The organism is Pseudomonas sp. S2_E02, from assembly GCF_054668355.1.
In genome coordinates, this window is the sequence record NZ_CP162761.1 from 2,953,028 (window position 1) to 3,414,400 (window position 461,373).

Annotated in this window: 390 protein-coding genes, 2 tRNA genes, 1 other RNA gene, 9 pseudogenes and 1 riboswitch (2 of these 403 only partly in view); of the genes and pseudogenes, 181 read left to right on the plus strand and 221 right to left on the minus strand. The window is 59.2% G+C overall.

The window, feature by feature from the left end; all coding sequences use genetic code 11:
* The 8 genes and pseudogenes from AB4O01_RS13260 to AB4O01_RS13295 form a co-directional block, all read left to right on the plus strand.
* Positions 1 to 393, plus strand: the 3' portion of a protein-coding gene (locus AB4O01_RS13260; protein ID WP_093430467.1) for an RNA polymerase sigma factor. It extends 126 nt beyond the left edge of the window; only the last 393 of its 519 coding nucleotides appear in the window; its start codon lies beyond the left edge, outside the window; its stop codon occupies positions 391 to 393.
* 125 nt (positions 394 to 518) lie between these two features.
* Complete coding sequence (locus AB4O01_RS13265; protein WP_460092007.1) at positions 519 to 1,484, plus strand: FecR family protein; 966 nt, start codon at positions 519 to 521, stop codon at positions 1,482 to 1,484.
* 122 nt (positions 1,485 to 1,606) lie between these two features.
* A complete protein-coding gene (locus AB4O01_RS13270; protein ID WP_460092009.1) occupies positions 1,607 to 4,192 on the plus strand; it encodes a TonB-dependent receptor in 2,586 nt (861 codons plus the stop codon).
* A 110-nt stretch (positions 4,193 to 4,302) separates the two neighbouring features.
* Positions 4,303 to 4,899 (plus strand): biliverdin-producing heme oxygenase, encoded by a 597-nt coding sequence (locus AB4O01_RS13275; RefSeq protein ID WP_460092012.1) that lies wholly within the window; start codon positions 4,303 to 4,305, stop codon positions 4,897 to 4,899.
* A gap of 167 nt (positions 4,900 to 5,066) precedes the next feature.
* Positions 5,067 to 5,477: a YbaN family protein gene (locus AB4O01_RS13280; RefSeq protein ID WP_064119128.1), complete on the plus strand. Its 411-nt coding sequence runs from the start codon at positions 5,067 to 5,069 to the stop codon at positions 5,475 to 5,477.
* Positions 5,478 to 5,940: 463 nt separating this feature from the next.
* Positions 5,941 to 6,900: pseudogene (locus tag AB4O01_RS13285) on the plus strand (methyl-accepting chemotaxis protein); the annotation flags it as partial.
* Between the two features lie 378 nt (positions 6,901 to 7,278).
* Positions 7,279 to 7,806 (plus strand): annotated as a pseudogene (locus AB4O01_RS13290) (methyl-accepting chemotaxis protein); the annotation flags it as partial.
* Between the two features lie 110 nt (positions 7,807 to 7,916).
* Entirely contained in the window at positions 7,917 to 9,266 is a 1,350-nt protein-coding gene (locus AB4O01_RS13295; RefSeq protein WP_460092014.1) for a CoA transferase, read from the plus strand.
* 468 nt (positions 9,267 to 9,734) lie between these two features.
* Here the strand turns inward: AB4O01_RS13295 and AB4O01_RS13300 are convergent, their stop codons facing one another.
* Positions 9,735 to 10,598, minus strand: coding sequence for a DNA-3-methyladenine glycosylase family protein (locus AB4O01_RS13300; RefSeq protein ID WP_460092017.1), 864 nt, complete (start codon positions 10,596 to 10,598; stop codon positions 9,735 to 9,737).
* Positions 10,595 to 12,022, minus strand: a complete 1,428-nt coding sequence (arcD, locus tag AB4O01_RS13305) for an arginine-ornithine antiporter (RefSeq protein ID WP_093430474.1) — start codon at positions 12,020 to 12,022, stop codon at positions 10,595 to 10,597. Before arcD (AB4O01_RS13305) ends, AB4O01_RS13300 begins: the two co-directional genes overlap by 4 nt.
* Positions 12,023 to 12,462: 440 nt before the next feature.
* Between arcD (AB4O01_RS13305) and arcD (AB4O01_RS13310) the strand changes: the two genes are divergently transcribed.
* From arcD (AB4O01_RS13310) to AB4O01_RS13365, 12 genes are all read left to right on the plus strand, one after another.
* On the plus strand, positions 12,463 to 13,890 hold the full coding sequence (arcD, locus tag AB4O01_RS13310) for an arginine-ornithine antiporter (protein ID WP_460092019.1): 1,428 nt from the start codon (positions 12,463 to 12,465) through the stop codon (positions 13,888 to 13,890).
* 33 nt (positions 13,891 to 13,923) lie between these two features.
* A complete protein-coding gene (arcA, locus tag AB4O01_RS13315) occupies positions 13,924 to 15,180 on the plus strand; it encodes an arginine deiminase (RefSeq protein WP_116255073.1) in 1,257 nt (418 codons plus the stop codon).
* A gap of 69 nt (positions 15,181 to 15,249) precedes the next feature.
* A complete protein-coding gene (locus AB4O01_RS13320; RefSeq protein ID WP_008086805.1) occupies positions 15,250 to 16,260 on the plus strand; it encodes an ornithine carbamoyltransferase in 1,011 nt (336 codons plus the stop codon).
* A gap of 68 nt (positions 16,261 to 16,328) precedes the next feature.
* Entirely contained in the window at positions 16,329 to 17,258 is a 930-nt protein-coding gene (gene arcC, locus AB4O01_RS13325; RefSeq protein WP_034153407.1) for a carbamate kinase, read from the plus strand.
* 62 nt (positions 17,259 to 17,320) lie between these two features.
* Complete coding sequence (locus tag AB4O01_RS13330) at positions 17,321 to 17,683, plus strand: DUF5064 family protein (RefSeq protein ID WP_093430478.1); 363 nt, start codon at positions 17,321 to 17,323, stop codon at positions 17,681 to 17,683.
* A 443-nt stretch (positions 17,684 to 18,126) separates the two neighbouring features.
* The gene (locus AB4O01_RS13335; RefSeq protein ID WP_099757004.1) at positions 18,127 to 19,635 is read left to right on the plus strand and encodes a sigma-54-dependent transcriptional regulator; all 1,509 of its coding nucleotides are present in this window, start codon (positions 18,127 to 18,129) and stop codon (positions 19,633 to 19,635) included.
* Positions 19,636 to 20,068: 433 nt separating this feature from the next.
* The gene (gene gcvH / locus AB4O01_RS13340) at positions 20,069 to 20,452 is read left to right on the plus strand and encodes a glycine cleavage system protein GcvH (RefSeq protein WP_016983835.1); all 384 of its coding nucleotides are present in this window, start codon (positions 20,069 to 20,071) and stop codon (positions 20,450 to 20,452) included.
* An 11-nt stretch (positions 20,453 to 20,463) separates the two neighbouring features.
* Positions 20,464 to 23,316: an aminomethyl-transferring glycine dehydrogenase gene (gene gcvP, locus AB4O01_RS13345; protein WP_460092022.1), complete on the plus strand. Its 2,853-nt coding sequence runs from the start codon at positions 20,464 to 20,466 to the stop codon at positions 23,314 to 23,316.
* 203 nt (positions 23,317 to 23,519) lie between these two features.
* Positions 23,520 to 24,896, plus strand: coding sequence for an L-serine ammonia-lyase (locus AB4O01_RS13350; RefSeq protein WP_093430482.1), 1,377 nt, complete (start codon positions 23,520 to 23,522; stop codon positions 24,894 to 24,896).
* Between the two features lie 185 nt (positions 24,897 to 25,081).
* Positions 25,082 to 26,206 (plus strand): glycine cleavage system aminomethyltransferase GcvT, encoded by a 1,125-nt coding sequence (gene gcvT / locus AB4O01_RS13355; protein ID WP_093430483.1) that lies wholly within the window; start codon positions 25,082 to 25,084, stop codon positions 26,204 to 26,206.
* A 403-nt stretch (positions 26,207 to 26,609) separates the two neighbouring features.
* Complete coding sequence (locus AB4O01_RS13360) at positions 26,610 to 26,822, plus strand: cold-shock protein (protein ID WP_003227496.1); 213 nt, start codon at positions 26,610 to 26,612, stop codon at positions 26,820 to 26,822.
* Positions 26,823 to 26,919: 97 nt separating this feature from the next.
* The gene (locus AB4O01_RS13365) at positions 26,920 to 27,408 is read left to right on the plus strand and encodes an RDD family protein (RefSeq protein WP_460092025.1); all 489 of its coding nucleotides are present in this window, start codon (positions 26,920 to 26,922) and stop codon (positions 27,406 to 27,408) included.
* A gap of 135 nt (positions 27,409 to 27,543) precedes the next feature.
* On the opposite strand, the gene nadA is transcribed toward AB4O01_RS13365, so the two are convergent.
* From nadA to AB4O01_RS13460, 19 genes are all read right to left on the minus strand, one after another.
* Positions 27,544 to 28,602, minus strand: a complete 1,059-nt coding sequence (gene nadA, locus AB4O01_RS13370; RefSeq protein ID WP_460092027.1) for a quinolinate synthase NadA — start codon at positions 28,600 to 28,602, stop codon at positions 27,544 to 27,546.
* Between the two features lie 271 nt (positions 28,603 to 28,873).
* Positions 28,874 to 28,949: transfer RNA gene (locus AB4O01_RS13375), tRNA-Lys, on the minus strand.
* A 62-nt stretch (positions 28,950 to 29,011) separates the two neighbouring features.
* The gene (gene queC / locus AB4O01_RS13380; RefSeq protein ID WP_099757008.1) at positions 29,012 to 29,704 is read right to left on the minus strand and encodes a 7-cyano-7-deazaguanine synthase QueC; all 693 of its coding nucleotides are present in this window, start codon (positions 29,702 to 29,704) and stop codon (positions 29,012 to 29,014) included.
* Position 29,705: 1 nt separating this feature from the next.
* On the minus strand, positions 29,706 to 30,353 hold the full coding sequence (gene queE / locus AB4O01_RS13385) for a 7-carboxy-7-deazaguanine synthase QueE (RefSeq protein WP_460092029.1): 648 nt from the start codon (positions 30,351 to 30,353) through the stop codon (positions 29,706 to 29,708).
* A gap of 166 nt (positions 30,354 to 30,519) precedes the next feature.
* Positions 30,520 to 31,353 carry a tol-pal system protein YbgF gene (ybgF, locus tag AB4O01_RS13390; RefSeq protein ID WP_007912724.1) on the minus strand — a complete coding sequence of 278 codons (834 nt, stop codon included), beginning with the start codon at positions 31,351 to 31,353 and terminating at the stop codon, positions 30,520 to 30,522.
* Between the two features lie 6 nt (positions 31,354 to 31,359).
* Positions 31,360 to 31,857, minus strand: coding sequence for a peptidoglycan-associated lipoprotein Pal (gene pal / locus AB4O01_RS13395; protein WP_003178634.1), 498 nt, complete (start codon positions 31,855 to 31,857; stop codon positions 31,360 to 31,362).
* A 52-nt stretch (positions 31,858 to 31,909) separates the two neighbouring features.
* Positions 31,910 to 33,154, minus strand: coding sequence for a Tol-Pal system beta propeller repeat protein TolB (gene tolB, locus AB4O01_RS13400; protein ID WP_042705025.1), 1,245 nt, complete (start codon positions 33,152 to 33,154; stop codon positions 31,910 to 31,912).
* 53 nt (positions 33,155 to 33,207) lie between these two features.
* Positions 33,208 to 34,290: a cell envelope integrity protein TolA gene (gene tolA / locus AB4O01_RS13405; protein ID WP_093430487.1), complete on the minus strand. Its 1,083-nt coding sequence runs from the start codon at positions 34,288 to 34,290 to the stop codon at positions 33,208 to 33,210.
* Positions 34,290 to 34,742, minus strand: a complete 453-nt coding sequence (gene tolR / locus AB4O01_RS13410; RefSeq protein ID WP_161806672.1) for a protein TolR — start codon at positions 34,740 to 34,742, stop codon at positions 34,290 to 34,292. The genes tolA and tolR overlap by 1 nt, the downstream gene beginning before the upstream one ends.
* A 23-nt stretch (positions 34,743 to 34,765) precedes the next feature.
* Positions 34,766 to 35,461 (minus strand): protein TolQ, encoded by a 696-nt coding sequence (gene tolQ, locus AB4O01_RS13415; RefSeq protein WP_008080223.1) that lies wholly within the window; start codon positions 35,459 to 35,461, stop codon positions 34,766 to 34,768.
* A complete protein-coding gene (gene ybgC, locus AB4O01_RS13420) occupies positions 35,451 to 35,918 on the minus strand; it encodes a tol-pal system-associated acyl-CoA thioesterase (RefSeq protein ID WP_460092032.1) in 468 nt (155 codons plus the stop codon). Before ybgC ends, tolQ begins: the two co-directional genes overlap by 11 nt.
* 127 nt (positions 35,919 to 36,045) lie before the next feature.
* Positions 36,046 to 37,107, minus strand: a complete 1,062-nt coding sequence (gene ruvB, locus AB4O01_RS13425) for a Holliday junction branch migration DNA helicase RuvB (protein ID WP_007912736.1) — start codon at positions 37,105 to 37,107, stop codon at positions 36,046 to 36,048.
* Positions 37,108 to 37,716 (minus strand): Holliday junction branch migration protein RuvA, encoded by a 609-nt coding sequence (gene ruvA / locus AB4O01_RS13430; protein ID WP_034153418.1) that lies wholly within the window; start codon positions 37,714 to 37,716, stop codon positions 37,108 to 37,110.
* 114 nt (positions 37,717 to 37,830) lie between these two features.
* Positions 37,831 to 38,358, minus strand: coding sequence for a crossover junction endodeoxyribonuclease RuvC (gene ruvC / locus AB4O01_RS13435; RefSeq protein WP_007962095.1), 528 nt, complete (start codon positions 38,356 to 38,358; stop codon positions 37,831 to 37,833).
* A gap of 158 nt (positions 38,359 to 38,516) precedes the next feature.
* Positions 38,517 to 39,263 (minus strand): YebC/PmpR family DNA-binding transcriptional regulator, encoded by a 747-nt coding sequence (locus tag AB4O01_RS13440; RefSeq protein ID WP_460092034.1) that lies wholly within the window; start codon positions 39,261 to 39,263, stop codon positions 38,517 to 38,519.
* Positions 39,264 to 39,393: 130 nt separating this feature from the next.
* Complete coding sequence (gene aspS / locus AB4O01_RS13445; protein WP_093430490.1) at positions 39,394 to 41,169, minus strand: aspartate--tRNA ligase; 1,776 nt, start codon at positions 41,167 to 41,169, stop codon at positions 39,394 to 39,396.
* 100 nt (positions 41,170 to 41,269) lie between these two features.
* Positions 41,270 to 41,491 carry an FmdB family zinc ribbon protein gene (locus AB4O01_RS13450; RefSeq protein WP_093430491.1) on the minus strand — a complete coding sequence of 74 codons (222 nt, stop codon included), beginning with the start codon at positions 41,489 to 41,491 and terminating at the stop codon, positions 41,270 to 41,272.
* Between the two features lie 131 nt (positions 41,492 to 41,622).
* The gene (locus AB4O01_RS13455) at positions 41,623 to 41,961 is read right to left on the minus strand and encodes a ribbon-helix-helix domain-containing protein (protein WP_186623888.1); all 339 of its coding nucleotides are present in this window, start codon (positions 41,959 to 41,961) and stop codon (positions 41,623 to 41,625) included.
* A gap of 184 nt (positions 41,962 to 42,145) precedes the next feature.
* On the minus strand, positions 42,146 to 42,616 hold the full coding sequence (locus AB4O01_RS13460; protein ID WP_038366640.1) for a Dps family protein: 471 nt from the start codon (positions 42,614 to 42,616) through the stop codon (positions 42,146 to 42,148).
* A 312-nt stretch (positions 42,617 to 42,928) separates the two neighbouring features.
* Here AB4O01_RS13460 and AB4O01_RS13465 point away from each other — a divergent pair, with 312 nt between their 5' ends.
* The gene (locus tag AB4O01_RS13465; RefSeq protein WP_007912746.1) at positions 42,929 to 43,531 is read left to right on the plus strand and encodes a cold-shock protein; all 603 of its coding nucleotides are present in this window, start codon (positions 42,929 to 42,931) and stop codon (positions 43,529 to 43,531) included.
* A gap of 83 nt (positions 43,532 to 43,614) precedes the next feature.
* Here the strand turns inward: AB4O01_RS13465 and AB4O01_RS13470 are convergent, their stop codons facing one another.
* Complete coding sequence (locus AB4O01_RS13470; RefSeq protein WP_093430493.1) at positions 43,615 to 43,821, minus strand: SlyX family protein; 207 nt, start codon at positions 43,819 to 43,821, stop codon at positions 43,615 to 43,617.
* A gap of 3 nt (positions 43,822 to 43,824) precedes the next feature.
* Positions 43,825 to 44,250: an HIT domain-containing protein gene (locus AB4O01_RS13475; protein WP_460092265.1), complete on the minus strand. Its 426-nt coding sequence runs from the start codon at positions 44,248 to 44,250 to the stop codon at positions 43,825 to 43,827.
* Positions 44,251 to 45,141: 891 nt separating this feature from the next.
* On the opposite strand from AB4O01_RS13475, the gene AB4O01_RS13480 reads away from it, so the two are divergent.
* The gene (locus AB4O01_RS13480; RefSeq protein WP_460092035.1) at positions 45,142 to 46,506 is read left to right on the plus strand and encodes an OprD family porin; all 1,365 of its coding nucleotides are present in this window, start codon (positions 45,142 to 45,144) and stop codon (positions 46,504 to 46,506) included.
* A gap of 117 nt (positions 46,507 to 46,623) precedes the next feature.
* Here the strand turns inward: AB4O01_RS13480 and AB4O01_RS13485 are convergent, their stop codons facing one another.
* The gene (locus AB4O01_RS13485) at positions 46,624 to 47,466 is read right to left on the minus strand and encodes a mechanosensitive ion channel family protein (protein WP_034153426.1); all 843 of its coding nucleotides are present in this window, start codon (positions 47,464 to 47,466) and stop codon (positions 46,624 to 46,626) included.
* A gap of 181 nt (positions 47,467 to 47,647) precedes the next feature.
* Complete coding sequence (locus AB4O01_RS13490) at positions 47,648 to 48,133, minus strand: YajQ family cyclic di-GMP-binding protein (RefSeq protein ID WP_007912755.1); 486 nt, start codon at positions 48,131 to 48,133, stop codon at positions 47,648 to 47,650.
* 140 nt (positions 48,134 to 48,273) lie between these two features.
* Between AB4O01_RS13490 and AB4O01_RS13495 the strand changes: the two genes are divergently transcribed.
* From AB4O01_RS13495 to AB4O01_RS13505, 3 genes are read left to right on the plus strand one after another with little or no spacing between them, the layout of a single operon-like run.
* The gene (locus AB4O01_RS13495; RefSeq protein WP_460092036.1) at positions 48,274 to 49,191 is read left to right on the plus strand and encodes a putative 2-dehydropantoate 2-reductase; all 918 of its coding nucleotides are present in this window, start codon (positions 48,274 to 48,276) and stop codon (positions 49,189 to 49,191) included.
* Positions 49,192 to 49,236: 45 nt separating this feature from the next.
* The gene (locus AB4O01_RS13500; protein ID WP_460092038.1) at positions 49,237 to 51,273 is read left to right on the plus strand and encodes a sensor histidine kinase; all 2,037 of its coding nucleotides are present in this window, start codon (positions 49,237 to 49,239) and stop codon (positions 51,271 to 51,273) included.
* 3 nt (positions 51,274 to 51,276) lie between these two features.
* Entirely contained in the window at positions 51,277 to 51,861 is a 585-nt protein-coding gene (locus tag AB4O01_RS13505) for a cob(I)yrinic acid a,c-diamide adenosyltransferase (protein WP_460092040.1), read from the plus strand.
* A 113-nt stretch (positions 51,862 to 51,974) separates the two neighbouring features.
* Here the strand turns inward: AB4O01_RS13505 and AB4O01_RS13510 are convergent, their stop codons facing one another.
* From AB4O01_RS13510 to secA, 4 genes are all read right to left on the minus strand, one after another.
* Complete coding sequence (locus AB4O01_RS13510; RefSeq protein WP_460092041.1) at positions 51,975 to 52,922, minus strand: Nudix family hydrolase; 948 nt, start codon at positions 52,920 to 52,922, stop codon at positions 51,975 to 51,977.
* Positions 52,919 to 53,551 carry a glutathione S-transferase family protein gene (locus tag AB4O01_RS13515; RefSeq protein WP_414926969.1) on the minus strand — a complete coding sequence of 211 codons (633 nt, stop codon included), beginning with the start codon at positions 53,549 to 53,551 and terminating at the stop codon, positions 52,919 to 52,921. Before AB4O01_RS13515 ends, AB4O01_RS13510 begins: the two co-directional genes overlap by 4 nt.
* A gap of 179 nt (positions 53,552 to 53,730) precedes the next feature.
* Positions 53,731 to 54,948: a bifunctional glutamate N-acetyltransferase/amino-acid acetyltransferase ArgJ gene (gene argJ, locus AB4O01_RS13520; RefSeq protein ID WP_116255080.1), complete on the minus strand. Its 1,218-nt coding sequence runs from the start codon at positions 54,946 to 54,948 to the stop codon at positions 53,731 to 53,733.
* 122 nt (positions 54,949 to 55,070) lie between these two features.
* Positions 55,071 to 57,806: a preprotein translocase subunit SecA gene (gene secA / locus AB4O01_RS13525; RefSeq protein ID WP_093430502.1), complete on the minus strand. Its 2,736-nt coding sequence runs from the start codon at positions 57,804 to 57,806 to the stop codon at positions 55,071 to 55,073.
* A gap of 308 nt (positions 57,807 to 58,114) precedes the next feature.
* On the opposite strand from secA, the gene AB4O01_RS13530 reads away from it, so the two are divergent.
* On the plus strand, positions 58,115 to 58,570 hold the full coding sequence (locus AB4O01_RS13530; RefSeq protein WP_038366691.1) for a DUF721 domain-containing protein: 456 nt from the start codon (positions 58,115 to 58,117) through the stop codon (positions 58,568 to 58,570).
* 8 nt (positions 58,571 to 58,578) lie between these two features.
* Here the strand turns inward: AB4O01_RS13530 and AB4O01_RS13535 are convergent.
* Together AB4O01_RS13535 and AB4O01_RS13540 are read right to left on the minus strand one after the other, a co-directional pair.
* Positions 58,579 to 58,677 (minus strand): annotated as a pseudogene (locus AB4O01_RS13535) (metal ABC transporter ATP-binding protein); the annotation flags it as partial.
* A complete protein-coding gene (locus tag AB4O01_RS13540) occupies positions 58,674 to 60,152 on the minus strand; it encodes a helicase HerA-like domain-containing protein (protein WP_460092043.1) in 1,479 nt (492 codons plus the stop codon). The pseudogene AB4O01_RS13535 and the gene AB4O01_RS13540, both read right to left, overlap by 4 nt.
* Positions 60,153 to 60,485: 333 nt before the next feature.
* On the opposite strand from AB4O01_RS13540, the pseudogene AB4O01_RS13545 reads away from it, so the two are divergent.
* The 5 genes and pseudogenes from AB4O01_RS13545 to AB4O01_RS13565 all read left to right on the plus strand — a co-directional run.
* A pseudogene (locus tag AB4O01_RS13545) lies at positions 60,486 to 61,325 on the plus strand (HAMP domain-containing protein); the annotation flags it as partial.
* Positions 61,326 to 61,466: 141 nt separating this feature from the next.
* A complete protein-coding gene (locus tag AB4O01_RS13550; protein ID WP_371043227.1) occupies positions 61,467 to 62,231 on the plus strand; it encodes a methyl-accepting chemotaxis protein in 765 nt (254 codons plus the stop codon).
* A 266-nt stretch (positions 62,232 to 62,497) separates the two neighbouring features.
* Complete coding sequence (locus tag AB4O01_RS13555; RefSeq protein WP_460092045.1) at positions 62,498 to 63,610, plus strand: glycosyltransferase family 4 protein; 1,113 nt, start codon at positions 62,498 to 62,500, stop codon at positions 63,608 to 63,610.
* Positions 63,603 to 64,379 (plus strand): DUF2334 domain-containing protein, encoded by a 777-nt coding sequence (locus tag AB4O01_RS13560; protein ID WP_460092047.1) that lies wholly within the window; start codon positions 63,603 to 63,605, stop codon positions 64,377 to 64,379. The genes AB4O01_RS13555 and AB4O01_RS13560 overlap by 8 nt, the downstream gene beginning before the upstream one ends.
* Positions 64,376 to 65,371, plus strand: a complete 996-nt coding sequence (locus AB4O01_RS13565; protein WP_099757019.1) for a lysylphosphatidylglycerol synthase transmembrane domain-containing protein — start codon at positions 64,376 to 64,378, stop codon at positions 65,369 to 65,371. Before AB4O01_RS13560 ends, AB4O01_RS13565 begins: the two co-directional genes overlap by 4 nt.
* Positions 65,372 to 65,419: 48 nt before the next feature.
* Here AB4O01_RS13565 and AB4O01_RS13570 read toward each other — a convergent pair whose 3' ends face one another.
* Positions 65,420 to 65,596 (minus strand): hypothetical protein, encoded by a 177-nt coding sequence (locus tag AB4O01_RS13570; RefSeq protein ID WP_427119002.1) that lies wholly within the window; start codon positions 65,594 to 65,596, stop codon positions 65,420 to 65,422.
* Between the two features lie 84 nt (positions 65,597 to 65,680).
* Positions 65,681 to 66,529, minus strand: a complete 849-nt coding sequence (gene purU, locus AB4O01_RS13575; RefSeq protein WP_007912774.1) for a formyltetrahydrofolate deformylase — start codon at positions 66,527 to 66,529, stop codon at positions 65,681 to 65,683.
* Positions 66,530 to 66,865: 336 nt separating this feature from the next.
* On the opposite strand from purU, the gene mvaT reads away from it, so the two are divergent.
* Positions 66,866 to 67,243, plus strand: a complete 378-nt coding sequence (gene mvaT, locus AB4O01_RS13580) for a histone-like nucleoid-structuring protein MvaT (protein WP_007912775.1) — start codon at positions 66,866 to 66,868, stop codon at positions 67,241 to 67,243.
* A gap of 97 nt (positions 67,244 to 67,340) precedes the next feature.
* Here mvaT and sbcB read toward each other — a convergent pair whose 3' ends face one another.
* Positions 67,341 to 68,771, minus strand: coding sequence for an exodeoxyribonuclease I (gene sbcB / locus AB4O01_RS13585; RefSeq protein ID WP_093430507.1), 1,431 nt, complete (start codon positions 68,769 to 68,771; stop codon positions 67,341 to 67,343).
* A 181-nt stretch (positions 68,772 to 68,952) separates the two neighbouring features.
* Here sbcB and AB4O01_RS13590 point away from each other — a divergent pair, with 181 nt between their 5' ends.
* From AB4O01_RS13590 to AB4O01_RS13615, 6 genes are read left to right on the plus strand one after another with little or no spacing between them, the layout of a single operon-like run.
* Complete coding sequence (locus tag AB4O01_RS13590; protein ID WP_460092050.1) at positions 68,953 to 69,678, plus strand: RDD family protein; 726 nt, start codon at positions 68,953 to 68,955, stop codon at positions 69,676 to 69,678.
* The gene (locus AB4O01_RS13595) at positions 69,675 to 70,652 is read left to right on the plus strand and encodes a stage II sporulation protein M (protein ID WP_460092052.1); all 978 of its coding nucleotides are present in this window, start codon (positions 69,675 to 69,677) and stop codon (positions 70,650 to 70,652) included. Before AB4O01_RS13590 ends, AB4O01_RS13595 begins: the two co-directional genes overlap by 4 nt.
* Positions 70,639 to 72,186, plus strand: a complete 1,548-nt coding sequence (locus AB4O01_RS13600) for a DUF4129 domain-containing protein (RefSeq protein WP_460092053.1) — start codon at positions 70,639 to 70,641, stop codon at positions 72,184 to 72,186. Before AB4O01_RS13595 ends, AB4O01_RS13600 begins: the two co-directional genes overlap by 14 nt.
* The gene (locus AB4O01_RS13605; RefSeq protein ID WP_460092055.1) at positions 72,183 to 73,346 is read left to right on the plus strand and encodes a DUF4350 domain-containing protein; all 1,164 of its coding nucleotides are present in this window, start codon (positions 72,183 to 72,185) and stop codon (positions 73,344 to 73,346) included. The genes AB4O01_RS13600 and AB4O01_RS13605 overlap by 4 nt, the downstream gene beginning before the upstream one ends.
* On the plus strand, positions 73,343 to 74,344 hold the full coding sequence (locus AB4O01_RS13610) for an AAA family ATPase (protein ID WP_095048231.1): 1,002 nt from the start codon (positions 73,343 to 73,345) through the stop codon (positions 74,342 to 74,344). Before AB4O01_RS13605 ends, AB4O01_RS13610 begins: the two co-directional genes overlap by 4 nt.
* On the plus strand, positions 74,341 to 75,672 hold the full coding sequence (locus AB4O01_RS13615; RefSeq protein WP_460092058.1) for a DUF58 domain-containing protein: 1,332 nt from the start codon (positions 74,341 to 74,343) through the stop codon (positions 75,670 to 75,672). The genes AB4O01_RS13610 and AB4O01_RS13615 overlap by 4 nt, the downstream gene beginning before the upstream one ends.
* Here the strand turns inward: AB4O01_RS13615 and AB4O01_RS13620 are convergent, their stop codons facing one another.
* The 8 genes from AB4O01_RS13620 to AB4O01_RS13655 form a co-directional block, all read right to left on the minus strand.
* Positions 75,673 to 77,091 (minus strand): hypothetical protein, encoded by a 1,419-nt coding sequence (locus AB4O01_RS13620; RefSeq protein ID WP_460092060.1) that lies wholly within the window; start codon positions 77,089 to 77,091, stop codon positions 75,673 to 75,675.
* On the minus strand, positions 77,037 to 79,715 hold the full coding sequence (locus AB4O01_RS13625) for a hypothetical protein (RefSeq protein ID WP_460092061.1): 2,679 nt from the start codon (positions 79,713 to 79,715) through the stop codon (positions 77,037 to 77,039). The genes AB4O01_RS13620 and AB4O01_RS13625 overlap by 55 nt, the downstream gene beginning before the upstream one ends.
* Positions 79,708 to 83,814: a Tc toxin subunit A-related protein gene (locus AB4O01_RS13630; protein WP_460092062.1), complete on the minus strand. Its 4,107-nt coding sequence runs from the start codon at positions 83,812 to 83,814 to the stop codon at positions 79,708 to 79,710. The genes AB4O01_RS13625 and AB4O01_RS13630 overlap by 8 nt, the downstream gene beginning before the upstream one ends.
* On the minus strand, positions 83,811 to 87,557 hold the full coding sequence (locus AB4O01_RS13635; protein ID WP_460092063.1) for a Tc toxin subunit A: 3,747 nt from the start codon (positions 87,555 to 87,557) through the stop codon (positions 83,811 to 83,813). Before AB4O01_RS13635 ends, AB4O01_RS13630 begins: the two co-directional genes overlap by 4 nt.
* Positions 87,558 to 87,701: 144 nt before the next feature.
* Complete coding sequence (locus AB4O01_RS13640; protein ID WP_460092064.1) at positions 87,702 to 90,839, minus strand: hypothetical protein; 3,138 nt, start codon at positions 90,837 to 90,839, stop codon at positions 87,702 to 87,704.
* A gap of 245 nt (positions 90,840 to 91,084) precedes the next feature.
* Entirely contained in the window at positions 91,085 to 91,441 is a 357-nt protein-coding gene (locus tag AB4O01_RS13645; protein WP_093430706.1) for a PilZ domain-containing protein, read from the minus strand.
* Positions 91,442 to 91,669: 228 nt separating this feature from the next.
* Positions 91,670 to 92,056, minus strand: a complete 387-nt coding sequence (locus tag AB4O01_RS13650; protein ID WP_093430516.1) for a tetratricopeptide repeat protein — start codon at positions 92,054 to 92,056, stop codon at positions 91,670 to 91,672.
* An 84-nt stretch (positions 92,057 to 92,140) separates the two neighbouring features.
* Positions 92,141 to 92,476: a hypothetical protein gene (locus tag AB4O01_RS13655; RefSeq protein ID WP_460092065.1), complete on the minus strand. Its 336-nt coding sequence runs from the start codon at positions 92,474 to 92,476 to the stop codon at positions 92,141 to 92,143.
* Positions 92,477 to 92,710: 234 nt separating this feature from the next.
* Between AB4O01_RS13655 and pyk the strand changes: the two genes are divergently transcribed.
* Positions 92,711 to 94,162: a pyruvate kinase gene (gene pyk, locus AB4O01_RS13660; RefSeq protein WP_093430517.1), complete on the plus strand. Its 1,452-nt coding sequence runs from the start codon at positions 92,711 to 92,713 to the stop codon at positions 94,160 to 94,162.
* Between the two features lie 177 nt (positions 94,163 to 94,339).
* Here pyk and AB4O01_RS13665 read toward each other — a convergent pair whose 3' ends face one another.
* From AB4O01_RS13665 to AB4O01_RS13675, 3 genes are read right to left on the minus strand one after another with little or no spacing between them, the layout of a single operon-like run.
* Positions 94,340 to 95,089 (minus strand): enoyl-CoA hydratase-related protein, encoded by a 750-nt coding sequence (locus AB4O01_RS13665; protein ID WP_093430518.1) that lies wholly within the window; start codon positions 95,087 to 95,089, stop codon positions 94,340 to 94,342.
* Between the two features lie 29 nt (positions 95,090 to 95,118).
* Positions 95,119 to 96,054 carry an iron-sulfur-binding ferredoxin reductase gene (locus tag AB4O01_RS13670; RefSeq protein ID WP_460092066.1) on the minus strand — a complete coding sequence of 312 codons (936 nt, stop codon included), beginning with the start codon at positions 96,052 to 96,054 and terminating at the stop codon, positions 95,119 to 95,121.
* On the minus strand, positions 96,047 to 97,153 hold the full coding sequence (locus AB4O01_RS13675) for a GGDEF domain-containing protein (protein ID WP_320336430.1): 1,107 nt from the start codon (positions 97,151 to 97,153) through the stop codon (positions 96,047 to 96,049). The genes AB4O01_RS13670 and AB4O01_RS13675 overlap by 8 nt, the downstream gene beginning before the upstream one ends.
* A 623-nt stretch (positions 97,154 to 97,776) precedes the next feature.
* Between AB4O01_RS13675 and AB4O01_RS13680 the strand changes: the two genes are divergently transcribed.
* The 7 genes from AB4O01_RS13680 to AB4O01_RS13710 all read left to right on the plus strand — a co-directional run bounded on the left by AB4O01_RS13680 (position 97,777) and on the right by AB4O01_RS13710 (position 114,323).
* On the plus strand, positions 97,777 to 99,300 hold the full coding sequence (locus AB4O01_RS13680; RefSeq protein ID WP_007916251.1) for a fumarate hydratase: 1,524 nt from the start codon (positions 97,777 to 97,779) through the stop codon (positions 99,298 to 99,300).
* 202 nt (positions 99,301 to 99,502) lie between these two features.
* Positions 99,503 to 104,020 carry a SpvB/TcaC N-terminal domain-containing protein gene (locus AB4O01_RS13685; protein ID WP_460092068.1) on the plus strand — a complete coding sequence of 1,506 codons (4,518 nt, stop codon included), beginning with the start codon at positions 99,503 to 99,505 and terminating at the stop codon, positions 104,018 to 104,020.
* Positions 104,017 to 106,806 (plus strand): RHS repeat-associated core domain-containing protein, encoded by a 2,790-nt coding sequence (locus AB4O01_RS13690; protein WP_460092069.1) that lies wholly within the window; start codon positions 104,017 to 104,019, stop codon positions 106,804 to 106,806. The genes AB4O01_RS13685 and AB4O01_RS13690 overlap by 4 nt, the downstream gene beginning before the upstream one ends.
* Positions 106,807 to 106,810: 4 nt before the next feature.
* A complete protein-coding gene (locus tag AB4O01_RS13695) occupies positions 106,811 to 109,447 on the plus strand; it encodes an RHS repeat-associated core domain-containing protein (protein ID WP_460092071.1) in 2,637 nt (878 codons plus the stop codon).
* An 84-nt stretch (positions 109,448 to 109,531) separates the two neighbouring features.
* Entirely contained in the window at positions 109,532 to 111,292 is a 1,761-nt protein-coding gene (locus AB4O01_RS13700) for an ATP-binding protein (RefSeq protein WP_460092267.1), read from the plus strand.
* Positions 111,292 to 112,620 carry a sigma-54-dependent transcriptional regulator gene (locus tag AB4O01_RS13705; RefSeq protein ID WP_427118990.1) on the plus strand — a complete coding sequence of 443 codons (1,329 nt, stop codon included), beginning with the start codon at positions 111,292 to 111,294 and terminating at the stop codon, positions 112,618 to 112,620. The genes AB4O01_RS13700 and AB4O01_RS13705 overlap by 1 nt, the downstream gene beginning before the upstream one ends.
* A gap of 383 nt (positions 112,621 to 113,003) precedes the next feature.
* The gene (locus AB4O01_RS13710; RefSeq protein ID WP_093430526.1) at positions 113,004 to 114,323 is read left to right on the plus strand and encodes an MFS transporter; all 1,320 of its coding nucleotides are present in this window, start codon (positions 113,004 to 113,006) and stop codon (positions 114,321 to 114,323) included.
* Between the two features lie 150 nt (positions 114,324 to 114,473).
* Here the strand turns inward: AB4O01_RS13710 and AB4O01_RS13715 are convergent, their stop codons facing one another.
* Positions 114,474 to 115,229 carry a COG4705 family protein gene (locus tag AB4O01_RS13715; protein WP_093430527.1) on the minus strand — a complete coding sequence of 252 codons (756 nt, stop codon included), beginning with the start codon at positions 115,227 to 115,229 and terminating at the stop codon, positions 114,474 to 114,476.
* A 341-nt stretch (positions 115,230 to 115,570) separates the two neighbouring features.
* Here AB4O01_RS13715 and AB4O01_RS13720 point away from each other — a divergent pair, with 341 nt between their 5' ends.
* Positions 115,571 to 115,846: a hypothetical protein gene (locus tag AB4O01_RS13720; protein WP_034153461.1), complete on the plus strand. Its 276-nt coding sequence runs from the start codon at positions 115,571 to 115,573 to the stop codon at positions 115,844 to 115,846.
* Between the two features lie 242 nt (positions 115,847 to 116,088).
* Positions 116,089 to 116,718, plus strand: coding sequence for a flavin reductase family protein (locus tag AB4O01_RS13725; protein ID WP_007912610.1), 630 nt, complete (start codon positions 116,089 to 116,091; stop codon positions 116,716 to 116,718).
* A gap of 4 nt (positions 116,719 to 116,722) precedes the next feature.
* On the opposite strand, the gene AB4O01_RS13730 is transcribed toward AB4O01_RS13725, so the two are convergent.
* Positions 116,723 to 116,965, minus strand: coding sequence for a hypothetical protein (locus AB4O01_RS13730; RefSeq protein WP_116255098.1), 243 nt, complete (start codon positions 116,963 to 116,965; stop codon positions 116,723 to 116,725).
* Positions 116,966 to 117,008: 43 nt separating this feature from the next.
* Entirely contained in the window at positions 117,009 to 117,362 is a 354-nt protein-coding gene (locus AB4O01_RS13735; protein ID WP_093430529.1) for a putative quinol monooxygenase, read from the minus strand.
* A gap of 338 nt (positions 117,363 to 117,700) precedes the next feature.
* On the opposite strand from AB4O01_RS13735, the gene AB4O01_RS13740 reads away from it, so the two are divergent.
* Complete coding sequence (locus AB4O01_RS13740) at positions 117,701 to 118,630, plus strand: AraC family transcriptional regulator (protein ID WP_093430530.1); 930 nt, start codon at positions 117,701 to 117,703, stop codon at positions 118,628 to 118,630.
* A gap of 277 nt (positions 118,631 to 118,907) precedes the next feature.
* Here the strand turns inward: AB4O01_RS13740 and AB4O01_RS13745 are convergent, their stop codons facing one another.
* The 6 genes from AB4O01_RS13745 to AB4O01_RS13770 form a co-directional block, all read right to left on the minus strand.
* The gene (locus tag AB4O01_RS13745; protein ID WP_257356001.1) at positions 118,908 to 119,963 is read right to left on the minus strand and encodes an ABC transporter ATP-binding protein; all 1,056 of its coding nucleotides are present in this window, start codon (positions 119,961 to 119,963) and stop codon (positions 118,908 to 118,910) included.
* A gap of 13 nt (positions 119,964 to 119,976) precedes the next feature.
* A complete protein-coding gene (locus AB4O01_RS13750; RefSeq protein ID WP_460092076.1) occupies positions 119,977 to 120,825 on the minus strand; it encodes an ABC transporter permease in 849 nt (282 codons plus the stop codon).
* Positions 120,822 to 121,730, minus strand: a complete 909-nt coding sequence (locus tag AB4O01_RS13755) for an ABC transporter permease (RefSeq protein WP_186622821.1) — start codon at positions 121,728 to 121,730, stop codon at positions 120,822 to 120,824. Before AB4O01_RS13755 ends, AB4O01_RS13750 begins: the two co-directional genes overlap by 4 nt.
* Positions 121,731 to 121,897: 167 nt before the next feature.
* Positions 121,898 to 123,001, minus strand: a complete 1,104-nt coding sequence (locus AB4O01_RS13760; protein ID WP_093430534.1) for an ABC transporter substrate-binding protein — start codon at positions 122,999 to 123,001, stop codon at positions 121,898 to 121,900.
* Between the two features lie 217 nt (positions 123,002 to 123,218).
* Positions 123,219 to 124,667 (minus strand): aldehyde dehydrogenase family protein, encoded by a 1,449-nt coding sequence (locus AB4O01_RS13765; protein WP_427119045.1) that lies wholly within the window; start codon positions 124,665 to 124,667, stop codon positions 123,219 to 123,221.
* Entirely contained in the window at positions 124,667 to 126,304 is a 1,638-nt protein-coding gene (locus AB4O01_RS13770) for a 5-guanidino-2-oxopentanoate decarboxylase (protein ID WP_460092269.1), read from the minus strand. The genes AB4O01_RS13765 and AB4O01_RS13770 overlap by 1 nt, the downstream gene beginning before the upstream one ends.
* 137 nt (positions 126,305 to 126,441) lie before the next feature.
* Between AB4O01_RS13770 and AB4O01_RS13775 the strand changes: the two genes are divergently transcribed.
* The gene (locus AB4O01_RS13775; protein ID WP_116255101.1) at positions 126,442 to 127,323 is read left to right on the plus strand and encodes a LysR substrate-binding domain-containing protein; all 882 of its coding nucleotides are present in this window, start codon (positions 126,442 to 126,444) and stop codon (positions 127,321 to 127,323) included.
* A 197-nt stretch (positions 127,324 to 127,520) separates the two neighbouring features.
* On the opposite strand, the gene AB4O01_RS13780 is transcribed toward AB4O01_RS13775, so the two are convergent.
* A complete protein-coding gene (locus tag AB4O01_RS13780; protein ID WP_093430538.1) occupies positions 127,521 to 128,135 on the minus strand; it encodes an NAD(P)-dependent oxidoreductase in 615 nt (204 codons plus the stop codon).
* 45 nt (positions 128,136 to 128,180) lie between these two features.
* Positions 128,181 to 129,059: an MBL fold metallo-hydrolase gene (locus tag AB4O01_RS13785; RefSeq protein WP_220556922.1), complete on the minus strand. Its 879-nt coding sequence runs from the start codon at positions 129,057 to 129,059 to the stop codon at positions 128,181 to 128,183.
* 114 nt (positions 129,060 to 129,173) lie between these two features.
* Between AB4O01_RS13785 and AB4O01_RS13790 the strand changes: the two genes are divergently transcribed.
* Entirely contained in the window at positions 129,174 to 130,079 is a 906-nt protein-coding gene (locus AB4O01_RS13790) for a LysR family transcriptional regulator (protein WP_460092078.1), read from the plus strand.
* A gap of 117 nt (positions 130,080 to 130,196) precedes the next feature.
* Complete coding sequence (locus AB4O01_RS13795; protein WP_460092079.1) at positions 130,197 to 130,373, plus strand: hypothetical protein; 177 nt, start codon at positions 130,197 to 130,199, stop codon at positions 130,371 to 130,373.
* A 134-nt stretch (positions 130,374 to 130,507) separates the two neighbouring features.
* On the opposite strand, the gene AB4O01_RS13800 is transcribed toward AB4O01_RS13795, so the two are convergent.
* Positions 130,508 to 131,392, minus strand: a complete 885-nt coding sequence (locus AB4O01_RS13800) for a helix-turn-helix domain-containing protein (protein ID WP_093430541.1) — start codon at positions 131,390 to 131,392, stop codon at positions 130,508 to 130,510.
* A gap of 177 nt (positions 131,393 to 131,569) precedes the next feature.
* On the opposite strand from AB4O01_RS13800, the gene pobA reads away from it, so the two are divergent.
* Together pobA and AB4O01_RS13810 are read left to right on the plus strand one after the other, a co-directional pair.
* Entirely contained in the window at positions 131,570 to 132,763 is a 1,194-nt protein-coding gene (pobA, locus tag AB4O01_RS13805) for a 4-hydroxybenzoate 3-monooxygenase (protein ID WP_460092081.1), read from the plus strand.
* 79 nt (positions 132,764 to 132,842) lie between these two features.
* Positions 132,843 to 134,360 carry an MDR family MFS transporter gene (locus AB4O01_RS13810; RefSeq protein ID WP_320336417.1) on the plus strand — a complete coding sequence of 506 codons (1,518 nt, stop codon included), beginning with the start codon at positions 132,843 to 132,845 and terminating at the stop codon, positions 134,358 to 134,360.
* A gap of 144 nt (positions 134,361 to 134,504) precedes the next feature.
* Here AB4O01_RS13810 and AB4O01_RS13815 read toward each other — a convergent pair whose 3' ends face one another.
* From AB4O01_RS13815 to AB4O01_RS13830, 4 genes are all read right to left on the minus strand, one after another.
* Positions 134,505 to 135,353: a cache domain-containing protein gene (locus AB4O01_RS13815; RefSeq protein WP_099757038.1), complete on the minus strand. Its 849-nt coding sequence runs from the start codon at positions 135,351 to 135,353 to the stop codon at positions 134,505 to 134,507.
* 130 nt (positions 135,354 to 135,483) lie between these two features.
* Entirely contained in the window at positions 135,484 to 136,338 is an 855-nt protein-coding gene (locus AB4O01_RS13820; RefSeq protein WP_093430545.1) for an ATPase, read from the minus strand.
* Between the two features lie 116 nt (positions 136,339 to 136,454).
* Positions 136,455 to 137,447, minus strand: coding sequence for an NAD-dependent epimerase/dehydratase family protein (locus AB4O01_RS13825; RefSeq protein ID WP_093430546.1), 993 nt, complete (start codon positions 137,445 to 137,447; stop codon positions 136,455 to 136,457).
* 54 nt (positions 137,448 to 137,501) lie between these two features.
* Entirely contained in the window at positions 137,502 to 138,395 is an 894-nt protein-coding gene (locus tag AB4O01_RS13830) for a LysR family transcriptional regulator ArgP (protein WP_460092083.1), read from the minus strand.
* Positions 138,396 to 138,491: 96 nt separating this feature from the next.
* Here AB4O01_RS13830 and AB4O01_RS13835 point away from each other — a divergent pair, with 96 nt between their 5' ends.
* The 10 genes from AB4O01_RS13835 (at position 138,492) to AB4O01_RS13880 (ending at position 152,544) form a co-directional block, all read left to right on the plus strand.
* Entirely contained in the window at positions 138,492 to 138,893 is a 402-nt protein-coding gene (locus AB4O01_RS13835) for an ACT domain-containing protein (protein WP_186622841.1), read from the plus strand.
* Between the two features lie 5 nt (positions 138,894 to 138,898).
* A complete protein-coding gene (locus AB4O01_RS13840; protein WP_093430549.1) occupies positions 138,899 to 139,501 on the plus strand; it encodes a LysE/ArgO family amino acid transporter in 603 nt (200 codons plus the stop codon).
* Positions 139,502 to 139,677: 176 nt separating this feature from the next.
* Positions 139,678 to 140,274, plus strand: coding sequence for a superoxide dismutase (locus AB4O01_RS13845; RefSeq protein ID WP_007918933.1), 597 nt, complete (start codon positions 139,678 to 139,680; stop codon positions 140,272 to 140,274).
* A gap of 332 nt (positions 140,275 to 140,606) precedes the next feature.
* Positions 140,607 to 142,658, plus strand: a complete 2,052-nt coding sequence (locus AB4O01_RS13850) for a putative bifunctional diguanylate cyclase/phosphodiesterase (protein ID WP_093430550.1) — start codon at positions 140,607 to 140,609, stop codon at positions 142,656 to 142,658.
* A 211-nt stretch (positions 142,659 to 142,869) separates the two neighbouring features.
* The gene (locus AB4O01_RS13855; RefSeq protein WP_093430551.1) at positions 142,870 to 144,213 is read left to right on the plus strand and encodes an imelysin family protein; all 1,344 of its coding nucleotides are present in this window, start codon (positions 142,870 to 142,872) and stop codon (positions 144,211 to 144,213) included.
* A gap of 318 nt (positions 144,214 to 144,531) precedes the next feature.
* Complete coding sequence (locus AB4O01_RS13860) at positions 144,532 to 145,959, plus strand: di-heme oxidoreductase family protein (RefSeq protein ID WP_099757041.1); 1,428 nt, start codon at positions 144,532 to 144,534, stop codon at positions 145,957 to 145,959.
* 27 nt (positions 145,960 to 145,986) lie between these two features.
* A complete protein-coding gene (locus AB4O01_RS13865; RefSeq protein WP_099757042.1) occupies positions 145,987 to 147,051 on the plus strand; it encodes an imelysin family protein in 1,065 nt (354 codons plus the stop codon).
* A 14-nt stretch (positions 147,052 to 147,065) separates the two neighbouring features.
* On the plus strand, positions 147,066 to 148,166 hold the full coding sequence (locus tag AB4O01_RS13870; protein WP_460092085.1) for a DUF1513 domain-containing protein: 1,101 nt from the start codon (positions 147,066 to 147,068) through the stop codon (positions 148,164 to 148,166).
* Between the two features lie 180 nt (positions 148,167 to 148,346).
* Entirely contained in the window at positions 148,347 to 149,495 is a 1,149-nt protein-coding gene (locus tag AB4O01_RS13875) for an efflux RND transporter periplasmic adaptor subunit (RefSeq protein WP_099757043.1), read from the plus strand.
* 13 nt (positions 149,496 to 149,508) lie between these two features.
* Positions 149,509 to 152,544, plus strand: coding sequence for a multidrug efflux RND transporter permease subunit (locus tag AB4O01_RS13880; RefSeq protein ID WP_460092087.1), 3,036 nt, complete (start codon positions 149,509 to 149,511; stop codon positions 152,542 to 152,544).
* Between the two features lie 175 nt (positions 152,545 to 152,719).
* Here AB4O01_RS13880 and AB4O01_RS13885 read toward each other — a convergent pair whose 3' ends face one another.
* The 5 genes from AB4O01_RS13885 to colR form a co-directional block, all read right to left on the minus strand.
* The gene (locus AB4O01_RS13885; RefSeq protein ID WP_093430557.1) at positions 152,720 to 152,947 is read right to left on the minus strand and encodes a hypothetical protein; all 228 of its coding nucleotides are present in this window, start codon (positions 152,945 to 152,947) and stop codon (positions 152,720 to 152,722) included.
* A gap of 2 nt (positions 152,948 to 152,949) precedes the next feature.
* Positions 152,950 to 153,666, minus strand: coding sequence for a lipopolysaccharide kinase InaA family protein (locus AB4O01_RS13890; protein ID WP_093430558.1), 717 nt, complete (start codon positions 153,664 to 153,666; stop codon positions 152,950 to 152,952).
* A gap of 4 nt (positions 153,667 to 153,670) precedes the next feature.
* A complete protein-coding gene (locus AB4O01_RS13895) occupies positions 153,671 to 154,339 on the minus strand; it encodes a class I SAM-dependent methyltransferase (RefSeq protein ID WP_116255106.1) in 669 nt (222 codons plus the stop codon).
* A 161-nt stretch (positions 154,340 to 154,500) separates the two neighbouring features.
* Complete coding sequence (locus AB4O01_RS13900) at positions 154,501 to 155,775, minus strand: sensor histidine kinase (protein ID WP_460092090.1); 1,275 nt, start codon at positions 155,773 to 155,775, stop codon at positions 154,501 to 154,503.
* The gene (gene colR, locus AB4O01_RS13905; protein WP_041068401.1) at positions 155,765 to 156,448 is read right to left on the minus strand and encodes a two-component system response regulator ColR; all 684 of its coding nucleotides are present in this window, start codon (positions 156,446 to 156,448) and stop codon (positions 155,765 to 155,767) included. The genes AB4O01_RS13900 and colR overlap by 11 nt, the downstream gene beginning before the upstream one ends.
* A 202-nt stretch (positions 156,449 to 156,650) precedes the next feature.
* Between colR and AB4O01_RS13910 the strand changes: the two genes are divergently transcribed.
* Positions 156,651 to 158,600, plus strand: a complete 1,950-nt coding sequence (locus tag AB4O01_RS13910; protein WP_099757046.1) for an LTA synthase family protein — start codon at positions 156,651 to 156,653, stop codon at positions 158,598 to 158,600.
* Positions 158,601 to 158,654: 54 nt separating this feature from the next.
* On the plus strand, positions 158,655 to 159,398 hold the full coding sequence (locus tag AB4O01_RS13915) for a phosphatase PAP2 family protein (protein ID WP_093430562.1): 744 nt from the start codon (positions 158,655 to 158,657) through the stop codon (positions 159,396 to 159,398).
* A 28-nt stretch (positions 159,399 to 159,426) separates the two neighbouring features.
* Here the strand turns inward: AB4O01_RS13915 and AB4O01_RS13920 are convergent.
* From AB4O01_RS13920 to AB4O01_RS13940, 5 genes and pseudogenes are all read right to left on the minus strand, one after another.
* Positions 159,427 to 159,534: pseudogene (locus tag AB4O01_RS13920) on the minus strand (metal ABC transporter ATP-binding protein); the annotation flags it as partial.
* Positions 159,535 to 159,590: 56 nt separating this feature from the next.
* The gene (gene groL / locus AB4O01_RS13925) at positions 159,591 to 161,237 is read right to left on the minus strand and encodes a chaperonin GroEL (RefSeq protein WP_093430563.1); all 1,647 of its coding nucleotides are present in this window, start codon (positions 161,235 to 161,237) and stop codon (positions 159,591 to 159,593) included.
* Between the two features lie 50 nt (positions 161,238 to 161,287).
* Positions 161,288 to 161,581: a co-chaperone GroES gene (locus AB4O01_RS13930; protein ID WP_007916610.1), complete on the minus strand. Its 294-nt coding sequence runs from the start codon at positions 161,579 to 161,581 to the stop codon at positions 161,288 to 161,290.
* Between the two features lie 260 nt (positions 161,582 to 161,841).
* Positions 161,842 to 162,318, minus strand: a complete 477-nt coding sequence (locus tag AB4O01_RS13935) for an FxsA family protein (protein ID WP_093430564.1) — start codon at positions 162,316 to 162,318, stop codon at positions 161,842 to 161,844.
* Positions 162,319 to 162,383: 65 nt separating this feature from the next.
* Positions 162,384 to 163,115 carry a HugZ family pyridoxamine 5'-phosphate oxidase gene (locus AB4O01_RS13940; RefSeq protein ID WP_460092092.1) on the minus strand — a complete coding sequence of 244 codons (732 nt, stop codon included), beginning with the start codon at positions 163,113 to 163,115 and terminating at the stop codon, positions 162,384 to 162,386.
* A gap of 165 nt (positions 163,116 to 163,280) precedes the next feature.
* Between AB4O01_RS13940 and AB4O01_RS13945 the strand changes: the two genes are divergently transcribed.
* Positions 163,281 to 164,039: an SDR family oxidoreductase gene (locus AB4O01_RS13945; protein WP_064391936.1), complete on the plus strand. Its 759-nt coding sequence runs from the start codon at positions 163,281 to 163,283 to the stop codon at positions 164,037 to 164,039.
* Between the two features lie 165 nt (positions 164,040 to 164,204).
* On the opposite strand, the gene apbC is transcribed toward AB4O01_RS13945, so the two are convergent.
* Positions 164,205 to 165,299 carry an iron-sulfur cluster carrier protein ApbC gene (gene apbC / locus AB4O01_RS13950; protein WP_095123282.1) on the minus strand — a complete coding sequence of 365 codons (1,095 nt, stop codon included), beginning with the start codon at positions 165,297 to 165,299 and terminating at the stop codon, positions 164,205 to 164,207.
* Positions 165,300 to 165,524: 225 nt separating this feature from the next.
* On the opposite strand from apbC, the gene metG reads away from it, so the two are divergent.
* The 8 genes from metG (at position 165,525) to AB4O01_RS13990 (ending at position 172,550) form a co-directional block, all read left to right on the plus strand.
* On the plus strand, positions 165,525 to 167,576 hold the full coding sequence (gene metG, locus AB4O01_RS13955; protein WP_186622865.1) for a methionine--tRNA ligase: 2,052 nt from the start codon (positions 165,525 to 165,527) through the stop codon (positions 167,574 to 167,576).
* Between the two features lie 131 nt (positions 167,577 to 167,707).
* The gene (locus AB4O01_RS13960; protein ID WP_460092094.1) at positions 167,708 to 168,277 is read left to right on the plus strand and encodes an electron transport complex protein RnfA; all 570 of its coding nucleotides are present in this window, start codon (positions 167,708 to 167,710) and stop codon (positions 168,275 to 168,277) included.
* Positions 168,274 to 169,482, plus strand: coding sequence for an electron transport complex subunit RsxB (rsxB, locus tag AB4O01_RS13965; RefSeq protein WP_460092096.1), 1,209 nt, complete (start codon positions 168,274 to 168,276; stop codon positions 169,480 to 169,482). The genes AB4O01_RS13960 and rsxB overlap by 4 nt, the downstream gene beginning before the upstream one ends.
* Positions 169,469 to 170,452 (plus strand): RnfABCDGE type electron transport complex subunit D, encoded by a 984-nt coding sequence (locus AB4O01_RS13970; protein ID WP_427118981.1) that lies wholly within the window; start codon positions 169,469 to 169,471, stop codon positions 170,450 to 170,452. The genes rsxB and AB4O01_RS13970 overlap by 14 nt, the downstream gene beginning before the upstream one ends.
* Positions 170,449 to 171,054 carry an RnfABCDGE type electron transport complex subunit G gene (locus AB4O01_RS13975; RefSeq protein ID WP_460092099.1) on the plus strand — a complete coding sequence of 202 codons (606 nt, stop codon included), beginning with the start codon at positions 170,449 to 170,451 and terminating at the stop codon, positions 171,052 to 171,054. The genes AB4O01_RS13970 and AB4O01_RS13975 overlap by 4 nt, the downstream gene beginning before the upstream one ends.
* Complete coding sequence (locus tag AB4O01_RS13980; protein WP_460092101.1) at positions 171,051 to 171,632, plus strand: Rnf-Nqr domain containing protein; 582 nt, start codon at positions 171,051 to 171,053, stop codon at positions 171,630 to 171,632. The genes AB4O01_RS13975 and AB4O01_RS13980 overlap by 4 nt, the downstream gene beginning before the upstream one ends.
* Positions 171,629 to 172,267: an endonuclease III gene (gene nth, locus AB4O01_RS13985; protein ID WP_008079405.1), complete on the plus strand. Its 639-nt coding sequence runs from the start codon at positions 171,629 to 171,631 to the stop codon at positions 172,265 to 172,267. Before AB4O01_RS13980 ends, nth begins: the two co-directional genes overlap by 4 nt.
* A gap of 106 nt (positions 172,268 to 172,373) precedes the next feature.
* The gene (locus AB4O01_RS13990) at positions 172,374 to 172,550 is read left to right on the plus strand and encodes a PA3496 family putative envelope integrity protein (RefSeq protein WP_093430574.1); all 177 of its coding nucleotides are present in this window, start codon (positions 172,374 to 172,376) and stop codon (positions 172,548 to 172,550) included.
* An 89-nt stretch (positions 172,551 to 172,639) separates the two neighbouring features.
* Here the strand turns inward: AB4O01_RS13990 and AB4O01_RS13995 are convergent, their stop codons facing one another.
* Complete coding sequence (locus tag AB4O01_RS13995) at positions 172,640 to 173,266, minus strand: response regulator transcription factor (RefSeq protein ID WP_064119001.1); 627 nt, start codon at positions 173,264 to 173,266, stop codon at positions 172,640 to 172,642.
* 511 nt (positions 173,267 to 173,777) lie between these two features.
* On the opposite strand from AB4O01_RS13995, the gene AB4O01_RS14000 reads away from it, so the two are divergent.
* The gene (locus AB4O01_RS14000) at positions 173,778 to 174,494 is read left to right on the plus strand and encodes a hypothetical protein (protein ID WP_460092103.1); all 717 of its coding nucleotides are present in this window, start codon (positions 173,778 to 173,780) and stop codon (positions 174,492 to 174,494) included.
* Positions 174,495 to 174,627: 133 nt separating this feature from the next.
* On the opposite strand, the gene AB4O01_RS14005 is transcribed toward AB4O01_RS14000, so the two are convergent.
* Both AB4O01_RS14005 and AB4O01_RS14010 read right to left on the minus strand, forming a co-directional pair.
* Positions 174,628 to 175,845: an argininosuccinate synthase gene (locus tag AB4O01_RS14005; protein ID WP_007916658.1), complete on the minus strand. Its 1,218-nt coding sequence runs from the start codon at positions 175,843 to 175,845 to the stop codon at positions 174,628 to 174,630.
* Positions 175,846 to 175,974: 129 nt separating this feature from the next.
* Positions 175,975 to 176,883, minus strand: a complete 909-nt coding sequence (locus tag AB4O01_RS14010) for a flagellar protein MotY (protein WP_186622884.1) — start codon at positions 176,881 to 176,883, stop codon at positions 175,975 to 175,977.
* A gap of 160 nt (positions 176,884 to 177,043) precedes the next feature.
* On the opposite strand from AB4O01_RS14010, the gene pyrC reads away from it, so the two are divergent.
* Together pyrC and rnt are read left to right on the plus strand one after the other, a co-directional pair.
* Entirely contained in the window at positions 177,044 to 178,090 is a 1,047-nt protein-coding gene (gene pyrC, locus AB4O01_RS14015; protein WP_093430577.1) for a dihydroorotase, read from the plus strand.
* Positions 178,087 to 178,764: a ribonuclease T gene (gene rnt / locus AB4O01_RS14020; protein ID WP_007916667.1), complete on the plus strand. Its 678-nt coding sequence runs from the start codon at positions 178,087 to 178,089 to the stop codon at positions 178,762 to 178,764. The genes pyrC and rnt overlap by 4 nt, the downstream gene beginning before the upstream one ends.
* A gap of 62 nt (positions 178,765 to 178,826) precedes the next feature.
* Here rnt and AB4O01_RS14025 read toward each other — a convergent pair whose 3' ends face one another.
* The 3 genes from AB4O01_RS14025 to AB4O01_RS14035 all read right to left on the minus strand — a co-directional run bounded on the left by AB4O01_RS14025 (position 178,827) and on the right by AB4O01_RS14035 (position 180,531).
* Positions 178,827 to 179,240: a hypothetical protein gene (locus AB4O01_RS14025; RefSeq protein ID WP_093430578.1), complete on the minus strand. Its 414-nt coding sequence runs from the start codon at positions 179,238 to 179,240 to the stop codon at positions 178,827 to 178,829.
* Position 179,241: 1 nt separating this feature from the next.
* Complete coding sequence (locus tag AB4O01_RS14030; protein ID WP_093430579.1) at positions 179,242 to 179,712, minus strand: Panacea domain-containing protein; 471 nt, start codon at positions 179,710 to 179,712, stop codon at positions 179,242 to 179,244.
* 216 nt (positions 179,713 to 179,928) lie between these two features.
* On the minus strand, positions 179,929 to 180,531 hold the full coding sequence (locus tag AB4O01_RS14035; protein ID WP_003227723.1) for a peroxiredoxin: 603 nt from the start codon (positions 180,529 to 180,531) through the stop codon (positions 179,929 to 179,931).
* A gap of 314 nt (positions 180,532 to 180,845) precedes the next feature.
* Between AB4O01_RS14035 and AB4O01_RS14040 the strand changes: the two genes are divergently transcribed.
* A complete protein-coding gene (locus tag AB4O01_RS14040; protein WP_093430580.1) occupies positions 180,846 to 181,064 on the plus strand; it encodes a bacterioferritin-associated ferredoxin in 219 nt (72 codons plus the stop codon).
* Between the two features lie 201 nt (positions 181,065 to 181,265).
* On the plus strand, positions 181,266 to 181,739 hold the full coding sequence (gene bfr / locus AB4O01_RS14045; RefSeq protein WP_007916671.1) for a bacterioferritin: 474 nt from the start codon (positions 181,266 to 181,268) through the stop codon (positions 181,737 to 181,739).
* Between the two features lie 187 nt (positions 181,740 to 181,926).
* On the opposite strand, the gene grxD is transcribed toward bfr, so the two are convergent.
* The 3 genes from grxD to AB4O01_RS14060 form a co-directional block, all read right to left on the minus strand.
* Complete coding sequence (gene grxD / locus AB4O01_RS14050; protein WP_016773402.1) at positions 181,927 to 182,268, minus strand: Grx4 family monothiol glutaredoxin; 342 nt, start codon at positions 182,266 to 182,268, stop codon at positions 181,927 to 181,929.
* Positions 182,269 to 182,365: 97 nt separating this feature from the next.
* Positions 182,366 to 184,471 carry a molybdopterin oxidoreductase family protein gene (locus AB4O01_RS14055; RefSeq protein WP_460092108.1) on the minus strand — a complete coding sequence of 702 codons (2,106 nt, stop codon included), beginning with the start codon at positions 184,469 to 184,471 and terminating at the stop codon, positions 182,366 to 182,368.
* 134 nt (positions 184,472 to 184,605) lie between these two features.
* Positions 184,606 to 184,896, minus strand: a complete 291-nt coding sequence (locus AB4O01_RS14060) for a hypothetical protein (RefSeq protein ID WP_016986650.1) — start codon at positions 184,894 to 184,896, stop codon at positions 184,606 to 184,608.
* Between the two features lie 403 nt (positions 184,897 to 185,299).
* Here AB4O01_RS14060 and argF point away from each other — a divergent pair, with 403 nt between their 5' ends.
* Both argF and AB4O01_RS14070 read left to right on the plus strand, forming a co-directional pair.
* Positions 185,300 to 186,220, plus strand: coding sequence for an ornithine carbamoyltransferase (gene argF / locus AB4O01_RS14065; protein WP_093430582.1), 921 nt, complete (start codon positions 185,300 to 185,302; stop codon positions 186,218 to 186,220).
* Positions 186,217 to 187,326 (plus strand): ABC transporter ATP-binding protein, encoded by a 1,110-nt coding sequence (locus tag AB4O01_RS14070; RefSeq protein WP_099757053.1) that lies wholly within the window; start codon positions 186,217 to 186,219, stop codon positions 187,324 to 187,326. The genes argF and AB4O01_RS14070 overlap by 4 nt, the downstream gene beginning before the upstream one ends.
* Before the next feature lie 117 nt (positions 187,327 to 187,443).
* Here AB4O01_RS14070 and AB4O01_RS14075 read toward each other — a convergent pair whose 3' ends face one another.
* Complete coding sequence (locus AB4O01_RS14075) at positions 187,444 to 188,226, minus strand: PhzF family phenazine biosynthesis protein (RefSeq protein ID WP_460092110.1); 783 nt, start codon at positions 188,224 to 188,226, stop codon at positions 187,444 to 187,446.
* A 95-nt stretch (positions 188,227 to 188,321) separates the two neighbouring features.
* The gene (gene ybaK, locus AB4O01_RS14080) at positions 188,322 to 188,792 is read right to left on the minus strand and encodes a Cys-tRNA(Pro) deacylase (RefSeq protein ID WP_090285884.1); all 471 of its coding nucleotides are present in this window, start codon (positions 188,790 to 188,792) and stop codon (positions 188,322 to 188,324) included.
* A 361-nt stretch (positions 188,793 to 189,153) separates the two neighbouring features.
* On the opposite strand from ybaK, the gene AB4O01_RS14085 reads away from it, so the two are divergent.
* From AB4O01_RS14085 to AB4O01_RS14135, 11 genes are all read left to right on the plus strand, one after another.
* The gene (locus tag AB4O01_RS14085) at positions 189,154 to 190,005 is read left to right on the plus strand and encodes an MIP/aquaporin family protein (protein ID WP_460092111.1); all 852 of its coding nucleotides are present in this window, start codon (positions 189,154 to 189,156) and stop codon (positions 190,003 to 190,005) included.
* A gap of 77 nt (positions 190,006 to 190,082) precedes the next feature.
* Entirely contained in the window at positions 190,083 to 191,585 is a 1,503-nt protein-coding gene (gene glpK / locus AB4O01_RS14090) for a glycerol kinase GlpK (protein ID WP_093430586.1), read from the plus strand.
* A 95-nt stretch (positions 191,586 to 191,680) separates the two neighbouring features.
* Positions 191,681 to 192,436: a DeoR/GlpR family transcriptional regulator gene (locus AB4O01_RS14095; RefSeq protein WP_007916700.1), complete on the plus strand. Its 756-nt coding sequence runs from the start codon at positions 191,681 to 191,683 to the stop codon at positions 192,434 to 192,436.
* A 309-nt stretch (positions 192,437 to 192,745) separates the two neighbouring features.
* Positions 192,746 to 194,284 (plus strand): glycerol-3-phosphate dehydrogenase, encoded by a 1,539-nt coding sequence (gene glpD, locus AB4O01_RS14100; RefSeq protein WP_093430587.1) that lies wholly within the window; start codon positions 192,746 to 192,748, stop codon positions 194,282 to 194,284.
* A gap of 552 nt (positions 194,285 to 194,836) precedes the next feature.
* Entirely contained in the window at positions 194,837 to 195,763 is a 927-nt protein-coding gene (locus AB4O01_RS14105; RefSeq protein ID WP_093430588.1) for a glutamate/aspartate ABC transporter substrate-binding protein, read from the plus strand.
* 193 nt (positions 195,764 to 195,956) lie between these two features.
* Positions 195,957 to 196,703 (plus strand): amino acid ABC transporter permease, encoded by a 747-nt coding sequence (locus AB4O01_RS14110; protein WP_095048296.1) that lies wholly within the window; start codon positions 195,957 to 195,959, stop codon positions 196,701 to 196,703.
* Complete coding sequence (locus AB4O01_RS14115) at positions 196,703 to 197,374, plus strand: amino acid ABC transporter permease (protein WP_003227756.1); 672 nt, start codon at positions 196,703 to 196,705, stop codon at positions 197,372 to 197,374. Before AB4O01_RS14110 ends, AB4O01_RS14115 begins: the two co-directional genes overlap by 1 nt.
* Complete coding sequence (locus tag AB4O01_RS14120; RefSeq protein ID WP_007963947.1) at positions 197,371 to 198,105, plus strand: amino acid ABC transporter ATP-binding protein; 735 nt, start codon at positions 197,371 to 197,373, stop codon at positions 198,103 to 198,105. Before AB4O01_RS14115 ends, AB4O01_RS14120 begins: the two co-directional genes overlap by 4 nt.
* Before the next feature lie 170 nt (positions 198,106 to 198,275).
* Positions 198,276 to 200,177 carry a two-component sensor histidine kinase AauS gene (gene aauS, locus AB4O01_RS14125; RefSeq protein ID WP_460092114.1) on the plus strand — a complete coding sequence of 634 codons (1,902 nt, stop codon included), beginning with the start codon at positions 198,276 to 198,278 and terminating at the stop codon, positions 200,175 to 200,177.
* Positions 200,178 to 200,221: 44 nt separating this feature from the next.
* The gene (aauR, locus tag AB4O01_RS14130) at positions 200,222 to 201,502 is read left to right on the plus strand and encodes a two-component response regulator AauR (protein ID WP_238539501.1); all 1,281 of its coding nucleotides are present in this window, start codon (positions 200,222 to 200,224) and stop codon (positions 201,500 to 201,502) included.
* An 11-nt stretch (positions 201,503 to 201,513) separates the two neighbouring features.
* On the plus strand, positions 201,514 to 201,852 hold the full coding sequence (locus AB4O01_RS14135) for a GlpM family protein (protein ID WP_007916734.1): 339 nt from the start codon (positions 201,514 to 201,516) through the stop codon (positions 201,850 to 201,852).
* 215 nt (positions 201,853 to 202,067) lie between these two features.
* On the opposite strand, the gene AB4O01_RS14140 is transcribed toward AB4O01_RS14135, so the two are convergent.
* Positions 202,068 to 202,733 (minus strand): DsbA family oxidoreductase, encoded by a 666-nt coding sequence (locus AB4O01_RS14140; RefSeq protein WP_460092116.1) that lies wholly within the window; start codon positions 202,731 to 202,733, stop codon positions 202,068 to 202,070.
* Positions 202,734 to 202,901: 168 nt separating this feature from the next.
* Positions 202,902 to 203,936 (minus strand): alpha/beta fold hydrolase, encoded by a 1,035-nt coding sequence (locus AB4O01_RS14145; protein WP_093430592.1) that lies wholly within the window; start codon positions 203,934 to 203,936, stop codon positions 202,902 to 202,904.
* A 218-nt stretch (positions 203,937 to 204,154) separates the two neighbouring features.
* Between AB4O01_RS14145 and AB4O01_RS14150 the strand changes: the two genes are divergently transcribed.
* Together AB4O01_RS14150 and metR are read left to right on the plus strand one after the other, a co-directional pair.
* Positions 204,155 to 209,701, plus strand: a complete 5,547-nt coding sequence (locus AB4O01_RS14150; RefSeq protein ID WP_460092117.1) for a dermonecrotic toxin domain-containing protein — start codon at positions 204,155 to 204,157, stop codon at positions 209,699 to 209,701.
* Between the two features lie 149 nt (positions 209,702 to 209,850).
* Positions 209,851 to 210,768 (plus strand): transcriptional regulator MetR, encoded by a 918-nt coding sequence (gene metR / locus AB4O01_RS14155; protein WP_007916739.1) that lies wholly within the window; start codon positions 209,851 to 209,853, stop codon positions 210,766 to 210,768.
* A gap of 110 nt (positions 210,769 to 210,878) precedes the next feature.
* Here the strand turns inward: metR and AB4O01_RS14160 are convergent, their stop codons facing one another.
* The 4 genes from AB4O01_RS14160 to AB4O01_RS14175 all read right to left on the minus strand — a co-directional run bounded on the left by AB4O01_RS14160 (position 210,879) and on the right by AB4O01_RS14175 (position 213,904).
* A complete protein-coding gene (locus AB4O01_RS14160) occupies positions 210,879 to 211,376 on the minus strand; it encodes an N-acetyltransferase family protein (RefSeq protein ID WP_460092119.1) in 498 nt (165 codons plus the stop codon).
* Positions 211,377 to 211,378: 2 nt separating this feature from the next.
* Complete coding sequence (locus AB4O01_RS14165; protein WP_093430595.1) at positions 211,379 to 212,017, minus strand: LysE family translocator; 639 nt, start codon at positions 212,015 to 212,017, stop codon at positions 211,379 to 211,381.
* Between the two features lie 23 nt (positions 212,018 to 212,040).
* Positions 212,041 to 212,475 carry an NUDIX hydrolase gene (locus tag AB4O01_RS14170; RefSeq protein ID WP_186622910.1) on the minus strand — a complete coding sequence of 145 codons (435 nt, stop codon included), beginning with the start codon at positions 212,473 to 212,475 and terminating at the stop codon, positions 212,041 to 212,043.
* 67 nt (positions 212,476 to 212,542) lie between these two features.
* Positions 212,543 to 213,904 (minus strand): response regulator c-di-GMP phosphodiesterase, NosR family, encoded by a 1,362-nt coding sequence (locus AB4O01_RS14175; protein WP_095048305.1) that lies wholly within the window; start codon positions 213,902 to 213,904, stop codon positions 212,543 to 212,545.
* A gap of 252 nt (positions 213,905 to 214,156) precedes the next feature.
* Here AB4O01_RS14175 and AB4O01_RS14180 point away from each other — a divergent pair, with 252 nt between their 5' ends.
* The 5 genes from AB4O01_RS14180 to AB4O01_RS14200 are packed head-to-tail and all read left to right on the plus strand — an operon-like array spanning position 214,157 to position 222,491.
* Entirely contained in the window at positions 214,157 to 216,415 is a 2,259-nt protein-coding gene (locus AB4O01_RS14180) for an EAL domain-containing protein (RefSeq protein ID WP_460092122.1), read from the plus strand.
* Positions 216,412 to 218,286, plus strand: a complete 1,875-nt coding sequence (locus AB4O01_RS14185) for a putative bifunctional diguanylate cyclase/phosphodiesterase (RefSeq protein ID WP_460092125.1) — start codon at positions 216,412 to 216,414, stop codon at positions 218,284 to 218,286. The genes AB4O01_RS14180 and AB4O01_RS14185 overlap by 4 nt, the downstream gene beginning before the upstream one ends.
* 40 nt (positions 218,287 to 218,326) lie before the next feature.
* Positions 218,327 to 219,280: a cytochrome-c peroxidase gene (locus tag AB4O01_RS14190; RefSeq protein WP_460092127.1), complete on the plus strand. Its 954-nt coding sequence runs from the start codon at positions 218,327 to 218,329 to the stop codon at positions 219,278 to 219,280.
* Positions 219,277 to 221,091 carry a DAHL domain-containing protein gene (locus AB4O01_RS14195; protein ID WP_414927011.1) on the plus strand — a complete coding sequence of 605 codons (1,815 nt, stop codon included), beginning with the start codon at positions 219,277 to 219,279 and terminating at the stop codon, positions 221,089 to 221,091. Before AB4O01_RS14190 ends, AB4O01_RS14195 begins: the two co-directional genes overlap by 4 nt.
* On the plus strand, positions 221,088 to 222,491 hold the full coding sequence (locus AB4O01_RS14200; RefSeq protein WP_460092129.1) for an ATP-binding protein: 1,404 nt from the start codon (positions 221,088 to 221,090) through the stop codon (positions 222,489 to 222,491). Before AB4O01_RS14195 ends, AB4O01_RS14200 begins: the two co-directional genes overlap by 4 nt.
* A gap of 152 nt (positions 222,492 to 222,643) precedes the next feature.
* On the opposite strand, the pseudogene AB4O01_RS14205 reads toward AB4O01_RS14200, so the two are convergent.
* Positions 222,644 to 223,201 (minus strand): annotated as a pseudogene (locus AB4O01_RS14205) (APC family permease); the annotation flags it as partial.
* Positions 223,202 to 223,483: 282 nt separating this feature from the next.
* Positions 223,484 to 224,305 (minus strand): carbon-nitrogen hydrolase family protein, encoded by an 822-nt coding sequence (locus AB4O01_RS14210; protein ID WP_460092131.1) that lies wholly within the window; start codon positions 224,303 to 224,305, stop codon positions 223,484 to 223,486.
* A gap of 125 nt (positions 224,306 to 224,430) precedes the next feature.
* Between AB4O01_RS14210 and AB4O01_RS14215 the strand changes: the two genes are divergently transcribed.
* Complete coding sequence (locus AB4O01_RS14215; protein ID WP_460092132.1) at positions 224,431 to 225,243, plus strand: helix-turn-helix transcriptional regulator; 813 nt, start codon at positions 224,431 to 224,433, stop codon at positions 225,241 to 225,243.
* A 143-nt stretch (positions 225,244 to 225,386) separates the two neighbouring features.
* Complete coding sequence (locus AB4O01_RS14220) at positions 225,387 to 227,006, plus strand: FMN-binding glutamate synthase family protein (protein ID WP_460092134.1); 1,620 nt, start codon at positions 225,387 to 225,389, stop codon at positions 227,004 to 227,006.
* 63 nt (positions 227,007 to 227,069) lie between these two features.
* Here AB4O01_RS14220 and AB4O01_RS14225 read toward each other — a convergent pair whose 3' ends face one another.
* The 11 genes and pseudogenes from AB4O01_RS14225 to AB4O01_RS14275 all read right to left on the minus strand — a co-directional run bounded on the left by AB4O01_RS14225 (position 227,070) and on the right by AB4O01_RS14275 (position 238,666).
* The gene (locus AB4O01_RS14225) at positions 227,070 to 227,528 is read right to left on the minus strand and encodes a hypothetical protein (protein WP_460092136.1); all 459 of its coding nucleotides are present in this window, start codon (positions 227,526 to 227,528) and stop codon (positions 227,070 to 227,072) included.
* Positions 227,528 to 227,932, minus strand: a complete 405-nt coding sequence (locus AB4O01_RS14230; protein ID WP_460092137.1) for a hypothetical protein — start codon at positions 227,930 to 227,932, stop codon at positions 227,528 to 227,530. Before AB4O01_RS14230 ends, AB4O01_RS14225 begins: the two co-directional genes overlap by 1 nt.
* A gap of 28 nt (positions 227,933 to 227,960) precedes the next feature.
* Positions 227,961 to 228,488, minus strand: coding sequence for a glycosyltransferase family 39 protein (locus AB4O01_RS14235; RefSeq protein ID WP_460092138.1), 528 nt, complete (start codon positions 228,486 to 228,488; stop codon positions 227,961 to 227,963).
* Positions 228,489 to 228,528: 40 nt separating this feature from the next.
* Positions 228,529 to 229,470 (minus strand): lysylphosphatidylglycerol synthase transmembrane domain-containing protein, encoded by a 942-nt coding sequence (locus tag AB4O01_RS14240; RefSeq protein WP_460092140.1) that lies wholly within the window; start codon positions 229,468 to 229,470, stop codon positions 228,529 to 228,531.
* Complete coding sequence (locus AB4O01_RS14245) at positions 229,467 to 230,207, minus strand: SDR family oxidoreductase (protein WP_460092142.1); 741 nt, start codon at positions 230,205 to 230,207, stop codon at positions 229,467 to 229,469. The genes AB4O01_RS14240 and AB4O01_RS14245 overlap by 4 nt, the downstream gene beginning before the upstream one ends.
* Complete coding sequence (locus AB4O01_RS14250) at positions 230,204 to 231,520, minus strand: FAD-binding oxidoreductase (RefSeq protein ID WP_460092143.1); 1,317 nt, start codon at positions 231,518 to 231,520, stop codon at positions 230,204 to 230,206. The genes AB4O01_RS14245 and AB4O01_RS14250 overlap by 4 nt, the downstream gene beginning before the upstream one ends.
* Positions 231,517 to 232,986 (minus strand): UbiA family prenyltransferase, encoded by a 1,470-nt coding sequence (locus AB4O01_RS14255; RefSeq protein WP_460092144.1) that lies wholly within the window; start codon positions 232,984 to 232,986, stop codon positions 231,517 to 231,519. The genes AB4O01_RS14250 and AB4O01_RS14255 overlap by 4 nt, the downstream gene beginning before the upstream one ends.
* On the minus strand, positions 232,983 to 233,345 hold the full coding sequence (locus tag AB4O01_RS14260; protein ID WP_427118961.1) for a GtrA family protein: 363 nt from the start codon (positions 233,343 to 233,345) through the stop codon (positions 232,983 to 232,985). Before AB4O01_RS14260 ends, AB4O01_RS14255 begins: the two co-directional genes overlap by 4 nt.
* 113 nt (positions 233,346 to 233,458) lie before the next feature.
* A pseudogene (locus AB4O01_RS14265) lies at positions 233,459 to 233,656 on the minus strand (glucosyltransferase domain-containing protein); the annotation flags it as partial.
* Between the two features lie 68 nt (positions 233,657 to 233,724).
* Complete coding sequence (locus AB4O01_RS14270) at positions 233,725 to 235,146, minus strand: amino acid permease (protein WP_093430607.1); 1,422 nt, start codon at positions 235,144 to 235,146, stop codon at positions 233,725 to 233,727.
* 340 nt (positions 235,147 to 235,486) lie between these two features.
* A complete protein-coding gene (locus AB4O01_RS14275; protein WP_460092147.1) occupies positions 235,487 to 238,666 on the minus strand; it encodes a dermonecrotic toxin domain-containing protein in 3,180 nt (1,059 codons plus the stop codon).
* 238 nt (positions 238,667 to 238,904) lie between these two features.
* Between AB4O01_RS14275 and AB4O01_RS14280 the strand changes: the two genes are divergently transcribed.
* Together AB4O01_RS14280 and AB4O01_RS14285 are read left to right on the plus strand one after the other, a co-directional pair.
* Positions 238,905 to 242,048, plus strand: coding sequence for a transglycosylase domain-containing protein (locus tag AB4O01_RS14280; protein ID WP_460092148.1), 3,144 nt, complete (start codon positions 238,905 to 238,907; stop codon positions 242,046 to 242,048).
* 192 nt (positions 242,049 to 242,240) lie between these two features.
* Positions 242,241 to 247,355 (plus strand): dermonecrotic toxin domain-containing protein, encoded by a 5,115-nt coding sequence (locus AB4O01_RS14285; protein ID WP_460092150.1) that lies wholly within the window; start codon positions 242,241 to 242,243, stop codon positions 247,353 to 247,355.
* 142 nt (positions 247,356 to 247,497) lie between these two features.
* Here the strand turns inward: AB4O01_RS14285 and AB4O01_RS14290 are convergent, their stop codons facing one another.
* From AB4O01_RS14290 to AB4O01_RS14310, 5 genes are all read right to left on the minus strand, one after another.
* Entirely contained in the window at positions 247,498 to 248,001 is a 504-nt protein-coding gene (locus AB4O01_RS14290; RefSeq protein ID WP_186622944.1) for a CS1 type fimbrial major subunit, read from the minus strand.
* A gap of 33 nt (positions 248,002 to 248,034) precedes the next feature.
* A complete protein-coding gene (locus tag AB4O01_RS14295) occupies positions 248,035 to 248,778 on the minus strand; it encodes a pilus assembly protein (RefSeq protein WP_093430612.1) in 744 nt (247 codons plus the stop codon).
* 44 nt (positions 248,779 to 248,822) lie between these two features.
* A complete protein-coding gene (locus tag AB4O01_RS14300; protein ID WP_186622946.1) occupies positions 248,823 to 250,037 on the minus strand; it encodes a hypothetical protein in 1,215 nt (404 codons plus the stop codon).
* Positions 250,038 to 250,041: 4 nt separating this feature from the next.
* A complete protein-coding gene (locus AB4O01_RS14305; protein WP_460092153.1) occupies positions 250,042 to 252,564 on the minus strand; it encodes a CS1-pili formation C-terminal domain-containing protein in 2,523 nt (840 codons plus the stop codon).
* 123 nt (positions 252,565 to 252,687) lie between these two features.
* Entirely contained in the window at positions 252,688 to 253,167 is a 480-nt protein-coding gene (locus tag AB4O01_RS14310; protein WP_099757076.1) for a CS1 type fimbrial major subunit, read from the minus strand.
* 499 nt (positions 253,168 to 253,666) lie between these two features.
* Here AB4O01_RS14310 and AB4O01_RS14315 point away from each other — a divergent pair, with 499 nt between their 5' ends.
* Together AB4O01_RS14315 and AB4O01_RS14320 are read left to right on the plus strand one after the other, a co-directional pair.
* Positions 253,667 to 254,242, plus strand: a complete 576-nt coding sequence (locus AB4O01_RS14315; RefSeq protein WP_093430616.1) for a PadR family transcriptional regulator — start codon at positions 253,667 to 253,669, stop codon at positions 254,240 to 254,242.
* Positions 254,239 to 255,024, plus strand: coding sequence for a siderophore-interacting protein (locus AB4O01_RS14320; RefSeq protein ID WP_093430617.1), 786 nt, complete (start codon positions 254,239 to 254,241; stop codon positions 255,022 to 255,024). The genes AB4O01_RS14315 and AB4O01_RS14320 overlap by 4 nt, the downstream gene beginning before the upstream one ends.
* 102 nt (positions 255,025 to 255,126) lie before the next feature.
* On the opposite strand, the gene AB4O01_RS14325 is transcribed toward AB4O01_RS14320, so the two are convergent.
* Entirely contained in the window at positions 255,127 to 255,768 is a 642-nt protein-coding gene (locus tag AB4O01_RS14325; protein WP_460092156.1) for a Pr6Pr family membrane protein, read from the minus strand.
* 1 nt (position 255,769) lies between these two features.
* Complete coding sequence (locus AB4O01_RS14330; protein ID WP_007916799.1) at positions 255,770 to 256,000, minus strand: VF530 family protein; 231 nt, start codon at positions 255,998 to 256,000, stop codon at positions 255,770 to 255,772.
* A 300-nt stretch (positions 256,001 to 256,300) separates the two neighbouring features.
* On the opposite strand from AB4O01_RS14330, the gene AB4O01_RS14335 reads away from it, so the two are divergent.
* The 6 genes from AB4O01_RS14335 (at position 256,301) to lon (ending at position 270,507) form a co-directional block, all read left to right on the plus strand.
* Entirely contained in the window at positions 256,301 to 257,662 is a 1,362-nt protein-coding gene (locus AB4O01_RS14335; RefSeq protein ID WP_093430619.1) for a carbohydrate porin, read from the plus strand.
* A gap of 219 nt (positions 257,663 to 257,881) precedes the next feature.
* Positions 257,882 to 260,293 (plus strand): glucose/quinate/shikimate family membrane-bound PQQ-dependent dehydrogenase, encoded by a 2,412-nt coding sequence (locus tag AB4O01_RS14340; RefSeq protein WP_460092159.1) that lies wholly within the window; start codon positions 257,882 to 257,884, stop codon positions 260,291 to 260,293.
* Between the two features lie 520 nt (positions 260,294 to 260,813).
* Entirely contained in the window at positions 260,814 to 261,188 is a 375-nt protein-coding gene (locus AB4O01_RS14345) for a DUF6124 family protein (RefSeq protein ID WP_093430622.1), read from the plus strand.
* 243 nt (positions 261,189 to 261,431) lie between these two features.
* Positions 261,432 to 261,884 carry a hypothetical protein gene (locus AB4O01_RS14350; RefSeq protein ID WP_460092160.1) on the plus strand — a complete coding sequence of 151 codons (453 nt, stop codon included), beginning with the start codon at positions 261,432 to 261,434 and terminating at the stop codon, positions 261,882 to 261,884.
* Positions 261,885 to 262,091: 207 nt separating this feature from the next.
* Positions 262,092 to 267,818: a membrane-targeted effector domain-containing toxin gene (locus AB4O01_RS14355; protein ID WP_460092162.1), complete on the plus strand. Its 5,727-nt coding sequence runs from the start codon at positions 262,092 to 262,094 to the stop codon at positions 267,816 to 267,818.
* A gap of 271 nt (positions 267,819 to 268,089) precedes the next feature.
* Positions 268,090 to 270,507, plus strand: coding sequence for an endopeptidase La (gene lon / locus AB4O01_RS14360; protein WP_460092163.1), 2,418 nt, complete (start codon positions 268,090 to 268,092; stop codon positions 270,505 to 270,507).
* 68 nt (positions 270,508 to 270,575) lie between these two features.
* Here the strand turns inward: lon and AB4O01_RS14365 are convergent, their stop codons facing one another.
* Positions 270,576 to 271,721 (minus strand): integrase core domain-containing protein, encoded by a 1,146-nt coding sequence (locus AB4O01_RS14365; protein WP_116256756.1) that lies wholly within the window; start codon positions 271,719 to 271,721, stop codon positions 270,576 to 270,578.
* A 327-nt stretch (positions 271,722 to 272,048) separates the two neighbouring features.
* On the opposite strand from AB4O01_RS14365, the gene AB4O01_RS14370 reads away from it, so the two are divergent.
* The 5 genes from AB4O01_RS14370 to cmoB all read left to right on the plus strand — a co-directional run bounded on the left by AB4O01_RS14370 (position 272,049) and on the right by cmoB (position 275,568).
* Positions 272,049 to 272,441 carry a protease inhibitor I42 family protein gene (locus AB4O01_RS14370; RefSeq protein WP_093430626.1) on the plus strand — a complete coding sequence of 131 codons (393 nt, stop codon included), beginning with the start codon at positions 272,049 to 272,051 and terminating at the stop codon, positions 272,439 to 272,441.
* Between the two features lie 2 nt (positions 272,442 to 272,443).
* The gene (locus AB4O01_RS14375) at positions 272,444 to 273,094 is read left to right on the plus strand and encodes a lysoplasmalogenase (protein WP_460092165.1); all 651 of its coding nucleotides are present in this window, start codon (positions 272,444 to 272,446) and stop codon (positions 273,092 to 273,094) included.
* 127 nt (positions 273,095 to 273,221) lie between these two features.
* Positions 273,222 to 273,716 (plus strand): hypothetical protein, encoded by a 495-nt coding sequence (locus tag AB4O01_RS14380; protein WP_460092167.1) that lies wholly within the window; start codon positions 273,222 to 273,224, stop codon positions 273,714 to 273,716.
* A gap of 119 nt (positions 273,717 to 273,835) precedes the next feature.
* Positions 273,836 to 274,615: a carboxy-S-adenosyl-L-methionine synthase CmoA gene (gene cmoA / locus AB4O01_RS14385; protein WP_175559565.1), complete on the plus strand. Its 780-nt coding sequence runs from the start codon at positions 273,836 to 273,838 to the stop codon at positions 274,613 to 274,615.
* Positions 274,612 to 275,568 carry a tRNA 5-methoxyuridine(34)/uridine 5-oxyacetic acid(34) synthase CmoB gene (gene cmoB, locus AB4O01_RS14390; RefSeq protein WP_460092169.1) on the plus strand — a complete coding sequence of 319 codons (957 nt, stop codon included), beginning with the start codon at positions 274,612 to 274,614 and terminating at the stop codon, positions 275,566 to 275,568. The genes cmoA and cmoB overlap by 4 nt, the downstream gene beginning before the upstream one ends.
* Positions 275,569 to 276,145: 577 nt before the next feature.
* On the opposite strand, the gene tadA is transcribed toward cmoB, so the two are convergent.
* The 7 genes from tadA to treP form a co-directional block, all read right to left on the minus strand.
* Positions 276,146 to 276,646, minus strand: coding sequence for a tRNA adenosine(34) deaminase TadA (gene tadA, locus AB4O01_RS14395; protein ID WP_095048334.1), 501 nt, complete (start codon positions 276,644 to 276,646; stop codon positions 276,146 to 276,148).
* Positions 276,646 to 278,022 (minus strand): multicopper oxidase family protein, encoded by a 1,377-nt coding sequence (locus tag AB4O01_RS14400; RefSeq protein WP_460092172.1) that lies wholly within the window; start codon positions 278,020 to 278,022, stop codon positions 276,646 to 276,648. The genes tadA and AB4O01_RS14400 overlap by 1 nt, the downstream gene beginning before the upstream one ends.
* A 117-nt stretch (positions 278,023 to 278,139) precedes the next feature.
* On the minus strand, positions 278,140 to 278,430 hold the full coding sequence (locus AB4O01_RS14405; RefSeq protein ID WP_460092173.1) for a PTS transporter subunit EIIB: 291 nt from the start codon (positions 278,428 to 278,430) through the stop codon (positions 278,140 to 278,142).
* 2 nt (positions 278,431 to 278,432) lie between these two features.
* Complete coding sequence (gene ptsP, locus AB4O01_RS14410) at positions 278,433 to 280,961, minus strand: phosphoenolpyruvate--protein phosphotransferase (protein ID WP_460092175.1); 2,529 nt, start codon at positions 280,959 to 280,961, stop codon at positions 278,433 to 278,435.
* 62 nt (positions 280,962 to 281,023) lie between these two features.
* Positions 281,024 to 282,247 (minus strand): maltoporin, encoded by a 1,224-nt coding sequence (locus AB4O01_RS14415; protein ID WP_116255140.1) that lies wholly within the window; start codon positions 282,245 to 282,247, stop codon positions 281,024 to 281,026.
* Between the two features lie 105 nt (positions 282,248 to 282,352).
* A complete protein-coding gene (treC, locus tag AB4O01_RS14420; protein ID WP_460092177.1) occupies positions 282,353 to 284,002 on the minus strand; it encodes an alpha,alpha-phosphotrehalase in 1,650 nt (549 codons plus the stop codon).
* Between the two features lie 90 nt (positions 284,003 to 284,092).
* Positions 284,093 to 285,535 carry a PTS system trehalose-specific EIIBC component gene (gene treP, locus AB4O01_RS14425; protein ID WP_257356055.1) on the minus strand — a complete coding sequence of 481 codons (1,443 nt, stop codon included), beginning with the start codon at positions 285,533 to 285,535 and terminating at the stop codon, positions 284,093 to 284,095.
* 235 nt (positions 285,536 to 285,770) lie between these two features.
* Here treP and treR point away from each other — a divergent pair, with 235 nt between their 5' ends.
* Together treR and AB4O01_RS14435 are read left to right on the plus strand one after the other, a co-directional pair.
* The gene (gene treR, locus AB4O01_RS14430; RefSeq protein ID WP_034156275.1) at positions 285,771 to 286,475 is read left to right on the plus strand and encodes a trehalose operon repressor; all 705 of its coding nucleotides are present in this window, start codon (positions 285,771 to 285,773) and stop codon (positions 286,473 to 286,475) included.
* A gap of 101 nt (positions 286,476 to 286,576) precedes the next feature.
* Positions 286,577 to 289,663 carry a membrane-targeted effector domain-containing toxin gene (locus AB4O01_RS14435; RefSeq protein WP_460092179.1) on the plus strand — a complete coding sequence of 1,029 codons (3,087 nt, stop codon included), beginning with the start codon at positions 286,577 to 286,579 and terminating at the stop codon, positions 289,661 to 289,663.
* A 162-nt stretch (positions 289,664 to 289,825) separates the two neighbouring features.
* Here AB4O01_RS14435 and AB4O01_RS14440 read toward each other — a convergent pair whose 3' ends face one another.
* The gene (locus AB4O01_RS14440) at positions 289,826 to 290,149 is read right to left on the minus strand and encodes a hypothetical protein (protein WP_460092333.1); all 324 of its coding nucleotides are present in this window, start codon (positions 290,147 to 290,149) and stop codon (positions 289,826 to 289,828) included.
* On the opposite strand from AB4O01_RS14440, the gene AB4O01_RS14445 reads away from it, so the two are divergent.
* Both AB4O01_RS14445 and AB4O01_RS14450 read left to right on the plus strand, forming a co-directional pair.
* Entirely contained in the window at positions 290,048 to 291,880 is a 1,833-nt protein-coding gene (locus tag AB4O01_RS14445; protein ID WP_460092272.1) for a dermonecrotic toxin domain-containing protein, read from the plus strand. The genes AB4O01_RS14440 and AB4O01_RS14445 overlap by 102 nt on opposite strands.
* 44 nt (positions 291,881 to 291,924) lie before the next feature.
* Positions 291,925 to 293,058, plus strand: a complete 1,134-nt coding sequence (locus AB4O01_RS14450; RefSeq protein ID WP_460092181.1) for a membrane-targeted effector domain-containing toxin — start codon at positions 291,925 to 291,927, stop codon at positions 293,056 to 293,058.
* A 76-nt stretch (positions 293,059 to 293,134) separates the two neighbouring features.
* Here the strand turns inward: AB4O01_RS14450 and guaA are convergent, their stop codons facing one another.
* The 4 genes from guaA to AB4O01_RS14470 form a co-directional block, all read right to left on the minus strand.
* A complete protein-coding gene (guaA, locus tag AB4O01_RS14455) occupies positions 293,135 to 294,712 on the minus strand; it encodes a glutamine-hydrolyzing GMP synthase (RefSeq protein ID WP_093430638.1) in 1,578 nt (525 codons plus the stop codon).
* A 99-nt stretch (positions 294,713 to 294,811) separates the two neighbouring features.
* Positions 294,812 to 296,281 (minus strand): IMP dehydrogenase, encoded by a 1,470-nt coding sequence (gene guaB / locus AB4O01_RS14460; protein WP_034156270.1) that lies wholly within the window; start codon positions 296,279 to 296,281, stop codon positions 294,812 to 294,814.
* Positions 296,282 to 296,397: 116 nt separating this feature from the next.
* Positions 296,398 to 296,946 (minus strand): sugar ABC transporter ATPase, encoded by a 549-nt coding sequence (locus AB4O01_RS14465; protein ID WP_095048343.1) that lies wholly within the window; start codon positions 296,944 to 296,946, stop codon positions 296,398 to 296,400.
* Between the two features lie 151 nt (positions 296,947 to 297,097).
* Positions 297,098 to 297,865 carry a sulfite exporter TauE/SafE family protein gene (locus tag AB4O01_RS14470; protein WP_460092182.1) on the minus strand — a complete coding sequence of 256 codons (768 nt, stop codon included), beginning with the start codon at positions 297,863 to 297,865 and terminating at the stop codon, positions 297,098 to 297,100.
* Between the two features lie 100 nt (positions 297,866 to 297,965).
* On the opposite strand from AB4O01_RS14470, the gene AB4O01_RS14475 reads away from it, so the two are divergent.
* The 4 genes from AB4O01_RS14475 to leuA all read left to right on the plus strand — a co-directional run bounded on the left by AB4O01_RS14475 (position 297,966) and on the right by leuA (position 303,343).
* Positions 297,966 to 298,910, plus strand: a complete 945-nt coding sequence (locus AB4O01_RS14475; protein ID WP_460092184.1) for a LysR family transcriptional regulator — start codon at positions 297,966 to 297,968, stop codon at positions 298,908 to 298,910.
* Positions 298,911 to 298,995: 85 nt separating this feature from the next.
* Positions 298,996 to 300,375, plus strand: a complete 1,380-nt coding sequence (gene xseA, locus AB4O01_RS14480) for an exodeoxyribonuclease VII large subunit (RefSeq protein WP_460092185.1) — start codon at positions 298,996 to 298,998, stop codon at positions 300,373 to 300,375.
* 3 nt (positions 300,376 to 300,378) lie between these two features.
* Positions 300,379 to 301,200, plus strand: a complete 822-nt coding sequence (locus tag AB4O01_RS14485; protein ID WP_460092187.1) for a peptidoglycan DD-metalloendopeptidase family protein — start codon at positions 300,379 to 300,381, stop codon at positions 301,198 to 301,200.
* Positions 301,201 to 301,663: 463 nt separating this feature from the next.
* On the plus strand, positions 301,664 to 303,343 hold the full coding sequence (leuA, locus tag AB4O01_RS14490; RefSeq protein ID WP_007916856.1) for a 2-isopropylmalate synthase: 1,680 nt from the start codon (positions 301,664 to 301,666) through the stop codon (positions 303,341 to 303,343).
* A 177-nt stretch (positions 303,344 to 303,520) separates the two neighbouring features.
* Here leuA and AB4O01_RS14495 read toward each other — a convergent pair whose 3' ends face one another.
* The 21 genes from AB4O01_RS14495 to trmJ all read right to left on the minus strand — a co-directional run bounded on the left by AB4O01_RS14495 (position 303,521) and on the right by trmJ (position 322,355).
* Positions 303,521 to 304,312, minus strand: a complete 792-nt coding sequence (locus AB4O01_RS14495; protein WP_460092189.1) for an amidohydrolase — start codon at positions 304,310 to 304,312, stop codon at positions 303,521 to 303,523.
* Positions 304,300 to 305,448, minus strand: coding sequence for a pyridoxal phosphate-dependent aminotransferase (locus AB4O01_RS14500; RefSeq protein WP_460092191.1), 1,149 nt, complete (start codon positions 305,446 to 305,448; stop codon positions 304,300 to 304,302). Before AB4O01_RS14500 ends, AB4O01_RS14495 begins: the two co-directional genes overlap by 13 nt.
* Before the next feature lie 156 nt (positions 305,449 to 305,604).
* A complete protein-coding gene (gene der, locus AB4O01_RS14505; protein ID WP_093430647.1) occupies positions 305,605 to 307,074 on the minus strand; it encodes a ribosome biogenesis GTPase Der in 1,470 nt (489 codons plus the stop codon).
* Positions 307,075 to 307,210: 136 nt separating this feature from the next.
* The gene (gene bamB, locus AB4O01_RS14510; protein WP_034156262.1) at positions 307,211 to 308,362 is read right to left on the minus strand and encodes an outer membrane protein assembly factor BamB; all 1,152 of its coding nucleotides are present in this window, start codon (positions 308,360 to 308,362) and stop codon (positions 307,211 to 307,213) included.
* Entirely contained in the window at positions 308,355 to 308,996 is a 642-nt protein-coding gene (locus AB4O01_RS14515; RefSeq protein WP_093430648.1) for a YfgM family protein, read from the minus strand. Before AB4O01_RS14515 ends, bamB begins: the two co-directional genes overlap by 8 nt.
* A 41-nt stretch (positions 308,997 to 309,037) precedes the next feature.
* Positions 309,038 to 310,327 (minus strand): histidine--tRNA ligase, encoded by a 1,290-nt coding sequence (gene hisS / locus AB4O01_RS14520; RefSeq protein ID WP_016984369.1) that lies wholly within the window; start codon positions 310,325 to 310,327, stop codon positions 309,038 to 309,040.
* A gap of 37 nt (positions 310,328 to 310,364) precedes the next feature.
* A complete protein-coding gene (gene ispG, locus AB4O01_RS14525; protein WP_003227888.1) occupies positions 310,365 to 311,474 on the minus strand; it encodes a flavodoxin-dependent (E)-4-hydroxy-3-methylbut-2-enyl-diphosphate synthase in 1,110 nt (369 codons plus the stop codon).
* A gap of 3 nt (positions 311,475 to 311,477) precedes the next feature.
* Positions 311,478 to 312,503 (minus strand): RodZ domain-containing protein, encoded by a 1,026-nt coding sequence (locus tag AB4O01_RS14530; protein ID WP_093430649.1) that lies wholly within the window; start codon positions 312,501 to 312,503, stop codon positions 311,478 to 311,480.
* A complete protein-coding gene (pilW, locus tag AB4O01_RS14535; protein ID WP_093430650.1) occupies positions 312,503 to 313,261 on the minus strand; it encodes a type IV pilus biogenesis/stability protein PilW in 759 nt (252 codons plus the stop codon). Before pilW ends, AB4O01_RS14530 begins: the two co-directional genes overlap by 1 nt.
* Positions 313,262 to 313,273: 12 nt before the next feature.
* Entirely contained in the window at positions 313,274 to 314,422 is a 1,149-nt protein-coding gene (rlmN, locus tag AB4O01_RS14540; protein WP_016984373.1) for a dual-specificity RNA methyltransferase RlmN, read from the minus strand.
* A 28-nt stretch (positions 314,423 to 314,450) separates the two neighbouring features.
* The gene (gene ndk / locus AB4O01_RS14545) at positions 314,451 to 314,876 is read right to left on the minus strand and encodes a nucleoside-diphosphate kinase (RefSeq protein ID WP_007916882.1); all 426 of its coding nucleotides are present in this window, start codon (positions 314,874 to 314,876) and stop codon (positions 314,451 to 314,453) included.
* A gap of 88 nt (positions 314,877 to 314,964) precedes the next feature.
* The gene (gene iscX / locus AB4O01_RS14550; protein ID WP_008084655.1) at positions 314,965 to 315,165 is read right to left on the minus strand and encodes a Fe-S cluster assembly protein IscX; all 201 of its coding nucleotides are present in this window, start codon (positions 315,163 to 315,165) and stop codon (positions 314,965 to 314,967) included.
* A 14-nt stretch (positions 315,166 to 315,179) separates the two neighbouring features.
* The gene (fdx, locus tag AB4O01_RS14555; protein ID WP_007916885.1) at positions 315,180 to 315,521 is read right to left on the minus strand and encodes an ISC system 2Fe-2S type ferredoxin; all 342 of its coding nucleotides are present in this window, start codon (positions 315,519 to 315,521) and stop codon (positions 315,180 to 315,182) included.
* Positions 315,521 to 317,386, minus strand: a complete 1,866-nt coding sequence (gene hscA, locus AB4O01_RS14560) for a Fe-S protein assembly chaperone HscA (RefSeq protein ID WP_093430652.1) — start codon at positions 317,384 to 317,386, stop codon at positions 315,521 to 315,523. The genes fdx and hscA overlap by 1 nt, the downstream gene beginning before the upstream one ends.
* 51 nt (positions 317,387 to 317,437) lie before the next feature.
* Complete coding sequence (gene hscB / locus AB4O01_RS14565) at positions 317,438 to 317,959, minus strand: co-chaperone HscB (protein WP_460092193.1); 522 nt, start codon at positions 317,957 to 317,959, stop codon at positions 317,438 to 317,440.
* An 8-nt stretch (positions 317,960 to 317,967) separates the two neighbouring features.
* A complete protein-coding gene (gene iscA, locus AB4O01_RS14570) occupies positions 317,968 to 318,291 on the minus strand; it encodes an iron-sulfur cluster assembly protein IscA (protein ID WP_003227904.1) in 324 nt (107 codons plus the stop codon).
* Positions 318,292 to 318,325: 34 nt separating this feature from the next.
* Positions 318,326 to 318,712: a Fe-S cluster assembly scaffold IscU gene (gene iscU / locus AB4O01_RS14575; protein WP_007916892.1), complete on the minus strand. Its 387-nt coding sequence runs from the start codon at positions 318,710 to 318,712 to the stop codon at positions 318,326 to 318,328.
* Positions 318,713 to 318,813: 101 nt separating this feature from the next.
* Positions 318,814 to 320,028: an IscS subfamily cysteine desulfurase gene (locus AB4O01_RS14580; RefSeq protein WP_460092194.1), complete on the minus strand. Its 1,215-nt coding sequence runs from the start codon at positions 320,026 to 320,028 to the stop codon at positions 318,814 to 318,816.
* Between the two features lie 47 nt (positions 320,029 to 320,075).
* Positions 320,076 to 320,567: a Fe-S cluster assembly transcriptional regulator IscR gene (gene iscR, locus AB4O01_RS14585; RefSeq protein WP_038362955.1), complete on the minus strand. Its 492-nt coding sequence runs from the start codon at positions 320,565 to 320,567 to the stop codon at positions 320,076 to 320,078.
* A gap of 237 nt (positions 320,568 to 320,804) precedes the next feature.
* Entirely contained in the window at positions 320,805 to 321,581 is a 777-nt protein-coding gene (gene cysE / locus AB4O01_RS14590) for a serine O-acetyltransferase (protein WP_025109222.1), read from the minus strand.
* Between the two features lie 3 nt (positions 321,582 to 321,584).
* On the minus strand, positions 321,585 to 322,355 hold the full coding sequence (gene trmJ / locus AB4O01_RS14595; RefSeq protein WP_093430653.1) for a tRNA (cytosine(32)/uridine(32)-2'-O)-methyltransferase TrmJ: 771 nt from the start codon (positions 322,353 to 322,355) through the stop codon (positions 321,585 to 321,587).
* Positions 322,356 to 322,500: 145 nt separating this feature from the next.
* On the opposite strand from trmJ, the gene suhB reads away from it, so the two are divergent.
* Positions 322,501 to 323,319: a type III secretion system regulator SuhB gene (gene suhB, locus AB4O01_RS14600; protein ID WP_016773320.1), complete on the plus strand. Its 819-nt coding sequence runs from the start codon at positions 322,501 to 322,503 to the stop codon at positions 323,317 to 323,319.
* A 240-nt stretch (positions 323,320 to 323,559) separates the two neighbouring features.
* Here the strand turns inward: suhB and AB4O01_RS14605 are convergent, their stop codons facing one another.
* The 6 genes from AB4O01_RS14605 to queA form a co-directional block, all read right to left on the minus strand.
* A complete protein-coding gene (locus tag AB4O01_RS14605; RefSeq protein ID WP_460088948.1) occupies positions 323,560 to 324,108 on the minus strand; it encodes a glycine zipper 2TM domain-containing protein in 549 nt (182 codons plus the stop codon).
* A gap of 121 nt (positions 324,109 to 324,229) precedes the next feature.
* Positions 324,230 to 325,144: a protein translocase subunit SecF gene (gene secF / locus AB4O01_RS14610; protein WP_186624502.1), complete on the minus strand. Its 915-nt coding sequence runs from the start codon at positions 325,142 to 325,144 to the stop codon at positions 324,230 to 324,232.
* Between the two features lie 9 nt (positions 325,145 to 325,153).
* Complete coding sequence (secD, locus tag AB4O01_RS14615; RefSeq protein WP_099757103.1) at positions 325,154 to 327,022, minus strand: protein translocase subunit SecD; 1,869 nt, start codon at positions 327,020 to 327,022, stop codon at positions 325,154 to 325,156.
* A 64-nt stretch (positions 327,023 to 327,086) separates the two neighbouring features.
* Complete coding sequence (yajC, locus tag AB4O01_RS14620) at positions 327,087 to 327,425, minus strand: preprotein translocase subunit YajC (RefSeq protein WP_007916913.1); 339 nt, start codon at positions 327,423 to 327,425, stop codon at positions 327,087 to 327,089.
* A 43-nt stretch (positions 327,426 to 327,468) separates the two neighbouring features.
* Positions 327,469 to 328,584, minus strand: coding sequence for a tRNA guanosine(34) transglycosylase Tgt (gene tgt / locus AB4O01_RS14625; RefSeq protein WP_162130185.1), 1,116 nt, complete (start codon positions 328,582 to 328,584; stop codon positions 327,469 to 327,471).
* 14 nt (positions 328,585 to 328,598) lie between these two features.
* A complete protein-coding gene (gene queA / locus AB4O01_RS14630) occupies positions 328,599 to 329,663 on the minus strand; it encodes a tRNA preQ1(34) S-adenosylmethionine ribosyltransferase-isomerase QueA (protein WP_460088949.1) in 1,065 nt (354 codons plus the stop codon).
* A gap of 107 nt (positions 329,664 to 329,770) precedes the next feature.
* On the opposite strand from queA, the gene AB4O01_RS14635 reads away from it, so the two are divergent.
* Positions 329,771 to 329,855, plus strand: a tRNA-Leu gene (locus AB4O01_RS14635).
* A 135-nt stretch (positions 329,856 to 329,990) separates the two neighbouring features.
* On the plus strand, positions 329,991 to 330,320 hold the full coding sequence (locus tag AB4O01_RS14640) for a hypothetical protein (protein WP_150652694.1): 330 nt from the start codon (positions 329,991 to 329,993) through the stop codon (positions 330,318 to 330,320).
* Positions 330,321 to 330,332: 12 nt separating this feature from the next.
* Here the strand turns inward: AB4O01_RS14640 and AB4O01_RS14645 are convergent, their stop codons facing one another.
* Entirely contained in the window at positions 330,333 to 330,701 is a 369-nt protein-coding gene (locus AB4O01_RS14645; RefSeq protein WP_034156100.1) for a PH domain-containing protein, read from the minus strand.
* 45 nt (positions 330,702 to 330,746) lie between these two features.
* The gene (locus AB4O01_RS14650; protein WP_460088950.1) at positions 330,747 to 331,493 is read right to left on the minus strand and encodes a hypothetical protein; all 747 of its coding nucleotides are present in this window, start codon (positions 331,491 to 331,493) and stop codon (positions 330,747 to 330,749) included.
* Positions 331,494 to 331,617: 124 nt separating this feature from the next.
* On the opposite strand from AB4O01_RS14650, the gene AB4O01_RS14655 reads away from it, so the two are divergent.
* The 3 genes from AB4O01_RS14655 (at position 331,618) to AB4O01_RS14665 (ending at position 334,821) form a co-directional block, all read left to right on the plus strand.
* Positions 331,618 to 331,977 (plus strand): hypothetical protein, encoded by a 360-nt coding sequence (locus tag AB4O01_RS14655; protein WP_460088951.1) that lies wholly within the window; start codon positions 331,618 to 331,620, stop codon positions 331,975 to 331,977.
* 115 nt (positions 331,978 to 332,092) lie between these two features.
* Positions 332,093 to 332,830: a hypothetical protein gene (locus AB4O01_RS14660; RefSeq protein WP_460088952.1), complete on the plus strand. Its 738-nt coding sequence runs from the start codon at positions 332,093 to 332,095 to the stop codon at positions 332,828 to 332,830.
* Between the two features lie 71 nt (positions 332,831 to 332,901).
* Positions 332,902 to 334,821 carry an alkaline phosphatase D family protein gene (locus AB4O01_RS14665; RefSeq protein ID WP_460088953.1) on the plus strand — a complete coding sequence of 640 codons (1,920 nt, stop codon included), beginning with the start codon at positions 332,902 to 332,904 and terminating at the stop codon, positions 334,819 to 334,821.
* 415 nt (positions 334,822 to 335,236) lie between these two features.
* On the opposite strand, the gene AB4O01_RS14670 is transcribed toward AB4O01_RS14665, so the two are convergent.
* Positions 335,237 to 336,406, minus strand: a complete 1,170-nt coding sequence (locus AB4O01_RS14670; protein ID WP_460088954.1) for an acetylornithine/succinylornithine family transaminase — start codon at positions 336,404 to 336,406, stop codon at positions 335,237 to 335,239.
* A 102-nt stretch (positions 336,407 to 336,508) separates the two neighbouring features.
* On the opposite strand from AB4O01_RS14670, the gene AB4O01_RS14675 reads away from it, so the two are divergent.
* Both AB4O01_RS14675 and AB4O01_RS14680 read left to right on the plus strand, forming a co-directional pair.
* Positions 336,509 to 337,411 carry a LysR family transcriptional regulator gene (locus tag AB4O01_RS14675; protein ID WP_093430664.1) on the plus strand — a complete coding sequence of 301 codons (903 nt, stop codon included), beginning with the start codon at positions 336,509 to 336,511 and terminating at the stop codon, positions 337,409 to 337,411.
* Between the two features lie 38 nt (positions 337,412 to 337,449).
* The gene (locus tag AB4O01_RS14680) at positions 337,450 to 337,854 is read left to right on the plus strand and encodes a GNAT family N-acetyltransferase (protein ID WP_460088955.1); all 405 of its coding nucleotides are present in this window, start codon (positions 337,450 to 337,452) and stop codon (positions 337,852 to 337,854) included.
* Positions 337,855 to 337,864: 10 nt separating this feature from the next.
* Here the strand turns inward: AB4O01_RS14680 and msrA are convergent, their stop codons facing one another.
* The 3 genes from msrA to msrB are packed head-to-tail and all read right to left on the minus strand — an operon-like array spanning position 337,865 to position 340,949.
* Positions 337,865 to 338,563 carry a peptide-methionine (S)-S-oxide reductase MsrA gene (gene msrA / locus AB4O01_RS14685; RefSeq protein ID WP_414927042.1) on the minus strand — a complete coding sequence of 233 codons (699 nt, stop codon included), beginning with the start codon at positions 338,561 to 338,563 and terminating at the stop codon, positions 337,865 to 337,867.
* 15 nt (positions 338,564 to 338,578) lie between these two features.
* A complete protein-coding gene (locus AB4O01_RS14690; RefSeq protein ID WP_414927043.1) occupies positions 338,579 to 340,387 on the minus strand; it encodes a cytochrome c biogenesis protein DipZ in 1,809 nt (602 codons plus the stop codon).
* A 43-nt stretch (positions 340,388 to 340,430) separates the two neighbouring features.
* On the minus strand, positions 340,431 to 340,949 hold the full coding sequence (msrB, locus tag AB4O01_RS14695) for a peptide-methionine (R)-S-oxide reductase MsrB (RefSeq protein ID WP_186624478.1): 519 nt from the start codon (positions 340,947 to 340,949) through the stop codon (positions 340,431 to 340,433).
* Positions 340,950 to 341,100: 151 nt separating this feature from the next.
* Between msrB and AB4O01_RS14700 the strand changes: the two genes are divergently transcribed.
* The 3 genes from AB4O01_RS14700 (at position 341,101) to AB4O01_RS14710 (ending at position 344,145) form a co-directional block, all read left to right on the plus strand.
* Positions 341,101 to 341,811, plus strand: a complete 711-nt coding sequence (locus AB4O01_RS14700) for a response regulator transcription factor (RefSeq protein WP_093430669.1) — start codon at positions 341,101 to 341,103, stop codon at positions 341,809 to 341,811.
* Positions 341,808 to 343,325 carry a sensor histidine kinase gene (locus AB4O01_RS14705; RefSeq protein ID WP_320336356.1) on the plus strand — a complete coding sequence of 506 codons (1,518 nt, stop codon included), beginning with the start codon at positions 341,808 to 341,810 and terminating at the stop codon, positions 343,323 to 343,325. The genes AB4O01_RS14700 and AB4O01_RS14705 overlap by 4 nt, the downstream gene beginning before the upstream one ends.
* Positions 343,326 to 343,443: 118 nt before the next feature.
* Positions 343,444 to 344,145 (plus strand): hypothetical protein, encoded by a 702-nt coding sequence (locus tag AB4O01_RS14710; RefSeq protein ID WP_110721302.1) that lies wholly within the window; start codon positions 343,444 to 343,446, stop codon positions 344,143 to 344,145.
* A 299-nt stretch (positions 344,146 to 344,444) separates the two neighbouring features.
* Here AB4O01_RS14710 and AB4O01_RS14715 read toward each other — a convergent pair whose 3' ends face one another.
* The 8 genes from AB4O01_RS14715 to hmpA all read right to left on the minus strand — a co-directional run bounded on the left by AB4O01_RS14715 (position 344,445) and on the right by hmpA (position 352,948).
* Positions 344,445 to 344,936 carry a RidA family protein gene (locus AB4O01_RS14715; protein ID WP_123420133.1) on the minus strand — a complete coding sequence of 164 codons (492 nt, stop codon included), beginning with the start codon at positions 344,934 to 344,936 and terminating at the stop codon, positions 344,445 to 344,447.
* Positions 344,937 to 345,341: 405 nt separating this feature from the next.
* On the minus strand, positions 345,342 to 346,229 hold the full coding sequence (gene cyoE / locus AB4O01_RS14720; RefSeq protein ID WP_007916939.1) for a heme o synthase: 888 nt from the start codon (positions 346,227 to 346,229) through the stop codon (positions 345,342 to 345,344).
* A gap of 11 nt (positions 346,230 to 346,240) precedes the next feature.
* Complete coding sequence (gene cyoD, locus AB4O01_RS14725; RefSeq protein WP_007916940.1) at positions 346,241 to 346,576, minus strand: cytochrome o ubiquinol oxidase subunit IV; 336 nt, start codon at positions 346,574 to 346,576, stop codon at positions 346,241 to 346,243.
* Positions 346,576 to 347,199, minus strand: a complete 624-nt coding sequence (cyoC, locus tag AB4O01_RS14730) for a cytochrome o ubiquinol oxidase subunit III (RefSeq protein ID WP_034156084.1) — start codon at positions 347,197 to 347,199, stop codon at positions 346,576 to 346,578. The genes cyoD and cyoC overlap by 1 nt, the downstream gene beginning before the upstream one ends.
* Before the next feature lie 3 nt (positions 347,200 to 347,202).
* Entirely contained in the window at positions 347,203 to 349,233 is a 2,031-nt protein-coding gene (gene cyoB, locus AB4O01_RS14735) for a cytochrome o ubiquinol oxidase subunit I (protein ID WP_007916945.1), read from the minus strand.
* Positions 349,234 to 349,236: 3 nt separating this feature from the next.
* Positions 349,237 to 350,178 carry a ubiquinol oxidase subunit II gene (cyoA, locus tag AB4O01_RS14740; RefSeq protein WP_007916947.1) on the minus strand — a complete coding sequence of 314 codons (942 nt, stop codon included), beginning with the start codon at positions 350,176 to 350,178 and terminating at the stop codon, positions 349,237 to 349,239.
* 843 nt (positions 350,179 to 351,021) lie between these two features.
* Entirely contained in the window at positions 351,022 to 351,531 is a 510-nt protein-coding gene (locus AB4O01_RS14745) for a disulfide bond formation protein B (RefSeq protein WP_034156083.1), read from the minus strand.
* Positions 351,532 to 351,766: 235 nt separating this feature from the next.
* A complete protein-coding gene (hmpA, locus tag AB4O01_RS14750; RefSeq protein WP_099757129.1) occupies positions 351,767 to 352,948 on the minus strand; it encodes an NO-inducible flavohemoprotein in 1,182 nt (393 codons plus the stop codon).
* A 164-nt stretch (positions 352,949 to 353,112) separates the two neighbouring features.
* Between hmpA and norR the strand changes: the two genes are divergently transcribed.
* The 5 genes from norR to AB4O01_RS14775 all read left to right on the plus strand — a co-directional run bounded on the left by norR (position 353,113) and on the right by AB4O01_RS14775 (position 357,695).
* On the plus strand, positions 353,113 to 354,672 hold the full coding sequence (gene norR, locus AB4O01_RS14755) for a nitric oxide reductase transcriptional regulator NorR (RefSeq protein WP_460088956.1): 1,560 nt from the start codon (positions 353,113 to 353,115) through the stop codon (positions 354,670 to 354,672).
* Positions 354,673 to 354,998: 326 nt separating this feature from the next.
* The gene (locus AB4O01_RS14760) at positions 354,999 to 355,901 is read left to right on the plus strand and encodes a chemotaxis protein CheV (RefSeq protein ID WP_008084803.1); all 903 of its coding nucleotides are present in this window, start codon (positions 354,999 to 355,001) and stop codon (positions 355,899 to 355,901) included.
* Between the two features lie 27 nt (positions 355,902 to 355,928).
* Complete coding sequence (locus tag AB4O01_RS14765; protein WP_460088957.1) at positions 355,929 to 356,396, plus strand: GNAT family N-acetyltransferase; 468 nt, start codon at positions 355,929 to 355,931, stop codon at positions 356,394 to 356,396.
* A gap of 139 nt (positions 356,397 to 356,535) precedes the next feature.
* A complete protein-coding gene (locus AB4O01_RS14770; protein ID WP_414927047.1) occupies positions 356,536 to 356,862 on the plus strand; it encodes a hypothetical protein in 327 nt (108 codons plus the stop codon).
* Positions 356,863 to 356,945: 83 nt separating this feature from the next.
* Positions 356,946 to 357,695, plus strand: coding sequence for a YkgJ family cysteine cluster protein (locus AB4O01_RS14775; RefSeq protein WP_093430675.1), 750 nt, complete (start codon positions 356,946 to 356,948; stop codon positions 357,693 to 357,695).
* A 139-nt stretch (positions 357,696 to 357,834) separates the two neighbouring features.
* Here AB4O01_RS14775 and AB4O01_RS14780 read toward each other — a convergent pair whose 3' ends face one another.
* The 4 genes from AB4O01_RS14780 to AB4O01_RS14795 all read right to left on the minus strand — a co-directional run bounded on the left by AB4O01_RS14780 (position 357,835) and on the right by AB4O01_RS14795 (position 359,257).
* The gene (locus AB4O01_RS14780) at positions 357,835 to 357,990 is read right to left on the minus strand and encodes a hypothetical protein (protein ID WP_186625703.1); all 156 of its coding nucleotides are present in this window, start codon (positions 357,988 to 357,990) and stop codon (positions 357,835 to 357,837) included.
* A 19-nt stretch (positions 357,991 to 358,009) separates the two neighbouring features.
* Positions 358,010 to 358,249, minus strand: coding sequence for a hypothetical protein (locus AB4O01_RS14785; RefSeq protein WP_038362870.1), 240 nt, complete (start codon positions 358,247 to 358,249; stop codon positions 358,010 to 358,012).
* Between the two features lie 111 nt (positions 358,250 to 358,360).
* On the minus strand, positions 358,361 to 358,666 hold the full coding sequence (locus AB4O01_RS14790) for a type 1 fimbrial protein (protein WP_460088958.1): 306 nt from the start codon (positions 358,664 to 358,666) through the stop codon (positions 358,361 to 358,363).
* Positions 358,667 to 358,894: 228 nt separating this feature from the next.
* The gene (locus tag AB4O01_RS14795; protein ID WP_460088959.1) at positions 358,895 to 359,257 is read right to left on the minus strand and encodes a DUF6124 family protein; all 363 of its coding nucleotides are present in this window, start codon (positions 359,255 to 359,257) and stop codon (positions 358,895 to 358,897) included.
* 1,290 nt (positions 359,258 to 360,547) lie between these two features.
* On the opposite strand from AB4O01_RS14795, the gene AB4O01_RS14800 reads away from it, so the two are divergent.
* From AB4O01_RS14800 to AB4O01_RS14830, 7 genes are all read left to right on the plus strand, one after another.
* Positions 360,548 to 361,705: an efflux RND transporter periplasmic adaptor subunit gene (locus tag AB4O01_RS14800; RefSeq protein WP_460088960.1), complete on the plus strand. Its 1,158-nt coding sequence runs from the start codon at positions 360,548 to 360,550 to the stop codon at positions 361,703 to 361,705.
* A complete protein-coding gene (locus AB4O01_RS14805) occupies positions 361,702 to 364,803 on the plus strand; it encodes a multidrug efflux RND transporter permease subunit (RefSeq protein WP_460088961.1) in 3,102 nt (1,033 codons plus the stop codon). Before AB4O01_RS14800 ends, AB4O01_RS14805 begins: the two co-directional genes overlap by 4 nt.
* 8 nt (positions 364,804 to 364,811) lie before the next feature.
* On the plus strand, positions 364,812 to 365,489 hold the full coding sequence (locus AB4O01_RS14810) for a heavy metal response regulator transcription factor (RefSeq protein WP_007916978.1): 678 nt from the start codon (positions 364,812 to 364,814) through the stop codon (positions 365,487 to 365,489).
* Positions 365,479 to 366,843 (plus strand): heavy metal sensor histidine kinase, encoded by a 1,365-nt coding sequence (locus AB4O01_RS14815; RefSeq protein WP_093430680.1) that lies wholly within the window; start codon positions 365,479 to 365,481, stop codon positions 366,841 to 366,843. The genes AB4O01_RS14810 and AB4O01_RS14815 overlap by 11 nt, the downstream gene beginning before the upstream one ends.
* A gap of 281 nt (positions 366,844 to 367,124) precedes the next feature.
* Complete coding sequence (locus tag AB4O01_RS14820) at positions 367,125 to 367,346, plus strand: hypothetical protein (RefSeq protein WP_093430681.1); 222 nt, start codon at positions 367,125 to 367,127, stop codon at positions 367,344 to 367,346.
* Positions 367,347 to 367,542: 196 nt separating this feature from the next.
* Positions 367,543 to 368,859, plus strand: a complete 1,317-nt coding sequence (locus AB4O01_RS14825) for an OprD family porin (protein WP_460088962.1) — start codon at positions 367,543 to 367,545, stop codon at positions 368,857 to 368,859.
* Positions 368,860 to 369,079: 220 nt separating this feature from the next.
* The gene (locus tag AB4O01_RS14830) at positions 369,080 to 370,588 is read left to right on the plus strand and encodes a sensor domain-containing diguanylate cyclase (RefSeq protein ID WP_460088963.1); all 1,509 of its coding nucleotides are present in this window, start codon (positions 369,080 to 369,082) and stop codon (positions 370,586 to 370,588) included.
* Between the two features lie 176 nt (positions 370,589 to 370,764).
* On the opposite strand, the gene lpxC is transcribed toward AB4O01_RS14830, so the two are convergent.
* The 18 genes from lpxC to rsmI all read right to left on the minus strand — a co-directional run bounded on the left by lpxC (position 370,765) and on the right by rsmI (position 390,300).
* Entirely contained in the window at positions 370,765 to 371,676 is a 912-nt protein-coding gene (gene lpxC / locus AB4O01_RS14835; RefSeq protein WP_007916984.1) for a UDP-3-O-acyl-N-acetylglucosamine deacetylase, read from the minus strand.
* Between the two features lie 112 nt (positions 371,677 to 371,788).
* A complete protein-coding gene (gene ftsZ, locus AB4O01_RS14840) occupies positions 371,789 to 372,985 on the minus strand; it encodes a cell division protein FtsZ (RefSeq protein WP_007916986.1) in 1,197 nt (398 codons plus the stop codon).
* A gap of 67 nt (positions 372,986 to 373,052) precedes the next feature.
* Positions 373,053 to 374,312, minus strand: a complete 1,260-nt coding sequence (gene ftsA / locus AB4O01_RS14845; RefSeq protein WP_007916987.1) for a cell division protein FtsA — start codon at positions 374,310 to 374,312, stop codon at positions 373,053 to 373,055.
* A 15-nt stretch (positions 374,313 to 374,327) separates the two neighbouring features.
* On the minus strand, positions 374,328 to 375,194 hold the full coding sequence (locus AB4O01_RS14850; RefSeq protein WP_053123632.1) for a cell division protein FtsQ/DivIB: 867 nt from the start codon (positions 375,192 to 375,194) through the stop codon (positions 374,328 to 374,330).
* A 4-nt stretch (positions 375,195 to 375,198) separates the two neighbouring features.
* Positions 375,199 to 376,158 carry a D-alanine--D-alanine ligase gene (locus tag AB4O01_RS14855; RefSeq protein WP_093430684.1) on the minus strand — a complete coding sequence of 320 codons (960 nt, stop codon included), beginning with the start codon at positions 376,156 to 376,158 and terminating at the stop codon, positions 375,199 to 375,201.
* Positions 376,155 to 377,615 carry a UDP-N-acetylmuramate--L-alanine ligase gene (gene murC, locus AB4O01_RS14860; protein ID WP_016987574.1) on the minus strand — a complete coding sequence of 487 codons (1,461 nt, stop codon included), beginning with the start codon at positions 377,613 to 377,615 and terminating at the stop codon, positions 376,155 to 376,157. Before murC ends, AB4O01_RS14855 begins: the two co-directional genes overlap by 4 nt.
* A complete protein-coding gene (gene murG / locus AB4O01_RS14865; protein ID WP_460088964.1) occupies positions 377,608 to 378,678 on the minus strand; it encodes an undecaprenyldiphospho-muramoylpentapeptide beta-N-acetylglucosaminyltransferase in 1,071 nt (356 codons plus the stop codon). Before murG ends, murC begins: the two co-directional genes overlap by 8 nt.
* The gene (gene ftsW, locus AB4O01_RS14870; protein WP_007916996.1) at positions 378,668 to 379,885 is read right to left on the minus strand and encodes a putative lipid II flippase FtsW; all 1,218 of its coding nucleotides are present in this window, start codon (positions 379,883 to 379,885) and stop codon (positions 378,668 to 378,670) included. Before ftsW ends, murG begins: the two co-directional genes overlap by 11 nt.
* Positions 379,882 to 381,228 (minus strand): UDP-N-acetylmuramoyl-L-alanine--D-glutamate ligase, encoded by a 1,347-nt coding sequence (murD, locus tag AB4O01_RS14875; RefSeq protein WP_460088965.1) that lies wholly within the window; start codon positions 381,226 to 381,228, stop codon positions 379,882 to 379,884. Before murD ends, ftsW begins: the two co-directional genes overlap by 4 nt.
* A 5-nt stretch (positions 381,229 to 381,233) precedes the next feature.
* Positions 381,234 to 382,316, minus strand: a complete 1,083-nt coding sequence (gene mraY, locus AB4O01_RS14880) for a phospho-N-acetylmuramoyl-pentapeptide-transferase (protein ID WP_007917000.1) — start codon at positions 382,314 to 382,316, stop codon at positions 381,234 to 381,236.
* Entirely contained in the window at positions 382,316 to 383,683 is a 1,368-nt protein-coding gene (locus AB4O01_RS14885) for a UDP-N-acetylmuramoyl-tripeptide--D-alanyl-D-alanine ligase (RefSeq protein WP_460088966.1), read from the minus strand. Before AB4O01_RS14885 ends, mraY begins: the two co-directional genes overlap by 1 nt.
* Positions 383,676 to 385,139: a UDP-N-acetylmuramoyl-L-alanyl-D-glutamate--2,6-diaminopimelate ligase gene (locus AB4O01_RS14890; RefSeq protein ID WP_093430687.1), complete on the minus strand. Its 1,464-nt coding sequence runs from the start codon at positions 385,137 to 385,139 to the stop codon at positions 383,676 to 383,678. The genes AB4O01_RS14885 and AB4O01_RS14890 overlap by 8 nt, the downstream gene beginning before the upstream one ends.
* Positions 385,139 to 386,878, minus strand: coding sequence for a peptidoglycan D,D-transpeptidase FtsI family protein (locus tag AB4O01_RS14895; RefSeq protein WP_175559568.1), 1,740 nt, complete (start codon positions 386,876 to 386,878; stop codon positions 385,139 to 385,141). Before AB4O01_RS14895 ends, AB4O01_RS14890 begins: the two co-directional genes overlap by 1 nt.
* Positions 386,878 to 387,171 carry a cell division protein FtsL gene (ftsL, locus tag AB4O01_RS14900; RefSeq protein WP_007917008.1) on the minus strand — a complete coding sequence of 98 codons (294 nt, stop codon included), beginning with the start codon at positions 387,169 to 387,171 and terminating at the stop codon, positions 386,878 to 386,880. Before ftsL ends, AB4O01_RS14895 begins: the two co-directional genes overlap by 1 nt.
* The gene (gene rsmH / locus AB4O01_RS14905) at positions 387,168 to 388,115 is read right to left on the minus strand and encodes a 16S rRNA (cytosine(1402)-N(4))-methyltransferase RsmH (RefSeq protein ID WP_371748248.1); all 948 of its coding nucleotides are present in this window, start codon (positions 388,113 to 388,115) and stop codon (positions 387,168 to 387,170) included. Before rsmH ends, ftsL begins: the two co-directional genes overlap by 4 nt.
* A complete protein-coding gene (gene mraZ / locus AB4O01_RS14910; protein WP_007917012.1) occupies positions 388,112 to 388,567 on the minus strand; it encodes a division/cell wall cluster transcriptional repressor MraZ in 456 nt (151 codons plus the stop codon). Before mraZ ends, rsmH begins: the two co-directional genes overlap by 4 nt.
* A gap of 402 nt (positions 388,568 to 388,969) precedes the next feature.
* Positions 388,970 to 389,321, minus strand: an RNA gene (rnpB, locus tag AB4O01_RS14915) — RNase P RNA component class A.
* A gap of 73 nt (positions 389,322 to 389,394) precedes the next feature.
* A complete protein-coding gene (gene rsmI, locus AB4O01_RS14920) occupies positions 389,395 to 390,300 on the minus strand; it encodes a 16S rRNA (cytidine(1402)-2'-O)-methyltransferase (protein ID WP_093430688.1) in 906 nt (301 codons plus the stop codon).
* A gap of 177 nt (positions 390,301 to 390,477) precedes the next feature.
* Between rsmI and AB4O01_RS14925 the strand changes: the two genes are divergently transcribed.
* The 4 genes from AB4O01_RS14925 to AB4O01_RS14940 all read left to right on the plus strand — a co-directional run bounded on the left by AB4O01_RS14925 (position 390,478) and on the right by AB4O01_RS14940 (position 393,924).
* Complete coding sequence (locus tag AB4O01_RS14925; protein WP_257356095.1) at positions 390,478 to 392,289, plus strand: penicillin-binding protein activator; 1,812 nt, start codon at positions 390,478 to 390,480, stop codon at positions 392,287 to 392,289.
* Positions 392,289 to 392,651 (plus strand): YraN family protein, encoded by a 363-nt coding sequence (locus tag AB4O01_RS14930; protein WP_093430690.1) that lies wholly within the window; start codon positions 392,289 to 392,291, stop codon positions 392,649 to 392,651. The genes AB4O01_RS14925 and AB4O01_RS14930 overlap by 1 nt, the downstream gene beginning before the upstream one ends.
* A gap of 104 nt (positions 392,652 to 392,755) precedes the next feature.
* Positions 392,756 to 393,349 carry a phosphoheptose isomerase gene (locus tag AB4O01_RS14935; RefSeq protein WP_093430691.1) on the plus strand — a complete coding sequence of 198 codons (594 nt, stop codon included), beginning with the start codon at positions 392,756 to 392,758 and terminating at the stop codon, positions 393,347 to 393,349.
* Positions 393,346 to 393,924: a BON domain-containing protein gene (locus AB4O01_RS14940; RefSeq protein ID WP_007917023.1), complete on the plus strand. Its 579-nt coding sequence runs from the start codon at positions 393,346 to 393,348 to the stop codon at positions 393,922 to 393,924. Before AB4O01_RS14935 ends, AB4O01_RS14940 begins: the two co-directional genes overlap by 4 nt.
* Before the next feature lie 51 nt (positions 393,925 to 393,975).
* Here the strand turns inward: AB4O01_RS14940 and AB4O01_RS14945 are convergent, their stop codons facing one another.
* From AB4O01_RS14945 to rplM, 7 genes are all read right to left on the minus strand, one after another.
* Positions 393,976 to 394,389, minus strand: coding sequence for a ClpXP protease specificity-enhancing factor (locus AB4O01_RS14945; RefSeq protein ID WP_007917024.1), 414 nt, complete (start codon positions 394,387 to 394,389; stop codon positions 393,976 to 393,978).
* Between the two features lie 16 nt (positions 394,390 to 394,405).
* Positions 394,406 to 395,023 (minus strand): glutathione S-transferase N-terminal domain-containing protein, encoded by a 618-nt coding sequence (locus tag AB4O01_RS14950; protein WP_007917025.1) that lies wholly within the window; start codon positions 395,021 to 395,023, stop codon positions 394,406 to 394,408.
* Between the two features lie 146 nt (positions 395,024 to 395,169).
* Positions 395,170 to 395,952 (minus strand): cytochrome c1, encoded by a 783-nt coding sequence (locus tag AB4O01_RS14955; protein ID WP_460088967.1) that lies wholly within the window; start codon positions 395,950 to 395,952, stop codon positions 395,170 to 395,172.
* Positions 395,952 to 397,163 (minus strand): cytochrome b, encoded by a 1,212-nt coding sequence (locus AB4O01_RS14960; RefSeq protein WP_093430693.1) that lies wholly within the window; start codon positions 397,161 to 397,163, stop codon positions 395,952 to 395,954. The genes AB4O01_RS14955 and AB4O01_RS14960 overlap by 1 nt, the downstream gene beginning before the upstream one ends.
* Positions 397,163 to 397,756: a ubiquinol-cytochrome c reductase iron-sulfur subunit gene (gene petA / locus AB4O01_RS14965; protein ID WP_003228055.1), complete on the minus strand. Its 594-nt coding sequence runs from the start codon at positions 397,754 to 397,756 to the stop codon at positions 397,163 to 397,165. The genes AB4O01_RS14960 and petA overlap by 1 nt, the downstream gene beginning before the upstream one ends.
* Positions 397,757 to 398,025: 269 nt before the next feature.
* On the minus strand, positions 398,026 to 398,418 hold the full coding sequence (rpsI, locus tag AB4O01_RS14970; protein WP_008080273.1) for a 30S ribosomal protein S9: 393 nt from the start codon (positions 398,416 to 398,418) through the stop codon (positions 398,026 to 398,028).
* 14 nt (positions 398,419 to 398,432) lie between these two features.
* On the minus strand, positions 398,433 to 398,861 hold the full coding sequence (rplM, locus tag AB4O01_RS14975) for a 50S ribosomal protein L13 (RefSeq protein ID WP_007917032.1): 429 nt from the start codon (positions 398,859 to 398,861) through the stop codon (positions 398,433 to 398,435).
* A gap of 245 nt (positions 398,862 to 399,106) precedes the next feature.
* Here rplM and AB4O01_RS14980 point away from each other — a divergent pair, with 245 nt between their 5' ends.
* Positions 399,107 to 400,147, plus strand: coding sequence for an NADP(H)-dependent aldo-keto reductase (locus AB4O01_RS14980; RefSeq protein ID WP_093430694.1), 1,041 nt, complete (start codon positions 399,107 to 399,109; stop codon positions 400,145 to 400,147).
* A 106-nt stretch (positions 400,148 to 400,253) separates the two neighbouring features.
* On the opposite strand, the gene AB4O01_RS14985 is transcribed toward AB4O01_RS14980, so the two are convergent.
* Positions 400,254 to 401,390, minus strand: a complete 1,137-nt coding sequence (locus AB4O01_RS14985; RefSeq protein ID WP_095050645.1) for an acyl-CoA dehydrogenase family protein — start codon at positions 401,388 to 401,390, stop codon at positions 400,254 to 400,256.
* Between the two features lie 250 nt (positions 401,391 to 401,640).
* Between AB4O01_RS14985 and AB4O01_RS14990 the strand changes: the two genes are divergently transcribed.
* A complete protein-coding gene (locus tag AB4O01_RS14990) occupies positions 401,641 to 402,537 on the plus strand; it encodes a GlxA family transcriptional regulator (protein WP_175555647.1) in 897 nt (298 codons plus the stop codon).
* Between the two features lie 202 nt (positions 402,538 to 402,739).
* Here AB4O01_RS14990 and zapE read toward each other — a convergent pair whose 3' ends face one another.
* The 3 genes from zapE to AB4O01_RS15005 form a co-directional block, all read right to left on the minus strand.
* Entirely contained in the window at positions 402,740 to 403,834 is a 1,095-nt protein-coding gene (zapE, locus tag AB4O01_RS14995; RefSeq protein ID WP_093430696.1) for a cell division protein ZapE, read from the minus strand.
* A 90-nt stretch (positions 403,835 to 403,924) separates the two neighbouring features.
* Entirely contained in the window at positions 403,925 to 405,280 is a 1,356-nt protein-coding gene (locus AB4O01_RS15000) for a tryptophan--tRNA ligase (protein ID WP_116255171.1), read from the minus strand.
* Positions 405,281 to 405,304: 24 nt separating this feature from the next.
* On the minus strand, positions 405,305 to 405,934 hold the full coding sequence (locus AB4O01_RS15005) for an alpha/beta hydrolase (protein ID WP_093430712.1): 630 nt from the start codon (positions 405,932 to 405,934) through the stop codon (positions 405,305 to 405,307).
* 144 nt (positions 405,935 to 406,078) lie between these two features.
* Here AB4O01_RS15005 and AB4O01_RS15010 point away from each other — a divergent pair, with 144 nt between their 5' ends.
* The gene (locus AB4O01_RS15010) at positions 406,079 to 406,513 is read left to right on the plus strand and encodes a Z-ring associated ZapG family protein (RefSeq protein ID WP_007917055.1); all 435 of its coding nucleotides are present in this window, start codon (positions 406,079 to 406,081) and stop codon (positions 406,511 to 406,513) included.
* A 254-nt stretch (positions 406,514 to 406,767) separates the two neighbouring features.
* Here the strand turns inward: AB4O01_RS15010 and AB4O01_RS15015 are convergent, their stop codons facing one another.
* Both AB4O01_RS15015 and AB4O01_RS15020 read right to left on the minus strand, forming a co-directional pair.
* Positions 406,768 to 407,505 (minus strand): OmpA family protein, encoded by a 738-nt coding sequence (locus AB4O01_RS15015; RefSeq protein WP_099757148.1) that lies wholly within the window; start codon positions 407,503 to 407,505, stop codon positions 406,768 to 406,770.
* Positions 407,506 to 407,622: 117 nt separating this feature from the next.
* A complete protein-coding gene (locus tag AB4O01_RS15020) occupies positions 407,623 to 408,264 on the minus strand; it encodes an MBL fold metallo-hydrolase (protein ID WP_257356097.1) in 642 nt (213 codons plus the stop codon).
* A 201-nt stretch (positions 408,265 to 408,465) separates the two neighbouring features.
* Here AB4O01_RS15020 and AB4O01_RS15025 point away from each other — a divergent pair, with 201 nt between their 5' ends.
* A complete protein-coding gene (locus tag AB4O01_RS15025; protein ID WP_460088968.1) occupies positions 408,466 to 413,724 on the plus strand; it encodes a matrixin family metalloprotease in 5,259 nt (1,752 codons plus the stop codon).
* Between the two features lie 95 nt (positions 413,725 to 413,819).
* Here the strand turns inward: AB4O01_RS15025 and AB4O01_RS15030 are convergent, their stop codons facing one another.
* The 5 genes and pseudogenes from AB4O01_RS15030 to AB4O01_RS15050 all read right to left on the minus strand — a co-directional run bounded on the left by AB4O01_RS15030 (position 413,820) and on the right by AB4O01_RS15050 (position 423,361).
* Entirely contained in the window at positions 413,820 to 416,552 is a 2,733-nt protein-coding gene (locus AB4O01_RS15030) for a LuxR C-terminal-related transcriptional regulator (protein ID WP_460088969.1), read from the minus strand.
* Positions 416,553 to 416,727: 175 nt separating this feature from the next.
* Positions 416,728 to 418,092 carry a DUF1329 domain-containing protein gene (locus AB4O01_RS15035; protein WP_460088970.1) on the minus strand — a complete coding sequence of 455 codons (1,365 nt, stop codon included), beginning with the start codon at positions 418,090 to 418,092 and terminating at the stop codon, positions 416,728 to 416,730.
* Positions 418,093 to 418,119: 27 nt separating this feature from the next.
* Positions 418,120 to 420,010, minus strand: a pseudogene (locus tag AB4O01_RS15040) (DUF1302 domain-containing protein).
* A gap of 337 nt (positions 420,011 to 420,347) precedes the next feature.
* On the minus strand, positions 420,348 to 422,030 hold the full coding sequence (locus tag AB4O01_RS15045) for a fatty acid--CoA ligase (RefSeq protein WP_257356102.1): 1,683 nt from the start codon (positions 422,028 to 422,030) through the stop codon (positions 420,348 to 420,350).
* Positions 422,031 to 422,176: 146 nt separating this feature from the next.
* Positions 422,177 to 423,361: an MFS transporter gene (locus AB4O01_RS15050; RefSeq protein WP_460088971.1), complete on the minus strand. Its 1,185-nt coding sequence runs from the start codon at positions 423,359 to 423,361 to the stop codon at positions 422,177 to 422,179.
* 84 nt (positions 423,362 to 423,445) lie between these two features.
* On the opposite strand from AB4O01_RS15050, the gene AB4O01_RS15055 reads away from it, so the two are divergent.
* Positions 423,446 to 424,210 (plus strand): AraC family transcriptional regulator, encoded by a 765-nt coding sequence (locus AB4O01_RS15055; protein WP_460088972.1) that lies wholly within the window; start codon positions 423,446 to 423,448, stop codon positions 424,208 to 424,210.
* A 117-nt stretch (positions 424,211 to 424,327) separates the two neighbouring features.
* On the opposite strand, the gene AB4O01_RS15060 is transcribed toward AB4O01_RS15055, so the two are convergent.
* Positions 424,328 to 424,957, minus strand: coding sequence for a LysE family translocator (locus AB4O01_RS15060; protein WP_460088973.1), 630 nt, complete (start codon positions 424,955 to 424,957; stop codon positions 424,328 to 424,330).
* A 91-nt stretch (positions 424,958 to 425,048) separates the two neighbouring features.
* On the opposite strand from AB4O01_RS15060, the gene AB4O01_RS15065 reads away from it, so the two are divergent.
* The 3 genes from AB4O01_RS15065 (at position 425,049) to AB4O01_RS15075 (ending at position 427,881) form a co-directional block, all read left to right on the plus strand.
* Positions 425,049 to 426,014: a 2-hydroxyacid dehydrogenase gene (locus tag AB4O01_RS15065; RefSeq protein ID WP_257356104.1), complete on the plus strand. Its 966-nt coding sequence runs from the start codon at positions 425,049 to 425,051 to the stop codon at positions 426,012 to 426,014.
* Positions 426,015 to 426,046: 32 nt separating this feature from the next.
* Positions 426,047 to 427,045 carry a class I SAM-dependent methyltransferase gene (locus AB4O01_RS15070; RefSeq protein WP_186624772.1) on the plus strand — a complete coding sequence of 333 codons (999 nt, stop codon included), beginning with the start codon at positions 426,047 to 426,049 and terminating at the stop codon, positions 427,043 to 427,045.
* Between the two features lie 39 nt (positions 427,046 to 427,084).
* Positions 427,085 to 427,209, plus strand: a riboswitch (yybP-ykoY riboswitch).
* An 87-nt stretch (positions 427,210 to 427,296) separates the two neighbouring features.
* Complete coding sequence (locus AB4O01_RS15075; protein WP_077574495.1) at positions 427,297 to 427,881, plus strand: TMEM165/GDT1 family protein; 585 nt, start codon at positions 427,297 to 427,299, stop codon at positions 427,879 to 427,881.
* 124 nt (positions 427,882 to 428,005) lie between these two features.
* Here AB4O01_RS15075 and AB4O01_RS15080 read toward each other — a convergent pair whose 3' ends face one another.
* Positions 428,006 to 428,824: a M48 family metallopeptidase gene (locus tag AB4O01_RS15080; RefSeq protein WP_093441307.1), complete on the minus strand. Its 819-nt coding sequence runs from the start codon at positions 428,822 to 428,824 to the stop codon at positions 428,006 to 428,008.
* 1,441 nt (positions 428,825 to 430,265) lie between these two features.
* Between AB4O01_RS15080 and AB4O01_RS15085 the strand changes: the two are divergent.
* Together AB4O01_RS15085 and AB4O01_RS15090 are read left to right on the plus strand one after the other, a co-directional pair.
* Positions 430,266 to 430,325: pseudogene (locus AB4O01_RS15085) on the plus strand (hypothetical protein); the annotation flags it as partial.
* Positions 430,326 to 430,523: 198 nt separating this feature from the next.
* Positions 430,524 to 431,228 carry a methyl-accepting chemotaxis protein gene (locus tag AB4O01_RS15090; protein WP_460092273.1) on the plus strand — a complete coding sequence of 235 codons (705 nt, stop codon included), beginning with the start codon at positions 430,524 to 430,526 and terminating at the stop codon, positions 431,226 to 431,228.
* A gap of 204 nt (positions 431,229 to 431,432) precedes the next feature.
* Here the strand turns inward: AB4O01_RS15090 and AB4O01_RS15095 are convergent, their stop codons facing one another.
* The 3 genes from AB4O01_RS15095 to AB4O01_RS15105 are packed head-to-tail and all read right to left on the minus strand — an operon-like array spanning position 431,433 to position 432,545.
* Positions 431,433 to 432,056, minus strand: coding sequence for an SOS response-associated peptidase (locus tag AB4O01_RS15095; protein ID WP_093441316.1), 624 nt, complete (start codon positions 432,054 to 432,056; stop codon positions 431,433 to 431,435).
* 36 nt (positions 432,057 to 432,092) lie between these two features.
* A complete protein-coding gene (locus AB4O01_RS15100; RefSeq protein WP_007912819.1) occupies positions 432,093 to 432,353 on the minus strand; it encodes a putative signal transducing protein in 261 nt (86 codons plus the stop codon).
* 9 nt (positions 432,354 to 432,362) lie between these two features.
* The gene (locus tag AB4O01_RS15105; protein WP_460088974.1) at positions 432,363 to 432,545 is read right to left on the minus strand and encodes a CPXCG motif-containing cysteine-rich protein; all 183 of its coding nucleotides are present in this window, start codon (positions 432,543 to 432,545) and stop codon (positions 432,363 to 432,365) included.
* Positions 432,546 to 432,687: 142 nt separating this feature from the next.
* Here AB4O01_RS15105 and AB4O01_RS15110 point away from each other — a divergent pair, with 142 nt between their 5' ends.
* Positions 432,688 to 433,851 carry a 1-acyl-sn-glycerol-3-phosphate acyltransferase gene (locus tag AB4O01_RS15110; protein WP_311883201.1) on the plus strand — a complete coding sequence of 388 codons (1,164 nt, stop codon included), beginning with the start codon at positions 432,688 to 432,690 and terminating at the stop codon, positions 433,849 to 433,851.
* An 88-nt stretch (positions 433,852 to 433,939) separates the two neighbouring features.
* On the opposite strand, the gene AB4O01_RS15115 is transcribed toward AB4O01_RS15110, so the two are convergent.
* Positions 433,940 to 434,218: a hypothetical protein gene (locus tag AB4O01_RS15115; protein WP_093441332.1), complete on the minus strand. Its 279-nt coding sequence runs from the start codon at positions 434,216 to 434,218 to the stop codon at positions 433,940 to 433,942.
* Between the two features lie 193 nt (positions 434,219 to 434,411).
* On the opposite strand from AB4O01_RS15115, the gene AB4O01_RS15120 reads away from it, so the two are divergent.
* Positions 434,412 to 434,618 (plus strand): hypothetical protein, encoded by a 207-nt coding sequence (locus AB4O01_RS15120; protein WP_008083982.1) that lies wholly within the window; start codon positions 434,412 to 434,414, stop codon positions 434,616 to 434,618.
* A 292-nt stretch (positions 434,619 to 434,910) separates the two neighbouring features.
* Here the strand turns inward: AB4O01_RS15120 and AB4O01_RS15125 are convergent, their stop codons facing one another.
* Positions 434,911 to 435,495, minus strand: coding sequence for a YajG family lipoprotein (locus tag AB4O01_RS15125; RefSeq protein WP_007912832.1), 585 nt, complete (start codon positions 435,493 to 435,495; stop codon positions 434,911 to 434,913).
* A gap of 204 nt (positions 435,496 to 435,699) precedes the next feature.
* Here AB4O01_RS15125 and AB4O01_RS15130 point away from each other — a divergent pair, with 204 nt between their 5' ends.
* Both AB4O01_RS15130 and mqo read left to right on the plus strand, forming a co-directional pair.
* Positions 435,700 to 435,933 carry a hypothetical protein gene (locus AB4O01_RS15130; RefSeq protein ID WP_007912834.1) on the plus strand — a complete coding sequence of 78 codons (234 nt, stop codon included), beginning with the start codon at positions 435,700 to 435,702 and terminating at the stop codon, positions 435,931 to 435,933.
* Between the two features lie 710 nt (positions 435,934 to 436,643).
* A complete protein-coding gene (gene mqo / locus AB4O01_RS15135; protein ID WP_093441341.1) occupies positions 436,644 to 438,152 on the plus strand; it encodes a malate dehydrogenase (quinone) in 1,509 nt (502 codons plus the stop codon).
* A 67-nt stretch (positions 438,153 to 438,219) separates the two neighbouring features.
* On the opposite strand, the gene AB4O01_RS15140 is transcribed toward mqo, so the two are convergent.
* The 3 genes from AB4O01_RS15140 to AB4O01_RS15150 all read right to left on the minus strand — a co-directional run bounded on the left by AB4O01_RS15140 (position 438,220) and on the right by AB4O01_RS15150 (position 439,788).
* Complete coding sequence (locus tag AB4O01_RS15140; RefSeq protein ID WP_093441345.1) at positions 438,220 to 438,507, minus strand: PA4642 family protein; 288 nt, start codon at positions 438,505 to 438,507, stop codon at positions 438,220 to 438,222.
* A gap of 63 nt (positions 438,508 to 438,570) precedes the next feature.
* Complete coding sequence (locus tag AB4O01_RS15145; protein WP_099757162.1) at positions 438,571 to 439,050, minus strand: hypothetical protein; 480 nt, start codon at positions 439,048 to 439,050, stop codon at positions 438,571 to 438,573.
* A gap of 180 nt (positions 439,051 to 439,230) precedes the next feature.
* The gene (locus AB4O01_RS15150; protein ID WP_008086142.1) at positions 439,231 to 439,788 is read right to left on the minus strand and encodes a hypoxanthine-guanine phosphoribosyltransferase; all 558 of its coding nucleotides are present in this window, start codon (positions 439,786 to 439,788) and stop codon (positions 439,231 to 439,233) included.
* Positions 439,789 to 439,951: 163 nt separating this feature from the next.
* On the opposite strand from AB4O01_RS15150, the gene upp reads away from it, so the two are divergent.
* Positions 439,952 to 440,590 carry a uracil phosphoribosyltransferase gene (gene upp, locus AB4O01_RS15155; RefSeq protein ID WP_007912842.1) on the plus strand — a complete coding sequence of 213 codons (639 nt, stop codon included), beginning with the start codon at positions 439,952 to 439,954 and terminating at the stop codon, positions 440,588 to 440,590.
* Positions 440,591 to 440,592: 2 nt separating this feature from the next.
* Positions 440,593 to 441,867 carry a uracil-xanthine permease family protein gene (locus AB4O01_RS15160; protein ID WP_077574503.1) on the plus strand — a complete coding sequence of 425 codons (1,275 nt, stop codon included), beginning with the start codon at positions 440,593 to 440,595 and terminating at the stop codon, positions 441,865 to 441,867.
* 116 nt (positions 441,868 to 441,983) lie between these two features.
* Here AB4O01_RS15160 and hemH read toward each other — a convergent pair whose 3' ends face one another.
* Both hemH and AB4O01_RS15170 read right to left on the minus strand, forming a co-directional pair.
* The gene (hemH, locus tag AB4O01_RS15165; protein WP_093441360.1) at positions 441,984 to 443,009 is read right to left on the minus strand and encodes a ferrochelatase; all 1,026 of its coding nucleotides are present in this window, start codon (positions 443,007 to 443,009) and stop codon (positions 441,984 to 441,986) included.
* Positions 443,010 to 443,022: 13 nt separating this feature from the next.
* On the minus strand, positions 443,023 to 443,925 hold the full coding sequence (locus tag AB4O01_RS15170; protein WP_460088975.1) for a TIGR01777 family oxidoreductase: 903 nt from the start codon (positions 443,923 to 443,925) through the stop codon (positions 443,023 to 443,025).
* Between the two features lie 197 nt (positions 443,926 to 444,122).
* On the opposite strand from AB4O01_RS15170, the gene AB4O01_RS15175 reads away from it, so the two are divergent.
* From AB4O01_RS15175 to AB4O01_RS15230, 12 genes are all read left to right on the plus strand, one after another.
* Entirely contained in the window at positions 444,123 to 445,109 is a 987-nt protein-coding gene (locus AB4O01_RS15175; protein ID WP_099757164.1) for an NAD(P)/FAD-dependent oxidoreductase, read from the plus strand.
* Positions 445,106 to 445,321, plus strand: a complete 216-nt coding sequence (locus tag AB4O01_RS15180) for a TIGR02450 family Trp-rich protein (protein WP_093441373.1) — start codon at positions 445,106 to 445,108, stop codon at positions 445,319 to 445,321. Before AB4O01_RS15175 ends, AB4O01_RS15180 begins: the two co-directional genes overlap by 4 nt.
* A 219-nt stretch (positions 445,322 to 445,540) precedes the next feature.
* Positions 445,541 to 446,503, plus strand: coding sequence for a YbgA family protein (locus AB4O01_RS15185; protein ID WP_093441378.1), 963 nt, complete (start codon positions 445,541 to 445,543; stop codon positions 446,501 to 446,503).
* Positions 446,503 to 447,444, plus strand: a complete 942-nt coding sequence (locus tag AB4O01_RS15190; RefSeq protein ID WP_093441383.1) for a MerR family transcriptional regulator — start codon at positions 446,503 to 446,505, stop codon at positions 447,442 to 447,444. The genes AB4O01_RS15185 and AB4O01_RS15190 overlap by 1 nt, the downstream gene beginning before the upstream one ends.
* Positions 447,445 to 447,464: 20 nt before the next feature.
* Positions 447,465 to 448,910, plus strand: a complete 1,446-nt coding sequence (gene phrB / locus AB4O01_RS15195; protein WP_177412592.1) for a deoxyribodipyrimidine photo-lyase — start codon at positions 447,465 to 447,467, stop codon at positions 448,908 to 448,910.
* On the plus strand, positions 448,903 to 449,325 hold the full coding sequence (locus AB4O01_RS15200; RefSeq protein ID WP_186624688.1) for a nuclear transport factor 2 family protein: 423 nt from the start codon (positions 448,903 to 448,905) through the stop codon (positions 449,323 to 449,325). The genes phrB and AB4O01_RS15200 overlap by 8 nt, the downstream gene beginning before the upstream one ends.
* A complete protein-coding gene (locus tag AB4O01_RS15205) occupies positions 449,322 to 450,104 on the plus strand; it encodes an SDR family NAD(P)-dependent oxidoreductase (RefSeq protein WP_460088976.1) in 783 nt (260 codons plus the stop codon). The genes AB4O01_RS15200 and AB4O01_RS15205 overlap by 4 nt, the downstream gene beginning before the upstream one ends.
* Complete coding sequence (locus tag AB4O01_RS15210) at positions 450,101 to 451,348, plus strand: NAD(P)/FAD-dependent oxidoreductase (protein WP_257356108.1); 1,248 nt, start codon at positions 450,101 to 450,103, stop codon at positions 451,346 to 451,348. Before AB4O01_RS15205 ends, AB4O01_RS15210 begins: the two co-directional genes overlap by 4 nt.
* Positions 451,345 to 452,160, plus strand: coding sequence for a DUF1365 domain-containing protein (locus tag AB4O01_RS15215; RefSeq protein WP_460088977.1), 816 nt, complete (start codon positions 451,345 to 451,347; stop codon positions 452,158 to 452,160). The genes AB4O01_RS15210 and AB4O01_RS15215 overlap by 4 nt, the downstream gene beginning before the upstream one ends.
* Positions 452,147 to 453,412, plus strand: a complete 1,266-nt coding sequence (locus AB4O01_RS15220) for a cyclopropane-fatty-acyl-phospholipid synthase family protein (protein ID WP_320336329.1) — start codon at positions 452,147 to 452,149, stop codon at positions 453,410 to 453,412. Before AB4O01_RS15215 ends, AB4O01_RS15220 begins: the two co-directional genes overlap by 14 nt.
* Entirely contained in the window at positions 453,405 to 453,896 is a 492-nt protein-coding gene (locus tag AB4O01_RS15225; RefSeq protein WP_460088978.1) for a DUF2878 domain-containing protein, read from the plus strand. The genes AB4O01_RS15220 and AB4O01_RS15225 overlap by 8 nt, the downstream gene beginning before the upstream one ends.
* Before the next feature lie 53 nt (positions 453,897 to 453,949).
* Entirely contained in the window at positions 453,950 to 454,255 is a 306-nt protein-coding gene (locus AB4O01_RS15230; RefSeq protein WP_077574517.1) for a YkgJ family cysteine cluster protein, read from the plus strand.
* A 129-nt stretch (positions 454,256 to 454,384) separates the two neighbouring features.
* Here the strand turns inward: AB4O01_RS15230 and AB4O01_RS15235 are convergent, their stop codons facing one another.
* From AB4O01_RS15235 to hemA, 6 genes are all read right to left on the minus strand, one after another.
* Positions 454,385 to 454,903, minus strand: a complete 519-nt coding sequence (locus tag AB4O01_RS15235) for an acyloxyacyl hydrolase (RefSeq protein ID WP_093441419.1) — start codon at positions 454,901 to 454,903, stop codon at positions 454,385 to 454,387.
* Positions 454,904 to 455,015: 112 nt separating this feature from the next.
* Positions 455,016 to 455,807 (minus strand): glutamate racemase, encoded by a 792-nt coding sequence (gene murI, locus AB4O01_RS15240; protein WP_320336328.1) that lies wholly within the window; start codon positions 455,805 to 455,807, stop codon positions 455,016 to 455,018.
* Complete coding sequence (locus AB4O01_RS15245) at positions 455,800 to 456,555, minus strand: molybdopterin-synthase adenylyltransferase MoeB (protein ID WP_093441424.1); 756 nt, start codon at positions 456,553 to 456,555, stop codon at positions 455,800 to 455,802. The genes murI and AB4O01_RS15245 overlap by 8 nt, the downstream gene beginning before the upstream one ends.
* On the minus strand, positions 456,549 to 457,379 hold the full coding sequence (prmC, locus tag AB4O01_RS15250) for a peptide chain release factor N(5)-glutamine methyltransferase (protein ID WP_095050607.1): 831 nt from the start codon (positions 457,377 to 457,379) through the stop codon (positions 456,549 to 456,551). The genes AB4O01_RS15245 and prmC overlap by 7 nt, the downstream gene beginning before the upstream one ends.
* On the minus strand, positions 457,380 to 458,462 hold the full coding sequence (prfA, locus tag AB4O01_RS15255; RefSeq protein WP_077574521.1) for a peptide chain release factor 1: 1,083 nt from the start codon (positions 458,460 to 458,462) through the stop codon (positions 457,380 to 457,382). It lies immediately after the preceding gene.
* Complete coding sequence (hemA, locus tag AB4O01_RS15260) at positions 458,459 to 459,745, minus strand: glutamyl-tRNA reductase (protein WP_007951716.1); 1,287 nt, start codon at positions 459,743 to 459,745, stop codon at positions 458,459 to 458,461. The genes prfA and hemA overlap by 4 nt, the downstream gene beginning before the upstream one ends.
* 182 nt (positions 459,746 to 459,927) lie before the next feature.
* Between hemA and AB4O01_RS15265 the strand changes: the two genes are divergently transcribed.
* Positions 459,928 to 461,373, plus strand: partial view of a tetratricopeptide repeat protein gene (locus tag AB4O01_RS15265; protein ID WP_460088979.1) — the 5' portion only. 279 nt of this gene lie beyond the right edge of the window; only the first 1,446 of its 1,725 coding nucleotides appear in the window; the start codon lies at positions 459,928 to 459,930; its stop codon lies beyond the right edge, outside the window.

A 461,373-nucleotide genomic window follows, 5' to 3' on the forward strand; every position in this document is an offset into this window, starting at 1 on the left:
ACGCGGGCGTTGAGCGAGCGGGCCATCGATCACCTCGAACCTTTTGTCTTCCAGACCGCGCGCAATCTGGCGCTGGATCACTTGCGTGCGCGCAAGATCCATTCGCGAACCATGGTCGATGATGTGCCGCAGGATGTCGTGCACAGCGTCGCCGCCCCTGCCAGCAGCGCCGAAGACGCCGCCCACGCCGAACAGATGCTGGAGCGCCTGAACGTGAGCCTCAGTCAACTCAGCCCCCGCCAGCAACAGATTTTCATCCTCAGCCGTTTGCACGGAAACAGTTATCAGGAAATCGCCGATGAGCTGAATGTTTCCCTCAGCACCGTGCAAAAAGAACTGAAGCTGATCATGAGCATTTGTATCGGCGTCGCCGAGCGTCTGAATGGCGACTGAGGTCGTAGGCCTTTTCTGTAAGTGCCAGGATCGACTGCACGGATCATCGGGCTTTGTTACCCTTGCCCGACTTTTACGCTTCACTTAAAAAAACAGCCGTGCGCAGACACTGCCGAGGAAACACCGTGACTGACACCCACCGCTCGCCTTCGCCGGATTCGGTGCAGGACGCTGCCAACGCAATGGACCAGGCACTCGACTGGCTCATCGTGCTCGGCAGCCCGGACGAGGAGCAGACCCGGCAGTTTCATGCCTGGCTGGCGGCCGATCCGTTGAATGCCGAAGCGTTCGCCAAGGCCCAGGCGATCTGGGATGGCCCGCAAGTCGCCCAGTGCGCGCAAAGCCTGGCGGCCAAACCTGCGAAGGTCACTTTTCTCAAGCGTCTGCGTCCGCACTGGAAACCACTGGCCACTGCCGCCGTGCTGATCCTCGGTTTGTTCAGTTTCAGCAATTTGCCGATGCGCATTCAGGCCGATCATCTGACCGTGGTCGGCGAGCGCCAGCGTCTGCAACTGGAGGACGGCTCGAAAGTCCTGCTCAATACCAATTCAGCGTTTTCCAGCACCATCAACGATCAAAAACGTGTCGCGCGGCTATACCAGGGCGAAGCGTTTTTCGAGATTGCCAGTGGCCGCAGCCAACCCTTGGAAATCGACGCCGGTCCGGTTCGCGCCAGCGTGCGCGATACCGCATTTGCCGTGCGTTATCTCGATGGCGTGGCGCAGGTTAACGTGCAGCGCGGCGATGTCGATCTGCAGGCAACGCATAACGACGCTCGCGTACGTCTGACGGCGGGTGAAAGTATTCGTATCGGCCCCAACGGTTTCGACCGTCCGGCCAAACTCGACGCCAACACCGATCTGGCGTGGGTGCAGGGTCGCTTGGTGTTCGAGAACTGCCCGCTGAATCAGGTGCTGGCCGAATTGCGCCGCTACTATCCGGGCTGGATCATCAACACCAACGAGCAGTTGGCCGACGTCGCCGTAACCGGCAATTACCGACTCGACCAGCCGCTCGACGTGGTCCGTTCCCTCGCTCACATCACCTCGGCGCAACTGAAAGAATTCCCCGCCTTGGTCATCCTGAACTAAATGAGAATTATTTTTACTCGATAGCCAACGTCAGTACGTCTCGTTATAGCCAATGCAATTGATTCGCAACACGCGAAGCCAATCAGCCCCTATAAAGATTCGTGCGACACGGAGCGCTATCGATGTCCTCACGCCTTACCCGCCAGACCTCCTCCCCTTCCCGCGTGCTGTCGCTGCTGACCGCTGCCATCCTGATGGCCGGTTCTGCACCGCTGATGGCGGCTACCGAGCAACCGACGCGCAACATGGGCGATTACTCGTTCGCCATCGGTCAGCAGCCGCTGGTGTCGGCGCTCAATGCCTTCACCGCCGTGACCGGTTGGCAAGTCGGCTTGCCGGCAGAACTGGGTCAGGGCGTGTCGTCGCCGGGCGTGCGTGGCTCGCTGCCACCGGAAAAAGCCCTGGAGCGCCTGTTGGTGGGGACCAACCTGAGCTTCCGCAAAATCAGCAACAACAACGTCGTGCTGGAAAAGCGCAACGCCAGCGGCACGCTCAATCTCGATCAGGTGACCATCAGCGCCACCCGTCAGGAGCAGTCGGTCAACAGCGTGCCGGCCACTGTCACCGTGCAGACCCGTCAGGATCTGGACCGCAACAACGTCAACACCATCAAGGATCTGGTCCGCTACGAACCGGGTGTTTCCGTCGGCGGCGCCGGCACCCGCGGCGGCATCAGCGGCTATAACATTCGCGGCATCGACGGCGACCGCATCCTGACTCAGGTGGATGGCGTCGAAGTCCCGGATGGTTTTTTCAACGGCCCGTATGCCAAGACCCAGCGCAATTACGTTGACCCGGAAATCGTCAAGCGCGTGGAAATTCTCCGTGGCCCGGCCTCGGTGCTGTACGGCAGCAACGCCATCGGCGGCGCCGTCAGCTACTACACCCTTGATGCCGACGACATCATCAAGCCGGGCAAAGACGTCGGTGCGCGCCTGAAAACCGGTTACAGCTCCGCCGATGACAGCTGGCTGAAGTCCGCCACCGTCGCCGGCCGTGCCGACCAGTTCGACGGCTTGCTGCACTACAGCCAGCGCGACGGTCACGAAACCGATTCCTACGGCAGCAACAATGGCACTGGCCTTGAGCGCACCGCCGCCAACCCGGAAGACGTCAACGCCTACAACGTGCTGGCCAAGATCGGCTGGAACTACAACGAAGATTCGCGTCTGGGCCTGACCTACGAAAAGTACAAGGATGATCGCGACACCGATCAGAAGAGTGCTTACGGCGGCCCGTACTTCAACGGCGCCCCGACCATCCCCGACAGCGTGCTGCCCGGCGGCATGTACCAGTGGCGCACCGGCAACGACACCATCACCCGTGAGCGTTTCGGCATCGAGCACTCGTTCGCCCTCGACAGCCTGCTGGTCGACAACGTGAAGTGGAGCCTCAACCACCAGATCGCCAAGACCGACCAGAGCACCACCGAGTTCTACTACCCGATCACCCGTAAGGTGCTGCGTACTCGCGACACCATTTACGAAGAGAAACAATGGGTCTTCGATGCCCAACTGGACAAGGCGTTCGCCATTGGAAACACCGATCACGTACTGACTTACGGCACCACCCTCAAGCAACAGAAGGTCACCGGTTCGCGCAGCGGCGACGGCACTTGCCTGGCCGTCGGTCGCGGCTGCAGCGCCATCGGTGCAACCAGCACCGCTGACGTGTTGGCCAAAGCCACCGACTTCCCGGACCCGACCATCAACACCTACAGCGTGTTCGCTCAGGATCAGATCAGCTGGAACAACTGGACCTTCCTGCCGGGCCTGCGCTACGACTACACCCAGCTCAAGCCGCACATCACCCAGGAGTTCCTTAACACCGTGGCAGCGGATGGCCAAGGCACACTCAGCGACGAGAACAAAACCTGGCACAAAGTCTCGCCGAAATTCGGCCTGACCTACGCCCTGACCGAGAACTACACCTGGTACGGTCAGTACGCTGAAGGCTTCCGCACCCCGACCGCGAAAGCCCTGTACGGCCGCTTCGAAAACACTACCACCGGCTACAGCGTGGCGCCGAACCCGGACCTCGAACCGGAAAAAAGCAAAAGCTACGAAACCGGTCTGCGCGGCAACTTCGAACACGGCTCGTTCGACGTGGCGGTGTTCTATAACAAGTACCGCGACTTCATCAACGAAGACGCCGTGACCCCGGGCCGCAACGAGCTGACCTTCCAGTCGGCCAACATCAAACACGCCACCATCAAAGGTGCGGAAGTCAAAGGTCGTCTGAATCTGGATGCGTTCGGCGCACCGCAAGGCCTGTATACCCAAGGCTCGATTGCCTACGCCTACGGTCGCAACAACGACAACGGCGAGCCGCTCAACAGCGTCAACCCGCTGACCGGCGTGTTCGGTCTGGGTTACGACCAGGACAACTACGGCGGCCTGCTGAGCTGGACGGTGGTGAAGAAAAAGGATCGCGTCGACGACAGCAACTTCAAGTCGCCGGATGGCGTCAGCAGCCAGTTCAAAACCCCGGGCTTCGGCATTCTTGATCTGGCCGGGTATTACAAAGTCACCGACGACGTCACCGTCAGCGGCGGCATCTACAACCTGACCGACAAGAAATACTGGCTGTGGGATGACGTGCGCGGTTACGACAGCGTCGGCGAAGCTTCGGTGACACAGCCGGCCAACCTCGATCGACTGACCCAACCGGGCCGCAACTTCGCGATCAATCTGATCTGGGACATCTGATCCGGCGAACCTCACGGCGCGTGTTCAGGCACCGCGCCGTGAGTTTTTTTACGCTTGCACAGCGTCTTGTTCGTCTCGTTATCAAGCGCCTCTTTTATCAAGGACATGTCATGACCACTTCGGAAAAAGCCCTGCGTTCACAACGCTTGAACCAGATCACCCATGAGCCGCACAGCAAACTCGATGCACTGGTGAAGGCACACGCGCCGTTCGAGACCCGCGCCAATTTCGCCCGTTTTGTCGTCGCGCAGTACCTGTTCCAGTCGGAACTGGTCGATCTGTATAACGACGCCGAACTGACCGCCATCGTCCCGGATCTGCCGGCCCGTTGCCGCGCCGAAGCGGCCAAGGCTGACCTCGCCGATCTCGACACTGAAGTGCCGACACCGGTGGCGGGCGCGGTGAAAAACCCGAGCAAGGCTCGCGCACTGGGCTGGCTCTTTGTCTCCGAAGGTTCGAAGCTCGGTGCGGCGTTCCTGATCAAACGCGCCGTGGCGCTGGAGCTGAGCGAAACCTTTGGCGCCCGTCACCTCGGCGAGCCTGAAGGTGGCCGTGCGGAAGGCTGGAAAAGCTTTGTGCGTACCCTCGACTCGCTGCAGTTCACTGCCGAAGAAGAAGCCGAAGTCGAACAAGGCGCGATCGACGCGTTCAACCGCTTCACCGTGTTGCTGGAACAGGCTTACGCCACCGAAGCCGAAATGGCCTGATCCCCAAAACACCACAAAACCCTGTGGGAGCGAGCTTGCTCGCGAAGACGGCGGCACATTCAACACTGATGTGACTGACCTACCGCTTTCGCGAGCAAGCTCGCTCCCACATGGGAACAGCGCAAGTCTGTAGAATCCCCATCTCGCCTCACAGCAATCCCGAGCCCATGCCGCAACCCGCCTCCTCGAAACTCGCCCGCGTGCTGTTCGGCCTCTTGGCCTACGTCAGCCTCGGCATCGGCCTGATCGCCATCGTCGTGCCCGGCCTGCCGACCACCGAGTTCATCCTTCTCGCCGCCTGGGCCGCAACCCGCAGCTCGCCGCGCCTGAGTGCCTGGCTGGAAAACCACCGGCTGTTCGGGCCGATCCTCAGCAACTGGCGCAACGGCAAGATCATCGCGCGCAAGGCCAAGGTCAGCGCCACGGTAAGCATGTTGCTGTGCGCCACGTTGATGCTGGTGATGCTCGATCACGGCTGGCCGGTTTATCTGGCGATTGCCGGAATGAGCCTGGGCAATCTGTGGATCTGGTCGCGCCCGGAATCCATTCGGGTCTGCACTGACCCGTCTTCACACTGAAACATCCCTGTAATTAATCCCCTTTTCAGCACTTTCCCCTGCGCAAACGTTTAGCGCTGACCGTTCGTCGGCACGCGACTCATGCCCTCTGCTCCCGCGCCGATGAGCATTGAATGGCGCTGAATGGATTTGGCGAACCGGGTAGCTCCTGCCCGAATGCCACCCGTTTATTCATTCGCGAGATCGCCCCATGTTCGACTCTCTGTCCATTCGCCTGAAAATCGTCCTGCTCTCCGGCCTGTGCCTGCTCGGTGTGGTCGCGCTGATCGTCGGCATGAACATTTACCAGACCAACCAGAACGACGAACTGGTCAGCAACTCCAGTAACCAGTTGCTCACCGCCAGTGTGCAGAATCTGTTGCAAGCCAAAGCCGCCGAACAAGCGGTGCGGGTGCAGAAAACCTTCGGCGAAAGCCTGACGGTGATCACTGCCGTAGCGGATCAGATCAAGGACATGCGTGTCATGGCCGCCAAGCGTTCGCTGGACGCCGGCGCCTTGCGTGAAGAGTTGAACCTGAGCCTGAAAACCGCTTTTGAGCGCAACGACAAAGTGCTCGGCATCTGGCTCGCCTTTGAACCCAACGGCCTCGACGGCAAGGACAGCGAGTTCGTCAACGACGCCGCCCGCCAATCCAACGAAGCCGGGCGCTTCGCCACCTACTGGAGCCGCGCCGCCGGCGCCTCGCTGAACACCATCATGGTCGAAGAAGACCTGACCAAAACCACCCTCAGCGTCAGTGGCACGCCCTACAACAGTTGGTACACCTGCCCTCGCGACAACAAGCGCACCTGCCTGCTCGATCCGTATGCCGACACTGTCGGTGGCAAGGAAATGCTCATGACGACCATTTCCGTGCCGTTGATTGTCGACGGCAAAGCCATCGGCGTGGTCGGTGTCGACATCGCCCTCGACGCCCTGCAAGCGGCGGCCGTGGATTCCCAGCGCAGCCTGTTCAACAACGCCGGGCACATGTTGATTGTCTCCGGTAGCGGTGTGCTCGCTGCCGACAGTTCGGACGCAAGCAAGGTCGGCAAAAAGATCAGTGACACCCTCGGCGCCGACGGCAAGGACCTGCTGCAACTGGTCAGCAGCGGCACACCGAAGATTCTTGAACAAGGTGATTTGATTCGCGCCGTTTACCCAGTCGATCCGATTGGCAACTCGCGCGCCTGGGGCGTGGTCATCGACCTGCCGAAACAAGTGCTGCTGGCTGACTCGGTCAAGCTGCAAGCAGTGCTCGATGATGCTCAGGAAACCGGTGTGATCACTGCGCTGCTGGTTGCCGTGGTCGCCGGTCTGGTCGGTCTGCTGCTGATCTGGCTGACCGCGTCCGGCGTCACCCGGCCGATCAATAGCGTTGCCGAGATGCTGAAGAACATCGCCAGCGGCGAGGGCGATCTGACCCAACGCCTGAACTACAGCAAGCAGGATGAGCTGGGCGAACTGGTTAACTGGTTCAACCGCTTCCTCGACAAGCTGCAACCGACCATCGCACAGATCAAACAGAGCATCACCGAAGCACGCGGCACCGCCGACCAGTCTTCGGAGATCGCCCGCCAGACCAGTGAAGGCATGCAGGTGCAATTCCGCGAGATCGACCAGGTCGCCACCGCCTCCAACGAAATGAGCGCCACCGCCCACGACGTCGCCAACAGCGCCTCCAACGCGGCCAATGCCGCGAAAGGTGCCGACCAGTCGGCCAAGGACGGCATGTCGATCATTGAGCGCAGCACCCGCGACATCAATCAACTGGCCGACGAAGTCAGCAAAGCCGTGACCGAAGTTGAAGCGTTAGCAGTCAACAGCGAGCAGATCGGCTCGGTGCTGGAAGTGATCCGCAGCATCGCCGAACAGACCAACCTGCTCGCCCTCAACGCAGCGATCGAAGCGGCCCGTGCCGGTGAGAGCGGTCGTGGTTTCGCGGTGGTTGCCGACGAGGTGCGCAACCTGGCCAAACGTACGCAGGATTCGGTGGAAGAAATTCGCATCGTGATCGAGCGCATTCAGACGGGAACGCGTGGCGTGGTCGCGACCATGCATTCGAGCCAGACCCAGGCGCACAACAACGCCGGGCAGATTCGTCAGGCGGTCGATGCACTGGGCAAGATCAGCGACGCGGTGACGGTGATCAGTGACATGAACCTGCAGATTGCCAGTGCGGCCGAGCAGCAAAGTGCGGTGGCCGAAGAGGTCAATCGCAATGTCTCGGCGATTCGCACCGTCACCGAGACGCTGACCGGACAAGCCACTGAGTCGGCGGCGATCAGCAGTCAGCTCAATGCCCTGGCCAGTCAGCAGATGAAATTGATGGATCAGTTCCGCGTCTAAGCCACACCGTTGAACCCTGTGGGAGCGAGCTTGCTCGCGAATGCGGTCTGCCATTCAATGATGATGTTGAATGTGATGACCTCTTCGCCCTCTCTTCCGGAGGGCCTTCGATGACTGATCTGCTCACGTCCATTCAAGCCGCACTCGGCTTGCCGCACACGCCGATTCCCTTCACCGCACAGGGCGCCCTGCCTTCGGCATTCGCCGTCACCGACCTGGCCTGCGCGAGCATCGCCGCGGCCGGTCAGGCCGTCAGCGAATTGCTCCGGCAGCAGACCGGTCAGCGACCTGCCGTTGAAGTCGATCGTCGATTGGCCTCGTTCTGGTTCGCCACATCAATCCGTCCCATCGGCTGGCAAGTCCCGCCACTGTGGGATCCCGTCGCTGGCGACTATCAGACCCGCGACGGCTGGATCCGTCTGCACACCAATGCCCCGCATCACCGCGCCGCCGCTGAACGTGTGCTCGGTGCCTGCGCCGACCGTGGAGCGATGGCTGCCAAAGTCGCGCAATGGGCGAGTACGGATCTGGAGCAAGCGGTCGTCGAGGCCAAGGGTTGTGCCGCCGAAATGCGCAGTTGGGTGCAGTGGCAGACGCATCCGCAGGGGCTGGCGGTGAATGCTGAACCGTTGGTGCATTTCTTCGATTCGCCGGATGAACACAGTCAACCGTGGCAAGGCTCGGTGGCGCAACCGTTGGCCGGGATCAAGGTACTTGATTTGACGCGTGTCCTCGCTGGCCCCACTGCCAGTCGTTTACTCGCTGGCCTTGGCGCCGATGTATTGCGCATCGATTCCCCGACCTGGAATGAGCCCGGTGTTGTTCCGGAAATGACCCTCGGCAAACGTTGCGCGCGGTTGAACCTGCATGATCCGGTTGATCGTGCGGTGTTCGAAGGATTGTTGAAAGACGCTGACATTCTGCTGCACGGTTACCGCGCCGATGTGCTGGAGAATCTTGGTTTCGGCGTTGAGCGCCGTCGCCAAATCGCGCCGGGCCTGATCGATGTTGGCCTCAACGCTTACGGCTGGAGCGGCCCGTGGCAGAACCGCCGAGGTTTCGACAGTCTGGTGCAGATGAGCAGCGGCATCGCCGAGGCCGGGCAGCGCTGGCAGCAGGCAGACAAACCGACGCCGTTGCCGGTGCAGGCGCTGGATCATGCGACCGGGTATTTGCTGGCGGCGAGTGCGCTCCGCCTGTTGACCGAGCGTTTGAACACGGGTCGCGGTGGCTCGGCGCGGTTGTCGCTGGCGCGGACGGCGAAGTTGTTGATTGAATCTGGGCCGGGTACGAGTGAGGTATTGCGGGCGGAAGATGAGCGGGATCAGGGCTCATTTCTGGAACAGACCCCGTGGGGCCCGGCGCATCGCTTGCAGGTACCGGTGAGGATCAGCGGCACGCCGATTCATTGGGCGTTGCCGGCTACAGAACTGGGTTCTCATCATCCACGGTGGAATTAAAAGCCCCTCACCCTAACCCTCTCCCAGAGGGAGAGGGGACCGATTGGGGGATATTCGAGAGATTCACCGACTTGAACGAATATCGGTGAATCCCTGATCAACTCGGTCTTTCAACTCGATGGGCAGCGCAAGACACCACGGTCGGCCCCCTATCCCTCAGGCAAAAGGGACTGATTGGGGGATATTCGAGAGATTCACCGACTTGAACGATTGCCGCTGAATCCATAATCGACTCGGTCTTGCAGGTCGATGTATAGCGCAACACACCTCGGTCGGCCCACTCTCCCTCCGGGAGAGGAACTGATTGGGGGATATTGAAGAGACTCACCGACTTGTACGATTGGCGCTGAATCCATAATCGACTCGGGCTTTCAGGTCGATGGACAGCGCAAGACACCTCGGTCGGCCCCCTCTCCCTCCGGGAGAGGGCTGGGGTGAGGGCTGCAATTTCAAGCCGAGCGATGATGATCAATCTGCCCGGCTCAAAGATGTCCACAACAGTTGCGCCGCGTACCCCCGATACGGCCGCCACGCCTCAGCACGTAACGACAATTCCCGCGCTGTCGGCCGCTCTCCTTCCAGCACTTCCAGTGCCCGCAACAACCCGACATCGCCGGTCGGAAACCCATCCATATCCCGCAACTGCCGCAACGCAATGTACTGCGCCGTCCACTCGCCAATCCCGTGCAACGCCATCAACCGCGCCACGCCACCCTCGCGATTAGGTTCAAACAATGAAGGCTCATCGAGCAACGCCTGCGCCACACCTGACAGCGTCCGCCCGCGACTTTTCGGCATGCCCAGCGTTGCCAGATCTGCCGCCGCCAACACGCTCGCCTCGGGAAACACGTGAGTCAGCCCCGGCACGCCCGAATCCAGCGGCGCGCCATATTGCGCCACCAGTTTCCCCGCCAGCCGAATCGCCGCAACCACGGTAATCTGCTGCCCGAGCACCGCGCGAAACGCCAACTCCAAGCCATCCCACGCCCCGGGAATCCGTAATCCCGGCCGCTCGGCAATCAACCGCGCCAGCAACGGATCATTCGCCAGATGCGCATGCATCACAGCCAGATCCGCATCCAGATCAAACATCCGCCGCAACCTGACAACGATCTCGGGCACCACCAACGGATCAGGAAAATCCAGCTCAACGGCCAAGGCATTCCCTGCCTCAGGCCAAATTGAAACCGTGCCATGAAGCCCGTTCAAACCGATGCTGCGTGAATACACACCATCGACCACGACCTCCATCCCGACCACCGCCCGTGCCGCCAGAAACCCCAGCATCGCGTCCCAGTCATACGGCAGCGCATTCGCAAGCGACAACCTCACAACGACAACACACCGCTGTACAACCCATACGCCGCCAGCCCCGCGCCGATGATCACGCAGGTGAAAATGCCTTTCTCGACATGAGTGAACAATGGCTCGCCCGCCTCACGCTTAGCCTTGGCAAACAAAATCACCCCTGGCGCATACAACAGCGCCGACAGCAGTAAATACTTCACCCCACCGGCATACAACAACCACACCGCGTAACCGAGGGCAATGCCACCGATCAGCAGATCCTTGGTGCGCTCGGCCGAGGCATGTTCGTAGGTTTCGCCACGCCCGCTGAGCAGAACCGCGTACGCCGCCGACCACAAGTACGGCACCAGAATCATCGACGACGCCAGATAAATCAGACTGGTGTAAGTGCCCGCCGAAAACAGCGTGATCAACAGGAAGATCTGGATCATCACGTTGGTCAGCCACAACGCATTGACCGGGACGTGATTCTTGTTTTCCTTTTTCAGAAACGCCGGCATGGTCTTGTCCTTCGCCGTGGCGAAGAGAATCTCCGCACACAGCAGCGCCCACGACAACAACGCACCGAGCAGTGAAATCGCCAGGCCAATGCTGATCAGCAACGCACCCCACGGCCCGACGATGTGCTCGAGCACCGCCGCCAGCGACGGGTTCTGCAGATTGGCCAATTCCGGCTGGCTCATGATCCCCAGCGACAGCACGTTGACCAGCACCAGCAGCGCCAGCACGCCGATAAAACCGATCACCGTGGCGCGGCCGACGTCGCTGCGTTTCTCCGCCCGCGCCGAGTACACACTGGCACCTTCGATGCCGATGAACACGAACACGGTGACCAGCATCATGTTGCGCACCTGATCCATTACCCCGCCGAAATTCGGGTTGCTGGTGCCCCAGATGTCGCGGGTAAAAATGTCAGCCTTGAACGCCACCGCCGCGATAACGATGAACATGATTAGCGGTACGACTTTGGCCACCGTGGTCAGTTGATTGATCAGCGCCGCCTCCTTGATCCCGCGCATCACCAAAAAATGCACGGCCCACAGCAGCACCGACGCGCAGCCAATAGCGATCGGCGTATTGCCTTGGCCAAACACCGGAAAGAAATAGCCGAGGGTGCTGAACAGCAGCACGAAATAACCGACGTTGCCCAGCCACGCACTGATCCAGTAACCCCAGGCTGATGAGAAACCCATGTAGTCGCCAAAGCCGGCCTTGGCGTAGGCGTATACGCCGGAATCCAGTTCCGGCTTGCGATTGGCCAGGGTCTGAAAGACGAACGCCAGGGTCAACATGCCGATGGCCGTGATCCCCCAACCGATCAGAATCGCCCCGGCATCGGCGCGCGCCGCCATGTTCTGCGGCAGCGAGAAAATCCCCCCGCCAATCATCGAACCCACCACCAGGGCGATCAACGCGCCTAATCGCAGCTTTTGCGTCGGTTGCGACATTTCAGTTTCCCTTTGAATGTGTGGTGAGAATTTGGTTTTAAAGACGATTAACTAAACGGATAAAGGTAGATGACGTTTATCAAGTAACGCCAATTAACGCCCATTTATATATAGCCGATGACGCTAACGCCCTAGCACGCTAAGTCGGTTTTGTGCGCTGATCCCGATAATTCAATTCTGTACTGAAAACAGAGACAGAAAATTTGCCAAAAGCTGAAAAAGAACTAGCGTGATAATTCGAAAGTAATAATAGCCATTCCCAAAGATGTAGCCACAACGCCTCTAGGACGGGCCTTGCGGGCAGGAGCTTTATGCCTTCAGCCGAAGCCTAAGTCATTCATTAACAATGGAATGTGACCATGCACTGATCTACGTCAGCTGTTTGAACAGACAACAGAACTACGCTGTGATCTCTTCTCTCCTGCAATGGAGTCATGCAAATGTCTGAAGCTCCCGGAAAACTACGACTAGGTGCACTGGTTGCATTGGTAGTCGGTTCAATGATCGGTGGCGGGATATTCTCCTTGCCTCAAAACATGGCCGCCAGCGCCGACGTCGGTGCGGTACTTATCGGTTGGGCCATCACCGCTGTCGGCATGCTCACCCTCGCTTTTGTCTTTCAAACCCTCGCCAATCGCAAGCCTGACCTGGACGGCGGCGTCTACGCCTACGCCAAGGCCGGATTTGGCGATTACATGGGTTTCTCGTCCGCTTGGGGTTACTGGATCAGCGCATGGCTGGGTAACGTCGGTTACTTCGTTCTGCTGTTCAGCACTCTCGGCTATTTCTTTCCGGTTTTCGGTGAGGGCAACACCGTTGCTGCGGTGATTGGCGCCTCGGTGCTGCTGTGGGCCGTGCACTTTCTGGTGCTGCGCGGGATCAAGGAAGCGGCGTTCATCAACCTCGTGACCACGGTCGCCAAGGTCGTACCGCTGCTGCTGTTCGTGTTGATTGCGGTGTTCGCCTTCAAACTGGACATCTTCACCGCCGACATCTGGGGCATCAAAAACCCGGATCTGGGCAGTGTGATGAACCAGGTGCGCAACATGATGCTGGTCACCGTGTGGGTGTTCATCGGTATCGAGGGCGCGAGCATCTTCTCCGCCCGCGCCGAAAAACGCTCCGACGTGGGTAAGGCCACCGTGATCGGCTTCATTACCGTGCTGCTGTTTCTGGTGCTGGTGAACGTGCTGTCGCTGGGCATCATGACCCAACCGGAACTGGCGAAACTGCAGAACCCGTCGATGGCCGCCGTACTCGAGCATGTGGTCGGTCACTGGGGCGCGGTGCTGATCAGCGTCGGTCTGATCATCTCGCTGCTGGGGGCGCTGCTGTCGTGGGTGCTGCTGTGTGCGGAGATCATGTTCGCCGCTGCCAAAGACCACACCATGCCGGAGTTCCTGCGCAAGGAAAACGCCAACCACGTACCGGTCAACGCGCTGTGGCTGACCAACGCGATGGTGCAGATTTTCCTGATCATCACGCTGTTCTCGGCCAGTACTTACCTGTCGCTGATCTACCTCGCCACTTCGATGATTCTGGTGCCGTACCTGTGGTCGGCGGCCTATGCCCTGCTGCTGGCGGTGCGCGGCGAAAGCTACGAAGGCTTCGCGGCCGAGCGGCGCAAGGATCTGATCATCGGCGGCATCGCGCTGATCTATGCGGTCTGGCTGCTGTACGCCGGCGGGATCAAGTACCTGCTGCTCTCAGCCCTGCTCTATGCCCCCGGCGCGATCCTGTTCGCCAAGGCCAAGCTGGAACTCAAACAACCGGTTTTCACTAACGTCGAGAAGCTGATTTTCGCCGCAGTGGTCGCGGGCGCCCTGGTGGCGGCCTACGGTCTCTACGACGGCTTCCTGACTCTGTAACCCCTGATTATTTTGTTATCTGGAGGATCTGAAATGACCACGGAAAAAGTTAAGTACGGCGTCCATTCCGAAGCCGGCAAACTGCGCAAAGTCATGGTGTGCTCCCCAGGTCTGGCCCATCAGCGGCTGACCCCGAACAACTGCGATGAACTGCTGTTCGACGACGTGCTGTGGGTGGCCCAGGCCAAGCGCGACCACTTCGACTTCGTCACCAAGATGCGCGAGCGCGGCATCGACGTGCTGGAAATGCACAACCTGCTGACCGACATCGTCGCCATCCCGGAGGCGCTGGACTGGATTCTCGAGCGCAAGGTCACTGCCGATTCGGTGGGCCTGGGCCTGATCAACGAAGTCAAATCCTGGCTGAAAAGCCTGGAGCCACGGCACATCGCCGAATTCCTCATCGGTGGCGTGTCGGCCGATGATCTGCCGGACAGCTTCGGCGGCAAGATCATCGAAATGTACCGCGACTTTCTCGGCCATTCGAGCTTCATTCTGCCGCCGCTGCCGAACACTCAGTTCACCCGCGACACCACCTGCTGGATCTACGGCGGCGTGACGCTGAACCCGATGTACTGGCCAGCGCGCCGTCAGGAAACCCTGCTGACCACCGCCATCTACAAATTCCACCCGCAGTTCACCAATGCCGATTTCGAGATCTGGTACGGCGACCCGGACAAGGATCACGGCAGCTCTACCCTTGAGGGCGGCGACGTGATGCCGATCGGTAACGGCGTGGTGTTGATCGGTATGGGCGAACGCTCATCCCGCCAGGCCATCGGCCAACTGGCGCTGAACCTGTTCAAGAACAAAGCCGTGGAAAAAGTCATCGTTGCCGGCCTGCCGAAGTCCCGCGCGGCGATGCACCTGGACACCGTGTTCAGCTTCTGCGACCGCGACCTGGTGACAATTTTCCCGGAAGTGGTGAACCAGATCGTCGCCTTCACCCTGCGCCCTGACGAAAGCAAACAGGGCGGCATCGACATCCGCCGCGAAGAAGGCACCTTCCTCGACACCGTGGCCAAAGCCCTCAACCTGCCGAAGCTGCGCGTGGTGGAAACCGGCGGCAACAGCTTCGCCGCCGAACGCGAGCAATGGGACGACGGCAACAACGTGGTGGCCGTGGAACCGGGCGTGGTCATCGGCTACGACCGCAACACCTACACCAACACCCTGCTGCGCAAGGCCGGCGTGGAAGTCATCACCATCAGCGCCGGTGAACTGGGCCGAGGCCGTGGCGGTGGCCACTGCATGACCTGCCCGATCATCCGCGACCCGATCGATTACTAAACGACCATCTCCCCGGCCGCACACACCCCGTAGCGGCCGGGCCGATTACCGAATCCAAGGAGAATCATCATGGCGTTCAACATCCACAACCGTAACCTGCTCAGCCTCGAACACCACACCCCACGTGAGCTGCGTTACCTGCTCGACCTGTCCCGCGACCTCAAACGCGCGAAATACACCGGCACCGAGCAACAACACCTGAAGGGCAACAACATCGCCCTGATCTTCGAAAAAACCTCGACCCGTACCCGTTGCGCGTTCGAAGTGGCGGCCTATGACCAAGGCGCTAACGTAACCTACATCGACCCGAACTCGTCGCAGATCGGCCACAAAGAAAGCATGAAAGACACCGCCCGCGTGCTGGGGCGCATGTACGACGCCATCGAATACCGTGGCTTCAAACAGGAAATTGTCGAAGAGCTGGCCAAGTTCGCCGGTGTGCCGGTGTTCAACGGCCTGACTGACGAGTACCACCCGACGCAAATGATCGCCGACGTGCTGACCATGCGTGAACACGCCGACAAGCCGATCCACGAAATCAGCTACGCCTACCTCGGCGATGCGCGCAACAACATGGGCAACTCACTGCTGCTGGTCGGCGCCAAACTCGGCATGGACGTGCGCATCTGTGCACCGAAAGCCCTGTGGCCACTGGATGATCTGGTCGAGCGTTGCCACAAATATGCCGAAGAAAGTGGCGCACGTATCACCCTGACTGAAGACCCGAAAGCGGCGGTCAAAGGCGTCGACTTCATCCACACCGACGTTTGGGTATCGATGGGCGAGCCGGTGGAAGCCTGGGCCGAGCGTATCCAGCAACTGCTGCCGTATCAGGTCAACGCCGAACTGATGAAAGCCAGCGGCAACCCGCGCACCAAGTTCATGCACTGCCTGCCGGCGTTCCACAACAGTGATACCAAGGTCGGCAAACAGATCGCCGAGCAGTATCCGCACCTGAAAAACGGCATCGAAGTGACCGACGACGTGTTCGAGTCGCCAGCCTGCATCGCCTTCGAGCAAGCGGAAAACCGCATGCACACGATCAAGGCGATTCTGGTCTCGACCCTGGCTGATCTGTAACCACTGCTGATCCATGATCGTTCCCACGCTCCTGCGTGGGAACGATCAACACGAAAAGGACATGCACCATGCGTATCGTCGTAGCGCTGGGCGGTAACGCCCTGCTCCGCCGTGGTGAACCGATGACCGCTGACAATCAGCGCGCCAACATCCGCATCGCCACCGAGCAAATCGCCAAGATCCATCCCGGCAACCAACTGGTCATCGCCCACGGCAATGGCCCGCAAGTCGGCCTGCTGTCGCTGCAAGCGGCGGCCTACACCTCCGTCACCCCTTACCCGCTGGACGTGCTCGGTGCCGAAACCGAAGGCATGATCGGCTACATCATCGAACAGGAACTGGGCAACCTGCTCGACTTCGAAGTGCCGTTCGCCACCTTGTTGACCCAGGTGGAAGTCGACGCCAAGGATCCGGCCTTCCAGAACCCGACCAAACCCATCGGCCCGGTCTACGACAAGGCTGAAGCGGAAAAACTCGCCGCCGAAAAAGGCTGGGCGATTGCCCCGGACGGCGACAAATTCCGTCGCGTGGTCGCCAGTCCACGGCCAAAACGCATCTTCGAAATCCGCCCGATCAAGTGGTTGCTGGACAAGGGCAGCATCGTGATTTGCGCCGGTGGCGGCGGGATTCCGACCATGTACGACGAGAACCGTAACCTCAAGGGTATCGAGGCGGTGATCGACAAGGACCTGTGCTCGTCGCTGCTCGCCGAGCAACTGGAAGCCGACCTGCTGGTAATCGCCACGGACGTCAACGCGGCGTTCATCGATTACGGCAAGCCGACGCAGAAAGCCATTGCCGAAGCGCACCCGGATGAACTCGAACGCCTCGGTTTCGCCGCGGGTTCCATGGGGCCGAAGGTGCAGGCAGCCTGCGAATTTGCGCGCCATACTGGCAAGGTCGCGGTGATCGGTTCGCTGGCGGACATCGAAGCGATTGTCCAGGGCACTGCCGGTACTCGCGTGACCACGGCGAAGCCGGGCATCACTTACCGATAATTAGAAACTCCGGGGGCAGACCGAGGGTCTGCCCTTCTCCCATGCCTTGAAAGGAGAAAACCATGGCCCAATTCGAACCCGGTCGCCTGCACATCGAGCGGCATGCGTTGACGCCGGATGACGTCAGTTACAACGTGCACCTCGACTATGAAGTGCTCAGCGATCCGAAAAAAGGCAAAGGGATACAGTTCACCCTGCATGGCAACATGCAGGGCAAGGACATGAAGGAAACGTTTTTCCTGCCCAAGGAAGAGGCTTACAACTTCGCCCGTGACGTGACCCGGATCGCCGAGAAGTACGGGATTCCCAAGGCTCACAGCCAGATCGGTTCGGTGCACAAGCATTACGATCTGATGTTTGAAGACATTCGGCAGAAGTTGAATATGCAATCCGGGGATCCGGTCAATCTTGAGCATTTCGAGTAACCCGCAAAAGCCCCTCACCCTAGCCCTCTCCCGGAGGGAGAGGGAACTGATTGGGGGATGCTCTAGAGTTACACCGACCTGACCTTGCTTTACCGAATCCATAATCGTCCGGGGAAATTAGACCACTGCAACTGGTTCTTTCAGGTCGATGTCAAACCTCAGACACCTCGGTCGGCCCCCTCTCCCTCCGGGAGAAGGCTGGGGTGAGGGGACTGATTGGGAGATGCTTCGGAGTTACGCCGACCTGAACTCGCTTTACCGAATCCATAATCGACTGGTTCTTTCAGGTCGATGTCAAACCTCAGACACCTCGGTCGGCCCCCTCTCCCTCCGGGAGAGGGCTGGGCGGGCGGCGTTTCCGATGAGGGTGCTTTTGCTTTCACCTCTCTCCAAGCCCAAGGCATACTTGCCACCCTCCGCTCTGCAGATCACTGAACCGCCCCATGCGTATCCACGTCAGCTTCATCGACCGCGTCGGCATCACCCAGGAAGTCCTGGCTATCCTCGGTGGGCGCAACCTCAATCTGGATGCGGTGGAAATGATTCCGCCGAACGTCTATATCGACGCGCCGACCCTGAGCCCGCAAGTGCTCGAAGAGCTGAAAGATGCGTTGTTTCGCGTGCTCGGCGTGGAAGCGGTGACCGTGGTCGACATCCTCCCCGGCCAGCGTCGACACCTGCAACTCGATGCCCTGCTCGCGGCGATGACCGATCCCGTTTTGGCGCTCGACAGTGCCGGCAAGGTGCTGCTGGCCAACCCGGCGTTGATCGCGTTGTACGGCCGCGAACCGGCGGGTGAAAGCGTCTCTGAACTGTTCAACGATCCCGGCCTGCTCGACACCTTGCTCGAACACGGCTTCCGTTTGCCACTGCGCGAAATCACCGTCAACGGCCAGACCTTGCTGCTCGACGCCACGCCGATCACTGACGCCGGCGCTCTGCTGACCTTGTATCAACCGAACCGCATCGGCGAACAACTCTCGGCGCTGCACCACGACCACGCCGAAGGTTTCGACGCGCTGCTCGGCGAGTCCCCGGCGATTCGTACGCTCAAGGCCCGCGCGCAAAGAGTCGCCGCTCTTGATGCACCGCTGTTGATTCAAGGCGAAACCGGCACCGGTAAAGAACTGGTCGCCCGCGCCTGCCACGCCATCAGCGCGCGACACAGTGCACCGTTCCTGGCCCTCAACTGCGCAGCCCTACCGGAGAACCTCGCCGAAAGCGAGCTGTTCGGCTACGCCCCCGGCGCCTTCACCGGCGCGGCGCGCGGCGGTAAACCCGGACTGATGGAACTGGCCAACCAAGGCACGGTATTCCTCGATGAGATCGGCGAGATGTCGCCGTACTTGCAGGCCAAGCTGCTGCGTTTCTTGAACGACGGCAGCTTCCGCCGCGTGGGCGGTGATCGCGAAGTGAAGGTCAACGTGCGCATCCTCAGCGCGACCCACCGCGATCTGGAAAAAATGGTCAGCGAAGGCTTGTTCCGCGAAGACCTGTTCTATCGTCTCAACGTGCTCAACGTTGAAGTGCCGCCGCTGCGCGAACGCGGGCAGGACATCCTGCTGCTGGCGCGGTATTTCATGCAGCAGGCCTGCGCGCAGATCCAGCGCCCGGTGTGCCGCCTCGCTCCGGGGACCTACCCGGCGCTGCTCGGCAATCGCTGGCCGGGCAATGTGCGGCAATTGCAGAACGTGATCTTCCGTGCGGCGGCGATTTGCGAGAGTAGCCTGGTGGATATTGGCGATCTCGATATTGCTGGCACCTCGGTGGCGCGTCAGGCTGACAGCGATGTCGACAGCCTCGAACAAGCGGTCGAAGCTTTTGAGCGATCGCTGCTGGAAAAACTCTACGTCAGCTACCCCTCGACCCGCCAACTGGCCAGCCGCCTGCAAACTTCGCACACGGCCATTGCCCATCGCCTGCGCAAATACGGCATTCCCAACAAACCCTGAAAAACCACAAATCCCCTGTAGGAGTGAGCCTGCTCGCGATAGCGGTTTGACATTCAACATTTGCGACGTCTGACAGACCGCTATCGCGAGCAGGCTCACTCCTACATTTATTTGTGGCGCATTCGAAATCCGTTCAAAAACGACCTCCAGCTGTACTGAAAGCGCTACAGTGGAACGATATCGCTACACCCTCCTCCGATCACCGCTGTGCAAGGCTTTGATCCCGTTCAGCTTTTATCCTCGCTCCATGCTGTAGCGATTTCGCTACAGGCATCTCTGAACCTTCGACCTCTCCAATATCTAATTCATTGATTTATAACGATAAATCAACATTGGCCACATTCTTGCTAATCAACCCTTCATAAATAAGGGCCTTCGCGCCCGACTATTCCACCGCGTCCACCAGACGAGTCTGGCCCCCTGAGGAGTTTCCATGAGCGAGTTGCGTTTTACTGAAGATCACGAATGGCTGCGCACCGAAGCTGACGGCAGCGTTACTGTCGGCATCACCGCTTTCGCGCAAAACGCCCTGGGCGACGTGGTGTTCGTGCAACTGCCTGAGCTGCAGGCTTACGAAAAAGGCGCTGAAGCCGCCACCGTGGAATCGGTGAAAGCCGCCAGCGGCGTGTACATGCCCCTCGACGGCGACGTACTGGCAGTCAACCCGGCGCTGGAAGACGCCCCGGAACTGGTCAACGAAGATCCGCTGGGCGAAGGCTGGTTCTTCCGCTTCCAGCCTAGCGACGCCGCCGCTGTCGGCAAATTGCTCGATCAGGACGCGTACGACCGTCTGATCAAAGCCCAAGCCGAAGCCTGAGGAACACCGACATGACTCAAGTAAACCTTGGCACCGCCAACGAATTCATCGCCCGTCACATCGGCCCGCGCGCCGGTGACGAGCAAGCCATGCTCAACAGCCTCGGCTTCGACTCGCTTGAAGCCCTGAGCGCCAGCGTCATTCCGGAAAGCATCAAGGGCACCAGCGTGCTCGGCATGGACGACGGCCTCAGCGAAGCCGATGCCCTGGCGATGATCAAATCGATCGCCGGCAAGAATCAGCTGTTCAAGACCTACATCGGCCAGGGCTACTACAACTGTCACACGCCGTCGCCGATCCTGCGCAACCTGTTGGAAAACCCGGCCTGGTACACCGCGTACACGCCGTACCAGCCAGAAATTTCCCAGGGTCGTCTCGAAGCGCTGCTGAACTTTCAGACGATGATCAGCGACCTCACCGGTCTGCCGATTGCCAACGCATCCTTGCTCGACGAAGCCACCGCCGCTGCCGAAGCCATGACCTTCTGCAAACGCCTGAGCAAGAACAAGGGCAGCCACCAATTCTTCGCCTCGATCCACAGCCACCCGCAGACCCTCGACGTGCTGCGCACCCGTGCCGAGCCACTGGGCATCGACGTGGTTGTTGGCGATGAGCGTGAACTGACTGACGTGACGCCGTTCTTCGGCGCGCTGCTGCAATACCCGGCAAGCAACGGTGATGTGTTCGACTACCGCGAACTGACCGAGCGCTTCCACGCCGCCAACGCTCTGGTCGCCGTGGCTGCCGACCTGCTGGCCCTGACGCTGCTGACCGCCCCGGGCGAGTTCGGCGCGGACGTCGCCATCGGTTCGGCACAACGCTTCGGCGTGCCGCTGGGCTTTGGTGGCCCGCACGCCGCTTACTTCTCCACCAAAGATGCGTTCAAGCGCGACATGCCGGGCCGTCTGGTCGGTGTCTCGGTTGACCGTTTCGGCAAGCCGGCGCTGCGCCTGGCGATGCAGACCCGCGAGCAACACATCCGCCGCGAGAAGGCCACGTCGAACATCTGCACCGCACAAGTGCTGCTGGCCAACATCGCCAGCATGTACGCCGTCTACCACGGCCCGAAAGGCCTGGCGCAGATCGCCAACCGCGTGCATCACCTGACCGCGATTCTGGCCAAAGGCCTGACCGCGCTGGGCGCTAACGTCGAACAAGCCAGTTTCTTCGACACCCTGACCGTCGCCACCGGCGCAAACACCGCCGCGCTGCACGACAAGGCCCACGCTCAGCAGATCAACCTGCGCGTGATCGACGCTGAGCGTCTTGGCCTGTCGGTCGACGAAACCACCACCCAAGCTGACATCGAAACCCTGTGGGGCCTGTTCGCCGACGGCAAGACTCTGCCGGATTTCGCTGCTCTCGCCGTCTCGGTGCAGAGCACCATCCCAGCATCGCTGGTACGTCAGTCGCCGATCCTCAGCCACCCGGTGTTCAACCGTTATCACTCGGAAACCGAGCTGATGCGCTACCTGCGCAAACTGGCGGACAAGGATCTGGCCCTGGATCGCACCATGATCCCGCTGGGTTCGTGCACCATGAAACTCAACGCTGCCAGCGAAATGATCCCGGTGACCTGGGCTGAGTTCGGCGCGCTGCACCCGTTCGCTCCAGCCGCGCAAAGCGCCGGTTACCAGCAACTGACCTTTGAGCTGGAAGCGATGCTCTGTGCCGCGACCGGTTACGACGCGATCTCGCTGCAACCAAACGCCGGTTCGCAAGGTGAATACGCTGGCCTGCTGGCGATTCGTGCATATCACCAGAGCCGTGGCGATGAGCGCCGCGACATCTGCCTGATTCCGTCGTCCGCCCACGGCACCAACCCGGCCACCGCCAACATGGCTGGCATGCGCGTCGTCGTGACTGCCTGCGATGCCCGTGGCAACGTCGACATCGAAGACCTCCGCGCCAAAGCCATCGAGCACCGCGACCACCTCGCCGCGCTGATGATCACTTACCCGTCGACCCACGGCGTGTTCGAAGAAGGCATCCGCGAAATCTGCGGGATCATTCATGACAACGGCGGCCAGGTGTACATCGACGGCGCCAACATGAACGCGATGGTTGGCCTCTGTGCTCCGGGCAAGTTCGGCGGCGACGTCTCGCACCTGAACCTGCACAAAACCTTCTGCATCCCCCACGGCGGTGGCGGCCCGGGTGTCGGCCCGATTGGCGTGAAATCGCACCTGACCCCGTTCCTGCCGGGCCACGGCCAGATGGAGCGCAAGGAAGGCGCGGTCTGCGCGGCACCGTTCGGCAGCGCAAGTATTTTGCCGATCACCTGGATGTACATTCGCATGATGGGCGGCGCAGGCCTGAAGCGTGCATCGCAGCTGGCGATCCTCAATGCCAACTACATTTCCCGTCGCCTCGAAGAGCACTACCCAGTGCTGTACACCGGCAGCAACGGTCTGGTGGCGCACGAATGCATTCTGGATCTGCGTCCATTGAAAGACAGCAGCGGCATCAGCGTCGATGACGTCGCCAAGCGCCTGATCGACTTCGGCTTCCACGCGCCGACCATGTCGTTCCCGGTCGCGGGCACGCTGATGATCGAGCCGACCGAAAGCGAATCCAAAGAAGAACTGGATCGCTTCTGCGACGCCATGATCCGCATCCGCGAAGAAATCCGCGCGGTGGAAAACGGCACGCTGGACAAGGACGACAACCCGCTGAAAAACGCTCCGCACACAGCGGCAGAGCTGGTTGGCGAGTGGACTCACCCGTACAGCCGCGAGCAGGCCGTGTACCCGGTCGCGTCGCTGATCGAAGGCAAATACTGGCCACCGGTCGGTCGTGTCGACAACGTTTTCGGCGATCGCAACCTGGTCTGCGCCTGCCCGTCGATCGAAAGCTACGCTTAAAAGAATAAGGGGCGGGTTTGCCTGCCCCTTTCTCCAGAACAACGCAAAACCCTGTGGGAGCGAGCTTGCTCGCGAATGCGGTAGGTCAGCAAACATTGGTGGTGACTGACACTCCGTCTTCGCGAGCAAGCTCGCTCCCACAGGGAATTGCTACAAGCCTGATGTTTCGCCAATTCCTATAACAAGAAACCGGAGAACCCCTCATGTCGTTAAGCGTGTTCGACCTGTTCAAGATTGGCATCGGCCCCTCCAGTTCCCACACCGTCGGCCCGATGCGTGCAGCCGCGCGTTTCGTCGAAGGTTTGCGCCGTGAAAACCTGCTGACCACCACCGCCAGCGTTCGCGTTGAGCTGTACGGTTCCCTCGGCGCCACTGGTAAAGGTCACGGCAGCGACAAAGCCGTGCTGCTCGGCCTCGAAGGCGAACACCCGGACACCGTTGATACCGAAACCGTCGCCGCACGCCTGCAAGAAATTCGCGGCAACGGACGACTGAACCTGCTCGGCGAACACAGCATTGCGTTCAACGAGAAAGAACACTTGGCGATGATCCGCAAGCCGTTGGCCTATCACCCCAACGGCATGATCTTCCGCGCCTTCGATGCGGCGGGGATTCAGATCCGCAGCCGCGAGTACTACTCGGTTGGCGGTGGTTTCGTGGTCGACGAGGACGCGGCAGGTGCCGACCGCATCGTCGAAGACGCCACGCCGCTGACCTTCCCGTTCAAAAGCGCCAAGGACCTGCTCGGTCATTGCGCCACCTACGGTCTGTCGATCAGTCAGGTGATGCTGACCAACGAAAGCGCCTGGCGCCCGGAGGCGGAAACCCGCGCCGGCCTGTTGAAAATCTGGCAGGTGATGCAGGACTGCGTCGCTGCGGGCTGCCGTAACGAAGGTATTTTGCCCGGCGGCTTGAAGGTCAAACGCCGTGCGGCAGCGTTGCATCGGCAACTGTGCAAGAACCCGGAATCGGCGTTGCGCGATCCGTTGTCGGTGCTCGACTGGGTCAACCTCTACGCCTTGGCGGTCAACGAAGAAAACGCCAACGGTGGCCGCGTAGTCACCGCGCCCACCAACGGCGCGGCGGGGATCATTCCGGCGGTGCTGCATTACTACATGCGTTTTATCCCCGGCGCGAATGACGACGGCGTCGTACGGTTTCTGCTGACCGCTGCGGCAATCGGCATTCTCTACAAAGAAAATGCCTCGATCTCCGGCGCCGAAGTCGGTTGTCAGGGTGAAGTCGGCGTGGCCTGTTCGATGGCGGCCGGTGCGTTGTGCGAAGTGCTCGGCGGCAGCGTTCAGCAGGTCGAGAACGCTGCGGAAATCGGCATGGAACACAACCTCGGCCTGACCTGCGACCCGATTGGCGGGTTGGTGCAAGTGCCGTGCATCGAGCGCAATGCCATGGGCTCGGTGAAAGCCATCAACGCAGTGCGCATGGCCATGCGAGGCGACGGCCAGCATTTCGTCTCCCTCGACAAAGTCATCCGCACCATGCGCCAGACCGGTGCCGACATGAAAAGCAAATACAAAGAGACCGCCCGCGGCGGTCTGGCGGTCAACATTATCGAATGCTGACCATGAAACCAGCCAAACGAAATTGACCACCTCTCCCCCAGGGAGAGAAACGTAATTAGCCCCCTCTCCCCTCCGGGAGATAAACGTACCTAACTCCCTCTCCCTCTGGGAGAGGGCTGGGGTGAGGGGCTTTTGATCTTGATCTTGCCTCTTACCGCCAAACTCTAATTTTCAAGGAGCCACGCATGTCCACCGAACAACTGTCGAAAACCCCGCTGCACGCTCTGCACATCGAACTCGGCGCTCGCATGGTGCCGTTCGCCGGCTACGACATGCCGGTGCAATACCCACTCGGTGTGATGAAAGAACACCAGCACACCCGTGAGCAGGCCGGACTGTTCGATGTCTCGCACATGGGCCAGATCCGCCTGACTGGTGCCAACGCCGCCAAAGCCCTGGAAAGCCTGGTGCCGGTAGACATCATCGACCTGCCGGTGGGCATGCAGCGTTACGCGATGTTCACCAACGACAACGGCGGCATTCTCGACGACCTGATGGTGGCCAACCTCGGTAATGACGAATTGTTCCTGGTGGTCAACGCCGCGTGCAAGGATCAGGACCTGGCCCACCTGCAAAAACACATCGGCGATCAGTGCACCATTACGGCGCTGTTCGAAGAGCGCGCTCTGCTGGCATTGCAAGGTCCGGCGGCGGTGACCGTGCTGGCGCGGCTGGCACCATCCGTTGAAAAAATGACTTTTATGCAGTTCGCCCGTGTCAATCTGCTGGGCGTCGACTGCTTTGTCAGCCGTTCGGGTTACACCGGTGAAGACGGTTTCGAAATCTCCGTACCAGCTGCAGATGCGGAAAAACTTGCCCGCGCCCTGCTCGCCGAACCGGAAGTCCAGGCCATTGGCCTCGGCGCTCGCGACTCGCTGCGTCTGGAAGCCGGTCTGTGCCTCTACGGCCACGACATGAACACCGAGACCACGCCGATCGAAGCCAGCTTGTTATGGGCGATCTCCAAGCCACGTCGCGCTGATGGCGCGCGGGCCGGCGGTTTCCCGGGCGCGGAGAATGTTTTCGCTCAACAACAGAATGGCGTGGCACGCAAACGCGTCGGCCTGCTACCGCAGGAGCGCACCCCCGTGCGTGAAGGCGCAGAAATCGTCAACGAAGCCGGCGAAATCATCGGCAGCGTGTGCAGCGGTGGTTTCGGTCCGACCTTGGGCGGGCCGTTGGCGATGGGTTACCTCGACAGCGCATATGTCACCCTCGACACGCCGGTTTGGGCTATCGTTCGTGGGAAAAAGGTGCAAATGCTTGTAAGCAAAATGCCATTTGTTCCACAACGCTACTATCGCGGTTGATTGACTGTTTCTATAAGTAACGCGATTGCGTTATACGTGCACTAATGTGTAACGCAATCGCCACAAAAAAGTGCATTTTCTATCAACTGATTCGAATATGAACTTTGCTTATAACGATCGAAAACAATTGAACAGGCTAATCGTCTAAGCCCGCACTAGCGAGAGGATTAACTTGCTCAAGCTCAGTAAAACCGGGGGCTTCGCAGGGCTTGTTTTTTCTCCCGTAGTTGGCGTAGAGTTTCTCCACTGTGTTTGCATGGGTCAGCTTGGAATCGTGACCTGGGCAGTAGCCTACAAGTTAGCTACATCCCGTTCGACGTCTTCTTACTCTCCTGCAACCAGCCCCAGTACTCTTTCATGAGAAGGAGACTGTCATTAATTTTTGCGTCAAAGGAAATAAGAAATGTCCACACGTCAGAGCGGTACCGTCAAGTGGTTTAACGACGAGAAAGGTTTTGGTTTTATCACTCCAGAAAGCGGTCCGGATCTGTTCGTACATTTCCGCGCCATTCAGGGCAACGGTTTCAAAAGCCTGAAAGAAGGCCAGAAAGTGACCTTCGTTGCTGTGCAGGGCCAGAAAGGCATGCAGGCTGACGAAGTACAAGCAGAAGCCTGATTTTCTGTTACGAAAAAGCCCCTGATGTTGATATCAGGGGCTTTTTTGTGTGCGCGAATCCGTAAAATGGCGCTTCATTTTGCGTCCAGAGGCTGCCATGTCGAAAAACCTGCTCACCCCACAGGGCGATTTTCCCGCCGTTGGTCTAGGCCGGCGTCTGGCGGCGATGTTCTATGATTTTCTGCTATGCACCGCCCTGCTGATCGTCACCGGATTCATTTACAAGTTGATCCAGGCAGCGATCATCGGCGAAGAGCGCCTGCGGGTAATGACCGACGCCGGGCAACTGGACGGCGATCCGCTCTACTCGACGGTGCTGGTGTTGGTGCTGTTCGCATTCTTTGCCAAGTTCTGGACCCACGGCGGGCAGACGCTGGGCATGCAGGTGTGGGGTATTCGTGTGCAGAACGCCAATGGCACGGCGATCAGCCTGTGGCAGGCGTTGTTGCGGTTTATGGTGTCGATTGCGTCGTGGCTGTGCGTGGGGTTGGGATTCCTCTGGTCGCTGTACGACAAGCAGAAGCGCACGTGGCATGACATCTATTCCGACACCCGCGTGGTGCGGATCCCGAAAAAGACCAAATAACTTCCAGACGCCAAAAACCACTGTGGGAGCGAGCTTGCTCGCGAAGGCGTCGTATCAGTCGATTCTATTGGTGACTGATACACCGCTTTCGCGAGCAAGCTCGCTCCCACAGGTTTTGTGTAATGCCTTTAGAGCTTAGGCGTTACCGGCCAGCTTCATCCGCGCCGCCTGAGTGAAATCGAGCATGCGCTTCAACGGCCGGATCGCCTGTGGAATCAACGCCGGATCAACAAAGATCTCGTTGGTCCCTTCCTTCAAGCTCTTGAGCGTGCGCTCAAGGGTGTTCATGGCCATCCACGGGCAATGTGCGCAACTGCGGCACGCCGCGCCGTTACCGGCGGTTGGCGCCTCGATGAAGACCTTGTCCGGACACAGCTGCTGCATCTTGTAGAAGATGCCACGGTCGGTCGCAACGATCAGGGTCTTGTTCGGCAGCGATTGCGCGGCAGCGATCAACTGGCTGGTGGAACCCACGGCGTCCGCCAGTTCGATCACCGACGTGGGCGACTCCGGGTGCACCAGAATCGCAGCGTCCGGGTACAGCGCCTTCATGTCTTCAAGCTGCTTGGACTTGAACTCTTCGTGAACGATGCAGGCACCGTCCCACAGCAGCATGTCCGCGCCGGTCTTGCGCTGGATGTAAGTGCCCAGATGCTTGTCCGGCCCCCAGATGATGGTCTCGCCGTTGTCCATCAGGCTTTCGACGATCTCCAGTGCGCAACTCGAAGTCACCACCCAGTCAGCCCGGGCTTTGACCGCCGCAGAGGTATTGGCATAGACCACCACCGTGCGCTCCGGGTGCTGATCGCAGAACGCCGAGAACTCGTCGACCGGGCAACCCAGGTCCAGCGAGCAGGTCGCTTCCAGGGTCGGCATCAGCACGCGTTTTTCCGGGTTGAGAATCTTCGCGGTCTCGCCCATGAACTTCACGCCGGCGACCACCACGGTTTTGGCCGGGTGAGCATTGCCGAAGCGAGCCATTTCCAGGGAATCGGAGACGCAACCGCCGGATTCTTCAGCCAAGGCCTGAATTACCGGATCGCAATAAAAGTGGGCCACCAGCACCGCGTCCTGAGCCTTGAGCTCGGCGGCAATGGCGGAACGGTAATAAGCCTCTTCCTCAGCGGTCAGCGGTTTGGGCTGTTTGGCATCGAGGTGGGCTTGAACCAGAAGGCGTTCGGAAATCTGCGTCATGTTCGCAAGACCTGCAGGCGCGTTCGCGCGAAAGTCGAGTATACACCCGGCTCCGGACCGCTTGAGGGTACCGCCGGGAGAGTGAGTATTATCAGGCACGGACAGCATTGAAGCTGCGCAAGGCTACAGAATATCCCGTTGATACAAAAGATGATTCTGATCTGCGTCAGCGCTGCGGGCGGTGAAATAACGCATAGCGAAATTGCAGGCAAAAAAAAACCCGGAAATCCTCACTTTCGTGGGCCTTCCGGATTTTCTAAACCGCCAAATATGGTGGGTCGTGTGGGATTCGAACCTACGACCAATTGGTTAAAAGCCAACTGCTCTACCAACTGAGCTAACGACCCGCTGTGTGGTGGCGCGTATAATACTGATTTTTAAGGACTATTCAACACCTTTTTGAAAATAATCAAAAATAAGCTGTTGGATCGTCCACACCAGCGGCCGCAAAGCCTTCTGCGCGCAGGCGGCAGCTGTCGCATTTACCGCACGCGCGGCCGTCATCGTCGGCCTGATAGCAGGAAACGGTGAGGCCATAATCAACGCCGAGCTTCACGCCCGCCTGAACGATTTGCGCCTTGCTCAGGTTCTGCAGTGGCGCCTGAATGCGGAAGCCATTGCCTTCAACGCCGGCCTTGGTCGCCAGATTGGCCATGCGCTCGAACGACTCGATGAACTCCGGACGGCAATCCGGGTAACCGGAATAGTCCACGGCGTTGACACCAATAAATATGTCACGCGCACCCAGCACTTCTGCCCAGCCCAACGCCAGCGAAAGGAACACCGTGTTACGCGCCGGCACGTAAGTCACCGGAATGCCTTCGCCCAGCTCCTCCGGAATATCGATGCTGCTGTCGGTCAGTGCCGAGCCGCCCATACCATTCAGGTTGAGGCCGATTACTTTGTGCTCAACCACACCCAAGTCGCGGGCGACGCGGGCAGCGGCGTGCAATTCAGCGTGCGAGCGCTGACCGTAATCGAAACTCATGGTGTAGCAGCTGTAGCCTTCGGCGCGAGCCATGGCCACGACGGTGGCCGAATCGAGGCCGCCGGACAGCAGAATGACCGCACGTTTTTCGGTGGTGTTCAGTTGTTCGGTCATCTCAGCGCCCCGGCTCGTCATTCCATAGATATTTATGCAACTGCAATTGCAACCGCACCGGCAGGTTGTCAGCCACCACCCAGTCCGCCAGATCCCGAGCATTGAGGTCATGGTGACTTGGGGAGAACAGCACTTCACCGGGACGCCGTTCAAGACCGTACTGGATCAGCTTGGACACGGCCCAGTCATAGTCTTCCCGCGAGCAGATGACAAACTTCACCTGATCGTTGGGGCTCAGCAGTTCGATGTTCTCGTAACGGTTGCGATGGGCTTCTTTCGAGTCCGGCGTTTTCAGATCGACAACCCGACTGACGCGCGGATCGACGGCCGAAATGTCGAGTGCGCCACTGGTTTCCAGCGAAACCTCGTAACCGGCGTCACACAACTGCTTGAGCAAAGGAATGGCGTTCGGCTGCGCCAGCGGCTCACCGCCGGTGACACAGACGTAGCGCGGACGAAATCCGGCCACTTGCTCGAGGATGTCGTCGAGGGTGCGGATGGTGCCGCCACTGAACGCATAGGCGCTGTCGCAGTATTGGCAACGCAAAGGACAACCGGTCAGGCGCACAAAAACCGTGGGCAGCCCGGCGGTCCGCGTTTCCCCCTGCAACGAGTAGAAAACTTCGGTGATTCTCAATGTGTCTTGCATAGTCGCCACGGGCGTAACAGCTAAACAGGCTGTCCGCCTCCGTCAGGCACTTCAGGCAATCCCGCCAACGCGTAGACCGCAAGAAGCGTGTTTCAGAAAAAGGGCGTGAATTCTAACGAAAAAACCCGCGACAAGCGCGGGTTTCTTCTAAACGGGTAACACGACCTTACATGCGTTGCAGATCGCGTTGAGCCAACTGAGCGGCGGAGGTACCCGGATATTGGGCCACCACCTGCTGCAGAATGCCTTTGACCTTGTCGGTATGACCAAGGCGGCGCTCTACGTCAGCCAGCTTGTACAGCGAGTCCGGCACTTTAGCGTGCTTTGGATACAGCTGCGAAACCTTGGCGAAAGCCTGACCTGCACCTTGCAGATCGCCTTTGGCCAGATTGACTTCGCCCAACCAGTACTGGGCGTTGCCCGCGTATTGGCTGTTCGGGTATTTGCGCAGGAAAGCGGCAAAAGCCTGGCTGGCCTTGTCGAAATCCTTGGCTTTGATCAGGTCGAAAGCGGCATCGTAATACAGCTTTTCCTTGGCCGGATCACCCGGTTCGCTGCTTGCAGCAGGTGCCTGGGCAGCAGCCCCGGCGCCAGCGGCAGCACCGGCAGCAGCACTTGCGTCGCCACCGGCAGAAGAATTCTCAGGAGTCGCGGCAGGTGCAACGCCGGATCCTATGCGCCGATCAAGATCCTGGTATCGCTCCAGGGATTCCTGCTTCATGCGCGCAACCTGATTCTGCAGTTCTTCGATCACGCCTTGCTGGCGAGAAATCTGATCCTGCATCTGTTGCAATTGGTTGAACAGCATGCCTTGTGCCGAGGCAGGGGCCGAAGCCGCTCCCCCGGCATAGGCGCCGTTCGTACCGTAACCTGCAGGCGGATAACTGCTCCCGCTATTGTTATAACCGGAGTTGTCATCGACCACAGGAACCGCAGCCCACGCCGCAAGCGGCGCGAGACTGAGAGCCAGAACAGTTACAGCACGACGGCACGTTCGCATATCGAATTACTTACGCAGTTCGACGCGACGGTTTTGAGCCCAGGACTGCTCGTCGTTGCCGGTAGCAACTGGACGCTCTTCGCCGTAGGAAACCAGTTCCAGCTGAGCTGGGGAAACACCTTGCAGTACCAGGTAGCGCTGAACGGCTTTCGCACGACGCTCGCCCAGTGCCATGTTGTACTCACGAGTACCACGTTCGTCGGTGTTGCCTTCCAGAACAACGCGAGCGCCGTTTGCTTTCAGGTCTTTGGCGTGAACGTCCAGAGCGCGCATGGCTTCTGGCTTCAGGTCCGAGCTGTCGTATTCGAAGTAGAAGGTGGTGATTGCGCGCAGAGCAGCTTCTTCGCTCAGGGAACCGTCAACGGCACCAGTGTTTGCGCCGTAACCAGCGTTTGGATCAACAGCGCCTTCACCGGCGTTGTCGCCGCCTTTGGACGAGCAACCTACAGCTACAGCCATGGCCAGAGCCAGCGCAGCAAATTTACCAAACTTCAGCATTTCCATCGTGAAACTCCTAATGAACCCCAGTGTGTTAAGTAAAACGTGTAGCGCCCGCTCACTTCAGGTAAGGGGACCAGGACGGTTCTCTGACTTCGCCTTGAGCGGTAGGAAGCGGGAGCCTAACGCGTCCATTAATGGACACGAGCATCAAGACTCCCCGGCCCTGTTGGCGGGTGGCGTAGATTACCATGGTGCCGTTGGGCGCAACAGTAGGTGACTCGTCCAGAGTGCTATCAGTGAGGATCTTTACACTCCCTCGCTGCAGATCCTGAGCTGCCACCTTGAAATTGGTGAAGCCATCCTGACGATGGATCATCACCAAAGTCTTTTCATCAGCCGAAAGTTTCGGGTTGGCGTTGTAATTACCTACAAACGTCACACGCTCGGCACCACCGCCACTGGCGCTGGTTTTGTAGATCTGTGGCTTGCCGCCGCGGTCCGAAGTGAAGTAGATGGTCGAGCCATCCTTGCCCCAGTACGGTTCGGTGTTGATGCCCGGGCCTGCGGTTACGCGGGTGATCTGGCGCGAAGCCAGATTCATCACGTAGATGTCCGGGTTACCGTCCTTGGACAGTACGAACGCGAGACGATCACCGTTCGGCGACCAGGCTGGCGCGCCGTTCAGACCTTCAAAGTTGGTAATCTGCTCGCGGCGACCGGTGTCGATGTTCTGCATGAAGATGCGTGGGCGCTTCTGCTCGAACGACACGTAGGCGATGCGCTTGCCATCCGGTGCAAAACGCGGCGACAGGATTGGCTCACGCGATTGCAGCAAGGTCACGGCGCGAGCACCGTCGTAGTCCGAACGCTGCAGGGTGTAACGGGTGTTCTTCTCGGAGAAGCGCTCAGCCGTCACGTACAGCAGACGCGTCGAGAACGCACCTTCAATACCGGTCAGTTTCTGGAACGACTGGTCGGAGATGAAGTGCGCCATGTCACGCAGTTGCTCGGTGGTGCCGGAAACACTGCCGTCAGCCACTTTCTGTTCGGTGGCCACGTTGAACAGTGCCCACTGCACCTGCAGGCGACCGCCGGCTGGCGCAATGCTGCCGACCATCATGTATTGAGCACCCACCGCCTTCCAGTCACGGAAGATGATTTCGCTCGGCTGGCTTGGCTGGCTGATCATGTTTTGCTTTGGAATCGGCGAGTAGTAGCCCGAGTTGCGCAAATCGTTACCAATGATTTCTGCCATGTCGTCCGGCAGCACGGCACCGCCCTGCATGCCGAATGGTACAACGGCGATCGGAGTAGCCCGATCGCTGCCGCTGGTAACCAGAATGTTCTTTTCATCCGCCATCGCGATCCCTGCAATGCAGCAGATCACGACCAGCATTCCTCGAAGAAGGTTTCTCACAAGGCTAGATCCTCAGGTGTGAATGTCATCTTGAATGAACGATACGGAGCGAAATCGCTCGGCTTCATTCCCTGCATTTCTGTCAAACGTCCAATATTCTTCACTGCCGCGACTGCCGACGCATCGAACGGACCATCGCCACTGGACTTGGCCACGCTGACCGAAGTCACCGTACCGTCCGGCAACATGCCGATCTGCAGCACAACTGTCATGCCTTTGCGTGCCGAAGGTGGACGGGCCCAACCTTCTGCCGCTCGCGCACGAATCAGGTCATCGAAACTGCCCGCGACTTCGTCACCCTGCTCATCGGCCAAGGCCTGCTGGCGCTGCGGCGTATCGGAAAGCAAATCGGCCAAGGCCTGAGCCTTTTTGTCTTCAGTCGATTTACGTGCCGCATCCTGCGCTTTCTTCTTCGCAGCATCGGCAGCAGCTTTCTTCTTCGCTTCGTCGGCGATTTTCTTCTTCGCCTCTTCAGCTTCAGCTTTCTTCTTGGCGTCTTCGGCGGCTTTCTTCTTCGCGTCTTCGACGATCTTTTTCTTGGCTTCTTCAGCAGCGGCTTTCTTGGCCTCTTCTTCAGCAGCCTTTTTCGCTTCTTCTTCAGATTTCTTCTTGGCTATATCAGCCAATTTTTTCTCTTCAGCCTTCTTGGCTTCGGCGGTCTTCTTGGCTTCGTCGGCTTTTTTGGCTTCGTCAGCCTTTTTCGCCTCGTCTGCTTTCTTCGACTCGTCGGCCTTCTTGGCTTCCTCGGCTTTTTGAGCCGCTTCTTCTTTCTTTTGTTCCGCAGCAGCCTTGATCTCTTCCTGCTCGACCTTCTTCTGCTCCATCTGCTCGACTTCGGTCTGGCGCGCGGCGGATTTCTTCGCCTCACCCGCAATCTTCTGATTGGTCTGGGTGGTTGCCTGACTTTTCGATTTCAGCTGGTAGAGGGTCGCCTGGACAATCGGTTTGGCCGGCGGCAGCTCTGGTGTAAAGGCAAAACTGACGAACAGCATGCCGAACACCAGCACGTGCAGGACAATTGCCAGAACACTAGGCCAGAAGTAGCTTTCCGAGGCGGACGGCTCTCGCTGTTGCTGCATCAGGGGGCCTCGGTAATCAAACCAACATTACCGACCCCGGCTTTCTGCAACCCGCCCATGGCGCCCATGACGGAACCGTAGTCGACGGTCTTGTCACCGCGGATGAAGACCTGGGTACGCTTGCCGCCTTCAGTGCCGGCACGAATGATCTTGGTCACCGCGTCGGTCATTTGAGGCAGAGTCATGGCCCTGTCCTGTTGCTTCTCGGTATCGACTTCGCTGCCAAGGTTCCAGTAGTAGGTCTTGTCAGCCTTGATCGAAATGGTCAGGACCTGAGTGTTGTTGTCCTGCGGCAAGGCTTCGCTGGAAACCTTGGGCAGATCAACTTTCACGCCCTGATTGAGCATCGGCGCGGTCACCATGAAGATAACCAGCAGCACCAACATCACGTCGATGTAAGGCACCACGTTCATCTCGGCAACCGGCTTGCGCTTTTTGCGAGCTCGAGCGATTAAAGCCATTGGAAATTACCTGCTTATTCTTCGCTGGTGTGCACTTTGCGGTGCAGGATCGCCTGGAATTCATCGGCGAAGGTGTAGTAACGGCCCAGCAAGGTTTCGCTGCGAGCGGCGAAACGGTTGTAAGCGATAACCGCAGGGATCGCGGCGAACAGACCGATCGCGGTGGCGATCAGGGCTTCGGCGATACCCGGGGCCACAGTGGCCAGGGTTGCTTGCTGGGCGCTGGCCAGCCCGCGGAAGGAGTTCATGATGCCCCACACGGTACCGAACAGACCGATGTACGGGCTGACCGAACCGACGGTGGCGAGGAATGGCAGGCTCTGCTCGAGTTTCTCTTCTTCGCGGGAAATGGCGACGCGCATGGCACGGGCCACACCTTCCATGACCGCTTCAGGGTCGACACCTGGCTGCTGACGCAGACGGGAGAATTCCTTGAAGCCGGCACGGAAGATCTGCTCCACGCCAGAATCCGGATCCGGGTTGCTGCCCGCCTGACGGTACAGCTTGGACAGGTCGATACCCGACCAGAAGCGCTCTTCGAAGCTCTCCAGGGCACGTCGACCGGCACGCAGCAGATTGCTGCGCTGAAAGATCATGATCCATGAGGTCACCGATGCGGCCACCAGGGTCAACATTACCAACTGCACCACGATGCTGGCATTGCTGACCAGGCTCCACATGGAGGAATGGTCGACGACGTTAGCTTCCACGCTTTATCTCCTGCTTTGAGTGTGTACCCGGGCCGACCGCGTCGGCGAAGGCCGCACGCAAATCTTCGGGAAGGGCCCGGGGTTTCAAACTGTTAGTGCGCACACAGGCCACCAGAAACTGCCCTTCACAGAGCAGCACATTATCCGTTGCCCGCCTGACCTGCTGTTTGAAGCGCAGGCTGACCCGGTTCAATTCGATTACTTCAGCGCTTACCAGCAGTTCATCGTCCAGTCGCGCCGGCGCGTGATAGCGCGCTTCGCTGGAGTGCACGACAAACAACAGGTCCTCCCCTGCCAGCTGCGATTGGGCAAAGCCCAGCTCGCGAAGCCGCTCGGTTCGAGCCCGTTCCATAAACTTGAGGTAATTAACGTAATACACGATGCCGCCCGCATCGGTGTCCTCGTAATAAACGCGACAACGATGTGCGAACGACTCAAGCCCGTTTTGCGCGCGCATACTCTAGTGCTTACTCCTCAGGTTGCCAATCCGGCCAGGCAACTGTTTTTCATGGTTTCAGGGCTTTACCGCAAAAGTACCGTCCTATGACCGTACAAACCCTGAATAAATCGACAAAAAATGTGTATCAATCGTCCACGGCATCGAGAAACTCGTCTGCCACGGGCATTTCACCCATTCGTGACGGGATGTTTAAACCAAAGTGCAGGTACGCATGGCGCGTCACCACCCTGCCCCGTGGAGTGCGCATGATGTAACCCTGCTGGATCAGATACGGCTCCAGCACATCTTCAATCGTGTGGCGTTCCTCGCTGATTGCAGCGGCGAGGCTGTCGATACCGACGGGGCCGCCATCGAACTTCTCGATCATGGTCAATAGCAGGCGGCGATCCTGATGATCGAAACCGTGTTCGTCGACATCCAGCAGGTTCAAAGCCAGGTCCGCCACCGCTTTGGTGATATGGCCCTTGGCGCGCACTTCAGCGAAGTCGCGCACACGGCGCAGTAGACGGTTGGCGATCCGCGGCGTGCCCCGGGCGCGGCGCGCGATTTCGAACGAGCCTTCCGGATCCAGCGGCAGACCGAGGATGGCCGCGGAACGGCTGACAATCGTCGCCAGATCAGCCGTGCTGTAGAACTCCAGACGCTGGACGATACCGAAGCGGTCACGCAACGGGTTAGTCAGCATGCCGGCGCGAGTCGTCGCGCCGACCAGCGTGAATGGCGGCAAATCGAGCTTGATCGAACGCGCGGCCGGCCCCTCACCGATCATGATGTCGAGTTGGAAATCTTCCATCGCCGGGTACAGCACTTCTTCAACGATTGGCGACAGGCGATGGATTTCGTCGATGAACAACACATCGTGCGGCTCAAGATTGGTCAGCAACGCCGCCAGATCACCCGGACGTTCAAGCACCGGCCCGGAAGTGCTCTTGATCGATACGCCCATTTCCTGAGCGATGATGTTGGCCAGTGTGGTTTTACCCAGACCTGGCGGGCCGAAGATCAGCGTGTGGTCGAGGGATTCGCTACGGCCACGGGCGGCCTGGATGAACAGCTCCATCTGCTCGCGCACGGTCGGCTGGCCGATGTAGTCGGCCAGGCTGACCGGGCGAATGGCGCGGTCCTGGACTTCTTCGCGCTCGCGCGGGCTGTGCGCGGCGGTGATCAGACGATCAGCTTCAATCACTTAAATCATTCCCTTCAGGGCGCGGCGGATCAGGTCTTCACTGCTCAAATTCTTGTCCTTGATGGCGGTAATCGCCTTGCTCGCTTCCTGCGGCTTGTAGCCCAGGGAAATCAGCGCGCTGACCGCATCGTTCTCGGCGGTGTTGACCGGCGCCGGGCCATCCGGCTGGTTCGGTACCAGCGCGAACATGGCCGGCGTAGTTTCCCAGGCCTTGAAGCGATCCTTGAGTTCGACCAGCAGACGCTCAGCGGTTTTCTTGCCGACACCCGGCACCTTGGTCAACGCCGAGGTGTCCTGAGACTGCACGCAGCGGATCAACTCGTCGACTTCCAGACTCGACATCAAGGCCAGGGCCAATTTTGGCCCGACACCATTGAGACGGATCAACTCGCGAAAAAAGTCTCGCTCACGCTTGCCGGCAAAACCATAGAGTAATTGCGCGTCTTCGCGTACGACCAAATGCGTGTGCAAGGTCAGCGGTTCACCGACCGACGGCAGGCGGTAAAGGGTGGTCATGGGCACTTCCAGCTCATACCCGAGGCCGTTTACATCCAGAATCAGGTGCGGCGGCTGTTTCTCAGCCAGGGTGCCGCGCAAGCGTCCAATCACGTTTCAGATCCTTGAGCGTTGGCCAGCCGTGGGCTGGCGACTGTCGAAAGGCGGATTTCGGGCCGACGACCCAGGCGCAAAAACCGGCTTTCAGGAAAATTGATGCTGATGCTATCAGAGACGCAGGCGCCCGCCACGACTGCGTGCCGTTCCCAGACCGTGCGGCAGCAGACTGGAACGTGTGTGCGCGTGACAAATGGCAATGGCCAGAGCGTCAGAGGCATCGATTTGCGGTTTGCTGGTGAGTTTGAGCATGTGCATGACCATCATCTGCACTTGTTCTTTATTGGCGGCGCCAGTGCCGACCACGGCTTGCTTGACCTGCGTGGCCGTATATTCGGCGATCTCCAGGCACTCTTCCGCACCGGCGACGATCGCTGCACCGCGCGCCTGCCCCAGCTTCAGCGCCGAGTCGGCGTTTTTCGCCATAAACACCTTTTCGATGCCCATGGTCACCGGTCCGTAGGTCTGGATGATCTCGCGCACGCCGCGATAGACGATTTGCAGGCGTTCGTGCAGCTCGCCCGCACCAGTGCGGATGCAGCCGGATGCCACATAGATACAGCCGCCACGTCCGGTATCACGAACAATCCCGTAACCGGTGATGCGCGAACCGGGGTCGATACCAAGAATTAAAGTCATAACGCCTGCAGATTCGGTAAAAGCACGATTTTCAAATCAACCCATAACAAATGTGGGAGCGAGCCTGCTCGCGAAAGCGGTTTCATCATCAGCAACGATGTTGCCTGAAAATCCGCCTTCGCGAGCAGGCTCGCTCCCACATTGAATCGTAGCCGCTCTTAACCGAGCTGAGCGGCCACGTCTTCCGGAATATCCGCGTTGGAATAAACGTTCTGCACGTCATCCAGATCCTCAAGCATGTCGATCAGCTTCAGCACCTTTTCCGCGCCTTCCAGATCCAGTTCGGCACTGGTGGTTGGCTGCATGATGATTTCCGCATCATCGCCCTTGAAACCCGCAGCTTCCAGCGCGTTACGCACGGCATAGAAACTGGTGAACGAGGTGAACACATCGATCGAACCGTCTTCGTGGCTGACCACGTCATCGGCATCGGCTTCCAGCGCCGCTTCGGTCAGTGCATCCTCATCAACGCCCGGTGCGAAGCTGATCTGGCCTTTGCGCTCGAACAAGTAAGCTACCGAACCGTCGGTGCCGAGGTTACCCCCGCACTTGCTGAACGCATGGCGCACAGCAGCGGCAGTACGGTTGCGGTTGTCGGTCATGCACTCGACCATCACCGCCACGCCGCCCGGGCCGTAACCTTCGTAGGTCAGCTCTTCAACGTTATCCGCTTCGGTGGCACCAGCGCCGCGCGCCACGGCACGGTCGATGATGTCGCGGCTCATGTTCGCGCTCAGCGCCTTGTCCAGGGCCAGACGCAGACGCGGGTTGGAACCCGGATCACCGCCGCCCTGACGGGCCGCAACGGTCAGTTCGCGGATCCACTTGGTGAAGATCTTGCCTCTCTTGGCATCCTGACGTTCTTTGCGGTGCTTGATGTTCGCCCACTTGGAATGACCTGCCATAACTCGCTCCGAATTCTCTTTGAAACGTTGCCCGCCCTGCTCATGCAGCGGCCAGCAAACAAAAAAATCTCGACCTGCTCTCTGATAGAAAGAAAAAAGGCGCATCCGAAGATGCGCCTTCAGGCCCGTCTTACTCAGCCTTTGGCGTTTCGCGCAAACGAATGTGCAGCTCGCGCAGTGCCTTGGCATCCACCACACCCGGCGCTTGCGTCATGACGTCGGCAGCACTCTGGGTTTTCGGGAAGGCGATCACTTCACGGATCGACTGGGCGCCGGTCATCAGCATCACCAGACGGTCCAGACCGAAGGCCAGACCACCGTGCGGCGGAGCACCGTACTTCAGCGCGTCGAGCAGGAAGCCGAACTTCTCTTCCTGTTCCGCTTCATTGATACCCAGCAGACGGAACACCGCCTGCTGCATTTCCTTGCGGTGGATACGGATCGAACCGCCACCCAGCTCGGTGCCGTTCAGCACCATGTCGTAGGCGCGGGACAGAGCGCCAGCCGGGTTGGCTTCCAGCTCTTCAGGAGAGCACTTCGGCGCGGTGAACGGGTGGTGCAACGCGGAGAAGCTGCCGTCGTCGTTTTCTTCGAACATCGGGAAGTCGACGACCCACATTGGCGCCCACTCGCAGGTCAGCAGCTTGAGGTCGTGACCGAGCTTGATGCGCAGTGCGCCCAAGGCTTCGCTGACGATCTTGGCCTTGTCGGCGCCGAAGAACACGATGTCGCCATCGACTGCGCCAACGCGATCGAGGATCACGTTGAGCTTGTCTTCAGGGATGTTTTTCACGATCGGCGATTGCAGACCGTCAACACCGGCAGCGCGCTCGTTGACCTTGATGTACGCCAGGCCCTTGGCACCGTAGATGCCGACGAACTTGGTGTAATCGTCGATCTGCTTGCGTGGCATGCTCGCCCCGCCTGGAACGCGCAGTGCGGCGATACGGCATTTCGGATCGTTGGCCGGGCCGCTGAACACCTTGAATTCAACTTCTTTCAGTTGATCGGCAACGTCGACCAGTTCCAGCGGGTTACGCAGGTCTGGCTTGTCGGAACCGTAGCGGCGCATGGCTTCTTCGAAAGTCATGTGCGGGAAATCGCCGAATTCCAGACCCAGCACTTCCTTGAACAGGTTGCGGATCATTTCCTCAGTCAGGCCCATGATCTCTTTTTCATCGAGGAAGCTGGTCTCGATGTCGATCTGGGTGAATTCAGGCTGACGGTCAGCACGCAGGTCTTCGTCGCGGAAGCACTTGGCGATCTGGTAATAACGGTCGAAACCGGCAACCATCAGCAGTTGCTTGAACAGCTGTGGCGATTGCGGCAGGGCGAAGAACGAACCGGCGTGGGTACGGCTTGGCACCAGATAGTCACGCGCACCTTCAGGGGTGGCACGGGTCAGGATAGGCGTTTCAACGTCGAGGAAGCCGTTCTCGTCGAGGAAGCGACGGATGCTGGTGGTCATGCGCGAGCGCAGACGCAGCTTCTCGGCCATTTCCGGACGACGCAGGTCGAGGAAACGATAACGCAGACGGGTTTCTTCACCAACGTCGGAGAACTCGTTCAGCGGGAACGGCGGAGTTTCCGACTCGTTCAGCACTTCCAGTTCATAACCCAGCACTTCGATCATGCCCGACGCCATGTTGGCGTTGGTCGCACCGGCCGGACGCAGACGCACCTTGCCGGTGATCTTCACGACGTACTCGCTGCGCACGCGATCGGCAGCGGCGAAGCTCTCGGCGCGATCCGGATCGAATACCACCTGGGCCAGACCGTCACGATCACGGATATCGAGGAAAATCACCCCGCCGTGGTCGCGGCGACGGTGAACCCATCCGCAAAGGGTAATTTCCTGGCCTTCCAGGCTTTCGTTCAGTTGGCCGCAATAGTGGCTGCGCATCATGATAATGGTTCGCTTCTCGTCATTCGATATTCGGTGGAGATCCCGTTGCTTTCAAAGCAATGCGGAAACTCACGCGTGTCGTTCAACCTGGGGTTGAACCCTAGTCAGATTTGTCACCACCGGCCAGATTCTTCTTCGTCCCGGTCTTGAAATCGGTTTCGTACCAACCGCTGCCGCTGAGGCGAAAGCCTGGCATGGACAGCTGTTTCTTGAGCTCTGGCGCCTGGCAGGCAGGGCAGTCGACCAGCGGTGCATCGCTGATCTTTTGAATGGCTTCCAACTGATGACCACAGGAAGCACATTGGTAATCGTACATCGGCATGGGGGTGTCTCGGCGATCAGATTGCCACCGCGCGCAGGGCTTTGCGGCGAAAGAGCGGGATTATATCGATTAAATGCGGCCTGTGCAGCCGTAAGACTGCACAGGCCGAGACCTCGTTTGCAACCGCCGTTTCAGAGCGATTCGGCAGTTGCTGCCTGCTTGACGCCGTTCATGACGCACACCACCCGCACCAGCGCGCTGAAATTTCTCACCCCGCCGTGACGCAGATGCACTTCGCGGTCAACGTGGGACAACAACGAGCTGATCGAACAGCAGTTATCTGCGGCCATATTGCCGAGGATGTTCCAGTAGACCCGCTCCAGCCGCAGGCAGGTCGCATAACCGTTCAGACGCACGGATCGTGACGATGGCTGAACCAGTGCCATGTCGAACTCGGTGACGAACGGATCAACTTTCAACTCATGGGGCAAGCCGACAATCCTGTCGCCTCGCCTGTCTCCCTCTGCCATATCGGTGACACTCCTTTGCCATCTCTGCTTGTTTGAAAAGTCACATCCTGTGGCTTTCATAAAAGCGCAGACACAAAGTTATAGCCAGACGACTTATTGACCGACACCGTAGGATAAGCCAACGACACAGGTAGGATTGCGGACAGCGCACGAGCACCGCTGGCGGGCCCGCGCGCCAGGGGGATTACGCCTCCAGCAGCGAGCGCAGCATCCACGCCGTTTTTTCGTGAACCTGCATGCGCTGGGTCAGCAGGTCTGCGGTCGGTTCATCGCTGACCTTGTCGAGCAGCGGGAAGATCCCACGGGCCGTGCGGGTCACGGCTTCCTGACCATCGACCAATTGTTTGATCATATCTTCGGCACTCGGCACGCCCACCTCTTCCTTGATAGACGAAAGGCGCGCGTACGTGGCATAGGCGCCCGGCGCCGGAAAGCCCAATGCGCGAATACGCTCGGCGATCGAATCTACGGCCAGCGCCAGCTCGTTGTATTGCTCTTCGAACATCAAATGCAGCGTACGAAACATCGGGCCGGTGACGTTCCAGTGGAAGTTGTGGGTTTTCAGATACAGCACGTAGGTGTCCGACAGCAGACGCGACAAGCCTTCGACGATGGATTTGCGATCTTCTTCACTGATACCGATATCGATTGCCATGTTTACCCCCTAACGGCGATTGAATTCATCCAACAGGTGCAGACCCACTCTAGCAAGCCTGCCGACACCCCGCAGCCCTGATCGGGTGCACACACTGCGACAAATCGACCGAGACGATGCCGCTGGCCGGGCTGATTTGAGTAGCCGCAGGCTTTGCTGTTAAATAGGCAGTGTGTCGCCATGCCCCATTTTTCGGGGCGTTGCGCATAGGCTGATGCCGTGAACGTGTCCACCGCCTCTTATTTTGTTCCGAAGCGAACCGTGCGCCTTCAGCTCTTCCTTGTGAGCCGTCATAAACGTGAGCCAATCAAAATGTTGAAAATCGTCCACCTGTTAATGGGCGCAGCGGCATTGCTGCTGTCGTTCATACCCAGCTTGAAATCCGAAGCCGTTCCCTACCTGCAACAACCCGATGCACTTTACCTGGCCTTTTTCGGCCTGCTGAACCTGGTGATTGCTCCAGTGATTCCTTTCTGGAACAAAGGCCCTCGTCAGCATCTGCAAAACCTGGTCAGCGCGCTGCTGGTACTGACCGTCGTCCTGCAAACCTTGACCCTGATCGCCCCGATGCCCGTCATCGCCGGTCAGCCAGCCGTGCTGTTCACTCTGGTGATCGCGCTGGTTGCCGTGGTCCTGCACCTGGCCGTCAGCTTCTATCGTTCTTCACCGGCTGCTGCTCCAACCAGCTATGACATGACCAATCGTGATACCGGTACCGTCAAGTGGTTCAACACCTCCAAAGGCTTCGGCTTTATCTCCCGCGATTCCGGCGATGATATCTTCGTGCACTTTCGCGCGATCCGTGGCGAAGGTCACCGCGTCCTGGTCGAAGGCCAGCGCGTGGAGTTCTCGGTAATGAACCGGGACAAAGGCCTGCAAGCCGAGGACGTGATCGCCGCGCTGCCGCGTCGCTGATCCAAGGCAATAAAAAACCGCGAGCAGCGTGCTGTTCGCGGTTTTTTTATGCCTGATGGAAAAGTGTCTGCCTCAGTCCTGTCTCAGTAATGTGGCGGTGGCGCCTCATCCTCGAAGGACTCGAACTGGCCGACCATCTCTTCCTGACGCTTGAGCAGCGCCGCCATCTGCAATTGCAGGCGCTCGACCACGCGCTGCTGCGCCACCAGCACGTCGTTCAACGACTGAATGGTGTCATCCTGAAACGCCAGACGACTTTCCAGATCGGTAACACGTTCTTCCAGATTCATGACTCAGTCCTCCACAAAGCTGAAATGCTCGGTCAACACCAGTCGCAACCGTTCGCGAATGGCAGCGACCTGCTCGGTACTGTAAGGCTTGGCCGGGTGTTTGCCCCAGACCGGCGCCGGCCAGGCTGCGTCGTCACGTTTGCGCACAATCACATGCATGTGCAACTGACTGACAACGTTACCCAAGGTCGCGACGTTCATTTTGTCGGCATCGAACAGATCCTTGAGCAGCTCAGCCAGCGCGGTGGTTTCCTGCCAAAACTGCTGTTGATCGGCGACATCCAACTGAAACAACTCACTGATATCGTCGCGACGAGGCACCAGAATGAACCAAGGGTAATTGGCATCATTGGACAACAGCAGTCGGCAGAGAGGGAAATCACCGATCGTCAGCGTGTCCTGTTGAAGTCGTGAATCTAAAGCAAACACTGCGCGCACTCCCGGCTGATCATTATTCAGCTTAGCGGCCATCCCGATGGGCAGCGCACCAAGCGACAGGACGGCAGCATACCTGCGAATGCGCCAGCCTTCACGACGACGGTGAACCCCGACGCTCTGCCAACGCCCCGAGATGTGACATTTGCGAGCGCGACGCACCAGCACGGAACCAACATCGACGTTCAGCGCAAAAAAATGACCAGAATCAGCAGAGACGTGCAGCGTCATGCCCCTTCAAGCTGTATGAATTCAGAACAGCTGTAAATTTTTTTGCACCAAAACCGCACAGTGCGTCTACGCTCACTGCGTCGGGCATCCGCCAAATACTCACTGGCGGGGTGAACCGGTAACGTTTTTGGTTGTCACGCGCGTTTCTCGGTGTGGCAACACCATAGGAGGAATGGCGTCAAGCACAGAAAAAATCAGGCTTGAAGCCCAGCTTTCACAAGGTTTTCACAAGCGCAGGCGGGTGTTCAGAGAAATAACCGCAACGAAATTGCGGTTTGTGCACGCTTGTTGCATTCGTACCCATATGGACTATAAGCGCACCACCGGAAGTGGATGCCTTAAGCCCCATAAAAACAGTGGCAGGGTTGCCCGATGGAGATTCAAGTGTTTTGCCAGGGACTCTTTTTTACCGATGCAAAAAGGCCCATAAACAGCGAGAAAGTTGTCAGTCCGGCTGCGTCGGTACTGTGAATTTGCGACATCCACCACGCCATTTGCGACACCGTCGTAAAGAAGCTGAAAGGTTGGAATAGCAAGTATCGCCAACATTGTCGGCGTGATATAAGTTTGCGCCGACACAAAAAGAAAGAGCCGCCCAGATAATAAAACAGGTGGGACGGCAGTACTCTTCTAAAACCAAAGGAGCAAATCACGATGCGCGTGATGAAGTGGAGCATGATCGCACTGGCAGTTGCTGCAGCCGCCAGTACTCAAGTGGCTACGGCCGCCCCGTTTGTTAGTGACCAGGCAGAAGCCAAAGGTTTTGTTGAAGACGCGAAACTCACCGAGACGTTGAAGAACTACTACTTCAACCGCGACAATAAAGACGGTGGCCATGATCAGAAAGACTGGACCCAAGGCTTTCTGGGTAATTTCACCTCCGGTTACACCCAAGGTACTGTCGGCGTAGGTATCGATGCATTCGGTTACCTGGCGATCAAACTGGATGGCGGTGACGGCACTTCCGGCACTGGCAACATGAGCCGCAGCGACACTCTGAAGGCTAACGGCTATGCTCACGACGTTAACGACAGCCAAGGTAAAGCCGGTGCTGCCGTTAAATTCCGCATCTCCAAAACCGAATTGAAAATCGGTGACCAACAGCCAAGCACAGCTCCAGTGTTCGCTGTCGGTGGTTCCCGCGTCATTCCTCAATCTGCCAGCGGCTTCCAGCTGCAGAGCAGCGAAGTCAAAGACCTTGACCTCGAAGCCGGTCACTTCTACTCGGCGACCAGCCAGGACAAAAACGCCCGTGATGGCGGCCTGTACGCTAACTACGCAGGCCAGGAAGCCAAGACCATCGACTATTTCGGTGGCAAATACGGCATCACCGAAAACCTGAGCGCATCGCTCTACGGCGCCAAACTGGAAGACATCTGGAACCAGTACTACGCCAACGTGAACCTCACCACTCCATTCGGTGGCGACACTTCGCTGAACACTGACTTCAACATCTACCGCACCACCGACACCGGTGACAAGCTGGCGGGTGACATCAGCAACACTGCCTTCTCCCTGGCAACCGCGCTGTCGTTCCTGAAAGCACACACCTTCACCCTGGCCTTCCAGAAGGTCAACGGCGATACCCCGTTCGACTACGTCGGTGTGGGTAAAAACAACCGTGGTGGCGACTCGATCTTCCTCGCCAACTCCATCCAGTACTCTGACTTCAACGGTCCTGGCGAGAAATCCGTGCAAGCCCGTTACGACCTGAAAATGGCCGAGTACGGCGTTCCAGGCCTGAGCTTCATGGTTCGTTACGTTAAAGGTTGGGACATTGACGGTACCGGTCTGGCTGCAAACAGCCAATACCGCACCAGCACTGGCGCTCCGCTGTACGGTGAAGATGGCAAACACCACGAAACCAACTTCGAAGCCAAGTATGTTGTTCAGTCTGGCCCGGCTAAAGACCTGTCCTTCCGCATTCGTCAAGCCTGGCACACTGCCAACGCTGACCAAGGCGAAGGCGATATCAAAGAGTTCCGTCTGATCACCGAATACCCACTGAACATCTTGTAATCGTCAGTGGTTAGTTTGGTTGAATGAAAAAGGCCCATCTTCGGATGGGCCTTTTTTGTTATCTGTCACTTGTAATAAATGCCTGACCAACAAGTCAGGCATTTAATTAGCAACCTATCATTGTGTTGCCGATTCCTGTACCACGCGAATCACCCGTTGTGGAAAAGGAATATCAATGCCGGCAGTTTTTAAACGGTCACGCGACTGTTCGTTAAACATGAACATCACGTCCCAGTAGTCTGCAGTTTTCACCCACACACGCAGGGAAACAGTGATCGAACTGTCGCCCAATGTCGAAATCACGGCCTGAGGTGCAGGATCCTGCAACACACGCTCATCCTTGGCCAGATCCAGCAGCACCTGACGGGCCTTCTGCAGATCGGCTTCGTAATCAACGCCGACATCAAACACGACCTTGCGAGTCGGCTGACGGTTGGTGTTGGTGATGATGCCGTTCGACAGGTTGCCGTTCGGTACGATGATGGTTTTGTTGTCGCCAGTACGCAGTACGGTGTGGAAAATCTGGATGCTGTCGACCGTACCCGATACGCCTTGCGCCTCGATCCAGTCACCGATACGGAACGGACGGAACAGCAGAATCAGCACGCCACCGGCGAAGTTCGCCAGACTGCCCTGCAACGCCAAGCCGATTGCCAGACCGGCCGCACCGATCGCAGCAACGAAGGAGGTAGTTTCAACGCCGATCATCGAAGCGACGCTGACAATCAGCAGCACTTTGAGAATGATGTTCGCCAGGCTGCTGATAAAGCCTTGCAGCGCCAGATCGGCATTACGCAGGGCCAGCAGACCACCGAGTTTTTGCGTGACCTTGTTGATCAGCCACCAGCCGATGGCCAGCGTGATCACTGCCAGCAGCACGCGGCTGCCGTATTCCATGATCATCGGAATCCACGCCTGGGATGCCTTGACCAGGTTGTCCACCTCAGCATTCAAATCCATGTTCTATCTCCTGATTTCCGGCCATTCGGCACGCGAAAAATAAGCGGCAGAAACCCGCCGGGTGTACACAAAACAATGTGGGAGCGAGCCTGCTCGCGAAGGCGCCGTGTCATTCAGCAATGAGTTGACTGACACACCGCCTTCGCGAGCAGGCTCGCTCCCACAGATCATCTGACCGAGCTTAGTCGCGGAAGTTGTTGAACTGCAGGGGCATGCCGAATTCCTTGGCCCGCAGGGCCGCGATGGCCTCTTGCAGGTCATCACGCTTCTTGCCGGTCACGCGTACCTGCTCGCCTTGAATGGCGGCCTGCACTTTCAGTTTGGCGTCCTTGATGTGGCCGACGATTTTCTTCGCCAGTTCCTTGTCGATGCCTTCCTTGAGTACCGCGTCCTGCTTCATCAGTTTGCCCGATGCGTAAGCGTCCTTGACCTCAAGGCACTGCACGTCGATCTTGCGCTTGACCAGCGCCAGCTTGAGGATTTCGATCATCGCTTCCAGCTGGAACCCGGCTTCAGCAGTCAGGCTGACGGTGAGGTCCTTTTCCTTGAACTCGAAGCTGCCTTTGCCTTTCAGGTCATAACGACGATCGAGTTCCTTCACGGCGTTCTCGACCGCGTTGGTGAGTTCGTGTTTGTCCAGTTCGGATACCACGTCGAACGACGGCATGTAATCTCTCCAATAAAAAGGCGCGCTCGATATGGATGGAGCGCGCTTGGCTTGCGGTTAAAATCGGGCTCATTATAACGGGTCTTTTCCCACCGACACGGCGAGCCGCACATGCCTGTACGCAATCGAGCAAAAAACTGATGGCCACCCCCTGGCACGTTCTTGGCGCCGGCAGCCTCGGCACATTGTGGGCCACGCGTCTGGCGCGGGCCGGCCTGCCGGTCCGGCTGATCGTGCGTGACGCCAAGCGCTTGCGCAGCTATGAAGCCGTGGGCGGATTGACGCTGGTCGAACAAGGTCAGGCCAGCACCTATGCCGTGCCCGGGGAAACACCCGACAGCCCCGAGCCGATCCGCCGTTTGCTGGTGGCCTGCAAAGCCTACGACGCCGAAAGCGCCGTCGCCCGCCTCGCCCCACGGCTGACTGCGGACGCCGAACTGATCCTCCTGCAAAACGGCCTCGGCAGTCAGGACGCCGTCGCCAACCGTGTGCCGCTGGCACGCTGCATCAGCGCTTCAAGCACCGAGGGTGCCTTTCGCGATGGCGACTGGCGTGTGGTGTTCGCCGGTCACGGATTCACTTGGCTGGGCGACGCGGGCCATCCGGTCGCGCCGATCTGGCTGGACGATCTGGACGCGGCAAAGATCCCCCACGAATGGAGCACCGATATCCTTACGCGGTTGTGGCGCAAACTGGCGCTCAACTGCGCGATCAATCCGCTGACCGTGCTGCACCATTGCCGCAACGGTGGCTTGCAGGAGCACCATTGCGAAGTCGCCACCCTGTGCGCCGAACTCGCCGAATTGCTCGAGCGCTGCGGCCAACCCGCCGCCGCCGACAACCTGCAACAGGAAGTCGAACGGGTGATCCACGCTACGGCTGCCAATTACTCGTCGATGTATCAGGACGTCGCCAACCAGCGCCGCACCGAAATCAGCTATCTGTTGGGCCACGCCTGCAAAGTCGCCACGCGCCACCAGTTGAACCTGCCGCACCTCAATCGATTGCAGCAACGACTGGTCGCTCATCTGCACAGCCTCGGATTGCCCAGCGACTGAGCAGCGGCTACGCTGGCCACTTGTTCCTTTGTTGCGATAAACCTGATGCCATTGCGCCAGCGTCTCGAAAACCTGCCGGTCGGCCAGAAACTGCTGGCCGCCCTCCTGGTGCTGTTGACCACTGTATTGCTGGTCGCCAACCTGACATTTATCAGTGCCGCCTATTACATCTCTCAGGAAAGCATGGCACCACAGGCCTTGCAGACCATCGGCCGACTGATTGCCAACCCGAGCCTGGTCAGCGAAGCGCTGCAATCACCGCAAAGCGCCGAGCGTCTGCTCAAGGAACTCGACAGTTACTCACCGCTGCGCGCCGCCGCCCTTTATGACGGCAAGGGCGAACGGCTGGCGCAAGTCCAGCGCGGCGACAAACTCAGCCTGCCAGAACGCTATCGGCACATCGAAGCGTGGCAACTGACCGAGTTTCGCAGCAACCAGTTGATCACCCTGCCCCGCCCCGGCACCGCGCCAGGCCATCTGTTGCTGGTGGCCAGCAGCGAGCTGCCGATGGCGTTCTACACTGGCACGCTGACCGCGAGCCTCGGTATCCTGATTTTCAGCGTGCTGCTGTGGCTGGTGATTGCCCGGCAGATCAAACGCCTGATCACCCGGCCGATTCATCAGCTTGAGGAATTGTCGCGCCAGGTCACCCGCGAAGAAAACTACGCCCTGCGCGCCTCGCGCGGCAATCATGACGAGATCGGCAGCCTCGCCGAGGCGTTCAACACCATGCTCTCGCGCATCGAAGCCCGCGAACAGCAACTCAAGCGCGCCCGCGACGACTCACAAGCGGCTTACGATCAGGCTCAGGGCCTGGCTGAGGAAACCCGCCACACCAATCGCAAACTGGAACTGGAAGTGCAGGTGCGCAGCAAGATCGAAAAGAAACTCACCGGTTTCCAGAACTACCTCAACAGCATCATCGACTCAATGCCCTCGGCACTGATCGCCCTCGACGAGCAGCTCTACGTCACCCAGTGGAATCAGGAGGCCAGCGCCCTTTCCGGCACTCGGCTGGACGAAGCACTTAACCAGCCGATCTTTCTTGCCTTCGAACCGCTCAAGCCATTTCTGCCGCAACTCAAGCAGACTGTCGAGCAGCACACCGTAGCGAAAATCGAGCGGGTAACCTGGTTCAAGGATGAAGAACCGAAGCATTACGCGCTGACCTTCTATCCATTGATGGGTGGCGCTGGGCGTGGTGTGGTGATCCGCATCGACGACATCACCCAGCGTCTGTCGCTGGAAGAAATGATGGTGCAGTCGGAAAAAATGCTCTCGGTCGGTGGCCTCGCCGCCGGCATGGCCCACGAAATCAACAACCCGCTGGGTGCGATCCTGCACAACGTGCAGAACATCCGTCGACGCCTGTCCGCCGACCTGCCGAAGAACCTCGAAACCGCCGAGCAACTGGGCATTGAACTGGACACGGTGAACCGCTATCTGCAAGGTCGCGAAGTGCCGCAACTGCTCGATGGCATTCAACAGGCCGGCGCTCGCGCGGCGAAAATCGTCACCCACATGCTCAGCTTCAGCCGCCGCAGTACCCGGCAAATGGCGCCGTGCGATCTGCCGGCACTGATCGATCAAGCCGTGGAAATCGCCGGCAACGACTTCGACCTGGCCATCGGCTTCGACTTCAAGGGCCAGGCGATCATCCGTCAGTTCGACCCGGCGCTCGGCCCGGTACCGGGCACCGCCAACGAACTCGAGCAAGTGCTGCTCAACCTGTTGAAAAACGCTGCACAGGCTATTCACCAGCGCGAAGACGACAGCGAGCCGGGGCGAATCATTCTGCGCACCAGGCTTAATCCGCCGTGGGCCGAAATTCAGGTCGAGGATAACGGCATCGGCATGAGCGAGAGCGTGCGCAAACGCACCTTCGAGCCGTTCTTCACCACCAAGGAAATCGGCCAGGGCACCGGGCTTGGCTTGTCGGTGTCTTACTTCATCATCACCAACAATCACAAAGGGCAGATGGAGGTGCAGTCAGCACCGGGCCAGGGCACGTGTTTCACCTTGCGCCTGCCGCTGACGCAACCACTGCCCCTTGCTGCCGAAACCAATCCATTATCGAGGTAACCCATGGGCTTTCGCCTGTCGAAAATCTACACCCGCACCGGCGACAAAGGTGAAACCGGCCTGGGCGATGGCCGCCGCGTCCCCAAGGACCATCCACGCGTCGAGGCCATTGGCGAGGTCGATACGCTGAACAGTCAGGTCGGCGTGTTGCTGGCGGGGCTGATAGCCGAACGCGAGACCTATCCGGGACTGAATGAACTGATCGAGGTGTTGGCGCCTTGTCAGCATCGCTTGTTTGATCTCGGTGGCGAGCTGGCCATGCCGGCGTATCAGGCGTTGAATGCGGCGGAAATCGAACGCCTGGAAACGGCGATTGACGTGTGGAATGAGGAGTTGGGGCCGCTGGAGAATTTCATTCTGCCGGGCGGTTCCATGCTGATTGCGCAGGCGCATGTCTGCCGGAGTCTGGCCAGGAGTGCCGAGCGGCGTTGTCAGCATTTGAATGCGATCGAGCCATTGGCCGGGGTTGGGTTGGCGTATATCAATCGGTTGTCGGATTTGTTGTTTGTGGCGGCGCGGTTGATTGCGCGGCGGCAGGGGATTGCGGAGATTCTTTGGCAACCGGCGGCAAAGCCTGCAGAAAAGTAGTGCCTGACAGGCCGCCTTCGCGAGCAAGCTCGCTCCCACAGTTGATTGGGTTCATCCAGTTGGAATGCAGTCAAATGTGGGAGTGAGCTTGCTCGCGAAGAGGTCAGCAGCCTTTACAGAGAATCAGGCCAGAACGCGCGAATCCCCGCCACGCCTTGCGCACCCACGCCCCAGGCTTTTTCGCGCTCCGCCGGGCCAACCCCGCCCAACAGAAACACCGGCTTGCTGAAGCCTTCGATCAACGCCTCAGCCTGCTCCCAGCCCAACGGCTGTGCATCCGGGTGGGTCAAGGTCGGCTGCACTGGCGACAGCGTGACGAAATCCACGCCCATCTGCTCGGCCAGCGCCAGTTCTTCAGCGTTGTGGCACGACGCCGCCAACCAGCGCTCCGCCGGCAACGGCCGCCCCGCCGCTGCGTATTTGCGCAATTGTGCAGAAGTGATGTGCCATCCGGCAGACGGGAAATCGCCGAGCCACTCGAACGGACCTTTGATCATCAACTGCGCCTTGCCCGCGCACAGCCCGGCCGCATCGACAGCCAGATCGCGATACTTGGGGTCATAGCCGTTCGGCGCGCGCAACTGGATCAGTTTGATCCCACCGGCAATCGCCTTCTGGATACCGCGCAGCAGAGCCGGGGTCTCCAGGTCCTCCGGCGTAATCAAGTACTCCGCAGGCAAACGCGCGGCGGCAACGATCGGCTGGTTGGCGGCCGGGAATTCGTAGCTCGCCAGTTCCTTCGCCGTGACCCAGGCCAACGGCTGCCCTTCGGCACCGTGCGGTTCGCCGGTGAAGGCCGAGACTTCCCAGACATCCAGCAATACCTGTTTGTCGGGGTAATCGTGACGCACTTTGATCAGCGGGCGGGCTGAGCTAACTACTATGCCCAACTCTTCGTGCAGCTCACGGGCCAGTGCGCTTTCGACCGACTCGTCGGCCTCGACCTTGCCGCCGGGAAACTCCCACAGACCACCCTGATGCTGGGTGTCGGCGCGGCGGGCGATGAGGATTTTGCCACTGTTGTCACGAATGACCGCAGCGGCGACGTGTACACGTTTCACGGATTCAACTCCTCCAGTCCAGCCTTCTGCCATGCCTTGAAGGCGGGCCATTGGTAGACGGTTTCAACATAGGCTTCGTCGGCGGCCGGCAGCGTCACCTGATAGGTGCGCAAACGCACGGCAATCGGCGCGAAGAAGGCATCGGCCAGACTCACCCGACCGAACAGGTAAGGCCCGCTCTCGGTCGCGGCGACGCGGCATTCGGCCCACAGTGCGAGCATGCGTTCGATGTCGACCTTCACTTCTGGCGGCACCGGGTTCAGCGGCGCGTCATGATTGAGGTTGAAGGGCATATGATTGCGCATGGCGAAAAAGCCGCTGTGCATTTGGGCGCAGGCGGATCGCGCCTGGGCACGGGCGAATATATCTGTCGGCCAGAGTTGCTCGGACGGAAACTGCTCGGCGAGGTACTCGGCGATGGCTAAGGAGTCAGCGATGGTGCCGCGCGAGGTTTGCAGCAGCGGGACCTTGGCAGTCGGCGAGTGCTTGAGCAGCAGCGCGCGGGTGTCGGGCTTGCCGAGTTTGATCAGTTCTTCGCTGTAGGGTGCGCCGGTCAGTTCAACGGCCAGAGCGGCGCGCAGGGACCAGGAGGAAAGCAGTTTGTCGCCGATGATCAGGTGCAGGGACATGGGTGTGGCGCCTTTTCGTCAGAGGAAGCTTCTAAACTTGTCGAGTCTGAACCATCGCTTTCGCGAGCAAGCTCGCTCCCACAGGTTCTTGGGTGTACACAGCATGTGTGAACGGCCGAAACCACTGTGGGAGCGAGCTTGCTCGCGAAGAGGCCGACAGCCCGCCCCCACCTTTTAGATCAAGTGCGGTATTCAGCGTTGATCTTCACGTATTCATGCGACAGGTCAGTGGTCCAGATGGTTTCGCTGCAATCGCCGCGACCCAGCTCGATACGGATGGTGATTTCTTCCTGCTGCATCACCGCCGAGCCCTGGGCTTCAGTGTAGGTCGCCGCACGGGCGCCACGGCTGGCAATGCACACGTCGCCGAGGAACACGTCGATCTTGCTTACATCCAGATCCGGCACGCCGGCGCGGCCGACGGCGGCGAGGATACGGCCCCAGTTCGGGTCGGAGGCAAACAGCGCGGTCTTGATCAGCGGCGAGTGCGCCACGGTGTAGCCAACGTCCAGGCACTCCTGATGGTTGCCGCCGCCATTCACTTCCACGGTGACAAACTTGGTCGCGCCTTCGCCGTCACGCACGATGGCCTGGGCCACGTCCATGCACACTTCGAACACCGCTAGCTTGAGTTTGGCAAACAGCTCGCCTTCGGCACGGGTGATTTCCGGCAGTGCAGCCTTGCCGGTGGCAATCAGCATGCAGCAGTCGTTGGTCGAAGTGTCGCCGTCGATGGTGATGCGGTTGAACGACTTGTTCGCACCATCGAGCATCAAGCTGTGCAGGACGTCGCGGGAGACTTTGGCGTCAGTGGCGATGTAACCGAGCATGGTCGCCATGTTCGGACGGATCATGCCCGCGCCTTTGCTGATGCCGGTCACGGTGATGGTCACGCCGTCATGCTCGAACTGGCGGCTGGCGCCCTTCGGCAGGGTGTCGGTGGTCATGATCCCGGTGGCAGCGGCTTCCCAGTTGTTTTCCGACAGATCATCCAGTGCGGCTTGCAGCGCGCCTTCGATCTTCTCGACCGGCAGCGGCTCGCCGATCACACCGGTGGAGTACGGCAGAATCTGGCTGGCATCAACGCCAGTCAACTCGGCCAATTTGGCAGTGGTACGTTCAGCGGCGGCCAGGCCCGGCTCACCGGTGCCAGCGTTGGCGTTGCCAGTGTTGGTCAGCAGATAACGCACGTCATTCTGTACGCGCTTCTTCGCCAGGATCACTGGCGCGGCACAAAAGGCGTTCAAGGTGAACACGCCCGCCACGGTCGAGCCTTCGGCGCAGCGCATCACAACGACATCTTTGCGCCCGGGGCGCTTGATGCCGGCCGAGGCGATACCGAGTTCAAAACCGGCAACCGGGTGCAACGTTGGCAAAGGACCAAGACCAACAGCCATGAATGCGCTCCTTACTCAATGATGTCAGCACCGTCACTCGCAGCGACGGTGGTTTAAATGGCAAAACGCCGCGACGGCAGGAGCCGGTCGCGGCGCGGGTATTTCAGCAGTTGAAACGGGGTTTACTGGATCTGCCCGTGGCAATGCTTGAATTTCTTGCCCGAACCGCAGTAGCACAGCTCGTTGCGGCCCAGCTTCTGCTCGTTGCGAACCGGCGCCGTGGCGAGGGCCACATCGACCTCTTCACCCAGTACTTCCGGTTGCTCCAGACCAGGGGCCTCGGCGTGTTCGAACTGCATGCGGGCGGCCAGTGCTTCGGCTTCCTGACGCAGACGTTGCTCTTCGGCTTCCGGATCTTCGCGGCGCACCTGAACGTGCGACAGCACACGGATCGAGTCGCGCTTGATCGAGTCGAGCAGTTCGGAGAACAGCGTGAACGACTCGCGCTTGTATTCCTGCTTCGGGTTCTTCTGCGCGTAACCACGCAGGTGGATACCGTGACGCAGGTGATCCATGGTCGACAGGTGGTCTTTCCACAGGTCGTCCAGCACGCGCAGTACGATTTGCTTCTCGAACGAGCGCAGTGCGTCGGCACCGGCCTGGTCTTCTTTCTCGTTGTACGCCGCCATCAGCTCGGTCATGAGCTTCTCGCGCAGGGTTTCTTCGTACAGGTGATCGTCTTCGTCGAGCCACTGCTGGATCGGCAGTGTCACGCCGAAGTCGCTGGCAATCGAAGCTTCCAGACCGGCCACGTCCCACTGCTCAGGCAGCGACTGCGGCGGAATGTGCGCGCTGACGGTGGCGTTGAGCACGTCCTGACGGAAATCGGCGATGGTTTCACCGATGTTGTCGGCGGCCAGCAACGTGTTACGCATGTGATAGATCACTTTACGCTGTTCGTTGTTGACGTCATCGAACTCGAGCAGTTGCTTACGGATATCGAAGTTGCGGCCTTCAACCTTGCGCTGCGCCTTCTCGATCGCGTTGGTCACCATGCGGTGTTCGATCGCTTCGCCCGGCTGCATGCCCAGGGCTTTCATGAAGTTCTTCACTCGATCAGAAGCGAAGATGCGCATCAGGCTGTCTTCCAGCGACAGGTAGAAGCGGCTGGAACCGGCGTCACCCTGACGGCCGGCACGGCCACGTAGCTGGTTGTCGATACGACGGGATTCGTGACGCTCGGAGGCAATCACCTGCAAACCGCCGGATTCCAGCACTTGCTGGTGGCGCTTCTGCCAGTCGGCCTTGATCTGGGCAATCTGCTCAGGGGTCGGGTCTTCCAGCGACGCGACTTCCACTTCCCAGTTACCGCCCAACAGGATGTCGGTACCACGACCGGCCATGTTGGTGGCGATAGTCAGGGCGCCCGGACGACCGGCCTGCGCGATGATCTCGGCTTCTTTTTCGTGGAACTTGGCGTTAAGAACCTTGTGTTCGATGCCTTCCTTCACGAGCAATGCGGACATGTGCTCGGAGGTTTCGATGGTGGCAGTACCCACCAGCACCGGACGGCCGGCCGCCATGCTTTCCTTGATGTCCGCAACAATGGCCGCGTACTTCTCTTCGGCGGTCAGGAACACCAGGTCGTTGAAGTCTTTACGCGCCAACGGTTTGTTCGGCGGAATGACCATGACTTCCAGACCATAGATCTGGTGGAATTCGAACGCTTCGGTGTCGGCGGTACCGGTCATGCCGGACAGCTTGGTGTACAGACGGAAGTAGTTCTGGAAGGTGGTCGAGGCCAGCGTCTGGCTCTCGGCCTGAATGTTCAGGCCTTCCTTGGCTTCGATGGCCTGGTGCAGGCCTTCGGACAAACGACGACCCGGCATGGTACGACCGGTGTGTTCGTCGACCAGTACGACCTGACCATCCTGCACGATGTATTCAATGTTGCGATTGAACAGCTTGTGCGCACGCAGACCGGCATACACGTGGGTCAGCAGGCCCAAATTGTGTGCCGAGTACAGGCTCTCGCCTTCAGCCAGCAGGCCGACGCGGGTGAGCATGTCTTCGATGAACTGGTGACCGGCTTCGTTGAGTTCAACCTGACGGGTCTTCTCGTCAACGGTGTAGTGGCCAGCCTTGGTGACTTCGCCTTCGACTTCTTCAACGTGCAGTTCCAGCTGCGGGATCAGTTTATTGATCTCCATGTACAGCTTGGAGCTGTCCTCGGCCTGACCGGAAATGATCAGCGGGGTACGCGCTTCGTCGATGAGGATGGAGTCGACTTCGTCGATCACGGCAAAGTTGAGTTCGCGCTGGAATTTTTCTTCCATGCTGAACGCCATGTTGTCGCGCAGGTAGTCGAAACCGAATTCGTTGTTGGTGCCGTAGGTGATGTCGGCGGCGTAGGCCAGACGCTTCTCTTCCGGCGGCTGGAACGGCGTCACGACTCCGACGGTCAGGCCGAGGAATTCATACAGCGGGCGCATCCAGTTGGCGTCACGACGCGCCAGGTAGTCGTTCACCGTCACAACGTGCACGCCCTTGCCGGACAATGCGTTGAGGTAAACACCCAGGGTCGCTACGAGGGTTTTACCCTCACCGGTGCGCATTTCGGCGATCTTGCCTTCGTGCAAGGTCATGCCACCGACGAGCTGTACGTCGAAGTGGCGCATACCCATGATGCGCTTGCCGGCTTCGCGGGCGACCGCAAAGGCTTCTGGCAACAGCTTGTCGAGGGTTTCCCCTTTGGCGATGCGGGCCTTGAACTCAGCGGTCTTGGCGCGCAATTGATCGTCCGAAAGGGCCACCATTTGCTCTTCGAAGGCATTGACGAGCTGCACCGTCTTGAGCATGCGTTTGACTTCACGCTCGTTCTTGCTTCCAAAAAGTTTCTTTAACAAAGGCGCAAACATATCGGCAGGATCTTCCACACTAAAGGGATGGAGGGCGGCCCCGTGAGCGTCGCCCGTGCAGCCCTCATGGCCGCATGCGAACGAGCATTCTACCCGGAAACGGAAGTGAGGAAAGTGGCGATGTTCCACGATGCTGGCACTGCGCTTTGACGGGGCTCACTTAAAATAGGGGCGTTTTGCTCAACTTCAAGTCATACAAGGCAGAAGTTAGTCGTTGATTTAATGGGCAAAGCGAGGGCAAAAGCAATGGGCGAGTGATTTCGGCCTTTCTGCTACCATGGCGTTTCTGTTACTTCAGGTGTTCGATCATGGCATTTCGCCCTCTTACGGCCAGAGCACCCGCCGTTCTCCTGCGCGAAGCCAAGCCGCTCAAAGCCATCCTCGGCCATGCCCAACGACTGGGGCATTTGCAGCGTCTGCTCGAAAGCCAACTGCAACCCGCCGCCCGTGAACATTGCCATGTAGCGTCGTGGCGTGAGGGCAGTCTGTTGCTGATTGTCACCGATGGCCATTGGGCCACACGTCTGCGCTATCAGCAAAAACGCTTGCAGAGGCAGCTGCAGATGTTTGATGAGTTCGCCAGTTTGACGCGGATTCTGTTCAAGGTGCAGCCGCCGACCGTTCAACGCGGAGCGGCCGGACACACGATGGATTTGTCGACGGATGCAGCGGCGACGATTCAGGCCACGGCGGACGGGATCACTGATCCGGGTTTGCGCGCGGCACTGGAACGACTGGCGGCGCACGCCAAAGCCAAGACCTGACAAATTCCCTGTGGGAGCGAGCTTGCTCGCGAATGCGGACTGTCATTCAACCTATGTGTTGCCTGACACGGCGCCTTCGCGAGCAAGCTCGCTCCCACAGGTTTCAGCGGCGTTTGCTGCCACCGAGTAAAGAGCCCATCAAGCCGCGTACCAGTTGTTTGCCGAGGTTATTGGCAGCCTGACGCATGGCTGACTTCAAGGCCTGCCCTGCTGCCGTACCCAGGAACTCTCCAGCCCTGTCCGCCAGACTCGGCTCTTGTGAAGCCGCTGGCGCTTCAGCCTCCGGCGCCAGCCCTTTACGCCCCATCAGAATTTCATACGCCGACTCACGATCGATCGGCTTGTCATAGCGGCCCTTGAACGGCGATCCGGCAATCAGCACGGTTCGTTCGGTCTCGGTCAGCGGCCCGATTCGCGATTGCGGTGGCGCGACCAGCACGCGCTGAACCATCTCCGGCGTGCCTTTCTCGGTCAGCGTGCCGACCAAGGCCTCGCCAATTCCCAGTTCAGTCAACACCGACAAGCTGTCGAACGCCGGATTCGGTCGGAAGCCGTCCGCCACCGCGCGCAGGGATTTCTGCTCTTTGGCGGTAAAGGCGCGCAAACCGTGTTGAATGCGTAAGCCAAGTTGCGCCAGCACGTCATCGGGCAAGTCCGCCGGCGATTGCGTAACGAAGTACACGCCAACGCCTTTGGAACGGATCAGCCGTACCACTTGCTCAAGTCGCTCCTGCAAGGCCTTGGGCGTATCGCCGAACAACAAATGCGCCTCATCAAAAAACAGCGCCAGCAACGGTTTGTCGGCATCGCCGCGCTCGGGCAATTGCTCGAACAGTTCAGCCAGCAGCCACAACAGGAATGTCGCGTAGACCTTCGGCGCCTCGTGCACCAGACGACTGGCATCGAGCAAATGAATGCGCCCGCGACCATCGGCGGTCGGTTGCAGAATGTCTTCAAGTTGCAGTGCCGGTTCGCCGAACAAGGCTTCGGCGCCCTGCTGCTCCAGCGTCGCCAAGCGACGCAACAGCGCCTGACTGGAACCGGTGGTCATCAGCGCCGCGTCTTCGCCCAACAGCTGCGGGTTTTCCTTGAGGTGATTGAGCAGCGCTTTCAGATCCTTCAAGTCCAGCAGCAACAGGCCTTCGCGATCGGCCACCTTGAAGGCGGCATATAGCGCCGACTGCTGACTGTCGGTCAGTTCCAGCAAGCTGCCGATCAGCAACGGGCCCATTTCGCTCAACGTGGTGCGCAACGGATGACCGGACTCGCCGTGGATGTCCCACAAGGTCACCGGATAGGCCTGCGGCTTGTGGTTGAGCCACGGCATCCCGGCAATGCGCTCGGCCACCTTGCCCTGCGGATTGCCCGCCGCACCGAGGCCACACAGATCACCCTTGATGTCGGCGGCAAATACCGCGACCCCGGCGTCGCTGAACGCCTCGGCCAAACGCTGCAAGGTGACGGTTTTACCGGTACCGGTGGCGCCCGCGACCAGTCCGTGGCGGTTGGCCAGGCGCATGGCCTGAGCGATCTGTTGGCCTGCGAGGTCGGCGCCGATTACGAGTTGCGAGGAGTCAGGCATTTTGTCACCCAATGGTTAATCTTTGATTCTGCATGGCCGATAAAGAAGAGTGAGAGACCCGACCACAAGTCAGGCCGGACATTTCCCTAAGGAGAGACGGAAATATCAGCTTGTTTTCACCCTTGCCCATTTTGCGCGCTTCTATAAAAGCACGCCCTGGACATTAAGACCTTAGCGGAACCCCAAGCCATGAACAAAAATCTGCGCTTCAGCCATAAAATTTTGCTTGCCGCCGCCCTCATCGTCATCGCCGCCTTCGCCTCGTTTACCTTGTACAACGACTGGTTGCAGCGCAACGCGATCCGCGATGACCTGAACAACTATCTCAACGAGATGGGCGAGGTCACTGCCGGCAATATCCAGACCTGGCTCAGCGGCCGCATTCTACTGATCGAGAACGCCGCCCAAAACATCGCCATCAACCCCGAGCCCGCCAACGTCGCCAGTCTGCTGGAACAGAAAAGCCTGACCTCGACGTTCATGGCGACCTATCTGGGCGATGCCACCGGGCACTTCACCATCCGTCCGGACACCAAGATGCCCGACGGTTTCGATCCGCGCGTGCGCCCTTGGTATAAAGGTGCCGAGGGCAGCAGCACCTCAACCCTGACCGAACCGTACATCGACGCCGCTACCGGCCAGTTGATCATTTCCATCGCCACTGCCTCGAAAAAGGCCGGCCAGAGCGTCGGTGTGGTTGGCGGCGACCTGAGCCTGCAATCGCTGGTCGACACCCTCGCCGCCCGGGATTTCGACGGCATGGGTTATGTGTTCCTGGTCAGCGCCGACGGCAAGATCCTCGTGCACCCGGACAAGGCCTTGGTGATGAAATCACTGAAGGAAGCCTATCCGCAGGACACGCCGCGCATCAGCAGCGACTTCAGTGAAGTTACCGTCGATGGCAAGACCCGCATCGTCACCTTCGCGCCGATCAAAGGCCTGCCGTCGGTGAACTGGTACATCGGCCTGTCGGTGGACAAGGATCAGGCCTTTGCGATGCTCAGCGAATTCCGCACCTCGGCAGTGATCGCGACCGTGATTGCCGTGGCAATCATCATTGCCCTGCTCGGCATGCTGATCCGTATTCTGATCCAGCCGCTGCACGTGATGACCCGCGCCATGGAGGACATCGCCGATGGCGAAGGCGACCTGACCAAACGCCTGACCATCGTCAATAACGATGAATTTGGTGTACTCGGTACCGCATTCAACCGTTTCGTCGAGCGTATTCACGGCTCGATCCGCGAAGTGTCGTCGGCCACCGGCCAGGTTAACGAAGTCGCCCTGCGCGTGGTCGCGGCATCGAACTCATCGATGTACAACTCTGACCAACAAGCCTCACGCACCAGCAGTGTCGCCGCAGCGATCAACCAGCTCGGCGCCGCGGCGCAGGAAATCGCTCGCAACGCCGCCCAGGCTTCAAATCAGGCCAGCGACGCGCGCGGTCTGGCTGAAGACGGCCAGCAAGTGGTGGATCGCAGCATCAAGGCGATGAATCAACTGTCGAGCATGCTCAGCGCGTCGAGCAGCAACATCGAGTCGCTGAATAGCAAAACCGTGAACATCGGCCAGATTCTCGAAGTGATCACCAGCATTTCCCAACAGACCAACCTGTTGGCGCTCAACGCGGCCATTGAAGCGGCACGTGCCGGTGAAGCCGGCCGGGGTTTTGCCGTGGTGGCGGATGAAGTGCGCAATCTGGCGCACCGCACCCAGGAATCGGCGCAACAGGTGCAGACCATGATCGAGGAGCTGCAAGTCGGCGCCCGTGAGTCGGTGAGCACCATGAGCGACAGTCAGCGTCACAGCCAGGACAGCGTCGAGATTGCCAACCTTGCCGGGGAGCGCTTGAACAGCGTGACCCAGCGCATTGGCGAGATCGACGGGATGAACCAGTCGGTGGCCACCGCGACCGAAGAGCAGACGGCAGTGGTGGAGTCGATCAACGTCGATATCACCGAGATCAACACGCTGAACCAGGAAGGCGTGGAGAACTTGCAGGCGACGTTGCGCGCGTGTTCGGACCTGGAGCAGCAGGCTTCGCGTCTGAAACAACTGGTTGGCAGTTTCCGCATCTGAGATCAAAAGCCTACCCCCTCACCCCAGCCCTCTCCCCCAGAGGGGCGAGGGGGAAAGGGAGCCGATCGGGGGATTTTCCAGACCTGAGTTCGACTCAGGTCTCTCAAGTCGGTGTAACTCCAACATCCACCTCGGTCAGTCCCCTCTCCCTCCGGGAGAGGGTTAGGGTGAGGGCGCTCTTCAGCTCCACCGCGCAATCCCGACCGAACATCTATTCTTGATAAAGGTCAACCAAGGGAGAACCACGCAGCGGAGGGTTGATCACCGTGCATATCGCCGACATCACCATGTTCTACGCCCCGGCCAGCGGCGGCGTGCGTACTTATCTGGATGCCAAACACCGCCGGCTCGGAGTCAAATCCGGTACTCGCCACAGCCTGCTGATTCCCGGTGCGCACTTCGGCGAACACGACGGCGTTTACACGGTTCCCGCCCCCGCCCTGCCTTTCGGCAAAGGCTATCGATTCCCCCTTCGCCTCGCGCCATGGCGAAACGTCCTGCAGGATTTACAGCCCGATCTGATCGAAGTCGGCGACCCTTATCTGACCGCCTGGGCCGCCCTTGATGCGCGACGACAGCTGGATGTGCCGGTAATCGGTTTCTATCACTCGGATCTGCCCTTGCTGATCGGCAATCGCATGGGCCATTGGGTCACACCGAATATCGAGGCGTATGTCACCAGGCTTTACGGCAACTTCGATCGGGTTTTGGCGCCCAGTCAGATCATGGCCGACAAGCTCAGCGGCCTCGGTGTACGCAATGTGTTCGTGCAACCGCTGGGCGTCGACCTGCAAACCTTTCACCCCAAAGCCCGCGACCCGCAACTGCGTGCAGAACTGGGCATCGCCGAAGACACCCGGCTGCTGATTTTTGCCGGACGCGGCTCGAAAGAGAAAAACCTGCCGGTATTGCTCAAATGCATGCAACGCCTCGGCCCGCGCTATCACCTGCTACTGGTCGGTTCGTCGATGCCCACCGCTGTGCCGGAAAACGTCAGTGTGATCGACGAATTCTGCCCCGCGCCACGCGTCGCGCAGTTGATGGCCAGTGCGGATGCCTTGCTGCATGCCGGCGACCAGGAAACCTTCGGCCTGGTGATCCTCGAAGCCATGGCCTGCGGCATTCCCGTGGTGGCCGTTGCCGCCGGGGCTTTCGAAGAGATCGTCACTGATTCCTGCGGTCTCCTGTGCGCACCGAACAACCCGCAAGCAATGGCCAATGCCGTGCGCGAACTGTTCAGTCGCGGCGGTAGCAAACTTGGCACACAGGCGCGCCAGCATGTCGAAACCCACTATGCGTGGGATACGGTGGTCGACAGTTTGTTGGGCCACTATCACGCCGTACTCGGACATACGCTGCCCAAGGTGGCCAATGGTTGAATCGATGAACAACCGCGCCGTCTTGCTGGTGCTGCACGACGTCGCTCCGTCGACGTGGGCGGATTACCAGCCGTTTGTCGAGGCCGTCGACGCCTTGGGCAACGTACCGATCACGTGGCTGGTCGTTCCGAATTTCCACCGGCACAATGTCCTCGACGATCACCCGGCATTTTGCCGACGGCTCGATGAGCGCGTCGCCCGTGGCGATGAGTTGGCGTTGCATGGTTATTTCCACGATGACCAGGAGCCCGGCCCGACGACGCCGCACGACTGGTTCATGCGCCGCGTTTACACCCATGAAGGCGAGTTTTACCGTTTGTCCCGGGAAACCGCCCTCGCCCGCCTGCGCACCGGCATCGAAGTCTTCCAGCGCCACGACTGGCCGCTGCACGGTTTCGTTGCCCCGGCGTGGTTGATGAGCGACGGCACCCGCCAGGCCCTGCGCGATCTGCCCCTGTGCTACACCAGCGATCCGCAGCATCTGTATCGGTTGCCGGATTTCACCGCGATCGATGCGCCGGGTCTGGTCTGGAGCGCTCGCAGCGCCTGGCGAAGGGGCCTGTCGAAGATTGTCAGCGAGCAGCGTCAACAGCGTTGGCGTCGGGCGTCGGTGATTCGTCTAGGCTTGCATCCCGTGGACATGCGCCACGGTTTTTCCCGTGATTACTGGCTGCACACCCTCGAACGACTGCTGAGCGAAGGACGCGTACCGATGACCAAAATCCACTGGCTCGCCCAACAGCGCGGTCAACTGGGAAGCGCCGCATGAGTCGCGGCATTCTCTTGCTGATCGGCCTGCTCGCGGCGGTGCTGATTCCGGTTGTGCTGGGTGGCGGCGACACCTGGGCGCGGCTGCAGAGTTTCCCGTTGCACTGGCTGTTGATCATGTTCGGCATGATCCTGCTTTGCTGGGGCATCAATACCTTGCGTCTGCGCCTGCTACTCGGAGATCAGCGCGAGCGCGTCACGCCGCTGCAAAGCCTTGGTGTAGTGATGGCCGCCGAATTCGCCTACTGCGCGACTCCCGGTGGCAGCGGCGGGCCGTTGACGATCATGGCCCTGTTGGCCCGCTCCGGCGTGCGGCCGGCGCGGGGCAGCGCGGTGTTTGCCATGGATCAGCTCAGCGATTTGCTGTTCTTTCTCTGCGCCCTCAGCGGCATTTTGATTTATGCGCTGTTCCAGCACCTCAGCGATCGCCTCGAGTGGTTGCTGACCGTCAGTGCGATTTCGCTGTTCGGCGGTTTATTCAGTTGTGTGCTGGTCGCGCGCTATCACCGCACCCTGATTCGCCTGAGCGGTCGCCTGCTGGCAAGGATGAACGTCAAGGCCATTACCCGCCGTCGCTGGGCGCGCAAGTTGCTGCATTTTCTCGCGGCGTTTACCGATACATTGAAGTTGCCCTGGCAAACATTGATCAAAGTATTCGCCCTGACGTGTGTGCATTGGTTGCTGCGCTACAGCGTGCTGTATCTGGCGCTACGCGGCCTGGGCGCGGACTTGCAGTGGGCGTGGAGTTTTCTGGTGCAGATGCTTTCGCTGGGCGCCGGGCAATTCAGCCTGCTGCCGGGCGGCGCGGGGGCGGCGGAGTTGACGTCGGCAGCGTTGCTGGCGCCGATGGTGGGGAAATCCACCGCTGCGGCAGCGATTCTGATTTGGCGGGTGGTGACGTATTACTTTTATCTGCTGGTCGGGGGGCCGGTGTTTTTGTTGATGCTGGGCCGACCGCTGTTAAGGAAACTGATGAAGGTGGGGCAGGCTTGATCGTCCGGTCGCGGCCCGAGCCTTCGGCTGCGCCTGCATGATCGCGCTTCAGCCATCGTCCTTGTTGTCGTTGGACTTCTCTTGCAATTGTTCCCACAACTCCGCAGCGCCGGGAAACTCGGTGCCATCCTCCGGGCTCATGTCCTCGGGATCATATCGACTCAAACACCCTTCGCCCAACGTCGCCGGCGCTTTGGAAGTGGCTTTGTCCAGTGGATCGGTCATGGCTTTTCCTCACAGCTGAAATGAAAAAGGGTCTGGACGATTGAACGCCCAGACCCTTGGTTTTTCAAGCCTGTGGGGTTGAGATCAGAACACCACAGTCTTGTTGCCGTGCACCAGCACGCGGTCTTCGAGGTGATAACGCAGGCCACGAGCCAGGACCATTTTCTCGACATCACGACCGAAACGCACCATGTCTTCGATACTGTCACTGTGGCTGACACGCACCACGTCCTGCTCGATGATCGGGCCGGCGTCCAGCTCTTCGGTCACGTAGTGACAGGTCGCGCCGATCAGCTTCACGCCACGCAGCGACGCCTGGTGATACGGCTTGGCACCAACGAACGACGGCAGGAAGCTGTGGTGAATGTTGATGACCTTGTGCGCGTATTCGCGGCACATGTCTGGCGGCAGGATCTGCATGTAACGCGCCAGGACCACCACTTCGGCATCGTGCTGTTTGACCAGACGCGACACTTCGTCGAAGGCCGGTTGCTTGTCCTGCGGATTGACCGGGACGTGGTAATAAGGAATGCCGTGCCACTCGACCATGCTGCGCAGGTCGTCGTGGTTGGAAATCACGCAGGAGATTTCGCAGTCCAGTTCATCGCTGTGCCAGCGGTGCAGCAAGTCCGCGAGACAGTGCGATTCGCGGCTGGCCATCAGCACAACGCGTTTTTTCTGCTCGGTGTCGGTGATGCGCCAGTCCATCGAGAACTCTTCGGCGATCGGCGCAAACTTCTCGCGCAGCACTTCAATACCGAAAGGCAGCGAATCGGCACGAATTTCGTGACGCATGAAGAACCAGCCCACCTGGTTGTCCGAGTGGTGGCTCGCTTCGGTGATCCAGCCGTTGTGGGCTGCCAGAAAATTACTGACTTTGGCAACAATGCCAACGCGGTCCGGGCAAGATATCACCAGCCGAAAAGTGCGCATGAGGGGGAAACTCCAGAACTTCGCAAAGGCCGCCATTCTAGCGGCTGCGCAGGAAAACTGCAGTATTGATCAGCAACGGGAGGCGCCAGGCTCAGTGCTACGGATTCTTGATGAGTAACCGACAGACTGGTGCTGATCCTGCGGGATCGCTTGATCAGACAACTGTGAATATCTGTGATGACTCGATCACACTATTTAACTGAATATTCAATAGAGAGCAGTTTCTCGTAACTAATTTAAATAAAAACCCCGGTTAAATGTTTACTTGATGAAACAGCCTGACTATTATTGCGGCACTGTCCCCCTGCCATCCCGCACTCTACTAAGGTAGTAATCATGTCCTTGATCAACGAATATCGCGCCACCGAAGAAGCCATCAAAGAGCTGCAAGCCCGTTTGAAGAACCTGTCCCAAGACGACAAACTGCAAGCCGAGCTGGAATTCGAAGGCAAACTGCGCACCCTGATGGGCGAATACTCCAAATCCCTGCGTGACATTATCGCGCTGCTGGATCCGGAAGCTAAAACCAAAGCAGTACGCGGCGGCGCAGTAAAAACTACCGGCACCAAGCGTGCTCGCAAAGTTAAACAATACAAAAACCCGCACAACGGCGAAGTCATCGAAACCAAAGGTGGCAACCACAAAACTCTGAAAGAGTGGAAAGCCAAGTGGGGCGGTGACGTGGTTGAAGGCTGGGCTACCCTGCTGGGCTAAGCCGCAACGTCTTCGCAGAGCGATCCGCGAAAAAACAAACGCCAGCGAATGCTGGCGTTTTTTTATGCCCGGGATTTAAGCCCGGTCATGTTCGATTTCAAAGATTCAAACGTTTGCGCAATGCCTGGACATAATTCTGCCATTCATTGAGCACCTCACTCTGCATCGGCGTGGCATTAATCGACCATTGCTCGGCCGCCTCGGTAAAAGATTTCAAGGTATTCGGTGCGCCGCACTCAGGCGTGGACAAACGCTGCTGACAGAATATTCTCCAGCGTTCTTGCTCTTCGAAATTCAACGTCTCGGGAAAGTTGCGTGCGCGATATCGAAAGAGTAATTCAGGCAAACGTTCGTCATCGAAAGGCCATTGCTCTTGCGCTAGTTGTGCCGGGTCAGCGCTCCTCACTTGCTCACATAGACGTCGGTCACGGTCACCGATAAATCCGTCGTACAACTGTTGTTCCGGATCCTCGCTCGGAATGAAATCTTCGCTGACATAAATCTCTGCAACTTTATCTTTCCAAACTTGCTGTGCGTCAGTTAGCCGCAGTGCTCGCTGTTGATAAAGCGCCATGTCCAGCCCCAGACGTTGCTGATCCTGCGCGCGCAAAACCGCAAGCGGCGCCACCACCGGACAACGGTTGATGTGAATCAGCTTGAGCGGCACCGGCAACTCACCTTCCAGCAAATCATCACGACGCGTGTACAAACGCTGGCGCAGGGTCTGCGCGTCCAGATCGAGCAACCCCTGCGGGTCGAGGTGCAGATCGCAGACGATCAAGGCGTTACGGTTTTTTGGATGCCAGGCTAATGGCAGCACCACACCGACATAACTGCGCGCGGCCGAGAAACGCCCGGAAATATGCACCAGTGGCTGCAGCAGACGAATCTGATCCATGACCTTTTGCTTGCTGCGCAACTGGAACAGCCAGTCATACAGTTTTGGCTGTTTCTCGCGGATCAGCCGGGCCAATGCGATGGTGGCGCGAACGTCTGACAAGGCTTCGTGGGCGTGGCCATGATCGATATTGTTCGCGGCGGTCAGGCGTTCTAGCTTGAGCGTCACCCGACCTTCGTCATCGCTCGGCCAGACCAGTCCGTCGGGACGCAGCGCATAAGCAGCGCGCACCACATCAATCAGATCCCAACGGCTGTTGCCGCCCTGCCACTCCCGGGCGTACGGGTCGAAAAAATTGCGATACAGGCTGTAACGGGTCATCTCGTCGTCGAAACGCAGGGTGTTGTAACCGGCGCCACAGGTGCCGGGGGCCGCCAGCTGGGCATGCACCCGCGTCATGAAATCAGCTTCGCTCAAGCCCTTTTCGGCGAGCTGGCTCGGGGTGATGCCGGTAATCGCGCAAGCCGCCGGATGCGGCAGTATGTCTTCGCTGGGCTGGCAATAAAGATTGACCGGCTCGTCGATTTCGTTGAGCGCATGGTCGGTGCGGATCCCGGCCACCTGCAACGGGCGGTCGTTACGCGGATTGATGCCAGTGGTTTCGTAGTCGTACCAGAAGATTGAAGTCACGGGCGGTTCCTGAACTGAAGATCGGCAAAGTCTAGGCGCTCGACCGCGCTCGCGGCCAGCCTCGCGTCATTCAAACACTTCGGACTTCACGATGTGCAATACATAGTTATGTCGTTTTCCCCCGAGAGGCTGCTAGCATCGACCTCACTTGCACCCCGAACAGGCGAACACCAGGTAGCCCATGCTCGAGACCACAGCACCGCCAAGGAAAGCACCGCTGGCCCCGCCGCTGGATACGCGGCATCAGGTCGAAACGCCGGAAGGCATCGACCTGCCGTTGCGTCCCGCCGGGTTAATGGTGCGTGCCGTAGCCTTTGCGATCGATCTGGCCCTGCGCGGCGTGATCATGGGGGTGCTGTTCATCGCCCTGGCGTTTCTCGGCAAGCTCGGCATCGGCCTCGGCTCGCTACTGCTGTTTGCGATCAGTTGGTGGTACATGGTGCTGTTCGAAGTGCTGCGTCAGGGCCGCTCGCCGGGTAAACAATGGATGGGGTTGCGCGTGGTGCACGATGACGGCACCCCGGTTGGCTGGTCGGCCTCGTTGCTGCGCAATCTGCTGCGTTTTGTCGATCTGCTGCCCTTCGGCTACTTCCTCGGCACCCTCAGTTGCCTGCAACACCCGACCTTCAAACGCCTTGGCGACATCGCCGCCGGCACATTGGTGGTCTACAGCGAACGCCCGCTCAGTCGTCCGCAACTGCCTGAAGCCGAACCTCGACGCTCACCGGTGCCCCTGACACTCGCCGAACAACGCGCCGTGCTGGGCTTTGCCGAGCGCCAAAGAGAATTATCGCCTGCACGGGTCAATGAACTGGCAGCCCTGCTCGCCCAGCCATTGCACATTTCTGCGCCCAAGGCTGTGGCTGAACTCAATGGCATCGCTCGCGGCTTGTTGGGTCCGACATGAAGCAAAGTCTTTTCGAAACGCGGCACAAGGCCGAATGGGAGCGTTTTGCGCTAGCCCTTGAACGCCTTGAGCGCGGCAAGGAGACCTCGCAAGTCGCCGGTTTCCCCAAAGCCTACCGCCGGCTTTGCCAGCATCTGGCGTTGGCGCAGGATCGCGGCTACAGCAGTTTCCTCATTGATTCGCTGCAACAACAAGTGCTGCGCGGACATCAACAGCTTTACCGTCACCGCAGTCGACTCGGCGCCAATCTGCTGAGTTTCATCCTCGCCGACTTCCCCCGCCTGGTCCGTGCCGAATGGCCGTTTGTGCTGGTCGCCAGCCTGCTGTTCTTCGGCAGTCTGATCGGCGTCGGCGTGTTGGTGTATGTATTTCCCGAACTGGTCTACAACCTGATCCCTGCCGATCAGGTGCGCGAGATGCAAGGCATGTACGACCCGGTCGCCGGCCACCTCGGACGCCCCGCCGAACGTGCGGCCAGCGAAGACTGGGTAATGTTCGGTTACTACGTGATGCACAACATCGGCATTGCCTTTCAGACTTTCGCCAGTGGCTTGTTGCTAGGCGTCGGCAGTGCGTTCTTTCTGTTCTACAACGGCATGGTCATCGGCGCGGTCGCCGGGCATCTCAGCGAGATCGGTTTCGGCCAGACTTTCTGGTCATTCGTCATCGCCCACGGCGCCTTTGAACTCAGCGCCATCGCCCTCGCCGGGGCCGCCGGCCTGGAACTCGGCTGGGCGTTGATCGCACCCGGGCGGCTGACCCGCAGCGAAGCGCTGAAACGCGCCGCACGCAAAAGCGTGTTGCTGGTCTGCGGGGTGATGTTGTTCCTGTTGATTGCCGCGTTTATCGAAGCTTATTGGTCGTCGAAAACCAGCGTCACACCACTGACCAAGTATCTGGTCGGCGCCGGGCTTTGGACGTTGGTCGCGGTCTATCTGTTGTTCGCCGGAAGGACCCGCCATGCGCCTGAGTGACGCCACCGTGGTGATCCGCCCGCGCACGACCTGGGAAGCCATGGACCTCGGCGTGCTGATGAGCCAGCAACATCGGCGTCTGCTGATGACCAGTTGGGCGATCGTCACCCTGCCGCTGTTCGCTTTGCTCAGCCTGTTGCTATGGGACTCGCCGTCGCTGGCGGTGTTTATCTTCTGGTGGCTGAAACCGGCGTACGAACGTCTGCCGCTGTACATCCTGTCGAAAGCGCTGTTTGGCGAAACGCCGACACTCAAGCAAGCTCTGCGCGAATGGCCGCGCCTGCTCAAACCGCAACTGCTGGCCAGCCTGACTTGGCGCCGCCTGAGTTTCAGCCGCAGTTTTCTGCTGCCGGTGGTGCAACTCGAAGGCCTCGATGGCAGCGCCAGGCAACAACGCTTGCACGTGCTCCTGCAACGCAACGCTGGCGCCGCGCAGTGGCTGACCATCATTGGCGTGCACCTGGAATCCGCGCTGTGGATCGGCTTGATGGTGCTGTTCTATATGTTGCTTCCGGAGCAAATCGAAACGGATTGGAGCTGGCAGTCACTGATTCTCGCGGCGGATCAAGACTGGCACTGGCTCGAACACCTGACCAATGCTTTCTACGCGCTGGTGCTGGTGGTGTGGGAGCCGATCTATGTCGCCTGCGGGTTCAGCCTTTATCTGAACCGGCGCACACAACTGGAAGCATGGGATATCGAACTGGTGTTTCGCCGCTTGCGACAGCGCCTGAACAACGGTGTATTGGGAGTGCTGCTGGCGGTCTTTCTGGTGCTGCCGAATGTGCCTTCGGCGTGGGCGGCCGAGCCTGATGACAGTCCGCAGGCACCGCGCTTGTTGAATCAACCACTCACCAGCCAGGCCTCACGGGACAGCATCAAGGCATTGCTTGAACAGCCGCCGTTCAAGAACAAGGAAGTCGTCACCCGCTATCGCTTTGGCGACGACCCGGCGAAACCTGCCGAAGCGCAGAAGCCGGGTGAAGCGCCACAGTGGCTGAAAACCCTGCTGGACTGGCTCGACGGGCAACACTTGAATGGACTGGCGAAGATTATTGAAATGCTGTTGTGGGGCACGGTGATTGCTGCGTTCGGCTGGCTGATCTGGCGTTATCGCGACTATCTCCAAGCGTTCGTCAGCCGCCGTCCGAGACTGCCTGCCAAACCGAAACGCGCGCTGCCGCAACAAGCCTTCGGTCTGGACTTGAACCGCGACACCTTGCCTGACGACATTGCAGGCAGCGCCGAACACCTCTGGCAAAGCCAACCTCGTGCAGCGCTGGGCCTGCTGTATCGAGGGCTGCTCAGCCATCTGCTCGACGACTTCGACATGACCCTGAAACCCGCCGATACCGAACTTCAGGTACTCGCGCACGTTGAACAATTGCAACGCCCGGAACTACTCGCCTTCAGCCGCAGCCTGACCACCCATTGGCAGAACATGGCCTATGGGCATCGCGTCCCGGCAGCCTCCCTGAAGCAGGAGCTGTGCGATGGCTGGCGCGCCTTGTTTGGTCCCGGAGCCGCCCGTTGAGTCGCCGGACACTGTGGTGGGTGGCTGCGTTGATAGCCCTGTTAATCGGCACGCTGAGCGTGTTCCTCTACCTCAACGCCACGCCTTATCAGGAAGAAGTCGATCACGGGCCCTCGCCCGCCGCGCAAGCCAATCCATACCTTGCCGCCGAGCTGTTTTTACGTGAACGCGGGCTCAACGTCAGCCATGCCGAAAGCCTCGCGACACTCCCCGATATCGACCCGCGCCGCCACACGTTGCTGTTGTTCAACGACCGCTCACGCATGACCCCGCGTCAGGTTGACCAAGTGTTGAACTGGACCCGCGCAGGCGGGCGGCTGGTGTTCGTCGCCGAATCGTTGTGGGATGAACAGACCAAACAGAGCAACGACTTGTTACTCGACCGGGTGCAATTGCATCAATCCCTGAGCAAGGATCTGAAAGATTTACCCGCAGACGCTGAACCAGAGCGCTTCCCGCAACTGACCAAACTCTATCTGGAAGACGAAGACGCACCGGCCTACGCTGGCTTCGACACCGACTTCCACCTCGACGACCCGCAGAATCTGGCGCAAGCCTGGGCCAACAGCGCCAAGGCCACGCACATGATGCAGCTGCCCTACAGCCTGGGCACGATCACCGTGGTCACCGACGCCGAGCTGTGGAAGAACAAGACCATCAGCCAATACGACAACGCCTGGCTGCTCTGGTATTTGAGCGCCGACACCGACGTCACGTTGATCTACAACACCGAGCACGATGGCCTGCTGACCTTGCTCTGGCGCTACTTCCCGCAAGCCATCGTCGCTTTGCTCGCGTTGATCGGCCTGTGGCTCTGGCACGTCGGCGTACGTCACGGCCCACTGCAATTACCCACCCCGAGTGGACGCCGGCAATTGCAGGAACACCTGCGCGCCAGCGCCGATTTCCTGTTGCGCCACAACGGCCAGCAGGCGTTGCTGCAAGCACTGCAACAGGACGTTCTGCGCCGTGCCCGTCGCCGTCACCCCGGCTTTGACCAATTGAACGTTGCCGAACAGTGGCTGGCATTGTCACGCCTGACCCGACAACCCACCCGCGCCATCAGCCAGGCCCTGAGCCCGGTGCCGGATCGGCGCCTGTCCAACGCCGATTTCTGCCGCCAGGTCGCCCACCTGCAAACTTTGAGGAACACGCTATGACTGAACAGATCGAGCCCGGCAGCGCCAGCCACGCCGCCCAGCAACGCCAGCGTGCCAGCCAGTTGGCGCAAGCAGTACGTGGCGAATTGCAAAAAGCGTTGATCGGCCAGAACCAGGTGATCGATGACGTGCTGACGGCGCTTATCGCCGGCGGTCACGTGCTGCTCGAAGGCGTGCCGGGACTGGGCAAAACCCTGCTGGTGCGCGCATTGGCCCGTTGTTTCGGCGGCGAGTTTGCGCGGATTCAATTCACCCCGGACCTGATGCCCAGCGACGTCACCGGCCATGCCGTGTACGACCTGCAAACCGAGCAGTTCAAGCTGCGTAAAGGCCCGCTGTTCACCAATCTGCTGCTGGCCGACGAGATCAACCGCGCCCCGGCGAAAACCCAGGCCGCCTTGCTCGAAGCGATGCAGGAGCGCCAGGTCACGCTCGAGGGTCGCGCCCTGCCGATCGCGCAACCGTTCATGGTCCTCGCCACGCAGAACCCGATCGAACAGGAAGGCACTTATCCCCTGCCGGAAGCCGAGCTCGACCGGTTCATGCTCAAGGTGCGCATGGACTACCCCGACGCCGATCAGGAGCTGAACATGGTGCGCCAGGTCTGCCGCTCGACCCGCGCCGACATGCTCGATGTGCAACCGCTGCGCACCGTGTTGCAGGCCAAGGATGTGCAAGCCCTGCAACGGATTGCCAGTGATTTGCCACTGGACGATCAGGTTCTCGATTACGCCGTGCGCTTGGCGCGCGCCACGCGCACCTGGCCGGGGCTGACCCTCGGCGCCGGGCCGCGCGCCTCGATTGCTCTGGTGCGTTGCGCCCGTGCCCGCGCCTTGTTGCGTGGCGGCGAGTTCGTGATTCCCGACGACATCAAGGGCTGCGCGCTGGCCGTGCTGCGCCATCGCGTACGCATCGCGCCGGAGCTGGACATCGAAGGCCTGCAGGTCGATCAAGTGCTCGCACAATTACTCGACCAAGTTCCGGCGCCGCGCCTGTGAAACCCTCGCGCCTGCTGTTGATCTGGCTGGCCTTGCTGCTGCTCATCGGCATTGTGCCGGGCACGTTGCGCACACTGCAGATCGACACTCCGGCGAGCCTGATATCGATCAACTGGGGATTGCTGCTCGCGCTGCTGGCTCTGGCGGCGCTGGATGCGTTGCGTCTGCACCGTTTGCCAACACCGCGCATCACCCGGCAGATGCCCGGCAGTCTGGCGCTCGGCCGATGGAGTGAGGTGCGTCTGGAAGTCGAACACGACTTCAGCGAGCCGATGCACATTCAACTCTTCGACCACCCGCCAGAAGGCCTGAGCTTCGAAAACCTGCCGCTGTCGATTGAGTTGCAACCCGGCCAGCGCAGCCTGCTCGGCTACCGTCTGCGCCCGCTCAAACGCGGTCATTTCAACTTCACCCACTGCGAAGTCAACCTGCCCAGCCCCTTGGGATTATGGTCAGGCAAACGCTTGCTCAGGGTCAGCGACCAGACCCGCGTCTACCCCGACTTCGCCCGGCTCTACGGCGGTGAGTTGCTGGCGGTGGACAATTGGCTCAGCCAGCTCGGCGTGCGCCAACGGCAACGGCGCGGTCAGGGCCTGGAATTCCATCAATTGCGCGAGTTTCGAGAAGGCGACAGCCTGCGCCAGATCGACTGGAAAGCCACCGCGCGCCAGCGCTCACCGATTGCCCGTGAATATCAGGACGAGCGCGATCAGCAGATCATCTTCCTGCTCGACTGTGGCCGACGCATGCGCAGCCAGGACGATGAACTGTCGCACTTCGACCACGCGCTCAATGCCTGCCTGTTGCTCAGTTATGTAGCCTTGCGTCAGGGCGATGCGGTGGGTTTGAGTACCTTCGCTAGCGAACACCCACGCCATCTCGCGCCGGTCAAAGGCAGCGGCCAATTGAACGTGCTGCTCAACACGGTTTATGACCTCGACAGCACGCAGCGCCCTGCCGATTATCAGGCCGCCGCCAATCAACTGCTGACGCGACAGAAGCGCCGGGCCTTGGTGGTGCTGGTAACCAACCTGCGCGATGAGGACGATGAGGAACTGCTAAGCGCGGTCAAACGCCTGAGCGCACAACATCGGGTGTTGGTGGCCAGTCTGCGCGAAGAAGCGCTGGACACGTTACGCCAGACCACGGTGCAAACGCTGCCCGAAGCGCTGGCTTACTGCGGCACGGTGAGTTACCTGAATGAGCGGGCAGAACTCCATGAGCGGTTGAGCGCTCATGGCGTTCCGGTGGTGGATGTCCGGCCCGCAGAACTGGGGGCCGAACTGGTGACGCGGTATCTCAGTTGGAAAAGAAGTGCGGCGCTTTGATCATCTCTCGATCCGCACGTGCACAGATCCGCTGCTCGAGGTACCGTCAGGATTCTCGACTTTGACGTCAAGGGACACGGTTTCCGACAGATCCATCACCCTCCAAGAGGTTTCGTATTTACCGTTGCCATTTGTACTGTAATCAATGAATGGCCTGCCGTTAATGGAGACAAGAATTTTCCTTTTCGGCATCGGTTCTCCAGAAGCCTTGTCTACGATCAACGCAGTCATGGTTACCCAGTCGTTCACGAAAGCCGGATTCGGCGCAGCGACGACGGACTTCACAACTGCAGGACGTTCAGTGACAGTCAACCGCAGCGTTTCCACATCCCAGCCAGCCAAGCCGCCCTTTACCGACGCCCACAACGCTGCCTCACCTGCACTGCCCAAGACAAAGCGCACCGTTGCCATCCCATCGGTACCCGTCAGTGTTGCCGGTAAAGATGTGTTGTTGTATTCCCACATCACTTCGACATTAGCCAAAGGCTCGCCGGTATTGGCTGAAACCACCAAAGCCTGAGCTGAAATTTCTTGCCCCGGATAACCGGTCAGATCATCGCTGAACATTTCCTTGATCTGTCGAGGTTCATGCAGGAAATACGGCAACGAAATCGATTCCGAATACTGCGTGTCCCCCACCGTCGCGGTCAGTTGCGCCGCTCCGGGCGTCTTGGGCACAAAGCGGATCCGCGCCACGCCGTAGAAGTTGGTGGTCGTCGTCACCTCGCCAAGATCCGCACTGCGCCAGACAACGTTCATCCCCGCCATCGGCCTGCCACTGATGGCCGAAACAATGGTGATCTGCTCGGACACAGCCTCGCCCCAGTACAGCGTCTTGCTAACCCGCGAACGCTCGGCGATTTTCACCACTTGGGTGCCTTCGCCCACCGACATTGCATTGACAGGTGACCATCGAGCCAGGCTTTCGCAGGCCAGAAACAAGCCGAAACTGCCGTTACGCTTGTCATCGACCATGAAGGAATCGGTGAATCCCGCCTCGCGGCTGAAAACTCTTGGCAAACCGAGTACGGGCTGAGTAAAACGAATGCCGAGTGCCTCAGGTCCGGTGCCGACCATGCCCAACGTCAACTTTCGACCGGACAAGAAGGTGTCTTGTGGGGCAGTTACATCGATTCTATGGGTCAGTTTGCGACGCGCAAAACCAGTGTCCTGGCCGAAAGGCAGTGCAGGTCCGTTGTCCATACTGAACTGCAATCGAGCCCACGGATCGTCGGCCAGCGAACAGACCTCCATCGAACGTGTATCTGTAGCATTGTCATACGGACTGGTGACCGACACTTCAACCATTGCCGATCCGCCTGTGGTTGCCCCATACGCAAAGCCTGCCCAGCCATCGTCAGCAGTCACATGCTCTTCAGAGTGACCATCCACCTTCCACTGCGTTGGCACTTGAACCATGGCAGCTTCCGAGAAATCCGAACGTACTTTCGCCCACATCCATGCCGGGTCCTGACCCACGATCGGGAAAACGGCAGACTCACGTACGGTTTCAATGCTGAGTTTGTTGTGGCCCAAGTGCATTCTGGTGACATCCGTCGAGCCAGCCCCCCCGTCAAGAATTTCAGACCGAACGCCCCGCCCCCCTGACTATCGGAACAATCCAGTGTCCAGGTCATGCCACTTTCATCAATAACATTGTGGCTATGTGGAGGCGGGTCGAGAACGATGTCCATCTCTGACGCTGGAGTTCCGGACCATTGCAAATCCATGGCAAGCCCCACCAGGGCACTCAGTGCGTTGGTTCTGAAAATATACCGGTGTACGGCACCCAGGCAGGGATACAGCAACTGACCTCGGTCGGTGCTCATATGATCCAGTTCCAGAGTGAACTCATCGTAAATATCCGGTGAAACCAAGCGGCCGAGCAACTCTCGATCTTCCAGTGAATCGGTCAACAACCGCAGTCCGAACATGCTGCTGCGGCTCTTGGCGAATTCAGAACTCAGAGTCCAGATCAGCGGTTCATCTGCCCGCAATACCCTGGGCTCGCCAAGTTCACTCACCACCAGCCCGATGCCTGGGTCGTCAATGCCCCATGCCAACGTGATTTCCTGGCCGATAAGAGGACTGTCGGCGAGAGCAGTAACCACCAGGGAATGGGTCAGGCCTCGTTTGCAGACAACCCCTAGATCCTGGTTGACCAGACCACGATCAAATGTGATGTTGACCTTGTCCTTCCATGAACTCCTGGCAATCGCGGTCACGCTAAATTCGCACTCATGCGACTCGGCCGATTCATGCGCTCGCACCGCCGCGGTGATCGCATGAATCCCGTGTTCTCTGGTGTAAAACTTCAGGCTCCCCCAACCACCGCTTCCCGTTTGGCTCCGCACGACGCTTTCGGCCATTTGCCACTCGACCAGCGCACCGATCACCGGTTCGCCGTCGCCCTGATCAGTAACATGCACCACTTGCAAGCGCAGGTACGCACTTTCGTGATCCTCCACCACCGGACTATTCTCGGCCTGACGCACCTCTTTGATCCTGATCCTGTTGCGCGCCAGCGACATACGTTTTCTGGGCGACGGCAACAACAGCTTCGAGCAGACCAGTGACAACTCGAATATCCCGTCGCGCCGGTCTTCGCAGTTCAGCGTCCAGGATGCAGTGCCCCCTCCATCGATCGGCATGGGCACCGATGTTTCCAGTGGCGGACTGACCACGACACCCAGTTGCCCAGGCTTGTCACCGTGCCAATGCAGATAGAAGTCGCTGCCTCGCAGACGACTGTTGGCCGCCAGCATTACATCAATGAAATGGGTAGAACCCCGGTTCGGATAACTGTTATCAATCCAGTCCCTGATTTCGTTGTTTTCACGGACAGTCAACCGTGCCCACGGATCCTCGCCCAGTACCAGTACGTCAAACGTCTGAGTCCACACACCCTGCTCGTAATAAAGGCTGACCACAGAGGCTTCAATAACGAAGTCCCCTGCTGCCTTCGCCTCATAATCGAAGTAAGCCCAACCTTGTTCATCAGTAACGGTGGCCGCCAACACCCCGTGCTCGGCGGTCGCCCAGTTCACCGTAAGCCCGGCAAATGGCTGGCCGGTGTAATACGACGCTACTTGCACACCCAAACGGACACTTTGCTCAATCAACGGGTAGTAAGCGGCCTCGACCACCTCACGAAAAATCAGTCGATGATGCCCCAGCGATACGGGGATCTCGTAGGCCTGCGCGGTGTAACGGTTGCGCAAGCTAAGGGTGAATTCGTAGTCCTGATCATCGATTAACGGGCAATCAAGCGTCCATGGCACGTCCAGCGATTGCGGGGTGTCCCAAGCAGGCGTCGCGACAATCGCGCCCTGCGGGTTATTGTCGATGCTCAATGCAACCGGGGTGCCGTCCCAAGGGTTATCCGGCACAGGTACAAAACCGAGTACGTGGGGTGTGATCAATGCGTCGCTGCCAAAAGCTCCACCCCTGCTGGCGCCCTGACACAGGTATATTTTGCGCAAGGGCAGGAACGACATGCCGTCCAGCTCAATTTCCTGCAACTCAAGTGGCGCGAGTTTCAACTCGACTTTGACGCGTGTAACCCAGAGTTCGCCATTTGGACTCGAAGACTCTGTCGAGCTGTATATTTCGATGCGCAGCGGCTTTGAGCTTGAGATGTCCGATGTCAGTTCCACTTCATGCAGGGTCGGACTGAAACGCCTCTCTGGCCCTGATCCGAAACCCTCGCGCTGTTGTGCCTGATCAGGTTTACCCACGGGTTTGAGTTCGATGCGGTAATGCTCGATTTCTCCCTGAGAAATCCTCACCCAGCCTGATTGGCTGAAACTGCTTTCCCACAGAAAACTCAGCCAATAAGCACCATTGCCATCAGGATCTCTGGGAAGTGTGACGTCCTGCGTGACACCCGCGCCCTTCGGCGCTTTGATGTGCTTGACAGGCGTGTTGTCGTAATACGCCAGGCCTATGGCAACCGCCCCCGTTTTTGCCCAACAATCGAACCTTTCTTCGAAATCACCGTTGCACACCAGGTTTTCATTCACCTGAACGATAGGATTATTCATGACTGCGCACTCCCTTGCCCTTGCCGGCCAGGCCCTCTTGTGCTGCATTGACCAACTCCTTCACCGAATCGGTAAACGACTGATCTCCGCTCTTGCACGTGTAGCGAATGCGCAAAATGAAATCGTTCATCGAGCGCAGCGTGGCCTCCTGCGGCGGTTCTTTATGCCATGGCCATTTCAGCTCCCAGGCGGACACCACACCGGTATTTTCGAATGGATAGAGCAAACCTTCGTCTGGCTTCGCCGCCGCCATGCCGTTGTCGGCAATACCCACCGACAGGGCGATCTGCTGGCCCGGACGCAAGTTGAACAGCACATCAGAAGGGGCCACTACCCCAGGACCAGGATTGTGCAAGTACTGCACTGACTGCACCGAAGCCCGGCTGGCGGTCATGCTGCCGACCTGCAGCAAGGTCGCGCGCACGTCCTCGAAAGGCCCCGTCAGCACTGGCAAGTCGACTTCCACCGAACTGATCTGCCGGCAGAAATGTCCTGGATAGTCCCGATCGAACAGCAGTTGGGTGAGTTTGAATTCCAGCGAGCCGTTCGTCTGCAATTGCGCCAATGCAGCCTCCCAACTACCAACGCCCTGAGGGTCAGTTGCGTCATTGAACAGGCGACGCAACGAGATGGTTTTCACCAGTTCCAGACGCCGCTCGGTGCGTTGCAAGTACTCACGTTCCATACGCAGCAGGTACGCGCGCAGATGCTCGCCAGCAGTCAAACCGTGGCGTTGATCCTGCCAGACCTGCGGCAAGGGAATATGTGAGTCGTAATCGCCGGTTTCGGCGCTCATCGCCGCTTGTGCGCTAAGGCACAGACTGACTACTGCGTCGTAAGCCTGATAGTGCAAGGCCTTGAGCTGGCCCAGCATCCAGCCGAACAATTCGGCATTGGTCGCGCGTTTTTTCAGATAGTTGTACATCGTCAACGCCTGAGCGTTAGCTCGTAGCGTTTGCGCGAGGTTGGTTCTGGCCGCATCAATCGCATGGTTCTGCGCGACGATTTGCGCATCGATGGCCGCAATTTCTGCCAGCGCCTGATCGCGTTGCAGCCCCCATTCATTGCGGCGACGGCGATAGCCTTCGGTGGTAGCTTGCTTGTCGGCATCGATTTGCAGCATCGACGAAGCTATCTCCAGGCCAAAGCAGATGGCATCGGTAACTTTGTCGATACGAAACCCGCCGTTCGCCATACCGAAGATATTGGGCGCGGCCGCCAAGGCCGCGCCTACCGGTTTGAGGATTTTGGCAGTCAGCGCCAGCTCTTTGGACTGGTCCAGGTTTGCCATGACCTGATATTCGACAGCCGACACGTTTTCGTCATAGCGAGCTGCGTAAGCAGCAGCCCGTTCCCGAGCCACTGTCCGGCTCTGCTCAAGCGCCGTCATGCTCGCCTCCAACTGAGCGATGGATTGCTCCTGCATGGTTTTGGCGTAGTTACCCAACTCCACCAGATGGTTTTGCTGCAGCTCTTCCTGCTCGGCACGATCACGCCGCTCAAGCAGATTGAGTACCTGGCTGCCGTAATCCTGCAAGGCCTGCACCGCACGCAAGGCAACCTCGAAGATCGTGCGCCAGCGAAACGCAATCACCACCAGCCGTCCGCCCATCGGTCTGGCGCCACCGACACCACCTGCGGCCAGAGCGCGCAGCAATTGGTTCGGGTCAGTCGGTGGGTTGAACAACGGCAGGAGCATGGGCTTGCCATCAATGGTCAAATTGTTGCGCAAGTTGTTCATGCGGTACTGCGGCTCGTTGAACCGCGCGAGCAACTCATCATTGATGGGTGCCCTGAACGGCGGACACCCCAACATGCCCAGCATGGGAGCCGTATCGGAGCCGCCCGGAACATCTGCCAGGCTGTAATTCAATGTCTGCTCGAAAGCTTCCAGTGCCGTACGCGTGCAACTTTGGGCCAGAAGGTTCTCCAGCGTCGCGGTCTGCCACAAGTTCACCGTTTGAGTCAGAGGCGGTTTGCCCATCAATGATCCCGCTTGTACATAGCACAGCTTTGCCGCCACCAGGCTTTCGCGGGTCAGTTGGCGGTAATGCCAGTCCCCCCAGGCCATGAGGTTCTTCACATATTCGATGAACATCAGCAGCCTCAAATGCACAGGCGCCGAATATCCAATCGCATCCGGGTCGGCGGGCGCTGCGGCTTCACAACCGGCATGCCCCAGATCGTTGATCAAGGGGCGGCAGCGCCAGAAACGTGGTTTCTCGGGTACCGAGTTGCTATCGGCAGGGGCCCGGGGATCGAAAATGAAATGCAACCACGTCTGGGCTTCGGCAAACCGCTCTTCATCACGCAAGCGTGTCGCGATCAAATGCGGCAGATGGAAAAACAGCTCCCAGAAAAACAGCCCGTTGGCACCGTCGAAAGCGCCGTTGCGCTCCTCGAAATCAACATTGGTGGGCGGCGGCTCTGACAGATGCTGGGAGTCCCAATTAATCAGCGTCGCAGGAGAGACAGTGGAGCGTGTGACCAACTCGGGACCGAACAGCGAATTGAGCCGAACGTAGCGCAACGCCCAGTCATCACCGAGTTGAAAGTCGAGGAACTGGGCGGCATCCGTGGTGTTTTTAAGCAGCGTTGGCGCGCGGAAATACGGGAGATCGACAATCGTCAGAGCAAACTGTTTACCGCCAAAGCCTTCAGTATCATTCCTTAGAGTGAACTTGACGTTGTTCCAGGTCCCCTTTGGTCGAGTGAAGGTACCCAAAAAATTCATTGTCCAACCGCCGGCTGTAGGCACCGAACGCATCACCGGCACCGGGTCACCACCGGCGGAATTCTCCAACTGCAAGGTGAAGTTTGTATTCTTCTCTGACAAACCTGTGGGCCTGCAAAAGCCCTCAACCGTCAGCTCGTCTTTGTCACCCACTCGCATGGCGAAGACGTTCAGCCCCAGAAAAGCTGCCATGGAGCCTGACGGTGACTCACTTGGGACCACAGTAACCTCAAGACCCAAGGGGTGCTGAACCGTCAAGGCAGAAACAAATCGATCATTCTTGGCCATCTCCAGCCAGGTACCACCGTCTTCAACAACGGGGCGCATCAGCACATCGATGATCGCGGTCTCGTTCAAGGCAGCTGTGCCGGTTTTATCATTGTCCAGCAATACCCCGAGCTTGCCTTTGGGATTCTGAGAGTCGACCCACACGGTTGCAATCAGCCAGGCACCCGCAGAAAGATCCTCATCAAACTCGCCATGGTGTAAATTCAAAGGCGCCGACCACTGGCCGTTCTGCCTCATGAAGGCCACATTGATATCCAGCTGATGGGGCACGAATCGGGATCTGTCGTCCTTTGAGGGATCCGCGGGGACGGCTTTGATGATCTCGCCGACCTTGTCCCGCCACTCCGCCCAGACCAGACACAGTCGGCCATTCCAGACCACCGGACGCATGTCCAGCACCCGCCCGGCAGGTTGAATATCCACCGCTTTCCATTCACTCCACGCCGCCGGGTTGACGGCCACACACGTGGGCGTGATCTCGATTTGCGCCTTGCGCCAGAAGTACTGGAACGGCGGCACCCGCTGACGCCCGACAAAGTAATAATCGGCGCGCTCCGGGGTCGTGCCGTCCATGTAGCCACTGACAACATCCAGATCGCAGATCTGTTCGAAGGCTTGCAAGTAATCCTGTAGCGCGGCTTGAACCGAATCGCTGTTCAAACGGGCCTGGTTGAGGTTGTTTTCAAGGGCCTTGAACAGATCCGTCTTACGCTGACGGACGAACGGATTGATGTAGTTTTCCGGGTAGAGCGCGATCATCTGCACTGCGGCCCAGTCCGAGTAGTTATTGTACAGCGCCCAGTTTTCCAGCTGCTCAAAGGGAAACTCGTGGTTTTCGAAACCGGGCTCCATTTTGTTGTACACCGCACTGATATATTGCTGCGCACAACTGATCGCTTCGGCAACCCCCGACGTCTGCACACGAGCACTGTCCAACGGGTCGATGCGCAGCAATTCGAACACGTCCTCCGGGGTCCGCAAAGGCGGGTAACGCTCCGCCTTTACTTGCCCGATGCAATACTCAAGCAACGCGGTACGACGTTTTTCCTGCAACAGGCCAATGTTGTTCGATGTCATGATCCTTGCTCCGTGGAAGAGGTTCCCGAGTCACTGGCGGAAGGCGTTGACGCTTGTCCAAGCGAGTGGCTGCGGCCTTGCGTCACCCCAAACCTGATGGGTTCGAAGAGTGTCCCCAAGCCGCTTGCCAGGCTGCGTATACCGACTTCGAATTCACCGCTGAAATCGCTGGTGATATAAACCGTGGTTTGACCTTGCTGATTGGTGAACCCCTGTGCCGGACGGATCGTTGGCCTTTCTTCGGGATCTGTTTCTACCTCCCAGGCCCAGTCCACCAGCATGTTGGCCCCAAGGTTTCCGTACTGGTCCACCATCGTGGCGTAGAGTGTGATTTCCTGACCAAGCGGCACGACCTCCGTTGGCACCGGAGACATAAGCCCGGTCGGGAAATTCATGCTCTCGGCGTGGGCGATAACGTCGATGCTCACTGCCCACTCAGGCTCGAGCAGGCTCAGGGAAAAATAAAGGCTGTCCGTGCCCAAGACTGTGCCCGGAAAATACTCAGCCGTGAGGACTCCTTCGGGATCGGTGATGCCTGATCTGATGGTCCCTAGCTCGGAGTGCCAATCAACAGCGATGCCTTTCAACGCTGCACCTCGGGCGTCGGTGAGCGTCATCGTAATGATCGCTTTCTCATCTTTTTTACTAGCGAAGACTTCCGTCGGTTCTACTGCGCAAGTCATCCTGACCAACTGCTTCAGTTCGCCCGGTGCTTGCTCGACAGGCACACGCGTCTGGGTCTGACTGAGCAAAGCCAGTTCAGCTGCCTGGGCATAGGCCTCGCTGGCATCGGTTGTCTCCGGCAAGGTACCGATCCGCAAAATGGTCCGGGCATCCATACCGGTCTGCATCGACAACTGGTAAACGCGTATCAGCAGATCCAGTTGTTCCAGGGTTTTCAACACTTGGGTTTCAGGATCGATATGGCGAACACATTCGCTGACTTCCTGCGCGCTCCAGGCAAAGAATTCAGCCAGTTTGATGGCAGCTGCCTGCTGCACCACCCGCAATGCATCCTCGCTGGGTCGGGCAGGAAGCGAATGGACCTGACGCAGATAGTCCAGCAATTTCTGTTCCGGCTGTGCACTCATGCTGAACGCGCGGGTCAGCGTGGTCATCGCGTAAAGTATGCGCACCGAGAACACATATTTTTGAGAGGGATCGATGATGATGATGCTTTGGTCGACCCACGCCTCATATCCATAATCCAGATAATCCTGGAGCAGGGCCGCACTCAAACCCAGCATTGAAACGACTTCGGCGCGCTGGCGCACAACAGCCAGCAATTCGAGTAAAGGATCTGAAGGTTCGTCGCGCCTGCGCTGCGTCGCTGGCGGTTCGAGGTCAGTGCGGTCATACACTTGGCGCAACAGTTGGTACACCGAAGCATCGACCCAGTTCAGCACCAGAACGGCCAATTCGCCCTCGATGCCGGCGTAGACTGCCAGCGACTCCCTGACCAGCGACACTTGAGCGTCTCTGGCCTGCAGAAGAACGGTGAGCATGATCTCGGCCAAGACGCTGACCTGGGCCTCCTCAATGTCCAGGCCGTTCCTGACGGCCCATTCGAGCTTCTCGCGGGCAAAGGCCGAATAATCCTCCGGCGTCATGGCAGTGGCCAGTATCAGGCCATTGGCATCGACAACCGGCGCCAGCCCCTCACTGTCAATCGACAGTAAATCCAGCCAGTCGCTCTCTCCGGCCGGCGGAATACCGGCTACGAGAAAAGAATTATTGGATAACCGCGCGCTGGGCAGGAGGGTGCCGATCTTGTCGAAGAACTGCTGGTCCTGCTGGGAGAAATCGCTCAGACGCAGTGGTGCACTCACGTGCTGCAACATCCACAGCACCGACATGTTGCTTTGCTCGCACCATTGCACGCAGGCCTGCATGGCTTCGATCAGGCTCAGCACACCCGGATCGCCAGAGGTGACGTCAATGCGGCTGTCATCAACCGCCACGTCGACAATACGCGGCTTGCCAGCCAGCCCTTTGAGCCAGGTTTCTCCCCCCAGCACACTGAGCATCAACACGCCTTCGACCGGCGTGATATTCAACAGCCGGGGCAGTTTTACCAGACGGTAAAAACTGGAAATGACCGGCGCACTGCGCACCAGATTATCGGTAAGATCATGAGCCTGGGCTATCGCCAATGCCAGGTAGTGGTAAGTCTGAAGATCAATACCCAAACCACTGCATAGCTGGCTGACCGTCAGATTGTCTTGATCCGATGTCGGTATCAGCGCAAACGGTGTGCCGTCGAGTCTCAGCGGCTCGCGATAATTGTCTTGATTGTTGAAGACCTGATCGAACTGCGACAGTGCGTCACCGCGACCGTACAGTGACAGTTCATCGAGAAACACGGCGAAATCCGCTGCCGTGCAGTTGTAGCGTTCACGCAGTCGCTGAAACAGACCCAATGCATGGATCACGTTGACCGAAATCGCCCACACCTCAGGCTTTTCGGCTCCACGCGCTTGCGCCCTGATTGCTGCCACCAACAGAGCGTCAGTCTGCTCAGGGGACAGATTCAGCCATTTGTCCAGGCGCAACTTGCGGTTGAGTCGATCAAATGTATTCAAGCCTCTTGGGGTATTGGGATTAACGATTATCCGATGAAAATTTTTCCCTGACTGCGTGGTGATACCGATAGCGGGGTGAGCATTATCATTGATGTAAACCGAGCCGGATCGGCCGCCTTCCGGGACATCGGGCTCACTGGAGTATTTCACATTGGCCGAACGTCGCGGCGCGTAGTCCCCGACCGAAAAAAGACTTGTAATCTCCTCGGCAACAAGATTCGTACGTTGAGCCAGATAAAATATCTGATTGAGATTCAGATACTCAGTGTCTTCTGTGCCAAAGTTCTCCAGATAGAACTGATGCATATCTTCGGGATATGTGTATTCCTCAGTAAGCAGCCGCTGCTGGTAAGGGCCCAGCCGAGAGGCATGCGCCAGAGCAGCAGCGGCAAGCCTGGTCAGGGGCGCGGAGTGCAAGAAGTTGGGGAATTTGCCGTCAACGATGTTGGCAAAATCCCCCACTGATCGTCCGCTGAAACCCGCAACCCCATCAACCGTGACCCAATGCTGGTAATACGGCAGACCGTTGGGATAGCGTGCTGTGATCAATGCCTGTTCAATTGGAACCACCGTGTTCGCAGCGATGAACGCCTGTAGCACGCGTACGATCACGTCGACTGATGACTCCGGCGCGTTCACCGCTTTACTGTCGACCGTCAACGTCATCAAATCCGTGCGACGCTCATGCAACGGCAGCTTGCTGTCGTCACCAACGGATTCGATCAAGTCGCGAATCAAGCGATACAAGAAGACCAGATACGCCGAAGGCCCGAACATGGACTCCAGAGAATCCGAGGGGCACTTGGCTCTCAATTGCAGATCGAATATTCGCTCCAGTTGCGGCCCGTCATCAACGAGCGACATCAAACCACTGGACGGTCCTGTCGACCCGGCGTTGTCCCTCTTCACAGGATGTTCAATAAACCGACGCCGCACATAGCTCGCCAGGCTGTTGGCCCGGCGCAAAAAGCGTCGCGCCTCTTCCTGCTCAAGTCCGTACTCGCCGACCAGCAACGGAATACCCTTTTCGACCAGTGGGAAAAACGATCCCCCCTCCTCAACGTAACTCCAGAGTTTCGAAAGCCGGTTTTGCGCAGTGGACGTTTGCTGACCAAACAGCTGAATGAACAACTGCGCAGCGGGACGGAGTGAATCAGCCATGGTCACATTCCTTGAGTCGATAACGGGCCCGGTCCGCCTGACTGTCGTGTCAGGCGGACCTAGCTTTCCATAAGGATTTAGCGCTTGAACGCAGCAGCCGCCAACTGTCAGAAGTGACAGGTTTAATGCCCGTTCATCGGAAATTTACAAGCGTGATTTATCCGTCGGTGCTGATTCGATTTCAAACCGCTCACTGGCGATCCAGTCGGAACCCAGCGGATCGCTATCGCTTGGTTGCAGCTTGAAACGGCACCAGTTGCCACCCAACGGTAGCGCTTGGTCAGACAGGCCTTGCCAGTCAGGGTCGACCTGAATCGACGCTGCCCATGTCTTGTCCGGGTTGAACGGGTCGACCAGAACACCGACACCTTGACGGCCCGTGCCGGCAAACAGCACCGGGTTGCTGACCCAGCGTCCCGGCGCGGGTATCTCAATGGTGGGCAGATAAGTTGCCAGCTGAACCGTGCGTTTCGCGCTATCGGATTCAAACCCTTCGTAAGCCGCCACAACTTCCAGCTCATGATTGCCTTCGTTTTGCCCAGGCTTCAGCGTTACCGACCACGTCCGGTTTTCCCGCACCTCGGCGCTTGCCTGGTCGCTACCCAGCGTCACGGTCACGGTGTCGCCGGGCGTCGCGAAACCCGACACCACGACCCGTCGGCCGACATGGTCATCGGCAGTCGGGGTTTCGATAAACGGAGTCGCCGGCACGACCTTGTAACGCAAACGCTCATTGGGCTGAGAGCGTTGTGGAGTGCCATTGTGGACGAAGGTTTGAAAAGCCCAGATGGTTGTGATTCCCACCGGCAAACTCACTTCGGCTTCCCAGTTGTCTGATGCGTTCACCTCAATATCCGTCAGCAATGGCTCAGTAGCGCCTTCCAGCCAGACCTCCACCCGCGCGCCAGTTCGGCCAGTGCCAGCAATCTTCGAGGTGCGCGGCGCTTTCCCGCCAGGGATCGGCGTCGTGAATCGAGGCGGCGGCACCACCACCTTGAGTTCGTGCACAGCGCTGTTGGTCGACTCTTGCCCGTTAAGTATCTGTTGCGCATGGAGGAAGTAAGGCCTCAGCTCCAGATCGCGTAGTTCGATCGACCATTTACCCTCCTCAAGCAATTCGAGCGGAGCACCCAGCGTTCTTCCCATCTGGCTGTCATGCAATTGCATCATCGCGCCCTGCATGCCGTTATCACCTTCAATGGTGACGTCGTACCCCACTTCTGTGCCGGATACCGGCGCGACGATGAGCGGTTGCAACATGACTCTGTGGACAGTGAAGGTTTTCGATGCCGGCACTGAAGGGAGATCGACAACGATCTGGGTAACGGTGACGCGGTGGAGGACTCCAGGTTCAAATGCTTTGGTTCGCTGAAATGCCCAGCGCTCACCCTCCACATCCGCTTCGTACTCCAAGCCGTCGTCGCTGAACCGGAGCTTTACCACCGCTCCAGACCAACAAGTGCCACTGAAAATCGGCTCCAGCCCCTCCCCGGAAGGATCATCCAGGCCTGGCGCCAGCGGTGGAATCGTGACGTCCAGGATGAAAGGACGTTGCGAAGGATGATTTCCCAGATGCTGTGTAATGCGCACTTCCCGCGTTTTGGTTGGCCCCCACTCCACCAATGCCGGAGTCGACCATTGGCCATTCACGACCACTACACTTCGTGCAGCCTCGGTTGTATCGGGAAACCTGAGCGAGACGGTGGCGCCTGTGTAACCTTTGCCGCTGAAGACGGGTAGATACTCCTCGGTGTAGCTCGCCTCGGTGATATCCGGCATGTCGTTGTGGACTTCGAATTCAAGCGGCAGCGATTCGATCCAGCCATTGGCGTTGTCGGCGATCTTTTGAATCACCGTCACATCGTAGCTGCCCAGAGGCCAGACAACGGGGGCAGTTTCCCACTCGCCTTGCCCATCGACGCGGACGTTGGGAGGCAAAGGCAGCGAGCCGTTGCTGGCAGAGAACTGGATTTCGGTCCTGAGGTTTTGATCGAAATGGCCGTTGCCGGAGAATTTCAAGCTTGAATCGGGGAGAAAGGTGACCTCAGGTATTTCCAGTTGTGGAGGGCGGATCCGGAAAGCACGCGGCTCGCCGCGACCGGAAGGGACGTTTTGAAAAACCTGTTCAGCCACCAGGCTGACCGGCCCCGGCGGCAACTCGGCGACAGACACGCTCCAACTACCGTTAACGTTCGACACCCTGCCCACTCCCACCAGGGAAGTTGTCAGGTCCAGGTACACTACAATCGTTGCATCGCGCAGACCGTTATCGCCCTCAAGAACAAATGACTGATCTTGCGCAAATACAGGTTTCGGGATGCGCGGCCAACCAACAACCATAAAGGTACTGGGATCGGTGTAACCAACCCCAATAGCGAGGTGCTGATATTTGACTTTTACGCTCAATTCACCGCTGTTGATATCCGACATCACCCTAGGCATCTCCCACAACACCGTCGTCGTTTCAAGCGGATCACTCAAAATTACAGAGTGGTTATCTGCCCTGACAATCTGAAGAGTCAAGCCAGGATGCCCAGTACCTTTAAACAATAACGTCCCCGCCCCCACGGTCTCATTGACAGAGGGTGAAGTCAGCTTTGGCACAGTGAGATTAAGGATCCTTTTGGTCTTCCCGTCTCTAGAATGATTTTGAGCATTGTGACTAACGGATTGCCGAATAAAGACGTTTATATAGCCGATAGGTAAATTCTGGGAAACATTGACTCTCCAGTTCCCACCGCCAGAAAATTTCTGACCGATAACAGTAGTATCGTCTCCATCGACGAGTACCGGAACGCATTCGCCAAGCTCACCACCCGACCCGCTCAACACGGTTCCTTGAATATTTTCAGCTATAGGTTCGGAAGTAATGAAATAATTTCGAGTGGTGTAGTCTGAAAACTCGGATCCATACCTCCATCGAATACTCAGTTGAGCGATCCCAGACAAAGTTGAAGAAATCTCCCAATCATGAAACCCCTCAGCGTTAAACCATTCACCGGACAATTCATACGCCCATTCATTAACAACATGGACATATATCCAGACTTGATGAACCCCATCAACCATCGGCAATATAAAACGCAAATTGAATGACTTCTCGACCCAAGCAAGGTTATCCGGTTTAACGACCTGTACCGTATCCGGCTTACGGAGTTCATGGCCACCCGATTCGATATTCCCAGCGTTAGATAATGAACCCGCGTCTGACACTGACGGCCGGAGTTCATCCTTTTTAAACTCTGGCTTGTGTCCGATATCCTTTTCTTCGTCAGATGTCATCTGTCGCGCTCCACAGTCGGCAGTCATTTTCCAAAAAATGACGATTGCTCAGACTACGGCTGCTCTCACAATGCGGGCACCTGTAAAACCTGACAGTCCCGACCAACGGTAATTCTTCCAAAAGCGGCAGACCACCGCCTGCCGGCTAGCACCCTTGGCCCGGAACACAAAGCTGCTCCTACGGATACCTGCACGTCATAGATCGAAGGTGAAGCGAGTGCACGCGAAACGTCTGACAGTTTGAATCAGGCCGAAGCCGGCAACGGCTGAAAACTGAAATAACGCTGCAACGCCTGCACCAGCTGCCCAAATTCCGGCGGGGCGCGTTGCAGGACGAAGCCGGCGTCGTAGTGCAGCGGCGTGGCGTCCTCATGGCACCACACGCAGCAGGCGGTGAAGTCGATCACCTGTTGGCAGCCATCGCTGGCGGGGATTTTCAGGCGTAACTGAAAGTCCACGCCGACCATCATGGGCAATTGGCTGATGAGCATCAGCCCGTCTTCGGAGAGGTTGCCGAGAAAACCGATGGGCTTGTCGGTGACGCTGTTGAACACTCTGAGGAAATACGGCAACTGATGCCGTTCGATCCGTTCGGTAAACATGCGCAGTTCGCCATGCAAGGCTCCGTCACAGAGCCGCACCTTGCTTCGGAACGTGCCTGCATCGCAGGCTCGCTCTCCCCGCTTCCGGTGTGACGGTCGCTACGTCGCCGTCACCTTACAACTGCCAGTCGCAGGTGTTGCTCCGGATTCAGAACGCGGTGCCGAATCCGGGTTATTCGACTATAGCTCAGCTTGTACACACGGCCAGATTTTGTATGACAACTGTCATCAGAAACGGGTCGGGCGCACCACGGCAGCGGCGCTGCGCGTCGGGTAATGGCCCAGGCTCTGCAAGGTTTCCAGACGGGCACGGGCGCGATAGGCGTATTCGCTATTCGGGTACGAGGCGATGATGAACTGATAGGTCTGCGCCGCGTCGACAAACATTTTCTGCCGTTCCAGGCACTGGCCGCGCATCATCGACACTTCCGGCCACACGTACGGGCGGGCACGGCTGGCGCGTTCGACCTTGGACAGTTCGAGCATGACCTGCTCGCAGTTGCCACGATCGTAGGCGCTGTAGGCGTTGTTCAAATGGTGGTTCATCGACCAACGGGTGCAGCCCGAAACGGCGAGGACGCTGAGGGCAAGGGCGGCAATGGGCAACAATCGCATGGGGGTTCTCCTGTCTTGTGCTCTTTATCGACCCGCGACTGGAAATCTTCAATGCCGCCTTGCACGCTGCAGTGAATCGAGTCGTCAGGATTCAACGGCATCGTTGTGCGGCGCGGACAGCTCGGACGCGAGATGGATTGTGACGACGGGTGAACGTGGCGAGACTTCGCCGTTGGGTGCAACCTCGACAACGTAGAATCCGAACTGCCGCAGGTCTATCAAACTCGACCAGTTGTTACCAGGGCCAACATCTTGACTGAAAAGCGGACTCAAAGAATCTTTGGTGCTGTAAGCGCGCACGGTACTGCCAGGAGTAGCGGTCCCCTTCACGACAAACCTTGCACCTGGTCTATCCCCATTTTGCGGTGAAGTAATCACTGGTGGCTCGAGTTCTTCAGATGCGTCTTTTTTTACGGTCATGTCGGCAGCCTCTTCACCTCGCCAACCATTGGCGAGATGCGATTTTTTATACCGACAGGAAAACCGGGTGACACCTGTAAGAAATACCAGTTCCGATGAACGGTGTATTGCCTGGAACGTCGAATTGAAAAACGCTGCGTTCAATAAAGAAAACGATAAGTAGTGCAAACGAACAATGACTACACCCTTCGAGCATAGTAGCCTTCGCTAGCGCTTGAACTCAGGAGTCTTTGCATGTCCGTCCGTCGTACCAAAATCGTCGCTACCCTTGGCCCGGCCAGTAACTCGCCGGAAGTTCTCGAACAGCTGATTCTGGCTGGTCTGGACGTTGCCCGTCTGAACTTCTCCCACGGCACCCCCGACGAGCACAAGGCTCGCGCGAAGCTGGTGCGTGACCTCGCCGCCAAGCACGGCCGTTTCGTCGCCCTGCTCGGCGACCTGCAAGGCCCGAAAATCCGTATCGCCAAATTCGCCAACAAGAAGATCGAGCTGAAGATCGGTGACAAGTTCACCTTCTCCACCAGCCATCCGTTGACCGAAGGCAACCAGCAAGTGGTCGGCATCGACTACCCGGATCTGGTCAAGGACTGCGGCGTGGGCGACGAGCTGCTGCTCGACGACGGCCGCGTGGTAATGCGCGTGGATACCGCCACCGCAACAGAATTGCATTGCACCGTGACCATCGGCGGCCCGCTGTCCGACCACAAAGGCATCAACCGTCGTGGTGGCGGTCTGACCGCGCCGGCCCTGACTGAAAAAGACAAGGCCGACATCAAGCTCGCTGCAGAAATGGAAGTCGACTACCTCGCGGTGTCCTTCCCGCGTGACGCTGCCGACATGGAATACGCCCGTCAACTGCGCGACGAAGCCGGCGGCACTGCCTGGCTGGTGGCGAAGATCGAACGCGCTGAAGCCGTAGCGGACGACGAAACCCTCGACGGCCTGATCAAGGCATCCGACGCGGTGATGGTTGCCCGTGGTGACCTCGGTGTGGAAATCGGCGACGCCGAACTGGTCGGCATTCAGAAGAAAATCATTCTGCACGCACGCCGCCACAACAAGGCGGTGATCGTCGCGACCCAGATGATGGAGTCGATGATCCAGAATCCGATGCCGACCCGCGCTGAAGTGTCCGACGTAGCCAACGCCGTACTCGACTACACCGACGCCGTGATGCTGTCCGCCGAATCCGCCGCTGGTCTGTACCCGCTGGAAGCCGTGCAGGCAATGGCGCGCATCTGCGTCGGCGCCGAGAAGCACCCGACCGGCAAGACCTCCAGCCACCGTATCGGCAAGGAATTCAGCCGTTGCGACGAAAGCATCGCGCTGGCGACCATGTACACCGCCAACCACTTCCCGGGCGTCAAAGCGATCATCGCTCTGACCGAAAGTGGCTTCACTCCGCTGATCATGTCGCGTATCCGCTCCTCGGTGCCGATCTACGCCTTCACCCCGCACCGCGAAGCCCAGGCCCGCGCGGCAATGTTCCGTGGCGTGTACACCATTCCGTTCGATCCGGCTTCGCTGGAACCGCACGAAGTCAGCCAGAAGGCCATCGACGAGCTGACCAAACGCGGCGTTGTGGAAAAAGGCGACTGGGTCATCCTGACCAAGGGCGACAGCTACCACACCACCGGCGGCACCAACGGCATGAAGATCCTGCACGTGGGCGACCCGCAGGTCTGAGTGACGCGCTGAAAAACAAGAGCCCCGGCATGTGAGTGCCGGGGCTTTTTGTTTTCTGCTCTGGAAAATGTGCCGATTGATCCGGCCTCTTCGCGAGCAAGCTCGCTCCCACAGGGAACGCATTCCAATGTGGGAGCGAGCTTGCTCGCGAAGAGGCCGGCACAGTCAGCGACAATCTCAATGTCGTTTGATAAATCCGGTCAACGCCACCATTGCTTCTGGCGAACGAAGGCGCTGGGTGAACAATGCGCCCTCCTCCTCGATCACCTTACGAATCAACTCGCGATCCGGCGCTCGCATCAATTGCTTGCTGATACGCACCGCTTCGGCCGGCAGTTCATCGAAACGCAGCGCCATTTCCCGCGCCTTGCTTAGCGCCGCAGCGCCGCTACCCAATGCTTCGGTCGCAATCCCCCACTGCGCCGCCTGTTCACCGCTGAAGCCTTCGCCCAGTAACAACAACTCTGCCGCTTTGGCCTGCCCAAGCAGACGTGGAAGGATCAGGCTGGAGCCGAACTCCGGGCACAAACCCAGGTTGACGAATGGCATACGCAACCGCGCATCGCGGGCCACATAAACCAGATCGCAGTGCAGCAACAATGTGGTGCCAATGCCCACCGCCGCGCCGGCTACAGCGGCAATCACCGGTTTGCGGCACTCAAGCAGGTTAAGCATGAAGTGAAACACCGGGCTGTCGAGGTCACTCGGCGGTTGCTGGATGAAGTCAGCGATGTCGTTGCCGGCCGTGAAGCACTCGGCGCTGCCGGTAATCAGCACGGCGTTGATCGCCGGGTCGCCATCGGCCTGCTTCAACGCCTCGGCGAGGCGGCTGTACATGGCGCGGGTCAGGGCGTTTTTCTTGTCCGGGCGGTTCAAGCGCAGGGTCAGCAAACCGCGTTCGCGTTCCAGCAGGATGGCTTCGGTCATGATGTGTCTCGCGTCTGAAATATCAGCGCTCAACCACGGGACAGGAACACGTCGGCCAGCAGTTGATTGCGCGGCAATCCGGCCAGGTACAGACGCCGGGCGAAGGCGTCGACGCTGGCCGTCGAACCGCAGACTAAGGCCAGGGTTTGCCGGGAGACAAGGCGCAGTTGCGCCAAAGCGGCGGCTGACTCGGCCGCCGTCCACAGCTCGACACTGAGGTTTTCCCGCTGCGCAGCCAATGCCGCCAGGGGTTTGGCCAGATAGTGCTCGCGATTGTCATGAGCCACGTGAATGACGCGGATCAGGCCTTGGTGATCCTGGCGCAAGGCTTCGCGCAGCACGCCGAACAAAGGGCCCAGACCGGTGCCAGCGGCCAGCAGCCACACGGGGCGACTGTGCCAGTCGGGATCGTAATGCAAAGCACCGCCGCGCAGTTCGCCGAGACGGATCGGATCGCCGATCTGCAATTTTCGTGCGGCATCGCTGAATTCACCAGGCTGGCGGCAATCGAGATGGAATTCGAGAAAGCGGTCTTCTTCCGGCAGACTCGCCAGCGAATACGGCCGCGCAATGTGCCCGATCCACAACACCAGATGTTGCCCGGCGCTGTAGCGCAACGGCCGTTGCGGGGTCAGACGCAAGCGCAGGACGCTGTCGCTGAGCCAGTCCAGCGCTTCGACCACTGCCGGGCGACCATCGGTGATCGGGTCGAAGGTGTGCACCTGCAAGTCTTCGACGACCTGACACTGACACGCCAGGCGCCAGCCTTGCTGACGCTGTTCGGCACTCAAGGCGTCCGGCCGATTGTCGGCAGGCAGGCCTTGCACGCATTGCACCAGACAGGCATGGCAACTGCCGGCGCGGCAGCTGTAAGGCACCGCGACGCCATTCTGATTGAGGGCATCGAGCAGATTGCAGCCCGCGGCCACTGACCATTGTCGTTCACCGACGCGAAGTTCAGGCATCGACGTTCTCCCACGCGGCCGCACAACGATTGCGCCCGTCACGCTTGGCCCGATACAAGGCCTGATCGGCGCGCTGCAAGGCGTCGTCCAGATCATCGCCCAACGCCAACAGCGTCATGCCGGCCGACAGGCTGAGGTTGCGCACATTCAGGCCGACCAGTTCAACGTCAGTAAAGGCAATACGCAGACGTTCACAGCAAGCAGTCAGCCGTTCGGCGTCGCAATCGGGCAACAACACAACGAATTCCTCACCACCATAACGCGCCAGCACATCGCCGTCGCGCAGACACGCCTGGGCAACGCCGGCGAAGGCCTGCAACACCTGATCGCCGGCGGCATGGCCGTGCAGGTCGTTGATGCGTTTGAAGTGGTCGAGGTCGATCAGCGCCAGACCGTGCACGACATCGTCGTCCATTTCATTCAGCTCTCGCGTGGCCAGACGCAGGAAATGCCGACGATTGAACAACCCGGTCAATTCATCAGTGGCGACCAGATCTTCCAGTTGGCGCATCATCCCGCGCAGAGTGTCCTGATGCGCCTGCAAGGCAAACCGGCGCTGGCGCTGGCGTTGCCGCGAAACCTGGACGAAGCGCGCGTAAAGCACCAGCCACGCCAGCACCATTGCCAGAATGCACACCTGCAAAGCGGCAAGCGCCGGCTCGCGCAAGCGGAAGTTGTAACCGTCCCACAGCGTGATGGCACAGAAACTGAAGAACACCAGCAATGCGCAGCGGATGAACGCCCGTCGACTGAGATGGAACAGGCCGAACAGCAGGATCAGCACGTAGAACACCAGAAAGGCGCCGCGGGCTTCATCCAGATGGGCGATCAGCCAGGTCTGCCAGCCGAGACCGATCAACACCTGCGCTTCGGTCAGGCTGGGATCGGCAAAGCGCAGGTTGCGCCCACTGCAGAACAGCGCGAACAACACCGACTGGCTGATCACCACCAGCGCACTGCCGACGGCCACAGAAGTCAGGGATTGCTCGTAATGCCCCGTGAAAAACGCCAGCCACAGCAGCAGCAAAGCCAATCCATAGGTGGCCGCAGCGAGGGCAAAGCGTTTGAGTAAAAGGCGTTGAATGGCGTTATGGGTCAATCGTTGACTCACCGTGCGATAAGAGGCTGACCGAGTGTCCTACTCTACAGACCGGCTGCCACTTTAGAGGCGTAGTCGATAAATGACCACCGATTTTCGGGCTCGAAATTTGACGTCAAAAGTGTGGCCTGCGTATACCGCCAAAAGCCCCTCACCCTAGCCCTCTCCCAGAGGGAGAGGGGACTGACCGAGTCGGTTGTTGGCAATACGCCGACCTGAAATACCGAGCCGAACTCAGATTTGAACAGCATTAACATCGCCCCCCCTTTCCGGAGTCGAACTCAGGTTTGAACAGCATGAAGTTCGGCTCCCTTTCTTGAGTCGAGCACAGGTTTGAACAGCATGAAGATCGGCTCCCTTTCCCCCTCGCCCCCCTGGGGAGAGGGCTGGGGTGAGGGGGGGAATCTTGAAGTGCAAACCCGCTGTCCGATATTCGCCCACCCATGCGACCAACGAATGACTGCCGGCGCGTGTACGCCCCACCGAGGCGCGTTATACTGCCGCGCCTTTTTAGCGTCGCGCCAGCAGCCCCGGCGTGCCTTGAAAGGTGCTTGCGACCGACCGATGCACCCAAGCCGCAGGCACCTTATTGAATGTTCCCGTCTTTTAGAGGAGCGCGACTCATGACCGTGATCAAGCAAGACGACCTGATTCAGAGCGTTGCCGACGCCCTGCAGTTCATTTCCTATTACCACCCCGTGGATTTCATCCAGGCGATGCACGAAGCCTACCTGCGCGAAGAATCGCCAGCGGCCCGTGACTCGATGGCGCAGATCCTGATCAACTCGCGCATGTGCGCCACCGGCCATCGCCCGATCTGCCAGGACACCGGTATCGTCACCGTGTTCGTGCGCGTCGGCATGGACGTACGTTGGGATGGCGCCACCATGGGCCTGGACGACATGATCAACGAAGGCGTACGTCGCGCCTACAACCTGCCGGAAAACGTCCTGCGTGCCTCGATCCTCGCCGACCCGGCGGGCGCTCGGAAAAACACCAAGGACAACACCCCTGCGGTGATTCACTACTCCATCGTCCCGGGCAACACCGTGGAAGTGGACGTGGCGGCCAAGGGCGGCGGTTCCGAGAACAAGTCGAAAATGGCCATGCTCAACCCGTCCGACTCGATCGTTGACTGGGTATTGAAGACCGTTCCGACCATGGGCGCCGGCTGGTGCCCACCGGGCATGCTCGGCATCGGCATCGGCGGCACCGCCGAGAAAGCTGCGGTCATGGCCAAGGAAGTGTTGATGGAATCCATCGACATCCACGAACTGAAGGCCCGTGGCCCACAGAACCGCATCGAAGAAATGCGCCTGGAGCTGTTCGAGAAGGTCAACCAGCTGGGCATCGGCGCCCAGGGCCTCGGTGGCCTGACCACCGTGCTCGACGTGAAGATCATGGACTACCCGACCCACGCAGCCTCGCTGCCGGTGTGCATGATCCCGAACTGCGCCGCCACCCGTCACGCACACTTCGTGCTCGACGGCTCCGGCCCGGCCTCGCTGGAAGCGCCACCGCTGGACGCCTACCCGGAAATCGTCTGGGAAGCCGGCCCATCGGCTCGCCGTGTCAACCTCGACACCCTGACCCCGGAAGACGTGCAGAGCTGGAAGCCGGGCGAAACCGTCCTGCTCAACGGCAAAATGCTTACCGGTCGCGACGCCGCGCACAAGCGCATGGTCGAGATGCTCAACAAGGGTGAAACCCTGCCGGTCGATCTGAAAGGTCGCTTCATCTACTACGTCGGCCCGGTTGATCCGGTCGGTGACGAAGTGGTTGGTCCGGCTGGTCCGACCACCGCGACGCGGATGGACAAGTTCACCCGGCAGATCCTCGAGCAGACCGGCCTGTTGGGCATGATCGGTAAATCCGAGCGCGGCCCGACCGCCATCGAAGCGATCAAGGACAACAAAGCCGTGTACCTGATGGCCGTTGGCGGCGCTGCTTACCTGGTGGCTCAGGCGATCAAGAAGTCGAAAGTGCTGGCGTTTGCCGAACTGGGCATGGAAGCGATCTACGAGTTCGAGGTCAAGGACATGCCGGTCACCGTTGCGGTGGACAGCAAAGGTGAGTCGGTGCACATCACCGGCCCTGCGATCTGGCAACAGAAGATCAGCGAAAGCCTGGCGGTAGAAGTGCAGTAAGCGCTTCGCCTCGATGAAAACGGCCGGTTCATCCCATGGATGATCCGGCCGTTTTTTGTTTGTGCAAACCGAACGCGATAAAAACTCCGTCAATGCATACAAAATGATCTTGCGCACCTGTCAGATCTGACAGGTTCATTTCAATGCCTTTCTTGTTAGCGTCAGCCCATTCACGCCCTCCCCGTGCGCAATGGATTCGACCATGCCTGATCAGCAAGAATTGAGCATCACCACCCCCTCCATCGCCAAAAGCGCATCGATCGCCACCATCGGCAAAAGTTGGGGCGCTGTGGGCCCGACCGGAGCCGCCTCGTTCGAGTTGCCGATTCCGACGTCTGCCGGGCGGGGCTGGGATCCTCGGTTCTCGCTGAGTTACAGCAGTCAGAGTGGCAATGGTCCATTCGGCCTTTCCTGGCACCTGGCCGGCGTGGGTCAGATCAATCGCAGAACCAACAAAGGCGTGCCACGTTATACCGATCACGACGAGATCGTCGGTGCCGATGGCGAAGTGTGGATGCCGGAGCTGGATGAAAACGGTGAAATCAAATTCCGTGAAGAAAACACCTACAACGGCGTCGACATCGGCCCGCACAGAGTGGTGCGTTACTGGCCGCATATCGAAAGCGACTTTGCCTTGCGCGAGTGCTGGCAGCGGCAGACCCGGGAAGCCGATCCAGCGGTGTTCTGGCTGATCCATGGCGCCGACGGTTCGCTGCACCTTTACGGCAAGACCGAAGTGACACGCGTCGCCGATCCCGAGGCTCCCGGACACATCGCCACCTGGCTGCTGTGCGAAAGCATGAACGCGCGCGGCGAACACATCTGTTTCGAATATAAGGCCGATAATCAGGATCCCGACCCGCTGCATGACTACCGCTCCCAGCGCTATCTGCGCCGCGTGTGCTACGGCAACTTCACGGCCAGCAGCAATCTGTACAGCTGGACCACGGACAATCCGACCGAACTGGACTGGCACTTTCATCTGCTGTTCGATTACGGCGAACGCAGCACGTCACTGACCGATATTCCGGCATATGACGGTGCCCCCCTCAAACCCTGGATCGTTCGCCCAGACAGCTTTTCAACCCACGGTCAGGGTTTTGAACTGGGCACTCGCAGACTCTGCCAGCAGGCATTGCTGTTTCATCATTTTCCCGAGCAATCGACTGACCAACCGAAACTGGTACGCCGCCTGCTGTTGGAATATCACCAACCGCAAAATATCGCGCAGTGGGCCTACAGCCAGATCAGCGCGGCGCACTATCAGGCATTCGATGCGAGCGGCATTGTCGAAAACACGCCGCCGGTCGAGTTCGACTATGCCCCCTTCGACATCAATAAAACCCCGGCGCGCTTCTTCGAACCCGATGTCCAGCCGAGTATCGAGGACGGTGGTTTTTACCAGTGTGTGGATCTTTATGGCGAAGGTGTGCCGGGTTTCCTCTGCCGTTATGACCAGGCCTGGTACTACCGCGAACCATTGCGTGCGACCAAGGGCACCGATGAAATCGGCTATGGGCCATGGACCGCACTGGAAAAGATTCCGCTCGCCGATCGCAACCGTCCGGTACAGCAACTGCTGACCGATCTGACCGGTGACGGTCGGCTCGACTGGGTCACCGCGCAACCGGGTATCAGTGGTTTTCGCACCCTGACAGAACAACGCGAGTTTGCCGACTTCGTCCCCTTCAGCAAATTTCCGCCGGAGTTTTTCAAAACCCTCTCGACACTCGGCGATTTTAGCGGCGATGGTTTGAGAAGCCTGGCATTGATCGGGCCAAACTCGGTGCGGCTCTATGCCAACGAGCGCGAACAGGGCTTTGCCGCGCCTGAAGAGGTGCTTCACCAACCCGACGACGACCGCTTGCCACTGTTCAGCAATTCGCGCACAGAACTAGTGCTGTTGGGCAACCTGCTGGGTAGCGACATGCCCGAGCTGTGCCGGATACGCCATGACGAAATCCGCTGCTGGCCGAACCTGGGCCACGGCCGGTTTGGCACAGGCCGCAAGATCAGCGCGTTGCCTTTCAGCTACGAGCAATTCGATTCATCCCGCGTACGTCTGGCCGATCTCGACGGTTCCGGTGCCGCATCGCTGATTTATCTGATGTCAGAATCCTTCGAGATCTACCTGAATCGCGGCGGCAATGGTCTGGAGCAAATACCGATCAGCGTGCCGTGGCCCGAAGGCGTGCGCTACGATCGCCTCTGTCAGGTGAGTTTCGCCGACCTGCAAGGCCTGGGCTGCGCCAGTCTGATCCTGACGGTGACGCACATGCAGCCGCAGCATTGGCGCTACGATTTCGTTTCGGCCAAGCCGTATCTGTTGACCAGCAGTAACAACAACATGGGTTGCAGTGCCAATGTGGTCTACCGCAGCTCGGCGCAGGAATGGCTGGATGAAAAACGCCGCTTGCCAAGCCTTAGACGCTTTCCGGCTTGCCATCTGCCGTTCCCGGTGGCGGTGGTCAAAAAACAGCAGCAACTGGATGAAATCACCGGCAACTGCCTGACGCAGCGCTTCACCTGGTGCGAAGGTTTTTACGACCGCGTTGAGCGCGAGTTCCGCGGTTTCGGCTTGCTGCAGCAAACCGACAGTGAGAGCGCCAGCGACGGTGAGGGAGAAGGCTTCAGCGAGCCGATGCGGGTCTTCACCTGGTTTCATACCGGGCAATCGATGGACCGGTCGCGTGACGACTATTTCAATCACGACGCACATTCGGTGCCACTGGGCGATACGCTGTTCAGCCGATATCACGAGGCGGACGATTGCGAGGAAGAGCTGGATTCTTCTGACGCCGACACTCGCTACCAGATCTGCCGGGCGCTGGTCGGCTCGGTCACGCGCATCGAGACCTATGCCGATACTGGCGAGGACGTTCCGCGGATCACCACGCCTTATACGGTCGAAGAAATGCGTTATCGGGTGCGTCTAGTGCGCGAGCAAGGCGCCTATGCCGCCGCAGTCTTGCTGCCGCTGGTGGTGGAAAGGATCAGCTACCAGTACGACGGTTTCGTCGATGACCCCATGTGTCGCAACGATGTGGTCCTGCGCTACAACACTTACGGCCAACCGACGCATTCAATCTCAGTGAGCTACGCCCGGCGGCTCACCGAAACCGATACGCCACCGTTCGACGATCCTGATCAACGGCAGTGGTGGTGCGACGCCCATGACCCGGCACAACGGTCGTTCTACCTCAATGAAAGCCGTTCTGTGTTCATCGATCTGGACAAGGATCCGCAGCATTGGCGTCTTGGTTTGCCCTATCAACAGCGTGGCAATGCATTGGTCTTGCCCAAAGGCACCCTGCCCACCGGGCTTGAAGCCGCGCAAGTGTCCTATGAGTGCCTGAAGGCACATGAGGATTCGGCGCACTGGAACGCTGAACGGGTGCTGACCACGCAGTCTGTACAGCGCTACTTGAGTACCGATGGCCAACGGCTGGACGACGGCGTTGCCGGATTCGAGGCCCTGGTCGGTCCACTGGAAGTGGCACAACTGGACAAGACGGCGCTGGACGCTTACAGCGTGCTGCCTGCGCCTTTCAACGTGCGCGACGAACTGAAGAAGATCGGCTATCTGCCCATGCCGTTTCTGTTCTGGATAAATCCCTTGGGCAGCACGGAGCATGACCTGTGGTCGGCGAATTTCGGCTACGCCGAATACGCCGGCCTCGACGGTTTCTACAAGGTGCGCCGCTATCGCGAGACCCTCAGCCATGGCTTCACTCACGCCGTATACGACGCGTATGCGCTGGCTGTCACCCTCGTGGAACTGCCGGATGGCTGTACCACCTGCATCGAGTACGACTACCACGCGCTGCAACCGCTGAAAATCATCGATGCCAACCTGAACACTCATCAGGCGTTGTATGAACCCTCCAATCAGCCCTTGGCCACCAGTTTTTTTGGCTCAGAGAACAACAGGGAAGCGGGTTTCAGGCCACTGAGCGAATACAGACTTCCGGAGGACCGGAGCCCGGCTACGGCAATTGCCAACCCGACCGATGCCGTGCAAAAAGCCGCGAGTACCCTGCGCAAGGATCTGTTCAGCTGGATGGGGCAGATGGCCAACGACACCCGCGCCACCCTGGCATGGATCGCTCAGGGTTATCTGCTGCCCAGCGGCCACATCAGGGCCAGTACACGCCGCCAACTGACCCGGCGCAGCGGCGCCTTGACGCCTGATGAACAGGCGCTGCAAGACGCCATCGCAACAGTGCATCGCGAACCGGTGCACAGCGTGATCCTCAGTGCCGACCGTTACCCCGACGATCCGCTGGCGCAGATCCAGATCACCAAAGCCTGCGTCGACGGTTTTGGCCGGGCTCTGCAAACCCAGCAATTGGTCGACCCGGGCAAGGCGTATGCCGTGGACGCCGACGGCTCGCTGATCGTCGAGGATGGCCAGATCAAAGTGGTCGATGCCAACCCGCGCTGGCGCATCAGCGAGCGGGTCGAATACAACAACAAAGGCTTGCCCGTTCGTCAGTACCGCGCGTTTTTCGCCAACACCTATACCTACGTCAACGATCAGTCCCTGCGCACACAGAGTCATCACGATCAGCTTCGCTATGACGTCAAGAGCCGGCAGGTCGGAATGGTCAATGCCAAGGGCGACTTTTCCCGAGAGACGTACCACCCTTGGTATCACACCAGCGAAGACTTCAACGACACCGCCGAGCCGTCATCGCCAACCAAGGCATCGCAGCCATGATTGCCAACGTGCATCGCCGTACACCTGCGCTGGCGGTAAGCGATGCGCGTGGTTTGCCAGTGCGGCAGGTCGGGTACTTGCGCAGTGTGACGGCCGACAGCCCCGTAGCGCTGGTAACCCGTCAGCAGCATGACTACGCCGGCCGTCTGAACGAGCAATGGGATTCGCGCTTGTCGGCACCCTGCCTGACCACGGTTTACAGGCTGGACGGCACGGTATTGAAATCCGACAGCGTCGACGCCGGCTGGCGCCTGACTCTGCCGGGTCTGGCCGGCGAGCCATTGCAACGCTGGGATCAGCGCGACAACCATTGGCGCACGAGCTTCGATGAGCAGCTGCGGGTGGTCGCGGTCGAGGAAAATGGCCAACCCGATGTCGATGTTTTCATTTACGCCGATGCCTCGGCCGAAGCCGGGTACAACCGTCGCGGCCAGTTGCAGGAACAGAAAGACCGTTCCGGTTCGTTGCTCACGGACAGCTTTTCCCTGACCGGCCAGCCGCTGAGCGAAACCCGCACGTTCCACGACGGCGAGCCGTTCACCACTCACCATGCGTTCAGCCCGCTCGGCGCGCTGCTCGAGCAGACCGACGCCGGCGGCCATCGGCGACGCTCGCGCTACGGCCTGGCCGGGCACCTTCGACAGGTACAACTGTTGATCAGCGGCCAGAGCCAATGGCAGCCCGTGTTGCTTGATGCGCAGTACAACGCCGCCGACCAGATCATCGAGCAGCAGGCCGGTAATCTTGTCCTCTGTCGCTGGACGTACGACCCTGCAGACAGTCGTCTGCACACTCAGTCCAGTCGCAAAGACACCGGCGCAATGCTGCAAGACCTCGAATATTTCTACGATCCCGTCGGCAACATTACCCGCATCGAAGACCACGCCTTTCAACCACGTTACTTCGCCAATCAGTTGATCGATGGCCACCGCGACTTCACCTACGACTCGCTCTATCGGTTGACCAGCGCCACCGGCTACGACGACGCCCCGCCGCCGGACATTCCCGGCCTGCCGCAACCGGGCGACCCGAACAATCGCCTCAACTACACCCAGACCTACCAGTACGACAACGGTGGCAACCTGATCGAACTGTGTCACGTACGCGCCGGCAACAACTCGACCCGGCAAATGTTCATCGATCTGAAGAGCAATCGCGGGGTACGCTGGAAAACCGGCGACGAGCCGCCGGATTTCGACACGTTGTTCGATCGCCATGGCAATCAACTGACCGTGCAACCGGGCCAACCGCTGCTCTGGAATGCCCGCGATGAGCTGGAAAGCGTGATCCTGGTCCAGCGCGATAGCGGTTCCAATGATGCCGAGTACTACCGTTACAGCCAGGGTATGCGCGTGTTCAAACGTCACGAAACCTTCGCTGCCAACGCCGAACATTTCCACCAGGTGCGCTATCTGCCGGGGCTTGAAATTCGCACTCGCGACAACGGTGAAGAACTGCACGTCATCACGCTCGGCAACGCCCGCTGCCTGCATTGGGCAGCGAAAAAAATCGATGAAATCGCCAATGACCAAATGCGTTACAACCTCGAAGATCATCTCGGTTCCAGCGTGATGGAACTGGATCAAGACGCCGTCATGATCAGCCAGGAAGGCTATTACCCCTTTGGCGAAACCGCGTGGATGGCACCGAACTCGGAAACCACGTACCGCTTCATCCGTTATTCGGGCAAGGAAATGGACGTCAGCGGTTTGTATTATTACGGCGCACGCTATTACGCGCCGTGGCTGCAACGCTGGATCAGCACCGACGCAGAACAGGCGGATGGTTTGAATTTATATGCATTTGTGGGGAATAACCCGATCGGTTTTATCGATCCGGACGGTAACACGCGGGCAGAAAGCGTGATCATGCTGTATTCGGCGTTTGCTTCCGCCGTAGAAGGGCACTCCGAGGAAGTACTAGTGCAACTGCACAACATCATTAATCAAAATGTTGCACTGAACATGGCGGTGAATCTGGCGGGAGAAACCGTCAGAGGTATTGTCGGTTATGAAGGTGGATCTTTGGGCGGCGCCCAATTTGACACCATGTTTCCAGCGCTTGAGGTGCAACCGAACGTGTTGAAACCTTCATCGTTGGTCGGTGGCAACATCGGGGGTGATGTCGCCGGGGCCATTCTTGAGCCAGTGGCAAACCATGTCAGACTGCAAGTCGGGCCTTTGATCCCGCAGACCTCGCAAATGTCCGTCAGCGCGATTGATCAAAGCCTGGGGATCGAGGCCCCCGTCAAGGAAATCAATTCATGGAAAGACTTCAAGAGCGAAGTGCTGCATCCGGCACTCAATTCGTTAGTCAACCCATTATTTATAATGAACAGAGTATTCGGGTCAGTGGTGGGGATTATTCCCGGCGCGCTTAATATGGGAAGTCGGGCGCAGGAAGCACAAGACATCAAGAACCGACTTGACCCGGTGAAAATTGAAAAGATCGAAAAAATGCTCAGCGACTGGAAAGCGGCCATCGAACAACGGTCTGCATGGGCGGAAAACGCTTTTGACGCATTGGGCGTTAACAGTGTTTCGCCTGCCAATGTGCTCCCGAATGTCAATGGCAATACTTCCAGCGAAACGCTGGCCGTCATTACGCGTTCTGGCTTGCAACAGAAAAATCGAGCCGTACTCGCCAACATCGCACAGGCTCAGGCCGGACTTGCGCGATACAAAGAGATGGGGACCACTGACAATCTGTACATAGCAAGACAACGGCATCTGGCATCAAAAAAGCCGGGAAACACCTTGCTCACCAAGTTTAAAAACGGTCACTGAAACCATGCATTCACGCACGCCCTCCCTGACAGTGATTGACGGACGAGGCCTGCCAGTTCGCAAGGTCGCCTACCTGCGAAGCATGGCAGGCAACACGTCAAGCACCCTGGTGATCTGCCAGGAACACGATTTAGCCGGGCGTCTGATCACGCAACGCGACCCGCGCTTGTCCATGGCGAACACGGCAACTGTTTATTCGTTGAATGGCAATGCGGTGCTTATCGACAGCGTGGATAGCGGCTGGCGTGTGGTGCTGCCAGGGCTGGCCGGTGAACCTTTGCGCAGGTGGGATCAGCGCGGCAGCCATTGGCGCACGTGCTTCGATGAACAACTGCGGCTCGTGGCCGTCGAGGAAAATGGCGAGGTCGATGTCGATGTGTTCACCTATTCCGACGCCTCGGCCGAAGCCGGATACAACCGTCGCGGCCAATTGCAGGAACAGAAAGACCGTTCCGGTTCGCTGCTCACGGACAGTTTTTCCCTGACCGGCCAGCCGCTGAGCGAAACCCGCACGTTCCACGACGGCGAGCAGTTCACCACTCACCATGCGTTCAGCCCGCTCGGCGCGCTGCTCGAGCAGACCGACGCCGGCGGCCATCGGCGACGATCGCGCTACGGCCTGGCCGGGCACCTTCGACAGGTACAACTGTTGATCAGCGGCCAGAGCCAATGGCAGCCGGTGTTGCTTGATGCGCAGTACAACGCCGCCGACCAGATCATCGAGCAGCAGGCCGGTAATCTTGTCCTCAGTCGCTGGACGTACGACCCTGCAGACAGTCGTCTGCACACTCAGTCCAGTCGCAAAGACACCGGCGCAGTGCTGCAAGACCTCGAATATTTCTACGACCCCGTCGGCAACATTACCCGCATCGAAGACCACGCCTTCCAGCCGGTCTATTTCGCCAACCAACTGGTCGACGGTCACCGTGATTTCAGCTACGACTCGTTGTACCGACTGGTCAGCGCCAGCGGTTACGACGACGGCCCGCTCTCGGACATTCCCGGCCTGCCAACGCCCACCGACCCTAACAACCGCCTCAACTACACCCAGACCTACACTTACGACACCGGCGGCAATCTGGTGAAACTGGTGCATGTACGGGCCGGCGCCAACCGCACCGTGCAGATGCGCATTGATTCAGTCAGCAATCGCGGCGTGCGCTGGAAACCGGATGATCCGGAGCCTGACTTCGAGACACTGTTCGACCGCCATGGCAACCAGCAGAACCTGCAACCGGGACAGGCCATGCAATGGAATGCACGGGATGAACTGCAACGCGTGACGCTGATTGCCCGAGACGGCACTGATGACGACGCCGAACACTACCGTTACAGCCAGGGCGTGCGGGTGTTCAAACGCCATGAAACGTACACCGACAGGACTGTGCACTTTCATCAGGTGCGCTACCTGCCGGGCCTGGAAATCCGCAACAAGGACAACTGCGAAGAACTGCACATCATCTCGGTAGGCAGTGCGCGTTGCCTGCATTGGGCGAAAAAACCACCCGATGAAATCGCCAATGACCAAGTGCGTTACAACCTCGAAGATCATCTCGGCTCCTGCGTGATGGAGCTTGATCAACAGGGCGACCTGATCAGCCAGGAGGGTTACTACCCGTTCGGTGCCACAGCGTGGATGGCCGCACGCCACGCCGTCGAAGTGGGCTATAAATTCACCCGTTACTCAGGAAAGGAAATGGATGTCAGTGGCTTGTACTACTACGGCGAGCGCTACTACTCGCCGTGGTTACAGCGCTGGATAAGCGCCGACCCGAATGGCGATGTCGATGGCCTGAACCTGTACGCCATGGTTGGCAACAATCCACTCCTGTACGTCGACAGGACCGGCGGTAAAAAAGCCGTATTCGAATTGCTTGGCGACTTTCTCGGGATGCTGGACAAGGCTCAGACAGCGGCGAACCAGATACATAATCTGGCGACTGAATTCGACGGGCTTGTTCCGGAAAACGCCGACATCAACGAACTGCGTGCAAGCATGACTTTCGGCACCTTCCTCAAGTCAAAACACGGCATAAAATCGGTCCTCAAGGGGATAGCTGCGGGAGGTACGGTAGTCGGGCTCCTGGGCAGCGTCGTACCGGGTGCCGGGAATGCCATCGGCCTGGCAGTCGGTGCGGTTGTCGGAGCCGTGGCGATGCCTTTGTTACGCTACCACTTCTTCAAGAAAGGTCTGAAGTTGGCGCAAACGCTACACACTCAAGAACTCAAGGATGGCCTGAATACACTCGGCGAGACTGTTTCAAACGGGGTCGAAACAGTAAAGGATCTGGTCAATGGCGGCGCCGCCCTGATCGACGGCATCAAAACCTTCACCAATAACCTCAACGCCTACTCTGAGGATATTCAGCAAAGGTTCTACAAACAGCTGGACTCACTGGATGACGAAAAACAACGTCAAGTCATGAAGCTGGCGAGGACCGGAGTCGACCCGTTCGATGCCATCGACAGGATAAAGGAAACAGCTCAGACAGTACTCGACGCGCGTAGCGAAGCCGAAGAGGTTACCGAACGTCTGCAGCAACTGGAACAATCAATCGCTGAAGAACCGAGACCCAGACCCATTCCCAAACCGAGGTTGAATCTCCAGCTTCGACGCCAGGCGCGAGAAACCGCTGTCTGAGCGACGTGGTTCGCGCGAACATCGCGCTTCGCCACGTGGGCGCATGCTATCGTGCCCGCCCGTCCTGTCGACCCTTCGCCCAGCATGCTGCCGACTTCCCGTACCTTGCGTCTGTCGTTGTATTCCCTGCTGATCATTGCCGGCGCAGCGCTTGCCGCCACGCTTGCGATCCGCCACGCCGAACGCCAGGCGCTGGAGGAAGACGCCGCACGCGCCAACCAGCAACTGGCGTTGTACGCCAATTCCCTGCACACCCTGATCGACCGCTACCGCGCCCTGCCCGCCGTGCTGGCGCTCGATCCGCAATTGCGTTCGGCGCTGGCCGGGCCGGTCGATGCCGACGAGCAGGCGGCGCTGAATCTCAAGCTGGAAAAGATCAACGGCGCGGCGCAATCCTCGACCCTTGAGTTGCTCGACCACACGGGCCTCGCCGTAGCGGCGAGCAACTGGCGCTTGCCGAGCAGTTACGTCGGTCACAATTACGGTTTCCGCCCCTACTTCAGCCAGACCCGCACCCAAGGCACCGGGCGTTTTTACGCGGTGGGCGTGACCAGCGGAATTCCTGGCTATTTCCTCTCGAGCGCGGTGCTCGGCGACAACGACGAGTTCCTTGGCGCGATGGTGGTCAAGCTGGAATTCCCCGAGCTGGAACGCGAGTGGAGTCAGGGCAATGACACCCTGCTGGTCAGCGATGCGCGCGGGATCATCTTCATCGCCAACCAGCCCGGCTGGCGCTATCGCGCGCTGCGGCCATTGAGCGCCCGCGACATGGATGAGATCAAAGCCACCCGACAGTACGACAAGCAGTCGCTGCAGCCCTTGACTCATTTATCGCTGCGCCGCTTCGATGACAACAGCGACCTGCGCCGCGTCGAAGGCCCGCAAGGCACGGCCGATTACCTGTGGGAATCACTGCCCCTCAGCGCCGAAGGCTGGACCCTGCACCTGCTGCGCCATCCGCAAGTGGCGTTCGAAGACCTGCGCAACGCCGGGCTGGCCGCCGCCGGGGTGTGGCTGGCGCTGGTGTTTCTGTTGCTGTTTCTCAACCAGCGCTGGCGCCTGTCGAAAATCCGCCAGCGCAACCGTGAGGAACTGGAACAGTTAGTGGAAGAGCGCACCCGCGATTTGCGCACCGCGCAGGACGGCCTGGTGCAATCGGCCAAACTCGCCGCGCTCGGGCAGATGTCCGCCGCGCTGGCCCACGAAATCAATCAACCGCTGACCGCTCAGCGCATGCAACTGGCGACGCTGCGCCTGCTGCTCGAACATGGCCGGGTCGACGATGCTTATAAAGCCTTGAAACCGGTAGACGAGATGCTCACGCGCATGGCTGCCCTCACCGGCCACCTCAAGACCTTCGCGCGCAAAAGCCCCAGCGGCTTGCGTGAGCGCCTGGATCTGGCGACGGTGGTCGATCAGTCTTTGCAGTTACTCGATGCACGGTTGCGTGACGAGCAGGTCAGTCTGGTGTTGCACCTGACGCGTCCGGCATGGGTGCGCGGTGATGCGATTCGTCTCGAACAGGTGCTGATCAACCTCCTGCGCAACGCCCTCGATGCGATGCAGGGCAAAGCGTGCAAGCGTCTCGAAATCCGTCTGGAAGCCGATGAACAACTGTGGCGCCTGAGCGTCAGCGACAATGGCGGCGGCATCGCCGAAGACCATTTGGGCCAGGTCTTCGATCCGTTCTTCACCACCAAACCGGTGGGCGACGGTTTGGGTCTCGGCCTGGCGGTATCCTTCGCCATCGTGCATGAATCCGGCGGCCGTCTGAGTGCTGAAAATGGCGACAGCGGCGCAGTGTTCAGCCTGACTTTGCCGATCGATCTGGAGGCACACATCTGATGCTCAATTCAGTGATGGTGGTCGATGACGAAAGCAGCATTCGCAGCGCCGTCGAGCAGTGGCTGAGCCTGTCCGGCTTCGAGGTGCAGCTGTTCAGCCGCGCTGAAGAATGCCTCGCCGCCCTGCCCGCGCACTTTGCCGGGGTGATCCTCAGCGACGTGCGCATGCCCGGCATAGGCGGCCTGGTGTTGTTGGCCGAAGTGCAGAAACGCGACGCTGACCTGCCGGTAATTCTGCTCACCGGTCATGGCGATGTACCGATGGCCGTCGAGGCGATGCGCGACGGTGCTTACGACTTTCTGGAAAAACCGTTCAGCCCGGAAACCCTGCTCGGCAGCTTGCGCCGGGCGCTGGACAAACGCCGGCTGATTCTGGAAAACCGTGCACTGCACGAGCAGGCCGACAACCGCGCGAAACTCGATGCGACGTTGCTTGGTGTGTCCCGTGGTTTGCAGACGTTGCGTCGGCAAGTGCTGGACCTGGCGGCGCTGCCGGTCAATGTGCTGATCCGTGGCGAAACCGGCAGCGGCAAGGAATTGGTCGCGCGTTGCCTGCATGATTTCGGTCCGCGCGCGGCCAAGCCGTTTGTGGCGCTGAACTGTGCGGCGATCCCTGAGCAGTTGTTCGAGGCGGAGTTGTTCGGTCACGAGAGCGGTGCATTTACCGGCGCCTCGGGCAAGCGCATCGGCAAGCTGGAATACGCCGATGGCGGCACCTTGTTTCTCGATGAAATCGAAAGCATGCCGCTGGCACAACAGGTGAAACTGTTGCGCGTGTTGCAGGAGCAGAAGCTTGAACGGCTGGGCTCGAACCAGAGCATTCGCGTTGACCTGCGCATTGTCGCAGCGACCAAACCCGACCTGCTCGATGAAGCCCGGGCCGGACGTTTTCGCGAGGATCTGGCGTATCGCCTGAACGTTGCCGAACTGCGCTTGCCGCCCTTGCGCGATCGCCGCGAAGACATTCCGCTGCTGTTCGAAACCTTCGCCCACAATGCCGCTGAGCGCCTGGGGCGTACGTTTCCGCCCTTGAGTGGCGCGCAGTTGAGTCATCTGCTCAGCCACGACTGGCCGGGCAACGTGCGCGAACTGGCCAACGTTGCCGAACGTCAGGTGTTGGGCCTGGATGAACCGGCACCGGGGATTGATCCGGGGCAATCGCTGGCGGCGCAGCAGGAGGCGTTTGAGGCGCAGTGTTTGCGTGCGGCGCTGACCCGGCACAAGGGCGATGTGAAAGCGGTACTTGAAGAGTTGCAACTGCCGCGCCGCACGTTCAATGAAAAGCTGCAGCGGCATGGGTTGAGTCGGGAGATGTTTTTGAGCGAGTGAGTCGGGCTTGGGATTTTCGGTGTGGCTGAGATCTTTCCCCCTCACCCCAGCCCTCTCCCCCAGGAGGCGAGGGGGAAGGGAGCCGATCTTCATGCTGTTCGAAACCTGAGTTCGACTCGGTATCCCAGGTCGGTGCAACTCGAACAATCCATTCGGTCAGTCCCCTCTCCCCCTGGGAGAGGGTTAGGGTGAGGGGCTTTTGATCTTCGCCCCAATAAGCGGAAATCCGCTCATCGAACCAAATCCTTCGGCAATATCCCGCTCACCCAATCCCGCCACCCCCTCTAGCCCGGCCCTCACCCCGTTGGCACACCTCCTGCTATAGCCCTCGCAGGCTGCGTTTCGACGCGCTCCACAAAAACAATTAAACGAAGGATCCTTCAATGGATAACTCCAACGCCCTGCCACTTGGGTCGGCTGCTGCGCCGGCCAAAGAAAGAACCACCGCCAGCCGGATCAAATCGATCTTCAGCGGTTCCGTTGGCAACATGGTCGAGTGGTACGACTGGTACGTGTATGCCGCCTTCTCCCTGTACTTCGCAAAAACCTTCTTCCCCGCCGGCTCCACCACTGCTCAACTGATGAACACCGCCGCAATTTTCGCCGTCGGTTTTCTGATGCGCCCGATCGGTGGCTGGCTGATGGGCATGTACGCCGACAAGGTCGGCCGTAAAAAAGCCTTGATGGCCTCGGTCTACCTGATGTGCTTCGGCTCGCTGCTGATCGCCCTCAGCCCGAACTACGAAACCATCGGCATCGGCGCGCCGATCCTGCTGGTGTTCGCGCGCTTGCTGCAAGGCCTGTCGGTCGGCGGCGAATACGGCACCTCGGCGACCTATCTCTCGGAGATGGCGACCAAGGAACGTCGCGGCTTCTTCTCCAGCTTCCAGTACGTGACCCTGATCTCCGGCCAGCTCATCGCGCTGGGCGTCCTGATCGTGCTGCAGAACGTGCTGACCACTGAACAACTGTACGCGTGGGGCTGGCGTATTCCGTTCGCCATCGGCGCGCTGTGTGCGGTCGTGGCGCTGTACCTGCGTCGCGGCATGGAAGAAACCGAGTCGTTCACCAAGAAAGAGAAGTCCAAGGAAAGCGCCATGCGCACCTTGATGCGCCATCCCAAAGAACTGTTGACCGTAGTCGGCCTGACCATGGGCGGCACCCTGGCGTTCTACACCTACACCACCTACATGCAGAAATACCTGGTGAACACCGTCGGCATGAGCATCTCCGACTCGACCACCATTTCTGCCGCCACGCTGTTCCTGTTCATGTGCCTGCAACCGATCATCGGCGGCCTCTCGGACAAGATCGGTCGTCGTCCGATCCTGATCGCCTTCGGCGTGCTGGGGACGATCTTCACCGTGCCGATCCTGATGACCCTGCACACCATTCAAACCTGGTGGGGCGCGTTCTTCCTGATCATGGCAGCGCTGATCATCGTCAGCGGCTACACCTCGATCAACGCGGTGGTGAAAGCCGAACTGTTCCCGACCGAGATCCGCGCGCTGGGCGTTGGCCTACCGTATGCACTGACCGTGTCGATCTTCGGCGGCACCGCTGAATACATCGCGCTGTGGTTCAAGAGCATCGGCATGGAAACCGGTTACTACTGGTATGTGACGGCGTGCATCGCGGTGTCGTTGCTGGTGTACATCACCATGAAGGACACCCAGAAGCATTCGCGCATTGTGACTGACTGACCGGTGTAGATTCAGTCACCATTGTGGTGATTGTTCTGGCCCCTTCGCGAGCAAGCTCGCTCCCACAGTGGTCGGTGGTGTTCACATATTCTGTGGGCACCCCATTACCCTGTGGGAGCGAGCTTGCTCGCGAATGAGCTCAACTCGGTATTAAGTCAACTCGGCAACCTGCGGCTTGCCATAACGTTTCTGCGCATACGAAGCGCCGACAATCATCACCAGCAGAATCCCCGCCAGCACCGCCGACGAACCGATGGTGCCAAAGTCCAGCCCGCCCTTCTCATGGGGCTTGGTCATCAAGTCACCCAACGTCGCGCCAAACGGCCGGGTCAGCACGAACGCCACCCAGAACAGCACCACCGTGGAAATCTTCGTGAAGTATTTCAGCAGCACGACCACGGCAATCGTCGAGCCGATCAGTAACGCACCACCGGCAAATCCCAGGCCCGAGTCGTCGGCCAGGTAATCGCCCAGCGCGGTGCCGAGGGTGTTGGAGAACAGAATCGCCATCCAGTAGAACATCTCGCCACGGAAGGTCTGCACCTTGCTGACGTTGAGCGAATCACCGCTCAGGCGCCAAGCGGCGAAGATCGCCAGCAGGATCGCGATAAGGATCATCGAGCCGGTGGCGTAACCGAGTCCGAGGGTGCGGTCCATGAAGTCTGACATGGTCGTGCCGGCGGTGCTGGTGGACAGGATCACGATCCAGTACAGCAGCGGCTTGTAGGTCTTGGCCATCAACTGCGTGATCAGCGTCAGCACAAACACGCTGATCAGGATCAGCGAGCTCATGGCGTAGCCGACGTTGAGGGTCATCGACAACAAATCGCCCGCGGTTTCCCCCAGGGTCGTCGCGCAGATTTTCATGACCCAGAAGGCCAAGGTGATTTGAGGCAGTTTATTCATCGCAGGCAACGCTCCAGTGTGTGACGGCCGGTTCTTGGTTTTCTGGCCACGGGCAGACTGGCGTTGCAACGGTGAAAAAGCGGTCGGCAAAGTATGAAAAATCTGTCATGCCGCACAAAACAACGATTAATCGCTAATTAATGCTGCCCCCTCATCCTGCAATCACCTGATCGATGACCTGCGCGACGCTCGCTGCGACGACGAAAGCGAATTCAACGCGCCGCCTTTAACATCTAGTTAATCGATTGTTTTTAGCATTATTTTGCGCTTTTTAATCAATTTATTTGGCGTAGCATTAGACCCATGCAACACACATCGCCAACGAATCTGGAGTAACCGACATGAAAACCAAACTGATCCTCGCCCTGACCCTGTCCGTACTGGCTGCCAATACCTTCGCTGCCGACGGCTCGGATCGCACCAAATCCGCCGACTTCATCAACGGCGCCAGCGCCGCCATCGAAACCAGCCACACCGGCACTTATGCTGCTGATGGATTTGATAAAACCAACATCGGCAAAGCTGTTGCTGCCGATGGCTTCGATAAAACCAACCTGGGTAAAACGGTCGCTGCTGACGGCTTCGACAAAACCGGCACCGCCGCTGCCATCAGCTAAGTATCAGCAGTCCTCCCACAGCCCGGCCTCGGCCGGGCTTAGTCATTTCTGAATCCCACACAAACCCCTTGTAGGAGTGAGCCTGCTCGCGATAGCAGTGGGTCAGTCAAACATCTATCAACTGACACACCGCTATCGCGAGCAGGCTCACTCCTACAGGGGTTTTGCGTCCGGCTGGAAATATGCGGGGCGTCCTTGCACTATGGCTGCATCCGAAACTCAGCCTCAGGAATTCACCCGCCATGCCCGATGACATCCACTTCTACGAACCCGCCAACGGCCACGGTCTGCCCCACGATCCGTTCAACGCCATCGTCGGCCCACGCCCGATCGGCTGGATTTCTTCACAGGATGCCAACGGCCGCTTGAACCTGGCGCCATACAGCTTCTTCAATGCCTTCAACTACATTCCGCCGATCATTGGTTTTTCCAGCGTCGGGCGCAAAGACAGCCTGAACAACATCGAGCAGACCGGCGAGTTCGTCTGGAACCTCGCCACCCGGCCGCTGGCCGAGCAGATGAACCAGAGCTGCGCGATGGTCGCGCCTGAGGTCAACGAGTTTGAATTGGCGGGTTTGACGACAGTGGCGTCAAAAGTGATTTCAGTACCACGGGTCGCAGAAAGTCCGGTGTCCTTCGAATGCAAGGTCACGCAGATCATTCAATTGCAGCGCGCTGATGGCGAGACGGTGCCGAGCTGGCTGATCCTCGGCGAAGTGGTCGCCGTGCATATCGCCAAGTGGCTGTTGAAGGATGGAATCTACGACACCGCCGCAGCAGAACCGATTCTGCGCGGCGGCGGGCCGGCGGATTATTTCCAGTTGGGGCCTGAGGCCCTGTTCAAGATGTGGCGTCCGGGCGCCAACAAGTAACGCGTTACCAGATCAACTCGGCGTCTTCAGTGACGCCATTGAGGTTATCCAGCTCCTTGATGGCCGCTTCATCAGCGGCAATGGCGCCGGGGAAGATCTGGTCATTCAACAGTTTGTGAAAGCGTGGTGCACCGCCATCGACCAGGGCCTTGACCGCGATTGCCGCGTGATAGCCCTTGTTGCCGCCCAACTCGACGGGGACGACTGCGGAAACTGCTTCGAAGTGTTCGAACTCTTTACGTGCCATGTCACATATCCCGGCTCAGACAAACAAGCCGGACATTAAACCCTCAACCGACGAGTTTGTGTACCGGCGCCGGGCATTGACCGAGGGCTTGCGCCGCCGACACGTCCTTGAACGTGTGGAAGTCGAGGCTGTTGACCACCAGTTCCTGCACCAGCTCGGCGAAGATTTCCATCGATGGGCTGTTGAAATAGTTGGTCATCATTTGCTGGCTGCTCCAGAAGCCGGAGACCAGCCACAACTCGGGATCACACTGCGAATGCTGCAACGCAAAGCTCAGGCAACCGGGGGCGGCGCGGGACGGCTCGATCAACGCGCTCAGGCGTACACCGAGTTCCGCCGAACGCCCGGCGCGCGCTCGAACGAAGGCCATATGACTGACGGGAATCTGCTTGGACATGTTCAACCCTCCCAGGGAGTCGCGTGGCAGCCGGGGGACGGGCTGCGACAGGATCAAAGGTTAAGGGCCGCACGCCAGCCGCCGTTAGTCGATTCCTGTCGCTGCGTTGCACAATCCTGCGAGACTGCGCAGAAGACCTGTAACAACCTGTAAAACTGCGTCACACGGTTGTCATACGGCGTATCAAGCAACTTTGCCGCCCTACAACCTGCTATGGCTGAGCCCGCCCACAATCCCATGCAGGATCAGGCAAGCATTTCGCAGGATGTGTCTACCGCTGGCGCTTGCACAAACATATGCTCTGCTCCATTCCACCTCCCCTGCCGAGGATGCCGTGCATGACGTCATTCGATCGTTTTCAAGCCGAACCCACCGCTGACATGGAAAAACAGCGCGCGGAACTGGCGGCGATCATCCGCCGCAACACCACCGACGATGGCAGCTACGAGACCGCCATCGGCTCGCTGTTCATGTCGCGTCACACCCGATCCCACGACTTTGCCCCGGTGCTCGCGCAACCGGCGCTGTGCATCATGGCGCAGGGACGCAAAGAGGTGCGGCTGGCCGACGAGTTCTTCAATTACGATCCGCTGAATTACCTGGTGGTGTCGGTTTCGATGCCGTTGAGCGGGCGCGTGGTGAATGTCTCGCCAGAAGAACCGATCCTCGCCGTGCGCCTGGATATCGACCCGACCGAAATCACCGCGCTGATCGCCGACGCCGGTCCGATGGGCGTGCCGACGCGGCCGACCGGGCGGGGTTTGTATGTCGAGCAGATCGACAGTTCGATGCTCGATGCCGTGCTGCGTCTGGCCCGCTTGCTCGATGCACCGAAAGACATCGCCATGCTCGCGCCGCTGATTCGTCGGGAGATTCTTTATCGCCTGTTGCGCAGCCCGCAGGGCCATCGTTTGTATGAAATCGCGATCGCCAATAGCCAGAGCCATCGCATCAGTCAGGCGATCAAATGGTTGAACGGCAACTTCGAACAGCCGCTGCGCATTGATGATTTGGCGAAAGAAGTGAACCTCAGCGTCTCGACATTGCATCACCGTTTCAAGGCGATGACGGCGATGAGCCCGTTGCAGTATCAGAAGCAGTTGCGCCTGCAAGAGGCGCGGCGGTTGATGTTGGCGGAGGGGCTGGAAGCGTCGGCGGCGGGGTATCGCGTCGGGTATGAAAGTCCGTCGCAGTTCAGCCGTGAGTACAGCCGCTTGTTTGGTGCACCGCCGTTAAGGGATTTGGCGCGGTTGCGGCTTTCGGTGTGACCGTTAGAAGCCCCTCACCCTAGCCCTCTCCCGGAGGGAGAGGGGACTGATTGGGGGATATTGAAGAGATTCACCGACTTGAACGTTTGGCTTTGAATCCATAATCGACTCGATCTCTCAGGCCGATGAATAGCGCCTGCTTTGCCGAATCCATAATCGACTGGATTTTTCAGGTCGATGGATAACGCCAGACACCTCGGTCGGCTCCCTCTCCCCCCGGGCGGTCCGACGTTTCGGGAGGGCTGGGGTGAGGGGCGATTCGGAGTCGGAGCTCGCTCTAAGCCCCCAACACCCGACAAGCCTCCACCGGCAACGTCACCGACACCGGATGCCCGATCGCCAATCCGATCCCCTGACACGGCGTACTCAACGCCGTAAACGTCACCCCGGAACACTCCACCGTGGTCTCGATGGTCGCGCCGATATCACGCACAAACGTCACCTTGCCGAGCAACCGATTCCCTGCCGTCGCCTGCGCTGCCGACAGTTGCAGGTCTTCCGGACGAATCAGCATCTTCACTTTCTGCCCCACGACAATGCTGCTACAGATCGGCACTTGCAGCGCGTCACCACCCGGCAGGCTGACCTTGCCATCACCCAGCGCCGTGGCCGGGAAAATATTGCCCGAGCCGATGAAGTCCGCGACAAACTCATTGGCCGGATGCCGATAGATTTCAATCGGCGTACCGACCTGCTGCACCTTGTGTTCGCCCAGCACGACGACGATATCGGCCATGGTCATCGCTTCGCGCTGATCGTGGGTGACCATGATCGTGGTGATGTTCAGGCGCTGCTGCAGTTGGCGGATTTCCACCTGCATCGATTCGCGCAGCTTGGCGTCGAGCGCCGACAGCGGCTCATCGAGCAGGAGGATTTTCGGGTGCGAGGCAATCGCCCGGGCAATCGCCACGCGCTGCCGCTGGCCGCCGGAAAGTTTCGCCACCGGGCGATCGATCATCGCCTGCAACTGGATCAGCTCCAGCAACTCGACCACGCGCTTGTGTTGATCAGCCTTGCTGACGCCGCGCAACTTCAGCGGGTAGGCGATGTTCTCGCCAACGGTCATGTGCGGGAACAGCGCCAGCGACTGGAACACCATGCCGAAGTTGCGCAGGTGCGCCGGGGTCTGGCCGATGTCCTCGCCGTCCAGGCGAATCTCGCCAGCGCTGAGGGTTTCCAGCCCGGCAATCATCCGCAGCAAAGTGGTTTTGCCGCAGCCGGACGGGCCGAGGAAACACACCAGTTTGCCTTCCGGCAAATGCAGGTTGACGTCTTGTACCGCGCACGCCGAGCCATAGAATTTCTCGACGTTTTCCAGAATCAGACCAGTCATGTTGCACCTCAAATCAAAAGGAAACGCCGCCCTCGCCCACCAGCTTCTCCAGCGCCCAGATCAGGACGAAGTCGATCAGCACGATCAGCACGGCAAACGAGAACACGGTAGGGTCGAGCGATGACACGGTGCGGCTGTACATCCAGATCGGCACGGTCATGACGTCGATGGTGTAGAGGAAATAGGTCACGGTGAATTCGTTGAACGAGACGATGAACGCCAGCAGCATGCCGGCCAGAATCCCCGATTTCATCAACGGCACCACCACATCGACAATTGCGCGCAACGGCGAAGCGCCAAGCATCCGCGCCGCTTCCTCGACTTCGCTGCCGATGGAAAGCATCGCTGCGGTGCAGTTCTTCACCACAAACGGCAGCGCCAGAATCACGTGGGCAATCACCAGCCGCGAGGTGGTCATGTGGAACGGCAGGCTGTCGAACACCAGCAGCAAGGCCAGGCCCAACACCACCATCGGGAACACCAGCGGCAGCGACATCAGTTGCAGCGCCACGGTCTTGCCACGGAATTCGCAGCGGGTCAGCGCATACGCGGCGGGTACGGCAATCAGCGTGGCGAAAACCATCGTCAGGCACGACACCAACAGGCTGGTGGCCATGGCCTGACCGAGACTGAGCACGTCGCTGGCGTCCGGCGAAACAAAGGTGTGCCAGGCCGCTTTGTACCATTGCAGGCTGTAGCTGCTCGGTGGGAAGTCGAGGTTCGACGCACCGCTGAACGACATGACGATCATGGTCAGGATCGGCAACACCGCCAGCAGCAGAATGAAGCCGGAGAGGATGCCGGCGAATTTGCCGGTTTCGCCGGGCAGCAGCGCCATGCGCTTCTTGGTCAGGGCACTCATTGCGAAGCCTCCAGCAGACGCCGACGACGGCCAGTGATGTATTCAGAGAGAGTCATGATCGCCAGCGTGGTGACGATCAGCACCACCCCGGCTGCCGACGCGGCAGGCCAGTTCATCAGCGGCGCGATCTGGTCATGCACCATCACCGCCAGCATCGGCACGCGACGGCCTCCGAGCAGCAACGGCACCACGAAGCTGCTGGCGTTGTAGGCGAACACCAACGTTGCACCGGTGATGATCCCCGGCAAACTCATCGGCAGAACCACTTGGCGGAACACTTGAAAACGGCTGGCACCGAGGGTCGCAGCCGCTTCCTCATAGGTGCGGGCGACGCCGCGCATGGCGCTGGCAATCGGCAACACCGCGAGTGGAAACGCTGTTTGCACCAGGCCCATCAGGACGCCGTTCTGGTTGTACAGCAACATGATCGGGCGCTTGATCAGGCCGAGGCCCATCAGCGCCTGATTGAGCATGCCGCCGGGACCGAGAATCACCAGCCAGCCGTAGCTTTGCAGCAGCAGATTGACCAGCAACGGCAGCAGCACCGCTGCGAGGAAAATCCGCCGCAGAAACGGCGAGGTCAGCCGCGACATGGTGTACGCCACCGGGATCGCCAGCACCACGGCAATCACCGCGCTGATCAGCGCCAGACGCAAGGTCAGCAGCAAGGATTTCAGGTAGTACGGTTCGAGCAACTGGGCATAACTGGCCAGGCTGAAACCGCTCCACTCCGCGCCTTTGGTGCCGACGCTCATGCGCAGCACCAGCAGGCTGGCGGCGATCAGCACGCCGAGAAACAGCATCGACGGCGTGAGGAAAAGCCACGCCCGTGCAGTCGGAGAAACGCCGCGCGCCGGGCGCACGGCAGCGGCGCCGACCGCTTGGGTCAGGGATTGATGTTCCATAGCAATGATCTCGTCAATGGAAAACGAATCTGCCAGACACCTATGTCCTCTGTGGGAGCGAGCCTGCTCGCGAAGGCGCTGTGTCAGTCACATCAATACCGACTGTGCTGACGCATTCGCGAGCAGGCTCGCTCCCACAAGGGTTCTATGGTGTCTGGGCGGACGGCTCAGGAAGAAAAAATTTCCGTATAGCGACGAATCCATTGGTCGTGCACGGTGGCCAGAAAGGCGTTGTCGTGCATGATCGCCTTCTCGGCAATCTGCTCCGGCGTCAGAATGAACGGGCTCTTGCGCGCTTCGGCGGAGATGATCGCCTTGGCGTTGACCGGGCCGTTGAAGATGTCCTCGGCCATCTTGCCCTGCACCAGCGGGTCGAGGGAGTGGTCGATGAAGGCGTAGGCCAGGTCGGTGTCGCCCGGCCGATTCTTCGGCATCACCGAGAGCATCAGGTCGGTGTAGAACCCTTCCTTCATGCCGAACGTAGCGCCGAGGCCGTAGTTCGGATCGCGAATCTGCTTGGGGAAAAATGCCGGGGCATAGAGGCCGCCCATGTCCAGCGAACCGGTGCGGAACAGCTCGGCAATCTGGTTCGGGTTTTCGCCCAACGTCACCACGCGATCCTTGAGTTCGGCGAGCTTCTTGAAGCCCGGCTCAATGTTGTGTTCGTCACCGCCAGCCAGTTTCGCGGCGATGATGATCAGGTCCATCGCCTCGGTCCAGTTCGGCGGTGGCAGGAAAATATTCGGCGCCAGATCGGCATCCCACAACGCGGCATAACTGCTCGGCGCCTCTTTCTGGGTGCGAGTGCTGTAGACCAGACTGTTGCACCACAACAGGTAACCGATGCCGTGCCCGTTGGCGCCGGTACGGTATTTTTCCGGGACGTCGACCAGGTTGGGAATGCGGTTGAGGTCGGGTTTTTCCAGCAGCCCGGCGGCCGCCAGACCTTCGGCGCCGACGCCTGCCAACGTGATGATGTCGTACTGCGGACGATCACCGCCGGCCTTGAGTTTGGCGACCATTTCCGAAGTGCTGCCGGTGCGGTCGGCGATGACCTTGGCGCCAGTCTTGGCTTCGAACGTGGCGGCGATGTTGCGCAGTGCCGCGAGGCCGGTGTCATCCGACCAGGTCAGCAAACGCAGGGTCTTGCCGGCGAAGCGGGTGTCGCTGGCGCTCGCCCGGATGAAGGGCATGCTCAGGGCAGCCGCCGCCACCGAGGCGACGCCGACGGTTTTAATGAATTGACGCCTGTTCAGATCGTGCTCGCCCATGACGGACTCCCTTTGTTCTTTTAAGTATGAGGTTGGTCGCAACCGTTGCATCCGCGCGGCCGGATCCGCTGCAGGCCTTGTTTTCAAAGGCCTGCGGCGCTGCCGACGGGTTCATCCTGAGGTCGTGCAAAACAGCTGACTATCGATAAAAACTCATTGAAGCCATGACGCCGACGCATGCCTCGTTGCGAGGCATGCGCTGACCTTTTTCGGGCGTTCAGAGCGCCCGGATCACGTGTTTGATTTCCTGAAACGCGGCCAGGCCCCACGGCCCCAATTCGCGGCCGATGCTGCTCTGCTTGTAACCGCCCCACGCCGCCTGCGGGAAGATCACTTGCGGCGCGTTGAGCCACACCAGCCCCGCCTGCAGGGCGTTGGCGACCCGCTCGGCGGTCTCGGCGTTACGCGTCACCACACTGGCGACCAGGCCGAACTGGCTGTCGTTGGCCAAGGCAATTGCCTCGGCTTCGCTGCTGAAACGGCGCACGCACAGCACCGGGCCGAAAATCTCTTCGCACCACAGCGCACTGTCGAGGGGCACGTCGGTGAACACCGTCGGCTGCAAAAAATAACCGCGTGGCAGATCTGCCGGACGATTACCGCCGCACACCAGCTTCGCGCCAGCGCTCAGCCCCCGGTCGATGTGACCAAGCACGCGCTGGTATTGCGCCTGATTGACCAGTGCGCCCATCTCCACGTCCGGGTCGAACGGATCCGCCACGCGAATCGCTTGCGCACGCTTGTGCAAACGTTCAAGGAATTCATCCGCCAATTCATCGGCAACCAACACACGGCTGGTGGCCGAGCACATCTGCCCGGCATTGAAGAAACCGCCACCGCAAGCCAGCTCGACCGCTAATTGCAGATCAGCATCTTCGAGCACCAGCAGCGAAGATTTGCCGCCCAGTTCCAGGCTCACGCCCTTCACCGTTTCGGCGGCACGCTGCATCACCTGGACACCGACGGCGTTGCTGCCAGTGAAAGAAATCTTGGCGATGCGCGGATCCGCCGACAGTGGTGCACCGACCGCCAGACCGGTACCGCAGACGACGTTGAACACGCCGTTGGGCAGGCCGGCTTCAGCGATGATCGCCGCCAGTTCCAGCTCCGGCAGCGGCGTGACTTCCGACGGTTTCAGCACCACGCAGCACCCGGCGGCGAGGGCCGGCGCAAGTTTCCACGCGGTGGTGACCATGGGGAAATTCCACGGCACGATCAGCCCGACCACGCCGCACGGCTCGCGCCGCAAGCGTGCGCTGAAATCATCGCTGGGCAGCGGCACGTTGCTGTCCTGTCTGGCGTCGAGGCCTTCAGCGAGTTCGGCGTAGTACTCGAAGGTGGCGATCACATCGTCGACGTCGATGGCCGCTTCGAACTGCGGTTTGCCGTTGTTGCTCGATTGCAGTTTCATCAAGTGATCGCGACCGTTGCGCACGCCATTGGCGATGTTGCGCAGAATCGCGCCGCGCTCGGCACCGCTGGTTTGCGACCAGTCCTTGAATGCTTCAGTCGCAGCGCTCACGGCCTGGCTCACCGCGTGCTCGTCACCACCATTGACAGTGGTCAGCAACGCCTCAGTGGCCGGGTTGATCACGCGCAGATGTTCGCGGCCGGCCGACCATTGGCCGTTGATGTAGAGGCCGTCGAGTGTGGTTGGAAAATTGATCACTTGGCCACCGCCTGCATCCACTGGTTCTGGTCGATTTCGATTACGCTCGGGCCTTGGCGATCGGTCGCGGCACGCAGTGCACTGCGCAGTTGTTCCACTGAGTTGATCGCTTCGGCGGCGCAGCCGAGGGCCTTGGCCACGCCAATGAAGTCCGGGGTGTAGATGTCGACGCCGACCGGTTCGATGGCGCGGTTGACCATGTATTTCTTGATCTCTTCGTAGCCCTGGTTATTCCACAGCAGGACGATCACCGGGGTGCGCGCTTCGACGGCGCTGGCCAGTTCCGGCAGGGTGAACTGCAGACCACCGTCGCCGATCAGGCACACCACCGGTGGCCGTGCACCTTTATCGGGTTGTCCACCGAGCCATGCGCCAATCGCTGCCGGCAACGCATAGCCGAGGGTGCCGTAGCCGGTCGATGAGTTGAACCAGCGACGCGGACGCTCCGGGTTGAAGGTCAGGTTGCCGGTGTACACCGGTTGCGTGGAGTCGCCGACGAACACCGCGTCGGGCAATTCGTGCAGCACGGTTTCGAGGAAACGGGTTTGCGCCAGCGTCGCTGCATCCCAGGTCACGGCCAGATCATCACGCAGACGCGCCGCGCGCACCTGGCCCCAATCGTTGCGGCGCTCGGCCAACGCTTTGTGCGACAAGGCGCTGAGCAATGCCTGCGCGGCATTGCGCGAATCGGCAACCAGGGCGACGTGTGGCGGATAGTTACGCACGGTCTGATCGGCGTCGATGTCGATGCGCAGCAGCTTGCCGGGAATCTCGAAACCACCGGCGAAGGTCACGTCGTAATCGGTTTCGGCCAGTTCGGTGCCGATCGCCAGCACCACATCGGCATCCGCGACCAATTCGCGGGTGGCGACCAGGCTTTGTGTCGAGCCGATCAGCAGCGGATGCGTCGACGGCAACAGACCTTTGGCGTTGATGGTCAGCGCTACAGGTGCGTCGAGCAGTTCAGCCAGTTCGGTAAGCTCTGCTGCGGCATCGATCGCACCGCCACCGGCGAGAATCAACGGACGTTGGGCACCGGCCAGCAACGCGCTCATACGACTCACGGCAGCGGGCGCGGCACCGGCGCGGTCGATGTTGACCGGGACACTGGCGAGCAACTCATCGGCCTCTTCCACCAACACGTCCAGCGGAATTTCGATGTGCACCGGACGCGGACGCCCGGCCTGGAACAAGGCGAATGCGCGAGCGAGCACGCCGGGCAATTCCGACGCCGACATCAGGGTGTGAGAGAACGCTGCGACGCCAGCGACCAGTGCGCTCTGGTTCGGCAACTCGTGCAGCTTGCCGCGCCCGCCGCCCAACTGGTTGCGGCTCTGTACGCTGGAGATCACCAGCATCGGGATCGAGTCGGCGTAAGCCTGGCCCATGGCGGTGGAGATGTTGGTCATGCCCGGGCCGGTAATGATGAAGCACACACCCGGTTTGCCGCTGGTGCGCGCATAACCGTCGGCCATGAAACCGGCGCCCTGTTCATGCCGTGGGGTGACGTGGTTGATGCTCGAACGGGCCAGCCCGCGATACAGCTCAACGGTGTGCACGCCGGGAATGCCGAACACCTGCTCGACCCCATAACCTTCGAGTAACTTGACCAGTACTTCGCCACACGTCGCCATGTCATTGCCCTTCTTGTTCGTTTGAGACACAAGGCCCATGCAGGCCTTCAATGGGCTCATTGAACGGTCGGCAGGTAGCGGCAACAATCGATTAAAAGTCATACTAGCCATGTCCTTACGTCATACCTTGGATCCCCATGAAACGACTGCCTCCCCTGCCCGCCCTGCACACGTTTCTGATCACCGCGCAGTGCTGCAACTTCACCCGGGCCGCCGAGCAATTGCACATCACACAAGGCGCGGTGAGCCGGCAGATCGCCGGGCTGGAAGATCATCTGGGGTATGAACTGTTCATCCGTCTGGCCCGTGGCCTGGAGTTGACGGCCGAAGGCCGGGAGTGGTTGCCACGGGTGGAGAAGGTCTTCGGTCTGATCACTGAGGCCACCGAGCAGATCGGTCTCAAGCGCGAAACCCTGCAACTCAAGGCGCCCAGTTGTGTGATGCGCTGGCTGGTGCCGCGCCTGCTGCAATGGCAAAAGGAACGCCCGGATGTGCCGGTCAAACTGACCACGACGTTGGCCCATGGCGTGGATTTTCAGCGCGAGCAGTTCGACGCGGCGGTGATCTATGGAGCGCCGCCGGACAACTCCTCGACCGCGCTGCATCTGTTCGATGAACAACTGACCCCGGTTTGCTCACCGGCACTTTTGAAAGGCCCACCGGAACTGTCTGACCCGGCTGATCTGCAACAGCATCTGTTGCTGCATCCGACCCGCGACACTCAGGACTGGAAGGTCTGGCTGACGGCGGCCGAACTGCAGTTGAATAACGTCAACATGGGCCAGCATTTCGAAACGCTGGATCAGGCGATGTCGATGGCGTCGCATGGGACGGGGGTGGCGATTGGCGACTGGTCGTTGATCGGCGACGACTTGCGTGCCGGACGGCTGGTGATGCCGTTTGAATTGAAGGTGAGGACGGGGTTGGCGTATTACGTGGTGGTGCCTGCGGGAACCGAGCCTTCGCCGCAGCTGGAAGAATTGATGATCTGGCTGGTGGAGCAGGCGCATTTGCGGTGAGGCTATTTCCCCTCACCCTAACCCTCTCCCAGGGGGAGAGGGGACTGATTGGGGGATATTGACGAGGTTCAGCGACCTGAACAATTGGCTTTGAATCCATAATCGACTGGATTTTTTCAGGTCGATGTACAGCGCCAGACACCTCGGTCGGCTCCCTCTCCCTCGGGAGAGGGCTGGGGTGAGGGGCAAGGATTCACTCAGTACCCGACAGTAAACCGCTGACGCGAATGCTTCGGCGTTTCCACTTCGTCGATCAGCGCAATCGCGTAATCGGCAAAGGTGATCCAGCTACGCCCTTCAGCGCTCACCAGCAAGTGATCCTGGCCGACACGGAAACTACCCGTACGCTCACCTTCAACAAACTCCGCCGACGGCGACAGGAAGGTCCAGTCCAGCTCCTGCTCCTGACGCAACGCCTCAAGAAACGCCGCACCCGCACTGGCTTCAGTTTTGTACTCGGCCGGAAACCCCGCACTGTCGATCACTCGCGTGTCGTCCGGCAGCAACAACGAACCGGCACCGCCCACTACCAGCAAACGCTGAACGCCTGCCTGCTTCACCGGCCCGACAATCGCCGCCGCAGGCACGGTGGCAAAATGCGCGGCGGTGATCACCACATCATGACCGGCCACGGCGTCCTGCAACGCGGCCGAATCCAGCACATCGACTTTCTTGCTGACCACACCGCTACGGGCGCCGATCTTCGAGGTGTCGCGGGCAATAGCGGTAACGCTATGGCCGCGACGCAGGGCTTCTTCCAGCAGTTGGCTACCGGCTCGGCCGGTGGCACCAATGATTGCGATCTTGCTCATGACATTCTCCAGTTGGCTTGAGAGTGCTGCGTTTTCAGAATCGGCTTACCACTGCATTTCGCCCTTGGCGACTTTCGCGCTCAACTCCAGCGAACTTTCTTCGCCGAGTGTCGGGTAGCGCTTTTTCATCGCGGCGATCAGTGCGGCGGAATCTTTGGCCTTGGCGGTTTCCGCGTCGAAAGCCTTAATGTAGTCGGCGGTGAATTTCACGCTGGCCAGCGAGCGGCGGCTGTCACCCAGGTAGTGACCCGGCACCACGGTGTTCGGTTTGAGGGTTTCGATCGAGTGCAACGTTTCCAGCCAGTCGGCGTGGGATTGCGCGCTCTGGGTATCGGCCATCCATACGTGGATGTTTTCGGCGACAACCACACCACCGACCACGGCTTTGAGCGACGGGATCCACACAAAACTGCGATCCGGTTGTTTGCCGTCGAGGCCGATGACCTGCAATTTCTGCCCTTCGAGCATCAGGCTGTCACCCTTGAGCACGCCCGGCACGATGGTTTTCGCCGGCACGTCGGCGCCCATTTTCGGGCCCCAGAAGGCCAGTTTGCCGGCGACGGTTTTGTTGATGTGATCAACCGTCGGCTGCGAGGCCAATACCTTGGCCTCCGGGAATGCCTTGGTCAGGGTATCAAGGCCGAAGTAATAATCCGGGTCGCCATGGCTGATGTAGATGGTGGTCAGGTGCTTGCCGCTGGCGCGGATCTTTTCCACGACTTGCTCGGCCTGGGATTTGCCGAATTGCGCATCAACGAGGATCGCGTCTTTCTCACCGCTGACCAGCACCGAGGTCACCGGAAAAATCGCGTTTGTCCCTGGGTTGTAGACATCCAGGGTCAGATTGGCAGCCGCTGCATGCGCGGCGAAACCCAGGGAAGCAGTGGCGAGCAGAACGCGTTTGAGTGTGGTGAAGCCGATCATCTGTTGCTCCGGTGTCCGAATGCCGTATTTGGCGATGGAACAGAGCTTAGTTGCCTGACTCAGTACAAAAAATGCGATGCTTGAGCATAGTTTGTTTCTGAAAGCGGGCAAATCATGGATCGTCTCCAAGCAATGCGGGTGTTTGTCACCGTGGTGGACCTGGGCAGCCAGTCGGCAGCGGCCGATCATCTGGACCTTTCGCGGCCGGTGGTTTCACGTTATCTGGCAGAGCTGGAGGACTGGGTCGGCGCACGCCTGATGCACCGCACCACGCGCAAGTTGAGCCTGACCGCCGCCGGCAGTGAGATTCTGCCGCGCTGCCGGCAGATGCTGGAGTTGTCGAGCGACATGCAGGCCGCCGTCAGCGAACCCCACGATGCCCCGCGCGGGCTATTGCGGATCAGCGTCAGCACTTCGTTCGGCCAGGCCCAACTGGCGGATGCGATGGCCGCCTACGTCAAACGCTACCCAGGTGTGAGCATCGATCTGCAAATGCTCGATCGCACGGTGAATCTGGTCGATGAGCGCATCGACCTGGCGATTCGCACCAGTAACGATCTCGACCCCAACCTGATCGCCCGACGCCTGACCGTTTGTCGTTCGGTAGTCTGCGCCGCGCCCGCTTATCTGCAGGAGCAAGCGGCGCCATTACGGGTCGAGGATCTGAGCAGACACAATTGCCTGACGCACTCGTATTTCGGCAAAAGCCTGTGGCATTTCGAGGAGGATGGCGAACCGGTTTCAGTGCCGGTGCAGGGCAATATCAGCGCCAACGAGGCCAGCACGTTATTGCGCGCGACACTGGCTGGCGCGGGGGTGGCGATGCTGCCGACCTATCAGGCCGGGGTGCATATTCACAGCGGCGAACTGGTCCGCCTGCTGCCCCATGCCGAGCCGCGACAGATGAACATCTACGCGGTGTACGCCTCACGCAAACACATGCCGGCGGCGCTGCGCAGCATGCTGGATTTTCTGGTAGAGCGCTTTCCTGAGCATCCGCAATGGGACGTTGATCTGTAAACCGATCCAATGTGCTGAATGGCCGGTTAAATCCTCAAGCACACTCGCTGGCAACTCCCCAGCGCTGACCTATGCTGAAAGTAATACCGCAAGGTATGTCGTTCAGAGGTCTACGCCATGAACATCAAAACAAGAAGGTACATCGCGATTTTCATCACCTGCGCCGCCACCCTGGCACTGTACGGCACCGCTGCCTGGCGGGTCGAACAGCTGCGACAACTGCCGCGCGAGTATGCGAGCTGCAACTTCGAGCGCTGCATTCCGCACAATGCCACTCTGAACGCATTGCGCTGAGGTAATTGAGCTGGAATGCGCCCCTGTGGGAGCGAGCTTGCTCGCGAATGCAGTGTGTCAATCACCATTACTGGCGGCTGATACACCGCTTCGCGAGCAAGCTCGCTCCCACAGTGTTTAGTGTGGTTATGAAATTATTGTTCGGCTTTCAATCGGTCGCGGAAGGCTTTTGGCGATATCCCCACCCGGCGCCGAAACAGGCGCGTGAAGTTGGTCGGATCGGAAAACCCCAACAACTCCGACATCTCGTAAATCGTCATGCTGGTGTAGGTCAGCAAGCGCTTGGCTTCCAGCAACTGACGCTCGTGCATGATCTGCAACGCCGGTTGCCCCGCCAGTTCACGGCAAGTGCCGTTAAGGTGCGATACCGAAATCCCCAGCCGATGCGCCAGGTCTTCAACCTTCACATGCTGGCGATAAGTTTCCTCGACCAATTGAATAAAGCCATTGAGGTATTCGCGCTGACGTTGCGGCCGCTGACTGGCTTTGTGCCGCACGATCGCCTGCCGGCTGACCCAGACCATGATCACGCTGACCAGCGAATGCATGAGCATTTCCCGCGCCGGTTGATGACCGTTGTATTCGGCCTGCAATGCCGAGAACAGGCTGTTGAGGTAATCACCGTCGGTGCCTGCCGGGTAGTTTTCTGCACTGGCCAGTGCGTGCACCGAATCGCCCAGTTGCGCCTGCAAGTGATTGATCAGCGGTGTGGCGAGGGTAACGATGAACCCTTCGACGTCTTCGGAAAAGCGAAAGCCGTGCACCGATAACGGTGGCAGCACTTGAATCGCCGGGGTTTGGAGTTGCGTGCGCTGCCCTTCGATCTCAAGCTCTGCCTGACCTTTGAAGACGAAGAGCAACTGGCACAAATCAGCATGGCGGTGGGGTTTGATTTCCCACTCATGTTCGCGACTGCGGGAGGAAATGGTTTCACAGTGCAGCAAGTCAGGGGTCGGCCAGTCCAGGCTTTCACCGTAGAGCTTGAACACTGGAATCGAAGGCAGCTCAGGCTTGTTCATCACTTCAATCCAGGCCTCGGGGTTGTGGGCGATAATCGCACCGATTGGCAGAATGTACAGGTATCAGCTCAGTTTTCACCTTCAATTGACAGACCCGCAAGGGAAAAATGCAAGCACTCGATCCATAAAAAATATTCACCGGCGCTTGTCGCGTGAAGCTTGCGAGCCATAAAAACAATGAAAACGCTGAAAACCCAAGTCGCCATTATCGGCGCCGGTCCGTCCGGATTGCTCCTCGGCCAGTTGCTGCACAACGCTGGTATCGACACCCTCATCCTTGAACGCCAGACACCTGATTACGTGCTCGGACGCATTCGCGCCGGGGTACTTGAACAGGGCATGGTAGAGCTGTTGCGTCAGGCTGGCGTGAGTCAGCGCATGGACGCCGAAGGTCTGGTGCATGGCGGTTTCGATCTGGCCCTGGACGGACGTCAGGTGCACATCGATCTGCACGCGCTGACCGGTGGCAAGAGCGTGATGATCTACGGCCAGACCGAAGTCACCCGCGACCTGATGGCCGCTCGTCGGGAGGCTGGTGCGCCGACCATTTACCAGGCGAGGGATGTCGTTCCTCACGGCATGAAAAGCGACGAGGCATTTGTCACCTTCGAAAAGGACGGCGAAACCTTTCGCGTCGATTGCGATTACATCGCCGGTTGCGATGGTTTCCACGGGGTCGCGCGGCAGTCGATTCCGGCCGATAGCCTGAAGATCTTCGAGCGGGTTTATCCGTTTGGCTGGCTGGGGATTCTGGCCGACACGCCGCCGGTGCATGAGGAGTTGGTCTACGCCCGCCATGAACGTGGCTTCGCTCTGTGCAGCATGCGTTCGGCCACCCGCACCCGCTATTACCTGCAAGTGCCGGCGGATGAAAATGTCGATGACTGGAGCGATCAGCGCTTTTGGGATGAATTGAAAAATCGTCTGCCGGTGGAGCTTGCCGAGAAGCTGGTCACTGGCCCATCGATTGAAAAGAGCATCGCGCCGCTGCGCAGTTTTGTCGTCGAGCCGATGCAGTACGGACGGATGTTTCTCGTCGGCGACGCGGCGCATATCGTCCCGCCCACTGGCGCCAAGGGTTTGAATCTGGCCGCCAGCGACGTCAGTACGCTGTTCAATATTCTGTTGAAGGTTTATCGCGACGAGCGCACCGATCTGCTGGAGAAATACTCGGAAATCTGCCTGCGCCGCGTGTGGAAAGCCGAGCGCTTTTCCTGGTGGATGACCTCGATGCTGCATCGCTTCGATGACCACGATGCGTTCAGCCAGCGCATCAGCGCCTCGGAACTGGACTACTTTGTCAGTTCAGAAGCAGGGCGAAAAACCATTGCAGAAAATTACGTCGGACTTCCTTATGAGGCTATCGAATAGCCTGCTACCGACTTACACTGGCGAGCATCCCCGCTCGCCTGATGATCTGCGGGACTCTCACTGCCCGCAGGTTTTGCCCGTGACCAATCTCAATCACCCCGAAACGCCCAAACCGGCCATTCGCAGCGTGCTGGTCGCGCTGATGATGGCGATCTTTCTCGGCGCGCTGGACCAAACCATTGTCGCCGTGTCGATGCCGGCCATTTCTGCGCAGTTCAAGGACGTCAGCCTGCTGGCCTGGGTGATTTCCGGGTACATGGTCGCGATGACGGTGGCCGTGCCGATCTACGGCAAGCTCGGCGACTTGTACGGGCGGCGCAAATTGATGCTGTTCGGCATGGGCCTGTTCACCCTCGCCTCACTCTTTTGCGGCATGGCGCAGAGCATGGAGCAACTGGTGCTGGCGCGGATCCTTCAGGGCATCGGCGCCGGCGGGATGATCTCGGTAAGTCAGGCAATCATCGGTGACATCGTGCCGCCGCGTGAACGCGGGCGTTATCAGGGTTACTTCAGCAGCATGTACGCGGTGGCCAGTGTCGCCGGCCCGGTACTCGGTGGTTACATGACCGAGTACCTGTCGTGGCGCTGGGTATTTCTGATCAACCTGCCGCTGGGCCTCGGTGCCTGGTGGGTGGCGCGGCGCAATCTGCGTGGCCTGCCGATTCCCCAGCGCAAACCGGTCATCGATTACCTCGGCACGCTGCTGATGATCATCGGCCTCACTGCCCTGCTGCTGGGCATCACTCAGGTTGGCCAGGGTCATTCGTGGCGCAGCAGTGAAGTGCTCGGGCTGTTTGCATGTGCGGTGGTGGTGTTGGCGCTGTTTGTCTGGCACGAACGCCGGGCGCGGGAGCCGTTGCTGCCGATGCACCTGTTCGCCAATCGCAACGCGCTGCTGTGCTGGTGCACGATTTTCTTCACCAGTTTCCAGGCGATTTCGTTGATCGTGCTGATGCCGCTGCGCTTTCAGAGTGTCACTGGGGCAGGGGCCGACAGTGCCGCGTTGCACTTGCTGCCGCTGGCGATGGGGCTGCCGATTGGTGCGTTTTTCGCCGGGCGTCGCACGTCGATTACCGGACGCTACAAACCGCAGATTCTGACCGGTGCGATGCTGATGCCGGTTGCGATCTTCGGTATGGCGTTCAGCCCACCCGAGGCGACGCTGGTCAGTGGTCTGTTCATGTTGCTCTGTGGTATCTCCAGCGGCATGCAATTCCCGACTTCGCTGGTCGGCACGCAAAACTCGGTAGAGCAACGCGACATCGGCGTAGCGACCAGCACCACCAACCTGTTTCGCTCCCTCGGCGGCGCAGTGGGCGTGGCGTTGATGTCGGCGCTGTTGCTGGCGTTGTTACAGGACTCCAGCTTCGCCCATCTGGCAAGCAGTTCACTGATGAGCGAAGGGCATTCGGGCAACGTCCTGCTCGATGGTCTGAACGCCGCGCCGGGGGATGCGCAGAACGCCTTGCGTGCGGAATTGCTGGTCACGTTCCGGCATTTGCTGTGGGTAAGTGCGGCGGTGTCGTTGCTGGGATTGGCGGCAGCGATTGCGATGCCGAACAACCTGCTGCGCGGACGCGAGCACGGCGCCAAATAACTTTCTCCCGTTGATCGTTCCCACGCTCTGCGTGGGAATGCCTCAACGGACGCTCTGCGTTCGGCTTTGGATGGGACGCAGAGCGTCCCGGGCTGCATTCCCACGCGGAGCGTGGGAACGATCAGTACAAGAGCGGCATTTCGTTCAGGGGCTGTAGTAACCGACGGCTACAAGGAAATGTCCGGCCTTCTTCAGGTAGGCATGTTTGTCCTCAACCTTGCCGGTCACCGGGTTCTTCCAGCGGTATTCATACTCACCGTCATCCTGCTTGCCGATCAGCGCCAGAATCGGCTCGCCCACCGGTTTGCCATCCGGATCCTTGATCTTGCCGAAGTCGGTGTTGATCAAGCGCAGGTTGGTGCCGTGGGCAACGTAGCGCTGGGTGTTCAGATCAACCACAAACACATACAAGTCGTCCTGCAAGTAGCCACCCTTGAGTGAGTTGATCGCCGTCAGCGTGGCCTTCTCGTCTTTGCCCAAATCAGTCGCCGCTTTATCGAGCAACGCCTTGGCCTGCTCGGCCGAGGCTCGCGGCAAGTAGTAACCCACCGCCAGAATCCGCTGACCGATGCGCTGGTAATACACATGCTTGCGCTCGACCTTGCCGTCCGACCAGTTCTGCCAACGGTATTCGGCCTGCTGGATGCCGTTGCCTTCCGGCACTTTCAACGCGTCCTTGAAGGTTTTCTGCAAATCCGGGCCGAGCACTTCACTGACGTCACGACCGATCAACGCTGATGAAGGCCCGCCGCTGGCGAGCATCACGCCTTTGGTGTCGACCACGAACACGTAGCGATCCTTGTCGACGAACTCGCCCTGCCGGCTGAACGCGGCGAACGCCTTGTCGCCATTGTCGTGGTAATAGGCCAGGGCTTTTTCCAGCAAGGCGATGGCGGCCTGACTGTCATCCTTGGCGGTCGTGGCGGCGCTGGCCTGGCCGAAACCGGCCAGTAACATCACGCTGAGCCAGGCCACTTTATGCAAAAACCCCATAGCGCATCCCTCGTTCTTGTTGGTGTTTCAAGAGCGTAGACGGCTTGGGCTGATGTATGGATATTCAGAGGGTTTCTGAACGTTTCGCGGCTTAAGTGGTGAGGCAAGCCTCACCACTGTTGAGCAAGTCTTACGGGCGGGAATTGATCTGCTGCTGCAGGTTCTGAATCTGCGCCTGAAGGGTATTGATGTTGCGGGTCATCTGCCCGCGGAAAGCGTCGAACTCGGCGGTATTGCCGCCGCCTTGCGGGGCTGCCGGGCGGTTGTCCTGCTCGCTTTTGAGGACGACGATTTCCTGTTCGAGGCGATCAATCGCCGCACTCGGGTTGCCCTGCTTCTTCAACGCCGCGATATCGGCACCGAGGCTTTTGAACTGCGCGTCAAAGGCCTTCAACTGAGCGTCGACCTTGCTGGTGTCGGCCGGCGTGCTTTTCACCGTCGCCAGTTCCGCAGTCAAGGCTTTGACCTGCGCCTGCAACTGGGTATTGGCGTTCTGCTGTTCAGTGGTCTGCGCGGTCATCTGTGCCAGTCGTTTGTCCAGATCACTGGCCTGCCCCGCGACGCCTTGCTGCTGTTTGCTCTGATCGAGCAGCTTGCCTTCGAGCTGTTTGATCTGCAGCTTGAGGGCTTCGCTGTCGCTGGTGACGTTGGACTGGCTGGCCACGACCTTGCCGGAAATGTCCTGCAAGCGCCCCGCCGCTTCTTCACTGATGCGCGCGAAGCTTTCCTGAGTCGCAACCAGTTGCTGCTCCATCAACGAGATTTGCTGGAAACTCCACCAGGCCAGACCGACGAAGGCGAAAAACAGTGCGCCGACCAACGCCCACAACGGGCCGGTGCTGGCCGCCTTGACCTTGACCACGGGCGGCGTGCGCGAATGCACGGAGGTGCGAGCGGTGGTCGGAATGTCATCGTCGTCGAAGGTGTCGGCACGCAGGCTCGGGACATCATCGAAATCGTCGTGGGCATCATTACGCATGGACATTGAGGCAACCTTTGTGAAACGCGGTGATGGCTAAATGCTGCGAAGTATAACCGCCGCAGCCGCAGGGATTGACCCCCAAGCGGCTACACGGTTCATTGCCGCCCGGCCGAATCGTTTCAACGGATGTCCTGAGCTTTCCACCAGCCGCAGAACTCATCCAGCGCCGACCACAGGCTGACTTTCGGATCGTAGTCGAGATAATGCCGGGCGCGGCTGATGTCGAGGGTGAAATTTTTTTTCATTACCTGCATGCCGAGCCGCGACAGGGTTGGCTCCGGACGCCCGGGCCAGAGCTTGCATGCACCTTCGTTGAGCGCCGCGACGCTGTAGGCCAGACCATACGATCGGTACTTGGTGACCTGTGGCACTTCCATCTTGCGCATCACGTAATTGACCACATCCCACAACGGTACCGGCACACCGTTGCTGATGTTGTAGGCCTTGCCCAGCGCGGAACCGGCGGCCAGCAAACTGCTGAGCATCGCTTCGTTGAGGTTCTGCACGCTGGTGAAATCGACTTTGTTCAGGCCATTGCCGATGATCGCCAGGCGGCCCTTGCGCTGCATATTAAGCAGGCGCGGGAAGATGCTCATATCACCGGCGCCGGTGACGAAACGCGGGCGCAGGGCAATGGTTTCCAGGCCGAACTCCTGCGCACCGAAAACCTTTTGCTCAGCCAGATATTTGGTCGCGGCGTAGTGATGCTTGAAGCGCTTGGGTACTTGCTCTTCCGTCAGGTTGAAATGATCGCGGCCATCGAAATAGATCGATGGCGACGACAGATGCACCAAACGGCGGACGCGCTGTTTCAGACAGGCTTCGACAACGTTTTCGGTGACCTGCACGTTGCCTTGATGAAAGTCCTGATAGCGGCCCCACAGCCCGACGGCGCCCGCGCAATGCACCACGGCTTCAACATCGGAACACAGCTCGCGGACCAGATCGGGATCGGTCAGGTCGCCGGGGACAAACTCGGCGCCACGGCGCACCAGATGTTCGACGCTCTCGGCCCGGCGACCGTTGACCCGCACGTCCAGGCCCTGCTCCAGGGCGAAACGCGCAAAGCGTCCGCCAATGAAGCCGCTTGCGCCGGTGACCAGAATTTTCATGTAAAGCTCCGATGTCTTTCGTTTTGCCTGATTCGAGTGTCTTGACGCTGGCCCTCAGTCCAACGGCACTAGCCATTGCGCCGAAGAACGCAGCAATTGCTCGGTCAGCAGGCCCAGCAGCTGACCGCCATTACGCCAATGATGCCAGTACAACGGCACGTCGATCGGTTTATCTGGCAGCAGTTCATGCAATAACCCGCGTTGCAATTGATCGCGCACTTGCAGTTCCGGCACCAGGCCCCAGCCCAGTCCGGCTTCGATCAGGCGGATAAAACCTTCCGAGGAAGGACATAAATGGTGTTCGAATCCGCCATCGACGCCCAACGAGGCGAGGTAACGATGCTGGAGGAAGTCGTCCGGGCCGAACACCAGCGCCGGGGTGCGTGGCAGTTGCTCGGCGCGCACGCCGTCGGGGAAATGCCGTGCGATGAACGCCGGGCTGGCCAGCGCGCGATAACGCATCGCCCCGAGCAACACACTGCGTGCCCCGGCCACCGGCCGTTCACTGGCGCAGAGGCACGCGGCCACTTCACCGGCGCGCATGCGTTTGAGGCCGACGGTCTGGTCTTCGACAATCAGATCGAGCAGCAAATGTTGTTCGGCGCAAAAATCTCCCACCGCTTTGGCCCACCACGTGGCGAGGCTGTCGGCATTAAGAGCGATGCGCAAACGTTCCGGCACCCCCTCCTCGTCCAGCGCGGGCACAAGGGTTTGCAGGTCACGCTCGAGCAGACGCACCTGCTGCACATGGTTGAGCAGACGCCGGCCTATCTCGGTCGGCGACGGTGGCGTGCCGCGAATCAACACCGGTTGGCCGACCCGCGCTTCGAGCAGTTTGATCCGCTGCGAAATCGCCGATTGCGACAAACCCAGCACCTGCGCGGCCCGTTCGAAGCCGGCCTGCTCGACCACGGCGGCCAGAGCAGAAAGCAATTTGTAGTCGAACATCAGTTTTCCTAATGAGCGATCAGCACTATTGGTTTTTCTTATACAGGTTTCGCCCGGAGAATAGCCAGCAAGCACTCTTTATCAAGGATCACTGCAATGGCTGGCGAAACCTCACTCACAACCTTGTTGCGCAGCATGAGCCCGCAACTGAACGCCGGCGAATACGTATTCTGCACCCTGCCCGACGGCGTGTTACCGAGGGATCTGGAGATCGTCGGCAGCTTCCGCGAACAGGAAGGCCTGACCGTGATTCTCGAACGCTCCCAAGCTGAACAGGCCGGTTTCAGTTTCGACTACGTCGCCGCGTGGATCACCCTCAACGTGCACTCGGCCCTGGAAGCCGTGGGCCTCACCGCCGCATTCGCCACGGCACTGGGCAAGGCCGGGATCAGTTGCAACGTGATTGCCGGCTATTACCACGACCATTTGTTCGTCGGCCAGGCCGACGCCGAACGCGCCATGCAAGTGCTGCGCGATCTCGCAGCCAACGCGGAGTAATTGTTATGTGGCAAAGCTATGTGAACGGCCTGCTGGTGGCGTTCGGGCTGATCATGGCGATCGGCACGCAGAACGCTTTTGTATTGGCGCAGAGCCTGCGTCGTGAACATCACCTGCCCGTGGCGGCGTTGTGCGTGGTTTGCGATGCGCTGCTGGTGGCGGCCGGAGTATTCGGGCTGGCGACGATTCTGGCGCAGAACCCGATGCTGCTGGCGATTGCCCGTTGGGGCGGCGCGACGTTTCTGATCTGGTACGGCAGCCAGGCGCTGCGCAGGGCGTGTTCGAAACAGAGCATGGGGCAAGGCGAGAATCAGACCGTGCGTTCGCTGCGTGCGGTAATGCTCAGCGCTTTGGCGGTGACGCTGCTCAACCCGCACGTTTACCTGGATACGGTGTTGCTGATCGGCTCGCTCGGCGCGCAGCAATCGGTGCCGGGCGCTTATGTAGTGGGCGCGGCGAGTGCTTCGTTGCTGTGGTTTTTCACGTTGGCACTGGGTGCTGCGTGGTTGGCGCCATATCTGGCCCGGCCGAGTACCTGGCGGATTCTTGATCTGGTGGTGGCGTTGATGATGTTCACGGTCGCCGGGCAGTTGATATTGGCGAGCTGATTTATTCCAAACGGCTCTGGAACCTCTATCCCACACAGTTGTTGCGTGGTTATGCCGCAACCCCGGTGCTATGATCGAAACCCTGCGCCGCAAAGAGTAAAAACTCGCCGGTGCATTTCTGGCCGCCCGTGATCGGCCTTGCGCTCACCGCAACAGACCTGATTAGGAGAATCATCATGGCTTTCGAATTGCCGCCGCTGCCTTACGCACACGATGCCCTGCAGCCGCACATTTCCAAGGAAACCCTGGAATACCACCACGACAAGCACCACAACACCTATGTCGTGAACCTGAACAACCTGGTGCCAGGCACCGAGTTCGAAGGCAAGACCCTGGAAGAAATCGTCAAGACTTCCTCGGGCGGTATCTTCAACAACGCCGCTCAGGTCTGGAACCACACTTTCTACTGGAACTGCCTGGCGCCAAACGCCGGCGGTCAACCAACCGGCGCGCTGGCTGAAGCCATCAATGCTGCTTTCGGTTCGTTCGACAAGTTCAAGGAAGAGTTCAGCAAAACCTCGATCGGCACCTTCGGTTCCGGCTGGGGCTGGCTGGTGAAAAAGGCTGACGGTTCCCTGGCTCTGGCCAGCACCATCGGCGCCGGCAACCCGCTGACCAGCGGCGACACTCCGCTGCTGACTTGCGACGTCTGGGAACACGCTTACTACATCGACTACCGCAACGTTCGTCCGAAGTATGTCGAAGCGTTCTGGAACCTGGTCAACTGGAAGTTCGTTGCTGAGCAGTTCGAAGGCAAAACCTTCACCGCTTAAGCTGCGCGCCAGTCAAAAAACCCGGCTTTTGCCGGGTTTTTTATGCCTGCATTTAAATAGCGTTTTTCTCACGCTTAAAGCTGTCTGCCGCTGCTTGCTGCCGTGCCACAGCGGGCTAACATCAAAAAGAGGAAAAAATGCTGCGAACCGCTCAAGTTGAGGGGCGAAACTACCGACATAGTACAAATTAGGGCTAATACTCCAGACAGCAGCATTTCGGCCAAGGCTATGGGCGAATCGTCCCCGGTCTGATTGTCCCTTTGACTGCCAACTCGGGATTGCCAATACTCATGGCAACTTGACGCTACCCGCACGGAACAAGGAATAACCCTTTGAAGCTGGAACTCAAGAACAGCTTGTCGGTGAAGTTGCTCCGGGTCGTGCTCCTGTCGGCATTGATCGTCGGCGTAGTCTTGAGCTGCGCACAGATCGTTTTCGATGCTTACAAAACCCGCCAGGCCGTTGCCGGCGACGCCGAACGCATCCTCGACATGTTCCGCGATCCCTCGACCCAGGCGGTTTACAGCCTCGACCGGGAAATGGGCATGCAGGTGATCGAAGGCCTGTTCCAGGACGATGCCGTGCGTCAGGCTTCTATCGGCCATCCCAACGAAGCCATGCTCGCGCAGAAGTCCCGCGAATTGCAGCAGTCCAACAGCCGCTGGCTGACCGACCTGATTCTCGGCCAGGAACGCACCTTCACCACGCAACTGGTAGGGCGTGGTCCGTACAGCGAGTACTACGGCGACCTGAGCATCACCCTCGACACCGCCACCTATGGCGAGGGCTTTATCGTCAGTTCGGTGATCATCTTTATTTCCGGGGTTTTGCGCGCACTGGCGATGGGCCTGGTGTTGTATCTGGTCTATCACTGGCTGCTGACCAAGCCGTTGTCGCGGATCATCGAACACCTCACCGAGATCAACCCCGATCGCCCCAGCGAACACAAGATTCCGCAGCTCAAGGGCCACGAAAAAAACGAGCTGGGGATCTGGATCAACACCGCCAATCAGTTGCTTGAGTCGATCGAACGCAACACCCATCTGCGTCATGAAGCGGAAAACAGTCTGCTGCGCATGGCCCAGTACGACTTCCTCACCGGCCTGCCGAATCGCCAGCAACTCCAGCAGCAACTGGACAAGATTCTGGTCGACGCCGGCAAGCTGCAACGCCGGGTCGCGGTGTTGTGCGTGGGGCTGGATGATTTCAAAGGCATCAACGAGCAATTCAGCTACCAGACCGGCGACCAATTGTTGCTGGCCCTGGCCGATCGTCTGCGCGCCCACAGCGGCCGCCTCGGCGCCCTCGCCCGCCTCGGCGGCGACCAGTTCGCACTGGTACAAGCGGATATCGAGCAACCTTACGAAGCGGCCGAACTGGCGCAAAGCATCCTTGATGATCTGGAGGCGCCGTTCGCCCTCGACCATCAGGAAATCCGCCTGCGCGCGACCATTGGCATCACCCTGTTCCCGGAGGACGGCGACAGCACCGAGAAGCTGTTGCAGAAGGCCGAGCAGACCATGACCCTGGCCAAGACCCGCTCGCGCAACCGCTATCAGTTCTACATCGCCAGTGTAGATAGCGAGATGCGCCGTCGTCGTGAACTGGAAAAAGACCTGCGCGATGCGCTGTTGCGTGATCAGTTCTATCTCGTCTATCAGCCGCAGATCAGCTATCGCGATCACCGCGTGGTCGGCGTCGAAGCGCTGATTCGCTGGCAGCATCCGGAACACGGTCTGGTGCCGCCGGACCTGTTCATTCCGCTGGCAGAGCAGAACGGCACGATCATCGCCATTGGCGAATGGGTGCTCGATCAGGCCTGCAAGCAATTGCGCGAATGGCACGATATGGGTTTCGCCGACCTGCGCATGGCAGTGAATCTATCGACCGTGCAACTGCACCACGCCGAATTGCCGCGCGTGGTCAACAACCTGCTGCAGATGTACCGCCTGCCACCGCGCAGTCTGGAACTGGAGGTCACCGAAACCGGCCTGATGGAAGACATCAGCACCGCCGCCCAGCACTTGCTCAGCCTGCGCCGCTCTGGCGCTTTGATCGCCATCGATGACTTCGGCACCGGCTATTCATCCCTGAGCTATCTGAAAAGCCTGCCGCTGGACAAGATCAAGATCGACAAGAGCTTCGTTCAGGACCTGCTCGATGACGACGACGATGCGACCATCGTTCGCGCGATCATTCAACTGGGCAAGAGCCTGGGCATGCAGGTGATTGCCGAGGGCGTGGAAACCGCCGAACAGGAAAGCTACATCATCTCCGAAGGCTGCCACGAAGGTCAGGGTTACCACTACAGCAAACCGCTGCCGGCCCGGGAACTGGGCGCCTATCTCAAACAGGCGCAACGCAGTAACGCGGCCATTCTCTAGAAGATCAAAAGATCGCAGCCTGCGGCAGCGCCTACATTTGGAATGCGTTCCCACTGTAGGAGCTGCCGCAGGCTGCGATCTTTTGATCTGCGTAAATAAGAAATATTTCCAGCCACAACCCTTTACACATAATGCGAAAGATTTGCATTATGTCGCAGTTTTGCGCACCCCCAGCGCGAGTCCACTCAACTATCGAAGCAGGATGTTCGCCATGATTCGTATGCCTCTGGCTACCGCCAGTCTGCTGGCCATCGCTATTTCCCTCGCCGGTTGCGGCGAAGGCAAAGACAAGGCCGCCGCTCCGGCCGCACCGACCCCAGCCGCCAGCACCAGCGCACCTGCGGCGCCTGCCGCTGCCGGTAAAGTCGACGAAGCCGCCGCCAAGGCTGTGGTCGCGCACTACGCCGACATGGTCTTCGCCGTTTACAGCGATGCCGAATCCACCGCGAAAACCCTGCAGACCGCCGTCGACGCCTTCCTCGCCAAGCCCAACGCCGACACCCTGAAAGCCGCCAAGGCTGCCTGGGTCGCCGCGCGCGTTCCGTACTTGCAGAGCGAAGTGTTCCGCTTCGGCAACACCATCATCGACGATTGGGAAGGTCAGGTTAACGCCTGGCCACTGGACGAGGGTCTGATCGACTACGTCGACAAATCCTACGAGCACGCACTGGGTAACCCGGGCGCCACCGCCAACATCATTGCCAACACCGAAGTTCAGGTCGGCGAAGACAAGGTCGACGTCAAAGACATCACCCCGGAAAAACTCGCCAGCCTCAACGAGCTGGGCGGTTCCGAAGCCAACGTCGCCACCGGCTACCACGCGATCGAATTCCTGCTGTGGGGCCAGGACCTCAACGGCACCGGCCCTGGCGCTGGCAACCGTCCGGCCTCCGACTACCTGGAAGGCGCCGGCGCCACTGGCGGTCACAACGATCGTCGTCGTGCCTACCTGAAGTCCGTGACCCAACTGCTGGTCAGCGACCTGGAAGAAATGGTCGGCAACTGGAAGCCGAACGTGGCTGACAACTACCGTGCCACCCTGGAAGCCGAGCCGGGCGAAACCGGTCTGCGCAAAATGCTCTTCGGCATGGGCAGCCTGTCCCTGGGTGAACTGGCGGGCGAGCGTATGAAGGTTTCCCTGGAAGCCAACTCCCCTGAAGACGAGCAGGATTGCTTCAGCGACAACACGCACAACTCGCACTTCTACGATGCCAAAGGCATTCGTAACGTTTACCTGGGCGAGTACACCCGTGTTGACGGCACCAAAATGACCGGCGCCAGCCTGTCGTCGCTGGTGGCCAAGGCCGACCCGGCTGCCGACACCGCGCTGAAAGCCGATCTGGCCGCCACTGAAGCGAAGATCCAGGTCATGGTCGATCACGCCAACAAGGGTGAGCACTACGACCAACTGATCGCTGCCGGCAACACTGCGGGCAACCAGATCGTTCGCGACGCCATCGCCTCGCTGGTCAAGCAGACCGGTTCGATCGAAGCCGCTGCCGGCAAACTGGGCATCAGCGACCTGAACCCGGACAACGCTGATCACGAGTTCTGATCACTGCGTCCGATTCAAAAAAAGGCGACCTTCGGGTCGCCTTTTTCATGCATGCCAAACACAACCCCCTGCTTCAAGGTGTACCCAATATCAAGTGCACCACCAATCCCTGTGGGAGCGAGCTTGCTCGCGAAGGCGGCATCTGGCGCAACACCAGCAGAGCGACGAACTCCGCTTTCGCGAGCAAGCTCGCTCCCACAAGGTTTGCATTGGCCTTTAGGTTTGCTTCATATCAAGCAAACGATAATTCCTCTTATTCAAACTCCTTCGCCCTGTTAGACTTTGCGCCTTTATTTTCGCCCGTCCGCAGGATGTCTGATGCCCTCGCTGCCTCTTCGCTTGTCCGCACTGTTGCTGGCCCTGGGCCTGAGTGCCTGCGATGACGCCCCGCGTTTCACCAAGGCTGAGCCGGGTGAAGCCCGTTCGGGCGGTGCAGCGACCGTGCGCAAGACCGATCAGAACGCATTCTCCCTGCCCTCGGCCAACCTGCCACCGTCACGGCGAGTGGATTTCAGTGTCGGCAACAGTTTCTTCCGCAGCCCATGGGTGATTGCACCGTCGACCACCACGGCGCGCGATGGCCTCGGCCCGTTGTTCAACACCAACGCCTGCCAGAACTGCCACATCAAGGACGGTCGCGGCCACCCACCGACGCCGGATGCGGCCAACGCGGTGTCGATGCTGGTCAGGCTGTCGATCCCCGACGCGCCGGAATATGCCCGGCTCATCGAGCAGGCTGGCGTAGTGCCGGAGCCGGTCTACGGCGGCCAGTTCCAGGACATGGCCGTGCCCGGCGTCGCCCCGGAAGGCAAAGTGCGCGTCGATTACACGCCAGTGCCCGTGCGTTTCAAGGACGGCACCGAAGTCGAATTGCGCAAGCCAGTGTTGCAGATCACCCAACTGGGCTACGGCCCGATGCACCCGGACACGCGTTTCTCGGCCCGCGTCGCGCCGCCGATGATTGGACTGGGCCTGCTCGAAGCGATCCCCGAAGAAGCGATTCTGGCCAACGCCGCCGCGCAAGCCAAAGACAACAAAGGCATCAATGGCCGTCCCAATCAGGTCTGGGATGATGCGTTGCAGAAGACCGTCATGGGCAGATTCGGCTGGAAAGCCGGGCAACCGAACCTCAATCAACAGAACGTCCACGCGTTTTCCGGTGACATGGGTCTCACCACCAGTCTGCGCCCCTTCGATGACTGCACCGAGGCGCAAACTGCCTGCAAACAGGCGCCAAACGGCAATGGCCCGGACGGCGAGCCGGAAGTCAGCGACAACATCCTGCGTCTGGTGCTGTTCTACAGCCGTAACCTCGCCGTACCCGCGCGGCGTGGCGTCAACGATGCACAAGTGCTGGCCGGCAAGAGCCTGTTTTTCCAGGCCGGCTGCCAGTCGTGCCATACACCGAAATACACCACCGCCGCCAACGCAGCCGAACCTGAACTGGCCAATCAGGTGATTCGTCCATACAGCGATCTGTTGCTGCATGACATGGGCGACGGCCTGGCCGACAACCGTACGGAATTCCAGGCCTCCGGCCGCGACTGGCGCACGCCGCCGTTGTGGGGGATCGGCCTGACGCAAGCCGTCAGCGGCCACACACAGTTTTTGCATGACGGTCGCGCGCGCAATCTGCTCGAAGCGGTGCTCTGGCATGGCGGCGAAGCACAAGCCGCGCAGCAACAGGTTTTGTCTTTCAATGCCGAGCAGCGTGCCGCGCTGCTGGCGTTTTTGAACTCACTTTAAACACTGAAAAAGAATCGGGAGCCCGACATGTTCCGTCCCAAGCTACTGTTCACCAGCCTTGCCGCGCTCGCCCTCGGTGCCTGCTCGCCGCAGGATCCGCAAGCGGTCACGTCGGCGGCCATCGCCAAATCAGTGATCCTGCCGACCTACACCCGTTGGGTCGAGGCCGACAAGCAACTGGCGGTCAGCGCCCTCGCCTACTGCCAGGGCAAGGAAACCCTGGAAACCGCCCGCGCCGATTTCCTGCACGCGCAGAAAGCCTGGGCCGAGCTGCAACCGCTGCTGATCGGCCCGTTGGCCGAGGGCAACCGTTCGTGGCAGGTACAGTTCTGGCCGGACAAAAAGAACCTCGTCGGCCGTCAGGTCGAGCAACTGGTCGTCGCGCAGCCGCAGATCGACGCCGCCGCCCTGGCCAAATCGAGCGTAGTCGTTCAAGGTCTGTCGGCGTACGAGTACATCCTGTTCGACGCCAAGCCTGACGTGGCCAACGCCGAGCAGAAAGCCAAGTACTGCCCACTGCTGATCGCCATTGGCGAACGACAGAAGCAACTGGCCGAAGAGATTCTGCAGGGCTGGAACAACACTGACGGCATGCTCGCGCAGATGACCAAGTTCCCCAACCAGCGCTACGCCGACTCCCACGAAGCGATCGCCGATCTGCTGCGTGTGCAAGTCACTGCACTGGACACTCTGAAGAAAAAACTCGGCACGCCAATGGGCCGTCAGAGCAAAGGCGTGCCTCAACCGTTCCAGGCCGATGCCTGGCGCAGCCAGTCCTCGCTGACCGCACTGGAAGCCAGCCTCGCCGCTGCCAAAACCGTCTGGGAAGGCGTCGACAACAAAGGCCTGCGCAGCCTGCTGCCAAGCGATCAGAAGCCATTGGCCGACAAGATCGACGCAGCCTACGCCGCTTCGCTGAAACTGTTCGACAGCACTCAGCGTTCGCTCGGCGAAATGCTCGAAGACGACGCCGGTCGTCAGCAACTGAACGACATTTACGACAGCCTCAACGTCGTCCATCGCCTGCACGAAGGCGAACTGGCCAAGGCGCTGGGCATCCAACTGGGCTTCAACGCCAACGACGGTGACTGATGAGGGCAAGTGCCATGCTGCGACGTCAGGTTCTGACTTTAGGTAGTGCACTGCTGGGAGCAGTGACGCTGGGCGGCTGGACGCTGTTCAAACGCAAGGATCAGAGCCCGCTGTTGCTGTCGGCGCGCGACGACACCGACGGCAAACACTACGCCGTCGGCTATCGGCTGGATGGCACGCGGGTGTTCGCCACCGAAGTCGGCCAACGCTGCCACGACATCATCAACCATCCGACGCAGCCGATTGCACTGTTCGTCGCACGTCGCCCGGGCACCGAGAGTTACCTGGTCGACCTGCGCGACGGTAAGTTGCTGCAGACCGTGACCTCACAGCCGAACCGGCACTTCTACGGCCACGCCGTGGTGCACAAGGACGGCGAATACCTGTACGCCACCGAGAACGACACCACCGATCCTGGCCGTGGCCTGCTCGGCGTCTACAAGTTCGAAGGCGAGCGACTGGTGCACACCGGCGAGATTTCCACCCACGGTCTCGGTCCGCATCAAGTGTCGTGGATGCCTGACGGCGAGACGCTGGTGGTGGCCAATGGCGGGATTCGTACCGAGGCGGAAAGCCGCGTCGACATGAACCTCAACGCCATGGAGCCAAGTCTGGTGCTGATGCAGCGCGATGGCACCCTGCTGAGCAAGGAAACGCTCGCCCAGCAGATGAACAGCGTGCGCCATCTGGGCATCGCCAGCGACGGCACCATCGTCGCCGGTCAGCAGTTCATGGGCGCCTCGCATGAGCGTTCGGAGTTGCTGGCGATCAAGCGTCCGGGGCAGCCGTTCGTGGCGTTCCCGGTGCCGGAGCATCAGTTGCAGTCGATGGGGCATTACACCGCAAGTGTTGCGGTGCACAGCGACTTGCGCCTGGTTGCGCTGACGGCGCCGCGTGGCAACCGCTTCTTTATCTGGGATCTGGACAGTGGCGAGGTGCGCCTCGACGCGCCGTTGCCCGATTGCGCGGGTGTGGGTGCGGTGAAGGACGGTTTTGTCGTGACCTCCGGGCAAGGACGTTGCCGTTACTACGATTGCCGTCAGGATGAGCTGCTGGCCAAGCCACTGGAATTACCGGCGGGGCTCTGGGACAACCATCTGCACTTGATGGCGTAAAACTGCCTTAAAAGATCGCAGCCTGCGGCAGCTCCTGCATTGGAATGCACTCCTCTGCAGGAACTGCCGCAGGCTCCGGTCTTTTTGCGCCCCCCTGTAAGAACTGCCAGTTGGAATCCCCCCTGTACTCGGAGTAATGTGCCCGCCTGTCTCACCTGATTTATCCAAGGAACTGGAAATATGCTGCGTCGCCGCATGCTGATCATGTTGGGTGTTGTTTTGTTGATCGTCCTGGTGCTGGGCGGATACAAAGCCTTTTCGATCTACACAATGATCCAGGGCTTTTCCAAGCCGAAACCGCCAATCAGCGTTGCCGTGGCCAATGCCACCGAGCAACCGTGGCAGATGCGTTTGCCCACCGTCGGCTCTCTCAAGGCGCTGCAAGGTGTCGAGCTGAGCCTGGAAGTGGCCGGCACCGTCACCGAACTCAAGTTCGAGTCCGGACAGAAGGTCAAGGCCGGGCAACCCTTGCTGCAACTCGACAGTGGCGTCGAAACTGCCCTGCTGGAAACCGCCAAGGCTGATCTCGGGCTGGCGCAACTGGACTTCGGCCGTGGCGCGCAACTGGTCGATAGCCGCGCAATCTCCAAAGGCGAGTACGACCGGCTCTCCGCTGTACTGCAGAAAAATAAAGCCACGGTCAATCAGCTCAACGCTTCGCTGGCGAAAAAACGCATCCTCGCACCGTTCAGCGGCACCATCGGCATCCGTCAGGTCGACGTCGGCGACTACCTCGCCAGCGGCACCAAAATCGCCACGCTGCAAGATCTGAGCAGCCTCTACGCCGACTTCTACCTGCCCGAACAATCGGTGCCGAAACTGGCCATCGGTCAGCCTGTGCAGATCGCTGTCGCCGCCTATCCCAAGCAAAACTTCGCCGGCAAGATCAGCGCGATCAACCCGATCGTCGAAAGCACAACGCGCAACATTCTGGTTCGCGCCACGCTGGCCAACCCCGACGGCAAATTGCTGCCGGGCATGTTCGCCAGCCTCGAGGTGCTGTTGCCGGATCCGCAGAAACACATTGTCGTGCCGGAGAGCGCGATCACCTACACCCTCTACGGCAACTCGATCTACGTGGTCGGGCAAAAGAAAGCCGAAGACGGCAGCGTCGAAAAGGACGACAAGGGCCAACCGGTGCTGATCGCCGAACGCCGCTTCATCGAAACCGGTGAACGCCGCGATGGCCTGGTGATGATCAAAAAGGGCGTGCAAAGTGGCGAACAAGTGGTGACGGCTGGCCAGATCAAACTGGACAACGGTGCCCACATCGCCATCAGCGACGACAAGACCCTCGGCGAGCAGAACAGTCCGCCGCGCGCCGACTGATCAAGGAATCCCCATGGCCTTTACCGATCCGTTCATCCGCCGCCCGGTGCTCGCCACCGTGGTCAGCCTGTTGATTGTGCTGCTGGGCTTTCAGGCCTGGAGCAAGTTGCCGCTGCGCCAATACCCGCAAATGGAAAACGCCCTGATCACGGTGACCACCGCTTATCCCGGAGCCAACGCCGAAACCATTCAGGGCTACATCACCCAGCCGATGCAGCAGAGCCTCGCCAGCGCCGAGGGCATCGACTACATGACTTCGGTCAGCCGGCAGAACTTCTCGGTGATCTCGATCTACGCGCGCATCGGCTCCAACACCGACCGTTTGTTCACCGAACTGCTGGCCAAAGCCAACGAGGTGAAAAACAAGCTGCCACAGGACGCCGAAGACCCGGTGCTGAGCAAGGAGTCCGCCGACGCCTCGGCGCTGATGTACATCAGTTTCTTCAGCAAGGACTTGAGCAACCCGCAAATCACCGACTACCTGTCACGGGTGATCCAGCCAAAACTGGCGACCTTGCCGGGCATGGCCGAGGCGGAGATTCTCGGCAATCAGGTGTTCGCCATGCGCTTGTGGCTCGACCCGGTGAAACTCGCCGGTTTCGGCCTCAGCGCCAGCGATGTGACCAACGCCGTGCGCCAGTACAACTTCCTCTCCGCCGCCGGCGAAGTGAAAGGCGAGTATGTGGTCACCAGCATCAACGCCAACACCGAGCTGAAATCCGCTGAAGCCTTCGCGGCGATTCCGCTCAAGGTCAGTGGCGACAGCCGCGTGTTGCTGAGTGATGTCGCGCGGGTGGAAATGGGCGCGGAAAACTACGATTCGATCAGCTCGTTTGGCGGCACGCCGTCGGTGTACATCGGCATCAAGGCCACCCCAGGCGCCAACCCGCTGGACGTGATCAAGGAAGTGCGCAAGCTGATGCCGGAGCTGGAAGCGCAACTGCCGCCGAACCTGAAAAGCGAGATCGCCTACGACGCCACGCTGTTTATCCAGGCCTCGATCGATGAAGTGGTAAAAACCCTGTTCGAGGCGGTGCTGATCGTCATCGTCGTGGTGTTCCTGTTCCTCGGCGCATTGCGCTCGGTGCTAATCCCGGTGGTGACCATTCCGCTGTCGATGATCGGCGTGATGTTCTTCATGCAGATGATGGGTTACTCGATGAATCTGCTGACGCTGCTGGCGATGGTGCTGGCCATCGGTCTGGTGGTGGACGATGCGATTGTCGTGGTGGAAAACATTCACCGGCATATCGAGGAAGGCAAGACGCCGTTTGATGCGGCGCTGGAAGGCGCACGGGAAATCGCCATGCCGGTGGTGTCGATGACCATCACCCTGGCGGCGGTGTATGCGCCGATCGGTTTCCTCACCGGGCTGACCGGAGCGTTGTTCAAGGAGTTTGCGCTGACCCTGGCCGGCGCCGTGGTGATTTCCGGAATCGTCGCCCTGACCCTGTCGCCGATGATGTGCGCGTTTTTGCTGCGCCACGAGGAAAATCCCAGCGGCCTCGCGCATCGCCTCGACCGCATTTTTGACGGCCTCAAGCGCCGCTATCAGAGCATGCTGCACGGCACGCTGAACACGCGACCGGTGGTGCTGGTGTTCGCAGTGATCGTGTTGTGCCTGATCCCGGTGTTTCTCAAGTTCACCAAATCGGAACTGGCCCCGGACGAAGATCAGGGCATCATTTTCATGATGGCCACTGCGCCGCAGCCAACCAACCTCGATTACCTGAGCACCTACACCGACGAATTCATCAAGATCTTCAAAGAGTTCCCGGAGTACTACTCCTCGTTCCAGATCAACGGCTACAACGGTGTACAGGCGGGGATCGGCGGCTTCCTGCTCAAGCCGTGGAATGAGCGCAGTCGCACGCAGATGCAAATCCTCTCCGAGGTACAAGGCAAACTGGAAGGCATTCCGGGCTTGCAGATCTTTGGTTTCAACCTGCCCTCCCTGCCCGGCACCGGTGAAGGCCTGCCGTTCGAGTTCGTGGTCAACACCGCCAACGACTATGAACTGCTGCTGCAAGTGGCTGACCGGATCAAGAAGCGCGCGATGGAGTCGGGCAAGTTCGCCTTCGTCGATCTCGATCTGGCGTTCGACAAACCCGAGGTGGTGGTCGATATTGACCGCGCCAAAGCAGCGCAGATGGGCGTGTCGATGCAGGATCTCGGTGGCACGCTGGCGACGCTGTTGGGCGAGGCGGAAATCAACCGTTTCACCATTGATGGGCGCAGCTACAAGGTCATTGCCCAGGTCGAACGCCCCTATCGCGATAACCCGGACTGGCTGAACAACTACTACGTGAAAAACACTCAGGGCGAGTTATTGCCGCTGTCGACGCTGATCAAGGTCAGCGACCGCGCTCGACCGCGCCAGCTCAATCAGTTCCAGCAACTTAACGCCGCGAAGATCTCCGGTTTCCCGTTGGTGAGCATGGGTGAAGCCATCGACACCGTGTTGCAGATTGCCAGCGAAGAAGCACCGGCCGGGTTTGCTTTCGACTACGGCGGCGCATCGCGACAGTTCGTGCAGGAAGGCAGTGCCCTGTGGGTAACCTTCGCGCTGGCGCTGGCGATTATCTTTCTGGTGCTGGCGGCGCAATTCGAAAGCTTCCGCGATCCGCTGGTGATCCTGGTGACGGTGCCGTTGTCGATCTGCGGCGCGCTGATACCGCTATTCCTCGGCTGGTCGAGCATGAACATCTATACCCAGGTCGGGTTGGTGACGCTGATCGGGCTGATCAGTAAACACGGGATTCTGATCGTCGAGTTCGCCAACCAATTGCGCAAGGATAAAGGCCTGACGGCGCGTGAAGCCGTTGAGGAAGCGGCAGCGATTCGTTTACGCCCGGTGTTGATGACCACGGCGGCGATGGTGTTTGGCATGGTGCCGTTGATTCTCGCCACGGGTGCCGGCGCGGTCAGTCGGTTTGATATCGGCATGGTGATTGCCACGGGGATGTCGATTGGCACGTTGTTTACGCTGTTTGTGTTGCCGTGCGTTTACACCCTGCTGGCGAAACCCGATCCCAAACAAACCGCATAACCCTGTGGGAGCGAGCTTGCTCGCGAAAGCGGTCTTTCAGTTAATACTTATAGTGCCTGACACACCGCCTTCGCGAGCAAGCTCGCTCCCACATTTGGTTGGCGTTTATCCATAAAATCCGCGCATAAAAAAAGGCCTCGCATCTGCGAGGCCTTTTATGTGGGCTTCAATCGGTTCAACTCTGCGGCCTCATCCCTTGAGAAAGTCCGAACATGAACAACAACAGATCATGATCGGGTTTGGTCGCCACGGAGGCTTTTGCCACCCGTGGGACTGCGCAGTGGGCGTCGTCTACGGACGAGCCCACTACCTGCATGCGGGGCTGCTCCCAGGCAGCCACCGCCAATGACGCAACTGCCAAGGCTCCAACCAAAAACAAACCTCGTGCAATTTCTAGTTTCATCGCTATAAACCTTTGATAGCGCTGCCAAACGCCGTCTCATAAAAGTAGACGAGTTTTTTCCAGTCCGTGTCGCGGAACGACGAATGGCGGCGCAATTGCTTCATGTCGTGGGAAGCGGCGCGATAGGCGGTCAGACGCTGGCGGCATTTCTCCAGATCGATCAACGCGACTTCGACCTTGGCCGACTCGCCTTCGCCCGTCACACGCACAAACACGTGTTTGATGTAGATGCAGCTGTGCTGCCAACGGCCCTTGTGCATGCGCGCCAGGTTCTCGGCGAGGTCCTTGAGCACGCGCTCATAAACCACATCACCGCACTGATCGCGACCGCCGGCAGCCGCCAGCCAATGTTCCAGTTCCTGGAAACCGTCCAGGGACTTGGTGACCAGCAGAGCGCGCCATTTGTGCTGCGGATCAGGCTGAGCGCCGCAGAAAACGATTTGCGGCACGCGCACACCGAGCTTGCTCACGCCGGTCAGCGCATCAAGTTCACGCAAAACAGTAGGACGGCCAAAAGGGTGCAACCAACTGCGATAGATGTGACCGGTCTGGCGCTTGGCATACAGCAGTTGACCATCGCGCCCCACGACCCTTTGCACGCCACTTTCCCCGCCACGTCGAACATTGGGTTCTTCCACCCACTCGCCGCGCTGGTTCCAGTAAAAGTCAAAGCGATCTTGCGGAGCGACATCCGTTTCTGCTGCAAATTGCACTGCCATCCTGTTACCTCTTGCGTAATACGTAAACCCGCCACATGGCGTAGAGCGGAATAAAGTCCAGTTGTTCCTGAATCCGAAAACCTGCTTCCTCGAACTCCTTTTCCACCGTAGCGGCCGGTAACACAAAGCGATTCTGATACTCGCGTTTGTCACGGTTGCGCTCGGCTCGCTGGCGTTTCCAGGCTTTGAAATTGCCATCAACCCACAGCGAAACGATCACACTGTCCCGGGTAACGCGCTCGAATTCGCGCAGAATCGCCCGGCGATGCTCGGCTTCACCGATGTGGTGGAGCAGACGCATACAGAAAATGCTGTCGACGGCGTTGTCAGGCAAGGCAATGTCGAAGGCAGATGTGTGCAAGGGTTGTACCCGTTTCACTACATCCGCCGGTTGCGACTCCATGGCCGTCTTGATCATCGACTCGGAATTGTCCGCGCCGATAATCACCCGGTTGGCCTTTTCGCCCAACAACGGCCAGAAACGCCCGGCACCGCAAGGCAGATCCAGCACCAGTCCCGGTTCACCCACCGACGCCAGCGCCTTGCGGGCCAGCTGTTCGTCACGCCAGTGGGAGAGACGCCGTCCAAGGCTTTCTTTGTGCTTGCGCAGGTATTTCTGCGCGTGTTGATCGTCGTACTTCTCGGAAAAATCGAGTTTGATCGGACCGGCCATCACCTGGACTCCTGAATTGCTGATATCACCACCTTAAGGAGCGGCGTGTCAGCGTCAGGTCATCCATTTGTGAAAAAAATGTCCGGTAAACAGACAAATTATTACAGCGTTATACAGGAATTAGACAGGTAGGAGGGAGTAGCATCGAGCCACTCCGTGCGTCAGATTTTGCCCAGATCCACCTCGAAGCGGCAGCCATTGGGTTCCATCGTGCTCAGGCTGACGGTCCAGCCCTGGTTCTCGCAGATCCGCTGCACCAGCGACAATCCCAACCCCAGGCCTTCGCCACGCTTTTCGCTGCCACGCACGAAAGGTTCGAACATGGCTTCGCGTTTTTCTTCCGGAATGCCGACACCGGAGTCTTCCACCACAAAGCCGTTCGCCGTCAGTGTCAGGCGAATGAAGCCCTTCTCGGTGTAGTGACAAGCGTTGCGCAACAGGTTGCCCATCACCGCGGTCAACAACGTTGCGTTGTAGCACGTGGTCGGCGGATTTCCCGGCTCGAACTGCAAGGTCAGCCTTTTGCTTTCGATCGGCTCACGCCACACGCACAACAAGCTGTCCGCGACTTGAGCGAGATTCTGTTGCGGCGCCGAACCAGCATCTTCGCGTTGAGAGCGGGCGAGCATCAGGAAGGTCTGCACCAGCTCGCGCATTTCCTCACTGGCCCGGGCAATGCGCTCGACCTGATTGCGCCCACGCTGATCGATGGCCGGGTTTTCCATCAGCAGTTCACAGGAGCTGGCCAATACCATCAACGGCGTGCGCAACTCATGACTGACATCGCTGGTGAACAATCTTTCACGTGTCAGCGCCTGACGCAGACGCCCCAGCGTGGCATCGAACGCCACCGCCAGTTCGCCCACTTCGTCTGCCGCGTAATCCGGTGCCAGCGGCGGCGCCAGACCGAGCAACTGATCGCGATGGCGTACCTGCCGGGCCAGGCGCACCACCGGCGCCATTACCTTGCGCGCCAGCACCCACCCGAGGAATACCGCCAGGGCCAGACTGAGCACGAAGCCGACCAGCACCACGGCAAACAGCACCCGCTCGCGCTCTTCGAAATCACTTTGATCCTGCAGCAGCACATAACGCCGACCGTCGACGACCTCGACCATCGCGTGATACGACAGCTGCTCGCGGAACACTTCATGGAAACCCGAATCGAGGTGACGCAGGTCCTTGGGCAGCTCGAAATCGCCCGGGCCGCCACTGAAATAGAACAACTGGTCGGGTTCCGGGCGATGGCTCCAGTCCGAAACGTTGTCCATCAGCAGAAGCCGTTGCAGATCGCCGCCCAGCCCCGCCGAAATCAATTTTTCTTCCACCAGGTGCACGGTCGCGACGATGCCCATGGCAAAGGCCCCCGCGACCAGCGCGCTCATCAGCGCAAAGGCAATGATGATCCGCTGGGAAAGGCTTTGCTTAAACTCCATCGCGGCCCTCGGCCAAGCGATAACCGACGCCGTGCACGGTTTGCAGCAATGGCTTGGCAAACGGTTTATCGATCACCTGACGCAATTGGTGGACGTGGCTGCGCAGGCTGTCGCTGTCCGGGCAATCATCGCCCCACAGCGCTTCTTCGAGAATTTCCCGGCGCAGTACGTGCGGGCTCTTCTGCATCAACACCGCCAGCAGCTTGAGGCCGACCGGATTGAGCTTCAGCAGTTTGCCTTCGCGGGTAACCTCGAGCGTGTCGAGATCATAGCTCAGATCACCGACCTGCAACGCCCGGCGCCCGCCACCCTGGGTCCGACGCATCACTGCTTCGACGCGCGCGGCCAGCTCGGACAAGGCGAAGGGTTTGACCAGGTAATCGTCAGCCCCGGACTTGAAACCCTGGAGACGATCGTCCAGTTGATCGCGAGCGGTCAGCATGATCACTGGCGTGTCCCGACGGGCGTCTTCACGCAGACGTTTGCACAGGGTGTAGCCATCGATGCCGGGCAACATGATGTCGAGCACGATCAGGTCGTAATGCTCGGTGGCCGCCAGGTGCAGGCCCGACAGACCGTCCTGGGCGCAATCGACGGTATAGCCTTTGAGCCCCAGGTAATCGGCCAGATTGGCGAGGATATCGCGGTTGTCTTCAACCAATAGAATTCGCATGGGCACTCCTCCGTACACAGTAACGGCCGTCATGGCTCGCGCAGCTTAAGGCCATCGCCAGCTCAGAGCTAGGGCTGAAAGCATCGTAAATCAACTCTCTCAAGCAAATTCAAACCTTAACGAGTTTTTCACTATTGGTTCACAACCTGACTACAGTGACAACGCGAGACTCTCGCGCCATTAGATATAAGGAATGTAGACAATGGACTTTTTCAAGACGGCGCCTGTGCGCCTTCTGTTGCTGGTCACCGGTGTGTGGCTGCTGGTATTTCTCCTGACTCGAACCGTTCTGTTGCTGACTCATCTGGATGAGGCCGGCGGTGGCACGCTTTCGCTGTTTGGCATCGGCTTGCTGTATGACTTGGGGTTTCTTGCCTATGCGGCGTTGCCGATGGGCCTGTACCTGTTGCTCTGCCCGCCGGCCCTGTGGCGCCGCCGTGGCCATCGCTGGTTTCTGCAAGGGCTGCTGACCGTCAGCCTGTTCGCCATGCTGTTCGTGGCGGTGGCCGAGTGGCTGTTCTGGGACGAGTTCGGTGTGCGCTTCAACTTCATCGCGGTCGACTATCTGGTGTATTCCGACGAAGTGCTGAACAACGTGCTGGAGTCTTACCCGATCGGCACGCTGCTGAGCATTCTGGCGTTGCTGGCCGTCGCGCTCGGTTTTGCCCTGCGCAAACCGTTCAATGCCGCGCTGAATGCGCCATTGCCGCCGCTGCGTGGGCGCCTGCTCAATGCCCTGGGGCTGTTGATTATTGCCGGTCTGAGCCTGCAACTGCTCAGCCAGGATGCGCCACGTGCGCAAGGTGGCAATGCCTATCAGAACGAACTGGCCAGCAACGGCCCGTATCAGTTCTTCGCCGCGTTCCGGAACAACGAACTGGATTACACGCAGTTCTACAGCAGCCACACGCCCGAGGTGGTCGCCCGACAGATTCGCGCCGAACTGAGCGAGCCCAACGCGCGCTTCATCGGTCAGGACCCACAGGACATCCGCCGGATGATCGACAATCCCGGCACTGCGCGTACACCCAACATCGTCCTGGTCACCATCGAAAGCCTCAGCGCCAAATACCTGGGCAGTAACGGCGACAAACGCGACCTGACGCCCAATCTGGATGCGCTGCGTAAACAGAGCCTGTATTTCAGCAATTTCTACGCCACCGGCACCCGCACCGACCGCGGCCTGGAAGCCATCACACTGGCCATCCCACCAACCCCGGGGCGTTCGATCGTCAAGCGTATCGGTCGCGAGAGCGGTTTTGCCAGCCTTGGCCAGCAACTCAGCGCGGTGGGTTACGACAGCGTGTTCGTTTACGGTGGGCGCGGCTACTTCGACAACATGAACGCGTTCTTCAGTGGCAACGGCTATCGGGTGGTCGACCAGAGCAGCGTTGATGAAACCGAGATTCACTTCAAGAACGCCTGGGGCATGGCCGACGAGGATCTGTACAAACAGACGCTGAAGCTGGCCGATGCCGACTATGCCAAACAGCAACCGTTTCTGTTGCAGTTGATGACCACCTCCAACCATCGTCCCTACACCTACCCGGACGACCGGATCGACATCAAATCCGGTAACGGTCGCGATGGCGCGGTGAAATACACCGACTATGCGATTGGCCAGTTCCTCGACCAGGCGCGGCAAAAACCGTGGTTCGACAACACGATCTTCATCTTCGTCGCCGATCACACGGCGGGCAGCGCCGGTAAAGAAGACTTGCCGATTGCCAACTATCAAATTCCGCTGTTCATTTATGCACCGAAGCTGATCGAGCCTCGCGAGAATGGCCAACTGGCGAGCCAGATCGACCTGGCACCGACGCTGCTGGGCTTGTTGAACATGGATTACGAGTCGACTTTCTTCGGGCGCAACCTGCTACAGGACAACCCACTGCCACCACGCGTCGTGGTCGGCAACTACCAGCATCTGGGCCTGTTTGACGGCAAGGATCTGGCGATCCTCAGCCCGCGCCAAGGCTTGCGTCGGCATGACGATGCGCTGACCGAGAGCCGCGAATCGCGGGCCTCCAGCGATGATCCGTTGATCAGCCGCGCCATCACCTATTACCAAACCGCCAGTTATGGCTTCAAGCAACAGCTGCTTGCCTGGAAAGCACCCAAGGAGGGTGTTCCACAAGTCAGCGAACGTTAATTGAAACGCCCCGGGCTGATGCCCCGGGGCGTTTTCTTTTGTTCAGGATCCGACATGTCATCAAGTGTTGTACGCCCTACCCCTCGCCCGCTGAATCTGTGGCTGTATCTGGGTATTCCAATCATCGCGGCGATAAGCCTGATTCTGCTGGAAATGACCGACCTGGACATGGTGCTGGCGCGGTTGTTCTATGACCCGGTGGCCGGCGACTTCATTGGCCGCCACAGTTTTTTCCTGGAAGACATCCTGCACGATCGCGCCAAGCAGGTGGTGATCGCGTTTTCGGTGTTTGCGGTGCTGGGGTTTCTCGGCTCGTTCTTCGTCGGCAGACTGAAACCGTTCAAGCGCGAACTGGGTTGTCTGGTGCTGTCGCTGGGCCTGGCGACCTCGTTCGTCACCCCGGTCAAAGCCGTAACGGCGGTGCAGTGCCCATGGAGCCTGGAGCAATTTGGCGGCCATGAAACCTACAGCAAACTGATGGAACATCGTCCACAAACCGACAAACCTGGCCGTTGCTGGCCTGGTGGTCATGCGGCGACGGGGTTCACCTTGTTTGCGCTGTTCTTTGTCCTGCGTGATCGCCGTCCGCGTCTGGCCCGTCAGGCGTTTATCTTTGCCTTTGCGCTGGGTTCGGTGTTTTCGATCAGCCGGATGATGCAGGGTGCGCACTTCTTTTCGCACAACGTGTGGACGGCGATTTTCTGCTGGCTGATTTGCCTGGGGTCGTATTACTGGGTGCTGTATCGCCCGGCGGTGAAAACCGAGGCCGTGGTCAAGGCACAACCGGTCAGCGCCTGACATATAAATCCAATTGTGGGAGCTAGCCTGCTCGCGAATGCGGTGTGTCATTCAACATTAATGTTGGCTGATCCGACGCCTTCGCGAGCAGGCTCGCTCCCACAGGGGATTGGTGTGAAGCTGAAATTTGGGCAATAAAAAACCCCGCTGGCTTGCGCCAGCGGGGTTTTGCGTTACAGGGGTAAGGCTGGCTTACATCATGCCGCCCATGCCACCCATGCCGCCCATGTCTGGCATGCCGCCGCCTGCAGCGCCGTCTTTCTTCGGCGCGTCAGCTACAGCTGCTTCGGTGGTCAGGATCAGACCGCCGATCGACGATGCCGCTTGCAGAGCGGAACGAGTCACCTTGGTTGGGTCCAGGATGCCCATTTCGATCATGTCGCCGTATTCGCCAGTCGCAGCGTTGTAACCGAAGTTACCTTTGCCGTTCTTGACTTCGTTGACGACAACGCTTGGCTCGTCGCCGCTGTTGGCAGCGATCTGACGCAGCGGTGCTTCAACAGCGCGACGCAGCACAGCGATACCCACGTCCTGATCAGCGTTGTCGCCTTTCAGGTCAACCAGGGTTTGCAAAGCGCGGATCAGCGCAACGCCACCGCCAGGTACCACGCCTTCTTCAACGGCTGCACGGGTTGCGTGCAGGGCGTCTTCAACGCGGGCCTTCTTCTCTTTCATTTCAACTTCGGAACCAGCGCCAACCTTGATCACTGCAACGCCGCCGGACAGCTTGGCCAGACGCTCTTGCAGTTTTTCACGGTCGTAGTCCGAGGAAGTTTCAGCAACCTGAGCACGGATCTGAGCGATACGCGCCTGGATGTCGGAATCTGCACCGGCACCGTCAACGATGATGGTGTTTTCCTTGGAAATGGTCACACGCTTGGCGCTGCCCAGGTTTTCCAGGGTAGCGGCTTCCAGGCTCAGGCCGATCTCTTCGGAGATAACGGTACCGCCGGTCAGAACTGCGATGTCCTGCAGCATGGCCTTGCGACGGTCGCCGAAGCCTGGCGCCTTGACGGCTGCGACTTTGACGATGCCACGCATGTTGTTCACAACCAGAGTCGCCAGGGCTTCGCCTTCAACGTCTTCGGAAACGATCAGCAGTGGACGGCCGGCTTTGGCAACGGCTTCCAGCACTGGCAGCATTTCACGGATGTTCGAGATCTTTTTGTCGACCAGCAGGATCAGCGGGCTGTCCAGCTCGGCAACCATGGTCTCTGGCTTGTTGACGAAGTACGGGGACAGGTAGCCACGGTCGAACTGCATGCCTTCAACAACCGACAGTTCGTTTTCCAGGCCAGTGCCTTCTTCAACGGTGATCACGCCTTCTTTACCGACTTTTTCCATGGCTTCGGCAATGATGTCGCCGATGGAGTTGTCGGAGTTGGCGGAGATGGTGCCTACCTGAGCGATTGCCTTGGTGTCAGCGCATGGCTTGGACAGGTTCTTCAGCTCTTTGACGATAGCGATGGTCGCTTTGTCGATACCGCGCTTCAGGTCCATCGGGTTCATGCCGGCAGCGACGGCTTTCAGGCCTTCGTTGACGATCGACTGAGCCAGAACGGTAGCGGTGGTAGTACCGTCACCAGCGTCATCGTTGGCACGGGAGGCAACGTCTTTGACCAGCTGCGCGCCCATGTTTTCGAAGCGATCTTCGAGTTCGATTTCTTTGGCGACGGAAACGCCGTCCTTGGTGATGGTCGGAGCGCCGAAGCTCTTCTCGATGATCACGTTACGGCCTTTCGGGCCCAGGGTCGCTTTTACTGCGTCAGCCAGGACGTTGACGCCCTTGAGCATTTTTTTACGGGCGGAATCGCCAAACAGAACTTCTTTAGCAGCCATGATCGATATTCCTTAAATACTTTGTAGTAGCGGGAAAATGAACGGGGTTATCAGCCTTCGATAACAGCGAGGATTTCGTTCTCGCTCATTACCAGCAGGTCTTCGCCGTCGACTTTCACTGTGTTGCTGCCGGAGTAAGGACCGAACACAACCTTGTCGCCTTCTTTAACGGACAGTGCGCGCACTTCGCCGTTTTCCAGAGCTTTGCCCGGGCCTACAGCGAGAATCACACCGTGGTTGGCTTTTTCAGCAGCCGAACCTGGCAGGACGATACCGCCAGCGGTTTTCTTTTCTTCTTCGCTGCGACGGATTACGACGCGGTCATGCAGAGGACGAAGCTTCATTGTCGATCTCTCCTAATTGTGGTTTTCATCGGCCGGTGTAGTCCCGGCGGGTTTAACAAATCCGGCCTGCGCCGGTTGCGATTCGTCGAGCGAACCGCGGAAGTCTGTCCGGTTCAAATACCGGAAACCTTTCGGTGACCGATACATAAGGGCGCATAAGCTGATTACAAGGGCGAGGCGAAAAATTTTTCACCGATGTGTTGCACAAAAGCAGCCCATAAACGAACACGGCACCCGAAGGTGCCGTGTAGATAGAGCAGTTACTTGTTGTCGCGGTGTTCGAACTCGCCTTCGATCACATCACCCTCGCGGCCCAGAGGCTGGCGCGGTGCAGGACCGCCACGGGGTTGCAGGTCATCGGCGAACGCACGCTGGCGCATGGCCTGTTCTTCAGCGCGCTGGCGCATTTTGTTCGCCAGCAATCGACGGCTGACTGGCAACAACATGACCAGACCGACCACATCGCTGATGAAGCCTGGCAGGATCAACAGGCCACCGGCCAGAGCCAGCATCAGCCCTTCGAGCATGGTTTGCGCGGGCAGTTCGCCGCGGTTCAGGCTTTCACGGGCACGCAATGCAGTGGCCAGACCGGCGACGCGCAGCACGAAAATGCCGAACATCGAGCCGACAATGATCAGCAGCAGGGCCGGGAAAAACCCGATAGCCCCTGCCACTTTGACGAATACGAACAGCTCCAGCACCGGAAACAGCAGAAAGAGCAACAGAAAAGGGCGCATCAAAGTTTCCTCAACGCAAGAAATGCCTTGCAGTAAGCCTTAGATGACGTCGCCCTTTCGTGAATTCAAGCACCAGCCACCTCATTTTTTGGCCAGACCTCGGCGTGAGCCAGAGAAACCAAGGCTTCGCGCACTTGTGTCGGCGTATTACAAGGTGCCGGGAACGGCAGCCAGTACAACGCCTGACCGATGCGCAGGTGCATGCCCTCGGTGTCGATCCCGGCCAGTTGCGCCGGCACGGTTTTCGGCAGACCGGCCAGGTCGACGTAGTGCGCGATGGCTTTGGCGTGGTCGCTGTTCATGTGTTCGACCATGCTGATTTCAGCCTTGCCGGCAAACGGATTGGCCTGGGTCAGTTGATCGACCCAGTGAATCGCGCCGAAACCGCCGATGTAGCGGTGACGTACCGGGTTCAGCACCCAGAAGTCAAAATCATGGGCCTTGTGATAGTTCTGCGAATCGGGGAAATAACGGTAGTAACGCTCGGCGGCGGCTTCGATCGCGGCAACGTCTTCGAGCTTTTGCGCCTCCGCCAGATAGGTCAGGCGACCAACGGCTTGCACATCATCTGCCTCGCGCTCGCCGACGAGCATCGAGCATTTCGGGTCTTTTTGGAGGTTGTGGGTGTGCTGGGCGATGCGGCTGATCAGGATCAGCGGCCGACCCTGCTCGTCCAGGCAGTACGGCACCACGGAGCCAAAAGGAAAACCGGGCATCGATTTGGAGTGGGTCGACAGCACTCCACGGTATTCCTTGAGAAGCAATTCTCGGGCATTCTTCGCCACTTCAACGCTCAATTTATGACTCCTTAAATAGTATCCGTCGAAAAAACGGACGGGCGTCCGGGATCAAGTCCCAGTCACGCCAGCGGGCAATTCTCATGTGCAACCCTGCCACGGCCGGTGCAGATCGGGAGTCGCTGAAAACAAAAAACTACTCAGACCTGCTATCGGGGCATGCGAATGCAACTCAACGACAAAGTAATCATTATCACTGGCGGTTGCCAGGGTTTGGGCCGCTCGATGGCCGAGTATTTCGCCGGCAAAGGCGCCAAGCTTGCGCTGGTCGACCTCAATCAGGAAAAACTCGACGACGCGGTCGCGGCCTGCAAAGCCAAGGGCGTCGAGGCGCGCAGCTATCTGTGCAACGTCGCCAATGAAGAGCAGGTCGAACACATGGTCGCCCAGGTCGCCGCCGACTTCGGCGCGATCCACGGCCTGATCAACAACGCCGGGATCCTCCGTGATGGCCTGCTGCTCAAGGTCAAGGACGGCGAAATGACCAAGATGAGCCTGGCACAGTGGCAGGCCGTCATCGACGTCAACCTGACCGGCGTGTTCCTCTGCACCCGTGAAGTGGCGGCAAAAATGGTTGAGCTGAAGACCAGCGGCGCGATCATCAATATCTCGTCGATCTCGCGTGCAGGCAACGTTGGCCAGACCAACTATTCGGCGGCCAAGGCCGGTGTAGCGGCGGCGACGGTGACATGGGCGAAAGAACTGGCGCGATATGGCATTCGTGTGGCGGGGATTGCCCCGGGCTTCATTGAAACTGAGATGACCCTGGGCATGAAGCCGGAAGCGCTGGAGAAGATGACTTCGGGGATCCCGCTCAAGCGCATGGGCAAGCCGGAAGAGATCGCCCATTCGGCGGCGTATATTTTCGAAAACGACTACTACACCGGGCGGATTCTGGAGATGGATGGCGGGCTGCGCATCTAACCCACACTACAAAACCAAATGTGGGAGCGACGGTGCGACGATTCGACCTGCTCGCGAATGCGGTGGATCAGCCAACTAATGAGTTGAATGACACTCCGCTTTCGCGAGCAGGTCGAATCGTCGCAGCGTCGCTCCCACAGTTTTGCCCGGCGTTTACAGATAGATTTAATCGTCGCTGATGGTGATGTTCGGCATCGCCGGCGTCGCCGCTTCCTGCAACACAATCCGCGCGCCGACATGGCGGGCCAGTTCCTGATAGACCATGGCAATCTGGCTGTCCGGCTCGGCAATCACCGTTGGCTTGCCGCCATCGGCCTGCTCGCGAATCAGCATCGACAGCGGCAGTGAAGCCAGCAGTTCGACGCCGTACTGGGTCGCCAGTTTCTCACCACCGCCCTCACCGAACAGATGCTCGGCATGCCCGCAGTTCGAGCAGATGTGCACGGCCATGTTTTCCACCACGCCCAGCACCGGAATGTTGACCTTGCGGAACATTTCCACGCCTTTGCGCGCGTCGAGCAAGGCCAGATCCTGTGGTGTGGTGACGATTACCGCGCCAGCCACCGGGACTTTCTGCGCCAGGGTCAGCTGGATATCGCCAGTGCCGGGCGGCATGTCGATGACCAGATAATCCAGATCGCCCCACGCGGTTTGCGTGACCAGTTGCAGCAACGCCCCGGAAACCATCGGCCCACGCCAGACCATCGGCGTGTTGTCGTCGGTCAGGAACGCCATCGACATGACTTCCACGCCGTGCGCCTTGAGCGGCACAAACCACTTCTGGTCCTTGACCTCCGGACGGGTGCGCTCGGGAATGCCGAACATGATGCCTTGGCTCGGGCCGTAGATATCGGCGTCGAGAATGCCGACCTTGGCGCCTTCACGGGCCAGGGCCAGGGCGAGGTTGGCGGCGGTGGTCGATTTGCCCACGCCGCCCTTGCCGGACGCTACGGCGACCACGTTCTTGACGTTGGCCAGCCCGGGAATCTGCGCCTGCGCCTTGTGCGCGGCGATCACGCTGTTCACTTCAACCTTGGCGATCACCACGCCGTCGAGGTTTTCAATGGCCAGTTGCAGCAGTTGCGCCCAGCCGCTCTTGAACAGGCCGGCGGCGTAACCGATTTCCAGCTGCACGTTGACGCGATCACCGACGATCTCGATGTGCTTCACGCAACCGGCGCTGACCGGATCCTGGTTAAGGTAGGGGTCGGTGTATTGGCTGAGGACGGCTTCCACCGCTGCGCGAGTGACGGCGCTCATGGGCAACTCCGATAACAAGACTGGGAATAGATGCCGGGTATCGTACCTGAAAAAGATCGCAGCCTTCGGCAGCTCCTGCAGGAGATCGACGTACATCTGCAGGAGCTGCCGCAGGCTGGGATTTTTTCCGTCTGCTCATCCAATGAAACAGGCGCACAGGGTGAAAAATATGCGCCAGCGCTTTATAGTGGCCGACCTCCGTTTCATCAAGTAGCGAAGCCCCACATGTCCGAACCACGCAAGATCCTCGTCACCAGCGCCCTGCCCTACGCCAACGGTTCGATTCACCTTGGCCATATGCTGGAATATATCCAGACCGATATGTGGGTGCGCTTCCAGAAGCATCGCGGCAACCAGTGCATTTATGTCTGCGCCGACGACGCCCACGGTTCGGCGATCATGCTGCGCGCGGAAAAGGAAGGCATCACCCCGGAACAACTGATCGCCAATGTACAGGCTGAACACAGCGCCGACTTTGCCGAGTTCCTGGTCGATTTCGACAACTTCCACTCCACTCACGCCGAAGAAAACCGTGAGCTGTCGAGTCAGATCTACATCAAGCTGCGTGACGCCGGGCACATTGCCCAACGCTCGATCACCCAGTATTTCGACCCGGAAAAGAAAATGTTCCTGGCCGACCGCTTCATCAAGGGCACCTGCCCGAAATGCGGCACTGAAGACCAGTACGGCGACAACTGCGAGAAATGCGGTGCAACCTACGCCCCGACCGATCTGAAGGATCCGAAGTCGGCGATCTCTGGCGCCACCCCGGTGCTCAAGGATTCCCAGCACTTCTTCTTCAAACTGCCAGACTTTCAGCAAATGCTGCAGACCTGGACCCGCAGCGGCACACTGCAAGACGCCGTGGCCAACAAGATCGCCGAATGGCTGGACGCCGGCCTGCAGCAGTGGGACATCTCCCGCGATGCGCCGTACTTCGGTTTCGAGATCCCGGGCGAGCCGGGCAAGTATTTCTACGTGTGGCTGGACGCGCCGATCGGCTACATGGCCAGCTTCAAGAACCTCTGCGACCGCACGCCGGAGCTGGATTTCGACGCGTTCTGGGCCAAGGATTCCACCGCCGAGCTGTACCATTTCATCGGCAAGGACATCGTCAACTTCCACGCGCTGTTCTGGCCAGCGATGCTCGAAGGCGCGGGCTACCGCAAGCCGACCGGCATCAACGTGCACGGCTACCTGACCGTCAACGGCCAGAAAATGTCCAAGTCGCGCGGCACCTTCATCAAGGCCCGTACGTATCTGGATCACCTGTCGCCGGAATACCTGCGCTACTACTACGCGGCCAAGCTGGGCCGTGGCGTCGATGACCTCGACCTGAACCTCGAAGACTTCGTGCAGAAGGTCAACTCCGACCTGGTCGGCAAAGTGGTCAACATTGCCAGCCGTTGCGCCGGTTTCATTCAAAAAGGCAACGCGGGCCTGCTGGTCGACCAAAACGCTGCGCCAGAGCTGACCGAGGCTTTCCTCGCTGCAGCGCCAAGCATTGCCGATGCTTATGAAGCCCGCGACTTTGCCCGTGCCATGCGTGAAACCATGGCCTTGGCCGACCGCGCCAACGCCTGGATCGCCGACAAGGCCCCGTGGTCGTTGAATAAACAGGAAGGCAAGCAGGATGAAGTCCAGGCGATCTGCGCCACCGGCATCAACCTGTTCCGCCAACTGGTAATCTTCCTCAAACCGGTGTTGCCGCTGCTGGCCGCCGATGCCGAGGCGTTCCTCAACGTCGCCCCGCTGACCTGGAACGACCATACCACGCTGCTGGCCAACCACCAGTTGAACGAATTCAAACCGTTGATGACCCGCATCGACCCGGTAAAAGTGCAAGCCATGAGCGATGCCTCGAAAGAAGACCTGACCGCCAGCCAGACCGACACCGGCGCCGCCGCCCCGGCCGGCAATGGCGAACTGGCCAAGGATCCGCTGTCGCCGGAAATCGACTTCGACGCCTTTGCCGCGATCGACCTGCGCGTCGCACTGATCGTCAAAGCCGAACACGTCGAAGGTGCTGACAAGCTGCTGCGCCTGACCCTGGACATCGGTGACGAGCAACGCAACGTGTTCTCCGGGATCAAGAGCGCTTACCCGGATCCGTCGAAACTCGACGGGCGCCTGACCATGATGATCGCCAACCTCAAGCCACGGAAAATGAAGTTCGGTATCTCCGAAGGCATGGTGATGGCCGCCGGCCCTGGCGGTGAAGAAATCTACCTGCTGAGCCCGGACAGCGGCGCCAAGCCGGGTCAACGCATCAAGTAAGGCTCTGCAACAAATCGATCCCACCGGCGTGCCCCGCATGCCGGTGGGATTTTTCATATCTGGCCCACCCTGCGTGGCTGCCGGATAATGCCTAACCTTATGAGATAGCCGCCCGTTTCTCTGGCAGAACCATGACCGAACTCGTGCTTACGCTTATCAGTGCTGCGCTGCTTAACAACTTCGTGTTGCACTGGCCCCTGGGCGTCGATCCGCTGCTGGCGGGCAGTCGTCGCCAGGTGCATGCGCTGGGACTGGCGACGTTGTGCCTGATGTTGGTTGTGGGTGTAACCGGTTACGGGATCTGGCATTGGCTACTGGTGCCGCTTCACCTTGAAGCACTGCGGCTGTTCGTGTTTCTGCCATTGAGTGTGTTGCTGATCGCACCGCTGCTGAAACTGTTGTCCGGCGGCTTTCCCGGTCTGCCTTTCGACGGGCTATGGCCATTGTTGCTGGGCAATGCCGGAGTGCTCGGGCTGGCACTGATCAACGCGCAAAACGATCAAGGCCTGCCGCAGGCAATAGCGCTAAGTCTTGGCGCCGGGCTGGGTTTCTGGCTGGTGCTGAGCCTCTTCAGCGATTTGCGCGAGCGCACGGCCGACAACGATATTCCCCTGCCCTTTCGTGGCCTACCGATTGATCTGATCGGCGCCGGACTGATCGCAGTGATTTTTCTCGGATTCAGTGGACTGATCAAAACATGAGTCTGATTCAACGCATCGATGCCCTCCTGCCGCAGACCCAATGCGGCAAGTGCGGTCATCCCGGATGCAAACCGTACGCACAAGGTATCGCCGAGGGCGAGCCGATCAACAAGTGCCCGCCGGGCGGTGACGAAACCATCGCGGCGCTGGCTGAACTGTTGAAAGTGCCGGTGCTGGAACTGGACATCAGTCGCGGCTCGGCACCGCCGCAAGTGGCGTTTATCCGTGAAGCCGAATGCATTGGCTGCACCAAGTGCATTCAGGCCTGCCCGATCGACGCGATCGTCGGCGCGGCGAAACTGATGCACACGGTCATCGTCGACGAGTGCACTGGTTGCGATCTGTGTGTCGCACCGTGCCCGGTGGATTGCATCGAAATGCATCCATTGTCGCCGGGCACGTTGCCGGTGGTGGGCGGCCTCGCCGTCAGTCTCGACGAGCAGCGCGCGCGCGCGGCCAAACGCGATCACGCGCGTCAACGCTTCGAGCGCCGAAACGATCGCTTGCACCGCGAAGAACAACAGAAACAGGCTGAGCGTGAAGCGCGGGCGAAACGGGCGGCGCAGCCTCAAGGGACCGCGACCGATCCGGTGCAGGCGGCACTGGAACGCGTGCGTGCGCAGAAAGCCGCCACCGTAGACGCGGCGCTGAAGAAAGCCAAAATCGATGTAGCGATGAGCCGCGCGCAACTGCACAAAACGTTGAAAGCCTTCGGTCATCCGCCGACGTTCGAGCAGCAGGCACAATTGATCGTGTTGCAGCAGCAGTTCGACGCGGCTGAGGAGGCCTTGGCGATACTTGAAAGCAGCGCCCCGCCTGCCCCGGCAGTCACGGTCCCGGCGAAAGATGCCGACTTGAAACGGGCAAAAATCCAGTTGGCAATGCGTCGTGCCGAACTGAAAAAAGCCCAAACCGCCGAAGCGGCGCCCGAACAGATCGCCGCGCTGGAACAAGCACTGCGCGATGCCGAACAGGCCCTGCACGCAGCCGAAGCTACAAGCGATCAGCCGTTGCCTGACCTGGTGCGCGTCGAAAAACGCCCGGTCGACAGCCAGCTTCGCCAGTTGAAAACCGAATTGGCCTACGCCCGCGCCGACCTCAACAAACTCGAACGGCGCGCCGACACGCCCACCGAAATCCTCGCCAAGGCCCGCGCCCGTCTGCAAGACGCCGAGCGCCAGGTGCAAGATCATGTTGCCCCTTGAGGCACCGGACAATCGCCTGCAACAGGCAATGAAGCTGGTGCTGCTGGCCGCTTTGCCGGGGCTGCTCGCACTGTTCTGGCTGTACGGTTGGGGGATGTTGATCAATCTGATTCTGGCGGCCACCACAGCATTGATTGTCGAAGCAGCGGTCCTGCACCTGCGTCGACAGCCCCTGCAGCCTGCGCTGAGCGACGGCAGCGCGCTGGTCAGTGCGACATTGCTGGCTGCTGCCCTGCCACCTTATTGCCCCTGGTGGCTGACGGTAACGGCCATGGCTGCGGGTCTGCTGTTCGGCAAGCACGTGTACGGCGGCGTCGGCAAAAACCCGTTCAATCCAGCAATGCTCGGGTTTGCCCTGGCCATGGTGATGTTCCCGCAACCGATGACCCATTGGCCGGCTCATGGCCTGGATCTGACGGCAACGTTTCAACAAGTGTTCGGCGCAGGTCAGGCGCCGGATGCTTGGGTCCAGGCCACCGTACTGGACAGCCTACGCATCAATAAAAGCCTGACCATGGACGAGTTGTTCACCAGCAATCCAGGCTTCGGTCGATGGGGCGGACACGGTGTGGAATGGGTGAATCTGGCGTTCCTCGCCGGTGGGGTGTTTCTGCTGCAGCGCCGCGTTTTCAGCTGGCATGCGCCAGTGGGCATGCTCGCCAGCCTGTTTGTCATCAGTCTGCTGTGCTGGAACGGTTCCGGGTCGGACTCGCATGGGTCACCGCTGTTTCACCTGCTCAGTGGCGCGACCATGCTGGGGGCGTTCTTTATCATCACTGAACCGGTCTCTGGCGCTAAGAGCGCGCTTGCCCGTCTGCTGTTCGGAGGCAGTGTCGGGCTGCTGACTTACGTGATTCGAACCTGGGGTGGATACCCGGATGGCGTGGCGTTCGCAGTGCTGCTGATGAATCTTTGCGTGCCTGCGCTGGAGCGATTTGCCGCGAGCCGCCAGTCAGAGGTGCGCCCATGAATCGCACGGCCAGCGCGTCTATTGTGCTGCTGTTGGCGGTCATCGGCGTCGCTGCGACTTATGTTGTATACCGTAGTACTGCAGCGCAAATTGCCAGCGAGCAGCGCTTGATCGAAAGCCGCAAACTGCTGGATTTGCTTCCACTCGATGCCTACGACAATCAACCGCTCGAGCAGCCTTTGGCCTTGGCAGACTTGAACTTGAGCCATAGCACCTTGACGGGTGGCTATCGCGCGACCAAACGCGGCCAGACCGTCGCAATCTTGCTACACAGTCAGACCCAGGGTTATGCGGGCGCCATCGAACTGTTGATCGCCATCGATACCAACGGCAAATTGCTCGGTGTAAAAACCCTTAAACAAAGCGAAACGCCAGGACTCGGCGGGCATCTGGGTGACTGGCCGAATACCTGGCTACAGTCGTTTATCGGCACATCAAGCAAGGAGCCGACTGATGCGGGATGGGCGCTGCAAAAGGATCAGGGACAATTTGATCAAATAGCTGGCGCGACCATCACCTCGCGCGCAGCCATCAGCGCGATCCATGATGCCCTGCGCTACTTCGATGAACATCGGGCCGCGCTGCTGGGGAGCGGAACATGAACCGATCAGCAGTCCTCTCGAACACTTTGATGCTGACATTGCTGCTTGGCACCAGTGACTCACTGGCAGGTGGTGTGGGGACATTATTGATGTTCGTTACTGTCGCAGGCTTGTATGGCCTGTGCATGGCTGCTTTGCGACCACGGCTCACAGAAAAAAGCGTGTTGCTCGCCAGCGTGTTGCTCGCCGCGACCCTCACCAGTTGCGCAGATCTTTTGGCGCAACGCTGGTTTCTGCCCTGGCAGCAAACCTTCGGCCTCTATGTCGGCCTGATCGCCTTGCAATGCGTGGTGCTGGAGCACAACGGTTTCTGGCGGCAGTCGTGGATCGAGCGGCTCAAACTCTGCGGCATGTTCGGCGGATTGCTGCTCGGGCTCGCCGGGCTGCGTGAACTCGTCGGTCACGGCAGTCTCGGCCGGGGACTGTTCGAACACTGGCCAGGTCTTGTTGTATTTGGCGAAGGGCTGCACCTGATCACGTTGATCCCCGGTGCTTTTATTTTGTTGGCGCTGCTGCTGGCGGCGCGTCAGGCGATAGTTCGCCCGAACTCGATATCCAAGGAAAAACATCGCTCATGAATGCAGCAAAACGCCTGGAGATTTTCCGCCGCCTGCACGAAGACAACCCGGAACCGAAGACCGAACTGGCCTACTCCTCGCCGTTCGAGTTGTTGATCGCGGTGATTCTTTCGGCGCAATCGACAGACGTCGGGGTCAACAAGGCCACGGCAAAGCTGTTCCCGGTTGCCAACACGCCAGCGGCGATCCACGCTTTGGGCGTCGAGGGGCTATCCGAATACATCAAGACGATCGGCCTCTACAACAGCAAGGCCAAGAACGTCATCGAAACCTGCCGCTTGCTGGTCGAACGCCATGGCAGCGAAGTCCCGCAAACCCGTGAAGAGCTCGAAGCCCTGCCGGGAGTGGGCCGCAAGACCGCCAACGTCGTACTCAACACGGCTTTCCGCCAACTGACCATGGCCGTCGACACTCATATCTTTCGGGTCAGCAACCGCACCGGCATTGCACCGGGTAAAAACGTGGTCGAAGTGGAAAAGAAGCTGATGAAGTTTGTACCCAAAGAATTCCTTCTCGACTCCCATCACTGGCTGATACTTCATGGCCGTTATGTGTGTCTGGCCCGCAAGCCACGCTGCGGCAGTTGCCGGATCGAAGACCTGTGCGAGTACAAGGACAAAACTTCGGACGATTGACCGGCTATTGGAATAATTGATAAGTCGATTGAAAAAATCTTTTTTACCCGCCGCAGGAATATCGATATAAGGAGCGCCAAAGGCATTCTTAGCCGGGAGTTAGCTGATGAGTAGCGACAAAGAGCCACTTGATGTAGATGATGATATCGCTGCGGAAACTGAGGACACCGAACCTGTGGTCGAAGTCGCCAAGACCAATCTCAGCAAGCGCCGTACGATCGATAACCTGCTTGAGGAGCGCCGACTGCAAAAGCAATTGGCCGATTACGATTTTGATGACTGATATTTGAAAGCCTCCCGAAATGGAGGCTTTTCACTTTCTGCGGCTAGCTGAGTTCGACCGGCCCATCACCCTGTCAGCCATCGATACATTCAGACCAGACCATTACGCTGCGCCAACTCGATCAGATCAACCAGGGATCGCGCATTGAGCTTCAACAACAAGCGCGTCTTGTAGGTGCTTACGGTTTTGTTGCTCAAAAACATGCCATCGGCAATTTCCTTGTTTGTCTTGCCTCGCGCCAACTGCTGCAACACCATCATTTCCCGACCGGACAGACGATCCACCATGTCGGCTTCACTGGCATTGCCCAGACTGGTGCGGACTGTATGCAAAGCCTGATTGGGAAAATAACTATAGCCCGACAATACCGCCTTGATCGCACTGAGCAACTCGGTCAGGTCCTGTTGTTTACAGACATAGCCGGCCGCTCCCGACTGCATACAGCGCATTGAAAAGTGCCCGGGAGCCTGGGAGGTCAACACCAGAACTTTAATAGGCATGGCCGTCGTAGTCAGGCGCGCGATAACTTCCAGACCATCAAGCTTTGGTATTCCAATATCCAGAATGACAATATCCGGCATTTGTTCTCGAGCAAGTTGTAACGCATCCACACCGTTATCAGTTTCTGCGATGACTTCGTAGCCATGACGTTCCATCAGCATACGTACCGCAAGACGAATGACAGGGTGATCATCCACGATCAGCACTTTATTCATGGGCAAGTCCAGTTTCGCTGTTCGAATTTTTAGAACACGCACAATAGCCCAGTCACTTGCTCTATGGCATGCCAGTGTTAACACGCACCTGCATCGAGAGACATACCCTACAGTCATTGCGGACTATTCCTACAAAAAGCCGCTACCCCCAGTAAACATCCGACGTTATTTCCTTCTCCACTCACGGAAATATTTCGCTTCTAACTAGTTACAGACTACGACTAACGACACAGAAATCATGCCTTGTCGCTGAGTTTCACTATGCCCGAACGGCCATGACACGTGCAAATCTGCGCTCGGCCGAGAACTTTGATTATCAACCCGAAACACCATGCAACAGCCGACACACCAACCTCACAACTTCAAACCCGCTATAAACACTTGAAACAAGATATTTATACCTAACACAATACTTTTGCTATAAATACAAGTATTTGAAAGCCGATTACCAAGCTACTCAATCCACACATACTTACCACCAACGAGACAGATCAAACACAAGAGTACAAGCATGCTGAAAATAAAAAACAAAATCACTAACCCAATGACGGTAATTGCCATATTTGCAGCTATTTCGGAAACATCAGCCGCCATTTCGCTGCCTTTTCTAGACAACAAGGACAGAGAGATCTACGTATGGTTTCTGATCAGCTTTCCGTTCTACTTGCTGTTTCTATTTTTTATAACTTTAAACTTTAACTACCGTTCCCTCTACTCACCCTCGGACTTCGGCAAGGACAAAAACTTTCTTAAAGTAATCGATAACAACGATCGCGAGAACAAACGAAATACACCGCCCTTAGAGCCAGCCACGCAAGGGGCATTTGGACTATCAAGTTGTATCGTGCCCAGCGAGTCAGGCCCAACCGAATGCAAGGACGCGTGCAAAGTTCACAACGCGCCTGACCCGCCATCGGCCATCAACTCAAAACCGAACCTGATTGTTCAGCACAACATTCAGTTGCCCGCGTGGGTCAGTGACCTGCACCTCATCGACGTTCGGGGTGTCGATGCATCGAGAGAGTTAGCCACGATTCTGGAAAACATCCGGAACCTGGACCGGAAAACTCCCCGGGTGGTGGTGTTTCTTTCCAATCATGTATCGGATGTTTTACTGACGCAGCATTCATTGCTGAAGATCAGGCACGTCAGGAAAGGCTCAGGCAAAACGATTTGTATTGTTTATAACCTTTGCACACAGGCGGTAACGTTGCTGGGACGGGCATGAAAGATGAGTCGTAGCCACAGATGCCAAGATCAGGAACAGGCTTCAATCAGACGCAAACAAAGAATCATGCAAAAAGGGCGGCCTTGTCTCGATGACAAGGCCGCCCTTTTCATTACGCTTCAGACCAGAACGCTTAGAACAGCTTGCGGCCCTTGTTGGCAGCAATGCGCATGCGCAGCGCGTTGAGCTTGATGAAGCCCGCGGCATCAGCCTGGTTGTAAGCACCGCCGTCTTCTTCGAAGGTCGCGATGTTGGAATCGAACAGCGAATCGTCGGACTTGCGGCCGGTAACGATCACGTTGCCTTTGTACAACTTCAGGCGCACAACGCCGTTCACGTTGACCTGCGAAGCGTCGATCATCTGCTGCAGCATCAGACGCTCTGGGCTCCACCAGTAACCGGTGTAGATCAGGCTGGCGTATTTCGGCATCAGCTCGTCTTTGAGGTGAGCGACTTCGCGGTCCAGGGTGATCGATTCGATGGCGCGGTGAGCGCGCAGCATGATAGTGCCGCCCGGGGTTTCGTAGCAGCCACGGGACTTCATGCCGACGTAACGGTTTTCGACAATGTCGAGACGGCCGATACCGTGAGCGCCACCGATCTTGTTCAGCGTCGCCAGCACGGTGGCCGGAGTCATTTCGACGCCGTCCAGTGCAACGATGTCGCCGTTGCGGTAGGTCAGTTCCAGGTATTGCGCTTTGTCAGGAGCGTTCTCCGGGGAGACGGTCCATTTCCACATGTCTTCTTCGTGCTCGGTCCAGGTGTCTTCCAGCACGCCGCCTTCATAGGAGATGTGCAGCAGGTTGGCGTCCATCGAGTACGGGGACTTCTTCTTGCCGTGACGCTCGATCGGGATCGCGTGCTTCTCGGCGTAGTCCATCAGCTTCTCGCGGGACAGCAGGTCCCACTCACGCCAAGGCGCGATCACTTTCACGCCTGGCTTGAGCGCGTAGGCACCCAGTTCGAAACGCACCTGGTCGTTACCCTTGCCGGTGGCGCCATGGGAAATGGCGTCAGCGCCGGTTTCGTTGGCGATTTCGATCAGACGTTTGGCGATCAGCGGACGCGCGATGGAAGTACCCAGCAGGTACTCGCCTTCGTAAACGGTGTTGGCGCGGAACATCGGGAACACGAAATCACGCACGAACTCTTCGCGCAGGTCGTCGATGTAGATTTCTTTGACGCCCATGGCCTGAGCCTTGGCGCGGGCCGGCTCGACCTCTTCGCCTTGACCGAGATCAGCGGTGAAGGTCACCACTTCACAGTTATAAGTATCCTGCAGCCACTTGAGGATCACCGAAGTGTCCAGGCCGCCGGAATACGCCAGAACGACCTTGTTTACGTCCGCCATGCCATCACTCCACGGGGTTCTACGGAAAGCCGAGGAGTCTACCGCCCAAACGCGATAATTTACAGAGGCGCGACAGCTTAAGACGACAAAGCGACAGAATCTGTCGAGAGCGCGACGATGACCGGAGGGTCAGGAAGTCGCCGCAGTATTGGCTGGCGTGCTCGCTTGCGGTGCCGGAGCCGCGACCGGCGCCACGCGCGCCAGTTTGACATTGACCCGACGGTTCTTCGCGCGATTGGCCGCGTTGGTGTTCGGCACAATGGGATATTGCTCGCCATGGAAACGCACGGTGATCTGCGATTCCTGAATGCCGTTGGCCTTGAAGAAGTCGACCACCGCCAGCGCGCGGCGGCGCGACAGTTCACGGTTGGTCAGGCGATTACCGCTGTTGTCGGAATGGCCGTCGAGTTCGATGTGATTGACCGTCGGATCGGCCTTCATGTATTCGAGCATCACTTGCAGCTTGGCTTTAGCGGCAGGATCCAGGTCAACGCCCTCGCCGGGGAAGCCGATCTGCGACTGTTTGATCTGGTCGAAATTCTGCGGCAGCAATTTCGCTACACATGTCTGGTAATCGTTGAAGGCCTTGCTGAACTTGACCGGCAACAGGCGTACTTCAGAGACACGGCCGTCGCCTGAAGCGCGCCGTACGACCGGGCTGCGACCGTCCAGCAGGCCACTGATCAAACCGCCGGCCTGGGACTGCGAACTGCTGAACAAAACGTTGCCGCTGCCGAGCCTTACAGAGCCCAGATTGATGTCACCACGGCCCGGCTGCCAAGGCGCAGCCGCTGCCAGCAACGTTGCAGAGCCGCCGCCGAGCATGGCGTTGTAGGCGTTCAGACGGAATATCGCCTGCTCGCCGGCCTTGCGCACGAACTCACCCGAGCCGAAATCAGTGATCGGTTGGGTCAGACGACATTCGAACTTGTCGCCGGCGACCGTCCACTCAATGTTCTCCAGACGGGTCTGGTACGTGAGCGCCATCGCCGGAAGGCTGGCAAACACACTGAGCAAGGCTAAATAACGCTGGCGCACGGGAGGCTCCATTGGCTTCTGAAACACAAAGACCGATTCACACTATGTTTACGGCATACCTACGGGATATCGGAAGGTTCCGGCAAAACTTGATAGCGAGTGCCTGCAAGAGTCTTTTCCGGTAGCATTCGCCTCAGTTTGACCCGCCTGGAATCCCCTCATGTCCGACCGCCTGACCCTGCTGCGTCCCGACGACTGGCACATTCATCTTCGCGATGGTGCCGTGTTGACCAATACCGTTGCCGATGTTGCGCGCACTTTTGGCCGCGCCATCATCATGCCCAACCTGGTACCACCGGTGCGCAACGCCGCTGAAGCCGACGGCTATCGCCAGCGGATTCTCGCTGCCCGCCCGGCCGGCAGTCGCTTCGAACCGCTGATGGTGCTGTACCTCACCGACCGCACCCAGCCCGAAGAAATTCGTGAAGCCAAGGCGAGTGGTTTTGTGCACGCAGCCAAGCTGTACCCGGCCGGCGCGACCACAAACTCCGATTCCGGGGTAACCAGCATCGACAAGATCTTCCCGGCACTGGAAGCCATGGCCGAAGTCGGCATGCCGTTGCTGATCCACGGTGAAGTCACCCGTGGCGACGTCGATGTGTTCGACCGCGAAAAGATCTTCATCGACGAGCACATGCGCCGCGTGGTCGAGCGCTTCCCGACGCTGAAAGTGGTGTTTGAACACATCACCACCGGTGACGCCGTGCAGTTCGTCAACGAGGCTTCGGCCAACGTAGGCGCGACCATCACCGCGCATCACCTGCTGTACAACCGCAACCACATGCTGGTGGGCGGGATTCGGCCACACTTCTATTGCCTGCCGATCCTCAAGCGCAATACGCACCAGGAAGCCCTGCTCGACGCCGCCACCAGTGGCAGCGCGAAGTTCTTCCTCGGCACCGACTCGGCGCCGCACGCCCAGCACGCCAAGGAAGCCGCTTGCGGCTGTGCCGGCTGCTACACCGCGTACGCCGCCATCGAGATGTACGCCGAAGCCTTCGAACAGCGTAATGCGCTGGACAAACTCGAAGCCTTCGCCAGCCTCAACGGCCCGCGTTTCTACGGCCTGCCGGCGAACACCGATCGCATCACCCTGGTTCGTGAAGAATGGACCGCCCCGACCAGCCTGCCGTTTGGCGAGCTGACCGTTATCCCGCTGCGCGCCGGTGAAAAACTGCGCTGGCGCCTGCTGGAGGAACACGCGTGAGTGAAGACCATTTCGACGACGAACTGGACGGTCAAAGTGGTGGTGGCGGTTCCCGCCACCCGATGGCAGCACGCTTTCGCGGCTACCTGCCGGTTGTCGTTGACGTAGAAACCGGCGGCTTCAACTCGGCCACCGATGCGTTGCTGGAGATTGCTGCGACCACCATCGCCATGGATGAAAAGGGTTTTGTATACCCGGATCACACCTACTTCTTCCGCGTTGAGCCGTTCGAAGGCGCCAACATCGAAGCAGCGGCGCTGGAGTTCACCGGAATCAAGCTGGACCATCCACTGCGCATGGCTGTCAGCGAAGAGACCGCGCTGACCGACATCTTCCGTGGCATTCGCAAGGCGCTGAAGGCCAATGGCTGCAAGCGCGCGATTCTGGTCGGGCACAACAGCAGCTTCGATCTTGGCTTCCTGAACGCAGCCGTTGCGCGTCTGGACATGAAACGCAACCCGTTCCACCCATTCTCCAGCTTCGACACCGCGACGCTGGCTGGTCTGGCATACGGTCAAACCGTACTGGCGAAAGCCTGCCAGGCCGCCGACATCGATTTCGACGGCCGCGAGGCGCACTCGGCGCGTTATGACACCGAGAAAACCGCTGAGCTGTTCTGCGGCATCGTCAACCGCTGGAAACAGATGGGCGGCTGGGAAGATTTCGACGACTGATTGAGGGTTGTCGGGTGAATCCCGCGCATAAAAAAACCGGCCACGTGGGCCGGTTTTTTTGTTTAATGCTTATAGAGCTTAAATTCTCGATCAATCCACACGACATAAAAAATCCGATGGCTCTTGTATCCCACCATCGCTACACGTTCAAAAGCCCGAAACACAAGCAATCTGACATCACCTGTCAAAAAAGCAGGAATTCCCACTTTCAGACTGTTTCTCTCAATTGTTTCACAGCCATATCGATGCCTATGCTCTCTGCGCAATTCTCTCCACGGCATTCTTCCCAGAATCCTCAGACGCTCAAGCATTTTCGACCGTTCGACGGCCTCGCAATCTTGAATGCACCAGCCATTCTGCAAATACTCAAATGAGAAAACCGGAGGTCGCGCTTCCGATGAATCTATTTCGATAGTGGACGTCCGTGCCGTTACTGTAATTGCCGCATCGCGCTCCCTGCGTTTGAACTTGGCCATTTCAGTTCACCAAATGCTCCCGGAAATACTCCTCCATCTCACAGGCGGGAATTTCTCGGCTGAACTCCCCTTCCTTGAAGTTTCTACGCCAAGGGGCTTCTTCATGCGTCAACTGACGTAGTTTCCACGCCGAAAACTGGCCATAAACGTCGAATACTTCGTTGAGCAGACTTTGTTGTTTGGCACTGAAAAGATCTGGATTGAAATCACTTGGAGGAGGAATGGCACTCGATCCAAATTGGCTGAATCTTCGATACAGATCCGGAACCACCGGCCCGTGCATCCACGCCTCCAGCTTTTCAGGGAAGAGAGCCTCACCAAGGACGGCCAGACTGAACCCTTGAGCGTAATAAACCATTTTTTGAATCTTGAGGTTGGATATCTCGCCCTCATGCCCTTCCAGGCAGAGGAAATAATCCGCAACGTCCAAGCTACTCGGCATTTGAATCCCCTTCTGCATCATGCAATCCATTGCACCGTCCTTACTGAAGTGAGGCGCGATTCAGGACAAGGCAGTCGCCTTCGTACCCCGTTATCGCTCGAGCACAACCCTATCCAGCCACTGTTCACTCATCCAGTATTTTTTCCGAACATTTGAAACAAATGATGCCGAGAGGCTGTTTCAATTAATTCTCCGCATAAAAAAACCGGCCACGTGGGCCGGTTTTTTGTACCTCGACGTTGCGCCTTACAGGGCTGCAGCGTTCTCGGTCAGGTAAGCCGCAACGCCTTCTGGCGAAGCGTTCATGCCTTTGTCGCCTTTTTTCCAGTTGGCAGGGCAGACTTCGCCGTGCTCTTCGTGGAATTGCAGAGCGTCGACCAGACGGATCAGCTCTTCCATGTTACGGCCCAGCGGCAGGTCGTTGATGATCTGCGAACGGACAACGCCTTTGTCGTCGATCAGGAACGCGCCACGGAAAGCCACGCCGCCTTCGGATTCAACGTCGTAAGCCTTGGCGATGTCGTGCTTCATGTCGGCAGCCATGGTGTATTTCACCTGGCCGATGCCGCCATTGTTTACTGGGGTGTTGCGCCATGCGTTGTGAGTGAAGTGCGAGTCGATCGACACAGCGATCACTTCAACATTGCGAGCCTTGAAGTCGGCCATGCGGTTGTCCAGAGCGATCAGCTCGGACGGGCAGACGAAGGTGAAGTCCAGTGGGTAGAAGAACACCAGGCCGTATTTGCCTTTGATGGCCGAGGACAGGGTGAAGCTGTCAACGATCTCGCCATTGCCGAGTACGGCCGGGACGGTGAAGTCAGGGGCTTGTTTGCCTACGAGTACGCTCATTGATATCTCCTGGTGTAAAAACTTGAAGTTCAGGGTCCGCGCCAGCCTGCCACCCTCAGGCGACAGCCCTGTGACACGAACCCCCTTCGCAAGGGCCGACCATCATACACTGCGAATTTGGCCTGTCCTTAACGGTTTTTCAAAGCAGGCGCAGAACGGCACTGCATTTACGGGGCCAGGCAAAACGCCAGCAAATACCGTTCGTCAGTCACGGCTGAGAATCAGCAAAAGCCTTCCGAAAGCACTTTGACAATCATTCTCGTTAACATTAAGATCCATCGCAATTGAGTCACAACCAGCGACGGTTCTCACTTATGTATGTTTGTCTCTGCACTGGCGTCACCGACGGACAGATCCGCGATGCGATCTATGAAGGTTGCTGCAGCTATAAAGAAGTCCGCCAGGCCACCGGCGTCGCCAGCCAATGCGGCAAATGCGCGTGCCTTGCCAAGGAAGTCGTTCGCGAAACCCTGACCAAGCTGCAAACCGCTCAGGCTGCGATCCCCTACCCCGTAGAATTTACCGCCGCTTGATTGCCCCCCATTTCAAAGAACCGGACTTATGTCCGGTTTTTTTATGCCTGTAAATCAACTGCTTAGCACCCAGACGCGGAACACAAACATTCTTATTCCGATTAATTTTCATATATTATTCAATAACTTAGGTTTGACACTTATAAGTACGAAGCTCAAACTCCGCCGTATATACAGCTAATACAGGGCAGGACTCCGATCATGAAAGGCGACATTACAGTCATCCAGCATCTCAACAAGATCCTTGCCAATGAGCTGGTCGCGATCAATCAGTACTTCCTGCATGCACGCATGTATGAAGATTGGGGCCTGAACAAGCTCGGCAAGCATGAATACAAAGAATCCATCGACGAGATGAAACACGCGGACAAGCTGATCAAGCGCATCCTGTTCCTCGAAGGCCTGCCGAACGTGCAGGACCTGGGCAAGCTGCACATCGGCGAGCACACCAAGGAAATGCTGGAGTGCGACCTGCGTATCGAGAAGACCGGCCATGCTGACCTGAAGACCGCAATCGCCCATTGCGAAACCGTTGGCGATTTCGGCAGCCGTGAACTGCTCGAAGACATTCTCGAATCCGAAGAAGAACATATCGACTGGCTGGAAACCCAACTGGGCCTGATCGACAAAGTCGGTCTTGAGAACTATCTGCAATCGCAGATGGGCGAAGAGTAGGAGCTGCCGAAGGCTGCGATCTTTTCAGGTTGCACCGGCAACTTGCAGTAACTTTTCGAACGCACTAAAAAGCCCCGCCCTCTTTCGAGTGGCGGGGCTTTTTATTGGCTGAAGATCAAAAGATCGCAGCCTCGTTTCACTCGACAGCTCCTACACAAGCAGCAGCTGTCGCATGAAACCTGGCCGATCAGGCTTCGGACTTGTTCGCCGCTGCCGCTTCAACAGCCGCCTTGATGGTGCTTTGCAGCGAACCGTCTGCAGCCATCTCGGTCATGATGTCGCTACCGCCGACCAGTTCACCGCCGACCCACAGTTGCGGGAAAGTCGGCCAGTTGGCGTACTTCGGCAGGTTGGCGCGGATTTCCGGGTTCTGCAGGATGTCCACGTACGCAAACTTTTCGCCACAAGCCATCACAGCCTGCGCAGCTTTCGCAGAGAAGCCACACTGTGGGGCATTCGGCGAGCCTTTCATGTAAAGCAGAATGGTGTTGTTGGCAATCTGCTCTTTAATCGTTTCGATGATATCCATGGAGCACCTCGGCTGAACTTTCCGACTCATGGGTCGGCACGGTGACGCATTGTAACGGAATCCCGAGCGCCATGCTCGGTCTCCCCGACGGTCACATTCAGGCCGCCGCCACCGTCACCGGCACACCATTAAGTGCGGCGTTACCCGACAGCTCATCTAGCTGGCATTCATCGGTCAGATCGTTTGCGCTCGACCCGGGCTGACTGCTGGCAATCGCCATTTGCACGCCCGGCCGCGCATGCCCCCAACCATGCGGCAGGCTGACCACGCCTTTCATCATGTCCAGACTGCCGAGCACCTCGACCTCGATCTGCCCCACCCGCGAGCTGACGCGAACCAACTGACCATCGTTAAGCCCACGGCTGGCGAGGTCATCCGGATGCATCAGCAGTTGATGGCGCGGCTTGCCCTTCACCAGACGGTGATAGTTGTGCATCCACGAGTTATTGCTGCGCACATGACGACGGCCAATCATCAACAGCTCATCGGCGGCCGGCGCCTGCAATGCGGCAAAGCGTGCGAGGTCAGCAAGGATCTCTGGCGGAGCAGCCTGCACGCGCTGATTCGGCGTTTTCAGGCGCGCAGCCAGGTTCGGCTTCAACGCGCCCAGATCAATCCCGTGGGGATGATCGAACAACGTCGCCAACGAAAGCTTCTGTTCGGACGCGTCACCGTACAGGCCCATGCGCAGGCCCATATCGATCATCTTCGCCGGTGGCATGGTCGGTTTCAGTTCCTTGCCAGTCTTCTCGGCAAAGGCCTTGGCCAGGCCCACGAAGATCTCCCAGTCATGCAAGGCGCCCTCGGGTTTGGCGAGGATCGCGCGGTTGAAGCGGGTGACGTTGCGCACCGCGAACAGGTTGAACGTCGTGTCGTAGTGATCGTTTTCCAGCGCCGAGGTCGACGGCAGAATCAGGTCGGCATAGCGCGTGGTTTCGTTGATGTACAGGTCGACGCTGACCATGAACTCCAGGCCATCCAGCGCCTGCTCCAGTTGCCGCCCGTTCGGCGTCGACAACACCGGGTTGCCAGCGACGGTGATCAGCGCACGAATCTGGCCCTCACCTTCGGTAAGCATCTCTTCGGCCAGGGCCGAGACCGGTAGCTCGCCGCCGTACTCGGGACGCCCGGAAACGCGACTCTGCCATTTGTTGAAATGCCCGCCCGAAGTCGACGCCACCAGATCCACTGCGGGCTCAGTGCACAGTGCACCGCCGACGCGATCAAGATTACCGGTGACCAGGTTGATCAATTGCACCACCCAGTGACACAAGGTGCCGAAGGCCTGCGTCGAAACGCCCATGCGCCCGTAGCACACGGCACTCGGCGCGGCGGCGAAATCCCGGGCCAGTTGGCGGATCTGCTCGGCAGGAACCGCACACAACGGGCTCATGGCTTCAGCGGTAAACGCAGCGACAGCGGCGCGCACGTCATTCAGCCCATCGACCAGCAAATGACTTTCGCTGGTCAAGCCTTCGCTAAACAGGGTGTTCAGCACACCAAACAACAACGCTGCATCGCCCCCCGGACGCACGAACAAATGCTGATCAGCCATGGCCGCCGTCTCGCTGCGCCGTGGATCGACAACCACCACTTTGCCGTCGCGCGCCTGAATCGCTTTCAAACGCTTCTCGACATCCGGCACGGTCATGATGCTGCCGTTGGACGCCAGCGGATTACCGCCGAGAATCAGCATGAAGTCGGTGTGATCAATATCTGGAATCGGCAACAGCAACCCATGGCCGTACATCAGATAACTGCTCAGGTGATGCGGCAACTGATCGACCGAGGTCGCCGAGTAGCGATTGCGCGTCTTCAGCAACCCCAGGAAATAATTGCTGTGGGTCATCAGCCCGTAGTTATGCACGCTCGGGTTGCCTTGATAGACCGCCACGGCGTTCTGGCCATGACGGTCCTGGATGGCCGCCAGCTTCTCGGCCACCAGCGCAAAAGCCTCGTCCCACTCTATTGGTAGCCATTCGCTGCCCACACGGCGCATTGGCTGGCGCAGGCGATCAGGGTCGTTCTGGATATCTTGCAGGGCCACAGCTTTGGGGCAGATGTGTCCACGACTAAACGTGTCGAGCGCGTCACCCTTGATTGATGTGATCGCGACGTTGCCATCGGTTTCGGTGGTTTCGATGGTCAGCCCGCAAATGGCTTCACACAGATGGCAGGCACGGTGATGGAGAGTCTTGGTCATGGCCAGTCTCTGTCTTGTTCTGGGCAGGCATTCACGCCCGCGGGAACAAAACTATGGCCCCGGCGCCGATCCTGCGCCAGCGACGTTCGTCCTGTGAATCGGCGGTTATCAGGCGAGCCGATAAACCGCCATGATCAGTTCGACGGCAGCTGAGGCGGTGCGGCCAGCTGAATCTCCTGAATGGTTTCAATCTGCTCGTGGGCGACATGTACGCCGGTGAGCTCGCCGATCAATCGCCAGTGTTCGTCGAGCCCGGCACTGATGGTCGCCATGCGATCGATCATGTGGCGGCCGGCGCTCTTCACCACTTCGTCTTCGCTGCGCAGCAGTTCGAATGACATTGAAGTGACTGAGGCGGTGAGATGGGTCAGTGAGCGAGCCGTGTGGCCCAGCAGTTCCATTAACAGTTTTTCTTTCGATTCCATGCGGAGGCTTCCTGCGTCGCTCGAAACTTATTTATAACCCAGCACTTTGCTTTAGCAAATGTTTCAGCCTGAGCATCCGACCAAGTGATGGCATGGCGCCACGGTCGTAAACCGACCCAAGCGACGCGATCCCCGCCACGCCGCATTGCCAAGCCCTGCAAGGCCAGTGTACAAAGAGGCTCGCTGCTGTCCTGAACCCGGCTTCAAATGCGCGACTGCAACATTCAGTGCGCCCTCCGAATCCCGCAAAAACCGTAGCCTATTGGAAAAACGCGACATTTAGTGTCAATATCGCGCCTTCCCCTATTTCGTCGCCCCGTGCGGCTTACGCCGCAGGTCTCGCCCGTTGTTCCGTTAAACAAGGCTTTGAGCATCTGCGGTTTGTAGCAAAAGGTAGTCAATGATGAGCGCAAGGCACTTTCTCTCCCTGATGGATTGCACGCCCGAAGAGCTGGTCAGCGTGATCCGTCGAGGCGTTGAGCTCAAGGACCTGCGTAACCGCGGCGTACTGTTCGAGCCTCTGAAAAACCGCGTGCTGGGGATGATCTTCGAAAAATCCTCGACCCGCACCCGGATCTCGTTCGAGGCCGGCATGATCCAGCTCGGCGGCCAGGCAATCTTCCTGTCGCCGCGCGATACCCAACTGGGCCGTGGCGAGCCGATCGGCGACTGCGCCATCGTCATGTCGAGCATGCTCGATGCGGTGATGATCCGAACCTTTGCCCACAGCACCCTGACCGAATTCGCCGCCAACTCGCGCGTGCCAGTGATCAACGGCCTGTCCGATGACCTGCACCCGTGCCAGTTGCTGGCCGACATGCAGACGTTCCTTGAACACCGTGGCTCGATCCAGGGCAAAACGGTCGCCTGGATCGGCGACGGCAACAACATGTGCAACAGCTATATAGAAGCGGCGATCCAGTTCGACTTCCAGTTGCGCGTTGCCTGCCCGGAAGGCTACGAGCCAAATCCTGAGTTCGTCGCCAGAGCCGGCGATCGCGTGACCATCGTCCGCGACCCGCAAGACGCCGTGCGCGGCGCGCATCTGGTGAGCACCGACGTCTGGACTTCGATGGGTCAGGAAGAGGAAACTGCCAAGCGCCTCAAGCTGTTCGCGCCGTTTCAGGTCAACCGCGCCCTGCTCGACCTCGCTGCCGAGGACGTGCTGTTCATGCATTGCCTGCCGGCGCACCGTGGCGAAGAAATCAGCCTCGACCTGCTTGATGACCCGCGCTCCGTCGCCTGGGATCAGGCAGAAAACCGTCTCCACGCACAGAAGGCCCTGCTCGAGTTCCTCGTTGAACCGGCATATCACCACGCATGAGTCATGAATTACTGCTGAACCTGCGCAACCTCGCTTGCGGCTATCAAGATCAACGTGTGGTGCAGAACCTCAATCTGCACCTCAACGCCGGCGACATCGGCTGCCTGCTCGGCTCGTCCGGCTGCGGCAAGACCACCACCCTGCGTGCCATTGCCGGATTCGAGCCAGTGCACGAAGGGGAAATCACCCTCGGTGGCGAAACCATTTCCAGCGCCGGCTTCACTCTCGCCCCGGAAAAACGCCGGATCGGCATGGTGTTCCAGGACTACGCACTGTTCCCGCACCTGAGCGTCGCCGACAACATTGCCTTTGGCATTCGCAAGCACCCGAACAAGGAACGCGTCACCGAAGAGCTGCTCGAACTGGTCAACCTGAAAAACCTCGGCAAGCGCTTCCCGCACGAGCTGTCGGGCGGCCAGCAACAGCGCGTCGCCCTCGCCCGTGCGTTGGCGCCAGAGCCGCAATTGCTGCTGCTTGATGAGCCGTTTTCCAACCTCGATGGCGAACTGCGGCGCAAGCTCAGCCATGAAGTGCGCGACATCCTCAAGGCGCGTGGCACCAGCGCAATTCTGGTGACCCACGACCAGGAAGAGGCTTTTGCCGTCAGCGATCACGTTGGCGTGTTCAAGGAAGGTCGACTGGAGCAGTGGGACACGCCGTACAACCTGTATCACGAACCGGCAACGCCTTATGTGGCCAGCTTCATCGGTCAGGGTTACTTCATTCGTGGTCAGCTCGGCAGCCCGGAATCGGTGCAGACCGAACTGGGTGAACTGCGTGGCAATCGAGCCTATACGTGGCCGATTGGCGGCGCGGTGGATGTGCTGCTGCGCCCGGATGACATTGTTTATGCACCGGACAGTGGGTTGAAAGCGCGGATTGTCGGCAAGACGTTCCTTGGCGCTTCGACGCTGTATCGCCTGCAATTGCCAACGGGTGCGCAGCTGGAATCGATTTTCCCCAGCCATGCGGATCATCAGGTGGGTGCGGAGGTGGGGATTCGGGTTGCCGCTGAGCATCTGGTCTTGTTCCAGGCTTCCGGCAGCACCGCCGCACAGATCCCGGCATTGGAAAACGGTGTTCGCCGCTACAGCGCTGCGCTCTGATCCAACACGATTCTCCTTGTAGGAGTGAGCCTGCTCGCGATAGCGGTGTGTCAATCAACAAATATATTGACTGACACACCGCTATCGCGAGCAGGCTCACTCCTACAGGATTTTGCATCAACCCAAGATCAGGGTACCGCTCGCAACCAGCGTCGCATTACCGCCGATTTTCACCCGCTCTCCTTCCAGCCGACAGAACAGCTCCCCACCCCGCGCCGAGCGCTGGCAGGCGGTCAGGCTCGACTTGCCCAGACGCTTGGACCAATACGGGATCAGGCTGCAATGCGTCGACCCGGTCACCGGATCCTCATTGATTCCAATCGCCGGCGCAAAATAGCGCGAGACGAAGTCGTGCTGATTGCCGCGCGCGGTGACGATCGCGCCCAGCCACGGCAATTTGGCCAGCGCGACCATGTCCGGCTTGCAATCAAGCACCGCCTGCTCCGACTCCAGCACCACAAACAGTTCGTTGGAGCCGAGCACATCCACCGCCTCGACCCCCAGCGCTCGCTCGACATCCAGCGTCACGCCAATTTCCGAGGGCACGATCGACGGGAAGTCCAGCCACAAACGGCCCTCTTCACGGCTGACACTCAACGGCCCGGACTGGCAGGTAAAGTCGATACGCTCGGCGCTCTCCTTGTAGATCTCGAACAGCACATAAGCACTCGCCAACGTGGCGTGCCCGCACAACGGCACTTCAGTGGTCGGGGTAAACCAGCGGATATGCCAGGCCTGACCTTCGCGCACCAGAAATGCGGTTTCCGCCAGATTGTGTTCGGCGGCGATCTTCTGCATCAGCTCATCCGCGAGCCACGTCTCCAACCGATAAACCATCGCCGGATTACCACTGAACGGCCGATCACTGAACGCGTCGACCTGATGAAACTCGAGCTGCATAACTTTCTCCCTGAGTCAGTCGGCAGAGGATGCAGCCACGCCGTGATCAGCGCCAGTGACAGAACCCGTCATTTTTTTACATACAGCATTAATGACTAAGGACGGCCGATGTCGGCAAATTTGGCCTGGGTGTGTTCGGCGAGCACTGCGGGCGCCAGTTCCACTTCCAGGCCACGCCGGCCGGCGCTGACATAAATAGTCGCAAAACCCTGAGCCGAGTTGTCGATAAAGGTACGCAGGCGCTTCTTCTGTCCCAACGGACTGATGCCGCCCAACAGATACCCGGTGGAGCGCTGAGCGGCTGCCGGGTCAGCCATCTCGACTTTTTTTACGCCAGCGGCATGGGCCAGACCTTTGAGGTCGAGGCTTCCGACGACCGGCACCACCGCCACCAGCAACTCGCCTTTTTCACTGGCCGCGAGCAGGGTTTTAAACACCTGTGCCGGTTCAAGTGCCAGCTTCTCTGCGGCCTCAAGGCCATAGGACGCGGCCTTCGGGTCATGTTCGTAACTGTGCACGCGATGTTCGGCACGAACTTTTTTCAACAAGTCCAACGCAGGGGTCATGGCAGCTCCAGGCTCGGCAATGGCAAAAAAACCTCCGCCGGATTCTAGGTGATCAGCCTCCAAAAGGCTCTATCCCAAGCCACGATTCCCGCGGCTCGCAGACATTCAGCGCACGTTGTCGCACCTGGGCCACAAAGGATCATTCACCCAGCGAATAGTTTTATTGTGACCGACGGTTCACTTTCGACCTTTGACAGGTTTGTTTCTTGTCTATATTTTTTCGAATCTGAATAATGTAAGAATTGTCGTCACAGCGACACCCAGCAGTAAACCGGGAACGGAATGGGGATTCCTACTCGGGGAAAATCGCGCCTTGCCCTGTTGGCAAACGCGCCAGACAACAACAAAAACGAGGTTTTCAATGACAACTGCTTTACAGCAACCATCGCTCTCGAGCCAATGCATGGCCGAGTTTTTGGGTACTGCTCTTCTGATCTTTTTCGGCACCGGCTGTGTCGCCGCGCTCAAAGTCGCGGGTGCCAGCTTCGGCCTGTGGGAAATCAGCATCATCTGGGGCGTCGGCGTGAGCATGGCGATCTACCTCACCGCCGGAGTTTCCGGCGCGCACCTGAACCCGGCCGTGAGCATCGCCCTGGCAATCTTCGCCGACTTCGAAAAGCGCAAACTGCCGTTCTATATTCTTGCCCAGATCGCCGGCGCCTTCTGCGGCGCGCTGCTGGTTTACACGCTGTACAGCAATCTTTTCTTCGATTACGAACAAACTCACCAAATGGTCCGTGGCTCGACCGCCAGCCTTGAGTTGGCCTCGGTGTTCTCGACCTTCCCGAACCCGGTGCTGTCCACCGCCCAGGCATTCCTGGTCGAGATGATCATCACGGCGATCCTGATGGGCGTGATCATGTCCCTGACCGATGACAACAACGGCCTGCCGAAAGGCCCGCTGGCGCCGCTGCTGATCGGCTTGCTGATTGCCGTTATCGGCAGTTCGATGGGGCCGTTGACCGGTTTCGCCATGAACCCGGCGCGTGACTTCGGTCCGAAACTGATGACTTTCTTCGCCGGCTGGGGTGAAATTTCCTTCACTGGCGGCCGTGAAATTCCGTATTTCCTGATTCCGATTTTTGCACCGATTGTCGGTGCCTGCCTCGGCGCTGCCGGGTATCGCGGGCTCATCGCCCGTCACCTGACCGGCGCCACACCTGCTACAAAGGATGCAGAACCGGCCATTGACGGCAAACCAAGAACTTCTTGAAACAGTCGGCGCCGGCTCCTGCCCTATAGAGCCTGCGCCACGGCCCACTCTCCCTTATTTCGTCCAAGGCAATCGACATGACCGACATTCAGAATAAGAACTACATCATTGCCCTCGATCAGGGTACGACCAGCTCCCGCGCGATCATTTTCGACCGCGACGCGAACGTGGTCTGCACCGCGCAGCGCGAATTCGCCCAGCATTACCCGCAAGCCGGTTGGGTTGAACACGACCCGATGGAAATCTTCGCCACCCAGAGCGCGGTGATGGTTGAAGCCCTGGCCCAGGCTGGCCTGCATCACGATCAGGTGGCTGCCATCGGCATCACCAACCAGCGTGAAACCACCGTGGTCTGGGACAAGACCACCGGCCGCCCGGTGTACAACGCCATCGTCTGGCAGTGCCGCCGCAGCACCGAGATCTGCCAGCAGCTCAAGCGCGATGGCCACGAAGACTACATCCGCGACAACACCGGCCTGGTCACCGACCCGTACTTCTCCGGCACCAAACTGAAGTGGATCCTCGACAACGTCGAAGGCAGCCGCGAACGAGCGCGCAACGGCGAACTGCTGTTCGGCACCGTCGATAGCTGGCTGATCTGGAAATTCACCGGCGGCAAGGTGCATGTCACCGACTACACCAACGCCTCGCGCACCATGCTCTTCAATATCCATTCGCTGGAATGGGATTCGAAGATGCTGGAAATCCTCGACATCCCGCGCGAGATGCTTCCGGAAGTGAAGGCTTCTTCGGAAATCTACGGTCGCACCAAGAGCGGCATTGCCATCGGTGGTATCGCCGGTGACCAGCAAGCCGCGTTGTTCGGGCAGATGTGCGTGGAGCCGGGTCAAGCGAAAAACACCTACGGCACCGGCTGCTTCCTGCTGATGAACACCGGCGACAAAGCGGTGAAATCCCAGCACGGCATGCTCACCACCATCGCTTGCGGCCCGCGTGGCGAAGTGGCTTATGCGCTGGAAGGCGCGGTGTTCAACGGCGGTTCGACCGTGCAGTGGCTGCGCGATGAACTGAAAATCATCAACGACGCCCACGACACCGAATACTTCGCCAATAAAGTGAAGGACAGCAACGGCGTGTACCTGGTGCCGGCCTTCACCGGTCTGGGCGCGCCGTACTGGGACCCATATGCCCGTGGCGCGCTGTTCGGCCTGACTCGCGGCGTGCGCGTGGATCACATCATCCGCGCCGCACTGGAGTCGATTGCTTACCAGACTCGCGACGTGCTCGACGCCATGCAGCAAGACTCCGGCGAACGCCTCAAAGCCCTGCGCGTGGACGGCGGCGCGGTGGCGAACAACTTCCTCATGCAGTTCCAGGCCGACATCCTCGGCACGCAGGTCGAGCGTCCGCAAATGCGCGAAACCACGGCACTTGGCGCCGCGTATCTGGCCGGTCTGGCGTGCGGTTTCTGGGGCAGCCTGGACGAACTGCGTGGTAAAGCGGTGATCGAGCGTGAGTTCGAGCCGAGCCTGGACGAAACCGAGAAAGAGAAGCTGTACAAAGGCTGGAAAAAAGCCGTCAGCCGCACCCGTGACTGGGCGCGTGAAGACGCTGAATAAGCCAACCTTCAGATCCAGATAGGCATCTAACTGGTCGGGAGCGGATTCCTGCGGCATCATGGGCAAATTTTGCACGGCAGCCCAAAGGAAGCCCCATGAATCTGCCTCCCCGTCAGCAGCAAATCCTCGAGCTGGTCCGCGAACGCGGCTATGTGAGCATCGAGGAAATGGCCACGCTGTTCGTTGTTACCCCGCAAACCATCCGCCGCGACATCAATCAGCTCGCGGAAGCCAATCTGTTGCGTCGCTACCATGGCGGTGCGGCTTATGATTCCAGCGTCGAAAACACTGCCTATGCGATGCGCGCCGACCAGATGCGCGATGAAAAACAACGCATCGGTGAAGCCATCGCCGCCCAGATCCCCGATCACGCCTCGCTGTTCATCAACATCGGCACCACCACCGAATCGATTGCCCGCGCCCTGCTCAACCACAATCATCTGAAGATCATCACCAACAACCTGCATGTGGCGTCGATGCTCAGTGCCAAGGATGATTTCGATGTGCTGCTGACCGGCGGCAATGTGCGCCGTGATGGCGGCGTGGTCGGTCAGGCGAGCGTGGATTTCATCAATCAGTTCAAAGTTGATTTCGCCCTGGTCGGAATCAGCGGTATTGATGAAGACGGCAGCTTGCTGGATTTCGATTATCAGGAAGTGCGGGTGTCGCAGGCGATCATTGCCAATGCGCGGCAGGTGATTCTGGCGGCGGACTCCAGCAAGTTCGGGCGTAACGCGATGATTCGGTTGGGGCCGATCAGTCTGATTGATTGCCTTGTAACCGATCAGCAGCCGGTGCCGGCGCTGGCGCAGTTGTTGAGTCAGCACAAGATTCGCCTGGAAGTCGTTTAACTACCCTTCTCTTCATTGTCTGTACTGACGCCTTCGTCGGATCGCCGCCCGGAGCCGGCTCGCTCCCACATTGGAATGCATTTCAAACTGTGGGAGCGAGCCTGCTCGCGAAGGCAATCGAGTAAACAGCACACCTCTAGCGCCCCTTCGCGCATTTAATGTTCGAAAATTTTCTTTTAACTGCCCTTCGATGAGTTTTTTCAATCGAACGTGACTGGCTGCGCGGGTGTTTATGGGCTACCATTTTCGCAAATGAACATTCATGTTCGATTTCCAATATAGAAAATCAAAAGAACCCGAGGCCAGCCGATGTCCACCTCTACCTTGCGTACGCCCCCAATCTCCGAGATCTACGACATCGCCGTCATTGGCGGCGGGATCAATGGCGTGGGGATCGCAGCGGATGCCGCCGGTCGCGGGCTTTCGGTGTTCCTTTGCGAAAAAGACGATCTGGCCAGCCACACCTCGTCGGCCAGCAGCAAGCTGATCCACGGCGGCCTGCGCTACCTCGAACATTACGAATTCCGTCTGGTGCGTGAAGCGCTGGCTGAGCGCGAAGTGTTGCTGGCCAAGGCGCCGCATATCGTCAAACCGATGCGCTTCGTGTTGCCGCACCGTCCACACCTGCGTCCGGCGTGGATGATCCGCGCTGGCCTGTTCCTGTATGACAACCTCGGCAAGCGCGAAAAACTGCCAGGTTCGAAAAGCCTCAAGTTCGGCGCCGACAGCGCACTGAAAAGCGAAATCAAGAAAGGCTTCGAATACTCCGACTGCTGGGTCGATGACGCCCGCCTCGTTGTCTTGAACGCCATGGCCGCCCGCGAAAAAGGCGCTCACGTGCACACCCAGACCCGGTGCGTCAGCGCCCGTCGCACCAAAGGTCTGTGGCACCTGCATCTGGAACGTGCCGACGGCAGTCTGTTTTCGATCACCGCCAAAGCGCTGGTGAACGCCGCCGGCCCGTGGGTTGCCAAGTTCATTCGTGACGACCTGAAGATGGAATCGCCGTACGGCATCCGTTTGATCCAGGGCAGCCACATCATCGTGCCGAAGTTGTATGAAGGCGATCACGCGCACATTCTGCAAAACGAAGATCAGCGCATCGTCTTCACCATTCCGTACTTGAACCACTTCACCCTGATCGGCACCACCGATCGTGAGTACACCGGCGATCCGGCGAAAGTGGCAATCACCGACGCCGAAACCGACTACCTGTTGAAAGTGGTCAACGCCCACTTCAAGCAGCAGATCAGCCGTGACGACATCCAGCACAGCTACTCGGGCGTACGCCCACTGTGCAACGACGAATCCGACAACCCGTCGGCCGTCACCCGTGATTACACCCTGGCCTTGTCGGGCAGCACTGAAGAGGCACCGCTATTGTCGGTGTTCGGCGGCAAGCTGACCACTTACCGCAAACTCGCCGAGTCGGCGATGGCGCAGTTGATGCCGTTCTTCACTCAGATGCGCCCGAGCTGGACCGCCACCGCTACCCTGCCTGGCGGCGAGGACATGACCACCCCGCAAGCCTTGTGCGCGCAGATCCGCGACAAGTTCGACTTCGTGCCGACCGAGATCGCCCGCCGCTGGGCCACCACCTACGGCAGCCGGACCTGGCGCATGCTTGAAGGTGTGGAAAGCCTTGCGGACATGGGCGAACACATCGGCGGCGGGCTCTACACCCGCGAAGTCGATTACCTGTGCAGCGAAGAGTGGGCAACCACGGCGCATGACATTCTGTGGCGTCGTAGCAAGCTGGGGCTGTTTACCACTCCGGCCGAGCAGGAGAAGCTTGCGGCGTATCTGGGTAAGGTTGAGCAGAACCGTAGCAAGATCGAAGCGGCGTGATGTGAACATCGCTTAAACGAAAGCCCCTGAATTGAGAGATTCAGGGGCTTTTTTGTTTTGTGGGCTCTGCAAAATTTGATTGGGTCAGTTAGATCTCTTCCCCCTCACCCCAGCCCTCCCGAAACGTCGGACCGCCCCCAGGGGGTAGAGGGGGAAGGGAGCCGATCTTCATGAGGTTCAAATTCTGAGTTCGACTCGGTATCTCAGGTCGGTGCATCTCGCCCAGTCGCCGCGTTCAGTCCCCTCTCCCTCTGGGCGGTCCGACGTTTCGGGAGGGTTAGGGTGAGGGGCTTTTGATCGTTCGGCTTTCCGAACGCGACTTCCCGGTCGATTCGGTAAACCGGATCAGTTACGCCAAAACAAACCATCACAAAACTTTAATAACGTTATAAATCATAAAGTTAAGTACATCACCCTGGTCTGGCACGAGTCATGCTCTACACTCTCTCGACGAATGCTTGTTGTGCCAACACTTCAGGAGCCGTCAGGCATTCGAAGCACAAAAGGGCCGACGAACTGGCTCCATAAAAAAAACAATTCGAGGAAAATTTGATGCGCATCGTTCCCCATATCCTGGGCGCAGCCATTGCGGCCGCTCTGATCAGCACGCCAGTTTTCGCCGCCGAACTCACCGGCACCCTGAAGAAAATCAACGATTCGGGCACCATCACGCTCGCTCACCGCGACAGCTCCATTCCGTTTTCCTACATCGCGGATGCTTCCGGCAAACCAGTGGGCTACTCCCACGACATTCAAGTGGCCATCGTTGAAGCCCTGAAAAAAGACCTGAACAAGCCAGACCTGCAGGTCAAATACAATCTGGTAACCTCGCAAACCCGTATCCCGCTGATCCAGAACGGCACCGCGGATATCGAGTGTGGTTCCACCACCAACAACGCCGAGCGCGCCCAGCAAGTCGACTTCACCGTCAACATCTTCGAAATCGGCACCCGTCTGCTGGTCAAGAAAGACAAGGATGGCAAGCCTTCCTACGCTGACTTTGCCGACCTCAAAGGCAAAAACGTCGTGACCACCGCGGGCACCACGTCCGAGCGCATCATCAAAGCGATGAACGCCGACAAGCAGATGGGCATGAACATCATCTCCGCCAAGGACCACGGCGAATCCTTCAACATGCTGGAAAGCGGCCGCGCCGTAGCCTTCATGATGGACGACGCCCTGCTGGCCGGCGAAGAAGCCAAGGCGAAGAAGCCGGAAGACTGGGTCATCACCGGTACGCCACAGTCCTTCGAAGCCTATGCGTGCATGGTTCGCAAAGACGACCCGGCCTTCAAGAAGGCGGTCGATGACGCCATTGTCGGCCTGTACAAGTCCGGCGAGATCAACAAGATCTACAGCAAGTGGTTCGAAAGCCCGATCCCGCCAAAAAACCTGAACCTGAAGTTCCCGATGAGCGACAAGGTCAAAGATCTGATCGCCAACCCGAGCGACAAGCCGGCGCCTGACGTAAAAATCTGATTCCTGACTAACCTTGTCTCCTGAGGGGGCGACCCTCCCTCAGGCGTTTGTTACTACCTGCTGGCTTCACTGTGGAACACTCGACCTGGCGGTTTCCGAGCCGATCGCGTGTGCCTGACGTTCAACGTCAGGCGGGAAAGGATCTTCCCCAAGCGGGTGCTTGTACATCGATCGATCTCGAGGGGAGACCCTAATGAATTACAACTGGGACTGGGGCGTGTTCTTCAAGTCCACCGGCGTTGGCAGCGAGACTTATCTCGACTGGTACATCTCCGGCCTGGGCTGGACCATTGCCATCGCCATCGTGGCATGGATCATCGCCTTGCTGCTGGGCTCCATTCTGGGGGTCATGCGCACGGTGCCAAACCGTATCGTATCGGGCATCGCCACCTGCTACGTCGAGCTGTTCCGTAACGTGCCGCTGCTGGTGCAACTGTTCATCTGGTACTTCCTGGTGCCCGACCTGCTGCCGCAAAACCTGCAGGACTGGTACAAACAGGACCTCAACCCGACCACCTCGGCTTACCTGAGCGTTGTCGTGTGCCTGGGCCTGTTCACCGCCGCCCGTGTCTGCGAGCAAGTGCGTACTGGCATTCAGGCGCTGCCACGCGGCCAGGAATCCGCTGCTCGCGCCATGGGCTTCAAACTGCCGCAGATCTACTGGAACGTGCTGCTGCCCCAGGCCTACCGGATCATCATTCCGCCGCTTACCTCGGAATTCCTCAACGTCTTCAAGAACTCCTCCGTGGCGTCCCTGATCGGTTTGATGGAACTGCTGGCGCAAACCAAACAGACCGCTGAGTTCTCGGCCAACCTGTTTGAAGCCTTCACCCTGGCCACGCTGATCTACTTCACCCTGAACATGAGCCTGATGTTGCTGATGCGCATGGTCGAGAAGAAAGTCGCAGTGCCCGGCCTGATCTCCGTGGGGGGTAAATAATGGACTTCGATTTCAGCGGCATCATCCCCGCCATCCCGGGCCTGTGGAACGGCATGGTCATGACCTTGCAGTTGATGGTCATGGGCGTGGTCGGCGGCATCGTGCTGGGGACCATCCTCGCACTGATGCGCCTGTCGTCGAGCAAACTGCTGTCGCGGGTGGCCGGCGCTTATGTGAACTACTTCCGTTCGATCCCGCTCCTGCTGGTGATCACCTGGTTCTACCTGGCGGTGCCGTTCGTGCTGCGCTGGATCACCGGTGAAGACACGCCGATCGGTGCGTTCACCTCCTGCGTCGTGGCCTTCATGATGTTCGAAGCCGCGTACTTCTGCGAGATCGTCCGCGCCGGTGTGCAGTCGATCCCCAAAGGCCAGATGGCCGCCGCGCAAGCGATGGGCATGACCTATGGCCAGACCATGCGTCTGATCATCCTGCCCCAGGCGTTCCGCAAGATGACCCCGTTGCTGTTGCAACAGTCGATCATCCTGTTTCAGGACACCTCGCTGGTTTACACCGTGGGCCTGGTGGACTTCCTTAACTCCGCCCGCTCCAGCGGTGACATCATTGGCCGGTCCAACGAGTTCCTGATCTTCGCCGGTGTCGTCTACTTCATCATCAGCTTTTCCGCCTCGCTGCTGGTCAAGCGTCTGCAAAAAAGGTTCGCCGTATGATCTCTATCAAGAACATCAACAAGTGGTATGGGGACTTCCAGGTGCTGACTGATTGCAGCACCGAGGTCAAAAAAGGCGAAGTGATCGTGGTCTGCGGCCCGTCGGGTTCCGGCAAATCGACCCTGATCAAATGCGTCAACGCGCTGGAGCCGTTCCAGAAAGGCGACATCGTCGTCGACGGCACCTCGATTGCCGACTCGAAGACCAACCTGCCGAAACTGCGCTCGCGCGTGGGCATGGTGTTCCAGCATTTCGAACTGTTCCCGCACCTGACCATCACCGAAAACCTGACCATCGCGCAGATCAAGGTGTTGGGCCGCAGCAAGGAAGAAGCGACCAAGAAAGGCCTGCAACTGCTCGAGCGCGTCGGCTTGTCCGCTCACGCCCACAAACATCCGGGGCAATTGTCCGGTGGTCAGCAACAGCGTGTGGCGATTGCCCGTGCGCTGGCGATGGACCCGATCGTCATGCTGTTCGACGAACCGACCTCGGCGCTCGACCCGGAGATGGTCAACGAAGTGCTCGACGTGATGGTGCAACTGGCCCACGAAGGCATGACCATGATGTGCGTAACCCACGAAATGGGCTTTGCGCGCAAAGTGGCTGACCGGGTGATCTTCATGGACGCCGGCAAGATCATCGAAGACTGCCCGAAAGAGGAATTCTTCGGCGACATCAGCGCCCGCTCCGAACGCGCGCAGCACTTCCTCGAGAAAATCCTGCAGCACTAAAACCGAGTACTTGCGCCATCACACTTATCCCTGTGAGAGCGAGCTTGCTCGCGAAAGCGGACTGACATTCAACATTGATGTTGACTGATCCGGCCTCTTCGCGAGCAAGCTCGCTCCCACAGGGACAGCGGTGAGCCTGCAAGTGTGGTGGTTGACCCAAGGCAACTGTGATGAAATGCGACCCCAATCTCTATCGCGCCGCGCCGCCATCACTTGCCGTGAAGCCTCGTCTGATTCGTCATCTGTTTCTGCCGCCACTGGTCATCGTCCTGATGATCGGGTTGGGTTACGCCGGCTTCTGGACCAGTGAGCATTTCGGCATTCGCAGCCTCGGCGAAAACGGCCAGCGTCAGCTCGAACTGAACGCCCGCGCCGTCGAAAGCGAAATCAGCAAATACACCTACCTGCCCAGCCTGCTGGAACTCGAAACCAGTGTGTCGCAGTTGCTGGCCGACCCGACCCCGGAACACCGGCGAACGGTCAACGATTACCTTGAAGGCCTGAACCGGCGCAGTCGCAGTCGGGCCATCTACGTGATGGACACCACCGGCCGTGTCATGGCCACCAGCAACTGGCGCGATGTCGACAGTTATCTCGGTGAAGACCTGTCCTTCCGCGCCTATTTCCAGAAAGCCGTACGCGGCGAGTCGGGGCGTTTCTACGGCATCGGCAGCACCAACGGTGAGCCCGGCTATTACCTCGCCCACGGCCTCGAAGAGCATGGCAAGATCATCGGCGTCGCCGTGGTCAAAGTGCGCCTGGAAGCCATGGAAGAACGCTGGCAACGCGCGCGTCTAGAAGCCTTTGTCAGCGATGAGAACGGCATCATCATTCTCTCCAGCGATCCGGCTCGACGCCTCAAGTCAGTGATCCCGCTCACCGACGAAACCAAAGAAAAACTCGCCCGCAGCCTGCAGTACTACTGGTTCCCGCTCAACGAGCTGCAACCGCTGGCCCGGGAAACCCTGTCCGAAGGCGTGGAAAAACTGACCTTCCCCGCCAACAGCGAAGTGCGCTCCGACGATGACGACATCAGCTATCTGGCACAGACCCGGCCACTGAGCGACACACCGTGGAACTTCACCCTGCTCACGCCGTTGCAGGACCTGCGCCGCGAAGCCATCAACCAAGGGATTCTGGTCGCCGTCGCGTTTGCGCTGGTGGCATTCCTGTTGATCGCCTGGAACGAGCGGCGCAAGGTCATCGCCACCCGTCTCGCCGCCCGCGAAGCCTTGCAGGAAGCCAACAATCAACTGGAGCGTCGGATTACCGAACGCACCACTGATCTGCGCGCCAGCAACGAGCGCCTGAAGAGCCAGATCCGCGAACGGCGTCAGGCCGAAGAGACGTTGCGCCGTGCGCAGGATGAACTGGTGCAGGCCGGCAAGCTCGCTGCCATCGGTCAGATGTCGACCAGCATCGCTCACGAATTGAACCAGCCGCTGGCGGCGATGCGTACGCTATCGGGCAACACCGTGCGCTTCCTCGAACGGGGCCAACTGGATGTCGCCAGCACCAATCTGAAAACCATCAACGAGCTGATCGACCGCATGGGCCGGATCACCGCCAGCCTGCGTTCGTTCGCCCGGCGCGGTGACAACCAGGGCCAGGCCAGCCTCGGCAAAGCCGTGGAGGCCGCGCTGCAATTGCTCGGTGCACGCCTGGAGAGTTCGGCGGTCAACATTCACCGCCAGTTCATCGATGTCCAGGTGCAGATCGACCAGACCCGCCTCGAACAGATTCTGGTCAACCTGATCGGCAATGCCCTCGACGCCATGCAGGCGCAACCCCTGCCCGAGCTGTGGCTGGAGGGTGAAGAATTCAACGCCAAATATCGCCTGCGTGTACGTGACAACGGTCACGGCATCGACGCTGAAGCGCGCAAGCATCTGTTCGAACCGTTCTTCACCACCAAACCCGGCGAACAAGGCCTGGGCCTTGGCCTGACCCTTTCCGCCAGCCTCGCCGCCGCCACCGGCGGGCATCTGGGTGTCGAACACCCGGCCAGCGGTGGCACCACCTTCGTCCTCAGTTTACCGTTGGTAAGCCCTACTCCTGCCGAGCCAATATGAACCACGACCTTAGTGTGCTGATCGTCGAAGACGACCCCCATGTGCTGCTCGGCTGCCAACAGGCGCTGACCCTCGAAGACATTCCCTGTGTCGGCGTCGGCAGTGCGGAAGAAGCGCTGGAGCGCGTCGGCGACAACTTTGCCGGCATCGTCATCAGCGACATTCGCCTGCCGGGCATCGATGGCCTCGAACTGCTGACCCGCCTCAAGCAACGTGATCGCAGCCTGCCGGTGGTGTTGATCACCGGCCACGGCGACATTTCCATGGCCGTCGGCGCGATGCAGAAAGGCGCCTACGACTTCATGGAAAAACCGTTCTCGCCGGAGCGTCTGGTCGACGTCGCACGGCGGGCGCTGGAGCAACGCAGCCTCGCCCGCGAAGTCTCATCGCTGCGCCGGCAACTGGCCGAGCGCGACTCCCTTGAGGGGCGGATCATTGGCCGCTCGCCGGCGATGCAGAACCTGCGCGAACTGATTGCCAACGTCGCCGACACTTCGGCCAACGTGCTGATCGAAGGCGAGACCGGCACCGGTAAGGAACTGGTCGCCCGCTGCCTGCACGATTTCAGTCGTCGCCACAGCAAGCAATTCGTCGCGCTGAACTGCGGCGGGCTGCCGGAAAACCTTTTTGAAAGCGAGATTTTCGGCCACGAGGCCAACGCCTTTACCGGTGCAGGCAAACGCCGTATCGGCAAGATCGAACACGCCGACGGCGGCACGCTGTTCCTCGACGAAGTGGAAAGCATGCCGCTGCCATTGCAGATCAAACTGCTGCGCGTACTGCAGGAACGCACCCTCGAACGTCTCGGCTCGAACCAGAGCGTGGCCGTGGATTGCCGGGTGATCGCAGCAACCAAATCCGACCTCGACGAAGCGAGCAAGGCTGGCGAGTTTCGCAGCGACCTGTACTACCGCCTCAACGTCGTGACCCTGGAACTGCCGCCGTTGCGCGAGCGCCGCGAAGACATCCTGCAACTGTTCGAACACTTCACCCAGCAGTCGGCCCTGCGTTTCGACCGCGCGCTGCCGGAACTGGACAACCAGACCCTGTCGAACCTGATGAGCCACGATTGGCCAGGCAATGTGCGCGAACTGCGCAACGTCGCCGAACGTTTTGCCCTCGGCCTGCCGGCGTTCAAAAAGTCCGGCGCCAGCAGTGGCGGACAAGGCCTGGCGTTTGCCGAAGCGGTGGAAGCGTTCGAGCGCAACCTGCTCAGCGACGCCCTGCAACGCAGCGGCGGTAACCTGACTCAGGCCAGCCTGGAATTGGGCATGGCCAAGACCACGCTGTTCGACAAAGTGAAAAAGTACGGGTTGAGCCATTAAGCGAGAACGATGTGGATCTGTTTTTCAAAGCCCTGTTGGGCGCCGCGGTAGTACTGATCATCGCGGCGCTGTCGAAAACCAAAAACTACTACATCGCCGGATTGGTGCCGCTGTTTCCGACGTTTGCGCTGATTGCGCATTACATCGTCGGCAAGGGGCGTTCGATTGAGGATTTGAAGACCACGATTGTGTTCGGCATGTGGTCGATCATTCCGTACTTTGTGTATCTGGCGACGTTGTATGTGATGGTGGATCGGCTGCGGCTGGAGGCTTCGTTGGCGGTGGCGGCGGTGGCTTGGTTGATGGCCGCCACGGTGTTGGTGACTGTGTGGGTGCGCCTGCACAGCTAAGTGCAAAAGCCACCCTCACCCCAGCCCTCTCCCTCCGGGAGAGGGGGCCGACCGAGGTGTCTTGCAAGCTGCATCGACCTGAAAGATCCAGTCGATTATGGATTCGGTACAGCACGTTCACGTCGGCGTATCACTCCAGCATCCCCCAATCAGTCCCCTCTCCCTCCGGGCGGTCCGACGTTTCGGGAGGGTTAGGGTGAGGGGCTTTTAGCTTTTCAGTTGACGGCACCACCCCGGGCGTCAGCCATGATCTGCCGGATTGCCCCGACAAACGTCTCCACCGGTTGCCCGCCGGTCACCGCATACTGACCGTTGAACACCACAGTCGGCACCGAACTCACCCCGCGCTGCAGCCACAACTGCTCCTCCTCACGCACCTCATCGGCGAATTCGTCCGACGCCAGTACAGCCTCGGCCCGCTGGCGATTCAGCCCGACACTTTCCGCAATCTGCACCAGTTGCCGATGATCCGACGGATTGCCACCATCGCTGAAATACGCCTTGAACAGCGCCTCTTTCAACAGCAGTTGCACACCTTCGAGCCCGGCCCAGTGCAGCAAGCGGTGCGCATCAAAAGTGTTGTAGATACGGCTGTTGCCGTCAGTGCGAAACGCAAACCCGAGTTCAGCGCCACGGGCACGAATAGCTTCGCGATTTTTCTGCAATTGCTCCGGGGTCGAGCCGTACTTCTCTTGAATGTGCTCAGCGATGTTCTGCCCGTCTGCGCCCATTTTCGGATTGAGTTCGAACGGCTGAAAACGGATCTCGGCCTGCACTTCGTTGCGCAGGATCTCGAGTGCCTGTAACAGGCCACGCAAACCGACGACACACCAGGGGCAGGAGACGTCGCTGACAAAATCGATTTTCAAGGCAGAACTCATCACACACCTCGCGGGGGGAAATCGTGCGGGAAAATTTGCACGATACACCCCGGCCGGATTTTGTGGTGCCCCCTTCGCGAGCAAGCTCGCTCCCACATTTAGATCGCATTCCCCTGTGGGAGCGAGCTTGCTCGCGAAGAGGCCATAACCAACACCGCCCACTTTTGGTTACAGCAGATTCCCGCCCACCACCGGCTCAATCTGCGCCCAATGCGAAGTGTCTTCACGATGCGCCTGCAAATACGGCAGCACCGCCGCCAGCAACGGCTCCTTGAACGCCTCCTGAAAGCGATGCGCCAACCCCGGAATCAGTTTCAACTGGCTGCCGCGAATATGCGCCGCCAGATGAACCCCGTGCATCACCGGCAACAACGGATCCGCCGTGCCATGCACCACCAGCGTCGGTACCCGCAATTGATTGAGCAATGCCACCCGGCTCGGCTCGGCAAGAATCGCCATGATCTGCCGCTTCACGCCTTCGGGATTGAACGCGCGGTCATACGACAGCGCAGCCTGATGCAGCAAGACCTGGCGATCATCGGTGACCGCCGGGCTGCCCAGCGCGGCCAGCAGATCAGCCTGCTGTTCCAGCGCCACCTGTCGATTCGGTGCGCCGCGACGCGACAACAACTGCACCAGCGCCGCGCTGGGTGCCGGCAGACCTTCGGCGCCCGAGGTGGTCATGATCAATGTCAGACTCTCGACCCGCTGCGGTGCCATCGCCGCCATGTGCTGGGCAATCATCCCGCCCATGCTCGCGCCCAGCACGTGGAATTGCTCGACATGCAACGCGTCCATCAAGCCCAGCGCGTCGTCTGCCATGTCGGTCAGGCTGTAAGGCGCCGCCACCGGCAGACCGAGCTTGTAGCGCAGCACTTCGAAGGTCAGATTGGCGTCAGCCGGCGCCTGCCGCCAGGTCGACAGACCGACGTCGCGGTTGTCATAGCGAATCACCCGAAAACCCTGCTGACACAGCGCAACCACTACTTCGTCCGGCCAGTGGATCAACTGTCCACCCAAGCCCATGACCAGCAACAACGCCGGATCCGACGCGCGACCAATGCTCTGGTAAGCCAGGCTCACCTGCTGCAGATCAGCGTGCTCGGTCGGCACATTGACGTCGCAACGCGCCGCCGCCCAAGACGACGATCCGAAAAAAATCGCGACCAGAACAGCCGCGACCGATACAAAACCCTTGACCATGAAAAACACCGAAACGCAGAACCCCAGTAGAGCGCGAGTCTGATGAAGTTTGTTCAAGCGCGCTGCCACACTTCGATGACAGTTTGATGAAGAATGCCGAGTGGTCATGGGCGGTGGTTGCAAACAATATCTATGTACCGCCATCGCCTTGCGCCATTTCTCTTGAATGACCCGCTCAGGGACGGATTCCCCGCCCCGCCAATGCGAGTCACGCCACCATGCTCGAGCGTCTTATTCTGGATGAGCTCCCCGCACCGTCACCGTTGCCCGAGGCCGTCGAACAGCTACCGAAAACGATTGATGACAGCCTGCTGCTGCAGGCTTGCCAACGCTGGCGCGCCAGCAGCGAGGGTTTGCGCGATTTGTTTGCCGCCAGCCCGGCACTGCGCGACAGCGTCAATGAATTGCTGCGCCAACAACTGCAACTGGACGGCGAAAAGACCGGACTGCGCTTTGCGGCCACCGCGGACCAGCCGGAGCACATCGTCAGCCTCACCGACGCCTGTGCCTTTGTCGTTCAACACCCGACACTGGAAACCGATCTGGATCAGCGTTGTGTCCTCACCGGTATCCGCGCGGGCCATCTGTTATCCACCCTGAAGCCCCTGCAGCTCCTGGAAAAACTCAAAGCCCTCGACCCACGCAAAAGCCACGAGATTCGCTGGGCAGAATTCTGGGACGCGCGAGCGCCGCGCACACCGGTGTCGCGACGTAGCCGCGCCACGCAGCTTTACCGCGAGCATTTCGAAGCCACTGCGCACATGGCTCTCGCCCATCAGACGATTACCCCGGCGCAACTCAAAACGCTGCAACTGATCATTGATTCAGGTGCTGGCGCGCTGACAATCGAGGGTCAACCTGTGCACACGGAAAAGTTGGCCCTGGTGCTGAGCAACGACAGCAAAATTAAACTCCCCGGTGCATGGGTCGTCAGCGTCGGCAATTTGGCCACGGCGGCGCCTTTGCTTTATCTGCCCGGAAACGCCATATCGATCCAGGCCTTCACCACCCGCGCAGACATGCAGACGTGGCTGACCCATCAGGTACAGATCCCCACCGGACTGCCCAAGGAAATCCTTCGCGTTGACTACAGCGCAGCGCTTGACCCGATGGTCACTGGCGCCAGCGATCTGTTCGCCGACCGTCACCACGCGCAGCTCGACGCCTTGAGCAATACCAACAAAGGCCATCCCGGGCTCAGGGCGCATGGCGCGCGCTCACTGGTGCATGTCGACCTGATTGATCATCAGCGCAGCAGCGCGATCATCGTGGCGGCGCCGCCAAAACCGCTCAACTCCGCCAGCGATGTCGAGACCGACGAAACACCGCTGTTCGGCAGCCTGTCCGCCGGGATTCCACTGGCGGTGCGCCACGCGGCGCTCAAACGCCAACGCGAGGCGTTTGAGCGCTTGCAGGCCAATGACAGCGACGGCTCTCGATACCGAGAATGCCAGGACGCCCTCAAAGCGCTGGAAGCCGCCGAAGAAACTGGCGCGACCACTGCCACAACCCTGCTCTACCGCGAAACGGCCCTCGACACGAATACCTTCGACACCGCGCTCAGTGCCCTGCGTCAGGCACACCGGGACGGCCTGTATGCCGAAGGCAGACTGCAAGCAACCCTTGGCCAACTTAACAGCGCCGAACACGATCTGCTCAAGGCCGTGCTGGACACCCCCGTCGCGGCCGAGCGCGACACGGATATCACGGCGGCCAGCCTGACCTTGTCACTGAGCGAAACCAGGGACGGGATCACAACAACGCAAAGCGAAGTGCTCAAGGGCGCACTCGTCATCGGACGCCAGGCGGCACTCTCGGACACTTCCAGTCTGATGCTCTACTGGCCGGGCAATGGCGGTGGCCTGCAACGCTTTGCCGATCGCCGGACACTGGCGCGCGAGGTGTTCAGGATTCTCGAGGACGACAACGACCTGGCCCTGCAACTGAGTCCGATCACCACCGACCCGTTGCTTTATTGCCTCAACGCGCTGGTGAGCGACTTCGAAGCGAAAGCCACACCCCTGCGCGGCAAACCCGAACAGGCTGACGCGCTGGAGGTTCTGCGCCAGGGCTGCCTGGCCAATCTTCAGGTTCCGCTGCACGCCGCCAGACACCTGGCTTTCACTCATCTGCAGGAACAGCAACGCAGCGGCACCCTCGCCGGCAACCTGCCGGGCTGGCTGGTCAAACTCAAGGAAAACGAGCGTAGCGCGCTGAAACAGAACATCGAGGCGTACGTCGCGGCGATGCGTCAAAGCCACGCCCTCATGACCCTTGCGCTGGAACCTCGTGATGACTTCACCCGCCGTCATCTGCACGCCCGATTGCGCAGGGACTTTTCCCTTGAGGGCGACTTTTCCATACAAGTCGAACTGCCCGACTCGACCAAAACCGAACAGGTCCCGGAGTCGGGGCCGGGTGGCGTCAGAAAGATCACGACCATTGTGCCCAGCAAAGCACGCAGCAAAATGTCACTGGAGGACCTGGCCCAGCTCAATATCGATAACGTGCAATCGGTGCTCAATGACTCGCTGTCACAACGCTTGATCTTCTTGCGTCTGGAGATCACCGCGACGCATAAAAAGGATCGGACGCGCCTGCTCAACGGCATCAACCTGACCTATCTGCGCAAGGTTCTGCCGGAGCTGGACCTGCCCAAAGTCTATGAGCAGAAGATCCGTGATGCCTTTCAGGGCGCCGCCAGCGAGTCAGCATTCGTCAAACAACATCGCCGGGAAAGCCTGATCGAGCCGTGGCGCCTGATGCTGAAAATACAGAGCGAAAATGCACGCCTGCAAAAACACCTCAGCGCTGATGAAGCGGCACTGCTGAACATCGCCATCGACGCCGACACCCCACAAGCGTGGCAAGCCAGCGGCAAGCGTCTTGTGCTGTTGCCGGTGTCGCTGAAAGTCGGCGGCAAGGACACTCCCGGCGAAGGCCCGGTGACCCTGTCCGGCGTCAGCTTCATCGAAGAGCAGATCAGCGGCGTCACCCTGCTGTACCTGCCGGACAGCCACGACGGGCAGTTCTTGCGCCGCTACGACACGCTCGAAGCGGCGCGCAAAGGGCTGTTCACCTTGTGCGCAAGTGACAAGTGGATCGAGTACCTGGCGCACAGAACGTTGCAAGGTAACGTCAGGGCCCATGTCAACCGAATCGGTCAGGCCGTGGAAAAAAACTTCGATGCGATCATCGAAGTCGGTGTGCGCTGGCCGGCCAGTACCTCGCTGGCCGCACACCTGCTCGATGCGCACATGGGACGCTTGATCGAGGCCCATCGCGGCACGTCGCGCTCCAACGATGAACTGTTCTTCGAGCGCTACGCCCTGAAAGGCCCGCGTGCCTTCAACTACATCAAAATGGCCGTGGGCATGGTGCCCTTCGTCGGCAGTGTGCTGGCCCTCTATCAGGCCTGGACCGCTGCCAATCAGGCAGCCGCCGCGTTCTTGCGTGGTGACGTGGCTGACGGTCTGGTGGAAATCGAGTCAATGCTGCTGTCGCTGATCGACGCCTTCATGGATCTGCTCCCGGGTGAAGCCGCGGCCTCGACGCTCTCCCGGACGACCCGCGCGTTGACTCGGGCGCGTCAGCTGCACGCGGTGGTGCGCGATGTGGCGACACTGCAGGTCAAGTCGCAGCGCCACGCACGACATGTGCTGGCGCGCTTCAAGGATTACGACTATGAAAAACCGATTTCCCTGGGCGGCACAGAACCGGCCAGCCACGGCCTCTACCGCGGGATCTACCGGCTTGCCGACGGCGACTTCATCGAACGTCAGGGCCGCGTCTACCAAGTGGAACTGAGCCGGGATTCGCGCAGCTGGCGTCTGTCCGGCAACTCGCGAAAAACCTACAAGCAGCCGATCGCACTGGATGAAAGCGGGCAATGGGACACCTGGTTTGGCGTCTATGGCACAGCCCTTGAAGGTGGCGTGGTGGGGGGTGGCAATGTCGGCGGGCGCCTGGTCGATACACTCGACCCTTACTGGCCGTCGGTGATTCGGCAACGCCTGCCGCGCTGGCTGGTAGATCGAAACTTCCGCCGCCACCATCAACTGGCCGCCACCGCAAACAATTTGGGCCGTCAATTGCAACTCAGGGGAGCGAAAAGTGACCAGGTGATCAATGCCTACGCCGAAGCCACGGAAGCGCAACGCCTGACCATGTTGCCAACGGCCGAAGCCGCATGCATTGGCGATATCCAACTGGCCAGGCAACGTTATGAGGCGTTGACCGAGTTGACTGCGCTGACCCAAGGCAGAAAACACAGGACTGTCGCCAAAATGCAAGGCAAGACCGCATGGCTGTTGACTGATCGTTACCAGCGGCGCGCCTTTCACCTGTCGCATAAAATTCATGGCATGACACGAGCAATCGACCGATTGAAGCAGCTACACAATGCGCTGCCGGGTGATGCTGTGGCTGATCGTTTGAAACACATTGAAAACATACACAGGTTTCGTGTCGAGATCGTCAACCAGCTCGATCAGTTGGGCGAACTCAGGGACCAGGTCAATCACTGGTTTGAACGCATGCTGGCAAAAGACCGGCCGAAAATGTCGGCGCTGGTCGATAACACTAACAGCCGTCACAGTGAAGCCATCCTGCTGTACCTGAAAACCTCCCAACGCCTGGAAATCGTCAGAAAAGCCGGCAGCCCCGACGATGCCTCGTGGCGCTATTTTGTGACGATGGCAGAGCCCCTGCGCAATAGAATCGATCTGCATCTGTACCGCCAGTACGACCTGCCGAACATGCAGAACACGACCGCCCAACGTAATCGCATTCTTCAGGAATGCGTCGACACTTGCGTCGAGTATCGGCGCGAGATGGCGGTATGGACCGCCAGCTGTCCGCAATTCTTTCATCTGGACGTAGTCGAGCCCTTGCTGGAAGGCGTTGATCGCCTGGCGGATCGAGCGCGTGCCGCTATCAACAGGCCACCCGAACCGAGGGTCGCGGGGCGACCCCTGCAGCGCGTGTTCATCACTGATGACAACCAATTGCGCCATGGCGTGGAGCAATGGGATAGCCTGACCAACGCCCGTCAATACAGAAGTACCGGGATTGGAGGCTATGAAGAAATCTGGGAACATGGCGCCGATGGCGTCGTGCGCCTGACCAACCCGCAAAACCTGGCAGTTCCCTCCCCCGCCGAGCTGAGTCTGGCCACCCTGATAAGCGAGGCACAGCAACGTCTGGAGAACGTGGCCACTTACCGCACCACGGTGCAGAGCAACGCCAATCGCGGCATGCTCCCCGTTGACCTGCAGCACATGATGGACAGTCATGCGAGTGAACTCACCACCCGTGCCGACGGTATCGCTGCCAAATCGGCAGAGCAGCCGATCATCCAGCAATTGCGCGATCAGGCCGCCGAGCTGATCGTCGAAGGTCGTGCCTTGCGCACCCAACGCTCGATGACCAGTCAAAAGCCCACCGACGGCATGCTTGATGACCTCATCGGACAGAACGCGGTGGAGATCCGCAAACCCCTTGCGATCCGAAAACTGGCTGATCATCAGGGGCGGCCCAACTACCTGCAGGAATATGAGGTCTGGAACCTCACACAGGAGCCCGCGCAATTACTCTGGTACGTGCATTTCCATTACCGTTCGGCGACCCGACCCTTGCGCCAATTCGAAAGAGCCCACCTGAAACTGCCGGCGCATCGCAAGCTGACTCACGCTGACGACCCGACCCTGCTTGATTCCAGAATCACTGCACAGTCCATTGCCCTGCGGCATTTCGAGGGACTCTGAGCATAAGGCACTGTAGTCATAGGAAGAACTGCCGAGCCATCACTCGGCGGTTCTGCCGTAAAAGAACGCGTCGATGTCGACAGCGCTATCATCATGAGACAAACTCACCCTCTTTGCGCTTATCACAAGTTTTCCTCATGGAGCCTTCGGTGCTTGAAATCCGTCACCTGAAAACCCTGCACGCCTTGCGTGAAGCCGACAGCCTGGTCGATGCCGCCGACCGTTTGCACCTGACGCAGTCGGCGCTGTCCCACCAGTTCAAGGAGCTTGAGGAACGCCTGGGCATGGCGTTGTTCGTGCGCAAGACCAAACCGGTACGGTTCACCAGCGCCGGTTTGCGCTTGCTGCAACTGGCTGACGCAACCCTGCCGCTGTTGCGCGCCGCCGAGCGGGATATCGGCCGTCTCGCCGGTGGTACGGCCGGGCGTTTGCACATGGCCATCGAATGCCACAGCTGCTTTCAGTGGCTGATGCCGACCATCGACCAGTTCCGCGATGCCTGGCCGGAAGTCGAACTCGACCTCGCTTCGGGTTTCGCCTTCGCACCGCTGCCGGCGTTGGCGCGTGGCGATCTGGATCTGGTGGTGACTTCCGATCCACTGGAAATCGCCGGCATCACCTATGTACCGCTGTTCACCTACGAAGCCATGCTTGCCGTGGCCAATCAGCATGCGCTGGCGAGCAAGCCGTACATCGTCCCCGAAGACTTGCTGACGGAAACGCTGATCACCTACCCGGTGGAACGCGACCGTCTCGACATCTTCACACGCTTCCTGGAGCCGGCCGACATCGAGCCGGCGCAGGTGCGCACTTCGGAACTGACGGTGATGATGATGCAACTGGTCGCCAGTGGTCGTGGTGTTTGCGGCATGCCGCACTGGGCGCTGCACGAATACAGCTCGCGCGGTTACGTGAAGGGTAAACGGCTGGGGGAAAAAGGTTTGTTCGCAACGTTGTATGCGGCGATTCGCACCGACATGCTCGATGCACCGTACATGCGGGATTTTCTCCTGACGGCGAAGGACACGTCGTTCTCGACCCTGGACGGTGTCAGCGCGGTTCGCTGAGTCACTTGTGGGAGCGAGCTTGCTCGCGAAAGCGATGTATCAGACACACAAATAGTGACTGTCAGATTGCCTTCGCGAGCAGGCTCGCTCCCACAGGGATCAGCGCAATATCAGAGTTGACGCCACATGTGGATCTTGTCGAAGTAGTCTTCGCCCACCCGCACCGCCAACGGTTCGAGGCCGAACTGGATAAAGCCGCAGCGCTGGTAGAGATTGAACGCGGCGTCATTGCCGGCGGTAACGGTAAGCTGGAGCAGTTTCAGTGCCGAGTGGTTTTGCGCTTCGGTAATGGCCGCCTGTACCAGTTCATGACCCAGACCGTGCTGACGAAAATCCGCCGAGACGTACATGCCGAACAACGTGGCCTTGTGGCGAGCCTTCTCGCGCGGTTCGAGGGCCAGGCCGACGATGCCGGCCAGCGCGCCGGCTTCAAACGCGCCAAGCACCACATCGAGCTTGCTGGTCAGACGCCCCTCCCACCAGCTCAATGGCATCACCGCGCGTTCGCGAACGCTGGAGGTGAACGCCTGCGGATGGCGGTCATAGGCTTCGAGCATCAGTTCGCGGTAAGCCAGGGCATGACTGGCGTCCAGCCGTTCGATCCACATGTTCACGCCGTCCTGCGTTGCTCAAGCATCAGCCGCACAGCGAGGCCGCCGAGGACGAAGCCCATGAAATAACGCTGCAGCGCCAGCCACGTCGGGTTACGCACAAACCACGACGCGATGCCCGCGGCGAACAGCGCGATCAGCAAATTGACGCAGAAACTGACGCTGATCTGGGTCAGGCCGAGAATGATGCTTTGGGTGAACACCGAGCCGTGTTCAGGGGAGATGAACTGCGGAAACACCGAGAGATAGAACACGGCGATTTTCGGGTTCAGCGCGCTGGTGAGAAAGCCCATGGTGATCAGCTTTCGCGACGAGTCCGGCGGCAATTGCTGCGCCTCGAACGGTGAGCGCGCACCGGGTTTCACTGCTTGCCAGGCCAGCCACAGCAGGTACAGCGCACCGGCCCACTTCAGCACTTCATAGGCCATCGGCACTGCCAGAAACACCGCAGTCAATCCCGCAGCTGCGGCGAACATATGCACAAAGAATCCACTGACCACACCGAGCAACGACGTGACCCCGGCCTTGCGTCCCTGACAGATCGAACGCGAAATCAGATAGATCATGTTCGGCCCCGGTGTCAGCACCATCAGCAATGCGGCAGCGGCGAAAATCAGCAAGTCTTGAAGCGGGATCATGGCAAAGTCCTTTGCGTGGATGATCAGGCGATTGCGCTCAGCGATTTGCGATAAAACGGCAGGATCAGGTCACGTGTCAATGGCGCCAGAACCACAGCAGGATCAGTGGCCGGATCGACCCAGATCACTTCTTCGATTTCCGCCGCCGGTGTGACGTCGGCCTCGATCGTCAGTTGAAAGATCTCGGCCTGCACGACACACCCCGGCTCGTTGGCCGCAGGCGCCGAGAACTGGCCGAGAAAAGCCGCCTGCGCCGGATCGATCTGCAAGCCCAGCTCTTCTTCCAGCTCGCGGGCCAGCGCGTGCACCGGCAACTCGTGCGCCTCGATCTTGCCGCCCGGTTGCATGAACGCCGTGGTGCCGCGCTTGCGCACCAACAGAGTCTGGCCTGCGGGATTGAGCAACAGCGCGGCGGCTATACGAATGAGGTTTGCAGAGACAACGGATGCACAAGTCATGGATCAGCCACCGGCCTGGAAAAACCGCAAGGATCCCATGCCCGGCCCAATGACGTCACCTCACCGATCATTCCCCCTGCGCCTTGAGCGTGGCTTCAACCTCCTCCGGCACCTTGACGAAAATCGTGTACTTGCCGCCCTCCATGGCTTCAAACGCAATCAGCTTTTCCACCAACAGCGCGCTGAGCACCTTGCCGGCATTGAGCAGCAGCATGCCGTTATCGGCATTGAGGTTGCGGGCCAGAATCATCCCCGCCGCCAGATCCCGGGTGGACAGCACCTTGACCGACGGATCGGCCAGCGTCACGTCGCTGAGGAACGCGGCACACACTTGAATGAAATCCTCGACCAGATCGGGATCGTACAAACGTCCGGCGTACTGGCGCAGGTACAGCAGCGCTTCATCGCTGTTCATCTGCCGCTCGAGGATCAGACCGCGCTGCAACTCGACGAAATCCACTGCCAGTTTCAGCAAGCGTGAGCCGAACGGAATGCCCTCGCCCTTGAGCCGGTCGGGAAAGCCGCTGCCGTCCCAGCGCTCCTGATGATGCAGGATCAGACGCGCCGCATCCTTCATCGGGTCCAGGGTCATGAGCAACGATTCGCTCTGCTTCGGATAGCTGCGATAGCGCTCGCGTTCGGTATGGCGCAGCAGATCCGAGGGCGTGGTCATCATCGCGTCGGTCCAGCTCAGTTTGCCAATGTTGTACAGCGCCGCCGCCATGGTCAGATCACGGCTGGTGGCCTCGTCCAGCCCATGCTGTTTGCAGTAGCTGCGCACCAGTTCAATGATCTGCCGGTTGGTCTGTTTGGCAGGTGGCAAGCGCAGATTGGCCAGCAGCGAGAACACTTCGGTGCCGGTAACGTAGCTGTGCTTGAGCTCTTCGTACGCCAGATCGAGCATGTCGGCGGTCTGCTGCAGTTCGGCGGTGCGCGCTGCGACATGTTTTTCCAAAGTGCTGTTAAGCAGTTTGAGCTGGTCGTTTTGCACCCGGGTCAAGCGCTCCAGCCGTTGGCGCTCCTGCTCGGAATGCTGGTGTTCGAGGGACTGGCGCAGAATCAGCAGCAGCTCTTCGTCATTCCACGGTTTGCTGATGTACCGGTGAATCTGCCCGTCATTGATGGCTTTGATGATCGCCGCCGGGTCGGCATAGCCGGTGAGCATGATCCGCGCCGTCGCCGGAAAACGTTCACGGACATGCGCCAGCAACGACGCACCGTCCATGCCCGGCATCCGCGCATCGCTCATCACCAGGTTCACCGGCTGCTGCGCGAGGATCTCCAGCGCCTGAGCGCCGCTGGTGGCCAACAGAAGATCGTAGGGTTGGCCGCGTAACAGGCGGCGCAGGCTGTTGAGGATCGACTCCTCGTCATCGACCAGCAGCACTGTGGGTCGATGCGCCGGCAGCGGCGCGGATGGCTCTTCCATGGCATGGCCTCAAGCAAACAGGGAAATTACGACGCACCGAGCCAACACTTCGCCGGTCCGCGCCTGAGTCCAAGGCTAGATGATTTTGGCCGGCATTCACGCCGATCTTTGTCCGGGGCCGAAAGCGCAGTACCGGGGAGCCGACTATGCTGAAGACAGCGCAAGACTCCATCGGCTGATACAAACAGGCAAATGGCGAGGGAAAAGGATGCCCCGGATCACCACAGCATGCCTCCCCACGGGTGGCGCGGCATGACAGCGCCAACCGTGCACATCAATCGCCGCGTGCTGATCGTTGACGACAGCCCGGCGATCCATGGCGATTTCGCCAAGATTCTCAGCCCGATCATCCCCGGTGACGATGGCTTGGGCGAAACCGAGAGCCTGCTGTTCGGCACGCCGTCCGCACCGCAAACCCAACATTTCGAACTGGATTCGGCGTTTCAGGGCCGCGAAGCCCTGGAAAAACTCGAGGCCGCGCTGGCAGAAAACCGCCCCTACGCCATGGCCTTCATCGACATGCGCATGCCACCGGGCTGGGATGGTCTGGAGACCATTGAACGGCTGTGGCAGGTCGACCCCAAGCTGCAAGTTGCGCTGTGCACGGCCTATTCCGATTATTCCTGGGAAGACATCGACCGGCGTCTGGCGCTGAACGACCGCTTGCTGATCCTGAAAAAGCCCTTCGACGCCATCGAGATCCGCCAGATGGCCAGCGCCCTCACGGTCAAATGGCAGATGACCGAAGACGCCGAGCTGAAGATGAGCCTGTTGGAGCAAGCGGTGCAGGAGCGCACCCGGGAGCTGTCCGACGCCAATGTGATCGTGCAGAACAGCCCGACCATTCTTTACCGTTTGCGCGGCGAACCCTCGTTTGCGCTGATGTACATCTCCCACAACATCACCCGTTACGGCCATGTCGCCGCCGACCTGGTGGGTTCGCCCGACTGGGCGCAGGCGCTGATTCATCCGGACGATCAGGCGAACGTCGATGCGGCCATGGCCCGGGTGCTGGATCGGCATGCGTCGGGCGCGTCCATCGAGTTCCGCATGCGCACCGGCCAGGGCACCTGGCGCTGGGTGGAGAACCGCTACATCCCGGTGCGCGATGATGACGGCCGTCTACTGGAAGTCGAAGGCATCATCCTCGACATCACCGAGCGCCGCCTGGCCGAGGACAAGCTGGCCTTGCTCGCCCGCTCCGATGGCCTCACGGGGCTGGCCAATCGCGCCACGCTGATCGAGCGCCTGCATCAAGCGTTCGCCGCCGCACGACGAGGCGCCATGCCGTTCGCGGTGTTCTACCTGGACCTCGACCATTTCAAGCGGATCAATGACACCTTCGGCCACCCGGTGGGCGATCTGCTGTTGCAGGAAGTCGCCCGGCGCATCAAGTCCAATGTCCGCGAAAGTGACGTAGTGGCGCGCCTGGGCGGCGACGAATTCGCGATCCTGCAACTAGACGTCAGCGACCCGACCCAATCGGCCGCGATGGCCGCCAAGATTCGCGACACGCTGCTGGCGCCCTACCACCTGGCCGGTAATGCGCTGCATATTTCGGTGAGCATCGGCATCAGCAGTTACAGCGACCTCAGTCTCGATGCCGACGCGCTGCTCGGGCAAGCCGACATGGCGCTGTACCGCGCCAAGGAAATGGGCCGCAATCAGTACCACTTCCACTCCGAGGAAATCTCTCGGGAAGTGGCCGAACGCATGACCCTCGTCAGCGAATTGATGACCGCCCTTGAGGGCAATGAGCTGATGCTGCGCTATGCGCCGGAGGTCGATCTGCACAGCGGCAGGATTCTCGGCATGGAGGCACAAGTCCTCTGGCAGCATCCTCGTCGCGGCCTGCTGCAGGCCTGCGACTTCGTGCCGATTGCAGAGAAAACCGGCGCAATCATTCCGCTCGGGCGCTGGGTGCTGGATCACGCCTGCCACCAGATGCATCTGTGGCGTAACGAAGGCGTCGCGCCGCCCGTAATGGCGATCAAACTTTCGCTGGCCCAACTCAAGAGCGGCCCCGAGCTGATCTACAACGTGCTGCGCACCACCGCCCGTTGGGAACTCGCCCCTTGGGACCTGCGTTTCGATGTCACCGAGGCCACACTGGCCCAGACCAAGTGGACGCACAACGACGCGTTGCCGCGCCTGCGTGAACTGGGCGTGAGCATCGCCATCGATGATTTCGGCACCGAATATTCCTCGTTCGACTACCTGAAAACCTACCGGGTCAATCACCTCAAACTGGCGCAGAGTTTCGTCGACAGTGCCGCCCACGATGTTGCCAGTGCCAACGCCCTGCGCGCGATGGTCAACTTCGCCCGGGATCTGGACATCGACATCATTGCTGAAGGCCAGCCGTCGTCGGATCAACCGTGCACGCCGCCCTCCGCGCCCCCGCTGCCCAGCGCCCGGGGCATGTATTTCAGCGCAGCGGTCAGCGCCGAACAAGCCGGGCATTTGCTCAAGGACAGTTGCCGGCTGACGCCAAAGGAGGACGAGGCATGAAAACGCCTTTTCCGCAGACCAACCGGCGCATCCTGATCATCGACGACACGCCGGCGATCCACGATGACTTTCGCAAGATCCTCGCCCCGCAGGTGGCGGACGCCGTCGATTTGCAGCAACTGGAGCAGACGCTGTTCGGCACCCAGCAGACGCCACACCTGAGCTTCCAGCTCGACTCCGCCTATCAGGGCCAGGAAGCGCTGGCGCTGGTCAACCGCGCACTGGCCAGTGGCAATCCCTACGCCCTCGCCTTTATCGACATGCGCATGCCGCCCGGCTGGGATGGCCTGGAAACCATCGAGCAACTGTGGCGGGTCGACCCGAACCTGCAAATCGCCTTGTGCACGGCCTACAGCGACTACAGCTGGGAGGCGATGGCCGAACGGCTGGAGTTCGGCGATCAGTTGCTGATCCTGAAAAAGCCGTTCGACAGTCTGGAAATCCGTCAGATGGCCAACGCCCTGACCTGGAAATGGCAACTGGCGCAAGACGCAGCGCTGAAGATGCTCAGCCTTGAGCGGACCATCGAGGCGCGGGTGCACGAACTGCTCAAGGTCTCGCACCTGCTGCAATACGACAGCCTCACGGAGCTGCCCAACAGCACCCTGCTCGGTGATCGCCTGAGTCAGGCCATGGCCGTGTGCCGACGGCATGACAAACAATTGGTGGTGATGTTTCTCGGTCTGGATCGCTTCAAACGCATCAACAATGCGCTGGGCCATCCGGCGGGTGACGAGATGCTCAAACGGGTCGCCCGGCAACTGTTGTCGTGCGTGCGTGATTCGGACTCGGTGTTTCGCTACGGTTCCGATGAGTTCGTGGTGATCCTCGGCGACATCAACCACCCTCAGCAAACCCACGGCATCGCGGAAAAACTCCTCGCCGCCATTCGCCTGCCGCAGACGATTGCCGGCCACGATGTCAGCGTCACCGCCAGCCTCGGCATCAGCGTCTACCCCGAAGACGGCCTCGAAGCCACCGAGCTGATCAAGAAAGCCGAGACCGCGATGCGCAACGTCAAGGAACAGGGGCCTGACAACATCGGCTTTTTTATCGAGGCCATGAACCAGCATGCCCGGGAACAGCACAGCATCGAGTCGGGCATTCGCCGCGCCCTGCAGGCGCATGAATTCGTCCTGCACTATCAGCCGAAAGTCGACCTGCGCAGTGCCAAAGTGGTGGGTGCCGAAGCACTGCTGCGCTGGCAGAAACCCGGGCATGGCTGGGTCTATCCGTCGGACTTCATCCCGGTGGCCGAAGACAGCGGCCTGATCGTGCCGTTGAGCAAATGGGTACTGGCTGAAGCTTGTCGTCAGACCCGTGCCTGGCAACTGGCCGGACTGCCGCCGATCCGCATGTCGGTCAACACGTCACCCATCGATTTTCGCCAGCGTGACTTCGTTGCCGGCATCGAGCGCGTCCTGCAACAGACAGGTCTGGCCCCCGAATGGCTGGAGCTGGAAATCACCGAAGGCGTGCTGATGCAAAACGTCGAGGCGACGATGACGGCGCTCAAGCGCCTGAAAACGCTGGGCACGCGTCTGGCCATCGATGACTTCGGCACCGGCTATTCCAGCCTGAGCTACCTGCGGCGATTTCCCATCGATGTGCTGAAGATCGACCAATCGTTCATTCGTAACCTGTGCAACGACCGCAACGATGCCGCGCTGGTGAGCGCGATCATCAACCTGGGCAAGAGTCTGGAACTGGACGTCGTCGCCGAAGGCATCGAAACCGCTGAACAACTGGCCTTTCTCAAGGCCCATCACTGCGAAGAAGGCCAGGGTTACTTTTTCAGCGAAGCCCTGCCCGCAGACGCATTTGCGCGGTTGCTGGCCGGTACGCAACCCGCGCCCTGGACGATTGAATGATCACTGTGAAACCGGCCTGGAGTCAGGGAGACAATTGCCGATGAGCCTTTTCCATTACGGCATCGCGTTGCTGCTGTGCGGAGTCTGTATCGGCGCCAGTGCCGAGCCGCTGGACGAGCCGCTCAAACCGCTGCCCGCGGTGCCGCAGCAGGATCCCCGGCGCGTGGAACTCGGTCGACGGCTATTCCACGAACCACGTTTGTCGATCAACAACACGCTGTCCTGCGCCAGCTGCCATCAACTCGACAAGAACGGTGCCGACAGCCGCGCCTTGTCGCTGGGCTTCGACGGCAAACCGGTGGCCGTCAACACACCGACCGCGTTCAACGCGGCCCTCAATTTCCGTCAGTTCTGGGATGGCCGCGTCGAAACGCTGGAGGAACAGAGCAACGTCGTCATCACCAGCCCCCATGAAATGGGCAGCGACTGGCGCACCGTGATCGAACGCATCGGCAACGACCCCGACTATCGTCGTGATTTCGCCGCCACCTACCCGGACGGCGTGACCCAGGCCAACGTCCAGCAGGCGCTGGCCAGTTTTGAACGCACCTTGCTGACGCCCAACTCACGCTTCGATCAATACCTGCTCGGCAACACCGACATCCTCACTCTGGAGGAAAAGTACGGTTACCAGCGCTTCAAGGAGTACGGCTGCATTGCCTGCCATCAGGGGGTCAACATCGGCGGCAACATGTTCCAGAAATTCGGCGTGTTCGGCGATTACATTGCCGATCGCGGCAACCCGACCGTGGCCGACCAGGGCCGCTTCAACGTCACCGCCGATGAAGCAGACCGGGCCGTGTTCAAAGTGCCGAGCCTGCGCAATGTCGCGATCACCGCGCCGTACTTTCACGACGGTTCGGCCCCCACCCTCGAACGCGCTGTGGATGTGATGTTCCAGTACCAGTTGGGGCGGATGCCGAGCGCTGAGGACAAACGGCTGATCATGCTGTTCCTCACAACCCTGACCGGCCAAAGGGAGGTCCAGCCATGATCAACATCTCGCGACGACGCAGCCTATTGTTGCTGACCCTGGTGGCCCTGGCGCTGGCCTCGATCCTGCTGTTCCTGTACTTCAAATCCAGCTCCGACCAGAGCATGACGTACACCGAATCGCGGGATCTGATCCGGCAGATCAAACAGCAGAATTCGCAGTGGGAGAACGAGATCCTCAAGGCCAGGGTGGCACTGACCCACAACTACGATCCACTGGTGTCACCGATGAATGAGATGAACCGGCTCTGGGCGCGCTTCGACGCGATCGAATCCGGGCATGGGCGCAACGACTCGACGCAATGGAACGATGCTCACGAAAGCTTCCTGCAGGCGATGCAGGAAAAGACCCGTCTGGTCGAACAGTTCAAATCGCACAACGCACTGTTACGCAACTCCCTGGCTTTTTTGCCCACCGCTGAAGACGACATCCAACAGCAACTGGCCAGCCTGTCGGACTTCGATAAATTGCAGTTGCAAAACATCACCACCGACACCTACGACCTGCTGCTCAGCGCCCTCGAATTCGCCCAGGTCACCTCCGACGACCGGGCCGCCGACATCGAGGTCGGTCTGAACAAGCTGAAGGTCAATGCACAACGCCTGCCGCTCGCGTTTCAGACACCGATCAGAATCCTGAGCAGCCATATCTCGCTGATTGCGCGCGAGCAGCCAGTGGTCAATCAGTTGCTCGAAAGCATCGAAAACATCCCCGTGGCCGAGCGCCTCGACAACATCACCACCATGCTCGATCACGACCAGCAAAGCGCCGATCGGGTCGACCGGCAATACCACTTCTACCTGCTGTTGTTTTCGGTCTTGCTGGTGTTGTCACTGGTGTGGCTGGCCATTCGTTTGATCGGTAGTTTCGCCGAAATCAATCGGGTCAATAACGCCCTGCAAACGGCCAACGATGCACTGGAACAAAGAGTCGAAGAACGCACCCGGGAACTGCGGGACGCCCAGAGCGAACTGCTCGACGCGGCACGTCAGGCCGGCATGGCGGAAATCGCCACCAATGTGTTGCACAACGTCGGCAACGTGCTCAACAGCGTGAACATTTCCAGCGACCTGATCACGCGCAAGCTGCGCAACAGCAAGGCCCAAGGCCTGGGCAAGGCCATGCAACTGATCAACGAACACCCGGATGACCTCGGCGTGTTCCTCAGCGAAGACGCCAAGGGCAAATTGCTCCCCGGCTACCTCAACCAATTGGTGGTCGCCATTACCCAGGAACAGCAGGAAATGCTCGACGAGTTGAACCAGATGAACAAAAGCGTCGACCACATCAAAGACATCGTCGCCACCCAGCAATCCTATGCCGGCGCCAACAGCATGACCGAACCGCTGTTCATCAACGAATTGCTCGAAGACGCGTTGCGCATGAACGCCGGGGCACTCACCCGGCACCACGTCACGGTGGTCCGGGAGTACGCTGACGTGCCGCAGGTGATGGGCGACAAACACCGTTTGCTGCTGATCCTGATCAACCTCATCAGCAACGCCAAATACGCCATGTCCGACCTCAGCAACCGCCCCCGGACCATGACCCTGGCGGTCAAAATTGTCGATGACACCTTCCTTGAAATCAGCGTCAAGGATGACGGCGAAGGCATTTCGCCGGAAAACATGACGCGAATCTTTGCCCACGGTTTCACCACCCGCAAGGAAGGCCACGGTTTCGGTCTGCACAGCTGCGCCCTGGCCGCCATCGAGATGAACGGCCACCTCACCGCGCACAGCGACGGCCCGGGCCAGGGTGCATTGTTCACGTTGCAGATCCCCCTGATCAGCGTCACGGAGAGCGCATGAGCGAGCTGTCGAACCGCCGCATTCTGCTGATCGACGACATGCCGTCGATCCATGAAGACTTTCGTAAGATTCTCGCGCCGCCGGCGGCGCAGTCAGTGGAACTGGACGAGATGGAAGCAGCACTGTTTGGCGCTCAGGTGCGCGCCGAACGTCCGCCGTTCGAGCTGGACTCGGCCTATGGCGGCGAGGAAGGCTTGGGCAAGCTGAACCAGGCCTTGGCGGAACAACGCCCCTATGCGCTGGCCTTTGTCGACATGCGCATGCCCGACGGCTGGGACGGCGCGAAAACCATCGAGCATCTGTGGCAGCAGGATCCGCAGTTGCAAGTGGTGGTCTGCACCGCCTACTCGGATTATTCCTGGGATGAACTGCTGGAGCGTCTGCAGGCGCATGACCGCTTGCTGATTCTGAAGAAGCCCTTCGACAACATCGAAGTGCAGCAGATGGCCAACACCCTGCTGACCAAGTGGCAGATGACCGAACGCGCGTCATTGCAAATGCATCACCTGGAACATCTGGTCGATCAGCGCACGGCCCAGTTCAAGCAGGCCAGCGAAGACCTGCAGCGGGAAATCGATGAGCGCAAGCAACTGGAAAGTCAGCTGGTACAGTCGGAAAAGCTCGCCTCACTGGGGCAAATGGCGGCGGGCGTGGCCCATGAAATCAACAACCCGATCGGCTTCATCTCCTCCAACCTCGGCACCCTCGACGGCTACTTCAAACAATTGCTCAGCGTACTCGATACCTGGCAGACGCTTGGGCCAACACCAGACAGCGAATCCGTGGCGCGGCTTGAGCAATTGCGCAAAGACGCCGATCTGGATTTTCTCCTCGAAGACATTCCGGTGCTGATCCGCGAATCCAAGGAAGGTATTGGCCGGGTCGGGCAGATCGTCAAGGACCTGAAGGATTTCTCCCGGGTCGATAGCCAGCAGCAATGGCAGTGGGCCAATTTGCAACAAGGCATCGAGTCGACCCTGAACATTGTCGCCAGTGAACTCAAGTACAAGGCCGACCTGATCAAGGAGTACCAGCCCCTGCCGGACATCGAATGCCTGCCGTCGCAAATCAATCAGGTGATCATGAACCTGGTGGTCAATGCGGCGCAGGCCATGGGCCCCGAACGCGGCACCATCACCTTGCGCACCGGGCAACAACAAGACACGGCGTGGGTGGAAGTCGCGGACACCGGCGCGGGGATTGCGCCGGACATCCTGCAGAAAATCTTCGATCCGTTCTTCACCACCAAACCCGTCGGCCAGGGCACCGGGCTGGGCCTGTCCCTGTCCTACGGCATTGTGAAAAAGCACGGTGGCGACATTTCGGTACGCAGCGAACCCGGGGTGGGCACGACCTTTCGCATCGAGTTGCCGATGCGCCAGAACCGGCCCGCTGCCTGAAGACGCCTCAGGTCGCTTGCTGAAAGTCCATTTCCGGTGGCTGGCGACGGAAACCACCGGTGAGTACTGCCAGGTAAACCACGCCGATCGCCAGCCAGCTCAAGCCCAGGTACACCGCCAGGTGATCGAGGCTGACCATCAGCCACAAGTCCGCCACCAGCCCGATCAACGGGCAGAGCAGCGCGCGGGATGGTGCGGCGTGGATCGCGGGTTTCTTCGGTCAGCGTGCTGACCGCATCGAAGCCGAGGAACGAGTAGCAGGCGATGGCCGCGCCGCTCATGATCAGCGGCATCTGCATGTCGCCGTTGAAGAACGGCTTGATCGACCACAACGGCGTGCTCGCATCGCCACCGATGTAGTGCACGCACAGCGCGACGAAAGCGATCAGCACGAGGAACTGCACCAGCATCAGCAAGGCGTTGATGCCGTTGGCCAGTTTCAGGCCAATGATGTTGATCGCGCTGGTGATGCCGATAAAGCCCAGCACCCAGATCCATTGCGGGATCGACGGGAATGCAGCGGCCATGCGCCCGTAACTCATGGCGGTGAAGAACATCGCCACCAGCGCCGCCAGATACGCGGCGGGCACCATGCCGGCGGTGGACTGGGCGAGGATGCCGAAGGTGCCGAGGACAATGATCGGCGTCATGTAGGCGATGCCGAACAGCACCACCGACCCTAATGAAAGGGTGCGTTGCAAACGAGCCATGGGCGACTTACTCCGAATGTTATTGGATTTATGGCAGAGCCGGGTTCGGCGAATGTTTTCGGGTGTGGCTGATCGTTCCCACGCTCTGCGTGGGAATGCCTCAATGGACGCTCTGCGTCCGCTCTTGGGACGCGGAGCGTCCCGGGCTGCATTCCCACGCAGAGCGTGGGAACGATCGGGTAAAACCTGAGTTCGACCCGTTGCTCCTGGTCGGCGTAACTCGAGCAATCAACTCGATCAGTCCCCTCTCCCTCCGGGAGAGGGCTAGGGTGAGGGCAGCGGTCAACGGCGTGGAATCAACAACTCGCGAACACCATCACCGTGCTCCAGCACCTCCCCCGGCAACTTCAAGCGCTGATCATCCAGATAGCGGTAATCCCTGCGCGCAATCTCCAACCGCGCGAAATCCAGTTCAACGCAGAACGTCCCTTCCTCACGCCCGGCCTCGAACAACAACGTCCCCAGCGGATCGACCAGCGCACTGCCACCGGCAAACATCAAACCGTCATCCCCCGCCTCGACGCGATTGACCATCAACGCAAAGGCCTGATTCTCCTGGGCACGGGCCATGATCGCGGTGCGGTGAGTCGGCGCGTACGGGTCCATGTTGCCGTTAGTCACGATCAGCAACTCGGCACCCAGTTGCGCCAAGGCACGGGCCGACTCCGGAAACTCGATGTCGTAGCAGATCAGCAGGCCAACGCGCACACCGTTCCACTCGCAGGTCGCGTAACGGTCACCGGCCTCGAACACGCCGCGATCCGACGCCCACAGATGAGTCTTGCGGTATTTCAGGGCAATGCCTTCAGGGGTGATCAGCAACGTGGTGTTGTAGAAGCGACCGTTGTCGTTCTCGGCCATGCCGATCACCACGGCGATGTCGCGTTCACGCGCCGCGGCCCGCACCGCGCTGACGGTCGGGCCGTCGAGCGGTTCGGCGGTTTGCGCCACGGTTTCGGCCGTCGGGAAGCCCATCAGGTGGGTCTCCGGGAACACGATCAATTGCGTGTCGGCCGCACACGCGGCAATCGCTGCCAGTGCGCGTCCGAGGTTGTAGGCCGTGGCATTGTCACGGCCTGCCAATTGCGCGAGTTCGACTTTCATGGGAATTCCTTGTGATAAGCGGCGGGCGCTGAAAGATTGCCCGGTGGCTGTCTGTGGGCCAGTATGCGCAGCAAGCAGCCGGCCAGGGAATTACGCGGCCGGGGTAACCCGATAGGGGTAGATCGATGACACTTTCGTTTGACGACATCACCTGGCACCGCGCCGTCGGGCAACTGATCGATGCGCTCGACAAGCCGAACTTCTGGGCGCAACTGGTGCGTCTGCTCGACCAGTACGTGCCGTTCGATAGCTGGGTGGCGCTGCTGTTCAGTGCCGATCAACACCCACAGGTCTTCGCCGAATGCCCCGGCGAAGATGGCAGCCCCGATCAGTTGTTTCAGGATTATCTGCGTGGTCTGTACCTGCTCGACCCGTTCTACATCGCCTGTCGCGAGCAAACCCGCACCGGTCTGTATCGCCTCTCGGAAGTGGCGCCGGAGCATTTCGAACTGACCGAGTATTACCAGCGATACTTTCGTCTGAATGTCGTGGCCGATGAAATCCAGTTCAATTGTCAGCTCGAAGGTGATCGCACGCTGTGCCTGTCGCTGGGCAGTGAAAAACGTTTCACTGGCGAACAGATTGCCCTGCTGTCATTGATTCAGCCTTGGGTGCTGGGCCTGTTGCGCCAGCGCCTGCCCTACGAGATCAACGAAACCGTGGCCCTCGCCGCCCCTGCCCGGGCTGACTGGCGGGTGCAACTGGAGGCGTCGGTGCAGCAACTCAAGGGCACGCAGTTGACTGCCCGGGAACTGGATGTCGGGCGTTTGATGCTCAGCGGTTGCTCCAGTAAAGAAATCGCCCGTAAGCTGGAAATCTCCGTAGAAACCGTGAAAGTCCATAAGAAACACATGTACAGCAAGCTGGGAATCAAATCCCAGTCCGAGCTGTTTTCGATTTTTCTTCAGGCGCAAAACGCCTTAAACAGCGCGATTTAAGTTTTTTTGTGGGAGCGAGCTTGCTCGCGAAGGGGCCATCACATCCAACATTCATGTTGGCTGATCCACCGCATTCGCGAGCAAGCTCGCTCCCACAAGGAACTGCGGCGCTGATTATTCCGAGTCCGAACCAAGGAAACCGTATGAGCCTGTCACTCCTGAGCCGCTACGCCTTCTTTGCCGTCTGCGTGATTTTCACCCTCGCCAGCCTGCCTTTCCTCGAACATGACTGGCTGTGGCCAATCACCGCCGTCACCGGCGTGCTGAGCCTGATCGGTCTGTTCGACCTGTTGCAAAGCCCGCACGCGGTACGGCGCAACTACCCGATCCTTGGCAATATCCGCTATCTGGTTGAAGGCATCCGCCCGGAGATCCGCCAGTACCTGCTGGAGTCCGACAGCGATGCCCTGCCCTTCTCCCGCGCCCAGCGTTCGCTGGTCTATTCGCGAGCGAAAAACGAAACCGCCGACAAGCCGTTCGGCACGCTGATCGATGTCTATCAATCCGGTTTCGAATTCATCGGCCACTCGATGCGTCCGGCACCGCTGAGCGACCCGAGCAGTTTCCGCGTCACCGTCGGTGGCCCGCAGTGCAGTCAGCCGTACTCGGCCTCGGTATTCAACATCTCGGCGATGAGCTTCGGTTCGCTCAGCGCCAATGCCATTCGCGCGTTGAACCAAGGCGCGAAACTCGGCAACTTCGCCCACGACACCGGTGAAGGCAGCATCAGCCCGTATCACCGCGAACACGGCGGCGACCTGACCTGGGAGCTGGGCAGTGGCTACTTCGGCTGCCGCACCAGCGACGGCCGTTTCGACCCGGAACGCTTCGCCACCCAGGCACAGAACCCGCAAGTGCGGATGATCGAAATCAAGATGAGCCAAGGCGCGAAACCCGGCCACGGCGGCATCCTGCCCAAACACAAAGTCACCAAGGAAATCGCCGAAACACGCGGCATCCTGATGGGCGAAGATTGCGTCTCGCCGTCACGTCACAGCGCGTTTTCCACGCCGATCGAAATGATGCAGTTCATCCAGCAACTGCGTGAACTGTCCGGTGGCAAACCGGTAGGCTTCAAGTTCTGCCTCGGCCATCCGTGGGAGTTCATGGGCATCGCCAAAGCCATACTGGAAACCGGCATCCTCCCGGACTTCATCGTCGTCGACGGCAAGGAAGGTGGCACCGGCGCCGCACCGGTCGAGTTCACCGACCACATCGGCGTACCGATGCGCGAGGGCCTGCTGTTTGTCCACAACACCCTGGTCGGTCTGAACCTGCGCGACAAGATCAAACTCGGCGCCAGCGGCAAGATCGTCAGCGCCTTCGACATCGCCAGCGTGCTGGCCATCGGCGCCGACTGGGCCAACTCCGCACGCGGCTTCATGTTCGCCATCGGCTGCATTCAGTCGCAAAGCTGCCACACCAACAAGTGCCCGACCGGCGTCGCCACCCAGGACGCCCTGCGCCAGCGCGCGCTGGTGGTGCCGGACAAGGCGCAGCGCGTGTTCAACTTCCACCGCAATACCCTCAAGGCACTGGCGGAAATGCTTGCCGCAGCTGGGCTGGAACATCCGTCGCAACTGTCGGCCAAGCATCTGGTGCGCCGCATGTCGGCGACCGAGATCAAGTTGTTCTCGCAGTTGCACGTGTTCCTGAAACCGGGGGAATTGCTCACCGGGGAAGTGAATGGCGAGTTTTACTCGCGGATGTGGCAGATGGCGCGGGCGGACAGTTTTGAGCCGAGCGAAGTCATCGCAGCTTAGAGAACAGACGGAGCGTCGTACCTCTTTCTTGGAAATCCGATTTTTTAATACAGAAAAGCAATATCATGGGGGCTCAATTGAATGCCCCCTGACACAGTACTCAAGAACGGCCGAATTCTTGAATTCGGCCGTATCTTTTAATTCGACCGAATACTTATTTGGATAGTCATTGATACGCCCCCTATCCCATTGATCGGCAATCATGAAAAAACAGACCGGCGCCTCACCAGCAGCCATACTGCTTTCAATAACATCAAGACCTGCCACATCAATTGAAGCGCCTAATAATTTAAAATAGGTCGTATGAAAGGTATCCCAACGCCCATATACCGGAATATTTTTCCCCTCATTAATTATCTTGATAGCCGGAGACCTCAAGTCGTGTTCAATCCTTACACTTTCAGGCAACTCTGCTCCTTTTAAAAAATAGAAAACAGAGACCAACGCAAGGAATGCGAGCAACACTACTCTTGACCCACCCCCTTTCACTTGCTCGACACCGCAAGCGATAAAAACCAGCATCACCGGAACAAAAACAATAATATTTTTCTCCGATAACACAGGGGTAAAAAAAGCGATTTCACGTATGCGACTGCATAAACTATTAACCACCAACTCAACAGCAGTGACAAGGACAAGCGCTCCGTATCTTTTTTAATCAATGAATTCAATCCGACCAATAGAAGCACAAGACTCAACAACGCCGCAGACAGATCACCGAAGGGCAACACCAATGATTCGACTGCAAATCTTCCAACAGGAACCTGAATCCAGGTGTCTTTCCTTTCCATATTGATCAAAACATAGGGAACGATTGGAACAATCGACGCCAGAATAACAATCCCGGCTCCCGCCCCGAGAAAAAAAATACGCTTTTTGAATCGCGGATAAAACGAAAACCACATTAAAAATATGGCCTGATTCATGACCAGCAGAAAACCGAAATAATGAGTATTAACCAAAGCCGCGCACGCCAGCGCGTAATATATCGCGCTTGAATATTTTTTTCTTCCTGACCAAATCAAGCAGTAAAACAAAAGAAACAACAGTTAAAAACACCAGCAACTCGTAAGAGCGAGTATTTTGAGAAAACACAATCAAGTAAAAATTAATTGCCGACAAAAACGCAACAAACAGTCCTACTGTCACATTGAATAATCTACACCCAAGAACATACATAGCTGGGATAACCGCAACACCCAAGACCATTGAAAAAACCCGCCCCACCCCTTCGCTATACCCGAAAACCTTATACGCTACCCAAAGCAAGATTTGAAATAGTGGCGGATGTACGTCTTCGACCGTCCTATGAAAAACCGTTCCGAGACTATTTCCCGGATCGCTAGCCCACGCACTAAAAAGCTCATCCATCCACAAGCTTTTATCAAAAATATTATAACTTCTAAGCATTGCACCAAGCGCAATGCAAGCCCCTAATAAAATATAAACCACTAAAGTATTCTTATTTGTCAGGATACGCATAGACCCCTCTCGACATCCCGAACAATAGCCTTGCCCGGAATCAGACTTTTATTTGAATTAGTACGACCGCTCCCAACCCGACCGCCAGCCACAACGTCACCAACCGCAACAACACCGTCGCCGCAATCGCATCCGGCAACCCGACCCCGCCCGACACCAGCAAAGCCACCATCACCGCCTCGGCGCTGCCCAGCCCACCTGGCATGAAACTCAACGCCCCCGCCAGCATGGCCACCGCATAAATGAACACCGCAAACGCCAGGCCCACCTCCGCGCCCATCGCCTGCAAAATCCAGTAAAACGCCAACGCTTCAAGTCCCCAGGCCAGCAGGCTCAACAGCGTTGTGCCGATCAGGCGGCGTGGGGTGTGGCAGCGGCGCGACTGGTGCAACACCTCAATGGCGTGGCGCAGCAACCGGGATAACCCATCGTGGCGTTGATCGATGCGTCGATCGATCGCCCGGACAAGGCCAGGCGAGATCACCAACATCCCGGCGCAAGCCAGCAACACCAGACTGGCGACGACTATCGACAACCATTCGGGATGCGCGCTCAAGCCGAACAGCGCCAGCCCTACCATGGCCAGCAGATCCGCCAGCCGCTCACTGAACAACGCAGCAAAACTGTGTGCATAAGGCACATCCCAGCGCTTGAGCAAAATGCCGCGCAGGGCTTCACCGGCTTTGCCGGGTGTGGTGGTCAGAGCGAAACCGGCCAGATAGATTTTCAGGCTCGGCCGCCAGGGCAGAGGATGGCGCAGGGCATTGAGGTAAACCTGCCAACGCAGGAAACGCAGACCGTAGCCGAGCAACACCACACCGACCATTTGTCCGCCCTGCCACCCACCCACTCGACTGACCGCCGCGCTCACGGACGACCACCCGCCCCACAGAGAGACCGCGAGATAAGCGAGGGCGGAGCAAATCACCGAGCCGATCAAAACCCGATAGCGCCACCCGGATAGCATCAGTGCCTGATTCATAGGTTCAGCCTTTTGAATAGCGGCTGCGGTATGGCCCTGATCATCCACATGATCACCCTCCAGAATCCGGGCACGTACAACACCGCAACCTGGCGATTGATACCTGCAACAATTCGCCGAGCGACGGCGTCCGGTTGTGCCACCAGCAAGGCTGGCAGCGCCAGCCCACGAGTCATGGGGGTATCGACAAAACCGGGCTTGATGGTGATCACATGCACACCTGACTTGAACAAGCGCGCCCGCAAGCCTTCGCAGAACGTGGAAACCGCTGCCTTGGCCGCGCCGTAGAGGTAATTGGAAGGTCGCCCGCGATCCCCGGCAACCGAGGCAATAACCGCCAGCGTGCCGTGCTGCCGGGCAGCCATGCGGTTAGCCAACAGCGTCAACAGGGCAATCATTGAGCTGCCGTTATTGGTGAACTGCTCCATCGCTTGCTCAACACTTTGTTCGCATGCCGACTGATCCGGTAAGGAACCGTAGGCGACCAGACAGATATCCACCGTCTGCAACGTCGCCAGGCATCGCTCGTACATGAGCGAATGTGCGGCGATATCACTGGCGTCCATGACGTACGCAGTCACCGCTCTGGCACCTCGGGCTTGCAGATCGGCGCAGGTTTGCTGGAGCTTTTGCGCATCCCTGGCGACCAGGAACAATTCGCTCCGATCTGCCGCCCACAATCGTGCGCAAGCGCAGGCAATCGCCGACGTGGCGCCGACAATAAGTATTTTTTTCATCGAATGACTCGCTGCCAGAAATGGGAGATCAGGGCCGGGTCGCGCATCGCCTCCAACTGCTCCCAAGCGGGATAGGCCTGGCGAAAATCACTGCCGCTCATGTGCGCGTCTTTGGCCGGATACAAGCGCCCCCGCGCTTCCCGGACGATGGCATCGAGGCGCGGCAGAAGTCTTTTCGTCAGCTCACTGTTTTGCGGAAAATCCAGCGCCAATGAGGTGCCCGGCATGGGAAAGGAAAGCCATCCTGGCGACGGAATATTGCCGCAACGCTTGAGCACCGCGAGGAAGGAGCCGCTACCGCTGCGCGCAATCGACTTGAGTAATTCCGCGAGTGCTGCGGCTGCCATCGACGCCGGCAAAACGCACTGAAACTGCTGGAAACCTCTGCGTCCGTAGAGACGATTCCAGTTCTCGATACGATCCAGCGGATAGAAAAACGGGGTGTAGGCAATCGTTCGATAGTGGCGGGTCGGCGGTTGCCGTTGCCAGTAATGACGGTTGAACAGTTTCAAGGTGAATGGATTGATGAGCGATACCGGAGAACGCATCGGTACAGGCAACGAATGTGGTGCCGCGACCTCAAGCGGCCCCGTTGCGCAATGATCGCCAGCCGTAAAGCATCCGCGCCCGCGTGCGCTGCCCTTGGCCAGGCAATCGATCCACGCAACACTGTATTCATGCCGCGCGTCCATGTCGGCCGACAGGGCAAAGAAGTCATCCAGACAGTCAAAACGCACCCGTGTACTGTCGATCAGGCTGGACTGGATCTTGCGCAGACGAATGCGCACCCAAGTAATCACGCCCGTCAGGCCCAGTCCGCCGATGGTGGCGGCAAACCACTGTGGATTCACCGTCGGCGAACAGAGCATCGGCGCTTGCACGGATCGGTGCAGACCGAAACACACCAGTGAACCGGCGAACGTGCCGCAACGATGGTGATTCTTGCCATGCACATCATTGGCCACGGCCCCGCCCAGCGTCACATGCCGCGTTCCGGGCGTGACTTGCAAAAACCAGCCCCGGGGAATGGCCAGTTGCAAAACCTCACCCAGCGTCACGCCCGCTTCAGCGCAGATCTCACCGTTTTCCCAGTCGGTCTCAATAAAGCGATCCAGGGTACGTAGCTGTAAAACATGATCGCTGCCCGCCAGACAGCTATCGCCATAGCTGCGACCATTGCCAAACGGCAACGTAGTGCCGTGGGCATCGATCAACCGCTGCCACTGCGGCCCGACATCGGCTTGCCACTGGCAGGGATGACCGTTCTGACGAACATGAGGATAGTTTCCCCAAGAGGTCAATGAGGCCTTCATGCCGCCACCCAGAAAATCAGGCAGAACAGCGTCCCCATCGCCAGACTCCAGCGATCACGCAGTGCGAAGATCACCGGGTCCTCATTCATTCGGCCGCGATGGGTCAGCAGCCAGATCCGGGTGATCCACAGCAACATCACCGGGCACGCCAGCCAGATCCATCGGGGGTGTGCGTACAGCGCGGTGGTCGCGCTGTCATGGATGTACAGCGCCAGCACCATGACCGCGAGATAACCGGATGCAGCGCCCAACGAGGAGAGCATCGCCAGATCGGCTGGAAAGTAATCCCGGCCGCCGGTTTTTCCGGTAATGCCGCTGTGCAGCGCCATCAACAATTCGGCGTAGCGCTTGACCAGTGCCAGACTCAAAAACATGAACATGGAGAAGGCCAGCATCCAGCCCGTCAACTCGAGTTCGAACGCGGCGCCACCGGCGATGATGCGCAAGGTGTAGAGCAGCGCCAGGGCAATCACGTCGAGTGCCATCAGCCGCTTCAACACCAGCGAATACACCAGCGTCAGCACGTAATAACAGGCGAGCACGACGACGAATTGACGCGGCAGCCACAACCAGGCACCCGTAAAAGACAGCAGCAACAACAGAGGAAAAACCACCAGCCCGGACTGAATCGACAAGGCTCCGCTGGCGAAGGGTCGATGGCGTTTGGTCGGGTGTTTGCGATCATCGGAAAGGTCGAGCAGGTCATTCAGGAGGTAAACGCCTGATGCACACAAGCCAAACAGCACGAATGCCAGTACGCCGCGTCCCACCAGCAGCGGGTTGGCCAGTTGATGCGCAGCAAGAAGAGGAACAAAGATCAACGCATTCTTCATCCACTGATGAATACGCAGCGCTTTGTATAACCCCCTGAAATACGGAACGTCAGAGCGAACCACCTGGACAACGTTGCCCATGTGCCGGGTGGCACGTTCGACTCCCGATAACGGGTTGACGATATAGGCTTGCCTGGCCGAGCGCCAAACTGGCAGGTCGTCCAGTGAGTTACCAACGTAATCGAAACCGCCTTCACCATATAACGTCACCAGCACATCACGTTTGGTCGCCCCCGAAAGGTTCTGCTCAAGGGTCGTCCCAAGGACGTCATCAAACAGCTTCAGATGCTCGGCAATACGTAGTGCCAATGCATGATGGCTGGCCGTGGCCAGAACAATTTTCCGACCGGTATTGCGCTGCGCCTTGATCATCCAGAGCACATCAGGATCGTAGGGCAACGTGCAAACGTCGATGTCCGTTGCCTGAGCCAATTGATCTTTCAAGTACGCCTTGCCGCGCCCCAGCCAGACCAGAAGTTTCAGGCATTGCAACGGCTTGTTGCGAACAAAGGACATGGCACATTCGAACAGCAAATCAGCCTTGAGCAGGGTTCCGTCCAGATCGACCACAAAAGGCCTTGCAGCGTCGCAAGACGCTGACGACGGCGGGAAATCAGGCAGGGGGATATTCATGTCCGTCGCCCCCGAAACAGCACAAAGCGAAAAAAGCAGTACCCCGACACAATATTCAGTAGCGAAAACGATGCCACCGTCACCAGTCCGGGCAAACGCCAGACATCCGCGATAGCCCCTACGCCAAAGCTCACGCTGCCCATCAGGCCGATGAACATCAGGTAAAAAAACACCGACGTTTCTCTCTCGAAGAGGTAAAGCACGTTCAAGTAGAACGAGAACGCTGCGGCCACACAGAACGCGGCAAAGTTGCTGGCAGCCTGGTGCAGGCCGGCTGCATTGCAGAGCACGAAAAATATCTGCCAGTGGATGAGCGCATCGGCCAGACCGATCACGCTGGTTGCAGAGAATCCTTTCATGGCCGTTGCTAGCCGTTTCTGTTGGGCGGAGCTCCAAGCTAGGCCTGGGTTTGGGAGCGGTCTACTGTCAGAAATTACAGGTAGAGGGCTTTATCCGACCAACGGTCAGTCTTTCACCACTGCAACAACCGCCCGGGCGGCGGCTCCTTCATGTCGATAAAACCGTAATCGCCGAAGAGATAAATGCGGTAGCACAGACTTTCCACCAGCGCTGGATATCGCAGATAGCCGACGTGAGTGGCATTGCCTCGCTCACGTTCGGCCACCACATTGCTGATGCCCACCGAGGGCAGGTTTTCCGCGAGCACATAGGCTACGGCCCCCACAAAAAAAAGCCCCGGTCTCGCGACCGGGGCTTGGTTGATGCAGACGCTAAAACTTACGAAGCCGAACGCGCAGCACCTTGCGCTACGTTGCTCGGTTGCAGCTTGAACACGTAGAACAACACGGTCAGCAGCACGAGGAACGCAGGCCCCACATACAGCGCCACGCGCGTGTCCGGGAAGTACGCCATCAGGCCGACCACCAGCACCAGAAACGCTAGCGCAAAGTACGAGCTGACCGGGTACAGCCACATCTTGTACTTGAGGCCGGCACGTTCGCTGGCGCTCAGGCCTTTACGGAATTTCAGTTGCGCCAGCAGGATCATCACCCAGGTCCAGATCGCGCCGAAGGTGGCAATCGAGGTCACCCAGACAAAGACTTTTTCCGGCACCAGATAGTTGAGCAGCACGCCCAGCAACAACGCACCGATCGACAGCAACAGCGCACGACGCGGTACACCGTTATTCGAAGTCTTGGCAAAACCGGCCGGTGCCTGGCCGTTCTGCGCCAGGCTGTAGAGCATGCGTCCGGTGCTGAAGATACCGCCGTTGCACGACGACAACGCGGCGGTGATCACCACGAAGTTGATGATGCCGGCGGCAGTCTTGATGCCCAGACGCTCGAAAGTCATGACGAACGGACTGCCCTGGGTGCCGATTTCGTTCCACGGGTAGATCGACAGAATCACGAACAGTGCACCGACGTAGAACAGCAGAATCCGCCAGAACACCGAGCCGATCGCATCGGGAATGGTCTTCTGCGGGTTCTTCGCTTCACCGGCGGTCAGGCCGATCATCTCCACGCCGAGGTAGGCGAACATGACCATTTGCAGGGACATCAGCACGCCGGTCACGCCGTTGGGCATGAAGCCGCCGTGGGCCCACAGGTTGGAAATCCCCAGTGCCACGCCATCATTGCCGAACCCGAAGGCGATGATGCCGACGCCGCCGATCACCATCGCAATGATGGTGACGATCTTGATCAGGGCGAACCAGAATTCGAACTCACCGAAGGCCTTTACCGCGATCAGGTTGACCGAACCCATGCTGACCAGCGCCGCGAGGGCCCAGATCCAGCGCGGTACATCGGGAAACCAGATACCCATGTACACGGCCACTGCGGTGATTTCCGCGACGCAGGTCACCAGCCACAGGAACCAGTAATTCCAGCCCGTGAGGAAGCCCGCCAACGGGCCAAGGTAGTCTTGCGCGTAACGGCTGAACGAGCCGGCGACCGGGTTGTGCACGGCCATCTCACCGAGAGCGCGCATGATCACCAGGATCGCCAGACCACCCAGAATGTACGACAGCATGATCGCCGGGCCGGCCATTTCGATGGCCTTGGCGGAACCTAAAAACAGACCGACGCCGATACAGGCACCGAGTGCCATGAGGCGAATATGCCGTTCGCCGAGTTCGCGTTTGAGCGGACCGCCCTGAGCGGTGTCGCCGTGAGGCAGTTGATTGCCGACTGGCATAGGGGTGCAACCTCGTCTTGTTATTGGATATGACCACCGAGTGTCGAAGCGTCGGCCGATAAGCCCTGGCTTGAAATGAAACCGCGCCTGCTTTGTGAGCAGACACGTCTTGCAGGACAGCCTGCAAGATCAGCGGGACGTGCAGTATAAAAAGCCTTTGGCAGGGCATTTCACTCTATAAATCACAAGATTAAGGGGGAGTTACCGCAAAGAAGGCAGTTGATCGAGCAGATCAACTGGTAACTGTAGGAAAACTCGCCACTAAAAGCGGTGGCGAGTATTGCACAACCTTGGTGCATCGTCTTTTCAACGTGCGTTTTTTATCCAGAGGAATCCGCTATCAGGCCGCGCTGCTTTGCCGCGCTGGGTCGGTCACGGTTTTCACGACTTTGGAACCGGTTCTGATGATCTTGTTCTGAGGAAAGGCTTTCGCCTGTCGGGTTGGCTTGTCAAAAAAACCGGGATCTTTAACGGAATATTGTGCAATGGTCGGGGCACCGTACTGGGCTTGGTAGTGAAGCATCCATTCACCCGTCGTCCGCTCATATTTCATGTAGGCGAACCCCGTCAGAATCATATACGCGTTGCCGCTTTCATCATTACGCAACCCGTAATCCGGAAACTCCATGGCGGTACTCAACCCCCAACCATGTGCGTGGTCGGGTAGATCGTTGTATTGAGCAGCTTCCTTGCCCGCTTCCACGTGTCTGACGCGCAGGACATTTTCCCCCATCTGATCCACGGTAAAAGAGCAGCCGCTGAACCCGGGCGTAAACACATGATCGGGTTCACCCCATCGCGGGTGAACGGGTATGTCCACGTATCCTCCCTGAGGAGCCCAATACCCCAACAACGCATTGCTCTGATGTGGCAGTTCGTTAGGGGTACTCCACACGCTGATGGCATTGAACTCACTGTCCACCGCGCCGGACGTGGTCATCCGTTGCATGGAAAAAATCATCTGCCCTCCTCCTTGGGTATTGGTCATTTGCGGGTCTACGTTGAGGACATCCGACCAGAACTGCGACTTGAAAAGATCAGTGCTGACAGGAAGATGATCAAATTGTGGGGCGGCCAGAGCCTGATGAATATTCGTCGGCCTGCCCGTGAAAGGGACGAATTCAAATGGCCCCCAATCATAGGAAAGATGGCGAACATCGTTGAGCGTCACCACTTCGATCCGAGGCTCCCACAGGCCGTTGGGCAAAAGTTCGCGGCTGAAAGGCGGGCGCAGCCAAACGGGTCTGCCGGAGGTACCTGGCTGCTGTCCGCTGACAACGTCCGTTTCATGCAGATCATCGGTAATATTGCCGCCGAACAGCGACTGCGGTTGCCATTGATCCGGCGCCACTTGCCGGTATCTGCGAGGCGCAAGTTCGTTGAAAGCCGAATCGACGAGGAGGACGTCGACACTTTCCGCGTTCAGGGTGAAATCATTCTTGACCCGGTACACTGCGACCTTGCCGCGCTCATCTATATTGCGGATATAACGGCGCAGTCCGTCAGCACTTTGCAAGATGCCTTTGCCTGCCGGGCTGAGACGCGCGAGTTCGGATGGTTTGACGGCATAGCGACGAAATTGCCTGTTACTGAACCCGGCCGGTGGCGGTTCGACTGATGTCGAAGGCGGCGGCAAGGCATGCTGCCATTCGCCAGCGCCATCTTGTTCAACAATCGGCTGATAAGCCTGCGGTTTGTTCGGGTGCAGAATTCTCGATTGCCCGGTGGCCGGTTCGGTGACTTTCTCGAAGACGCCGTCCTCGACCTTCACATAGTGTCTGGCGCCGACCGCAAACTGATTCTGTGGATCAGGCTCCACGTCTGCCAACGACACATCGCTTCGATAAGGTACAAGGTCAGGCTTCCACAAACGCTTCTGTCCACCGGGCATTTCAATCGGCGTGAATTCCGAATGAACGCCGGCCAGCAACGGCAGCGTCGCCACGCCAATGCCGATGTTTTCCAGCACGTCGGTGATGTGTTCCCAACCAGCTTCCCTATCGCCCTTGCTGAGATCTTCAAGCCCCTCCAGCACTTCGTCCATCAGTTGCACGGCGGACACTCCGAGCATGACCAAGCCCAATGGAGGTACGGCAAAAGACAGTACATTCAGCGCGGCCAGGCCGACTTCGAGGAATATCGCGAGCAAGGATTGCTCATCCCGCACATCGGCATCGGCATTGGACACGGCAGCGTCGCGGGCATCGCTGAAAATCCGCTGGTTGAACTCCCGCTGCAATGTTGTCCAGATGTCATAGTGCTGGACCCAGGGATCACCTGAAGGGTCCAGCACCCTGAGCTGCAGAAGAAAATCGGGATCATGCTTTTGCCGACGGGTTTGATGATCCCATAGCCGCGGCTTGCCTGACGCCGTTGGAATCTCTTCGGTAAAGCTGTAGTAAAACGTCGACCGATCCCTGTAACGCAAGAACCGGCTGAAGAAATGCTGATAGGCCGTTGGCGCCTTGGGCGAGTCACTTTCAGCGCGGCGCACGAACTGTTCGGTCAATCGGGCCTTGAGTGCCGTCACTGTGGCGTAGTGCTTTACGGGATGATCGGGGTCGTCGGGAATGTAGGCGATGAAATCGTTATTGGCGAAACCGTCAACGGTCGGCAGCAGGTCATCCAGAATGCTTTCATCGTCCGGATCGGCGAACTCGAAAATGATACAGCTGTGTACGGGCAACTCATTGAAACTCAAGCTGCGATACCACAGCGTCTTACCGTCGACGTGAACAGGTTCCTGCCCTGCTGCACTCGACATCAACGCTGCAAAATGTTCCGGGCGAATATCACCCTTACATAAGGCAATATAACTCGCAGCCTTCAGTGCTGCTTTCTGGTAATTGACGAACAGCTTATTCAGTTTGTCGCGAGCATTGCCGTCAGCCCAATGAAGTTCATCATGCAAATAGGCCTGATACTGTTTGCCGATATCCAGTTGCCTGCATAACCCGATGAACTCATGAACATCAAGTCCGACGTCGACTGTCTTTCCACCTGAAACTGTCACATAGCAATTCGGCTTGAAAAAGAACATCGCCTTTTTTTCAGGCGAATGGTTATGCAGGGCGGCGTCAAGCAGCGAAGCGGGTGGAACCTGCGAGCTGTGAAAATCACTTTTACCGGACAAATCCACCTGTACCCGATTGACGTCCAGATCCAGCCCGGCGCTTTCCTTGATAGCCTTTGCCAGCAATGGCGCGGCGAACTCATGAGGTGTTTGCACGGAGGCCATGGCGCTATTCAGCAACGTATGCGCCGCGACACTTTCTTCGATCAGGTGTCGCGCTTCTTCGCGTTGTTTCGGCGACGCAATCTTTAACCATTGTGGCGCATCGGCATCAAACGTCTTTAACATCTCAAGGTTTTCTTTTGACATACCCAACAGTGCTGACGGCGTTGCAGCCTTAACAATATCAATATGCTCGGCAATACTGAAAACCTGACCACGAGATTCCAACATGACTTCATCCCAGAGAAATAAAATTGAAGTCCGAGTTAACAACAAAACATTCAACAGGCGAAGTCCATGAGTACTACCAGACTTTAGCAACTTACATTCATATAAATAACCTTCACTAAAAAGTTACATATTTGTTTTCTTGATTCGCGGTCTCTCAAAGCGCCACGTCGCACCGCACTCTCCGTACCGGGGCTGCCAGCCGGCCCCCGATCGCACATTTTTTTCACCAGCCTCAACCACCGTCTAAGCTTCAGACAAGTCCGATCAATCTGCGTGAATGGATCAATCGACTATGGGCGCTTTGTGGCAAACCGATTCGAGTAAAGCCGTGGTTCCGACTGAACGAGTGGATGAAGCGCCTGTCCCTGAAAAACCCCGCCGCAACCGGCATGGGTGGAAGGCTTTCTGGTTGTTGCTGGTGATTATCGCGATCGTCGTGGGGCTGGCTGCGTCCAAGGAAATGCGCACTTCGCGCTTCCAGTCGCGTGAGCTCAGCCAATACGCCGCGTCGCTGACGTACACCCTCGAACCCGGTCCCAGTGAAGCCATTCGCTATCCGGGCAATGGGCCGTTCGATCTGCGCCTGGGTTACAGCTCGCTGGATGAATTCCTGCCGCGCCTGCTCAAACGCAACTACGTCATCACCGAGCAGGCGCGGTTTTCCCCGGCACTGCTCAGCTACACCGACAAAGGCCTGTTCGTGCCGTATTCGGAAAAGATTCAGGCCGGACTGTCGATCACCGATTGCCGCGCCGCACCGTTGTACAAGTACAACTACCCACAACAGCTGTATTCAAGTTTCGAATCCATCCCGCCGGTGGTGGTCAGCAGCCTGCTATTCATCGAAAACCGCTTCCTGCTCGACCCGAAACAGCCGCTGGCCAACCCGGCGGTGGACTGGCCGCGCTTCGGCATGGCCGCGTGGTCGCAAGTGGCAAAATTGCTGCACCTGCCGGGGCAGTCGGCGGGCGGCAGCACGCTGGCGACGCAATTGGAAAAGTACCGGCATTCCCCGGATGGCCTGACGGTGTCCGGTGCCGAGAAACTGCGGCAGATGATGTCGGCCAGCGTGCGCGCCTATCAGCCCGGCCCGCAAACCCTCGGGGCACGGCAGAACATCGTGCGTGACTACCTCAACAGCGTGCCGCTGTCGGCGGTGCCGGGGCATGGCGAAGTGCATGGCATGGCCGAAGGCCTGCGCGTCTGGTACGGCAGCGACTTCAATCAGGCCAACGAACAACTGAACAGCCCGGCCACCGATGCGAAGACCATGGCTGCCAAAGGTTTGGCCCTGCGCGAGATGTTGTCGCTGATGATCGCCCAGCGCCGCCCTTCGCATTACCTGACCAAGGGCCGCGAAGAGCTTGCCGACCTCACCGACAGCCATTTGCGCCTGCTCAAACAGAACGGTGTGATCGACAACGCCCTGGCCGATGCCGCGCTGACCAGCAAAGTCACCTACCGCGACTGGCAGACCCAGCCGACCCTTCAGCCGATCGAAACCAACAAAGGCATCAGCGTCGCCCGCAGTCGTCTGGCGAGCATGCTCAACCGGCCGCTGTACGACCTCGACCGCCTCGACCTCTCGGCCACCAGCACCCTGCAGGGCGACCTGCAAACCCAGGCCACCGCTTACCTGAAAAAACTCGCCGACCCGGCCTACGCCGCCGAAATCGGCTTGCTCGGTGAACGTTTGCTGACCCCGACCAGCACCACCCAAGTGCGCTACAGCTTTACCCTCTTCGAACTGACCCCGGACGGTTCCCGCGTGCGGGTGCAGACCGATAGCACCGACCAGCCGTTCGATATCAACGAAGGCAGCAAACTCGAACTCGGCTCCACCGCGAAAATGCGCGTGCTCACCACTTACCTGCAAATCATCGCCGAACTGCACGACAAGTACGGCGCCATGGGCGTGCCGGAACTGAAGAAAGTCGAAGTCCCCGATCAGGACCGTTTGAGCCAGTGGGTCATCGATTACCTGATCCAGAACAAGGATCACGACCTGTCGAAGATGCTCGGCGCAGCCCTCGACCGCAAATACTCGGCCAGCCCCGGCGAGGCGTTTTTCACCGGCGGCGGCCTGCATGTATTCCACAACTTCCGCAAGGAAGACAACGGCCGCATACCGACCCTGCGCGATGCCCTGCGTGAATCGATCAACCTGCCGTTCATTCGGCTGATGCGCGATGTGGTGCGTTATGTCACTTATTCAGGGCCCAACAGCAGTGCCGAACTGCTCAAGGACGATCGCGATCCGCGCCGGCAGGAATACCTGGCAAGTTTCGCCGACCGCGAAGGCACGGCGTTCCAGCTCAAGTTCTGGAAAAAATACAGGAACAAAGACACACAGGCGCGTCTCGACACCTTCCTCGACAGCATGCGCCCGACGCCGATCCGCATGGCCGCCGTGCATCGCTACCTACTGCCCGATGCCAGTCAGGAAGACTTCAATACGTTCGTCCGCTCGCACCTCAAAGGCACCAAGCTCACCGAAAAACTCACCGATGATCGCCTGATCCGTCTCTACGATTCCTATGGTCCCGGCAGTTACGATTTGCCCGATCAAGGCTTCATCGCCAAGGTGCATCCGCTGGACCTGTGGATGATGGGCTACCTGTTGAACCACCCGGACGCGACCTTCAGCGAGATCGTCAAGGCCAGTCACTTCGAACGTCAGGAAGTCTACAGCTGGCTGTTCAAGAGCAAGCACAAGGGCGCCCGCGACAGCCGTATTCGCACCATGCTCGAGATCGAAGCGTTCCTCGAAATTCACCAGCGCTGGCAGAAAGTCGGCTACCCGTTCGACCATCTGGTGCCGTCGCTGGCCACCGCGATTGGCAGCTCCGGTGACCGCCCTGCCGCACTGGCCGAGTTGATCGGCACTATCCTCAATGACGGCGTGCGCATGCCGACGCTGCGCATCGACAGCCTGCATTTCGCCGCCGGCACGCCGTACGAAACGGCACTGGTCAATGACCCGCATGTCGGCAAACGGGTGATGCCTTCGGAGGTCGCCACAGCCATGCGCGAGGCACTGTCGCAAGTGGTCGACGCCGGCACGGCAAAACGTGTTTCCGGCAGTTTCAAACTGGCCGATGGCAGCCCACTGGCCATGGGTGGCAAAACCGGGACCGGCGACAACCGGATCGAAGCCATCGGTTCGGGCGGACGCATCCTCAGTTCGAAGTCGATCAACCGCACGGCGACGTTCGTTTTCTACATCGGCGATCACCACTTCGGCACCCTCACCGCGTTCGTTCCGGGGCGTTCGGCAGAGAACTTCAAGTTCACCTCGGCCCTGCCAGTGCAGGTGCTCAAGGGCATGGCGCCGATTCTGACGCCGTATCTGCAACCGGGCAGCGACTCACAGTGCAACCCGACGCAGACCGCCAGCGTGGCGATGCTCGAAGCGCCGCGCCCTACAGCGAGGTAACAAATCGTGTCGGCTTTTTCTGCATCAGGGTGACGAATTTTCGCTTCAGCGGGTGGTATTTATATATTTTTCAGATTCGAATTTTCGTCGAATTGGCGCTGCGCAAAGCCGTTTGCCTCCCGATCTTTGAACTTTTGTTTTGCCCTGCCCTGAGTAGGCTGATCACTCCTCAACAATCAAGGATGATTGGCCATGTCTCTCTCCCCCCTGCCTGCGGAAAACGCGGACAAAGGACGGCACTACGAATTCATCAAGTCCGCCGTCAACGACAACTTCAAAAGCGCCACCGTCACCCGGAGCCTCGCCTTGGCAGTTTCGCCACTGAAGAACGAAGCCTGGTACACCAAAGCACCTTCCGCGTATCTGAACAAACTCGCTGCGGCCAACCTCAAGGCCTGGGGATCGCAGAACCAGGTTGATCATCTCTTGGCGAAAATCGATCTCCATGCCTTCGCCGAGCCGCTGCTCAAGGCAAAAATCAAGGAGCGGCACGGCATCGAGCCGGACGTCAAAAGCACCTTTCTGCGCCTGTATCTGCCCAAGGACAAACCGTGGTACGCCATCGACCTTTCCGCAGGTGTCGTGACCCGCACCGTCTCGCTGCTGGATGCCGCCCTGCACAATTTCGCCAGCAGTGAAACGGTCGGCCATGGCTCGGACTACATCAGCGAGCCCGATGAGCGCGGTCTGTTCGATGTCGTACCGATCAAAAGCGCCATGCCCATCAGCCAGTTTCAGGCGCTGTGCCGCGATCTGGATATCGGCGCGCGGTATAAAAAACACCTGGAAAGTTACCTGCTGCCCGGCGAACCGCTGGCCGAGAGCGTGCTGCAGTACAAGGTCAACGAGAGTCAGAAGGACGCCCTCGCCGTCGCCGCACATTTGGCCCTGATCAAGGACGATATCCAGTACGACGCCTACAAAATGCTCTTGAGCCTGACCGAGGAAAAACCGCAACTGCTGCTCAATGGCCGCGCGATGCAGTGCGCTGACCTGTCACTGCTAGGCACCCGGCTGACCGGGATTCTGCTGCTGACGCACGCGGCGTCGGACAGCCGCGGCGTTCGACGCCTGATCGTCTACATTCCCCACGACCCGGATCACCCGGTCAAGGAGTACAACTCTCTGAAAGCCTTCCGGGAGGAGTTGGTGCGCCAGCTTCGTGAAGACCGATTCAGCGAGTGGACCGAACAGACCTACCGTCAGTTCTTCAGCCAGTTTGTCGACCATCAGCAGCGCGGGCATTTCTTTGCCGAGCTTGAGCAACGCCTGTTCATTGTCAGGTATCACCCGCGTCAGGATCCCACCGATCAGCAACCACCGTGGCGCAAGGACCCACTGGACAACCCCAACCTGCAGTTCGGTCGGGTGAAATTGCAGGGCGATTACTGGCGCCACGCCTATCAGCAAAAGCTCAACAAGATCCTCAACGACGCCCGGGAGATCGCCGTCTCCACCGCCGACACCGACAGCAAGGCGCGCTGGGCGTGGTGGGACAACTTCAAGAAAATCCTTTCGGACATTTTCAACGTGGCGCTGTTGATCGCCACACCATTCGTGCCGGGGCTGGGCGAATTGATGATGGCCTACACGGCCTACCAGCTGACCAGCGATGTGATCGAAGGCATCGTTGATCTGGCCGAAGGGCTTTGGCAGGACGCTGCCGGGCATGTCATCAGTGTGGTCACCGACATCATTCAGTTGGCCGCCTTCGCCGCCGGCGCGCAGATCGGCAAAACCTTTCGCGTCAAACTGTCGTCGCTGGTAGACGGCATGAAACCGGTCAGGCTGCCCAATGGCAAAAACAGCTTATGGCACCCGGACCTGAGTCCCTACGAGCGCAATGAACTGATGCTCTCGCCCGGCGCCAAACCCGATCGCCATGGCCTGCATCAGTACCGCAACGAACACGTCCTGCCGCTGGAAGGCAAGCTGTATGTCGTCGAAAAGGCCACGACTGATGCGACGTCCAACACCCACCGTATCAAGCACCCGAGCCGCGCCAACGCCTACCGACCGAAAATCGAACACAACGGCCACGGCGCCTGGGTGCATGAAGCGGAGACCCCGCACAACTGGCCGAATGACGCGCTGATGCGACGACTGGGCCACAGCGTCGAACGCTTTTCGCCCGCGGAACTTGAGCAGATCCGCATCGGCAGCGGCACCGATCACGACGCCCTGCGTCAGATGCATATCGACAACAGCCCGCCTCCGCCGCTGTTGGCCGACACAGTCAAGCGCTTCAGCGCCTACGACGATGTACTCACGGCGACTGCCGACATCCGCGCGGGCCGCCCGATCGATCCACAGGCCGTCTGGCTGGAACCGGTGTTGACCGGTTTGCCGGGCTGGCCTTACAGCAAAGCGCTGGAGGTGTTTGCCGATGCCAGCCTGAGCGGTTACTCGCGCAAGTACGGCAATCCACAGGCTGCGCCGGCGGAGACGTTGCGCATCAGCCAGGCCGATCTCAATACTGGCCGGCTGGCGGAGCGGGTGGTGGACTTTCTCGGTGGCGAAGATCTGAATAATCTGACCGGTCACGCCGCCGCCCGCGACGAACGTATCGCCCGCTTGCGCAATCGGCTCGCGGACGCGGTGGACGAGCGTCGCAGCGCCGTCGCGCATCATATTTACCTGGCCGGTGAACGCTCCGCAAACGCCGACATCCGCGTGGTCAAACAGACCTTTCCAAAACTTCCGGTCGTGCTGGCGGAGGAAGTCGTGGCCCAGGCCAGCCGGGCCGAATTGCAAAGAGTCGCGGACGAACAACGCCTGCCTCTGCGCCTCAAAAACCAGGCCCGGGAACTGGATTTCGAAGCCAGCGCCGCCCGCGCCTACGACGGCTTTTTTCACGATGACCTGATCACCGTCGACACCGAACGACTGGCCCTCAACACTCTGAAATTCAACACTGACAGCTTCAGCAACCTGCTCATCGAAGTCCGCGACGGCACTTGGGATGGGCCTTTGCGCTGCAGTGCCGGAGCGCCGGATGCGACCAGCGTCCGACGCCTGATCCGCGATGAACAGGGGCGCTATGCCGTGCTCGACGGCAACAACCGCGAGCTGCATGAGGCCGACGACTTCTATACATCGCTTCTGCGCGCGGTGCCCGAACAGACCCAATCGGTCCTGGGCCATCGACGCGGCCAGAGTCATGCACTGAAACGCTGGATCATGGAAAAAGCCGCGCCGGCGGCCGAGCGCCGGACCGTGCTGGCCGAACCGCCCATTCGCCCGGTGGCAAGCATTGAAACTGCCACCCTGGTGCGCGGCTGGCCACGGCTTTTCCGTCGATCGACACCGGAGGAAAGAGTCAGCGACCTGTACCCCAAAATGAGTGCAAGGGAAGTAACCGCGTTCATCGAGGCATTGGCACGCAAGGGCGACCCCGTCGACGCCATCGTGCGCCTTGAAAACGATCGTAAGGAATTGCACGAAGAACTGGCGAGTTGGGGTAACAGGTATCGCGAATCGGACCCCGAATCAGAATACATGCCCTTGTCATCGGACTACTTGCACGAAGGCGGTCAATTTATTGCAACACGGCTGATTGATTGCTTTGATCGCCAAAGCGAGTTTTCAGGTGAGCGCAGCGTGCATCCTGCGCAAGGCTATACGCTGGACTTGTCTTCCGAGTTTCTGGGTCACGACCTCGAGCGCTGGTGGAATGACCTGCGCAGCCGTCCGAAAATGAAGAAATACTTTGATCGCATCACCGCGTTGAAACTTGACCGGGCGCGCCTTTCCCCGGAGCCCAGCGCTCTGCTGAGTAACTTCCCTGACCTTCGCCAATTGAGCGCCCGCCAGTGCGGGCTGAAAAAAATGCCCTCCATCCTCGGGTTGATGCGCCAACTCAGAGATCTGGATCTGGCCGATAACGCCATTACACTGACCGGCGAATCCAGCCAGGACCTGGCCAGGCTGGATCAACTGCGAACGCTGGACCTGAACGGCAATCCCCTGCTTCAGCCACCGGATGTCGGGCAAATGGATCACTTGACTGAACTGCGCCTGGCCAAAACGAAAATCCAGACCTGGCCGAAAGGTTTGTTTCACGTCGAGGGTGTCGAAAAACAGCGACCACAAAGTTTCTTTCTGGATCTGCGCGAGGCGCCAATCGACACCTTGCCCAAGGTCACTTCCGGATCCGTTCAGGCCAAAATCCTGAGCCGAGCGCGCTTCGATCTGGAACGTTTGTCCATGGAAGATCGCATACGCTATGGCAAGTACCGAGAGTCCGTAGGCCTCTCTTTCGTGCAGGATTCCTTTCCGGCCGCCGAAAACGAGTTGAGCTATTGGCGATTGTTCCCGAAGGATTCCATTGACTTCAGTCCGTCGGGATCACTCAGCAAATATCGTGAGGATTCCTGGCATGACCTGATGGCCGAACCCTATTCGGACGGTTTTTTCAGTGTGATCCGCAAGCAGCGAGAGAGTGCCGAATACAGAACGGATCACGGTCGCAGACGCTTGACCCAAAGGGTCTGGGACATGGTCGATGCGGCCGCACTGGATGCCCGGTTGCGAGAAAAACTGTTCAAGCAGATTGTGTCACCGCAAGATTGCGGGGATCTCGGCGCCCAGTTGTTCAACTCATTGGGAATGAAAGTGCTGGTATCGAAGGCCTATGCCGGGTCGACCTCAGCCAGCGAACTGGACACCAGGCTGGTCCGTTTGGCACAAAGCGCAGCCCGGCTGGACCGGGTTGCCGATGAAGCCGGGGTCGAGTACAAAAATCAGAAGCAACAAAAGCGTATGGACCCCGGTAACCCCGAGCCGGACGAAGTGGAAATCCATCTGGCTTTCGAGATAGGCCTGGCTGAGAAACTGGGGCTGCCCTGGCAGTCCGAAAGCATGCTGTACCCCCGTGTCTCCGGAGTCTCTGCGGAAAACATCGAGACCGCCTACAAGTTAATCATCAAAGACGAACAGGGTGACGGACTGGTCAACGGGATGATCAACCTCACCTCCGAAAACTTCTGGGAGGAATATTTATACCGTACCCACCCGCAAGAGTACGAAGCCAATGACCGTTTGTTCGACGATAAATCAGCGCAGCTCGAAGACCTGCGCAGCGCGCAGGCGGAGTATGCCAGCTCCGTCCCTCAGACACCCCTGAATGAGCTGATACGAAAAATGGAAAGGCTCGTCGATCTGTTGGGTGCTTCCCAGGCAGAAGTGTTCAGCGGCGACGCCATGAGCGAGCAGTTTTACAAATCCTTGATCGAAAAAATCGCTTATGAGCGCAAAGCGCTTTCCAGAAAACTGACCCGTGAAGCCATGGCCAGGGCCGGTCTCTGACTACGACGATTTACAACCCGGCCAGCCCCGACAAAGACTGGCCGCACTGCCCGGCGACTTGACCGCTTACAAATGCCGGGGGCATACCGATATTGCTCGAGCAGTACCGGGCTTGCGTGCTCTGGGTCAGGCCAAACCGCGCTCATTCTGCACCCGGCGCCCTGGCGGTGAACATCAGCACCACCGTGCCTTGGTAATCCCCGGAGAGATACCCCCCTTCCGGCTCGATCGGATCGATCTTCAACGCCACGCGTTTGCTCCTGGCGGCTTCTTCCTCGGACAGCACCTGGCGCGGAGTGGCGTGCGAACTCAGCTCGACATCATTGAAAGAGACCCGCAGATCGATCACTCCGCCGGGGCGGCCATTATCCAGATAGGGGTCAAAGACCAAACGCGCTTCGATCGCGCTGCTGTCATGGTGCACATCGAAATTGCGCATCAGCCCGCTGAGGGTCGAGCGCTGATAGTCCCACTCAAGCCGCTGTGGCCGGTGAATCCAGTCCGGTTCTGCCGGAATGATGTAGAACGGGCGGCTGGGAATGGTCAGGGACACTTCGAAGGTGTGCTCTTCGCGCGCGGCCCACGCCCCGGCGCCGGTCAGCGCAGTGGCGACCACCAGCGCGGCGGCGGTGCATTGCTTGATCATGTTGGTTACCCGATGGGTCAATGGAAAACAAACCTAGCGACTGGCGGTCTTCATGCTTTTTTTCTCGCTGCCTTCGATCAGGAAGAAGCGGTATTCGCGGCCCTTTTCCTTGTCGAAGGCAAAGGTCTTGCCCGCCAGCACGTGGTGTTTGGTGGTCGCGCCGCAGTCACTTTCCTTGCTCAGTGAACAGCTCTTGAACTCATCGACAATCAGCACGGTGTTGCCATCGTTACGCAGTTCATAGCGTTTTTCGGTGTCATTGATGACGGTGGCAAAACGCGCGTCCTTCGGCCGCACAAAGAAGATCGTGCCGAACCCGGTCATTACGTTGACCCCGGCTGAAAGCGAGTTTTTGTAGTCTTCGCGCTCCTCGCTGCTGACCACGAATTCGTCTTCCTTTTCCGGCACCACCGGGACGAAACGCACGCGGAAATAGCGCTCGCGATCGCGCTCGCCCATGTACAGCAAACGCGTACCCTGCATGCCCTGCGCCGGGACGATCAGCCGCGCCGGACTGGCCATCACGCCATTGCGTGAAGCGCCGTCGGCCGCGTTTTGCACGGGCACTTCCTGCGGCACACCATCGGCGCCGTAGATGATCTCCAGCACATTGACTTTGACGAAAGCCGTCGCATCGCCGCTGTTGAATACGCGTTTCAGGTAAGTACTTTTATCAGCGTCGAGATAGTCGTAGACGGTGCCGACGTTGATTTGCGGGCCGGCCTGCGCCGTCAGGCAACACACGCTGAGCACGCCCAGCAGAAAACCACGTTTCATCGCGTTCAACTCCATGAAAATCGAAAAGGGCCGGACTGGAGCGCTCACGCATCCGAGTCCCAGATAATGGTGATGTTGCCGCGCAGCCGGTCGTTCTTGCCGGGGCGCAGGAGGAATTCGATCGCAAACGGGTCCAGCTCGAAATGCAGCGTGCCGCCCTTGCGCTCTACGTACATGTTTGGCTGGAACGGCCCCATCCAACTGTTGAAATGCAGTGGAATTTTGCTGACGGGGCCACCGCCGGGGCCGTCGATTCCCGCAGGCAAGGACATCGAGACCTTGACCTGAACGGAATCGCCCGAAGGGCTGCCGAGGTTGCAGTACGCCGCGCCCTGGGAACTGCATAGCATCATCACCTTGAAGCGCGAAGATGCCGAGATGAAGAACGGTTGGTCGCGGAAGATCCGCGACGGCTTGCGCCCGCTGTCGATCCACGGCGCCCATCCGCCTTCGGGTTCCAGCGACACTTTGTTGCCACCCGGCGGGAGATCGACTTTTAGGGTGTGCTGAACGTCCAGTACGAAGTCGAGGGTCAGGTTGGAGTCATCAGGTTGAAAACTCTGGCCCATATCGAAATCGCCGCCATTGCCCAGGCGGTAGCTCAGTGACCCGGTGTAAAGGCCCGATGACATGCCCAACGGATTTGGCGTGCGCAGTTCATAGGCGAAGTCGAGGGTATCGAAGTACATGGACGGAATGGTCGCCAGGGTCTTTTTGACGCAGAAGTCTTCGACGGGGGTTTTCCAGAAAAACCGGTAGTCGGTCGGGGAGTAAGCGCCGACGCCGCTGTACAGGCACGGCGGGGACGCATACACCCAACTGCTGCCTTCCCAGAGCCGTTGATGGCCGTCCAATGGATCGCTCACTCCGACCAGTTCGTGGGCCGGCTGGCTCAGGACGTATTTGGAACCGACGCCCGTAATACGCACTTCCACGGTTTCCGTTTCCATCGTATCGGTATTGGTTACTGTCAATCGGCGCCAATTGGCGGGCACCTTTATGCCGACGCCCCAATTGGGCGGAAGGGTCAGGGTGGAGTTGAACCGGACCGGCGTCTGAATGCTGAACATCGAGTTTTCCGCGCATTGATCCGGGTAAGTGGCGCAGTAACCGCTGTTGGGGGTTTTGTTGACGAATACGTTCTTGCCCGGCTGCGAAGAGTCGGGCTGAAACAACGCGCGGATCTCGTGGCTGGCCGCCTGCGCCGAGGACACACCCAGCGCCAATGCCAGCGCACAACCACCTGTCATCATTTTCATAAGATCAACCTGCCTTCTGTTCGGTGGAGGTGGCGTCAGCGAGGGTGTCCGGCGTGCAGCGCAGATCGCCGATCATCAGCACATTGTTTTCGCTGCGATGGTCGGACTCGTTGAGGCGGAACTGGCAGAGCAACTGGTTGCCCTGACGCACTTCCAGGGTCGGTGAACCGGCATTCATTTCCATCGAGAAGAACCCGTCGACTTCGCTCACCCCACGGCTGGCGTGGTTGATCACGTGGTGGCCCTTGAGCGGCCGCCCCTGGCCATCCACCAGTCGGCCGAGCACGGTCATGGTTTTCATCACGCGGACCTTGCGGTACTCCACGCCACCCTTGTTCAGGTGATAGCGGGTGCGCGGCGGTTCGATGGACGCGGCCGGTACGTGGTTGCCCTCGAAGTCGAAACTCACCGAGCTGTTCTGGTACGCGGTGATCGGGATGAAATTGCGCCCCGGCTTCAACGCCGCACCGCCACCGCTGAAATCATCGGCCCGCAGGACGATGTCCTCGATGTCCGACTCGACGTCGACAATCAGCCCGGCGCCACGCACTTCGGTCTGACTGGTCATGAGCATCTGCTGCGCACCGACCACCAGCGTGCTATCGAGGTTGAGGCCGCCGGTGAAATTGCCGTTGTAGGAGGAGCGCTGAATAAAGCCGTCACCATTGACCGCGTCGGTGCGGAAGTTGGCCAGGCTGGCGACGCCCACCCCGTAGGTGTCGGTGAGTGCCGTGACCGACACGTTCTGCAAAACGTGATCCCGGAAATCCTTGCGCCAGCCGAGCGAGGCGTTGTTGTCACGGGCACCGTCACGGGCCGTGCGTGAGCCGATACTGCCGCTGATCTGCTGACCGGGGGCGCCGAGTGCCATGTTGATGCTCAGGTCGACCCCGCGATTGCGCGCATCGCCGCTGCTGAAACTGCCCGGCCGATCAAAAATCGACAGGCGCCAACTGGCATCGCTGCCCAGCACCATCGTGCGCTGGGTCCAGCCCAGATCGACGCCCATGCCTTCGACATTGCCCTCGCTGTGCGAGACCCGCGCGTTGACCGAACTCTTGCTGCTGAGGCGATGGTTGAGCGCCAGCGAGGAATTGCTGGTCTGGCCGATGAACACATTGCGCGGGCGCACCCGGGTGCCGTCCGGCAACGTGTCGTAGGTATTGGTGGTGTCGAGCCAACTGCGGTTATGGCTGACGACAAGACTGCCGGCGCCGTAGTTGTAGAGGCTTTGCAGATCGAGACCGGTGCCGTAATCCTCGGTCTTGTAGACGTTGGCGTAGAGGCTGATGTGATTGGCCAGGGTCCAGTCGATAGAGGTGCCGTATTGCAGTTTTTCGCGAATCTGCCGTGCCGACAGCCCGAGGATGACGCGCGGATGCAACAGGTAATTCAGCGAGGCACCTGCGGTCGGGCTGCCGCTGGCCTGGGTGTCCCAGTTGCTCAGCAGTTTCTGTTCTTCGCCGGCAAAGACGTTGTAGCGCCAGCGCTCGTCGAGGTTGCGCCAGTTGTTGGGCTTGTACACCAACTCCTGAGTAGTGGAGGTGATCTGGCCGTCCTCGATCAGCCGGACTTCCACTTCATAAATGCCACCGGGCAGTGGCCGGGTGTCGAGGGTCTGCAAACCGGCCGGCACCGATTGGGTATTGATCAGCAGGCCATCGCGCCAGATCTCCACCGAACCTTGGCGGTTGGCAGTGACATAGATCGGATAAACGCTGGGCATCGGGCTGTTGATGGCCAGGCTGTCGGAGCTGCCGTACATCACGCCGACGGCGGTGTCGGGACTGTTGCCGAACGTACGCGGCTGGCGTGTCAGCCCTTCGGAATTGGGGGTGAAATAGCCCAGGCGGAAAAAACTGCCTTGCAGTTCGCGCTGGGTGTGCAGCTCTTGAACAGCGTGATAAAGCTTGTCGTCCGGACCGCCGAGACGGGCCACTTGCAGATTCAGCGTCTGACTCCAGCTGCCCAGACTTGAGCTGGCTTCGAGGCCGAAACGCCCGCCGAGATCCTGATCCTGGCCGCCATTGAGGTTGAGCTGGTTACGCACCATCAAGCCATGACTGCCACCATCAGGCTGTTCGAAGTAACGCTTGGCTTCAACGTCGCGTTCGGCATTTTCGGTGAGAATCGAGACCAGCGAGTTTTCCAGGTTGTAATGCACCGCCAGAAACTGGTCCGGGCAGGAACCGCTGCACGCCCCCAAGGGCACGCCGGGTTTCAGATAGCTCGCCCATTTTTCCCGCTCGGCGGGGCCAAAACGATTTTCGCTGGTGTCAGTGAATTCGAGCAGGGTGAGGCGATCGTCGCGGGACAACACCACCATGGCCTCACCCAGTGGTTGCTGATCGACTTCGACCCGTACCGCCAGCGGCACATCAAAGAAATGCTCCTCGAAATCCGCCGGCAAACCCTTGGCCTGCGCCAGCAGACTGCGGGGTGTGGTGCCGGTGGAGTTGGAAGCCACAGCTGCGCTGGCACAAAACAACAGCGCAAGCGCAGCCGCGATGGGTGTCATCGGGAACATGAACGCGTACTCGGATAACAAACAATGGAAGTCCGTCGAGGCAAACAAATCGTCAGCCCCGACGGTCAAGCGTCAACATTGAAGTTGGGCTTAGTGCCTGATCGATCGATCAAGTGACTGCTGTTATGGCGTCACGGCGTCGAAGATCATCGCCACGGCCCCGGTGTAATCACCTGGCTGGAAGTTGTTGCCCACCGCGCTAATGTTCAGCGGCGCACGGTAGTTGACGTCGGACTCGGCTTCACCCACGACCAGTTGCGGAGTCAGGGTCAGTTCCTTGTTGTTGAACAGCACGCGCAGTTCGATAGAAGTACTGCCCGAGATCAGTTTTGGCAGGCTCTCGAGGCTGGCGTGTACCGAGCCGTTATTGTTGCGCACGTCGAAGAAGCCATTGACGTCGCGCATCTTGCCGGTGGTTGGCTGATAGCTCATGTCCTGGTCCTTGTTGACCAGATCCGGATCGGTCGGCACCACATAGAAACCGTTGGTCGGCACATGCGCGACAAGGCTGATCGAGTGCGACGCTTCACCAGCGGCGAATGCGCCAGTGGAACCCAGTGCCAGAAGAGCCAGTGGAGCGGCGATTGCGAGTTTCTTGAACATCGTTATGTACCTGTTTTCTTGATAGGGGGATGAACATTGAAAGTTCAGGTAAATCATTGCCCGAGTTGAGCCAGATCAACTTAAACGTTCAACGCCTAGGCATCATCGACTGTTGCCTCTGGAAAGTAAGCAAGCAACTTCCGATAACCTCGTAGTTAAACAACCCCATGACCCGCCAGAAAAAAGAACAAAATAACGATATTCGAAACAGTAACTGTAAGTTATCCCCTACAGACAGTTTAAATTAAAAAACCATACAGCAACTTCGCCCCGACAGTACGGCAACTCAGGGTCATTTAGAACATATACTCTACATCAAATAGAGTGATGACTTTAACTTTCAAGTTATCGCTGACTTACATCCCGCCGAAAAATCATCGCTTGCATTGGCGGGTGGGCTGCCGCTCGTCAGCCGAGGTCGCGACGCGGGGAAAAACGTCTTGCACAGACCTTAAGATATATCTTAAGTTGTATCTAAACACGACGAGAGAAGACTGAAATGAGAGACCATCATTCCCCCCACCGCGAACACGGCGACGGCCGTGACGGCTTCGAGAAGCGCCCCGGACGTGAGCGCGGCGGCCGTGGCCCACGGGTATTCGCCCCCGGTGACCTGAAATTGCTGCTACTGGCGCTGGTGGCCGAACAGCCGTGCCACGGCTACGACCTGATCCGCCAGATCGAAGGCATGTTCGACGGCGCGTACAGCCCCAGCCCCGGGGTGATCTACCCGACCCTGACCTTTCTCGAAGAGAGCGAACTGATCACTGGCGACGCCGAGGGCGGTAAAAAACGTTACAGCGTCACCGAGGCCGGTCGTTTATCACTCAGTGAGCAAGCGGTCGCGCTGGACGGCGTGCGTATGCGCATCGACGTCAGCAAACGCTCGTTGCGCGGCCATGATCGGCCGCCGGAAATCCACGAAGCCGTGCACAACCTGCGCCATGCCCTGCAAATGCACCACGGCCGCTGGAGCGCCGCAGAAATCCTGCGCGTGCGTGACCTGCTTAACGACACCGCCAAAGCCATCGTCGACGGCCCTGCCGTTCAACCTGCCCCGGAGAAAGCCGAATGACTGCAGTCGATACCCAAACCATTCACCGTGTGATGCACGAAATCAAACGCCGCAAGCTTGAGGTGTTGCGTGTGGTCGACCTGACCCCGCGCATGCGCCGCATTACCCTCGGCGGGCCGGAGCTGGCCGGGTTTATCAGCCTGGGCACTGACGATCACGTCAAACTGTTGTTCCCGCAGAACGCCGAACAAGCCGCCGCGCTGGAGACCATGGTGCTCGGCGCCGGCAAGGACGATGGACCAAAACCGGAAATGCGTGATTACACGCCGCGTCGCTACGACCTCGATGCGCTGGAATTGGACATCGATTTTGTTCTGCACGGTGACGGCCCTGCTTCGACCTGGGCTGAGCAAGCCAAGCCAGGACAATTCCTGCACATCGGCGGCCCGCGCGGCTCGATGATCGTCCCGGATATTTTCGACAGCTACTTGCTGATCGGCGACGAAACCGCCCTGCCCGCCATCGCCCGCCGCCTCGAAGGCCTGGCGGCCAACCGCAAGGCGCTGGTGGTGATCGAAGTGGAAAACGGCGCCGAACAGCAAGTGCTCGAAAGCGCGGCGCAGGTCAATGTGATCTGGGTGTTGCGCGAGGGTAGCAAGGACAACCTGCTGGCGACGGTGAAGCAATTGCAGGTGCCTAAAGGCAATCTGTATGCGTGGGTCGCGACCGAAACAAAAGTTTCACGGCAGATTCGCCGGGTGCTGATCGATGAGCATGGGCTGGATGAACAGCTCATCAAAGCCGTCGGCTACTGGCGCGCTGAAGGATCGGAAGAAGAGTGATATCCCTTGTAGGAGTGAGCCTGCTCGCGATAGCGGAGTGTCAGTCAATAAATTTGTAACTGATCCACCGCCATCGCGAGCAGGCTCACTCCTACAGGTGCTTTAACTTCGTGCAAGCCTCCAGCGGTCGAGGCCAATGACCAGCAAACCAATCCCCACAAACCCCAGCAATATCCCCCCGGCATTCAGCAGCACCTGTGGATAACCCAACACCGCCACATCAATGAACGGATACGCATACGCACCGAGCAAATGCCCGCGCAGCAAGGCGTAGATGAAATACACCAGCGGATAGATCAGCCACACCGGCAGATGCCCCAACCGCAGCGTACCTTTCGGTACGCAGAGCCACCAATAGCCAAGAAACAGCAGCGGCATCACGTCGTGCAGCAACTCGTCAGCAATAAATTGCCAGCCTTCCGGGTGCCACAAATGCCGCAGCAAAAGGCTATAGGCAAGGCCGACCACAGCAATGCTCACGGCAATGCCACTGCTGACCCACGGCTGCAAAAACCAGCGGCGCGCGGCGGATTCGCGAGCGGTCACGGCACAGGTCAGCACCGTCGCCACCAGCGTGTTGGTCAGAATCGTGAAGTAGCTGAAAAAGCTCACCAGCCCGCCCAACAGGCTGGCGCCGACGCTTAAACGTGCGAAGAAAATCAGATAAAGCTGAATGCCCAACCCCGCCCAGCCCAATATGGCTGCGCAGGTGATCAGGCGGCGGCGCCAACAACCGGCATGCATTTCAGAGCGGTCGCTTGGTGCGCATCAATTTCACGTACAGACGCTCGACCTTCTCGCGCGCCCATGGCGTTTTACGCAGGAACGTCAGGCTCGACTTGATGCTCGGATCACTCTTGAAGCAGCGAATATCGATGCGCTCGGCCAATCCCGACCATTCGTAATGGCTCACCAGTGCATTGAGGATCTGTTCAAGGGTGACGCCGTGCAGCGGATCGGGAGTTTGTTCGTTCATGCCAGGCCTATGGGCGAAGTGAAAATGCGGAAGCCGCGCACCTTAGCCGAGGGGCTGACCGGGTGGAAGGCCTGACTTCAAATGTAGGCCAACCCGGAAAGATCGCAGGCCACGATCCGGCCGACAATGCGCCCGTTTGCCGCACTGTTACCGAATCCGAAACGCTGCATGTTCACAAAAGGCCTTTGTCTTTTTGTAACAGATCTTTATCCTGCCGCCCTTCCGCTGAATCGCTTCACTGCCTGCGACATATTGAAGCGCTCGAATTGCACCCCGAAAACACCAAAAAAAGACTGAGCCATGCCCGATTTTTCCTTCTCCCGAGACAGCGCTATCTCAACCCTGCGCACCCTTGGCGGCTTTACCGCCCTCGGCCTCGCCACTTGCGTTCAAGCGGCGCCCGCGTTCGACAGTGAATCACCGTACATGCTCGGTGACTGGAACGGCACGCGCACCGAACTCTCGGAAAAAGGCTACGACTTCAAGCTCGACTACACCGGCGAAATGGGCAGCAACCTGCACGGCGGCTACGACCACGACCGCACTGCACGCTATAGCGATCAGTTCGGCCTGGGCACGCACCTGGATTTGCAAAAGATCCTCGGCTGGGACGACGCCGAGTTTCAACTGACCATCACCAAGCGCAGCGGCAACAACATCAGCAACGACCGCATCAACGATCCGCGCGTTGGCGGCTTCACCTCGGCCCAGGAAGTCTGGGGCCGTGGCCAGACCACGCGTCTGACGCAGATGTGGTATCAGCAGAAATTCTTCGATCAGAAACTCGACATCAAGGTCGGTCGCTTCGGTGAAGGCGAAGACTTCAACAGCTTCCCGTGCGACTTCCAGAACCTGGCGTTCTGCGGCTCGCAGGTCGGCAACTGGGTCGGCGGCATCTGGTACAACTGGCCGGTCAGCCAATGGGCGCTGCGCGTCAAATATCACCTGACCCCCGAACTGTACGCACAGGTCGGCGCTTACGAGCAGAACCCGTCGAACCTCGATCGCGGCAACGGTTTCAAACTCAGCGGCAGCGGCACCCAGGGCGCGATCCTGCCGATCGAACTGGTGTGGACGCCGAAACTCAACGGCCTGCCGGGCGAATACCGTGCCGGTTACTACTACAGCAACGCCAACGCCAGCGACGTCTATAAAGACAGCCACGGCCAACCGGCGGCCCTGAGCGGTGAAGCCTATCGCAGCGCGTCGAGCAAACACGGCGTGTGGCTGGGTATTCAGCAGCAAATCACCAGCATGGCCAGCGATAACTCGCGCGGCTTGAGCGTGTTCGCCAACGGCACGATGCACGACAAGAAAACCAACGCGATCGACAACTACGTGCAGGCCGGCATCACCTACAAAGGCCCGTTCGATGCGCGCGCCAAGGATGACATCGGTTTCGCCCTCGCCCGCGTGCACGTCAACCCGGCCTTCCGCAAAAACGCCGAAGCCAGCAACCGCGCCAACGCCGTGTACGACTACGACGATCCGTCCTTCCTGCCGCCGCAAGACACCGAATACAGCGCCGAGCTGTATTACGGCGTGCACGTGACCAACTGGCTGACCGTGCGCCCGAACCTGCAATACATCCGCCACCCCGGTGGCGTGAACAACGTCGACGACGCCCTGATCGGCGGGATCAAGATCCAGTCCTCGTTCTAAAGATTTACGTAAATCCATTGTAGGAGTGAGCCTGCTCGCGATAGCGGTGTTTCAGGCGACATCTCCAGTGACTGAAACACCGCCATCGCGAGCAGGCTCACTCCTACAAAAAAGAAATTCGTTAGCTAAACAAGTTTTTATCTGAACCATGCCTGTGCCAAATCGTCATCTAAAGTGACTACAGCGCGGGACTACATAAACGTCACGGAGAATCACACTATGAGCACCGTAAGTGCTTCGAGTCGGGGCCGTCTGCTACCGAGCCTGCTCGGCATTCTGCTTCTACTGATGGGCCTGGCCATGTTGGCCGGTGGGGTCAAGCTGAGCATGCTCGGCGGCTCGCTGTACTACCTGCTGGCCGGTATCGGTATCGCGCTGTCCGGCATTCTGATGCTGATGCGCCGTCGCGCGGCGCTGGGCCTGTACGCCATCGTCTTGTTTGCCAGCACCGTTTGGGCGCTGTGGGAAGTCGGTCTGGACTGGTGGCAACTGGTGCCACGTCTGGCGCTGTGGTTTGTCCTCGGTTTCGTCATGCTGCTGCCGTGGTTCCGTCGTCCGCTGCTGCTTAACGGCCCGGCGCCAATGGGCACTGGCGGTCTGACCGTCGCTGTGGTGCTGGCCGGCGTCACCGCTCTGGCCAGCCTGTTCACCCACCCGGGCGAAACCTTCGGCGAACTGGGCCGCGACACCGCGGACACCACCAGCACCGCGCCAGCCATGCCCGATGGCGACTGGCAGGCCTACGGCCGCACCGAATTCGGTGACCGCTACTCGCCGCTGAAGCAGATCACCCCGGCCAACGTCGGCAAACTGCAAGAAGCCTGGCGCATCCAGACCGGCGACTTGCCGACCGCTGATGACCCGGTCGAGCTGACCAACGAAAACACTCCGCTGAAAGCCAACGGCATGATCTATGCGTGCACCGCGCACAGCAAAGTGTTGGCCCTGGACCCGGACACCGGCAAAGAACTGTGGCGCTTCGACCCACAGATCAAGAGCCCGGTCGGCTTCAAAGGCTTCGCCCACATGACTTGCCGTGGCGTGTCGTACTACGACGAAGCCGCTTACGCGAAAACTGAAAACGCTGCCTCGGCGGTGATTTCCGAGGCTGGCAAAGCCGTTGCGCAGGCTTGCCCGCGTCGTCTCTACCTGCCAACCGCTGATGCCCGCCTGATCGCCCTGAACGCCGACACCGGCAAGATCTGCGAAGGCTTCGGCAAAAACGGCGTGGTTGACCTGACCCAAGGCATCGGCCCATTCACCGCTGGCGGCTACTACTCCACCTCGCCAGCGGCGATTACCCGTGATCTGGTGATCATGGGCGGTCACGTGACCGACAACGAATCGACCAACGAGCCATCGGGCGTGATCCGCGCTTTCGACGTGCGCGACGGTCACCTTGTGTGGAACTGGGACAGCGACAAGCCAGACGCCACCGAGCCTTTGGCACCGGGCGAAACCTACAGCCGCAACTCCGCGAACATGTGGTCGCTGGCCAGTGTCGACGAAAAACTCGGCATGGTTTACCTGCCACTGGGCAACCAGACTCCAGACCAGTGGGGCGCTGACCGCACCCCGGGCGCCGAGAAATTCAGCGCCGGTGTAGTTGCTCTGGACCTGGCCACCGGTAAAGTGCGCTGGAACTACCAGTTCACCCACCACGACCTGTGGGACATGGACGTTGGCAGCCAGCCAACCCTGCTCGACATGAAAACCGCCGACGGCGTGAAACCGGCGCTGATCGCTCCGACCAAACAGGGCAGCCTGTACGTCCTCGACCGTCGTGACGGCACGCCGATCATTCCGATCAAGGAAATCCCGGTCCCGCAAGGCGCCGTCAAAGGCGACCACACCGCACCGACCCAGGCCCGTTCGGACCTCAACCTGCTGGCTCCGGAACTGACCGAAAAAGCCATGTGGGGCGCGAGCCCGTTCGACCAGATGCTGTGCCGCATCCAGTTCAAGGAACTGCGTTATGAAGGCCAGTACACCCCGCCGTCGGAACAGGGCAGCCTGATCTATCCGGGTAACGTTGGCGTGTTCAACTGGGGCGGCGTCTCGGTCGACCCGGTTCGCCAGATGCTGTTCACCAGCCCGAACTACATGGCCTTCGTTTCGAAAATGGTGCCACGCGAGCAAGTCGCCGCCGGCAGCAAACGCGAAAGCGAAACCGCTGGTGTGCAGCCAAACACCGGCGCGCCATACGCGGTGATCATGCACCCGTTCATGTCGCCATTCGGCGTACCGTGCCAGGCCCCGGCCTGGGGCTACGTCGCCGGTATCGACCTGACCACCGGCAAAGTCGTGTGGAAACGTAAAAACGGCACCAGCCGCGACAGTTCGCCCATCCCGATCGGCTTCACCCTCGGCGTCCCAAGCATGGGCGGTTCGATGGTCACGGCTGGCGGCGTCGGCTTCCTCAGCGGCACCCTCGACCAGTACCTGCGCGCGTACGACGTGAACAGCGGTAAAGAGCTGTGGAAATCGCGTCTGCCGGCGGGTGGTCAAGCGACCCCGATGACCTACACCGGTAAGGACGGCAAGCAATACGTGCTGCTGGTTGTCGGCGGTCACGGCTCGCTGGGCACCAAGATGGGCGATTACATCATTGCCTACAAACTGCCGGAATAAGCTTTAACGGCGGTAAATGAAAGGCGATGCCCCGCAAGGGACATCGCCTTTTTTTGTGCACACCCATTTTGAATCCACCGGAGAACCCTGTGGGAGCGAGCCTGCTCGCGAAGGCGTCAGCACATTCAACATCTACGGTGCCTGACACACCGCTTTCGCGAGCAGGCTCGCTCCCACAGGTTGAAAAGTGTTTATCCGTGAGAAAGGTGCTCGTCCTACAGACGTTGAAAATTGTGCGGAGTTTTCCGACAAGTCGCGTCGGTTGTGCCTCGGAAATCGGCTGGATAGGCTCGGGGGGTCGCTGCAAATTCAGCGAACGGGCGTCGCGGCCCGACTTCTGGGGCATAATTGCCACCGCTTAACAGCAGCACCCCAAGTGCTTGCTTTATGGTGGCTGTACGCGGGATACCTTCGGGTATGCCGAATGCCTCAGGTCGGTCCGCGAACCCGCGTACAGCTGCCACCCCTCTTTTTGCGTCGCGGCAATTAGAGGAATGGTCCAATTCCTGAGGAGTAACAAATGAAAAAGCCAACACCCAATCCACCTGAAACCGAAGACACCACCCCCTACGAATTCCCCGGCTCGAAGCGCTTCCACGAAGCCGCCGAACGCGCGCTCGACCACTACCTCAAACCCAACGCCTTGACCCTGCGCTTTCACAAACCCAGCACCATGTTCCAGGTCGCCCCCGAACAGGACAGCGAAAGCCTGCTGGTCCACGCCTGCGAATCGCTGGCCCAGGCCAGCCTCATGACCAGCGACATCGCCGCCTACATCGACCTGCCGCAGCGGCGCACGATTCTGGCCATCCAGCAAATCATCATGCTCGCCGAGCTGGCCGTGAACCGCGTGCTGGATAACCACGAAATCCGCCAATCCCCAACACACAGCTAACCCTCTGTGGGAGCGAGCCTGCTCGCGAAGGTGTCAGCGCATTCGGCAGTTGGACTGACTGACACAGCGCTTTCGCGAGCAAGCCTGCCCCGCACTTGATCAACACTGTGCCTGCTATATAACTCCTATCAAGAAGGCTCATCGCGAACACGTATAAAAACCTGTCAGATATGACAGTTCACTGTCTTCACCCGCCCAATCAGACTTCCTTCTCCAACCAAGATCAGGCACAGGAAGCACCCCATGACCCATCCAAAGGCATCCCCAGCAGTTTGGGTAAACGGTATTCTCAACGTTAATGTAAAAGGCACCATTGGCGGTACGCCGGTTAATCTGACCAGCTTCGCGACAACCAGCATTTCCACCTCTTTCAACGAGCTCGGCGGTTACAATTTTTCTTTCGAAGATAACCACGGTTCATCGAGCCAACGAACCATCTCCATCTCGCTTCGCAAGCTGCTGGACCCTGCAATCGCTGGCTACCTTGAAAATGTCGTGACCGAACGAGGTATTCAGCTTTATGACTATGAAGTGACATCCTCTTCCGACATTTCTGTAAGTCAACTCAATAGCGGCCTGTACTTATACTCCCTCGATAATTTGCAACTTTCCGGTAAGGCACGCCACGGTGATGAAACACGTGAACTCACCGGTAGCGGATACTTTTTTCTCCAAGAGCTGACTTACCCTGTCTAACAAACAGGTCAGGATTTCACTCGTCAGGTTAAACGTGCGTCTGCCGTTCCGTCACAGGTGTAGGGCAGACGCATGCCGACGTGAAATACCGAGTCGAACCCAAGCTCTACATCGACAGACCAATAACCCCCCTATACATATATACCACCCGCCTCCCACTGCCCCTCGCCATGCTGGCCGCTCACCCTCAGCATGGAAAAAATGCCCATGAACCTCGCCATAACCCCCACCTCCGAAGAGGTCAAAAACGATCTCAACGCGATCGCCCATCACCTGTTCAATACATCAACCCCGCTGCTTCCCGAACAAAAACCGAGTACCGAACAGGCCTTTCTGAAACGCCTCGACGAACAACTGAAAACCTATCGCACCAGCTACCTGCAACGCAGCCGCGAGCTGTATCAGGCGCTGGAAAACAGCGATCTGCAAAGCGACGAAGGCAAACAACTGATCGCCACCCTGAAAGTCAGGCTGGCCACTCAACTGATCAACATGGATCAACGCGACCGGATCGACGATAAACCGGCGAAAACCTTCCTCAAATATGACGCAGGCTTCACCGCCATCGGCCACGAAGCCAGACAGGCCGTCACCGACCGCTTGCTGCACCCGCAAGCCGGCGAACTGCTGCAAAAACTCGATGCGGTGCCGATGCTGCGTCCGGCCATGTACGCGCTGCAGTTCAGCTATCAAGACACCACCGTTGAGCTGGCCGGCGCCTTTGTGGTCACGGAAAAGGACACTCGCCGAGTCAAGGACCTGCTGACCGACCAGAGCATGGGTTTCGCCCTGCTGTTTACCCCCGCAAGAGGCATCGAATTCTTCAACTCCCTTGCTGATCTCGACAACCAACTGCGCACATTGCTGAACCAGGCCAGCGGTAGCAAGGAGTTCATGTCCATGCTGCCGACGCGCTATCACGCCGTCGGCGCAGCAGGGATCTGGCCGCTGCTGCTCGCGCCAATCGACAGCAGACCGTTGTTCGAACACACCTACGACGCGCTGATCGAAAAACGCACGCAGGATATCGAGCGCGCCTTGAGCTTCGCCGAAAACCCACAGCAAGACCCCAGGCAATTGCTCACCGCGCTGGACCACGCCATTGCCGCCGCCCTGCCGGATCTCACGTCGCGTCTGGAATTACGCGCGCAAACCTTGTTCGAGCGCCACCTGCGCTACAGCGCACCGGACTGGTTTCGAAGCGCCAGCACCGCGCAAAGAGACGCACTGGCGCAGCATCTGCGCAACTACCAGCAGGCGCGGCAAGACCTGCTCGACTTGATGGAGCCGGCCGGCAGTCTGACGGCACTGGCCCGCCAACAATGGCTGGAGCGCCTGAGCGAAGACCTGGAAATCGACGACCTCGAGCCGGCAAAGTTAAGCCTTGCGACCGATCGCCGAGTGCCGGGCTACGGCGTTTATGTGCATCAATCCAGCCTGCTCGAGCTGTCCTTGCGCGGCCCGCACACCGGCGATGAATTACCGGGCTCGGAGTTTTTGAAGTACACCACCCTCACCTACGATGACGCGCCTTTGCCGCCAGCCTACGCGGACGTGACGCCGGCGTGGCTGATCAGGCAAGCCGTGGAGCTGCAGCCTCGGATTGACTTCAATCACTTGCAAAATGAGCTGCAGGCCAGGCCCGCAATCAAACCCGCCATTGAGCAGATGCTCGACAAACGTATCGTCGCCCTCGCTCACACGGCGGTGCTGCAGGGGCACTTGCTCGACAGTGACCTGCAACTGATCCAGCGCCTGCGTGACGGTAGCGATGCGCGCCTGCGCGCCGCCACCCTGTCGCTGCACGGCGCCCAGTTGCAGGATTTGTGGGTGTTGCGCCAGAACGATGACCGCGGCGCGCTCAAACGGTTGTTGCTGTGCACACCACAGGCGCCGCGAACGCAACAATTCCAGGCCTTCGACAGTGAGCGCGAATGCCAGACCCACCTGCTGGGCTGGGCCAAACACAGTGATGCCGCCGACAGCATGGCCGGCTACCTGATCAGCCGTGCGCCCATGCGCTTTCGCACAAAGCTGCGCCACGTATTGGCCGGGCTGAGTTTCAAACCTGAGGCGCTGGAGCATCAAAAGGTCACGTTCGCTCACACCGGCAGTCATCCCGATTGCCTGCGCACGATGGCTGAACATGTGCTCGCCACACGGATCGACGACTACGATTTCTGTACACCGCTGTGGTATCGCTCCACCACGGCTGCCAACCGCCGAAAGCTGACGACCCTGAGTGAAGACGCCGAAGGCGCCTTGCGCGCGTTCAACAAGCATGCCTTGTCGGGCAGCAGCTTTCCGGCGTTTGATGACTACGTGCACGAGCAAGCCAAAATCAGCTTGAACCGCTTGCTCAAGCGCACCACCAACGATGTCGATCCGGATACCGTCTGGGCTTACTCGCCGACCGCCATCGTGCGCTCGTGGACGCCAAAACCGCTGAACTACACCACGCTGTATCGCGATGGCTACGCCGACGGCGTCGGTTTTCTCGATGAAAAATTTTCCCGCTCGGCGCGCTTCAGAGGCCCGCAGGGCATCGACCTCAGCAACCTGACCGCACAGAATGTCGCGCGCTCGGTCACCGGTGTGTGGATCGGCCAGCGCTACATCGACAAGGTCAAGGCTGAACTGCAAAGTTCGACGAGCGAAGGCTATGACTTGCGGCGCAACACGACCCTGGCCATTACCCAGCGCCAGATGAAAAGCGCCGCGCTGGAATGCCAGCTGCAGGGCCATATCGCCAGCCATGATCTGCAATGGCTGGAGCAGAGTATCGACAGCATGGCTGAAACTTCCGGCGCCACGCGCACGACCTATCCACTCCACCGTTTGATGATCGACGGCGAATGGGTGCTCGACGCGTGGCTGTTCAGCCATGGTGCCAACCCGGTTCTGCTCTACACCCCGGAGGCGCCCGACGGCGTCGCTTTCCGCGAAGCGCGGCTGTTCAATTACCTGCTTCAACAGCAGTCCGGCATGCTCGAATACCTGACGTTGCGCGTCGACGTCAGCGCCCGGACCCGGGTTCGCACATACCTTGAAAACATCAAGAAAGGGCTGCCCAAAGACCTCAATAAAACCACGCCCAGCCCTGCACGTTACGACTCGACCCGCGCAGTCGCGGCGGTCAGTGACCTGCGCACTGTCCTTTACGACATGAGGCTGCAACGTCGTATCGACGACGTTAACGCCACCACCACCAGCCGTGCCGAGATGATCGCCGGTCTGGTCTGGACCAGTGTCGAATGGATCGCCGCCATTGCCACGGCGCCGTTCCCGCTGCTGAGCCTGAGCACCGGCCTGTTACTGGCTTTCAAGGACGCCATGCTCGCCCTGCATGCGTACCGTCAGGGTGACCACGGCGAAGCGTTCCAGCATCTGCTCGGTTATCTGTTCAACAGTGCCGGCGCGGTGCTGACCGACCTGCGTCCGGCGCTGCGTTCGCTCAAGCCCGTGCGCCGGCCTGTGCGGCAGAGCCTCGTCAGTGCCAGCAACGAACAACGCGATGTCATGACCGTGATCGATCAAGTAACACCTGGCCCCAAGCGGAATGAAATGAGTCCGGTGGTGTACAGAAATGAGCTGTTCTATATCGACAAAGATCCTGACTCCAGCGGTCGCTTTTTGCTTTACCGAGCCAATCCGGATTCCGGCGAACTCACCTCGAGCACAATCCTGACCGTGCGCAACGCAGACGGAAAGTTGGTGCGCAGTGGTTTGGCCGGCGGTGCGCTCGAGTACGAGGTCGTGCCAGAGACACCCGGCCCGGACAAGGTCTATGGTGTGAAGTCCAAATACCACGATCGCATCGAAATGGTGATGAACCCGCAAATCCGGGAGAACATCCTCAAAAACAGTCAGGACTTCATCGGCACCGATCCCCAATTGTACCTTTTCGGTTTTTTGGAAAGTCTCGTCCCGACGCGCACCGCTTACCTGAAGCAGGTCGAAAAGCTCAGCACCGACGCCACCGCGCATTTCGCCGAACTTGCCCCGTTGCCAGCCCGCGCCGAAGTCCCGCCAGTCGCCGACGACCTGTCGTTTGCCCAGTTACTGGCGAGCGACGCCGTCAAAGGAAAAAATCTGGTGATCGGCGCCCAGCCCGGCTCGATCGCCAGCAAACAGTTGCTGATCGAGGGTGTGGATGAACTCGTGAGCAACGGTTTCAAGCGACTTTACGTGGAATACCTGGCGGGCGATGTCTTCAAAATCAAGCTGGAAAAACTGAATAAGGGCGGAACCTGGAAACACATCGAAAAACATCTTAAAGCCGTCGACCTTGCGCTGGGGTATGAGAAAAAAGCGCCATTCTCTTATCTGGCACTGGTGCGTGCAGCGCGCGAAAAGGGTCTGAAAATCCATGCGCTGGATGCGTCGACCAGCTATCAACTGGAAGGAGTGATGGTACTGGACGACGTCTCGCCATTGACCCCTCGCAGCAACAGCATCAGGAATTTCTATTCGCACAAGACGCTGGCCGTCGATATCGCCGATGCGCCTGAGGAGCGCTGGGTGGTCCTCACCGAACAATCACGCATGAGCACCTTCGACAACACCCCCGGCCTGGCCGACCTGCACGCGGCTGTCGCCGTGCGCGTGGAAGATGTCGCACAGGATCAGGCGGCGCGCATCAGCCTCGATTCAGCCGGGGCAATCCCCGGGGATTCGGCCGCCAAGGGCGATTATCGTGTGCAGCGGCCGACGGCGTACAAGGCGCCTCAACCCGTCTCCCGGCCAGCATCGATTGCCCCTGCTGTCGAGCATTTCAGCGAATACGATATTCCACCCGCCATGCGTGAAGACATCGCGAGGATGTTGCATCAGCACAAAGCCATGGACTCACGCTATACCCCGACCGTACCGAAAGAACAACAGGCGCACGATGCGTTCATCGCCAACCGCAAGCGTCTGGAGAAAAAGGCCAGGGACACGTTTGCTCACTACACGCCCCCCGAAGCGGCCGCGCTCCCGACACTCACCTCAGACATCAAGTTTGAGGAGTTTTTGCGGCTGGTGGCCGACGGCCGCTTGAACCTGCTGATCGGCGAGGCCCATAGCCACGTATCGAGCAAAGCGTTGCTGAAAAAGTACATGAAGGCGCTCAAGCAAGCCGGGTATGACACGCTCTACGTGGAACATCTGTTCACCGATTTGCACCAGGCCGATCTGGATACTTTTTTTCGGACACAGCGCATGCCCGACGGACTGAAGAATTACCTGCGCGTTCAGGACCGTGGCCAAATGCCCACTTATAAAGGTAACGATACCTACACAGAGGTCCTCCAGGCGGCGGCGAAGTACAACATCCGTATCAGGGCCCTCGATTGCACGGCGTCTTACCACCTCAAGGGTGTGTTTGACGAAGATATCTCGCGAAACGAGATGTTCAGCTATTTTGCCACCCAAGTGATCGAAGCCGACCAACTGTTAAATGGGCCGCATAAGTGGGTGGCCCTTATCGGCAATGCCCACACTAACTACAACCTGGGTGTGCCGGGTCTGGCGGATACCCTCTCGGCGGTCAGTCTCCACGTACGCGACACCGCTCCGGAACTGGCCAGAGATATCCATCGCGGGACCTGGAGAGCGGTGGCCAGCGAGCGCGGAACCAATAGCCGGGCCTTGCGCAGCGATTTCCTGCTGGACGTGGCCGTCGCCGGCAAGAACAAACCAGCCCTGACGCCGGCCGTCGAGCGCAGCAAACTGACCCGGTCCGGGATGTTCATGATCGAAAACACGGATACGGGCGAGCTCCGTCTGGTGCATAAATCCAGGTCCGACGACATCGTTGAGACACCGATTCAGGTCAATGACCACGGCTTGTTTTTCATTGATCGCTGGGAGAAAAAAGATGAGCGTTTCAAATACCTGGGGACCTTGATCGATATGCTGGTCAGTGATTTGAGAATGACCGAGGTGAAATAAGCGTCAGGTGTAACTGCGCATTGCCAACAACCACCGGGCTGACTGCCCGGTGGTTTTTTATCGTCAATGCCACAGTTCTGCACCCTGCCGAAATAGCGCAGCCCATTGGGTGCGAGCGTGCTGCGGGCGGCGTTCCGCCGAACAACAGAGTTCGCCAGGTCCAGAGAAACCCTGTCAAAACCCTGAACACACAAGCAGAAACGTCTGCCCCCATTGAAACCACCCAAGGCCTGCCCCATCTAAGACCCATACTCCATTGCGCAGGTGCCCCATGAGCGACCAGCAAGAATTCCCGGAAAACCCCGACGACTACACCGAAGCCGAAAACATCGAACACACCTCCTCCGGCAAAGGCCTCGCCCTGCCCGGCCAGAACCTGCCGGACAAGGTCTACATCATCCCGATCCACAATCGCCCGTTCTTCCCGGCCCAGGTCCTGCCGGTCATCGTCAATGAAGAGCCGTGGGCCGAGACCCTCGAACTGGTCAGCAAATCCGAACACCACTCCCTGGCCTTGTTCTTCATGGACACGCCCCAGGAAGACCCGCGCCACTTCGACACCGGCGCCCTGCCGCAATACGGCACCCTGGTCAAAGTCCACCACGCCAGCCGCGAGAACGGCAAACTGCAATTCGTCGCCCAAGGCCTGAGCCGAGTGCGCATCAAGACCTGGCTGAAACACCACCGCCCGCCGTATCTGGTGGAGGTCGAATACCCACACCAGCCCACCGAGCCGACCGACGAGGTCAAGGCTTACGGCATGGCGCTGATCAACGCGATCAAAGAACTGCTGCCGCTCAACCCGCTGTACAGCGAAGAACTGAAGAACTACCTCAACCGCTTCAGCCCCAACGACCCGTCGCCGCTGACCGACTTCGCCGCCGCACTGACCTCAGCCACCGGCCCCGAACTGCAAGAAGTGCTCGACTGCGTGCCGATGCTCAAGCGCATGGAAAAAGTCCTGCCGATGCTGCGCAAGGAAGTCGAAGTCGCGCGCCTGCAAAAAGAGATTTCGGCGGAAGTTAACCGCAAGATCGGCGAGCATCAGCGCGAGTTCTTCCTCAAGGAACAACTCAAGGTCATTCAGCAGGAACTCGGCCTGACCAAGGACGACCGCAGCGCCGACCTTGAACAGTTCGAGCAGCGCCTGGAAGGCAAAGTCCTGCCGGCCCAAGTGCAGAAGCGCCTCGAAGAGGAAATGAACAAGCTGTCGATCCTCGAGACCGGTTCCCCCGAGTACGCGGTCACCCGTAACTACCTCGACTGGGCGACCTCGGTGCCGTGGGGCGTCTACGGCGAGGACAAACTCGACCTCAAGCACGCGCGCAAAATCCTCGACAAACACCACGCCGGCCTCGACGACATCAAGGATCGCATCCTCGAATTCCTCGCCGTGGGTGCTTATAAAGGCGAGATCAGCGGTTCCATCGTGTTGCTGGTCGGCCCGCCAGGCGTGGGTAAAACCAGCGTCGGTAAATCCATCGCAGAATCACTCGGTCGGCCGTTCTACCGCTTCAGCCTCGGCGGCATGCGTGATGAGGCTGAGATCAAGGGCCACCGCCGCACCTACATCGGCGCGCAGCCGGGCAAACTGGTGCAGGCGTTGAAAGACGTCGAAGTGATGAACCCGGTGATCATGCTCGACGAGATCGACAAGATGGGCCAGAGCTACCAGGGCGACCCGGCCTCGGCGCTGCTGGAAACCCTCGACCCGGAGCAGAACGTCGAATTCCTCGACCATTACCTCGACCTGCGCATGGACCTGTCGAAAGTCCTCTTCGTGTGCACCGCCAACACTCTGGATTCGATCCCCGGCCCATTGCTCGACCGCATGGAAGTGATTCGCCTGTCGGGCTACATCACCGAAGAAAAAGTCGCCATCGCCAAGCGTCACCTGTGGCCGAAACTGCTGGAAAAGGCCGGCGTGTCCAAGGGCAGCCTGAGCATCAGCGACACCGCGCTCAAAGCCTTGATCGACGGTTACGCCCGTGAAGCCGGCGTGCGTCAGCTGGAAAAGCAAATGGGCAAACTGGTGCGCAAAGCGGTGATGAAGCTGATCGACGAACCGAAAGCGGTGATCAAACTCGGGCCGAAAGACCTCGAAGCGTCACTCGGCCATCCAGTGTTCCGCAACGAACAAGTGCTGTCCGGTACTGGCGTGATTACCGGTCTGGCATGGACCAGCATGGGCGGCGCGACGTTGCCGATCGAAGCTACGCGGATTCACACGCTTAACCGTGGCTTCAAACTCACCGGGCAACTGGGTGATGTGATGAAGGAGTCGGCGGAGATCGCCTACAGCTACGTCAGCTCACACCTGAAACAATTCGGCGGCGACGCGAAGTTCTTCGACGAAGCCTTCGTGCACCTGCACGTACCGGAAGGCGCGACACCCAAGGACGGCCCGAGCGCCGGCGTGACCATGGCCAGCGCCCTGCTCTCGCTCGCACGCAATCAGCCGCCGAAGAAAGGTGTAGCGATGACCGGCGAATTGACCCTGACCGGGCATGTGCTGCCGATTGGCGGGGTGCGCGAGAAGGTGATTGCGGCGCGCCGGCAGAAGATTTTCGAGTTGATTCTGCCGGAGCCGAACCGGGGTAATTTTGAGGAATTGCCGGATTATCTGAAGGAAGGGATTACGGTGCATTTCGCGAAGAAGTTTGCCGATGTAGCGAAGGTATTGTTCTGACAGAAAACCCCTCACTGTAGAGACCGGTACATCCTTTACAAATTAGACCGGGGACATCGTTTACACCTTTACAGGCTTGAAACGCGTTTGGCGCCTCTTTCAAGCCTGCCTAAACAGTGGCTGCAAAGGTACAGTTCCCAAGCGTCATCAGCCACTTCCTTCAACGCGATGTCCTCTCCAATTAGAGCCTCTCCTAGAAAAATCAGCTGTCCTTTCCATTTAATTTCCCCATTTGACCGAACCTTACGTACTTCAACATCGGAACCGTATTCAAGCGCAGGCAAGTAACCGGGATAAGCGCGTATCGACGGGCGATAGACAGATGCCGGCGGTTTCATGCCCAGCGCGGTGTGCGGTCGGTGGTGGTTGAAGTCTTGGATGAAATCCTGAAAAGCCAGCTGCTGGCGCACCAGGTTTTCCGCCGGTGGCACTGCTGCCTTTAGCGTTCGATGCATCCGTTCATGTCGACCATTTTGGTCGGGACGGCCAGGTGTAATCGTTTCGACATGGATTCCGAGCCTGATGAACCAAACCGATAACTTCGAAAGTCGCGCCAGACCTGTCGACGCAAAAGGAGCGCCATTATCAGTGCGGATCACATCCGGCAGCCCATATTCTCGAAAAGCCCACTCGAAGCCTTCCCGCGTCGGCGCTCCGTGCGTACTGGGCAAAGCGCGACAGACGAATAAAAAGCGGCTCATCTGATCGGTAATGGTCAGCGGATAGCACCAATTACCGTCCTGCATTTTGAACTGCCCTTTGTAATCAGCACACCAAGTCTGGTTGGGCGCGTCGACCGGACGCAAATGTGTTGGAGCACGGGGACGCGGGGGATAGGGCCGTCGCGCCACCACCAAACCAGCTTTCTTCAACCACTCCCCGGCGGTACTCGCCGCCGGCCATTGGATATGCGGATCGGAATCGCGCAGGCGACCAATGATCTGCTTGGGTCCCCGATCGGGATGTTCGTTTTTCTTGGCCAGCAACTTGGCGATGATTTCATCGGAAGTTTGGTGAGGGCAATTCAGCGGCTTACGCGACTGCTCTTTCAAGCCATCCACGCCCAACGCTGCATACCGTTCCAGCCACTTGTCGATGGTTGGACGACTGACGCCATACCGCCGGCTTAATTGGCTTTTGGTGTAGCTGCCGCTGAGCCAATCGCTAATTAACTTCACTCGTTGATCCATTGGAGACTCTTGTTTCCAGGGCATGGTCAGCACCTCCTGACCATGATTGATACCTGTAAACCATGTCCCCGGTCTCAAACGTAAAGGATGTACCCGGTCTTTACCCACCCCAACCCTCTCCCGGAGGGAGAGGGAGCTAATTGCGGAATATTGCAGAGTTACACCGACCTGAAAGTACTTCGCTGAATCCATAATCGACTCGGTCTTTCAGGTCGATGTATGACACAAGACACCTCGGTCAGTCCCCTCTCCCTCTGGGAGAGGGTTAGGGTGAGGGCTTGGCGTTGTCACACTTTGTCTCATCTTCAGTTATGCTCGCCGTTCGTCGTAAACGCCGGAGCCTCTGACCTTATGTCCCCCACTCGCCTGTTTGTCCCCCTCGCCCTTTCGTTGCTGGCCGCCTGCGCCACACAACCGAAACACAACGTGACCGTGGAAAAACAAAGCGAATGCCCCGTACGGCTGACTAACGGGCAAAACCTCATCATCATGCTGCCAAGCAACCCGACCACCGGCTATCGCTGGGCCATTCAGGATTCGGCTGGCGGCGTATTGCGTGCACTCAGCCCCGAGGTCTATAGCAATCCGGAAGACGCCGGCGTCGTCGGCGCAGCGGGCGTATCGACCTGGCGCTTTCAAGCATTTGCCCCCGGCACCGGGCGTCTGCGCCTGACCTCACAACAGCCATGGGCACCGGAAGTGCTGCCAGTGGAAACCTTTGACTGCGCCATTTCGGTGAACTGATCGTGGGCTGGCTGATTCTGGCGCTGATGGGCGCGGTGACGTTTCTCTACGGTGTCAGCACCCACGCGGCGTTACTGTGTCTGTTGGTCAAACCATTGCCGGTGCTGGCGCTGCTCGGCTGGCTCCATGACGCACCGCCCAGCGACTATCGGCGCTGGATCAGTCTGGGTCTGATTTTCTCGCTGCTGGGTGATGTGTTGCTGGCGTGGCCGGGGGACCTCTTCGTGTTTGGCCTCGGTGCGTTTCTGGTCGCACACCTGGCTTATCTGAAGGCTTATCTGAGTGACTGCAAGCGTCTGGCGGTGTTGCCGCTGGTGCTCGCCCTCGGAGTTGGCGCGGTATTGCTGGGACTGCTGATTTCCAGCGGCTTAGGTCCGTTGCTGGTGCCGGTGATTGTCTATGGCACGGCAATCAGCGCGATGCTCTGGCGCGCGCTTGCTCGTCTCGGCACCGATGTGCCGAAACGCTCGGCGTTACTGGCGGCGGGCGGTGCAGTGGCGTTTGTGTTCTCCGACAGCGTGATTGGCATTGACCGGTTTGTATCGCCATTTCACGCTGCACCGTATGTCATCATCCTCAGCTACTGGCTGGGCCAATGGGGCATCACTGCCTCGTCATTCGAAAGAGTGGAACAACTCAAGCGCACGCTATAAGCCAATAGTTGCCCTTTTATCTCGAAATATTATAAAAACCTGTCAACTCTGACAGTAGTTCATGATTTTTGTTCTCCCTAGTATTCGTTGGCGTTATCCAATCCCATGTAATACAAGGAAGAACTTCATGAGCTTTTTCAAAAGTAAAAACGCAACACTTTCCAACACTGCGGAACCTATCATTACCGTCAGTGCTGAAACACTTGCAACGGTGTCTGGCCGAGTGAAATTCGACAGCCAGATTGTGGAGTTCGATGCTGATCCGGCAAGTGATCAGATTGCACTGGTGACCCGTGCAAATTCTCAAGATTATTCGCATCGCAGTAAAAAAGGTCTGGTACTCGTATTTGATAAAACCATTAAATCGGGCAACTATCCTGTTACTGATCCAGGCTTCCCTTTCCATGATGCCTATTATTTTGAAACGGGTACCATCCCCGGCTTTACAACCTCGTTTCAATACACGGCAAAAAGCGGAACGTTCAATGTAGAGGTGATTGAGGCCACAGCCGAGAAACTGCATTACCAAATCGACTTTGATTTCAAGGGTGTCAACGAGCGTAGTCAGGAACTGAAAATCGCCGGCAAATCTACTTACATCGTATTACTGCAACCTCGGTAATCAGCGTTAAATAATGAATGACCAAGCTCGCCTAGCGAACCTGGTCATTCAGCCTTTCTAAACCCGCTTTCCCACGCTTTATCAGACAACCCAAGCATCCCCGCGCCCTTTTGGCTAAAATGCCGGCCTTTTCCACCGACACCGCCGGAACCGCCGTGAGCAAAGAACCCGATCGCATTTTCGCCAAGCCTTTGGCCCAGGTACCCGACTTCGCCTTCAACGAAGACGTGGTGCGGGTGTTCCCGGACATGATCAAGCGCTCGGTGCCGGGTTACCCGACCATCGTCGAAAACCTCGGTGTGCTCGCCGCGCAGTTCGCTCAGCCAAACAGCGTGCTCTACGACCTCGGCTCATCGCTGGGCGCTGTCACTCAAGCCCTGCGTCGCCACGTGCGCACCGACGGTTGCCGGGTAATCGCTGTGGATAACTCGGCAGCGATGGTTGAGCGCTGCCGCGAATACCTCAACGGTCAGGACTCGATGTTTCAGGAGTTGCTGCCGGTCGAAGTGATCGAAGGCGACATTCTCGCCCTCGACTTCCAGCCCGCCTCGGTGGTGGCGCTGAACTTCACCCTGCAATTCATCGCCCCCGATCAGCGCACGGCGTTGCTCTCGCGCATTCGCCAATCGCTGCTGCCGGGCGGCGCGCTGATCCTCTCGGAGAAGCTGCGCTTCAACGATGCCGAAGAACACGCGCTGCTCACCGATCTGCATGTCGCCTTCAAACGCGCCAACGGCTACAGCGAACTGGAAATCGCCCAGAAGCGCAGCGCCATCGAAAACGTCATGAAGCCCGACAGCCTCGAAGAACACCGCGAACGCCTGCTGGCCGCCGGGTTCTCGAAAGTCGTGCCGTGGTTCCAGTGTCTTAACTTTGCCTCGTTGATTGCCTTGCCATGATTGATCTGTCCCCCCTCGCCCGCCGTCTGGCCGGCACACCGCTGGCCGAATGGGCCAACACCCTGCAAGCGCAACTCGACAAGAAAATGGAGAAAGGTCACGGCGACCTGGAGCGCTGGCAAAGTGCGCTGGATGCCCTGCCGAAAATCCAGCCGAGCGAAGTCGACCTGCTCAACGGTCTGAAACTCGACACCGATTGCGACGAGGAAACCCGCGCGCAGATGCGTACCGCGCTGATGGGCCTGTCGCCCTGGCGCAAAGGCCCGTTTGATCTGTTTGGGGTGCACGTCGACACCGAATGGCGTTCGGACTGGAAGTGGTCGCGTGTCTCTCCGCACCTCGACTTGAAGGGCAAACGCATCCTCGATGTCGGTTGCGGCAACGGTTATTACATGTGGCGCATGCTCGGTGCCGGCGCGAACAGTGTGATCGGTGTTGACCCGAACTGGCTGTTCTTCTGCCAGTTCCAGGCCGTGCAGCGTTATCTGTCAGAACCCAATGCCTGGCACCTGCCCTTTCCGTTCGAAGACCTGCCGCCAAACCTAGAAGGCTTCGACACGGTGTTTTCCATGGGCGTGTTCTACCACCGTCGCTCGCCGATCGAGCATTTGCTGGCGCTGAAGGATTGCCTGGTCAAGGGTGGCGAACTGGTGCTGGAAACGCTGGTGGTCGAAGGCGACAAGCATCAGGTGCTGGTGCCGGAAGACCGTTATGCGCAGATGCGTAATGTGTGGTTCCTGCCGTCGGTGCCGGCGCTGGAGTTGTGGCTGCGCCGTGCCGGGTTCACCGATATTCGTTGCGTGGACGTGAGCACAACCACGGTTGAAGAACAGCGCGGGACTGAGTGGATGAAGTATCAGTCGCTGAGTGATTTCCTTGATCCGGAAGATCACAGCAAAACGATTGAAGGATTGCCGGCGCCGATGCGCGCAGTGATTGTCGCCAAGAAGTAACCCAATCGCCCAAACACCGCGGTGGGGCTACCCCTCACCCCAGCCCCCTCCCCAAGGAGAGGGAGCTGATCGTTGAGCTTTTCAAAACTTGAGTACGACTCGATAACTCAGGTAGGTGCACCTCGCCCATGCAATCCGGTCAGTCCCCTCTCACTGTGGGAGAGGGAGCTGATCTTTGGGCTTTTCAAAACTTGAGTTCGACTCGATAACTCAGGTCGGTGCACCTCGCCCATCCAATCCGGTCAGTCCCCTCTCACTGTGGGAGAGGGAGCTGATCTTTGGGCTTTTCAAAACTTGAGTTCGACTCGATAACTCAGGTCGGTGCACCTCGCCCATCCAATCCGGTCAGTCCCCTCACACTGTGGGAGAGGGAGCTGATCTTTGGGCTTTTCAAAACTTGAGTTCGACTCGGAATCTCAGGTCGACGGACTTGGCCCATCCAGCTCGGTCAGCCCCATCCCCCCAAGGAGAGGGGGCTGATCGTTGAGCTTTTCAAGACTTGAGTTCGACTCGATAACTCAGGTCGGCGCAGATCGCCCATTCAACCCGGTCAGTCCCCTCTCCCTCCGGGAGAGGGTTAGGGTGAGGGGCTTTTTGCTCTTCGGGCGCGAAAGAATTCGGTCAACACCGCGCCACACTCCTCCGCCAACACCCCACCCTCATACAACACCCGGTGATTCAAAAAGCCCTGAGTGAAGAACTGCCCCTGACTCTGCACAATCCCGGCTTTCGGTTCCAGCGCGCCATACACCACCCGCGCCACCCGCGAATGCACGATCAAACCGGCGCACATGCTGCACGGCTCCAGCGTCACATACAGCGTGCTGCCCGGCAGACGATAGTTATCCACCGCCTGCGCGGCCTCGCGAATGGCGACCATTTCCGCGTGGGCACTCGGGTCGCTGGTGCTGATCGGGCAATTGAAACCGCGACCGATGATCTCGCCGTCCTGCACCAGCACCGCGCCCACCGGCACTTCGCCGAGGGCTGCGCCTTGTGCGGCGAGGAGCAGCGCTTCGCGCATGAAATCGCGATCACGGCTGCGGTCGATAATTGCCGCAGGGCGAATCTGGCGCATCACTTCACCTCGATGGCGGCCATCAGGCCGGTTTCCATGTGATCGATCACGTGGCAGTGGAACATCCACACCCCCGGATTATCGGCCACCAGCGCCACTTGCGCGCGCTCGTTCTTGCCCAGCAGATAGGTGTCGGTGAAATACGGAATGATCTTGTGCCGGTTCGACGCGATCACCTTGAAACTCATGCCGTGCAGGTGGATCGGGTGCTGATACTGGGTCATGTTCTTCAATTCGAAGATGTAGCTCTGCCCCAGTTTCAGACTGGCAATCGGCCGGTCGGCGCAGGTCTTGTCGGTGATGTCCCAGGCCTTGCCGTTGATCTGCCACAGGCTCGGCGGCCTGCCGTTGTCGACGTTGACCGATACCGAACCGACCCACTCGAAATTGAAGTTGAGTTTCTCGGCATTGGCCAGGTCCGGCTCCGCCACCGGGTTGGCCGGCAACGCTTTCGGCCAGTCGCTCGGCGCATCGTTATTGGCCACTGAACGCAGCGTGCCCAGACGCACCGGGCCGTTGCGCAGCGACAATTCTTCACCCGCTGCCGGCGCCTTGATCGCCAGACAGATACGCATGCCCGGGCCAAGCCAGTATTCCTTGCCCAGCGGCCGCGGTTCGACCGGGTTGCCGTCCAGCGCATAGATTTGCGCTTCGACGCCGGGAATGTTGATGCGGTAAGTCAACGTGTTGTCGAGGTTGAGCAAACGCACGCGGGTAATCTGCCCCGCCGGCAGTTCGATCACCGGGTTCGGCACGCCGTTGATGGTCGACAACCGCCCCGCCGTACCGCCACGCGCCGCTTCACGGGGAATACTGAACTCGACGAAATTGCCTTCGTCATCGATGTGCCAGTTTTTCAGGCTCAAAGTCTTTTCGTACTTGAAACCGGTCGGCTCGCGCTCTTCGATTATCAATGGCCCGACCAAGCCGCGCCCGAGCTCTTCGCTGCTGCTGACATGCGGGTGATACCAGTAGCTACCGGCATCCGGCACGCGGAATTTGTAATCGAAGTACTCGCCCGGCAACACCGGCAGCTGCGACACGTACGGCACACCGTCCATTTCCAGCGGCAGACGAATGCCATGCCAGTGAATGGTCGTCGCCACCGGCAAGTGGTTGATGAAACGCACCCGCAGCCATTCACCCTGACGCACCCGCAACTCGGTACCCGGCGCCGACGGCCCGAATGCCCAGGCCTCGGTCTTGTGCCCCGGCACCAGCTCGACGTCCAGCGGTGCGGCGATCAGCTCATAGTCGTGGCCCGCCTCGGCGTCGGCCATTTTTCCCAGCCAATACCGCGACGCGCCCCCCGCACCAACGCCAACGACAACAAGACCGGCCAGGCCACCGAGGATTTGGCGACGGGTAAAGGACATGAACTCAACTACCTCACGTATCAGCGACAGGCCCTGAAAGCCTGCAAAAGGCGAATACGATACACCTGCGGTTGAGAAACAGTAAGGGCGACCTGAGGCCGCATGCCCTTGACCGGCTTAAGGTCGCAGCCCGGTAATCAGGTGCACGACACCATCCTCCAAGGGCATCACGCCCGCGACCCCGGCGGCGCTCAACGCCTGTTGATCGATACCCGACACATCACGCAATACAACACGCACCCGCGTCAACGCCAGCGGTTGCTGTGACTGGAGGTTATCCACACCGCCCAGCGCCGCGACGATGGCGGCGCTCAATCCGGCGCTCGGCTCGGCGAGGACTTCGGGTGTGTCCACCACCAGATCCGGGGTCAGGGCCTTCCAGAATGCCTTCTGCCATTTATCCAACATCTTCAGTTCTCCAGAACCCGTAAAGTATCGACGGTTGCCTCGTGAAAGAGCTGCAACGCCTCGCGCACCTGCCCGGCACTTTCCAGCCCCAGCACCTGTTGGGCGATGATCTGACAATCGGCCAGCTCGAGTTCGCGCGCCGTCGCCTTGACCGGTGCAATCATCGGCACGCTCACCGACAGTTCATCCACGCCCAACCCCAGCAACAACGGCACCGCCAGACGTTCCGAGGCCATTGCCCCGCAGACTCCGACCCATTTGCCATGGGCGTGCGCGGCCTTCACAGTCATGGCGATCAGGCGCAATACCGAGGGATGAAAACTGTCCGCCTGACTGGCCAGACGCGGGTGATCGCGATCCATCGCCAGGGTGTATTGCGTCAGGTCATTGGTGCCGATCGAGAAAAAATCCACCAGCGGCGCAAACAGGTCCGCCATCAGCGCCGCGGCCGGCACCTCGATCATGATCCCCAGTTTCGGCCGTTGCGTTAGCCCCAGCGCGAGGATTTCCTCGTCGAGCATTTGCCGCGCCAGACGCAGCTCCGACAGTTGCGTGACCATCGGCAACATGATGTGCAAACGTGTCAGCTCGCAGCAGCCGAGCATGGCCCGGAACTGCTCACGCAATAACTGCGGGCGCTCCAGGCACAAACGAATGCCGCGCACGCCAAGGAACGGGTTGGTTTCGCTGTCCATCGGCACGTAGGCCAGCGGTTTGTCACCACCGACATCAAGGGTGCGCACCACCAGATTGTGCGCAGGTCCCACGCAGCGAGCGATGGCGCTGTAGGTCGCAGCCTGTTCGTCATGGCTCGGCGCATGATTACGGCCCAGGTAGAGAAACTCCGAACGCAGCAGGCCGACACCCGCACCGCCAAGGGCCATGGCCTGCTCGGTTTCCGCTAACGAGGCGACGTTGGCCGACACCTCGACGTGATGGCCGTCACGGGTCCGCGCCGCGAGCGATGCACTGGCCAACTCATGCTCATGGCGTTGACGCTGTTGCGCGTGCCGCGCCTGCCATTGACTGACGGCCGCAGGATCGGGACGCACATGCAATTCGCCCTTGTCGGCATCGAGCAACACCGGGGTGCCGTTGCTCAACGCCAACATCTGCACCGGCACCCCACAGATCGACGGCAGACCACAAGCGCGCGCAAGAATCGCCACGTGACTGGTTGCGCCGCCGCCGACCGTGGCAAAACCCAGCACCTTGCTGGTATCGATGCCGGCGGTCTGCGACGGGGTCAGTTGATCGGCAATCAGAATGCTTCCATGCGGCAGCTCCATCGCCTGCTCGCCAATCCCCAGCAATAGCTTGAGCACGCGGCGCCCGACATCGGTCAGGTCCGCCGCCCGTTCAGCCAGCAACGCACTGCCCAGTTGGCGAAACATCGCCGCGGTTTCTTCAGTGGCTGCGCGCCAGGCAAACGCTGCGCTTTTGCCCTCGCTGATCAATGCCTGGGCCTGATCGAGCAGCCCCGGATCTTCGAGCAGTTCCTGATGCGCCTTGAAGATCTCGGCCTCGGCCTCGCCAGCGGCGGTGTCGCGCAAATGCTGCAAGGCCAGATCGGCTTCGATCAGGGCATTGGCGAGGGCCTCGCGCTCGCCGTCTGCGCCGCCGCCAAACTCGCTGACGTCGAACACCGGCTCGCTGATCTGCACCACTTGGCCCAACGCCGAACCGGGTGACGCGCAGACGCCACGCAGCAGGGTCAGAACCTCGGTTTCAACCAGCTCGACTGGCGCCACCGCCGTCACCGCTTCACCGCAGCCTTCAATCAGTAATCGAGTCAGCGCATCGATTGCCGCGTCAGCATCTTCGCCCACCGCGCTGACCTGCACGCTGTCGCCGCACGCGGTCTGCAACGCCATGATCGCCACCAGGGATTTGGCGTTGGCCTGAGCCTGCTGTTTATGCAGGTAAATCTTTGCCGCGAAGCCCTTTGCCGCTTGCGCGAACACCGCTGCCGGGCGCGCGTGCAATCCGTTGGGATTGGGCAGTTTCAACGTTTGAGAGAACACGGCCTGACCTTCTGCCGCGCCAGCATCCACGCCACAAGCCTGAGTACGGGCGAGTTCAAGCAACGGCTGAGCGGTTTCGACCCATCCGCTCGACGCGACCCGCCAGGTGAACGGTTCTCCGCTAATCACCAGCATCAATGTCATCAGGCTGCGCGCATGCCGGGCAATGTAATCGGCGTCGAACTCGATCAACGCTTGTCCGGCGGCAACCCGTTGCCCCTCTTCAACCAGGCGGGTGAAGCCTTGTCCGCCGAGGTTCACGGTATCAAGGCCAATGTGCATCAACACTTGTACGCCATGGTCATCGGTGATGCTCACGGCATGCCCGCTGGCCTGCACGTTACTGATGACGCCGGCCATGGGCGCACACAGGGTCGATGAAGTCGGGTCGATGCACAGACCGTCGCCGATCACGCGCCCGGAAAACACCGGATCGGGCACCTGCTCAAGCGCGATCAGGACACCGGACAAGGGAGCCAGCAATTGCAATGGTTGGGGTGTGGCCATGACGTCACCTGCAGTTTTGTTCTTTGAAGTGCCCATGGAGCGCGACGCTCCATCAGCATCGCTTATTTCCACCAGTATTCGACCTGCAATCCGACATTCGCACCGTGGCGAGCGCTACCGAAGGCGCCGGTGTCGGAGAGTGCCGAGCCTTTGGCCAGTTCGTTGGCCGCCCGTTTGGCCGCCTCGTTCCAGGTGGCGTACGTGTAATACAGCCGCACCTCGGGACGCGCCCAGAACTCCGGGCCTTTGGGCGACCAGGTCGGGGCAAACGTGAATTTGCTCAGTTTGCGCGTGCCACCCGGGGCTTCGACTTGATCGTGGCCCAGTTCGGTGACCAATTTGAAGTGTTCGCTGAGCGCATAGGCGGGACGCACACCCAGGGAGATCCAGTTCTGGTCGACACCGTCCGGGCGAATGTCTTTCTGGTACACCGCCGCGATCTGGCCACCGAAACGCGGCGTCACTTGCCAGTCGAAAAACTCGACGATCCGGTAACTCTTGTTGCTGTCGTCCAGTTTGACGTTGCCGGTATAACCCAGCCCGGTGCCCGGCCCTTCACCGTATTGCAGCGCCAGTTTGTTTTTGCCGCCGAGAAAATCCGTCTGCACATGTTGCGTGGTGATCGCCCAGCCCCGGTGGGCATCGCGGCTGTCGGGTTTGTCGATATAACTCAAGCCGAACTCCAGCTCACCGCCAGGATTGGTCTTGAAACCGGCGACGTTGAAGTCGTGCCGATTGATGTAGTCCTTCTGGTACAGGTTGTCCTTGCGCGAGAAGGCATAGCTGTATTTCAGATCGCCGATCAACACGTCTTCGACCCCGCCCCCCGTGGCGCTCTGGTTCCAGTAGTAGAAGTCGGAAATATGGATGTCATTGCGCTTGTAGTAACGGCGTCCGGCCCACAATGAACCACCGTTGAGCGCGGGCATCGCCGACCACTGTGCGTAGGCCTGCGGCAAGCGGATCGAACCATTGTCGTCTTTGAACGTGGGGCTGCGGTCGTAGCGGTTATACAGCGAGGCCATGCCGTCGACACTCAGTACCGAACCGTCGTCGAGGGTGTACAGGTCCTGCCGCAACTCGAGTTCGCCGTACTGCTCGCATTCGTTACCCAAGCGATATTTGGTCTGCGCACCCGGTAACTGGAAGCACGACTGACCGCTGCTGTTGACTGACGTGCCGACACCGCTGCGCAGGTAACCGCCAAACTCCAGCGCTTGTGACGTTGGCGGTAAGGCCAGGCAAAAACCTGCGACTGCAAGGCTGCGATTTATTGTTGTTTTCATAAGCCACCCCATTGTTTTTATTGTCTGGTTGCATGAATTCGGCGCGCAGAAATCTCCCGCGCAGTGCTCTGCGTGTTTTCTGAACGTTGTTTTTTTAGTTAAAGGTCAGGGATCGATCAGGTGCAGGACGAAGGACTCGTAAGGTCGCAACGTCACCTGGCGCTTGCGCAACGGGCCGTCCGGATAGTTGCTGATCAACTGGCGCTGGCTCATCGATTCACTGATGACCGTCGCCGGTAATTCCACTTCACAGGTTGTCCCATAGAAGTTGTTCACCACCAACAAACGCTCGGCGTCACCTTCACGCACATACGCCCAGACCTGCGGATGTTCGGGCAGCAATTGTTGGTACAGCCCATCGGTGATCAGCGATTCGCGGCGGCGCAGCGCGATCAGACGGCGGTAGTGATGCAACACCGAGTCCGGGTCGTCGAGCTGGTTTGCGACGTTGATCTGCGCAGCATTGGCCGGCACTCCGATCCACGGTTCGGCACGGCTGAAACCGGCGTTTGGCCCGGCGTCCCAGTGCATCGGCGTGCGCCCGTTATCCCGGGATTTCTGCATAATCGCTGCCATGTTGTCGGCATCGCTGCTGCCAGCCTCGCGCTTGAGGCGAAAAATATTGAGCGTCTCGACATCGCGATAATGCTCGATCGATTCGAACCCCGGATTGGTCATGCCCAACTCTTCGCCCTGATACACGAACGGCGTGCCCTGCAGAAAGTGCAGTGCGGTGCCGAGCATCTTCGCCGAGCATTCGCGGTACTCGCCGTCGTTGCCGAAGCGCGAGACCACGCGCGGCTGATCGTGGTTGCACCAGAACAGCGCGTTCCAGCCGCCCCCCGCCTGCATGCCGGTCTGCCAGTCGGACAGAATTTTCTTTAGCTGAAGGAAATCGAAGTCGGCGCGCACCCACTTCTGCAGGTTTGGATAATCGACTTTCAGGTGATGAAAGTTGAAGGTCATCGACAACTCTTTCGACTGCGGATTCGAATAGCGAATGCAGTGTTCGAGGCTGGTCGATGACATCTCGCCGACATTGATCAGGTCGTGCCCTTCGAAGACTTCGCGGTGCATCTGCTGCAAGTACGCGTGGACATTCGGCCCGTCGGTATAAAAGCGTCGGCCATCGCTGTCGTCTTCGGGGAAGTCCGCAGGCTTGGAGATCAGATTGATCACGTCCAGGCGAAAGCCGCCGACGCCCTTGTCTCGCCAGAATTGCATCATCCGGAACACTTCAGCGCGCACCTTGGGATTGTCCCAATTCAGGTCGGCCTGGGTGTGGTCGAACAGGTGCAGGTAATACTGACCGGTCTGGGCTTCGTACTCCCAGGCGGAACCGCCGAACTTGGATTCCCAGTTGTTCGGCTGATCACGCCAGATGTAGAAGTCACGGTAAGGATTGTCGAGGCTGCTGCGCGCCTGTTGAAACCAGACGTGTTCGATCGAGGTGTGATTGACCACGATGTCGAGCATCAGCTTGATCCCGCGCTTGCCCGCCTCGGCGATCAGCAATTCGCAGTCGGCCATGCTGCCGTAGCTCGGGTCGATGGCGTAGTAATCGCTGATGTCATAGCCGTTATCGCGTTGCGGCGAACGCAGAAATGGCGTTATCCATAAACAGTCGACGCCCAGCCACTTCAGGTAATCGAGTTTGGCGACGATACCGAGCAGATCACCCGTCGGGTTACCGGCGTGACTATGAAAACTCTTCGGATAGATCTGGTAGATCACCGAACGCTGCCAGTCTTGCATGGCACAACTCCTTCAATAAGTCCGTGCGGCTCGCGCCCAGATTGAAATGCAATCAACTGTGGGAGCGAGCCTGCTCGCGAAAGCGATTGTTCAGGCAACCCGATAACCGGGCCGGACAATCTTCATGCTCAATGCACAGGTCAGAACAAACGGCACGAGCATGGCAATCAGCATCCCCAGCACAAACATCGGGATGTACTGCGGAATGATCGAGATGAAACCCGGCAGTCCACCGACGCCGATGGCCGAGGCCTGAACCTTGTTCAGCGACAGGAACACGCAGCCCAGTGCCGAACCGGTCAGCGCGGCATAAAACGGAAACTTGTAGCGCAGGTTGACGCCGAACATCGCCGGCTCGGTGATACCGAAGTAGGCGGAGATTGCCGAAGTCGACGCCATGCTCTTGTCCCGAGCATTACGGGTCATCCAGAACACCGCCAGGGCGGCACTGCCCTGAGCAAGGTTGGACATGACGATCATCGGCCAGATGAAGGTACCGCCCTGGGTCGAGATCAATTGCAGGTCGACCGCGAGAAACATGTGGTGCATGCCGGTGATCACCAGCGGCGCATACAGCAGACCGAAAATCGCGCCACCCACCATGGGTGCCAGGTCAAACAGCATGACCAGCCCTTCGGTGATGAAGATGCCGATGTGGCGGGTCACCGGGCCAATCACGGCCAGCGCCAGTACGCCGGTAACGACGATGGTGGTGATCGGTACCACGAGTAACTGAATGGCGTTGGGCACGCGCGCGCGCAGCCATTGCTCGATGACGCTCATTACGTAAGCGGCCAGCAGAATCGGCAGGATCTGCCCCTGATAGCCGACCTTTTCCACCTGAAACAACCCGAGAATATCGAAGTACGGCAGATGCTGCCCGTCCAGCCCGGCCACGGCCTTGCCGTAGTTCCAGGCGTTAAGCAGATCCGGGTGCACCAGCATCAGACCGAGGACGATGCCGAGGATCTCGCTGCCGCCAAAGCGCTTGGCCGCCGACCAGCCCACCAGCGCTGGCAGAAACACGAACGAGGTGTTGGCCATCAGATTGATCAGGCTCCACAGCCCATCGAGTTTCGGGTAGGCATCGAGCAGGGTCTGCCCGTCGATGAACATGCCTTTGGCACCCAGCAGATTGTTGATGCCCATCAGCAGGCCGGCAATGATCAGCGCCGGCAGAATCGGCATGAACACGTCAGAAAACACCCGCACCAGACGCTGCATGGCGTTGATCTTTTCAGTGCTTTTCTGTTTGACGTCAGCGATCGTCGACGCCGCGAGACCGGTCTGACGACGCAGTTCGGCATAGACCTTTTCCACTTCGCCCGGACCGATCACCACCTGATACAGGCCACCGGTAAAGAACGAGCCTTTGACCAGGTCTATCTGGTTGAGCATGGCACTGTCGACCAGGCCCGGATCTTTCAGGGCCAGCCGCAACCGCGTGACGCAATGGGCGGCCTGTTCGAGGTTGTCGCTGCCGCCGAGGCTTTGCAGCAATTGCCTGGCGATGTTCGGATAGTCGTGGCTCATGCTAGTTCTTCCGCTATGGATTGTTGTTATTGGCAGCACGCCGAAGCGAAAAATACTCGTCTGTACGAGTTAATGCAACAACTCGTACAGACGAGTTTGTTTATGTATGTTCCTGCCAGACCGAAGGCGAATTTTCCTACCCCGCCTTAGGGTGATTTCCATCGCCCACATGGACAAAGCCCTACCCTGGCCTTAAGGTTCGAAGCTTTGAGCACAGTCGGCACCGAGCCTACCCATGAGCAAATACAACCAGATCTATAGCGATCTGCTGGCCAGCATCACGACTGAACGCCTGGAGCGCGGCGCCCGCCTGCCTTCCGAAACCGAACTGATGGACAGCTATCAGGCCAGCCGAGGCACGGTGCGCAAAGCCATTGAACTGCTTCAGGAACGCGGCTTTGCGCAGAAAATCCACGGCAAGGGCACCTTTGTGCTGTCGACCAACCCGATCGAGTTTCAGCTCGGCGGCATCGTCAGTTTCCAGGAAACCTATCCGCGCCTGGGCAACGATGTCAGCACCGAAGTGGTCGAGCTGAGCCAGATCCCGCTCGAAGGCGCCCTGCTCGAACACATCCATGCCGAACCCGGCAGCCTCATCACCCGAATCAAACGTGTGCGGCGGATCGACGGTAAACGCGTGATCCTCGACATCAACCACTTCGTCAGCGAAGTGATTCCCGGCCTGTCCCTCGACATCGCCGAGCAATCGATCTACGCCCATATCGAGCAGACCCTGCAGCTACAGATTGCCTACGCCCAACGCACCATCGAAGCGGTGCCGCGCAGCAAGGATGATCAACTGCACCTGGACCTCGATGGCCAGAGCCATGTGATCGTGGTCAGCAACCAGACCTTCCTCCAGGACGGGCGTCAGTTCGAGTACACCGAATCCCGCCACACCCTCGACAAATTCTACTTTTCCGACGTGGCACGGCGCTGACCCCGACACGTTTCCAACGATCATGTGCGGTACATATGTAGTGCACTCCCCTTGAGCGAATCGGCCATGCTCGGCCTTCATTTCTCAAGGATGGAGAAAGCATGTACGCCACCCAACAAAGCCTTCTGCCTAACGCGGCAGACAAGGCGGCTCTGAAGCGAATCGCCTATACCGTCGTGCACAATTGCCCCGGACTGCAGGACGCTGCCCATGAAGCCGCCCGTGATCTGCTGGAAGCAAAAGGCCTGTCAAGCCTCGACCCGGATGAGGTTTATTTCCATCGCTTCAAGACGGCCCAGAGCAGCACTCGCTCGTTTACCGGCTGGGAGCACATCCGCGAGAAACCCTACGAATCGATGACCCTGACACAGCTGGTCATTCATCGTTTTCGTGCCACCGACCAGGACAACGCCGACCTGCTCGATCTGTACGGTGGCTTCTACAGCGAAGGTCCGCATGGCGAAAATTTCGACGAAAAAAACCAGGTGTGCCTGCACGGCAACGAGGTCCTGAAGGTGTTCTGGAACCTCGATTTCAGTGGGCACTACAGCGCCACGCTGACGGACTTCTGGAACAGCCACGGCGAGGATTTCCGCACCTTGGCCAAGTGCAATTTCCTCAACCGTGCAGTGCAGGCGCTGGACCTTGGGCAACTCACCCGCAGTGACTTTCAATGGCTGGTGGACACAGTGGTGGGACCGGTCAGCTGGCCGGTCAACCTGAGCATGTTGCAAGCAAGCCACACAACAACGGGGAATGTGTTCGCCTTCGACATTGACGGGCATATCTCCACGCAATTGCTGCGTATCGTCGATTCTGCCGGTCGGCAGATTATCTATCTGCCGAGTGAGACTGCAGCGTTCGTGGTCAAGGAAACGCCGGCAGACCTGCATTGGTGGGTTCTGGATCAACTGAACGACGCCAAACGCCGCGCGACCTTCCTGGAGCACTTTGCCCTCGCCGATCGTCAGCACATGAGCGAGAACATGCCCGATCTGATGAATCGCTTGGTGGCCACCTGGGGCCGGGCCGACCATCACCTGATCAACCGCACAAACCAGGAACTGAGCGATGATGCATTCAGTTGGCTGCGTGACTCGACACGTCAGGCGATGTTTGCTGAAGCCCACCTGTCCCTGACGTCCAATGGCGATCTGCGCAAGAAACTGTGGATCGGCTATCTGAGTGCGGGCCTCAAGGTATTTGCTCCGATGGCCACTGTCGGTTGGCCGCTGGCGTTACCGGTGATTGGCGCCACCCTTGCCAGCATGGGTCTGAATATCGATCAGGCGCAAAACGGCAAGACAAGGGCCGAACGCAAGGCCGGCGTGCTGGGTGCGGTTTTGAGTGGTATCAATCTGTTATTCAACCTTCCATTGCTGATCGGCACCGGGCCGATGCTGGAGGTTGGCGCCGAGGTCGAGGCGGCAGAAGCCGCCGAGATGGCTGAGTACAGCGAAGCCTTGAATGCCTCTGTCGAAGCCGATTACCAAGAGCCGATCATGCTGCCGGACGATGCCGACATCACCCTGCCAAATATCGATGAAACGACGCTAATTCCGGCGCAAAACGCCCTACCGCCTCCGGTGCCCGAACGCTACCAATGCAACGAGTTGCTTGATGGCACAGCGCTCGGCGAAGAGTCGGGGAAATTCCAGGGTGTCTACCGCCTCGACTCGGATCCGCCCTATGCCATTCTGATGAATGACACGCCGTACTATGTGCGCTACTTCGCCAACGCTCACGGCAGCGGCGACTGGGCGATCGTCGACCCTGAGCGCCCAAACCAGCTTGTGCACGCGCTGCCTGTCCGTCTCAATGGCGAAGGAGAATGGGAGCGCATGCCAGCCTTGGGTCTCAAGGGTGGCGGCCAGTGCATGGGCAAACAATGCACTCCGGATCTCGAGCTCGACACCTTCGAACCTGCCTCGCCCGAAACGCCCGTGCAACCGGCAGAAGAACCGCAACCCTCGACATCGAGGCCCCCACGCCCGGTGACCAGTGCCTTTGACATCGAACCGTCGGTACGCCGTTCGATAAAAGCCTGGGCGTTGAACCTCAACGAAACCCATGCCCGGTTGCAACCCGACGGTGCCGGCGGTTTCGCCATGGACGATCCGTTCGAGTTGTATGCCGCCGGCAAACGCCAACTTCTGCAAAGTTCGGCCCGAAGCTTTTTCAAGAACCTGCCGTGGGTCATTCAGCCTGCGCGCCCGGTCATACCCGAGATCAACCGGCTGATGCCACTGACCGATCTTTTCGATGGCGTTTTTGAAAGTGCCTCCGGGCTGGTGGTCGGAGAAACCCTCGATCGCATTGCCAGCATGGGTTTTCTGATTGAAAACATGCCGGCGCTGGCCCGACACGTGAAAACCCTTTATCTGCGCGGCCTGCTCAGTGACTTCGCTCAAGTGGAACTGAACCGCTACTTCACCAGCGGCAATATGACTGCGGATTTACACACTTACCTGAACAGCCTGGGCACCGATCCCGCCGGGCGATTCAACCCGCTGGAACTGGTCCAGGTCGCGCGAGCGAACGGGGTTCGGGTCCAGGCGATCGACTGCGCCGCCAGCTACAAAATGAAAACACCGCTGCCCTCCGTCGACGAGCAAATGATGAACACCTTCCTGACCAACGACATCATGACCGGTGACGTCTACCTCAACAGCCCGGGAAAATGGATCGTAGTAACCGATGCTAACAGCACCAATACCTTCAGAGGACTGCTGGGCATCAGTGAACTGAAGGGGGGAATAGGCTTGCGAATCGATGAAGTCGGCGCCGGTGAAGAGCTGGGCGTGGATGTCGATCCGGGTATTGAAGTACCACGCGGCAGCTCGCCCGGCGGCACTGTCAGACAAGGAAATCCAGACTTTCTGCGCGCCGATCTGCGCTTGAAAATGCCCGCACCCGAGGTGACCTGGACCGAAGAAACGCTGGAGAATCTGTTGTACAGGCGCGGCATGTATCTGTTCGAAAAAACAGGTGAGCGCTACACGCTGATCCACCGCAGCAAACAAGGCATGCTGCAACGCACACCGATCACTCGATCGAGTGACGGCAAGGTCTCCCTCCACCGACCTGCGTGGCAGCGGGTGAATGACATCGCATTCGCCAACCTGAAGGACATGTCTCAACGGTTGTCCGATACCGGGCTGATATTGCGTAGCCGGATCCCTGATTGAGGCTCTCCGGTTAAAACTGAGCAAGGAAGGCCCGACAACGAAAAATGCCAGTCAGCAAAACTGACTGGCATTTTTTATCAACCTTCCTCTGCACTTGCGAATCCAGCTAGCGGCTGGATAACGCCAGACAAGCCATCCTCCCCCATCACACCTACTCGATTATCAATAGGGGAACAATATGCGGTAGCCGGGTAGTGCACTGCCCTTGAGCGAATCGGTCATGCTCAGTCTTTGTTTCTCAAGGATGAAGAACGCATGACCTCCCCCGAACGACGTCTCCTGCCAAACGCTGAGGACAAAACCGCCCTCAAAGCCATTGCTGCGACGATCGTGCAGACCTGCCCGAGTCTGCTCGACGCTGCCCATCAAGTTGCCAACGAAATACTGGCGGACAACGGACTGTCCGGCCTCGATTCCGACCGTGTTTACTTCCACCGTTTCAAAACGGCGCAGAGCAGCACGCTGACCTTCACGGGTTGGGAACATTTGCTGGAAAAACCTTACGAAACGCTCACCCTCACACAGTTGGTGATCCATCGCTTTCGCGCGACTGATCAAGACAACGCAGATCTGCTTGGTCTTTACTGCGGGTTCTACTCGGATGGCCCGGAGGCGGAAAACTTCAATCAGAGCAATGAAGTCCGGTTGCTGGGCAGTGATGTGCTGAAGGCGTTCTGGGACGTCGACTTCAGCGCGCGCTACATAGGCCAACTGACGACTTTCTGGCAAACCTCGTCGGATAACTTCCGAGCCCTGGCAAAGTGCAACTTTCTCAGCCTGGCGGTGCAGGCGCTGCAACAGGGTGACCTTGACGGAACTGACTTTCAGCGCGTCGTCGACTCGGTAATCGGGCCCGTTACCTGGCCCGTTACCTTGCCAATGCTGCAAGCGTTACACCCGGTAGGTGCTGAAGTGCGGGCGCTGGATCTCGATGGCCACGTAGCTTCCAATGCACTGCGTCTGGTGGAAGACAGTGGCCGCCAGACCCTTTACTTGCCAGGTGAATCCCAGACATTCCTCTTGATGGAGAATGAAGCGGATCTGCATTGGTGGATGCTGGAGCAGATGAATTCAGAGGACAAGCGCACGGCTCTTCTCAAGCATTTCCCGCTGGCTGACCGCAATCACTTGACCGAAAACCTCACCGATCTGATGAACCGCCTGGTGAGCACTTGGGGTCACAGCGATCATCAAATGATCAATCGCAGCAACGTCGCGATCAGCGGTGACGCATTCACTTGGTTGAGCGAGTCGACACGTACGGCCATGGTTGCCGAGGCGCACCTTGTACTCACTTCCAACAGTCAATTGCGCAAAAAACTCTGGATCGGTTATTTGAGTGCCGGTCTGAAAGTATTCGGCCCGATGGCAGCGGTGGGCTGGCCTTTGGCGTTGCCTTTGATTGGCGCCAGCATCGCGAACATGGGATTGAACATTGATCAGGCCATCAACGGCACTACGCTAACCGAACGCAAAGCCGGTGTTACCGGAGCAGTGCTCAATGCGATCGACATTGTGTTCAACATTCCGTTTCTGATCAGCACGGGCGCGCAACTTGAAGTGGGCCCGCAGGTGGAGTTTGCCGAAGCGCAAGAAATGCTCGGGTTGGTCGAGTTCACTGCGCCTGACGCACCCTTCTTGCCGCCTGTGGATCAACCGCCAGTCGCGACGATTGATCCACAGGCGACCGTCGAGCTGGCAAACGAAATTGCCACCGGGACCACCATCGCATCCACCCGGCAGTTGGCCACGCCGGCTGCGCGCCAAGGTTGGTCTGTTCCAAAGATTCCTGCCAAATATCGATGCAACGAGCTACTTGCCCAGCGTTCTGCAGAGGCAGCTCCAGGCAAGTATGAGGGCATTTACCGCCTGGACAAGGAGCCGGGCTATGCCATCGAAATGGAGGGTGCGGCTTACTACGTGCGCTACTTTGCCGACTCCGAAGACACTGGCCACTGGGCCATCGTCAATCCCGAGCGACCCAATCAGTTCGCTTACTCGTTGCCAGTACGCTTGAGTAGTAGCGGCAAGTGGGAACGCATACCCGCGTTGCGCCTCAGGGGAGGCGGCCAATGCCTGGGCAAGGCCTGTTTACTGGGCATTGATCTGCCCTCGTCCTCATCCTCGGCCCCAGCCTCATCAACCCCGTCAGCGGAGCTTCCCTCGTTGAACCGGTTTCACCGGTTGCGCGACCACTGCGTCTGGTTACTCCCCTGAACGACATCGTAGGAATGGACATTGCGAAAATGAAAAGATGGGCAATGAACCTGCCCGAGACTTTCGACGAGTTCTCCAGTGCAAACCGCGGTCATCCATCCACTGCCGAAACGTATGAGGCTTATTTCCGCGACAGACGCACATCCCTGCTAAACAAGGCCAAAGAGTATTACTCGGAGATGAACTGGACCAACCTGCCCGCACGGCCAGTCATCCCGAAAATCGATCCCGAGATGCAGACGGCTGAGTTGATTGATCGCATCTTTGCCAATACCGATGGACTGGTCGTCGGCGAAACCCTTGATCGCATCGCCAGCATGCGGTTCATGATCGAAAACATGCCAGCGTTCGCACGGCATATCGACACACTGTACGTACGTGGTTTGCTGAATGATTTTGCCCAGGCAGATCTCAACGACTTTTACCTGTCGGGAGAGATGTCAGAGGATCTTCGCGGCTACTTGTCCGGCCTGAGTACCGACCCTGATGACCGATTCAACATGCTCGAACTGATCAAGGCTGCCCAGGCCAATGGCATCCGCAGCCATGGTCTTGAAGTCGCACACAGTTACAAACTGAAAATACCGCTGACTTCGATCGAAGAGCAGATGATCCACGCCCGGCTCGCCTCTCAAATCATGTGGGGTGACGAGCTCCTCAACAGACCCGGAAAATGGGTTGCCCTGGTCGAGGCAACGAACACCAACGCTTTCAGAAATCTGCCAGGCATAAGCGAACTCAGGGGCGGCATCGGTTTACGCATTGAAGAAGCGGTGCCCAGCGAAGTGCCCGGCGTCAGTCTCGACCCGGGACTGAAAGTCACTCGGGGCCCGTTTGATAACGGGGCAACGACGCGCAACTCATCCGATATCCTATTCGCCGATCTGCGCTTGCAGATCGAAACACCTGTGCCGCAATGGACTGAGGCAACAGAGAACACACTCCTCAATCGCAACGGCATGTTCATACTCAAAAAAATGCAAAACACCTACATGCTCGTGCGTCGCGACAGCTCCAGCAATATCGTTCGAACAGTAGTAAATTGCAGGAATGGTCAGTTTTACATCTGGGCACAGTCGATGCCCCGGATCAGCGGCATCATGTTCCGTAACCTCGGCGCTTTATCCCAGCGCCTGATAGAGATCGGCTTGACCCTGCAAAGTCGCTTACCCAACTAACCCGTTTTCAAGGCATGAAACGAAAAAACCCTTGGCTTCAGGCCAAGGGTTTTTCGTTAATCAACGGGTAGTGAGATCATTCCCACTCAATCGTCGCCGGCGGCTTGCTCGACACGTCGTAAGTGACGCGGGAGATGCCTTCGATTTCATTGATGATGCGGCCGGAAACGGTTTCCAGCAGTTCGTAAGGCAGGTGAGCCCAACGCGCGGTCATGAAGTCGATGGTTTCTACGGCACGCAGGGCCACGACCCAGGCGTAACGACGGCCATCGCCGACCACGCCAACCGATTTCACTGGCTGGAACACGACGAACGCCTGGCTGACCTTGTGGTACCAGTCAGCTTTGCGCAGTTCTTCGATGAAGATGTGGTCAGCGCGACGCAGCAGGTCGGCGTATTCCTTCTTCACTTCACCGAGGATGCGCACGCCCAGGCCCGGGCCCGGGAACGGGTGACGGTAGACCATGTCGTACGGCAGGCCCAGCTCCAGGCCCAGACGACGGACTTCGTCCTTGAACAGTTCGCGCAGTGGCTCGACCAGTTTCAGGTTCATCTCTTCCGGCAGGCCGCCCACGTTGTGGTGCGACTTGATCACATGGGCCTTGCCGCTTTTCGCGCCAGCCGACTCGATCACGTCCGGGTAGATGGTGCCCTGAGCGAGGTACTTGATGTTTTCCAGTTTGTTCGACTGGGCATCGAAGACGTCGATGAAGGTGCGACCGATGATCTTGCGCTTCTTTTCCGGGTCAGCTTCGCCGGCCAGGTTGTTGAGGAACTGCTCCTCAGCGTTGGCGCGGATCACCTTGACGCCCATGTTCTCGGCGAACATGGCCATCACTTGCTCGCCTTCGTGCAGACGCAGCAGGCCGTTGTCGACGAAGACGCAGGTCAGTTGGTCGCCGATGGCTTTGTGCAGCAGCGCGGCAACCACCGAGGAGTCAACGCCGCCGGACAGGCCCAGCAATACGTTGTCGGTGCCGACTTGGGCGCGGATGTTGGCGATGGCGTCTTCAGCGATCTTCGACGGCGTCCATAGGGCTTCACAGCCGCAGATGTCGAGGACGAAGCGCGACAGGATACGACCGCCCTGCTTGGTGTGGGTCACTTCCGGGTGGAACTGCACGCCGTAGTAGCCACGGTCGTCGTTGAACATGCCGGCGATCGGGCAGCTTGGGGTGCTGGCGAGGATGTGGAAGTCTTCCGGCATCTTGGTGACTTTGTCACCGTGGCTCATCCATACGTCGAGGCCGAACAGGCCGTCAGCGTCGATGTGGTCTTCAATGCCGTCGAGCAGGCGGCTCTTGCCGACCACGTCAACGCGGGCGTAACCGAACTCACGCAGCTCGGAGCCTTCAACCTTGCCGCCCAGTTGCTCGGCCATGGTCTGCATGCCGTAGCAGATACCAAAGACCGGTACGCCCAGGTCAAATACTGCCTGTGGGCAACGCGGGCTGTCGGCGACGTGCACGGACTCGGGGCCGCCGGCGAGGATGACGCCTTTAGGAGCGAATTCGCGGATCGCATCTTCGTCCATGTCGAACGGGTGCAGTTCGCAGTACACACCGATTTCGCGCACGCGGCGGGCGATCAGTTGGGTGTATTGCGAGCCGAAGTCGAGGATCAGGATGCGGTGAGCGTGAATATCGAGGGCCATGATTCAGTCTCGTCTAAGTCGTTCAGAAACAGTCGTGATTCAGAAACAACTCGGGGCTGAATCAAACAGCCCCGGTTGCTTTGCTTGTAGCTTGAAGGCTCAACCTACGCGGTAGTTTGGCGCTTCTTTGGTGATCTGCACGTCGTGAACGTGGGATTCGGCCATGCCGGCGCCGGTGATCCGCACGAATTCAGGCTTGGTGCGCATTTCTTCGATGTTGGCGCTACCGGTGTAGCCCATCGAGGAACGCAGACCGCCCATCAACTGGTGAATGATCGCGCTCAGGGTGCCTTTGTAAGGCACACGGCCTTCGATGCCTTCCGGAACGAGTTTCTCGGCGCCTGCCGAGGAGTCCTGGAAGTAACGGTCGGAGGAACCTTGAGCCTGGGACATGGCGCCCAGCGAACCCATGCCGCGATACGCCTTGTACGAACGGCCCTGGAACAGTTCGATTTCGCCCGGCGCTTCTTCAGTACCAGCGAACATCGAGCCCATCATCACGCAGGAAGCACCGGCTACGATGGCCTTGGACAGGTCACCGGAGAAACGGATGCCGCCGTCGGCGATCAACGGTACGCCAGTGCCTTCAAGGGCAGCGGCGACGTTGGCGATGGCACTGATTTGCGGGACGCCGACACCGGCGACGATACGGGTGGTGCAGATCGAGCCAGGGCCGATACCGACCTTGACCGCATCAGCGCCAGCTTCGGCCAGGGCCTTGGCTGCGGCGCCGGTGGCGATGTTGCCGCCGATCACCTGCACTTCAGGGAAATTCTCTTTGACCCAGCGAACGCGGTCGATCACGCCTTTGGAGTGACCGTGGGCGGTATCAACTACCACCACGTCCACACCGGCATTGACCAGAGCAGCGACGCGGTCACCGGTGTCTTTACCGGTACCGACCGCAGCGCCCACGCGCAGACGACCTTGATCGTCCTTGCTGGCCAGCGGGTAGGCTTTGGCTTTTTCGATGTCTTTGACGGTCATCATGCCTTTGAGGGCAAACTTGTCATCGACGATCAGAACTTTTTCCAGACGGTGCTTGTGCAGCAGCTCGCGGACTTCGTTCTTGTCGGCGCCTTCACGCACGGTGACCAGACGCTCTTTAGGCGTCATCACTTCACGTACGGTGGCTTCCAGACGGGTTTCGAAACGCACGTCACGGGAAGTGACGATGCCGACCAGGTCGCCATCGTGCAGGACCGGAACGCCGGAAATGTTGTGCATGCGGGTCAATTCGAACAGGTCACGTACCGTGGCATCAGCCTCGATGGTGATCGGATCCTTGACGACGCCGGCTTCGAACTTCTTGACCTTACGCACTTCGGCAGCTTGCTGCTCGATGGTCATGTTCTTGTGGATAATGCCGATGCCACCTTCCTGAGCCATGGCGATTGCCAGACGGGCTTCAGTGACGGTGTCCATTGCGGCAGAAACCAGAGGAATGTTCAGCTCGATGCCACGGGTAAGGCGGGTCTTGAGACTGACTTCGTTAGGAAGCACCTCGGAATAACCAGGCACTAAGAGAATGTCGTCGAATGTCAGAGCTTCTTGGCTGATACGCAGCATCGCGGGGGCTCCCGAGCGGGAAAATGGAAGCGCGCCATTATAGTCATCCACCCCCTGCTGTTCAATGTAAAACTCAGCTTAATATCAATGTTGCTGATGTACGGGAATCCCCGCCGTTACAGCTCCACCTTGACCCAAGAGACAGGTTGATCGAGCCAATCGGCGAACTCATCGATAAAGCTCTGCTTGAAGCCCGCCTCCAGCCAGTTGTTGAAGATGAAACCGAGGTTGGAAAACCCGCACTCCTGCAGGTACAGGAAGCCGTTGATGTCGTCTTCGTGACCGCATTCCGGGCAGGTGAAGTTGTCGGTGCGCCCCGGCATCCAGTCTTCGAGGCTTTCGAACAGCGCTTCGCCGATCTCGCGACGACACTCGGCGCAACCGGCCTCTTCGAGAAAGCCCTTGGCCGGTGTGTAGATGCAGCGTTTGGTGACGATCTCCAGCCCGTTGATCGGCTCACCAAATGGCAACGCTTGCGGGTGAAGCACCACGGCACGGGCGCCATCAGCAATCGCATACGCCATGCGGTTGCCGGTGCGGCCACAGGTTGTCAGCTCTTCTTTGATGATGTTCTTGCGCACCAGCCAGCGCACGATCGCCCGGGCCCGGGGTTCGTGGACCGGCAGGGTGGAGATTTTCGGGACGATGATGCTTTGCGAATTCATGGGAAATCCTGCGGTGTGACTTCTGACGCCTTCGCGAGCAAGCTCGCTCCCACAATGGAATGCAGTTCCCTGTGGGAGCGACGGTGCGACGATTCGACCTGCTCGCGAAGAGGCCCTAAAGGCCGGCAGCTTAATCCCTGACAAAATCCGGTCAAGTGCTGAGGTAGCGCCCGATCAATGCCAGCCCGCTCGCCAGCACCAGCCACGTCACCAGCCGTACAAATGCCTCGCGCGACAACTTCATGGTCAAGCGCCGCCCGATCCACAGCCCCAGCGCCATGGCCGGCAACAGACACAACGCCAGCATCAACAAGGGTAGCTCGGCATACACACCGGCGATGGCAAACAGGCTCAAACGCACCACCGTGCTGCAACTGATAAGCGCACTTTGCGTGGCCCGCGCGGCGTCTTTCGGCAGCCGACTGTTGAGATAAATCGCGTATAGAAAGCCGCCACTGCCAAACAGCGCGCCGAACAACCCGCCCACTGTCCCCATCGGCACTGCCCAGGCCGCCGACAATTGCGTCGGCCGGGCTTTGACCCACAGGCTGTAAATCGCGTAAGCGCTGATAAACAATCCCATCAACAACAGCAACACATCGGATTTGAGGTTGAGCAGGAAAATCACCCCCAATGTGCAGCCGACTGCCATGCACGGCAGCAGCCGTAACAACTCCGGTTTTGCCACATCGCGCCGCGACGGCAGCAGGTTGCCGAACGCTGCAACGAAATCAAGCAGCACCAACAGCGGCACAATCTTTGACAACGGCATGAACAGAAGCAGAATCGGCCCCGCCACCAATGCAGTGCCAAATCCGGCAATGCCGAACACGATGTAAGCCAATGCGATGCCCAACCCAATCACCGCCCAACCGCCAGCGCCCCACGCCCATTCACTCAACATCCCCGCCACACTCATCGTTCCGCTTCCTTAATATGCCTCAGATGACTTTAGCCAGCGCCGAGGGTTGCGACTAATATCTTCAAAGTCGATCACCCATCTCAAAAAGGCATAACTGGTGCTTTCAACCCGTCAATTGCGTTACTTCGTCGAAATTGCCGACTGCGGCAGTTTCAGTGCTGCGGCTGAACGTTTGTTCGTTGCGCAATCGGCGCTGAGCCGGCAAATCAAGGACATGGAAACGCGCCTGCAAACCCCGCTTTTCGAGCGCACCGCGCGCCAGCCTCGCCTGACTGCAGCAGGCGAAGCTTTTTTGCCGCGAGCAAGAAATCTGCTGAACGAGCTGAGCAAGGCCAGCGCCATGGCCACGGAAGTCGGCAACGGTCAGCTCGGCACCTTACGCCTCAGCCATTCCAGCACTGTGTCGATCAGCGGCCGTTTGCTCAGTGACATCGGCGCTTATCTGCAGCAACAGCCTGGCGTATCACTGGATATCGGCAAACTCTCTTCGGAAGCGCAACTGGAAGAACTCGCCGAAGGACGCCTCGATGTCGGCCTGCTGCGCCTGCCGGTGTTGCGCCAGCGCGAAGGTGTTCAGATTGTGCCGCTGTTTACTGAACGGCTGCTGTTGGCAGTGCCGATGAATCATCGATTGGCCGAGGCTGAGCGTGTCGACCTGGCCCAACTGAAGGACGAGGCATTCATCTCGATCCCGCATCCGCAACGCGGCGGTCTGAGTTATCTGTGTGCTGAATTGTGCATGCGTCAGGGCTTCTTTCCGCAAGCGGCGCGGGTCATGTCCCGCAAGACCACCCAGCTCCAGCTGATTCAGGCTGGGTTCGGCATCGCCCTGCTGCCGGAATCAATGCAGGACATCGCCCCGAGCGGTGTACGATTTCTGCCGCTGACCGATCCCGATTGCCAAAGCACTGTCGCCCTCGCCTACCCACAGAACCCCACGCCGCTGATCCAACACTTCCTCCAGACCTTCACCAATCCCCCCTGTGGGAGCGAGCTTGCTCGCGAAAGCGGACCGTCAGCCACTGAAGGTGTCGAAGGATAAGACGCCTTCGCGAGCAGGCTCGCTCCCACAGGGATTTATGGTCATTCATGGAGATTGATCAGCAAATGCCTTTAAACTGCGCCCCATGATTAAAGATCCCTTTGCAAGACTTGGCCTGGACCGTGAGGTCCTGACCGTCAGCCAGCTCAACGGCCGCGCGCGGGTGTTGCTCGAAGACGTGTTCAGCAACATCTGGGTCGAAGGCGAAATCTCCAACCTCGCGCGCCCGGCGTCCGGTCACATCTACTTCACCCTCAAGGACAGCGGCGCGCAGGTGCGTTGCGCATTGTTCCGACAGAACGCGGCGCGCGTGCGTCAGGCGCTCAAGGACGGTTTGGCCGTCAAAGTGCGCGGCAAGGTTTCGCTGTTCGAAGGCCGTGGCGACTATCAGTTGATTCTCGACACTGTCGAACCTGCCGGTGACGGTGCACTGCGTCTGGCCTTCGATGCGCTGAAGGAAAAGCTCAGCGCCGAAGGTCTGTTCAGTGCCGAACGCAAAGTGCCGTTGCCCGCGCATCCGCAGCGCATTGGCATCATCAGCTCGCCAACCGGCGCGGTAATTCGCGACATCATCAGCGTATTCCGCCGCCGTGCGCCGCAGGTGCAACTGACGCTGATTCCAACTGCCGTACAAGGCCGCGAAGCCACCGCGCAAATCGTCCGCGCGCTGAAAATGGCCGATGCCCGTGGTTTCGACGCACTGATCCTTGCCCGTGGCGGCGGCTCGCTGGAAGACCTCTGGTGCTTCAACGAAGAAGCCGTGGCCCGTGCCGTCGATGCCTGTGTGACGCCGATTGTCAGCGCCGTCGGCCATGAAACCGATGTGTCGATCAGCGACTTTGTTGCCGACGTTCGCGCACCGACGCCGTCTGCGGCTGCCGAATTACTCGCGCCCGATTCCAGTCATCTGATCCGTCAGGTCGAAAGCCTGCATCGGCGCTTGGTGATGCGCATGCGCGACCGTTTGATGCGTGATCGTCTGCGCCTGGAAGGCATGGCCCGTCGCTTGCGCCATCCCGGCGAACGTCTGCGCCAACAGGCTCAGCGCCTGGATGATCTGGACATGCGCATGCGTCGGGCGTTCGAGCGCCATCTCAATACCCGTCGCGAGCGCCTGATCCGCCTGGAAACACGCCTCGCTGGCCAGCATCCGGGGCGGCAATTGGCGATGCTGCGCCAGCGACTCGACAGCTTCGCCGAACGCTTGCCTCGCGCCATGCACGAAGGTCTGAAAAACCGGCGCCTGCAATTGCACAGCCAGATGCAGACACTGCACGTGGTCAGCCCGCTGGCAACGCTCGGGCGCGGTTACAGCATTCTGCTGGATGAGCGCGGCCACGCGATCCGCAACGCCGCGCAGACCCACACCGGCCAGCGCCTCAAAGCCAAACTCGGCGAAGGCGAACTGCAAGTGCGCGTCGAGGACAATCACCTGACGCCTGTCACTCTCTCTTTACTGGACTGATCCATGCCTCGCTTTCTCGCTCCACTGTTTTTGCTCTGCCTGACCTTCAATGCCCACGCCGACAGTTACATCACCCGGCTACTGAACAAACCGGTGCCGGGCGGTGTGGCGGTGGTTGATCTGGGCACCGCCGCGCAGGCACCGAAAGCCACGTATCAGGGCAAACCGGTGCTGGTGGTAAAAGAACAGAACACCTGGCTGGCGATCGTCGGCGTGCCACTTACCGTTAAACCGGGTGCGCAGCAGATCAGCAGCGGCGGACGTAACTTGCCATTCACCGTGGGCAACAAGAAATACCCGGAACAACGCATCACCCTGAAGAACAAACAGCAAGTCAACCCGGATCAGTCGAACCTCAAACGCATCGAGGGTGAACTGGCCGAACAGATCAAGGCATATCGCAGCTTCAGCCCGAACACGCCGAGCAATCTGTTGTTGGACAAACCGGTGAACGGTCCGTTGTCGAGCAAGTTTGGTGTGCGTCGCTTCTTTAATGGTGAAGAACGCAATCCCCACGCGGGTCTCGACTTTGCCGTGCCAGCGGGCACGCCGATCAAGACGCCGGCGGCGGGCAAGGTGATCCTCACCGGCAACTACTTCTTTAATGGCAACACCGTGTTTGTCGACCATGGGCAGGGCTTTATCAGCATGTTCTGCCATATGTCGAAGATTGATGTGAAAGTCGGCGATCAACTGGCGCGGGGCGCTGTGGTCGGCAAGGTTGGCTCGACTGGTCGGGCGACCGGGCCGCACATGCACTGGAATGTCAGCCTGAATGATGCGCGGGTGGATCCGGCGATTTTCATTGGCGCATTTCAGCCTTAAGACAGCCGATGGGCTGATGGCCCCTTCGCGAGCAAGCTCGCTCCCACATTGGATTGCGTTCAAAACACAAATCCCTGTGGGAGCGAGCTTGCTCGCGAAGGCGGCCTACAACGCACATCAATACTTACTGAACTGCTATAAACCCCAATTGCGCCCCAATCAAACCTCGCGCAAATATCACAACGATCAGCGACCTCCAGCGCAATAAAATCCTGCAAAAGCCCGCTTTCCGAGTATTCCTCTCAATTTTTTTCGACTGCTTGCCATCCTCTCCCCTCGCGGTTAGGGTTGAAGGCATGAAAACCTCTCACACCCTCATTCAGCTTCGCCAGCACCGCAGCCTGTGCCTCGTCAGCGCACGACTGCCAGGCTGAATCGCGGCACCTCGTCCCACGCTTTTCCAAGAACATTCGTAACACCGGCAGGCCGCCTCTTTTCGGCCCAGACAATAAGGAATTTCCCGATGAGCATGCTCAAAGATCCGTCTTCGAAATACCGCGCGTTTCCCGTCATCAACTTGCCGGATCGCACCTGGCCGTCGAAAACCATCGACACCGCGCCGATCTGGTGCAGTTCCGACCTGCGTGACGGCAACCAGTCGCTGATCGAGCCGATGGACGCGGTGAAAAAGCTGCGCTTCTGGAAAACCCTGGTGCAGGTCGGTGTAAAGGAAATCGAAGCCTCGTTCCCGGCCGCTTCGCAAACTGACTTCGACTTCGTGCGTACCCTCATCGAAGAAGGCCACATCCCGGACGACACCACCATTCAGGTGCTGACCCAGGGCCGTGAAGATTTGATCGAGCGTACGTTCGAATCCCTGCGCGGTGCGAAAAAAGCCATCGTTCACTTGTACAACGCCACCTCGCCTTCTTTCCGTCGCATCGTCTTCAACCAGGACAAGGACGGTATCAAGGCCATTGCAGTCAACGCCGCCAAGCTGTTCGTCAAATACGCGGCGATGCAGCCGGACACGGAGTGGACTTTCGAATACTCCCCGGAAACCTTCAGCGCTACCGAGCTGGAATTCGCCAAGGAAGTCTGTGACGCGGTGATCGAGGTGTGGAACCCGACGCCTGAGCACAAGATGATCCTCAACCTGCCCGCCACCGTCGAGTGCGCGACCCCGAACGTCTACGCCGACCAGATCGAGTGGTTCGGCCGCAATATCAACCGTCGTGACAGCGTGATCATCAGCCTGCACACCCACAACGACCGTGGCACCGGTGTCGCCGCTACCGAGTTGGGCCTGATGGCCGGCGCCGATCGCGTCGAAGGCTGCCTGTTCGGCAACGGCGAGCGTACCGGTAACGTTGACCTCGTCACCGTCGCCCTGAACATGTACACCCAGGGTCTTGACCCGCAGCTGGACTTCTCCGACATCGACGGCGTGCGCAAAGTGGTCGAAGAGTGCAACCAGATTCAGGTTCACCCACGTCACCCGTACGTTGGCGACCTGGTGCACACTGCGTTCTCCGGCTCGCACCAGGATGCGATCCGTAAAGGCTTCTCCCAGCAGAAACCGGACGCTCTTTGGGAAGTGCCGTACTTGCCGATCGACCCGGCCGACATCGGCCGCAGCTACGAGGCGGTGATTCGCGTCAACAGCCAGTCGGGCAAGGGCGGTATCGCCTACTTGCTGGAGCAGGAGTACGGCATCAGCCTGCCACGTCGCATGCAGATCGAATTCAGCCAGGTCGTGCAGCGTGAAACCGATCGTCTCGGCCTGGAGATGACCGCCAAACAGATTCACTCGTTGTTGATCAGCGAATACCTGCAAGCCAACACCCCGTATGCGCTGGTCAGCCATCGCCTGCAGGAAGAAAACGGCAACAGCGCCGTCGAAGTGGAAGTGGCAAGCAAAGGTCAGGGCGAAACCAACCTGCACTGGCGCGGCAAGGGCAATGGTGCGCTGGAAGCACTGGTCGCCGGTCTGCCGATTCCGGTGGAGATCATGGACTACAACGAACACGCGATCGGCGCGGGCACCAACGCCAAAGCAGCGGCGTACATCGAACTGCGTGTGAACGGCGAACGTGCAGTGCACGGCGTGGGCATCGATGAAAACATCACCACGGCCAGCTTCAAGGCCCTGTTCAGCGCGCTGAACCGCTCGCTGAGCCAGCCTGAGGCGAAAGCAGCGTAATCGATCGCTGAAATGCAAAAGGCCCCGGCGTTTGAACTCCGGGGCCTTTTTTTGCCTACAGGTTTTGCGATCGTTCCCACGCTCTGCGTGGGAATGCCTCAAGGGACGCTCTGCGTCCAGTGACGCGGAGCGTCACGGGCTGCATTCCCACGCAGAGCGTGGGAACGATCAGTTACCTCAGGTGAACTCGAAGGTGTCGGCATCCAGATTCGCCGGAAAGCGCTCGCGATACGCCGCCAGTGACGCCGCCTCCAAAACCACCTTGAACACCCCGTCCGCCTCCCCCGCCGCCAGCAAGGTTTCCCCCTGGAAATCCAGCACCTGACTGTCACCGGTGTAGGCGAAGCCCTTGCCGTCCGTGCCGACGCGATTCACCGCCGCCACATAGCAAAGGTTTTCGATGGCTCGCGCCGGCAACAGGCGATTCCAGTGCAGACGCCGCGCGCCCGGCCAGTTGGCGGTGTACAGCAACAGATCAGTGTCCTGCGCATCGCGGCTCCACACCGGGAAGCGCAGGTCATAACAAATCAGCGGACGGATGCGCCAGCCCTTGAGTTCGAACTGCACCTGACGTTCGCCGGGGGTGTAGTGATTGTGCTCGCCGGCCATGCGGAACAGGTGACGCTTGTCGTAATGCAGCACTTCACCGTCAGGCCGCGCCCACAGCAGGCGATTGCGATGGCTGCCGTCGGCGGCCTGAATGATCACGCTGCCGGTAATGATTGCATCGAGCTTTGCCGCCTGAACCCGCAGCCATTTGCTGGTCGGGCCATTCTCGGCTTCGGCAAGGGTTTCAGATTCCATGGAGAATCCAGTGGTGAACATTTCCGGCAGGATGATCAGATCCGCCCCGCGCGCCTGCTCCAGCAACACCGCGAAATGTTCAAGGTTGGCCTGGCGGTCATGCCAGGCCAGGCTGGTCTGGATCAGCGCCAGGTTGAGATCGGGTAACGCACTCAGATCACGCATAGTTTTGCCGCCGCTTCGCGCAGCGTCTCCTCGCGTTTGGCAAAACACAGGCGCACCAGGCGCTGGCCTTGCGGTGGGTTCTGGTAGAACACCGACACCGGAATACTCGCCACGCCGTGTTCGCGGGTCATCCATATGGCCATCTCGACGTCGTTGAGGTCGGGACGGATCTGCGAGTAATCGACCAGTTGGAAATAGGTGCCGGTGACTCGGGTGAAGGTGAAACGCGACGGCGCCAGCAGATCGCAGAACAGATCGCGCTTGGCTTGGTAGAAGCCCGGCAACTCTTCGACGTGTTCCGGGTGCTCGGCCATGTAATCGGCCAGCGCATATTGCAACGGCGTGACGCCGCAGAAACTGACGTACTGGTGGACCTTGCGCAGTTCGGTGGTCAGCGCTGGCGGCGCGACGACGTAACCGGTTTTCCAGCCAGTGACGTGATAGGTCTTGCCGAACGAGCTGACCACGAATGCGCGCTGATACAGCTCTTCATGGGCCAGCACGCTGACGTGCGGCACGCCGTCGAACACCAGGTGTTCGTAGACTTCGTCGCTGATCAGGTAGATGTCGCGACCACGGATCAACTCTGCCAGTTGATCGAGTTCGGCACGACTGATCAGTGCGCCGCTCGGGTTGTGCGGGGTGTTGATGACGATCATTTTCGTGCGCGGACTCAGGGCAGCAGCGAGTTGATCGAAATCGATGGAGAAGTCGTTCGGATTCAGTTGTACATGTACGCAACGACCGCCCGCCAACTCTGTCGCCGGTTCGTAGCTGTCGTAGCACGGATCGAACACGATGACTTCGTCGCCGCTGTGGATAACCGCCTGAATCGCACAGAAGATCGCCTGGGTCGCGCCCGGCGTGACCGTCACTTCACTGTCGGCATTGACTTGCACGCCATAGCTGCGAGCGATTTTCGCCGCAATCTGCTCGCGCAGCGCCAGCAGGCCAGTCATCGGTGAATACTGGTTGTGGCCACTGGCGATGTGCCGACCGACCGCGTCACGCAGGGACTGCGGGCCGTCGAAGTCAGGAAAACCCTGGGACAGATTGATCGCTCCGGTCTGGGCCGCGAGCTGAGACATCTGCGTGAAAATAGTGATGCCGACATTCGGCAGCTTACTCGTGATCATCGGGGGTTCCCTGCTCAACACCCGGCTCTGACGACGGCGCGGGAGAGCCCGAGGATAGCCCATCCGGCGCCCATAAAAAAAGGGCGCCGGATGGCACCCTTCTCTCATGTTGATCGTTCCCGCGCTCTGCGTGGGAACGATCAACGAGCCGCGACCTTATTTCTTGTCGCGGCGCTTCTTGCTGGCTTTCTTGTTGTGCGACATCAAGCGACGCTTCTTGTTGACCTGGCGGTCGGTCAGCGTGTTCTTGTTGCCTTCGTACGGGTTCTCGCCGCCCTTGAACTCGATGCGGATCGGCGTACCGACCAGCTTCAGCACACGGCGGTAAGTGTTCTCCAGATAGCGCACGTACGACTTCGGCACTTTCTCGATCTGGTTACCGTGGATCACGATGATCGGCGGGTTCGCACCACCCAAGTGGGCGTAGCGCAGCTTGATCCGGCGGTTGTTGACCATCGGTGGCGCGTGCTCGCCCACCGCGTCTTCCAGAATCTGGGTCAGACGGTTGGTCGGCCAGCGGGTGACCGCCGACTTGAACGAGTTCTGTACGGACGCGTAGAGGTTACCCACGCCAGTGCCGTGCAGGGCCGAGATGAAGTGGATGTCGGCGTAGTCAACGAAGAACAGGCGACGTTGCAGCTCGACCTTGACGAAGTCGCGCTCACTCGGCGTCATGCCGTCCCACTTGTTGATCGCGATCACCAGTGCACGACCGGATTCGATGGCGAAGCCCAGCAGGTTGAGGTCGTGATCGACCACGCCTTCGCGGGCGTCCATCACGAAGATCACCACGTTGGCGTCTTTGATCGCCTGCAGGGTTTTCACCACAGAGAATTTTTCGACTTCTTCGTGGATCTTGCCGCGCTTGCGCACGCCGGCGGTGTCGATCAGCGTGTACTTCTCTTCATTCCGTTCGAACGGGATGTAGATACTGTCGCGGGTGGTGCCCGGCTGGTCATAGACGATAACCCGGTCTTCACCGAGCATGCGGTTGACCAGCGTCGACTTGCCGACGTTCGGACGACCGATGATGGCGATCTTGATCCCGTCTTTTTCGCTCGGGCCAGGAATGCGCTTGGCTTCCTCGCCTTCGGCAACGATCTCTTCTTCGCCGTCTTCCGGCTCTTCTTCGTCTTTGGGGAAATCACCCAAGGCGATTTCCAGCATCTGCGTGATGCCACGGCCGTGAGCACCGGCGATCGGGATCGCGTGGCCCATGCCCAGAGGGGCGAATTCAGCGCGGGCCATTTCCGGGTCGATGTTGTCGACCTTGTTGGCGACCACGTAGGAACGCTTGTTACGTTTGCGCAGGTGTTCGGCGATCATCTGGTCGGCGGCGGTAAAACCGGCCTTGGCATCTACCAGGAACAGCACAACATCCGCTTCTTCAATGGCCAGCAGCGACTGCTCGGCCATTTTTTCGTCCATACCGTGCTCGTCACCGGAGATACCACCGGTGTCGACCAGAATGTAGGAACGCCCTTGCCACTTGGCCTCACCGTACTGGCGATCACGGGTCAGACCGGACAAGTCGCCGACGATGGCGTCGCGAGTCCTGGTCAGGCGGTTGAACAAGGTGGACTTGCCGACGTTCGGTCGGCCCACCAGGGCGATTACGGGAACCATGCGGCTCTCCACTTCGTTATTTCAGAAAATACAAAAGCCGCTGCGAGGCAGCGGCTGGTGCTCGGGGCAACGCCTGTTAGCGCTGCAAGCCCCATGAATCCGGGGCCGCCTGGGGGTTTAACCCCAAGCATAGTTGTTACTTGATGGTCAGGGCTTCCAGTTTGCCGCTGTTGCCATAGACATAAATCGTGTCACCCACCACCAGCGGACGGGCACGCAGGCCGTCGCTGTCGATGCGCTCACGGCCGACGAAACGACCGTCAACCTGGCTCAGCAGGTGCAGATAACCTTCCAGGTCACCGACTGCAACATAGCTGGAGAACACTTCCGGAGCCGACAGTTGACGACGAGCCAGCGAATCGTTGCTCCACAATGCTGTGGTGGAACGTTCGTCGACGCCTTCAACGGTGCCCGAGGACAGGCTCACGTAAACGCTGCCGAAACCCTGAGCGATACCGGCGTAGCTCGACGCATCGCGCTGCCAGAGTTGACGACCGCTTTCCAGATCCAGTGCCGCCACGCGACCCTGATAGCTGGCAACGTACAGCGTACCGCCGGACAACAGCAGACCGCCGTCGATGTCGACCACGCGCTCCAGTTCCGAACGACCTTGTGGAATCGCGATCCGTTGTTCCCACACCGGCACGCCGTTGGAAATATCCAGAGCGACCACTTTACCGGTCGACAGGCCAGCCACCGCGAGACGGTTGGTGACCAGCGGTGCGCTGGTGCCACGCAGGGTCAACACGGCCGGGGTGCTGTCATACACCCAGCGCTGAGTACCGGTGGAAGCATCCAGACCGATCAGACGATCGTCCTGGGTCTGTACCACCACCACGTCGCCGTTGTTGGCCGGCGGCGCGAGGACTTCGCTGTTCACACGAGCGCGCCACTTCTCTTCACCGTTGCTGGTGTCCAGAGCAACGACTTCGCCGCGCAGCGTACCGATCAGAACCAGACCGTAACCCACGCCAACGGCGCCGGAGACAGGCAGGTCAAGATCCTGCTTCCATTTCACGTCGCCATTGCCGCGATCCATGGCCATCACCACGCCGGTTACATCGGCGGCGTAGATGGTGTCACCGTCGATCGCCGGCACCAGCATGTTGTAGGTTTCGCCCTGACCGTCACCGATCGAACGACTCCACTGCTTGTGCAGAACCACTTCTTCTTTGAAGTCGGTCAGTTCAGCCGGTGGCAATTCTTTTTTGCTGTTGCTGCTGCAACCCGCGGCCAGAAGGGCCAGAGCCAGCAATGCTGCATGCTTCCAACGGATCACGTCACGCATCCCCTTTGGCCAGGTCGTCGAGCTTGATTTGAAGGCCACCGACCGCCGCTTCATCCGACAGTGCCGCCTTGGCTTTTTGATACGCCTTGTTCGCGTCATCGGTACGGCCCAGCTGTACCAGCAGGTCGCCCTTGAGTTCTTCGCGAGTGGCCAGGAACGCTTTGTCGGCATCGCCGTCGAGCAGTTTCAGGGCATCTTCAGCCTTGTTCTGCGCGCCGAGTACCTGCGCCAGACGCTGACGGGCGATTTCGCCCAGCGCCGGGTTGGCCGGTTTGTCGACAATGGCTTTCAGTTCGGCCGCGGCGTCATCCAGCTTGCCGCTGTCGACCGCCACTTTGGCCACGAACAGGCTGCCGTACTGCGCGTAGGCGGAACCGCTGAATTCGCTGTTGAGCTTGCCGGCCAGATCCGCAACGCGGGCCGCATCAGGCTTGCCGTCAGGCGTCAGCGTGGTTTCCAGCAGTTGCTGATAGAGCACCGAGGCGCCTTGCGACTGGTTGCTCTGGTATTTGTGATATGCCTGCCAGCCGAACACGATGACCAGCGCCAACAGGCCGCCAGTGACCAGAGGTTTGCCGTTGCGTGTCCACCAGTCCTTCAAATCCGCCAACTGTTCGTCTTCGGTACTCGACACCCCAATACTCCTTAATCGCTAAATCGGCTGTTTGGACAGCTTCAACCCTGCACGACGCAGGTGGCCAGGTGAGCGGCGAGCGCATCCCAGGCAATGCTTTGTTGTTCGCCCTGGCCACGCAGGGGTTTGAAACCTACCACTTGCTGGGCCATTTCGTCGTCACCGAGGATCAGTGCGTACAGCGCACCGCTCTTGTCGGCCTTCTTGAACTGGCTTTTGAAGCTGCCGGCGCCGGCATTGACTTGCAGACGCAGGTTTGGAAGTTGATCACGAACACGTTCAGCCAGAGCCAGACCGGCCAGCTCGGCTTCTTCACCGAAGGCGCACAGATAGACATCGACCTGACGGGAGATTTCTTCCGGGATCTGCTCCAGGGTTTCCAGCATCAGCACCAGACGTTCGATGCCCATGGCGAAACCGACGCCGGTGGTCGGCTTGCCACCCATTTGCTCGACCAGACCGTCGTAACGACCGCCCGCGCAAACAGTGCCCTGGGCGCCGAGTTTGTCGGTGACCCATTCGAATACGGTTTTGCTGTAGTAATCGAGGCCGCGCACCAGTTTCGGGTTGAGCACGTAAGGAATGCCAACGGCATCCAGACGCGCTTTCAAACCTTCAAAGTGCGCACGGGATTCGTCGTCGAGGTAATCGGCCATTTTCGGCGCATCGACCAGCACCGCTTGAGTGTCGGCATTTTTCGTGTCGAGCACGCGCAGCGGGTTGGTTTTCAGGCGACGCTGGCTGTCTTCGTCGAGCTTGTCGTGGTGCGCCGAGAGGTACTCGACCAGCGCTTCACGATAACGCCCACGGGACTCGCTGGTGCCGAGGCTGTTGAGTTCAAGCTTGACCGCATCACGAATGCCTAGCTCGCCCCACAGGCGCCAGGTCATGGTGATCAGCTCGGCGTCGATGTCCGGGCCGTCGAGATTGAACACTTCCAGACCGATCTGGTGGAACTGGCGATAACGGCCTTTCTGCGGACGCTCGTGGCGGAACATCGGGCCGATGTACCAGAGTTTCTGCACCTGGCCACCGCCGGTGATGCCGTGCTCGAGTACGGCACGCACGCACGCCGCGGTACCTTCCGGACGCAAGGTCAGGGAGTCGCCGTTGCGGTCTTCGAAGGTGTACATCTCTTTTTCGACGATGTCAGTGACTTCACCAATCGAGCGTTTGAACAGCTCGGTGAATTCAACGATCGGCATGCGGATCTGCTTGTAACCGTAGTTATCCAGCAGACGCGCAACGGTGCCCTCGAAATAACGCCACAACGGGGTCTGCTCGGGCAGGATGTCATTCATGCCACGAATGGCTTGCAGAGACTTGCTCACTTTAAATCCTTAAATTCGTTCGGCGCTTCAATCAGGCTCAGCCGCGCGCAATAACCGCAGCGTCAGCTTCGACCTTTTCGGCCGCTTTCTGGCGGATCAGCTTTTCCAGCTCGTCCACCAGATTGTCATTCGTCAGTTTCTGCGACGGCTTGCCGTCGATGTAAATCAGGTTTGGCGTGCCGCCGGTCAAGCCGATATGGGCTTCCTTGGCTTCGCCGGGGCCGTTGACCACACAACCGATCACCGCGACATCCAGCGGCACCAGCAGGTCTTCAAGGCGCCCTTCCAGCTCGTTCATGGTTTTCACCACATCGAAGTTCTGCCGCGAGCAGCTCGGGCAGGCGATGAAGTTGATGCCACGGGAACGCAGATGCAAAGACTTGAGAATGTCGTAACCGACCTTCACTTCCTCGACCGGGTCGGCCGCCAGCGAGATGCGGATAGTATCGCCAATCCCCTCGGCGAGCAGCATACCTAGGCCCACGGCGGATTTCACTGTGCCCGAACGCAATCCACCGGCTTCGGTGATGCCCAGGTGCAGCGGCTGAACGATTTCTTTCGCCAGCAAGCGGTAGGCTTCGACGGCCATGAACACGTCAGAGGCCTTAACGCTGACTTTGAAGTCCTGAAAATTCAGGCGTTCGAGGTGCTCAACGTGACGCAAAGCAGATTCGACCAGCGCAGCAGGGGTCGGCTCGCCGTATTTCTTTTGCAGGTCTTTTTCCAGTGATCCGGCGTTGACGCCGATGCGGATCGGAATGCCGCGATCACGCGCTGCATCGACCACCGCCCGAACACGGTCTTCACGACCGATGTTGCCCGGGTTGATACGCAGGCAGTCCACGCCCAGTTCGGCCACGCGCAGGGCGATCTTGTAGTCGAAGTGGATGTCGGCAACCAGCGGCACCTTGACCAGTTGCTTGATCTTGCCGAACGCCTCGGCGGCGTCCATGTCCGGCACCGAGACGCGGACGATATCGACGCCAGCGGCTTCCAGACGGTTGATCTGTGCAACGGTGGCGGCGACGTCATTGGTGTCGCTGTTGGTCATGCTCTGAACCGCGATCGGCGCGTCGCCGCCCACCGGTACGTTGCCGACCCAGATCTTGCGCGAAACGCGACGTTTGATTGGAGATTCGCCGTGCATGACTTATTGACCCAACTTCAGGCGAGCAGTCTCGCCACTGGTGAACGGAGCGATATCGACCGGCTGGCCGTTGTAGCTGACCTGCGCGGCGCGGGCAACGCCCAGACGTACGTTAAGCGGCGGCTTGCCGGAAACGGTGACGCTATCGCCTTTATGCTTCAGACCACTGAAAATCACTTTGCCACGGCCATCGGTCACTTGTGCCCAGCAATCGGCGCTGAACTGCAGTTGTACCTGACCATCGCCAGCCACCGGAGCGGTTGCTTCTGCGGTCGCTGCCGGTGTAGCAGGAACGACCGGAGCGGTGACGGTCGGCGCTGGAGTGGTTGGCGCGGGGCTAGCCGGGGTAGCGACAACCGGCGCCGGTGTATGAACCGGGGCGGTCGGCGTTGCAGCCGGTGCTGCTGGAGCAGTTGCCGGAGCAGCGCCTTCTGCACCAGTCGATTCAGCCGTGGTTTCCGACTGAGGCAGCGCCAACGCCGTTGAAGTATCGGCCTGGTTTTCCTCGACAGCCTGGTCCTCCGGCTCGTCGATCGGGTGAATCTGAGTCGTGCCGTCAGCACCTTCGACTTCAACGTGCTCAGGGGCCAGGGACGTCAGGTCCTTGGTGCGCTGGGATGTCTGATCCTGCCACCAGACGAAACCGCCGCCGATGACCGCGATCAGCAACAGCAGGCTGACAATACGCAAAATGGTGTGGGAAACCCGCACTGGCTCTTCGATACGGCCGAGGGCGTGAACATTGCTGCCCTGGGAATCGGTACCGGTGGACTGGTCGAACTGCTGAACCAGAACGGTTTGGTCCATGCCGAGCAATTTGGCATAAGCGCGAATGTAACCGCGAGCGAAGGTATGCCCCGGCAGCTTGTCGAAAGCGCCGGCTTCAAGATTGCTCAGGGAAGTCACGGTGAGGTTGAGCTTGAGGGCCACTTCGGCCAGCGACCAGCCATTGCTTTCGCGGGCCTGGCGCAGGGTCTCACCGGGGTTAACGCGATTCGCTGCTACAACTTCGGGATGCGCCGCTTTCATCATTGCTCCGACAGGTATTGCTGATATTCCGGCGTACCGGGATAGAGTCGTTTTAATTGCAGGCCATAACTGGCGGCCTTGTCGCGATCTTCAAACACTTTTGCCAGCCGAACGCCGAGCAATAGACTACGTGCATTTTGTTCGGTCAACTGGCTGAAACGGTCGTAATAGTCTCGCGCGGGCACATAATGCCTGTCTTCGAAGGACAACTCAGCCATTTCCAGCAACGCGCGTGGTTGTTGACGGTTCAAACGCAGTGCTTTTTCCAGCTGTTGCTGCGCCAGATCACGCTGACCGAGCTTCGCCGCCGTCATGCCGAGGTTCTCGAACACACGCGAACGCTCAGGATACAGGGTATCGGCGGCCGCCTGTTCAAAACGCTCGTAGGCTTCTTTATAACGCTGTTGTTCGTAGAGAAAACTGCCGTAATTGTTGAGGATGCGCGCATCGGCGGGACGGGAGGACAAAGCCTTGCGGAAGTGTTCGTCGGCCAGCTCAGGCTCCATTTCGGACTGAAACACCAACCCGAGGGCAGCGTTGGCGTCAGGATCGGAACCGTCGATTTCCAGCGCCTTCTTCAGCGGCACCTTGGCCCGCTCGGTCATGCCTTGCTGCAAGTATCCCAGCCCCAACTGCACGTAGGCAGCCCGCGCTTCATCGCGGCCCTTGCTGGTCTTCATCGGGTTGTAGTCACCCGACAGGACACAACCAGCACACAGGCTGGCCAACAGCAACAGCAGCGCAAAGCGCAGGGACATAGAGATCCTCTCTTAATTTGTGTTCGCGGCGTTCTGTGCCAGATCGCTGTCGGCGCTCAACTCGCGCACTGCGATGTAACGTTCGCTGCGACGGGTGCGATCCAGCACCTGCCCTACCAATTGACCACATGCAGCGTCGATGTCTTCACCACGGGTGGTGCGGACAGTGACGTTGAAACCGGCCTGATGCAACTGATCCTGGAAACGACGGATCGCGTTGTTGCTTGGCCGCTCGTACCCGGAGTGCGGGAACGGGTTGAACGGAATCAGGTTGATCTTGCACGGAATGTTCTTCAGCAGCTCGATCATCTCGACGGCGTGTTCAACCTTGTCGTTGATGTCCTTGAGCAAGGTGTACTCGATGGTCAGCACACGCTTCTCGCCAAGGGCGGACATGTAGCGCTGGCACGACTCGAGCAGCATCTTAAGCGGATATTTCTTGTTGATCGGCACCAATTGGTTACGCAATGCGTCATTCGGTGCGTGCAGGGACAACGCCAGGGAAACGTCGATGTGCTTGGCCAGCTCATCGATCATCGGCACCACACCCGAGGTGGACAGGGTCACGCGGCGCTTGGAGATCCCGTAGCCGAGGTCATCCATCATCAGATGCATGGCGGCAACGACGTTGTCGAAGTTCAGCAGCGGCTCACCCATGCCCATCATCACCACGTTGGTGATGGCACGGTCGACGGTTGCCGGGACACTGCCGAAAGATTTGTTGGCAATCCACACCTGACCGATGACTTCGGCGGCGGTGAGGTTGCTATTGAAGCCTTGCTTGCCGGTGGAGCAGAAACTGCAATCCAGGGCACAGCCCGCCTGGGACGAAACGCACAGAGTGCCGCGTTTGCCCTGGGGAATGTACACGGTCTCGACGCAGCTGCCGGACGCCACGCGCACCACCCACTTACGGGTGCCGTCGCTGGAGATGTCCTCGCTGACCACTTCCGGACCACGGACCTCAGCAATGGCCTTGAGCTTGTCGCGCAAGGCCTTGCTGACGTTCGTCATGGCGTCGAAATCATCGACGCCAAAGTGGTGAATCCATTTCATTACCTGACCGGCACGGAAACGCTTCTCCCCGATTGAGTCGAAGAATTTTTCCATTTCCTGTTGAGTCAGACCCAGCAGGTTGGTTTTTACAGTCGATGTAGTCATGGATTCACCTTCACTCTTAAGCCAATGCTTAGCGAGTGGTTACTTCAGTAGCTGCGAAGAAGTACGAGATTTCACGAGCAGCTGCGGCTTCGGAGTCCGAACCGTGAACAGCGTTGGCGTCGATGGAATCAGCGAAGTCAGCGCGGATGGTGCCGGCAGCAGCTTCTTTAGGGTTGGTAGCGCCCATCAGCTCACGGTTCAGAGCGATAGCGTTTTCGCCTTCCAGAACCTGAACAACAACAGGACCGGAGATCATGAAAGCAACCAGGTCGCCGAAGAAACCACGAGCGCTGTGCTCAGCGTAGAAGCCTTCAGCTTCAGCTTTGGACAGTTGCTTCAGTTTCGAAGCTACAACGCGCAGGCCGGCTTTTTCGAAACGAGTGGTGATTTCGCCGATGACGTTTTTTGCAACAGCGTCAGGCTTGATGATGGAGAAAGTGCGTTGAACAGCCATGGTGTAACTCCAGAAACGGTAATTTGCGAAAAATTAAACCCGCGAATTATACGCGGGTTCTTGGGTATTGCCTAACCTGCGAGGACGATCAGTCCAATTCTTCAGCCCAGAGCGTCTGAACTGCTTCCAACACCTTCTCGCCAACACGGCCAGAGGTATTGTCGAAATCCGGCAGCTCTTTGATCCATTGCTGCAGATCGACGAAATTGACAGAAAACGGATCTACACCCGGTTTGGCCTCGGCCAATTCTTCTGCAATACGTTGAACATCATTCCAACCGTAGCTCATGACAGTCTTACCAGTCAGTGCGGCGCTTCAGCCGCATGGTTAAGCGAATATTTCGGAATTTCGACGGTGATGTCTTCTTCACCGACGATCGCCTGGCAAGCCAGACGCGATTGCGCTTCCAGACCCCAGGCGCGATCGAGGAAGTCTTCTTCCAGCTCGTCAGCCTCTTCCATCGAGTCGAAACCCTCGCGGATGATGCAGTGGCAGGTGGTGCAAGCACAGACGCCGCCGCAGGCGCTTTCCATCTCGATGTGGTGTTCGTGGGCCAGTTCGAGAATCGATGTGCCGGGCGCAGCCTCGACCACCATGCCTTCAGGGCAGAACTTCTCGTGTGGCAGAAAAATAACCTGCGGCATCAGATATCCTCGATTTCATTCAGATTGCGCCCCGACAGAGCGGCTTTCACCGTCAGATCCATGCGGCGGGCAGCAAAAGCATCGGTCACTTGCGACAGACGCTTGGTCTGCTGCTCGATGGCGTAACCATCCGTACCTTTCATCAGTTCGGCCAGTTCCTGCAGCTGCAGATCGATGACCATGCGCTCTTCAGCGTCAAGCAAACGCTCGCCATCCGCCTCCAGAGCACCCTGCACCGCTTCGATCAGGCGCTGGGCATCGACTTGCTGCTCACGCAGAACGCGGGCGACTTTGTCGTCATTGGCATGCTGGAACGAATCCTTGAGCATTTTGGCGATTTCGCCGTCGGTCAGACCGTAGGACGGTTTGACCTGAATGCTTGCCTCAACGCCTGAACCCAACTCACGAGCGGAAACGCTGAGCAGACCGTCGGCATCGACCTGAAAGGTCACGCGAATCTTCGCAGCGCCGGCGACCATCGCTGGAATGCCGCGCAATTCGAAGCGCGCCAGCGAGCGGCAGTCGCTGATCAGCTCGCGCTCGCCCTGCAATACGTGGATCGCCATGGCCGACTGGCCATCTTTATAAGTAGTGAAATCTTGTGCGCGAGCGACGGGGATGGTGGTGTTGCGCGGAATCACCTTCTCCATCAGACCGCCCATGGTTTCCAGACCCAGGGACAGCGGAATCACGTCGAGCAGCAGCAGTTCGCCACCATCGCGCTTGTTGCCTGCCAATGTATCGGCCTGGATCGCGGCACCGATGGCCACCACTTGATCCGGGTCAATTTCAGTCAGAGGCTGACGACCGAAGGCTTCGGCAACGGCTTCGCGAACGCGCGGCACGCGAGTCGAACCGCCGACCATGACCACAGCGTGCACGTCTTCCAGCTCGATACCGGAATCGCGAACGGCGCGACGGCAGGCTTTCAGGCTGCGAGCGACCATCGGCTCGATCAGCGCATCGAAGGCTTCACGGGTCAGCTGTGCTTTCCAGTCGCCATAGGCCACTTCAACGCTGGCCGCATCGGTCAGGGCTTCTTTGGCCGCGCAAGCGGTTTGCAGCAGATTGCGTTGTGCGCCCGGATCGAGATCGGCAGACAGGCCCGCGCTCTCGATGATCCAGCCGGCAATCGCGTGATCGAAGTCATCGCCACCCAGCGCGCTGTCGCCGCCAGTGGCCAGAACTTCAAAAACACCGCCTGTCAGACGCAGAATCGAAATATCGAAAGTACCGCCGCCCAGGTCATAAATCGCGACCAGGCCTTCAGCGTGTTGATCCAGACCGTACGCCACAGCGGCAGCGGTCGGCTCATTGAGCAGGCGCAACACGTTCAGACCGGCAAGTTTCGCCGCATCCTTGGTGGCTTGGCGCTGAGCATCATCGAAGTAAGCAGGAACGGTGATCACCGCGCCAACCAGTTCGCCACCCAACGTCGCTTCAGCACGCTGACGCAGCACCTTGAGGATATCGGCGGAGACTTCGACCGGGCTTTTCGGGCCTTGCACGGTATCGATGAACGGCATGTGCGATTCGCCACCGACAAAGCGGTATGGCAGTTGCTCGCCCAATTGCTTGACGTCGGACAGACCACGACCCATCAAGCGCTTGACCGACAGCACGGTGTTCAAAGGATCGGAAGCGGCGGCCAGCTTGGCAGACTCGCCGACTTCGACGTGATCGGCGTGGTAACGCACAGCGGACGGCAGGATGACCTGCCCGTTTGCGTCGGCCAACGGCTCGGAAAGACCACTGCGCAACGCAGCGACCAGCGAATTGGTAGTGCCCAAGTCGATCCCCACAGCCAGACGACGCTGGTGCGGTTGAGGACTTTGGCCGGGTTCGGCGATCTGCAGTAGGGCCATCGTGATCAGGACTTATCTGTATATCAGGCGTGCGACCGGAGCGGCACTGGGTTAATCGTCGAGGCGCTCTTCTAACTGGCGCACTTCGTAGGTGAGCTTGTCGAGGAACTGCATGCGCCGCATCAGGCGTTCGGCCTGTTCGCGTTGCGCTGCATCATCCCAACAGGCTGCGAAGCCTTCATTGAGTTCTTCCTGAGCCACTTTCAGGCGCCGCTTGAACACCGCGACACCGTCGAGGTCAGCACTGTCCTGGAGGTCTTCGAGCTCTTCGCGCCATTGCATCTGCTGCAGAAGAAACTCGGGATCATGGACCGTGACTTCCATCGGCACTTCATGCCCGCTGATGGTCAGCAGGTAGCGTGCGCGCTGGGCCGGACTCTTGAGCGTCTGATAGGCGTCGTTGAGCCGTGCAGACTGCTCCAGAGCCGACCGTTGCTCACGCTCGGAAGCATCGGCAAAGCGGTCAGGATGAACGCCGCGCGCCAACTCACGATAGCGCGTGGCCAACTGTTCGAGATCCAGACGGAAACCCGGTTGCAGCTCGAATAAAGCGAAATGACAAGGAATACCCACGACAAGCCTCAGATGTTGAAGCTTTCGCCGCAGCCACATTCACCGCGTACGTTGGGGTTGTTGAACTTGAAGCCTTCGTTCAACCCTTCCTTGACGAAATCGAGCTCGGTGCCGTCCAGGTAGGCCAGGCTTTTCGGGTCGATGATCACTTTTTCGCCGTGACTCTCGAACACCTGATCCTCTGCAACCACCTCGTCGACAAACTCCAGCACGTAGGCAAGGCCGGAACAGCCTGTGGTGCGAACACCCAGACGAATCCCTTCACCTTTGCCGCGCCCGTCGAGGGAGCGCCGCACGTGTCGAGCAGCCGCTTCTGTCATGCTGATAGCCATCGGTGACTCCTTACTCGTCGCCAAATCCAGAAAGTCAGATCAAGCCTTTCTTCTGCTTGTAATCGCGAACAGCCGCTTTGATAGCGTCTTCAGCCAGTACCGAGCAGTGAATTTTCACTGGCGGCAGGGCCAGTTCTTCGGCCAGCTGGGTGTTCTTGATGGTTTCGGCTTCGTCCAGGGTCTTGCCCTTCATCCACTCGGTGGCGAGGGAGCTGGAAGCGATGGCCGAACCGCAGCCGTAGGTCTTGAACTTGGCATCTTCGATGATGCCAGCGTCGTTGACCTTGATTTGCAGACGCATCACGTCGCCGCACGCCGGAGCGCCGACCATGCCGGTGCCGACATCAGGATCTTCCGCGTTCATCTTGCCGACGTTGCGCGGGTTTTCGTAGTGGTCGATGACCTTTTCGCTGTAAGCCATGATTCTCAATCCTCACTCATCAGGGCCGCTCTTGAGACCCTGCAACTGCGCTGCGTAAACCGCCGCGTCGCTACAGGATCTGTATCTGGCGGCTTCTATATTTAGTGTGCCGCCCACTCGATTTTCGAGATATCGACGCCGTCTTTGTACATGTCCCACAGCGGCGACAGAGCGCGCAGCTTGGTAACGGCCTCGCAGACTTTCTGCGCGGCGTAGTCGATTTCGTCTTCGGTGGTGAAACGGCCGAAGGTGAAGCGGATCGAGCTGTGCGCCAGTTCGTCGTTGCGGCCCAGGGCGCGCAGCACGTACGAAGGCTCCAGCGACGCCGAGGTGCAGGCCGAACCAGACGATACCGCCAGATCCTTGAGCGCCATGATCAGCGACTCGCCTTCAACGTAGTTGAAGCTCAGATTCAGGTTGTGCGGAACGCGGGCGGTCAGGCTGCCGTTGACGTACAGCTCTTCCAGATGCTCGACCTGCTTGTAGAAGCGGTCGCTCAAGGCTTTGATACGGACGTTTTCAGCAGCCATGTCTTCTTTGGCTACGCGGAACGCTTCACCCATACCGACGATCTGGTGGGTCGCCAGGGTGCCGGAACGCATGCCGCGCTCGTGACCGCCGCCATGCATGGTCGCTTCGATGCGCACACGCGGCTTGCGGCTGACGTACAGCGCGCCGATGCCTTTAGGGCCGTAGGTTTTGTGGGCGGAGAACGACATCATGTCGACTTTCAGTTTCTGCAGGTCGATCTCGACTTTGCCAGTGGACTGAGCGGCGTCGACGTGGAACAGAACGCCCTTGGCGCGGAGCATTTCGCCGATCGCGGCGATGTCGTTAACGGTGCCGATTTCGTTATTCACGTGCATTACGGAGACCAAAATGGTGTCTTCGCGCAGTGCAGCTTCAATCATGGCCGGGGTGATCAGACCGTCTTCGGTCGGCTCGAGGTAAGTAACCTCGAAACCTTCACGCTCCAGTTGGCGCATGGTGTCCAGGACAGCCTTGTGCTCGATCTTGGAGGTGATCAGGTGCTTGCCCTTGGAGCCGTAGAAATGTGCCGCGCCCTTGATTGCCAGGTTGTCGGACTCGGTAGCACCGGAAGTCCAGACGATTTCGCGCGGATCAGCGTTGACCAGATCGGCCACCTGACGACGGGCGTTTTCAACGGACTCTTCAGCCTTCCAGCCGAACACATGGGAACGGGACGCCGGGTTACCGAAGTTTCCGTCGACCAGCAGGCATTCACTCATTTTTTGCGCAACACGCGGATCAACCGGGGTGGTCGCAGAGTAATCAAGGTAAATCGGCAATTTCATGGACTATCTCCTAAATCAGGGCTGGCGTGCCGCTAGCTCTCTGGCTGTCATTCGACGGCGGACGCTTCAATCTTGTCCAGGCGTGGCGCCTTGCTGTTGCAACGGCGCTGGTCCTGACGCTGGGCTACTTCTTGCACCTCACGGCGAGTCACAAGATCAGCCAAGCTGATACCACTTAGAAATTCGTGAATCTGCAGGCTCAAATCGCACCACAGATGATGGGTCAGGCAGGTGTCGCCGGAATGGCAATCGCCCTGGCCCTGGCATTTGGTGGCATCGACCGATTCGTTTACTGCATCGATCACCTGAGCGACCTGAATGCCCTGCATTTCGCGGGACAACTGGTAGCCACCACCCGGGCCGCGAACACTGGAAACCAGGTTACTGCGGCGCAGCTTGGCGAACAGCTGTTCGAGGTAGGACAGGGAGATGCCTTGGCGCTCGGAGATATCGGCCAGGGACACGGGCCCGTGCTGCGCGTGCAACGCCAGGTCAAGCATGGCGGTCACGGCGTATCGGCCTTTTGTAGTCAGTCGCATGGACAGTTACCACGGAGTTCAGAATGGGGCGAGTATGCAATTCCCGAGTATTTAAGTCAACTTTAAGACCTAGTACTTTAGTCAGGTTTACCCGCAAAAGAGCGCGCGCATCATAGCAAAGGCTGGCGGCATGCAGCCAGCGGTACCGCGTTATCGTTCTTCGCGAGCAGGCTCGCTCCCACACTGGAACGCTATTCCCTGCGGGAGCGAGCCTGCTCGCGAAGGAATCGGCGCGGTTTAGCTGGCCTGACTCTGATCCTTACCCTTCACACAGGCAAAGTCTTCTTCACGCAGCTCAGGCAGATCTTTCGCACAGTAATTGCTACCCAGATCCTTCAGCGCGCCGCACATCCCCTCCAGCCGCCCGTCCACCGCTTGCAGGTGATCGAGCAACTGACCAATGGCACGCGCCACCGGGTCGGGCATGTCTTCGCTGACGCCGTAGGCATCGAAACCGATCTTCTCGGCCATGGCCTTGCGCTTGGCATCCTGCTCTTCATCGGACTTGACGATGATGCGCCCGGGAATACCGACAACCGTGGCGCCCGGCGGTACTTCTTTGGTCACCACGGCGTTGGAACCAACCTTGGCACCAGCGCCGACGGTGAACGGGCCGAGCACCTTGGCGCCCGCGCCCACGACCACACCATCACCCAGCGTCGGGTGGCGTTTGCCCTTATTCCAGCTAGTGCCGCCGAGGGTCACGCCCTGATAAATAGTCACGTCATCGCCAATCTCGGCGGTTTCACCAATGACGATACCCATGCCATGGTCGATAAAGAAACGACGACCGACCTTGGCCCCCGGGTGAATCTCGATCCCGGTCAGCCAGCGACCGAAGTTCGACACCAGCCGCGCCAGCCATTTCAGTTCGTTGCGCCACAGCATGCCGGCCAATCGATGGATCCAGATCGCATGCATGCCGGGGTAGCAGGTCAGGACTTCAAAAGCGTTACGCGCCGCCGGGTCTCGATGGAATACGCTCTGGATATCTTCACGCAAACGCTCAAACATCATTTAGTCCTTCCGCTTAAGAAGCTCACCACGGGCCGCTTTCTGGGTTTCCGTGAGGATGCCACGCAAAATGTTCATTTCCGCCCGGCTGACCGAGCTGCGTCCGTACAACCGGCGCAGGCGCGCCATCAAGTGCCGCGGCTTTTCCGGATCGAGGAATTCGATGGCGACCAGCGTCTGCTCCAGATGCTCATAAAAGCGCTCCAGCTCATCCATGGTCGCCAGCTCGGCGCTTTTCACCGAAGCCACTTCTTCCTTCTCGATCTTGCTCGGCTGACCTTGGGCGGCCAGCCAGGCCATGCGCACCTCATAGCTCAACACCTGCACCGCCGCGCCGAGGTTCAGCGAGCTGAACGCAGGGTCGGACGGGATGTGCACGTGAAAGTGACATCGCTGCAGCTCTTCGTTGGTCAGACCGGAATCTTCACGACCGAATACCAGAGCGATTTCGGCGCCCTGCCCGGCTTCTTCAACCACTTTGGTGCCGCACTCGCGCGGATCCAGCAGTGGCCAGGGAATGCGGCGGTCACGGGCGCTGGTGCCAAGCACCAGATTGCAGCCGACCAAGGCATCTTCCAAGGTGGCGACGACTTGCGCATTTTCAAGGATGTCACCGGCACCGGAAGCACGAGCATCGGCTTCGTGGTGCGGGAAGACCCGCGGTTCGACCAGCACCAATCGCGACAGACCCATGTTTTTCATGGCGCGCGCGGCCCCGCCGATGTTGCCGGGGTGGCTGGTATTGACCAGGACGACACGAATGTTCTGCAGCAAGGGAGGCGCTCTCGGACACAGGAAAGGGGTGCAAATCTTACAGAACAGCCTACCGTTAAGCTATGAAAGCGAACAGCGTCCTTCACCTGAAGAAAAGTTCTGATAGAATGCGCGGCTTTCTTTAACAACCTTAGGTGACACATCCATGCAGCCCATGCTGAATATCGCGCTGCGCGCCGCCCGCAGCGCCAGTGAACTGATCTTCCGCTCCATCGAGCGCCTGGATACCATCAAGGTCGACGAAAAAGACGCCAAGGATTATGTATCCGAGGTCGATCGCGCCGCTGAACAGAAAATCATCGACGCGCTGCGCAAGGCTTACCCGAATCACTCGATCCAGGGTGAAGAAACCGGCCTGCACGCCGGCACCGGCATCGAAGGCGAAGAGTACCTGTGGATCATCGATCCACTGGACGGCACCACCAACTTCCTGCGCGGCATTCCTCACTTCGCTGTCAGCATTGCCTGTAAGTACCGTGGTCGCCTGGAACACGCAGTGGTTCTGGACCCGGTTCGCCAGGAAGAATTCACCGCCAGCCGTGGTCGCGGCGCCCAACTGAACGGTCGTCGCCTGCGCGTCAGCGGTCGCACCAGCCTTGACGGCGCCCTGCTGGGTACCGGCTTCCCGTTCCGTGATGACCAGATGGATAATCTCGACAACTACCTGGGCATGTTCCGCGCCCTGGTTGGCCAGACTGCCGGCATCCGCCGCGCCGGCTCCGCCAGCCTGGACCTGGCCTATGTCGCCGCTGGTCGCTTCGACGCGTTCTGGGAGTCGGGCCTGTCCGAGTGGGACATGGCTGCAGGCGCCCTGCTGATTCAAGAAGCCGGCGGCCTGGTGAGCGACTTCACCGGCGGTCACGACTTCCTTGAAAAAGGCCACATCGTTGCCGGCAACACCAAATGCTTCAAGGCAGTACTGACGGCGATCCAGCCGCACCTGCCGGCTTCGCTGAAGCGCTAAGCTTCACGCGAAAGGAAAAAAGCACCCTTCGGGGTGCTTTTTTTATGCCTATATTCAGGCCGAAACAAATCCTTGTGGGAGCGAGCTTGCTCGCGAAAGCGGTGGAACAGCCTGCATAGATGCTGAATGCCAGACCGAAATCGCGAGCAAGCTCGCTCCCACAGGGGATCCGGGGCGCGCCAGAAATGGCGGGCACAAAAAAGCACCCCGCAGGGTGCTTCTTTCTAAACGGTCGGCCTGTTACCGACCTGGCTCATTCTGCGACAGAATCAACTTGCCTTCCTTGTCGACCGGAATCTGGTTGCCCGGATCGCGATCCATCCGCACTTTACCTTCCTTGCCATCGAGCGAGTAACGCACGTCGTAACCGACGACCTTGTCGCTGATGTCGTTGACCGTGTTGCAGCGGGTTTGCGTGGTGGTGTAGGTATCACGCTCTTGCATGCCTTCCTGCACCTTGTTACCCGCATAACCGCCACCGACCGCACCGGCCACCGTGGCAATTTTCTTGCCGGTGCCGCCGCCAATCTGATTACCCAGCAAACCACCTGCCAGCGCACCCACAACGGTACCGGCAATCTGGTGCTGATCTTTTACCGGTGCCTGACGCGTCACTGTCACGTCCTTGCACACTTCACGTGGAGTCTTGATCTGTGTTTTAACCGGCTCGACGGCCAACACTTGCGCATACTCAGGGCCGCTTTTAACCAGGCTGTAGGTGGCAACAGCACCCCCGGCAGTTACACCGACAGCACCCAATACCGCACCAACCAGCAACGACTTGTTCACATGAACCTCCTGACCATCACATGCGGGACACGCCCGCGCTTCTCCCAGCCTTGGAGCATAAAAAAAGGCGCGAGTTCAACTCGCGCCTTTCTTGGGCTGACAGCCGGGAAAACGACGGCCGTTATGGACGGTCGTCGACTTCCTTCTCGGTGTTCGCCGGAGGAATCAGATCCTCAGTGCTCAGGTTCAGCCAGATCAGCACCACGTTAGCGATGTAGATCGACGAGTAAGTACCCGCCAGAACACCGATGAACAGGGCAATCGAGAAACCGAACAGATTGTCGCCACCGAAGAACAGCAGTGCCGCGATCGCCAGCAAGGTGGAGATCGACGTCGCCATGGTCCGCAGCAGGGTCTGAGTGGTCGAGATATTGATGTTCTCGATCAGCGAAGCCTTGCGCAGCACGCGAAAGTTCTCACGAACCCGGTCGAATACCACGATGGTGTCGTTCAGCGAGTAACCGATGATCGCCAGTACCGCCGCCAGCACCGTCAGGTCGAAGGTGATCTGGAAGAACGACAGGATACCGATGGTCACGATCACGTCGTGGATCAGCGAAACGATGGCGCCGACCGCGAATTTCCACTGAAAGCGGAAAGCCAGGTAGATCAGGATGCCGCCGAGCGCCAGCAGCATGCCGAGGCCGCCTTGGTCACGCAGCTCTTCACCGACCTGCGGGCCAACGAACTCGACGCGCTTGACCGTCGCCGGGTTATCACCGCCGAGCTTCTGCAGCGCTTCCGCGACCTGATGCCCCAACTGCGGATCTTCACCCGGCATACGCACCAGCAGATCGGTGGTTGCACCAAAGCTCTGCACGATGGCCTCGTGGTAACCCGAAGTCACCAGCTCTTCACGCACCTTGGTGACATCGGCCGGACGCTCGTAGGTCAGCTCGATGAGCGTACCGCCGGTGAAGTCCAGGCCCCAGTTCATGCCCTTGGTAGCGACGCTGAAAATAGCCAGCAACGTGAGAAACACTGTGACGCCGAACGCGAAGTTGCGAACGCCCATGAAGTTGATTGTACGTAACATGGCAGCCCCTTAAATCCACAACTTCTTGAAGTCACGTCCGCCAAAGATCAGGTTGACCATTGCGCGGGTCACCATGATGGCCGTGAACATCGAGGTAAAGATCCCGAGGGACATGGTCACTGCGAAACCTTTGACCGGGCCGGTGCCCATGGCAAAGAGAATCCCGCCGACCAGCAACGTGGTCAGGTTGGCGTCGAGAATCGCGGTGAATGCCCGGCCGAAGCCTTCGTTGATTGCACGCTGCACGGTCATGCCGGCGGCGATCTCTTCACGGATCCGCGAGAAGATCAGCACGTTGGCGTCGACCGCCATACCCATGGTCAGCACGATACCGGCGATACCCGGCAGGGTCAGCGTTGCACCCAGCAGCGACATCAAGGCCAGCAGCAGCACCATGTTCACCGCCAGTGCGACGGTGGCGATGATGCCGAAGAAGCGGTAGATGGCGATGATGAACAGCGACACGAACAGCATGCCCCACAGCGACGCATCGATACCTTTGGTGATGTTGTCCGCACCCAGGCTCGGGCCGATGGTGCGTTCTTCAGCGAAGTACATCGGTGCAGCCAGACCACCGGCACGCAGCAACAGCGCCAGTTCAGACGATTCGCCCTGACCGTTCAGGCCAGTGATGCGGAACTGAGCGCCCAGCGGCGACTGAATGGTCGCCAGGCTGATGATCTTCTTCTCTTCTTTGAACGTTTGCACCGCAACGTCTTTCTCGACGCCATCGACCACTTGCTTGGTGTAAGTGGTGACCGGACGCTGTTCGATGAAGATCACCGCCATGCTGCGACCAACGTTCGAACGGGTGGCGCGACTCATCAGCTCACCACCATGACCATCCAGACGGATGTTCACTTCTGGTGTGCCGTGCTCACCAAAACCAGCCTTGGCATCGGTAACCTGGTCACCGGTGATGATCAGACCACGTTCGATCTGTGCTGGCGGACGCTTGCCTTCGCGGAACTCGAAGGTTTCCGAAGTGGCTTTCGAAGCACCCGGCTCTGCAGCCAGACGGAACTCAAGGTTGGCCGTCTTGCCGAGAATACGCTTGGCTTCGGCAGTGTCCTGCACGCCCGGCAGCTCAACCACGATGCGGTTGGCGCCCTGGCGCTGAACGATTGGTTCGGCAACACCCAGCTCGTTGACGCGGTTACGTACCGTGGTCAAGTTCTGCTTGATGGAGTATTCACGGATTTCCGCCAGCTTGGCCGGGGTCATCGCCAGACGCAGCACCGGTTGACCGTTGAGGTCGGCCGGAACAATGTCGAAATCGTTGAAGTTCTTGCGGATCAGTGCACGGGCCTGTTCGCGGGAGTCTTCATCGCTGAAGCCCAACTGAATGGCACCGCCCAGTTGCGGCAGGCTGCGATAGCGCAGCTTCTCTTTGCGCAGCAGGCTCTTGACGTCGCCTTCGTAAACTTTCAGGCGTGCATCGAGGGCTTTATCCATGTCCACTTCCAGCAGGAAGTGCACACCACCGGACAAGTCCAGACCCAGTTTCATCGGGTGCGCGCCCAGGTTGCGCAGCCATTGCGGGGTGGTCTGTGCCAGGTTCAGCGCGACAACGTAGTCGTCACCCAATGCCTTGCGCACAACGTCTTTGGCCGGCAGCTGATCTTCAGCCTTGCTCAGACGGATCAGACCGCCCTTGCCGTTTGCCGCCAGCGTGGCTGCCTTGACGTTGATCCCGGATTCCTTGAGCGCAGTGCTCACACGGTCCAGATCAGCCTGATTGACTTGCAGCGCAGTGCTTGCACCGCTGACCTGAATGGCCGGGTCATCAGGATAAAGATTGGGAGCGGAATAAATCAGACCGACCGCCAGCACCGCCAGGATCAGAATGTATTTCCACAGAGGATATTTGTTCAGCATCACGCCGCCCGTTATGAACGCGGGGCGCCTTGCGCGCCCCGTCGATTGAGTAGAAGTTGTTGCTTCAGATCGCTTTCAGCGTGCCTTTTGGCAGCGTGGCGGCGATGGCGCCTTTCTGGAACTTCATTTCCACGGTGTCGGAAACTTCCAGAACCACGAAGTCATCGGCAACTTTAGTGATCTTGCCGGCGATGCCGCCAGTGGTCACAACTTCGTCACCTTTCTGCAGGCTGCTCAGCAGGTTCTTCTGCTCTTTGGCGCGCTTGGCCTGTGGACGCCAGATCATCAGGTAGAAGATGACCAGGAAGCCGACCAGGAAAATCCACTCGAAACCGCCGCCCATTGGGCCGGCAGCAGCCGGTGCAGCCGCGTCAGCCATGGCGTTAGAGATAAAAAAGCTCATTTAGCACTCCAGTTGCAAATGTTGAATCTTGGGGTCAGAAAACTCAGTCCAAAGGCGGAACGGGGAGCCCGCGTTTGGCGTAGAAGGCATCGACAAAGGCGGCCAATGTACCCTGTTGAATAGCCTCGCGCAAACCAGCCATCAGCACCTGATAATGGCGCAAGTTATGGATGGTATTGAGCATGCTTCCCAGCATTTCGCCGCACTTGTCCAGGTGATGCAGATAAGCGCGGGAGAAGTTCTGGCAGGTATAGCAATCGCAGGTCGGATCCAGCGGCGATTCATCATGGCGATGGAACGCGTTACGGATCTTCAGCACGCCGGTATCAATGAACAGATGCCCATTGCGGGCATTACGGGTTGGCATCACGCAATCGAACATGTCCACACCGCGGCGCACACCCTCAACCAGATCTTCCGGTTTGCCAACGCCCATAAGGTAACGAGGTTTGTCAGCCGGCATCATGCCCGGCAGATAATCCAGGACTTTGATCATCTCGTGCTTCGGCTCGCCCACCGACAGACCGCCGATGGCCAGACCATCGAAGCCGATCTTGTCGAGGCCTTCCAGCGAGCGCATGCGCAGATCCTGGTGCATGCCGCCCTGCACGATGCCGAACAGCGCCGCGGTGTTGTCACCGTGGGCATTTTTCGAACGCTGAGCCCAGCGCAGCGACAGTTCCATCGACACGCGCGCGACGTCTTCGTCAGCCGGGTACGGCGTGCATTCGTCGAAGATCATCACGATGTCGGAGCCGAGATCACGCTGCACCTGCATCGATTCTTCCGGGCCCATGAACACTTTGGCGCCGTCGACCGGGGAGGCGAAGGTCACGCCCTCCTCCTTGATCTTGCGCATCGCGCCGAGGCTGAACACCTGGAAGCCACCGGAGTCGGTGAGGATCGGGCCTTTCCACTGCATGAAATCGTGTAGGTCGCCGTGTTCCTTGATCACTTGGGTGCCAGGGCGCAGCCACAGGTGGAAGGTGTTGCCGAGAATGATTTCTGCGCCAGTGGCAACGATGTCACGCGGCAACATGCCCTTGACCGTGCCGTAGGTGCCCACCGGCATGAACGCTGGGGTCTCGACGGTGCCACGCGGGAAGGTCAGGCGACCACGCCGGGCCTTGCCATCGGTGGCCAGAAGTTCAAAGGACATGCGACATTCGCGACTCATTCTGTTTCCTCTGGGCCGGTTTCTTTAGGGGCAGTAGGTGCGGGATTACGGGTGATGAACATCGCATCACCGTAGCTGAAAAAGCGGTAACCGTTGTCGACGGCGGCCTTGTAGGCGGCCATGGTCTCGGGATAACCGGCAAATGCCGAAACCAGCATCAACAGCGTCGATTCCGGCAAATGGAAATTGGTCACCAAGGCGTCGACCACATGGAACGGCCGGCCCGGGAAGATAAAGATATCGGTGTCGCCACTGAACGGCTTGAGCACGCCATCGCGTGCGGCACTTTCCAGCGAACGCACGCTGGTGGTGCCGACCGCAATCACTCGACCACCGCGCGCACGGCACGCCACGACTGCATCGACCACGTCCTGGCCGACTTCCAGCCACTCGGTGTGCATGTGGTGATCTTCAAGCTTCTCGACGCGCACCGGCTGGAACGTCCCCGCGCCCACGTGCAGCGTGACGAATGCGGTCTCGACGCCCTTGGCGGCAATCGCTTCCATCAGCGACTGATCGAAATGCAGCCCCGCCGTCGGCGCCGCCACCGCACCGAGTTTCTCGGCGTACACGGTCTGATAACGCTCGCGATCCGAGCCTTCGTCCGGGCGGTCTATATAAGGAGGCAACGGCATGTGCCCGACACGATCGAGCAACGGCAACACTTCTTCAGCGAAGCCCAGCTCGAACAACGCATCGTGACGCGCGAGCATTTCGGCTTCGCCACCGCCATCGATAAGGATCTTCGAACCCGGCTTCGGCGACTTGCTGGAACGCACATGGGCCAGCACGCGGTGCGTATCGAGCACCCGCTCAACGAGAATTTCCAGCTTGCCGCCGGACGCTTTCTGCCCGAACAGCCGCGCCGGAATCACCCGGGTATTGTTGAACACCATCAAATCGCCCGGGCGCAAATGCTCAAGCAAATCAGTGAATTGACGGTGTGCGAGGGCGCCGCTAGGCCCGTCAAGGGTCAGCAGGCGACTACCGCGACGCTCGGCCAAAGGGTGGCGGGCGATCAGCGAATCAGGGAGCTCGAAAGTAAAGTCAGCAACGCGCATGATGGGGTTCGTCTAGCAGGGCCGGAAAGTCTAGCGGAAATATCGAAAATTCTCTATGTACCTGATTGACCGACGGTAATCTCATCTCTATACTTCGCCGCCATTGAGCCCTGATGGCGGAATTGGTAGACGCGGCGGATTCAAAATCCGTTTTCGAAAGGAGTGGGAGTTCGAGTCTCCCTCGGGGCACCAAAATTAAGAAAGGTCTTGCTTAGCAAGGCCTTTTTTTTCGTCTGCTCGAAAGTGGCTGCTGTTGTAGGAGCTGCCGCAGGCTGCGATCTTTTGATTCACCGCTACTTGGTTAACCGAAACCCCAAGGACCCACCCATGGAAACGTCACTGGAAACAGTCGCCCTTTTCTCTCTCAAACTCGCTTACGAGGAAGAAGGCCTGAGCCCGATCCTGCGGGACGACATGGTCATGGGTGATTACCAGAAAGACATTTTCGAACTATTGGTGCGGCGCGGGGATGTCGAGACCATTCAGTTCAAGATGAATGAATGCCTGGGGCTGGCGATGGATGCCTTGGGCGGTGTCGAAAAACCGCTGGGGCGCGAGTTGCACAAGTTATCCGCTGACTTCAGCGAGGCGCGTTCGCTGGAGCAGCTGGATCAGCCGCTCCTTGCGCTCAAGGGCTATTTGAAAGACATCTTGTAATGGGCTGAGCCGTTACAGCAGATGCTTCGAGATGTACTTGGAGATCTCCACCATCGAGGTCTTCCCGGTGAATTCGAACTTCACCTTCCCCAGTGACGAGAAGTAAATCTCCAGCTCCGAATCCAGATCGAAGGTGCCCGAGGTTTCCACCGAGTAGGCGACGATGTTCTTGTACGGCAAGGACGTGAAATCCTTCTTGCTGCCGGTAATCCCCTGAACGTTGACCGCGATGATGCGTTTGTTGGTAAACACCACGCCGTCACGCATGGCCTTGTAAGAGTCGATCACTTCTTCGCCATCCAGCAGCAGCGCGCTTACGCGTTCGGCGTACTCATCGTTCTGCTTGAGTTTGAAGAAGCCTTTGTTGTTGAAGTCGATCATCTGTCCATCCTCATCTTCAAGAAAACATCCCGGTATTTCTTTGGTTCAACGACGGACTTTCAGCACGCGGATATCCGTCGGGAAGCCATCGGCGCCGACAAGCTTTTTCCAGCCCAGATACTGAAATTCGCCCTTCTCATCAATGTAATCGCCCTTCTCCACCGATCGGCCGCCAACCACCGCTACGCGTTTCACCTCACCACAACCGCCGTCAGAAGGCCGGACCGTATAGATCACATACGGTTTCACGTATTGCGTGGCGCGGAAGTATTGGCCGCAGATTTCGTCGACGGTGATCAACATGGTTTTCAGGCGTGCTTCACCGTCTGTGTCTTCGTGCAGTTTCAGGAAGGAGATGTCGCCGACGTCGCTGTAGCCGAGGGCGCGGGCGCGTTGGTATTCGGGGGAGTTCTGGTGGGCGATGCGACCTTGCTCCGCAGCACCTTGCATTTTCGCGGCGAACTCGGCTTTGCCTTGGGCAATGATTGATTCAGCCTGGCCCGCAAAGTTTTCGCATTCGGCGAATTCTCGCGAGCCCAAGTGATTGGGCGTCAGGTTGGAGCGGTGTTCATTCATGATCTGCAGGTTGCTTTCCAGGGCAAACATCACGTCGTAGGCCGTGGTCCGACCGCTTTGTACGTCGGCCATTTTTTCCAGCACGCGCTGGCAGTTGCCGGCGTAATACTTCCAGCTGTTTTCCGGATGTTCTTGCACAGCGGCGAATGCGGGGGTTATTGCGACGGTAATTGTGATTGCGCAGAACAGGCGCAAAAAATGAGTTCTGACAGGCATAGGTAGTCCATTACAGATAAGAGCGATGGCGCGAAGCTACTATTTTGCTATCTTGCCGTCCACTGCCAGTAACGAGGTCGCCAGCGCCTCGATGGAGTCAATTTTCAGAGGGAGAAACACCTTGATGGCCGTGTTGTACTTTTTCGTCTGGGCAGCCGTTTGGGCTTGGGTCGTGCAGACCCGTGGTGCCTGGAACCTGATCCTCGCCAACCTGGCGGGTGCCGCCAGCGGCTTCATCGTAGCGATGATTTTTTCGGTGATCTGTTCGGGCCTTTTCCCGGCGCACGTTTCTCCTTCACCGGAAAATCTTGCCAGTAGCGTGTTGCAAATGATCACCACGTTCGGCGTGTTGGCGGGCGTCTGGATGTGGCTGGTCAGGCGCCCTCAGCCCGAGCATCCGTTGGCCCGGCAACTTTTCGCTGGCATCTGTGGATTGGCTGCGGGTGTGACGACGCTGGCGTTTTTCGCGCTCAATTTTCACTGAGCACCGCTATCGCCACTGGCATTACACGTCTGTTTTGTTATCTTGCCGCCCATCGTCAGCGTTCACCTTGGGCGTGCGTTGATTTCAGGTTTTGAAGGTTTAAGGAAAGGATCAAATGGAGTTTCTGCGTTTTCTGGCGTTTGTCGCGGTGTGGGGGTTCATGTGGCGCTGGGTGGTCAAGAACCGCGGTAGCTGGAATATTGTCTACGGCAACATCGTCGGCGCAGCGGGCGGCTTCATTGTGGCGATGGTGGTGCTGTCGATCACGTTGTCGTTGTTCCCTTCGTCGCATGACTACGAGCCGGCGCAGGCTGAAAACACGCAAGTCACCGAGCCGACCTCTCTATTGCCTGAAGCCGAGGCAGTCACACCCGCCGCCGAACTGAAAGATGCGCCGGCTTTTGCTGCCATCGAGCCGGACGACACGCCCTCTCCCGCCGACTCCGCATTGCTGCCGAACTACGCCAGCCGGGCGCCGAAATCGATCGGGTTACAGACCGTGCTGGATCAAAGCGACTATGACGGTCGCATGGCCCTGGCAGCGCTGAACAAGAAATTGCGCGGCGACGCCCAGGCCGACAAGTCGATGATCGCGTATGTCATGTGCAGCCCGTTTGTGACCAGTACGTTGCGCTTTCCCGCGTCGGCGCGTTTTGCTGACAGCAAAGCCTTGGTCAGCCACCGCTTCAAGGATCAGGTATACACCTTCAACAACACCGTCACCGCGCGCAACATGAACGGCGACGATGTCACCTACCGTTTCGATTGCTCGGTGCAAGAGCAGCCGCGAGTTGACGCGCTGCCTGCTCAATGGCGTTTGTTGGCGCTGAAACTGCAAAAAGCCGACTCTTAAGGCTGATTTAAGGGATCAAGGCGCCGCCTGCGCTATCATCGCCGGCCTGTGCGCCTTGAGCTTTGCCCTCGATGTCTTCGACACCCGCTGACCTGATCCCGCTGCCTCCTGTCCTGGCCGGCCCGCTGTTGCGACGGCTGGAGCCTACGCGCATGGTCATGTGGCTGGTCGGCACGCGGCCACTGGCGCTGACCTTGCGCCTGCAAGGGGTAGGAGACATTCCTCTCGACGCAGAGAAATGCAACGTTATCCCGGTAGGCCGTCAGGCGTTTGTTCATCTCATCGATGTTTCTCTCGATAACACCCTGCCCTGCGATACGCATATCGCCTATGACCTGCTGATCGACAACGCTGAGGGCATCGCCGACTGGGCGCCGCATCTGCTGTACGGCGATGCGACCAGCCCGAACTTCGTTCTGCGCTCACGGATCGATCAACTGCTACACGGCTCCTGCCGCAAACCGCATCACCCGGCGGCGGATGGTTTGCTGTGCGTCGACCAATTGCTGGCGACGGCAACCGACCCGCAACAACGTCCGGCCCTGTTGATGATGAGCGGCGACCAGATCTACGCCGACGATGTGGCTGGTCCGATGCTGCGGGCGATTCATGCCCTGATCGAAAGGCTCGGCCTGTTCGACGAACACCTCGAAGGCGCGGTAGTCAGCGACAGCGCCAAGCTCTACGAACACCCGGCCAGTTACTACCACCGTGCGGATTTGTTACCGGCGCTGGAGAGCAACGAGACATTGCGCGAGCGATTTTTCGGCGGTGCGCGTAAGCCGATTTTCACCAGCAGCAGCGCTGACAATCACCTGGTGACCTTCGCCGAAGTCATGGCGATGTACTTGCTGGTGTGGTCGCCGACGGCCTGGTCGCTGATCGATCCGCAAGCGCCTGAACTGACGCCCGAACGCCTCAAGCGCTATACCCTCGAACAGACTCGCATCGATGCCTTCAAGGCTGGATTGGGCAAGGTCGCCCGCGCGCTCGCGCATCTGCCGAGCCTGATGATTTTCGACGATCACGACATCACCGATGACTGGAACCTGTCTGCGCAATGGGAGGAAACGGCCTACGGCCATCCGTTCTCCAAACGCATCATCGGCAACGCGTTGATCGCCTATATGTTGTGTCAGGGCTGGGGCAACAATCCCGATGCCTTCAAGGATGTTTTGGAGAAAACACTGGGACTGAGCGCCAGCGGTGATGACCAGTATCTCGACAGCCCGGTGCAAGATGCTCTGATCGATGATTTGCTGCGCTTTCAGCAATGGCATTTCGTCCTGCCGAGCAGTCCGGCGCTGGTAGTCATCGACACCCGTACCCGCCGCTGGCGCAGTGAGATGGCGCTCAAGCAGCCCTCGGGCCTGCTCGATTGGGAGGCGCTGAGCGAACTGCAACAGGAACTGCTCGATCACCCGTCAGCGATCATCGTTTCCCCGGCGCCGATCTTCGGCGTGAAGCTGATTGAAACCGTGCAAAAAGTCTTCAGTTGGTGCGGTTTTCCGCTGCTGGTCGACGCGGAAAACTGGATGGCCCATCGCGGTGCGGCGCAGGTGATCCTGAATATTTTCCGCCACTCGCGCACACCGGGTAACTACGTGGTGCTGTCGGGCGATGTGCATTATTCCTTCGTCTACGAAGTACTTATCCGACACCGCAAGGCCGGGCCGCGAATCTGGCAGATCACCAGCAGCGGGATCAAAAACGAGTTTCCGAAAACCCTGCTGGAATGGTTCGACCGCCTCAACCGCTGGCTCTACTCGCCACGCTCACCGCTGAACTGGCTCACCAAACGCCGACGCATGCGCATCGTGCCGTATACGCCGGAACATGCTGAGGCAGGTGAACGCTTATGGAATTCGGCGGGGATCGGTCAGGTGTTTTTCAATGAACAGGGGCAGCCGCGCGAGATCATTCAGCACAATTCGAATGGCAAGGCGAAGACGCGGATGCTGGCGCCGGATCTGGCGGATTATCCGGACTAGCCATAGTTTTTTCCTACACCGGGAATGCCGAATGCCGACAACGCGGCGGTTTCTCACTGCCCGAGACAGTGGACAAGGATTACAACCTTCTCAGAAACGTCTCCAGCGTTCTCAAGTGATACTGAAGGTGCTCGCAGTAAGCCTTTCTGCGAAACAGCCACTAGTAGGTGTCGCCTTGTCATCCTGTACTCACCTCCATACGTTCTTGGCATCCAGCGAGGATCGAGACCTAACTTCGCAATCCCGACAAGAATCTGAGCCTGTCGTGATGATGCCTCTTAGCGAAAACAGCACACTCGAAGAAACAGCCTACTTGATGAGCTCATCCGCAAACGCCGACCGGTTGATCAAATCGATCGGCGAAATGCGCGCAGGAAAAGCCAAAGTCAGACATTTGATCGAAGAGTGAAAATCGTCACGACTGAACGACACATCCCACACCTCGGACAATCATATCCACCTCCCGCTCATCAATCGTCAACGGTGGCAGCAGCCGTATCGTTTTGCCCCGCGTGACGTTGATCAACAGCCCGTGATCCCGCGCCGCGATCAGCGTTAGATCACGCACCGGTTGTTTCAGCTCGATCCCGATCATCAAGCCCTGCCCGCGAATCGCCAGCACGTTGGGATTGTCCGCGAGCTCTGCGCGCAGGCGAGTTAATAGCCGTTCCCCCTGAATCCTGGCGTTTTCCAGCAGGCCCTGTTCTTCGATGATGTCCAGCACCGTGCAACCGACCCGGCACGCCAGCGGATTGCCGCCGAAAGTGCTTCCATGGCTCCCGGGCGTAAACAGATCCGCCGCCCAGCCCCGGGCCAGGCACGCGCCGATCGGCACACCGTTGCCCAGTCCTTTGGCCAATGTCATGACATCCGGGACGATGCCTTCATGTTGGAACGCAAACCAGCGGCCGGTGCGGCCGATGCCAGTCTGGATTTCATCAAGCATCAGTAGCCACGCATGGCGATTGCACAGCTCGCGTAACGCTTTCAAGTAACCCGGCGGCGCAAGCTGCACACCGCTTTCGCCCTGGATTGGCTCGACCAGAATCGCCACGATCCGCTCACCGTGTTTTTGCTGCACCTGTTCCAGCGCTGCGAGATCACCGAACGGCACTTTGACGAAATCCCCCGGCAATTCGTTGAAACCCAGGCGCACCGCCGGGCCATCGCTGGCCGACAAGGTGCCAAGTGTGCGGCCGTGGAACGCGTTGGTCATGACCACTACCAGCGGCTGCTCAATGCCTTTGCGCCAGCCGTATAAACGCGCCAGTTTCAGCGCCGTTTCATTAGCCTCGGCGCCAGAGTTATTGAAGAACGCACGCTCCATCCCCGACAGCTCGGTCAGCCGTTTGGCCAATTGTTGCTGCCAGTCAATGCTGTACAGATTCGACGTGTGCAGCAGCAACCCGGCCTGCTCGCTGATCGCCGAAACGATCCGCGGGTGCGAGTGGCCGACGTTGGTCACCGCCACACCGGCAACCGCATCCAGATACTCGCGACCCGCCTGATCCCACAGGCGAGTGCCCAGGCCTTTAGTGAAACTCAGGGCCAGCGGTTGGTAGGTGTTCATCAGGGCGGCGGTCATGACTTCAAACTCCAGTGAAGATCGGTGTGCTGGCAGTATGGTTAACCACCGAAACTGGATAAACTCGGCAAAACTTCATTCATTTAAAAGCTGAGCTTGATAATGGACCTGTTCCAGTCGATGAGCGTGTACGTCAAAGTCGTCGAAGCCGGGAGCATGACGGCGGCCGCGTTGCAGTGCGACATGTCGACGACCATGGTTGGCAATCACCTGCGCGCGCTGGAGCAGCGGCTCGGTGTGCAACTGTTGCAGCGCACGACTCGACGCCAGCGTCTTACCGAATTCGGCAGCGTTTACTACCAGCGTTGTCTGGATGTCTTGGGACTGGTGGCTGACTCCGAACGCCTGGCGGAACAAGCACTCGATGAGCCCCGTGGCCTGTTGCGCATTACCGCGCCACTGACCTTTGGCGTAGAACGCCTGGCACCGGCGCTCAGCGACTTTTCCCTGCAATATCCGCAGGTCAAAATGGATGTGGTGCTGACCAACAGTCGTCCAGACTTGCTGGAAAGCGGCCTCGACGTAGCCTTTCGGCTGGGCCATTTCGAAGAATCAAACCTGATCGCCCGTCCTCTGATCGATTACACACTGACTGTCTGTGCCTCCCCGCAATACGTGGCCCGGCGCGGCATGCCGCAAACCCCTGAAGATTTGCAACAACACGACTGCCTGTCGTTCGCCTACCCTGCCGGCGACGATTGGCAATCGGTGGAAAAACGCTGGCGCCTCAGCGGCCCGGAGGGAGAAATTCTCGTCGACGTCAGCGGGCCGATGCTGATGAACACTTCCGCCGGGTTGCACCAGGCCGCACGCACCGGCATGGGCATCGTGATGCTGCCCGATGCGCTGGTGGAACAGGATCTGCGCGACGGCAAACTGGTGACCGTCGTTCCCGACTATCAACCGCCCAGCCGTCCCCTGCATTTGCTTTATGCGCCGGATCGCTATCGCCTGCCAAAGCTGCGCCGCTTCGTCGAATTTGCGATGCAGACGTGGGGCAGATAATGATATCGAGCGACAACCGACAAGGAGTCGAACCGTAGATGAATAACAATCTGACCGTACGCGACCTGCGGCCTGACGAAGTGGAGCCGGTACGACTGTTCCTCGGCCAAAACGGCTGGGCTCACCGAACCGGTTCCAGCGAACATTTCGCGCAACTCATCCAGAACTCTCAACGCACGGTAATTGCCCTGCACGACACCCAGGTCGTCGGCTTCGCCCGAGGCATCAGCGATGGTTTGTGCAACGGCTATCTTTCGATGGTCGTGGTCTATGGCCAGCATCGGCGCGCAGGCATTGGCCGCAGACTGGTTAAACATGTCATGGGCGATAACCCCGACATCACCTGGGTACTGCGTGCCGGGCGAGAAGGAGCCGAGGCTTTTTTTGCCAGCCTGGGTTTCGAGACGTCAGTGATTGCCATGGAGCGACCGAGGCTCAAATAACGAGCCTTGATCAAGACCCGTCCTTCACCAACACCGGTTTTTCCTGATAACGCTGCGCAAACACCTGCTTCAGATTCGCCACCTTCGGCATGTCGTTGATCACGATGTAGGGATAGCTCGGATGCTCGGTCAGGAAATCCTGGTGGTAGTCCTCTGCCGGATAGAAGCCGTTGTAGCTTTCCAGTTTGGTGACAATGGGTTTGCTGTAGGCATGAGCTGCATCCAGTTGGGCGATGTAGGCCTGCGCGACCTTCTGCTGCTCGGCGTTGACCGGGAACAGTGCCGAGCGATATTGCGTGCCGCTGTCCGGGCCTTGGCGATTGAGTTCTGTCGGGTTATGGGCCACCGAGAAGTAGATCTGCAACAGGCTGCCATAGCTCACCTGAGTCGGGTCGAAGGTGACCTGCACGGATTCTGCGTGGCCGGTATCGCCTTCGCTGACACGCTCATATTCCGCCGTGTCGGCCGCGCCGCCGGCGTAACCCGAGACGGCTTTCTGCACGCCTTTGACATGCTGGAAAACACCCTGCACACCCCAGAAGCAACCACCGGCGAACACTGCGGTTTCGCTGTGCGCCTGGGTCACTTCATCAAGAGTTGGTGGCGGAATCAGCACAGCATCCTCGCCCCCAAAGGAGAACGCCGAAACCTGGCCAATCACTCCGGCCACTGCAACTCCCAACAACACGCGACGCCATGTGATTTTCATTTCAAGGACTCCTGATCAACCGAAGGTAAAGGCGTAAGCTGATACGCCCGGGTCGAGAAATTCGATGGTGAAGGTTCGGTCCTGCACGCCGTCGTTTTGCCGCACCAGTTGATACAAGCGCTGTTCGGTCACACGGCCAGTGCCGTCAGGAGCGACATCGACGCCATGGGCCTTGCCCGGAATCTGGCCATCGATCATCACCTTGAAGCGCACAGGTTTGCCGTCCGCTGCCGGGCCGAGCACCAGATGCAAGTCGCGGGCATGGAAGCGATAAACGATGCGACTGGCCGGCGCACTGGCCGTGGCACGCTCAGCACTCACCGACCATTGGCCGGCGAGGCTCCAGTCATTCAGGGTCAGATTGGCTGGCGGGTTATAGGATGCGACCTTGTCAGGCACGAGGCCGGTTTCCGGTACGAAATGTTCCGCACGTTGGTAGCCGACATAGGTTTCCGGCGACTGCACTTCATTCATGTCCGGCGCCAGTTGCACGCCCTTGGCATCTGTGTCGATCAAACCATCGGCCACGGTTTTCGCACCTGCTTCACGCAGCAACTGTTGTATGACGCGTTCCGACTCGGCGTAGTCCCCTTCGCCAAAATGGTGGTAACGAATCCGTCCCTGAGCGTCGGCAAAGTAATGTGCTGGCCAATATTCGTTGTTGAAAGCACGCCAGATCCTGTAGTCATTATCGATGGCGACCGGGTAGTTGATACCCAGTTCTTTCATGGCTTTGGTGACGTTGCCCACATCACGTTCGAAGGCGAACTCCGGTGCGTGTACACCGATTACTACGAGACCTTGATCGCGATATTTCTCAGCCCAGGCTTTGACGTACGGCAAAGTGCGCAGACAGTTGATGCAGGAGTAGGTCCAGAAATCCACCAGTACCACTTTGCCTTTCAATGCCTGAACATCCAGCGGCGGTGAATTGAGCCATTGCACGGCGCCATCAAGCGGCGGCAACTGACCCTCGACCGGTAAAGTCCCCGGCGCCTTCGCGGCCATTTTCATCGCACCGCCAGCGGCCATCATGCTGCCGTTCGCAGCGCCTTCCTCAGCGGGAACCTGCGTCATCATCGTGCCGTTTGCGCGGGCAGAACGGGTCGAAAGCTTGCCGACCAACGCCTGTTCCAGACCTCCGGTAGACGCCGTCGATAACCGTGCCAGGGCCCCGGTATCGAGCCCCAGTGCAATGGCCGCGACGCCGGCCAACATCAAGGCGCCGAGACCACGACGAATCCACTCACCGGTACCGATCGAGCGCTTCATCAGCACAAAAACCTTACCGCCGAGCAACAGCGCCGCGGCCAACGAGGTGGCGGCACCCGCCGCGTAGGCGAGCAACAACAGCGTGGTGGCGATGCTTGCCCCTTGCAACGCGGCGCCGGTCAGAATCAGCCCCAGGATCGGCCCGGCGCAAGGTGCCCACAGCAGCCCCGTCGCGACCCCGATCAGAAACGAAGCGCCGGGACGCGGGCGATTGTCCTGCCCGGCGGCCTCCGACAGACGACTGCCGGCCGACACCAGCGGCCGGGTCAGACGCTCGGCTACACGCGGCAGCAGCAAGGTCAGCCCGAACAGGGCAACGAACAGCAACGCGAGCCAGCGCCCGTACTGATTGACTTGCACCACCCAACCGCCGCCCACCGCTGCCAATGAGGCGACGAGCGCAAAGGTCACCGCCATCCCCGCCAGCAGCGGCAAGCCACTTTTGATAAACGGCTGACCGGTGCGAGCGAAGACAAAAGGCAGCACCGGCAGGATGCACGGGCTGACGATCGTCAGCACACCACCGAGATAAGCGAGAACCAAGAGCCACATAAATTCGTCCTGTCTGAAGTGAAGATCGCGAGCGGGTCATGACTCAAGCCGCCACGGCCTGGAAGGTCATCGCCAGGCCGTTCATGCAGTAGCGCAGGCCGGTGGGCTTGGGACCGTCATCGAAAACATGACCCAGATGACCACCGCAGCGGCGACAGTGAACTTCGTCGCGGGACATGCCGAACGAGCGGTCCTGACGTGTCGCCACCGCGTGTTCCAGTGGTGCCCAGAAACTCGGCCAGCCGGTGCGACTGTCGAATTTGGTCGAGGATGAAAACAGCGCCAGATCGCAGCCGGCGCAGGCAAACGTGCCAGTGCGGTGTTCGTTGTTAAGCGCGCTGGTGTAGGCCCGTTCGGTGCCTTCCTCACGCAGGATCTGGTATTGCTCGTCGCTCAGGATCGAGTGCCATTCACTGTCGCTGTGCGTCACTTCGAACGCCTCGTCCGCATGGGCCTCGCTGATCACTGCCGTGGCAGTCGACAATTTTGGCAATACACCCGCGACCAGGGCTGCAACCCCCAGCCCGCCGCCCGCTAACAGAATCTGCCGCCGTGAAAACATGGCCGTCTCCAAAAATTCCAGATGCCCTTCATGGAACACAGCCTAGGCTTGGATTGATCGCCAAATCCTCACGGGGAGTTAACGAATTCGTGATAACTCGCCCGGAGGAAAACCCGCACAATGCGCTTATCGCGCCGAAGGATTGAGCTTCATGGAACAGACCAAACGCATCCTTGTGGTCGAGGATGACCAACACATCGCCGACCTGATTTGCCTGCATCTGCGGGACGAACAATTCGAGGTCACACACAGCGCCGACGGCGACGAGGGCATGCGCCTGCTGCAGCAAGGTCACTGGGATGCACTCATCCTCGACCTGATGCTGCCGGGGGTCGACGGTCTGGAAATCTGCCGCCGTGCCCGGGCGATGGCGCGTTACACACCGATCATCATCACCAGCGCCCGCTCCAGCGAATTGCACCGCATCCTTGGTCTGGAACTGGGCGCCGACGATTACCTTGCCAAGCCGTTTTCGATGCTCGAACTGGTGGCTCGGGTCAAAGCCCTGCTGCGTCGTGTCGATGCCATGGCACGCAATCTGAAGATGGACGCCGGCAGTTTGAGCCTCGATGGCCTGACCATCGATCCGATCACCCGCGAAGTCAGCCTCGACGCTCAGCGTATGGACCTCACGCCACGGGAGTTCGACCTGTTGTATTTCTTCGCCCGCCAACCGGGCAAGGTTTTCTCGCGCATGGACCTGCTCAACGCGGTCTGGGGTTACAGCCACGAAGGTTACGAACACACGGTCAACACCCACATCAATCGCCTGCGGGCGAAGATCGAAAAAGACCCGGCCCAGCCCTCTCGCATCCTCACCGTGTGGGGTCGTGGCTATAAATTCGGTACCGAGCAGCCATGAAACTGACCCTGACGCAGCGCCTGTCCGTGGTATTCGCCGTGCTGCTGTTGGTGTGCTGCGGCACATCGGCATGGCTGCAGGTGCGCTCAAGTCACATGCATGAGCTGGAAGTGGTACAAGGCCTGTCACGAGATCTGGCGCAACACATCGCCCACGACACGGTGCTGATGGACAGCAACGGTCTGATGCCCGGTGCCGTGCGCGAACTGTTCAGCCAGTTGATGTTGGTCAACCCGAGTGTCGAGGTGTATCTGCTCGACACCGAGGGGCGGATTGTCGGAAGTGCTGCGCCCGAAGGGCGGATACGCCGCCAGCAGATCGATCTGGTGCCGATTCGCCAACTGCTCAATGACGGGCCGTTGCCGATCCTCGGCGATGACCCGCGCAGTGTTGATGGGCGCAAGGTGTTCAGCGCCGCGCCATTGCAGGTCAATGGCAAAGCCGCCGGCTATCTGTACGTAGTCCTGCTGAGCGAAGCTCATGATCGCTATGCCGAGCGAGGCGCCACCAGCGCCGCACTCAACACCGCATTGCTTTCAATCGGACTGGTCGCTTTGTTGTGCCTGATCGCCGGCCTGACAGCATTCAATCTGATCACCCGGCCACTGCGCAGATTGACCGAAACCGTCAGCCGCTTCGACATTGACGGGGCGCCGTCACCTCAGCGCCTCACGACACCTGTGGATAAAACCGCCGATCCGGACGAAATCGCCCTGCTCGATGCAGCGTTCCGGCAAATGCAAAATCGCCTCGGCGAACAATGGCGCTCGCTTACGCGACAGGATCAGGAGCGCCGCGAGTTGGTAGCGAATATTTCCCATGACTTGCGCACTCCGCTGGCTTCGCTGCACGGTTATCTGGAAACCCTGCAATTGAAAGACGCCACGCTGTCGGCCGAAGAACGCCGCCGCTATCTCGGCATCGCTCTGGATCAGAGCCGCAAGGTCGGCGGTCTGGCGCAATCGCTGCTGGAACTGGTGCGACTGGAACACGGCTTTGTACAACCGGTGCTGGAGCGTTTTTCGCTTATCGATCTGGTGCAGGACATCTTCCAGAAATTCGAACTGACGGCGGAAGCGCGGCAGGTCGAACTCAAGGCCCATTTTGTGCCGAACCTGCCAACGGTCTGCGCCGACCTCGGGTTGATCGAACGAGTGCTGACCAATCTGGTGGACAATGCTTTACGGCATACACCTCAGGGCGGCGAGATCGAGTTCGATCTGAAACCCCAAGGGACTTTGGTCGACGTGACGGTCAGTGACACCGGCCCCGGTATCGCTCCCGAGTTGCGCGAAGGCTTGTTCCTGCGCCCGTTCAATATCGGTGGCGCACGGCGTGACGGGGGGCTGGGCCTGCGTATCGTGCACCGCATCCTGCAATTGCATGGGCGAGACATTCAATTGCTGGAGGTCAGCGAGCGCGGCGCGACGTTCCGCTTCTCACTACCGACGGATCAGCAAACCGCCGAACAGTGGATGATGCGTTCAATGAATTTGAACAGCCCCGGCAAATAGTTGAGACCGCCGGCCCGTTGCTCCGTGACAACGCCGCCGCGCTCCCCTAAATTAGTCGGCCTGAAAAAGCCCTTGGGTTTTCTCATCTCCACTCAAGTTAAAAAGTAGTGAAATTTCAATGTCCGATTTCAACACCGCTGAATCCGTAGTCACCGAATCGTCCAAAGCGGAATACGAAAACTCCATCAATCTTTCACAACACCTGCCACAAGCCAAAATCATCAGCGAGATGGTCCTGGACGCGTTCCAGTCGACCCGCGAAAGCGACCAGATCCGCGAGCTGCGCGCGGCGATCCGTCAGGCTCACGACAGCTTCGATGACGACAAGGCCTACGAGCTGATGGGCGAACTCAAGGCGCTGAAAGACGCCGAAGCCGCCGACCTCGCTGCTCTTGAAGACCTCAGCAGCAAGTTCTCGATCGGCCGCATTCTGTCCAGCTTCAAGGACGATCCGGCGTTCCAGGAAATCGTGTACGGCCTGGCCCTCAAGGTGCTGAACCAGACCCACCAGGCGATCAGCAATCCGAGCGGCGGCAAGAGCAAAGCGGCGAAGAAGAAAGAAGTCGAAATCTTCACCATCAGCAAGGACGGCATCAGCGTGACCCTGCCGCTGCGCACGCCACGCTCGCGTCTGAACGTAGACCGTGCAGCGCTGGAGTTCCTCGGTTTCACTTTCGTCGGTGAAGGCGAAGAAGCGGAGCTGGAAAGCGAAACGTTCCTCGACAACGCCGGCACCGAGCAGGCGGTAAACCGCAAGAACATCATCACCGCGCTCCAACAGCAGACTGCATTTGATGGGTACAGCATCGCCGCGCAGTAATAGCGCGGCCGCTGTACGAAAAAAGCCCCGCACTGAGATTCAGTGCGGGGCTTTTTGGTTTTCGGCGGGGATTAGTGGAATGGCGTAAATCCCATCCCCTCATCGGAACGCCGCCCAGCCCTCTCCCGAGGGAGAGGGAGCCGATCTGGAGATATTCAAGAGATGCACCGAAATGAAAGTGCTGCGCCGAATCCACAATCGCCTCAATCTCTCAGGTCGATGTATAGCGCAAGACACCTCGGTCAGTCCCCTCTCCCTCCGGGAGAGGGTTAGGGTGAGGGCAAGCCGCTAAACCAACCTCAAGCCGAAGGGTGCAACGCTACAATCATGTCCACTTCAATCGCCGCGTTCTTCGGTAACTGATACACACCGACCGTGGTGCGCGTGTGCCGGCCGGCATCGCCGAGTACATGACTGAACACGTCCGAGGCACCGTTGGCCACTTCACTCAGGTCAACGAAGTCCGGCGTCGACTTCACGTAAACAGTGACCCGCAACAACGCTTTGATCTTGTCCAGCGAACCGACGGCATCGACGATCAGCGCCAGGCAACGCATCGCACTGATGCTCGCAGCGGCTTGCGCATCCTTGAGGTTCAACTCCAGGCCGACACGCCCCGGGTACTGAATCTTGCCGTTAGTGCGCGGCACCATGCCGCTGATGTACAGCTCATCATGATGACGGATCAGCGGCGCGTAATTGCCGCCGGCGGTGTTCTCACCATAAATGTCGTAGTTCAGCTCTTGGGCCAGGGCAATAAAACGCTCGTCGCAGGTCATCCTCTCAGTCATTTCGCCCAGCCTTATGATCAGTGCATGAAGAACCGCAGGTTAAGACAGATGATTGCCGGAGATTCGATTTGTGGCAGGCCATCGACATAGTTGGATCCAAATCTAGGTGTTTCACGAAGTGATAGCAACCGGCCGCTAAGGCATCCTTCGCCACATTTTCACGGTGAGCCGCCATCTCTGCGACGCCCTGCATTAACTCCGCAAACAGATCGCGCTTTTTCATCCAAACCTGCCCCATTAGAAAATAGCCCCTGGGATCCTAACTAATGAAAAGTTTTCTGAAGGTAGGAAATCTCTTTATAAGCAGACAGTCGTTTCCCAAAGACACGCTCAACCTTGAATAGCACCCAACAAAAAACCCCGCACATCTCTCAATGTGCGGGGTTCTTCTTCAAGCCTCGAACCTTACGGCGCGTACGTCAGCAGCAACTCTGCAGGCACCTTGAAGTCCAGGGACATCATGACGCTCAACGCAGTGATGGTGAAGATCGAGAACACGAACAGCTTGCGTGCCCAGACCGTGTCATCCACTGCCTTGTAGCCGGTCCAGGCCATGTACAACCAGTACATGCCCATGGCCGCAGCCACCGCGAGATAGCTCATGCCAGCGTAACCGCTGAAGGTCAGCATCAAGGTCGCTACGAGGAACGCCAGGATGTAGAGCAGGATGTGCTTCTTGGCCACTTGGATCCCGCGCTTCACTGGCAACACCGGAATCGATGCGGCCAGGTAATCGTTGAAGCGGAAGATCGCGATGGCGTAGGAATGCGGCATCTGCCACAGGCTGAACATCACCAGCAACGTCAGCGCGGCCATGTCGAAGCTGTTGGTTACGGCAACGTAACCGATCACTGGCGGCATGGCGCCCGACAGACTGCCCACCAGCGTGCCGTGAACCGACTTGCGCTTGAGGTACAGGCTGTAGAAGCCGACGTAGATGATGAAGCCGATCACCGCGAACAAAGCGGCCAACGGGTTGGCCACCTTGTACAACAACGCAACGCCGAGAACACCAAGGATGGTCGCGTAGACCAGGGCCAGTTTCAGGGAGATCAAGCCCTGCACCAGCACCCGGTTTTTAGTGCGTTCCATCTTCAGGTCGATGTCGCGGTCGATGCAGTTGTTGAACACGCAACCGGAGGCAACAACCAGGGATGTACCGATCATGGCAGCCAGAAACACCGCCAGATCCACATGCCCTTTCGAGGCCAGGAAAAACCCGCCTGCCACAGAAAGCACGTTACCGAAAATGATCCCCGGTTTGGTGATTTGGATAAAGTGCTTGAGCGACATCGGGTCTTACCTCACTTCGCCATCATGTAGGTGTGGATGCTGAACATGATCCACAACGACAGGCCAACCAGCAGCACGATCACAATGGCCGTAAAGACAAACGCGATCACGTTGTTACGCTGAGCAATGGAGCGGTCCAGGTGCAGGAAGTAATACAGGTGAACAATCACCTGGATTACTGCGAACAGCAGAACGATTGCCAGCGTGGTGGCCTTCGGCAGGCTCGGGTACATCACCAGACCGAATGGAATTACGGTCAGGATCACCGACAGGATGAAGCCAATGGCGTACGACTTTACGCTGCCGTGGCCAGCATCATGGCTGTCATGGGAGTGTGCATTAGCCATTACAGAGTCCCCATCAGGTAAACAACGGTGAATACGCAGATCCACACCACGTCCAGGAAGTGCCAGAACAGGCTCAGGCAGCTCAGACGGGTCTTGTTGGTCGCCGTCAGGCCGTGCTTGTTGACCTGGTACATCATGATGCCCATCCAGATCAGACCCGCCGAAACGTGCAGACCGTGGGTACCGACCAGGGTGAAGAACGCGGACAGGAAGCCCGAACGGCTAGGACCGAAGCCCTCGGAGATCAGCAGGTGGAACTCGTTGATCTCCATGGCGATAAAGCCTGCGCCCAGCAGGAAGGTCATGAACAACCAACCCAGAACCTGCTGCTTCTTGCCTTTGAACAACGCCAGCATGGCGAAGCCGTAGGTGATCGAACTGAACAACAGCAGAGCGGTTTCGCCCAGCACATATGGCAGTTCGAAGATGTCGTGGCCCGACGGGCCACCGGCAACGTTGTTTACCAGTACTGCGTACACCGCGAAGATCGACGCAAACAGAATGCAGTCGGTCATCAGGTAGAGCCAGAAACCGTATACGGTCATCTCGCCCGAGTCGTGGTGATGGTCATCGTGCCCATGGTCACCATGGGCGTGTCCAACATTGGTCACTAAGTTCGACATGGTTTAAGCCTGTTCCAACGAGGTTTCAACACGGGTGGCACCGGCCGGGATTTTCCCTGCCGCGACCAGACGCTTGTGCTGCTCGGCTTCGATACGCTCGATCGTTTCAACCGGAACCATATAGCCCTGGTCGTCACGTGCAGCGTGGATCACGAAGTAGATGACGGTGCCGGCCAGGCTGGCGATCGCCAACCACCAGATGTGCCAGATCATCGCGAAACCGAAGACGGTCAACAGTGCGCCCATCACCACGCCAGTGGCGGTGTTGTTCGGCATGTGGATCGGCTCGTACTTGGCCGGACGCTGGTACGCAGTACCGTTTTCCTTGGCCTCAGTGAACGGGTCGATGCAGTCAGCCTTAGGCAGCACAGCAAAGTTGTAGAACGGAGGTGGCGACGAGGTCGACCATTCCAGAGTGTGTGCATTCCACGGGTCACCGTGATCGCAAACGTTCTCTGGCTTGTTGCGGTCGCGCACACTGACGTACAGCTGGATCAGTTGGCAGGCGATACCGACAGCGATCATCACCGCACCGAACATGGCAACGTACAGGTACGGTACCCACTCAGGGTTGGTGGTGGCGTTCAGACGACGGGTCATGCCCATGAAGCCCAGTGCATAGAGCGGCATGAACGCGACGAAGAAGCCCGAGATCCAGAACCAGAACGCTGCTTTACCCCAGCCTTCGTGCAGCTTGAAGCCGAACGCTTTCGGGAAGTAGAACGCGAAACCTGCGATGTAACCGAATACCGCACCGCCGATGATCACGTTATGGAAGTGCGCGATCACGAACAGGCTGTTGTGCAGAACGAAGTCAGCACCCGGGATGGCCAGCAGTACGCCGGTCATGCCGCCGATGGCGAAGGTCACCATGAAGCCCAGAGTCCACAGAACCTGGCTGGTGAAGCGCAGACGGCCCTGGTAGATGGTGAACAGCCAGTTGAATAGCTTCACACCCGTAGGGATGGAAATCAGCATCGTCGCCAGACCGAAGAAGGCGTTGACGCTGGCACCCGAACCCATGGTGAAGAAGTGGTGCAGCCAAACCATGAAGCCCAGTACCGAGATCGCGCCCGAGGCGTAGATCATCGAGTGGTGGCCGAACAGTTTCTTGCCGGTGAACGCCGAGATCACTTCCGAGAAGATGCCGAATGCCGGCAGGATCAGGATGTAAACCTCAGGGTGGCCCCAGGCCCAGAACAGGTTGACGTACATCATTGGATTGCCACCAAGTTCATTGGTGAAAATGTGGAAATCCATGTAACGGTCAAGGGTCAGCAGTGCCAGGGTAGCGGTCAGGATCGGGAACGAAGCCACGATCAGAACGTTTGCCCAGGTGCAGGTCCAGGTGAAGATCGGCATGTCCATCAGTTTCATGCCAGGGGTACGCATTTTCAGTACGGTCGCGAGGAAGTTAACCCCCGTTAGCGTCGTACCTAACCCGGATAGCTGTAGCGCCCAGATGTAGTAGTCCATGCCCACGCCAGGGCTGTATTGCAGACCCGACAATGGTGGATAGGCAACCCAACCGGTCTTGGCGAATTCGCCGACGCCCAGGGACAGGTTGATCAGCACTACGCCGGATACCAGCAGCCAGAAGCTCAGGGAGTTCAGGAACGGGAACGCAACGTCACGCGCGCCGATCTGCAGCGGCACTGCAAGGTTCATCAGGCCGGTGAAGAATGGCATCGCCATGAAGATGATCATGATCACACCGTGAGCGGTGAAGATCTGGTCATAGTGTTCAGGTGGCAGGTAGCCAGGCGAACCCTCGGTGGCCATGGCCAACTGGGTACGCATCATGATGGCGTCGGCAAAACCGCGCAGCAGCATGACCATGGCGACGATGATGTACATCACGCCGATTTTCTTGTGGTCGACCGAGGTCAACCACTCGGTCCACAAGTAGGTCCACTTCTTGAAGTAGGTGATTGCAGCGAACAGCGCCAGACCACCGAGGGCGATCATGGCGATGGTCACCATCACGATCGGCTCGTGGAATGGGACTGCTTCCCAACTTAATTTACCAAACATCGTTTACTCCTCTGCCCCGGCAGCTGAATGCGAACTCGAGTCAATTTCCGTGGCCGCCACTTCTTTCTCTTTCTTCTCGTGCTTCAGCGGCTTGCCCGGCTTCATACCTTCGTACTTGTCGACGATGATCTGGAACTGGTTCGGCGTGACCGAGGAGTAGAGCTCGACTGGGTTGTTCTGGCTCGGTTTGGCAAGGGCCGCGTATTCAGCTTGATCAAGCTGTTTAGGTGACTTCTTGACTTCACTTACCCAGGCGTCGAAATCTTCCTGAGTGGTGGAGATAGCCTTGAATTTCATACCGGTGAAACCCGCGCCGCTGTAGTTGGCGGAGATACCGTCCATTTCAGCGTTACGGTCAGCGATCAGGTGCAGCTTGGTCTGCATGCCCGCCATCGCGTAGATCTGGCCGCCCAGACCCGGGATGAAGAACGAGTTCATCACAGCGTCAGAGGTGATCTTGAAGTTGATTGGCGTGTGCGCCGGGAACACGATCTTGTTGACCGTGGCGATGCCTTGTTCCGGGTAGATGAACAGCCACTTCCAGTCCAGCGCAACGACTTCGATGGTCACTGGCTTGACGTCGGATTGAATCGGACGATACGGGTCCAGTTCGTGGGTCGAAATGTAGGTGATGTAACCCAGGGCAATGATGATCAGGACCGGGATGGTCCAGACTGCCACTTCGATTTTGGTCGAGTGCGACCATTTCGGGGTGTAGACGGCGTTCTTGTTCGACGCGCGGTACTTCCAGGCGAACAGGAAGGTCATGACGATAACCGGCACAACGACCAACAGCATCAGCAGGGTCGCGGTGATGATCAGGTTTCGCTGTTCCAGGCCAACCTGGCCCGTTGGATTGAGCAAGGTCATGTTGCAGCCTCCCAGCAACAACGTGCCGAGCAGCGGCACTAGGCCTAGTAATCTGGGGTACCTGTTTTTACTCATCTCACGACCTCTAAAGCAGCTTGCGCAATGCAGTTGGGTTTTGATCGCCAACACTTCACCCTGCCAAGGGTTGGCATTTTCTTTGGATTGAATAAGGGCCGCCCGTCGCGCGTCAGACGCTCGACAAAACCTGGGACAGCGGTCAGTTCTTATTCGAATTCGTGGTCAAAGGCCTTGTTACAGACCAATTCCATTTGGTGCGGAAAGTTGGAAGGCACCGACACCTGGGTGTCTTGAAAGCCTTTCGACTCACTCGACACCCGACTTTCTGCGCAGCGCCTTAATAAAAAAGCGTTCCTTAATAAAGGCTGAACAGTGCCGGGAATTCAGTGCGGGCGATTGTAGATAGGTAGCGCCCTATACACCATGTCTTATCCCGAAATAATTTTTATCCGTTCAAGCAACAATGCATCGCCATTTTTGCAAAAGTTCCACATGTTATCGAAATAGATTCTCAACAAAAACACCAAAAAATGTAGGTGTACCCGCGTCAGTTCAGACAGCTCCGAAGGCTATTTCCGAACGCTGGAACAGCGCAAAGCCCGATAACCCAAGGCTTTTGGCCATATACCCGCGCTTGTTAAAACTGCCTGCTCTGGCACTCGCGTGCTAAAGCCGAAAAACCCCGAAACTGACCAATCCTTTTTTGTAACAACGGCCGATTCCGCGTCACTCAATGGCCCTGCGACATGGCGCGTGTGACAACATGTCGCACACTTGCCACACCCTTCCTTGCCACCCGTCACGGTGTTTTCACAAACACCGTGAAAAGCAAAACGCCCCGATTGGCTGATCCGCAAATCGAGGCGTTTTCTGTATCGGCCAGACAGCCGATTAGTTGACTCAGCGCAGTGCTTTTCGGTTACGCGAGGTCAGCAGCGGCACCAGGATCACCACCAGCACGAACGCCACCAGTGCCCATTGTGCCAACGACAAGCCAAGGATCGGCGGGTACGGCGTCGAGCAGAAACCGTCAACCTGGAAGCCCAGCGGGAAGATCTTCGCCAGCGGCAGATCATCGACAATCGGCTGCAGCACATCGATGCCGCAACTCACCGCCGGATAGAACTGGGTGTACACGTGATGCCCGGCCACACCGGCCCCGGCAATCGCACAAATCACCACCAGCACCTCGAACACGGTGATGCTGCGACGGCTGCGCATGGCCGCGCCGATGAACGCGAACAGCGCGATCAGCAGCAACGCATAGCGCTGCAAGATGCACAGCGGGCACGGCGCTTCGCCGAGCACGATCTGCATATATAGAGCGCCACCGATCAGCGCCAGGCAGATGATCCCCAACAGCACCAGAAAGCGCCGCTCACGGCCCAACCGAATCGTTTCCTCGCTCATCGCGTTTCCCTTTTATGTCCATGGTTCAACCGGCTCGCGGCTGAAGGTTGTCGCAAGTCTACACCGGGGGAATAAACGATAAAGCGGTTAAGCAACCATTAACCTTGGATCATGTTTCACAAATTCAGACCGCATAACGGCCTTCGCGAGCAAGCTCGCTCCCACTTTGAATTTGCGTCAAACACAAATCCTGTGGGAGCGAGCTTGCTCGCGAAGGTGGCGACTCGGTCTTAAATCATTCCAAAGCCGAAGCCGGCCCGAAGAACTCATAACGGCTTTGTTTCTCCGGCACACCCAGCGCCTTCAGATGACGCTTGATCGCCCCCATGAAACCCTTCGGCCCAAGGAAGTAAGCATCCACATCACGCTGCTGCGGCAACCACTCGCCAAGCTGTGCCTGATCCAGGATCCCGACCTTGTCCGCTGCCGGACTCACACCGTCATCCTCGGCGTAGCAATAAAAACGCTTGAGTTGCGGATGACGTTCAGCCAGTTCATCAATCCAGTCGCGGAACGCATGCACGCTGCCATTGCGCGCGCAGTGGATAAAGTGCACCGGACGCTCGGTTTCCAGCGCGGCTTCAAGCATCGCCAGAGTTGGCGTGATGCCGACGCCGCCGCTGATCAACACCAACGGCTTGTCGCTCGCGTTCAAAGTGAACTCACCCGATGGCGGGAACAGCTGGATGCTCGCGCCGACCTGCAATTGATCGTGCAAGTGATTGGAGGCACGACCACCCGGTTCGCGTTTGACGCTGATGCGGTACTGACCGTTGTTCGCCAGTGCCGACAGCGAGTAGTTGCGGCGGATTTCTTCGCCATCGAGGATCAGCTTCATGCCGATGTATTGACCCGGTTCGGCCGCGAGAATCGGGCCTTTGTCTGCCGGCTCAAAGTAGAACGAAATGATTTCCGCGCTCTCCTCGACCCTGGCCGCGACGATGAATTCACGCGCCCCGCGCCAGCCGCCGACGGCTTGTTCTTTCTGGTCATAGATCGCGGTTTCGGCGCCGATCAGAATGTCCGCCAGTTGACCGTACGCCGCGCCCCAGGCGCTCATCACTTCTGGCGTGGCAATCTCTTCGCCGAGCACTTCGGAAATAGCGCGGAGCAGACAGGCACCGACAATCGGGTAATGCTCCGGAAGAATCTGCAAGGCAACGTGCTTGTTGATGATCTTCGCCACCAGATCACCCAACTGGTCGAGCTGATCGATGTGCCGCGCGTACATCAACACGCCGTTGGCCAAGGCGCGCGGCTGGTCACCGCTGGCCTGGTGGGCCTGGTTGAACAGCGGCCGGACCTCAGGGTATTCAGAGAGCATCATGCGGTAGAAGTGAGTGATCAGCGCTTCACCGCCGCTTTCCAGCAGAGGCACGGTGGATTTGACGATGGCACGATCCTGAACGCTAAGCATAAGGTTGACTCCTGAGCTTCTTTGAAAAGTTACCTTAGGGTTATCAGATTCCGTGCCAACTTATTTTTTCAAATAAATCAATAACTTAATAACTATGTAGTCATAACGACCCAAAGGCCTTTATAGTCATCCCGACTACATCTTGTCTCTTTGACTACAAGACCATGACCGCCAAATCCCTGCTCACCGCCCTGCTGCCCTTAGTTTCCGATTTGTCCCGCGAACTGCCCGAGGGCGAGCGTTATCGACGCCTGCTCGAAGCCATGCGCGCCCTGCTGCCCTGCGATGCCGCTGCATTGTTGCGCCTCGACGGCGAATCGCTGGTGCCGCTGGCCGTGGACGGTTTAAGTACGGACACCCTCGGTCGGCGCTTCAAAGTCAGCGAGCACCCGCGTTTCGAAATTCTCCTCAGCGGAGCCGGACCCACGCGCTTCGCCGCCGACAGCGACTTGCCCGATCCTTATGACGGTCTCGTCGACGGACTCGACGAGCATCTGGAGGTTCACGATTGCCTCGGCTGCCCTTTATTTGTCGATGAAAAACTCTGGGGCCTGATCACCCTCGACGCTCTCGACCCCGAGCGTTTCGAACCGATCGAACTCGACGCCCTGCAAGCCTTCGCCAGCCTCGCCTCGGCCACGGTCAACGCCGCCGAACGCATTCAACGCCTGGCCAATCGCGCAGAAGACGAGCACCAGCGCGCCGAGGTTTATCGTCAGGCCAGCGGCCAGCAGAACCGCGAAATGATCGGCCAGAGCAAGGCGCTGAAAAAACTGGTGGAGGAAATCAATCTGGTCGGCGGCAGCGATCTGACGGTGTTGATTACCGGGGAAACCGGCGTCGGCAAAGAACTGGTCGCCCAAGCGATTCACGCCGCCTCGCCCCGTGCCGAAAAACCAATCATCAGCCTCAACTGCGCCGCCCTGCCCGACACGCTGGTAGAAAGCGAACTGTTCGGCCACGTGCGCGGTTCCTTCACCGGCGCCACCAGCGATCGACGCGGCAAGTTCGAACTGGCCAATGGCGGCACGCTGTTTCTCGATGAGGTCGGCGAGTTATCGCTGACCGTGCAGGCGAAATTATTGCGCGTTTTGCAGAGCGGTCAGTTGCAGCGTTTGGGGTCGGACAAGGAGCATCAGGTCGATGTGCGTCTGATTGCAGCGACCAACCGCGACCTCGCCGAAGAAGTGCGCAGCGGTCGCTATCGTGCCGACTTCTACCATCGCCTCAGCGTCTACCCGTTGCGCGTGCCGGCGCTGCGTGATCGTGGCCGCGATGTGTTGTTGCTCAGTGGTTTCTTCCTCGAACAGAACCGCTCGCGCATGGGCCTCAACAGCCTGCGCCTGAACAGCGACGCCCAGGAAGCACTGCTCGCCTACACTTGGCCGGGCAACGTGCGAGAGCTGGAACACTTGATCGGGCGCAGTGCGCTGAAGGCGCTGGGCAACTGCAAGGTGCGGCCGAAGATTCTCAGTTTGAGCGCGGCGGATCTGGATTTACCGCGCGAGGTTGTGGATAACTCGGTTGAGGCGGTTGCCGGAGTTGTGGCTGAGATACCGCTGATCAGCGGGGATCTGCGCAGTGCGACCGAGCAGTATCAGCGGCGCTTGATCAGTGCGGCGCTGGAACGCAATCAGGATAACTGGGCGAGTGCGGCGCGGGAGTTGGGGTTGGATCGGGCGAATCTTGGGCGTATGGCCAAACGACTAGGCATGAAGAGCTAAAAGCACACCCTCACCCTAGCCCTCTCCCGGAGGGAGAGGGGACCGACCCGGGGATGCTTAAGAAACACGCAGACCTGAATCTGCTTTACCGAATCCATAATCGACTCGGTCGTTCAGGTCGATATACAACGCCAGACACCTCGGTCGGCCCCCTCTACCTCTGGGAGAGGGCTGGGGTGAGGGGCAGTGATAGAGAGAACAGCGATCAACTCAAGCCGACCACCCGACAACTAACCTAAAGCCCACCCCTTTAACGCCGATAACCCGGCATCAATAGTTTTTGGCGATTTGCACCCTCGCCCACCACCTTTCCACAGAAGGTTCATATGTCCTCCACCAAAGCCCGCGCAGACTCACTTTCGCTTCTGCTGTTTACTTTGCGCAGCGGCAAGCTGATGGCGATCAACCTGCTGAAAGTCAGTGAAATCATCCCCTGCCCGCCGCTGACCAAGCTGCCGGAGTCGCACCCGCACGTGAAAGGCATCGCCACCCTGCGCGGTGCTTCGCTGTCGGTGATCGACCTCAGCCGCGCCATCGGCGAACGCCCGCTGGAAGATCCGAACGGCGGCTGCCTGATCGTCACCGACGTCAGCCGCTCCAAGCAGGGCCTGCATGTACAAGCGGTGAGCAAAATCGTCCACTGCCTGACCACCGACATCAAGCCCCCGCCCTTCGGCTCGGGCGGTTCGCGCGCTTACATCACCGGCGTGACTTCGGTTGACGGCACACTGGTGCAGGTGCTGGATATCGAAAAGGTTATCCACAGCATCGCCCCGGCGCAGATCGAAATGGCCCCGACCGACCTGACCATGGAAGACGCCGAAGTGCTCGGCAACGCACGGATTCTAGTGGTCGACGACAGCCAGGTGGCGCTGCAGCAATCGGTGCACACCCTGCGCAACCTCGGCCTGCAATGCCACACAGCACGCAGCGCCAAGGAAGCCATCGACTGCCTGCTCGACCTGCAAGGCACGGCGCAGCAGATCAACCTGATCGTCTCCGACATCGAAATGTCCGAGATGGACGGCTACGCCTTCACCCGTACCCTGCGCGAGACCCCGGACTTCGCCCATTTGTACGTGCTGCTGCACACCTCGCTCGACAGCGCGATGAACAGCGAAAAAGCGCGCCTGGCCGGGGCGAACGGTGTGCTGACCAAGTTCTCCTCTCCAGAACTGACCCACTGCCTGATCGAAGCGGCCAAACACGTCGCCGCCCACGGGCACTGAGTCTTGGCCCAGAGGTATTGTTTTTTGATGCGGCGCGATCTGGGCAAGGACGCGCCGGATGCGCCGGATGCGCTTTGGCCTCAAGGCATTGAACTGTGTACGTACTCCGTCGAACTGGCGGCGGACGTGCATGACTTGATGCAACTCGGCTACCGCGAAGGCGGCGGCCGGGTGCCGGCGCTGGACGTTTGGCAGCAGCAGTTCGAAACCGATCCTGAATACGATCCGAGCCTGTGTTTGATTGCCCGTGATGGCGAAGGCGTGGTCGGCGTGGCGCAATGCTGGACCAGCTCGTATATCAAGAATCTGGTGGTGCATCCGCGCATGCAGGGCCGAGGATTAGGCCGGGCGTTGCTGTTCAATGCATTCAAGGTGTTTCAGCAGCGCCGGGAAGGGTTTGTTGATCTGAAAGTGCTGGAGGACAACCAGCGGGCGCAGCGCTTGTATGAAAGTGCCGGGATGTATGTGGTCCGCCGCGAGCTGGTGCCGGACTGATCGACCGTCTTCGCGAGCAGGCTCGCTCCCACCCTGGAATGCATTTCAAACTGCGAGCCTGCTCGCGAAGGGGCCAGCACAGGCAACTTCCCTTCTCAGGCGCACTCCAACCTTGGCCACCCACGACCAAGGATTCCCCATGAAAGCCATCACCTTAAGCCTGCTCTGCCTCACCGCCCTCGCCTCCCAGGCGCACGCCTCCAGCCCCGACGCCTGGGCCGCCTACGACAAAACCGTGCTCGCCAGTTGCACCAAGGCCAGCGGCTTGAAAAACGCCAAACCGGTCGGCACCCCCGCACAATTCGATGACCGCGTCGGCTACACCGCCGTGTTGCTGCAAGGCCAATACCCGCAAAAACACATGAAAGGTCAGCAAGGCACCGAACTGTGTCTGTACAACAAACAGTCGAAAACCGCCTTCGTCAGCGAGTGGGATTCGATCCGCCCGCCCGTTAAAACCAAGTGAATGGCGCATAACTTGCTTCGATCCAGTTCTGTGCGGTGGTTTTCCGCCACCGTTTCACACCCTGATTGAAGACAGATCGCTCAATGAATACGACGTTTTCCTGCGTAGGCTGCGGCAAATGCTGCACCGATCACCATGTCCCGCTGACCCTGACCGAAGCCCGCATGTGGGCGGCGGATGGCGGTCAGGTGATCGTGCTGGTCGAGGCATTTCTCGGTAATGGCCTGGGTTTGCCGGCGCAGCAGCGGGAACATGCCGAACGGCGCTCAGCGCTCGTTCGCAGCGGCGCGGCAGACGCCCATGTGGCGATCACTTTCGCCGCGTACAACGTCGGCCCCTGTCGGAATCTTGACGAAGACAAGTTGTGCCGGATCTACGAGCGACGGCCGTTGGTGTGCCGCATTTATCCGGCAGAAATCAATCCGCATATCCCGCTCAACCCTGCCGCCAAGGATTGTCCGCCGGAGTCCTGGCAACAGGGGCCGGTGTTGATTGCCGGCGGTGAGTTGGTGGATCAGGAACTGGTGGAGTTGATTCAGCGCTCGCGCCAGGCCGATCGGGATGACATCGGCATCAAGGACGCGATCTGCGCGATGCTCGGGATTCGCACCACAGCGCTGAAGGGAGACGGGTTTACTGCGTACTTGCCGAATATGAGTGCTTTTGCTTCGGTGATTGATCAGGTCACCGCGCAACCGCTGACGACGACTCCGAGTGAGTGGGTGTTTCATGTGTCCGGGGATGATGTGGCCGGGCAAGTGCTGGCGGCCGGGGCACAGGTGGTGACTGAGCCGGCGCAGACGTATGCGTTTATCTCGCTGCGCGCGGCTTGATCCAGATTCTTAAGCGCCTATCCGGGCCTCTTCGCGAGCAAGCTCGCTTCCACAGAGATTGTGTCGTGCACGAATTTTATGAACGACCGAAAAACCTGTGGGAGCGAGCTTGCTCGCGAAGACGCCGGCCCGGACAATCTCAATCGCGGATCTGCCGCCGCGTCCAGAACTCCCGCGCCAGCAACCTTAAATCACCGGCCAACCCCGCCACGTCCTCGGAGTTGCGCTGACTCTGCCGCCCCTCATCCAGCGCCACATCGACGTTGCGACCGGTCACCGGGAGATTGATCTTCATGGGATAGCGCGAATAAAACTCAGCGCTTGCCCATCGAACGACGGGTGCCCGGCGGCGCCATGCCCGGGGTCTTGGTGTGGCCGTTCTTGGCGCCGTTCTTGTACCACGGCTGGTTCGAGCCTTTGGCAGAAGCCAGCTCGCCCGGTTTGAACGGAAATTTGAACGCCGGGATATCGGCTTTGGTTTCGCTGGTATCGGCCAGTTCAGCCGAGACATCGCTCACAGCGTCGTCAACCGGCGGCAGGGTCGGGGAAGTCATAAAAGCTCCGGAAAGCAAAAAGTCGGGCCCGATCAGTGAGCCGCGAAGGCGCGCAGTATACCTGTGCGCTATGGCTCGGCACCTGAAGATTTGCAGCGCACGCCGAACGGTTTACAGGTAGGTGATGGTGACGATGCCTTTGTCGGCCGAGGTCTTCAGCGCTTCATAGCGCATGAAAATCGGCAGCGACTGATGGCTACAGGCGTTGCGCTCAGTGTCGACATCGACTTTCACGCCGGGCTTGATTTCAATCTGGCGAGACTCACGAGCAACAAACGCCCCGACCGGCCCGACCTGACAACCCGAATCAACGATTTGCCCGGTGAAGCGGATCTCACCGGATTGACTGGCCGGCGCGGCGAATGCTGTGAGTGGAAGCAAGAGAAGCACATACGGCAGAGCGGTTTTCAGCTGCATTTCAAGACACTCCCGGGGTGAGCGGCCCAGAGAACCCGGGCTACACCATGTTATCCGCGTGCTGGGACGGATCTTGAGAAGCATAGTTGGCAAATGGGTCCCGAATAGGGACTGATCGGTCCCTTTTTGGGACCGTTATACCGCCATCGCGAGCAGGCCCACTCCTACAATTGGAATGCGTTTTAACTGTGGGAGCCAGCCTGCTGGCGATGAACGATGACGCGGTGTTCAACCCTGCGGATCAACCCGATCCAGCGCCCGGTTTACCGCGAGCTCGGCGAGCATGACGATCTGCTGGATCGCCAGCGCCGTACTGCGCTGCGGGCGACTGAGCCGATCGGCCAGATCACCGGCCATGACATTGGCTGAAGCCAGCGATTCGCAGGCGTGGGCAAGCAGGCTTTCGGTATCGATGTTCGGGTGAATGAGGAACATCATACTGGGCTGACGCGGTTTGACCGGTTCGGGGCAAAGGTAGAAATCGAGGGCGCGCTTGATGGCTTCGCGGGTTTTGATCTGGTCGTCGGCGCGGATGGCGTCTTCGAGTGGGGTGGTGGGATCGATGGGTGGATCGGGTACGGGCTTAGTCATTTACTCAGTCCTCACTGATTGGAGCCAACAATTACCGTTTCTCACGCGGCGAATTGGGTGGCAGCTACGTACGGGGTGAGAAACCGGGCAAGGACCAGTAAAACCTCCGGCCGGACCGAAGTCCGCCCGTACATAGCCGCCATAAAAATGCAGGCAGCAATCAGCTGGCGCCGATTATGACGGTACTGGTATTGGAATAATACTTAGCCCGGGTTCTCACACCCGATCGCCGAGTTTTCGGCGACAGCCCAAGACTAGAGAGCGCACGTCCGACGGACAACCTGAAAACCTTGTGGGAAGGTTCTGGTTATTTGACACAAATTTAAACAGCCAAAAGCCAACCCTCACCCTAGCCCTCTCCCAAAGGGAGAGGGAACTGACCGTGGTGTTTGGCAGAGCTACGCCGACGTGCGATACCGTGTTGAACTCAGGTTTTGAAACAGATCAAAAGCCCCTCACCCTAACCCTCTCCCGGAGGGAGAGGGGACTGACCGTGGTGTTTGGACGAAGTACGCCGACGTGAAATACCGAGCTGAACGCAGATTCTGAAACAGATCAAAAGCCCCTCACCCTAGCCCTCTCCCGGAGGGAGAGGGAACTGACCGTGGTGTTTGGACGAAGTACGCCGACGTGAAATACCGAGCTGAACGCAGATTCTGAAACAGATCAAAAGCCCCTCACCCTAGCCCTCTCCCGGAGGGAGAGGGAACTGACCGCGTGGAATGGAAGAGATACGCCGACGTGCAATTCCGCGCTGAACTCAGATGTTGAAAAGCCCACAAATCGGCTCCCTCTCCCTCGGGAGAGGGCTGGGGTGAGGGGCAGCAACAACGCAAATCAAAAGCCGAACACCCGCGCTCTTCACCACTCAATAGGCCGAGTGTCAGCTCGCCTGCTCTTGATCTTGATCCACGGGCGACGTCGGAAGGCTGAGTGGAGGGATTGATCCGGGCGTGGGAGCGCAGCGACCGTTTGGCGCAGCCAAACACAGCGAGAGGAGGTGCAGCGAAGCAAACCGTAGGCGCTGCGCCCGGATCGATCCCGCAGCGAAGGAACCCCGAGCCCCAGCGAGCGGGCCGCACGTAGGAGCAAGCGTTTTTGGTTACTTTTTAGGCGTTTGTAAAAAGTGACCCGCCGTAAGGGCGGAACCGTAATCAGCCACACCCGCAAAAACGGATATACACCCAGAGAAAACTGACAGCGCCGACAGCTAGCCGTCACCCTCCTGACCCCAAAACAAGTTTATAAAGACCCTAACCCTGCCCAAAATCCGTCCGGCGCCCACCCCGCATGCGAATCCAAAAGAACAAAGCCCTGCTAGCCCTAGTGATCGTCCTGGCCGCCGCAGGTACATGGTGGGCAATGAAACCCACCCCCACCAAACTCGCCACCCCCACCGCCATCCCGGTGCGAGTCATAGCGGTCAGCGAAAAAGACGTCCCCCGCTACACCAGCGGCATCGGCTCCGTACTCTCATTACACAGCGTCGTAGTACGCCCCCAGATCGACGGCATCCTCACCAAAATCCTCGTCAAGGAAGGCCAACTCGTCAAAGCAGGCGACCTGCTGGCCACCATCGACGACCGCTCCATTCGCGCCAGCCTCGACCAGGCCCGCGCCCAACTGGGCGAAAGCCAGGCGCAACTGCAAGTCGCCCTGGTCAACCTCAAACGCTACAAACTGCTCACCGTCGACGACGGCATCTCGAAACAGACCTACGACCAACAACAAGCCCTGGTCAACCAACTGAAAGCCACCGCCCAAGGCAACCAGGCTTCGATTGATGCTGCGCAAGTACAACTTTCCTACACACAGATCCGCTCCCCGGTCACCGGCCGTGTCGGTATTCGCACCGTCGACGAAGGCAATTTCCTGCGCATGACCGACACCGCCGGCCTGTTCACCGTCACCCAGATCGACCCGATCGCCGTCGAATTCTCCCTGCCCCAGCAAATGCTGCCGACCCTGCAAGGCTTGATCAACGACCCGCAACGCGCGCAGGTCAAGGCCTACATCGGCGCCGACACCGATGGCGAAACCGGCAACCTGCTCGGCGAAGGTCACCTGACCCTCATCGACAACCAGATCAACGCCAACACCGGCACCATCCGCGCCAAGGCCGAATTCGCCAACGCCAGCCAGAAGCTCTGGCCTGGCCTGCTGGTCACGGTAAAAATTCAGACAGCCCTCGACAAAGATGCGCTGGTGGTCCCGCCCACCGTCGTACAACGTGGCCTCGATCAACACTTCGTTTATCGGGTCAACGGTGACAAGGTCGAAGCCGTGCAAGTGCAGATGGTTTATCAAGGCAGCGGCCAGGACATCATCAAAGGCGTGAAGGCCGGTGACGTGCTGGTCACCGACGGCCAGTCGCGGCTTAAACCCGGTTCGACCGTGCAAGTCATGAGCGAGCCGCCGCAAGTGGTGCAGGCGGAGCCGAAGCCATGAAGGCGCATAAAGGTGTTTCGACGTGGTGCATCGATCACCCGGTCGCCACAATCCTGCTGACCATCGCTTTGGTGCTGGTCGGTTTGATTGCCTTCCCGCGCTTGCCAATCGCCCCACTGCCGGAAGCGGAATTTCCTACGATTCAGGTTTCCGCGCAGTTGCCCGGCGCCAGCCCCGACACCATGGCCTCATCCGTGGCCACGCCGCTGGAGGTGCAATTCAGCGCCATCCCCGGCATGACCCAGATGACCTCCAGCAGTGCGCTCGGCTCCAGCCTTTTGACTCTGCAATTCACCCTCGATAAAAGCATCGACACCGCCGCCCAGGAAGTCCAAGCGGCGATCAACACTGCCGCCGGCAAACTGCCCAAGGACATGCCGACCCTGCCGACCTGGAAGAAGGTCAACCCGGCCGACAGCCCGGTGCTGATCCTCAGCGTCAGCTCGACACAAATGCCCGGCACCGAACTCAGCGACCTGGTGGAAACCCTGCTCTCGCGTCAGATCAGTCAGATCGACGGCGTAGGCCAAATCAACATCACCGGTCAGCAACGTCCGGCGATTCGCGTACAAGCCTCGGCGGACAAACTCGCGGCGATCGGCCTGACCCTCGCCGATATCCGACTGGCGATTCAGCAGACCAGCCTCAACCTCGCCAAAGGGGCGCTGTACGGCGAATCAAGCATCTCCACGCTGTCGACCAACGACCAGTTGTTCCAGCCCGAGGAATACCGCCAGCTCATCGTTTCCTACAAGGACGGCGCCCCGGTTCACCTAAGAGATGTCGCTACCGTTATCAACGGTTCGGAAGATGACTATGTGCAAGCGTGGGCGGGCGATCAACCGGGGGTAAACCTGGTGATCTCGCGCCAACCCGGCGCCAACATCGTCGAAACCGTTGACCGCATTCAAGCCGCCCTGCCCGGCCTCGAAGCCATGCTGCCGGCCTCGGTGCAAGTAAAAACCCTGATCGACCGCACCCAGACCATTCGCGCCTCGCTGCATGAAGTCGAAATCACCCTGTTGATCGCGATTCTGCTGGTGGTCGCGGTGATGGCGCTGTTCCTGCGTCAGTTGTCGGCAACCCTGATTGTCTCGGCGGTACTGGGTGTTTCGCTGATCGCCAGTTTCGCTTTGATGTACCTCCTCGGTTTCAGCCTGAACAACCTGACGCTGGTGGCGATCGTCGTCGCGGTCGGCTTCGTCGTCGACGATGCGATCGTGGTGGTGGAAAACATCCACCGCCATCTGGAAGCCGGCGACGATATGCGCGAAGCGGCGATCAAGGGTGCGGGCGAGATTGGCTTCACCGTGGTCTCGATCAGTTTCTCGTTGGTGGCGGCGTTTATTCCGCTGCTGTTCATGGGCGGTGTGGTCGGGCGGCTGTTCAAGGAATTCGCCCTGACCGCGACCTCGACCATCATGATTTCCGTGGTGGTATCGCTGACTTTGGCGCCGACGCTGGCCGCGCTGTTCATGCGCAAACCGGTGCACCACGCCCACGACAAACCGGGTTTCAGCGAACGCCTGCTCGGCTGGTACGAACGAGGCCTGCGTCGCGCCCTCGCCCATCAGAAATTGATGATTGGCGTGTTCGGTTTGTCGCTGGCGATGGCGATTGGCGGTTACATCTTTATCCCCAAGGGTTTCTTCCCGGTACAGGACACCGGTTTCGTCCTCGGCACCACCGAAGCTGCAGCGGATATTTCCTACGGCGACATGGTGAAAAAACACTTGGCGATGGCCGAAATCGTCGCCGCCGACCCCGCCGTGCAGGCGTTTTCCCACTCGGTCGGCGTGTCCGGCAGTAACCAGACCATCGCCAACGGCCGCTTCTGGATCGCCCTGAAAAAACGCGGTGACCGTGATGTTTCAGCCAGCCAGTTCATCGACCGCATCCGTCCGCAACTGATGAAAGTCCCCGGCATCGTCCTCTATCTGCGCGCCGGCCAAGACATCAACCTCAGCTCCGGCCCGAGCCGCGCGCAGTATCAATACGTGCTGAAGAGTAACGACGGCGCAACCCTCGCGACATGGACGCAACGCCTCACGGAAAAACTGCGCAGCAACCCGGCGTTCCGCGATATTTCCAACGACCTGCAACTGGGCGGCAGCATCACTCACATCAGCATCGACCGCAGCGCCGCCGCCCGTTTCGGCCTGACCGCCAGCGATGTCGACGAGGCGCTGTACGACGCCTTCGGGCAACGGCAGATCAATGAATTCCAGACCCAGGTCAACCAGTACAACGTGATTCTGGAACTGGACACCAAACAACGCGGCAAGGCCGAAAGCCTCAACTATTTCTACCTGCGTTCGCCGCTGAGTGGCGAGATGGTGCCGCTGTCGGCGCTGGCCAAGTTCGATGCGCCGACCATTGGCCCGTTGTCGATTGCCCACGACGGCATGTTCCCGGCCGCCAACTTGTCGTTCAACCTGGCGCCCGGCGTTGCGCTGGGTGATGCGGTGATTCTGCTCAATCAGGCCAAGGCCGAGATCGGCATGCCGACGGCGATCAGCGGCAATTTCCAGGGCGCGGCGCAGGCGTTCCAGAGTTCGCTGGCCAGTCAGCCGTGGCTGATTCTCGCGGCGCTGGTGGCGGTGTACATCATTCTCGGTGTGCTTTATGAAAGCTTCGTGCACCCGCTAACGATCATTTCGACGTTGCCAGCGGCAGGCTTGGGCGCGGTGATCATGCTGTGGATCTGCGGCCAGGACTTTTCGATCATGGCGCTGATCGGCCTGGTGTTGCTGATCGGTATCGTCAAGAAGAACGGCATTCTGATGATCGACTTCGCCCTCGAAGCGCAGCGCCACCGAGGCCTGTCGCCGCAGGATGCGATTTTCGAAGCATGCATCACGCGGTTCCGGCCGATCATCATGACCACCCTCGCCGCCCTGCTCGGCGCCCTGCCGCTGATGCTCGGTTACGGCACCGGCGCCGAACTGCGTCAGCCGCTGGGGATCGCGGTGGTCGGCGGTTTGCTGGTCAGCCAGATGCTGACGTTGTTTACCACTCCGGTCATATACTTGTGGCTTGAGCGGCTGTTCCACAGGCCCAAACCTGCGCCCGTAGCGGCGCTGGCGACCACAGACTGAGGCGGGTCATGCGCGTTCTGATTATCGAAGACGAGGAAAAAACCGCGGACTATCTGCACCGCGGTCTGACGGAACAGGGTTACACCGTGGATCTGGCCCGCGACGGCGTCGAAGGCCTGCATCTGGCGCTGGAAAGCGACTACGCGGTGATCGTCCTCGACGTCATGTTGCCGGGCCTTGATGGCTTCGGCGTGCTGCGCGCGTTGCGTGCGCGCAAGCAGACCCCGGTGATCATGCTCACCGCCCGCGAGCGCGTCGAAGACCGCATCAAAGGCCTGCGCGACGGTGCCGACGATTACCTCGGCAAACCGTTTTCCTTCCTTGAACTGGTTGCGCGCCTGCAAGCGCTGACCCGGCGCAGTGGCGGCCATGAACCGGTGCAGGTGAGCATCGCCGACCTGTGGATAGATTTGATCAGCCGCAAGGCTACCCGCGCCGGCACGCGACTGGATCTGACCGCCAAAGAGTTCTCCCTGTTGAGCGTTCTCGCCCGCCGGCAAGGTGAAATCCTTTCGAAAACCGCCATCGCCGAGATGGTCTGGGACATCAATTTCGACAGCGATGCCAACGTTGTCGAAGTCGCAATCAAACGCCTGCGCGCCAAGCTCGACGGGCCGTTCGACGAGAAACTGCTGCACACCATTCGTGGCATGGGTTATGTGCTGGAGAGCCGTGGTGTCCAGTAACTCGATTGCCCTGCGCCTGAGCGGCATGTTCACGCTGGTGGCGCTGCTGGTGTTTCTGTTGATCGGCGGCGCGCTGTATCAACAGGTCGATAAAGGCTTGGGTCTGCTGCCGGAAGCCGAGCTGGATGCGCGTTACAGCGTGCTCGAATCAGCGCTCAATCGCTTCGGTACGCCCGAGCATTGGGTGAAGATCAACGCCAAATTGAAGCTGCTGGGTGAAGAGGACAAACGCATTCGTTTCTGGGTGGTGAGCGGTGATCCGGGTTACGAATACGGTCAGCCCGATGCGGCGATCCGTACTTTTGCCAAAGGCCCGTTGGGCATGCATGACTTGCAGTTGCCCGGCCAGCCTTATCCACTGAAAGTGCTGCTGACCGAGTTGCCGGCCAAGGATCAGCGTCCGCCGCTACGGTTCATGATCGGCATCGATACCGAGACCTTTCATGAGACGCAGCACAACCTGCTGATTGCCTTGATCGGGCTGGCGATTGTCGGTGTGCTGATGGCTTCGGCGCTGGGCTATTGGGTCGCGCGGATTGGTCTCAAACCGCTGATCAAACTGTCCCATGAAGCTCAACGACTGGCGCCTCCGCTGCGGGCCGGACGCTTGCGTCTGTCGCCGCTGCCACCGGAACTTGAGCAGTTTGTCGACTCCTTCAACTCGACGCTGGAACGGGTTGAGCAGGCCTACTCGCGGCTGGAATCGTTCAACGCCGATGTCGCTCATGAGCTGCGTTCGCCGCTGACCAATCTGATTGGCCAGACTCAGGTGGCGCTGACCCGTGGGCGTTCTGCCGAACATTATTTCGAAGTGCTGCAATCCAATCTGGAAGAGCTGGAACGGCTGCGCTCGATCATCAACGACATGCTGTTTCTGGCCAGTGCCGACCAGGGCAACAAGGCGACCAAACTGACCTCGACGTCGCTGGCGGATGAGGTGGCAACGACCCTGGAATATCTGGATTTCATTCTCGAAGACGCGCAGGTTGAGGTGCAGGTCAGCGGCGATGCGCAGGTGCAGATCGAGGTCGCGCATTTGCGTCGGGCGTTGATCAATTTGCTCAGCAACGCGGTGCAGCACACCGGCGCGGGTCAGGTGATCGAGGTGCACATCGAGGTTAAAGAGCAGCAGGTGAGTATCGGCGTGGCCAACCCCGGTTCGCCGATTGCCAGCGAGCATTTGCCGCGCTTGTTCGAGCGCTTTTATCGGGTCGATGCCTCGCGCAGCAACAGTGGCAATAACCATGGGCTGGGGCTGGCGATCGTCAAGGCGATTGCGCTGATGCATGGCGGCGATGTGTTTGTGCGCAGTGATCGGGGGATGAATACCTTCGGGATTTATTTGCCGGTCTGAAAAGCCCCTCACCCTAACCCTCTCCCCGAGGGAGAGGGGACTTACCGTGGTGCTCTTTCGAAGTACGCCGACCTGAAATATCCCGTCGAACTCAGGCTTTGAAAAGCATGAAGATCTGCTCCCTTTCCCCCTCGCCCCCCTGGGGGAGAGGGTTGGGGTGAGGGGGTGACTTTTGCTTCTGCTGTAACAGTCATTTATGAAAATCACGCTGTTTCCCAACGCCCGGCGACCTTATCTTTGCCCGCACCAAACAGCACTCGCCAAGCGAGAAGGTTTTCAAGATGTCCAACAGTATGGGTATTGCCAGCGCTTTCGTTTTGTCCTCATTGATCCTGTCGCCGATGGCGATGGCTGAAGAATCGCAGTCGTTCGTAGCGCAAAATATCGCTCGCGCGCAGGCCTTCGATCAGCATCAGGCCGAAGTGATGGCCAAGGCACAAGACGCCACGCAAGCCCCGCAGGCTGCCACTTCACAGGCTCAGGCTGCCGAGAAAGACAGCTGAGTCGCGCACCGCGCCAACGTTTCCCTCGACGCGGTTGTTTGGCTCTTCCCGTTCAACCGTCGTCATTCCAGGCCGCTGCCTTTCAGCGGCCTTTTTTCGTTGTGGTCTGAAAGCCGTTTGGTTCGTCTGTAACAACAAGAAACATCAAGCCCTCAAGCCATTGAAGGGCCAGTTGACCCAAGGAGCTCCATCGCACGTGCGTTACCCAGTTCGCTGCACCCCGCTGTTCATTGCAATTGCCGCAACGATTGCCCCTGCCGCTCACGCTGACGAGCCTGCCAAAGATGGCTTTGTCGAGGGTTCAAGCCTCAACCTCAACGCCCGCAACTACTACATGAATCGCAACCGCTTGCAGAAGGCGGACGACAACATCGAGTGGGGCCAGGGCTTTCTCGGGGTCTTCAAGTCGGGCTACACCGAAGGTACGGTCGGTTTCGGCATCGATGCCCACGCCATGCTCGGGTTGAAGCTCGATGGCGGTGGCGGCACCGACGGCTCGAGCATCCTGCCGGTCAGAGAGAATGGCGGCAAAGCGCCGGGGGCGTTCTCCACGGCGGGCGGCACGTTGAAAATGCGCGCGTTCGATACCGAGTTGAAGGCCGGTGACCTGTTCCTCACCAACCCGGTCATCGCCGGCGGTGATACGCGCATGCTGCCGCAGACTTTCCGTGGTGTGAGCCTGACCAACCACAGCTTCGACGGCTGGTTGATCGAAGGCGGCCAAGCCAGTTTCACCAAGCCTTACAACCAGAGTGGGCACACGCGCATCGGTACTTCCTACGGCACTGTTGCCGACGGCGATGAGAGCCAGCACCTGAACTGGGCCGGCGTGGCGTGGAGCGGTGTCGAAGGCCTGACCAGCAGTCTTTATGCCTCTGAGTTGAAGGACATCTGGAACCAGTATTACTACGACCTCGACTACACGTGGCAGTTGAACGATCTGGTCAGCCTCAACCCGAGCTTGCACTTCTATCACACGCAAGACACCGGTGATGCGCTACTGGGCAACATCGACAACAACACCTACAGCCTGCATTTCACTGTTGGCGTCGGTAATCACAGCGTTACCGCCGCGTATCAGCGGGTCAACGGCAACACGCCGTTCGACTACATCAGCCAGGGCGACAGCGTTTATCTGGATAACTCACAGCAGTATTCTGACTTCAACGGCCCGAACGAGCGCTCGTGGAAGCTCAAATACGCTTATGACTTCGCCGGTATCGGCATGCCGGGACTGACCTCGTCGGTGTCCTACTCGCGCGGCACTGTCGACCTGACCAAGGTTGACCCCGACAGCAAAGGCTATTCCAACTGGTACAGCGCCGATGGCCGCAACGCCAAGCATTGGGAACGCGATCTCGACGTTAAGTACGTAGTGCAGAGCGGTCAGGCCAAGGATCTGGCAGTCCACCTGCAATGGGCGACCAACCGAGGCGGCAACGGCTACGGCGTGATTGATTCGGACACAGATGAATACCGTGTTGTCATCGACTACCCGATCAACGTCTTCTAAGATCCGCGCTAAGCTGACTGCAGACTCACTCCGATAGCTCAAGCAATGACCAACCCTGTGGGAGCGAGCTTGCTCGCGAAGGCGATCTTTCAGCAACATTGATGTTGGCTGACACAACGCCTTCGCGAGCAAGCTCGCTCCCACAGGTATTTTGCGTCAGGCGCTTCGGTGGTGTTGTGCAACTACGCTTATAAGACTTTCCCCAACCGACAGCCCAATCATGATTGCGAGCCGTACCCCTCCCGTTGCGGGCAAGACCGGACGCCCCGAGTTGCTGCTGATCTGCGGCAGTTCGCTGACCGTGATCGCGATTCTGTGCATCGTCACGTTCCTCCTGATCCGCGAGCATGCCAACGCTCAGGAATCGGCGACCCGCAGTGCCACCACCATCGCCCAGTTGATCGACGCCGATGTCCTGCGCACCGTCGAGTTGTACGACTTGACCCTGCAAGGCCTGATCGCCGCCGCCCAGCGCGATGACCTGCAAGATGTCTCACCGCAGATCCGCCATTTGGCGCTGTTCGACCGCTCGACCACCGCGCGCTTCAAGGGCGACATACTGCTCCTCGACAAACACGGAGATGTGATTGCCGACTCCTCGCGGATCGAGCCGAAACCGGGCAACTTTGCCGACCGCGATTATTTCCTCGCCCACGCATTCAATCGCGATGTCGGCATGTTTATCAGCCGCCCGTTCAAGACCCGTTGCGACTGCGACGAGGCCAATCAGTGGCGCATCAGCTTCAGTCGACGGATTTCCTCGCAAACCGGTGAGTTCGCCGGGGTAGCCGTGGCGTCGATGAAACTCGATTACTTCGATCAGTTGTTCAACAGCCTCGACATTGGCAAAGACAGCACGCTGAACATCATCAACAACGACGGCGTCCTGCTGGCGCAGAAGCCGTATCTGCAAAGCGATTCCATCGGCAAGAGCTACGGCAACCGACCGAATGTCGTGCGTATTCTGGGTGACAAGGATGGCAATGGCAGTTTTACCAGCACCTCGAGCATGGACCATCAACAACGCCTCTATACCTATTCGCGGGTCGGCAATCTGCCACTGACGGTGATGGTCGCGCTGTCCAGCGACGAGGTGTTCGGCACATGGCGTCGTACCGCCCTGTTGATCAGCGGCGCCACTGGGGTGTTGTGCGTGGGGTTGCTGTGGCTGACCTGGCTGCTGGCTCGCGAGTTGCGCTTGCGTCAACGGGCCGAGCGCGAGCTGGCGCAACTGGCCGCTACCGATGCACTGACGGGAGTGGCCAATCGGCGCATGCTCGATCAGGCACTGCGTCATGAGTGGTTCCGCGCCCAGCGCTCGGGCAAAGCGATGTCGGTGATGATGATCGATGCCGATCACTTCAAGGCCTTCAATGACCGGCATGGACATCAGGCTGGAGATCAGGCGCTGAAGACGCTGGCCAGGGTCATCACGGAAAATGTGCGGCGACCGACGGATCTGGTGGCGCGCTACGGAGGTGAAGAGTTTTCGGTGATTCTCGCCGAGACCGATGGCCATGGCGCACAGCAGATAGCCGAGCATATTCGTCAGGCGGTGGAGCAGTTGCCGTTGGTCGACGGGGCCGAGCGGCCGATGACCGTGAGTATCGGCATTGCGAGCTGGACGGCGGCGAGTGAGATGACGCTGGAGCAGTTGTTGTTTGCGGCGGACAAGGCGCTGTATCAGGCCAAGGAAGGTGGGCGCAATCGGGTGGTGGTGGCTTCCTGATAGATGTAGTGGCTTCACCGGCCCTATCGCGAGCAGGCTCACTCCTACAGGGGAATGCATTTCAAATGTAGGAGTGAGCCTGCTCGCGATGGGGCCGGCCCAGGCAACACAAAAATTGCAGGCATAAAAAAAGGCCATCCGAGGATGGCCTTCAAAAAACTAGAGAGGTTTTTTACTTACACCGCCGCAACCGGGCGCATGTAAGAGATTGGTGCGGTGCTGGCGTCTTCGAACGTCACCACTTCCCAAGCGTCTGTCTGCTCAATCAACTTGCGCAGCAGCTGGTTGTTCAGTGCATGACCGGACTTGAAGCCTTTGAACTCACCAATCAGGCTGTTACCCAGCAGGTACAGGTCGCCAATCGCGTCGAGGATCTTGTGCTTCACGAATTCGTCTTCATAGCGAAGACCGTCTTCGTTCAACACGCCATCAGCATCGACCACGATTGCGTTTTCAACGCTGCCGCCGAGTGCGAGGTTGTGCTTGCGCAGGTACTCGATATCACTCATGAAACCAAAGGTACGGGCGCGGCTGACTTCTTTTACGAACGAAGTGCTGGAAAAATCCACGCTTGCACTTTGGGTGCGGTCCCGGAATACCGGGTGATCGAAATCGATCTCGAAGCTCACCTTGAACCCTTCGAAAGGGACGAAAGTGGCGCGCTTGTCGCCGTCTTCCACTGTCACTTCACGCAGGATGCGGATGAATTTCTTGGCGGCGTCCTGTTCTTCCAGGCCTGCCGATTGAATCAGGAATACGAAGGGTCCAGCGCTGCCATCCATGATCGGGACTTCGGACGCGGAGAGCTCGACGTAGGCGTTATCGATGCCCAGGCCAGCCATGGCCGAGAGCAAGTGCTCTACCGTGTCCACTTTGACGTCGCCGTTAATCAGCGTCGTCGACATAGTGGTTTCACCGACGTTTTCCGCGCGGGCAGGAATCTGCACCACAGGGTCGAGGTCAGCGCGACAAAACACAATGCCAGTGTCGACAGGCGCAGGCTTGAGGGTCAGATAGACCTTCTCACCGGAGTGCAGGCCTACACCTGTGGCACGGATAATATTTTTCAGTGTGCGTTGTTTAATCATGGCTTGGGCCGCTTCAGCGCAAATTGCGAACTGGTATCAACAAAGGCTGGCGATGATAGCAGACCATGCCTTTGCTGAACACCAATCACCTTCATAGCCCTGATACATTCCATCAATCGGCCTGACGACGCAGGAAAGCCGGGATGTCCAGGTAGTCCAGATCATCTTGCGGATTCATCTTCGCGGCAGCCGCAGCACCGGCCTGAGCCTGGTTGCGCATGACGGTCGGACGGTCCAGATCACGGTAGTTCACCGCTGGCGCTTCCTGACGGGCCGCAGCCGGTTGTTGCACCTGGGCGGAAGCCATGGAGGTGTGAACGGTGTTGTCGATGACCTTGACAGGCTTCTCGATTTTCGCGCCCAGACCGGTGGCAACCACGGTTACGTGCAGCTCGTCGCGCATGTCCGGATCGATAACAGTACCGACCTTGACCATCGCGTGCTCGGAAGCGAAGGCTTCGATGATGCTACCCACGTCGGAGTACTCACCCAGGGACAGGTCAGGACCGGCAGTGATGTTCACCAGGATGCCGCGTGCGCCTTGCAGGTTCACGTCTTCCAGCAGCGGGTTGCGGATCGCCGCTTCGGTGGCTTCACGTGCACGGTTCGGACCGCTGGCGCAGCCAGTGCCCATCATCGCCATGCCCATTTCGCTCATCACGGTACGTACGTCGGCGAAGTCGACGTTGATCATGCCCGGACGCTTGATGATGTCGGAGATACCGCGAACGGCACCGGCCAGTACATCGTCAGCCTTGGCGAAAGCCGACAGCAGGCTGGCGTCTTTACCGAGGATGGTCAGCAGCTTCTCGTTGGGAATGGTGATCAACGAGTCGACGCTTTCCGAGAGCATGCGGATGCCTTCATCGGCGATCTGCATACGCTTGCGGCCTTCGAACGGGAACGGACGCGTTACGACAGCAACGGTCAGAATGCCCATTTCCTTGGCCACTTCGGCGATGATCGGCGCAGCACCGGTACCGGTACCGCCGCCCATGCCAGTGGTGATGAACACCATGTTGGTGCCCTGCAGGACTTCGGCAATGCGCTCACGGTCTTCGAGAGCGGCCTGACGACCTACTTCAGGGTTGGCGCCAGCGCCCAGACCTTTGGTCACGCCGGTACCCAGTTGCAGAATGGTACGCGCGCCGATGTTTTTCAGCGCTTGAGCATCAGTGTTGGCGCAGATGAATTCAACGCCTTCGATGTTGCTCTTGACCATGTGATTGACAGCGTTGCCGCCGCCACCGCCAACACCGATAACTTTGATTACCGGGCTTGCGGGGATGTTGTCTACGAGTTCGAACATTTTCCCTCTCCTTACATTCTCTAGTTTTTTCGCCTACTGCTGTTTGTTGCGGTGTTGCGGTAAAGCTTTAGAAGTTGCCTTGAACCCACTTCTTCAATCGGTCCAGCAACGGCGCCTGTGGCTCTTCGTTGCTGTAGCTGTCGCGGCTGCCGATGCCGGAGAACGAAACCCCGTCGGACTGCTTTTGCAGGCCGTACATCAACAAACCAACGCCAGTGGAATAAATCGGGTTGCGCACCACGTCATCCAGGCCCTTCACGCCATGCGGCACACCAAGGCGCACCGGCATGTGGAAGATTTCTTCGGCCAGTTCAGTGGCGCCTTCCATTTTCGAAGTGCCACCGGTCAGCACGATGCCGGCCGGGATCAGGTCTTCGTAGCCGCTGCGACGCAGCTCGGCCTGAATCAGCGTGAACAGTTCGTCGTAACGCGGCTCGACCACTTCGGCCAGGGCCTGACGCGACAGTTCGCGCGGTGGACGGTCGCCAACGCTCGGCACCTTGATGGTTTCACCGGCACCGGCCAGTTTGGCCAGGGCGCAGGCGTAGCGGATCTTGATTTCTTCGGCGTACTGGGTCGGAGTGCGCAACGCCATGGCGATGTCGTTGGTCACCTGATCACCGGCAATCGGGATCACTGCGGTGTGGCGGATCGCGCCTTCGGTGAAGATCGCGATGTCGGTGGTACCGCCGCCGATGTCGACCAGGCACACGCCCAGTTCTTTCTCGTCGTCGGTCAGTACCGAGTAGGCCGAGGCCAGTTGCTCGAGAATGATGTCGTCGATTTCCAGACCGCAGCGACGCACGCATTTTTCAATGTTCTGTGCGGCGTTGACGGCGCAGGTGACTACGTGAACCTTGGCTTCCAGACGTACGCCGGACATGCCCAGAGGCTCACGAACGCCTTCCTGGTTATCGATCACGTAATCCTGCGGCAGGGTGTGCAGCACGCGCTGGTCAGCCGGAATCGCCACGGCCTGAGCGGCGTCAAGCACGCGCTCAAGGTCGGCCGAGCTGACTTCACGATCGCGGATCGCGACGATGCCGTGGGAGTTCAGGCTGCGGATGTGATTGCCCGCCACACCGACGAACGCCGAGTGAATGCGGCAGCCCGCCATCAGTTGGGCTTCTTCGATCGCGCGCTGGATCGATTGCACGGTGGACTCGATGTTGACCACCACGCCCTTCTTCAGGCCACGGGACGGATGGGTACCGATCCCGACGATTTCCAGCGAGCCGTCGTCGGAAACCTCGCCGACCAGCGCCACCACCTTGGAGGTGCCGATATCGAGACCGACGATCATTTTGCCGCTTTGCACGTTTGCCATGGGTCCTGCCTCTTCTTAATTCTTCGCGACAGCGGGTTGGGCTGTCGTCGGCGCTACAGGTTCCCGCCAGCCAACAGCGAGGCCGTTGGCGTAGCGCAGATCGATGCGCGCAATGTTCGTAATCTGGTCTTTAAGCGTCTTGTCATAGATGGCGATAAAGCGGCGCATCTTTTCCACCAGGTTGCCGCGTCCCAGCAGCAACTCGATGCCGGGGCCGGAACTGCCGGCACCGGTGGTCAGGAACCAACTCCCGCGTTCACGCAGTTCCAGGCGTGCAATCGAGAAGCCCAACGGCCGCAGCATCTGGCTCAGCACCTGATACTGCTGCATCACTTGCTGCTGGGCCCGTTGTGGACCGAACAGCTGTGGCAGATGTTCGTAGTTCGCCAGTTCCTTGGGCGTAAACGCCTGGCCCTGGTTGTTCAGCAACGACTCATCACCCCAACGCGCCACCGGCAGTTGCTCTTCGAGGCGGATCACCACCTGGTCCGGCCACACCCGACGTACTTCGGCGTGGGCGATCCACGGCATCTGCTCAAGCTCGGTACGCATACCGGCCAGGTCGATGGTGAAGAAGCTCGACGCCACGTACGGGGCGATCCGCTGCTGCACCGCTTGCTGGCTGATGTAGCTCAGGTCGCCTTGCACGGCGATCTTGGTGATCGGCCGGTCGGCGTACGGCAGCAAACGCGTTGCACCTTCGTAAGTACCAAAGCCCAGCACCACCAGCAGCACTGGCCAGAACAGACTTTTCAGAAAGCCGAAATTGGCTTTCGGCAGGCGCGCGGACATCGGCTCTTTCGCCACCATTCGGCTGGCACCCCGTGGCACCGGCTTGCGGCCGGGTGCGGGAGGCTGATGTCGGAGCTGAGCGCCTTGCATCGTCTTAACCTCGAGCGTCTTCAACACTGGCGGCCAGAATAGCCAGAACCAGTTGCTGGAAATCCAGACCGGCCGCACGCGCGGCCATCGGCACCAGACTGTGATCGGTCATACCCGGTGCGGTGTTCACTTCCAGGAACCAGAACTGCCCGTCGGCGTCCTGCATCACGTCCGCCCTGCCCCAACCGGCAATACCCAGCGCCTCACAGGCCTTGGCCGTGAGATCCATGAGTTCCTGTTCCTTGGCGGCATCCAGCCCGCACGGAATGCGGTACTGGGTATCGTTGGCGATGTACTTGGCGTCGTAGTCGTAGAACGTGTGCGGTGTACCCAGGGCAATCGGAGGCAACACCTGGTCACGCAGGGTGGCGATGGTGAACTCCGGACCTTGAATCCATTGCTCAACCAAGACTTGCGAATCGTAGGTACTGGCCGCTTTCCATGCGTCGATCAACTCGGACGCAGAACTCACTTTGGCCATCCCGATACTTGAACCTTCATGCGCCGGTTTGACGATCAAAGGGAAGCCCAGTTCCGTCGCCGCCGAAATACAATCGGCTTCGCTGCACAACACGGCGTGACGCGGCGTCGGAATCCCGAGGCTGTGCCAGACCTGCTTGGTGCGCAGTTTGTCCATCGCCAGTGCCGAAGCGAGGATGCCGCTGCCGGTGTACGGAATGCCCGCTACTTCAAGCAGGCCCTGCATGGAGCCGTCTTCACCGCCACGGCCGTGAAGAATGATGAACGCGCGGTCGATCTTTTCGCTGAGCAGCCGTTGCAGAATGTCTTCGCCAACGTCGATGCCGAACGCGTCCACGCCAGCGCTTTGCAGCGCGTCGAGTACGGCGTTACCGGATTTCAGCGACACCTCACGCTCGGCACTCAGGCCACCGAAGAGCACGGCGACACGGCCGAAGTCTTTCGGCGCGATAGTGGAAAACAGCTTGGCGTAGGCAGCAGTCATTTCAACTTCCCCTCGACCGACGCCGCCACGGCGCCAGCGAACAATTCACTTTTCAACAGCTTCGGCGCGAGACCACCGATATCACCGGCGCCCTGGCACAGCAGGATGTCGCCGGCACGCAGCAGCGGCTTGACCAGCGGCGCCAGATCGACGCCACGCTCGATGTAGATCGGGTCGAGCTGACCGCGCTGGCGGATGCTGTTGCACAGCTTGCGGCTGTCGGCACCCGGGATCGGCTCTTCGCCGGCCGGATAGACTTCCATCAGCAGCAGCACGTTGGCGTCGGCCAGTACATTGACGAAATCGTCGTACAGGTCGCGGGTGCGGCTATAACGGTGCGGCTGGTAGACCATCACCAGACGGCGCTCCGGCCAGCCACCGCGTACGGCTTTGATCACTGCGGCGACTTCGGTCGGGTGGTGACCGTAGTCATCGACCAACATCACGTTGCCGCCGTCCACCGGCAGTTCGCCGTAAACCTGGAAGCGCCGACCAACGCCCTGGAAGCCCGAAAGGCCCTGGACGATGGCTTCATCGCTGACGCCTTCGTCAGTGGCGATGCAAATGGTCGCCAGCGAATTGAGTACGTTGTGGTTGCCGGGCATGTTCACCGACACGTCCAGCGGCTCGCGATCCGGACGCAGCACGGTGAAGAACGTCTGCATGCCTTGCTGGCGAATATTGATCGCGCGCACGTCAGCGTCTTCGCTGAAGCCGTAGGTCACGGTCGGACGTTTCACCAGCGGCAGGATTTCACGCACCACCGGATCGTCCAGGCACATCACTGCCAAACCGTAGAACGGCAGGTTGTGCAGGAACTCGACGAAGGTTTTCTTCAGTTTGTTGAAGTCACCGTCGTAGGTCGCCATGTGGTCGGCGTCGATGTTGGTAACCACGGCCACCAGCGGTTGCAGGTGCAAGAAGCTCGCATCGCTTTCGTCGGCTTCGGCGATCAGGTAACGGCTGGTGCCAAGCTGGGCATTGGTGCCCGCGGCATTCAGACGACCACCGATGACGAACGTCGGGTCCAGACCACCGGCGGCGAACACCGAAGCGATCAGGCTGGTGGTGGTGGTTTTGCCGTGCGTACCGGCAACGGCGATGCCGTGGCGATAGCGCATCAGTTCGGCGAGCATCTCGGCACGCGGCACCACCGGAATACGACGCTCAAGCGCGTTCGCCACTTCCGGGTTAGAGGTGTTCACAGCACTCGACACCACCAGCACGTCGGCGGCAGCGGCGTTCTCGGCACGGTGACCAATGAAGATGTGCGCGCCGAACGATTCCAGACGCTCGGTCACCGGCGACGCTTTCAGGTCGGAACCGGAGACTTCATAGCCCAGGTTCAACAACACTTCGGCGATACCGCACATGCCCACGCCGCCGATGCCGACGAAGTGGATGCGACGGATGCGGCGCATTTCCGGTTGCGGCATGGCTTTCTGATTCTCAACCATGAGCCACCTCCAGACAGGTATCGACCACGCTACGGGTGGCATCGGGTTTCGCCAGACGGCGGGCCGCTTGGGCCATATCTTCGAGTCGTTGCGGTTGCATCAAGACCTCTGTCAGGCGCGCGGCAAGGTCCGCGGCACCAGTCGTTCTTTGTGGCATCAGGAAGGCAGCGCCTTCGCGGGCCAAATAATCGGCGTTGCGAGTCTGGTGATCGTCGATCGCGTGGGGCAAAGGCACCAGCATCGAGGGCAGACCGGCGGCAGCCAGCTCACTGATGGTCAACGCGCCTGCGCGGCACACCACCAGGTCAGCCCAGCCATAGGCCTGGGCCATGTCTTTGATGAACGGCTGCACCTGCGCATCGACGCCGGCGGCGCGGTAGCGCTCTGCAGTCACTTCATCGTGGTTTTTGCCGGCCTGATGAAACACTTCCGGGCGCAAATCGGCAGCGACTTGGGCCAGGGCTTCAGGCAGCAATTTGTTCAACGGTTCTGCGCCCAGGCTTCCGCCGAGGATCAGCAAACGCGCTTTGCGACCGGCCAGAGCAGGTCGCGATGTGTCGAGGAACAGCTCGCTGCGCACCGGGTTTCCGGTGGTACGGCGGGTGTCCGACAGAGTAAAGGTGTCGGGGAACGCTTCACACACCCGGGCGGCGAACGGCACCAGCAACCGATTGGCGGTGCCGGCCACAGCGTTCTGCTCGTGAACGATCACCGGCACACCGGCCAGTTTCGCGGCAAGACCACCGGGGCCAGTCACATAACCACCGAAGCCGACCACACACACTGGCTTCAAGCGACGAATGATCGCCCGCGCCTGCCATACCGACTTGAGCAGCATGAACGGCGCCTTGAGCAGCGACAGTTTGCTCTTGCCGCGCAGGCCGGTGGCGTTGATCCGGTGCAGTTCCAGCCCAGCGGCCGGGACCAGTTCGTTTTCGATCCCGCGTGGTGTGCCGAGCCAGTGCACGGTGTAGCCGCGCGCCTGAAACTCGCGGGCACAGGCCAGCGCCGGGAACACGTGGCCGCCGGTGCCGCCGGCCATGATCAATACGTTAGCGCCCATGATTCGGCTCCTCGGCGAAGTCGCTCTCATGGAATTCCATCTCTTCGCTGCCCAAATGGGTTCGACTCTCCCACTCGATCCGCAGCAGCAAGCCAAGGCAGGCACAGCAGATCACCAACGAACTGCCGCCATAACTGAGGAACGGCAAGGTCAGACCTTTGGTTGGCAGCAGGCCGACGTTCACGCCGATGTTGATCAGGAACTGACCAATCCACAGGAACGACAGGCCGTACGCCACGTAAGCGGCGAAGAACTGTTTGGCTTTTTCCGCCCACAGACCGATGTACATGCCACGAATACACACGAACACGAACAGGGCGACGGTGCACAGCGAACCGACGGCGCCCAATTCTTCAGCCAGAACCGAGAACACGAAGTCGGTGTGCGCTTCCGGCAGGTAGAACTGCTTCTGCACGCTGTTACCCAGACCGACGCCGAGCCATTCGCCACGACCGAACGCGATCAAGGCTTGCGACAACTGATAGCCGGCGCCGAACTGGTCGGCCCACGGGTCAGCGAAGTTGGTCAGACGCGCCATTCGGTACGGCTGCATTTGAATCAGCAAGACCACCGCTCCGACCGCCAACACCACCATCAGCGAGAAGCGGAACAGCCCGACCCCGCCGAGGAACAGCATGGCCGCCGCAGCGCCCATCATCACCACGGTGGCGCCGAAGTCCGGCTCCATCAGCAGCAGGCCGGCCATCGGCAGCAGCACGATGAACGGCTTGAAGAAGCCCATCCAGCTTTCGCGCACTTCCTTCTGACGCCGCACCAGATAACCGGCGAGGTAGATCACCACGAACACTTTGGCGATCTCGGACGGCTGCACGTTGAAGAAGCTGAAACCGATCCAGCGCATCGAACCGTTCACTTCGCGACCGATGCCGGGGATGATCACCATTACCAGCAAACCGAACGCACCGATCAGCATCAGCCAGCCGAGGCGTTGCCAGGTGGCAATCGGAATCATCATGGTGACGATGCACGCGCCCAGGCCCAGCACCACATAAATAAGGTGGCGGATCATGTAATACAGTGGGCTGCCGGACTGTGCGGCCGCCACTTCGGTGGACGCCGAGGCAATCATGATCAGGCCGAGGCCGAGCAGCGCCAGACAACCGGCGAGCATCGGGAAGTCGAGGTCGATCCCGCGCCCGGTGATGATCGGTGACGGATACGGTTTGATGATATTACGCAGGCTCATGCCAATTCCTCCACAGCGCGGACGAACTGGTGACCACGGTCTTCGTAATTCTTGAACATGTCGAAACTGGCGCAGGCCGGCGACAGCAGCACCACATCACCCGGTTGGGCAGCGGCGCGGCATTGCGCAACGGCGTCGACCAGCGAGGTCGCGCGAATCAGTGGCACGGCATCACCGATGGCTGCGCCGATCTTGTCGGAGTCGCGGCCCATCAGGATCACGGCGCGGCAGTTGGCCGCGACCGGATCACGCAAGTCGTTGAATTCGGCACCCTTGCCATCGCCACCGGCGATCAGAATGACCTTACCGTCGATGTCCGCGCCCAAGCCTTCGATGGCGGCCAGTGCGGCGCCAACGTTGGTCGCTTTGGAATCGTTGTAGTAAGCGACGCCGTCGAGATCACGCACCCACTGGCAACGGTGTTCGAGGCCGGCGAACGTGCGCAAGGCCGAGAGCATGGCGTCGAACGGCAGGCCCACGGCATGACCGAGCGCCAGCGCCGCGAGGGCATTGGACTGGTTGTGCGCGCCACGAATCTTCAATTCGCGCACTGGCATCAGGTTCTGGAATTCGAAGGCCAGATACTTCTCGCCATCTTCTTCGCGGATACCGAAGGCCTTGAAATCCGGTTTGGTCAGGCCGAAGGTCCAGCATGGCTGACCCTCGCCCATCAACGGACGGCTCAGCGCATCCTGACGGTTGACCACGAACTGCTTGGCGCCACGGAAGATCCGGTGCTTGGCCAGGTGGTAAGCCGGCAGGCCGCTATAGCGATCCATGTGGTCTTCGCTGATATTCAGCACGGTGGCCACTTCGGCGTTGAGCTGGTCGGTGGTTTCCAGCTGGAAGCTCGACAGCTCCATCACGTACAGCTCGACGTCGTCGCTGAGCAGATCCAGCGCCGGGGTGCCGAGGTTGCCGCCGACAGCGACACGTTTGCCGGCCGCAGCCGCCATTTCGCCGACCAGGGTGGTGACGGTGCTTTTCGCGTTGGAACCGCTGATGGCCACGATCGGCGCCTGCGCGTTACGCGCGAACAGCTCGATGTCGCCGGACAGTTTCACGCCACGGACCGCAGCGGCTTGCAGGGCCGGGGTCGCCAGCGCCAGGCCGGGGCTCACGTAGAGCTCGTCGGCACGGCAGAGGAATTCGACGTCCAGCTCGCCACAACGCACTTCCACGTGCGGATAGTCACGCTTGAGCGTGGCCAGTTCCGGTGGATTTTCCCGCGTGTCCGCCACGGCAAACGACGTGCCCCGGTTCGCCAGGAAGCGAACCAGGGACATGCCGCTCTTGCCGAGGCCGACAACGATGCGGAAGTGGTCAGAAGCGATCAGAGACACTCGTTCTACCTCAGCTTCAGGGTGGCAAGGCCGATCAGCACGAGAATCACGGTGATGATCCAGAAACGGACGATCACGCGCGGCTCGGGCCAGCCCTTGAGTTCAAAATGGTGGTGTATCGGTGCCATGCGGAACACACGGCGACCGGTCAGCTTAAAGGACGCAACCTGAATGACGACTGACAGGGTTTCCATCACGAACACACCGCCCATGATGAACAGGACGATTTCCTGACGGACGATCACCGCTATGGTGCCCAGTGCCGCGCCGAGTGCCAGGGCACCGACGTCGCCCATGAACACTTGCGCCGGATAGGTGTTGAACCAGAGGAAGCCAAGGCCGGCACCGATCAGCGCACCGCAGAACACGATCAGTTCACCCGCGCCCGGCACGTAAGGGATCAACAGGTATTCAGCGAATTTCACGTTACCCGACAGGTAGCAGAAGATGCCGAGGCCACCACCAACCATCACGGTTGGCATGATCGCCAGGCCATCGAGGCCGTCAGTCAGGTTGACCGCGTTGCTCGAACCGACGATCACGAAGTAAGTCAGCACGATGAAACCAAGGCCCAGCGGAATGCTGTAATCCTTGAGCATCGGCAGGATCAGCGTGGTTTCCACCGGGGTGGAGGCGGTCATATAAAGGAAGATCGCCGCGCCGAGGCCGAACACCGACTGCCAGAAATACTTCCAGCGGCTCGGCAAGCCACGGGAGTTCTTCTCGATGACCTTGCGGTAATCGTCGACCCAACCGATGGCGCCGAACAGCAGAGTCACCAGTAAAACAGTCCAGACGTAACGGTTGCTCAGGTCAGCCCAAAGCAGTGTGCTGACACCAATCGAAGACAGAATCAGCGCGCCGCCCATGGTCGGTGTACCCGACTTGGACAGGTGCGATTGCGGGCCGTCGTTACGCACGGATTGACCGATCTGACGGTTCTGCAGGGTGCGGATCATCCACGGGCCATAGCACAGCGACAAAACCAGCGCGGTCAGTACACCGAGAATCCCGCGCAGGGTCAGGTACTGAAAGACCGCGAAGCCTTTGTAGAACTGTTGCAGATACTCCGCTAGCAGCAGCAGCATTAATGTTTCTCCAGACTGGACCCGCACAGAGCCGCAACGATGTTTTCCATCGCCGCACTGCGCGAACCCTTGATCAAAATGGTGGTGTTTGTGTCCTGCTCGGCGTCGAGGGCCTGAATCAGTTCGGCTTGGCTGCCGAAGTGATACGCCTGTTCACCGAAAGCGTTTACGGCGTGAACCATGTTTGGCCCAACGGCATAAAGCGCGGAAACCTTGCCCCGGGCGTACTCGCCCACGTCGCGGTGCCCCTGCTCCGCCCAATCGCCCAACTCGCCGATATCTCCGAGCACCAGGACGGTGCGGCCGGAAAAGCCGGCGAGTATATCAACGGCTGCGCACATCGAGGTGGGGTTTGCGTTGTAAGTGTCATCAATCACGCGCATACCGTTCTTCGCCAGTTGCGCGACGGTGCGACCCTTGACCGGTTGCACGGCGCCAAGCCCGGTGGCGATGCCGAACAGCGACACGCCCAAGGCGTGCGCGGCAGCGGCGGCAGCCATGGAATTGGCGACGTTATGGGTGCCGAGCAGGTTCAGTTGAACGTGCTCGACACCTTCAGGTGTGTGCAGATTGAAAGCCGGGCAACCACGAGCATCGGTGCTCAAGTCACTGGCGTAGAAATCCGCCCGAGTGTTGCTCAGGGCGAAGGTCAGCACTTTGCGCGCGCCCGCACGGGTCTTCCAGATGCCGAAGGCTTTGTCATCGAGGTTGAGCACGGCGATGCCGTCAGCTGCCAGACCGTCGATGATTTCGCCTTTGGCTTCGACGATTTTTTCCGGGCCGCCAAACTCACCGACGTGCGCGGTGCCGGCATTGTTCAGGATCGCCACGTGCGGCTTGGTCAGGCCAACGGTGTAAGCGATCTCACCCAGACGCGAGGCGCCCAGTTCGATCACCGCCGAAGTGTGTTCCGGGGCCAATTCGAGCAGGGTCAGCGGCGCGCCGAGGTCGTTGTTCAGATTGCCACGGGTCGCCAGCACCGGACCGCGCGTGCGCAGGATGCTCGCGAGCATTTCCTTGACCGTGGTCTTGCCGCTGGAGCCGGTGATCGCAGCAACTGGCTGAGTGAACGCGGCACGGTTCAGCGCGCCCAACTGGCCGAGGGCCTGTCGGGTGTCCTTGACCAGCAGTTGCGGCAGCGTGCTGTCGGCAACTTCACGTTCGACCAGCGCAGCGACGGCGCCTTTGGCGGCGACATCGTTCAAGTAGTCATGACCGTCGAAACGCGGGCCGGTCAACGCTATAAACAGTTGACCCGGCTGGATCGCACGGCTGTCGATGCTGACGCCGTCGAAACTGGCATCGGCGGCGATCAAACGGGCGTCGAGCGCGTTGGTCAGTTCGCTGAGTTTGAGGGCCTTAAGCATGGGCCACCTCCCACGCGGTCAGGGCGTGATCAGCCTCGACCAGATCAGAGAAGGCATGGCGCTCGCCGTTGATTTCCTGATAGTCCTCGTGACCTTTACCGGCCAGAACAATCACGTCATCAGCCGAGGCGCCGGCAATCAGTTGCGCAATCGCCTGGCCCCGGCCGGCGACGAAGGTGACTTTATCCACTGCCGTGAAGCCGGCGCGGATGTCGTCGAAAATCACTGCTGGATCTTCGGTGCGCGGATTGTCGTCGGTGACCAGCACCTGATCGGCCAGACGTTCGACCACTTCGGCCATCAACGGACGCTTGCCGCGATCACGGTCACCGCCGCAGCCGAACAGGCACAGCAGCTGACCTTTAACGTGCGGGCGCAGCGCGGTCAGGACTTTTTCCAGCGCGTCCGGGGTGTGCGCGTAATCGACCACCACCAACGGCTGAGTGCCACCACCAAGACGCTGCATGCGCCCGGCCGGGCCTTCGAGTTTCGGCAGTACTTTGAGAATTTCGTCGAGCGCGTAATCCAGACCGAGCAAGGCACCGACGGCTGCCAGTACGTTGCTCAGGTTGAAACGACCGAGCAAGGTGCTGCGCAGATGATGTTCGCCCTGCGGCGTAACCAGCGTGGCGCGCACGCCGTGGTCGTCGAACTGTGCTTCGCGGCAGAACAGGTAAGCGCTGCTGTCGAGCAGGCTGTAGGTGATCAAGCGCGATTCACGTTTTTCCGCGGCCAACTGCCGGCCGAAATCGTCGTCGAGGTTGACCACGCGGCACTTCAGATCATTCCAGGCGAACAGCTTGGCCTTGGCCTCGGCGTACGCCTCCATGGTGCCGTGATAATCCAGATGATCGCGGGACAGGTTGGTCATCACCGCCACGTCGAACGCCAGCGCCGTCACGCGGCCCTGATCCAGACCGTGGGACGACACTTCCATGGCCACGGCTTTGGCGCCGGCCTTTTTCAGGTCGCCCAGGGTCGCTTGCACGGCGATCGGATTCGGCGTGGTGTGCAGACCGCTTTGCAGTGCGCCATAGAAGCCGGAACCCAAGGTCCCGACGATGCCGCAATGCTGGCCGAGCAGATCCAGCGCCTGCGCAACCAATTGAGTCACGCTGGTCTTGCCGTTGGTACCGGTCACGCCAATCAGGTTCAGGTGATGACTTGGCTCACCGTAAAAACGCCCGGCGATGTCCGACAGTTGCGCGGCCAGGCCTTTGACCGGAATCAGCGGCACGTCAGTGATCGGCAGCACGGTGGCGCCTTCCACTTCATAGGCCACAGCGGCAGCGCCGCGCGCCAGAGCATCGGCAATGTGTGCACGGCCATCGAATTTGCCGCCGGGCACGGCGAGGAACAAATCGCCCGCGCGTACGTTGCGGCTGTCCAGCGCCAATTCACGGATCAACAGATCGTGGCCGGCGTGGGGGAATATCTTGTTCAGACTTAATGACATCAGCCGCGCCCTCCATTGGCTTTCAGCGGTATGACCGGGGTGGCGTTGGCCTGCTGTGTGGTCGGCAAGTTGTCCGGCGTTACGTTCATCAGACGCAGGGTGCCGGACATCACACGGCTGAACACCGGCGCGGAAACCAGACCACCGAAGTAACCGGCCTTGCTTGGCTCATCGATCACGACAACGATGGCGTAACGCGGATCGCTCATCGGGCCGAAACCGGCAAACAGCGAGCGATAAGAGTTTTCCGCGTAGCCCTTGGTACCCACCGAGGTCTTACGCGCAGTACCCGACTTACCCGCCACGTGATACGCCGGCACCTGCGCACGGAACACGCCGCGCGGCGCTTCGATCACCTGGGTGAGCATGCCTTGCAAGGTTTTCGCCACGGCTTCCGGCAGCACTTGCGTGGTCTGCGGCGGCTTGTCGGTTTTGATCAGGGTCAACGGCGCGAGACGACCGTTGTTGGCCAGTGCCGAGAACGCGTGCACCAACTGAATCGCGGTCACGGAAATACCGTAGCCGTAGGACAGGGTCGCGGTTTCAGCCTTGCGCCAATCGCGGTAGTTCGGCAGGTTGCCGACACGTTCGCCCGGGAAGCCGAGGCCGGTGTCCTGGCCGAGACCGACTTTCTGCGCGAGACGGAAAATCGTTTCGCCGCCGATATCGAACGCGACCTTACTCATGCCGACGTTACTGGAATTGATCAGGATGCCGGTCAAGTCGAGCACCGGACCTTCGCTCTTGGAAACGTCCTTGATCGTGTATTTGCCGATCTGCAGGGAGCCCGGATACACCTCGACGGTGTCGCTCGGTTTCCAGCGGCCGGTTTCGATTGCAGCCGCCATCGAGATGGCTTTCATGGTCGAACCCGGTTCGAACACGTCGATCATCGCGCGGTTACGCATCATTGCCGGTTGCAGATTGCGACGGTTGTTCGGGTTGTAGGTCGGCTGGTTGACCATGGCGAGAATCTCGCCGGTCTTGACGTCCATGATCACCAGGCTGCCGGCCTTCGCGCCGTTCTCAATGATCGCGTTGCGCAGTTCGCGGTTGGCCAGATATTGCAGACGCAGGTCAATGGACAACGCCAAGGGCTTGCCGGCCTTGGCGTTTTTGGTGACCTGAACATCCTTGATCAGCCGACCGCGCCGATCCTTGATGACTTGTCGTTTGCCCGGCACCCCGGCGAGCCATTCGTCATAAGCCAGCTCGACACCTTCACGACCGTGGTCATCGATGTCGGTAAAACCGACCATGTGCGCGGTGACTTCACCGGCCGGGTAGAACCGGCGGAATTCTTCGATGCCGTAGACACCAGGGACTTTCAGATCGAGCACAGCCTGGCCTTGCTCGGGGGTCAGCCCGCGCACCAGATAAATGAATTCTTTGTTGGCCTGGGCTTCGAGGCGTTCGGTCAGGGCTTTCGGATCCTGACCCAGCGCGGCAGCAAGTGCCGGCCACTTCTCTTTGGCCGTTTGCATTTCCTTGGCGTTGGCCCACAGCGTGGTCACTGGGGTACTTACGGCCAAAGGCTCGCCGTTACGGTCGGTGATCAGACCACGGTGAGCCGGAATCGGAATATGACGCAGGCTGCGCGCATCGCCCTGACCTTTGAGGAAGTCACGGTCAACCACTTGCAAGTCGATGATGCGCCAGCAGATCGCCGCGACCATCACGCCGAGCAGCGCCACCATCAGGCGGAAGCGCCATGGGAACAGTGCGCCTTCGAGTTTCATCATGGCGCCACCATCTTCACGTCAGCCGCGCCCGGAATGTGCATTTTCAGTTGTTCGGTGGCCAGCACTTCGATGCGGCTGTGCGCGGTCCAGGTGCTCTGCTCCAGAATCAAGCGACCCCACTCGGCCTGCGCCTTGTCGCGCACGCTGAGTTCGTTATAAAGGGTGTTGAGCAACTGCCGGTTCCAGTGCGCGCTGTACGACACGGCGATGGCCGAGACGAGCACGCCGATAAACAGCAGCAGCATCAGAAAGCTGCCGCCGGGCAGTGGCTTGGCGAAAAGCTTGCTCACCGCAGCTTCTCCGCGACGCGCATGACGGCGCTACGGGAACGTGGGTTGGCTTTGAGTTCGGCGTCGGAGGCCGTCTGCGCTTTGCCATGGACTTTGATTTTCGGTTCGAACGCGACATGGCGCACCGGCAGGTTGCGCGGCAGGTTGTCGGCTTCGCCTTTCACCAGTTTGCGCATGAACAGTTTGACGATACGGTCTTCCAGCGAGTGAAAGCTGATCACCACCAGGCGGCCGCCGATTTCCAGCGCGTCCAGCGCGGCTTCGAGGCCGGCTTCCAGATCACCCAGTTCGTTGTTGACGTGAATACGCAAACCCTGGAATGCACGGGTGGCCGGGTTCTTGCCCTTTTCCCATGCCGGGTTGGCGACTTTCAATACTTCGGCCAGATCGGCAGTGCGCTCGAACGGCTTGATATCGCGACGCTCGGCGACGGCGCGGGCCATACGACCGGAGAAACGTTCTTCGCCGTATTCCTTGAACACCCGGGCGATTTCCTCAGCCGGCGCGGTGTTGACGAATTCGGCAGCGCTGATGCCACGGGACGGGTCCATGCGCATGTCGAGCGGGCCGTCGTTGAGGAAACTGAAGCCGCGCTCAGCGTCGTCGAGCTGCGGCGAAGACACGCCGAGGTCAAGCAGAATGCCGCTGACCTTGCCGGCCAGACCTTGCTCGGCAACCACCGAACCCAGTTCGGCAAAGCTGCGCTGCACAACGACAAAGCGGCCGTCTTCGGCCGCTAGCGTTTGCCCGGTGGCAATCGCTTGTGGATCTTTGTCGAATCCGATGAGCCGGCCGTCCGTGCCGAGCTGGCTGAGGATCAACCGGCTGTGTCCGCCGCGCCCGAACGTGCCGTCCAGATAGCAGCCATCAGGACGTACGGCGAGAGCCTCGACGGCTTCGTCAAGCAGTACGGTGATGTGGTTAAAGCCGCTATCAATAGTCACAGGATCAAATCACGCAGTTCATCAGGCATCGCGCCCGGTTGTTGAATAGCAGCAAGGTCAGCGGCAGATACCGCGTTCCATGCATCCTCGTCCCACAATTGGAACTTGTTCAGTTGGCCTACCAGCATCGCGCGCTTATCGAGCTTGGCGTATTCGCGCAGACGCGGTGGAACCAGAAAACGACCACTGCCATCGAGTTCAAGGTCGACGGCATTACCAATCAGCAAACGTTGCAGGCGACGGTTCTCTTCGCGAAGCGAAGGAAGCGCGCGCAACTTGGTTTCAATAATTTCCCACTCGTCGAGCGGATAGACACACAAACACGGATCAACGGCATCAATGGTCACGATCAATTGGCCAGAACTGCGCGAATCGAGCTCGTCACGGTACCGGCTCGGCATGGCGAGACGGCCCTTTGCATCGAGACTGATAGCGTTAGCTCCGCGAAACACGTCTGCGTTTCTCCAATTTTTATCGTTTTGAGCTCAAAAAACCCACTTCATGCCACTTTCCGCCACTTGCGCACACTATAGGAATGCGCCCACCACACCGTCAAGGCGCGGATTAAAGGAAAACCCTTACAGAACGGAGATTTAGGAGCATAAAAGGAGGTGCAACGAGAATCTGACGGATACTTTTGACCAATAACTTGATGCAGCACTGAAAGCTGCGCTCGAAAGTTAAAGTAATTTGTTAAGAGTAAGATTTTTTCGGTATTACAAAAGCGCTTCTGCTGTTGATTGAAGCAAGGTGGGAAATGGCTATTACTGCGTTTGCCGCTGCCGGACTTTCAGAGCAGGCCTGCTGATATTACACAGCCCTGTTGCCAATGATTCAAGCAGGGAAAGAAAAAGGTGGAGAGTCGATCTGTAAGCCGGGTTCTGTCTTGAACAGTCATTCGTCTACGATGGCCATCACTGGACATCTTTAGCAACCTACCCGGTCCCAGCGCGGGCCACGCCTTGGGACCCTATTTGGTCTTGCTCCAAGTGGGGTTTACCTAGCCACGAACTGTTGCCAGACGTGCGGTGCGCTCTTACCGCACCTTTTCACCCTTACCGGCGCCGAAGCGCTTAGGCGGTTATTTTCTGTGGCACTTTCCGTAGGCTCACGCCTCCCAGGCATTACCTGGCACTTCGCCCTATGGAGCCCGGACTTTCCTCCCCCCTAATTTTCATAGAGGGCAGCGACTGTCCGATCGACTCTCCGCCGCGAAGGTTAACGGCAGAGCGCCCGAAGAACAAGCGCTAAAAGCCTCAAGACCGCTATGGGTGACGGCCTACACGCCTTTCTGTTTCTCCAGCGCGACCTGATACAGCACGTTTTTGCGCTCGCCAGTGATTTGTGCTGCCAACGCGGCGGCACGCTTGAGCGGCATCTCTTCGAGCAACAGATCAAGAATACGCATCGCCTCGCTGCTGACCGCATCCTCGGACTCCGGTGCCGTCCAGCCCGCCACCAGCACTACGCATTCGCCACGCTGCTGATTGCTGTCGGATTCGACGAACGCGCGCAACTCGGCCAATGGCAGACCTTTGAGCGTTTCGAAGGTCTTGGTGATCTCGCGGGCGAGCAATGCCTGGCGCTCACCGCCAAACACGGCTTCCATATCCTGCAGACATTCAAGAATGCGGTGCGGGGCCTCGTAGAAAATCAACGTACGCGGCTCTTCTTTAACCGCTTCCAGTCGCGCCTTGCGTCCGACCGATTTGGCCGGCAGAAAACCTTCGAAGATGAAACGGTCAGACGGCAGACCGGCCGCCGACAGCGCGGCAATAAGCGCACAGGCACCCGGCACTGGCACGACATTGATCCCGGCCGCGCGGGCCTGACGCACCAAGTGATACCCCGGATCGGAAATCAGCGGCGTCCCCGCATCGGAAATCAACGCGACGTTATCACCCGCCAGCAAGCGGGTAATAAAACGGCTACCTTCATCTCGTTCATTGTGTTCGTGACACGCGGCCAGCGGCGTGCCGATCCCGAAGTGTTGCATCAGGCGCGCCGAGTGACGGGTGTCTTCGGCAGCGATCAATGCCACTTCGCGGAGGATCTTCAGGGCCCGGGCGCTGATGTCGTCCAGGTTGCCGATGGGCGTCGCCACCACATAAAGCGAGCCAGCAGCGGAATTCAGGGAACCTGGAGCAGTCAAAGCGCACACCTCGTGATCGGTAAAAGCGGCCATTGTAGCGCGACACGAGGCTTGCGACGCGCTTCGAGCCACCACGGTTTTGTGCGTGGTTATGCAGCACTGCAACATTTACTTCAGCTAAATCGTCCGATTCACGCCAGTAACATCGCGCCCCGGCCAGTGCTTGGGTACAATTCGACGCTAATTTGATCGAGTATCAGGAACACTTACATGATCGCTTGCCTGCGGCTGTTCACTGCCTTCTGCCTCGCTGCCCTGTTGGCGGCTTGCGTCAGCTCCCCTTCCTCCAGCCTTGGCGAACTTCCACGGACCCCGGATGCCAGCATCGAGCAACTGCTCGAACAGGCTAGCCAGGCGAAAACCCCGGAAAAAGCCGCCCTGTTGCGCCTGAGCGCCGCAGACCTGGCCTACCGTCAGGGCAATGCCGGACAGTCCGCGCAAATCCTGCAACAAGTGCCGATGGAGCAACTCAAGCCCGGCCAGCAGATTTTCGCCAGCACCTTGAACGCTGAACTGGCGATGACGCGCAATCAGCCGAAAGCCGCGCTGACCGCCCTGAGCCACCCAAGCCTGCAGCACTTGGGCGAGATGCCTGAAGAGCAGCAAGTGCGCACCGGCACCGTACATGCCCGCGCCCTTGAGGCCGATGGCCAGACCCTGGCCGCTGCCCGCGAGCGCGTGTTCATCGCGCCGATGCTGCAAGGCGAAGCCGCGAGCAAGAACCACGAAGCGATCTGGACCCTGATCGGCTCGCTGCCAACTGATCAACTGCAACCGAACAGCACCGACGACCTCGGCGGCTGGATGGGCCTGGCCATGGCAGTGAAATCCGCTGGCACCCTGGAACAGCAGCAAGCGGCGATCGACACCTGGCGCGCGCAGAATCCAAAGCACCCGGCGGCAATCAACCTGCCGTTGCCGCTGACCAAACTCAAGGAACTGGCCAGCCAGCCCCTGAGCAAAATCGCCCTGCTGCTGCCACAGGACGGCCAGTTGGCCGCTGTCGGCAAGGCACTACGTGAAGGCTTCATGGCTGCGCACTACCAGGCGCAACAGGCCGGACAGAAGCCACCAGCAATCGAGTTCTACGACAGCTCGAAACTGACTTCGATGGACGAGTTCTACCGCAAGGCCCAGGCTGACGGCGTGCAACTGGTCGTTGGCCCGTTGGAAAAACCACTGGTCAAGCAACTGAGTACCCGCCCGCAACTGCCGATCACCACCCTCGCGCTGAACTACAGCGAAGGTGATCAAGGCCCGGCGCAATTGTTCCAGTTTGGCTTGGCCGCTGAAGACGAAGCCCGCGAAGTCTCGCGCCGCGCCCGTGCCGATGGCCTGCACCGCGCCGCGATCATGGTGCCGAAAGGCGAATGGGGCGATCGCGTACTGCGTGCTTTCAGCCAGGACTGGCAAGCGAATGGTGGCAGCATCGTAGCGACCGAGCGCGTTGATCAGCCGGTGCAACTGGCCCAGCAGATCGCCGACATGTTCCAGTTGCGTCAAAGCGAAGCGCGCGCCAAGAGCCTGCAGAATGCCGCCGGCACCAACGTCGCCGCGCAGCCTTCGCGCCGTCAGGACATCGAATTCATCTTCCTCGCCGCAACCCCGCAACAGGCTCAGCAGATCAAGCCAACCCTGAACTTCCAGTACGCAGGTGACGTTCCGGTGTACGCGACGTCGCACGTTTACAGCGCCAGCGGCGACGTGAATCAGTACAACGACATGAACGGCATTCGCTTCTGCGAAACCCCATGGCTGCTGGACTCCAGCGATCCACTGCGTCAGCAAGTGGTTGCGCAGTGGCCGCAAGCCGCCGGCAGCCTCGGCCGCCTGTACGCGATGGGTGTGGATGCCTATCGTCTTGCACCACGCCTGGGTCAACTCAAAGCCCTGCCAGACAGCCGCATCGACGGTGAGTCGGGCAGCCTCGGCATGACCCAGACCCAACGCGTCGTGCGTCAATTGCCTTGGGCGCAGTTCGTCAGCGGGCAGGTGCAGCGCCTGCCGGACACCCCGCGCTGATGCCTGACAGGTCACGCTCGCAAAGCGGCAAGGATGCCGAGCGCCAGGCGCTCGAGCATCTGCAACAACAAGGTCTGCGCCTGCTGGCGCAGAACTGGTTATGCAAACGCGGCGAGCTTGATCTGGTCATGCTTGATGGCGATACAGTAGTATTCGTTGAAGTTCGCTACAGAAAAAACACTCAATGGGGTGGCGCGCTCGCTAGCATCGATGGGCGCAAGCAGCAGAAACTGATTTTCGCTGCACAGTATTTTCTTCAGCGCGAATCGCGTTGGGCCAATTCCCCTTGCCGCTTCGACGTGGTGGCCATCGACAGCCATCCGAGTCAGCTGAACTGGTTGCAGAATGCTTTCGACAGTTGATCGTCGGCGTTGCGACCCGGACAATCCCACCGACAAATTTTGCTCTTTGCTTTGCGGGCTGCACATTCATGTGCCGGACAGCCGCGCTACTTAAGGTCACACAGATGGACATGCAATCCCGAATTCGCCAGCTTTTCCAGGCCAGTATCGACACCAAGCAACAGGCGATGGACGTACTTGCACCGCACATCGAGCAAGCCAGCCAGATCATGGTCAACACCCTGCTCAACGGAGGCAAAATGCTCTCGTGCGGCAACGGTGGGTCGGCCGGCGACGCTCAGCATTTTTCCTCGGAGCTGCTCAACCGCTTCGAGCGCGAGCGTCCGAGCCTGCCGGCGATTGCGCTGACCACCGATACCTCGACGATCACCTCGATCGCCAACGACTACAGCTACAACGAAGTGTTCTCCAAGCAGATCCGCGCCCTCGGCCAGTCGGGCGATGTGCTGCTGGCGATTTCGACCAGCGGCAACTCGGCGAACATTATTCAAGCGATCCAGGCCGCACATGATCGCGAAATGATTGTCGTAGCTATGACCGGACGCGATGGTGGCGGCATGGCGTCACTGCTGCTGCCCGAAGACGTCGAGATCCGCGTACCGGCCAATGTCACTGCACGTATTCAAGAAGTCCACTTGCTGGCGATCCATTGCCTCTGCGATCTGATCGACAGCCAACTGTTCGGGAGTGAAGAATGACCCCTAATCGCCTTGGCCTTCTGGCCTTGACCCTGTGCCTCGGCATCAGCGGCTGCACCTCAGTGGTGAACGCCAGCCGTGAAGCACCGATCGACGACGACCGTGGCACGCGCACCTTCGGTAGCAAGATCGATGACTCGTTGATCGAAACCAAAGTCGGTGTGAACGTGGCCAAGGCCGACCCGGCACTGGACAACGACTCGCACATCGTCGTCACCAGTTTCAACGGTGTTGTCTTGCTGGCCGGTCAAACGCCTCGCGCTGACTTGAAAGCCAAAGCCGAGCAAGCGGCAGCCGCCGTGCAACGGGTAAAAACTGTTCACAACGAACTGCAGGTCATACCGCCGTCCGGTTTCCTGGCTCGCCAGAATGACACTTGGCTGACGTCCAAGATCAAAACCCAGATGCTCACCGACGCCAGCATTCCCGGTTCGCGCATCAAGGTCGTGACCGAGAACGGCATCGTCTACCTGCTGGGCCTGCTGACCAAACAGGAAGCCACTCAGGCGACCAATCTGGTTCAGGGCGTTTCCGGCGTGCAGAAGATCGTCAAGCTGTTCGAATACATCGACTGACGCACAACCCTATGTAATAAAAAAGGCGATCCATCCGGATCGCCTTTTTTATTACTTCACCACTTTCAGGCTTGGCCGGCCGCTAGGTCGCGGCGGCTCGCTGTCCGGTGGCGGCAAGTCGTCATCCGACTCGATCTCTTCTTCGTCATCCATCGGCGACTCGAGATCAAACACCATGCCTTGACCGTTCTCCCGGGCGTAGATACCCAGAATCGCGCTGATCGGCACGTACAAGCTGTGCGGAACGCCACCGAAGCGACCCTCGAAGGTCACCACGTCGTTGTCCATGTGCAGATGACGCACAGCACTCGGCGAGATGTTCAGGACAATCTGCCCGTCGCTGGCGAAACCCTGCGGCACCTGCACTGCCGGGTACTCGGAATTGACCAGCATGTGCGGGGTGCAATCGTTATCAACAATCCACTCGTAGAGCGCGCGGACCAGATAAGGTCGACTGGAGTTCATAGCGGCTCCTTAAGCCTTAGCGCATATCGCGTTCGACACCAGACAGACTCGCCTGGAAAGCCTCACGCGCAAACGAGCGCTCCATATAATCAAGCAGCGGCTTGGCTGGCCGCGGCAGTTCAATACCCAGAATCGGCAAACGCCAGAGTATTGGCAATAGGCAGCAATCCACCAGACTTTGTTCCTCACTGAGGAAAAACGGCTTGTCGGCAAACAGCGGCGACACGCCCGTCAGGCTTTCACGCAATTCCTTGCGCGCCACGACACGCGCGGCCTCCTTGGACTTGGGATCCAGAATCAGATCCACCAGACCACACCAGTCGCGCTGAATTCGATGAATCAGCAAACGGCTGTTGGCACGCGCCACCGGATAAACCGGCATCAATGGCGGGTGCGGGTAACGCTCATCCAGATATTCCATCACCACGGTCGACTCCCACAACGCCAGGTCACGATCGACCAGCGTCGGCAGACTGCCGTAAGGGTTTACCTCGATCAGTTTAGGCGGCTGGCGACCAGCTTCCACATAAATGATCTCGGCGCTGACACCCTTCTCTGCAAGCACGATGCGCACTCGGTGGGAATAGTGGTCGGCGGGGTCGGAGTAACAGGCCAACCGATTGGTCACGCCCATGGCGATCCTCCTCGCTTGTTGAAATTATCGGAACCGGAAAAACGCGCGCGCCCAGAGGGCGCCTCCGGCAACACCTGGCAAACCAGACGTTGCGCTATCGGAGGCGCCCTTGGGCGCGCGCGATTAACAGCAATGCTTGAAGCGTATCAGTGCACGTCTTTCCAGTATTCACGCTTGAGCAGGTAGGCGAACACAAAGAAGAACGCCAGGTACAGCAAGACATAAGTACCGATGCGCTGATGTTGCAGCTTAACCGGGTTAGCCGAGTAAGCCAGGAAGGTTACCAGATTCTTGACCTTCTCATCGAACTGCTCTTCGTTCAGCGCACCGGTTTTCGGCACGATGGTCAGCTGATCGCACGCTTCATGAGTCAGAGGCGTACCGGTCAGCGGATCATATTGCTTCTTGCCGTCTTCGACGATCTGCACCTGTTTGCAACCCACGACCTGACGACCTTGCAGGCCGACCAGCACGTTAGGCATGCCGACGTTCGGGAAAACCTTGTTGTTCACGCCCCATGGACGTGCAGGATCTTCGTAGAACGACTTCAGGTAACCGTAGAGCCAGTCGGTGCCGCGTACGCGAGCGACCAGGGTCAGATCCGGTGGTGCGGCACCAAACCAGGTCTTGGCGTCTGCCGGCTGCATGCCGATGTTCATGTGATCGCCAATCTTGGCGCCAGTGAACACCAGCTTCTCCAGCATCATTTCGTGAGGAATGCCCAAATCATCGGCCACCCGCTCGTAACGCTGGAACTTGGCACTGTGGCAACCCATGCAATAGTTGGCAAAGGTACGTGCGCCATCCTGCAGCGCAGCGTTGTCGGAAACGTCGATGTCGACCTTTTCCAGCTCCGGACCACCGTGTTCAGCGGCGAAGGACAGAACAGGCATAGCAGCAAAAATCAGAGCAAAAAATAACTTTTTCATCAGCCAGTCACCCTTTCCGGAACCGGTTTGGTCTTCTCGAGCCTGGTGTAGAACGGCATCAGGATGAAGTACGCGAAGTACAGGAAGGTGCAGACCTGCGACAGCAACGTCAGAGACGGCGTCGGAGCTTTCACGCCAGTCCAGCCAAGCAGCACAAAGCAAACGCAGAATATGACGAGCCAGACTTTGCTCATCCAGCCTTTATAGCGCATGGATTTGACCGGACTGCGATCGAGCCACGGCAGGACAAACAGGAAAGCAATTGAAGCGCCCATGGCAATAACGCCCATGAGCTTGTCAGGGATTGCTCGCAGGATCGCGTAGAACGGCGTGAAGTACCAGACCGGCGCGATATGCTCAGGCGTCTTGAACGGGTTGGCCGGCTCGAAGTTTGGTTTTTCGAGGAAATAGCCACCCATTTCCGGGAAGAAGAACACAATAAAGCAGAAGATAAACAGGAACACCACGACACCGACAATGTCTTTCACGGTGTAGTACGGGTGGAAAGCAATGCCGTCCAGCGGGATGCCGTTTTCATCTTTGTGCTTCTTGATGTCGACGCCGTCAGGGTTGTTCGAACCGACTTCGTGCAACGCCAGAATGTGCAGTACCACCAGACCGAGAATCACGATCGGCAGAGCCACGACATGCAAGGCGAAGAAGCGGTTCAGAGTGATTCCGGAGATCAGGTAATCACCACGAATCCACTGGGTCAGGTCGTTACCGATCACCGGAATCGCACCGAACAGCGAGATGATCACTTGGGCACCCCAGTAGGACATCTGGCCCCACGGCAGCAGATAACCCATGAATGCCTCGGCCATCAGCGCCAGGTAAATCAGCATGCCGAACACCCAGACCAGCTCGCGCGGTTTCTGGTACGAGCCGTAAAGCAGGCCCCGGAACATGTGCAGATACACCACGATGAAGAACATCGAAGCGCCGACAGCGTGCAGCAGGCGCAAAATCGAGCCGTGATTGACGTCACGCATGATGCCTTCGACAGACGCAAAAGCCTCTTCTGCCGATGGCGTGTAGCTCATCGTCAGCCAGACGCCGGTGACGAGCTGGTTGACCAGCACCAGCAGCGCCAGAGAGCCGAAGAAATAGAAGAAGTTGAAGTTTTTTGGAGCGTAATACTTGCTGAGATGGTCTTCCCACATTTTGGTCGCAGGAAAGCGCGCATCAACCCAATCCATGAACTTGCTCATCACGCTTTCTCCGTATCGACGCCGATGACAATCAGGTCATCGGTCTCATAGGAATGCGGGGGAACTGGCAGGTTCAAAGGCGCAGGTTGCGACTTGTAGACGCGGCCAGCCAGATCGTAATGGGAACCGTGGCAAGGGCAGAAATAGCCACCGACCCAGTCCTTGCCGAGATCTGCAGGTGCCACTTCGGGACGGAAAGTTGGTGAGCAACCCAGGTGCGTGCAGATCCCGATCAGCAGCAGAATTTCCGGCTTGATCGAACGCACTTCAGGGTCGACATAGGTGGGTTGCGTGGAGTTTTTGGAGGTTGGATCGGAGAGCTGGCCCTCGATCTTCTTGAGATTCCCCAGGATTTCCGCAGTACGGCGGACAATGAACACCGGCTGGCCGCGCCATTCAGCAATCATCTGCTGTCCTGGCTCGATTTTGCTGACATTCACTTTCACCGGTGCACCGGCGGCTTTCGCCTTGGCACTGGGAAACCATGACCCCACGAACGGGACCGCAGCCCCCACCGCTCCTGCAGCACCCACCACGGATGTGGCTGCTACCAAGAAGCGACGCCGGCCTGCATTCACGCCGTCATTGCTCATTCAGTCCTCTCCCATCAGCTTTTGTGGCCTGTTAAATCAGGCATCTACTAAATAAATCAATGTTACTTATAAAAATTTTGCCGAATGGTAATGAAAAGCCCCAATTCTGACAAGGGAATTACCCGGAGCTCTTACCCTCAAGCCTTGCAGTATAGGGGGTCTACGGAAGTGGCAAGTTGTCGCAGCGCAATTCTTTGATAAATCACAGGCATAAAAAAACGCCCGCTTCCGTGAGGAGGCGGGCGTTCTTTTTGAACGCGGAAGCGGAATTAACGCTTCGAGTACTGCGGACGCTTACGCGCTTTACGCAGACCAACTTTCTTACGTTCAACTTCACGGGCGTCGCGAGTAACGAAGCCAGCTTTGCGCAGAGCGCCACGCAGGGTTTCGTCGTAGTCCATCAGAGCGCGAGTGATGCCGTGGCGGATTGCGCCAGCTTGACCACTTACACCACCGCCGATCACGGTGACGTAGATGTCGAACTTCTCGACAGTCTCAGTCAGCTCCAGCGGCTGGCGAACTACCATGCGGGCAGTTTCACGGCCGAAGAAGTTTTCCAGCGAACGGTTGTTGATGGAGATGTTACCAGTACCCGGACGCAGGAAAACGCGTGCGGTTGCGGTCTTGCGACGGCCAGTGCCGTAATTTTGAGTCGCCGACATAATGTACTATTCCGTTAAAACTTCAGTTCTTGGGGCTGCTGAGCAGTATGTGGGTGTGCAGCGCCCGCATAGACTTTCAGCTTACGGTACATGTCGCGACCCAGTGGGTTTTTAGGCAGCATGCCTTTAACCGCGGTCTCGATCACGCGCTCAGGGGCTTTAGCGATCAGCTTTTCAAAGTTGATCGACTTGATGCCGCCCGGGAAACCGGAGTGGGAGTAGTACATTTTGTCAGTGGTTTTAGCACCGGTAACACGAATCTGCTCGGCGTTGATTACGACGATGTAGTCGCCGGTGTCAACGTGAGGAGTGTACTCAGGCTTGTGCTTGCCACGCAGACGGCTCGCGATTTCGGTGGCCAGACGACCCAGGGTCTGACCAGCAGCGTCGACGACAAACCAGTCGCGCTTTACTGTTTCCGGTTTAGCAGTAAAAGTTTTCATTCTTTATAGCCTCAGGGGCCGCCCTGTAAATTAGACGGCGGATCTTACTGAATAGTGCGTACTTTGACAAGTCAAAGGCAGCCGGATACAGACGCTTTCGGGGGCTCGGGTCGGCGCGTCCGTTCAACGGCAAGATTCTTCGGCGGCGGCGCATCACTTCCACTGCAGAAAGAGGTCGGCAATTATGCAGATTGCGAAAAATATTTCAACCTGCTTTTATGATTGTTTTGCCCAAGGAGCACCCGATGGACTATCGCCAGCTAGGCCGTACCGACCTGAACGTGAGTGCAATCTGCCTCGGCACCATGACCTGGGGCGAGCAAAACACTGAAGTTGAAGCCTTCGCGCAGATTGAACGGGCCAAAGAAGCCGGGATCAATTTCATCGACACCGCCGAGATGTACCCGGTGCCGCCGAAAGCCGAAACCTACGCCACCACCGAGCGCTATATCGGCAATTACTTCAAAAGTCGCGGCGACCGCGCCGACTGGATCCTCGCCAGCAAGATCGCCGGCCCCGGCAACACCATCGACTACATCCGCGACAAAAACCTGCGCCATAACCGCCAGCACATCACCGCAGCGGTGGACGCCAGCCTCGAGCGCCTGCAGACCGATTACATCGACCTGTATCAATTGCACTGGCCGGAACGCAGCACCAACTTTTTCGGACAACTGGGTTACAAGCACAAGATCGAAGCCAACCTGACCCCGCTCGAAGACACTCTCGAAGCACTCGACGAGCAAGTGAAGGCCGGCAAGATCCGCCACATCGGCCTGTCCAACGAAACCCCGTGGGGCACCATGCGTTTTCTGGCCTTGGCCGAAGCGCGTGGCTGGCCGCGCGCGGTGTCGATCCAGAACCCCTACAACCTGCTCAACCGCAGTTTTGAAGTGGGCCTGGCGGAAATCGCCATCCGCGAACAGTGCGGCCTGCTCGCCTATTCGCCGTTGGCGTTTGGTTTCCTGTCAGGTAAATACGAAGGCGGCGCTCGTCCACCGAAAGGTCGCCTGAGCCTCTACAGTCGCTTCAGCCGCTATTTCAATGCGCAGTCGGAAGCAGCGTGCAGCCGTTATGTCGCGCTGGCCCGGGAGCACGGTCTGGACCCGGCGCAGATGGCATTGGCGTTCGTCACTCAGCAACCATTCGTCACGAGTAACATCATTGGCGCGACGACGCTTGAGCAACTGGACAGCAACATTGCCAGTTTTGATCTGAAGCTTTCCGATGAAGTGCTGGAAGGGATCGAGGCGATTCATAAGGATCACCCAAATCCTGCGCCTTGATTGATTCATAGAGCCAATCGCGAGCAGGCTCACTCCTACATTCTGGAATGCATTTCCCTGTAGGAGTGAGCCTGCTCGCGATAGCGGTCTGACAGTCACCAGAATTTCAAAGCGATCGCGCAATAATCTCCTTCATGATTTCATTGGTGCCAGCATAGATCCGCTGCACCCGCGCATCCGCCCACGCCCGGGCCACCGGGTACTCCCACATGAAGCCGTAACCGCCATGCAACTGCACGCACTCGTCGAGCACCTTGCATTGCAGATCGGTGCCCCAGTATTTCGCCATCGCCGCCGTCGGCACGTCGAGCTTGCCTTGCAGGTGCAGCTCCAGACATTTATCGACGAACACTCGGCCGATCTGAATTTCCGTGGCCATCTCGGCCAGCTTGAAGCGGGTGTTCTGGAAGTCGGCAATGGCTTTGCCGAACGCCTTGCGATCGCGGGTGTAATCAAGCGTCCATTGCAACGCCGCTTCAGCTGAAGCCAGGCCACCGATCGCTACCGTCAGACGTTCTTGCGGCAACTCCTGCATCAGATAAGCGAACCCGGCCCCGGCCTGCCCCAGCAGGTTTTCTTTCGGCACGCGCACGTCCTGGAAAAACAATTCCGACGTGTCCTGCGCCTTCATACCAACCTTCTCGAGGCGCTTGCCCTTATCGAAACCCGGCGTACCCGCTTCCACCAGAAACAGGCTGGTGCCTTTGGCGCCGGCCTTTGGGTCGGTCTTGGCCACCACGATCACCAGATCCGCGAGAAAGCCGTTGGTAATGAAGGTTTTCGAACCGTTGATCACATATTCGTCACCGTCCAGCACAGCGGTGGTCTTCACACCTTGCAGATCGGAACCCGCCCCCGGCTCGGTCATGGCGATGGCCGTGACCATCTCGCCCGAAACCAGTTTCGGCAGGTATTTGTGCTTCAGCGCCTCGCTGCCGTAATGCAGGATGTACGGCGCGACAATGTCCGAATGCAGCGAGAAGCCGATGCCGGTCAGGCCCAGTCGCCCGACCTCCTCGATCACCACCGCACTGTAGAGAAAGTCCGCCCCCAGGCCGCCGTATTCTTCCGGCAGGTGCGAGCAGAGCATCCCCGCCTCCCCGGCCTTGTTCCACAGTTTGCGGTCGATATGGCCCTGTTTCTCCCATTGCGCATGGAACGGCACCGCCTCTTTTTCGAGGAAGGTGCGGACGCTGTCGCGAAACAATTCGTGCTCGGAGCTGAACAAGGTTCTGGGGATCATGCGGCACCTTTCTTTGTTGTTGGCGGGAGATGGCCTTCAGAGACTAAGCCTCCCCTCTGACACAGGACACTGGACACATCCGACAAAAAATAAGACGATCCAGCCGTCTGGTGACCACTTTCCCTTATAAAAACAAAACAAAAGTTGAATTATGTCCAAGCAAGTCTCCACGCCCTTGCGGCGCGTCAGCATCCTGGCAATCGACCGGGTTTTCGCTTCCACTCTCATGCAAGCCAAGGATTTCTTCCATCTGGCCAGCCTGCGTTATGGCAAACAACTGGGTCACGGCCTGACACCGGCGTTTGAAACACGCCTGGTCAGCCCCGACGGCAAACCGGTGAACAGCTTCAGTGACGTGGTAATGCCGGTCGACGGTGGCCTGGAAAACGCCGACGTCATTATCCTCCCGGCGTTCTGGGACGATTTCGACACGCTGTGCGGCCGTTATCCCCAAGTGTTGCCCTGGCTGCGTGAACAGCACGCTCGTGGCGCGGTGTTGTGCGGCGAAGCCACCGGGGTGTTCTGGCTGGCCGAGGCCGGCCTGCTCAACGGCAAGGAAGCGACCACCTACTGGCGTTTCTTCAATGCATTCGCCGAGCGCTTTCCCAAGGTCTATCTCAATCAGGACAAGCACCTGACCGATGCCGACAACTTGTATTGCGCCGGCGGTACCACGTCAGCCTGCGATCTATACATCTACTTGATCGAGCGTTTCTGTGGGGCCAACGTCGCGCAAGCCGTGGCCCGCGACATTCTCTATGAAGTGCAGCGCAGCTATGCGCCGGGACGCATCGGTTTCGGTGGGCAGAAGCTGCATCAGGACGTGATTATCCTGCAGATCCAGCACTGGCTCGAAGAGCATTTCGCCGACAAGTTCCGCTTCGAAGACGTCGCCCGCGAGCACGGCATGAGCATCCGTAACTTCATGCGCCGCTTCCAGACCGCCACCGGTGACAAGCCATTGCATTACCTGCAACGCCTGCGTATCGAAACCGCGAAAGGTTTGCTGTCCGGCAGCCGCAAGAGCATCAAGACCATCAGTTATGAGGTCGGTTACGACGATGCGAGCTTCTTTGCGCGGCTGTTCCGCCAGCATACTGAACTGTCGCCGAACCAGTATCGGCAGCAGTTCCAACAAGCCGCCTAACCCTCCCCCCCGTTGATCGTTCCCACGCTCTGCGTGGGAATGCTGCCAATGGACGCTCTGCGTCCGCCCCGGAATGTGACGCAGAGCGTCACGGTATGCATTCCCACGCGGAGCGTGGGAACGATCAGTGTGCGCGGGCCGGTGAATTCGAGATAAAAAAAGGGCCTGCAATTGCAGGCCCTTTTTTGTTTCGCGATTCTGCTTAAGGCTTGTGCGCCCGCGACAGGAATTCGTGCGATTGCATCTCCAGCAGACGGCTCAGCGTACGCTGGAATTCGAAGTTCAAACGGCCGCCGGTGTACAGATCCTTCAACTCGACTTCAGCCGAAATGATCAGCTTCACGTTACGGTCGTAAAACTCGTCGACCATGTTGATGAAGCGGCGCGCAATGTCGTCAGTGGTGACGCTCATCTGCTCGACACCGCTTAGCAGCACGGCGTGGAAGATCTTGCCCAGTTCGATGTAGTCGTTCTGGCTACGCGGGCCGTCGCACAGCTCACGGAAGTCGAACCACGCCACGTCGTCGCACGTACGCAGGGCACGGATTTCGCGGTTTTCGATCATCAGCACATCGTTTTCGACCGCAGCAGTGCATTCCGGCGTCAGCGCCTTGAAGCTCTTGCGCAGACTTTCGTGAGCAGCTTCGTCGAGCGGATAGTGGAACAGCTCGGCTTGTTCGAGGTGACGCAGACGGTAGTCGACGCCGCTGTCGACGTTGACGATCTCGGTATTCTGCTTGATCAGCGCAATCGCCGGCAGGAAACGCGCACGTTGCAGACCGTCCTTGTACAGGCCGTCCGGAACAATGTTCGAGGTCGCGACCAGGGTCACGCCGTTCTTGAACAATTCTTCCATCAGCGTGCCGAGGATCATCGCGTCGGTGATGTCGGAGACGAAGAACTCATCGAAGCAGATCACCCGCGACTCAGTCGCAAAGCGCTTGGCGATGATGGTCAGCGGGTTTTTCTCGCCGCCGAGGGTTTTCATTTCTTCGTGCACACGCTTCATGAAGCGGTGGAAGTGAGTGCGGGTCTTTTCCTTGAACGGCAGTGCTTCGAAGAAGGTGTCGACCAGGTAAGTCTTGCCGCGACCTACGCCGCCCCAGAAGTACAGGCCCTTGACCGGCGTCTGATCCTTTTTGCCAAACAGTTTGCTCAGCAGGCCCGGCTTGTTCTGATCGGCGGCGATCAGATCGTCGTACAGGCGCTGCAAATGACGCACAGCAGTTTCCTGCGCGGCATCATGGAAGAAGTCCGGGCGTTTCAGATCAGCTTGGTATCGTTCTAGGGGCGTCATAATTCGTTAGCAAGGCAACAAAAACGGGCCGTCACTGTAGCGACGGCCCGTGGGAATGGCAATCGGCCCTTGGTCGGACCGTGCCGCCGATTAGTCCTGAACCGGGGTCAGCGCAACGCGCAGAGCCTCGATGGCCGCGTCCCGCGCAGCAGTGTCAGCGAATGCCGGGCTGTCGCCAACGCACTCGCCCTCCAGCCAGACGCTGAAGCTCAGGTCTTCGCTGCGCACGTCCAGCGGCTGGCCGGATTGCAGCTGCTTGGTCACCTGGCCTGCGGTTTTGCCGTCGGCAAAGTTGCGCGACAGCAGCAGTTGCTCGCCATCGGCTGCCAGCAGACGGAAACGGAAGCTGCCGTCGTCTTCACGGAAGCTGACGAAACGCGCGGCTTTCGCGGCCTTCTTCTTGGTCGTCGCGGCGACTTGCACCTGATTGACGAAAGAACGCAGGCCAACCGCTTCACGCAATTCATTGAGGAACGGCGTCGCCACGGCACGGGCCTTCTTGGCGCCGATTTGCAGGATGTCTTCCAGGTCTGCCGGGCGCTCGATCAACTGGTGATACTTGTCGCGCGCTTCACCCAGTTCGTTGTCGAGCAACTGGAACAGACGGTTCTTCGCCTCGCCCCACCCCAGACCACCGAGCAGTTCGCTGCGGAACTCATCAGCCTGCGCCGGTGTGGCGAACGCCTGGAACAAGGTGAACAGGTGCGAGTTGTCCGGATCCTTGGCCTCGCCTGGCGCTTTGGAATCGGTGACGATCCGCGAGATCGCATCCTTCATCTCTTTGGCGCTGGAGAACAGCGGAATGGTGTTGTCGTAGCTCTTCGACATCTTGCGACCGTCGAGGCCCGGCAACGTCGCCACGCTCTCTTCGATCAGCGCTTCGGGCATGGTGAAGAATTCTTTGCCCTGACCGAACAGGTGGTTGAAACGCTGGCCGATATCGCGGGCCATTTCAACGTGCTGGATCTGATCACGACCGACCGGCACCTTGTGCGCGTTGAACATCAGGATGTCTGCGGCCATCAGCACCGGGTAGCTGTAGAGGCCCATGGTGATGCCGGCATCCGGGTCTTCACCGGTTTCAACGTTTTTGTCCACCGAGGCCTTGTAGGCGTGCGCACGGTTGAGCAGGCCCTTGGCGGCAACACAGGTCAGCAGCCAGGTCAGCTCAGGGATTTCCGGGATGTCGGACTGGCGGTAGAAGGTCACGCGGTCGACATCGAGGCCACCGGCCAGCCAGGTCGCGGCGATTTCCAGACGCGAGCGCTGGATGCGCAGCGGGTCATCGCATTTGATCAGGGCGTGGTAGTCGGCCAGGAAGTAGAACGAATCGGCATTGCTGTCGCGGCTGGCGAGGATCGCCGGGCGGATGGCGCCGGCGTAGTTGCCCAGGTGCGGCGTGCCGGTGGTGGTGATGCCGGTGAGGATACGGGTACGGTTCGTCATGGGTAATCGCTTGTCAGACTGCAATCAATTCGAGAGACGCGGCAGGATCAGATCCTTGAGATCGGTCAGCTTGCCATGAAAAAAGTGTCCGCATTCTGCCACTTTCAGCAGCTCATGGGGGCGCTGGAGTTTTTCCGACCAGGCGTAGACCAGTTGCGGGTCGATGACTTCGTCGGTTTCCGGCTGGATCACGGTGAGTTCGCCGTGCTGCGGCAGTTGATCCTGCTCGCCCAGACGCATCACCGCCGGCGCGACCATGAACAGGTGCTTGAGCTGCACGCCCTGCGCTTCGAGTCGACCGCCGAGACTTGCTGCAACAAATCCGCCGAAGGAGAAACCGAACAGGGTCAGCGGCAGATTCGGGTGTTTTTCCCGCAGCCACTTGGCCGCCGCCTGGGCGTCGTCGACTTCACCGGTGCCCATATCGTGCGCGCCTTCGCTGGCGCCAACGCCGCGATAGTTGAAGCGCAAGGTAATCAGACCTGCGTCGCGCGCGGTGCGCTGCAGGGTCGAGACAACCTTGTTGAGCATGGTGCCGCCCTGCACCGGGTTCGGATGGCAGATCAGCGCGATGCCGATCGGCTGCTCGTTATCCAGGTACAGAGACTCAAGTTGACCCACCGGGCCGTCAATCACTACAGGGGTTTCACGCATCAGCAAGGAAGGAACTCCGTGACCTCGAATCGGGTCGACTCGTCTAGCAAATTGTCTGTGCCAATCTATTGCGAGTGAATCGCGGTATACAGCGCAGGTTCGAGCCGTTAACGTAAAGCAAAGCCGTTTATAGAGGAAGGACTCGTGGAACACTCGCTCTTAGTTTGGTTGTTACCGACTCTTGCCCTGGTTGTGGGTGTCGCCATTGGATTCCTGATCGCGCGCGTTGCGCCGAACGCCGCGCCGAGCCGTACGCAGCGTCAACTGGATGATATCCAGGAGCGTTTCGACAGTTATCAAAACGAAGTGGTCACCCACTTCAACAGCACCGCGATGCTGGTCAAGAAGCTGACCCAGAGCTATCAGGAAGTGCAGGATCATCTCGCCGAGGGTGCCAATCGTCTGGCCCTGGACGAGCAGACCCGCCAGCGCCTGATCGCTGCCCTGCACGCTGACGCGGCAGTCGCGCCACGCGAACGCCTGACGCCACCGCGCGATCAGGAGCCACCGCGCGACTACGCACCGAAGACCCCGAACTCGCCGGGCATGCTCGATGAGCATTATGGTCTGAAGAAGTAATCAGTCTTCGCTGAAAACAAAAAGCCCCCGGACAGTGATGTATCCGAGGGCTTTTTTGTGTCCGATGATTTGTGCCTGATTGTTATGCCCCCTTCGCGAGCAAGCTCGCTCCCACAGGAATTGATGATGTACACAAAAGTTGTGTTCCACACCTAACCCTGTGGGAGCGAGCTTGCTCGCGAAGGGGCCGGCACAGGCCAGACAAAAAAATGCCCGATCGCAGGACCGGGCATTTTTTTCATTCTGACAAGCGCTTACGGATACTGCTGAACCGTACCCGGCTGCTGTTGCTGCTGACCACCATACTGCTGGCCCGGGATCGCCTTCAGGTTGACTTCAACCCGACGGTTCTGCGCCCGGCCATTCACATCACCGTTGCTGGCAATCGGGTTATCCGGACCGGCGCCACGGGCCGACAGGTTGGCGCCGCTGACACCTTGCGAAGTCAGGTAAGTCGCCACGCTCTGCGCACGACGCTGGGACAGGTCCATGTTGTGCTGGCGGCTGCCGGTACTGTCGGTGTAGCCGACAATTTCGATCTGGTTCTGGTTGAATTCTTTCAACGAGTTGGCCAGGTTGTTCAGCGGCTGGTAGAAGCTGGACGCGATGTTCGCCGAATCGGTAGCGAAGGTGATGTTGCCCGGCATGATCAGTTTGATCTGATCGCCTTGGCGCTGCACTTCAACGCCAGTGTTGGCCATGCTCGCGCGCAGTTTCTTTTCTTGCTGGTCGGCGTAATAACCGTAACCGGCGGCGGACGCACCCACCACCGCCGCACCGATCAAGGCACCTTTGCCGCGGTTGTCGTGACCGATGGCGGCACCGGCCAGTGCGCCGGCGAGTGCACCGAGGCCGCCGTATTTGGCGGTTTTGCTCATTCCTTGGGAGCCACCGTCGGCCTGGCCCTGATTGTCATACGGGTTAGGCGAGGCGCAGCCGGACAGCAAGGCCACGGCAGTAGCGACAATAATCAAACGACGCGTGGTGAACATGGAGAGCTCCTGGTTTTTCGCATTCTGTGGTGCAGCGGCCACTGGGTTAATGGACTTGTGCGGGCGTTGGATCATGACAATGCACAAAAATTCCGCCGGGCACTCGTGACAAAATATTCAGGCGCGTACAAACGGGTTTTCGCGCATTTCATCACCCAGGCGCGTATCCGGCCCGTGTCCGGTAATCACGGTCGCGTCCTCGTCCAAGGTGTACAGCCGCTGCTTGATCGAACGCACGATGGTCGCCTGATCGCCGCCCCATAAATCCGTGCGCCCTACGCCGCGACGAAACAACGTGTCGCCGGCTATCAACAGCTTAGCCTCGGAAAACCAAAAGCTCATGGAACCGGGTGTATGTCCCGGCGTGTGCAGGGCAACACCGCAACCGCAGGCCAGTTCCTCATCGTCACTCAACCAGCGATCTGGCGATGGCACCGGTGTGTACGGCACACCGAACATCTGGCACTGCATTTCGAGGTTGTCCCAAAGGAACTGGTCTTCCTTGTGCAAATGCAGGGTCGCGCCGGTTTTTTCCTTCATCTGCCCGGAAGCGAGGAAGTGATCGAGATGCGCGTGGGTGTGAATAATGCTGACGACTTTCAGGCCATGCGCATCAAGGCGCGCCATGATCAGGTCAGGATTGCCACCGGGGTCGACGACGATGGCTTTTTTGCTGATCGGGTCGCCGATGATGGTGCAGTTGCACTGGAGCGGGCCGACGGGAAAGGTTTCGCGGATGAGCGCAGGTGGGACAGGCATGAACATCCTCGACAAACGGCAATTAACGTTTCTCAGGATTCTACTGCAAGGGCCGATAAAGAACGCCAGGTCAGATATTTGGCGCCATTAATCAAAAAATAATGGCCTAATGATATCAAGCACACAAATTCTGGTGCAAAATCGCATTTTTTTGTAGCGGTCGCATTCAGGAAGGGCCGCATAGTACTCAGGAAATTCCGCATGCCAACGCCCAAGACTTACTCCTTCGCCTTCCCCGCCTCATTGACTGGCAGCGCTATCGTCGACAGCCTAATTTCCGGTAAGTTTTGGCTGGGATCCGGCTGGAATCCATCCGGGGCGACTAATTTGAGCTACAGCTTCATGGCGCCGGTAACGTCATACTTCGTCACCGACTACAGCCCAAAAAATGAATACAACGCTCTGTATGAGCTGACGACAGCACAGAAAACTGCAATAACCGGTGCGTTGGGCGCCTGGAGCGCGGTTGCCAACCTCAATTTCACGTTGACCAGCGACACCCTGACCAACGTTGGCGACCTGCGCTTTGGCGGCTATCGGTTGATGGATGACAAAACCGCGGCCTGGGCCTACTTTCCTGAGAATCTACCTGCGGGAGGCGATGTCTGGGTCGGCGAGGCAACCAACGACCCGAATCCCGTTAAAGGCAGTTACGACTTCATGACGTTCGTGCATGAAATCGGTCACGCGTTGGGCCTCAAGCATCCGTTCGACACCAGCGCTACCAACAACACTCTGCTGGACCCTTCGCTCGACGACGTGCACTTCACAGTGATGAGTTACAACAGTAACTATTCCTATCAGCCGACCACGCCGATGGTTCTGGACATCCTTGCGATCCAGAGCCTGTACGGCGCCAATATGGCGTGGCAGACCGGTGACAACGTCTACAAATGGGCGGCGAACCAGTCGATTTTCGAAACAATCTGGGATGCCGGTGGTAACGACACGATCGATGGCAGCAATCAGCTTGCTGCGGTGTCCATCAATCTCAATGAAGGTGCTTACAGCCAAATCGGCAAGGCTTTCGTTGACCTGAATAATATGACGGCGATCAATGATGGCCTGGCGATCGCGTATGGGGCAAAAATTGAAAACGCCACGGGTTCTGCCTTCGACGACGTATTGACCGGTAACACGCTGAATAACACGCTCAATGGCGGCCTGGGCGCCGACACCATGATCGGCGGCGCAGGTAACGACTCCTATTACGTCGACAACCTCGGTGATGTCGTCGTCGAAACCGGCACCTCACTGACTGAAATCGATCGAGTCTTTGCCTCCATCGACTACACCCTGGGGAGCAACGTCGAGAACGTTCTGCTCATCGGCTCTGCCCTCAATGCCACCGGCAACGAACTCAACAACCGCATGACCGGCAATGACGGCAACAACACACTTGATGGTAAGGCTGGCGCTGACACCATGCTCGGCGGTCTGGGTAACGATACCTATATCGTCGACAACGCCGGCGACACCATCATCGAAACCAGTACTCTGGCTGGCGAAATCGACACCGTACGTTCGTCGGTGAACTGGACGCTGGGAGACAACCTGGAAAATCTGGTACTGACCGGCAGCAGCAACCTGAATGGCATCGGCAACGCCCTGAACAACACGTTGTCTGGCAATGACGGCAACAACTTGCTCAACGGCGGAGCCGGCGCTGACACCATGCTCGGCGGTCTGGGCGACGACACCTACATCGTCGACAACGTCGGCGACACCGTTACCGAACTTGTGGGCGAAGGTCATGATCTGGTCAGATCCTCGATCAGCTATACCCTGTCGGCCAACATCGAAGACGGCACTCTGGTCGGCAGCGGCGTTCTCGACTTGACCGGTAATGCGCTGGACAACGTGCTGACCGGTACCGACGGCGTCAACACGCTCAATGGCGGCCTGGGCGCCGACACCATGATCGGCGGCTCAGGTAACGACTCCTATTACGTCGACAACCTCGGCGATGTCGTCGTCGAAACCGGCACCTCACTGACTGAAATCGATCGAGTCTTTGCCTCCATCGACTACACCCTGGGGAGCAACGTCGAGAACGTTCTGCTCATCGGCTCTGCCCTCAATGCCACCGGCAACGAACTCAACAACCGCATGACCGGCAATGACGGCAACAACACACTTGATGGTAAGGCTGGCGCTGACACCATGCTCGGCGGTCTGGGTAACGATACCTATATCGTCGACAACGCCGGCGACACCATCATCGAAACCAGTACTCTGGCTGGCGAAATCGACACCGTACGTTCGTCGGTGAACTGGACGCTGGGAGACAACCTGGAAAATCTGGTACTGACCGGCAGCAGCAACCTGAATGGCATCGGCAACGCCCTGAACAACACGTTGTCTGGCAATGACGGCAACAATTTGCTCAACGGCGGAGCCGGCGCTGACACCATGCTCGGCGGTCTGGGCGACGACACCTACATCGTCGACAACGTCGGCGACACCGTTACCGAACTTGTGGGCGAAGGTCATGATCTGGTCAGATCCTCGATCAGCTATACCCTGTCGGCCAACATCGAAGACGGCACTCTGGTCGGCAGCGGCGTTCTCGACTTGACCGGTAATGCGCTGGACAACGTGCTGACCGGTACCGACGGCGTCAACACGCTCAATGGCGGCCTGGGCGCCGACACCATGATCGGCGGCGCAGGTAACGACTCCTATTACGTCGACAACCTCGGCGATGTCGTCGTCGAAACCGGCACCTCACTGACTGAAATCGATCGAGTCTTTGCCTCCATCGACTACACCCTGGGGAGCAACGTCGAGAACGTTCTGCTCATCGGCTCTGCCCTCAATGCCACCGGCAACGAACTCAACAACCGCATGACCGGCAATGACGGCAACAACACACTTGATGGTAAAGCTGGCGCTGACACCATGCTCGGCGGTCTGGGCGACGACACCTACATCGTCGACAACGTCGGCGACACCGTTACCGAACTTGTGGGCGAAGGTCATGATCTGGTCAGATCCTCGATCAGCTATACCCTGTCGGCCAACATCGAAGACGGCACTCTGGTCGGCAGCGGCGTTCTCGACTTGACCGGTAATGCGCTGGACAACGTGCTGACCGGTACCGACGGCGTCAACACGCTCAATGGCGGCCTGGGCGCCGACACCATGATCGGCGGCGCAGGTAACGACTCCTATTACGTCGACAACCTCGGCGATGTCGTCGTCGAAACCGGCACCTCACTGACTGAAATCGATCGAGTCTTTGCCTCCATCGACTACACCCTGGGGAGCAACGTCGAGAACGTTCTGCTCATCGGCTCTGCCCTCAATGCCACCGGCAACGAACTCAACAACCGCATGACCGGCAATGACGGCAACAACACACTTGATGGTAAGGCTGGCGCTGACACCATGCTCGGCGGTCTGGGTAACGATACCTATATCGTCGACAACGCCGGCGACACCATCATCGAAACCAGTACTCTGGCTGGCGAAATCGACACCGTACGTTCGTCGGTGAACTGGACGCTGGGAGACAACCTGGAAAATCTGGTACTGACCGGCAGCAGCAACCTGAATGGCATCGGCAACGCCCTGAACAACACGTTGTCTGGCAATGACGGCAACAATTTGCTCAACGGCGGAGCCGGCGCTGACACCATGCTCGGCGGTCTGGGCGACGACACCTACATCGTCGACAACGTCGGCGACACCGTTACCGAACTTGTGGGCGAAGGTCATGATCTGGTCAGATCCTCGATCAGCTATACCCTGTCGGCCAACATCGAAGACGGCACTCTGGTCGGCAGCGGCGTTCTCGACTTGACCGGTAATGCGCTGGACAACGTGCTGACCGGTACCGACGGCGTCAACACGCTCAATGGTGGCCTGGGCGCCGACACCATGATCGGCGGCGCAGGTAACGACTCCTATTACGTCGACAACCTCGGCGATGTCGTCGTCGAAACCGGCACCTCACTGACTGAAATCGATCGAGTCTTTGCCTCCATCGACTACACCCTGGGGAGCAACGTCGAGAACGTTCTGCTCATCGGCTCTGCCCTCAATGCCACCGGCAACGAACTCAACAACCGCATGACCGGCAATGACGGCAACAACACACTTGATGGTAAGGCTGGCGCTGACACCATGCTCGGCGGTCTGGGTAACGATACCTATATCGTCGACAACGCCGGCGACACCATCATCGAAACCAGTACTCTGGCTGGCGAAATCGACACCGTACGTTCGTCGGTGAACTGGACGCTGGGAGACAACCTGGAAAATCTGGTACTGACCGGCAGCAGCAACCTGAATGGCATCGGCAACGCCCTGAACAACACGTTGTCTGGCAATGACGGCAACAATTTGCTCAACGGCGGAGCCGGCGCTGACACCATGCTCGGCGGTCTGGGCGACGACACCTACATCGTCGACAACGTCGGCGACACCGTTACCGAACTTGTGGGCGAAGGTCATGATCTGGTCAGATCCTCGATCAGCTATACCCTGTCGGCCAACATCGAAGACGGCACTCTGGTCGGCAGCGGCGTTCTCGACTTGACCGGTAATGCGCTGGACAACGTGCTGACCGGTACCGACGGCGTCAACACGCTCAATGGCGGCCTGGGCGCCGACACCATGATCGGCGGCGCAGGTAACGACTCCTATTACGTCGACAACCTCGGCGATGTCGTCGTCGAAACCGGCACCTCACTGACTGAAATCGATCGAGTCTTTGCCTCCATCGACTACACCCTGGGGAGCAACGTCGAGAACGTTCTGCTCATCGGCTCTGCCCTCAATGCCACCGGCAACGAACTCAACAACCGCATGACCGGCAATGACGGCAACAACACACTTGATGGTAAGGCTGGCGCTGACACCATGCTCGGCGGTCTGGGTAACGATACCTATATCGTCGACAACGCCGGCGACACCATCATCGAAACCAGTACTCTGGCTGGCGAAATCGACACCGTACGTTCGTCGGTGAACTGGACGCTGGGAGACAACCTGGAAAATCTGGTACTGACCGGCAGCAGCAACCTGAATGGCATCGGCAACGCCCTGAACAACACGTTGTCTGGCAATGACGGCAACAATTTGCTCAACGGCGGAGCCGGTGCTGACACTCTCATCGGCGGTCAGGGCACCGATACGCTAACTGGGGGTTCAGGTGCAGATACGTTTGTATTCAATGCCTGGAGCGAAACGGGAATTGGCAATCTGCGCGACGTCATCTCCGACTTCAACAGTGCGCAAGGTGACAAGATTGATTTGACGAAGTTTGATGCCAACCTGTTAAGCGACGGCTTCAACGGCTTCTCTTTCATCGGTGCGGCCGACTTCACCGGTGCCGGTCAACTGCGCTTCATCGACCATGTACTGTCGGGGAATGTCAGCGGCAACGCCGGTGCGGACTTCGAAATCCAGCTGGTGGGTGTGAACAGCTTCAGCGCCAACGATCTGGTGGCCTGATGTAACCTCAGCTCCAACCTGCCCGCAGGTCGGACAACCAACAGAAACGCCCCGAGGATTCGGGGCGTTTCTGTTGGTGTCAATATTGCCGAGGACTAGGTCAAGACCCCCAATTCCTTCGCCCGCGCCACTGCCTGCGTACGCCGCTCCACCCCCAGCTTGCTGTTGATATGGCTGGCATGGGTTTTCACTGTATGCAACGAGATGAACAATTGTTCGCTGATTTGCTGATTCGAACAGCCTTGAGCGATCAGGCGTAACACCGACAACTCCCTGCTGCTGAGCTGCTCAGTGCCCCCATGATCGACGACTGGACGCGCCGCTACAGGCGGAAAATGCGCCAGCAATTGTTGCCCTGACAATGTCGCAGAGGCTTGCAAATGCCCACGCAACCAGTCCGCGTGTCCGTTCACCAAGCTATCGAACGGTTGCAATACCCCCCCCGCCGCCGCTTCCAGAGCCTGACCCAATGCCTTGCGGGCTTCTGTCTCTCGACCGCCTGCCAGCAACAGCGCCACCTTCTGCGTCAACGCCATCACACTAAGCAACTGCCGGCCGGTTTGCTGGCCGTTTTCATGCAAGACGTTCAAACGCCCTTCGGCGAGCATCGGTTGGCCCTGATTCAGGTCGAGCAAAGCCTGTTGCAGTTCCACATGCAGCGGCAGTTGTGGATGGAACTCCGGCGGCGCAGCGGCGCGTTCGCCGGTGTAGGTCTGGCCCAACCGCGCCAGCCACGCCTCGGCCAGATCAGTACGGCCCTGCGCCAGCCATAGTTCACATTTGACCAGCGTGATCATCGCCAGATAGTAGATCGGCGGCACGTCCCAGATGTGCATCAGGCGTTCGGCTTCGGCGAGTTCGGCAAAGGCCTTGGCGAACTCGCCGCTGCCGCCATCCAGTCGAGCGATGACGCAATGGCCGATCAATACGCTGATATCGCGACAGGCTCGTGCCTCGCTGATCCCGGCCAACAACCGCACGCGTGCCGCCTGAGGCTGCAAGCGCATGGCCAACAGAAAACCCTCATACAACGTCAGCCGAGCGCGCACCGCGTACAGACGTTGTGGCGACAAACCACGCAGTCGCCCCAGGCCCTGATGGACTTCATCGAGTGCGCGCAGGATTTCGCCACGCGATTGCAACACCCGTGCACGGTCGTAATGGGCCAAAGCTTCGAACAACGGATTGCCGACTCGCTGCGCCAGCTCCAGGGATTCGCGGTTAAGACCGCGTGCGCGCCACAGATCGCCATCGGCAATTGCCAGATTGGACAAGGTCGATAGACACATCAGCCGTTGGCCATAACGTTTGGCCGGCAGGCTTTCCAGGGCCTCGGTGCAATATCTGATCGTCAGCTCACGATGCCCACGCCCTCGAGCGATGATCCCGCTCAACGCCAGCCATTGCGCCAGCATCGACTTTTGCGCAGTAGCGGAAGGCGCCGGCAGGAAGCGGCTCAGGTGACTGGACAACTCCTCGGCGGCATCCAGCTGACAGGCCAGCCCCAGCGCCCAGCTGTACAGCACGATCAAGCGCGGCGTGCTGATCAACAGGCTGTCTGGCAGGTCCATTTTCCAGCGCAGCAACATGCCGACGTTTTGCTCGGCCAGCAGTTGCTCCTCCGAGAGGTTCTGTACCAGATTTGCCGCGACATCCAGGTGACCGGCACGCAACGCCTGCTCCACGGCTTCATCCAGCAGCCCTTGTGCGTTGAACCAGCGACAGGCACGCAGGTGCAGCGTTGCAGTCGGCACCATCGCCTGAGCAATCGGCCGACTGCGCAACAAATCCGAAAATAAATGGTGATAACGATACCAGTGACCGTGCTCGTCCAGCGGCACCAGAAAGACCTGATGGGCCAACAGGAAACGCAGGATCTCGGCGCTGTCGTGGGCTTCGCGAACGGCGTCGCACAACTCGCTGCAAAAGCGTTCCTGGGGGGCGGTGTCGTACAGAAAGGCTTGCACCTCGGCCGGCAGGCAATCGATGACCTCTTCCAGCAGATAGTCGCGGATCAGCCCTTCCCCACCGTTCAACGCCTGCGGTAGCGCCGCATCGCTGCCGGCCTCAGACACCGCGAGCAGCCAGAACCGCAAACCGGCGACCCAGCCTTCGCTGCGCTGGATCAGGTTTTCCAGCGCTTCACCGCGCAGCGAACTGCTGTGGCGATCGAGCAAGGTCAGGGCTTCGTCGTGAGTCAGGCGCAGATCCGCTTCATGTAACTCCAGCAACTGCCGTGACAGACGCAAGCGCGCCAGATGCCAGTCCGGGCGCTGGCGACTGGTGACCATGACCAGCAAGCCATCGGGCAAATGGTTGAGGAAAAACTGCAGGCAGCGATCGAGCACCGGGCCTTGCGCAAGATGGTAATCGTCGAGCACCAACAGCAGTGGCGCGCCGGGATCGAGGTGCAGGGTCAGTTCATCGAGCAAGCCGTCGAGCCATTCTTCGAAGGCAAAGGGCTGATGGCGTTGGCGCATTTTCAGCAGGCCGAGTGCGCGACTGCCCAGTTGCGGAAAGTAGTCCTGCAAGCCTTCGAGCAGACGTTCGAGAAAGCGCCCCGGGTCGCTGTCGCGAGGACTCAGGCCCAGCCAAAGGCTTTGCCAGTGTGCCGGCAGACTCTGACAGAACTCCACCGCCAGCGAGCTCTTGCCAAACCCGGCGGGAGCACTGACCAGCAACAGACGCCCACCGAGCCCGGCCTGCAGGCGCTCGCAAAGGCGTGGTCGCAAGACGTAGCCGTCGGGCAGCGGCGGGCGGAAAAAACGCCCGTCCAGTGCCGCGATGGCAACGCTTGCGGGACCCGGAAGTGGGGACAGATCAGTCATGGCCGGCTCTTGTTCGAATTGCTGTTGGCGGCGTTGCAGATGTCCGCAGACTAGCCTTAAACGAACCGGTTATGAAGGTTGCTGCTACAAATGGCTACAAAAAGGCTACACGCAAAAAAACGCCCCGAACCAGTCGGGGCGTTTTCACGAGGATGCGGCCTCGGGTTACAGCGGTTTAGCGAACACCGTCCTGACGCAGAGCGGCCGGGGTGAAATCGCTGGTGGTGGCGGTGAAGCCGAAGTCATACGCCTGCTTCTCTTCGTTCTTCATGCCCAGCGCCAGGTAGCGGCCGGACTGCAGGTCGTAGAGGGTTTCCAGGGCATACCACGGCACTTGCTTGTCGTAGTAGTTCTCGGCATGCGCTTCGGCCACACGCCACAGTTGGCCACGACCGTCGTAATGGTCGATCACTGCGGCCTGCCAGGTATCTTCGTCGATGTAGAAGTCACGCTTGGCGTAGATGTGACGCTGACCTTCTTTCAGGGTGGCAACCACATGCCAGACGCGGCGCAGCTCGTAACGTGCCAGATCCTGGTTGATGTGACCGGCCTTGATGATGTCGGCGTACTTCAGTTTCGGATCGTCGAGCTTGTAGCTGTCGGAGGCGATGTACATCTCTTTCTTGCCTTCGAGCTTCCAGTCGTAGCGATCCGGAGCACCGTTGAACATGTCGAGGTTGTCGGAGGTACGCAGGCCATCCGCCGCAGTACCCGGACCGTCATAGGACACTTGTGGCGCACGACGCACACGACGCTGGCCGGCGTTATAGACCCACGCCGAACGTGGTTCTTTGACCTGATCGAGAGTTTCGTGCACCAGCAGCACACCACCGGCCAGACGTGCCGGCGCGGTCACTTTCTGCTTGAAGTAGAACAGGATGTTGCCCGGGTTTTTCGGGTCGTAGTCCTTCATCTTGTCGCGGAACACGAACTGATCCTGGAAGTACACCAGGCTGTACGAGCCGTTCGGTTGCGGCGTGGCCTGGGTCACCAGACGAGTCACGCTGCCACCGCGATAGCGGGTGATGTGGTTCCAGATGACTTCCACACCGCTCTTCGGAATCGGGAACGGCACGGCCGTTTCGAAGTTTTCCAGACCGTTGCCGCCGGACACCAGGTTGGTGGTGGTGGCGTTTTTCTTGATCGCGGCAAACACGTCATCTGGCACGGTCGCACCGCGATGGGACGGGTAAACCGGCATCTTGAAGGTGTCCGGATAACGCTTGAACATCGCGTATTGGCCCGGCGCCAGCTTGTCCTTGTACTTGTCGACATCCTTGGCGGTGATGGTAAACAGCGGTTGCTCACTGGCGTAAGGGTTGGACAGGAAGCCACGCGCGTCGACGCTGCCGGCATTCTTCGGCAGCGGCTTCCACGCCGGGATCGAACCGTCGGCGTTACCGGCCATTTCCGCGCCCATCGGCGTCAGGCTCTTGCCCAGTTTGTCGGCTTCGGCAGCAGGCACGGCGGCCATGACGCCGGTCGCCAGCAGCGACAGGCCCAGAACACCGGCGTGGAACAGACTCTTTGTTATTTTCATAAATTCGTTCGTCCTGAAATGCAGTGCTTAGAAGTTCACGCCGAAGCTGAGCGCAACAAAGTCGCGGTCATCCACAGTGGTGTACTTGCCGTCGAAGAAGTTGGTGTACGCCAGGCTCGCGGTGTAGGTGTTCTGGTATTCGGCATCGACGCCTAGGCTGACCGCTTTGCGACCTTCCTCGAAGTTGCCGCCAGGGCCTGGCGAGTAACCGCTGACGTCGTGGGACCAGGCCACGTTCGGCTTGAGGTTCACACCGGCGAAGACGTCGTTGTATTCCCAGATGGCGCGACCGCGGTAGCCCCACGACATCGAGGTGGTGAAGCCGTCGTTGTCGCAATTGCGGCTGCGGTTGTTCTGCGGTGAACCCGGCCCGGCACCATTGATGGTGCTGGCGTTGAGAATATTGGCGCAGGTATTCACACCGCCAGTGGCTGGCAACTCACCCGGGCCGTATACCGGATCGCGGCCATAGCGCTTGTCGGAACGGCTTTCCAGCCCGCCGACGTAGGTCGCGCCGACTTCGCCGACGAGGGTCAGACGGCTGGCGCCCATGACCTGATCGAAGAAGTGCGTGAACGTGGTCTGGATCTGGGTGATTTCCTTGCGCTCGTAACCGTGCAGATCCTGTCCCGGCACGCCGTTCAGTATCGAAGCGTTGGTCAGTGCCCCGCCAATCGGACGCACACCGGCGAACAGAATGTCGGTGGAGTTCAGTTGTACCGGCGCGTTCGGCCGGTAGCTGATCTCACCGCTCCACGCCGTACCGGTAGGCAGGGTGGTGGAGAAGCTCAGACCGTAGAGGCGAATGTCTTCAGGGTATTCAATGAAGTAGTTCGAGTTACCCGCGACCAGCAACGGTGCAAGTGCCGCAAACGGCCCCGGCAGCGCGCGCGCGGTGTTGTAGACCGATTGCGGAGCACCGGTGGCGCTGAAGATCGGCGCACGGCTGTGGTAGTTCATGAAGTAGGCGCCGAACTCGGTGTCCAGCGGTTCGTACATGTACTTGAAGGACGCACCCCACTGGCCGCTGTCACGGGCATCGCGGTCCGGACCACGGCGCACCAGAACGCCTTCTTCGTTGACATTGACACCGTTGGCCGCCAACGGCCCCAGGGCGATGGCCGGAATTTGCGAACGCTTGTTCAGCACGCGCAGGTTGTCGTTGCAACCGTCGGCAACGATGTCTGGCTGCGAGAAGAACGTGCCGCAGTTATCGACGACGGTCTGGTCCCATTCCAGTTGATAGAACGCTTCGGCCGAAAGGTTTTCGGTGAGGCTCTGGGACACGTAGAACATGTTGACCGGGATCAGGCCTTCCTTGATCTCGGCGCCCGGACGACGGAACGCGGAAACGTCGATCGGGTTGATCGAGTTGATGCCGCCACCGATGAAGGTACTTTCACCCCAGCTCACCACCTGCTTGCCCAGACGCACTGGAACCTGGCTGATCGGCGATCGCGTAGTTGTGGTAGACGAAGGCGTCGAGGATCTGCCCGCCGGACGACTTGGCGCCCTCTTTACGGCCCGAATCGCTGATGTCCTTGAACTCGCGGCTTTCGTCCTTGAGTTCGAAGTCGTACCAGTATTTGCCACGGACAAACACGCCGGTGTCGCCGTATTTCAGTTCAAGGTCATGGATGCCCTTGAAGATCTTCGAAAAGGTTTCGCCGCTCTTGAAGTTGGCGTGGCCATCGTCAGAAGTCTGCGACAGACCATGGCCGCCGTTGTTGACGCCGATGAGGTTCTTGTTCGGGCTCTGGGTAGACCAACTGGCACCGATCGACAGGGAAGAGTCGAACTGGCCCTCGATTTCACCGACGTTGAAACTGACGCCGAATGCGGGCCCGGCGAGCGAAGAGGCAAGACTGACCGCCAGAGGCAGTTTCGCCCGGCGCCAGAACTGGTTTACTGAGGTCATCGACGCTACTCCATGTGCATTATTGTTATGGCAGTGAGTACTTTTAAAAACGCCTGAAGGACCGGGTGCCAGAGACAACCCGAAATCACTCCAAAGATGCATCGCCCCGTTTTGTGCGTGTGCCCCGTTCTTAAAAATCCTTGAGCGGACTATAGCCAGCAGGTGGTACTGCTTGATCCCTCTAAAGTGTGATTTGCAGCTGCCAACCACTCTGGAACAGTCCTTTCGCCAGTCCGACGCATGTCGGCACGGCAAGGATGGCTGATTTTTTCGATTTCACAAGCCAAGCGCTTGCTTGGTGGGTCTGGCGCGCCGGTTTCGGCGCGCCAGCAGACACTCAAAGTGTCGAAAGGAAGGTGCTGTTGTTGGCCTGCCATTCGGTGATGTCGAGGCGGATGCGCTTCTTGTCGAGCTTGCCGACACTGGTCTTGGGAATTTCGGTAACAAGGGCGATCTGACTCGGAATCGCCCACTTGCTCAGGTGGCCCAATTCCACGAACGGTTTGAGGTGTTCCTTGAGTTCGCGTGCCCCGATCACGTGCCCTTCGCGGATCACCAGCAAGGCAAACGGGCGCTCGCCCCACTGCGGATCGGCGATGCCCACCACTGCTACTTCGCGTACCGCGACGTGACGGCTGATCAGGTCTTCGAGATCCAGCGAAGAGATCCACTCGCCGCCGGTCTTGATCACATCTTTGATGCGGTCGCGGATGTCGATCACGCCCATGCTGTCGAGCGTGGCGACGTCACCGGTATGCAACCAGCCTCCAGCCCAGAGCTCGGCGCCCTTCTGCGGTTCGTTGAAATAGCCTTCGGTGAGCCATGGCGCACGCAGCACCAGTTCGCCCTGGGTCTCGCCGTCGGCCGGGAGAAAGTGACCCTCGGCATCGACAATCGCCGCTTCCACCAGCGGCCCCGGCACACCGGCCTTGATCCGGTAGGTGGTGCGCTCGTCTTCAGTGCCGGCCATCAACTCATCATTGAGGTGCGCACAGGATACAAGCGGCCCGGTTTCCGACATGCCGTACGCAGCGGTGAGCTGAATGCCCCGCGCCTTGGCGGTTTCATACAAGGTGCGATTGAGCGCGCTGCCGCCGATGACAATTTTCCAGCCGCCGAAATCGGTGCCCTGCGCGCCTTTCGCGTTGAGCAGCATCTGCAGAATGGTCGGCACGCAGTGGGAGAAGGTAACCTTCTCCTTGCGCCACAACTCCACCAGAAACTCCGGATCGTAGCGCCCCGGATAAACCTGTTTGAGGCCAAGCATGGTCGCCACGTACGGCAGGCCCCAGGCGTGTACATGGAACATCGGTGTGATCGGCATGTACACGTCGTTGGTGCCGAGCAGGCGCACGCTGTCGATCGCGCCCATGATCGTCGACACCCCCATGGTGTGCAGGACCAGTTGCCGATGGGTGAAATACACGCCTTTCGGATTGCCCGTGGTGCCGGTGGTATAGAACGTGGTGGCGACCGAGTTTTCGTCGAAGTCCTGGAAGTCGTACTGCGGGCTCGCGGCGGCCAGCAGTTGTTCGTACTCGCCGACCAGATTCGGCAGGTCGGCGGTTTTTTCCGGCAAATCAGTCAGCAGCAGGGTTTTCTCGACCGTGCTCAGGTGCGGTGCGATTGCCTGGTAAAGACCGACGAACTCGCTGTTGACCAGCACAAAGCGGTCCTCGGCGTGGTTCATGGTGTAGAGGATCTGTTCCGGCGACAGGCGCACGTTGATGGTATGAATCACCGCGCCAATCATCGGAATCGCAAACATGCATTCCAGGTAACGATGACTGTCCCAGTCCATCACCGCCACGGTGTCACCGGCTTTCACACCGGCGGCCGTCAGCACATTGGCCAACCGCGCCACGCGCTCGATCAAGGTCGGGTAGCTATAGCGCAACTGGTCACGGTAGATGATCTCGCGGGTTTTCTCGTAACGGGCGCCGGACATCAGCAGCCGTTTGATCAGCAATGGATACTGGTAGGCCCCATCGGCCGGGGGAATGACGCGAGTCTGCAACATAAGAATCCCTTTTCTGACTGCACGGTGTTGGCGTAGAGATCGGTACTCTAGAACCCTTATACGCCAGCCAAATCAGCCAAAGGAATGATTTGCAAAGCCGTACAAATGCTAGCTTTGCGCCAGCATTTGCCGGTTTTCGCTATTTATCAGGCTGTTTGCCCTACAGCCTCCTCGGAAGGCGTCCGTGGGAATACGACTGCTGCAAGGAAGGTCAAAGCGCCGAAACCCGCAAGAATCAAGTACAGGCCTACAAAACCATGGCGCGGTTCGACATAGGAAATCAGCGGAATCGCCGCCGCACTGGCACCGAACGATAAACAGTAACGCAGAGCGAACACCCGTGATTGCCATTGCGGGGCGACGAAGTTGGCGACCATCGCATCGTTGACGGTGACCTGACCAAACACCACGAACATGAACGCTGCGCCGAAGGCGATCACGGCCCAGCCGTCGGCATAGGCCAGCGCAAACAACAGTGGCGCCTGGCACAACGTCAGGACAATGAACGGCCATTTCAGGCTGAGTCGATGCAACACCCGACCAATGCTCAACTGCGCAACCGCACCAAAGGCATAGGCCAGACTGACCACCACTCCAAGGGTTTGCGGCGAGGCAAACAGCTCATGCAAACGCTCCTGAAACAGCTTCGGATAGGTCATGGTGGTGGCGTTGAACACCACGCCGCCAGTGGCCGTCGCCAGCGCCAGCACGCCGAACACCATGAGCATGGAAATACGCTGGCCAGCGGCCCCCTTGAGTGGCGTGTGCGCACGCTTCGGAATCGGCTCTTCACGCACGTGCAAGGCGAAGCCAACCCCCAGCACAATCGCCACTGCGCCCGGTATCAGAAACGCCGAGCGCCAGCCGAATTGCGCCACCAGCAAGCCCGTGATCAGCGCCGAAAACGCCACACCCAGATTGCCCCACATACCGTTGATGCCGATTTCCCGGCCGCGATTTTGAGCATAAGCGACCAACATCGCCGTGCCGACCGGGTGATAAATCGCCGCAAAAATACCGATCAGGGTCAGACCGATCACCAGCATGGCCGGGCTGCTGCTCAGGCCAGTGAAAATCGCTGAAGCGCCGATGCCGAAGAAAAACACCAGCATCATCTGCCGCCGACTCCAGTGATCGCCCAGCCAACCAGCGGGTAGCGAACACGCGCCGAAGGCAATGAAGCCGCCCAGTGACAGGCCGATCAGCGTGGCGTAGTCGAGACCGAAGGCCTGCGTCATACCGAGCACGGCGGCGGGAAATATCAGCATGAACATGTGATCGATCACATGGGCGGCGTTGATATAGCGAATGACGTTTCTGGATTGATTCATGGCGGCACGCTTTACGTTGTTGTGTGGCGCTATGCTAAGTTGGCCACAAAGCGCATTCCTGCCAGACAAGTCATCGAATCAGACATGTTGATCAGCCATTTCGAACACGGCCCGGTGAGCGCCTACCCCCGGGATTATCTGGATAGCGCGCACCAGCCGCTGCACCTGCATCGCGAGGCGCAGTTGTTGTATGCGGTCAGCGGGATCATGCGCGTGGTCACGGACTCGGGTGCATGGGTGATTCCGCCGAGTCGCGCGGTGTGGATTCCGCCAGAAGTGGCGCACGAGATTTTCATGAGCGGCGACGTGCAGATGCGCTCGCTGTTCATCGCACCAGAACTGTCACCCGCCGGCCTGCAACAGTGCTGCGTATTGGCGGTGACGCCGCTGCTGCGCGAGCTGATCCTGCGTGCCGTGCAAGGGCCGCCACATGCCGACAATCCGCTGATTCAGCAGTTGATGCTGGAAGAACTCGCCGGTCTGGAAAACCTGCCGCTGCACATTCCGATGCCAACCGACCGGCGTCTGCAAAATATCTGCCTGGCACTGCTGCACACCCCCGATCACACCAATACGCTGGAAGACTGGGCGCAGCAGGTCGGCGCCAGCTCACGCACGCTGGCGCGGCTGTTTCAGCAACAAGTGCAGATGAGTTTCAACGCCTGGCGCCAGCAACTGCGCCTGATGGAAGCCCTGCCGCGCCTGCTCGCCGGGGACAGCGTGCAGCGTGTGGCGCAGGACTTGGGTTACGGCAGCGCGCGGGCGTTCAGCGCGATGTTTCGCCGTTTGCTGGGAGAGAATCCCCGCGACTACCTGAACACCCTGAGCAAACTCAGCGAACTGGTGTAAGGCCCTGTGGGAGCGAGCCTGCTCGCGAAAGCGCTCTTTCAGCCACCAATAATGTCGACTGATCCAACGCCTTCGCAAGCAAGCTCGCTCCCACAGGTTCAAGTCGCGGTTCTGAGATCAGTGCATCTCGGTGAACGCGATTTTCACGCCGAGAGCGATCAGCACCGCGCCCATGGTGCGATCGAACCAGTGGCCCATGCGGGCGAAACCGGCACGCACCCGCTGCTGACTGAACAACATCGCCACCAGACAGAACCAAAACGCAGTCGCGACCGCCAGGTAAATCCCGTAACCGGCCTGCACCGCCAGTGGCGTGTGCGGGTTGATCACCACAGTGAACAGCGACAGGAAGAACAGCGTGGCTTTCGGATTCAGACCATTGGTCACGAAGCCCGACGTGAACGCGCCGCGAGCCGTGCGTACGCCGGCCTCTTCGTGCAAGTCATCGGCCACGGCTTTCGCGGGTTGCGCGCGCAATGCCTTGAAGCCGATGTACAGCAAGTAAGCCGCCGCCGCCCATTTCAACGCGTTGAACAACACGATCGATTGCGACACGATCAGGCCGATACCGAGCAGCGAATAACCAACGTGCAGGAAAATCGCCGTGCCCACGCCCAATGCGGTCCAGGTACCGGCGCGACGACCGTGGGTCACGCTCTCGCGCACCACCACCGCAAAGTCCGGGCCGGGGCTGGCGACAGCCAGCAAATGGATCAGTGCAACGGTCAAGAACTCGGTCCAGTACATGGGGGCTCCTTTCGGCCAAGCGTATCAATTTGTTTCATCTGGTAGGCTCGGCAGATTACGCCCTACGCTCACAGCACGAAAGGTACAGTTGATGACGAACACGCACCGCGCGGTATTCCTTGATCACCCTTCGCTGGATCTCGGCGACCTCGACCTTAGTCCGTTGCGCGAGTGTTTCAGCGATCTGCAGCTGTTCGCCCAAACGTTGCCCGGGCAAGTCGCCGAACGCCTGCAAGGCGCCACCGTAGCGATCACTAACAAGATCCTGATCGACGCCGCCGCCATGGCCGCCAACCCCGACCTGAGGCTGATCCTGATCACCGCCACCGGCACCAACAACGTCGACCTTGCGGCCGCCCGCGCTCACGGCATCACCGTGTGCAACTGCCAGGGTTACGGCACGCCGTCGGTGGCGCAGCACACGATCATGCTGCTGCTCAACCTCGCCACGCGTCTGGCCGATTATCAAAAAGCCGTTGGCGAAGGCCGCTGGCAGCAGGCCAAACAGTTCTGTCTGCTCGACTACCCGATCGTAGAACTGCAAGGCAAAACCCTCGGCCTGCTCGGTCATGGCGAACTTGGCGGCGCCGTGGCGCGATTGGCCGAAGCGTTCGGCATGCGCGTGTTGCTCGGGCAGATTCCCGGGCGCCCAGCTCGCCCGGATCGTTTGCCGCTGGATGAACTGCTGCCGCAAATCGACGCCCTCACCCTGCACTGCCCACTCAACGAACACACTCGCCATTTCATCGGCGCCCGCGAACTAGCTTCGATGAAGCCAGGCGCGTTCGTGGTCAACACCGCGCGTGGCGGTCTGATCGATGAACAGGCGCTGGCCGATGCCTTGCGCAATGGCCACCTCGGCGGCGCGGCTACCGATGTGTTGAGCATCGAGCCGCCGACCCAAGGCAATCCGTTGCTCGCAGCGGACATCCCACGCCTGATCGTTACGCCACACAACGCCTGGGGCAGCCGCGAGGCACGCCAGCGCATCGTCGGCCAATTGACCGAAAACGCTCAGGCGTTCTTCAGCGGTAAGGCGCTGCGGGTCGTCAGTTGATAAACTGCGGCACTTTTTTTTGAGGAGCAGTTATGGATCCGCGCAGTGAAGTACTGCTTCGTCAGCCCGAGTTGTTTCAAGGTTCGTTGTTGTTGGCCGGTTTGCCCGCCGATGATTTGCTCGGACGCCTGCCCAACGCATTCGGCTGGTGCTGGCATGCCGGCGACCAGGCCGCACTGGATGCCCGTTTCGAAGGGCGCAGCCATTTCGGCGTGAACATTCCAGAGCTCGAGTTCGACAGCGCCGTGGTGTTCCTGCCCAAGTCCAAAGACCTGACCGATTACATCCTCAATGCCGTGGCCTCGCGTCTGGCCGGGCGTGAAGTATTTCTGGTCGGGGAAAAGCGCAGCGGCATCGAAGGCGCATCCAAGCAGCTCAACCCGTTCGGCAAGCCGCGCAAACTCGACAGCGCGCGGCACTGCCAGCTCTGGCAAGTCACCGTGGCCAACGCGCCTGAAGCCAAGTCTCTGGAAAGCCTGGCGCAGACCTATGAATTGCCTTTGGCCGAGGGTCCGCTGAAAGTTATCAGCCTGCCGGGCGTGTTCAGCCACGGTCGCCTGGATCGCGGCAGTGCCCTGCTGCTGGAGCATCTGGACAAACTGCCGAGCGGCCATCTGCTCGACTTCGGCTGCGGTGCCGGGGTTCTGGGCGCTGCGGTCAAGCGTCGCTACCCGCACAATCAGGTGACCCTGCTCGATGTCGATGCCTTCGCCGCCGCCAGCAGCCGCCTGACATTGGCGGCCAACGGTCTGGAAGCTGAAGTGCTGACTGGCGACGGTATCGATGCCGCGCCGATGGGTTTGAGTGCGATTCTGAGCAATCCACCGTTCCATGTCGGCGTGCACACCGATTATTTCGCAACCGAGAACTTGCTGCGAAAAGCGGCCAAACATCTGAAAAATGGCGGCGAACTGCGCTTGGTGGCGAACAGCTTCCTCAAGTATCAACCGCTGATCGAAGAGCATCTGGGCGTCTGTGCAATCAAGGCCGAAGGCAATGGTTTCCGCATCTACCGGGCCAAGCGCGGCTGAAAATTTGTTCTTGCTCAATCGGATTTGCGAAGGCAGAATCCGCTCCGTCCTAGGGGAGTAGTCTCCCACGAGCGCCAAGCTCGTCCGGCATACGTCAACATACTTGATCCTCAGATCATGGCGTATGCGACCCAAGCGTCCGCAGCAGACGGATCGCAGGGTTTGACAAGACCTATGACACGCACACCTTACCCGGGGCGGGAAGGCTGTACGTGTCATAGCCGTGTCGACCCGCCCCTTAGGAAATCCTGATGCTGGACTCGTTACTCGTTCCCACCGCAATCGTTGCCTTGGCCGAAATCGGCGACAAGACGCAACTGCTCGCGCTGATTCTCGCCGCTCGCTTCCGCAAACCCTGGCCGATCATTGCCGGTATTGTCGCCGCGACCCTGGCCAACCACGCAGCAGCCGGTGCGGTCGGCGCCTGGTTTGGCAGCTTCTTCTCGAATGCCACGCTGCACTGGATTCTCGCCGCAAGCTTTACGGCCACGGCGCTGTGGACACTGGTTCCGGACAAAATGGATGACGATGAAACCAGCACCGCACGCAAGTTCGGGCCGTTCCTGACCACGCTGATTGCGTTTTTCCTCGCAGAAATGGGTGACAAGACTCAGGTCGCGACGGTGATGCTCGCCGCGCAATATCCGGAACTGTGGCTGGTGATTATCGGTACGACGGCGGGCATGTTGATTGCCAACGTGCCGGTGGTGCTGGCAGGTAATTTCGCCGCAGACAAACTGCCATTGACCTTGATCCGTCGCCTTGCGGCTTCGGCATTCATGATTCTGGCGATTGTTGCGGTGTACAAGGCGATGCAGAGCAGTGGCTGGGTTTAATCCTCAGTGAAGGATCGTTCCCACGCTCTGCGTGGGAATGCAGCCGGGGACGCTCTGCGTCCCGCTTGGAACGCGGAGCGTCCCTTGAGGCATTCCCACGCAGAGCGTGGGAACGATCACTGACTCAGGATTTAGGAGCTTTTTCGTACAACGGCATCACCTTCGGAATTGCCGCCTGCAACGAGGCAATCCGGCTGGTCGAAGCCGGGTGAGTGCTCATGAACTCCGGCGGCGAACCTTCCGACGCTTTGCTCATTTTGTTCCACAAAGTGATCGCGGCGTTCGGGTTGTACCCGGCGCGTGCGGCCAGTTCCAGACCAATCAGGTCGGCTTCGTTTTCGTTGGCGCGGCTGTTCGGCAGCGTCATCCCGTAGTTGGCCACGGTATCAGCCAGCGCCAGACTGTCCTGCCCCAGGCCGAGCAACGCACCCGCGCCCTGTTTGGCCATTTCAATCCCGTACGCCTTGGACATCGCTTCACGACCGTGCTCGCGCAAGGCGTGGGCGATTTCATGGCCCATAACGGCGGCGATTTCATCGTCGGTGAGTTTCAGGCTGTCGATCAGCCCGGTGTAGAAAATGATCTTGCCGCCAGGCCCGCAGTTGGCGTTGAGCTCATCGCTCTTGATCAGATTGACTTCCCACTGCCATTGCGCAGCATCCGGACGGAAGTTCGGCGCCTGGGCGATCAGACGGTTGGCAATCGCCTGAACCCGCTTGGCCTCGGGACTGGTCTTGTCCAGCACACCTTTGCTGGACGCCTCGCCGACGGTCTTCTGATACGACTGCGCATACATCTGGTCGACCTCTTGCGAGGACAGCATGCTGAACATGTACTGCTTGCGCTCCACACCCACGGCACCGCCGCTGGTGGTGTTGACCGACTGACAACCGGCCAGCAACAGCGCTGCGCTCAGTGCACTTACAACCAATGTCTTGTTCATTCAAAAGCTCCCTGAAAACCTGCGCGTATCCTAGGCGGGTAATTGTATCGACGCCAGATACAACGGACGTGTTGCAGCGACTTTCAGACGTTTCCCACCAGAGCTGTCGCAAAAAATTCACAGCGACCGCCAAGTCCCGTGCAACTGCGTCGCGCACTGATCCATTTGCGACATTGGCTTTCAATTGCTCCGGCTCGCACTCATGGCCCAATGCCCGCTGCCGATACATCAGCGCAGACGTCCTCTTGCGTGCGGAGCTCCCATGAAGTTCAAGTCGATCCAGTTTTCCGTCGCCGCCCTGGCCGGCGCCATCGTCCTCAGCGTGGTCGCCGCGCTGGTGCTGTATGCGCTGTTTTCCGGCGCGCGCACGCAAGAGATGGTGCAACAGCGCACCCAGGCGCAGTTCGAGCAAGTCATCGAACAGCGCCTGACCTCGCTGGCGCAAACCCAGGTCAGCCAGATCCAGCGCGAACTCGAAGCGCCGCTGCTGATTGCCGGTGGCCTGGTGCGGGTCAACACCCTGCTCGGTACGCCGGGCGCAGATGGTCAGCCACGCCTGACCGTCAACCGCGAACAACTGATCAGCCTGATCAAAGAGAACGTCGAAAAGAACCCGAAAATTCTCGGCACCTACATCGGCTGGGAGAAAAACGCCCTCGATCACAACGACGCGGCCTATATCGGCACCAGCGTGGTCGGGATCGATGCCGCCAACGGGCGCTTCCTGCCGTGGTGGTTCCGCAACGATGACGGCACCCTCGGCCTGGACAAACTGGTCGATGTCGACGACCAGAAAGTCCTGTCTACCGGCGTGCGTGCCAGCGAGTACTACCTGTGCTCGAAAGAAAGCAAAAAATCCTGCGTGATCGATCCGGCGCCGTACAAGGTCGGCGACAAGATCGTCATGCTCGCCTCCTTTATCGAACCGATCATGCTTAACGGCGCCTTCCAGGGCATTGTCGGCGCCGACCTGTCGGTGAACTTCATTCAGGAAATGCTCCTCGGCGCCAACCAGAAGCTCTACAGCGGCGCCGGGCAAATGGCCCTGATCGGCGGCAACGGCCGGATCGTCGCCTACACCAAAGACCCGAGCAAATTCGGTGAAAAAGTCAGCGATATCCTCGACGCTGAGCAGACCGCCAACATGGCCAATCTCAAACGCGGCGAAGTGACTTACTCGGTCAACAAGGACAAGGGTCGCATCGAACTGTACCTGCCATTCGGCATCGGCCAGACCGACGCACGCTGGACACTGATGCTGCAATTGCCTTTGAACGCGGTAATGGCGGATCTGCAAAAGCTGCAGGCCGACCTTGATGCGCAACGCAAGTCCGACACCTTCGGCATGGCCATGGTTGGTCTGCTCATCGCCGGCCTCGGCCTGCTAGTGATCTGGCTGGTCGGCCACGGCATCGCCAGACCGCTGAAGCAAATGGTCGCCATGCTCAATGACATCGCTCAAGGTGAAGGTGATCTGACCCGACGTTTGAGCAGTGATCGCAGCGATGAATTGGGCTCGATCGCCAAGGGCTTCAATACCTTTTTGGCCAAGCTGCAGGCGATGATCACGCAGGTGGTGACGTCGGTGCAGAGCGTCAGCGATTCCTCGGAACACACCGCCGACATTGCCATTCGCACCAACATCGGCATTCAAAAACAAATGGCCGAGATCGATCAGGTCGCCACGGCGGTGCAGGAAATGACCGCCACCGCGCAGGACGTCGCGCGTAACGCGACGCAGGCTGCACAAGCGGCCAGTCATGCCGACCAGGCCGCCAGCCAGGGCATGCAGATTGTCCGCGATACGTCCAATTCGATTGGCGTGCTGGCGCTGGAAATCGGCAAGGCAGTAGATGTGGTACAGACCCTGGCCAAGGACAGCGAGAACATCAACGCCATTCTCACCGCCATTCGCGGCATCGCCGAGCAGACCAACCTGCTGGCCCTGAACGCGGCGATTGAAGCAGCGCGTGCCGGCGAGCAGGGTCGTGGTTTTGCCGTGGTCGCCGACGAGGTGCGCAATCTGGCGCAGAAAACCCAGAAAGCCACTGAAGAAATCCAGACCATGATCCAGCAACTGCAACAAGGCACCCGCGATGTGGTGCGGGTCATGGAGGACAGTCAGAACCGCACTGACGAAAGCGTGCAGCATGCGGCGAAAGCGGCTGAAGCGCTGGAAACGATCACCCAGGCGGTTTCGGTGATCAACGACATGAACACGCAGATTGCCAGTGCGGCGGAAGAGCAGAGTGCGGTGGCCGATGACATCAACCGCAATGTGATCAACATCGGGCAAGTGGCCAATGAAGTGGCGGGGGGCGCGGATGAGTCGAGTTCGGCGAGTGCCGATTTGACCAAGCTGGCAGAGCAGCAGCGGCGGTTGATCAATCAGTTCAAGGTCTGAGGTTAAGACACCCTCACCCCAGCCCTCTCCCGGAGGGAGAGGGGGCCGACCGAGTTGTCTCCCGTCATACATCGACCTGAAAAATCGTGGCGATTATGGATTCGGTGAAAAGCTTTCAAGTCGGTGTGTTTCGTCAATATCCCGCGGTCAGTCCCCTCTCCCTCCGGGAGAGGGCTAGGGTGAGGGGCTTTTGATCTAAATGCTTTAACCCGGAGTCAGACACTCCGGCCCATTGAGTTTCGGATCATTGATCAGATTCGCCAACACCCGCTCACGGAGCGCCGCCGGTTCACTGGCCAGCAACCCCTGCAACACATGCAACGGCGTCTCGGGATCGAGCCACGCCGCCTGCCCCGCCTCATCGAGAATCAACGGCCGGCGCTGACTCGACGCCGGCTGAGTAATCACCGCCGTACTCAACCACACCTGTTCCTGCACCGGATACGCCTCCCAGATCGCCGCGAAAAACAGCGAAGAACCCTCCCCCGGCGTCAGCCAGAACGGCCGCTTGCGCTGCGTCCCGCGCCATTCGTAAAAACCGTTGGCCGGCAGCAGGCAGCGGCGCAGACGCAAGGCTTCGCGGAACATAGGTTGCTCGGCCACGGTTTCCGCCCGGGCATGTGCCGGTGTTTTCGACAGATCGGTCAGCCACGGCGGCGTTAATCCCCAACGGGCGCGGGCCAGGCTGCGCTGGCCATCTTCACCGGCACGCAGCATCAACACCGAATCATTGGGGGAAATGTTCCACTGCGCCTGCTGATCGGCGGGAAAACCAGGCAGGGCCGCGAAATCGCGGTTCCAGCGAAACAGGGCATAACGTCCACACATGGGGCAACACGACTCTGAAGTAAAACGAAGGCCAGCCTAACAGACCAGCGTCCCGGGGAAGCTCTCCGGTTCATCGCCGGGCAGCGGCAGCGCGGCATTGTACGCGGTGATCAGCTCACGGGCGTATTCGGCCTGGTCGTTATCGACGGACAGTCCCAGTAAACCGAAAATCGGCAATTCGCCCGTACCACCGAGCAAATCGCGGCCGATCAGATGCGCCTCGATGCCTTCGCTGGCGAGCATGCCCTTGAGCATTTCGCCTTCCATCAGGTTTTCCGGCTCGTAGATTCGCTGCATGGGCGCGCCTCACTCGTTTTCGCTGAAGACTTCCAGATGCCATTCCTCTCCATGAACCTGCAATACGAACGTGATGGGCCGACAACACACCTGACAGTCCTCGATATAGGTCTGATCGCCGCCGGACAAGTCCACTGTCGTCTCGACCGTTTCCCCACAATAAGGACATTCGTATTCAGCGGTTTCCAGCATCGCGGTCTCCCAAGTGACTTGTGCGTATAATCGCCGGTCTATTTGCAGGGCTATTTTTGTCTGGCTACTTTTTCAGACCGTGCCCCGCGGGTTTTCGATCAAAACCTTTACTTACCCTAGCCGTTTCCAACAAGAGAGCATGATGGGCGAATTCGATGCCATCCGACCTTACGACGACAGCGAAGTACCTGTGGTACTGGCAAGACTGCTCGGCGACAAGGCGTTTCTAGATATCCTCACCCACTTCCGCTTCCCGCGTTTTGCCGGTGCCTTCGGCTGGATGCTCAAACCACTTATAGCCCATCGGCTGCGTCGTGAGTTCGCCGACGTGACGTCGGTGGCGACGTTGCAGGACAAGGTCGAGTCCTACGTCGACCACACCATCGAGCGCGCCACCGATGGCGTGACCTACACCGGTGTCGAGCAATTCAAGTCCGGCAGCGCTTATCTGTTCATCGCCAACCACCGCGATATCGTCATGGACCCGGCCTTCGTCAACTACGCCGTGTACCACGCCGGCCTGCCGACGCCGCGCATTGCGATTGGCGACAACCTGCTGCAGAAGCCGTTTGTCAGCGACCTGATGCGCCTGAACAAGAGTTTCATCGTTCATCGTTCGATCACCGGCCGTCGCGAGAAAATGGCCGCTTATCAACTGTTATCAGCGTACATCAACCACTCGATCCGCAACGATTGCGCGTCGATCTGGATCGCTCAGGCTGAAGGCCGGGCGAAGGACGGCGACGACCGCACCGAGTCGGCGATCCTCAAGATGTTCCACATGAGCCGCAAGGACGAGCCGTTCGGCGAAGTCATCCGCTCGCTGAACGTTACCCCGGTGTCGATCAGCTACGAATATGACCCGTGCGACCAGGCCAAGGCTCGCGAGTTGTACATCCGCGCCACCACCGGCACTTACGCGAAAGCGCCGGGCGAAGATGATGTGAGCATCGCCAAAGGCATCACTGGCTACAAGGGCCGGGTGCACGTGAACTTTGCCGCGCCGATTACCGAGCTGTTCGAAGACACCAAGCAATTGGCGGTCGAGATGGACAAGCAAATTCTCGGCGGTTACCGATTGTTCCCGGTGCACTACCTGGCGTACGCCCAGTGGGCCGATGCCGATCCGCAGTTGAATGTGCCGAAAGCTGCCGAGGTGTTCCCGGCGGATGAGCTGGCCAAGGCGCAGGAAGAATGGCAGAGCCGGCTGGATGCGTGCCCGGAAGAGCATCGTCCATATCTGGTGCTGCAATATGCGACGCCAGTGCGCAATCAGTACCGGGTCAAGGCTGGGTTACTGCTGTAAAGCAACGGCAAGATCAAAAGATCGCAGCCTGCGGCAGCTCCTACAGGGGATTCGTGTAGGAGCTGCCGAAGACGGCGATCTTTTGCTTTTAATAGCGCGTGCTGATCCAGGAGACGATCAGGGCCAGCCCGAGGCAAGCAAAACCAAAACGATAGAAAAACCGGTTCATGCGCAAAGTCGCCCAATCAAGGATTGGTTCGGCATTCGGTTGCGCCTGGCGCTGAGCGGCAATGCTGGCCATCGCACGTTGTTCACGGCGACGAGTGGCGTGCAGCAGCCAACTCCCCGGAAACGCCAACAACAACGCCAGCAAGTTGATCAACTTGGCGGGATGGGCGGTAAACAGCGTCATCAAGTGCAGCGACATCACAGACCTCTATCTGAACCGGTGTGGCAGACGCCAGATCGACGACTGCGGCGCGGATTCTAACCAAACCTGCCCGTTCAACCCCAGCCTTTGCGACAAATAACCTGACAATCGACCGATGGCTGCCCTGTGTCACGGCTTCGTCATGTGGATACACCAAGATGCGCGCCTCGAAACGCACATGGAACGCGACATGCTTCACGCTGAAAATCAGGATCGTCTGTACCTCATCACCCCTTACGACGAACAGCAAAGTCTCGTCGGCAGCCTTGCCTTCAATGTTCAGGATCGCCATTGGCTGGTGTATTGCGCGCTGGGCGGGCATCAGCATGCGGATTTGCCCGAGACTGATTTGCTGACGGGTGTCAGCGTCCTCGACTTTTATTCCCAGGCGGCCTGAAAAAGCAAAAGCACCCTCACCCTAGCCCTCTCCCCGAGGGAGAGGGAACCGACCGAGTTGTTTTGTCGAGGTACATCGACCTGAAAGTCCGAGGTGAATGTAGATCTCAAGAACAACGCAAATCGACCTGAAACTCCGAGATGAATGCAGATCCCAGGCACAACACAGATCGGCTCCCTTTCCCCCTCTCCCCCCTGGGGGAGAGGGCTGGGGTGAGGGGGTACGATTTCAAGTCCCACAAAAAAGCCCGGGCTCATCACTGATCCCGGGCTTTTTCACATCCGCCGAAAACTTACTCAGCCAGAACCTGACCCACCGTCGGATCCTTGAACAGACGCGTCAGCGCATCGCTCAATACATCGCTGACCAGTTTGGTATTGGTTTCCTGGTTCGGCGCCATGCCGAAACGCTGGTCCAGCGAAGCGCCGTAACGGCCGCTATAACGGCGGTTGGCGTTCTGCACATCAGAGCGGAAGGTTGCGCCAATGGTCGCTTCGGTCACGTACATGCCTTCTTTCGGCGACTGGTATTTCAGCTCGGCCAGGGTCACGGTCAACTGCGGAGCATTTGGCGCGTTGTTGGTCGGGGTGAAGCCGAGCAGACGCACGGCGGCTTCAGCCTGAGCCTGCAACTTCGGCAGGATCTGCTCGCGCTGCACGGTGATAGCGCTGGTTTCCGGGTACAGGCCGCCACGGGTACCGAGGGTTGGCGACGGACGACCGTCGACCACGCGTACGACGACTGGCTGGCCACGGCCGACCGCTGGCAGCTGAGTGGTCAGCTTTGGCTCCGGGCTCAGTTGTTGCGGGCTGTGGGCGCAGCCGGCCAGGGTCAAACCGGCCACAGTGATCAAACCGAACAACAGGCGTTGCAACATGCTCTTCTCTCCAGAATCAGGCACAAACAGGCCGGCAGTATAGCGGTGGGCCAGTGCGGGTAACCAGCGCCCGGCAGCGAATACTGAAATGTCTGACAAACCCGTGGGAAAGCGGTTCCTGTCACAGATTATTCACCCGGCATACACGTTCACGTCACGGCGCATTGGCAACCTTGCAATCAGTCCCCCACAAGGTACTCAATCATGCGTTATCTGATCTCGTTGTTCGCCCCACGTCCGCTGCACCGCAGCTTCGCCCTGCTCGACCGCAATGGCCATTGCCAGGCATTCAAGCAGTGCAGCCTGCAGCCGATGGGCGACGGTTGGGTGGAAATCGAAGAAATCCGCCTCAACTGGTTGCACCAGCCACTGCCCGCCAGCGCCCGCGTCATAGCGTCGCAGCCCCGTGCACGGGTGCAAGCGATGTTGAGCATCTGACCGGATGCCTAATAAAAGTCATTAAACACGAGCAACTGCCCGCATTTCTTCGATACAATCTCCCCCCGATTATAAGGACGTCTCCTGATCGGGCCCCGCAACAGCGTCAATGCGCATGCATCGACACCCAAAATCGCCCACAGAGAGCCGCCCACACAGATCGAGTGAAGTTGGCGCGCTTGCCTGTTCTTCCGGCAAAAACCCCGCTTTTCGCGAATCTGCAGAGCTGTCATGACGCTCGGCCACCGCGTTGTTTTGCCTTTGCGGGCAAGGTGCCAGGCCTGGACAGCCCTTTTTTGAGGTTCACGTCTTCAAAAGAGCGTGAAAAAAACGGGTTTTCACAACTTCACAAGAGTGTGGCGAGCAAATGAAAAGTTTTGCGTCTGAACATGCACCATTAGCGTCTGAAACAGCCCAACGACACAGGACCGGGTATACCTCGAATATCGGAGCCTGAAGCCTGTCCGCTACGGATTTGGTTGCACAAAAACGGATGTCTCGACCATAAGTCGAATTGCCAGCTGCGTGCTGAAATGAGTTCATGGAGCTCTTGAAAGCCAAGCCGCATACATCCGTCGAAGTTGCGAAAAATTGCGAAGATTCGGACATGGCGAACCTGACCATGGATAGCCTGGACATCACTGACCTGTCCCGGAATGCCTGGCAGCCATGCCGACAATTTGGTGCTGCAGATTTTGGAGACGCGTTAAATGGCGCATAACGAAGCAGTCGACGTAGTTCTGGTTGGGGCGGGCATCATGAGTGCCACCCTGGCCGTGCTGCTCAAAGAGCTCGACCCCGCGATCAAGCTGGAAGTCGTCGAGCTGATGGATTCCGGTGCTGCCGAGAGTTCCAACCCTTGGAACAACGCCGGCACCGGTCACGCTGGCCTTTGCGAGCTGAACTACACGCCGCAAGCCGCCGATGGCACCGTCGACATCAAGAAAGCCGTGCACATCAACACCCAGTTCGAGGTGTCGAAGCAGTTCTGGTCGTACCTGACCAAGAAAGGCACGTTCGGCTCGTGCAAATCATTCATCAGCCCGGTGCCGCACCTGAGTTTCGTTCAGGGCGACAAAGGCGTTTCCTTCCTCAAGGAACGTTTCGAGGTCCTGCACAAGCATCACGCGTTCTCCGACATGGAGTACACCGAAGACAAGGCCAAGATGGCCGAGTGGATGCCGCTGATGATGCCGGGCCGCTCGCCGGACGAAGTCCTCGCCGCGACCCGCGTGATGAACGGCACCGACGTCAACTTCGGCGCCCTGACCAACCAGTTGCTCAAGCACCTGACCAGCGCTCCCGACACTCAAGTCAAATACTGCAAGCGCGTCACCGGCCTCAAGCGTAACGGCGCTGGCTGGACCGTCAGCATCAAGGACGTCAACAGCGGCAGCAGCCGTGAAGTCGACGCCAGGTTCGTTTTCCTCGGCGCGGGTGGCGCGGCGCTGCCGTTGCTGCAGGCTTCGGGCATCGAGGAAAGCAAAGGCTTCGGCGGCTTCCCGATCAGCGGCCAGTGGCTGCGTTGCGACAACCCGGAAGTGGTCAAGCATCACCAGGCCAAGGTGTACAGCCAGGCCGCGGTGGGTTCGCCACCGATGTCGGTGCCGCACCTGGACACCCGCGTAGTCGACGGCAAGAAGTCCCTGCTGTTCGGGCCATACGCCGGTTTCACCACCAAGTTCCTCAAGCACGGCTCCTTCATGGACCTGCCGCTGTCGGTTCGCGCCGGCAACATCGGGCCGATGCTGGCCGTGGCGAAAAACAACATGGACCTGACCAAGTACCTGGTCAGCGAAGTGATGCAATCGATGGAGCAGCGTCTGGATTCCCTGCGCCGCTTCTACCCGGAGGCGAAAGCCGAAGACTGGCGCCTGGAAGTGGCCGGCCAACGGGTTCAGATCATCAAGAAAGACCCGAAAAAGGGCGGCATCCTGCAGTTCGGTACCGAACTGGTGTCGGCCAAGGACGGCTCCCTCGCCGCCCTGCTCGGCGCTTCGCCAGGCGCTTCGGTGACCGTTTCGATCATGCTGGAACTGATCGAGAAATGCTTCCCGGCCAAGGCCAAGGGTGAGTGGGCTGGCAAACTGGCCGAGATCTTCCCGGCCCGTGAAAAGGTCCTGGAAACCGATGCTGCGCTGTATCGCAAGATCAACACGCAGAACAACATCGCGCTGGAACTGGTTGAAGAAAGCAGCGAGACCCCAAGCTACGCTTGATCTTGCCGTATAAAAAACGCCCCGTACTCAGTGAGTGCGGGGCGTTTTTTTATGCCTGGGAAAAGTCTCAGGTGCGGGACTTTTCGATCAGCTCGATGTATTCCGGGGCATTGCGCTGATCGGCGATCAGCTCAACGAAGGTCTTGCCCTGCTCGTCCTTGCCATCAACGTCGTAACCGGCAGCGACGAAGAAGCCCAGAAACCGCTCGAAATCATCAATGCGCAGGCCACGATAAGCCTTGATCAGTTTGTGCAGCGACGGCGAAGTGGCGTCGACCGGCTCAAAATCGAGGAACAGCTTGATCTGCTCATCGCCGATCTCGTCACCAATCACTTGTTTCTTATCTTTACGCATTGCCGACTCCAGCTCGCAGACATTACACGGGGCGGGCAGTTTACCCCTGCCCGGCCGCCCGGCTCAACGCGATCGCACCGCCCCGGTGTGCAAATCGGCCCAGATGTGGCCGTTGGCGTAACTGAGGAACTGCACGTACACGGTGTCGTTGCGCAGCAGATCGATGATCACGCGGTATTGGGCCTGTGGATAAAACAGTGTGAGGGTTTTGCTCTTGTCGTCATAAACCGGCTTTTTCAGGCTTTTGCTTTCACCGTCGAAATTCACCAGCACTTGGGTAATGGTCGCGCCTTTGTTCAGGGATTTGCCCTTGAGGCGAATCAGCAGCGGTGAAGTGACCGGGATCGGCTGCTGATTGGATTGGCGTTGTGCGCCGACGACCACGGAGTAATCGGTGACCTGCATGAGTTGCTGCTGCTCGGGCTCGGCATCGCGCACGGTCAGATCGTCCGGCGGCAGGAATTGACTGTGCATCGGCGCGGCGGAAAGAGGCAGGCTGAAGGTCAGCAACAGGGCGGCAAAGCTGCGGATCAAGAGGCGCATGACAGGCTCCGGAGGGCGGGGCCGAGCACTCTAGCATGGGTATCGCGGATGGATCAGCACACACAAAACAACTGTGGGAGCGAGCTTGCTCGCGAAGGCGGACTGACATTCAAAACAGATGTCGACTGATACACCGCTTTCGCGAGCAAGCTCGCTCCCACATTTAGATCGAGGCGCGGATTACATGCCTTTAACGGCAAAGATCCCGTTGGCGTTGCGCCAGTAGCCTTTGTAGTCCATGCCGTAACCGAAGATGTAGCGGTCGATGCACGGCAGGCCGACGAAATCGGCTTTCAGGTCAGGACGCGCCTTGCGGTCGTGATCCTTGTCGATCAGCACGGCGGTGTGCACTTTGCGCGCACCGGCGTGTTTGCAGAAGTCGATGATCGCGCCGAGGGTGTGACCTTCGTCGAGGATGTCGTCGATGATCAGCACGTCGCGGTCGATGAACGAAACTTCCGGCTTGGCTTTCCAGAACAGATCGCCGCCGCTGGTTTCGTTGCGATAACGGGTCGCGTGCAGGTAGGAGGCTTCCAGCGGGAACTGCAGATGCGTCAGCAGTTTGCCGGAGAAAATCAGCCCGCCGTTCATCACGCAGAACACTACCGGATTGCTGTCAGCCAGTTGTTCGTTGATTTGTGCACCGACGCGGGCGATGGCGGCCTCGACTTCAGCTTCGGTGTACAGGCAGTCAGCCTCTCGCATGATTTGACGGATATGCTCGAGATCAGCGGACATGGCGCTCTCCAGGGGGGGATGTTTTCGGAAAAGCGGGCAAAGGTACGCATCCATTGAGGCCGAATCAAGCCTTTATGGACTAACGTACAGAATGTCCTATAGGACATCACCCTCGGATAGATTAATCTAGGCCGGTTTTTTTGCCCGCCGCCGGAGTTTTTCCATGCCCATCCTCGAGATCCGCCATCCGCTGATCCGTCATAAACTCGGCCTGATGCGCCGCGCCGATATCAGCACCAAGAACTTCCGTGAGCTCGCTCAGGAAGTCGGCGCCCTGTTGACCTATGAAGCTACAAAAGATTTGCCGCTGGAGTCCTACGATATTGCAGGCTGGTGCGGCACCGTGTCGGTCGAGAAGATCGCCGGCAAGAAGATCACCGTCGTGCCGATCCTGCGCGCCGGCATCGGCATGCTCGAAGGCGTGCTGAGCCTGATCCCGGGTGCCAAGGTTTCCGCTGTGGGCGTTGCCCGCAACGAAGAAACCCTGCAAGCGCACACTTATCTGGAAAAACTGGTTCCGGAAATCGACGAACGGTTGGCGATGATCATCGACCCGATGCTCGCTACCGGTAGCTCGATGGTGGCGACCATTGATCTGTTGAAGAAAGCCGGCTGCAAAGACATCCGCGCGATGGTGCTGGTTGCCGCGCCGGAAGGTATTGCCGCCGTAGAAAAGGCTCACCCGGACGTGACCATCTACACCGCGTCCATCGATGAGCGCTTGAACGAGCACGGTTACATCATCCCAGGGCTTGGCGACGCCGGTGACAAGATCTTCGGCACCAAGCAGAAGGACGCGTGACCATGCAGCAAGAGTTCAACGATCCGCTCTGGCGCACGGTGCTGTCCGGCGCCCAGATGCTGTTCGTGGCTTTCGGCGCCCTGGTGCTGATGCCGCTGATCACGGGCCTGGACCCGAACGTGGCACTGTTTACCGCGGGCCTGGGGACGATCCTGTTCCAGATCGTCACCGGGCGTCAGGTGCCGGTGTTTCTGGCGTCGAGCTTCGCTTTCATCACCCCGATCATTCTCGCCAAGGGCCAGTTCGGCCTCGCCGCGACCATGGGCGGTGTGATGGCAGCCGGTTTCGTCTACACCTTCCTCGGCCTGGCCGTGAAGATCAAAGGCACGGGCTTTATTGACCGCTTGCTGCCACCGGTGGTGATTGGTCCGGTGATCATTTCCATCGGCCTGGCCATGGCGCCGATTGCCGCGAACATGGCGATGGGCAAGGCTGGCGATGGTTCTGAACTAATCCATTACCAAACCGCGATGCTGATCTCGATGCCGGCATTGCTGACCACATTGATCGTGGCGGTGTTCGGTAAAGGCATCTTCCGCCTGGTGCCGATCATTTCCGGCGTGCTGGTCGGTTTTGCCATGGCGTTCTATTTCGGTGTCGTTGATACCGCGAAGATTGCCGCAGCGCCATGGTTTGCGATTCCGCACTTCACCGCGCCGGAATTCAACTGGCAGGCGATTCTGTTCATCGTTCCAGTGGCATTGGCTCCGGCCATTGAACACATCGGCGGTGTGATTGCTGTGGGTAGCGTGACCGGTCGCGATTACCTGAAGAAGCCGGGCCTGCATCGCACCCTGCTCGGCGACGGCATTGCCACCACCGCCGCCGGTCTGTTCGGCGGCCCGCCAAACACCACCTACGCCGAAGTGACGGGTGCGGTGATGCTGACCAAGAACTACAACCCGAAAATCATGACTTGGGCGGCGATCTTCGCTATCAGCCTGGCGTTCATTGGCAAGTTCGGCGCGCTGCTGCAAAGCATTCCGGTGCCGGTGATGGGCGGGATTCTGTGCTTGCTGTTCGGCTCGATCGCGGCGGTGGGGATGAACACCCTGATCCGTCACAAGATCGATCTGGGCGAAGCGCGCAATCTGGTGATTGTCTCGGTGACGCTGGTGTTCGGCATTGGCGGTGTGCTGGTCGGCACCGGTACCGGTCCGGACGACTTTGGCCTCAAAGGCATCGCGCTGTGCGCGGTGGTGGCGATAGCGCTGAACCTGATTCTGCCGGGCAATGATGGCTGGAAGAACAAGAAGGCGGATGAGCCGCTGATCTAAGCCTTCAAGATCTGATCGTTCCCACGCTCTGCGTGGGAATGCAGCCCGTGACGCTCCGCGTCACTGGACGCAGAGCGTCCCTAGAGGCATTCCCACGCAGAGCGTGGGAACGATCACTACAACGCCAGCGGCGCTCTTTCGCAGAGGGTTGCCAACGCCTTAGCCCATTGCCGGTCGTCATTCAGGCACGGCACCAGCACCAATTCCTCGCCCCCTGCTTCGCGGAACTGTTCTTTGCCGCGATCACCAATCTCTTCCAGCGTCTCGATGCAATCGGCGACAAACGCCGGGCACATCACCAGTATTTTCTTCACGCCGCTTTTCGCCAGCTCATCCAGCCGTGCCTCGGTGTAGGGTTCGATCCACTTGGCGCGGCCCAGACGCGACTGAAACGACACCGACCATTTGCCATCCGGCAGGCCCATGCGCTCAGCAAACAACGCCGCAGTACGCAGGCATTGCGCGCGATAACAGGTCGCCAATACCGCAGGCGAGGCGTTCTTGCAGCAGTCTTCATTCTTGAAGCAATGATTGCCGGTCGGATCGAGTTTGGTCAGATGCCGCTCAGGCAGACCGTGGAAGCTCAGCAGCAAGTGATCGTAATCCTGCTGCAGATGCGGCCGGGCGCTTTCGACCAGCGCATCCAGATATTCCGGCTGATCGTAGAACGGCTGCAGCACCGACAGTTGCACGTCGAGTTTCTTTTCGCGGATCACCCGCTTGGCTTCTTCGATCACTGTGGTCGTGGTGCTGTCGGCGAACTGTGGATACAGCGGTGCCAGCGTGATGCGCTTGTGCCCCGCCGCCACCAGTTTCAGCAGGCAGGTTTCAATCGACGGCTCACCATAGCGCATCGCCAGTTCCACAGGGCCGTGATTCCACTGTGCGGTCATCTGCTGTTGCAGACGACGGCTGAGCACCACCAGCGGTGAGCCCTCCTCCCACCAGATCGAGGCGTAAGCGTGGGCCGATTGTTCCGGGCGCTTGACCAGGATCAGCGACACCAGCAGACGCCGCACCGGCCACGGCAGGTCGATCACGTACGGGTCCATCAGGAATTGATTGAGGTAGCGGCGCACATCGGCCACTGAGGTTGAGGCCGGGGAACCCAGGTTGACCAGAAGCAAGGCGTGATCGGTCATGCAACGTCCTATTTCAGAGGCGGCTGGAGAGATCGTCCAGGGCCGCACGTAAATCCGTGAACTGGAAAGTGAAACCCGCTTCCAGCAAGCGTGCCGGCATAGCCTTCTGGCCGCCGAGCAACAACAATGACATCTCGCCGAGACCGACTTTCAGCGCCAGCGTCGGCATCGGCATGAACGCCGGGCGGTGTAAAACGCTGCCCAGCGTCTTGGCAAATTCGCGATTGCGCACAGGTTTCGGCGCGCACGCATTATAAGGACCACTGGCCTGATCACGATGCAGAAGAAAATCAATCAGGGCGATTTGATCGTTGATATGAATCCACGGCATCCACTGCCGACCATTGCCCAAAGGCCCGCCGAGCCCGAGTTTGAATGGCAGCAACAGCCGCGACAAAAAGCCGCCCTCGGCCGACAGCACCAGACCGGTTCGCACCAGCACCACACGGATGCCTTGCGCCTCGGCACGTTGCGCGGTTTCTTCCCAGGCGATGCACAACTGGCTGGCGAAATCGTCGATCACCGGCGGCGAATCTTCAGTCAATTCGCGCTCACCACCATCGCCGTACCAGCCGATCGCCGAACCGGAAATCAGCAATGCCGGTTTCTGCGTGCGGGTTTCGAGCCACGCCAACAGTGTTTCCGTCAAAGTGATACGGCTGCTCCATAGCAACGCTTTGCGTCGATGGGTCCACGGCCGATCGGCAATCGGCGCACCGGCCAGATTGATGATCGCGTCCACAGGCTCATCGCCGAGATCTTCCAGACGCGAGATGCCACGCACCTGCGCACCGCAGATCTTCGCGACCTTCTCCGGTTTTCGGCTCCAGACCGTCAGGCGATGGCCCTGCTGCGACCAGTGTCGGCAGAGCGCACGTCCGATCAAACCAGTACCGCCGGTCAGCAATATGTGCATGACATCTTCCTCGCGTGGCGTTTAACCCGGATCACTAGTCTATTTTTATAAGCAGGGATCTTTTCTATCGGGCAGGCTCTATTGTTTAACCATAGGCCAAGCTGTCAGATCGAGAACGCTAGAAGTTATACCAAAAAACAAAATTGTACAGGTTTCATCCACGGCGTAGTCTGTACAGAAAGGTAAACGAGGCCCCTATGACTGTACCTATCGCAATCATTGGCACCGGCATCGCCGGACTTTCCGCCGCCCAGGCTCTGACAGAGACCGGGCATACCGTGCAATTGTTCGATAAAAGTCGCGGCAGCGGCGGGCGCATGTCGAGCAAGCGCAGCGACGCTGGCTCGCTGGACATGGGCGCGCAATATTTCACCGCGCGTGATCGGCGCTTCGTCACCGAAGTGCAGCGTTGGCAAAGCCTGGGCTGGGTCGCCGAGTGGACACCGCAGCTCTACACGTATCAGGGCGGGCAACTGAATCTGTCGCCGGACGAGCAGACGCGCTGGGTCGGTACACCGCGCATGAGCGCCATCACTCGTGGACTTCTCGATGGCCTGGAAGTGCACTTTGCCTGCCGCATCACCGAGGTCTTTCGCGGTGAAGAGCACTGGCACTTGCAGGACGCCGAAGGCTTCACCCATGGCCCGTTCAGTCACGTGGTGATCGCCACGCCGGCCCCTCAAGCGACAGCCTTACTGGCCGCTGCCCCGAAACTTGCCGGGGCCGCCGCCGGGGTGAAAATGGACCCGACCTGGGCTGTCGCCCTCGCCTTCGATACACCGCTGGATACGCCCCTTGAAGGCTGCTTCGTGCAGGACAGTCCGCTCGACTGGCTGGCACGCAACCGCAGCAAACCCGGACGTGACAACACACTCGACACCTGGGTGCTGCATGCGAGCAGCGCATGGAGCCGGCAGCACATCGACCTGTCCAAGGAAGCTGTGATCGAGCAACTGCACGGTGCTTTTGCCGAACTGCTGCACAGCGCCATGCCCGCGCCAACCTTCAGCCTCGCCCACCGCTGGCTCTACGCACGTCCGGCGACGGGCCACGAATGGGGCACCCTGGCCGATGCCGATCTGGGTTTGTATGCCTGCGGCGACTGGTGCCTGTCTGGCCGTGTCGAAGGCGCTTGGCTCAGTGGCCAGGAAGCCGCGCGACGCTTGCACGAACACCTGCAATGAACCGCATCAATCCGCGTAAATTGCTGCTGTCGAAATGGACAGCAGCCCACCCGCAGAATCGTGAAAAACACTTTCTGGTGACCGAGCTGTTTCGCGACGAGGAAGGCACGGTGCTGGAGGTTGAGTTACAAGCGGTGTTGACCCAACGTGCTGAGCGACTCGATTGGCAGACACTACAAAACAACGCTGAATGGCTGCAGGGCTGGAAGTAAATAGCGTCCCTGTGGGAGCGAACTTGCTCGCGAAGGCGGTGTTTCAATCAATGAATTTGTTGAATGTTAATCCGTATTCGCGAGCAAGCTCGCTCCCACAGTGAACCGCGCTCAACAGAAAAAAGTTATACAAACCATTTGACTTGTACACCCATGAATCTATGCTGAGCAAAGTTGTACAGAGATCAACCTCTGTACAGGTATGGATTCGAGGTGCCCATGTCTGACTCTTGCGCAGCCAAACCCAAAATCGCCATCAGCGCCTGCCTGCTGGGCGCCGAGGTGCGCTACAACGGTGGACACAAGGAATCCCGCCTGTGCAGCCGCACCCTCACCGAGCATTTCGATTTCGTCCCGGTGTGTCCGGAAGTCGCGATCGGTATGGGCATCCCGCGCGAGCCGATCCGCCTTGTCGGCGAGGCCGAGCATCCGCAAGCGGTCGGCACGGTAAACCCGTCGATCAACGTCACTCAGCCATTGGCCGAGTACGGCACAAAAATGGCCGCCGAGCTGAATGACATCTGCGGCTACATCTTCATGCAGCAGTCGCCGTCCTGCGGCCTCGAGCGGGTCAAGGTCTACCACACCAACGGCGCCCCGGTGAACGGCGGCGGACGCGGGATTTACGCCCAGGCGTTCTGCGCACAGCACCCGGATCTGCCCGTAGAAGAAGCCGGTCGCCTCAACGATCCGGTACTGCGTGAGAACTTCATCACCCGAGTATTCGCTTACAGCGAATGGCAACAGGTCCTCGCCAATGGCCTGAGCCGTCGCGCCCTCACCGAATTCCATTCGCGCTACAAATACTTGCTGATGGCGCACAACCCACTGCAATACAAAACGCTGGGCAAGTTGTTGGGCAATATGGCCGACACCGATCCCGCCGAACTCGGCCCGCGCTATTTCAGCGAACTGATGGCCGCCCTGAAGAAATGTGCCACGCGCGGCACTCACAGCAATGTCCTGCTGCACATCAGCGGTTATCTGAAGCAGGCGATCAGCGCCGAAGACAAACAGGAAATGCAACACGTCATCGGCCAATACCGCCAGGGCATCGTGCCGCTGGTGGTGCCGTTGACGCTGCTCAAGCATCACTTTCGCCTCCATCCGGATTCGTACATCGCGCAACAGGTTTACCTGCAACCGCACCCGGAAAACCTCAGCCTGCGAAACGCAATCTAATGAACGACAAAATGGATACCAGCGCCCAGGAAGACCTTGGCGCGGATTTTAAGAAAGCTCTCGACGAGGGCTGGCTGCCGATTCGCGAAGTCGCGCGACAGACCGGCGTCAACGCGATCACTTTGCGCGCGTGGGAACGCCGCTACGGGCTGGTCGTGCCGCAACGCACGCCCAAGGGCCACCGACTGTATTCGGCCGAACACGTGCAGCAGATTCTGACCATCCTCACCTGGCTCAATCGTGGTGTTGCCGTCAGTCAGGTCAAACCGCTGCTCGACGCACCACAAGCGTTCAGCGAATCGGTGGAAAACGACTGGCAGCGTTTGCGCCAGACATTGCTGGCGGCCGTCACGCAGCTCAATGAACGCAGCCTCGACGACAGCGTCAATCAGGCCATGGCGCTCTACCCGCCACGCACGCTGTGCGAGCAATTGCTGATGCCGTTGCTGGCGGAACTGGAGCAGCGCTGGCAAGGCCAGTTCGGCGCGCAGATGGAGCGGGTGTTCTTTTATTCGTGGCTACGCAGCAAATTCGGCACACGCATCTACCATAACAATCGTCAGCTACATGGCGCCCCGCTGTTGTTGATCAATCATTCCGACCTGCCACTGGAACCTCATCTGTGGCTGTGCGCGTGGCTGATCAGCAGCGCCGATTGTCCGGTGCAAGTGTTTGACTGGCCGCTGCCGGCCACCGAACTGGCGCTGGCAGTTGAACACCTGCAGGCCCGTGGCGTACTGCTGTATTCCAGCAAAGCCATGAACCTTGCGCAGTTGCCCAAGCTGCTGAACGGAGTCAGTTGCCCGAAAATGCTGGTCGGACCAACGGTATGCATCCACCACGCCGAGTTGTCCGTAAAAACCTCCGAGATGGCTGATGTGTTCCTGGCGGAAGACGCGCTTCTTGCGCACCAGGAACTCGTTCAGCGCGGGCTGATTTAATGGACGCCGTGAGTGCCGACATGCAATTGATCTGGATGCGCAGCGACTTGCGCCAACATGACAACACCGCCCTCGCGGCCGCCGCAGCGCGCGGCCCGACGGTCGCCGTGTACCTGTTGAGTCCGCAGCAGTGGCTGGAACATGACGATGCGCCGTGCAAGGTCGACTTCTGGTTGCGCAACCTCGATGAGCTGAGCAAAAGCTTCGCCGCGTTGAATATTCCGTTGCTGATCCGTACTGCCGCGCATTGGGATCAAGCCCCAGTGGAACTGCTCAAGCTCTGTCGGCAACTGAAGATCGAAGCCGTCCACGTCAACGAAGAATATGGCGTCCATGAAAGCCGTCGCGATGCAGCGGTGGCGGACACACTGCAGGCCGAGGGCATCACGTTTCACAGCTACCTCGATCAGTTGCTGTTCAAACCCGGCAGCGTGCTGACCAAGACCGAGAGTTACTTCAAGGTGTTCAGCCAGTTCCGCAAAGTCTGTTATGAACGCTTGCACCGCTCGATGCCTGCGTTGGTCAAGGCCCCTGGCAAACAGGCAAAACTTGCCATCGACAGCGACCCGATTCCCGACTCCGTCAAAGGCTTCGCCACACCGAGCCAAACCCTGCGCGATCTGTGGCCGGCCGGTGAACAGGAAGCCCGGCGCCGTCTCGATACCTTCACCGACGCGCAGATCGACTATTACCAAAGCGAACGCGACTTCCCGGCCAAGCCCGGCACCAGTCAGCTCTCGGCATACCTCGCTGCCGGGGTGATTTCGCCGCGCCAATGCCTGCACGCCGCCCTGCAAAGCAATCAGGGCGAATTCGAAAGCGGCAAGGTCGGTGCGGTTACCTGGATCAACGAGCTGCTGTGGCGCGAATTCTACAAACACATTCTGGTCGGCTATCCACGGGTCTCGCGGCACCGCGCGTTTCGCCCGGAAACCGAAGCGCTGGCCTGGCGTGATGCGCCGGACGATCTCGCCGCGTGGCAAGAGGCGCGCACCGGTCTGCCGATCATCGACGCGGCCATGCGCCAATTGCTCGAAACCGGCTGGATGCACAATCGCCTGCGCATGATCGTGGCGATGTTCCTGACCAAAAACCTGCTGATCGACTGGCGCGAAGGCGAGCGTTTTTTCATGCGTCACCTGATTGATGGCGACTTGGCGGCGAACAACGGCGGCTGGCAATGGAGCTCGTCGACGGGCACCGATTCGGCGCCGTACTTCCGCATCTTCAACCCGTTGAGCCAGTCGGAAAAATTCGACAGCGAAGGCCTGTTCATCAAGCACTGGCTACCGGAACTGGCGGCTCTCAACAAGAAAGAAGTGCACAACCCGGCCGACGTCGGTGGTTTGTTCGGCGTGGCTGACTACCCGTCGCCGATCGTCAACCTCAGCACTTCGCGCCAGCGCGCATTGGCCGCCTTCAAGAACCTGCCTTCGCGTACGTCTACCGGAGGCGATGATGAGTGAATTTCTGCGCCGCTTCGCCCGGCAATTTTCAGCGTTGAACAAAGACAACCTGCAAAACCTCGGCGAGCTGTACAGCGATGACATTCATTTCACCGACCCGCTGCACGAGGTGCAAGGGTTGGCGCAATTGCGCGACTACTTCGGCGAGCTGTACGCCAACGTTAGCGAACTGCGTTTCGATTTTCATGGTTTCGACCAGATCGGCGACTGCGAAGGCTACCTGCGTTGGGTCATGAGTTATCGCCATCCGCGCCTGGCGGGTGGCCGTGTGATTCGTGTCAGCGGCTGCTCGCACCTGCTTTGGCACGACAAGGTTTATCGCCATCGGGATTATTTCGATGCCGGGGCGCTGCTGTATGAACATTTACCAATATTGGGCCGGGTCATTGCCTGGCTGAAAAGGAGAATGGGATGAGTCGTACACCTCCACGGCGCTATTGGTTGACCGGGGCCAGCAGTGGCATCGGCGCGGCGCTGGCTGAAGAGATCCTGAAAACCGGTGCGCACCTGGCGGTCAGTTCCCGTCAGATCGCCCCGCTCAAGGTCTTGTCGCAACGCTACCCGGGGCAAGTTCTGGTGGTGCCGGGGGACCTGACCAACAGCCAGACGGTGCGCGAAATCGGCGAGCAGATCGCCACGGATTGGGGTTCACTGGATTCAGTGATTCTCAACGCCGGCACCTGCGAGTACGTCGATGCCAAGCAGTTCGACGCCTCGATCATCGAGCATGTGGTGCGCACCAACCTGCTCGCCAGCAGCTACTGCATCGAGGCCGCCTTGCCGCTGTTGCGCAAAGGCACCGCGCCGCACCTGGTCGGCATGGCCAGTTCGGTGACCTATCTGCCGTTGCCACGGGCCGAAGCCTACGGCGCCTCGAAGGCCGGTTTGCGTTACCTGTTCGAATCGCTGCGCATCGATCTCGCCGACGAAGGCATTGAAGTCACCGTGGTCAGCCCGGGTTTTGTCGAAACCCCGCTGACCGCCAAAAACGATTTCCCCATGCCTTTGAGCTGGCCTGTGGATAAAGCAGCGCGGCACATCTTCGCCAAGCTCAAGGATCGGCCATTGGAAATCGCCTTCCCGGCACTGTTCATGGCCGCGCTGTGGCCGCTGTCGAAACTGCCGGCACGCGTGCAACTGGCCATCGGCAAGCGCATGGTGCGCAAGTCGCCTCCGCTGACGGATCCGACATGAAAATTGCCATCGTCGGCAGCGGCATCGCCGGGCTTACCTGCGCCTACCTGCTCAATCGCCGCCATGAAGTGACGGTGTTCGAGGCGGGCGACTGGGTCGGTGGCCACACGCACACGGTAGACGTCACCGTCGCAGGACAGCCCTACGCCGTGGACACCGGCTTCATCGTGTTCAATGACTGGACCTACCCGAACTTTATCCGCCTCCTCGGCCAGCTTGGCGTGGCGTTCAAACCGACGGAAATGAGTTTCTCGGTGACCGACCCGGACACCGGCCTGGAATACAACGGCAACAACCTCAACAGCCTCTTCGCCCAGCGCAGCAATCTGTTGTCACCGGGGTTCTGGGGCATGTTGCGCGACATCCTGCGCTTCAACAAAGAAGCCCAGCGCGACCTCGTCGAACTGCGCATTGCCGCCGACACCACCCTCGACGAATACCTCAAGGCCGGCGGCTACGGCGAACGTTTCATCCTGCATTACATCGTGCCGATGGGTTCGGCGATCTGGTCGATGCCGATGGCGGAAATGCTCAACTTCCCCCTGCAGTTTTTTGTGCGGTTCTTCAAGAATCACGGGCTGTTGTCAGTCAGTGATCGGCCGCAATGGCAAGTCATCGAAGGCGGCTCGAGTGCTTACATCGCGCCACTGACGGCCGGGTTCAAGGACAGGATTCGGCTCAATTGTCCGGTCACCCGGGTCGATCGCGATGTGCATGGCGTAGTTATCCACAGCCCGGCAGGCCTTGAGCATTTCGATCGGGTGGTGTTCGCCTGTCACAGCGACCAGGCGCTGAAACTGCTGGCGGTGCCCAGCGATGCCGAACGCGCGATCCTCGGTGCGCTGCCCTACGCCGACAACGAAGTGGTGCTGCACACCGATACCCGTTTGCTGCCAACACGCAAACTTGCCTGGGCCAGCTGGAACTATCGACTCAGCGGCGCTGGCCATACTCACGCCGCCGTCACCTACGACATGAACATTCTGCAGGGCATTCAGAGCGAAACCACGTTCTGCGTCAGCCTCAATCAGAGTGCCGGCATCAGCCCCGACAAAGTGCTTGCCCGCTACACCTACGCCCATCCGCAATTCAGCCTCGCGGCGGTGGCAGCACAGAATCGCTGGGGCGAACTGGATGGCGCGCAGCACACGCATTATTGCGGCGCTTACTGGGCCAACGGGTTTCATGAGGACGGTGTCGTCAGTGCCTTGCGCGTGGCCGCCGCGTTCGGGGAAAGCTTATGAACAGCGCCCTGTATAGCGGCTGGATCGGCCATCGGCGTTTTTCGCCGCGCCGCCATGAATTCCGTTACCGGATCGGCTTGCTCTACCTCGATCTCAGCGAACAGGACGCCGTGCTTGCACTGTCGCCGCTGGCCGGGCGCAGCCGCTTTGCGCCGTTTTCATTTCGCGAGACCGACTATCTCAAGACTTTTACCAGCCGTGGCATGCGCCTGATCGATGCCGTTCGCCAGCAGGTCGGCATCGCCATCGGCCACGAACCGCAAGGCTCGATCTGCCTGCTGACCCAGGCGCGCAGTTGGGGGCTGTCGTTCAACCCGGTGAGTTTCTTTTACTGCCATGAGGCGGACGGGCAACTGGCGGCGATCGTCTGTGAAGTCACCAACACACCATGGGGCGAGCGCTATCACTATGTGTTGCCGGCGCGCCCGCCGGTCAATCTGCAGGATTTCCATCAGCACTTTGCCGTGGCCAAAGCCTTTCACGTTTCGCCGTTTCTGCCGCGCGATCTCGAATACCGCATGAGTTTCAGTCCCGCCGCGCAAAACCTCGGTGTGCACATGGCCGACTGGCAAGGCGAGCAGAAACTGTTCGACGCCACCCTCAATCTGCAACGCGAAAGTCTCGACCGGCGCAGCCTGCATCGTTACCTGCAGCGCTTTCCGTGGATGACCGCGAAAACCGCCCTGGCCATTTACTGGCAAGCGCTGCGGCTGCTGCTCAAACGCGCACCGATTTTTGCTCATCAGACTGCCGACGGCAGTTTTCAAACCGCCACTGTGCCTCCCAAGGAGCACCGCCATGAAATCCTCTAGTCTGTCGGTCAGTCGGCTCAGCACCAACGGTTTGACCGGGTCGCTGCTGCGCCGTGGCGTGCTGCGCCAATTGGCTCAGTTGAAAAACGGCCAACTGCTGGTGGTCGAGGACGGCGAACGCCTGATGTTCGGTACCCCGGGCAGTGCTTTGCTCGGGGAAATCCATGTGCTCGATCCGGCCGTCTGGGGCATGGTTGCCGGGAACGGTTCGATTGGGGCCGGCGAGGCCTTTATCCACGGCTATTGGAGTTCGCCGGATCTGACGGCCGTCGTCCGCGTGTTCGTCAGCAACCTCGACGTGCTCGATGCCATGGAGGGTGGTCTGGCCCGCCTCAGCCGGCCGTTGGTGCAAGGTCTGCACTGGCTCAACCGCAACACGCGCAAGGGTTCGCAGAAGAACATCGCCGCACACTACGACCTTGGCAACGATCTGTTCGAGCAGTTTCTCGACCCGACCATGATGTATTCGGCGGCGCAGTTCCTGACCCCGGAAGACAGCCTCGAACAGGCACAACTGAACAAACTGGAGCGGATCTGTCAGAAACTCGCGCTGCAACCCAGCGACCATTTGCTGGAGATCGGCACCGGCTGGGGCAGTATGGCGCTGTATGCCGCGCAACATTACGGCTGCCGCGTAACCACCACGACCCTGTCGAAAGAGCAGTACGCGTTTACCGCGCAACGCATCGAACAACTGGGTTTGCAGGATCGCGTCACGCTGTTGCTCAAGGACTACCGCGACCTGACCGGCGAATACGACAAACTGGTGTCGATCGAGATGATCGAAGCCGTCGGCCACCGCTTCCTGCCGACCTACTTCAAACAGTGCGCGCAGTTGCTCAAGAGCAACGGCCTGATGTTGATCCAGGCGATCACCATCCGCGAGCAGCGTTACGAACAGGCCAAGCGCGGCGTCGATTTCATCCAGCGCTACATCTTCCCCGGCGGCGCCCTGCCCTGCGTGCAGAAAATGCTCGAAGTGGTCGGCCGCGACACCGACATGAACCTGCTGCACATGGAAGATTTCGGCCTGCACTACGCCCGCACCCTGCGCCTGTGGCACGAGAACTTCCGCCGCGCCCATTGCCGCTTGAGCGAACTGGGCTATGACGATTATTTCCTGCGGCTGTGGGAGTTTTACCTGTGTTACTGCGAGGGCGGTTTCCTCGAACGCACCATCGGCACCGCGCAGTTGCTATTGGCCAAACCCGCCGCAATGACTGCGCCGCTGCTCGGACGCTTCGATGCTTGAGCGTGTCGCCAATGCCGTACTGTTCCAGATCGGCTGGCTGACCTGCGTGCTCGGCGGCAACAGCCTGTGGTTGCTGGTCGCGCTGGCGGTGCTGGTGATCCATCTGTGCTGGATCAGCAGTTGGGCGGCTGAGGGGCGTTTGATCCTCAGCGTGGTGATTGTCGGCACCGCTGTCGACAGTGTGTTGCGTGGTGCCGGGGTGTTCGCGTTTCAGGATCAGTCGCCGCTAATTCCGTTGTGGCTGATGTTGCTCTGGGCATTGTTGGCGACCACCTTGCGCCATTGCCTGGCCTGGAGCGCGCGGCCCTGGTGGCTGGCGAGCGTACTCGGCGCTGTCGGCGGCGCGCTGTCGTATTACGCTGGCGGGCGCCTGGCCGGGGTGCAATTTCCCTATGGCGAACTGCCGACACTGATCGGCATCGGCCTGCTCTGGGCGTTGTTGTTTCCGTTGCTGCATGGGATGGCTCGGCGGCTGGCGCACTGAGCGTCTGTCAGACCGTTCACACGCGTATCGGTCACTGCCTTACACTGCCGACCATGAAGACCATTCCCCACCAACAAATCACTGAACCGGCGGTCACTTGCTCGACCTGCGCGGCGTGTTGTTGCCAGCTCGAAGTGATGCTGATCACCGACACTGGCGTGCCTGATCGCTTTATCGATACTGATGAATGGGGCGGCGAAGTAATGCTGCGTCTGGATGACGGCTGGTGCGCGGCGCTGGATCGCGACACGATGATGTGCACGATCTATGAGAAACGCCCGCTGATCTGCCGCGAGTTCGAGATGGGCGCGCCGGAGTGCATTGAAGAACGCAAAGGCATCACGACTGCCTACCGCTGATCACAAGAACACCCCAAAACAAATGTAGGAGTGAGCCTGCTCGCGATAGCGGTGTGTCAGTCAATATATGTGTGACTGACACACCGCTATCGCGAGCAGGCTCACTCCTACAGGGGTTATGCGCTCGGCTTAGAGCGGCATGGTGTAATGCAGCGAGTAACTTTCTACCCCGTCGTTGTCGCTGGCCAGACCGGCGTTGGAATAGTGCGTCGCACGAATCCCGACTTCATGCCCGCCATTGAAACGCAGACCAAAACCGAAGCGGTCTTCGAACTGGAAAGAGCCGCCGAGATTGTTGGATTCGTACTTGGTATTGGAGAAAGCCGCGACACCAATCCCCGCCTCCACATACGGTTTGACCGATTGACCGGCAAACTCGTAAACAAATACCGGCGAGAACGACAGACTGTTGTTACTGGAGGTCTTGTCGCCTTCCCAGTAGGTGTAAGCCCCGCTCCAGTAACCGGTCAGACGACCGACGTCACTTTGCAGCCAGCTCTTGTCCCAGTCGAAATTCATGCCCAGGCGGTACGTCATGGTCGAGTCGCTGGTGGCCCCCACCGCAAACTCAACACCGGCCGCTTGTGCAGTAAAACTTTGCCCCATCAGTGCGGCCGCAATCGCGGCCAAGCAGAATAGTCGCTTCACGTTGAAACTTCCTTTTCCGGAACGATCGTTTGGTTTTCTAGATAACTCATCGCTATAGAAGCTAGCGCCTGCTCAGAAGTTCAGCTGAAGTTTTAGTTATTTCACAATTTTTTTACAAGCTGAAGTTTTGCACTTCGTCGGCACTCTGCCCCAGTAACGGCAGGATGTTTTTCAAGTACGCAGGATCGGCGCTGGTCCAGAACCTGACCGGTTGGTTCGGTCCGACAGCGAGCAAATCGCGCTCCGCCAAAAGCCGCTGAAGTTGCCGCGCCACAGCAGCGCCCGTATCGATCAGACTAATGTCCGCGGGGATCATCGACTTGAGCATCGGCTTGAGAAAGGGATAGTGGGTGCAGCCCAAAATGATCGTGTCGCAACCGCTGGCCAACAGTGGCTCGACATACCCTTGCAGCAACTGGCGCAACTCGGCGCTGTGCAGATCGCCGCTTTCAATCAGCTCGACCAGACCGGGACATGGCTGAGTAATCACGCGCACGTCGGTGGCAAAGCGATCAAGCAGTGCGGCGAACTTGGCGCTCTGCAACGTGCCGGTGGTGGCGAGCACGCCGACCACTCCGCTGCGGGTCGCGGCAGCGGCAGGTTTGACCGCAGGCTCCATGCCGACAAGCGGCCAGTCAGGGAAATCACGGCGTAGATCGGCGACACCCGCGACCGTCGCGGTATTACACGCGATGACCAAGGCCTTGGCGCCTTGCTCGCGGAAAAACCCGGCCATCACGCTGCAACGCTGACGGATGAATTCCGGGGTTTTCTCACCGTAGGGAATGTGCCCGCAATCGGCGACATAGAGCAACGTTTCATTGGGCAGCAAACGCTGGATTTCCGCCAGCACCGACAAGCCGCCGACACCGGAGTCGAACACGCCGATCGGCGCTTCACGCATGGCGCGGACCACAGACGCTGCAGCCTGGGTCACGCTTGACGCGCAACTCACGGAAACGCGAACCGAGGGCATCGATCAACAGCAAACGGCCCACCAGCGGCTCACCGAAACCGACCAAGACCTTCAAGGCTTCCAGTGCTTGCAAGCTGCCGACCAGACCGACCAGCGGCCCGACCACACCGGCTTCGCTGCAAGTCAGTTCAGCTTCGCTGCCGTGCCCGTATAAACAGTGGTAACACGGACTCTCGGCACGACGCGGGTCGAACACCGACAACTGCCCTTCCAGCCGAATCGCCGCGCCGCTGACCAAAGGTTTGCACGCCGCCACACACGCAGCATTGACCGCTTCGCGGGTGGAAAAATTATCGGAACAGTCGAGCACCAGATCCACCGCTGCCACGGCAGCAGCGAGAGAATCCTCGTCCAGCGCCTGGCGATGAGCGATCAATTGAATCTCGGGATTGATCGCGCCCAGACGCTTGAGCGCCGAGTCGACCTTGCTCATGCCGACGCTGTCGGTGTCATGAATGATCTGGCGTTGCAGGTTGGTCAGATCGACCGTGTCGAAATCCGCCAGGTGCAGCTCACCGACACCCGCCGCCGCGAGATACAAGGCAACCGGTGCACCGAGACCGCCGAGGCCGACGATCAACACACGACTGTCTTTGAGCTTCAGTTGCCCATCGATGTCGATGTGTTGCAGCAGAATCTGCCGGCTGTAGCGCAGCAATTCCTGATCATTCAGCACGGCAGGCGCCCCAGACTGATGCGTTGATGGCCGCCCAGATCGGTGCGGCTGTGGACCTCTTCAAAACCGCGCGTGAGCAGCAAATCGCGCACGGCTTCGGCTTGATCATAGCCGTGTTCGAGCATCAGCCAGCCAGCGGCCTCCAGATGTTCCGGAGCCTGCGCGACGATCAAACGCAGATCGTCGAGTCCATCCTCACCGGCAACCAGCGCACTGGCCGGTTCGAAGCGCACATCGCCCTCGACCAGATGCGGATCGGCCGCGGCAATGTACGGCGGGTTACTGATGATCAATTGAAAACGCTGGCCCTCCAGCGCACTGAACCAGTGGCTGCTCAACACAGTGGCGTTGTTCAAGTGCAGACGCTGACGATTGCGTTCGGCAAGTGCGACAGCTTCCAGCACACGATCCACGGCAGTGACTTTCCACGCTGGGCGTTCGCTGGCCAAGGCCAACGCAATTGCGCCACTGCCAGTGCCGAGGTCGAGCACTTTGGCCGGCGTCGCGGGGAGCAACTCCAGCGCCGCTTCCACCAGCAATTCAGTGTCAGGACGCGGGATCAGGGTGTGCGGCGCGACTTCAAGATCGAGTTTCCAGAAGCCCTGCTGCCCGAGAATATAAGCCACCGGCTCACCGCTACGGCGACGTTGCAAGTATTCGGCAAAAGTCAGTGCTGCTTCACTCGGCACGATGCGCTCGGGCCAGGTGTGCAGAAAACTGCGCGATTTGCCCAGTGCAGCGGCAAGGAGCAACTCGGCATCCAGACGCGCAGTCGGTGAATCCGGCAATTCAGCGGCACGCAACAGGCTGGCAATGATGGTCATTTATTCACCTATCGCTGCGAGTTGGTCAGCCTGGTATTCGGCCAGCAATGGCTCGATCACCGCTTCAACGCCACCGGCAAGAATTTCGTCAAGGGAATACAGGGTCAGGTTGACGCGATGGTCAGTGACCCGGCCCTGAGCAAAGTTGTAGGTGCGAATTCGCTCGGAACGGTCGCCCGAGCCAACCAGCAATTTACGTTCGCTGGCGATCGCGTTGGCCGCCGCTGCGGTTTGCTGATCGTTGAGTTTGGCCGACAGCCAGGCCATCGCCCGAGCGCGGTTCTTGTGCTGGGAACGTTCTTCCTGACACTCGACGACGGTGCCGGTCGGTATGTGCGTGATGCGGATCGCCGAGTCGGTGGTGTTAACGTGCTGACCGCCGGCCCCGGAGGAGCGGAACGTATCGACGCGCAAATCCGCCGGGTTGATCTCGATGGCTTCGCGTTCGTCCGGCTCGGGCAATACCGCCACGGTGCAGGCCGAGGTGTGGATACGGCCCTGGGATTCGGTAGCAGGCACGCGCTGTACGCGGTGCGCACCGGATTCGAATTTCAGCTTGCCGTAAACGTTGTCGCCTTCGATGCGGGCGATGACTTCTTTATAGCCACCGTGTTCGCCTTCGTTTTCCGACAGGATCTCGACACGCCAGCCGCGACGCTCGGCGTAACGCGAGTACATGCGGAACAGGTCGCCGGAGAAGATCGCCGCCTCGTCGCCACCGGTGCCGGCACGGATTTCGAGAAAGACGTTACGGCCGTCGTTGGGATCCTTGGGCAGCAACATGCGTTGCAGGTCGGCTTCCAGGGTGATCAGCAATTCCTTGGCTTCGCGGACTTCTTCCACGGCCATTTCACGCATGTCCGGGTCGCTGTCCTTGAGCAGCGCCTGCGCGCCTTCAAGATCGCTTTGTACGCTGAGCAGCTTTTTATAGCCTTGTACCACCGGCTCAAGTTCGGCGTATTCCTTGGAATAAGCACGGAATTTGGCCTGATCGGCAATGACTTCGCCGTCGCCGAGCAGCGCGGTCAGTTCCTCGAAACGGTCCTGGAGGACATCCAGCTTGTTGAGCAGTGACGCTTTCATTGCGGTTTTTTATCCGAAAAGCTATCCGGTGAGCCCTCAAGGGCAAAGAGTTCCTGGGCCATGGCCAGCGCATCGAGGCGGCCTTCGGCAGAAAGCTTTTTCAGCTGCACGCTAGGCGCATGCAACAGTTTATTGGTCAGGCCACGGGCCAGTTGCCCGAGCACGTCTTCGGCGTTGCCGCCATTGGCCAGCAGGCGCAGGGCTTTTTGCAGCTCCTCGTCGCGCAGGCGTTCGCTCTGTTGACGATAGGCCTTGAGCACGTCGACCGCCGCCAGTTCGCGCAGGCGCACCATGAAATCGTCAGCGCCGACCGAGACCATCTCTTCGGCGGCTTGTGCTGCGCCTTGGCGGCTCTTGAGGTTTTCGGCGACCACTTCGTGGAGATCGTCAACGCTGTAGAGGTAAACGTCGTCCAACTCGCCGACTTCCGGCTCGATATCCCGGGGAACGGCGATGTCGACCATAAAGATCGGTTTGTGCTTGCGCAGTTTCAATGCGCTTTCCACCGCGCCCTTGCCAAGAATCGGCAACTGACTGGCGGTTGAACTGATGACGATATCGCTGCGCACCAGTTCGGCCGGGATGTCCGAGAGCAACACCGCGTGAGCACCGAACTGCTCGGCCAGCAGACTGGCACGTTCCAGTGTGCGGTTAGCGACAACGATGCGCTTGACCCCCAGCTCGTGCAAATGGCGGGCGACCAAAGTGATGGTCTCGCCGGCGCCGATCAACAGAGCCTGACTGCGCTGCAAATCACTGAAAATCTGCTTGGCCAGGCTGACGGCGGCAAACGCCACCGATACCGGGTTTTCACCGATGGCGGTGTCGGTGCGCACCTGTTTGGCGGCATTGAAGGTTGCCTGAAACAGTCGCCCCAGCAGCGGCCCGATGGTGCCGGCCTCGCGGGCCACGGCGTAGGCCGATTTCATCTGACCGAGAATCTGCGGTTCGCCCAGTACCAGCGAGTCGAGCCCGGAGGCGACGCGCATCATGTGACGAACTGCCGCATCATCTTCATGCACATAAGCACTCGCGCGCAGCTCATCGAGGCTTAAATGGTGATAGTCGGCCAGCCAGCGCAGCACGATATCAGCCGAAAGCTGATCCTGTTCTATATAAAGCTCACTGCGATTGCAGGTGGAGAGGATCGCAGCTTCGCGGCTGTCGGTCAGTCGGCAGAGCTGCTGCAAGGCCTCCACCAGCTGTTCAGGAGTAAAAGCCACGCGCTCGCGGACGTCTACTGACGCAGTCTTGTGGTTGATACCGAGTGCAAGGAAGGCCATTCAAGGTCGCTGATGGTGACGTGAAGCCGGCAATTGTCCTACTTCGAAAGATTCAGAACAACTACCGCTGACTATTGTCCCAATCGTCAGCCCCTATAATGGGCACAATTGAGTCTCGGTTATGTTTGGCCGAAGGCTTGTGTCATGATGATCCGACCGCAGGTTAGTCGTCCTCTTCCTATATGAATAGATCTTCCGCGTTGCTCCTCGCTTTTGTCTTCCTCAGCGGCTGCCAGGCCTTGGCGCCCGTTTCGCCGGACGGTACGCCGTCGGTCGAAGACACCACGCCTGCGCCTGAAAAGCCCAAGGTTTACAGCTCGTTCAGCGAGGAAACCGTTTTCAGCCTGTTGAGCGCCGAACTCGCCGGCCAGCGCAATCGTTTCGACATTGCCCTGGATAACTACGTGACCCAGGCCATCAACACCCAGGATCCGGGCGTCTCCGAGCGTGCGTTCCGTATCGCCGAATATCTGGGCGCTGATCAACCGGCCCTCGATACCGCGCTGATCTGGGCGAAAAACGCCCCGGACGACCTCGAAGCGCAACGCGCCGCCGCCGTGCAACTGGCGCGCGCCGGGCGTTATGACGACTCGATGGTCTATATGGAGAAAGTCCTGCAGGGCAAGGGCGATACCCATTTCGACTTCCTCGCGCTGTCGGCCGCCGATACCGATCAGGAAACCCGTAACGGCCTGATGAAAAGTTTCGACCGTTTGTTGCAGCGCCATCCGAACAACAGCCAGCTGATTTTCGGCAAGGCCCTGTTGTTGCAACAGGACGGTGACAACAAAGCAGCTCTGGCATTGCTCGAAGACCACCCGCCGGAAGAAGGCGAGATCGCCCCGATTCTGCTGCGCGCGCGCCTGCTGCAATTGCTGAACCGTGGCGACAAAGCGCTGCCCCTGCTGCAAAAAAGCATCAAGAAGTACCCGGACGACAAGCGCCTGCGCCTGACTTACGCGCGCATGCTGGTTGAGCAAGACCGCATGGACGACGCCAAGGCCGAGTTTTCCAGTCTGGTTCAGCAATACCCGGAAGACGACGAACTGCGTTACTCGCTGGCCTTGGTCTGCCTGGAAGCCAAGGCCTGGGACGAGGCCAAGGGTTATCTGGAAGATTTGATCGCCCGCGAAAGTCACGTCGATTCGGCGCACCTGAACCTCGGTCGCATCGCTGAAGAGCGCAACGACCCGCAAGGCGCCCTTATCGAATACGCCCAGGTTGGCCCGGGCAATGATTATCTGCCGGCGCAATTGCGTCAGGCCGATATTCTGATGAATAACGGCAAGACCGCTGAAGCGCAAAGCAAACTCGCCGCCCAGCGCGACGAGCAACCGGATTACGCGATTCAGCTCTATCTGATCGAATCGGAAACCCTGTCGGCCAACAAACAGGACGACAAGGCCTGGAAAGTCTTGCAACACGCCTTGCAGCAATACCCGGACGACCTGAATCTGCTCTACACCCGGGCGATGCTCGCGGAAAAACGCAATGATCTGGCACAGATGGAAAAAGACCTGCGCCTGATCATCAAGCGCGATCCGGACAACGCCATGGCACTTAACGCGCTCGGCTACACCTTGTCCGACCGCACCACTCGCTACGCTGAAGCGAAAGCGCTGATCGAG

Excerpts from the sequence above, each read along its gene's own strand:
- ftsZ (WP_007916986.1), bottom strand. The coding sequence starts at position 372,985 with ATGTTCGAACTCGTAGACAACATCCCCGCAAGCCCGGTAATCAAAGTT.
- tgt (WP_162130185.1), bottom strand. The coding sequence starts at position 328,584 with ATGTCCTTTGAACTTCTGGCCACCGATGGCAAGGCCCGGCGTGGTCGC.
- AB4O01_RS13785 (WP_220556922.1), bottom strand. The coding sequence starts at position 129,059 with ATGATCGGCTTCACCACACTCAAACGCGTTCTGCTCGCCACTGCTTCC.
- mraY (WP_007917000.1), bottom strand. The coding sequence starts at position 382,316 with ATGCTGCTGCTGCTAGCGGAGTATCTGCAACAGTTCTACAAAGGCTTC.
- AB4O01_RS14670 (WP_460088954.1), bottom strand. The coding sequence starts at position 336,406 with ATGACCGCCGCCCTGATGAACACCTACCAACCGCTGGCCCTGAGTTTC.
- ftsA (WP_007916987.1), bottom strand. The coding sequence starts at position 374,312 with ATGGCAAACGTGCAAAGCGGCAAAATGATCGTCGGTCTCGATATCGGC.
- AB4O01_RS14320 (WP_093430617.1), top strand. The coding sequence starts at position 254,239 with ATGACTGCAGTCGATACCCAAACCATTCACCGTGTGATGCACGAAATC.
- AB4O01_RS14985 (WP_095050645.1), bottom strand. The coding sequence starts at position 401,390 with ATGATCCCCAGAACCTTGTTCAGCTCCGAGCACGAATTGTTTCGCGAC.
- AB4O01_RS13530 (WP_038366691.1), top strand. The coding sequence starts at position 58,115 with ATGGCATTTCGCCCTCTTACGGCCAGAGCACCCGCCGTTCTCCTGCGC.
- AB4O01_RS14885 (WP_460088966.1), bottom strand. The coding sequence starts at position 383,683 with ATGCTTAAGGCCCTCAAACTCAGCGAACTGACCAACGCGCTCGACGCC.
- cysE (WP_025109222.1), bottom strand. The coding sequence starts at position 321,581 with ATGTTTGAGCGTTTGCGTGAAGATATCCAGAGCGTATTCCATCGAGAC.
- AB4O01_RS14400 (WP_460092172.1), bottom strand. The coding sequence starts at position 278,022 with ATGTCCTTTACCCGTCGCCAAATCCTCGGTGGCCTGGCCGGTCTTGTT.
- AB4O01_RS15205 (WP_460088976.1), top strand. The coding sequence starts at position 449,322 with ATGAGTCGTACACCTCCACGGCGCTATTGGTTGACCGGGGCCAGCAGT.
- AB4O01_RS14185 (WP_460092125.1), top strand. The coding sequence starts at position 216,412 with ATGAAAACGCCTTTTCCGCAGACCAACCGGCGCATCCTGATCATCGAC.
- AB4O01_RS13755 (WP_186622821.1), bottom strand. The coding sequence starts at position 121,730 with ATGGAACATCAATCCCTGACCCAAGCGGTCGGCGCCGCTGCCGTGCGC.
- AB4O01_RS13855 (WP_093430551.1), top strand. The coding sequence starts at position 142,870 with ATGATTCGTATGCCTCTGGCTACCGCCAGTCTGCTGGCCATCGCTATT.
- AB4O01_RS14030 (WP_093430579.1), bottom strand. The coding sequence starts at position 179,712 with ATGGATTGCATGATGCAGAAGGGGATTCAAATGCCGAGTAGCTTGGAC.
- ybaK (WP_090285884.1), bottom strand. The coding sequence starts at position 188,792 with ATGACCCCTGCGTTGGACTTGTTGAAAAAAGTTCGTGCCGAACATCGC.
- AB4O01_RS14335 (WP_093430619.1), top strand. The coding sequence starts at position 256,301 with ATGCCCGATTTTTCCTTCTCCCGAGACAGCGCTATCTCAACCCTGCGC.
- secD (WP_099757103.1), bottom strand. The coding sequence starts at position 327,022 with ATGCTGAACAAATATCCTCTGTGGAAATACATTCTGATCCTGGCGGTG.
- fdx (WP_007916885.1), bottom strand. The coding sequence starts at position 315,521 with ATGCCGCAGGTTATTTTTCTGCCACACGAGAAGTTCTGCCCTGAAGGC.
- rpsI (WP_008080273.1), bottom strand. The coding sequence starts at position 398,418 with ATGTCGGCGACTCAAAATTACGGCACTGGCCGTCGCAAGACCGCAACC.
- prmC (WP_095050607.1), bottom strand. The coding sequence starts at position 457,379 with ATGACCATCATTGCCAGCCTGTTGCGTGCCGCTGAATTGCCGGATTCA.
- murI (WP_320336328.1), bottom strand. The coding sequence starts at position 455,807 with ATGCGTGAAGCGCCGATCGGCGTGTTCGACTCCGGTGTCGGCGGCTTG.
- AB4O01_RS14120 (WP_007963947.1), top strand. The coding sequence starts at position 197,371 with ATGATCTCTATCAAGAACATCAACAAGTGGTATGGGGACTTCCAGGTG.
- AB4O01_RS14650 (WP_460088950.1), bottom strand. The coding sequence starts at position 331,493 with ATGCCTGTCAGAACTCATTTTTTGCGCCTGTTCTGCGCAATCACAATT.
- AB4O01_RS14145 (WP_093430592.1), bottom strand. The coding sequence starts at position 203,936 with ATGGTCAAGGGTTTTGTATCGGTCGCGGCTGTTCTGGTCGCGATTTTT.
- AB4O01_RS14245 (WP_460092142.1), bottom strand. The coding sequence starts at position 230,207 with ATGAAAAAAATACTTATTGTCGGCGCCACGTCGGCGATTGCCTGCGCT.
- AB4O01_RS14180 (WP_460092122.1), top strand. The coding sequence starts at position 214,157 with ATGACAGCGCCAACCGTGCACATCAATCGCCGCGTGCTGATCGTTGAC.
- AB4O01_RS13480 (WP_460092035.1), top strand. The coding sequence starts at position 45,142 with ATGCGCGTGATGAAGTGGAGCATGATCGCACTGGCAGTTGCTGCAGCC.
- AB4O01_RS14235 (WP_460092138.1), bottom strand. The coding sequence starts at position 228,488 with ATGCGTATCCTGACAAATAAGAATACTTTAGTGGTTTATATTTTATTA.
- AB4O01_RS14210 (WP_460092131.1), bottom strand. The coding sequence starts at position 224,305 with ATGAAAGTCGAACTCGCGCAATTGGCAGGCCGTGACAATGCCACGGCC.
- norR (WP_460088956.1), top strand. The coding sequence starts at position 353,113 with ATGACCGCCAAATCCCTGCTCACCGCCCTGCTGCCCTTAGTTTCCGAT.
- AB4O01_RS13870 (WP_460092085.1), top strand. The coding sequence starts at position 147,066 with ATGCTGCGACGTCAGGTTCTGACTTTAGGTAGTGCACTGCTGGGAGCA.
- AB4O01_RS15035 (WP_460088970.1), bottom strand. The coding sequence starts at position 418,092 with ATGAAAATAACAAAGAGTCTGTTCCACGCCGGTGTTCTGGGCCTGTCG.
- AB4O01_RS14785 (WP_038362870.1), bottom strand. The coding sequence starts at position 358,249 with ATGACTTCCCCGACCCTGCCGCCGGTTGACGACGCTGTGAGCGATGTC.
- yajC (WP_007916913.1), bottom strand. The coding sequence starts at position 327,425 with ATGAGCTTTTTTATCTCTAACGCCATGGCTGACGCGGCTGCACCGGCT.
- murC (WP_016987574.1), bottom strand. The coding sequence starts at position 377,615 with ATGGTTGAGAATCAGAAAGCCATGCCGCAACCGGAAATGCGCCGCATC.
- AB4O01_RS13270 (WP_460092009.1), top strand. The coding sequence starts at position 1,607 with ATGTCCTCACGCCTTACCCGCCAGACCTCCTCCCCTTCCCGCGTGCTG.
- bamB (WP_034156262.1), bottom strand. The coding sequence starts at position 308,362 with ATGCGTGACGTGATCCGTTGGAAGCATGCAGCATTGCTGGCTCTGGCC.
- AB4O01_RS13350 (WP_093430482.1), top strand. The coding sequence starts at position 23,520 with ATGTCGTTAAGCGTGTTCGACCTGTTCAAGATTGGCATCGGCCCCTCC.
- AB4O01_RS14470 (WP_460092182.1), bottom strand. The coding sequence starts at position 297,865 with ATGAGTGTGGCGGGGATGTTGAGTGAATGGGCGTGGGGCGCTGGCGGT.
- AB4O01_RS14890 (WP_093430687.1), bottom strand. The coding sequence starts at position 385,139 with ATGTCATTAAGTCTGAACAAGATATTCCCCCACGCCGGCCACGATCTG.
- AB4O01_RS13780 (WP_093430538.1), bottom strand. The coding sequence starts at position 128,135 with ATGAGCAAGATCGCAATCATTGGTGCCACCGGCCGAGCCGGTAGCCAA.
- AB4O01_RS13800 (WP_093430541.1), bottom strand. The coding sequence starts at position 131,392 with ATGAACAAGCCTGAGCTGCCTTCGATTCCAGTGTTCAAGCTCTACGGT.
- AB4O01_RS15225 (WP_460088978.1), top strand. The coding sequence starts at position 453,405 with ATGCTTGAGCGTGTCGCCAATGCCGTACTGTTCCAGATCGGCTGGCTG.
- AB4O01_RS14165 (WP_093430595.1), bottom strand. The coding sequence starts at position 212,017 with ATGATCCCGCTTCAAGACTTGCTGATTTTCGCCGCTGCCGCATTGCTG.
- AB4O01_RS14365 (WP_116256756.1), bottom strand. The coding sequence starts at position 271,721 with ATGCCCTGGAAACAAGAGTCTCCAATGGATCAACGAGTGAAGTTAATT.
- AB4O01_RS13875 (WP_099757043.1), top strand. The coding sequence starts at position 148,347 with ATGCTGCGTCGCCGCATGCTGATCATGTTGGGTGTTGTTTTGTTGATC.
- AB4O01_RS13915 (WP_093430562.1), top strand. The coding sequence starts at position 158,655 with ATGTCATCAAGTGTTGTACGCCCTACCCCTCGCCCGCTGAATCTGTGG.
- lpxC (WP_007916984.1), bottom strand. The coding sequence starts at position 371,676 with ATGATTAAACAACGCACACTGAAAAATATTATCCGTGCCACAGGTGTA.
- AB4O01_RS13795 (WP_460092079.1), top strand. The coding sequence starts at position 130,197 with ATGAACATCAAAACAAGAAGGTACATCGCGATTTTCATCACCTGCGCC.
- AB4O01_RS15080 (WP_093441307.1), bottom strand. The coding sequence starts at position 428,824 with ATGAACAAGACATTGGTTGTAAGTGCACTGAGCGCAGCGCTGTTGCTG.
- AB4O01_RS14060 (WP_016986650.1), bottom strand. The coding sequence starts at position 184,896 with ATGGAATCGAAAGAAAAACTGTTAATGGAACTGCTGGGCCACACGGCT.
- AB4O01_RS13735 (WP_093430529.1), bottom strand. The coding sequence starts at position 117,362 with ATGTCCAAGCAGATTCCCGTCAGTCATATGGCCTTCGTTCGAGCGCGC.
- AB4O01_RS14805 (WP_460088961.1), top strand. The coding sequence starts at position 361,702 with ATGAAGGCGCATAAAGGTGTTTCGACGTGGTGCATCGATCACCCGGTC.
- AB4O01_RS13470 (WP_093430493.1), bottom strand. The coding sequence starts at position 43,821 with ATGAATCTGGAAGAACGTGTTACCGATCTGGAAAGTCGTCTGGCGTTT.
- AB4O01_RS15210 (WP_257356108.1), top strand. The coding sequence starts at position 450,101 with ATGAAAATTGCCATCGTCGGCAGCGGCATCGCCGGGCTTACCTGCGCC.
- AB4O01_RS15055 (WP_460088972.1), top strand. The coding sequence starts at position 423,446 with ATGTTGATCAGCCATTTCGAACACGGCCCGGTGAGCGCCTACCCCCGG.
- AB4O01_RS13490 (WP_007912755.1), bottom strand. The coding sequence starts at position 48,133 with ATGCCGTCGTTCGACGTGGTATCCGAACTGGACAAACACGAACTCACC.
- AB4O01_RS13730 (WP_116255098.1), bottom strand. The coding sequence starts at position 116,965 with ATGGCACGTAAAGAGTTCGAACACTTCGAAGCAGTTTCCGCAGTCGTC.
- AB4O01_RS13635 (WP_460092063.1), bottom strand. The coding sequence starts at position 87,557 with ATGGCTGATTCACTCCGTCCCGCTGCGCAGTTGTTCATTCAGCTGTTT.
- AB4O01_RS14810 (WP_007916978.1), top strand. The coding sequence starts at position 364,812 with ATGCGCGTTCTGATTATCGAAGACGAGGAAAAAACCGCGGACTATCTG.
- lon (WP_460092163.1), top strand. The coding sequence starts at position 268,090 with ATGAGCGACCAGCAAGAATTCCCGGAAAACCCCGACGACTACACCGAA.
- AB4O01_RS13465 (WP_007912746.1), top strand. The coding sequence starts at position 42,929 with ATGTTGAAAATCGTCCACCTGTTAATGGGCGCAGCGGCATTGCTGCTG.
- AB4O01_RS13960 (WP_460092094.1), top strand. The coding sequence starts at position 167,708 with ATGACCGAACTCGTGCTTACGCTTATCAGTGCTGCGCTGCTTAACAAC.
- AB4O01_RS13495 (WP_460092036.1), top strand. The coding sequence starts at position 48,274 with ATGGCCACCCCCTGGCACGTTCTTGGCGCCGGCAGCCTCGGCACATTG.
- AB4O01_RS13590 (WP_460092050.1), top strand. The coding sequence starts at position 68,953 with ATGCTCGAGACCACAGCACCGCCAAGGAAAGCACCGCTGGCCCCGCCG.
- AB4O01_RS13845 (WP_007918933.1), top strand. The coding sequence starts at position 139,678 with ATGGCTTTCGAATTGCCGCCGCTGCCTTACGCACACGATGCCCTGCAG.
- AB4O01_RS15030 (WP_460088969.1), bottom strand. The coding sequence starts at position 416,552 with ATGACTGATCTGTCCCCACTTCCGGGTCCCGCAAGCGTTGCCATCGCG.
- AB4O01_RS14260 (WP_427118961.1), bottom strand. The coding sequence starts at position 233,345 with ATGAAAGGATTCTCTGCAACCAGCGTGATCGGTCTGGCCGATGCGCTC.
- AB4O01_RS13935 (WP_093430564.1), bottom strand. The coding sequence starts at position 162,318 with ATGCGCCCTTTTCTGTTGCTCTTTCTGCTGTTTCCGGTGCTGGAGCTG.
- AB4O01_RS14200 (WP_460092129.1), top strand. The coding sequence starts at position 221,088 with ATGAGCGAGCTGTCGAACCGCCGCATTCTGCTGATCGACGACATGCCG.
- aspS (WP_093430490.1), bottom strand. The coding sequence starts at position 41,169 with ATGATGCGCAGCCACTATTGCGGCCAACTGAACGAAAGCCTGGAAGGC.
- ptsP (WP_460092175.1), bottom strand. The coding sequence starts at position 280,961 with ATGGCCACACCCCAACCATTGCAATTGCTGGCTCCCTTGTCCGGTGTC.
- AB4O01_RS13650 (WP_093430516.1), bottom strand. The coding sequence starts at position 92,056 with ATGCGATTGTTGCCCATTGCCGCCCTTGCCCTCAGCGTCCTCGCCGTT.
- tolB (WP_042705025.1), bottom strand. The coding sequence starts at position 33,154 with ATGGCGGATGAAAAGAACATTCTGGTTACCAGCGGCAGCGATCGGGCT.
- AB4O01_RS15190 (WP_093441383.1), top strand. The coding sequence starts at position 446,503 with ATGAACGACAAAATGGATACCAGCGCCCAGGAAGACCTTGGCGCGGAT.
- AB4O01_RS15070 (WP_186624772.1), top strand. The coding sequence starts at position 426,047 with ATGGATCCGCGCAGTGAAGTACTGCTTCGTCAGCCCGAGTTGTTTCAA.
- AB4O01_RS13945 (WP_064391936.1), top strand. The coding sequence starts at position 163,281 with ATGCAACTCAACGACAAAGTAATCATTATCACTGGCGGTTGCCAGGGT.
- treC (WP_460092177.1), bottom strand. The coding sequence starts at position 284,002 with ATGCAAGACTGGCAGCGTTCGGTGATCTACCAGATCTATCCGAAGAGT.
- AB4O01_RS14255 (WP_460092144.1), bottom strand. The coding sequence starts at position 232,986 with ATGAATATCCCCCTGCCTGATTTCCCGCCGTCGTCAGCGTCTTGCGAC.
- AB4O01_RS15065 (WP_257356104.1), top strand. The coding sequence starts at position 425,049 with ATGACGAACACGCACCGCGCGGTATTCCTTGATCACCCTTCGCTGGAT.
- AB4O01_RS15125 (WP_007912832.1), bottom strand. The coding sequence starts at position 435,495 with ATGTTGCAACGCCTGTTGTTCGGTTTGATCACTGTGGCCGGTTTGACC.
- AB4O01_RS15025 (WP_460088968.1), top strand. The coding sequence starts at position 408,466 with ATGCCAACGCCCAAGACTTACTCCTTCGCCTTCCCCGCCTCATTGACT.
- prfA (WP_077574521.1), bottom strand. The coding sequence starts at position 458,462 with ATGAAAGCGTCACTGCTCAACAAGCTGGATGTCCTCCAGGACCGTTTC.
- AB4O01_RS15095 (WP_093441316.1), bottom strand. The coding sequence starts at position 432,056 with ATGTGTGGACGTTATGCCCTGTTTCGCTGGAACCGCGATTTCGCGGCC.
- AB4O01_RS13885 (WP_093430557.1), bottom strand. The coding sequence starts at position 152,947 with ATGAAACTAGAAATTGCACGAGGTTTGTTTTTGGTTGGAGCCTTGGCA.
- AB4O01_RS13745 (WP_257356001.1), bottom strand. The coding sequence starts at position 119,963 with ATGACTGGTCTGATTCTGGAAAACGTCGAGAAATTCTATGGCTCGGCG.
- AB4O01_RS15020 (WP_257356097.1), bottom strand. The coding sequence starts at position 408,264 with ATGCCTGTCCCACCTGCGCTCATCCGCGAAACCTTTCCCGTCGGCCCG.
- AB4O01_RS13460 (WP_038366640.1), bottom strand. The coding sequence starts at position 42,616 with ATGGCAATCGATATCGGTATCAGTGAAGAAGATCGCAAATCCATCGTC.
- apbC (WP_095123282.1), bottom strand. The coding sequence starts at position 165,299 with ATGAGCGCCGTCACTCGCGCAGCGGTGGAAGCCGTCCTCAGCCAATAC.
- gcvT (WP_093430483.1), top strand. The coding sequence starts at position 25,082 with ATGTCCACCGAACAACTGTCGAAAACCCCGCTGCACGCTCTGCACATC.
- AB4O01_RS14855 (WP_093430684.1), bottom strand. The coding sequence starts at position 376,158 with ATGACTGCTGCCTACGCCAAGCTGTTTTCCACTATCGCGCCGAAAGAC.
- colR (WP_041068401.1), bottom strand. The coding sequence starts at position 156,448 with ATGCGAATTCTATTGGTTGAAGACAACCGCGATATCCTCGCCAATCTG.
- AB4O01_RS13540 (WP_460092043.1), bottom strand. The coding sequence starts at position 60,152 with ATGCCTGACTCCTCGCAACTCGTAATCGGCGCCGACCTCGCAGGCCAA.
- AB4O01_RS14930 (WP_093430690.1), top strand. The coding sequence starts at position 392,289 with ATGCCTGACAGGTCACGCTCGCAAAGCGGCAAGGATGCCGAGCGCCAG.
- AB4O01_RS15090 (WP_460092273.1), top strand. The coding sequence starts at position 430,524 with ATGACCGCCACCGCGCAGGACGTCGCGCGTAACGCGACGCAGGCTGCA.
- AB4O01_RS14830 (WP_460088963.1), top strand. The coding sequence starts at position 369,080 with ATGATTGCGAGCCGTACCCCTCCCGTTGCGGGCAAGACCGGACGCCCC.
- msrB (WP_186624478.1), bottom strand. The coding sequence starts at position 340,949 with ATGTTTTCACGGCGGCAGATTCTGTTAGCGGGCGGCGGGCTGGGGGTT.
- AB4O01_RS14820 (WP_093430681.1), top strand. The coding sequence starts at position 367,125 with ATGTCCAACAGTATGGGTATTGCCAGCGCTTTCGTTTTGTCCTCATTG.
- AB4O01_RS15130 (WP_007912834.1), top strand. The coding sequence starts at position 435,700 with ATGCGTTATCTGATCTCGTTGTTCGCCCCACGTCCGCTGCACCGCAGC.
- AB4O01_RS14435 (WP_460092179.1), top strand. The coding sequence starts at position 286,577 with ATGTACGCCACCCAACAAAGCCTTCTGCCTAACGCGGCAGACAAGGCG.
- AB4O01_RS13610 (WP_095048231.1), top strand. The coding sequence starts at position 73,343 with ATGACTGAACAGATCGAGCCCGGCAGCGCCAGCCACGCCGCCCAGCAA.
- hscA (WP_093430652.1), bottom strand. The coding sequence starts at position 317,386 with ATGGCCCTACTGCAGATCGCCGAACCCGGCCAAAGTCCTCAACCGCAC.
- AB4O01_RS13600 (WP_460092053.1), top strand. The coding sequence starts at position 70,639 with ATGCGCCTGAGTGACGCCACCGTGGTGATCCGCCCGCGCACGACCTGG.
- AB4O01_RS14945 (WP_007917024.1), bottom strand. The coding sequence starts at position 394,389 with ATGAACTCCAGTCGACCTTATCTGGTCCGCGCGCTCTACGAGTGGATT.
- AB4O01_RS15230 (WP_077574517.1), top strand. The coding sequence starts at position 453,950 with ATGAAGACCATTCCCCACCAACAAATCACTGAACCGGCGGTCACTTGC.
- AB4O01_RS14450 (WP_460092181.1), top strand. The coding sequence starts at position 291,925 with ATGAACCTGCCCGAGACTTTCGACGAGTTCTCCAGTGCAAACCGCGGT.
- AB4O01_RS14465 (WP_095048343.1), bottom strand. The coding sequence starts at position 296,946 with ATGAATTCGCAAAGCATCATCGTCCCGAAAATCTCCACCCTGCCGGTC.
- AB4O01_RS14935 (WP_093430691.1), top strand. The coding sequence starts at position 392,756 with ATGGACATGCAATCCCGAATTCGCCAGCTTTTCCAGGCCAGTATCGAC.
- AB4O01_RS15185 (WP_093441378.1), top strand. The coding sequence starts at position 445,541 with ATGTCTGACTCTTGCGCAGCCAAACCCAAAATCGCCATCAGCGCCTGC.
- glpD (WP_093430587.1), top strand. The coding sequence starts at position 192,746 with ATGTCCACCTCTACCTTGCGTACGCCCCCAATCTCCGAGATCTACGAC.
- gcvH (WP_016983835.1), top strand. The coding sequence starts at position 20,069 with ATGAGCGAGTTGCGTTTTACTGAAGATCACGAATGGCTGCGCACCGAA.
- AB4O01_RS14150 (WP_460092117.1), top strand. The coding sequence starts at position 204,155 with ATGCTCGAGCGTCTTATTCTGGATGAGCTCCCCGCACCGTCACCGTTG.
- iscX (WP_008084655.1), bottom strand. The coding sequence starts at position 315,165 with ATGAGCTACGGTTGGAATGATGTTCAACGTATTGCAGAAGAATTGGCC.
- AB4O01_RS15000 (WP_116255171.1), bottom strand. The coding sequence starts at position 405,280 with ATGACGAACCGTACCCGTATCCTCACCGGCATCACCACCACCGGCACG.
- secA (WP_093430502.1), bottom strand. The coding sequence starts at position 57,806 with ATGTTTGCGCCTTTGTTAAAGAAACTTTTTGGAAGCAAGAACGAGCGT.
- AB4O01_RS14500 (WP_460092191.1), bottom strand. The coding sequence starts at position 305,448 with ATGATCACGAGTAAGCTGCCGAATGTCGGCATCACTATTTTCACGCAG.
- AB4O01_RS13280 (WP_064119128.1), top strand. The coding sequence starts at position 5,067 with ATGCCGCAACCCGCCTCCTCGAAACTCGCCCGCGTGCTGTTCGGCCTC.
- secF (WP_186624502.1), bottom strand. The coding sequence starts at position 325,144 with ATGTTACGTACAATCAACTTCATGGGCGTTCGCAACTTCGCGTTCGGC.
- ybgF (WP_007912724.1), bottom strand. The coding sequence starts at position 31,353 with ATGCGAACGTGCCGTCGTGCTGTAACTGTTCTGGCTCTCAGTCTCGCG.
- AB4O01_RS13970 (WP_427118981.1), top strand. The coding sequence starts at position 169,469 with ATGTTGCCCCTTGAGGCACCGGACAATCGCCTGCAACAGGCAATGAAG.
- grxD (WP_016773402.1), bottom strand. The coding sequence starts at position 182,268 with ATGGATATCATCGAAACGATTAAAGAGCAGATTGCCAACAACACCATT.
- groL (WP_093430563.1), bottom strand. The coding sequence starts at position 161,237 with ATGGCTGCTAAAGAAGTTCTGTTTGGCGATTCCGCCCGTAAAAAAATG.
- AB4O01_RS13640 (WP_460092064.1), bottom strand. The coding sequence starts at position 90,839 with ATGACATCTGACGAAGAAAAGGATATCGGACACAAGCCAGAGTTTAAA.
- AB4O01_RS13630 (WP_460092062.1), bottom strand. The coding sequence starts at position 83,814 with ATGACATCGAACAACATTGGCCTGTTGCAGGAAAAACGTCGTACCGCG.
- AB4O01_RS14775 (WP_093430675.1), top strand. The coding sequence starts at position 356,946 with ATGAATACGACGTTTTCCTGCGTAGGCTGCGGCAAATGCTGCACCGAT.
- AB4O01_RS14800 (WP_460088960.1), top strand. The coding sequence starts at position 360,548 with ATGCGAATCCAAAAGAACAAAGCCCTGCTAGCCCTAGTGATCGTCCTG.
- AB4O01_RS14105 (WP_093430588.1), top strand. The coding sequence starts at position 194,837 with ATGCGCATCGTTCCCCATATCCTGGGCGCAGCCATTGCGGCCGCTCTG.
- AB4O01_RS14690 (WP_414927043.1), bottom strand. The coding sequence starts at position 340,387 with ATGTGGCTCTTGGTTCTCGCTTATCTCGGTGGTGTGCTGACGATCGTC.
- leuA (WP_007916856.1), top strand. The coding sequence starts at position 301,664 with ATGAGCATGCTCAAAGATCCGTCTTCGAAATACCGCGCGTTTCCCGTC.
- AB4O01_RS15115 (WP_093441332.1), bottom strand. The coding sequence starts at position 434,218 with ATGTCGCTGCACTTGATGACGCTGTTTACCGCCCATCCCGCCAAGTTG.
- AB4O01_RS14115 (WP_003227756.1), top strand. The coding sequence starts at position 196,703 with ATGGACTTCGATTTCAGCGGCATCATCCCCGCCATCCCGGGCCTGTGG.
- AB4O01_RS13750 (WP_460092076.1), bottom strand. The coding sequence starts at position 120,825 with ATGAGTGCCCTGACCAAGAAGCGCATGGCGCTGCTGCCCGGCGAAACC.
- AB4O01_RS13865 (WP_099757042.1), top strand. The coding sequence starts at position 145,987 with ATGTTCCGTCCCAAGCTACTGTTCACCAGCCTTGCCGCGCTCGCCCTC.
- AB4O01_RS14225 (WP_460092136.1), bottom strand. The coding sequence starts at position 227,528 with ATGCTGGTTTTTATCGCTTGCGGTGTCGAGCAAGTGAAAGGGGGTGGG.
- AB4O01_RS14655 (WP_460088951.1), top strand. The coding sequence starts at position 331,618 with ATGGCCGTGTTGTACTTTTTCGTCTGGGCAGCCGTTTGGGCTTGGGTC.
- pilW (WP_093430650.1), bottom strand. The coding sequence starts at position 313,261 with ATGTCCCTGCGCTTTGCGCTGCTGTTGCTGTTGGCCAGCCTGTGTGCT.
- AB4O01_RS14270 (WP_093430607.1), bottom strand. The coding sequence starts at position 235,146 with ATGCCAGTCGGCAATCAACTGCCTCACGGCGACACCGCTCAGGGCGGT.
- AB4O01_RS15110 (WP_311883201.1), top strand. The coding sequence starts at position 432,688 with ATGGGCGAATTCGATGCCATCCGACCTTACGACGACAGCGAAGTACCT.
- AB4O01_RS14005 (WP_007916658.1), bottom strand. The coding sequence starts at position 175,845 with ATGGCGGACGTAAACAAGGTCGTTCTGGCGTATTCCGGCGGCCTGGAC.
- suhB (WP_016773320.1), top strand. The coding sequence starts at position 322,501 with ATGCAGCCCATGCTGAATATCGCGCTGCGCGCCGCCCGCAGCGCCAGT.
- AB4O01_RS14760 (WP_008084803.1), top strand. The coding sequence starts at position 354,999 with ATGTCCTCCACCAAAGCCCGCGCAGACTCACTTTCGCTTCTGCTGTTT.
- argJ (WP_116255080.1), bottom strand. The coding sequence starts at position 54,948 with ATGGCTGTTGGTCTTGGTCCTTTGCCAACGTTGCACCCGGTTGCCGGT.
- AB4O01_RS14310 (WP_099757076.1), bottom strand. The coding sequence starts at position 253,167 with ATGTTCAAGAAACTCGCAATCGCCGCTCCACTGGCTCTTCTGGCACTG.
- cyoD (WP_007916940.1), bottom strand. The coding sequence starts at position 346,576 with ATGGCTAATGCACACTCCCATGACAGCCATGATGCTGGCCACGGCAGC.
- arcC (WP_034153407.1), top strand. The coding sequence starts at position 16,329 with ATGCGTATCGTCGTAGCGCTGGGCGGTAACGCCCTGCTCCGCCGTGGT.
- AB4O01_RS13330 (WP_093430478.1), top strand. The coding sequence starts at position 17,321 with ATGGCCCAATTCGAACCCGGTCGCCTGCACATCGAGCGGCATGCGTTG.
- AB4O01_RS13990 (WP_093430574.1), top strand. The coding sequence starts at position 172,374 with ATGAGTAGCGACAAAGAGCCACTTGATGTAGATGATGATATCGCTGCG.
- AB4O01_RS13760 (WP_093430534.1), bottom strand. The coding sequence starts at position 123,001 with ATGGGCGAGCACGATCTGAACAGGCGTCAATTCATTAAAACCGTCGGC.
- AB4O01_RS14765 (WP_460088957.1), top strand. The coding sequence starts at position 355,929 with ATGCGGCGCGATCTGGGCAAGGACGCGCCGGATGCGCCGGATGCGCTT.
- hmpA (WP_099757129.1), bottom strand. The coding sequence starts at position 352,948 with ATGCTTAGCGTTCAGGATCGTGCCATCGTCAAATCCACCGTGCCTCTG.
- AB4O01_RS13365 (WP_460092025.1), top strand. The coding sequence starts at position 26,920 with ATGTCGAAAAACCTGCTCACCCCACAGGGCGATTTTCCCGCCGTTGGT.
- cmoA (WP_175559565.1), top strand. The coding sequence starts at position 273,836 with ATGCCGGCCTTTTCCACCGACACCGCCGGAACCGCCGTGAGCAAAGAA.
- AB4O01_RS13670 (WP_460092066.1), bottom strand. The coding sequence starts at position 96,054 with ATGCCTGAACTTCGCGTCGGTGAACGACAATGGTCAGTGGCCGCGGGC.
- AB4O01_RS15015 (WP_099757148.1), bottom strand. The coding sequence starts at position 407,505 with ATGTTCACCACGCGTCGTTTGATTATTGTCGCTACTGCCGTGGCCTTG.
- AB4O01_RS15140 (WP_093441345.1), bottom strand. The coding sequence starts at position 438,507 with ATGCGTAAAGATAAGAAACAAGTGATTGGTGACGAGATCGGCGATGAG.
- AB4O01_RS14345 (WP_093430622.1), top strand. The coding sequence starts at position 260,814 with ATGAAAAAGCCAACACCCAATCCACCTGAAACCGAAGACACCACCCCC.
- cmoB (WP_460092169.1), top strand. The coding sequence starts at position 274,612 with ATGATTGATCTGTCCCCCCTCGCCCGCCGTCTGGCCGGCACACCGCTG.
- rplM (WP_007917032.1), bottom strand. The coding sequence starts at position 398,861 with ATGAAAACTTTTACTGCTAAACCGGAAACAGTAAAGCGCGACTGGTTT.
- AB4O01_RS13725 (WP_007912610.1), top strand. The coding sequence starts at position 116,089 with ATGCCCGATGACATCCACTTCTACGAACCCGCCAACGGCCACGGTCTG.
- AB4O01_RS15145 (WP_099757162.1), bottom strand. The coding sequence starts at position 439,050 with ATGCGCCTCTTGATCCGCAGCTTTGCCGCCCTGTTGCTGACCTTCAGC.
- AB4O01_RS13825 (WP_093430546.1), bottom strand. The coding sequence starts at position 137,447 with ATGAAAATTCTGGTCACCGGCGCAAGCGGCTTCATTGGCGGACGCTTT.
- AB4O01_RS13710 (WP_093430526.1), top strand. The coding sequence starts at position 113,004 with ATGGATAACTCCAACGCCCTGCCACTTGGGTCGGCTGCTGCGCCGGCC.
- AB4O01_RS14370 (WP_093430626.1), top strand. The coding sequence starts at position 272,049 with ATGTCCCCCACTCGCCTGTTTGTCCCCCTCGCCCTTTCGTTGCTGGCC.
- AB4O01_RS14485 (WP_460092187.1), top strand. The coding sequence starts at position 300,379 with ATGCCTCGCTTTCTCGCTCCACTGTTTTTGCTCTGCCTGACCTTCAAT.
- pal (WP_003178634.1), bottom strand. The coding sequence starts at position 31,857 with ATGGAAATGCTGAAGTTTGGTAAATTTGCTGCGCTGGCTCTGGCCATG.
- hemA (WP_007951716.1), bottom strand. The coding sequence starts at position 459,745 with ATGGCCTTCCTTGCACTCGGTATCAACCACAAGACTGCGTCAGTAGAC.
- AB4O01_RS14140 (WP_460092116.1), bottom strand. The coding sequence starts at position 202,733 with ATGAGTTCTGCCTTGAAAATCGATTTTGTCAGCGACGTCTCCTGCCCC.
- AB4O01_RS14215 (WP_460092132.1), top strand. The coding sequence starts at position 224,431 with ATGACACTTTCGTTTGACGACATCACCTGGCACCGCGCCGTCGGGCAA.
- AB4O01_RS13680 (WP_007916251.1), top strand. The coding sequence starts at position 97,777 with ATGACCGTGATCAAGCAAGACGACCTGATTCAGAGCGTTGCCGACGCC.
- AB4O01_RS15160 (WP_077574503.1), top strand. The coding sequence starts at position 440,593 with ATGCAGCAAGAGTTCAACGATCCGCTCTGGCGCACGGTGCTGTCCGGC.
- AB4O01_RS14640 (WP_150652694.1), top strand. The coding sequence starts at position 329,991 with ATGGAAACGTCACTGGAAACAGTCGCCCTTTTCTCTCTCAAACTCGCT.
- zapE (WP_093430696.1), bottom strand. The coding sequence starts at position 403,834 with ATGACGCCCCTAGAACGATACCAAGCTGATCTGAAACGCCCGGACTTC.
- AB4O01_RS14290 (WP_186622944.1), bottom strand. The coding sequence starts at position 248,001 with ATGATCAAGCAATGCACCGCCGCCGCGCTGGTGGTCGCCACTGCGCTG.
- ybgC (WP_460092032.1), bottom strand. The coding sequence starts at position 35,918 with ATGCGCGCGCAAAACGGGCTTGAGTCGTTCGCACATCGTTGTCGCGTT.
- guaA (WP_093430638.1), bottom strand. The coding sequence starts at position 294,712 with ATGGCCCTCGATATTCACGCTCACCGCATCCTGATCCTCGACTTCGGC.
- AB4O01_RS14950 (WP_007917025.1), bottom strand. The coding sequence starts at position 395,023 with ATGGGCGTGACCAATCGGTTGGCCTGTTACTCCGACCCCGCCGACCAC.
- glpK (WP_093430586.1), top strand. The coding sequence starts at position 190,083 with ATGACCGACATTCAGAATAAGAACTACATCATTGCCCTCGATCAGGGT.
- AB4O01_RS13505 (WP_460092040.1), top strand. The coding sequence starts at position 51,277 with ATGGGCTTTCGCCTGTCGAAAATCTACACCCGCACCGGCGACAAAGGT.
- xseA (WP_460092185.1), top strand. The coding sequence starts at position 298,996 with ATGATTAAAGATCCCTTTGCAAGACTTGGCCTGGACCGTGAGGTCCTG.
- AB4O01_RS14960 (WP_093430693.1), bottom strand. The coding sequence starts at position 397,163 with ATGAGCAAGTTCATGGATTGGGTTGATGCGCGCTTTCCTGCGACCAAA.
- AB4O01_RS14240 (WP_460092140.1), bottom strand. The coding sequence starts at position 229,470 with ATGAATCAGGCACTGATGCTATCCGGGTGGCGCTATCGGGTTTTGATC.
- ruvC (WP_007962095.1), bottom strand. The coding sequence starts at position 38,358 with ATGACTTTAATTCTTGGTATCGACCCCGGTTCGCGCATCACCGGTTAC.
- AB4O01_RS13360 (WP_003227496.1), top strand. The coding sequence starts at position 26,610 with ATGTCCACACGTCAGAGCGGTACCGTCAAGTGGTTTAACGACGAGAAA.
- AB4O01_RS13450 (WP_093430491.1), bottom strand. The coding sequence starts at position 41,491 with ATGCCGATGTACGATTACCAATGTGCTTCCTGTGGTCATCAGTTGGAA.
- mvaT (WP_007912775.1), top strand. The coding sequence starts at position 66,866 with ATGTCCTTGATCAACGAATATCGCGCCACCGAAGAAGCCATCAAAGAG.
- AB4O01_RS14895 (WP_175559568.1), bottom strand. The coding sequence starts at position 386,878 with ATGAAACTCGAAGGCGCACTGTTCCCATGGCGCTTCCGCCTGATGGTG.
- AB4O01_RS13550 (WP_371043227.1), top strand. The coding sequence starts at position 61,467 with ATGTACAACTCTGACCAACAAGCCTCACGCACCAGCAGTGTCGCCGCA.
- AB4O01_RS14315 (WP_093430616.1), top strand. The coding sequence starts at position 253,667 with ATGAGAGACCATCATTCCCCCCACCGCGAACACGGCGACGGCCGTGAC.
- AB4O01_RS14795 (WP_460088959.1), bottom strand. The coding sequence starts at position 359,257 with ATGACTAAGCCCGTACCCGATCCACCCATCGATCCCACCACCCCACTC.
- AB4O01_RS14925 (WP_257356095.1), top strand. The coding sequence starts at position 390,478 with ATGATCGCTTGCCTGCGGCTGTTCACTGCCTTCTGCCTCGCTGCCCTG.
- AB4O01_RS14790 (WP_460088958.1), bottom strand. The coding sequence starts at position 358,666 with ATGCAGCTGAAAACCGCTCTGCCGTATGTGCTTCTCTTGCTTCCACTC.
- AB4O01_RS13295 (WP_460092014.1), top strand. The coding sequence starts at position 7,917 with ATGACTGATCTGCTCACGTCCATTCAAGCCGCACTCGGCTTGCCGCAC.
- AB4O01_RS13565 (WP_099757019.1), top strand. The coding sequence starts at position 64,376 with ATGAGTCGCGGCATTCTCTTGCTGATCGGCCTGCTCGCGGCGGTGCTG.
- AB4O01_RS13685 (WP_460092068.1), top strand. The coding sequence starts at position 99,503 with ATGCCTGATCAGCAAGAATTGAGCATCACCACCCCCTCCATCGCCAAA.
- AB4O01_RS14700 (WP_093430669.1), top strand. The coding sequence starts at position 341,101 with ATGGAACAGACCAAACGCATCCTTGTGGTCGAGGATGACCAACACATC.
- AB4O01_RS15150 (WP_008086142.1), bottom strand. The coding sequence starts at position 439,788 with ATGTCCGCTGATCTCGAGCATATCCGTCAAATCATGCGAGAGGCTGAC.
- aauS (WP_460092114.1), top strand. The coding sequence starts at position 198,276 with ATGAAATGCGACCCCAATCTCTATCGCGCCGCGCCGCCATCACTTGCC.
- tadA (WP_095048334.1), bottom strand. The coding sequence starts at position 276,646 with ATGCGCCAGATTCGCCCTGCGGCAATTATCGACCGCAGCCGTGATCGC.
- AB4O01_RS14070 (WP_099757053.1), top strand. The coding sequence starts at position 186,217 with ATGAGTCATGAATTACTGCTGAACCTGCGCAACCTCGCTTGCGGCTAT.
- AB4O01_RS14000 (WP_460092103.1), top strand. The coding sequence starts at position 173,778 with ATGCTGAAAATAAAAAACAAAATCACTAACCCAATGACGGTAATTGCC.
- AB4O01_RS14665 (WP_460088953.1), top strand. The coding sequence starts at position 332,902 with ATGTCTTCGACACCCGCTGACCTGATCCCGCTGCCTCCTGTCCTGGCC.
- AB4O01_RS14955 (WP_460088967.1), bottom strand. The coding sequence starts at position 395,952 with ATGAAAAAGTTATTTTTTGCTCTGATTTTTGCTGCTATGCCTGTTCTG.
- iscU (WP_007916892.1), bottom strand. The coding sequence starts at position 318,712 with ATGGCTTACAGCGAAAAGGTCATCGACCACTACGAAAACCCGCGCAAC.
- AB4O01_RS13910 (WP_099757046.1), top strand. The coding sequence starts at position 156,651 with ATGGACTTTTTCAAGACGGCGCCTGTGCGCCTTCTGTTGCTGGTCACC.
- AB4O01_RS15180 (WP_093441373.1), top strand. The coding sequence starts at position 445,106 with ATGAACCGCATCAATCCGCGTAAATTGCTGCTGTCGAAATGGACAGCA.
- AB4O01_RS14680 (WP_460088955.1), top strand. The coding sequence starts at position 337,450 with ATGAATAACAATCTGACCGTACGCGACCTGCGGCCTGACGAAGTGGAG.
- AB4O01_RS15215 (WP_460088977.1), top strand. The coding sequence starts at position 451,345 with ATGAACAGCGCCCTGTATAGCGGCTGGATCGGCCATCGGCGTTTTTCG.
- AB4O01_RS13890 (WP_093430558.1), bottom strand. The coding sequence starts at position 153,666 with ATGGCAGTGCAATTTGCAGCAGAAACGGATGTCGCTCCGCAAGATCGC.
- AB4O01_RS14380 (WP_460092167.1), top strand. The coding sequence starts at position 273,222 with ATGAGCTTTTTCAAAAGTAAAAACGCAACACTTTCCAACACTGCGGAA.
- argF (WP_093430582.1), top strand. The coding sequence starts at position 185,300 with ATGAGCGCAAGGCACTTTCTCTCCCTGATGGATTGCACGCCCGAAGAG.
- phrB (WP_177412592.1), top strand. The coding sequence starts at position 447,465 with ATGCAATTGATCTGGATGCGCAGCGACTTGCGCCAACATGACAACACC.
- AB4O01_RS14715 (WP_123420133.1), bottom strand. The coding sequence starts at position 344,936 with ATGACTGAGAGGATGACCTGCGACGAGCGTTTTATTGCCCTGGCCCAA.
- AB4O01_RS15075 (WP_077574495.1), top strand. The coding sequence starts at position 427,297 with ATGCTGGACTCGTTACTCGTTCCCACCGCAATCGTTGCCTTGGCCGAA.
- iscA (WP_003227904.1), bottom strand. The coding sequence starts at position 318,291 with ATGGCTATCAGCATGACAGAAGCGGCTGCTCGACACGTGCGGCGCTCC.
- AB4O01_RS13880 (WP_460092087.1), top strand. The coding sequence starts at position 149,509 with ATGGCCTTTACCGATCCGTTCATCCGCCGCCCGGTGCTCGCCACCGTG.
- AB4O01_RS15005 (WP_093430712.1), bottom strand. The coding sequence starts at position 405,934 with ATGCGTGAAACCCCTGTAGTGATTGACGGCCCGGTGGGTCAACTTGAG.
- cyoE (WP_007916939.1), bottom strand. The coding sequence starts at position 346,229 with ATGTCGCTCAAGCACTTTATCCAAATCACCAAACCGGGGATCATTTTC.
- AB4O01_RS15105 (WP_460088974.1), bottom strand. The coding sequence starts at position 432,545 with ATGCTGGAAACCGCTGAATACGAATGTCCTTATTGTGGGGAAACGGTC.
- AB4O01_RS14305 (WP_460092153.1), bottom strand. The coding sequence starts at position 252,564 with ATGTTCCCGATGACACCCATCGCGGCTGCGCTTGCGCTGTTGTTTTGT.
- AB4O01_RS13690 (WP_460092069.1), top strand. The coding sequence starts at position 104,017 with ATGATTGCCAACGTGCATCGCCGTACACCTGCGCTGGCGGTAAGCGAT.
- AB4O01_RS13840 (WP_093430549.1), top strand. The coding sequence starts at position 138,899 with ATGTGGCAAAGCTATGTGAACGGCCTGCTGGTGGCGTTCGGGCTGATC.
- AB4O01_RS13835 (WP_186622841.1), top strand. The coding sequence starts at position 138,492 with ATGGCTGGCGAAACCTCACTCACAACCTTGTTGCGCAGCATGAGCCCG.
- mqo (WP_093441341.1), top strand. The coding sequence starts at position 436,644 with ATGGCGCATAACGAAGCAGTCGACGTAGTTCTGGTTGGGGCGGGCATC.
- AB4O01_RS15060 (WP_460088973.1), bottom strand. The coding sequence starts at position 424,957 with ATGTACTGGACCGAGTTCTTGACCGTTGCACTGATCCATTTGCTGGCT.
- AB4O01_RS13455 (WP_186623888.1), bottom strand. The coding sequence starts at position 41,961 with ATGGCAGAGGGAGACAGGCGAGGCGACAGGATTGTCGGCTTGCCCCAT.
- msrA (WP_414927042.1), bottom strand. The coding sequence starts at position 338,563 with ATGAAAATCACATGGCGTCGCGTGTTGTTGGGAGTTGCAGTGGCCGGA.
- murG (WP_460088964.1), bottom strand. The coding sequence starts at position 378,678 with ATGGGCGCTAACGTATTGATCATGGCCGGCGGCACCGGCGGCCACGTG.
- ispG (WP_003227888.1), bottom strand. The coding sequence starts at position 311,474 with ATGCACGGCGAATCTCCAATCAAACGTCGCGTTTCGCGCAAGATCTGG.
- iscR (WP_038362955.1), bottom strand. The coding sequence starts at position 320,567 with ATGCGACTGACTACAAAAGGCCGATACGCCGTGACCGCCATGCTTGAC.
- AB4O01_RS14710 (WP_110721302.1), top strand. The coding sequence starts at position 343,444 with ATGTCCGATTTCAACACCGCTGAATCCGTAGTCACCGAATCGTCCAAA.
- AB4O01_RS14160 (WP_460092119.1), bottom strand. The coding sequence starts at position 211,376 with ATGTGGATCGAACGGCTGGACGCCAGTCATGCCCTGGCTTACCGCGAA.
- rsxB (WP_460092096.1), top strand. The coding sequence starts at position 168,274 with ATGAGTCTGATTCAACGCATCGATGCCCTCCTGCCGCAGACCCAATGC.
- cyoC (WP_034156084.1), bottom strand. The coding sequence starts at position 347,199 with ATGTCGAACTTAGTGACCAATGTTGGACACGCCCATGGTGACCATGGG.
- ndk (WP_007916882.1), bottom strand. The coding sequence starts at position 314,876 with ATGGCTGTTCAACGCACTTTCTCCATCATCAAGCCTGACGCTGTTGCA.
- AB4O01_RS14745 (WP_034156083.1), bottom strand. The coding sequence starts at position 351,531 with ATGAGCGAGGAAACGATTCGGTTGGGCCGTGAGCGGCGCTTTCTGGTG.
- AB4O01_RS14645 (WP_034156100.1), bottom strand. The coding sequence starts at position 330,701 with ATGATCGACTTCAACAACAAAGGCTTCTTCAAACTCAAGCAGAACGAT.
- tolA (WP_093430487.1), bottom strand. The coding sequence starts at position 34,290 with ATGCAGCAACAGCGAGAGCCGTCCGCCTCGGAAAGCTACTTCTGGCCT.
- AB4O01_RS14230 (WP_460092137.1), bottom strand. The coding sequence starts at position 227,932 with ATGAATCAGGCCATATTTTTAATGTGGTTTTCGTTTTATCCGCGATTC.
- AB4O01_RS14340 (WP_460092159.1), top strand. The coding sequence starts at position 257,882 with ATGAGCACCGTAAGTGCTTCGAGTCGGGGCCGTCTGCTACCGAGCCTG.
- AB4O01_RS14940 (WP_007917023.1), top strand. The coding sequence starts at position 393,346 with ATGACCCCTAATCGCCTTGGCCTTCTGGCCTTGACCCTGTGCCTCGGC.
- AB4O01_RS14295 (WP_093430612.1), bottom strand. The coding sequence starts at position 248,778 with ATGAAACGTGGTTTTCTGCTGGGCGTGCTCAGCGTGTGTTGCCTGACG.
- AB4O01_RS15170 (WP_460088975.1), bottom strand. The coding sequence starts at position 443,925 with ATGCACATATTGCTGACCGGCGGTACTGGTTTGATCGGACGTGCGCTC.
- AB4O01_RS14780 (WP_186625703.1), bottom strand. The coding sequence starts at position 357,990 with ATGAAGATCAATCTCCCGGTGACCGGTCGCAACGTCGATGTGGCGCTG.
- AB4O01_RS14220 (WP_460092134.1), top strand. The coding sequence starts at position 225,387 with ATGAGCCTGTCACTCCTGAGCCGCTACGCCTTCTTTGCCGTCTGCGTG.
- AB4O01_RS15220 (WP_320336329.1), top strand. The coding sequence starts at position 452,147 with ATGAAATCCTCTAGTCTGTCGGTCAGTCGGCTCAGCACCAACGGTTTG.
- AB4O01_RS14195 (WP_414927011.1), top strand. The coding sequence starts at position 219,277 with ATGATCAACATCTCGCGACGACGCAGCCTATTGTTGCTGACCCTGGTG.
- AB4O01_RS14675 (WP_093430664.1), top strand. The coding sequence starts at position 336,509 with ATGGACCTGTTCCAGTCGATGAGCGTGTACGTCAAAGTCGTCGAAGCC.
- AB4O01_RS14190 (WP_460092127.1), top strand. The coding sequence starts at position 218,327 with ATGAGCCTTTTCCATTACGGCATCGCGTTGCTGCTGTGCGGAGTCTGT.
- AB4O01_RS15175 (WP_099757164.1), top strand. The coding sequence starts at position 444,123 with ATGACTGTACCTATCGCAATCATTGGCACCGGCATCGCCGGACTTTCC.
- AB4O01_RS13770 (WP_460092269.1), bottom strand. The coding sequence starts at position 126,304 with ATGGCGACGTGTGGCGAAGTACTGGTCAAGTTACTCGAAGGTTATGGG.
- guaB (WP_034156270.1), bottom strand. The coding sequence starts at position 296,281 with ATGCTGCGTATCAGCCAAGAAGCTCTGACATTCGACGACATTCTCTTA.
- AB4O01_RS13975 (WP_460092099.1), top strand. The coding sequence starts at position 170,449 with ATGAATCGCACGGCCAGCGCGTCTATTGTGCTGCTGTTGGCGGTCATC.
- AB4O01_RS14055 (WP_460092108.1), bottom strand. The coding sequence starts at position 184,471 with ATGACCAAGACTCTCCATCACCGTGCCTGCCATCTGTGTGAAGCCATT.
- AB4O01_RS13570 (WP_427119002.1), bottom strand. The coding sequence starts at position 65,596 with ATGACCGATCCACTGGACAAAGCCACTTCCAAAGCGCCGGCGACGTTG.
- hemH (WP_093441360.1), bottom strand. The coding sequence starts at position 443,009 with ATGACCGATCACGCCTTGCTTCTGGTCAACCTGGGTTCCCCGGCCTCA.
- cyoA (WP_007916947.1), bottom strand. The coding sequence starts at position 350,178 with ATGAGTAAAAACAGGTACCCCAGATTACTAGGCCTAGTGCCGCTGCTC.
- AB4O01_RS13665 (WP_093430518.1), bottom strand. The coding sequence starts at position 95,089 with ATGACCGAAGCCATCCTGCTGGAACGCGAACGCGGTTTGCTGACCCTG.
- nadA (WP_460092027.1), bottom strand. The coding sequence starts at position 28,602 with ATGACGCAGATTTCCGAACGCCTTCTGGTTCAAGCCCACCTCGATGCC.
- AB4O01_RS13720 (WP_034153461.1), top strand. The coding sequence starts at position 115,571 with ATGAAAACCAAACTGATCCTCGCCCTGACCCTGTCCGTACTGGCTGCC.
- AB4O01_RS14355 (WP_460092162.1), top strand. The coding sequence starts at position 262,092 with ATGAACCTCGCCATAACCCCCACCTCCGAAGAGGTCAAAAACGATCTC.
- AB4O01_RS13715 (WP_093430527.1), bottom strand. The coding sequence starts at position 115,229 with ATGAATAAACTGCCTCAAATCACCTTGGCCTTCTGGGTCATGAAAATC.
- gcvP (WP_460092022.1), top strand. The coding sequence starts at position 20,464 with ATGACTCAAGTAAACCTTGGCACCGCCAACGAATTCATCGCCCGTCAC.
- cyoB (WP_007916945.1), bottom strand. The coding sequence starts at position 349,233 with ATGTTTGGTAAATTAAGTTGGGAAGCAGTCCCATTCCACGAGCCGATC.
- AB4O01_RS14280 (WP_460092148.1), top strand. The coding sequence starts at position 238,905 with ATGGGCGCTTTGTGGCAAACCGATTCGAGTAAAGCCGTGGTTCCGACT.
- bfr (WP_007916671.1), top strand. The coding sequence starts at position 181,266 with ATGAAAGGCGACATTACAGTCATCCAGCATCTCAACAAGATCCTTGCC.
- purU (WP_007912774.1), bottom strand. The coding sequence starts at position 66,529 with ATGCGCACTTTTCGGCTGGTGATATCTTGCCCGGACCGCGTTGGCATT.
- queA (WP_460088949.1), bottom strand. The coding sequence starts at position 329,663 with ATGCGCGTTGCTGACTTTACTTTCGAGCTCCCTGATTCGCTGATCGCC.
- AB4O01_RS14075 (WP_460092110.1), bottom strand. The coding sequence starts at position 188,226 with ATGCAGCTCGAGTTTCATCAGGTCGACGCGTTCAGTGATCGGCCGTTC.
- AB4O01_RS13655 (WP_460092065.1), bottom strand. The coding sequence starts at position 92,476 with ATGACCGTAAAAAAAGACGCATCTGAAGAACTCGAGCCACCAGTGATT.
- AB4O01_RS15100 (WP_007912819.1), bottom strand. The coding sequence starts at position 432,353 with ATGCAGCGAATCTACGAGCCGGAAAACCTGATGGAAGGCGAAATGCTC.
- treP (WP_257356055.1), bottom strand. The coding sequence starts at position 285,535 with ATGAGCCACGACTATCCGAACATCGCCAGGCAATTGCTGCAAAGCCTC.
- AB4O01_RS13275 (WP_460092012.1), top strand. The coding sequence starts at position 4,303 with ATGACCACTTCGGAAAAAGCCCTGCGTTCACAACGCTTGAACCAGATC.
- AB4O01_RS14440 (WP_460092333.1), bottom strand. The coding sequence starts at position 290,149 with ATGTTCCCAACCCGTGAAGGTCAGCGTGCTGCTCTGCGCCGTTTTGAA.
- AB4O01_RS14405 (WP_460092173.1), bottom strand. The coding sequence starts at position 278,430 with ATGTTGGATAAATGGCAGAAGGCATTCTGGAAGGCCCTGACCCCGGAT.
- AB4O01_RS13620 (WP_460092060.1), bottom strand. The coding sequence starts at position 77,091 with ATGGTTCAAGTGCCAACGCAGTGGAAGGTGGATGGTCACTCTGAAGAG.
- arcD (WP_460092019.1), top strand. The coding sequence starts at position 12,463 with ATGTCTGAAGCTCCCGGAAAACTACGACTAGGTGCACTGGTTGCATTG.
- AB4O01_RS13830 (WP_460092083.1), bottom strand. The coding sequence starts at position 138,395 with ATGTTCGACTACAAATTGCTTTCTGCTCTGGCCGCCGTGGTCGAGCAG.
- pobA (WP_460092081.1), top strand. The coding sequence starts at position 131,570 with ATGAAAACGCTGAAAACCCAAGTCGCCATTATCGGCGCCGGTCCGTCC.
- rlmN (WP_016984373.1), bottom strand. The coding sequence starts at position 314,422 with ATGACTACATCGACTGTAAAAACCAACCTGCTGGGTCTGACTCAACAG.
- arcD (WP_093430474.1), bottom strand. The coding sequence starts at position 12,022 with ATGTCGCAACCGACGCAAAAGCTGCGATTAGGCGCGTTGATCGCCCTG.
- AB4O01_RS13485 (WP_034153426.1), bottom strand. The coding sequence starts at position 47,466 with ATGGATTTGAATGCTGAGGTGGACAACCTGGTCAAGGCATCCCAGGCG.
- AB4O01_RS13775 (WP_116255101.1), top strand. The coding sequence starts at position 126,442 with ATGAAACGACTGCCTCCCCTGCCCGCCCTGCACACGTTTCTGATCACC.
- pyk (WP_093430517.1), top strand. The coding sequence starts at position 92,711 with ATGTCCGTCCGTCGTACCAAAATCGTCGCTACCCTTGGCCCGGCCAGT.
- AB4O01_RS13625 (WP_460092061.1), bottom strand. The coding sequence starts at position 79,715 with ATGAATAATCCTATCGTTCAGGTGAATGAAAACCTGGTGTGCAACGGT.
- AB4O01_RS13980 (WP_460092101.1), top strand. The coding sequence starts at position 171,051 with ATGAACCGATCAGCAGTCCTCTCGAACACTTTGATGCTGACATTGCTG.
- AB4O01_RS14170 (WP_186622910.1), bottom strand. The coding sequence starts at position 212,475 with ATGACTTGTGCATCCGTTGTCTCTGCAAACCTCATTCGTATAGCCGCC.
- AB4O01_RS13900 (WP_460092090.1), bottom strand. The coding sequence starts at position 155,775 with ATGGAGTTTAAGCAAAGCCTTTCCCAGCGGATCATCATTGCCTTTGCG.
- AB4O01_RS15120 (WP_008083982.1), top strand. The coding sequence starts at position 434,412 with ATGCTTCACGCTGAAAATCAGGATCGTCTGTACCTCATCACCCCTTAC.
- AB4O01_RS14580 (WP_460092194.1), bottom strand. The coding sequence starts at position 320,028 with ATGAAATTGCCGATTTACCTTGATTACTCTGCGACCACCCCGGTTGAT.
- AB4O01_RS13320 (WP_008086805.1), top strand. The coding sequence starts at position 15,250 with ATGGCGTTCAACATCCACAACCGTAACCTGCTCAGCCTCGAACACCAC.
- AB4O01_RS14850 (WP_053123632.1), bottom strand. The coding sequence starts at position 375,194 with ATGCAAGGCGCTCAGCTCCGACATCAGCCTCCCGCACCCGGCCGCAAG.
- AB4O01_RS13700 (WP_460092267.1), top strand. The coding sequence starts at position 109,532 with ATGCTGCCGACTTCCCGTACCTTGCGTCTGTCGTTGTATTCCCTGCTG.
- AB4O01_RS13695 (WP_460092071.1), top strand. The coding sequence starts at position 106,811 with ATGCATTCACGCACGCCCTCCCTGACAGTGATTGACGGACGAGGCCTG.
- AB4O01_RS14250 (WP_460092143.1), bottom strand. The coding sequence starts at position 231,520 with ATGAAGGCCTCATTGACCTCTTGGGGAAACTATCCTCATGTTCGTCAG.
- AB4O01_RS13740 (WP_093430530.1), top strand. The coding sequence starts at position 117,701 with ATGACGTCATTCGATCGTTTTCAAGCCGAACCCACCGCTGACATGGAA.
- arcA (WP_116255073.1), top strand. The coding sequence starts at position 13,924 with ATGACCACGGAAAAAGTTAAGTACGGCGTCCATTCCGAAGCCGGCAAA.
- AB4O01_RS13335 (WP_099757004.1), top strand. The coding sequence starts at position 18,127 with ATGCGTATCCACGTCAGCTTCATCGACCGCGTCGGCATCACCCAGGAA.
- AB4O01_RS13895 (WP_116255106.1), bottom strand. The coding sequence starts at position 154,339 with ATGGCCGGTCCGATCAAACTCGATTTTTCCGAGAAGTACGACGATCAA.
- treR (WP_034156275.1), top strand. The coding sequence starts at position 285,771 with ATGAGCAAATACAACCAGATCTATAGCGATCTGCTGGCCAGCATCACG.
- AB4O01_RS14415 (WP_116255140.1), bottom strand. The coding sequence starts at position 282,247 with ATGAAAACAACAATAAATCGCAGCCTTGCAGTCGCAGGTTTTTGCCTG.
- AB4O01_RS14330 (WP_007916799.1), bottom strand. The coding sequence starts at position 256,000 with ATGAACGAACAAACTCCCGATCCGCTGCACGGCGTCACCCTTGAACAG.
- queC (WP_099757008.1), bottom strand. The coding sequence starts at position 29,704 with ATGACCGAACAACTGAACACCACCGAAAAACGTGCGGTCATTCTGCTG.
- AB4O01_RS14040 (WP_093430580.1), top strand. The coding sequence starts at position 180,846 with ATGTATGTTTGTCTCTGCACTGGCGTCACCGACGGACAGATCCGCGAT.
- AB4O01_RS14285 (WP_460092150.1), top strand. The coding sequence starts at position 242,241 with ATGTCTCTCTCCCCCCTGCCTGCGGAAAACGCGGACAAAGGACGGCAC.
- der (WP_093430647.1), bottom strand. The coding sequence starts at position 307,074 with ATGGTTCCCGTAATCGCCCTGGTGGGCCGACCGAACGTCGGCAAGTCC.
- AB4O01_RS13860 (WP_099757041.1), top strand. The coding sequence starts at position 144,532 with ATGCCCTCGCTGCCTCTTCGCTTGTCCGCACTGTTGCTGGCCCTGGGC.
- AB4O01_RS14980 (WP_093430694.1), top strand. The coding sequence starts at position 399,107 with ATGGACTATCGCCAGCTAGGCCGTACCGACCTGAACGTGAGTGCAATC.
- metG (WP_186622865.1), top strand. The coding sequence starts at position 165,525 with ATGTCCGAACCACGCAAGATCCTCGTCACCAGCGCCCTGCCCTACGCC.
- AB4O01_RS14325 (WP_460092156.1), bottom strand. The coding sequence starts at position 255,768 with ATGCATGCCGGTTGTTGGCGCCGCCGCCTGATCACCTGCGCAGCCATA.
- AB4O01_RS13995 (WP_064119001.1), bottom strand. The coding sequence starts at position 173,266 with ATGAATAAAGTGCTGATCGTGGATGATCACCCTGTCATTCGTCTTGCG.
- AB4O01_RS14110 (WP_095048296.1), top strand. The coding sequence starts at position 195,957 with ATGAATTACAACTGGGACTGGGGCGTGTTCTTCAAGTCCACCGGCGTT.
- ftsW (WP_007916996.1), bottom strand. The coding sequence starts at position 379,885 with ATGAGCCTGCGTAATATCATCAAACCGTATCCGTCACCGATCATCACC.
- AB4O01_RS13790 (WP_460092078.1), top strand. The coding sequence starts at position 129,174 with ATGGATCGTCTCCAAGCAATGCGGGTGTTTGTCACCGTGGTGGACCTG.
- petA (WP_003228055.1), bottom strand. The coding sequence starts at position 397,756 with ATGAGCAATGACGGCGTGAATGCAGGCCGGCGTCGCTTCTTGGTAGCA.
- AB4O01_RS14350 (WP_460092160.1), top strand. The coding sequence starts at position 261,432 with ATGACCCATCCAAAGGCATCCCCAGCAGTTTGGGTAAACGGTATTCTC.
- AB4O01_RS13645 (WP_093430706.1), bottom strand. The coding sequence starts at position 91,441 with ATGTTTACCGAACGGATCGAACGGCATCAGTTGCCGTATTTCCTCAGA.
- AB4O01_RS14660 (WP_460088952.1), top strand. The coding sequence starts at position 332,093 with ATGGAGTTTCTGCGTTTTCTGGCGTTTGTCGCGGTGTGGGGGTTCATG.
- AB4O01_RS15050 (WP_460088971.1), bottom strand. The coding sequence starts at position 423,361 with ATGAATCAATCCAGAAACGTCATTCGCTATATCAACGCCGCCCATGTG.
- AB4O01_RS13705 (WP_427118990.1), top strand. The coding sequence starts at position 111,292 with ATGCTCAATTCAGTGATGGTGGTCGATGACGAAAGCAGCATTCGCAGC.
- rsmI (WP_093430688.1), bottom strand. The coding sequence starts at position 390,300 with ATGGCCGCTTTTACCGATCACGAGGTGTGCGCTTTGACTGCTCCAGGT.
- upp (WP_007912842.1), top strand. The coding sequence starts at position 439,952 with ATGCCCATCCTCGAGATCCGCCATCCGCTGATCCGTCATAAACTCGGC.
- AB4O01_RS14530 (WP_093430649.1), bottom strand. The coding sequence starts at position 312,503 with ATGAAAGCGGCGCATCCCGAAGTTGTAGCAGCGAATCGCGTTAACCCC.
- AB4O01_RS13595 (WP_460092052.1), top strand. The coding sequence starts at position 69,675 with ATGAAGCAAAGTCTTTTCGAAACGCGGCACAAGGCCGAATGGGAGCGT.
- AB4O01_RS14025 (WP_093430578.1), bottom strand. The coding sequence starts at position 179,240 with ATGGCCAAGTTCAAACGCAGGGAGCGCGATGCGGCAATTACAGTAACG.
- queE (WP_460092029.1), bottom strand. The coding sequence starts at position 30,353 with ATGCAAGACACATTGAGAATCACCGAAGTTTTCTACTCGTTGCAGGGG.
- AB4O01_RS14770 (WP_414927047.1), top strand. The coding sequence starts at position 356,536 with ATGAAAGCCATCACCTTAAGCCTGCTCTGCCTCACCGCCCTCGCCTCC.
- AB4O01_RS14300 (WP_186622946.1), bottom strand. The coding sequence starts at position 250,037 with ATGAAAATGATGACAGGTGGTTGTGCGCTGGCATTGGCGCTGGGTGTG.
- AB4O01_RS13815 (WP_099757038.1), bottom strand. The coding sequence starts at position 135,353 with ATGGGGTTTTTGCATAAAGTGGCCTGGCTCAGCGTGATGTTACTGGCC.
- AB4O01_RS13500 (WP_460092038.1), top strand. The coding sequence starts at position 49,237 with ATGCCATTGCGCCAGCGTCTCGAAAACCTGCCGGTCGGCCAGAAACTG.
- AB4O01_RS14495 (WP_460092189.1), bottom strand. The coding sequence starts at position 304,312 with ATGCGTGATCTGAGTGCGTTACCCGATCTCAACCTGGCGCTGATCCAG.
- AB4O01_RS15045 (WP_257356102.1), bottom strand. The coding sequence starts at position 422,030 with ATGTTGCAGACTCGCGTCATTCCCCCGGCCGATGGGGCCTACCAGTAT.
- AB4O01_RS14035 (WP_003227723.1), bottom strand. The coding sequence starts at position 180,531 with ATGAGCGTACTCGTAGGCAAACAAGCCCCTGACTTCACCGTCCCGGCC.
- AB4O01_RS13440 (WP_460092034.1), bottom strand. The coding sequence starts at position 39,263 with ATGGCAGGTCATTCCAAGTGGGCGAACATCAAGCACCGCAAAGAACGT.
- AB4O01_RS13560 (WP_460092047.1), top strand. The coding sequence starts at position 63,603 with ATGGTTGAATCGATGAACAACCGCGCCGTCTTGCTGGTGCTGCACGAC.
- pyrC (WP_093430577.1), top strand. The coding sequence starts at position 177,044 with ATGTCCGACCGCCTGACCCTGCTGCGTCCCGACGACTGGCACATTCAT.
- AB4O01_RS13820 (WP_093430545.1), bottom strand. The coding sequence starts at position 136,338 with ATGTCCATGCGTAATGATGCCCACGACGATTTCGATGATGTCCCGAGC.
- AB4O01_RS13930 (WP_007916610.1), bottom strand. The coding sequence starts at position 161,581 with ATGAAGCTTCGTCCTCTGCATGACCGCGTCGTAATCCGTCGCAGCGAA.
- AB4O01_RS14175 (WP_095048305.1), bottom strand. The coding sequence starts at position 213,904 with ATGGAAGAGCCATCCGCGCCGCTGCCGGCGCATCGACCCACAGTGCTG.
- nth (WP_008079405.1), top strand. The coding sequence starts at position 171,629 with ATGAATGCAGCAAAACGCCTGGAGATTTTCCGCCGCCTGCACGAAGAC.
- AB4O01_RS15200 (WP_186624688.1), top strand. The coding sequence starts at position 448,903 with ATGAGTGAATTTCTGCGCCGCTTCGCCCGGCAATTTTCAGCGTTGAAC.
- AB4O01_RS14095 (WP_007916700.1), top strand. The coding sequence starts at position 191,681 with ATGAATCTGCCTCCCCGTCAGCAGCAAATCCTCGAGCTGGTCCGCGAA.
- AB4O01_RS13515 (WP_414926969.1), bottom strand. The coding sequence starts at position 53,551 with ATGTCCCTGCACCTGATCATCGGCGACAAACTGCTTTCCTCCTGGTCC.
- AB4O01_RS14705 (WP_320336356.1), top strand. The coding sequence starts at position 341,808 with ATGAAACTGACCCTGACGCAGCGCCTGTCCGTGGTATTCGCCGTGCTG.
- AB4O01_RS14085 (WP_460092111.1), top strand. The coding sequence starts at position 189,154 with ATGACAACTGCTTTACAGCAACCATCGCTCTCGAGCCAATGCATGGCC.